Source organism: Streptomyces sp. 17_S59 (genome assembly GCF_056930295.1).
This window is the reverse complement of sequence record NZ_JBXOWD010000001.1, coordinates 1,149,552-1,604,404: the sequence shown is the minus strand read 5'-3', so window position 1 is coordinate 1,604,404 and position 454,853 is coordinate 1,149,552. Positions and strand designations below refer to the sequence as shown.

The following is a 454,853-nucleotide window of genomic DNA, read 5'->3' as shown; positions in this document are numbered from 1 at the left end:
GAGGACCCCACGGGGGACCCCGGCCGGTGACGTCGGCCGGTGACGCCGGGCGTGACACGCCAACCCCGGCGCACGGCGACCCGGCGCGTCGGGGACAATGACCCGGAGCGATCTCCGCGCCCGGAGGCGCGACACAGCAACTAGGAGTCAACTCATGTCGGGTACCGAGCACGGACACACCCCGGCCGCCTGGACCGGTGTCATCATCTCGTTCATCGGCTTCTGCGTGGCAGGCGCGTTCGTCGTGATGGCGAAGCCGGTGGGCTTCTGGGCGGGGATGGCCGTGGTCGCCCTCGGCGGCGTCGTCGGCCTGGTCATGCGCTCCATGGGCTACGGCCAGGGCCACAAGGTGCCCGTGAAGGTGCGGAGCGAGGCCTGACGCCGCTCCCGCCCCCGGCGCCCGAGGCGCGGCCGGGCCCCGTACCCCTCGTACGACGGCCCTGAGCTGCGCCTTCGTGCTATCCGGCGGAGACTCGGCGGTATGACGAGAACGGGAGCGCGAACGGGAACCGGAATCCTCCTGGCGCGCCGTCTCGCCCGCCCCCTCGGGGTGGCGGCCGGTCTCGGCGCCGCCGTGGCCTGGGTCGGCGCGGTCGACCCGAACGTACCGGGCCGCTACCCGGCCTGCCCGCTGCTGCACTGGACGGGCCTGTACTGCCCCGCCTGCGGAGGCCTGCGCGGCCTGCACGCCCTGGCCCACGGCGACCTCCCGGCGGCCCTGGGCGCAAACGCCCTGGCGGTCACCGCCTACGCGGCCTTCGCCGTCCTGTGGACCCGCTGGCTGACCGCGGCACTCCGAACGGGCGGCGGCATGCCGGTACACCTGCGACCGGCCCACTGCTGGACCCTGGGCGCCCTGGTCCTCGCGTTCACGATTGTCCGAAACCTGCCGTTCGGGGCGGCGCTGGTGCCGTAGGGGGCCGGGGCCCCCGGTTCAGCCGGTTGGGGTGCAGTACCGGCCTGGGGTACGGGACCGGTTTCAGCCGGCCGGGGCCGGAGCACCCAGGCCCCGGGCCCGGCCCGTACGGGGGCGTGCATCCGGCATGGGGCGAGACCCCGGGCCCGGCCCCCGGGTGCGCACATCCAGGCCTGGGGCCTGTGGCGCCGCACCCCGGAATCCGCCCCGCGCGCAGCGCAGGGGGCGGGGGCTGCGCCCCCGGATTCCCGTCCCCCGCGCGCAGCGCAGGGGACCAGGGCTGCGCCCCCGAATTCCTGCCCCCGCGCGCAGCGCAGGGGGCCAGGGGGCGAAGCCCCCATTACCCGCCCGTGCGGCAGCACCGACCCCGGGGTCCGGGGCGGAGCCCCGGTTTCGGGAAGGGGCGGGATCGGGGAAAGATCCACCCCCACATGTCCACGCTACGGACCGCCGTCAACCGGATGCGAAACCTTCGCCCTCCGCCAAGTACCATCGCAAGTGCCTGGTGAGTTCGCCACGAGCCCACCAGCCCAGACCATCCGAGTCCGGAAGGGGGCCGCTCGAGTGAGTGTGCTCGACGAGATCATCGACGGTGTCCGTGCCGACCTCGCGGAGCGTCAGGCGCGCGTCGGCCTCGATGAGCTCAAGGAGCGCGCGGCCAAGGCCCCGCAGGCCAAGGACGGCGCCGCCGCGCTGCGCGGCGAGAACGTCAGCGTGATCTGCGAGGTCAAGCGCTCCAGCCCGTCCAAGGGCGCCCTGGCCGCCATCGCCGACCCGGCGGGCCTCGCCGCGGACTACGAGGCGGGCGGCGCGGCCGTCATCAGCGTGCTCACCGAGCAGCGGCGCTTCGGCGGCTCGCTGGCCGACCTGGAGGCCGTCCGCGCCCGGGTCGACATCCCCGTCCTGCGCAAGGACTTCATCGTCACCGCCTACCAGCTGTGGGAGGCCCGCGCCTACGGCGCCGACCTGGCCCTGCTGATCGTCGCCGCGCTGGAGCAGGAGGCCCTCGTCTCCCTCATCGAGCGGGCCGAGTCCATCGGGCTCACCCCCCTCGTGGAGGTGCACGACGAGGAGGAGGTGCGTCGCGCGGTGGACGCCGGCGCCCGGATCATCGGCGTCAACGCCCGCAACCTCAAGACCCTCGAGGTGGACCGGGACAACTTCGCCCGGGTCGCCCCCGAGATCCCGGACGGCATCGTCAAGATCGCCGAGTCCGGGGTGCGCGGCCCGCACGACCTCATCGCCTACGCCAACGAGGGCGCCGACGCCGTCCTGGTCGGCGAGTCCCTCGTCACCGGCCGCGACCCGAAGGGCGCCGTCGCCGACCTGGTCGCGGCGGGTGCCCACCCGGCCCTGCGGCACGGACGGGGCTGACCTGCCATGACGGCGTACGCACGGCTCGCCCGCGGCTGCCGGCCGCGTGGCTGCCGTGCGCCCGCGCGGCGCGTCCTGGGCCGGCGCGTGCGCTACCACATCGGCTGTGAGCCGGGGCAGATCAACGGGCGCCGATGGCGTCGCTGAGCCGATTCGTCCGCTCAGCCACACCGTCAATCTCACTCATCTCCAGAGGAGATCAGGCATGCCCACAGAACCGACCGGTTCGACTGATCCGACTGCCCCGACCGGCTTTTTCATCCCGGACCCGGAGGGCCGGGTGCCCAGCGCCGAGGGCTATTTCGGCGCGTTCGGCGGGAAGTTCATCCCCGAGGCCCTCGTCGCCGCCGTCGACGAGGTCGCCGCGGAGTACGAGAAGGCCAAGGCAGACCCGGCCTTCGCCGCCGAGCTCAACGACCTGATGGTCAACTACACGGGCCGCCCCAGCGCCCTCACCGAGGTGCCGCGCTTCGCCGAACACGCGGGCGGCGCCCGGGTGTTCCTCAAGCGCGAGGACCTCAACCACACCGGCTCGCACAAGATCAACAACGTGCTGGGCCAGGCGCTGCTCACCAAGCGCATGGGCAAGACCCGCGTCATCGCCGAGACGGGCGCCGGTCAGCACGGCGTGGCCACCGCCACCGCCTGCGCGCTCTTCGGCCTCGAATGCACCATCTACATGGGCGAGGTCGACACCCAGCGGCAGGCGCTCAACGTCGCCCGCATGCGCATGCTCGGCGCCGAGGTCATCGCGGTGAAGTCCGGCAGCCGCACGCTCAAGGACGCCATCAACGAGGCGTTCCGCGACTGGGTCGCCAACGTCGACCGCACCCACTACCTCTTCGGCACGGTCGCGGGTCCGCACCCCTTCCCGGCACTCGTCCGCGACTTCCACCGCGTCATCGGCGTCGAGGCCCGCCGCCAGATCCTGGAGCGCACCGGCCGGCTGCCGGATGCCGCGATCGCCTGCGTGGGCGGCGGCTCCAACGCCATCGGCCTCTTCCACGCCTTCCTGCCCGACCAGGACGTACGCCTGATCGGCTGCGAGCCGGGCGGCCACGGCGTGGCCACGGGCGAGCACGCCGCGACCCTCACCGCGGGCACGCCGGGCATCCTGCACGGCTCGCGCAGCTACGTCCTCCAGGACGAGGACGGCCAGATCACCGAGCCGTACTCGATCTCGGCGGGCCTGGACTACCCCGGCATCGGCCCCGAGCACTCCTACCTCAAGGACACCGGCCGCGCCGAGTACCGCGCCGTCACCGACGACGCGGCCATGCAGGCCCTGCGCCTGCTCTCGCGCACCGAGGGCATCATCCCGGCCATCGAGAGCGCCCACGCGCTCGCGGGCGCCCTGGAGGTCGGCCGCGAACTGGGCAAGGACGGCCTGCTCCTGGTGAACCTCTCCGGGCGCGGCGACAAGGACATGGACACGGCGGCCCGCTACTTCGGGCTGTACGACTCCGCCGAGGGCGAGGGGGACCGATAACAATGGCGGGCAACATCGAACTCCTGAACTCGGTCCTGGCCCAGGCCAAGGCCGAGAACCGCGCCGCCCTGGTCGGCTACCTCCCCGCGGGCTTCCCGACCGTGGCCGACGGCGTGCGGGCCGTCACCACCATGCTCGACGGCGGCTGCGACATCGTCGAGGTCGGCCTGCCGCACAGCGACCCGGTGCTGGACGGCCCGGTCATCCAGACCGCGGACGACATCGCCCTGCGCGGCGGCATCAAGATCGCCGACGTCATCCGCACGGTGAAGGAGGCGCACGAGATCACCGGGGCGCCCGTGCTGTGCATGACGTACTGGAACCCCGTCGACCGCTACGGCGTCGAGCGGTTCGCGGCCGACCTGGCCGCGGCCGGGGGAGCGGGCTGCATCCTGCCGGACCTGCCGGTGGAGGAGTCCGAGGTCTGGCGGAAGGCCGCCGAGGAGCACGGCCTGGCCACGGTCTTCGTGGTCGCGCCGAGCAGCCGCGACGAGCGCCTGGCCAAGATCACGGCGGCGGGCAGCGGCTTCGTCTATGCCGCCTCCCTGATGGGCGTCACCGGCACGCGTGAATCGGTGGGCCGCGAGGCCGAGGACCTGGTGCACCGCACCCGCGCCGTCACGGACCTTCCGGTCTGCGTGGGCCTGGGCGTCTCCAACGCCGAACAGGCGGCGGAGGTGGCCGAGTTCGCGGACGGCGTCATCGTCGGCTCGGCGTTCGTCAAGCGCCTGCTGGACGCCCCCGATCTGGAGGCGGGCCTGGCGGCCGTCCGCACCCTGGCGGGCGAACTCGCGGAGGGTGTGCGCAAGCGCGCGTAACACTTTTGAAGGAACCGGGGACCGGGGGTGCGCATGGTCGCACCCCCGGTTCGTTGTATGGGGACGTGAGCCAGAAGAACAGCGACGGAAAGCGCAGCGCCCGCGAGCGGCTGCAGGAACAGCGCCGTAAGGACGAGGCCCGCGGGAAGCTCAAACGGCAGTTGCAGGTGGGCGGCGTGGTGGTGGCGGTGCTCGCCGTCGGCGCCGGGATCGCGATCTGGGCCACGACGGCCGGCAAGCAGAGCGGCAAGCAGCAGGCGACGGGCCCGGTAGCCGCCCCCCAGGGCGCCACCGGCCAGGACGACCTCGCCATCCCGGTGGGCAATTCCGCGGCCAAGGCCAACCTGGTCGTGTACGAGGACTTCCGCTGCCCCGGCTGCGGCCAGTTCGAGAACGGCTTCCGGGACACGATCCACGACCTGGAGGGCAAGAACCAGCTGAAGGCCGAGTACCACCTGGTCACCCTGATCGACAAGAACCTCGGCGGCACCGGCTCCCTCAACGCGGCCAACGCGGCGGCGTGCGCCCAGACCGAGGGCAAGTTCCTCGCGTACCACGACGAGCTGTACAAGAACCAGCCGCCGGAGACGAACGACGCGTACGGCAAGAAGGCCCGCCTGCTGGAACTGGCGGACAAGGTGCAGGGCCTGAACACCCCGGCCTTCAAGAAGTGCGTGGACGACGGCACGCACAACGGCTGGGTGAAGAAGTCGGCGGTGAACTTCAGCAAGGGCGGCTTCCGCGGCACGCCGACGATCCTGCTGAACGGCAAGAGCCTGTACGACGACCCGACGCATCCGCTGACGCCGCAGAAGCTGCGGGATTTGGTGGCGGAGGCGCAGAAGGGGACGTCGGGCAAGGGCGGCACGCCGGAGAGCAGCGCGCCGGTGAAGGGCGGCGGGAAGTCGTCTTCGTCGCCCTGACGCCGGGGGCGCAGCAGCTATTGAGCCTTAGCGGCTGGAACTGGCGTTTGTCGAGAACGATGACTATGTGAAGTCCGCCACTTGACGGTCACTTGTGTCCGATTTGGGTTGAGTAAGGATCATGTCAGGCAGTAAACATGATCCGTTTCTGTCCGCCTATTGAGGGCACTCGTGCGTTTCATACGGCAAATAGCATTTGCCATGGCGTTTGTCATGGCCCTGCTATGCGGAACCGAACAGGTTGCGCTGGCAGTCGATCAGTGGAATCGAAGATCCGCGGGAGGCGGCCCCGACGCCCCCGACCAGCGTTGGGGCTCTGCCGCAGGCCGTGGCCACCGCGCACCGGCAGGCGCTACGGAGGCGGCTGCCTCGGGCGGTCGCCGGGGCGCGCTGGAGGCGCCGGGGCAGCTGCCGGCGGAGCACAAGCTCACGGGCAAGGAGCTGGGAGGCCGGGCGCAGACGCCCAAGGCCGGCCCCGTCGAGCGGGTCGACGGACCTGACGTCCCGGCTCCGGCAGGCTTCTCGGAGCGGAAGAGCCAGGAGATCCCTTCGGAGCGGAAGGAGCGTCAGAACACCTTCCGCAACGAGGGCGGCACCTACACCACGCGCTTCTACAACGAGCCCGTCAACTTCCGAGGACGGGACGGCTCCTGGCAGAAGATCGATCCCACGCTGACCCGGCCCACGAGGGCCGCGCGAGCCGCCGGCCCGGCTGACGGTCCCCTCTGGGAGACCCGCTCGACCTCGGCCGGTATCCGCTTCTCTCCGTACGCGGACTCCGACCCGGTGATGCGCATGGACCTGAGCGACGGGCCTTCGCTCGGCTACGCGCTCGAGGGCGCAGCCCATGCGACCGGCAAGGCCGACGGCAGCGTCATCACCTATCCCGATGCCCGGCCTTCGGCGGACCTGCAGTACATCGCCGGCAGCGACTCGGTGAAGGAGATCCTCGTCCTCAAGAGCAAGGACGCTCCCACCGAGTGGCGCTTCCCGCTCCGGGCGGACGGGCTGACCGCCAGGCTCGACGACCAGGGCGGCGTGCTGTTCGTCGACAAGGACGGCAGGCAGCGTGCACGGATGCCGGCCGGGTGGATGGAGGACTCGCGCCGCGACGAGCACGGCAACCAAGGCGAGTTCTCCCCGGGCGTCCGCTACCGGCTGGTGGAGGAGCAGGGGCGCCAGATCCTGGCGGTCTCACTGGACAAAGACTGGCTGAGCGCGCCCGAGCGTGTCTTCCCGGTCAAGGTCGACCCCTCGGTCAAGGGCGTCGACGCACGTTCGACATCTACGGCCAGTTGGTCAAGGAGACGGGAACGGGCGCCGAAGCCGACACCGCGAACCGGACGCTTGAGCACGACCTGGCAGGCCGCCTGATCAAGGCCGGCTCGGGCGACCTCCTCAACCCGAACACCTACACCTACAACGACCGCGGCCAGCTGCTCGGCTCCGACGGTCCGGGAGGAAAGTCCACTTACTCCTACGACGTCGACGGCAACATGACGTCGCGGACGGACAAGTCCGGCGTCACGACGTACGCCTACGACACCCGCGGCCGCCTCAACCGGACCGAGGACGGTGTGACGGGCGCGCAGACGTGGACGGACTACGACGCGGCGGGCCGCCCGGTCCAGGAGCAGTACGCCGTCAAGTCCGGTGCCGATGCCGCCGGGACGTGGAGCGTCAGCGCGAAGCGCACGTACGCCTACGACCCGCTCGGCCGTCTGACGAACGACAGGGTCTCCGGCCCTGACGGCAAGACCGAGGTCATGGCCACGTCGTACGACTACGACGCGGATGACCGCCTGACGAAGAAGGCCACCAGCGGCACCGCGGGTGCCGGGGCCGACGAATACAGCTACGACAAGTCGGGCCGGATGATCGCGTGGAAGGGAGACGGCAAGACCACGTCCTACGAGTGGGACGATGCCGGAAACCGAGTGAAGGCGGGCGGCACGCAGTCGGTATTCGATGAGCGAAACCGCCTGTTGAGCGACGGCGGAGCACGCTACAGCTACACCCCCCCCGGGGCACTCTGGCTTCGGTCGACACGGGCAGCGGCTCACCGCGCAAGCTGCGGTCGGACGCCTTCGAGCGCCGGATCGCGGATGGCGATGCCACGTACAGCTACGACTCGCTGGACCGGGTGAAGCAGCGGGGCGATGTCTCGTTCACCTATGACGGCGGCTCGAACGCGTTGGTCTCCGACGAGGCGAGCACGTACAGCCGGACCCCTGGCGGTGGGCTGCTCGCGAGCACGGACGGAAAGACCGCTCAGCGAGCGGTGACCGACGGGCACACGGACGTGACGGCCGGCCTGTCGGCCGACGGCACGAAGGTGATGGGCTCCACCGCGTACGACCCGTTCGGCACGGTGACGGCGAAGGCCGGGGCTCGTTCGTCGCTCGGGTACCAGTCGGGTTGGACCGACCCGGCGAGCGGGGACGTCAACATGGCGTCGCGCTGGTACCAGCCGGGCGCGGGTCGATTCGCTTCGCGCGACACCTGGCAGTTGGGGGCGTCTCCGTCGGTTCAGGCGAACCGGTATGTGTACGGGAATGCTTCGCCGCTCAACGGGACGGATCCCGGCGGGCATTGCCTCGAAGACGCATGCATCGTGGAAGGAGCGATTGCTGGCGAGGCCGCCTGGGAACTCCTCGGCGCCATCGGGGTTCTGGGCAGCGGCGCTTCGGATACTTACGGCGAGCGCTTGCAAGTCTTTGGAGCCGATGCTGCGGAATGGGATAGTCCGCTCGCAGGGGTGAACGACAATGTGGCAGCCAGCTTGATGGCGCAGGCCGAGGCCATGGAAGCGCAGGCCGAGGTCGAAGCGCACAACCGCAGCCATGGCGACCCCGAACCGGACGGGGGCGACCCTGACGGCCCCGACCCGGATGGGCCTGACCCGGATGGGCCTGGCCCCGAGGGTCCGGATCCTGACGGCCCCGACGGCCCAGGTGACGAACCGGTCTACCGCTCGCCATACCGCAACACTGACCGCGGTTCCGCCGGGACGCGTACGCGTACCCGCCCGCCACGCCCACGCATCAAGCAGAACCCCAACAGGGGTCTGAACCCCAGGCTGGCGCCGACGCGACTGCCGCCGAAGGCGGACTGGACGCCGGAAGGCGGTTGGAACCCTGGCGATGCGATGCAATTGACTTTCACCGCGGCACACATCCTCGAGATGTTCAGCCAAGGCTCGAATCAGGTGAAGGGCTCCAGTGGTGGTCAGGCCCCGGTGGATACCACTGGCCTTGGCATACTGAAGTCGGTGTTCCCAAATGAGGACATTGATCCGGACATGGGGAAGGGCGGGTCAGGAGCCGACCCCACCAAGAAGGTGACCCGCAATTCCTGTGCGCGGGACTTCCCATCGAGGGACATCGGATACTATTACGCGCCGATGACGCGCTTTGGAACAGGAGATGAAGATTGCCGGGCTACCGGTGCCGTCGCGGAAATCACAAAATCCACCCTGCGGATCGGCATGAAGAGGCGCGACCCGAAGTGGGCGCCGGCTGGCAAAGAAAAACTCAAAGAAGAAACTGAAGGAAGTGTGCAGGGGCGCCTCCATAATGCAGCATCTCTGCACTCGATAGCAGATAACCTCGGTGGAGCTCCATACACGCTGCGGAACTTCGTGGCCGGATATCATGACCCGGCGAACTATCCGCATATGCGTGCTCTTGAAGCCGATGTGGAGTCGGCTGTGGATGGAGGTGAGACCGTCACCTATGGAGTGCTCCCGGTGTACGGTGATTCCAAGCGTCCGGCCATTCCGACCGAGATAAAGATCAAGGGTGTCGGGAACCATGGGTACCGACTGAATTGCTCCCTTTACAACCGTGCTTCCGGTGGATGCTCATGCTCAGAGAGGAGTTCTGGTGGGCCTCTATCAGTTCCGTAGCTTCTTGGGGGATCCGAAGGTGAACTCGGACATGTTGACTGATTGGATCCCTTTCGAGGATCGCATCGGTTTTCGGCTGCCCGAAGATTACAAAGAGTTCGTGTCGGCCTACGGGCCCTGTGAGATCTTCGGCGATCTGTGGATCTGGCACCCGAGGGCCAATGTGCTCAACCTTGAAGGTGCAATGCAGCGTGTCCTTTCTGGTGCTGAGTCCATACGCAGTCAGTTCCCAGATGCCTACCCGTATCCGCTGTTCCCTTCTCCGAACGGCATGATCCCGGTCGCTGAAAGCCAGGATGGTGCCAACATGTATCTGGCGCCGCCCGGGTGTTTGGGAGATGAGTGGGTGACTGTCGTTGGCTGGCGTTCTTCGTGGAGCCGCTACGACTATGGTTTCTGCGAGTTCCTACTGAAGGCGCTCAGGAACGAGTTGGATGAACCGTTCTTTGATGAGTCCGTTCTGGACGGGTCGACTATTCCTTACCGAGTGGTAGATCAACTCATCTAAGAATATAAGGTCAGTCAGGCGCCAGAATGGCTGATGCCTGAAGGTGATAGCGGCCCTGCCGCCGGTCCTTTACGTAGGGGTCGGCGGCGGCCGTTTATTTCCAGCAAGGGTGGCTTCCGCGATGTGTGCCAGTAGATGTGGGGAGCTGGCGACGGAGGCGTAGAAGGGGAAGGGCTGCCAAAGTGGCGATTTGAAGGGCTGTGTCAGACCCGATCCCTGGAGTCCTGACGTCCTGTATACACAACGTAAATGGACGCGCTGTGAGTCTGGGAACTAGCGTCCCGCAAGACTGGAAGTGAGTGTCGTCGAGAATGCGTAACTCGTACGTGGAGTCTTTGAGGCGCCTGGTTTCTCCGCCAATGGAAGGCGATCGAGTGGACTGGGGTCTCATTCGGCGGATTTCCGGGATTGAGTTTCCGGAGGACTATCGTCAATTTGTTGGCGTCTATGGGGCGGGGCTTCTTGGCTCGTATCTTGTCATTTCTGTCCCTGCCCCCGAAAATTCATTCATCGACTTGCTTGCGTCTCATGCGCGCTTCTCGGAAACGTTCGCAGATATGCGAGATGCATTCCCGGATAGGTATCCTTACGGCTTCCATCCCCGGCCTGGTGGACTGCTGAAGTGGGGGGCAACCGAGGACGGTGATACCTGTTTCTGGGACACATCCGATGAGTGTCCTAGTCGATGGACGGTCGTGACCTACAATGGAATCAGCGACGACTGGGAGGATCACGGTTGTGGATACGGTGAGTTTCTCATCGGGATCCTGAGCCGATCCTTGGAGAGTCCTTTCTCGCGAATCGACTTCCCAGCCAAAAGTCATTCCTACACGCATTGGTCTGACAGGTTGCGGGAATTTGACCTGTGACCCGGCGATTTGCTTCCGCGGTCTTTGACCTGTGACGACTGCCCGCCCCGGCTTGCCGGGGCGGGCAGTCGTGCGTAGGCGGGTGTCAGGGATGGGCCAAGCGCAGGTGCACGCCCATGGCTGCGGTCAGTTTCGTCGCCTCTTGGCGGTTGCCGGTCTCCAGGGCTTGGGTTCTCTTGCGCTTGATGTCCTGGCACTCCTTGCAGCGGGGGTGTTGGGGTGCAGGTGCCGAATCGGCGGCCGGGTGTGTCGTCACTGGTCCCACCGCCGTGTGCTGCGCTGGTTGACGTCGGCCACCTTTGCGCGCAGTTCGTCGCTTGTGGCTGCTGGGTGGATGTCGCAGGGGAGTGCTTCCCAGTCCTGTCCGGTGGCCGGGTCGTGGAGTGTGAGCCGTCCGTGGGCTGTTCCGGTGACTTGGCCGACGCGGTCCCGTCGGGCGTCGACCACCCAGGCGCCGGCCTCGGGGGCTTCTGTCATCGGGTGACCTCCGTCCTGTGGGGCTGCCGGGGGATGATGTCGATTCCGTGCGCGGTCATCCACACGATGACTTCGCTGTTCCGGTCCGGGGCCGCGTAGCAGGCGGGTGCTGCAGGGGTTCGTGGTGTGCCGGTGGTGTGGTTGCAGGGCTGGGCGGCAGGGGCGAACAGTGCCCTTACCCGGCCGAACCAGCGGGCGATATGGTCGGTCACGTCGACGCTCCTCAGTAGCGTTGGCCATGCCCCGGGGCCGGTCCTACGGCCGCCGGGGTCTTGAGCGTCCATGGTCTTGAGTCCCGGAGCTTCAGCGGGAGTTGACGGACGTTGACTACTCTGGCAGTCAACGGTCAACACCCCGGAGCCCGCCATGACCGACTTCGCCGCCCATGCTCGTGAAGCCCTCGCAGCCCAAGGTTTATCCATGCGCGCAGCCGCCCGCGTGCTGAACTACGACCCTGCCTACCTCTCACGTGTACTGAGTGGGAAACAGCGCCCCTCCCTGCAGTTGGCCGAGGCATTGGACAGGCTTGTTGATGCGGATGGGGACTTGGCTTCTCGCGCGGCGCCGAATCCTGTTTCACCTACGGCGGTTGTTGTCTCGGAAGGCGTGGATGCCGACATCGCGCATATGCGTGCCACCATCACCCACGTGCTCGATCACGACAACAGGTACGGCGCCGACGCGGTTGCGGCTGCCGCCGTGCAAGTCTGGCGAGCAGGGCAGCGCAAGCTGGACAACGGTTCCGTGCCTGAACGCTTCAGGCGCGAGTACTTGTCCGTTGTCGCCGAGCTGGCTCAGGTCGCAGGCTGGCTCCTGTTCGACGCGGACGACCGGAACGCTTCCCGTTCGGCCTTCTTGGAATCGCTCATGCTGGCTCGCCATGCCGGAGACCGCTCCCTTGAGTGGTTCGCGATGGACATGCTCGCCATGCAGGGCGTCCAGGACGGTCGCCCAGGCGAAGCCCTTCGCATCGCCGATGATCTCCTGTCCCGGCTCCGCATTCCGCCCCGTGTCCGGCTGCTGGCCCGAGTTCGCAAAGCGCGTGCGATGGCCGATATGGACTGCCGCTGGGATGCGCTATCCGAATTGGAGGCTGCGAGAGTCGGGCTGGACGACTCGATCAGTCCCCGCGACCCGTCCTGGACCTGGTGGGTCAACGAACTCGAGCTTGCGGGCCACGAAGGGGAGGCACTACTGACTCTCGGGGACGTGGGATCGGCTCTTCCTCGGCTGCGGCGCGCATTCGAGCTGTCCAAGGAATGCCATCCAGGCGGTCGAGGGTCGTTGTACTACAAGGTCTCGTTGCTGTCGGCGTACACCGCCGCTCAGGACTGGTCCGAGTGCGAATCCGTCATGAGTTCACTCCCGCCACTGCTGGAGGCCGTGAGTTCCGGACGCAATCGCCGCAGACTGCGGACTGCGCTGGGTGGAATCACCCGCTCGCCCCAGCCCCCTGCATGGCTCTCGGACCTGGCAAGGGACGTGGCGCGCCTTCCTCAACTTGCCACACGGTGAGATATGTTCCGTCGGTGGATCTCTCTCGCATAGCCGACCTCCTCGGCGAACCCCAGCTCAACGGCGACGTAACCCGCGACTGGGAAGCCTTTGAGCAGGCCCTGGGCATGGTGCTGCCCGAGGACTACAAGGCATTCGTCTCGGCATACGGCCCGTGCTGCCTCAACGACAACCTTCTGCTGTTCCACCCCAGAGGGGGCACTGGCGGCGACGGCCTGAACCTCGCCAAATTCGTCGAGGGCGTCACCGAAACCTACGACGATCTCATGTCGAGCGACCCGGAGCTGTACCCCTACCCCGTCCACCCCGCCCGAGGCGGCTGCCTGCCCGTCGGGCGGACCAGTGGCGGCAACCACCTCTTCCTCATGCCGCCCGGCCCTCTGCACCAGACGTGGACCGTCGTCGTCGACATGGGGGAGTGGGCGCTCCTGGAGATGAACTTCACGGAGTTCCTCTGGCTCGCGCTACGCGAGGAGCTGTTCATTCCGTTCCTGGAAGGGGAGCCCACGTACGAAGTTGTGGGCACCGTCTGCTGACCTTCCCAGCCTTCGTCGGCGTAGCCGCAGCCCTCATTGGCCACCGATGTCTCACCTATGTGACCAGGTGACCTCGGGGCGGACCGCCGGAAGTGTCCAGTGCTCTACCGAGCCGGTGGTCAAGTCCGCGAGGAACTGGGTCATTCCGCCGGTGTAGTGCCACCAAACACCGTTACGTGAGGCGACGGTGACTATCCATTCCTGTGTCCCGGCCGGACTGGTGCTCCAGAGGAAGAAATCGCCTTGGTTGGAGGTTCCCCAGGGAAGCAGGCCGCCTGGCTTCGGATACGGGTACAAAGGGACAGCCAGGTCGGCGTCCTCACACCATTCAGCAATGATCTCCAGGTCTTCGCGAACGCCTTCGACCCATGAGACCTCCCGACCTGGCATCGGAGCGACAACCCGGAGGAAGTCGCTCAGGTCGAACGTCGGATAGAGGTCGCACAGCAGCTTGAAGTCGGCTGGTAGGGCCGTCCCCAGCTCGGTCTCCAGCGCGTCCCAGTCCACGCCGGAGGGCACAGGCAGCCGGTGCGCTCCGAGACTGGGGACAGCCAGTTCCAGCTGGGCGAGTGAATGAGCGGCCTCGGCCAGACGGAGTCGAGGTGCCTGGGGCCCAATGAAGTCGTCCACGTGCACAGAATGCCAAACCGACAATGTGCGGCTCGGCTCAGTACGGAGACACCGTCCTGTCCCCGCCGGGCAGTGGCCGTCGTGCCATCGCAGCGGTCTCGACGAGCAATTCGGCGAAGAGGCGAGCCGTTTCCGCGTGCGGCGCGGCAGTTGGCAGCGGGCCCTCGGCCGGTGGCATCGGGGGAACGACGACCACCGCCGAGGACACGGTCGTGGGCGGTAGGGGACGCTTGCTGTCGACAGTCAGCATGTCGGCTATCAGACAGGTCACCTCGCCGTCGCGGTCGCGGCCGATCCAGACCGGGTACGAACCGTCGCCCGCGCCACTCGGGAAGGCGATCGCGTTGGCACCGGACACGGGATCGCGGAACTCCGGGCAGGTGCCCTCGCTGCCGATGGAGGCAGCGAGATCCATCCCGGCGGCGCCCCGGTCGGCGGCCAGGGCGTCGCGCGCGGCGACGTCCAGGAAGGCACCCGTGCCGGAGTCGATGCCGAAGCCGTAGTACTGACCCTCGCCGAGCAGCCGGATCTCCTGGCCGGGGAGGAGAGCCAGCTCCCAGGTCGCGGTGGGCCGCCGCTCCCCTATGCACAGCATCGCCGCCGTGATCTCCTTCCAGGTCAGCTCCTCACCGTCCCACTCGGACCGCCGCTCCACATTGCCCAGCACCAGGGGGTATGTCCCTGGAGGCACGGCCACTGTGAACGGTTCGTCGTCCGCCGAGAGCCAGGCCGGATCGGCCACGATCACCCGGCCCGTGGGCAGCCGCAGGCTCCCCGCCGCCTCGGGCTCGGCCACCGTCATCGGGCCGTCGTACGACTCGAAGCGGCTGCCGGGGATGAACAGCGCCTCCAAGTCCCCCGGAGCCAGCGGCGGGGGCGCGCTCCACAGCGGGGCGCCGCCGGGCGGGCCGGCCGCCTCCGGTTCGGGTGCGGGCACCAGCGTCACCGGGCCGGGCACGCCCAGCAGACCGGCGTCGGCGTAGCGGGTCCAATCGCCGAAGTCTGCGACGGGGAGCGTGCGGTGCTCCTCGGGTATGTGTGTGATGGTCTCGAACCCGCCGGCGTGCTCCAGGCTCCGCCGGGTACTCCCGTCCGGCCGGATGACGAGGGTGAAGTGCGAGGCTGACTCAGGTCGTTCGGCCTCATCGGGCGTGCGGTACAGCCACTGGCGGTGGCTCCGCAGGTGCAGCCGGCCGCGCCGCAGCTCTGCGTAGTCGTACTCCCGGTCGCGCCTGCCGTGCGCATCGAAGAGGAGCATGCCTACGTAACCGGCCCGGCCGGCGATCCGCAGCTCCGCCAGCGGTCGGCCGCCCGCGCGCAGCAGGACGGTGTACGGATCGCCTGCCGTGTGCCGCCGCCGGGCCTCCTCCTCGGACACCGGGCCGACGATCGCGCAGCTGCGGGCGCACCACCCCTCGCCGTACACGACCTCCACCGAGCCCCCGCTCATGTCACCACTGCCCTTCCCCGTTCACGTTCAGTGACGGAACTCTAAGGGCGACCACTGACAAGTCGGCCCCGCCCCCGTTTCCCGGGGGCGGGGCCTGCACGCGCGTCAAAGGCTCAGCGGCTGGTCACCACTGCGTGATGTCCATCACCTTCGCCGCGCTGTGAATGGCCTCGTAGTGCTTTATTGACATGCCGGACTTCTTCTCCTTCGCCGGGAGGTGGGCGTCGGCCTTCCGGAACTCGTCCCGGGAACCGGCCAGCAGGCTGGTTCCGTAGCCGACCGGCACGTCGTCCTTCCCGTGAATGGGGTGCGACTTGGCGGCCGTCTGGCTGCCGGCGTTTGCCAGGATGCTCCGCGCCTGGTTGTACGCGGCCGCCTTGATTGTCTTGGGGTTGGCCACCACCGAGTGCGCGCCGGCCACCGTGCTGGTGTGCTCGGTCCCGGTGGCGGCAGAGGCCGGGGCGACTGCCGCGGCGATGGCGCCCGCGGTCAGCAGTGCGGCGAGTCCGGTTCGGACGATGAGTTTCATGGGTACCTCGTTCGGTCGCTTGCTCGATGAGAGGGATTCCGGCCGGTGTCTCCACCCTGGAGGCGGCAAGTACCCCACGTCCAAGACCTGTTCCGGATCGCCCGATACGGCTTGAACATCGCCACAGCTCAGGCGCCGTGCGTCCGCGGCGCGGATTACAGTCGTTGGTATGCCTGAGACGTCCGAGTCCTCCGTGGATCTCGACTTACGCCTGGTGCGCTACTTCACCGTCGTTGCCGAGCAACTGCACTTCGGCCGAGCCGCCGCCGTCCTGCACCTCGCCCAGCCGTCCCTGAGCCGGCAGATCCGCCGCCTGGAAGCGCAGCTGGGAGCCCGCCTGTTGGACCGCACACCTCAGGGCACCCATCTCACCGAAGCCGGTGAGGTCTTCCTGCGGCAAGCCGGCACGCTCTTGCGGTCCGCCACTCAGGCCGTGGCCCGGACCCGGGCTGCTGCTGAGCCGTCCCGCATCAACATCGGCTACACCACCGGCCTCATCGTCACCCCCGCCGTACGCGACATGCGCCGGCGTCACCCGGAAGCCGAGGTGCGCACGCTGTACCTGGCGTGGAACGAGCCGCGCATGGCCCTGCTGAAGTACCGAGCGGATGCGGTGGTGGCCAGGATGCCGTTCGCGACCGACGGCCTCGACGTGACGGCCCTGTACGACGAGCCGCGGCTGCTCATGGTGCCCGTCGACCACCGCCTGGCCGGCAAGGAGTCCGTCACCCTCGACGACATCGCCGACGAACCCATGGCCTGCCTTCCCGACCCGATGTGGAACGCCTTCTGGCGCATCGACCCCCGTCCCGACGGGCGCCGCGCACCCGGCGGTCCCGTGGTGGCGACGGTCGAGGACAAGCACGAAATCATCGCCAGCGGCCAGGCCGTGGCCATCGTGCCCGAGGGGGCCAGAACCACCAACCGCCGTCCGGATCTCGTCACCGTCGCCCTGGAAGGCGTGGAGCCGGGGCACGTCGTGCTCGCCACCCGTGCCGACGATCGCAGGCGCTTGGTCGCCGCTTTCCGCGAAGCGGCCCTGACTCACCTCACCAGTCCGACCCAGCCCCGGGACACGCCCTAGTACGTACTCCAGTTGCAGTTCGCTATTGCTGCTGGTCAGGAGCACGTTTCCGAGCGTGATCGGTTCGCGCGAAAGCCGTTCGTCGGCCGGCTGCGGGCCCGGCCTGCAAGCGCGCGCATTATATCCACGCATGCAGCTGATGCTCTAAAATTGGCATATGCGCTATTTGCGAAAGAAGGAACGTATGGCGCATGGCCCTGAAGGCAAGCGAGAGGAGTGTGCCTCATGATCGCCAAGCTGCTCGCCAAGTTGTCCTTCACCCGCAACTACGGTGCGTACGGGGCCCACGACTGGGGCACGCACACGGGCGACGACAGGGTGTGACCACACGGTCGGCGGGCGTCCCCGGGCTCCCGTCGGCTCGTGGCCGCGCTGCCGGCGATATCGGCCTGGCTGGTGCGAGAAGCCAGGGGAGATCCCATGGGCCGAGTGAATGAGCCGCCGCGGTTGCCCGGAGGCAGCTTCGCGGCCTGGAGCCGCGACCGGCTGGCAATGGCCCGCCATGGCGCTGCCGAGTGCGGGGACGTCTGGCAGTTGGAGCCGGGTGTCTACGTAGCCGCTACGGCCGGGGTGTGTGAAGAGGTCCTGTGCCGCACCCAGGACTTCCCCAAGCCGTCCTCGCCCCTCTTCCCGCCGTTGAAACGGGCAGGCGGAGCGCCGATGCCCGAGGAGGGTGTGCACGCTCGCGCCGCCCGCATGCGCGGACTGCGCCCGCAGGCGGTTGCGGCCCGGATCGGTGAGATCGCGACCGGCACCGCTCGATTTGCCGACCAGTGGCCCACGGGCCGGGACGTCGAGATTCTGCCCCTGGTCCGGCCCGTCCTGGCAGAGGTCGGCGTGCGCTACCTCTTCTCCGAAGACGCTCCCGCCCTGCTGCCCTTCGCCTGGCAGCTCTTCGTGGCCCGGGAGATGCTCGTACGCCCCACGCGGTGGGTGTGGCCGCGCTGGGTCCCCACACCGGCACGGCGGTTCCGCACACGGCGGCAAGTCGCCTTCACCAACGCTTTGCGGCCCATCATCCGCCGACGCCGCTCATCGGGCCGGCTCGGTGACGACGTGCTGGGACAGATGCTCCGGCCCTCCTCCCGCTACGGCCTACTGCCGGAAGAGGCCATCCTCGACACCCTCCCCGGAATCACCGTCGCCACCTTCGAGGTACCCTCCCGCGCAGCCGGATGGATCCTGCTCCACCTGGCCCGGCACCCCCGGGCAGCGGACCGCGTCGCGGCCGAAGCCGCCCTGCTGCCCGCCGACCCGGCCACGACGACCAGCACCCACCTCGACAACCTGCAATACACCCAGGCACTGGTACGCGAAGTGCTCCGGCTGCACCCCCCGAGCTGGCTACTGACCCGGCGCGCCCCACGACAGACTCAGCTCGCCGACTACACCATCGACGCCGGGTCCACCGTTCTCGTCTGCCCCTACACCGCCCAGCGCGACGCACGGGAACACTCCGAGCCGGACCGGTTCCAGCCCGAGCGCTGGCTCGATGATTCGGGCTCGCCGGCGAATCCCGGGGTCTTCCTCGCCTTCGGTACCGGGCCGCACGGCTGCGAGGGAGCCGCTCTGGCCATGGCCGTCCTCACGCTCATCACCGCGCAGACCGCCCGCCGTTACGACTTGAGCGAGCCGCCCGGCGCGGAACCCGGCTACCGGGTCACCACCTTCGAAGGTCTCGCAACCGCCGGCCTGCACCTGCGTGCCACCTTGCGCGGCTGAGGGCAGTCCTACCGAGTGCCGTTCCCCACGCGCTCGGATCACCGGCTCATGGTTCGCTCATCGTGTGTCGCTGGTCGAACTCGTCGGCGAGCATGCCCATCATGACGAGGTCGTGGTGCCGGCCGCCGAAGAAAACGTGTTCCCGCAAGCGCCCCTCCTCGGTGAAGCCGAGCCCACGAAAAAGCGCCAGCGATGCCTCGTTGGGGGCCAAAACCGCCGCCAGGCATTTGTGATAGCGCCGCTCGGCGAACATGAAGCGCAGCAGCAGCACCACGGCTTCCGTCGCGTAGCCCATGCGCCGGTGGCCGGCGCCGATGGTGATATCGAACTCGAACCAGCCTGAGCGAGGGCCGGTGCGATGTGTGCCGACTGTACCGACCAGCTCTCCCGTGGCCGTCGCTTCGACCGCCAACCGGAAGCGGTCGTCATCGCACTCGGCAACGGCCTGCTCCTTCGCCCAGGCACGGTAGCTCTCGGCGGACCGCGGCAGATCCAGTCGGCCCCCTCGCGGCCCGTCGTCGTCGGCGAAATGCGCGAACGCCGTCCAGTCGTCGGGCTCGACAGCACGCAGGCGTACCCGATGACCAGTCCAGGACGATGCCATGCCCTATTTGATCACGCTGCTGTGCGCGCGAGGCCGACAGGCACGCCGAGGCAGGTGTTGCCCGCCGTGCCGCGTACGCCGGTTCTCCACCAAGGCATCGGGCTCGCCGGTATCGGTGCCCGTTGTTACGCTGATTCCGAGGAAGCGCTCATGTACGCCCCGAACCCCGACGACGCCCAGCGCGACCAGGTGCTACGCGCAGCGGCGGCCTGCCCGGACCAGGCGATCCTGGTCGACCGGTTGGAGGTGCGGCACGCACCGGCGGAGGCGTCGCCGTCATGACCAGTGCCGACAACCTGCGTGCGTTCAAGCGCGATGGCCGCATCGTGGTCGTCGGGGCTTCGCTGGCGGGGCTGCGGGCCGCGGAGGCTCTGCGAGACGAGGGTTTCACCGGATCGTTGACCATGATTGGTGACGAGTTGGGCGAGCCCTACGACCGGCCTCCCCTGTCCAAGCAGGTACTGACCGGGTGGGTGCCGGCCGGGGGCACTACTTTGCCCCGCCGTCGTGGCATCGATGCGGAGTGGCTGCTGGGCGTGCCCGCCAGCGGGCTGGACCTCGCGGCGAACCACGTGCGTCTCGCCGACGGACGCGAGGTTCCCTTCGACCGGGTGCTGATCTCTACCGGGGTACGGGCGCGGCCGTGGTTCGTCGAGTCCGAGGCGGCCCTGGACGGCGTGTTCGTCGTACGTACCCGCGAGCATGCCGAGAGCCTGCAGCGGGCCCTCGCCGCCCGGCCCTCCCGTGTGCTGGTCATCGGTGCGGGATTCACCGGCTCCGAGATCGCCTCCGTCTGCCGCGAGCGGGACATCCCGGTGACCGTCGCCGAACTCGCGCCGGCCCCGCTGGTCGGGGCGCTCGGCGCCATGATCGGCGAGGTTGCGGCCGACATGCAGCGCGCTCACGGTGTCGACCTGCGGTGCGGTGTCAAGGTCGCCCGGCTGGAGGGCGACGCGCAGGGACGGTTTCGCCGTGCCCACTTCGACGACGGCAGTACGGTCGACGCCGATGTGGCGGTGGTGGCACTCGGAAGCATCCGCAACACCGAGTGGCTGCGGGGGTCGGGACTGGCGGCGGGCGTATGGGGAATCACCTGTGACACGGAGTGCCGCGCCCTCGACATCAACGGCCGCGTCACCGACGACGTCTTCGCAGCGGGAGACGTGGCACGTTGCCCGAACCCCCTCTACGAATACCGGCTCATCTCACTGGAGCACTGGGCCAACGCCGTGGAGCAGGCAGAGGTCGCGGCACACAACATGGTCAGTGCCCAGGCGGACCGCCGGCCCTACCTGTCCATCCCGCTGTTCTGGTCGATCCAGTTCGGCGTCAACATCAAGTCCGTCGGCGTACCGGCCTTCGCCGACGAGGTGGTCGTCACCCAGGGATCGCCGGCCGACCACCGTTTCGTCACCGCCTATGGCTATCGGGGCCGCGTCACGGCTGCCGTGAGCTTCGACAACGGTAAGTGGCTGGACCACTACCGACGGCTGATCGAGGCGGCCGCACCTTTCCCGCCCCCCTGCCCCACGCCGGACCAGCCGGCCGACATGAAACCGGTGCCCGTCGACTTCCCCGGCCCCGCCCTGCTCGCGCAGGGTGCCACGGTGGTCGTCACAGGACGTGACCCGGGTGAGCGCCGCGTCACGGCCGTGCACCGGCATCGGCAGGAGGAAGGCCGGACGACCACGACCGGGACGCCCGGCACGTCCGGCACGCCCGGCACGCTGCAACGGATCTACGACTACTCCGCCCGGGCCGACCCCTACCCGCTGTATGCCGAGTTGCGCAGGACGCCGGTGGCTCGGCAGGAGGACGGCAGCTACGTCATCAGCACCTATCGCGAGATCACGGACATGCTCAGTGACCCGCATCTGAGTTCCGACCTGAGCAATCTGTCGTGTCCGGTGCCCCCGGCCGAGGAAGGGGCCACGTCGTCGTTCATCCACATGGACTCGCCCGAGCACGATCGCCTGCGGCGTATGGCGATGCGTCACTTCGGCCCCCCGCACACCCCTGGGCTGGTGACCGGACTTGACGGCTTCCTGACCGCCACCGTCGGCAGTCTGATCGACGACTTGGCGGGCAAGGAACGGATCGACGTCGTCGACGATTTCGCCCTCCCGTTCCCCGTAACCGTGACCTGTCGCTTGCTCGGCGTGCCACGCGGGGACGAGCCGACGTTCCACCTCTGGGTGAACGACATCATGAACTCGATCGACTACAACCCCGAGACCGACCCGAAGGAGAAACTGGACAAGGGTGTACAGGCCCGCAAGGACTTGCGTCAGTACCTCGGCGAGCTGGTGGAACAGCGCCACGGCCGGCCGGGAGACGGCCTGCTGTCACGGCTGGCCAACGACGACGGGCCCGACGGCCGGATGGCCGACGCCGAAATCGTCGCCACCGCCAGACTGCTCCTCATCGCCGGCCATGAGACCGTCGTCAACCTCATCGCCAACGGCATGCTGACGCTGCTGCGCCACCCGCAGGTGCTGCAGCGACTGCGCGACGAACCGGACCTCGTCGTGCCGCTGGTCGAGGAACTGCTGCGCTACGAGCCCCCCGTGCACATCCTTCCCTGGCGGGTGGCGTACAGCGACGTCACCGTCGCCGACACCGTCATCCCCCAGGGCTCGCGGATCATGCTCATGCTGGCCTCGGGCAGCCGCGATCCGAAGCGCTTCCACGATCCGGACCGCTTCGACCCGGATCGGCACGACAACCAGCACCTGGGGTTCGGCAGCGGCATCCACCTGTGTTTCGGCGGCCCGCTGGCCCGGCGGGAAACCCAGATTGCGCTGACCGAGTTGGTACGCCGGCTCGACCGCCCCAGGCTGGTCGCCGACCCGCCGCCGTACCGGCCCAGCCCCGTTCTTCGGGGTCCGATCCATCTGGACGTCGAGCAGGGTGGCGGTTGACGCGGCAGCCGAGGGGCGAATTCGAGGTGGGGGTCTCCGCTCAGCCTGCCGTGTCCTCCTCGCCCCGCAGGAGTTCGCCGATGATCTCGATGCCGAGCGCATAGGCCGGCGTGCCCGAGGTGATCAGCGCGGTTTCGGCCACTCCGGCGAGTTCGGCGAGCCCGGCCCCCGCGTGCAGGGCTCCACGGGCGTGGATCCGGGCGGGACCCGGGCGGCCGAGCGCCAGCAGCTGGCCGAAGTGGACGAGTTGCTGGACCCGCGCGCCGAGCGGGTTGTCGGTCAGCACGATGTGCCGCAGCGTCATGAACGCCTCCTCCGTGTGGAGTCGGCCGAGGGTCCGGGCCACGTGGAGCCGGTCCTCCGCCCCGTGCGGGACGGCGCCCAGCGTCGAGCGGTAGCGGTCCCGCAGGGCCTCGGCTCGCTGGGCGAGGTCGCCGTCCGTCGTGCAGTCACCGTCCGTCATACGCTCGCCGTCCCTCGTGCGGTCGTCGGCCCTCATGAGGCAACCCGGGCCATCGACGCGCGAACGGCCTCCAGGGCGCCGTCGGGGAAGTCCACGGCCCCGCCGAGCGCCCGCGCCGCGAGTTCCGCCTCGGCGCTCTCCTCGATCGCCATCACGAGGTGGGCGGCAGCCTGCGCGTCGGCGCCGAAGACCAGGAGGCCGTGGTTGGCCAGCAGGACCGCAGCCGTCGTCGGGCGACGTTCCAGGACCTCGGTGATGCCCCGGACCGAGACGTCCGAACCGCGCGGCCCCCAGGGCACCACCGGCACGTCCTCGGCCTGCCCGAAGCGGAGCATCGGCTCGGTCCGGCACGGCAGCGGCCGGTGGGCCACTGCGAAGGCCGTCGCGGCCGGCGAGTGGGTGTGGATCACCGCACCCACCTGCGGGCGGGCGCGGTAGACGACGCTGTGCATGGCGATGATCTCGGCGCCGGCGGCCTTCAGTTCGCCCTCCAGGACCTGTCCGTCGAGGTTGAGGGTCGCCAGCTGTTCGGACCGCAGGTCACGCACCCACCCCGGGGAGAGCAGGAAGCGCTCGCCGTCGAGCCGTACGCTCAGGTTGGCGTGACCGGAGTGCGACATCACTCCCGCGACGAAGAGCTGCCTGGCAGCCTCGACGAGCTGGTGAGCCGGGTCGTTCAGTTCAGGTGCGTCTGTCATCGCAGTCTCTCCAAGACTCTCCTGGCCGGCGGCCGCTGGTGCGCCGCCGGTCCGCGTAACAGCAGCCTCCGACTTGAACTAGGGTTTAAGTCAAGCGTCTGCATGAGAGCGGGGGAATGACATGCTGATGACGATCGGCCGACTCGCCGAACTCACCGGAGTGCCCGCCTCCGCCATCCGGTTCTGGGAACGCCACGGCCTGCTGCCGACACCCCAACGCCAGAGCGGGCAACGCCGCTATCCGCCGGAGGCCGCCGAGCGGATCGTGCTGCTGCGTAAGTGCCAGCAGGCCGGGCTGACCCTCGCCCAGATCAGGGAGTTCCAGCAGGAGCAGCCACGCAGAGCAGCAATGATCCGGTCCAAGCTCGTCGAGATCGAGCAGCTCATGGTCGACCTCGACCACGCTCAGCAGCTGCTGGCGCATGCCCTGCAGTGCAGCAAGCAGGACATTCTCACCTGTCCCAAGTTCCAGGAGCAGATGGCGACCTGGCGCCGACCGGCACACGAAGTCGCACCGGAGTACTAGCCCGGGCCCTCGCCCGGAAGGCCGGTGGAGAAGGTGGGGCGGCCCTGCACCGGGTCGGTCGGCCGGAGGTCGTGTGGTGTGACGGTCACGGCGCGCTCGACGATGGTGTACGTGAGGCCGACGTCCATGCCGTCGGCCCCCAGCCCGGCCAGGGGGACATGGACCTCCACCACGTCGCCGTGCGAGGTGCGCCCCACGGCGACATCCGTGGTCCGGCGGCCGTCGGTCTCCACCCGGAGCAGCTCGACCGGTTCGGCGAGATACGCGTACCAGGCGTCGCTTCGCCGCCCGAGTTCGTCGAGCAGCCAGCCGTGGCCGGCAAGCGGTGCGGACGCGGAGTCCGCCGGCTCGTCGTCGGCAAGCCGGGCGGGGCCGACCGCGGCGATCGCCTGCAGGAGCGCGTCGCGGCCGGCCTCGGGGTCGGGCAGGAGGGTGGTGGCGGGGGTGCCGGGCCATTGCACGGTCACCCGTGCATGTCCGGAGGTGAGGTCGATATTCCGGATACACAGGCCGAGTTCGGCACTCCCGCACTGAACGGCACCCAGATCGACGAGCAACGGCGCCCACCACTCGGCCGCAGGCAGTGTGCGGGACGGCCGGACCGGGTGTCGGCTCATCGGGAGGACCCTCCTGGCGCGGGATGGATCAGGGGCGGATCAGATGTTGATGGCGTTCTTGACCCAGTCGGGGCAACGCCCCTGCACGCCCTCGCAGTAGGCGGTGATGACGCCCTTGGGCAGCATCGGGATTTTGACGCTGAAGTCTACTCCCGCACGGACGGCCTGGACCTTGTCGACGCGGCAGGTCCTGAAGATCCACCAGCCGCTGCACTTCACGTGCAGTACGTCGGTGAAGTAGTTCCAGGTGTCCGGATACCCGGCGAACTTCTGCTTCCCCGCGGCTCCCGGGCGCGGGTACTTCGTGGTGGCCTCGACGGCCTTCATGGTGAGGTTGTGCTTCTGTTCTATCTTGGTGAGCCCGAAGCCCTTGTCCTTGACGGGGTCGTAGTATCCCCGCCGCATGTAGACGGTCCAGCCGTCACGGTCCTTCCACTGCCCCACCAGGTCGTCGGGGCCGCTGAGTGTTGCGCTCTCCGTCCCGGTGGTGCGGGGCGCCTTCCCGGCGCCGAGCTGCTTCACCGCGGACTCCGGAATCCCGTGCCGGCCGAGGTCGGCCAGCCGGAACGAGGAGTTCCTCGGAATTCCGGATCCGTTGTCGAAGACGGAGAACTCCACGTCTCCGGACGAGCCCCGAGCGGAGGGCGCTGCTGCCGTTGCGGATGCCGGCACCGCTGCGAACAGCCCGGCCGCGAGCCCGAGGCCCGCCGAGGCGACGGCGTACCGACGTGCATTCACCTTACGCATGGTCCCCCTTGAGGTGACTGCCGTGTACTTCCGTTGCCGAACCCTCACGATGCGATTCGGCCATCAGCAAGCTAGGGAGACCACGTGTGACGCGTCGACCCCTGTGGGGGCGAACCGGCCATCCTCAGTTGCTGTCGACAGCAATCACCATTTGCAACAAGGGGATTGTGCGCCGCACAGCTCACGCGCTTGCGGTCGTGTACCGGGGGTAGGTTCCGTTTTCAGCAGGCCGGGGCCCACAATGTGACCGAAAAGTTTCGGACACCCAGTCAGGCGCCTTCCTCTGGTCCGCCCGCTGATCCGAACGAATCTGCCCAGGCCCCACCCCCGCGCATCCGACGCCGATGGCCGGGGGCAGAATCGCGATCATGAAGGTTCGTCTTGAAGATGCGGTGAGCCGCCCTGGCGGATGGCCGGGCTACGCGGTTGCCGTGTGGGGGCTGGCCTTCGCCATCCCCAGTTTCTACTGGGCCATGGGCGGGCTGGCCGGGGCCGAGTCCACCATTGCGCCGTCACTCGTGAAGCTCGCGGAGGACCGGGACCCCGGATTCATCGCCGTGCTGTGGGTGACCGGTGTGCTCAAAGTCGTCGGTGCCGTGCTGGGGCTCGCTCTTGTCCGGCGGCGGGTCTGGGGGCGCGGGGCCAATCGGGCTCTGCAGCTCATGGCGTGGGGCGGCGCAGTGCTGCTCGTCTTCCACGGGGCGCTCTTCATCGTGCAGGGGCTGCTCGTCGAGACCCACCTCGTCGGCATCGATGCGGAGCTGCGGTCCGTGAGCCGTTGGTACACCTGTCTCTGGGGGCCTTGGTTCGTGGCCGGCGGGGTTGCCTTTGCGCTCGCTGCGCGGGTTCATCTCAGTGGGGTCGGCGACCGCCGGGACGCCGCGATGGCCGGGACGGTCGGCGGGCTCGGTGCGCTGGCGCTTTCCGTCGCCGCCCTCGTCGCCGGAATCGGGTGACCGCCGACGGCTCGCATTTAGCCCGCCTTTACAGTGCTGCTCTCATCTGAAACCCCGTAATACGAGAGAGCGTGCAGTGACCATCGAACCGTCCGAGTCGCCCGAGTCGTCCGCGTCCCGAAGACCTTCGGGAAGCCGACTCATAGGCCGGAATCGGAACCGGAAGCCTGAGAGCGACGCGCCCCGGTATCCCGAAGGCTGGCACACCGGGCCCGCGTGGCAGGCGATGAACGGGCGGGCCGCCCGTAAGCGGCGGATCCTCGGCGGCATCGGGGTGATCGTCGCCGGGGCGGCGGTCGTGCTCGTGCTCAACCCCGGCAACCATCTGCTCGACCGGTTCCGCCACGACCGCTCCGACAAGGCGTCGAGCAGCCACCCCGCCCCCCTCGCCCCCGAGACCGAGCGGCCCAGCGACGCCCCCGACTCGCCCGAGGGCATGGCAACCCTCGACCACCCCTTCGCCGGGTCGCCCGCCGAGCAGTACGCCGACGGCGCGGCCGGCATCGTCCTGCCCGAGGCCACGCCCGTGGGCGACATGTCGAAGGAGCAGGTCGCCGCCGGTCTGAAGCTGACCAAGGACTTCCTCGTCGCCGCCAACCTCGACCCCGCGACCATTCGCGGAGAGCGCCCCACCACCGCGCTGGACCTGCTCGATCCGGGGCAGGAAGCCGTGATCGCCAAGGTGAACGCGGGCCTGAGCGAGCCCAGCCGGGAGAACGATCCGCTCCGGTTTTTCAGCCGCTTCGACCCGAATGAGGTGCGCTTGGTCGGAGACACGGTCAAGACGCGAGGGCGCATGACCTTCGCGGAGGGCAAGAACGGCCGCGTCACCATCCACGCCGACTACACCTTCGTCTATCCGCTGGCGAAGACGGAGAAAGGGGCCCGGGAGGTCGCGCGCACCATCGTGCGCCGTGAAATGGACACAGAGGTGCTCGATCCCGACCGTTTCCGAGTGACGCCCGGCAAGCTCCGGCTCGGTCGTCTCATCAGGGATATCGGCAACACCACCTGCGGCGTTTACGACGGTTTCGTGCACCCCCAGTTCCGCACTGGTGGGCGGCGTCACAAGGAGGCCGAGGATACGAAGCCGTCCGGTCCCGCCGTCGACCCCTACGATCGCAGCCGCGAGCTGGGCCCCGGCGAGTGCGGCAAGGCCACCCGCACCTGACTCACGGTGACCGTGTGTACCCCCGTGCACCCCGTGCCGTTACGCACCCGTTGCGTCGGGTGGGGTGCCACCTGCGCGTTCCGGCAAGGTAGCGTCGGAGGTGTCATGGAACTCGCATACATTCCCAGCCCCTCCACCGGCGTGATCCATCTCGGACCGATCCCGCTGCGTGGCTATGCCTTCTGCATCATCATCGGCGTCTTCGTAGCCGTCTGGCTCAGCAACAAGCGCTGGATCGCACGCGGCGGCCGGGCCGGGACCGTGGCCGACATCGCCGTGTGGGCCGTGCCCTTCGGGCTGCTCGGCGGTCGGCTCTACCACGTGATCACTGATTACGAGCTGTACTTCGGCCCCGGCCGGAACTGGGTCAACGCCTTCAAGATCTGGGAAGGCGGACTCGGTATCTGGGGCGCGGTCGCGCTCGGTGCGGTCGGTGCGTGGATCGGCTGCCGCCGCCGCGGCATCCCGCTCCCGGCCTGGGCCGACGCCGTCGCGCCGGGGCTCGCCGTGGCCCAGGCCATCGGCCGCTGGGGCAACTGGTTCAACCAGGAGCTGTACGGCAGGGCCACCGATCTGCCGTGGGCCTTGAAGATCGACGACAACCCGGCGACCGGGCGCGTCGGCGGGCTGTACCACCCGACGTTCCTGTACGAGTCCCTGTGGTGCCTCGGCGTCGCGGCGCTCGTCATCTGGGCCGACCGCCGCTTCAAGCTCGGGCACGGGCGGGCCTTCGCCGTGTACGTCGCCGCCTACACCGTCGGGCGGTTCTGGACCGAGTACCTGCGCGTCGACGAGGCCCACCACGTCCTGGGGCTCCGTCTCAACGGGTGGACCTCGATCCTGCTCTTCCTCGCCGCGATCGCCTACATCGTGATCTCTTCGAAGAAGGTTCCCGGGCGGGAGCTGGTCGTCGAGCCCGCTGCCGCCGAGGAAGCGGCGGAGGGCGCGAAGGGCTCGGAGGGGTCCGCCGAGGCCGTCCAGGGTGCCCAGGACGTCACGCCCGGGTCCGGGAAGACCGTTCCCAAGAAGCTCTGACGCCTCCGTCGCCTCGTAAGAATCCGCTGCCGCGGCCCCTCGCCGCCGCGGCGGATTTTTTCGTCCCCTGGCCGGAAACCCGTCCCTTCCCCCGCCCCACCCCAACATCCCCAGCCGCATAACCGCAGGTCAGCGAGGTAAGTTCGGCCTTCCTTGCTAGCGGATCACCCCCGATCGTGCGTACCTTCGAGTCAGAGATCAGAGATCAGAAGAGGGGCGGGCTCATGGCGAGCCGTGCCCCTGGGGAAGGGAGCACCCGCACTCATGGCTGTCCTCGACACGGCCGCAGCGACGCACGTCGCCCACCGTGACAACCACACGCACCGCGATGTGAACGGCGGATGGCTCCGGCCCGCCGTGTTCGGGGCCATGGACGGGCTGGTCTCCAACATCGCCCTGATGACCGGCGTGGCCGGTGGCGCCGCCTCCTCCGAGACGATCGTCATCGCCGGGCTCGCGGGCCTCGCCGCCGGTGCGTTCTCCATGGCGGCCGGCGAGTACACCTCCGTCGCCTCCCAGCGCGAACTCGTCCTCGCCGAGCTGGACGTGGAGCGCCGCGAGCTGCGCAAGCACCCCGCGGACGAGCTGGAGGAGCTGGCCGCGCTGTACGAGTCGCGCGGCGTCGAGCCCAAGCTGGCGCGCGAGGTCGCCCGGCAGCTGTCCAAGGACCCGGAGCAGGCGCTGGAGATCCACGCCCGTGAGGAGCTGGGCATAGACCCGGCCGACCTGCCCTCGCCCACCGTGGCCGCCGCGTCCTCGTTCGGCTCGTTCGCGCTGGGCGCGCTGCTGCCCGTCCTGCCGTACCTGCTCGGCGCCACCGAGCTGTGGCCTGCCGTGCTGCTGGCGCTGGTCGGGCTGTTTGCCTGTGGTGCCGTCGTGGCGCGTGTGACGGCGCGGTCGTGGTGGTTCAGCGGGCTGCGACAGCTGCTGCTGGGCGGGGCGGCCGCGGGGGTTACTTACCTTCTCGGTATTGCCTTCGGCACCGCTGTCGGGTGATGCTTATGCGGAACCCCGCATAGGATGTCGCGCGCCAGTCATGCGCCGTGCGTATTTCGCCGCGGTTTCAGGTTCGTGGGTGCAGGGCACAATCCGGTAGCGCAGCGGGCAACGCCGCCCGCTTTGCGGCGTATGCCGGTGCGGTGCGGCCGGGCCGGGTGATCCCCGCAGTTCCGGAGCGTGCACCCGCACCCGCAATCCCACCTTGCGCTCACCAGCGCGTGCACGTGTCCACATGCTGGAATGTTTCATCCACTTTTCGAGAAGCGTTCCATCATGTAGCCTGCACCAAATTTCGCAGCACACGCGCAGCACATTCTTCGCGGAGGGCCAGCGTCGTCCCTCGGCACATGCATCACGACATGACTGCCAAACGACGACGGGAGCGCCGATGCGCCACGCATCCCACCCCGCCCAGCAGGGGATGTACGACCCTCGCAATGAGCACGACGCCTGTGGCGTGGGCTTTGTCGCGACTCTGACCGGCGAGGCGAGCCACGCGCTCGTGGAGCAGGCGCTCACCGTCCTCCGCAACATGGAGCACCGCGGCGCCACCGGCTCCGACCCCGACTCGGGCGACGGCGCCGGCATCCTGATGCAGGTCCCGGACGACTTCCTGCGCCACAGCGTCTCCTTCGAGCTGCCGGACGCCGGCTCGTACGCCGTCGGCATCGCCTTCCTCCCGGCCGACGAGGCCGACGCGGACGCCGCCGTCTCGCAGATCGAGACCATCGCCGCCGAGGAAGGGCTCGCCGTCCTCGGCTGGCGCACCGTCCCCGTCGCCCCCGAGCTGCTCGGCTCCGGCGCCCGCGCCACCATGCCCGCCTTCCGGCAGCTGTTCGTCGCGGACGCCCACGGCAAGGCCACCGGCCTCGCCCTCGACCGCGCGGCCTTCGTCCTGCGCAAGCGCGCCGAGCGCGAGGCGGGCGTCTACTTCCCCTCGCTCTCCGCCCGCACCATCGTCTACAAGGGCATGCTCACCACCGGGCAGCTCGAGCCGTTCTTCCCGGACCTCTCCGACCGGCGCTGCGCCACCGCCATCGCGCTCGTCCACTCGCGCTTCTCCACCAACACGTTCCCCAGCTGGCCGCTCGCCCACCCCTACCGCTTCGTCGCCCACAACGGCGAGATCAACACCGTCCGGGGCAACCGCAACTGGATGCGGGCGCGGGAATCCCAGCTGGCCTCCGAGCTGTTCGGTGAGGGGAAGAACCTCGAGCGCCTCTTTCCCGTCTGTACCCCCGACGCCTCCGACTCCGCCTCCTTCGACGAGGTCCTGGAGCTGCTCCACCTCGGCGGGCGTTCGCTGCCGCACAGCGTGCTGATGATGATCCCCGAGGCCTGGGAGAACCACGCCTCCATGGACCCGGCCCGGCGCGCCTTCTACCAGTACCACTCCACCCTGATGGAGCCCTGGGACGGTCCGGCCTGCGTCACCTTCACCGACGGCACCCTCGTCGGCGCCGTTCTCGACCGCAACGGCCTGCGCCCCGGCCGCTACTGGGTCACCGACGACGGTCTGGTCGTCCTCTCCTCCGAGGTCGGCGTCCTCGACATCGACCCCGCCAAGGTCGTCCGCAAGGGGCGCCTGCAGCCCGGCCGGATGTTCCTCGTGGACACCGAGGGCCACCGCATCATCGAGGACGACGAGATCAAGGCCGCCCTCGCCGCCGAACAGCCCTACCAGGAGTGGCTGGAGGCCGGCCTCATCGACCTGGCCGACCTGCCCGAGCGCGAGCACATCGTGCACACCCACGCCTCGGTCACCCGGCGCCAGCAGACCTTCGGCTACACCGAGGAGGAGCTGCGCGTCATCCTCGCGCCCATGGCCAAGACCGGCGCCGAGCCCATCGGTTCGATGGGCACGGACTCGCCCATCGCGGCCCTGTCCGAGCGGCCGCGGCTGCTCTTCGACTACTTCACCCAGCTGTTCGCGCAGGTCACCAACCCGCCGCTGGACGCCATCCGCGAGGAGCTGGTCACCTCGCTGATCTCCTCCCTCGGCCCCCAGCGCAACCTGCTGGAGCCGACGGCCGCGTCCTGCCGCAGCGTCACGCTGCCCTTCCCGGTCATCGACAACGACGAGCTGGCCAAGCTCATCCACATCAACGCCGACGGCAACCTGCCGGGCCTGAAGGCCGTGACCCTCTCCGGCCTCTACCGGGTCTCCGGCGGCGGCGAGGCCCTGGCCGCCCGCCTGGAGGCGATGTGCGCCGAGGCCGACGCGGCCATCGAGGGCGGCGCCCGGCTGATCGTGCTCTCCGACCGGCACTCCGACGCCGAGCACGCCCCGGTTCCCTCCCTCCTGCTGACCTCGGCCATCCACCACCACCTCATCCGCACCAAGCAGCGCACCAAGGTCGGCCTGCTGATCGAGGCCGGCGACGTCCGCGAGGTCCACCACGTCGCCCTGCTCATCGGCTACGGGGCCGCGGCCGTCAACCCGTACCTCGCCATGGAGTCCGTCGAGGACCTAGTCCGTGCAGGGACGTTCCTGCCGGACACCGCCCCCGAGGATGCCATCCGCAACCTCATCAAGGCGCTCGGCAAGGGCGTCCTGAAGGTCATGTCCAAGATGGGCATCTCGACCGTCGCCTCCTACCGCGGCGCCCAGGTCTTCGAGGCCATCGGCCTCGACGAGGCCTTCGTCGACACCTACTTCCACGGCACCGCCACCAAGATCGGCGGCGCCGGACTGGACGTCGTCGCCCGCGAGGTCGCCGCCCGGCACGCCAAGGCCTACCCCGCCACCGGCATCCCCACCAGCCACCGCAGGCTGGAGATCGGCGGCGAGTACCAGTGGCGGCGCGAGGGCGAGCCGCACCTGTTCGACCCGGACACCGTCTTCCGGCTCCAGCACTCCACGCGCGCCCGCCGCTACGACATCTTCAAGCAGTACACGCAGCGCGTGAACGAGCAGTCCGAGCGGCTGATGACGCTCCGCGGCCTGTTCTCCTTCGCCTCCGGCCGCACCCCCGTCCCCCTCGACGAGGTCGAGCCCGTCGGCGAGATCGTCAAGCGCTTCTCGACCGGCGCCATGTCGTACGGCTCGATCTCCCGGGAGGCCCACGAGACCCTCGCCATCGCCATGAACCGGCTGGGCGCCAAGTCCAACACCGGTGAGGGCGGCGAGGACCCCGACCGCCTCTACGACCCCGCGCGCCGCTCCAGCATCAAGCAGGTGGCCTCCGGGCGCTTCGGCGTGACCAGCGAATACCTGGTCAACTCCGACGACATCCAGATCAAGATGGCCCAGGGCGCCAAGCCCGGCGAGGGCGGCCAGCTGCCCGGCCACAAGGTCTACCCCTGGGTCGCCAGGACCCGGCACTCCACCCCGGGCGTCGGCCTGATCTCGCCGCCCCCGCACCACGACATCTACTCCATCGAGGACCTCGCCCAGCTCATCCACGACCTCAAGAACGCCAACCCGGCCGCCCGCATCCATGTGAAGCTGGTGTCCGAGGTCGGCGTCGGCACGGTCGCGGCGGGCGTCTCCAAGGCCCACGCCGACGTCGTGCTCATCTCCGGCCACGACGGCGGCACCGGCGCCTCCCCGCTCACCTCCCTCAAGCACGCGGGCGGCCCCTGGGAGCTGGGCCTCGCCGAGACCCAGCAGACGCTGCTGCTCAACGGCCTGCGCGACCGCATCGTCGTGCAGACCGACGGCCAGCTGAAGACCGGCCGCGACGTCGTCGTCGCCGCCCTCCTCGGCGCCGAGGAGTTCGGCTTCGCGACCGCGCCGCTGGTCGTCTCCGGCTGCGTCATGATGCGCGTCTGCCACCTCGACACCTGCCCCGTCGGCATCGCCACCCAGAACCCCGTGCTGCGCGAGCGGTTCAGCGGCAAGGCCGAATTCGTCGTCAGCTTCTTCGAGTTCATCGCCGAGGAGGTCCGCGAAATCCTCGCCGAGCTGGGCTTCCGCACCCTCGAGGAGGCCGTCGGCCACGCCGAATTCCTCGACGTCAGCCGGGCGGTCGGCCACTGGAAGGCCCAGGGCCTGGACCTGGAGCCGCTGCTGCACGTGCCGGACCTGCCCGTGGGCGCCGTCCGCCACTGCACCACCGAGCAGGACCACGGCCTGGCCAAGGCCCTCGACAACCAGCTGATCAAGCTCGCCGCCGACGCACTCAACACCGTCGGCGCCGAGGACGCCCGGCCCGTCCGGGCCCGGCTGCCGATCCGCAACATCAACCGGACCGTCGGCACCATGCTCGGCCACGAGGTGACCAAGAAGTACGGCGGCGCGGGCCTGCCCGACGACACCGTCGACATCACCTTCACCGGCTCCGCGGGCCAGTCCTTCGGCGCGTTCCTGCCGCGCGGCATCACCCTGCGGCTGGAGGGCGACGCCAACGACTACGTCGGCAAGGGCCTCTCCGGCGGCCGCATCGTCGTCCGCCCCGACCGGGGCGCCGACCACCTGGCCGAGTACTCCACCATCGCGGGCAACACCCTCGCCTACGGCGCGACCGGCGGCGAGATGTTCCTGCGCGGCAGCGTCGGCGAGCGCTTCTGCGTCCGCAACTCCGGCGCCACCGTCGTCTCCGAGGGCGTCGGCGACCACGGCTGCGAGTACATGACCGGCGGCCGGGCCGTCGTCCTCGGCCCCACCGGGCGCAACTTCGCGGCCGGCATGTCCGGCGGCGTCGCCTACGTCGTCGACCTCGACACCGACCACGTCAACAAGGAGCTGGCCGGCGCCGTCGAACCCCTCGACGACGCCGACCGCAGGTGGCTGCACGACGTGGTGCGCCGCCACCACGAGGAGACCGCCTCCACCGTCGCGGCCGGCCTCCTCGCCGACTGGGACACGGCCGTGACCCGCTTCCGCAAGGTCATGCCCACCACGTACAAGGCAGTGCTCGCCGCCAAGGACGCCGCCGAGCGCGCGGGTCTCTCCGAGACCGAGACCCACGAGAAGATGATGGAGGCGGCGATCCATGGCTGACCCCAAGGGCTTCCTGACCACCGACCGCGAGGTCGCCCGCACCCGCCCTGTCGAGGAGCGCGTCCGCGACTGGAACGAGGTCTATGTCCCCGGCTCCCTGCTGCCGATCGTCGGCAAGCAGGCCGGCCGCTGCATGGACTGCGGCATCCCCTTCTGCCACAACGGCTGCCCGCTCGGAAACCTCATCCCCGAGTGGAACGACTACGCCTACCGCGACGACTGGCGTGCCGCCAGCGAGCGGCTGCACGCGACCAACAACTTCCCCGAGTTCACCGGGCGGCTGTGCCCGGCGCCCTGCGAGGCCGCGTGCGTGCTGGGCATCAACCAGCCGCCCGTCACCATCAAGAACGTCGAGGTCACCATCATCGACAAGGCGTGGGAGACCGGGGACGTCACCCCCCAGCCGCCCGAGCGCCTCTCCGGCAAGACGGTCGCCGTCATCGGCTCCGGCCCGGCCGGCCTGGCCGCTGCCCAGCAGCTGACCCGGGCCGGCCACACGGTCGCGGTGTACGAGCGCGCCGACCGCATCGGCGGGCTGCTGCGCTACGGCATCCCCGAGTTCAAGATGGAGAAGCGGCACATCAACCGGCGCATCGAGCAGATGCGGGCGGAGGGCACGAAGTTCCGTACGGAGGTGGAGATCGGGCGGGACATCGACGCCGCGACGCTGCGCAAGCGGTACGACGCGGTCGTCGTCGCGGCCGGTGCCACCACCTCCCGCGACCTGCCCGTGCCCGGGCGCGAGCTGCGTGGCGTCCACTTCGCCATGGAGTACCTGCCCGTCGCCAACAAGGTGCAGGAGGGCGACCTCGTCGCCCCGTCGATTACTGCCGAGGGCAAGCACGTCGTCGTCATCGGCGGCGGCGACACCGGGGCGGACTGCGTCGGCACGGCGCACCGGCAGGGTGCGGCTTCCGTCACCCAGCTGGAGATCATGCCCCGGCCGGGCGAGGAGCGGAACGCCGGGCAGCCGTGGCCGACCTTCCCCATGCTCTACAAGGTCACTTCGGCGCACGAGGAGGGCGGGGAGCGGGTCTACTCCGTCTCCACGACGCACTTCGAGGGCGACGAGGACGGGAACGTGCAGTGGCTGCACCTGGTGGAGGTGTCGTTCGTCGACGGCAAGCTCGAGCAGAAGCCGGGTACGGAACGTCGCATTCCGGCGCAGCTCGTCACTCTGGCGATGGGTTTCACGGGGACCGACCGTGCGAACGGTCTGGTCGAGCAGTTCGGGCTGGAGCTGGATGCGCGGGGCAACGTCGCGCGGGATGCGGACTTCGCGACGAACGTGCCGGGTGTGTTCGTCGCAGGGGACGCGGGGCGGGGGCAGTCGCTGATCGTGTGGGCGATTGCGGAGGGGCGGTCGGCGGCGCGAGGCGTTGACCGCTACCTGACGGGCACCAGCACGCTCCCGGCTCCGATCCGCCCAACGGACCGCGCCCTGACGGTCTGACCTTTCCCCGGACCAAAGGCCTGAGGGCTTCGCCCCCACCCCCATCCCCGACCTCGGGGGTCTGGGGGCGGAGCCCCCAGTTTCGGGAAGGGGCGGGATCGGGGAAAGGAAACCCCCTACCCATCCCCCCGCGCCGAGATGTCCGTGAACACCACCCGCGCATCCTCCGTGTACACCCCCACATTCCCCCGTACATACGGCCGCTCCCGGTCCTCGTACCCCACCAACCCCCGCCCGTCCACGCTCACTTCCATCCGTGCCCCCCGCTGCCCCACCCGCACGTCCGACGTGCTCCCGATGGGGAAGTGCTCGGAGCCGGTTGCCAGGAAGCGTTGGCCGCCGGGGTAGGCGGGGTCGCGTTTGCCCAGCTCCCAGCCGTTCGGTTTGAGGGTCACGTAGTAGAAGTGCTCCGGGTCGCTGTACGCCCATACCAGCCACGGCACTTCCCAGGGGTTGGGCTTGGGTGTCCGCAGCTGCGCGATCGTGCGCATCTTGGCGCGGAAGTCCACGTCGCCGTACTGCTGCGTGGAGACGATCAGCCCGGCGTGGGTCTCCCCGGCCTCCCGGGACGGCTTGGGGGAGAGGGCCAGGCCGTCGTGGCGGCCGATGTTCTCGCCGTGGCCGTCGAAGACCGACCGCCAGGGGCCGTGGACCGAACCCTCGGCCCACGGCCTCTCCGGCTCCCCGCTGTCCTCCCACATCAGGCCCACGGCTATGGCGATACCCACCACGGAGGCCACGAGCAGGACCAGAGCGAGGAGCCGGCGATCTCTCGTCATGCCGTCGAGTATGACTCCGGGCCGTCGGGCTGGGGGACGATCAGCGCATCCGCGTCCGCATCGGCATTCGCATCCGGCGCGGGCACCGCGTCCGCTCCGGCATCGGCGCCGAAGTCCTCCGCGAGCTGCGCCACGATCCGGTCCGTGGCGTGCCCGTCCCCGAACGGGTTGCCGGCCGTCGCCATCCGCTCGTACACGGCGTCGTCGTCCAGCAGCCGGACCGCCGCGTCGAGCACGGCGTGCGGCTCGGTGCCCACCAGCAGGGCCGCGCCCGCCTCCACCGCCTCGGGCCGCTCCGTGGTCGTCCGCAGGACCAGGGCGGGCTTGCCCAGGCTGGGGGCCTCCTCCTGGATGCCGCCCGAGTCGGTCATCACGAGGTCGCAGCCCGCGAGCGTGGCGGAGAAGTCCAGGTAGCCAAGTGGCTCCACGACGCGGATGCGGTCGTGTCCGGACAGCTCCGGGAGCAGTGCGTCGCGGACGGCGGGGCTCTTGTGCAGCGGCAGCACGATCTCCACGTCGCCCCGGTCGGCGAGCTGCCGCAGCGCCTTGCCCATGGCCCGCATCCGGTCGCCCTGGTTCTCGCGGCGGTGCAGGGTGACCAGGACGCGCCGCAGGCCCTTGCTCTCGAAGAAGTCGCGGCCGGCGCCCTCCTCCAGCACCCACAGCAGGTTGTCGATGACGGTGTTGCCGGTGACGAACACCTCCGCGGCGGGCACGCCCTCGGTGGTGAGGTGCCCGGCCGCGCGCGGCGTGGGCGCGAAGTGCCAGCGCGCCATGCGTCCTATGAGGCGGCGGTTGAGTTCCTCGGGGAACGGGTTGTCGAGCACCCCGGTGCGCAGCCCGGCCTCCACGTGGGCGACGGGGATGTGCTCGTAGAACGCGGCGAGCGCGCCGGTGAGCGCGGACGTGGTGTCGCCCTGGACGACGACGAGGTCCGGGCGCTCCCCGTGGACGACCTCGCCCAGCCCGTCCATCAGCCGGGCGGTCAGCTTGGAGAGGTCCTGCCGGTCGCGCATGACGTCGAGCTGGACGCGGACGGGGACCTGGAGGAGGTCCAGCATCTGGTGGAGCATCTCGCGGTGCTGGCCGGTGGTGACGACGACGGGCTCGAAGAGCGGGGAGTCGGCCATGGCGCGGGCCACGGGGGCGAGCTTGATCGCTTCGGGTCGGGTGCCCAGCACCAGCATGGCGCGCACGGGCGTGGTGATGACGTTCGGGGACATGGTGGTCTCCCTCGAAGGTGCTTGCTCTGCTTGCGGGTGGAGGAGTGGACGGCCGCCGACGCGTCCGCTCAGGTGCGCGCGGTCTTGAGCCAGGTCTGTTTGCCCGTGAGCATCCGCCACAGCCCCCACCATCCGGCGGCGAACCAGATGTAGCCGTAGAAGACGAAGACGTGGGAGAGCAGTACCGCGCGGGCGAGGCCCAGGCCCCGCTCGCGCCGGGAGTAGACCCAGCCGTAGGCGTATGCCGCGGTGAACGACAGGACGTACGGGCCGATGACGAACATCGGCGAGACGAGCAGGCGTCCGGCCTCCACGGAGCCGATGAGCGTGCCGCCCATGGCGATGAGGAAGGACAGCGGCAGCAGTGAGGTGAGCAGGATCAGGACCGGGCTGGACAGGTGGTACATCAGGTCCACCGCGGCCCTGGTGGGCACCTCGCGGAGGATCAGCGGGAGCAGTCCGGCCGACTGGAGATGGCCCTGGAACCAGCGGGAGCGCTGGCGCACCAGGCGGCGCACGTCCAGGACGGCCTGCTGGGAGACCGCGGCGGTGGTGCAGTGCTGGTTGGTCCAGCCGCGGGCGATGAGGCGCACCCCGAGATCGAGGTCCTCGGTCAGCGAGTCGCTCCACGGTCCCTTGCCGTCCGGGCCGCACAGCGTGTCGAGCGCGGCCAGGCGCATGAACTGGCCGTTGCCGCCCATGCCGACGCTGCCGAAATAGCGCCGGGCGGACTGGAAGATGTCGCCGTAGATGACGAACTCCATGTCCTGGAGGCGGGCGAGGAGGCCCTTGTGGCGGTTGTACATCCGCACCCCGATCTGGGTGGCGCCGGTGCGCGGATCGTCGAAGTAGGGGTCGACCGCCTGGACCACGTGCGGGTCGAGCCGGCCGTCCGCGTCGACGACGCAGACGATGACGTCGTGCGGGTCGTGGCCGTCGAGCAGACCGGATTCGCGCAGGTGACGGATGCCGGCGTTGAGGGCGGCGCCCTTGCCCTTGCGGGCGTTCGGGAGGTGCCGCTGGAGGAGCTGGACCTTGTCGTCCGACGCGTGGCCGGCCTCCCGGGCTATGCGGGCGGTGTCGTCGTCGGAGGCGTCGTCGATGACGAGGGCCATGAAGTTCCCTGCGGGCAGGGAGGTGATGCGGGCAAGGCTCTCGGCGAGAACCTTTTCCTCGTTCAGACAGGCGAGGAGGAAGACGTACAGACGCTCGGCACGCGGTCCGCGACCGCGCTTGACGCGGCGCCTGGAGAGGATGAAGAGGGTGGAGTTGTAACAGCCGGCCATCACGATGATGGCGATGCTGGACCACAGCAAAACTTCGGTGATCATGAATGTCCACCGAAGTTTCGGAGTCGGAACCAAAGTTTTGCCGAAAGAAGAACTGCGGCTATCGCGCAGTAGAGCAGAAAGCCGGCTCCGGCAGCTTCCTGCAGGCCCCTGGCAAAGGGTATGCCCGGCAGAACTTCTGGGGCTGCCGTCAGTCCGGCCATGGGCAGGACTGACCCCAGTGCGGGTTTTCCGTACATGCGATCCCCCCGGATTTCGCCTCGTCTTGAGGCGTGCGGTGGGAAGGTACCAGACATCGTTGTGAGTTCTGGGTGTGATGGTGAGACTTGTTGGATCGGAATGATTAATTCTCTGGACCGACCGGTAGTTATGCCTGCTGGAGTAGGGTCTGTTGCTGGTGTGATGTTTGGTCTGTACTAATCCCGCTGTCACTCATTGCCCATTTCGGACCACAGTTGTCTATTGACACACTTCTCCCAGGGCACAAGAATCAGCCAACTGTCGGGACCTCCCACCACCATCGGCCCACCATCGGCATGGGCGGAGGAAGCGGAGGAAACGGCACTGGGTTCTTCGACCAGGGGGGAACAACAAATGAAAGAAATGCGGGGGAGACCAGGTATTTCCCGGGTCTCGACCGTCCTGCTCCTCGTCGCCGCCCTGCTGGGCGGCGTCTCGTTTTCCACCGGCGCCGAGGCCGCGATAGACAAGGGCGGGAAGCCTCGTCCGCCGCACGGCCTCAAGGGCGTCGCTGCGGCATCGCTCTCCGGCGCCAGCACCAATGACCTGAAGGCATGGGTCAGCGGCAGCCTCCAGCTCGACCGGCAGCGCGCAGCCCACAAGCTCACCGTCACCCCCGCGCCCGTCACCAAGGCCGCGGCCACGCCGAGCGTCAAGCCCGCGGTCGCGCCGCTCACCAAGGCCGCGGCCGCGCCGGCCACGGCACTGGCCGCCCCCGCCGGCGCCTCGGCGCTCGTCCTCTACGACACCACCGGCCCCTACGGCTACCTCGGCGAGCTGTACGCCATGGCGATCGCCAACCTCGCCGGCCACTTCGGGACCGTGACCTCCAAGCCCGTCTCCGCCTACACCGCGGGCATGGTGGAGCAGTACACCGCCACCGTCTACGTCGGCTCGACGTACTACGGCGGCACGATCCCCGACGCCATCCCGGCCGCCTTCTACCAGGACGCGCTGACGACCAGCAAGCCGATCGACTGGATCGGCGACAACATCTGGAACATGGCCAACACGGTCGGCATCGAGACCTTCAAGCAGAAGTACGGCTGGGACCCCACCAACTCGTACTTCGAGTCCGGCGGCACCGTCGGCAACATCACCCAAGTCTCGTACAAGAACCAGCAGCTGACCCGGAAGATCCCCACCGGCTACGACGGCGGCGTGCTGCACCCCGCGATCGTCACCGGCACCGGCTACCCCGCGGTCACCCAGCTCGCCCAGGCCACCGACGCCAACAGCGGGGCCACCAGCCCCTGGGCGATCCGCTCGGGCAACATCACCTACGTGGGCGAGATCCCCTTCACCTACGTCTCCGAGTCCGACCGCGTCATCGTCTTCGAGGACCTGCTCTTCGACGCGCTCGCCCCGGCGACCGCCGAACGCCACCGGGCGTTCGTACGGCTGGAGGACATCAGCCCCAGCTCGGACCCCACCGAGCTGCGGGCCATGGCCGACTACCTCGCCTCGCAGAACATCACCTACGGGATCAACGTCATTCCCGTCTACACCGACCCCAAGGGTGTCTACAACAACGGCAAGCCCCAGACCATCACCCTGGCCCAGGCGCCCCAGGTGGTCTCCGCGCTCAAGTACATGCTCCAGCACGGCGCCGTCCTGATGAACCACGGCTACACCCATCAGTACAGCAACGTGAACAACCCCTACACCGGCGTCACGGGTGACGACTTCGAGTTCTTCCGCGCCCACGTCGACGCCAACGACAACGTCGTCTACGACGGTCCGCCCACCGAGGACAACGCGGTCTGGGCCCAGTCGCGGGTCACCTCGGCCCTCGCCGGCTTCGCCGCAGCGGGCCTGCCCAAGCCGACCCTCTGGACGACCCCGCACTACGCCGCCTCGGCGACCGACTACAAGGTGCTCGGCGCGAACTACACGGCCCGGCTGGAGCGTTCGCTGTACTTCGCAGGAACGCTCAGCGGCCAGCCGGTGAACGCCTCGCGCTACATCGGCCAGTTCTTCCCGTACTCCGTGAAGGACGTCTACGGTACGACCGTGCTCCCCGAGAACATCGGCAACTACGAACCGTTGCCCTACAACAACCACCCGGCCCGGCTCCCGGCCGACCTGATCGCCTCGGCCAAGGCCAACCTGGCCGTGCGTGACGGAGTGGCGAGCTTCTTCTACCACCCGTACTACGCAGTGGACCCGCTGAAGCAGACGGTCGACGGCATCCGCGCCCTCGGCTACACCTTCGTCGGTCCCATGGACCTCGCGCAGTGATCGCGGTGAGGAGGGCGGCCGCCGCGCTCTCGGCGCTGGCCGTCCTCCTCGTCGCCGGATGCTCCTCCTCCGGCGACGAGGACAAGTCCGGCCCCTCGCCCTCGGGCAGCGGGCGGAGCAGCGGCAAGCCCGACGACAGGAAGGTGAGCGGGATGCGCGGCATGACGCTCCCGTCGTGGAACACCGACGACTACGCCGGCCCGCAGGCCGAAACGTATCTGCGGCAGATCGCCGACACCGGCGCCCGGTGGGTGACCTTCACCCCCACCTGGTACCAGGACCGCGTCACCGACTCGGACATCCGCACGACCGAGGAGACCGCGGGCGACGACAGCCTGCGCCACATCATCGGCCTCGCCCACCAGGCGGGCCTCAAGACCATGGTCAAGCCGCACGTCGACCTGAAGAAGGGCGGCGACCGCGCGGGCATCAAGCCCCGTGACCGGGACGCCTGGTTCGGCGCGTACAAGCGCTTCATCACCCACTACGCGCAGCTGGCGGCCGACAACGGCGTCGAGCAGTTCTCGGTGGGCACCGAGCTGGCGGGCACCTCCCGCGACGCCGGGCACTGGGGCGACGTCATCGCCGCGGTGCGCGAGCACTACAAGGGCCCGCTGACGTACGCCGCCAACTACGACGAGTACCGGGACATCCCGTTCTGGAAGGACCTCGACTTCATCGGCATCGACGCCTACTGGCCGCTGGCCGACAAGGCCACGACGGACCAGGGACGGCTGCGGGACGCCTGGCAGCCCATCGTGAAGCAGCTGGCCGCCTTCTCGGAGCGGGAGCACCGGAAGATCCTCTTCACCGAGGCGGGCTACGTCAGCCAGCGCGGCACCACCACGGCCCCCTACTCCTGGACGGTCAGCAAGCGCGGCGGCGACGAGGAACAGGCGGCGGCGTACGAGGCGCTGCTCGCCACGTTCGAGGACAAGCCGTGGTGGGCGGGCGTCTGCTGGTGGATGTGGGACGACTGGCCGGACAGCGGTGAGACGGCGAAGCGCCTGGCGTACACGCCGCACGGCAAGCCGGCCGAGGGAGTGCTGAAGAAGTGGTGGGGCAAGGGGTAGGCGGCACCTTCGGGCGGTCGCCCCGGCGGCCTCCCTTTCCCCTTGCCCCACCGCCTACGCCTCCAGCAGCCCGGCCGTGGCCCGCAGGGCTTCGCCCGCGTTCTCCAGGACGGGCTCGCCGTGGCCGAAGCAGGCGATCCGCGGGTTCAGATCGGCCTGCTTGCGGAACGAGGCGATCGCCTGCTGCCGGTCGATGTTGAAGGTGCCCAGCGACACCCCCTTCATGTTGGCGACGGTGTCACCGGTGAACAGGACGCCGGACTCCGTCATGTACAGGGCGATGCAGCCGTCGGTGTGACCCGGCACGTGGACGACGCGGACCTCCTGGCCCCAGTCCAGCGTGTCGCCGTCGACGAGTTCCCGGTCCACCCGGCAGGGCTGCGCCGGGGGCAGGTCCTTGATCTGCTCCAGTACGGACTCCCACAGCGGCAGCTCCCACTCCTCCAGCACCGGCGGCGGCTTGGGCGCCTCCTGGCGGATCACCGGGGCGTCGGCCGCGCCGGCCAGCACCTCGGCCCCCGTGACCGCCGCCAGCTCCGCCGCGGAACCGGCGTGGTCGACATGGGAGTGGGTGAGCACGATCTGCCGGATGTCCTCGGGACGGCCCCCCAGCTCCGCCACGAAGTCCAGGACCTGCTGCTCGGAGCCCGGCACCCCGGTGTCGACGAGCGCGAAGCCGCGGTCCTCCGGCAGCCGGACCAGGTACGCCTGGCCCGCCGAGAAGGCGAACATCCATACGTTGTCAGTGACTTGGGTGGTTTCCATACCGGCCAAGCTAAAGATCATCTCTGCCCGGGACCAGTTGATTCCGCTTTCGGCGGTACGCAGTTGAACGCCTGTGCAGCGCCTGTGCGGCGCCTGTGCCTGTGCAACGCCTGTATGCCGCATGGCTATGTGTCGCACTCCAGCTCCGTCCGGCATAGCGTGCACCGGGCCCGCAGCCGTCCCCGCACCGGCACCCGGATCCGCTGGTGGCACGTCGGGCACGGGAAGCTGACCCGCAGTGCCCCGTCGTCCTCGAAGGCGTATCCCGCGCCCGCCGACGCCGTCCGTGCCCGCCGGTCCCGTGCATAGCGGTGGCGTCCGAGGCGCCCGGCCCCGGCCAGCGGTGCCCGGCGGGCGTCCCGCAGCGCCAGGTCGCGGCCGCGTACGTACGCCTCGTACGCCTGCGGGCTGGTGAACCACGGCGAGGGGTCCTCCCCGAACGCGAAGGCCCGCTTGGCCAGGACGTACCCGAACTCCTCCGGCGTGAGGTAACCGAGTTTCTGCGTGGAGACCGAGGACTCGCGGTACGCGTCCAGCAGCAGCCAGCCCGCGCCGAGGTACGCAGCGGCCGTGTCCGTCAGGATCTCGTTGTCGCGGGTGCCGGGGTACTCGAGCCCCAGCCGGTGCAGGTAGACGTGCATGACCTCGTGCGAGAGTGCTGCCCCGATGTCGCGGCGGTGGGTCTTGAAGCGCGAGTTCAGCTCGATGAAGTACTCGGGTCCGGCGGCGAGTTCGACGCTCCCGGCGTGCCGCATGTCGCGGAAGCTGACGATCATCCGGGCGTCCGGCAGCCGCAGGTGCCGGACCATCACGCCCGCGATGCGCTGCACGCCCAGGTAGGGGTCCTCCGTGTCGGAGAAGGCCACGTCGACCGGCGGCACGCTCAGTTCGAAGGTGTGCACCGTGTCGTAGGACAGCCGCCGGTAGAGCGCGGTGACGGCGGAGCGGACGGCCTCCACGTGCGGGAAGCCGTGCTCGATCTCGGTGCCCGGGACGCCCACGCCTGACCACCCCCGTGCGGTTTGCGGCTGCTCTTCCACTGTACGGACACCCGCCAGACCGCCGCCGTTCCAGCCACTGTTCCCGCAGCTGCTCCGCCACCGCTCCCGACTGTCCGAAAAACGGGCTGTGTCCCACCCCTCACGCGCCCTGACAATCGCACCGGCGTGCATTGTCATGAGCCCTACAACCCACCCATCGGGGGCGACGGCGGTGCGCGCAACCCTCCACGAAAGGAAGACCGTTGCGCAAACACCTCAAGCACCTCAAGGTGCTCAAGAGAGGCTTGGCAGTCGGCGCGGTCGCCCTCGCGGCCTTCAGCCTCCAGCCCGGCAGCGTCCAGGCCAGTGACCCGAGCCCGGGCGTCGTGGGCGGCACCCCCGCGGCACAGGGCGAGTTCCCCTGGATGGTGCGGCTCTCCATGGGCTGCGGCGGCGCCCTCTACACCCAGCAGATTGTCCTCACCGCGGCCCACTGCGTGAACGGCAGCGGTGCCAACACCTCCATCACCGCCACCACCGGGGTCGTGGACCTCAACTCCTCCTCCGCCGTCAAGATCAAGTCCACCCAGGTCATCCAGGCCCCCGGCTACAACGGCAAGGGCAAGGACTGGGCGCTGATCAAGCTGGCCAAGCCCGTCAACCAGCCCACTCTCAAGATCGCCGACACCGACGCCTACAACAACGGCGACTTCACCGTCGCCGGCTGGGGCGCCGCCACCGAGGGCGGCGGGCAGCAGCGCTACCTGCTCAAGGCCACCGTCCCGTACGTCGACGACGCCACCTGCCAGGGCGCCTACGGCGACAGCCTCACCCCCGGTGAGGAGATATGCGCCGGCTACATGGACACCGGCGGCGTGGACACCTGCCAGGGCGACTCCGGCGGCCCCATGTTCCGCAAGGACGACTCCGGCGCCTGGATCCAGGTGGGCATCGTCAGCTGGGGCGAGGGCTGCGCCCGGCCCGGCTACCCCGGCGTCTACACCGAGGTGAGCACCTTCGCCTCCGACATCAGGTCCGCCGCCGCGAGCCTCGGCGGCTGAGCCGCGCACCCCGCCCGTACCGGGGCGGCCGGGGCCCCGCTGCCCCGGACGGACCAGCCCCGGTACGGGTCCCCGTGCCCCCGCCGACGGATGCCCGGACCCGCCCGCTGGTATGACCCGGGCGGTCCCCGTCATCCTTTCGGCCGAGGTGAGAATGGTCGGACAGTCGAGGTGTGGGCCGTATAAACGCCCGTAACGTGATTGCCGTGGCCCCGTGGGCCGCCGTCCCAGCCGTCCGTTACGGAAAGGCCCGCCCCCGTGTCCGTGAAGTCCCGCCTCGCCGCCGCCACCGTTCTCACCGCCGCCGTCGCGGCCGTGGCGTACCCGACGGCAAGCGCCTTCGCCGCGGACACGACGACCGGTGCCTTCGCCGCGGGCACCGCGCACCGCGACCACCGCCCCGGCAGCGCCGGCACCACCAGCCACCAGGTGCAGCTCCCGGACGGCAGCCGCGCCCGCCTCACCTCGGGCCACTCCGGCACCAGCGTCACCGTCACCCACGGACAGCAGCAGCGCACCCTGGACCCCGCCCGCCCCACGGCCGACCTCGACCGGCTCCACCTGAGGCTCCTCGGCGGCAACACCGCGCACCCCACCCTGCGCGCCCAGCTCGACGGCGCCGCGCAGACCAGCTACTACGACGTGACCTCCGGCTCCCTGCGGCACACCCTCGACGGCTCGGCCCGGGAGGCGCGGGCGAGCGCAGGCCGTGCTCAGCCGACCCGCGCCGACACGCCCGCCGACGGCACCCGGAAGCACTCCAAGCACGCCCACGCCAAGCGGCCGCCCCACGACTCCTCGGGCAACCCCGTCAAGCGCGTGATGGAAGCCGGTCAGGTGATCAAGGCCGCCCACGACGCCGACGATGTGCGCACCCCCGTCCTCGCGGGCGGTGCCGCCCTGCTCGCCGTCGGCGCGGGCGCGTACGGCGTACGGTTCGCGCTGCGGCGCAACGGGCGCGCGGACGACTGAGCCGCGTCCGGACCCCGGTCCGGCCCCGGTCCCGCCCCCGTCCGGTCCTCGTCCCGCCCCTCGACCGGACCCGTCCGCACGACACCCGACCGCGCGCAGCGGTTGCGGCCCCTGGGCACCCCCTGTGGCATGGAGAAACGACTTTCCGAAGGGCGAGGCACAGCATGGCGATCACCGTGGTCATCGCGGACGACCAGGAGATGGTCCGCACCGGCTTCCGGATGATCCTGGAGAGTCAGCCCGACATCGACGTCGTCGCCGACGTCGTCGACGGCGAGGCCGCCCTGGAGGCCGTCGAGCGTCACGACCCCGACGTGCTGCTGCTGGACATCCGCATGCCCAAGGTCGACGGCCTGGAGGTCACCCGGCGGCTCTCCGCCCTCTCCGCACAGCACCCCGAGCGCGCCCAGCGCCCCCGGATCGTCATCGTCACCACCTTCGACCTCGACGAGTACGTGCACGCCGCCCTCCGCAACGGCGCCTCCGGGTTCCTCCTCAAGGACGCCAGCCCCGCCATGCTCGTGGAGGCCGTCCACGCCGCCGCCGTCGGCGACTCGCTCATCTCGCCCGCGATCACCGTCCGGCTGCTGCGCGACATGGCCCCCTCGGCCGGCCCGGCCGCCACCGCCCGGCAGCCGTCCGAGCCGCTCACCGACCGCGAGGCCGACGTGGTGCGCTGCCTGGCGCGCGGCGCGACCAACGCCGAGATCGCCTCCGAACTGTTCGTCTCCCTGTCCACGGTCAAGACCCACCTGGCCAACGTGCAGCTCAAGCTCGACGCCCGGAACCGCGTCGAGATCGCCGCGTGGGCCTGGGAGAGCGGGCTGGCCACGGGCGGCACGTGAGCAGATGGGGCCGCTGGGCCGCCCGCCACCCCCGATGGGCGGCCGCCGCGAAGGCCGCCCTCGGGGCCGCCCTGCTCGCCTTCGTCCTCTTCGAGGGCCTCGCCCTCGCCCGCCAGCCCAGCCGGCCGCACGCCATCGTCCTCGCCTCCGGCGTGCTCGTCTGCCTGTGCGCCGTCCCCTACGGCTGGATCCCGCTCACCGTCCGGGCGGGCCTCGCCGTCGCCGTCTCCTGGACGGCCTCTGTCGTCCTGATGACCGGGCAGCACCCGCGCGTCGTCTGGGGCATGGGTGAGGACGTCGCCCTGCTCGTGCTGCTTACCCTCGTCGTGACCCGGTCCTCCGACCGCGTCGCCGCCGTCCTCGGCCCGATGCTCGCCGCGGCCGTCGTCGCCGCCCCCATGCGCGACCTCAGACCCGGGTGGTTCACCGCGCTCTTCTCCGTGCTGCTCGTCGTCGTCGGCACGTTCTCCCTGCTCCTGCGCGGCCACGCCGTACAGCGCGTCCGCGACATGGCCGCGGTGCGCACCGCCGAGCGGCTGGAACTCGCCCGGGAGCTGCACGACCTGGTCGCCCACCACGTCACCGGGATCGCCGTGCAGGCCCAGGCCGCGCGCTTCACCGCGCTCGACGGTCCGGCCGCCGCCGCGGCCTTCGAGCGCATCGAGGTCTCGGCGGGCGAGGCACTGGGCGCGATGCGCCGCCTGGTCGGCGTCCTGCGCGAGGGCGAGGCCGAGACCGAGCCCCTGGCGGGCCTCCCCGAGGTGCGCGCCCTCGCCGACGACTTCGCCCGCACGGGCCCGCCCGTCGCCCTTTACATCGAGCGGGGCATGGAAACCTGGATCCCGGGTGACGTCGCCGCGGGCGTCCACCGCGTGGTCCGCGAGTCGCTGACCAACATCCGCAAGCACGCGGCCGACGCCACGGCGGTGCGGATCGGGGTGCGGGGCGTTCCGGAAGGCGTCCAGCTGCGCATCGCCGACGACGGCAAGCAGGCGGCCGCGCTGGCGGAGAAGGCCCGGGGCGGGGGCTTCGGGCTCGTCGGGCTCGCGGAGCGGGCGAAGGCCATGGGCGGGCGGCTGACGGCGGGTCCGGCGCCGGAGGGCGGATGGCAGGTGACGGCACTGTTCCCGGTGGACCGGCGGCCCGGCGCGTAGGGCGGTTCCGGGCCGGCGTTCGCCGGAGGCTCAATCCGCCGAGGGCGCAAAGGCTGGGGAGGAGCCCGTGTCGATCATTAGTCTGACGGGCATGGAGATCACTCAAGTCAACAGCGCTATATGGATGTTGCGGACAACGGTCGGCCAGGCGTACGCCCTGCGTTTGCCCGACGGAGGCTGGACCCTGGTCGACACGGGGCTGCCGGGGGACGGGCAGGCAATCCTCGACGCGCTCGCCTCACTGGGCGCCGCTCCCGGCGATCTGCGTGAGATCTTCCTGACCCACTTCCACGTGGACCACGTCGGATCCGCGGCGGAACTGGCCGCGGCCACGGGCGCGAGGGTGCTCGCGGGGGCCGCGGACGCGCCGTTCATCCGGGGCGAGGTGCCCGGCCCGCCGCCGGTGTTCGAGGAGTGGGAGATACCGCTGTTCGAGTCCGTGCAGACGAAGCTGGCGGGCATCGGCCCTGCCGAGCCGTGCGCGGTGGACCGCGAGCTGGTGGACGGCGACGTCCTCGACTGGGGCGAGGAGGCGCACGTCGTCCATGTCCCCGGGCACACGCCGGGGAGCGTGGCGCTGCATCTCCCCGAGTCCGGAGTGCTGTTCACGGGCGACACGATTGCCAACGTCGAGCAGGTGATGCTCGGCGTCTTCAACGTCGACCGCGAGCAGGCCGTTGCTTCGTTCCACCGTCAGTCGATGCTGGACGTTCAAACGGCCTGTTTCGGACACGGGGATCCGATCGTCGGCGGGGCGGGCGATGCGCTGCGCGCGGCTGCCGTGGCACTGACGGCGTAGGGACGGTACGGGGACTGCCTACGGGCTCTCTCGCGGATCTTGTCGGATCAGCGCGCGTCGTCGGGCGGCGCCGGCAAGATCCGCACCAGAGGCCCCAGGCGGTTTCGGGATCACTGCTCTTTCTCGGATTCGAGGATCATCTCCACCGCCACCCAGCTGACGTCCGGGCCGCGGAACTCGATCAAACCCCCGTGCACGGGGCTCAGCTGTCTGACGAATATGTCCCGGTACTTCTGGATCACGGCCACCTTGACCGGCTGGTGCGCCTGGGGGTCCGACGTGTCCCGCATCGCCTCGCCCACCCAGACCGGGACGTCTCCGACGGACCGGACGATACATTCCCGACGGTGGCCCGGCAGTACTGGCCCGACTTTGATGATCTGCAGCTGACTTCGAGCCACGGCTTTCCTTTCGATCCGGGGGAGGAGGCGGTACCGGGGGGAGGCGGTACCGGTGAGGTAAGGCCCCAGGTCAGGCCGGAACCACGCCTGCCTGCCCGTAGCAGAGACAGAAGGGGTGCCCCGCCGGGTCGGCGAACACCCGGAAACCTCGCTTCTCGCCGCCGCTGTCGTGCAGAAACGTCGCCCCGAGCGCGATGACCTGCTGCTGCGCGCGCTCCACGTCCTCGCGGGTGTCGACGTCGAAGTCGAGGTGCATCTGCTGAGGGTGAGCCGGGTCAGGCCAGCGGGGCGGGCGGTACTCGCCCTCCACCCGCTGGAACGCGATCCGTTGGGGCGTGGCGGGATCGGTCAACCAGACCCAGTCCGGGTCGTTGTCGTCGGCGACGACCCGCCAGCCGAGGATCTCGGCGTAGAAACGCGCCAGGGCCAGCGGGTCGGGGCAGTCGACGACGGTGCACTGCAGTTTGGCGATCATGCATCGATGATGCCGCAGGCCGCCCCGACCCGGCCGGGGCGGCGGGTCGGACGTCGGTTCAGAGGAACCGCGATCCGGACACGGGCCCGCTGGAGGCCACCTCCATGCGATCGCCCTGCAGCCACTGTGCGGCCGCCGCGCGGACGAACGCGGAGTAGTCGTTGTCGTGGTCTGCGGGCGTCTCGCCGTCGCCCTCGTCCGGTTCGTCGTCCGCGGCCACGATCTCGGCGGCGATCTCCTCGGCCGGCCGGGAGTCCTCGGGCAGCGTCTCGACGTTGCCGTCGTCCGTCATCTGCATGGCGGAGTCCCAGGGCGCCACGATGCTCTGGACGAGCAGCGCCGCGCTGTCCGGGGTCACGGCCGGGGGCTCGGTCCAGCAGGACGCGTGCTCGTGCAGCACCTGCCCGGGAGCGCGCTCGTGCAGCGCGGCCAGCAGCTCCGGGTCGACCTCCGACAGGTCGTAGGCGATCACCACGGTGTCCGCGCGGCCCGGCTCGAACGGTACGGCAGGCAGCCCCAGCAACTCGGCCGCGGCCAGCCCGAGGATCCAGCTCGAACGGTCGGGCAGCAGCGAGACGGTCGCTGGGCGCAGACCGGCCGCCTCAAGGGTGGCGCGCAGGCGCACCAGTCCCGCCCGGCACGACTCGGCGGAGTCCTGGAACCAGGCCCAGCGCCCGTTCATCCCGTCGTCGAAGCCGAAGGGGGAGAGGGTGCCCAGCACGGTTCCGGCTATGACGAACTGCCAGCCGCGCAGGTCCTGCGGGCCGAGCGGTTCGCCCGTCGGCACGGGTGCGCCCGCGGCGCGCAGGGTGCGGGCGCGCTCCAGGGTGCGCAGGATGCGCTGGTGTGCGGGGAGCCACTGCGCGTCGGAGTCGGTCGGCTCGGGGAGGAGGGCGGCCTGACGCTCGGCCAGGTCGAGCTGCCCGGTCATGACGGCGTTCCACGCCAGCAAGTAGCGCTCCGGCCAGGGCGCGAGGGTGTGCTCGCGGGCTGTCAGCACAGCAACTGCCGTGCCGTGCCGGCCCTCGCGCTCGTAGGCGGAGATCAGCTCGTTGAGCACGGCGCGGGAGTCGGGTACGAGTTCCAGTGCGCGCTCGAGGGCGGGTACGGCAATGGCGGGGAGGCCGCGCTCGATGCAGGCGTAGCCGTACTCGTAGAGGGCCTCGGCCCGCTCGGGGTGAGCGGCGGCCTTGCGGGCCGCGCTCTTCAGGTCCCCGAACCCCGCGGCGTCCCCGGCCCGCGCCACGAAGGCGGCGAGCTGCTCGATGGGCAGCTCGCCTTCCTTGCCGCGCACGCTGCGGAGGGCGCCGGGTATGTCGCCGGTTGCCAGCAGCTCCAGGGCCTCGGCGATGGCAGGGTCCTGGGGGCGGTTCTTCTTCTTGCGTCCAAACACAGGCCCGATTTTCGGGGCCGGGGCGGTGCGGGTGCAAATGGATTTGGGGAGGGGTCAGATTTCGGAGTGCTTGAGGGAGGCGATGAAGGAGGCCCAGGCGGTGGGCTCGAATATGAGAGGGGGGTGGTGGGGGGTCTTGCTGTCCCGGACGGGGACGGGGACGGAGCCGGGTAGGTTGTCGGCTACCTCGACGCATTCGCCGCCGTTGGGTCCGCTGTAGCTGGACTTACGCCAATCGGTCATGAGTAGCTGTCCTTCAGGATCGAGTCAATCAAGAGGGCCGATTTCTTGGGAGGCTGAGCCAGAGCCCTGAGGAGATCGTAGGTGCGGCTCGCCGCATGGACGTCCTCCGGTCCGGCGAGCAAGTAGCCCTTGGGGAAGCCGTCTACATGGACGATGTCCGCACCTTCGTTGAAGGACAGCAGCCCGAACGGTGAGCCCCACCCGTGGAAGGGCGTTCCGTCGTCCGGAATGATCTGCACGACATGCGGTGGCGTGTCTGCCAGGTCCCGCAGCTTGGTCAGCTGCTCTCGCATCACGTGCACGCTGCCGACGGTCTTCCTCAGGACCGCTTCGTCCAGCACCACCCAGAGGGCAGGCGGTTCTTCGCGCTGGAGGATGCGTTGCCGCTCGATGCGAGCAGTGACCAGGTCGTCGAGATTGGTTGGACGTCCAGCGCTGAGGATGGCTCGCGCATATGCTTCTGTTTGCACGAGCCCCGGAACAATCACCGCGTGGAACATCCGAATTGCTGTAGCGGACCATTCCAGTTCCACGTACCTGCGGAACCAAGTGGGGAACGCGTGTCTCAGAGCCAATGGCCACAGCCGCGCGAAGCGCCCGTGTGCATCCGGGAACATCTGATCGCATGCTTCCGCGAAATCCAGCGTCGGGACTCGCTGCCCCGCCTCGATCTTGGCCACCAACGAGTAGCCGCAATGGGCTGCTTTGCCAAGCTCCTCCCGTGAGAGACCGAGCCGCTCACGCTCCAGGCGCACTTCCGAACCGAAGTGTGCCAACGGCGACACCGCGGGGTCGGCCGGATCGGCGTTCTCGCGTTCGACGGTCATGCAAACTCCCGACGCTGGCTGGACAGTTGGGTCTGTCCAACTGACCTGTCTGTTCAGCGTACGAGCGCAGGGCGACCCTTGAAGCACACACCGTGAACGCCGCTCGTGTGAGCGACAAGCTCGAAAAGGTTGCCCCCGTGCCCCATACCCCCGAACAAGCCAGCGAAGCGTCCCCCCGCGCACCGCGGTGCACCGAGTGCCGTCACATCAAGGACTCCTACTACGCCTCCTGCCGCGCAGGCGACCGGCAGGCAGCGGAGATGTGGACCAACGAGATGAGCCGCCACCATCGCGAGGCCCACTCATGAGACCCCTCTGCGCGCACCCCGAGCACAGTTGGAACGTCACACGCGGCATCGCGACCTGCGGCTCATGCGGCGTCCGCCGCTTCCGTGACTACGCAGCCCTGCAATGGCCCGGCATGCTCCCCACCGCGGAGGGCGCACCGCAACAGCTGTGGGGAGAGGCGGCGGTGGCCTACTCGTCCTCGTCGTCGTATTCGCGCATGTAGTGGTCCGGGGCGCACATGTCGCAGTCGTCCAGCGGATGGCACAGAGCCCACTCCTGCACCGTGTCGTAGTACTCGGAGTCGCGCAGCGCCTGGTCCGCGGCCTGTTGCCAGCCGCCGAGCCGGTGGACCGCAGAGTGGATGACGTCGGACAGCACCCGGGCCGGCTCGGTGAAGGTCTCCAGGTGCGTCGTCCACCGCGTCAGGTGATCGACGATCGTGTTCACCGCCGCACCGTCGGTGCGCTCCTCCGTGATGGCGAGGCTGTCCCAGATGTGCTGGTGCCGGACGTTGAAGGTCAGCTGCGAGCCCCACCACGAACCCGCGCCGATCACATCCCGCGCGGGGAAGGACCGCTTCTCCTCCGCCTCGGCCAGGAAGTGGTGGGCCGCAAAGGCCATGCTCGCGACGGCCTTGTCCCCGGCGGCCGTCACGGCTTCCGTGAGGGTTTTGAGATCGTTCTCGGGTGCGGGCGAGATCCTGCGCAGTGGCCCGCGTTCGGCGAGCAGGTGCTCATAGGAACGGAACGGGTCGGTCCCGAAATCGCGGCGGTGGCTGTCCGGGTGGTAGACCCAGGGGTGCCCCGTCAGCGCGTGACCTTCCGGCAGCGGCTTGGGCAGCACGATGAACTTGCCGTGCAGCTGCCGCCATCGGGTCCACGAAGCGTCGATCAGACGGTGCGGGGGATCGAATTGAGGTGATTCCATACCGAGCAGTATGGAATCAGTTCCGATCATGGCGAAAACGCTTTTTGTAGCGCCCTACACGCCGCGCGCCCGGAACCGCAAGGCCGCCGACGGCGTCATGGACGGCACCCGGTCGTTGAAGCCGCGAGCGGGAGAGCCCTCTGCCTCGCCCCTGCCAGCGGGGAGCCGACCGCGTACTCGTACGAGTTCAGCGCGCCGGATGCGGGTGAGGCGGGGGTGGGGATACGGAAGGTGGGGGAAATCGGGACCACTGAGTTTTGCCCGGACGGCTTCACCGTCGGCGTAGTCGGGCAATAGACATGCACGGGGTTCCGTCCCGTTGGTCACCGTCATCGGCCGGTGATCAGCGGGACGGAAATCCGGGGAGACGAGGGAGACACCCGAACCGGGCGGTCCGGTTCCCGCCCGCCCGGTCGAATTCCAGGACGAGCAGCCTGTTGTCCCCCTCGCGCAGCACCGGGCCGGGTACGAAAAGGGACTTCTGCGGGCCCCTGTCCCAGTAGCGGCCCAGGCAGAAGCCGTTCACCCAGACGAAGCCCCGCACCCAGTCAGGCATTTCCAGCACCGCGTCACCCGCCCCGGACACGCCGAACTCTGCCCGGTACAGCCCCGGCCCGCCCCCGGCCCTTTCCGCGGGCCGCCACGGCAGCCGTGCCACCGCCCCCGTGTCCTCCAGGGCCTCCAGCCGCAGCCCCCGTGCCCGTACTCCGTGCACGTACTGGCGCTCGTGCAGCAGGCCGCCCGTGATGCCCTTGGACTCGCCCAGCCGGGGCCCGTAGTTGACCCGTCCCAGGGACTCCACCCACAGCTCCACGGACGCGGGGCCGGGCACGTCGCCGATCAGCGCCGACTCCGTGTCGAGCACGCCGGCCCGCGCCCCGTCCACGTACGCGACCGCCAGATCCCGCAGGCCCGCCACGCGCAGGGGATACGCCCGGCGGGGACCCGGCACCTCGAAGCGGTAGCGGACCACGCCCCGCTCCACGCCCAGCTCCTCGAACGTCGGGGGCAGGGCCTCCTCCCGCTCCTCGCCGCCCAGGAGATCGAGGGTCTCGCCGAGCGGAACCCACTCGGCCGGTGTCGCCGCCACGGGGGCGCGCAGCGCGGGTGGTGCGGGTGGTGGCGGCCCGGGCGGGGGAGCGGCGCCGTACGCGGCCAGGACCTCCCGGAAGGCATGGAACTTCGCGGTCGGGCGGCCGTACTCGTCGACGGGCGCGTCGTAGTCGTACGACGTGATGGTCGGCCGGAGGGCGCCGAGGTGATCGTCACCGGAGCGGTTGGCGCCCGACCAGCCGCCGAAGTTCGTACCGCCGTGCGCCATGTAGATGTTGACCGAGGCCCCGTACTCCAGAATCTCGCGCAGCGCCTGCGCCGCCTCGGCTGGCTCGCGCGCGGCGGGCTCGCCGCCCCAGTGCGTGAACCAGCCGCACCAGAACTCCATGCACATCGGCGGCCCGCCGCCGTCCGGCCGGTGCCGCCGCAGCGTCTCGAACGCGGCCCGCGGCCCGGAGCCGAAGTTCACCGTCGCGGGCACACCCGGGACCGTACCCGCCGACAGCATGTGGTCCTCCGGACCGTCCGACGTGACGAGCGGGACCGTCACCCCGGACGCCTTGAGCCGTTCGACGAGATGCCGCAGATAAACCTGATCGCTCCCGTACGCCCCGTACTCGTTCTCGACCTGGACGAGCACCACCGGGCCGCCGCCGCGGTCGGCCTGGCGGCCGACGATCTCGCCCGCCACCAGCCCGAACCAGCCGTCCACCGCGCGCAGGAACTCCGCGTCGCGCGTGCGCACCCGGCTCCCGAGCCGCCCCGTCAGCCAGAACGGCAGCCCGCCGTTCTCCCACTCGGCGCAGATGTACGGGCCGGGGCGCACGATCGCGTACAGGCCCGCGCCGGCCGCCGCGTCCAGGAACCGCCCCAGGGCGTCCACGTCCCGGGGCCGCCCCGGGGACGGCTCGTGCAGGTTCCACGGCACGTACGTCTCGACGCAGTTGAGGCCCATCGCGCGCAGCATCCGCAGGCGGTGCGGCCAGTGGCCCTCGTGCACCCGGAAGTAGTGCAGAGCCCCCGACAGCAGCCGCACCGGCCACCCGCCGGGCCCGAAGTGTTCCGGCATGGTGACCAGCCTGGCCCTCTGGCGGAGGAACCGGCCATGGACAAAGATCGCCCGTGCTTGGACGAGTACGGGAGTGCGGAAGTGCGGGGGAGGGAGAAGGGGCGGCGCGTGTATCACACCTGGATGCGGTACTTCACCCCCGGACCGGTCCACCACCGGCTCGGGCTCGTGTGCCTCGGTGTCGGCCTCCAGCACGGCGCGCTCCCCGCGGTCGGGCCGCGCACGCTCGACCATCACGTGGCCGTCGTCATCAGCGCGGGAACGGGCTGGTACCGCACGCCCGACGGGGACACCCGCCCCGTTACGGCCCCCGCCCTCATATGGCTCACGCCGGGCACCCCACATCACTACGGGGCCGGGCGCGGCGGGGGCTGGGACGAGGGCTTCGTCGACTTCACGGGCTCCGCGGTGGCCGCGTACACCGAGCTGGGCTACATCGAGCCGGACCGCCCGCTCGTCCCGCTCACCGACACCGCCGGGCCGCGCGCGGCCGTGGCCCGCATCGCGCGGGCCGCGCGCCGGGGGAATCCGCTCCTGGAGGTCGAGACCTCGGCCGCCGTGCACGAGCTGCTGGTCGCCCTGCGGCAGGCCCGGGCCGACGACTCGGCGGCGGATGTCGATCCTCTGCTGCAGGCTCTCGCCCGGGACGCCTTCCTGCCGCTGTCCGTCGCGCAGCACGCCGCGCGGCTCGGCATGACCGCGGCCGAACTGCGCTCCGCCGTGCGCCGCGGCGCCGGGTGCAGCCCGAAGGAGTACCTCCTGGGCATCCGGCTGGGCCGCGCCAAGGAACTCCTCGCCGCCACGGAGCTGCCCGTCGCCGCCGTGGCCCGGCGCGTCGGCTACGACGACCCTGCTTATTTCAGCCGCCTCTTCACCCGCCGCGTGGGCACCGCCCCGGTCCGCTTCCGGGCCCGGAGCACCCGCCGGTCATAGGATCCCGTGCGTCCGCTTAGGCTCGGTGGCGTGGAGACGAACAACGTGGAGACGAACGACAGTGCAAACGACGAGTACGTGCGTGCCGAGCTGACGCGCCTGCGCGACAGCATCGACAACATCGACGCGGCGGTGGTGCACATGCTCGCCGAGCGCTTCAAGTGCACGCAGCAGGTCGGCCACCTCAAGGCGGCGCACAAGCTGCCGCCGGCGGACCCGGCTCGTGAGGCCCGCCAGATTGCGCGCCTGCGCGAACTCGCGGAGAACGCGAAGCTGGATCCCGCGTTTGCGGAGAAGTTCCTGAACTTCATCATCGCGGAAGTGATCCGCCACCACGAGACGATCGCGCGGGCGTAGGGGGTTCCTTTCCCCTATCCCGCCCCTTCCCAAAACCGGGGGCTCGGCCCCCGGACTCCCGGTTGGGGGAGCAAATCCAGCCCGTCCGGCGTTTGAGGACACCACGCGGAGCGCGGTCCGGGGTCTGGGCGCAGCCCCAGTTTCGGGAAGGGGCGGGGTGGGGGAAAAATCACCCGGCACCGCCACCGCCATGCGGCAGCATGACCCCATGCCCGTACTGACGCGCGACGAAGCGCAGACCCGAGCCCGCCTCCTCGACGTCCACCGCTACGAGGTCGACCTCGACCTCACCCGCGGTGAGGAACACTTCGGCTCCACCACCGTCATTCACTTCACCGCCCGCGAACCCGGCCACACCTTCGTCGAGCTGAAGCCCGTCACCCTGCACCGCGTCACCCTCGACGGCACCCCCCTCGACCCCGCCGCCCTCCAGGACAACCGGCTGCCCCTCGTCCTCACCGCCGGGCCCCACGAACTCCGTGTCGAAGCCGACATGCGGTACTCCCGCACCGGCGAGGGCATGCACCGCTTCACCGACCCCGTCGACGGCGAGACGTACCTCTACACCCAGACCTTCATCGACGACGTCCAGCGCGTCTTCGCCGCCTTCGACCAGCCCGACCTCAAGGCCGTCTACGACGCCACCGTCACCGCGCCGCCCGAGTGGACCGTCCTCGGCAACGCCATAGCCACGCGCGTCGGACCGCCCGCCGAGGGGCGCTGGCGGCTCGCCACCACCAAGCCGCTGAGCACCTACTTCGTCGCCTTCGCCGCCGGCCCCTGGCACACCGTCCGCACCGAGCACGCGGGCCTGCCCTTCGCGCTGCACTGCCGCCGCTCCCTCGCCCCGCACCTCGACGCCGACGCCGAGGAGATCGTCGAGATCACCCGGCGCTGCTACGACCGCTTCCACGAGATCTTCGACGAGCCCTACCCCTTCGACTCCTACGACCAGGCGTTCGTCCCCGAGTTCAACGCGGGCGCCATGGAGAACCCCGGCCTCGTCACCTTCCGCGACGAATTCGTCTTCCGCTCCGCAGTCACCGACACCGAGCGGCAGACCCGCGGTGTGGTCATCGCCCACGAGATGGCCCACATGTGGTTCGGCGACCTCGTCACCCTCCAGTGGTGGGACGACATCTGGCTCAACGAGTCCTTCGCCGAATACATGGGCTACCAGGTGCTGGCCGAGGCCACCCGCTTCTCCGGCCCCTGGGCCGAGTTCGCCGCCGACCGCAAGAGCTGGGGCTACGACGCCGACCAGCGCCCCTCCACCCACCCCGTCGCCCCCGCCCCCGAGGACGTCCGCGACACCGCCTCCGCGCTGCTCAACTTCGACGGCATCTCCTACGCCAAGGGCGCCTCCGCCCTGCGCCAACTCGTCGCCTGGCTCGGCGAGAAGGACTTCCTCGCAGGCATCAACGACCACTTCGCCCGCCACCGCTTCGGAAACGCCACCCTCGCCGACTTCATCGACTCCCTCGCCCGCCACACCGCCCGCGACGTCCACGCCTGGGCGGGGGAGTGGCTGCGCACCAGCGGCGTCGACACCATCACCCCGCACGTCACGACGGCGGCGGACACAGGCGAGGGCTGGCAGCTCGAACTCCACCACGAGGGCAGCCGGCCGCATCATCTCGCCATCGGTCTCTACGATCACGCCCCCGGCGACCCCCGCACCCTCGTCGCCCGCGACCGCCTCACCACCGACCTCCCGGCCGGCGGCGGCACCCACACCCTCCGCCTCACCGGCGACCGCCCCGCCCTCGTCCTGGTCAACGACGGCGACCTCACCTACACCAAGGTCCGGCTCGACCCCGGCTCCTGGCAGACCGCCCTGGCCTCGCTGTCCGGCCTGCCCGACCCGCTCGGCCGGGCCGTCCTCTGGAACGCCGCCCGCGACATGGTCCGCGACGGCGAGCTGGCCCCCGCCGCCTACCTCGACGCGGCCCGCACCCACCTCCCGTACGAGACCGACATCGCCCTCGTCCAGGGCGTCCTCTCCTTCGCCCGCACCGACATCGCCGACCACTACACGGCACCGGACGCCCGCCCCGCCGCCCTCGCCTGCCTCACCGGCCTCTGCCACGACATCCTCGCCCGCACCGAGGGAAAGGCCGAGGCGGAAGGGGTGCGCCTGACGGCCGTACGCACCCTCGTCGACAGCGCCACCGCCCCTGGCACCCTCCAGGAGTGGATGCGCGACGGGACCGTCTCCGGCGGCCCCGCCCTCGACCCGGAGCTGCGTTGGCGCGTCCTCGCCCGCCTCGCCGTCCTCGGCGCCGCGGGCCCGGACGCGATCGACGCCGAACTCGCCCGCGACCCCAGCGCCACCGGCCAGGAGGGCGCCGCCCGCTGCCGCGCGGCCCTGCCCGACCCGGCGGCCAAGGCGGCGGCCTGGGAGGCCATGTACGGCGGCGCCGACGAGCTGTCCAACTACCTCTTCGCCGCCACCGCGCAGGGCTTCTGGCAGCCCGAGCAGCACGACCTCGTACGCCCCTACCGCGACCGCTACCACCCGGACGCCGTCGCCCTCGCCGCCCGCCGCGGGCCCGCCCTGGCCCAGGCCGCCGCCCGCTACGGCTTCCCGCACACCCTGGTGGAGGAGGAGACCCTCCGGCAGGGCGAGGCGTGCCTGCGCGAGGCCGACCCCACCCCGGCGCTGCGCCGCTCCCTCGCCGACCGGCTCGACGACCTGCGCCGGGCGCTGGCCGTCCGGGCCGCCACTCGGGCATAGGGCCTCCGGAAACGAGATCCGGAAACGACAAGGCTCCCCGCACCCCTGGTGGGGTGCGGGGAGCCTGGGCCTATGGCTCTGCTGGTTGTCAGTCGCGCTTCTCGCCCGCCGTGGCGTCCGACGCCTTCGCGGTGCGCAGCTCCTCCAGGAAGCGGTCGACGACGCCGCTCTCCCGGGCGTAGTCCGTCATCTGCTCGCCGACGATCTTGCCCGCCAGCTCCGTCGCCAGCACGCCGACCTGCTCGCGCAGCTCGGCCTCGGCCACCGCGCGCTCGGCGTCGATCACCGCGTGACCGGCGGAGATGATCTCCTCGCGCTGGCGCTGGCCCTCGGCCCGCAGCTCCGCGATGATCGCCGTGCCCTGCTCGACCGCCTCCTGACGCAGCCGCGCCGCGTCGTGGCGCGCCTCCGCCAGCAGCTCCTGGTACTCGGAGTGGACCCGCGCGGCCTCCGCGCGCGTCTCCTCGGCCTCCTCGAAACGACCCTCGGTGGCGCTCTCGCGCTCGGCGAGGACCTTGTTGATCCGCGGGAGGACCACCTTCGCCAGCAGCGCGAAGGTGAGGAAGAAGAGCACCAGCCCCAGGACGAGCGGTGCGGGCTCGGGCTTCAGGGGCCCGATGTCGAGGGCAAAAGTCATGGCCATGGTGAGCACATTACCTTGAAGCACCACCCCGGCACCGACCCGCACCCCGCCGCGGGGCCCAACTCGCCCCCGCCGCAAGGCCGTGCCGCCTCCTGTCCCACCATCGGGCGAAACCTCTTCCTCTGCATGTCACCGACCGTACACAGCCGGTAACTTGAGCCGCTGGTGCCGGCCCGGGCCCGCCGCGGACCGGCGGCGGCACCCGGAAGGCCCGCCCCGGGCGCGCACCCCACGGAGCAGGAAAACCAACCCAAAAGGGGCACATGCCGATGTCCGCGCCGCCCTCGGCCCAGGCCACCCCCGCACCGGCACTCGCGGGCGGCGCCCAGGGGACCCGCGCCCTGCGCCCCCTCCTCGACACCGCCCTCCACGCCCTCGCCCGGGGCGCGACCGCCCGCCGCGGCCCCCTCCCCGCCGGCGGTCCCGAAGCCGTCGCCGCCCGCATCCGGGCCGCCGCCGACCCCGCTCTCCCCGAACACGGCACCGGCCCCCACGAATCCCTGCGCACCCTCGTCCAGGCCCTCGCCGAAGGCGCCGCCGACCCCGCCGACCCCCAGTGCGCCGCCCACCTCCACTGCCCCCCGCTCGCCCTCGCGGCCGCCGCCGACCTCGCCGCGGCCGCCCTCAACCCCTCCCTCGACTCCTGGGACCAGGCCCCCTCCGCCACCGCCCTGGAGACCATCACCACCCGCGCCCTCGCCGCCCTCGCCTACCCCGGCCGGCCCGCGCCCGACGCCCTCGTCACGACCGGCGGCACCGAGTCCAACCAGCTCGCGCTGCTGCTGGCCCGCGAACGGGCGGCGCGGGGCGGTGGCGCGCAGAGCAGAGGCACGCAGAGCAGAGGCACGCAGAGCGGTGGCACGCAGAGCAGAGGCACGCAGAGCGGTGGCACGCAGGGCAGTGGCGGCGGTACACCGGGCGGCGGCACTCACGGCGGTGGCACCGTCCCCCACCCCAGGGCCATCCCCGAGGCGCCCCACGACCCCGCCGCCGCCCTCCGCATCATCTGCGGGGCCAACGCCCACCACAGCATCCCCCGCTCCGCCTGGCTCCTCGGCCTCCCCGCCCCCCACACCCTCCCCACCCCCAGCGGCACCATCGACCCCGCCGGCCTCTCCACCGCCCTCGACCGCATGCGCACCCGGCACCCCGGCGCCCCCGTCCTCGTCGTCGCCACCGCCGGCACCACCGACACCGGCCGCATCGACCCCCTGCCCCGCATCGCCGACCTCTGCGACCACCACGGCGCCACCCTCCACATCGACGCCGCCTACGGCGGACCGCTCCTCTTCAGCGACACCCTCAAACCCGCCCTCACCGGCCTCGACCGCGCCCACACCGTCGCCCTCGACCTGCACAAGCTCGGCTGGCAGCCCGTCGCCGCAGGACTCCTCGCCGTCCCCGACACCACGGCGCTGCACGCCCTCGCCCACCATGCCGACTACCTCAACGCCCCCGACGACGCCGAAGCCGGTCTTCCCGACCTGCTCCACCGCTCCCTGCGCACCACCCGCCGCCCCGACATCCTCAAGATCGCAGTAACCCTCCGCGCCCTCGGCCGCCAAGGCATCGCCCGCCTCGTCGAGCGCGTCTGCACCACCGCACAGCAACTGGCCGACCTCGTCGAAGCACACCCCGCACTGGAGCTCTACGCCCGCCCCACCATCAGCACCGTGCTCTTCCGCCCCACCGGCACCGACGACCGCGCCACCGCGCACATCAGACGCCGCCTCCTCCACAACGGCCACGCCGTCCTCGGCCGCGCCACCACCCCCGAGGGCCTCTGGCTCAAAGCCACCCTCCTCAACCCCCACACCAGCTCCGACGACCTCCAGCAGCTGCTGAAACTCGTGGAAGGCCACACCACCCGATGACCATCCCCCAGCAACCCCCCGCCTCGGCCCCCGACCAACCCCTCGACCTCGTCGGCATCGGCATCGGGCCCTTCAACCTCTCCCTGGCCGCCCTCGCCCAGCCTCTCGACGACCTCAAGATCGCCTTCTACGACCAGAGCCCCACCTTCCAGTGGCACCCCGGCCTGCTCATCGACGGCACCACCCTCCAGGTCCCCTACCTCGCCGACCTCGTCACCCTCGCCGACCCCACCAGCCCCTGGAGCTTCCTCAACTACCTGAAATCCCGCGAACGCCTCTACCCCTTCTACTTCTCCGAGCGCCAGCACATCCACCGCGCCGAGTACGACGCCTACTGCCGCTGGGTCAGCCAGCTCCTCCCCGGGCTCCACTTCAACCACCACATCGACGCCGTCCGCTGGAACCCCGAACGCGTCCTCTTCGAAATCGACTACACCCAGCTCGACCCCGAAGGAGAGGCCGACGCCCTCGGCCGCGCCTACACCCGCAACCTCGTACTCGGCGTGGGCACCGCCCCCTACATCCCCGAACCCCTCCGCCCCCTCGTCGAGGCCCCCAACGTCCCCGTCGTCCACTCCGCCGACTACCTCGAACACCGCGACAAGCTCCTCGCCGCCGAACACATCACCGTCATCGGCAGCGGACAGTCGGGCGCCGAAGTCTTCCTCGACATCCTCCGCAGCCGCCCCCAGGGCCGCGAGAAGCTCCACTGGATCGCGCGCACCCCCGCCTTCGCGCCCATGGAATACAGCAAGCTCGGCCTCGAACACTTCACCCCCGACTACACCCAGTTCTTCCGCACCCTCCCCGAACCCGTACGCGACCAGGTCCTGCCCCGGCAGTGGCAGCTCCACCAGGGCATCGACAACAACACCATCACCGCCATCCACGACGAGCTGTACCGCCGCAGCCTGCACGGCGGCTGGCCCGACGCCGTCCTCACCCCGGGCGTCTTCGTACGCACCGCCGGACGCGTCGGCACCACCCGCGTCGAACTCCACCTCGAACACACCCAGCAGGGCAGCCGCTCCCGCCTCACCACCGACGCCGTCGTCCTCGCCACCGGCTACCGCGAGCGCCGCGTCGACACCCTGCTCGCCGCCCTCGACCCCTACATCCGGCGCGACTCCAGCGGCCGCCCCCGCATCGACGAGCACCACCGCCTCGTCCTCGACCCCTCCGTCAAGGGCGCCGTCCACGTCCAGAACGCCGAAACCCACACCCACGGCGTCGGCGCCCCCGACCTCGGCCTCGCCGCCTGGCGCAGCGCCGTCATCCTCAACACCCTCACCGGCAGGAACGCCTACCCCCTGCCCCACCGCACCGCCTTCACCACCTTCGGCCTGGAACCGCGGCCCCAGCCCCGGCCCCAGACCGCGACCGGGCCGGACAGCCGCCACACCATCCCGCGCCAGCTCCCCGTGCACTGACGCGCGCCTGCGGACGGGCACCCGCGGATGGGCAACCCGCGGACGGGCCACGGGATCGCAGCCGCACACGCTCCCATCGCTGCGATGCGATCCCGGCCCTGCCCGCAGGAACGGAACCTGCGACGCTGGTCCCATGGCCACCACCACCGGACCGGACCCCTCGCCCCTGCCCTACGGCACCCCCGGCGCCCCCCGCGTCGCCGTCCGCGGCGAGGCCCACCTCGAAGTCGACCCCGAAATCGCCCGCCTCGGCATCGGCATCGGCGCCCGCGGCACCGACCGCCGCTCCACCCTCGAAGACCTCACCCGCCGCAACAACCAGGTCCTCGACCTCCTCAAGTCCTACGGCGACGAGGTGGAGAAGCTCGAAACCGGAACCTTCACCCTCACCCCCCAGCTGAGCGACAAGGGCCGCAACGAGCGCATCCGCGCCTACCACGGCCACGTCCACCACACCGCCACCATCGCCGACTTCACCGCCCTCGGCGACCTCGCCACCCGCCTCGCCGAATTCGACCTCACCCGCGTCGACGGCCCGTGGTGGGGCCTCCGCCCCGACTCGCCCGCGCACCGCGAGGCCCGCCAGCAGGCCGTCCGGGAAGCCGTACAGCGGGCCCGCGAATACGCCGCAGCGCTCGGCGCCGAACTCGTCGCCCTCGTCGAACTCGCCGACACCGGAGCCGAGAACGGAGGCCCGCCCGGCCGCCCCGCGCCCCCCGGCATGATGCGCGCCGCGGGCTTCGGCGGAGCCGCCCCCGCCCCGGCCCCCGCGCTCGACCTCGAACCCCAGCGCCAGACGGTGTACGCGCACGTCAACGCCCGCTTTACCATGACGCCCCCGGTGCTCTGAGACGGCGCGCGGGGGTGCCCGGTGAGCGCTCATCGGAGCACCCCCGTGCACGTTTCACAAGATGTCAACAAGCTTTTACTCAAAGGACTTTGGGTAGTTGCGGCGGGCCAATTCTCTACTCATCGGTAGGTCATAGGCTCGTGCCATGCGCCGAGCAAAAATCGTCTGCACCCTGGGACCCGCCACCGACTCGTACGAGCAGATCAAGGCACTCGTCGAAGCCGGCATGGACGTCGCACGCTTCAACCTCAGCCATGGCACGTACGCCGAACACGAAGCGCGCTACGAACGGGTGCGGAAGGCCGCGGACGAGGTCGGCCGCAGCATCGGGGTCCTGGCCGACCTTCAAGGCCCGAAGATCCGCCTGGGCCGATTCCGCGAAGGCCCCGTACTCCTTGAACGCGGCGACGAGTTCACCATCACCGTCGAGGAGGTCGAGGGCGACCGCCACTGCTGCGGCACCACCTACGAGGGCCTGGCCGCCGACGTCTCCAGGGGCGAACGCATCCTCGTCGACGACGGCCGCGTCACCCTGGAGGTCGTCGAGGTCCGCGGCCCCAGGGTGAAGACCATCGTCCTCGAAGGCGGCATGGTCTCCGACCACAAGGGCCTCAACCTCCCCGGAGTCGCCGTCTCCGTCCCCGCCCTCTCGGAGAAGGACGTCGAGGACCTCCGCTGGGCCCTCACGACCGGCGCGGACGTCATCGCCCTCTCCTTCGTCCGCAGCGGCCGCGACATCGAGGACGTCCACCACATCATGGCGGAGGAGCGTCGCCGCCTCCCGGTCATCGCCAAGATCGAAAAGCCGCAGGCGGTGCAGAACCTCGAGGACATCGTGGCCGCATTCGACGGCATCATGGTCGCCCGCGGAGACCTCGGGGTCGAAATGCCCCTGGAAACGGTCCCGATCGTGCAGAAGCGGGCAATCAAGCTGGCGAAGCGCAACGCGAAGCCGGTCATCGTCGCCACGCAGATGCTCGACTCCATGATCGAGGCCTCCCGCCCCACCCGGGCCGAGGCGTCCGACGTCGCCAACGCGGTCATCGACGGCACGGACGCCGTCATGCTGAGCGGCGAGACGAGCGTGGGCAAGTACCCCGTCGAGACCGTCAAGACGATGGGCCGCATCGTCAGGGCGGCGGAGGAGGACGTGCTCGCCAAGGGCCTCCCCCCGCTGACCGAGCGCAGCAAGCCCCGCACCCAGGGCGGCGCGGTGGCCCGCGCGGCAGCCGAAATGGGCGACTTCCTCGGCGCCAAGTTCCTGGTGGCCTTCACTCAATCCGGTGATACGGTCCGCCGCCTGTCCCGCTACCGCTCACCGATCCCGCTCCTGGCCTTCACCCCGGAGCCGGCGACCCGCTCGCAGCTGAACCTGACGTGGGGGGTGGAGACGTTCCTGGGCCCCACGGTCCAGACGACGGACGAGATGGTCGAGCAGGTCGACGAGTACCTGCTGAGCATCGGCCGCTGCCGCAAGGGCGACATGGTGATCATCACGGCCGGCTCCCCGCCGGGGATGGCGGGGACGACGAACCTGGTGCGGGTCCATCACATCGGGGAGGATGACGCGCCGCGGGGGTAGGCGTCCTCAGTGCTTCGGGCCTATGTGGGCGTCCATGAGGGCTACGGAGGCTTTGCGAGCTACGGAGATGTTGTAGGGGTCGCTGCCGCGTCGTGTCATCGTCCATTCGACGCCGAGTTTGCCGAGGGTATCGGTGTAGAGCTGCCGGATGTCGTCGGACTTGTTGGTGAACAAGTAGCGCGTGTACTCGTAGCGTTTCGGTTCACCGCCGACGGAGCGGGTGGTCCAGTTGGTGATGCGGCAGCCATCGGAGTGGATCAGCCCGCGTACGAACTCCCAGGGGTGCGCGTCCACGATCTGCTGTTGCCAAGGCTCGAGAACGATGGGGCGCTCGTGCTTCTTCCCGGGGCCGTGTTGCGGGAACATGCACCAGAGGTGTTTGGAGTAGACCTTCACGTTGTGGCAGCCGGTCCGGCGAACCCGGCACACCGAGTTGTCGGGGAAGACGGCGCGCATTGCCTTCTCGCAGGCGTCCATCAGGCCGGGCCAGACGTCGCTGCACGTGATCATGAGGCTGGGGACGCGGTGCTGGGAGTACTGGATGATGTGTCCGTCGCCCAGGTAGAGGCCGAGGAGGTAGGCGTACGCCGCCGAGTCGAGTTCCCGGCCGTCGCATCGGGCGCACGGCGGTCTGTGTGCTCCCGGGCAGGCGTCGCGCTTCGAACGATCTACATGCAGCCAGTAGCCGACGGTGCCCTGCGGGACACCGAGTCGTCGGGCGACCTCTGCGTTCGAGGTTCCGGAGGCTATGAGGTCGAGAGCCTTCTGGCGCAGCTCGGGGCCATGCAATTCCATGGCACTACTGTGCGTGACTACGCCTTCACTGTGTGGCGTATGCGTGAAGATTCACGCGATGGAGAAAGTCCGCTTTGCGGAGGGTGCCCGGTGTGGGATTCGAACCCACAAGCCCAAAGGGCACAGTCTTTTGAGGACCGCGTGTATACCGTTCCACCAACCGGGCTGGTTGCTGAGAGACACCATACCGTGTACATGCCGCGGGCCGCTGCTAGGTAGTCTGCAAGGGCACCGCCTGCCCGAGCTGAGGAGAACCGTGAGCGCCGCCGAGCCCCAGCCGCCCGTCGACGACGAGCCGCAGCACACCCCTCCGCACGTCACCCGTGTCGTGATCGCCGAGGACGAGGCCCTCATCCGCCTCGATCTCAAAGAGATGCTCGAAGAAGAGGGCTACTCCGTCGTGGGCGAGGCGGGCGACGGGGAGACCGCTGTTGCGCTGGCGCGCGAGCACCGGCCCGACCTCGTCATCCTCGATGTGAAGATGCCCGTCCTCGACGGGATCTCCGCCGCCGAGCGGATCGCGGCCGAGTCGATCGCTCCGGTGCTGATGCTCACCGCGTTCTCGCAGCGCGACCTGGTGGAGCGGGCGCGGGACGCCGGGGCGATGGCCTACCTGGTGAAGCCGTTCAGCAAGAGCGACGTCGTGCCCGCCATCGAGATGGCCGTCTCCCGGTTCACCGAGCTGAAGGCGCTGGAGCAGGAGGTCGCCGACCTTTCCCAGCGGCTGGAGACGCGGAAGCTCGTCGACCGGGCGAAGAGCATTCTCCAGACGCAGTACGGGCTGACGGAGCCGGCTGCGTTCCGGTGGATCCAGAAGACGTCGATGGACCGCCGGATGTCGATGCAGCAGGTCGCCGAGGCGGTCATCGAGGACGCGGCGGAGAAGAAGGCCGCGAAGGAGAACAAGGAGAAGTAGTTTCGGCTGCTTCTGTCGGTGAGAAGGGCCCGCATCCGGTTGGATGCGGGCCCTTCTCAGTCCTCGCCCAGGTACGCCTTGCGTACGGATTCGTTGTCGAGAAGCTCTGTGCCCGTTCCGGACAGGGTGATCCGGCCCGTTTCCATGACGTGCGCGTGGTCGGCCAGGCGCAGTGCCGCCCGGGCGTTCTGTTCGACGAGCAGGATGGTCGTGCCGGATGCCTTGAGTTCGGCGACGGTCTGCATGATTTTCTGCATCATGATCGGCGAGAGGCCCATGGAGGGTTCGTCGAGCATGAGGAGTTTGGGGCGGGACATGAGGGCCCGGCCCATGGCGAGCATTTGCTGTTCGCCGCCGGAGAGGGTGCCGGCCCGTTGTCCGGCGCGTTCGCCGAGGACGGGGAAGAGTTCGTAGGCGTGCTGGATGTCCTGGGCGATTCCGGCGGTGTCCTTCCTGAGGAACGCCCCGAGTTGCAGGTTCTCGGCGATGGTGAGGCGCGGGAAGATGTGCCGGCCCTCGGGGGAGTGGGCGAGGCCGAGGGCGACGATCCGGTGAGCGGGGAGGCCGGTGAGGGCGTGGCCGTTGAAGCGGATAGTGCCGGTGTGCGGGGTGAGGAGTCCGGAGAGGGTGCGCAGGGTGGTGGTCTTGCCTGCGCCGTTGGTGCCGATGAGGGTGACGATCTGCCCGGCTTCCACGGTGAAGGAGATGCCCTTGACCGCTTCGATCTTTCCGTAGGCGACGCGGAGGTTCTCGACTTCGAGGAGGGCGGTCACTGTTCTGTTTCCTCCGCTCCGGCTGTCGTGCCGAGATAGGCGGCGACGACGCGTTCGTCGCTCTGGACGGTTTCCGGTGTGCCCTCCACCAGTTTTTCGCCCTGTACGAGTACGGCGACGTGGTCGCAGAGGTTGAAGATGAATCGCATGTCGTGCTCGATGACGAGGACGGCGGTGCCCCGGTCGCGGATGGCGTGGACGAGTTGTTCGGCGGTGCGGGTCTCCTGGGGGTTCATTCCGGCGGTGGGTTCGTCGAGGAGGAGCAGGCCGGGGTCGCTGGCGAGGGCGCGGGCGATTTCGAGCCTGCGTTGTCCGCCGTAGGGGAGGTTGCGGGCGAGGTGGTCGCGGTGGGCGGCGAGGCCGGTGAATTCCAGGAGTTCCATGGCGCGTGCCTCGGATTCGCGTTCGGCGCGGCGGAAGCCGGGGCCGCGGACGAGCGCGGAGAAGAGGCCCTCTTTGGTGCGGGTGTGGCGGCCGACGAGGACGTTCTCGAGGACGGTCATATTGGCGAAGAGCCTGATGTTCTGGAAGGTGCGGGCGATGCCGGTCCGGGTGACCAGGTGGGGTTTCGGGGGGAGGACGGTGCCGCGGTAGGTGATGGTGCCCTCGGTCGGTTCGTAGAGGCCGGTGAGGCAGTTGAAGAGGGTGGTCTTGCCTGCGCCGTTGGGGCCGATGAGTCCGACGATCTGGCCGGTGCGGACGGTGAGGTCGACGGCTCGTACGGCGGTGAGTCCGCCGAAGCGCATGGTGACGCCGGTTGCGCTGAGCAGGGGTGCGGGGGCCGGTGCGGCGGCGGTGGTGGTGGTCATGGTGTTCATGCCTCCGCTTCGGCGAGCGGGAGGGTGCCGCCCGGTCGGCTGCCGGTGGTGGCGTCGTGGAAATCGTGGAATTCGAGCTGTCGGCGGCGGTTGGGGATGATCCCTTCGGGGCGGAAGCGCATGAGCAGGATGAGTGCGATGCCGAAGGCCAGGAGCTGGTAGTCCTGGAGGAATTGCAGCTTGGCGGGGATGAGGTAGAGCAGGGCTGCGCCGAGCAGGGGGCCGGTGATGGTGCCCATGCCGCCGAGGATGACGGCGGCGAGCAGGAATGCGGAGTTGGGCGGCACGGGTCCGGCGAAGACGTACTGCTCGGGTACGACGGTGGTGGCGACGTGTGCCTGGACGGTGCCGGCGAGTCCGGCGAGGGTGGCGCCGAGGGCGAAGGCGAGGAGTTTGAGGCGGAAGCTGTTGATGCCCATGGCGGTGGCGGCGGTTTCGTCCTCGCGGATGGCGATCCAGGCGCGGCCTATGCGGGAGTTGCCGGCGCGGTTGAAGACGAGGACGACGATGACGGTGAAGAGGAGCATCAGGAGGTAGTAGTTGGCGAAGGGGGTGAGGGTGAGGCCGGCGAGGGAGTGGGTGTCGCCGAAGTTGTAGCCGCCGATGGCGAGGTGGGGGATGTTGGGGATGCCGTTGGGGCCGTTGGTGAGTGAGGGGCCGGACTGGCCGTTGAGGTTGCCGACGGTGATGCGGAAGATCTCGCCGAAGCCGAGGGTGACGATGGCGAGGTAGTCGCCGCGCAGGCGCAGGGTGGGTGCGCCGATGACGATGCCGAAGACGAGGGAGGCGGCGGCCCCGGTGAGGACCGCGGCCCAGAAGGGGAAGTGGACGTGGAGGGTGGAGGCGGTGGAGCCGGAGACGAGGGCGGCGGTGTAGGCGCCGACGCCGAGGAAGGCGACGTAGCCGAGGTCGAGGAGGCCGGCGAGGCCGACGACGACGTTGAGGCCGAGGGCCACGGTGGCGAAGATCAGGATGTTGACGATGATGAGGGTGTATTCGTCGGTGTCCTGGGTGAGGGGGAAGAGGGCGGCGGCGATGAGGGCCGCGCCGATGGTGGTGGTGCGGTGTTTGTGGGTGAGGTGGGTGAGCCGGGCGATGAGTCCGGCTTTGACGAGGGCGGCGGCGGTGAATCCGGTGAGGATCAGGAAGCCGGTGAAGAGTTCTCCGTAGGCGGTGCCGATGCCGTAGGTGAGGACGTAGAGGGCCAGGCCGAACGAGGCCGCGATGACGAGGATTTCGGCCCAGGCGGGGAGGGGCCGGGGCGGCGGTAGAGGGCGGCTCGCGGGGCGGGAGCGTGCGGCGTGCCGCAGGGCGTCGGCGGTGGTGTCGAGGGCGGCGCGGAGGCTGCCGGGGCGGGGCCGGGCGATGGTGGTTTCGCGGGCCGGTTCCGTGCCCGCGGTTGTACCCGTACTCGTACTCGTACGTGTGTTGGCGCGGTCGAGGGGCAGTCCGAGGACGCCGACGAGGGTGACGAGGGGCGCCACGGCGGCGACGGCGCCGCCCGGTTCGAGGTTGACGAGTCCGCCGAGTTGCACGGCGATGGCGATGAGGGTGTACCAGGTGGTGGCCAGGGTGCCGGTGGCCACGTAGAGGGTGGGGGTGTGGCTGCGGCTGGGATTGAGCCAGCGCAGGCCCGGGGTGTTGTGGGTGGCGATGAGGAGGAGGGCGGTGAGGGCGGCTCCGGCGAGGGTGAAGAGCTGGAGGCCGCCGGGGTAGCCGGTGATGGTGAGGTTGCCGGGAAAGGCGGTGGTCCAGGTCCAGGAGAGGTAGGTGGAGAAGAAGGTGAGGGCGGCCCCGGCAAGGGTGACGGCCGGGGCGAAGGGGATGGGGAGGACGGGCGTGGCGGCTGTGTCCTGTGCGGAGTGGTTGTTCTGTGTGTTGTGGTTGTTGGTCATGGTTCTCACGCCCGATCCGCGACGCGTTCGCCGAGCAGGCCCTGTGGCCTGATCAGGAGGACGGCGATGAGCATGGCGAAGGCCCATACGTCCTTCCAGCCTCCGCCGCCGAGTTGCTGCATTCCGGGGATGTGCTGGATGTAGGTGATGGAGGCGATTTCCCCGATGCCGAGGAGGACGCCGCCGAGCATGGCGCCGTAGATGTTGCCGATGCCGCCGAGGACGGCGGCGGTGAAGGCCTTGAGGCCGAGGACGAAGCCCATTTCGAAGTTGACCTGTCCGGCGCGCAGTCCCTGGGCGACGGCGGCGACGGCGGCGAATGCGCCGCCGATGGCGAAGGCCAGGACGATGATGCGGTCGGTGTCGATGCCCATGAGCCGGGCGGTGTCGGGGTCCTGGGCGGTGGCCTGCATGGCGCGGCCGGTGCGGCTCCTGGCGACGAAGAGGCCGAGGGCGAGCATGCAGAGGGGTGCGGCTATGAGGACGAAGAGGTCGTCGCGCTGGAGGCGGAGGTTGCCGGCGAGCTGGAAGGCGTCGCCGAATTGGGGGAAGCTGCGGGATTTCTTGGCATCGGGGTAGAAGGCCCAGACGATTTGCTGGAGGGCGATGGAGAGGCCGATGGCGGTGATGAGCGGGGCGAGGCGGGGTGCGTTGCGCAGGGGCCGGTAGGCGAAGCGCTCGGCGGCGCCCGCGACGGTGACGGATGCCATCGCCCCGCCGAGGAGCATGAGGGGGAGGGCGGCGGCGAGGGGAATTCCGGCGGGCAGCCAGAGGTGGATGGTGAGGGCTCCGAAGGCGCCGATCATCACGATCTCGCCGTGGGCGAAGTTGATGAGCTGGACGATGCCGTAGACCATGGTGTACCCGATGGCGATGAGGCCGTAGAGCGCACCGAGGGCGATTCCGCTGACCAGCACTTGGGGCAGTTCGTGCACCGCGGGCCTCCCCGTCGAGGGTGTGGTGGTGGCGAGCGAGGTACGGGTTCAGTCCTGAAATACGGCGTCAGTCCTGGAATGTGGCGCTCTTGATGGGCTTCCAGGCGTCGTGGACGACCTGGTAGACGGTCAGCTGCTTGTTCGTCGTGTCGCCGTACTCGTCGAAGGAGACCTTGCCGGTGACGCCGCTGAAGTAGACGTCGCTCATGGCCTGGACGACTTTTTCGCGGGCGTCGTCGGGGAGTTTTCCGTCGTTGTCCCGGATGACCTTCTTGACTGCCTGGATGATGGCCCAGGCTGCGTCGTAGGAGTAGCCGCCGTGGGAGGCGTACGGGTCTTTGTACCCGGCCTTCTTGTAGTCCTTGACGAAGGTCTTGGCGGAGGCGAGCTGTTCCACGGGGTAGCCGACGGAGGTGACGAGGTCGCCGTCGTTGCTCTCGCCGGAGGCGGTGATGAAGGCGGGGTCGTACATGCCGTCGCCGCCCATCAGGGGAATGTGTGCGCCGGCCTTCTTGACCTGGTCGGAGAGGAGGCCGCCCTCGGGGTACTGGCCGCCGAAGTAGACGGAGTCGGCGCCGGACGCCTTGACCTTGTTGGCGATTCCGGAGAAGTCGGTCTCCTTGACGGTGAGGTGGTCGGTGCCGGTGACCTCGCCGCCCAGGTGCTTGAATTCCTGGGCGAAGATGGCGGCTAGTCCCATGCCGTAGGTCTGTTTGTCGTCGACGACGAAGACGCGGCGTTTCCCTGCTTCTTTGAAGTAGTACTGGGCGGCGAATCGTCCCTGGATGATGTCGGTGGTGGCGGTGCGGAAGTAGGTTTTGAAGGGGCGTTTCTTCTCGCCCTTGGCCCATTTGTCGCCGAGGCTGAGGGCGGGGTTGGTGTTGGCGGGGGAGACCTGGGTGAGGTTCGCCTTGGCGAAGACGCCCTGCATGGATTGCGACACGCCGGAGTTGTAGGGGCCGACGACGCCGAGGACGCTCCTGTCGGCGACGAGCTTGGCGGCGTTCTGCTGGCCGGTGCCGGGCACGGCCTGGTCGTCGAGGGCCACGGTCCTGAAGGTGACGCCCTTGACCTCGGCGTACTTGTTGGCGGTGCGTACGGCGAGGTCGACGGAGTTCTTGATGCCCTGGCCGATGGCGGAGACGGAGCCGGTCAGGGGGGCGTCGACGCCGATGACGACGACGGTCTTGCCGGCGCCGCCGCCGTCGGGGCCGCTGTCGGCGAGGCCGGGGTCGCGTGAGCCGCAGGCGGAGAGGGCCAGGGCACAGGTGGTGAGGGTGGCGGCGAGGAGGAGAAAGGGGCGCTGTCGCACGGTGGATCCTTTCCCTGGCGCTGCGGCTGGTGAGGTGCCGTGTCGCTCGCCGGGCGACGGCGAGGGGTCAGGGTGAGGTGCTGTGCGGACCGCCCGGCGGGGTCGTGATGGGCCGTGACTTTAAGGGGTCGGCGGCCGGGTGGGGCAGAGGTGCCGACCACGATGTGACTGTCTTGTTATGCCGGGTTCCACTTGGGGTTTTCTCGGATGCCGGTGGGGTGTGCGGGCGGACGTTCCATGGCCGCCCGCACAGCCCTCACGGCCCGAACGGCCGCCTCAGACCGCGTCGTTGTCGCGGATGAGGCAGGTGAGGCGCGCGGTGCAGACGCGCTTGTCGTGCTCGTCGGTGATGACGATCTCGTAGGTGGCGGTGGTGCGTCCGCGGTGGACCGGGGTGGCGACGCCCGTGACGAGGCCGGAGCGCACTCCGCGGTGGTGGGTGCAGTTGAGGTCCACGCCGACCGCGATGCGGGCCGGGCCGCCGTGGAGCATGGCCCCGACGGAGCCGAGCGTCTCGGCGAGCACGGCGGAGGCGCCGCCGTGCAGCAGCCCGTAGGGCTGGGTGTTGCCCTCGACGGGCATGGTGCCGACGACGCGCTCCGGGGACGCCTCGACGACCTGCACGCTCATGCGCTCACCGAGGTGTCCGGCGGAGAACAGGGCGTTCAGGTCGAGACCGCTGTCGGCCCACTGGTCCAGGATCTCCTGCGGGAACGTGGTCCTGGTCTGCTCGCCCATGGGTGGTGGCTCCGATCGTCCTGGCCGGTTCCGGCGTAAACGGTTGGTTGTGATGTGAACGTCTTTTCAGGCCGGTGGCCCGGTCGTCAACCCCTTACCTGCTACTGCCCTGCGTCCGGCCGGCCCGGCTCGATCCTGATGACGACGGACTTGCTGGCCGGGGTGTTGCTGGTGTCGGCGGTGTGGTCCAGGGGGACGAGGACGTTGGTCTCGGGGTAGTAGGCGGCCGCGCAGCCCCGTGCGGTGGGGTAGTGGACGACGCGGAAGCCGGGCGCGCGGCGCTCGCTGCCGTCGGTCCACTCGCTGATCAGATCGGCGTGGGCGCCGTCGGTGAGGCCGAGCGCCCGGGCGTCCTCGGGGTGGACGAGGACGACGCGGCGGCCGTTCTTGATGCCCCGGTAGCGGTCGTCCAGGCCGTAGATGGTGGTGTTGTACTGGTCGTGCGAGCGCAGGGTCTGCAGCAGCAGCCGTCCCTCGGGCGCGTGCGGGTACTCGACGGCGGAGGCACTGAAGTTGGCCTTGCCGGTGGCGGTGGGGAAGCTGCGGCTGTCGCGCGGGGCGTGCGGGAGGGTGAAGCCGCCGGGCTCGGCGACGCGCGCGTTGAAGTCCTCGAAGCCGGGGACGACGCGGGCGATGCGGTCGCGGATGGCCGCGTAGTCCTGCTCGAACTCCTCCCACGGCGTGCTGCTGCCCGCCCCCAGCGCCCTGCGGGCGAGGCGGCAGACGATGGCGGTCTCGGACAGCAGGTGCGGGCTCGCCGGGGCCAGACGGCCCCGCGAGGCGTGGACCATGCCCATGGAGTCCTCGACGGTGACGAACTGGTCGCCGCTGCGCTGCCGGTCGCGCTCGGTGCGGCCGAGAGTGGGCAGGATCAGGGCCCGCGCGCCGGTGATCACGTGGGAGCGGTTGAGCTTCGTGGAGACGTGGACGGTCAGCCGGGCGCGGCGGACGGCGGCCTCGGTGACGTCGGTGTCGGGGGTGGCGGCGACGAAGTTGCCGCCCATGGCGAAGAAGACCTTGGCCTGCCCGTCGCGGAGCGCGCGGATGGAGCGCACGACGTCCAGGCCGTGCTCGCGGGGCGGGGCGAAGCCGAACTCCTTCTCCAGGGCGTCGAGGAAGGCGGGCGCGGGGCGCTCGAAGATGCCCATGGTGCGGTCGCCCTGGACGTTGCTGTGGCCGCGGACGGGGCAGACGCCGGCGCCCGGGCGGCCGATGTTGCCGCGCACCAGCAGGAAGTTGACGACTTCCTTGATGGTGGGGACGGCGTGCTTGTGCTGGGTGAGGCCCATGGCCCAGCAGACGACGGTGCGCTTGGAGTCGAGGACCATGCGCAGGGCCTGCTCGATCTCCTCGCGGCGCAGGCCGGTGGCGCGCAGCGTCTCGTCCCAGTCGGCGGTGCGGGCTGCGGCCGCGAACTCCTCGAAGCCGTGGGTGTACCCGGACACGAACTCGGTGTCGACGGCCCCCTCGGTCTCCAGGACGAGCTTGTTGAGGAGGCGGAAGAGGGCCTGGTCGCCGCCGAGGCGGATCTGGAGGAACAGGTCGGTGAGGGGGGTGCCGCCGCCGATGATCCCGCGGACGTTCTGCGGGTTCTTGAACCGCTCCAGGCCCGCCTCGGGCAGCGGGTTCACCGTGACGATCTTCGTGCCGCCGCGCTTGGCCTTCTCCAGGGCGCTGAGCATGCGGGGGTGGTTGGTGCCGGGGTTCTGTCCGGCGACGATGATCAGGTCGGCTTTGTAGAGGTCCTCGAGGAGGACGCTGCCCTTGCCGATGCCGATGGTCTCGGTGAGCGCGGAGCCCGAGGACTCGTGGCACATGTTGGAGCAGTCGGGCAGGTTGTTGGTGCCGAATTCGCGGGCGAAGAGCTGGTAGACGAAGGCGGCCTCGTTGCTGGTGCGCCCGGAGGTGTAGAAGACGGCCTCGTCGGGCCCGGCGAGGGCGTCCAGCTCCTCGGCGATGATGTCGAAGGCCCGCTCCCAGGAGACCGGCTCGTAGTGCTCGGCGCCCTCGGCGAGATACATGGGCTGGGTGAGGCGGCCCTGCTGGCCGAGCCAGTAGCCACTGCGCCCGGCGAGGTCGGCGACCGGGTGGGCGGCGAAGAAGGCGGGGGTGACGCGGCGCAGCGTGGCTTCCTCGGCGACGGCCTTGGCGCCGTTCTCGCAGAACTCGGCCGCGTGCCGCTTGTCCGGCTCGGGCCAGGCGCAGCCGGGGCAGTCGAAGCCGTTCTTCTGGTTGACCCTGAGCAGGGTGAGGGCGGTGCGGCGCACGCCCATCTGTGCCTGGCCGATGCGCAGCGAGTGGGCGACGGCGGGCAGCCCGGCGGCGGCGTGCTGCGGGGCGGTGACGTCGGGTGCGTCCTGTACGGGATCGCCGGTGGGCGGCTTGCCTGCCATGTCGCTCCCCCTTGAGCGTTCGGTGGTACGCGGATTCGTACGTACGGTGCCGATCCTGTCACGGGGCCGGGCGCCGGAGCGGGCGAGGGTTCCGTGGCCGGGTTTGTCAGTGGGCCGTGGCAGGATCGGGGGCGTGGCAGCAAAGGCAGGGAACACCTTGATGGAAGCGAACGAACCGACCGGCACCGAGGCAGCGGAGGGAGGCCGCCCCCGTCTGCTGTTGATGGACGGGCACTCCATGGCGTACCGGGCGTTCTTCGCGCTGCCCGTGGAGAACTTCACCACGTCGTCCGGCCAGACGACGAACGCGGTCTACGGCTTCGCGTCGATGCTGGCCAACACGCTGCGTGACGAGCAGCCCACGCACTTCGCGGTGGCGTTCGACGTGTCGCGCAAGACGTGGCGCTCGGAGGAGTTCCCGGAGTACAAGGCGACGCGCTCCAAGACCCCGGACGAGTTCAAGGGCCAGGTGGCGCTGATCGGCGAGATGCTCGACGCGATGAGCGTGCCGCGCTTCGCCGTGGACGGCTTCGAGGCCGACGACGTGATCGCCACGCTCGCCACGGAGGCCGCGGCAGAGGGCTTCGAGGTCTCGATCGTCACCGGCGACCGCGACTCCTTCCAGCTGGTCACCGATGCCGTCACGGTGCTCTACCCCACCAAGGGCGTCTCTGAGCTGACGCGCTTCACGCCGGAGAAGGTGCAGGAGAAGTACGGCCTGTCCCCGGCGCAGTACCCGGACTTCGCCGCGCTGCGCGGCGACCCGTCGGACAACCTGCCGGGCATCCCGGGCGTGGGGGAGAAGACCGCCGCGAAGTGGATCAACCAGTTCGGCTCGTTCGCCGAGCTGGTCGAGCGCGTCGAGGAGGTCAAGGGCAAGGCCGGGCAGAACCTGCGCGACCACCTGGAGGCCGTCAAGCTCAACCGCCGCCTCACCGAGATGGTGCGGGACGTGCAGCTGGCCACCCACCCGGACGACCTGGCCCGCGCGGCCTACGACCGGGCGGAGCTGGTGGCGTTCCTGGAGCGGCTGGAGATCCGCAACCAGGGCCTGCGCGACCGGCTGCTGGCGGCCGACCCGGGCGCGGACGCCGCGGAGGAGGTGGCCCCGGAGGCGGGTGCCGAGGTGGACGGCGCGGTGCTGGGCACGGGCGAGCTGGCGCCGTGGCTGGCCGAGCACGGCGCCGGGCCGCTGGGCGTGGCCGTGGTCGACAGCTGGTCGCTGGGCAGCGGCCGGGTGAGCGAGATCGCGCTGGCGACGGGCGAGGGCCCGGCCGCCTGGTTCGACCCCGCGGAGCTGGACGAGGCCGACGAGCGGGCGTTCGCCGAGTGGAGCGCCGACAAGGCGCGGCCGAAGGTGATGCACGACGCGAAGTCCGCGATGCGGGTCTTCGCCGAGCACGGCTGGTCGGTCGACGGCGTGACGATGGACACGGCGCTGGCCGCCTACCTGGTCAAGCCGGGCCGCCGCTCGTTCGCGCTCGACGCGCTGTCGGTGGAGTACCTGGGCCGCGAGCTGGCCACGGCCGCCGCGGGCGACGGCCAGCTGGCCTTCGGCGCCGACGAGCAGGCCGAGGCCGACGCGCTGATGGGCCGGGCCCGCACCGTCCTGGACCTCGGCGGCGCCTTCGCCGGGCGGCTGAAGGAGGTGGGCGCGGCCGAGTTGCTGACCAATGTGGAGCTGCCCACCAGCGCGATGCTGGCCGGCCTGGAGCGTGCGGGCATCGCCGCGGACCGGGGCTGGCTGGAGCGCATGGAGCAGCAGTTCGCGGCCGCCGTCCAGCAGGCGGTGCAGGAGGCCCACCTGGCTGCGGGCCGCGAGTTCAACCTGGGCTCGCCCAAGCAGCTCCAGGAGGTGCTCTTCGGGGAGCTGGGCCTGCCGAAGACCAAGAAGACCAAGACCGGTTACACCACGGACGCGGACGCCCTGGCCTGGCTCGCCACGCAGACGGCCAACGAACTCCCCGTGATCATGCTGCGGCACCGGGAGCAGTCCAAGCTGCGCTCCACGGTCGAGGGCCTGATCAAGGCCATCGCCCCCGACGGCCGGATCCACACCACCTTCAACCAGACGGTGGCGGCGACGGGCCGGCTGTCCTCCACCGACCCGAACCTGCAGAACATCCCGGTGCGCACGGACGAGGGCCGGGCCATCCGCCGCGGCTTCGTCGTCGGCGAGGGCTACGAGTCGCTGATGACGGCCGACTACAGCCAGATCGAGCTGCGCGTCATGGCCCACCTCTCCGAGGACGAGGGCCTGATCGAGGCGTTCGCCTCCGGCGAGGACCTGCACACCACGGTCGCCTCCCAGGTGTTCGGCGTCGCCAAGTCCGAGGTCGACCCGGAGATGCGCCGCAAGATCAAGGCGATGTCGTACGGCCTGGCCTACGGCCTGTCCGCGTTCGGCCTGTCCCAGCAGCTGAACATCTCGCCGGACGAGGCGCGCCGCCTGATGGACACGTTCTTCGAGCGGTTCGGCGGGGTGCGCGACTATCTCCAGCGCGTCGTCGAGGAGGCCCGTGCCACGGGCTACACCGAGACGATCCTGGGCCGCCGCCGCTACCTGCCGGACCTGAACAGCGACAACCGCCAGCGTCGCGAGATGGCCGAGCGCATGGCGCTCAACGCGCCGATCCAGGGCACGGCCGCCGACATCGTCAAGATCGCGATGCTGCGGGTGGGCGAGGCGCTGCGGGCCGAGCAGCTCACGTCCCGGATGCTCCTCCAGGTGCACGACGAAATCGTGCTGGAGATCGCCCCGGGCGAGCGCGAGAAGGTCGAGGACCTGGTCCGCCGCGAGATGGCCGGGGCCGCCGGGCTGCGGGCGCCGCTGGACGTGTCGGTGGGCGTCGGCCGGGACTGGGAGTCCGCCGCGCACTGACGGGGCAACGCCCCGGCGTCCTCGTACGGCCCTTCCCTCCGCCGTTCCCGCTGCTGCGGGCGGGAAGGGAAGGGCCGTACGCGTGGTTCTCATCTTCCGCGCGCATTGCTACCGTGCGCCTTTCCTGACGCATTCCTGACGCATCGTCAGTTGCTCTGGGGAACCCCGCCGGGAGGCTCCGCATGCGCGCACTGGCCGCCGCGGCCATCGGACTGGCCGCCGCCCTCGCTCTCGTCCTCGTCGTCACGGCCGTCGGCCCGCCCCGGGGCGAAACCTCGCCCGAGCCCCTGCTCTCCTCCGCCCCCGCCCACCCCTGAGCCCGGGCCCCGCCGTGCGCCGCCGAGCGAGCCTGGTGCTGCTGGCCCTGGCCGTCTTCCTCGCCGCCCTCGCACCGCTGCTGCGCTGGTACGCCTTCCCCCGGCTGGCCAAGGTCCCCGCGGGCCGCTACCAGGCCGTCGTCCTGGAGGCCAAGGACGCCACCCTCGTCGACTACAGCACCCTCCAGCCCCGGCAGGTCTCCCGCGTCACCATGATCCAGACCCTCAAGGGCAACGTGGAGGAGGCCCGCAAGGCCAAGGACGAGACGGGGCGCGACGTCGTCGTCTGGGACACCCTCACCTACGCCGCCGGGCCGGACGGCGCCATGGTCTCCCGCATCCCCGAGCGCTACGTCTTCGACGCCCACAGCCAGCAGCCCGTGCACGCGACCGGCGAGAACGTCGACGGCACGCCCGTACGGCGCGACGGCATCGAGTACAAGTGGCCGTTCCTCGTCGAGAAGCGCGACTACCGCTACTTCGACATGATGACCCGCACCTCCGCGCCCATCCACTACCAAGGGACCCGCAGCTTCCACGGGCTCTCGGTCTACTACTTCGAGCAGACGGTCCCCTGGACCGAGGTCCCCCTGCCCCGGCAGCTGCCCCTCGGCATCACCCCCGACACCGTCCGCGCCCTCGGCCTCGAGCGCTGGTACACCACCAAGCGCATGTTCTGGGTCGACCCCACCACGGGAGCGCCCGTCAACGGCGAGGAGATCCACCGCGAGGAGCTGCGCTGGACCGGCCACCCGGAGAAGCAGCCGATCACCGCCTTCGCCGGCCATGTGAAGATGCGCCCCGACTACGTCGACTCCACCGTCGCCCTCGTCAAGTCCCAGCGGCAGCTCGTGCTCCTGCTCACGGCCTATCTGCCGTGGGGCTTCGCGGCCCTCGGCACGGTCCTGCTCGCCCTCTCCCTGGCCCTGGAGGCGCGAGGTCGTCGTGCACGCGCCGGAAACGTGTCACACGATGGAGGGAAACTCGAACGGCCGACCCCGGGCGAGGGTCGCTGAGCAGAGGAGCCCTGCCGTGAAGGAGACGAACCCCGAGGAGAAGTCCGCCGCGTCCTCGTCGCAGCAGCTGTTCACCGGCGGTGAACGGCCCTTCGACCCCGAAGACCTGGTCATGGCCTCCGGCCACGACGTCACACCCGAGCGCGTCGAAGCCGCCAAGCGCCTGATCGAGGAGAAGGGGGCCGCGGCGATCGAGCGCTACCTCCCCTGACGCCTTTGACGCCTTTCCCGCTGCTGTGCGCGGCGCGCTAGCGCCTGGCGTTGGTGCGCCGCGTCGGCGTGGCCGTCATCGGATCCTCCGGCCACGGGTGCTTGGGGTAGCGGCCGCGCAGCTCGGCCCGTACGGAGCGGTAGCCCTCCTGCCAGAAGGACGCCAGGTCCGCCGTGACGGCCGCGGGGCGGCCCGCCGGTGACAGCAGATGGACGAGCACGGGAACGCGCCCGCCTGCGATGCGCGGCGTCTCCCGCAGGCCGAACAGCTCCTGGAGTTTGACGGCCAGCACCGGCTGGTCCCCGCCGTAGTCCACGCGGATCCGCGAGCCGCTGGGCACCTCGATCCGCTCCGGGGCCAGCTCGTCCAGGCGCGCGGCCTCGCCGCCCGCCCACGGCAGCAGCCGCTCCAGGGCCTTGCCCGCGTCCACCCGCTCCAGGTCCGCACGCCGCCGCGCCCGGTCCAGCTCCCAGCCGAGCCACTCGTCCGTGCGCGCCAGCAGCGCCTCGTCCGACACCTCCGGCCACGGCTCGCCCAGCTCGCGGTGCAGGAACGCCAGCCGCTGCCGCAGCACCGCCGCCTCCGGGCTCCACCGCAGCAGCCCGAGCCCCTCGCGGCGCAGCCCCTCGAGCAGCGCCGCGCGCACCAGGTCCGGATCCGGCGCGGCCAGGGCGCTCGCCGCCAGCTCCACGGCGCCCAGCCGGGCCACCCGGCGCGCCACGACGTCCCGGCGCTCCCCGTCCCAGCGCACCTCCTCGCCCTCGGCGAGCAGCGCCCCGGCGGCCGCCCGGGCCGCGTCCTCGTCGATCACCGCGCCCAGGCGCACCCGCGCCGAGGCGGCGGCGACGGGCCGGTCCGCGACGGCGACCGCGAGCCAGGGCGCTTGGCGCAGCTGCGACCCCTCGCCGAGTTCGGCCCGGGTGCCGGAAGCCATCAGGTACGACCCGCCCCCGCGCGCGTGCGCCACCCGTTCGGGGTACGCGAGTGCGGCGACGAGCCCGGCGACGACGTCGTCGGTGGGGGCGCCGGCGCCCCGGGGCTCGCTGCTCACCTGCGCGAGGGCCTTCTCCAGGCGCCTGGCCTCCGCGCGCCAGCGCGGGGCGTAGGCGTCCGTGGCGCGGCGCGCCGTGCGCCAGGCCGTGGCGAGGTCGTCGCCGTACTCGCGGGGCGGCTCCTCGCTCAGCAACGCCACCACCTCCGCCGCGCGGCGCGCGCCCACCTCCCGGGCGCCGTCCAGGAGGGCGCGCGCCAGCCGGGGGTGCACGCCCAGGCGCGCCATGCGCCGGCCGCGTTCGGTGGGGCGCCCCGCCTCCTCCACGGCGCCCGTGGCCCGCAGCACGGCGCGGGCGGCGGCCAGGGCGCCGGCCGGCGGCGCGTCGAGCAGGGCGAGCCCCGTCGCGTCCGGGTCGCCCCAGCACGCCGCCTGCAGCGCGAACGCCGTCAGGTCGGCCACCGTGATCTCCGCCGGCGGAAACGCCGGCAGCCGCGCCTCGTCGGCCTCCGCCCAGCAGCGGTACACCGTTCCCGGTGCCTCGCGCCCCGCCCGGCCCGCCCGCTGCCGGGCGGCCGCCCGCGACGCCCGTACGGTCGTCAGCGCGCTCAGCCCGCGGGCGTGGTCCGTGCGCGGCTCCCGCGCCAGGCCCGCGTCCACCACGACCCGCACGCCCGGCACGGTCAGGCTCGACTCCGCCACCGACGTCGCCAGCACCACCCGCCGGGTCCCCGACCCGCCGGCCAGCACTGCGTCCTGGACCGCGGCGGGCGCCCGCCCGTGCACCTGGAGCACCTCCGTGCCGACCGGCGCCTCCGGCCCGCCCAGCAGGCCCGCGACGCGCCCGATCTCGCCCACACCGGGCAGGAAGCACAGCACGTCCCCCTGCCGCTCGCGGAGCGCGCGGCGTACGACGGCCGCGACGTGCTCCAGCAGCGCGGGGTCCACGCGCATGCCGTGCGGCGGGCGCACCGCCCGCGCCGGAGGGGCCCACACCACGTCCACCGGGTGGGACACGCCCTCGGCCTCGACGACCGGGGCGCCGCCGAGCAGCCGCGCCCAGCCCTCGGCGTCGGTCGTGGCGGAGGCTGCGACCAGGCGCAGCCCGGGCCGCAGCGCGGCACGCACGTCCAGCAGGAACGCGGTGGCGGTGTCGGCGTCCAGGTGGCGCTCGTGGCACTCGTCGAGCACGACGGCGTCCACCCCGGCCAGCTCCGGGTCGCGCTGGAGGCGCTGCAGGAGGACACCGGTGGTGACCACCTCGACCACGGTCGAGGGCCCCGCCCGCCGCTCCCCGCGCACGGCGAAGCCCACTGTGCCGCCCACTTCCTCGCCGAGCAGCCACGCCATGCGGCGCGCTGCCGCGCGCGCGGCGATGCGGCGCGGCTCGGCGACGACGACACGGCGCACGGGCCCCGTCGCGCGCTGCCCGTCCGCGGGGACGAGCCCCGCGAGGACCAGCGGCACCAGCGTCGTCTTGCCCGTGCCGGGCGGGGCGCACAGGACCGCCGTGCCGTGCTCGTCCAGCGCGCGGGTGAGGGCGGGCAGGGCGGTGCGTACGGGCAGCCGGTGGAGGGCGTCGGTGTGGATCACGTGTCCGCGGGCCTCAGTCCCGCTCGCAGACGAAGATCGCCGTCCCCGGGATCAGATGGCCGCGCAGCGGCGACCAGCCGCCCCACTCCTGGTGGTTCCAGTCCGGCCACTCCGGCTCGACCAGGTCGACCAGCCGGAATCCCGCCGCCACCACGTCGCGCACCCGGTCGCCGATGGTGCGGTGGTGCTCCACGTAGACGGCCCGGCCCGTCTCGTCCTGCTCCACGTACGGCGTGCGGTCGAAGTACGAGGCGGCGACGGACAGCCCCTCGGGCCCCGGCTCGTCCGGGAAGGCCCAGCGGACGGGGTGGGTGACGGAGAAGACCCAGCGCCCGCCCGGCCGCAGTACCCGGTGCACCTCGCGCATCACCCGTACCGGGTCCGCCACGAACGGCACGGCCCCGTAGGCCGAGCACGCCAGGTCGAAGGAGCCGTCCGCGAAGGGCAGGGCCCCCGCGTCCGCCTCGACCAGCGGGAAGTCCGCGCCGATGCGCAGCGCGTGCTGGAGCTGCCGGTGGGAGAGGTCCAGGGCCACCGGGCGCGCCCCCTGCGCGGCCAGCCAGCGCGCGCACTGGGCCGCGCCCGCGCCGATCTCCAGGACGTCGCGGCCCGCGAGCCCGCTCGCGGGGCCCAGGAGAGCGGCGTCCGCCTCGTCGAGGCCCTCCGGGCCCCAGACGAAGCGGTCGTCGCCCAGGAAGCCGCCGTGCTCGTTCTGGTACTCGTCCGCGTTGCGGTCCCACCAGCCGCGGCTGGCGTGGCTGCTCTCGGTCTCGCCGGTGACGCGGCGGGTGGCTTCCGGTTCGTACTCTTCGGTCATCTCGGCGGTCGCGCCCTCGGCCTCGGCAGTAGTGGTGGACTGGTTGTACTCGGCGGTAATCTGCGGAGCGAGGGCCATGGCGTTCCCCCGTCCGTGCATACCGGCACGTTTCGTTCTTTATGATCTTCGCAGGCCGGGGCCCGAGCGTGACGCTACGGGGTGTTCCGGGGCCTTCGTGGCCTCGCACAACCTGAGTTGTGCCGGATTTCTGGGGTTTCGTCCCGGGTGTGCGCCTTCGCGCATTGACCGTGTCCGCCTGCCCCCGTATGCTACAAGTTGCGCTGCGGGCCTGCGCGCCTCAGACGGAGCAGGCCGCGCTCGCACTTGTTGTATGTCCCCTCGGTTGTCGAGGCGCTCCCGGATTTTCCGGGTCTTCCAGCTCTTCGTTGGAGAGCGCGCCTCCAAGGCTGTCCGGCTTCGGCGGTGCGATACGGGCTCTCGGCGTAGCAGTGCCTACGACTTCAATGTCCGTACCGGAGCCCTTTCCCACATGACGAGCAGCACCGAGACCACCGCCACCACCCCGCAGGTTGCGGTCAACGACATCGGTAACGAGGAAGCCTTCCTCGCCGCGATCGACGAGACGATCAAGTACTTCAACGACGGCGACATCGTCGACGGCGTCATCGTGAAGGTCGACCGGGACGAGGTCCTGCTCGACATCGGTTACAAGACCGAGGGTGTCATCCCCTCCCGCGAGCTCTCGATCAAGCACGACGTCGACCCGAACGAGGTCGTCAAGGTCGGCGACGAGATCGAGGCCCTCGTTCTTCAGAAGGAGGACAAGGAAGGCCGCCTGATCCTCTCGAAGAAGCGCGCCCAGTACGAGCGTGCCTGGGGCACCATCGAGAAGATCAAGGAAGAGGACGGCATCGTCACCGGTACCGTCATCGAGGTCGTCAAGGGTGGTCTCATCCTCGACATCGGCCTCCGTGGCTTCCTGCCGGCCTCCCTGGTCGAGATGCGTCGTGTCCGCGACCTCCAGCCCTACGTGGGCAAGGAGCTCGAGGCCAAGATCATCGAGCTGGACAAGAACCGCAACAACGTGGTCCTGTCCCGCCGCGCCTGGCTGGAGCAGACCCAGAGCGAGGTCCGCCAGACCTTCCTCACCACCCTCCAGAAGGGCCAGGTGCGCTCCGGCGTCGTCTCCTCCATCGTCAACTTCGGTGCCTTCGTGGACCTGGGCGGCGTCGACGGTCTCGTCCACGTCTCCGAGCTGTCCTGGAAGCACATCGACCACCCGTCCGAGGTCGTCGAGGTCGGCCAGGAGGTCACGGTCGAGGTCCTGGACGTCGACATGGACCGCGAGCGCGTCTCCCTGTCGCTCAAGGCCACCCAGGAAGACCCGTGGCAGCAGTTCGCCCGGACCCACCAGATCGGTCAGGTCGTCCCGGGTAAGGTCACCAAGCTCGTTCCGTTCGGTGCGTTCGTCCGCGTCGACGAGGGCATCGAGGGCCTGGTCCACATCTCCGAGCTGGCCGAGCGCCACGTGGAGATCCCGGAGCAGGTCGTCCAGGTCAACGACGAGATCTTCGTCAAGGTCATCGACATCGACCTCGAGCGCCGTCGCATCAGCCTCTCGCTGAAGCAGGCCAACGAGTCCTTCGGTGCCGACCCGTCCGTGGTCGAGTTCGACCCGACCCTGTACGGCATGGCCGCGTCCTACGACGACCAGGGCAACTACATCTACCCCGAGGGCTTCGACCCCGAGGCCAACGACTGGCTGCCGGGCTACGAGAAGCAGCGCGAGGAGTGGGAGCGCCAGTACGCCGAGGCGCAGCAGCGCTTCGAGCAGCACCAGGCGCAGGTCATCAAGTCCCGCGAGGCGGACGCCGAGGCTGCGGCCGAGGCCGGTCAGGCCGCCCCGCAGGCCGGTGGCCAGGTCTCCGGCGGCTCGTACTCCTCGGAGTCGGCCGACACCTCCGGCGCCCTGGCGTCGGACGAGGCGCTCGCCGCCCTCCGCGAGAAGCTCGCCGGCGGCCAGAGCTGAGGCTCTGCACCACGGCAGCTGACAGCTGACTGAAGCAAGGCCCGTTCCCCTCCGGGGGAGCGGGCCTTGCTCGCGTTCGCGCCTCTGTCATGCGCCGGATTCGCACCCGTTCCCGTGCCGGTTCCTGCGCCGGACGGGAATGACCGGGCTCTCCAAGAGCGTTCCCCCCGACGGAACATGAGGAGGAGCGGTCACTGTGTTGGATCCGCAGGGTTTGTACGAATGGGAGCCCAAGGGGCTCGCCGTGGCCGACCTGGCCCTGGCCCAGGACACGGCCGGTCTGGTCATGCTCTACCACTTCGACGGCTACATCGACGCAGGTGAGACGGGCGACCAGATCGTCGAGCGGCTGCTGGACGGCCTGCCGCACCAGGTCGTCGCCCGCTTCGACCACGACAGGCTCATCGACTACCGGGCGCGCCGCCCGCTGCTCACCTTCCAGCGCGACCGCTGGACCGCCTACGAGGTCCCCAAGATCGAGCTGTACCTGGTGCAGGACGCCACGGGCGCCCCGTTCTACCTGCTCACCGGCCCCGAGCCGGACGTGGAGTGGGAGCGCTTCGCAGTCGCCGTCCGGCAGCTGGTCGAGCGCCTGGGCGTGCGCCTGTCCGTCAACTTCCACGGCATCCCCATGGGCGTCCCCCACACCCGCCCCGTCGGCATCACCCCGCACGGGAACCGCACCGACCTGACGCCCGGGCACCGCAGCTACTTCGACGAGGCCCAGGTGCCCGGCAGCGCCGAGGCGCTCGTCGAGTACCGGCTGGCCGAGGCCGGGCACGACGTGCTGGGCGTCGCCGCGCACGTTCCGCACTACGTGGCCCGTTCCCCCTACCCCGACGCGGCGCTGACGGCCCTGGAGGCGATCACGGCCGCCACTGGCCTCGTCCTGCCGAACACCGCGCACGCCCTGCGCAGCGCCGCGCTGCGCACCCAGGAGGAGATCGAGCGCCAGCTCGCCGAGGGCGACGAGGAACTGGTCGCGCTCGTACGGGGCCTTGAGCACCAGTACGACGCGGTGGCCGGTGCCGAGACCCGCGGCAATCTCGTGGCCGAGCCCGTCGACCTGCCCTCCGCCGACGAACTGGGCGCGGAATTCGAGCGCTTCCTCGCCGACAGGGAGGGCGACGGCGGGCACTGACAGCCGGACCTATACCGTGGGGCCCATGCTGAAGGTGGGCCTCACGGGCGGAATCGGTGCGGGCAAGAGCGAGGTGTCGCGGCTCCTCGCCTCGTACGGGGCGGTGATCGTCGACTCCGACAGGATCGCGCGGGAAGTCGTCGAGCCGGGCACCCCCGGACTGGCGGCGGTCGTCGCCGAGTTCGGCCCCGGCGTCCTCGCCCCGGACGGCACGCTGGACCGTCCGAAGCTCGGCGCGATCGTCTTCGCCGACGAGGCCAGGCTCGCCGCGCTGAACGCCATCGTCCACCCCCTCGTCCGGGCCCGCTCCGCCGCACTGGAATCGGCGGCCCCGCGGGACGCCGTGGTGATCCACGATGTGCCGCTTCTCGTGGAGAACGGCCTCGGGTCCCTGTTCGACCTGGTCGTGGTGGTGGACGCCGCCGTCGAGACCCGCCTGGACCGGCTGGTGCGCCTCCGCGGCATGACTCCCGAGGAAGCCCGCGCCCGCATGACGGCCCAGGCCACGCGCGAGGCGCGGCTGGCTGCCGCGGACATCGTCATCGACAACGACGGACCGCTGGCGGAACTGGAGCCGCGGGTGCGTGCGGTGTGGGAGGAACTGCGGCGAAGGGCCGGACAGGTGGGGTGACGGGGGTTCCCCGGAGTGTGAGCGGAGCCGATCCGTCGGTTCGTCATATCGAGTTTCGTCATATCGAGTGAGGCTGTTCGGGCGGTGATCTCGCAGCCCTCCGCATGTGCGTAGCGTGGCGCCGTGGATCCGTTCCGTCATGCCGCTGGGGGCCCTGATGGCCATGCCCGAACTGCTCTCCGTAAGCCCTTTCGCGCCACCGGCCGAACCCCGTTACAAGACCCGCCTCATCGGAGCCGGCTTTGTGCTCGCCGGGCTGGCATGCATGGGCGGCGGCCTCCCGGAGGCGGGCAAGGCAGCGGGTTATGTGGCCGACAAGGGAACGTTGACGGTGGAGACGTGTTCGACGCGCCGGGCGCCCGGGAGCGGTGGCGACGAGCGGAGCGATTGCGTCGGGGTGTTCCGCTCGGAGAGCGGGCAGGTACTGCACGACGACGCCGAACTCGAGGGCTGGTACGTGCCGGGCGAACGCGTGCGCGTGTACCGGGAGTCGGCGGCCTATCACCTGATCAGCCCGCGGGCGTTCTGGGGCTGGCTGTCCCTGTTTCCGTTCGGAATCCTGCTGGCCTGCCGCGGGCTGACCGCCATCATGACAGGCATCCATGCGAAGACGGTCGGCGAGTTCACCGCCGTCAGAGCGCTGATGAAAAGGCTGCCCGCATCGGTCTATGTCTCGCAGCTGCGCTGGATCGGGGGAGCGGGGCTGGCCTTCTGCCTCCTGATGACCCTGGTCTCGTCCTGACGGACCGGGCCGGTCAGAGCTTCTCCGGGATTTTTCATTGCATTCGTCAGAGGGGTTCCGAGTGGATCTGCGAGTCGACTCAGGGGAATTGGAAGCGTTTTCCGGGAAGATTCGGAGGAGTGCCGAGGATGCGGAGGAAGTGCTGGGCTACGCACGGAAGTTCACCCACATTTCCAAGGGTGCGGGCGGACTTCTCGGGTCGGTGCTGCACCAGCACGAGGAGCTGCGCGGCGGAGTGCTGAAGACGCTGCACAGGCTTTCCGAGATCCTTGCGGGATCGGCGGGCGAGCTGCGGGCATCGGCCGTGTACTACCGGCGGACCGACCGTGCCGTGGCAGCTTCGATGGATGCCGTCTACCCCCGGGTGAGGCGCTGACCGTGACGCAGCTCGCCGACACCGTCGACCCGACGGCCTGCCTGAGCCCACCGGGGAAGCCCGCGGAATTCGTCGACCCGCTGGCCCCGGTCAATGCCGCCTGTGACCTTCTCAGCCCGGGTTCCTGGCTGCTGAAGCTCGCCGAACTGATGCTGCCCGAGGATCCCGTCAAGTGGGCCCAGGAAAAGCTGGCGGGGGACTGGGAGGCGTACGCCAGGTGCGCCGAGTCCTGGCGCCGGACGGGGCAGGCGTGCGAGGCCATTGCGCACAACATCGATGCCGGGAACAGGAAGGCCGACGAGACCTGGGACGGCAATGCGGCGGATGCCGCGTTCCTGTATTTCGAGACCCTGCACAAGGACCTGCTGGAAATCCGGGACTCACTGGACGCGATGGGCGACGAGTATCTCGCCGTCGCGCAGGCGGTCTCGGCCGCAGGACAGGCGGTCGGCGAATGCATCAGCGCGATCGCCGACGCACTGGTCACTGCTTCCCTCGCCGCTGCTGCCTCCTCCGTGCTCGGCTGGACCGGGTGCGCCGCCGCGATGGGCTATGCGCTCGGCGTGGAAGAGGCCCAGGTCATCCTCAAGGAATGGGAACGCATGACCAGGGTCGTCAACAAGGCCCAATTCGCCGTGAACGCCGGTTACGGGGCGATGGGCCGCCTGGGCGGTGGGATCGCGGCGAAGTTCAACTCCTTTCCCCTGCCGCGTGCGAGCTACGACCATCCGGCGGTCCGAGGGGAGCAGGCGTGAGACTCCGGAGGCGCTGTGCGTGAACAACAAGTCGGACACGAGGAGTTCCTGGCCCCGGGGCGGAACCGGGAACAGGCCCGCGTGGTGCACAAGGCTCTGCAACACCTGGCAGAGGGCAGCTCCGATCCTGTCCTCCGGGAAATGGCGCGCGAAATCCTCTCCGGCCGTGTGGCTCTCCGGCAGGCCATGCGGGTCGGCGCCTACGCCGAGGCCCTGGGCGAGCACGCCCGTACTGTCCGTACGGCGTGGGAGCGCATCCCGGAGGAGGAGCGCGAGCGGTATGCGGCGGAGGCCCGCCGCCTCGCGGACACCGTCGGCTAGGGGCTGTGCTTCTCGTCCTCGACGGGCTCGTAGGGCGGTATGTCGCGGCCGGGCTGATAGTGCGGGCCCTGCCGGATATGGCGGATGATCATGAAGAGATCCGTGACGGTCACGGCCGCCACCACGCCGAACGCGGCGGCCCAGCCCGGTCGGCCCGCCAGCGCGAACAGCACCGTTCCGGCCGTCGTCCACACCAGCCCGAAGGAGGCCAGCCCGAGCCTGAGCCGCAACGGGCTCCGTGCGGTTATCGGCTCATTACCGGTACGACGCATGGCACACCATCTCCCACCACCAGGATCCACCCATCCACCCGATCCGGTGAGTTTGGAAGCCAGGCGCCCGAGAACGGTGGCTAGAACAGCGGCTCCGGCAGCACTCCCTCAAGTGTGAGCAGGGCGCGCTTCGTCTCCAGGCCCGGGCCGAAGCCGCCCAGGCCGCCGTTGCTCTCGATGACGCGATGGCACGGAACCACTATCGGCAGCGGATTGCTGCCCATGGCCGTGCCCACCGCGCGGGCCGCACCGGGCTCGCCGGTGCGGTCGGCGAGGTCCTGATAGGCGACCACGGTGCCGTAGGGGACGTGGGCGAGGAGTTCGCGCAGGGCACGGCGGTTGAAACCGGAGGTCAGGGACCAGTCCAGCGGGACCGAGAACGTCCGCAGCCGGCCCGCGAAGTACGCCGCCAGCTGGGCGGTGGCCTCGGCGAGCAGGTCGTGGCAGGCCGAGGGAGCCTCGCAGGGGACCGAGCCCAGCTGCCGGGCCAGGCGGTCGACGGCGAGGCCGGCGGTGTGCCCGTCGGCCCGGAAGACGACGTTCAGCAGGCCGTCCGGGGTCGCGGCCAGGCCCAGCGGGCCGATGGGCGAGTCCACGGTGGCCCAGGCCCATGGCCTGGGACCGGGCGGCAAGGGGCGCTCGGAGTCCGTCACGGAGTCCAGGGTAGAGCGGCCCCTGCCGCCCCTTCGCGGCGGTTCAGCGTGCCGCCGGGGCCGACGCGCCGTCGCTCTCCGGGCCGTCGGGCCCGTCCGACAGGTCGGATGGGTCGGTCAGGAAGGCGCCGTCCTCGGCGTCCTCGGCCAGCGCGGCCCCCACGACGTGCGGGGCGTTGCTGATGATGCCGTCCACGCCCATGTGCGCCAGGGAGACCGCCTGGTCGCCGTCGTCGACGGTCCATGCGGAGACCTCCAGGTGCCGCCCGTGCGGGCCCTCGATCGCGTGCACAGAGCGCACCCAGGCGGCTGTCACGTGCTGGTGATCCGGGTTGATCTGGTCGGCGAAGGCGGCGTACGCGCGGAGTTCGGCGGGCTTCGGGGCGCCCAGGAAGCCCGTCTTCACGTCCGGACGGAGCCGGTGGAAGGTCTTCAGGGACGGTGCGCTGAAGCTCTGGACGACCAGCCCGTCACGGACGTGCCGCCGGTCGAGCCAGCCCGCGCCCCGCAGCTCGGCCACGATCTGCCGCTCGATGCCGGGATACAGCTCGGGCGCCTTGATCTCCAGGAGCAGCCTCTGGCGGTTGTGGTCCACCCTGCGCAGGTAGCGGCCCAGGGTCGGCACGCGCTCACCCGCGAAGCGCCGGTCGTACCAGCCGCCGGCGTCCAGCGTCTCGATCTCGGCGAGGGTGAAGTCCGCCACCCGCCAGGGGGCGCGGCCCGGATAGCGCCGCTTGGCGTCGGTGGTCCTGGCCAGGGTGGTGTCGTGCATGACGATCAGGGCGCCGTCCTTGGTGCGCTGGACGTCGTTCTCCACCCACCGGACGCCCAGCCGCGCCGCTCTGTCGATGGAGGCGAGGGTGTTCTCCGGGGCCTGCTCCGGCACCCCCCGGTGACCGATGACGACGGGCGCGGGCGGCGGCACCGCGGCGTACGTGGCGGGGGCGGTCAGGCCGAGCGAGCCGAGGGCGGCGAGCGCCGAGAGCGAGAGGCCGAGAAGGGCGCCGGTCGCGGTGGGGACGGGGCGGCGTCGCATGCGCATGGGGGCTCCTCGCGGCGTCCGGACCGGTGGGGTGCGGCGGCACCGCCCCGGCCCTCGAGTACGGAACGTCGTACCTGGTGTACGGAAAGTCGTACACGCAACAACTACGCGATCACGCGGGGCCGGGCACACCGGAGCCGGGACCCTTTGCCGACTCTTCGCTCTTCGTTCGCCTGGAAAACGGCCCCGGAACGGCCGGGGCGGGTGGTTGTCAGTGGTGGGCCGTACGGTGGTCTCATGCGGCCCGTATCGAAGATCGAACGCAAGGTGGCGCCTTTCGAGGTCGTCAGCCCCTTCCAGCCCAGCGGTGACCAGCCCACGGCCATCGCCGAGCTGGAGAAGCGCATCCGTGCAGGCGAGAAGGATGTCGTTCTGCTGGGGGCGACCGGCACGGGCAAGTCGGCGACCACGGCGTGGATGATCGAGAAGCTCCAGCGGCCGACGCTCGTCATGGCGCCGAACAAGACCCTCGCGGCCCAGCTCGCCAACGAGTTCCGCGAGCTGCTGCCCAACAACGCCGTCGAGTACTTCGTCTCGTACTACGACTACTACCAGCCCGAGGCGTACGTACCGCAGTCGGACACATACATCGAGAAGGACTCCTCGATCAACGAGGAGGTGGAGCGGCTGCGCCACTCCGCGACGAACTCGCTGCTCACCCGGCGCGACGTGGTGGTCGTGGCGTCGGTGTCCTGCATCTACGGCCTGGGCACGCCCCAGGAGTACGTGGACCGCATGGTGCCCCTGAAGGTCGGCCAGGAGACCGACCGGGACGAGCTGCTGCGCCGCTTCGTCGAGATCCAGTACACGCGCAACGACATGGCCTTCACCCGGGGCACCTTCCGGGTGCGCGGCGACACCATCGAGATCTTCCCGGTCTACGAGGAGCTGGCCGTCCGCATCGAGATGTTCGGCGATGAGATCGAGGCGCTGTCCACGCTCCACCCGCTGACCGGCGAGGTCATCTCCGACGACCAGGAGCTGTACGTCTTCCCCGCCAGCCACTACATCGCCGGTGCCGAGCGGATGGAGAAGGCCATCGTGGGCATCGAGGCGGAGCTGGAGCAGCGCCTGGCCCAGCTGGAGAAGCAGGGCAAGCTGCTCGAGGCGCAGCGGCTGCGCATGCGCACCACGTACGACATCGAGATGATGCGTCAGGTCGGCTCCTGCTCCGGCATCGAGAACTACTCCCTGCACATGGACGGCCGCGAGCCCGGCTCCCCGCCCAACACCCTGCTCGACTACTTCCCGGACGACTTCCTCCTCGTCATCGACGAGTCGCACGTCACGGTCCCCCAGATCGGCGCCATGTACGAGGGCGACGCCTCCCGCAAGCGCACCCTCGTCGAGCACGGCTTCCGGCTGCCCTCGGCCATGGACAACCGGCCGCTGAAGTGGGAGGAGTTCACCGAGCGCATCGGGCAGACCGTCTACCTCTCCGCGACGCCCGGCAAGTACGAGCTGTCGCGCGGCAAGGGCTTCGTGGAGCAGATCATCCGCCCCACCGGCCTGGTCGACCCGGAGGTCGTCGTCAAGCCGACGGAGGGCCAGATCGACGACCTGGTCCACGAGATCCGCACCCGCACCGAGCGGGACGAGCGCGTTCTGGTCACCACGCTGACCAAGAAGATGGCCGAGGACCTCACCGACTACTTCCTGGAGCTGGGCATCCAGGTCCGCTACCTGCACAGCGACGTCGATACACTGCGCCGGATCGAGCTGCTGCGCGAGCTGCGGTCGGGCGAGTTCGACGTCCTGGTGGGCATCAACCTACTGCGCGAGGGCCTCGACCTGCCCGAGGTGTCGCTGGTGGCCATCCTCGACGCCGACAAGGAGGGCTTCCTGCGGTCGGGCACGTCCCTGATCCAGACCATCGGCCGTGCGGCGCGCAACGTCTCCGGACAGGTGCACATGTACGCGGACAAGGTCACCCCGGCGATGGAGAAGGCCATCGAGGAGACCAACCGCCGCCGTGCGAAGCAGGTCGCCTACAACAAGGAGCGGGGCATCGACCCCCAGCCCCTGCGGAAGAAGATCGGCGACATCGTCGCCACGCTCGCCCGCGAGGAGATCGACACCCAGGAGCTGCTCGGCACGGGCTATCGCAAGGGCGACAAGGAGACCGCGAAGACCCCCGTGCCCGCTGCGGCGGGCGGCAAGGGCAAGGCCGCCAAGGGCAAGAAGGCTGCCGCAGCGGTGCCGACGGACCGTCCGGCCGCGGAACTGGCCCAGCTCATCGAGGAGATGACCGACCGCATGCGGGCCGCCGCCGCGGAGCTGCAGTTCGAGGTCGCGGCCCGGCTGCGCGACGAGGTGGGCGAGCTGAAGAAGGAGCTGCGGCAGATGCGGGAGGCCGGCCTCGCCTGACGGGCCGTCGTGGCCCCGTCCCGCCGGTGGGGCGGGGCGGCGGCCAGGCACGTTGCGGGGAATTGGTGCAGGGCATGTTGCAAGAACGCCACAAACCCCCCTCGGGTGCGTACTCCGTCCGTGGGTGTGCATAGGGTCGTTCAAACAGACTGCGCGGATGCGCGGTCACGGGGACGAACGAAGAACGAGAAGAGGGACTGGCGTGACGGTCAACTTGTCCAAGGGTCAGGGCATCAGCCTGCAGAAGGCCGACGGGGGCACCCTGACCGCGGTGCGGATGGGGCTGGGCTGGCAGGCGGCACCCCGCCGCGGGCTGTTCGGGTCGCGCACCAGGGAGATCGACCTCGATGCCTCGGCGGTGCTCTTCGCCGACAAGCAGCCGGTCGACGTTGCCTTCTTCCAGCAGCTGGTCAGCAAGGACGGCTCGGTCCGGCACACCGGCGACAACGTCGTGGGCGGCGCCGGTCAGGGCGGTGACGACGAGTCGATCCTGGTCGACCTGCAGCGGGTGCCCGTGCACGTCAACCAGATCGTCTTCACGGTGAACTCCTTCACCGGCCAGACCTTCGCCGAGGTGCAGAACGCCTTCTGCCGCCTGGTCGACGAGACCACGGGCCAGGAGCTGGCCCGCTACACCCTCGACGGCGGCGGCCCGTACACCGCCCAGATCATGGCGAAGGTCCACCGGGTGGGCGCGGGCTGGCAGATGACCGCGATCGGCACCCCGGCCAACGGCCGCACCTTCCAGGACCTCCTGGCGGAGATCCAGACGATCCTCTAGGCGTCGGGGCGCCCAGGCGCCCTGCAGCCAGCCCTTGCAGGGGCCTCTTCACGACACAGCGATACGCAACGGGCCCGGCGGAGTGCCTTCCGCCGGGCCCGCGGGCACATGAACACGAGACACGACGAGGGGGAGCCGCGATGACGGCCGAGCTGGTGCGGGGGCAGAACCACCCGCTGACCGAGGCCCGACTGGAGATCCGGGTCTCGGCGGGCCACCCGGTGGTGGCGGGGGCGACGCTCGGTGACGCGGACGGCAGGATCGCGGGTGCGGAGTGGGTCGCCCACCCCGCCGCGCCGCGGCTCCCCGGCCTGGAGGTGTCCCGGCAGGCCGCGGCCGAGCACCGGCTGGCGGTCGACCTGGATGCCCTTCCGGAGGCCGTGCACCGTGTCCATGTGGTGCTGGCCCTGCCCAACGGCACGGGCGGCCCGGCGCGCTTCGGCGCGCTGGCGGCACCGTTCGTCGCAGTCACCGGGCTCGACGGCGCGGAGGTCGTCAGCTACACCGTCACGGATCTGGACGCCGAGTCGGCGGTGGTCGCCGTCGAGCTGTACCGCAGGCAGGGCGCGTGGAAGGTGCGCGCGGTCGGCCAGGGGTACGCGGGCGGTCTGGCCGCCCTGCTGGCGGACCAGGGGCTGCCCGGGGCCGCCGAGCTGGCCGCCGGCATCGACGAGGCGGTGGCCCAGGGCATGGCCCGCGCCGTGGCACCGCCCCCGGCCCAGGTCGCCGCGGGGGAGGGCGCGCCGCGGCGGCCGCTCCCGGGCGGTCCGGCCGGGGCCCCCGCCGACCCCGGGGCCGGGGACCACGAACTCGCCTCGCCCGAGCCGGGCGGCCCCGGCACCGTGACGTCCGGCCCCGGTGCCGAGCCTGCCCCGGCACCGTCCGCGCCCGCCGCGGGCCCCGTCAGCTACCGCCATCCGGGCCGCCACACCACGGCGCCCCCGGAGCCGGCCCCGGTCGCCCCGCAGGCCGAGCCCGACCGGCCGGGCACGCCCGTGGCGGGCGACGCCACGGGCTGGAGCATGAACGAACGGCTCTACAACCAGGTCTGGGGCATGTTCGAGGACCTGGCCCGGTCGGCCGCCGCCTACCGCAGTGCGATCGACTTCGCGGAGTCGCGCCTGGAGCAGGAGCTGGACCGGGTGCTCTCCGATCCGCTGACCCGGGTCGGCCCCGCGGCCGACGCGGCACGCGAGGAGGCCCGGGCCAGGCACGCGCAGCTCGTGGACCAGGCCCGGGCGGTGCTCGACCGCGACCTCGCCCAGCTCGTCGCGGAGGCCGAGGTCGTCGAGCATGCGCTGCCGCCCGCGTACGCGCGCTGGGACAGCCCGGTGTGGCAGGGGTACCAGGTGCCGCTGGAGCGGCCGATGGCGCTGCGGCTGGGGGATCTGCACCTGCCGGAGCGCCCGCAGCTGCGCATTCCCATGCTGGTGCGGCTGCCGCTGGAGCGGGGGCTGTGGATCGACAGCGGCCGGTCCTCCGGCGGCCCGGAGGCGGGCCTGCCGGACTCGGCCGAGCTGCGCAGGCTCGCCGTGGACTGCGCGGTGGCGCACGCCGTGCGGTTGCTGGCCGTCCATCCCGTGGGCGACTACACGGTGCACGTCATCGACCCGGCGGGCGCGGCAGGGGCCGCGCTGGCGCCCCTGCTGGAGCACGGGGCGCTCCGCGAGGCGCCCGCGGCCGGGGCCGGCGGGGTGTCCGAGGTGCTGGCCCGGCTGACACGGCGGGTGGACCTGGTGCAGATGGCGGTCCGCAGCGGGGCCCTCGACTCCCTGCCGCCGGACGTCGACACCGCGGAGCAGCTGCTGATCGTCAACGACTTCCCGCACGGCTTCGACGACCGCGCGGTCACCCAGCTGCGCTACCTCGCGGACGAGGGCCCCTCCGTGGGCGTGCACCTGATGATGGTCGCCGACCGCGAGGACGCCCGGGCGTACGGGCCGGTGCTGGACCCGCTGTGGCGCTCCCTGCTCAGGATCACGCCGGTGCCCGACGATCACCTTGCCGACCCCTGGGTGGGCCATGCCTGGACGTACGAGCCGTCGCTGGTCCCCGCGGGCAGCGACGTGATGCGGCAGGTGCTGTGGCGGGTGGGGCAGGCGCGGCGCGCGAACGGCCTGTAACAAGGCCCTGATCAGGGGTTTTGGATTCTCCTTTACCTTTCCTTGGGTCTTCCTGTACTCTTCTGGAACTGCTGTACGCCGTACCCGACGTGCCGGAGGAACAGTGGACGTTTCCCTGACCCTGTGGGCGCTGACCATCCTCGGTCTGTGCGCCCTCGTGGCCGCCGACTTCTTCATCGGCGGCCGCAAACCGCATGAGGTCTCCCTCAAGGAGGCCGGCGTCTGGACGGCGGTCTGGGTCGCCCTGGCCGGGCTCTTCGGGCTGGGGCTCCTGGTCTTCGGGGGCGGGCAGGCGGCCGGCGAGTTCTTCGCCGGCTTCATCACCGAGAAGTCCCTGAGCGTCGACAACCTCTTCGTCTTCGTCCTGATCATGGCGAAGTTCGCGGTGCCGTCGGTGTACCAGCAGCGGGTGCTCATGGTCGGCGTGCTGATAGCCCTGGTGCTGCGGGCCGCCTTCATCGGCGCCGGCGCGGCGATCATCGCCAACTTCTCCTGGGTCTTCTACATCTTCGGTGCCTTCCTCGTCTGGACCGCATGGAAGCTGATCCAGGAGGCCCGGGCCGGGGAAGAGGAAGAGGAGTTCGAGGAGAACCGCTTTCTCAAGGCGGTCGAGCGGCGCTTCCCCTCGACCGACCGCTACCAGGGCACCAAGCTGTTCGTCGTCGAGAACGGCAGGCGGCTGATGACGCCCATGCTGATCGTCATGCTGGCGATCGGCACCACCGACGTGCTCTTCGCGCTCGACTCCATACCGGCGATCTTCGGCCTCACCCAGGACCCGTACATCGTCTTCACCGCCAACGCCTTCGCGCTCATGGGGCTGCGGCAGCTGTACTTCCTGATAGGCGGCCTGCTGAAGAAGCTGGTCCACCTCTCCTACGGACTGTCGGTCATCCTCGGCTTCATCGGCGCCAAGCTCGTGCTGCACGCGCTCCACGAGAGCGGTGTGGCGGTCCCCGAGATCAGTATCCCGGTCTCGCTGGGCGTCATCTGCGCGGTGCTGGCCGTCACGACCGTCACCAGCCTGCGGGCCTCGGCCGGGCAGGCCCGGGCCGAGGCGGCGACCGGAGCGGCGGCCGGGGCCGCGGGGGCTCCGGCCGCCGGGGAGAACCGCGAGAGCGTTCGCGCCTGACGATCGGCGGTGCGCCGGTCAGGCAGGGGCCGTGCCGGTCAGGCGGGGGCAGGGTCGGCGGCGGCGCGGGAGGCGGCCGCCGGGTGGGTCTCGGGCAGGGCGAGGAAGCAGGCCAGGCCGAGCAGGGCGATGCCGGTCAGATACACGGCGACGCCCCAGGGCGGGCCCTCGCCGTCGGCCAGCGCCGTTTCGGCCAGCGGGGTGACGGCACCGCCCAGCACCCCGGCCAGGTTGTAGCCGACGGCGGCGCCGGTGCAGCGCACCCTGGCCTCGTACAGCTCGGGGAGATAGGCGCCGACGACGCCGAAGGCGGTGGCGAAGGCCAGCAGGGCGACGACGAAGCCCAGCACCATGAGCGCTGGCCTGCCGCTGCGCAACAGGGCGATCAGCGGAAACGCCCACAGGGCGACGGCGATGCAGCCGGCCAGGCACAGGGGGCGGCGGCCCATCCGGTCGGCGAAGAGGGCCACCAGGGGAGTGGCGGCCCCCGAGGCGGCGACGGCCGCCATGACACAGCCGAGCATCACCGTGCGGTCGATGCCGAGCCGTTCGGTGCCATAGGACAGGGACCAGGTGGTGACGGTGTAGAAGAGCGCGTAGCCGATGGAGAGCCCGCCCGCGGTGAGCAGGAGGAGCCGCCAGTTGTCGCGGACGACCTCGGCGAGGGGGAGGGTGGCGCGGTTCTCGTTCTTGCTGAGTTCGCGGAAGTCCGGGGTCTCGGTCAGCTGGGTGCGCAGCAGCAGGCCGACCGCGGCCAGGGCGCCCGCCGCCCAGAAGGGCACCCGCCAGCCCCAGGACAGGAAGCTGCCGTCGCTGAGGGTTGCCGACAGCGTCAGCGTGATGCCGTTGGCGAGCAGGAACCCCAGGGACGGGCCGACTTGGGGGAAGCTCGACCACAGCACCCGGCGGTGGGCGGGCGCGTGCTCGGCGGTGAGCAGCACGGCGCCGCCCCATTCGCCGCCGAGTCCCAGGCCCTGGAGGAAGCGCAGGACGAGCAGCAGCAGCGGGGCCGCGACGCCGATGTGGGCATAGGTGGGCACGAAGCCGACCGCGACGGTGGCGGTGCCGGTCAGCAGGAGGGAGGAGATCAGCACGGGGCGGCGGCCCATGCGGTCGCCGATGTGACCGAAGAGGACCGAGCCCAGGGGGCGGGCGACGAATCCGACGCCGAAGGTGCCGAAGGCGGCGAGGGTGCCGGCGAGGGGGGAGACGGTGGGGAAGAAGAGCCGGCCGAGGACGAGTGCCGCGGCCGTGCCGTAGGTGAAGAAGTCGTAGAACTCGATGGCGGTCCCGGCCATGGAGGCAGCCGCGAGGCGGAGCATGGCCGGGGAGCGGTCACGATGCATGTACTGCCCAACTTCCGCGTCTGCCGCAGGAAACGGGGCGTGGGGGAGCGTTGCGAGGGGCGCATGGTAACGGCGCCGTCCGCTCGTCGTGCGGACGGCGCGCTACCCCGGCTGCTCCCGGTGCGTCACCAGCCGCGCTCGCGCCACTCCGCGAGGTGCGGGCGCTCCGCACCCAGCGTGGTGTCGTCGCCGTGGCCCGGGTAGACCCAGGTCTCGTCCGGCAGTTCGCCGAAGAGCTTGGTCTCCACGTCGTCGATCAGGCTGGCGAAGGCCTTGGGGTCGTTGTGGGTGTTGCCCACGCCGCCCGGGAAGAGACAGTCGCCGGTGAAGACGTGCGCGTGGCCGTGCGGGTCGTCGTACACCAGGGCGATGCTGCCCGGGGTGTGGCCGACGAGGTGACGGGCGGTCAGCTCCACCCGTCCGACCCGGATGGTGTCCCCGTCCTCGACGGGCACGTCCGTGGGCACGGGGATGCCCTCGGCGTCGTGGCGGCCCGCGTAGGTGCGGGCGCCGGTGGCGTCCACCACCTCACGCAGGGCGCCCCAGTGGTCTGCGTGCCGGTGGGTGGTGACGACGGACGCGATGCCGCTGTCGCCGATGAGGGAGAGCAGGGTGTGCGGCTCGGCGGCCGCATCGATGAGCAACTGCTCGTCCGTGGAACGGCAACGCAGCAGATAGGCGTTGTTGTTCATCGGGCCGACCGCGACCTTGGAGATCATCAGGTCGGTCAACTCGTGTACGTCCGCAGGTCCGCCGACCTTTACTGCTCCGCTGTAGGTCATGAGTTCAGCCTATAGCGGGGGCAGAACGGGCAGGCGGGCGCCACCGGTCCGGAGTGCCGAGCCGTCCTGTCGGCCGGCCAGCCAGCCGAGCAGTGCGGGGGCGCTGCCGGTGACCGTCAGCTGGTCGCCCTCCGTGCGGCCGCTGTGCCACTCGGTGCCGTCGTCCGCGGTGATCCGCAGCGGCGGGACGTCGGGGTGGCCGGAGAAGCGCTCCGCGAGGAAGCCGACCTCCCGACGGGTGAAGTCGGCCGGCAGGTCCTCCAGCTCGTAGCCGATGCCCAGGTCGACGTGGTGCAGCTCGACCTCGATCAGGCGGCGGAAGGGGACGTGGGCGGCGCTGTCGGTCACGCCGTTGCGCAGGGTGACCGTGCGGCTCCAGTCGGCGGAGGCGGCGGCCGCCTCCTGGAAGCGGGCGGCGCTGTCGCGCAGGTCGGCGAGCTGGACGTCGAGCGGCCGGGGCGCGTCGCGCTCGATGTCGGCGTCGCGGGCCTCGCCGCTGACGTACATCGGCCGGTGGTTGAGCACGTTCACGAGGGCGTCCGCGTTGCGGGCGAGATGGGCGAGCACATGGCCGCGGGACCAGCCGGGGAGCCGTGACGGCCCGGCGACGGCGGCGTTGTCCAGCTTGCCGGCCGTGGAGAGGAGCCGATCGGTTGCCTCACGTACAGAGTTCAGGTCGTGCACATGATCAATCATGGTGCCGACGATAACCCTCCCACTCCTTCGGGTGAAGAAGTCCCGCTCGCGCCCTAAATCGAATGTGCGTGCTATATGGTCGGTGAAGGCATCGCATACGACATCCGCACGGCCGCTGGTTGTCAGTGGCCCCCCGTACTCTGGATCGCGGGGCGCGGCCCACCCCGCAGCTCTCTTTCCGGAGCCGACTTCTCAAGAAAGGTGCCGACCGGCGTGGCAGACCGTCTCATCGTCCGTGGCGCTCGCGAGCACAACCTCAAGAACGTCTCGCTCGACCTCCCGCGTGACTCCCTCATCGTCTTCACCGGGCTCTCGGGGTCGGGCAAGTCGTCCCTCGCGTTCGACACGATCTTCGCCGAGGGGCAGCGTCGCTACGTGGAGTCGCTCTCCTCCTACGCACGGCAGTTCCTCGGGCAGATGGACAAGCCCGACGTGGACTTCATCGAGGGACTGTCCCCGGCCGTCTCCATCGACCAGAAGTCGACCTCGCGCAACCCGCGCTCGACGGTCGGCACGATCACGGAGGTCTACGACTACCTCCGCCTGCTCTTCGCCCGCATCGGCAAGCCGCACTGCCCCCAGTGCGCGCGCCCCATCTCCCGGCAGTCGCCCCAGGCGATCGTGGACCGGGTGCTGGAGCTGCCGGAGGGCAGCCGCTTCCAGGTGCTGTCCCCGCTGGTGCGCGAGCGCAAGGGCGAGTTCGTCGACCTCTTCTCCGACCTCCAGACCAAGGGCTACAGCAGGGCCCGGGTCGACGGCGAGACCGTCCACCTCACCGACCCGCCCAAGCTCAAGAAGCAGGAGAAGCACACCATCGAGGTGGTCGTCGACCGCCTCACCGTCAAGGACAGCGCCAAGCGCCGGCTGACCGACTCCGTCGAGACCGCGCTGGGCCTCTCCGGCGGCATGGTCGTCCTCGACTTCGTCGACCTCCCCGAGGACGACCCCGAGCGTGAGCGGATGTACTCCGAGCACCTCTACTGCCCGTACGACGACCTGTCCTTCGAGGAGCTGGAGCCGCGCTCCTTCTCCTTCAACTCGCCCTTCGGCGCCTGCCCGGACTGCACCGGCATCGGCTCCCGCATGGAGGTCGACCCCGAGCTGATCGTCCCGGACCCGGACAAGTCCCTGGACGAGGGCGCGATCAGCCCCTGGTCGCACGGCCACACCAAGGACTACTTCGGCCGGCTGGTCGGCGCCCTCGCCGACGCGCTGGGCTTCCGCACGGACATCCCCTGGGCCGGGCTGCCCCAGCGGGCCAAGAAGGCCCTCCTCCACGGCCACAAGACGCAGATCGAGGTGCGCTACCGCAACCGCTACGGGCGGGAGCGCGCGTACACCACGGCCTTCGAGGGCGCGGTGCCCTTCGTCAAGCGGCGCCACTCGGAGGCGGAGAGCGACTCCAGCCGCGAGCGCTTCGAGGGCTACATGCGCGAGGTCCCCTGCCCGACCTGCGAGGGCACCCGGCTCAAGCCGATAGTGCTCGCGGTCACCGTGCAGGACCGCTCCATCGCGGACGTCTCCGCGATGTCGATCAGCGAGTGCGCCGACTTCCTTCGCGACATGACGCTCACCGGCCGCGACAAGAAGATCGCCGAGCGCGTGCTCAAGGAGGTCAACGAGCGGCTGCGCTTCCTCGTCGACGTCGGCCTCGACTACCTCTCGCTCAACCGCGCCGCGGGCACGCTCTCCGGCGGCGAGGCTCAGCGCATCCGGCTGGCCACCCAGATCGGCTCCGGCCTGGTCGGCGTGCTCTACGTGCTGGACGAGCCCTCCATCGGCCTCCACCAGCGCGACAACCACCGCCTCATCGAGACGCTCGTCCGCCTGCGCGACATGGGCAACACCCTGATCGTCGTCGAGCACGACGAGGACACCATCAAGGTCGCCGACTGGGTCGTCGACATCGGCCCCGGTGCCGGCGAGCACGGCGGCAAGGTGGTGCACAGCGGCCCCCTGAAGGAGCTGCTGAGCACCGAGGCGTCCATGACCGGCCAGTACCTGTCCGGCAAGAAGTCCATCGCCACGCCCGAGGTCCGCCGGCCCGTCAACGGCTCGCGGCGGATCACCGTGCGCGGCGCCCGCGAGAACAACCTGCGCGACATCGACGTGTCCTTCCCGCTCGGGGTGCTCACGGCGGTCACCGGAGTCTCCGGCTCCGGCAAGTCGACGCTGGTCAACGACATCCTGTACACCCACCTGGCGCGCGAGCTGAACGGCGCCCGCGCCGTGCCCGGCCGCCACACGCGCGTCGACGGCGACGACCTGGTGGACAAGGTCGTCCACGTCGACCAGTCGCCCATCGGCCGCACACCGCGCTCCAACCCGGCCACGTACACCGGCGTCTTCGACCACGTCCGCAAGCTCTTCGCGGAGACGATGGAGGCCAAGGTCCGCGGCTACCTGCCCGGCCGCTTCTCCTTCAACGTCAAGGGCGGCCGCTGCGAGAACTGCTCCGGCGACGGCACCATCAAGATCGAGATGAACTTCCTGCCGGACGTGTACGTGCCGTGCGAGGTCTGCCACGGTGCGCGCTACAACCGGGAGACCCTTGAGGTCCACTACAAGGGCAAGTCCATCGCCGAGGTGCTGGACATGCCCATCGAGGAGGCGCTCGACTTCTTCGAGGCCGTGCCGACGATCGCCCGGCACCTGCGCACGCTCCACGAGGTCGGCCTCGGATACGTCCGGCTCGGCCAGCCCGCGCCGACGCTCTCCGGCGGCGAGGCCCAGCGGGTGAAGCTCGCCAGCGAGCTGCAGAAGCGGTCGACGGGGCGGACGGTGTACGTCCTCGACGAGCCGACGACGGGTCTGCACTTCGAGGACATCAGCAAGCTGATCTCGGTGCTGTCCGGGCTGGTCGACAAGGGCAACACGGTCATCGTCATCGAGCACAACCTCGATGTGATCAAGACCGCCGACTGGGTCGTCGACATGGGCCCCGAGGGCGGCGCGGGCGGCGGCCTCGTCGTGGCCGAGGGCACCCCGGAGGAGGTCGCCTCGGTCCCGGCCAGCCACACGGGCAAGTTCCTGCGGGAGATGCTCGGGGAGCGCGTGAGCGACGCGTCCGTGCCGGCGGCGCGGAAGGCGGCGAACGGGAAGAAGACGGTGGCGGCGAAGGCCGGCTCGGCGAGGAAGACGGTTTCGGCGAAGGCCGGGGCGGCTTCTGCGAAGACTGGGACGGCGAAGAAGGCCGTGGCGAAGAAGACGGCCGCGAAGAAGGCGACGGCGCGGCGGGCCTGACGGCCGGGTGCGGCGCGGTTCCGCACCGCCGGTCGGGCCGGTGGGGGTTGCGCGCCGCTGCGGCGGGTTTGGATTCCCCAATCCCGCCCCTTCCCGAAACCGGGGCTCCGCCCCGGACCCCACAGGGGTGGGGGGAAAGGAACCGGGGCTCCGCCCTGGGCCCTGGGGGGCGAAGCCCCCGGCGGGCCGGGTGGGCGGTAAGCGGAGCGGGGGGTGCCGGTAGTGTCGGCGTGTCTCTGCACGCGTTATCCGAAGTTTCCGCTGGAGCCCCGTATGTCCTCCCCCGCCCCCTCCCCTTCCCCGTCGGCCTCCCGCCGCACCGTCCTGCGCGGAGCCGCCCTCGCCGGGGCCGCCGGGCTCGGTGCGGCCGCCTGCTCCGGCGGTACGGGCTCCAAGGGGCCCGCCGTGCCCACGGCCCCGGTGGAGCTGGGGGCGGCCGGCGAGGTCCCGGTCGGCGGGGCCAAGCTCTACCGCGAGCAGCGGCTCGTCGTCTCGCAGCCCGCCCAGGGCCAGTACAAGGCGTTCAGCGCGGTGTGCACCCACGCGGGATGCGTCGTGGACAAGGTCAAGGACGGCAAGGTCACCTGCCCCTGCCACGGGAGCGCGTTCGACGCCGCCACCGGCAAGGTCCTCCAGGGCCCGGCGGGCGCCCCCCTGCCCTCCGTCCCCGTCAAGGCCGACGGCGGCAGGCTGGTGGCAGGCCCGGACGCCTGACCTGCAGCGACAGCGGCAGTGGCAGCGACAGCAACAGCGGCACCGGCCGGTCAGTGCCAGTCCCAGCCGATCCCCACGATCCCCGGCCGCAGCATCTGCTCCACCAGGTGCACCCCCCGGTGCCGCCCCGCCAGCGTCAGCTCCTGCTGCCCGCTGCGCGGAGCCCCCGCCGAGGGCCGGCTGAAGCGGCGGCAGCGCACGGGCAGGGCGGCGTCGTCGAAGCGGACCTGGAGCACGTACTGCCCGCCCGCGAAGCTGAACCCGCGCACGTACTCCCGGCTCGTACCACCCGTGCCGTCGTCGAAGCCGTAGCCGAAGACATGGGTCTCCCCGGCCCGCAGCCGGGTGTCGAAGAGCAGCTCGGCGACGAGCACGCCCGCCGCCGCGTGCCACCGGACGCGCCCCACCCGGCAGTTCTCGGTGGCCCGCACGGTCACCCGCGAGGGGTCGCAGCCCGGATCGCCGTGGTGGATGGCCACATAGCGGTCCACGCCGTCCCGGTGCGCCCGGACCACGTGATGCGACTCGCGGCCGCGTAACTCCCGCTCCGCGCCTATGCGGACCCGCTCCAGCTGGCAGACGGTGTGCAGCCCGCCGTCCACCGGCGACTCCAGCTCGGCCAGCAGCCGCTCCAGGGCCCGGGACTCCTCCACCAGCGTGCGGTACGAGCGCGCAGCGGGCCGTTCCGCTTCCCTGCGGGACGCGGGCTCCAGGAGCCGGGTCAGCGCCTGCGCGGGCAGCTCCAGCACGTCCTCCAGCATGCGCACCGCCCGCAGCGACTCGGGCCGCCGGGGCCGCCGCGCGCCCTGCTGCCAGTAACTGAGGCTCGTCACCCCCACCTTGACGCCGCGCTGCGCCAGGCGGTGCTGCACGCGGTGCAGGGCCAGTCCGCGCGCGGACAGCGCCATGCGCAGCGCCAGGTCGAACGGACCCGTCCGCAGGGCCTGTGCCAGTTCGGCCTCGGCGGCGGTGCCGCCTCTGCTGGTGCGTGCCATCCGCTCGCTCCTTTGTGAAGCTCTCCGGCGGATGTGAACATTCACGATCGGCGGCAGTGGTTCCGGTGGCCTGGAGCGCTGCATTCCTCCTTGCCCGGGCACCGGCCGTTCACATCTGCTTCGTTCCGTTCACACCACAATCCCTGGCCGTATTGAAGCCGGTTGACCAGCCTCCGACAACATCCGATGCTCCTCCCACGCGTCCGGACGCGCTCCTCCACCACAACCCCCCGCCACGGGAGGAACGCCCAATGGCCCGTGCATCCGCATCGGCAAAGACAGGAAAGTCCCGCCTCCGCGGCAGACGGCTGACCACCGCCGCTCTCGCCGCCGCCGCACTGCTCGCCGTCCCCACCACGGCGACCGCAGCGACCGGCGACCAGCCGTCCCTGCAGGCGGCGAAGAAGCTCGACATCACCATGCAGGCCCAGCAGAAGAACAACTGGTGCTGGGCCGCCTCCGGCAACACCATCGCCACCTGGTTCGGGCGCAACTACAGCCAGAACCAGTTCTGCAACGCCGCCTTCAACCGGCAGCAGGGCACCACCTGCCCCAACAACCAGGCCACGCTGGGCAATGTGCAGAACGCCCTCGACTGGGCGGGCATCAACTCCGGCTCGTACGTGAGCGGCTGGCTGCGCTATCCGACCGTGCAGAACGAGATCAACGCAGGCCGGCCCGTCGAGACCCGCATCCAGTGGGCCTCGGGCGGCGGTCACATGCACGTCCTCTACGGGTACGACGACTCGAACAGCTGGGTGTACTGGGGCGACCCGTGGCCCTCCAACGACCGCTACAACTGGGCCGCGCACAGCTGGTACGTCGACAACGACGAGTTCTCCTGGACCCACTCGCTCTACCGGATAGGGGCGTGAGGGCCATGACCGACCACTCCCGCACCCACGACCACTCCCGCAGGAACGTGCTGCGTGCCGCGGCCGCCGGCGCCCTCACCGCAGGGCTCCTCGGCCTGACCCCCCTCGCGCACGCCGCACAGCCGCCGGCGGTCCCCACGCCGCCGGCCGCCGGGGTCGCCGCCGCGCACGACGCGGCGGCGGCACCCGCGACCCTCGGCACCCTCTCCCGCTTCTTCGCCCGCGACGGCGCCGTCGCCCGCAGCCAGGCGCAGCCGCGGATCGAGGGGGAGACCGTGCCCGTCTACACGCTCGCCCCGGACTTCGTGGCGGGCAAGGACGGCGCCGCCGTCGCCAAGCTGGAGTTCCTCGCCAGCACCGCGGTCTCGGCCGACGGGCAGAAGGCATCGGTGTGGACCGCGCCCGTCAAGGGCTCCTGGCAGGTCGTCAACATCGCGACCGGCGACGACGAGACGCGCTACGCCGCCGAGGGCGCACGGAAGCTCAGCGGCGGCACGGTCTTCCGCGAGCCCCAGATCAACGCCTGGTACGTGCAGCGCGGCGACCGGGTGCTGCCGCTCGACGCGGACGCCGTCCGCGCGATCGGCGAGCAGGGCACCACCGTCGGCGCCTACCGCGACCGGGTCCACAAGGCCTACGGCGACAAGCTGCCCGGCTCCGCCTACGCGAGGAAGGGCATGGCGGGCGGATACGCAGAACAGGCTGAACAGAGCGACCGGACTTCCCGGGACGCCGCAGAGCCGGTGACCGGCGCGGACCGGACGGCGGCCGCGGCACCGCGAGGTGACGGCGGCACGCCGACCGCGGGCACCGTCGCGGCGGCCGGCGGAGCGGCCCTCGCCCTGGGGCTCGGCACGGTGCTGGCGCGCAGGCAGCTCCGGCGCCGCTGACACCGGACCGGCCCCGGCCGGCGAACCGCACCGCGCTCCGGCCCCGGCAGCCACCGCTGCCGGGGCCGGAGTCGCTCCCACCGGAGGCGGACACCGATTGTCACTGCCCGCAAGTAGGGTTGTGACATGGCCGACCCCAGCAGCTACCGACCCAAGCCGGGACAGATCCCCGACTCGCCCGGGGTCTACAAATTCCGTGACGAGCACGGCCGGGTGATCTACGTCGGGAAGGCGAAGAGCCTGCGCCAACGGCTCTCCTCGTACTTCCAGGACCTCGCCGGCCTGCACCCGCGCACGCGGACCATGGTCACCACGGCCGCGTCCGTGGAGTGGACCGTGGTCTCCACCGAGGTCGAGGCGCTCCAGCTCGAGTACTCCTGGATCAAGGAGTACGACCCGCGGTTCAACGTGAAGTACCGCGACGACAAGAGCTATCCCTCCCTCGCCGTCACGCTGAACGAGGAGTTCCCCCGGGTCCAGGTCATGCGCGGCCCCAAGAAGAAGGGCGTGCGCTACTTCGGCCCGTACGCGCACGCGTGGGCCATCCGCGAGACCGTCGACCTGATGCTGCGGGTCTTCCCCGTGCGCACCTGCTCGGCCGGGGTCTTCAAGCGCTCCCACCAGATCGGCCGCCCCTGCCTGCTCGGCTACATCGGCAAGTGCTCCGCCCCCTGCGTCGGCCGGGTCACCCCCGAGGAGCACCGCGAACTCGCCGAGGAATTCTGCGACTTCATGGCCGGGCGTACCGGTGCGTACATCCGCCGTTTGGAACGGCAGATGCACGATGCCGCCGAGGAGATGGAGTACGAGAGGGCCGCCCGGCTGCGGGACGACATAGAGGCGCTCAAGCGCGCCATGGAGAAGAACGCCGTCGTCCTGGCCGACGCCACCGACGCCGACCTGATCGCGGTCGCCGAGGACGAACTCGAAGCGGCCGTGCAGATCTTCCACGTCCGCGGCGGCCGGGTGCGCGGCCAGCGCGGCTGGGTGACGGACAAGGTCGAGGCCGTGGACACCGCCGGCCTGGTCGAGCACGCCCTCCAGCAGCTCTACGGCGAGGAGACCGGCGACGCCGTCCCCAAGGAGGTCCTGGTCCCCGCCCTGCCCGACCCGGTCGAGCCGGTCGCCCAGTGGCTGGCCGGGCGCCGCGGCGCCCGGGTGGACCTGCGCATCCCGCAGCGCGGCGACAAGAAGGACCTGATGGCCACGGTCCAGCGCAACGCCCAGCAGGCCCTCGCCCTGCACAAGACCAAGCGCGCCTCGGACCTGACCACCCGCTCCCGCGCCCTGGAGGAGATCGCCGAGGCGCTGGGGCTGGACTCGGCGCCGCTGCGCATCGAATGCTTCGACATCTCCCACCTCCAGGGCCAGGACGTGGTGGCGTCCATGGTCGTCTTCGAGGACGGCCTGGCCCGCAAGGGCGAGTACCGCCGCTTCCAGATCAAGAGCTTCGCCGGCCAGGACGACGTCCGCTCGATGCACGAGGTCGTGGGCCGGCGCTTCCGCCGCTACCTCCAGGAGAAGCAGAAGACGGGGGAGTGGGTGGAGGAGGCCGACGGCGGGGCGCCCGCCGGGGAGGTCCCCGAGGGCACGGCCGACGACCGGCCCAAGCGCTTCGCCTACCCCCCGCAGCTCGTCGTGGTCGACGGCGGCAAGCCGCAGGTCGCCGCCGCCCGGCGGGCCCTGGAGGAGCTGGGCGTCACCGACGTGGCCGTGTGCGGGCTCGCCAAGCGCCTGGAGGAGGTCTGGCTGCCCGACGAGGACGACCCGGTCGTCCTGCCGCGCACCAGCGAGGGGCTCTACCTGCTCCAGCGCGTGCGCGACGAGGCGCACCGCTTCGCGATCTCCTACCAGCGGGGCAAGCGGGCCAAGAGCATGAAGGCCGGGCCGCTCGACGCGGTCCCCGGCCTCGGCGAGACCCGCAAGCAGGCGCTGCTCAAGCACTTCGGCTCGGTCAAGCGGCTGCGGGCCGCCACGGTCGAGCAGATATGCGAGACGCCCGGCATCGGGCGCAAGACGGCCGAGACGATCGCCGCCGCGCTGGCCGCCGCGGCCCCGCCCGCCCCGGCCGTCAACACGGCGACGGGCGAGATCATGGACGACACGGGGGAATGATGGACGTGGCCGGCCGGGGAGGAGCCGGAAGCGGCCGGGTCGGCGACGGCCCCGGCGGGCGGCACGCGCGGCACCGCCGCCCGGGGTGCGGACCACGGGGCCGTGCAGGACGCAGTATGGAAGACAGCACGACGGCGCCCGGAGCGCCGCCGGCGGAACGGGGGAAGACGGCATGAACGCGACCGAGCGGGACGGAGCACAGGTGAGTACGGGCACGACGGCGGATGCGACCGGCGAGGCGGCGGGCATCCCCGAGCTGGTGATCATTTCCGGCATGTCGGGGGCGGGGCGCAGCACCGCCGCGAAGTGTCTGGAGGACCTCGGCTGGTTCGTGGTGGACAACCTGCCGCCCGCCCTGATCCCCACCATGGTGGACCTCGGTGCCCGCTCCCAGGGCAACGTGGCCCGGATCGCCGTGGTCGTGGACGTCCGCGGCCGCCGCTTCTTCGACAACCTCCGCGAGTCCCTCGCCGACCTGGAGGTCAAGAAGGTCAAGCGGCGCGTGATCTTCCTGGAGGCGTCCGACGAGGCGCTGGTGCGCCGTTTCGAGTCCGTGCGCCGCCCCCACCCCCTCCAGGGCTCCGGGCGGATCGTCGACGGCATCGCCGCCGAGCGCGACCTGCTGCGCGAGCTGCGCGGCGACGCCGACCTGGTCATCGACACCTCCAGCCTCAACGTCCACGAGCTGCGCGCCAAGCTGGACGCCCAGTTCGCGGGCGAGGAGGAGCCGGAGCTGCGGGCCACCGTGATGTCGTTCGGCTACAAGTACGGCCTGCCGGTCGACGCCGACCTCGTCGTGGACTGCCGCTTCCTGCCCAATCCGCACTGGGTGCCCGAGCTGCGGCCCTTCACCGGTCTCAACGAGGAGGTGTCCGGCTACGTCTTCAACCAGCCCGGCGCCAAGGAGTTCCTCGACCGCTACACCGAGCTGCTCCAGCTCATCGCCGCGGGCTACCGCCGCGAGGGCAAGCGCTACGTGACCATCGCGGTGGGCTGCACGGGCGGCAAGCACCGCTCCGTCGCGATGTCGGAGAAGCTCGCCCACCGGCTCGTCTCGGAGGGCGTCGAGACGGTCGTCGTCCACCGGGACATGGGGCGCGAGTGACCGCCCGGCCCTTCCGCATGCGCCGCGTCCGCCGTCTCGTCCCCGGCCGTCCCCGCGGCGCCGAGCGACGGCCGGGCCGCGGCGCGCAGCCCAAGGTCGTCGCCCTCGGCGGCGGCCACGGGCTGTCCGCCTCGCTGGCCGCGCTCCGCCGGATCACCGGGGACCTCACGGCCGTGGTGACCGTCGCCGACGACGGCGGCTCCAGCGGCCGGCTCCGCGACGAGCTGGGTGTGCTGCCCCCGGGCGACCTCCGCAAGGCCCTCGCGGCCCTGTGCGGCGACGACGACTGGGGGCAGACCTGGGCGCGCGTCATCAAGCACCGCTTCGAGAGCAAGGGCGAGCTGCACGGCCACGCCGTCGGCAATCTGCTGATCGTGGCCCTGTGGGAGCAGCTCGGCGACCATGTGCAGGCCCTGGACCTGGTCGGCAAGCTGCTGGGCGCGCACGGCCGGGTGCTGCCCATGTCGGCGGTCCCGCTGGAGCTCCAGGCCCTGGTGCGGGGCCACGACCCGGCCGCCCCCGACGCGATCACCACCGTGTGCGGGCAGGCCACCGTGGCGCTGACCCCGGGCGAGGTGCAGTCCGTGCACGTCGTCCCGGAGGAGCCGCCCGCGGTGCCCGAGGCCGTCGAGGCCGTGCTGGACGCGGACTGGGTGGTGCTCGGCCCCGGCTCCTGGTTCTCCTCGGTCATCCCGCACCTGCTGGTGCCCGAGCTGCTCCAGGCGCTTCAGGAGACCAAGGCGCGCCGGGTGCTCTCGCTGAACCTCGCCCCCCAGCCGGGCGAAACCGATGGCTTCTCCCCGCAGCGTCATTTGGAGGTTTTGGCCCGACACGCCCCTAAACTCGCCCTGGACGTGGTGCTGGCCGACGAGGCCGCAGTGCCCGACCGGGAGCGCCTGTGCGACGCCGCCAAGCGGCTGGGGGCCACGGTCGAGCTGGCGGCGGTCGCCGCGCCCGACAGCTCGGCCACTCACGACCCGGAGCTGTTGGCCGCCGCGTACGACCGTATTTTTCGGATGCATGGAAGGATCGGCCCATGGCGATGACGGCTGCGGTGAAGGACGAAATCTCCCGGCTCCCCGTCACCCGGACCTGCTGCCGGAAAGCGGAGGTCTCCGCCATCCTGCGGTTCGCGGGCGGGCTGCACCTGGTCAGCGGGCGCATTGTGATCGAGGCGGAGCTGGACACCGGGATCGCGGCCAGGCGGCTGCGCAAGGACATCCTGGAGATCTTCGGGCACACCTCCGACCTCGTGGTGATGGCCCCCGGCGGGCTCCGCAGAGGCAGCCGGTACGTGGTGCGGGTGGTGGCGGGCGGTGACCAGCTGGCGCGCCAGACCGGCCTGGTCGACGGCCGCGGCCGGCCGATCCGCGGGCTGCCCCCGCAGGTCGTCTCCGGTGCCACCTGCGACGCGGAGGCCGCCTGGCGGGGTGCCTTCCTGGCGCACGGCTCGCTCACCGAGCCGGGCCGCTCCTCCTCCCTCGAGGTGACCTGCCCGGGGCCCGAGGCCGCACTGGCGCTGGTCGGCGCGGCCCGCCGGCTGCAGATCGCGGCCAAGGCCCGGGAGGTGCGCGGAGTGGACCGCGTGGTCGTCCGGGACGGTGATGCGATCGGCGCGCTGTTGACGCGGCTCGGTGCGCACGAGTCGGTGCTCGCCTGGGAGGAGCGCCGGATGCGCCGCGAGGTGCGGGCGACCGCCAACCGCCTGGCCAATTTCGACGACGCCAATCTGCGCCGTTCGGCCCGGGCCGCGGTGGCCGCGGGCGCGCGCGTCCAGCGGGCGCTGGAGATCCTCGGCGAGGAGGTGCCCGAGCACCTCGCGGCCGCCGGCCGGCTGCGCATGGAGCACAAGCAGGCGTCCCTGGAGGAGCTGGGCGCCCTCGCCGACCCGCCGCTGACCAAGGACGCCGTGGCGGGCCGCATCCGCCGCCTGCTGGCCATGGCCGACAAGCGCGCCCAGGACCTGGGCATCCCGGGCACGGAGTCCACCCTGGCCGACCTCTCGGACCTCTCCGAGGAGATGGCCGAGGGCATGGTCGGCTGACGGCTCCGCGAGCCCTCTGAACGCCTTCGCCGCCCCCGTCGCCCGCAAAGGGTGCGGGGGCGGCGGCGTGCCGTCGTGCCCTGCCGTGCCGGCCCGCCCGGCGCAAACCGCGCTGTTGACATGATCATGAGGTGTTACGAGTCTTTCGTGCGGACACCGACGTGGCAGGCAACGGCAAGGGGGGCTCATGAGACGCAGGGCAAAAACGGTCCTCGCAGTGGCTTCGCTGTTACTCGGCGGACTCGCCGCGGCGCCCGTCGCACAGGCACGCCCCGGGACCACGGCCTCGCAGCACGCGGCGCAGGCGGCATCCGACACCCTCTCCGCCTGGACGGCCGACGTCACCGCCGCACAGCTGCCGCTCCTCGCCCGGGCGGGCGTCGACGTCCAGGAGCTGGCCGAACGCCCCGCCGACGACCGGCCCGCGCCCGTCGAGGCCGTCCTCACCGGCAAGCAGGCCGAGGAGCTGCGCCGCGAAGGCGTCCGCCTCACCGAGAAGCGGACCTCCCCGCACGTCCGCGAGCGCCTCAGGGCGGCCGGCGACGGCGTCTTCCGCCCGTACAGCGGCAGGAACGGCCTCCGGCAGGAGATGGCCGACACCGCCGCCGCCCACCCCCGGCTCGCCAAGGCCGTCAGCATCGGCAGGACCGTGCGCGGCCAGGACATCCTCGCCGTCAAGGTCTCCAAGGGCGCGCGGACGAGCCCCGACGGCGCCAAGCCCGCCGTGCTCTACATGTCCAACCAGCACGCCCGGGAGTGGATCACCCCGGAGATGACCAGGCGCCTGCTCCACCACTACCTCGACCGCTACGGCACGGACGAGCGCGTCACCAGGATCGTGGACCGGACCGAGCTGTGGTTCGTCCTCTCCGCCAACCCGGACGGCTACGACTACACCTTCCGGGGCCCGGACACCCGGCTCTGGCGCAAGAACCTCCGCGACAACGACGGCGACGGGAAGATCACCTCCGCCGACGGCGTCGACCTCAACCGCAACTTCCCCTACAAGTGGGGCTACGACAACGAGGGTTCGTCCCCGCGGCCCTCCTCCGGGACCTACCGCGGCCCGGGTCCCGCCTCCGAGCCCGAGACCCGCGCCCTCGACGACTTCGAGAAGCGCCACCGCTTCGCCTTCGCCGTCAACTACCACTCGGCCGCCGAGCTGCTGCTCTACGGAGTCGGCTGGCAGGTCGCCACTCCGACCCCCGACGACGTGCTCCTCAAGGCGCTCGCCGGCACCCCGGAGAAGTCCGCGATACCCGGCTACCGCCCCCAGCTCTCCTCCGAGCTGTACACGACCAACGGCGAGGCCGACGGCCACGCGGCGAACGTCAACGGCACGCTGATGTTCACCCCGGAGATGTCGACCTGTCAGACCGCCTCCCGGGTGGACCCCGGCGACCGCTGGGACCCGGCCGACTGCCCGTCCAGCTTCGAGTTCCCGGACGACGAGAAGCTGATCCGGCAGGAGTTCACGAAGAACCTCCCCTTCGCCCTCGCCGTGGCCGAGACCGCGGACCACCCCGACCGGCCCTCCTCCCCGGTGGGCATGGACGCCCCCGACTTCACCCCGCACGCCTTCGGCACCTCCTACGCGCGCGGCGGGGGCCAGACCGTCGCCGTCACCGCCCGCAGGAACCTCGCCGACGTCCGCCTCAACTACCGCGTGGACGGCGGCCGTACGCACACCGCGCCGGTATCGGCCTGGGACGGCGGCGACCGCTACGGCGGCGAGGACAACATCCGCTTCGACCAGTACCGCGGCACCGTCGAGGGCGCCCGCCCCGGCTCCACCGTGCAGGTCTGGTTCACCGGCCGCACCCGCGACGCCCACCGGACCGTCAGCGAGCCCTTCACCTTCACCGTGGCCGGGCGGCCCGCCGCCGACACCCTCGTCATCGCAGACGAGGGCGGCAGCGCCCCGGCCCGGCACACCGCCGCGTACACCGACGCCCTCGCCGCCGACGGCCGCGGGGCGGCCGTGTGGGACGTCGCCCGGCAGGGCGCCCCGCCCGCGCTCGGCGTGCTGAGCCACTTCGACACCGTCGTCTGGTACTCGGGCGGCGCCCGCCCCGACGGCGCCACCCTGCTGGCGGTGCGCGACTTCGTCAACGAGGGCGGCAAGCTGATCAGCGCCGGGGTGCGGGCGGGCGGCAGCAGCCGGGTCGGCGCGGCCGACACCGACGACTTCGCCCAGTACTACCTCGGCGCGTACGACCGGACCGACCGGCCCGCCCCGGCCCGCTTCACGGGGGCGGGCGAGCTGACGGGCACCACGGCCGCCCTCCGCGCGGCCGGCGGAGCGGGCCCGCTGCCCGCCGCGGGCGCCTACACGCCCACCTCCGAGGTGCTGCCGCCCGGCGCCTTCCCCCAGTTCCGCAGCGTCGCCGCCGGGGGGTATGCCGACGGGCCGGACACCCGGACGGCCGTCCCCAGAAATGTCACTCTCGGTGACGGAAAGGACGGGCGGAATCCCTCGGCAGCCGTCACCACACGGGACACCGCGCTGCTGGGCTTCGGCCTGGAGAACGTCCCCGATGCCCGGGAACGCAGGGTGCTCCTCGGAGCCGCCCTGCGCGCAATTGAGGGCTGAGTCCCGGTTCGGGGCCCTGCGCCGCCAATGTCACGCACAGCTGCTGTTAGAGGTAGGGTCAAGGGTGGTCGGGGACATCCCATACAGCCGCCGGCGGACAGCCCGGCACACCAACGAGGAGATCGGTTCGTGACGATCCGCGTAGGCATCAACGGCTTTGGCCGTATCGGTCGTAACTACTTCCGCGCGCTCCTGGAGCAGGGCGCGGACATCCAGATCGTCGGTGTCAACGACCTGACCGACAACGCCACTCTGGTGCACCTGCTGAAGTACGACTCCATCCTGGGTCGTCTGAAGCAGGAGGTCAGCCACACCGACGACACGATCACCGTCGGCAACATGACCTTCAAGACGATGGCCGAGCGCGACCCGGCGGCCCTGCCCTGGGGCGAGCTGGGTGCCGACATCGTCATCGAGTCCACCGGCATCTTCACCAAGCGCGAGGACGCTGCCAAGCACCTGGCCGCCGGCGCGAAGAAGGTCCTCATCTCGGCTCCGGCCAAGGACGAGGACATCACCATCGTGATGGGCGTCAACCAGGACAAGTACGACGCGGCCAACCACCACGTCATCTCCAACGCCTCCTGCACCACCAACTGCGTGGCGCCGATGGCCAAGGTCCTCGACGAGAGCTTCGGCATCGTCAAGGGCATGATGACGACGGTCCACGCGTACACCAACGACCAGCGCATCCTGGACTTCCCGCACTCCGACCTGCGCCGCGCCCGCGCCGCCGCGGAGAACATCATCCCGACCTCGACGGGTGCCGCCAAGGCCACCGCGCTGGTCCTCCCGCAGCTCAAGGGCAAGCTGGACGGCATCGCCATGCGCGTCCCGGTCCCGACCGGCTCGGTCACCGACCTGGTCCTGGAGCTGGACCGCGAGACGACCAAGGAAGAGATCAACGCCGCCTTCCAGAAGGCCGCCGAGGGCGAGCTGAAGGGCGTGCTCGAGTACACCGAGGACCCGATCGTCTCCTCGGACATCGTCAACTGGCCGGCCTCCTGCACCTTCGACTCGAAGCTGACGATGGTCCAGGGCAAGCAGGTCAAGGTCGTCGGCTGGTACGACAACGAGTGGGGCTACTCGAACCGCCTGGTGGACCTGACCGTCTTCGTCGGCGGCCAGCTCTGATCTCTGCCCCGGCCGGTACGGTCGCAGGCACCGAGATGTAGATGTAGGGGACGGGGCTCGTACGGCGCGACGTTGCGCCGCACGAGCCCCGTCCCATGGCTTGACCCCTACGGAAGTCACCGGAGTCACTGCATGAAGACGATCGACGAGCTCCTCCAGGCAGGCGTCGAGGGCAAGCGGGTCTTCGTCCGCGCCGACCTCAACGTGCCGCTGGACGGCACCACCATCACCGACGACGGCCGGATCCGCGCCGTCGCGCCGACGATCGCCAAGCTCGCCGCCGCGGGCGCCAAGGTGGTCGTCGCCTCCCACCTGGGCCGTCCCAAGGGCGCCCCGGACCCCCAGTTCTCCCTCGCCCCGGTCGCGGTGCGGCTCGGCGAGATCCTGGGCAAGAACGTCTCGTTCGCCGCCGACACGGTCGGCGACAGCGCGAAGGCCACCGTTGCCGCACTGGCCGACGGCGAGGTCACGCTGCTGGAGAACCTCCGTTTCAACGCGGGCGAGACCAGCAAGGACGATGCGGAGCGCGGCGAGTTCGCCGACGCGCTCGCGTCGCTGGCCGACCTCTACGTGGGTGACGGATTCGGGGCGGTGCACCGCAAGCACGCCTCCGTCTTCGACCTCCCGGCCCGGCTCCCGCACGCCGCGGGCGGCCTGATCGCCACCGAGGTCGGCGTCCTGAAGAAGCTCACCGAGGACGTCAAGCGCCCCTACGTGGTGGTCCTGGGCGGCGCCAAGGTCTCCGACAAGCTGGGTGTCATCGACAACCTGCTGAAGAAGGCCGACCGCATCCTCATCGGCGGCGGCATGTCGTACACCTTCCTGGCCGCCAAGGGCCACGAGGTCGGCATCTCGCTGCTCCAGGCGGACCAGAAGGACAAGTGCCTGGAGTACCTGGCGGAGGCCGAGAAGCGGGGCGTGGAGTTCGTCCTGCCGGTCGACGTCCTGGTCTCCGCCGACTTCCCGGACCTGAAGACGAAGGCCCCGGCCAACCCGGACACCGTCTCCTCGGACGCCATCCCGGCCGACAAGGAGGGCCTGGACATCGGCCCGAAGACGCGTGAGCTGTACGCCGCGAAGCTGGCCGACGCGGGCACCGTCTTCTGGAACGGCCCGATGGGCGTCTTCGAGCACCCCGACTACGCCAACGGCACCAAGGCCGTGGCCCAGGGCCTGCTGAACTCCTCGGGCTTCACCGTCGTGGGCGGCGGCGACTCGGCGGCGGCCGTGCGCCAGCTGGGCTTCGACGAGACCGCCTTCGGCCACATCTCGACCGGCGGCGGCGCCAGCCTCGAATACCTCGAGGGCAAGACTCTCCCCGGCCTCGCCGCACTGGAGGACTGAACCACTGTGACTGCACGTACCCCGCTGATGGCGGGCAACTGGAAGATGAACCTCAACCACCTCGAGGCCATCGCACACGTCCAGAAGCTCGCCTTCTCCCTTGCCGACAAGGACTACGAGGCCGTCGAGGTCGCGGTCCTGCCGCCCTTCACCGACCTGCGCTCGGTGCAGACGCTGGTCGACGGCGACAAGCTGAAGATCAAGTACGGCGCCCAGGACATCTCGGCGCACGAGTCCGGTGCCTACACCGGCGAGATCTCCGGCCCGATGCTCGCCAAGCTCAAGTGCTCCTACGTCGCCGTGGGCCACTCCGAGCGCCGCCAGTACCACGGCGAGACGGACGAGCTCTGCAACGCCAAGGTGAAGGCCGCCTTCGCCAACGGCATCACCCCGATCCTCTGCGTCGGCGAGGGCCTGGACGTCCGCAAGGCGGGCGAGCAGGTCGCGTACACCCTCGCGCAGGTCGACGGCGGCCTGAAGGACGTCCCGGCCGCGCTGGCCGAGACGATCGTCATCGCCTACGAGCCCGTGTGGGCCATCGGCACCGGCGAGGTCGCCACCCCCGACGACGCCCAGGAGGTCTGCGGGGCGATCCGCCGCCGCCTGGCGGAGCTGTACGGCCAGGAGGTGGCCGACAAGATCCGCATCCAGTACGGCGGCTCGGTGAAGTCCGGCAACATCGCGGCGATCATGGCGCAGCCCGACGTGGACGGCGCGCTGATCGGCGGGGCCGCGCTGGACGCGGACGACTTCGTCAAGATCGTGCGCTTCGGCGACCAGTAGCAAACCAGTAGCAAACTATGACGGCGGCCCGCCGCCGTCGTACCCTGTCGGGGCCGGGACCGGCGCGAATGCGTCCCCCGGCCCCGCAGCATTGTCCATCCGAGTCAGTCCGAGAGAGTTGGTCCAGCCGTGGTCATCGGGTTCTCGATCGCCCTCATCGTCTTCAGCCTGCTGATGATGATGCTGGTGCTCATGCACAAGGGGAAGGGCGGCGGCCTGTCCGACATGTTCGGCGGCGGTATGCAGTCCTCCGTCGGCGGTTCCTCGGTCGCCGAGCGCAACCTCGACCGCATCACCATCGTGATCGGTCTGCTGTGGTTCGCGTGCATTGTCGCCCTCGGCCTGCTGATGAAGCTCGACAGCTGACCTCCCACCGCTGACATACCGTCGTATCAGCAGCCTATGATGGAGAGTCGCGTCTTCGGGGCCGGGCTGTAACTCCTGCCACGGGACGCGCGTTGGGCCTTACGTAGACTGGGGCGCTCGCGGCGGAGCCGACTGCCACCCCGCGGCGCAGCCGCTGTTCGGCACAGTGCAGCACCATCACGCAGGGAGTTACGACCGTGGCAAGTGGCAACGCGATCCGAGGAAGCCGGGTCGGGGCGGGGCCGATGGGCGAGGCGGAGCGGGGCGAGTCCGCGCCGCGCCTCCGCATCTCCTTCTGGTGCTCCAACGGGCACGAAACCCAGCCCAGCTTCGCCAGCGACGCACAGGTGCCGGACACCTGGGACTGCCCGCGCTGCGGCTTCCCGGCCGGCCAGGACCGGGACAACCCGCCGGACCCGCCGCGCACCGAGCCGTACAAGACCCACCTCGCCTACGTCCGCGAGCGGCGCAGCGACGCCGACGGGGAGGCGATCCTCGCCGAGGCGCTCGCCAAGCTCCGCGGGGAGATCTGAGCGCAGCACACAGCTCGCAGCACATAGCTCGTAGCGCACAGCAGTACGACAAACGGCCCGGCCGTGCACCGCAACAGGTGCGCGGCCGGGCCGTTTCGGTTGACTCCCGGGAAACGCAGTAGGTTTGGGGGAGGCGATGCAGCTACGAGTTAGAAGTGGGCTGATGTCCGAAATGAACGCAGAAAGCCGCAGCAGGCTCGACCAGATGCCCGAGTGGCACGCGCTGGCCAAGCACCGGGACGAGCTGGGGGAGGTGCACCTGCGCGAGCTGTTCGCGAACGACCCGCAGCGGGCCGGGAAGTACTCGCTCACCGTCGGCGACCTGCACCTGGACTACTCCAAGCACCTCGTCACCGACGAGACCCTGCGGCTGCTCCGCGAGCTGGCGGCCTCGGCCGGGGTGGCCGGGCTGCGCGACGCGATGTTCCGCGGCGAGAAGATCAACACCACCGAGGACCGCGCCGTGCTCCACACGGCCCTGCGCGCGCCCGAGTCGGCCGTGATCGAGGTGGACGGGGAGAACGTCGTGCCCGCCGTGCACGCCGTTCTGACGAAGATGCAGGTCTTCTCCGACCGGGTGCGCTCGGGCGACTGGAAGGGCCACACCGGCAAGCGCATCAGGAACGTCGTCAACATCGGCATCGGCGGCTCCGACCTCGGCCCGTCCATGGCCTACGAGGCGCTGCGCGCCTTCACCGACCGCGACATGACGTTCCGTTTCGTCTCCAACGTGGACGGCGCGGACCTGCACGAGGCCGTGCGCGACCTGAACGCCGAGGAGACGCTGTTCATCGTCGCCTCGAAGACCTTCACCACGATCGAGACCATCACCAACGCCACCTCCGCCCGGAACTGGCTGCTCACCGAGCTGCGCGCCGGGGAGGAGGCGGTGGCCAAGCACTTCGTGGCGCTGTCGACGAACGAGGAGAAGGTCGCCGGGTTCGGCATCGACACGGCCAACATGTTCGAGTTCTGGGACTGGGTCGGCGGCCGCTACTCGTACGACTCGGCCATCGGGCTCTCCCTGATGATCGCCATCGGCCCGGACCGCTTCCGCGAGATGCTGGCCGGCTTCCACCTGGTCGACGAGCACTTCCGCACCGCGCCGCCGGAGGAGAACGTCCCGCTGCTGATGGGCCTGCTCGGCATCTGGTACGGCAACTTCCACGACGCGCAGTCGCACGCCGTGCTGCCGTACAGCCACTACCTGTCGAAGTTCGCGGCCTACCTCCAGCAGCTGGACATGGAGTCCAACGGCAAGTCCGTCGACCGCGACGGACGGCCCGTCGGCTGGCAGACCGGGCCGGTCGTGTGGGGCACGCCGGGGACGAACGGGCAGCACGCGTACTACCAGTTGATCCACCAGGGGACGAAGCTGATCCCGGCGGACCTGCTGGGCTTCGCGCGGCCCGTGGACGACCTGCAGCCCGGCCTGGTTGCCCAGCACGACCTGCTGATGGCGAACCTCTTCGCCCAGGGGCAGGCGCTGGCCTTCGGCAAGACGCCGGAGGAGGTCGCGGCGGAGGGCGTGCCGGCGGAGCTGGTGCCGCACAAGACGTTCCGGGGGAACCACCCGACGACGACGATCCTGGCGGGCGAGCTGAGCCCGTCGGTGCTCGGTCAGCTCATCGCGCTCTACGAGCACAAGGTCTTCGTGCAGGGCGCGATCTGGAACATCGACTCCTTCGACCAGTGGGGGGTCGAGCTGGGCAAGGTGCTGGCGAAGCGGGTGGAGCCGGCGCTGACGGAGGGGGCGGAGGTGCCGGGGCTGGATGCGTCCACGGCGGCGCTCGTTTCGCGGTACCGGGCCCTTCGGGGGCGCGCGTAGGGGGTTGCCCCGCCCGGGGTGGGTCCGGCACCGCCGGACTCCCCGGTGGGGGTTGCCCGCCGTCGCGGCGGGACTGGGGACCTCAAATCCGCCGCGACGGTGCTCGGCCACGACGGTGGAGTCCGGCGGTGCCGAAACGACCGTGGCCCGGCCCTCATACGAGAGCCGGGCCACGGGAACCGTCAGGGCGAAGCCGGCGGGTACAGGCCCCGCGGGAGGTGGGCCGCCGCGGCCTGGTCCAGCAGCCACAGCGTGCGGCGCGTCCCGTACGCCCCGGCCGCCGGGGCCTGGATCTCCCCGGCCCCGCTCAGCGCGACCGCCACCGCGTTCGCCTTGTCCTCGCCCGCGGCCAGCAGCCAGACCTCGCGCGCGGCCCGGATCGCCGGCAGAGTCAGCGAGACCCTGGTCGGCGGGGGCTTGGGCGCGCCGTGGACGCCCACGACCGTGCGCTCGGTCTCCCGGACGCCCGGCAGCTCCGGGAAGAGCGAGGCGACGTGGGTGTCCGGGCCGACGCCCAGCAGGAGGACGTCGAAGGCCGGTACGGGGCCGTGGTCCTCGGGGCGGGCCGCCGCGGCCAGCTCGGCCGCGTACGCCTCCGCCGCCGCGTCGGCGTCGTCGTACCTGCCGTCCGCCGAGGGCATGTAGTGGACGCGCGCCGGATCCAGGTCCACCGCGTCCAGGAGCGCCTCGCGCGCCTGCGTGGCGTTGCGCTCCGGGTCGCCCTCGGGCAGGAACCGCTCGTCGCCCCACCACAGGTCCAGCCTGGACCAGTCCACCGCGTCCCGGGCGGGCGCCGCGGCGAGGGCCGCGAGCAGCCCGTTGCCGTTGCGCCCGCCGGTGAGGACGACGGAGGCGAAGCCCCGCGCGGCCTGGGCGTCCACGATCTTCGTGATCAGCCTGGCCGCCGCGGCCTGTGCCATCAGCTCCTTGTCGCGGTGGACGACGACCTGAGGCGTGCTCACTTGCCCGCCGCCTTCTTGCCGCCGGCCCTCTTCGCGGGGGCGGCCTTGGCCTCCGCGGCTTGCGCAGCCTCCGCAGCCTCCGGGGCGGGCTCCACAGGAGCCTCCACAGGAGCAGCGGCTGCCGACCCGTTCCCGAGCCGCCCCACGCCGTACTTCAGCGAGGACTCGTAGATGAGGTCCGGGTCGAGCCGGCGCAGCTCCTCCGCGAGCAGCTCCGCCGTGTCGCGCCGCTTGAGTGCCACCGCGCGGTCCGGCTGGCCGCGCATGGCGAGCGTGGCCAGGGCGCCGTCCGGGCGGTCCAGGGTGATGACGCCCTCGCGGGTCTCCAGGCGGACGGCCGTGAGGCCGGGGCCGTCGGAGACGGTGCGGCGGGCGGTGACCCCGAGGCGGTCCGCGAGCCACATGGCCAGCAGCTCACCGCTGGGGTTGTACGCCTCGCCCTCGACCTCGGCCGAGACGATCTCGGCGTCCGGCTGCTGGTCCAGGGCGGCCGCGAGCATCGAGCGCCACGGCGTGATCCGGGTCCAGGCCAGGTCGGTGTCGCCGGGCGTGTAGTTGTCGGCGCGGGCCGACAGCTCGGCGATGGGGTCCTCGGCCGCGTAGGTGTCGGTCACCCGGCGCTGGCCGAGCGCGCCGAGCGGGTCCTTCTCCGGGTTGAGCGGAGCGGCCACCGGCCACCAGACCACCACGGGGGCGTCCGGCAGCAGCAGCGGCAGGACCACCGACTGGGCGTGGTCTATGACGTCGCCGTACAGGCGCAGCACGACCGTCTCGCCGGTGCCTGCCGTCGCGCCCACCCGCACCTCGGCGTCCAGACGGGCCTGGGCGCGGTCGCGCGGGGAGCGGCTGACGCGCTTGATGACGACGAGCTTGCGCGAGGGGTGCTCGCGCGATGCCTCGTTGGCCGCCTTGAGCGCGTCGTAGGCGTGCTCCTCGTCGGTGACGATGACCAGCGTGAGCACCATGCCGATGGCGGGGGTGCCGATGGCCCGGCGCCCCTCGACCAGGGCATTGTTGATCTTGCTGGCCGTGGTGTCCGTGAGATCGATCTTCATGGCCGACGCCAGCTCCGTCCGTCTCGTGCGAGCATCTCGTCCGCCTCGACCGGCCCCCAGGTGCCGGCCGCGTACTGTGCGGGCCTGCCGTGCTTGTCCCAGTACTCCTCGATCGGGTCGAGGATCTCCCAGGACAGCTCGACCTCCCGCAGCCGCGGGAAGAGGTTGGCGTCGCCCAGCAGCACATCGAGGATGAGCCGCTCGTACGCCTCCGGGCTGGACTCCGTGAAGGACTCGCCGTAGGCGAAGTCCATGGAGACGTCCCGGACCTCCATCGAGGTGCCCGGCACCTTCGAGCCGAACCGCATGGTCACGCCCTCGTCCGGCTGCACCCGGATGACCAGGGCGTTCTGCCCCAGCTCCTCGGTGGCGGTGTGGTCGAAGGGGGAGTGCGGGGCGCGCTGGAAGACGACCGCGATCTCGGTGACCCGGCGGCCCAGCCGCTTGCCGGTGCGCAGGTAGAAGGGGACGCCCGCCCAGCGGCGGTTGTCGATCTCCAGCTTGATCGCGGCGTAGGTGTCGGTCTTCGACTTGGGGTCGATGCCCTCTTCCTCGAGGTAGCCGACGACCTCCTCGCCGCCCTGCCAGCCGTGCGCGTACTGGCCGCGGACGGTCTCCTTGCCGAGGTCCTTGGGCAGCCGGACGGCGCCCAGCACCTTGGTCTTCTCGGCGACCAGCGCGTCCGCGTCGAAGGAGGCGGGCTCCTCCATGGCGGTCAGCGCGAGCAGCTGGAGGAGGTGGTTCTGGATGACGTCACGGGCGGCGCCGATGCCGTCGTAGTAGCCGGCGCGGCCGCCGATGCCGATGTCCTCGGCCATGGTGATCTGCACGTGGTCGACGAACGACCGGTTCCAGATCGGCTCGAAGAGGGTGTTGGCGAACCGCAGGGCCAGGATGTTCTGGACCGTTTCCTTGCCCAGGTAGTGGTCGATGCGGAAGACCGACTCGGCCGGGAAGACCTCGTGGACGATCCGGTTCAGCTCGCGGGCGCTCTTCAGATCGTGGCCGAAGGGCTTCTCGATGACGGCGCGCCGCCAGGAGCCCTCCTTCTGTTCGGCCAGGCCGTGCTTCTTCAACTGCTGGACGACCTTGGGGAAGAACTTGGGCGGCACGGACAGGTAGAAGGCGAAGTTGCCGCCCGTGCCCTGTGCCTGGTCCAGCTCCTCGATGGTCTTCTTGAGGGTGTCGAAGGCCTCGTCGTCGTCGAAGTCGCCCTCGACGAAGCGGCAGCCCTGCACCAGCTGCTGCCAGACCTCCTCGCGGAACGGGGTGCGCGCGTGCTGCTTGACGGCCGTGTACACCTCGTGCGCGAAGTCCTCGTCGACCCAGGTGCGCCGGGCGAAGCCGATCAGGGAGAAGCCCGGCGGCAGGAGACCCCGGTTGGCCAGGTCATAGACCGCTGGCATCAGCTTTTTCCTGGACAAATCGCCCGTGACGCCGAAGATCACCAGGCCCGACGGCCCCGCGATGCGCGGGAGCCGCCGGTCCAGAGCGTCACGCAGCGGATTGCTGCTGCTCAACTCATGCCTCCGGTGCGAGTCGCTTCAGCTCGGCCTCGGTGGACTTCAGGAGGTCGTTCCACGACTGCTCGAACTTGTCGACGCCCTCGTCCTCCAGCAGCTGGACGACCTCGTCGTACGAGATGCCCAGCTTCGCGATCGCGTCCAGCTCGGCCTTGGCCTGCTCGTACGTGCCGCGAACGGTGTCGCCCGTGATCACGCCGTGGTCGGCGGCGGCCTGGAGGGTGGCCTCCGGCATGGTGTTCACCGTGTTCGGCGCCACCAGGTCGTCCACGTACAGCGTGTCCTTGTAGGCCGGGTCCTTGACGCCGGTCGAGGCCCACAGCGCACGCTGCTTGTTGGCGCCGGCCTTCTCCAGGGCGGCCCAGCGGTCCGAGGAGAAGACCTCCTCGTACGCCTGGTAGGCGAGGCGGGCGTTGGCCAGGGCGGCCTTGCCGCGCAGCTCCTTGGCCTCGTCCGTGCCCAGCGCGTCCAGCCGCTTGTCGATCTCGGTGTCCACGCGGGACACGAAGAAGGACGCGACCGAGTGGATCAGGGACAGGTCCAGGCCCGCGGCCTTGGCCTGCTCCAGACCGGTCAGGTAGGCGTCCATGACCGCGCGGTAGCGCTCGAGGGAGAAGATCAGCGTGACATTGACGCTGATGCCCTTGCCGATCACCTGGGCGATGGCCGGCAGGCCCGCCTTGGTGGCCGGGATCTTGATCAGGGTGTTGGGGCGGTCCACCAGCCAGGCCAGCTGCTTGGCCTCGGCCACGGTGGCGACCGTCTCGTGCGCCAGGCGCGGGTCGACCTCGATGGAGACCCGGCCGTCCTGGCCGTTCGTCGCGTCGAAGACCGGGCGCAGGATGTCGGCGGCGTCGCGGACGTCCGCCGTGGTGATCATGCGGATGGCCTCGTCGACGGTCACCTTGCGGGCGGCCAGGTCGGCGAGCTGATCCTGGTAGCCCTCGCCGCCGGAGATCGCCTTCTGGAAGATCGACGGGTTGGTCGTGACGCCCACGACGTGGCTCTGGTCGATGAGTTCGGCCAGGTTGCCGGACGTGATGCGCTTGCGGGACAGGTCGTCCAGCCAGATCGCGACGCCTTCGTCGGAGAGGCGCTTGAGTGCGTCTGTCATGGGGTTTGCATCTCCTACTTGTTGTAAACGGGCGTCAGCGGCGGTTCGCGTCGGCGACCGACTCGCGGGCGGCCTCGACCACGGCCTCGGCGGTCAGGCCGAACTCGCGGTAGAGCACCTTGTAGTCGGCGGAGGCGCCGAAGTGCTCCAGCGAGACGACGCGGCCGGCGTCGCCGACGTAGCGGTGCCAGGTCAGGGCCACCCCGGCCTCGACGGCCACGCGGGCCTTGACGTCCGGCAGCAGCACGCCGTCGCGGTACGCCTGGTCCTGCTCCTCGAACCACTCGACGGACGGCATGGAGACCACGCGGGTCGGGATGCCCTCGGCCTGCAGCACCTCACGGGCCTCGACGGCCAGCTGGACCTCGGAGCCGGTGCCGATCAGGATCACCTGCGGGCGGCCGCCCTCGGCCTCGAACAGCACGTAGCCGCCCTTGGCCACGCCCTCGTTGGCCTCGTACGTCGGGACGTTCTGGCGGGTGAGGGCCAGACCGTGCGGCGCCGGGTTGGCGGTGTGGCGCTTGGTGATCTCGCGCCAGGCGATCGCCGTCTCGTTGGCGTCGGCCGGGCGGACCATGTTCAGGCCCGGGATGGCGCGCAGCGCGGCCATGTGCTCGACCGGCTGGTGGGTCGGGCCGTCCTCGCCGAGGCCGATGGAGTCGTGCGTCCACACGTAGGTGACCGGCAGCTTCATCAGCGCGGCCAGGCGCACGGCCGGGCGCATGTAGTCGGAGAACACCAGGAAGGTGCCGCCGTAGACACGGGTGTTGCCGTGCAGCGCGATGCCGTTCATGGTGGAGCCCATGGCGTGCTCGCGGATGCCGAAGTGGATCGTCCGGCCGTACGGGTTCGCCTCCGGGAGCGGGTTGCCCTCGGGGAGGAACGACGACGTCGGGTCGATCGTGGTGTTGTTCGAGCCGGCGAGGTCGGCGGAGCCGCCCCACAGCTCGGGGATCACGTCGCCCAGCGCCTTGAGGACCTCGCCGGACGCCTTGCGGGTCGCGACGTCCTTGCCGGCCGGGAAGACCGGGAGGGCCTTCTCCCAGCCGTCGGGCAGCTCGCCCGCGGTGATGCGGTCGAAGTCCGCGGCGCGCTCCGGGTTGGCCTCGCGCCAGACCCGGATCTGCTTCTCCCAGGTGGCGCGGGCCTCGCGGCCGCGGTCGACGACCTTGCGGGCGTGCGCGAGGACCTCGTCCTCGACCTGGAAGTGCTGCTCGGGGTCGAAGCCCATGACCTTCTTGGTCGCGGCGACCTCGGCGTCGCCGAGCGCCGAGCCGTGGGAGGCCTCGGTGTTCTGGGCGTTCGGGGCGGGCCAGGCGATGATCGTGCGGGCCGCGATGATCGAGGGACGCTCGGTCTCCTCCTGCGCCGCCTTCATCGCCGCGTACAGCGCCTGGACGTCGAAGTCGCCGTTCTCGGCCTGCTCGATGCGCTGGACGTGCCAGCCGTAGGCCTCGTAGCGCTTGAGGACGTCCTCGGAGAAGGCGGTCTCGGTGTCGCCCTCGATCGAGATGTGGTTGTCGTCGTACAGGGCGACGATGTTGCCCAGCTTCTGGTGGCCGGCCAGCGAGGAGGCCTCCGCGGAGATGCCCTCCTCCAGGTCGCCGTCGGAGACGATCGCCCAGACGGTGTGGTCGAAGGGGGACTCGCCCTTCGGGGCCTCCGGGTCGAACAGGCCGCGCTCGTAGCGGGCGGCCATGGCCATGCCCACGGCGTTGGCGATGCCCTGGCCCAGCGGGCCGGTGGTGGTCTCCACACCGCGGGTGTGGCCGTGCTCCGGGTGGCCCGGGGTCTTGCTGCCCCAGGTGCGGAAGGCCTTGAGGTCCGCCAGCTCCAGGCCGTAGCCGGACAGGAAGAGCTGGACGTACAGGGTCAGGCTGGTGTGGCCCGGCGAGAGGACGAACCGGTCGCGGCCGGTCCAGTCGGCGTCGCTCGGGTCGTGCCGCATCAGCTTCTGGAAGAGCAGGTACGCGGCGGGCGCGAGGCTCATGGCCGTGCCGGGATGGCCGTTGCCGACCTTCTGCACGGAGTCCATGGCCAGGACGCGGGCGGTATCGACGGCCCGCTGGTCCAGTTCGGTCCATTCGAGGTCTGTGGTGGTCGGCTTGTTGCTCACCCTCGGATCAGGGCTCCTCTCCACATGGTCAATCTGCCGGGGGCGGTATTGCCCGCCACGACGCGGCGACGACGAGCCTACCCCCGCTGGGACGCGCATCTTTTCGACGTACAGTCGGGCTCTACGGCACTCATTTGAGAGCCCGTGCCTGATCGTCGACCAGGGCAACCTCTTACGGATGTGCGGGATTCCCGCCACGGTGTGACGGCCTTGTTCCCAGCCTGCCGGTGACGGCGCCGGTCCGCCTCCCGAACGCGGCCGTTCCACCGCGTTCCGGGCGGCCCGATCGAGGGACGCGCAGGGCACGGACGGGTTACGGATTACCGCCGCCGGGCCCCCAACACGACCCCACCCCGGCGGAGGGCGTGCCATCCCCTGCGTCTAAAGTGGCGTGGTACGCGCAAGCCTTTGCCGGGCTTTCCCTTCCCCGCCCGGATGAGCTTGCTGGCCTTATCTCTGTCAGGGGTGTGCGTGACGGCCGTCGAATCCCGTCCTGCGGGGGTGCTTGCGGAGACCTCCGGTCACCGGCCGTTCGGGGCCCGTGCCAAGGCGTTCGTGGCACTGACCAAGCCGCGGATCATCGAACTGCTGCTGATGACGACCGTGCCGGTGATGTTCCTCGCCGCGCAGGGCGTGCCCGATCTGTTGCTGGTCCTGGCCACGTGCCTCGGCGGTTACCTGTCGGCGGGCGGCGCCAACGCGTACAACATGTACATCGACCGGGACATCGACGCGCTCATGGACCGCACGTCCCAGCGCCCCCTGGTCACCGGGATGGTCTCGCCCAAGGAGTGCCTGGCCTTCGCCACGGCCCTGACCGTGGGCTCCACCCTGTGGTTCTGGTATCTGGTCAACCCGCTGTCGGCGGTGCTGGCGCTCGGCGCCAACGCCTTCTACGTGCTCGTCTACACGATGCTGCTCAAGCGCCGTACCGCGCAGAACATCGTCTGGGGCGGCATCGCGGGCTGCCTGCCGGTTCTCATCGGCTGGTCCGCCGTCACCGACTCGCTCTCCTGGGCCGCGGTCATCCTCTTCCTCGTCATGTTCTTCTGGACGCCGCCGCACTACTGGCCGCTGTCGATGAAGGTCAAGGACGACTACGAGCGCGTCGGCGTGCCGATGCTGCCGGTCGTCGCGGGCAACAAGGCCGTGGCCAAGCAGATCGTCCTGTACAGCTGGGTGATGGTCGCGGTGTCGCTGCTGCTCACGCCGCTGGGCTACACCGGCTGGTTCTACACGGTCGTCGCCGTGCTGTGCGGCGCTCTCTGGCTGAAGGAGGCGCACGCCCTGCAGACCCGCGCCAAGGCCGGCATCACCGGGGCCAAGCTCAAGGAGATGCGCCTCTTCCACTGGTCGATCACCTATGTCTCGCTGCTGTTCACGGCGGTGGCGATCGACCCCTTCCTGCGCTAGGGCGCACCGGCTTCCGCCGACGGGCGGCCGCGTGGCACAGGCCACGCGGCCGCCCGTCGCCATATGTGCTACCCGTCGGTAGCATCCTGGCCATGGCAGACAACAAGCAGGCAGCGAAACTGGCGAAGCAGATCACCGCCTTCGCCCAGAGCCACGGCGGCAGCGCGGAGGGGCAGCTCGCGCACATCGGCCGCGGCACCACCCGCATCGCCCTGGTCGGCGCCAACGGCGAGTGGGGTACCCTCGTGGCCCGCTCCCACGAGACCGCGCAGAAGGCCGCCGAGATCGCCGGGATCACCCTCCACGAGACCTTCGACGGCGAGATGGCGGCGAAGGTCCGCACGGGCCCGTACGAGTGGACCCGCATGGCGGGCATGCAGATGGGCGGCCCCTCCAACGGCCCGGCGCCCCAGCCGAAGCAGTAGTACGCAGTAGTACCAGGCGATAACTGACGGGCCTCCTCGCCCGTTAACCCACCGGAAGCGGCGCCGGGGCGCGCCGCGCGGTGGGGGCGAGGAGAAGCGCATGGACGGCCGGATGGACGGCATACCGCCGCTCGTCGACCAGTACAGCCACGGTGCCGTGCACGGCGAGCTGGGGCTCGGCGAGTTCGAGACGCACCTCGCCGAGGCCGCCGGGGCCACCGGCCCCGCGCCGCCCGGCACCACCTTCTTCGACAGCCGCGCCGGACTGGCGATACGCCGCTGGTGCCCGCCGCTGCTGGGCCTGGAGCCGCACTGCGCGCCCGTGCACTACCTGGCCCGCCGCCGCGAGCTGGGCGCCTACCGCGCCGGGCACCTGCTGCTGCGCGGCGCCGGGATCGGGACGTTCCTGCTGGAGGCCGGGGCGCCCGGCGGCCTCACCTCGCCCGCCGAGCTGGCCGGCGCCGCCTCCGGCTGCGCCCACGAGGTCGTGCGCCTGGAGCCCCTGGCCGGGCAGATCGCCGACACCTCGGGCAGCCCGGATGCCTTCCTCGCCTACCTGGCCGAGGCGCTCTACGGCGCTTCCCGGAGCGCCACCGCCTTCGCCTCCGGAGCCGCCTGCTGCGAGGGCGACCCGCCCGGGCCCGGGGAAGTGCGCGAGGCCGCCGGGCGCTGGCTGCGCACCCGCCGCACGGGCGAGGAGCCGGCCGACCCGGTGCTCACCCGGCACCTGCTGTGGAGCGCGGTCGCCACCGGTCTGCCCGTACAGCTGCACTGCGCCGACCCCCGGCGGCTGACGGGCTTCCTGGCGGCCACCGCGGGCCGGGGCACCGATCTGGTCCTGCTGCCCGGCCCCTGGCACCGCAAGGAGGCGGCCCGGCTGGCCGCCGCCTTCCCGCACGTCTACGCGGACGTCGGCGCCCGGCCGGAGGAGACCCTCCGCGAGGCGCCGTTCGGCAAGCTGCTGTTCTCCACGGGCGCGCGGGCGCTGGCGGAGCTGTACGTGGTGGCCGCCCGGATGTTCGTCCGGGCCATGGAGCGGCTCATGCGCGACTGGGTCGCGGACGGCTGGTGCCGGGCGGCCGAGGCGGGGCGGATCGCCGCGCTGGTCGCGGCCGGCACCGCGCGCAGGGTCTACCGGCTGGACGCCGCCGCGGGCTGATCCGCCGCGAGGGCCTCGTGCCCGCCGGAGGGCGCGGGCAGCACGGCCGCCTCGCCGCGCTCGCGCAGCGACAGGAAGACCCGCAGCACCGCGATCCACACCAGGCACGAGCCGAACAGGTGCGTGCCGACGACGAACTCCGGCGAGTCGTTGAAGTACTGCACATAGCCGATGACGCCCTGGAGCATCAGCACGCCGAACAGCTCGACCACCCTGCGCTGCGGCCCGGCGGGCGCCTGCACGGCCCGCAGCACGAACCACAGGGCCACGGTGAGACCCGTGACGATGTAGACGAAGTCCACGTGCAGCTGCGTGATTTCGTGCCAGTCCAGCGGGATGCGGTGGACGTCCTTGGAGGCGTCCCCCGCGTGCTTGCCGGCGCCGGTGACCACGGTGCCGACGACGATCAGCAGGGCGGTCGCGAGGACCAGTACCCAGGTCAGCTGGCGGACCGGGCGGGCCACCAGGTCGCGGGGGGCCTCGTCGCCCTCGCCGGAGCGGTGCCACATCACCAGCGCGACCGTCAGGAGCGTGGTGGCCAGCAGGAAGTGCGAGCTGACGATGTACGGGTTGAGGCCCGTCAGCACGGTGATGCCGCCGACCACGGCGTTGACCATGACGATCCAGAACTGCGCCCAGCCGAGCCGGGTGAGGCTGCGGCGGCGCGGCGCCTGCGCCCGGGCCGCGACGATCCCGAGGCCGACCACGCCGCACAGCACGTACGTCAGCATGCGGTTGGTGAACTCGATGACGCCGTTGATGCCCATCGCGGGTGTGGGCGTGAGGCTGTCCTCGGTGCAGGTCGGCCACGTCGGGCAGCCGAGCCCGGACTGGGTGAGCCGGACCGCGCCGCCCGTCACCACGATGACCACGGCCATGGCGACGCAGGCGAGCGACGCCCGCCGGACGAAGCGGGCGGAGGGCTGCCAGCGGTCGGCGACGAGCTGGAGGGGGTTCAGCGTTCTGGGCACGGGAGCCATCGTAAGGGCCCGCTTGTGCATGGATTCACGAGGGGGGTCCGTGGCGGATTGTCCCTTGGTGATTCCTGCGGCGAACCGGTCCGTGACCTGCACGGTCGCGGCGGGGTCTACTCCCAGCGGAAGAAGCGGGCCGCCGCGCCCAGCCCCAGCACCGCCCACGCGGTGAGGATGCCGAGGTCGGCCCACGGCATGCCCGCGCCGTCCCGCAGGACGCCCCGCAGCCCGTCGGAGAGCGCCGAGACGGGCAGCAGGGAGAGCACCGACTGCGCCGCGTCCGGGAACTTCGACAGCGGCACGATCACGCCGCCGCCGACCAGCAGGAGCAGGAAGACCAGGTTGGCGGCGGCCAGCGTGGCCTCCGCCTTGAGCGTGCCCGCCATCAGCAGGCCGAGCCCGGAGAACGCCGCCGTGCCGAGGAGCAGCAGGAGGACGACGGCCGCCGGGTTGCCGTGCGGGGACCAGCCGAGCGCGAAGGCGATCGCGGTCAGCAGGGCGATCTGGAGCACCTCGGTGACCAGCACCGAGCACGTCTTCGCCGTCATCAGCCCCCAGCGCGGCAGCGGCGAGGCGCCGAGCCGCTTGAGCACCCCGTAGCGGCGCTCGAAGCCGGTTGCGATGGCCTGGCCGGTGAAGGCGGTGGACATCACGGCCAGCGCCAGCACGCCGGGCGTCAGGAAGTCGACGGCCTTGCCTTCATCACCGGTGTCGATGATGTCGACGGTGCTGAAGAGGACCAGGAGGAGGGTGGGGATGACGACGGTCAGCAGCAACTGCTCGCCGTTGCGCAGCAGCATCCGGGTCTCCAGCGCCGCCTGCGCCCGGATCATCCGGGGGAGCGGCGCGGCGCCGGGCCGCGGGGTGAACGTGCCGGTGCTCGCGGGGGTGGTCACGGACGCAGCTCCTTACCGGTCAGTTCCAAGAAGACGTCCTCCAGCGTGTGCCGCTCGACCGTTATGCGGTCCGGCATGACCCCGTGCTGCGCGCACCAGGCCGTGACCGTCGCGAGCAGCTGCGGGTCGATCCTGCCGTCGACCCGGTACGTGCCGGGGACGGGCTCCGCGGCCGCGGAGTCGGCGGGCAGCGCCTTGAGCAGCGAGAGCAGGTCCAGTCCGGGCCGGCCGGTGAAGCGCAGGGTGTTCTCGGCGCCGCCCCGGCACAGCTCCTCGGGGCTGCCGTGGGCGATCACCTTGCCGCCGTCGACGATGGCGACGGCGTCCGCCAGCTGCTCGGCCTCGTCCATGTAGTGCGTGGTCAGCACGACAGTGACGCCGTCCGCGCGCAGCTCTCGCACCAGGTCCCAGGTGGCGCGCCGCGCCTGCGGGTCCAGGCCCGCGGTCGGCTCGTCGAGGAAGACCAGCTCGGGGCGGCCGACGACGGCCATGGCCAGGGACAGCCGCTGCTGCTGGCCGCCGGACAGCCGGCGGTAGGTCGTGCGGCCGCAGTCGCCCAGGCCGAGGCGCTCGACCAGCGTCCCGACGTCCAGCGGGTGCGCGTGCAGTGACGCGGTGTGGCGGAGCATCTCCACGGCGCGGGCGCCGGCGTAGACGCCCCCGCTCTGCAGCATCACGCCGATGCGCGGGCGCAGCGCCGCCGAGTCGGCCACCGGGTCCAGGCCGAGGACCCGCACGGTGCCGGCGTCGGGGCGGCGGTAGCCCTCGCAGGTCTCCACGGTGGTGGTCTTTCCGGCCCCGTTGGGGCCGAGGACGGCGGTCACGCCGCCCCGGGCGACGGTCAGGTCGAGGCCGTTCACCGCGGTCTTCGTCCCGTACCGCTTGACCAGGCCGTGGACCTCGACCGCGGGCTCTTCATGCATGCGGGAAGTGTACGGAGCGCCCGGTCGCGCGCGGCCCGCCGGGGTCGCGGTTAGGTGACCCTAAGTGATCAAAGCCACCGTTCCGTGATCCCGTGACGCTTGTCGCCTCTCCGGTAATTACGCAACAATGGTGTTGTGAAATACGCGGGCGAGGCTCCACAGAGCCCCCCGGCCGAAGAGGCCGCCGGGGCGGGACGAGTCCTGCCCGGGCCCGCGCGCGAGGACCAGCAGCGCGTTCACGACGAGCACCGCGGCACCCGTAACCGCGTGGTCCGCTCGATCCTCGACCACGGTCCGTCCACCGCGGCCGAGCTGGCCGTGCGCCTGGAGCTGACCTCGGCGGCCGTCCGCCGCCACCTCGACACCCTGGTCGCCGAGGGCGTCGTCGAAGCCCGCGAGAAGCGGGTCTACGGCGCTCGCACCCGCGGCCGCCCCGCCAAGGTCTTCGCGCTCACCGACTGCGGCCGGGACGCCTTCGACCAGGCCTACGACAAGCTCGCCGCGGACGCCCTGCGCTGGATCGCCCGGTCCGCCGGCGGCGGCGAGACGGGAGAGGCCGCGGTCGCGGCCTTCGCCCGCGCCCGGATGGCCGCGCAGGCCGAGGCGTACCGCAAGGCCATGGCCGCCGCAGCGCCGCAGGACCGCACGGAGGCCCTCGCCCAGGCATTGACCGCGGACGGGTACGCTGCTACGGCGCGTAGCGCGCCGGTCGGCGAACAGCTTTGCCAGCACCACTGCCCGGTTGCCCATGTCGCCGAGCAGTTCCCGCAGCTGTGCGAGGCGGAGACCGAGGTCTTCTCCAGCCTGCTCGGGACTCATGTGCAGCGTCTTGCCACCATCGCCCACGGCGACGGTGTGTGCACGACGTTCATCCCCAAGAAGACCACCACCGCATCCACCAGCACGGCCGGGAGGAACCCCGCATGACTCTCCCCACGGAGACTGCCCACCCTGAGCTCGAGGGCCTGGGTACCTACGAATACGGCTGGGCCGACTCCGACGCGGCCGGTGCCGCGGCCAAGCGAGGCCTGTCCGAGGAGGTCGTCCGCGACATCTCGGCCAAGAAGTCCGAGCCCGAGTGGATGCTCAAGCTCCGCCTCAAGGGCCTGCGGCTCTTCGAGAAGAAGCCCATGCCGACCTGGGGCTCCGACCTGTCCGGCATCGACTTCGACAACATCAAGTACTTCGTCCGCTCCACCGAGAAGCAGGCGGCCACCTGGGACGACCTGCCTCAGGACATCAAGAACACCTACGACAAGCTGGGCATCCCCGAGGCCGAGAAGCAGCGCCTCGTCGCCGGTGTCGCCGCCCAGTACGAGTCCGAGGTCGTCTACCACCAGATCCGCGAGGACCTGGAGCAGCAGGGCGTCATCTTCCTCGACACCGACACCGCCCTGAAGGAGCACCCCGAGCTCTTCCAGGAGTACTTCGGCACGGTGATCCCCGTCGGCGACAACAAGTTCGCCTCGCTGAACTCCGCCGTGTGGTCCGGCGGCTCCTTCATCTACGTCCCGCCGGGCGTCCACGTCGACATCCCGCTCCAGGCCTACTTCCGTATCAACACGGAGAACATGGGCCAGTTCGAGCGGACCCTGATCATCGTCGACGAGAACGCCTACGTGCACTACGTCGAGGGCTGCACCGCCCCGATCTACTCCTCCGACTCGCTGCACAGCGCCGTCGTGGAGATCATCGTCAAGAAGGGCGGCCGCTGCCGCTACACGACCATCCAGAACTGGTCGAACAACGTCTACAACCTGGTCACCAAGCGCGCCGTGGCCTACGAGGGCGCGACCATGGAGTGGGTCGACGGCAACATCGGCTCCAAGGTGACGATGAAGTACCCCGCCGTCTACCTGATGGGCGAGCACGCCAAGGGCGAGACCCTGTCCATCGCCTTCTCCGGCGAGGGCCAGCACCAGGACGCCGGCGCCAAGATGGTCCACATGGCGCCCAACACCTCCTCCAACATCGTCTCCAAGTCGGTGGCGCGAGGCGGCGGCCGCACCTCCTACCGCGGCCTCATCGAGATCGCCGAGGGTGCGAAGGGCGCCAAGTCCAACGTGCTCTGCGACGCCCTGCTGGTCGACACCATCTCCCGGTCGGACACCTACCCCTACGTCGACGTCCGCGAGGACGACGTCTCGATGGGCCACGAGGCGACCGTCTCCAAGGTCAGTGAGGACCAGCTCTTCTACCTGATGAGCCGCGGCCTGTCCGAGGACGAGGCCATGGCGATGATCGTGCGCGGTTTCGTCGAGCCGATCGCCCGCGAGCTGCCCATGGAGTACGCACTGGAGCTCAACCGGCTGATCGAGCTGCAGATGGAAGGCGCGGTCGGCTGACCTCGCCCTCGGCCCCCGACCGCAGCGAACCTTTTGTGACAGGAAGAGAGCACGACGACAGCCATGGCTGACAACACTCCCGCCGGCAGCACGACCGACGGCGCCATCCAGGTGGGCGGCCCGAGGCAGCCCATCGACGCGCGGGTCAGCGCCCCCGCCTCGTACGACGTGGCGGACTTCCCCGTGCCGCACGGCCGTGAGGAGGAGTGGCGGTTCACCCCGCTGGAGCGCCTCCGCGGCCTGCACGACGGCACGGCGGTCGCCGACGGCGCCGGCGTCAAGGTCGAGGTGACCGCCCCCGAGGGCGTCACCGTGGAGACCGTCGGCCGGGACGACACCCGGCTCGGCCGGGCCGGCAAGCCCGTCGACCGGGTCGCCGCCCAGGCGTACAGCTCCTTCGAGAAGGCCTCGATCGTCTCGGTCCCCAAGGACACCGTGCTCTCCGAGCCCGTCCGGATCTCCGTGCACGGCGAGGGCGGTGTGGCCTTCGGCCATCAGGTCGTCGAGATCGGCGCCTTCGCCGAGGCCGTCGTGGTCCTCGACCACACCGGTGACGCCACGCTCGCCGCCAACGTCGAGTACGTCATCGGCGACGGCGCCAAGCTCACCGTCGTCTCCGTGCAGGACTGGGACCCCACCGCGGTGCACGCCGCTCAGCACACCGCGCTGGTCGGCCGCGACGCCTCCTTCAAGTCCGTGATCGTCACCTTCGGCGGCGACCTGGTCCGCCTCCACCCCCGGGTCGTCTACGGTGCCCCCGGCGGCGAGGCCGAGCTCTACGGCCTGTACTTCACCGACAAGGGCCAGCACCAGGAGCACCGCCTCTTCGTCGACCACGACACCCCGCACTGCCGCAGCAACGTCGCCTACAAGGGCGCGCTGCAGGGCAAGGACGCCCACGCCGTCTGGATCGGCGACGTCCTCATCCGCGCGGAGGCCGAGGGCACCGACACCTACGAGCTGAACCGCAACCTCGTCCTCACCGACGGCGCCCGCGTCGACTCGGTCCCCAACCTGGAGATCGAGACCGGTGAGATCGTCGGCGCCGGCCACGCCTCGGCCACCGGCCGCTTCGACGACGAGCAGCTCTTCTACCTGATGGCCCGCGGCATCCCCGCCGACGAGGCCCGCCGGCTGGTCGTCCGCGGCTTCTTCGCCGAACTCGTCCAGCAGATCGGCATCCCGGACCTGGAGGAGCGCCTCATCGCCAAGATCGAGGCCGAGCTGGAGGCGTCGGTGGCATGAGCGAGTTCGTCAAAGTAGCCGCCCTGAGCGAGCTGGAGGAGGACACCCCCAAGCGGGTGGAGCTCGACGGCACGCCCATCTCCCTCGTGCGCACCGAGGGCGAGGTGTTCGCGATCAATGACATCTGCTCGCACGCGAACGTCTCCCTCTCCGAGGGCGAGGTGGAGGACTGCCACATCGAGTGCTGGCTGCACGGCTCCAGCTTCGACCTCCGCACCGGCAAGCCCGACGGCCTCCCCGCCACGCGGCCCGTCCCCGTTTACCCCGTCAAGATCGAAGGGGACGACGTGCTCGTCTCCGTCACCCAGGAGTCCTGAGTTCCCCATGGCAACGCTTGAGATCCACGACCTGCACGTCTCCGTCGAGGCCGAGAACGGCCCCCGGGAGATCCTCAAGGGTGTCGACCTGACCGTGAAGCAGGGCGAGACCCACGCCATCATGGGCCCCAACGGCTCCGGCAAGTCGACCCTGGCGTACTCGCTCGCGGGTCACCCCAAGTACACGATCACCGGCGGCACCGTCACCCTCGACGGCGAGGACGTCCTGGAGATGTCCGTCGACGAGCGCGCCCGCGCCGGCGTCTTCCTCGCCATGCAGTACCCGGTCGAGGTCCCGGGCGTCTCGGTCTCCAACTTCCTGCGCACCTCCGCCACCGCCGTCCGCGGCGAGGCCCCCAAGCTGCGCACCTGGGTGAAGGAGGTCAAGGAGGCCATGGCGCGTCTCCAGATGGACCCGGCCTTCGCCGAGCGCAACGTCAACGAGGGCTTCTCCGGCGGTGAGAAGAAGCGCCACGAGATCCTCCAGCTCGAGCTGCTCAAGCCGAAGGTCGCCATCCTCGACGAGACCGACTCCGGCCTGGACGTCGACGCCCTGCGCATCGTCTCCGAGGGCGTCAACCGCGTGCGCGAGACCGGTGAGGTCGGCACCCTGCTGATCACCCACTACACGCGCATCCTGCGGTACATCAAGCCCGACTTCGTGCACGTCTTCGCCAACGGCCGCGTCGTCGAGTCCGGCGGCGCCGAGCTGGCCGACAAGCTGGAGAACGAGGGCTACGAGGCTTACGTGAAGGGTGGCGCAACCGCGTGACGATACTGCTGCCGGGCCTCCTCGACACCGAGGCGATCCGCAAGGACTTCCCCATCCTGGACCGCGTGGTCCACGGCGGGAAGAAGCTCGTCTACCTGGACAACGCGGCGACCTCCCAGAAGCCGCGCCAGGTGCTCGACGTGCTCAACGAGCACTACGAGCAGCACAACGCCAACGTCCACCGCGGCGTGCACGTGCTCGCCGAGGAGGCCACGGCGCTGTACGAAGGCGCTCGTGACAAGATCGCCGCTTTCATCAACGCCCCCAGCCGCGATGAGGTGATCTTCACCAAGAACGCCTCCGAGTCCCTCAACCTCGTGGCGAACATGCTCGGCTGGGCCGACGAGCCCTACCGGGTGGACCACGAGACCGAGATCGTCATCACGGAGATGGAGCACCACTCCAACATCGTGCCGTGGCAGCTGCTCTCGCAGCGCACGGGCGCGAAGCTGAAGTGGTTCGGCCTCACCGACGACGGCCGCCTCGACCTGTCGAACATCGACGAGATCATCACCGAGAAGACCAAGGTCGTCTCCTTCGTGCTGGTCTCCAACATCCTGGGCACGGTCAACCCCGTCGAGGCGATCGTCCGCCGCGCCCAGGAGGTCGGCGCCCTCGTGGTGATCGACGCCTCCCAGGCCGCCCCGCACATGCCGCTGGACGTCCAGGCCCTCCAGGCCGACTTCGTGGCCTTCACCGGCCACAAGATGTGCGGCCCCGACGGCATCGGCGTCCTCTGGGGCCGCCAGGAGCTGCTCGAGGACCTGCCGCCGTTCCTCGGCGGCGGCGAGATGATCGAGACCGTCTCGATGCACTCCTCGACGTACGCCCCGGCGCCGCACAAGTTCGAGGCGGGCACGCCCCCGATCGCCCAGGCCGTCGGCCTCGGCGCCGCGGTGGACTACCTCACCTCGATCGGCATGGAGAACATCGCCCGGCACGAGCACGCGATCACGGAGTACGCGATCGGCAGGCTCCAGGAGGTGCCCGGCCTGCGCATCATCGGCCCCACCACGGCCGAGGACCGCGGCGCCGCCGTCTCCTTCACGCTCGGCGACATCCACCCGCACGACGTGGGCCAGGTCCTCGACGAGCTGGGCATCGCGGTCCGTGTCGGCCATCACTGTGCCCGCCCCGTCTGCCTGCGGTACGGAATTCCGGCGACCACGCGAGCGTCGTTCTACCTGTACTCCACCCCCGGTGAGGTCGACGCGCTGATCGAGGGCCTGGAGCACGTCCGGAATTTCTTCGGCTGACGCGAGGGCTGGCTGACTGTGAAGCTTGATTCGATGTACCAGGACGTCATCCTGGACCACTACAAGAACCCGCACGGGCGGGGCTTGCGGGACGGCGACGCCGAGGTGCACCACGTCAACCCGACGTGCGGCGACGAGATCACCCTGCGCGTCCGCATGTCCGGCGAGACCGTCGAGGACGTCTCCTACGAGGGCCAGGGCTGCTCCATCAGCCAGGCCAGCGCCTCGGTGATGAACGAGCTGCTGGTGGGCAAGGACCTCGCCGAGGCCCGCCGGATCCAGGAGACGTTCCTGGAGCTGATGCAGTCCAAGGGCCGGATCGAGCCCGACGACGCGATGGAGGAGGTGCTGGAGGACGCCGTGGCGTTCGCCGGCGTCTCCAAGTACCCGGCGCGGGTGAAGTGTGCTCTGCTGAGCTGGATGGCGTGGAAGGACGCGACCGCCCAGGCCCTGGGCGAGGTCGCTGAAAGGAAGACCGCATGAGCGACGAGACGACCACCAAGCCGGCCACCGAGGAGGAGGTCCGCGAGGCCCTCTACGACGTGGTCGACCCCGAGCTGGGCATCGACGTCGTCAACCTCGGCCTCATCTACGGCATTCACATCGACGACGCCAACATCGCCACCCTCGACATGACGCTGACGTCCGCGGCCTGCCCGCTGACCGACGTCATCGAGGACCAGGCGAGGTCGGCGACCGACGGCATCGTCAACGAGCTGCGCATCAACTGGGTCTGGATGCCGCCGTGGGGCCCGGACAAGATCACGGACGAGGGCCGCGAACAGCTGCGGGCCCTGGGCTTCAACGTCTGAGTCCCGGCCTTCCGCACTTCCCCGGCAGCCCGCCCCCCGACGCGCCGAGCGTCAGGAGGCGGGCTGCTGCTGTGTTGCGCAGTGGATGCCGCCACCGCCCTCGGCCAGCATGGGGATCTCCACCGCCCTGACCGCGCGGCCGGGGTACAGGGCGCCGAGGACGGTCGCCGCCTCCTCGTCGGCCCGCGGGTCGCCGAAGCGCGGGACGAGCACGGCGCCCCCGGGCCCGCCCGTCACGTAGTAGTTGACGTAACTGCCGAGGAAGTCGGGACCCCGCTTGCCCAGCACGGCCTGGTCGGGCTCGGGCAGTTCGATGATCTCCAGGGTGCGGCCGTGGGCGTCGGTGGCGGCCTCCAGGGCCGCGCGGGCCTGCTCGTACACCCGCGTCCACACATCGGGCCGGGTGCTTGCGGGCGGGCGGCTGAGGACGACCACGGCGGGGGCGGCGAAGCGGGCGAGGGCGTCGACGTGGCAGTCGGTGACGTCCTCGCCGCGCACCCCCTCCAGCCAGATCACCTTGCGGACGCCGAGCAGGCCGGTGAGTGCCTGCTCGATGTCGTCGCGGGACCGGCCGGGGTTGCGGTTCTCGTCGACCACGGAGCTTTCCGTGACGAGGAGGGTGCCGTCGCCGTCGGTCTCCAGCGAGCCGCCCTCGGCGACGAGCGGGGCCTCGATGCGGGGGATGCCGAACGCCTCCAGGACGCGGCGGGCCACCAGGCCGTCGCGGGGGTGTGCCTGCTTGCCGCCCCAGCCGTTGAAGCCGAAGTCGATGCCGGAGACGGTCCCGTCGTCGCCGGTGACGAAGACGGGCCCGGAGTCGCGCAGCCAGAGGTCGTCCACCGGCACCGGGGCCACCTCGACCGCGCCGCCGCACGCCCTGCGGGCGTCCGCCGCGTCCCCGGGCGAGGCGAGCAGCACGACCGGCTCGTGGTCGGCGATCGTACGGGCGAGGGCGGCGACGTCCGCGCGCACGGCGGCGGTGTCCCGCCCCCAGACGGAGTCGGCGGGGGGCCAGCCCATGAAGGTCCTCGCGTGCGGCCGCGTCTCGGACGGCAGGTGATTCATCGTCGGGTCCCCTCGTGCCGGTCGGGCTCGCTCCGTGCCGAAGCTACCCGAAACGGGGGCAGGGACCGTCGTCGCGGCCGGGTCAGAGTCCGCCCACGTACAGCAGGCGGTTGGGGGTGCCCGGCTTGAGGTCCGTCACCACGTCCTTGGTCGCCTGGCCGATCAGCCAGTCGATCACGGCCGGTGAAGTCGCGCCGGGAGTGCGGGCCTTGTAGAGGACCGCGGCGCCCGTCACGAAGGGAGACGCCTGGGAGGTGCCGCTCTTGGTGGTGGTGCCGCCGCCGACCTTGTCCGAGACGATGTCCTCGCCCGGGGCGAGGATCCGGGCGCAGGCGCCGTAGCTCGAGAAGTCGGTCATCTGGTCCATGCGGTTGATCGCCCCGACGGCCAGCGCCGACAGCGCGCCGGAGGGGGAGTGGTTGCAGGCGCTGTCGTTGTTGTTGCCGGCCGCGACGACGGGCAGCACGCCCTTGGCGGCGACGTTGTTGACCGCGGTGTCGATCACGTGCGAAACGGGGCCGGTGAGCGAGGCGTTGACGACCGAGGCGGGCTCGGCGTGCGCGGCCACGTAGTCGAAGGCCGCGACCACCCGGGCGGCCGTGGTCCGCCCCGAGCAGTCGAGCACCCGGACGCTGACCAGCGCCGCCTTGCGGGCCACGCCGTAGGACTCGCCGCCCACGACGCCCGCGACGTGGGTGCCGTGACCGCTGCCCGTCGGGCAGTCCTTGCCGTCGCCGCCGGAGGTCACCAGGTCGGTGCCGTTCCGAGCCCGGCCGCCGAAGTCGGGGTGGGAGTAGTCGATTCCGGTGTCCACGATGTAGGCGGTGCCGCCCTCGCCGGTGGCGGTGACGTTGAACTGGTTGTCGAGCGGCAGCCGGTGCTGGTCGATGCGGTCCAGGCCCCAGGACTGGGTGGGCACCCAGGACTGCGTGGGGGCCCGGGACTGCGTGGGGGCCCGACTGCGGGCCGCGGTACTGTCGCCGTCCTCGCTGCCCTCGCCCTCGTCCGCCTGGGAGTAGATCGCGTCCTCCTCGACGGCCTCGACGTCGGGCGCGCTGCGCACGGCCTCCAGCTGCTCGGGCGTGAGCGTGGCGGCGAAGCCGGTGAAGGCATGGGTGTAGACGAAGTCCGGGACCACGCCGAGCCGGGTGGTCAGGGTGCGCGGGCTGGAGCCCTTCCGCAGGGTGACGATGTAGTGGTTGGGCACGGGCTGGCCCGGGGTCCGGTGCAGCGGGGCGAGACGGGCGGAGCGCTCCGGGCCGGGCTCGGGCCGGGCGGTCGCGGCGGAGGGCGCGGTGACCAGGGGGATCGCCAGGAGGAGGGCTGCTGCGGAGAGCCGGTGTTTCGGCAGTCTCATGCGGGGTCCGTTTCGGGGCGTCGACGGCGGAAGCGGGTCGGTTGCGGGGTCGGTTGCGGATCGGTTGCGGAGTGTCGGGGATTGCTCCCCGAGCGTTACCTCAAGGGATATGTCGACTTTGTTCCCGATGGCGATCCGGGCTGGGCCGAGTGGTGGGCGGCGCTGGGCCATTGGCGTTACGCGCGGCACCGGGCGGGGACGGGCACCGGTTCGCCTTGAGGGGCCCTGTCCGGTTAGGTTTTCGGACATGACCGATGCTGTTGACACCACCCGCACCACCGGCGCCGTCGCCGCCGGCCTCGCCACCGTCGCCGCGGACGGCACCGTCCTCGACACCTGGTTCCCCGCTCCCGAGCTGGTCGAGGCGCCCGGCCCGGCCGGCACCGAGATGCTGACCGCCGAGCGGACCGAGGAGCTGCTGGGCGAGGCCGCCCTCAAGGCCGTCGGGCCGGACTCGCGCCGCGGGGTCACCGTCGTCGCCGTCCGCACGGTCATCGCCTCGCTCGACGACAAGCCGGCCGACACGCACGACGTCTACCTGCGCCTGCACCTGCTCTCCCACCGCCTGGTCAAGCCGCACGGCCAGAACCTGGACGGGATCTTCGGGCTGCTCGCGAACGTCGCCTGGACCTCGCTCGGGCCCGTCGCCGTCGACCAGCTGGAGGCGGTGCGGCTGAACGCCCGGGCCGAGGGGCTGCACCTCCAGGTCACCAGCGTCGACAAGTTCCCGCGCATGACCGACTACGTCGCCCCGTCCGGCGTCCGCATCGCCGACGCCGACCGCGTCCGCCTCGGTGCGCACCTGGGCTCCGGCACCACCGTCATGCACGAGGGCTTCGTCAACTTCAACGCCGGCACGCTCGGCACGTCCATGGTCGAGGGCCGCATCAGCGCGGGCGTCGTGGTCGGCGACGGCACGGACATCGGCGGCGGCGCCTCCACGATGGGCACCCTCTCCGGCGGCGGCAAGCAGATCATCTCCGTCGGCGAGCGCTGCCTGCTCGGTGCGGAGTCGGGCATCGGCATTGCGCTGGGCGACGAGTGCGTGGTGGAGGCCGGGCTGTACGTCACGGCGGGGACGCGGGTGACGCTGCCGGACGGCGAGGTCGTCAAGGCGCTGACGCTGTCGGGGGCGGACAACATTCTGTTCCGCCGGAACTCTTCTACTGGTGCGGTGGAGGCTCGGCCGTACAAGAGTTCGTGGGGTGGGCTGAACGAGGTTCTGCACAGCCACAACTGAGGTGGGTGGGCGGGGTTTTTCTCCCCCACCCCGCCCCTTCCCGAAACTGAGGGCTTCGCCCCCAGACCCCCTGTGGGGGCGGTGCCGGGGCTGCGCCCCGGCCGCCGGGTCGGGGGCTCCGCCCCCCGGCCCCCGGTCCTCAAACGCCGGACGGGCTGAATTTCCGCCCTCCCGGGCTGGATTAGCGCCCGTCCGGGCTGGTTGCGTCCTCGTACGCCCTCAGCAGCGCCTCCGTGCGCTCCTTCGGCGCCCCCCGCAGTGGTGCCCTCACCGGGCCCGACGGCAGGCCCAGGGCTCCCAGCAGTGCCTTTGCCGTGACCGTGCCGGGGAGGCCCGCGCACATCATCTGTTCCGTCAGGGGCAGGAGGCGCTGGTGGAGGCGGGTCGCCTCCGCGTTCTCGCCTCGGTCGTACGCGTCCAGCATCGCCGCCAGCGCCGGGCCCGCGACGTTCGCCACCGTGCTGACGTAGCCCGCCCCTCCCACCGCCCGCAGCGGGAGGTTCAGTTCCTCGCAGCCGGAGTAGTACGCGAGGTCCGTCGCCGCGATCACCTTCGAGCTGCCGAGCAGGTCGTACGCGCAGTCCTTGACCCCGGCGATGCGCGGGTGCTCGGCCAGGCGCAGCATGGTGTCGGGCTCGATGCGGGTGCCCGTGCGGCCCGGGATGTCGTAGAGCATCACCGGGATGCCCACCGCGTCGGCCACCGTGCGGAAGTGCTCCGCGATGTCCTCCTGCGGCGGCTTGCTGTAGTACGGGGTGACCACCAGGACGCCGTGTGCGCCGGCCCGCTCGGCCGCCCGGGCCAGTTCGACGGTGTGGCGGGTGTCCGCCGAGCCCACCCCGGCCGTGATCCGGGCGCGGTCGCCCACGGCCTCGGCGACGGCCGTGATGAGGGCGCTCTTCTCCGCGTCGGTGGTGGTCGGTGACTCCCCGGTGGTGCCGCTGAGGGCGAGGCCGTCGCAGCCGCCCTCCGTGACGAGGCGGTCGGCGAGCCGCTGGGCGCCGTCGAGGTCGAGGGCGCCGTCGGGGGTGAACGGGGTCACCATCGCACAGACGGTACGGCCGAAGGGGCTGGTGGGTGGCATGGCGTCACGCTCCGGAATCGGGTCTCTCCCCCGGATTCTGGGCCCCTTCGACCGTACAGGTCTATTTAAATGTTCTGACCGACTTTCCTAAGGGATGCTACGGCTTCCAGCGCAGCACCTGGGGGTCGTGGTCGCTCGCCTGGTCGGCGAACTCCGCGTTGACGTGGACGATGTCGTAGTCGACCCGGCTCAGGTGACGACTCGTCAGGATATGGTCCAGGACCTGGGAGTTGCCCTGGTAGACATAGCCGTACCGCTCCTTCTTGGGGAGCCTGGCGACCTGGTCGGTCAGCACGCCGCCCGCGGTGAGGGTCTTGAGGGCGGGCGAGAACTGGTAGTCGTTGAGGTCGCCCGCGACGATCACGTTCGCCTTCTTGTCGGCCGCGAGGAGCTGCTTGACGAAGGCGTTGACGGCCTGGGCCTGCTCGGTGCGCTGCTTCTCCGAGCTGCGGGCCGGGGGCTGGAAGCGGCTGTCGAGGCCCTGGTCGCCGCCCTTGGAGTTGAAGTGGTTGGCGACGACGAAGACGTCCTTGCCCCGGAAGGAGAACTGCCCCACCAGCGGCTTGCGGCTGTTCGTCCAGGCCGGGTTCGCCGGGTCGATCCGGCCGGGGGAGGCGGACAGCGTCGCCTTGCCGCCCTGGCGGACGATCTTGACGGGCGTGGTGGAGTCGCCGCCCGGGATGTCCTTGAAGGAGACGCGGGCGGGGTTGTAGAGGAAGGCGATCCGGATGTTGCCGCCCGGCTGGCCGCCGTCCTTGTCGTTGACGGGGTCGATCTGCCGCCACTGGTACGCCGGGCCGCCCGCCGCGGCGATCGCGTCGGTGAGCTTCTTCAGCGTCGGCCCGGCGTCGACCGTGCCGTCGTCCGTGGTGCCGTTGGCGTCCTGGACCTCTTCGAGGGCGACGACGTCCGGCGAGGCGAGGTTGGTCACCAGCGCGGAGGCCAGCCGGTCGAACTTCGCCTGCGGGGCCTTGGGGGAGAGGTTCTCCACGTTGTACGTGGCGACGGCCAGCTCGTCGGCCTTCTGCTTGCGCGTGGTCTCGCGGGCGAGCTTGTTGTCCTTGAGCGTGCCCAGCTCGGTCGCCTGGACGGTGTAGCCGCCGTGGTTGTCGTAGTCCAGCGGGCCGGCCGTGGTGCCGGTCAGCGCGTCCCCGACGTTCGCGACCGGGAAGGGGTGCTGGGCGAAGGGGATCAGCGAGGAGACCTTCACCCGGGCCGGGTTGGGGTCCTGGTACGAGCCGTAGAGCGTGCCGCCGCGCGCGGTGCGGTTGTGGCGGGGGTCGGCGGTGACCCACAGCTCGTGGTACTCGTTGGTGGGGCCGGTGACGGCGGCGTCGCGGATCTCGACCCGCATGCCCTCCAGGGATTCGTAGCGGTCCAGGGCGTACCGGTCGGGGCGGAGCGGCAGCTTCTCGATGGAGCCGCCGTGGGCGTCGGGCGCGTAGCGGGCCGGGATGCCGGCGGCGCTCAGCAGGACGGCGGGGGGCAGGGCGTTGCCCGAGGACCGCACGGTCCAGGTGGCCTTGGTGAGCTGGGTGACCGACTGCAGGCCCGCGGCCTCGCCGCCCGGGTAGTACTCGGCGACCGTGCCGGAGACGAGCACGGAGTCGCCGACGGCGACCTTCGGCGTCGTCGAGCCGGTGAAGACGAAGATGCCCTCGCTCGTGGCGGCGTCGTCGTCGGGGTTCGGGTCCTGGAACCAGAAGCCGCGCGCCGAGCCGAACGCCCTGACGGCGGTGACCACGCCCGGCACGTCCGCCACCTGCTGCCCGGCGAGCGGGGAGACGCGCGTCCTGCCCTGGATGTCGTGGATCCGCACTCCGGATCCGTCTGCCGCGCTCGCGGACTGGGCGGGGGCGAGGAGCCCCGCCGCGAGCGCGCCGGCTATGAGGGTGCCGACGGTGGCGGTGCGTCTGCGCGGGGAGCGGCTGATGGGCAGCACAAAGTCCTCCGTGAGGAGCGGTGAGGGGTTGAGTGGTGCGGTGTGGAGCGGTGGTGCGGAGGCGATCACACACTGTTGCAGTGGCGACACGCAATCTACGCGCGTCAATCTCCGGTGGGGAGGGGGTAGTTGTCAAGGGTCGGCAAACAGTTCGTCAGATCCTCCGGAAGGTGATCGTCCGCTGTTCGCCCGCCGTTCGGTCGCGGTTCGGCGGCCGGATGACAGGTGGACGGGAGGCGAGGCATGCGTGAACCGGGCGGGACGGGATGAAACCCGTCTAGGCTGGTGCACCGCGCGCCTCATCCACCGACCCGATCCACCGACTCCGGTGCGGCCCGGCGCGGCCGTCGCCACGAGGAGATGACCCCCCTGATGTCCGCAGACCGCCCGACCATGCCGCCGGTGCGGCTCCCCTCCGACGCGGAGCTGGCGCGGGACGCGCTCTCCGCGCCGCTGTTCGCCCGCGCCGCGAAGCTGGCCCGCTGGGCCGGCGAGGGCACCCCGGTCGGGGCGGGCGGCGAGCTGCTCTCCGGGCAACTGGCCACCGCCACCGGGCTGCTCGGGCTGACGGAGGACGAGGACGGCCCGGCGTACGCCGCCGAGGCGTGGCAGCTGGCGCTCGACACGGGCCTGGTGGAGTTCACGGAGGACGCCGGGGAGGAGGCCGCCGACGCCGACCCCGACGAGCCCTCCGGCACGGCCGTGGCCGGCGAGGAGCTGGCCACGCTGACCTCGGGCAGCCCCCAGGACATCCTGGACCTGTGGCTCAGCGGCGTGGAGACCGTGCTGGCCGACGCGGCCACGCCCGACCTCGCCGACCTGGTCGACCAGCTCGCGGAGACCACGGACTCCGGGCAGATCGACCTCGACGCCATCGACTGGAACCCCGAGGAGGAGGCCGACTTCCTCGACGGCATCCTCGGCAATCTCTACCTGCTGACCGCCGTCGGCGAGGGCTCGGCCGAGCGGCCCGTGCCGCTGCCCGCCCTCGCCGCCTCCATGATCGTCCCGGATGACATGGACGAGCCGACGGACGACGTCCTCGAAGAGGTCTCCGACGCCATGATGCGGCTGGACGACCAGTTCCGGATGCTCGCGCCCACCGGGCTGGTGACCTACCGGCCCGTCGACGAGGCCCTCATCGAGATGGTCGACGGCGAGGCCCACGTGCGCGAGTCCGTCGACGGCGTGGCCTCCGAACTCCCCGAGGAGGAGGACGTCAGCCGCTACGGCCTGGTCGCCCTCACCCCGCTCGGCCTCTTCGCCGTACGGGCCCGGATGCTGGAGGCCGGCGTCGACGCCCCCGCCGTGGGCGACCTCGCCGAGGGCGGCGCGGACGCGCTCCTCGCGGCGCTGCCCGGCCACCCGCCGCAGGCCGTGCGGGCCGAGACGGAGCTGTGGCTGGCCCGGCGCACCCCGCTGGACGCGGCCCGCGAGCTGCTCGCCGCCGCGCGCGGGAACGACGCGGAGGCGCCGGGCCGCCGGCTGATCTGCCAGCAGACGCTGGCCCTGCTGGGCGCCCCGGCGGAGCCCGCCCTGCGCGAGGTCCTCGACGACCCCGAGCTGGGCGGCCTGGCCCGCGTCTGGCTCGCCGAGCACGGTGCGGCGGACATCCCCGAGCCCGGTGAGGCCATGGTCCTCTGGCTGACCGTGGACACCGTCGCCGCGCAGCTGTCCGTGGCGGGGGAGACGGAGGAGCTGCGCGAGCTGGTGGAGGCGCTGGCCGGGCAGCACAGCGGCTTCTTCGACGCCGCGTGGCGGGTGGACCACCCGGCCACGGCGGAGGTCCTGGAGGCGATGGGCCGCCTCCACCCGGACAAGCGGATCGCCAAGCAGGCCCGCAAGGCGGCCTTCAAGGCCCGCTCGCGCAGCTGATCAGCTGATCCCCGCCCGGCGCGGGCTCAGGGCGTGTCCGGTACCGGCGGTACCGCCGTACCCGCTACAGCGCCCGCGCCGCCGGCTCGATCAGGTCGCGGACCGTCTTCGCCTTCACGTAGTCGCCGATGGCCGTCATCTCCCACTCGCCCGAGTACTGGCGGACGAACTTGCACATCAGCACGCCCGTCTTCGGCTCGGAGCCGGTCAGGTCGAAGCGGACCAGCTCCTCGCCCGTGGCGGCGTCCAGCAGCCGGCAGTACGCCTTGGCGACCTCGGTGAACTTCTGGCCGTTGAAGGAGCTGACGGTGAAGACCAGGCCCGTCACCTCCTGCGGCAGGCCGCCCAGGTGGACGGTGATGGTCTCGTCGTCGCCCGAGCCCTCGCCGGTGAGGTTGTCGCCGGAGTGCTGGATGGTGCCGTTGAGGATCTGGAGCCTGCCGAAGTAGCAGGCGTCGACCATGTTGCGGTCGGGGCCGTAGGCGATGACCGAGGCGTCCAGGTCGATGGCCCGGCTGCTCCAGGCGGGCTCCCAGCCGAGGCCCATCTTCACCGAGCGGGTCAGCGGCCGGCCGCCCTTGACCAGGGACACGGTCTCGTTCTTCCGCAGGCTCACGCGGCCCTTGTCGAGGTTGACCTTCCCCGAGGCCGGGGCCGGAGCCGCAGGCGCGGTGGCGGGTACGGGCGGGGCCGCGGCCGGCATCGGGGGAGCGGCGGCCGGCACGGGCGGGGCCGCGGCGGGCTGCGCCGGCTCCTCCACGCTCACGCCGAAGTCCGTGGCGATCCCGGCCAGGCCGTCCGCGTAGCCCTGGCCGACCGCGCGGACCTTCCAGGCGCCGTTGCGCCGGTAGACCTCGACGACGACCAGGGCCGTCTCGGCGCCCAGCCGGGGCGGGGTGAACGTGGCGATCACGGAGCCGTCGTCCGCGCTGCGCACGGTGGCCGTGGGCTCGGTGCCCGCGAAGGTGGTGCCCGGGGCGTCCAGGCTGGCGGTGACCACGACCTTCTCGATGCCGGCGGGGACGGCCGCGGTGTCCACGGTGATCGCGTCGGGCACGCCCGCGGCGGCGGCGCGATGGGTCACGCCCGGCCCGGCGGGCTGGTTGTAGAAGACGAAGTCGTCGTCGGAGCGCACCTTGCCGTCGGCGGTGAGCAGCAGGCCCGAGACGTCGAGCCGCACCGGAGCGGTGACGTCCACCGTCACACGGGCGACGGAGAGCGGAAGGTTCGAGCCGGGTGTCATAGCGGTCATGCTCCCGATAACGAGCCGTCCGGCTTTACGGTTCCATGACCCGGAGAACGAATCGCCATCGGAATAATCGAACGTCAGTCGCTGCTCCATCCTCCGTCACAAGACATTGATCTTGATCAGGGGAGGGCAAGAGAATGCCGGACAAGAACATCGCACAGGGCACCGTCGCCGAGGGCTTCGAGCGGGTGCGCGAGGTGTTCGAGCAGACGCTGGCCGAGGAGCGGGCGGGCCACTCCGCCCAGCTGGCCGCGTACGTGGACGGCCGTCAGGTGGTGGACCTGTGGGGCGGGCCGGAGATCCGGGGGGACTCGCTCACCGGGGTCTACTCCTCCACCAAGGGCGCCGCCCACCTCGTCGTCGCCCTGCTGGTCCAGGACGGCGTCCTCGAACTGGACCGGGAAGTGCGCCACTACTGGCCGGAGTTCGGCACCGCGGGCAAGGAGCACATCACCCTGCGGGACCTGCTGGCCCACCGCGCCGGGCTGGTCGGCGCCGACGGCGGCCTGTCCCCCGAGGAGATCGCCGACGACCGGGCCATCGCCGAGCGGCTGGCCGGCCAGCGCCCCTACTGGCGCCCCGGCACCGCCTTCGGCTACCACGCCCTGGTGATCGGGGCCCTGACCGGCGAGGTCGTCCGCCGCGCCACCGGGCAGACCCTCCAGGAGGTCTACGAGCAGCGCATCCGCGCCCCCTACGGCCTCGACCTCTACCTGGGCCTGCCCGAGGAGCACGAGCACCGGGTGCTCGACATCCAGCCCATGGACCCGACGCCCGAGCAGAAGCGGATCCTGGCCGAGACGCCGCGGGGGGCGGAGAGCCTGGGCGGCATCGCCTTCAACCGCAACCACCCGCAGCCCACCGACATCGAGTCGCTCCCCAACTCCCGCGCCGTGCGGGCCGGAGGCAACGCCTCCGCGGGCGGCGTCGGCAACGCGCGCGGGCTCGCCCGCATGTACGCGGCCGCCATCGGCGGGGTCGACGGCAAGGGGCCGCTGCTGACGCCCGACACGATCGCCCGGTTCGCCCAGGTCCACTCCGTCGGCTACGACCTGTCGCTGCGCATGCACAACGCCTTCGGGCTCGGCTTCGCCGCCATGTCGGACCGGTACCCGTTCCTGAGCGCACGCTCCTTCGGCCACAGCGGTGCGGCCGGCTCGCAGGCCTTCGCCGACCCCGCGGCCGGCCTGGCCTTCGGGTACAACCGGCGCCGCTACGCCTTCCCGGGCGGCGCGGCACCGGAGGCCGAGCGGCTGGCCAAGGCCGTGCGCGACTGCGTCACGGGCGGCTAGGCCCTGTCGGCACGGGCGGGCCGCCTCCCGCGGCCCGCCCTTCCGTCCCCGCTCCCGGGTCAGCCCGGTGACACGAACCCGCACTCGTAGGCGGCGATGACCGCCTGGGTGCGGTCCCGGACGCCCAGCTTGGCCAGCACCCCCGCCACATGCGTCTTGACCGTCGCCGCGCCCACCACCATCCGCTCGGCGATCTCGGCGTTCGACAGGCCCTGCGTCATCAGCCGCAGCACCTCCGCCTCGCGCTCCGAGAGGCGCCCGCGCAGCCGCTCCGCCTCCTCCCGCGAGGACCGCCGGTCCGCGTGTGCGGAGGCCAGGGCCCGTACGGCTGCGGGGAACAGCAGGGAGTCGGTGCGGGCCACCAGGCGTACGGCCTGGACGAGTTCGTCGGCGTCCGCGCGCTTGAGCAGGAAGCCGGAGGCGCCCGCGCGCAGCGCGTCGTACACATAGCTGTCGTTCTCGAAGGTGGTGACGACGAGGACGCGCGGCGGGTCGTCCGTGCCCGCCAGGATCCGCTCGGTGGCGCGGATGCCGTCGACCTCCGGCATGCGGACGTCCATCAGCACGACGTCCGGGCGCAGTTCGCGGACGAGCGGCACCGCCTGCGCGCCGGTCGCGGCCTCGCCGACGACCTCGATGTCCGGCTCGGCGCCCAGGATGGCGCGCAGGGCGGTGCGCACCATCTGCTCGTCGTCCGCCAGGACGATCCGTATCGGCGGCGTGCCCGGCCGCACCGCGGCGGTCACCGGGCCCCACCGCCCAGGGGCAGGCGCACGGCCAGCCGCCACACGCCGTCGCTCTCGCCCGAGGTGGCCTCGCCGCGCAGCAGCCGGGCCCGCTCGGCGATGCCGGGCAGGCCCCGGCCGCCGCCGCGGCGGCGGAGCGCGGACCCGGAACCGGGCTTCACCGGATTCTCCATGTCGACCTCCAAGTCGTCGTCGTGCACTGCGATCCGCAGCTTCACGGGCACCTGGCCCGCGTGGCGCAGGGCGTTGCCCAGTCCCTCCTGGACGATCCGGTACGCCTCGCGGGAGACGACCGGCGGCAGCCGGTCCAGGGGACCGGGCGCGACGAGCGTGACCGTGCCGCCCGCCGCGCGGGTGCGCTCCAGCAGCCCGTCCAGGTCGGCGAGGGTCGGTGCCGGTGCGGTGGTGGCCGGGCCCTCCTCGCGCAGCAGCCCGAGCACGGCGTCGAGTTCGCCGACCGCCTCGCGCGTCGTCGCCTCGATCGCGGCCAGCGCCTGCCGTGCGAACTCCGGGTCGGCGTCGAGCACCCGGCGCGCCGCGACCGCCTGGAGCGTCACCGCGCTCAGCGCGTGCCCGACGGAGTCGTGCAGCTCCCTCGCCAGCCGGTTGCGCAGGGCCAGTTGCATCGCGTGCCGCTCGGCCGCCGCCAGCCGGTCGGCGGCCGTCGGCCCCAGCAGGACGGGCGCACAGCGCGCCAGCAGGGCCCCCGCCGCCCAGGACAGACCCACGACCAGGGCCAGCAGCGCGAGCCCGGCCAGCATCGCCAGCAGCGACCAGAGCAGCCCCGGGCGCCCCAGGCCCCACGGCGCGAGGGCCCCGCCCGGCACCCCGGCGACCGGAACGGCGATCAGCGTCAGGGCGAGGGGCGGCATGGCCAGCGACATCCCGCTGATGAGGCCGCCCGTCAGCAGGTGCAGCGTGTACCAGGCGGCCGTGCGCCCCCTGGCCGCCCAGGACCTGCTCGGCCCCGCGTCCGGCCCGTTTCCCGGCACCCCGCACAGCGCCCGCGCCGCCCCGCTCTCCAGGGGCCGCACCAGGGGATGGAGGGCGGTGACCGCGGCGGGCGCCAGGGAGAGCGCGAAGACGAGGAACTGCCAGCCCAGGGACGAGGAGAGGAAGCCGCCCGACTCCGGCCGGACCAGCGTCACCAGCATGTTCGTCAGCAGGTAGTACGGCATCAGCAGCGCCCCGCCGAGCAGCAGGTGCACCCAGCGCAGCCGCGCCCGGCGGCCCAGGAGGGCGGCCGCCAGGCGTCGCGTACGGGCCGTCACGGGGTGCGCGGCGCAGCGGCCCGCCCGCAGAGGTAGCGGGCACCGGCCGCGAGCACCAGCAGTCCGATGATCATCTGCACAGCGTAGGTGACGAACATCAGCGGCGTCGCTGCCCGGTCGCCGTGCTGGGGTGCGGTCACCGACGCGACCAGCAGCCAGCCGCCCCAGCAGCCGGTCGCCGCCGAGCCCACCCCCGCGAGCAGCAGCGGTACGCGCAGCGGCAGCGCCCGTCCCGTCCGCCCGGCGAGCAGCAGCGCGAGGCCCGCCACGGCGGCGCCCGTGTACAGCACGTAGGACGCGTCCAGCACCGCGGAATCGGCGTCGTACTCCGCAGCCAGGCGGCCCGACAGCCCCGTGTGCGAGCCGCACGCCCACAGCAGGTGCACCGCCATGGGCAGCACCGCGAGCCCGGCCGCCGCCAGCGCCGCCAGCCGCTGCCCCTGCCCGGCCGGCCGGGCACCCGGGTCGCCGAGCCGGCCCTGCCACGTGTGCCCCCAGCGCTCGCGGGCGTACAGCACGAACAGCGCGCCCAGGGCCAGCCCCTGGACGATGAACCCGCCGTACACGGTGTCGAAGACCCACCCGTCCAGCAGCGGCCGGGCGTCCTTCGAGGATCCGGAAACGGTGCCCCCGAGCGCCCGGAGCAGCAGCTGGGCCGGGAAGCCGACCATGATGGGCGTCAGCAGCCCCACCGCGCCCCACATCGGCAGGGCCAGCAGCCACGAGGGGACGCGCCTGCCCCAGGGCCTGGTGAGGAGCAGGGCGAGGACGACGACGCACACGTCCATCAGCACCGTGGCCGCGTTGATCACCTTGAGCCATGCGCCTTCGGTGAGCAGCTCGCTGCCCTCGGGGATGCCGACGGTGCTGCCCGCGATCCAGGCGACCTTGAGGCAGAGGTAGGGCACGCAGGCCACGATGGCCACCCAGCGCAGGGTCCGGCGGACGGCGGCGCGGTCGGTGCCGGGAAGGATCTGTGTCGTACGGCTCATGGGTCCCAGGCTTCCGCGCCGCCGCGCGGCCCGCCTCGGCCCACGGGACCGACCTGCTCCGCCGCAGGGCGGAACGGCCGCTCCTCCGCACGGTCCCGCGGCGCGGTGGCGACCGGTCGCGCGTGACCACGGACTCGTAGAGTGCCTGCATGGCCTCCAAGGACGACGGCGCCGCGGCGCCGGTGCTGCACATCAAGGGACGGATACTCGTCGGACCCGACCCGCTGGGCGGGGTGCGCGACGAGCTGTGGGTGGTCGGCGGGCGCATCACCTTCGCCCGGCCGACCGGGGCGCGCGACGTCATCACCGTCGAGGGCTGGGTCCTGCCCGGTCTGGTGGACGCGCACTGCCACGTCGGCCTCGACGCGCACGGCGCGGTCGACGAATCGACCACCGAGAAGCAGGCGTTGACCGATCGCGGTGCCGGGGCGCTGCTCCTGCGTGACGCGGGCACCCCCGCCGACACCCGGTGGATCGACGACCGGGAGGACCTGCCGCGCATCGTCCGCGCGGGCCGGCACATCGCCCGGACCCGCCGTTACATCCGCAACTACGCCCATGAGATCGAGCCGGAGGACCTGGTCGCGTACGTGGCCCGGGAGGCCCGGCGCGGGGACGGCTGGGTCAAGCTCGTCGGCGACTGGATCGACCGGGAGACCGGCGACCTGGGCGCCTGCTGGCCGCGCGGCGCGGTCGAGGCCGCCATCGCCGAGGCCCACCGGCTGGGCGCCCGGGTCACCGCGCACTGCTTCGCCGAGGAGACGCTCGCCCCGCTGGTGGAGGCGGGCATCGACTGCATCGAGCACGCGACGGGCCTGACCGAGGAGACGATCCCGCTCTTCGCCGAGCGCGGTGTGGCGATCGTGCCGACGCTGGTCAACATCGCCACCTTCCCGCGGCTCGCGGACGGCGGCGAGGGCAAGTTCCCCCGCTGGGCGGACCACATGCGCCGCCTGCACGCGCGCCGCTACGCCACGGTGGGCGCGGCCTACGACGCCGGGATCCCGGTCTACGTCGGCACGGACGCGGGCGGTTCGCTGCCGCACGGCCTGGTCGCGCAGGAGGTGGCGGAGCTGGTCAAGGCGGGCATCCCCGCGCCGGCCGCGCTGTCGGCGGCGGCGTGGGGCGCGCGCGAGTGGCTGGGCAGGCCGGGGCTGGAGGAGGGCGCCCCGGCCGATCTGGTGGTCTACGACGCCGATCCGCGGGCGGACGTACGGGTGCTCGGGGCGCCGCGCCGGGTCGTGCTCCGGGGGCGCGTGGTCGCCTGACGGGCCAGGGGGTGTGGCGGAAAGCCACTGGTGTGCCGCATGAATCGAAGAGGAATGCGAAACCCATCCTTTGGGGTGAACTGACGTCGGGAGACTGTCCGTTCACCCTCCGCGCATCGAACATTGCGGGGTCGATGCCGTCGGCGCGCGATGTCCCCCATTGGCGCGCCGACGGCTCCTTTCTCCCGTGGGGGTTCCACACACGTGTTCAGCACCACCAGCTCTGCCTTCGGCATGCCCGCACGCCGGTTCACGGCGGCCGCCGCGACGGCCGCGGCCACCGCGCTCGCCCTCGGCGCCGCACCCGCGCATGCCACCGGCACCGGCACCGGCACCGCCGGCGCGAGCGTCCTGCGCGCCGGGCTCGACGTCTCACTGCTCGGCGGGGCCGCCCGCGTCCCGGTCAACGCCACCCTCAACGACGTACGGGCGCCCGGGAACGCGGACGAGACCGCGCTCACCGTCAAGCTCGACGGCGCCGAGAGCGGAAAGCCCGTCAGCATCCTCCGCGCGGACACCGCCACCGCCCGCGCCACCGCCGACGGGCACACGGCCAAGGGCTACGCCAACCTCGTCCACGCCCGCGTCCATGTCCCCGGCCTGCCGCTGCTCTCCCTCGTCGAGGTGCAGCAGGTCACCTCGGAGGCGGTGTGCGAGGCGGGCCGGAAGCCGTCCGCCACGTCGAACCTGCTCGGCAGCGTCTCGGTCCTCGGCAAGAAGGTCACGCTCACCACCGCCGGCACGACCAGGATCGACGTGCCCGGGGTCGGCGAGGTCCGCCTGGACCTGTCGAAGACGTCGACCACCTCCCGCACCGCCGCCGCCACCGCCCTCGACCTCGACGTGGCCGTCGACCCCCTCGACCTGGGTGTCGCCAAGGTACGGGGCCGGGTGACGCTCGTCCGCGCCGAGTGCGAGGCACCCGCGGGCCCGGAGACGCCCGGCCCGGCCGGGGACGGCGGCGGAACGGGCCCGGCGGCCAAGGCCGTCGAGGCGAAGACGGCCGCCACCCCGGCGGCGGACGCGAAGGCGAAGGACACCAAGGCCAAGGACACCAAGGCGCAGACCGCGGGCGGCGACCTCGCCGAGACCGGGGGCGGCTCCACCACCCCGTATCTCGCGGCTGCGGCCGGGCTCCTCGTCGTCGGGGGCGGCGGCGCCCTCCTCGCCACCCGCCGCCGCAAGGCCGCCCGCGAGCGCGGCTGACGCCTAGGCCCTGTCGTCAAAATCCCGCCTGCCCCGCGGCGTCCGGGCGGACGGCGCTATTTTGCCGACAGGGCCTAGGGGGTGTCCGATGGGTCAGTGCGGGCCCCGCGGCGTCTGGTGCTGGGGGCACCTCCCAGCGGTAGCTGGGGGAGCATCGCAAGGCGGAGCATTACCCGCGTACTGGGCGTACTCGGGTGATGCGACAACGCGGCGAGGTGCCGTGCCAGGCGTCGTGGGGCCTGTGCTGACCCATCGGACACCCCCTAGCCCGCCACGGAGGTCTCCGCGGTCTCCGCCAGGGCCGTGGCCAGGGCGGAGACGAAGCGCTCCGTGGTCTCCCGGTCCCGGACCGCGAGCCGGAGGTAGTCCGGGCCCAGGCCCGGGAAGGTGTCGCCGCGGCGCACCGCGAAGCCCAGGCCGCGCAGGCGGGACCGGACCGCCGTGGCGCCCGGGAGCCGGACGAGCAGGAACGGGCCGGCCGCCGGGCCGCACACCGTCAGCTGCTTGAACTCGGCCAGCCGCCACTCCAGATGGGCCCGGTCGACGGCGATCCGGTGCGCGGCCTCCGCGGCCTCGGCGAGCGCCGGCGGAGCGCTGCACGCCTCCGCGGCCACCAGGGCCGGCGACGACACCGGCCACAGCGGCTGGGCCCGCTCCAGCCGGGCCACCGTGCCGGGGGAGGCCAGCACATAGCCGACGCGCAGCCCCGCCAGGCCCCAGGTCTTGGTGAGGCTGCGCAGCACCACCAGCCCCGGCAGGTCCGTGCGCGAGGCGAGCGACTCGTGCTCGCCGGGCACCGCGTCCATGAACGCCTCGTCCACCACCAGGATCCGCCCCGGGCGGGCGAGGCGGGCCAGCGTACGGGCGGGGTGCAGGACGGAGGTGGGGTTGGTGGGATTGCCGACGACCACCAGGTCCGCGTCCCCCGGCACGGCGCGCGGATCCAGCCGGAAGCCGTCCGCCGCGTCCAGCACGACGCGCTCCACCGTGTGCCCGGCGTCCCGCAGGGCCGCCTCCGGCTCCGTGAACTGGGGATGCACCACCACCGGCCGGCGCACCGGCAGGGCGCGTGCGAGCAGGACGAACGCCTCGGCGGCCCCCGCCGTCAGCAGCACCCGCTCCTCCGGCAGCCCGTGCCGGTCCGCCACCGCCCGCCGGGCGGCGCGCCCGTCCGGGTACGCGGCGAGCGTGCCGAGCGAGGCGGCGATGCGGTCCCGGAGCCACTGCGGGGGTGTGCCGGCCCGCACGTTCACCGCGAGGTCCGTCAACTGCGCGCCGATACCGCGTACTTCGGCGTCGCCGTGGTGCCGCAGATCGGGCTCGGGGGATATGTGGTGCACGTCCGGATACGTTACCGGCGGGCGCCCGTGCGGCGTCACCCGGGGCGCCGGGCGGCGACGGCGCAGGTGACCCGCTCCGACCTGCGCTTCCCCACGAGCAGCATGCCCCCGTCCCCGGCCGCGCACAGCGCCGCCGCCTCCGCCACCCCCGGCGCCCCGACGGCGGCGAGCGCCGCCGCGGACGGGCGGGCCGGGGGCCGCGCGGCCAGCTCGCCGGCCGGATACACCAGCAGCGGCACGCCGAGCCGCTCGGCGGCGCCGACGATCCCGGGCTCGGCGGCCTTGGCATCCACGGTCGCCAGCGCGACGGCGCTCGCGCCGCCGGCCTCCGCGAGGGTGCGCCCGACCAGCGCCAGGACCTCGGCGGCGGTCACGCCACGGCGGGCGCCGACGCCGACGTACACCTCAGCCACGGGCGGCGTGCGCAGCCGCGGCGGCGGCGAAGCGGGTGGCGGCGCCGGGGGCCCCGGCCCAGTGGGTGTGCAGGTAGGAGGCGTGCACACCGTCCTGTACGAAGCCCTCCACCTGGCGGCGGGGGTGGGTGAACCCCCACGCGGGGGTGGTGCCGGCCGCCGGCTCCAGCACCGTGCGGTGGAACTCGTGCCCCCGCACCCGCGCGCCCGCGGGGGCCAGGGCGTTGTCGGCGATCGCGACGGCCTCGCGGTAGCCGAGCGTCAGCCGCTCGGACATGCGGGCGTCCGCGGGAAGGACACCGCACATGGGCCTGTCGTCGAGCGAACGCGCCAGGTACAGCAGCCCCGCGCACTCCGCGGCGACCGGAGCACCGCTTGCGGCGAGCGCGGCGACGGCCTTGCGGAGGGGTTCGTTGGCGGACAGCTCGGGGGCGTACATCTCGGGGAAGCCGCCGCCGACGACGAGGGCGGCGGTGCCGGGCGGCAACTTCTCGTCCCGCAACGGGTCGAAGGTGACGACCTCCGCGCCGGCGGCGGTCAGCAGCTCGGCATGCTCGGCATACGAGAAGGTGAACGCGGCACCGCCGGCGACGGCGATCACGCTCCCCAGCCCCTCCGGCGTTTGAGGAGCGGGGGTCTGGGGGCGGAGCCCCCGGTTACGGGAAGGGGCGGGGTGGGGGAGAGGCCCGCCGCAGGCGCCCTCCGCGGCCGCCGGGTCCCACGCTTCCGCATCCAGCCGCGGCGCGCTGCGCGCCAGCGCCAGCAGGGCATCCAGGTCGCAGCCCCGCCGCACCTGCTCCGCCTGCGCCGCCACCGCGTCCACCGCCTCCGCCCGCCGCTCCGCCACCGGAATCAGACCGAGGTGACGGCTCGGCGTGTCGACCGCGCGCACCCGCCGCAGCGCACCGAGCACCGGCACCCCCGAGCCGCCCAGCGCCTCCCGCAGCAGCTCCTCGTGCCGGTCCGAGCCGACCTTGTTGAGGATGACGCCCGCGACCCGCACCTCCGGGTCCCAGGACGCGAAGCCGTGCACCAGCGCCGCCACCGACCGCGACTGCGACGACGCGTCGACGACCAGCACCACCGGCGCCCGCAGCAGCTTCGCCACGTGCGCCGTCGACGCCAGCTCGCCCTGCCCGCTCGCCCCGTCGTAGAGGCCCATCACACCTTCGACCACGGCGAGGTCGCAGCCGGCCGCCCCGTGCAGGAACAGCGGGGCGATCCGCTCCGGCCCGCACAGGTACGCGTCCAGGTTGCGCCCCGGACGCCCGGTCGCGAGTGCGTGGTAGCCCGGGTCGATGTAGTCCGGCCCCACCTTGTGAGGGGAGACGGCGAGCCCCGCGTCCGCGAAGGCCCGCATCAGCCCGGTGGCCACGGTCGTCTTGCCGCTGCCGGAGGACGGCGCCGCGATGACCAGCCGGGGGACGTGCGCACTCACCACTCGATGCCCCGCTGGCCCTTCTGACCCGTGTCCATCGGGTGCTTCACCTTCGACATGTCCGTCACCAGGTCCGCGAAGTCGACGAGCTTCTCCGGCGCGTTGCGGCCCGTGATCACCACGTGCTGGGTGCCCGGCCGGTCCCGCAGCACGGAGATCACCTCGTCCGTGTCGATCCACCCCCAGTGCAGCGGGTAGGCGAACTCGTCCAGCACGTACAGCCGGTACCGCTCGGCCGCCAGGTCGCGCTTGATCTGCTCCCAGCCCTCGCGCGCCTTCTCCTCGTTGCTCAGCTCGCTGTCGCGCTGGATCCACGACCAGCCCTCGCCCATCTTGTGCCAGTCGACCGGCCCGCCCTCGCCCGAGTCGCCGAGCACCCGCAGTGCCCGCTCCTCGCCGACCTTCCACTTGGCGGACTTGACGAACTGGAACACCCCGATCGGCCAGCCCTGGTTCCAGGCCCGCAGGGCCAGCCCGAAGGCGGCCGTCGACTTGCCCTTGCCGACGCCGGTGTGGACGAAGACCAGCGGCCGGTTGCGGCGCTGACGTGTGGTGAGTCCGTCGTCGGGAACGACGGAAGGCTGTCCCTTGGGCATTACGCGGCCCTCCTGTTGTTGGTGTTCCTCACGGTACGTACAAGCGCGAAGACGTTGTCTGCGCGCAATTCGTCGAGCGTCACGACCGGCCCGCCCAGGGCCCGGCCCAGCTCGCCCGCCAGTCCGAGCCGCACCGGGCCGGACTCGCAGTCCACGACCACCGACGCCGTGCCCTCGCCCGCCAGCAGCCGGGCCGCGCCCGCCGCCCGGGCCAGCGGCTCCGGGCCGCCCGTGGCCCGCCCGTCGGTCACCACGACCAGCAGCGGGCGGCGGGACGGATCGCGCAGCCGCTCCACCCGCAGCACCTCGTGCGCCCGCAACAGGCCCGCGGCCAGCGGCGTACGGCCGCCCGTGGGCAGCTTCTCCAGCCGCGCCGCGCCCGCCTCCACCGAGGACGTCGGCGGCAGCGCGACCGCCGCGTCCGCGCCCCGGAAGGTGATCATGCCGATCTTGTCGCGGCGCTGGTAGGCGTCCATCAGCAGCGAGAGCACCGCGCCCTTGACCGCGCTCATCCGCTTGCGGGCCGCCATCGAGCCGGAGGCGTCGACGACGAACAGCACGAGATTGCCCTCGCGGCCCTCGCGCACGGCCTCCCGCAGATCGTCCCGGCGGACCACCAGGCCCGGCCCCGAACGGCCCCGCGCCCGCTGGTGCGGGGCGGCCGCCTGCACCGTCGCGGCCAGGTGCAGCCTGGTCAGGGCACCGCCCCGGGGGCGGCGCGCCCCCGTCGTCCGCCCGTGCGCGGTACGGGCCCGCGAGCGGCGCCCGTCGGCGCCCTCGCCGAGACCGGGCACATCGAACCTGCGGGTCCGGAACGGCTCCGCGGCCGCGACGGCCGGAGCCTCGCCGCCCCCACCGCCCCCGGGCGCCGGTCCCTCCTGCGGGGCGGGGGCGTCCTGCCCGGCCGGAGCGGACTCCTCCCGGCGCTGGGACGGCACGTCGGGCGCGCAGTCCGCGCCCTGCGGCGGCTGCCCCCCGCCGTCCGGCCCACCGTCAGGTCCGTCGTCGGGACCGCCGTCCGGGCCGTCGCCGGGGCCCTCCGGGCCCGGATCGGGCTCGGGGTCCGGGTCCTCGTCCTCGAATCCGCTCAGGATCTCGTCGAGCTTGTCCTCGTCCAGACCGGGCGCGTCGAAGGGATTCCGCCGCCGCCGGTGCGGCAGCGACAGCAGTGCCGCCTGCCGCACGTCCGCGGTGGTGACGTCCGTACGCCCCGCCCACGCGGCCAGCGCCGCCGCCGTGCGCGCGGTGACGATGTCCGCGCGCATGCCGTCCACCTCGAACCCGGCGCACACCGCCGCGATCCGGCGCAGCGCGCCGTCCCCGAGCCGTACGCCCGGCAGCAGCGCCCGCGCGGCGGCGATGCGCTCGCGCAACGCCTCCTCCTCGGGGGCCCACTTGGCGGCGAAGGCGGCCGGGTCCTCGTCGAAGGCGAGACGGCGGCGCACGACCTCGACGCGCTCCTCGGTGTCGCGGGAGGCCGCGACCTCGACCGTCAGCCCGAACCGGTCGAGCAGCTGCGGCCGCAGCTCGCCCTCCTCGGGGTTCATGGTGCCGACGAGCAGGAAGCGGGCGGCGTGCCGGACGGAGACGCCTTCGCGCTCGACGTGCGAGGCGCCCATGGCGGCGGCGTCGAGCAGGCTGTCGATGAGGTGGTCGTGCAAGAGGTTGACCTCGTCGACGTAGAGCACTCCTCGGTGCGCTTCCGCAAGCAGACCGGGCTCGAAAGCCTTGACACCCTCGGCCAGGGCCCGTTCGATGTCGAGTGCGCCGACGAGACGATCCTCGGAGGCGCCGACGGGCAGTTCGACCATCCTGGCGGGACGGGTCTCACCCGCGCCGCTCGTGTGCGGTGCGTCCGGGCACGTCGGGTCGGGCGTCGCCGGATCGCAGGAGAAACGGCAGCCCGCGACGACGTCGATCTCGGGAAGCAGAGCCGAAAGCGCGCGCACCGCAGTGGATTTGGCGGTCCCTTTCTCACCCCGTACGAGAACTCCGCCTATCGATGGTGAGATCGCGTTGAGCAGGAGGCCCAGCCGCATGTCGTCCATCCCGACGATCGCGGTGAACGGGTAGGTGGCCGAGGACATCAGCTGGTACCCCTTTCGAGGTAATCGGTTCGGGCAGGCGCTTCAGCGGCCGGGCTATCTGTGACGGTGTGGCCGTCGGCCCCGCTTCCGCGGGGATGTTCCGCTGCTCGGCGACCACTTGGTCGAGTCCTTGCTGTCGTGCCCGCACACGCGGGGGTACTCATCCTCACGGCGCCCCCGGCGGAATGAACGGGACGCCCGTCGGCACCCCGTCCTCGATCAGCCGCAGCAGCGCGTCCGTATCGGCGTGCTCCTCGACGAGGTCCCCCAGCCGGTCCAGCTGCTCCTCCCGCAACGCCCCGAAGCTCGTGTCCGGTGCCGGGACGAATGCTCTTCCCGCCGCCTGCGCGACCCGCCGCAGGAACGCCCGCCGGAAGCCGTCGCTCTCCAGCGAGCCGTGCCAGTGCGTGCCCCACACCGAACCCACCCGGCAGCCGTCCAGGAAGGGCTCGCCGTCCAGGACTTCGGCGACGCCGTGGTGGATCTCGTACCCCTCCACCGGCTCACCCAGCGCCTCGCCGACCGGCCGGGCCAGGGTCTTCTCCACCGCGAACCGCACGCGCACCGGCAGCAGGCCCAGGCCCTCGACCGTGCCCGCCCTCGACTCGACCTCGTCGTCGATCCGTTCACCCAGCAGCTGGAAGCCGCCGCAGATGCCCAGCACCGGGCGACCCTCGGCCGCCCTGCGCCGCAGCGCCTCCGCCAGCCCGCGCTCCCGCAGCCACGCCAGCGCCCGCACCGTCCCGCGGGTGCCCGGCACCACGACCAGGTCCGCGTCGGCCAGCTCCTCCGGCCGGTCCACGAAGCGCACGACCACGCCCGGCTCGGCCGCCAGCGCGTCGACATCCGTGAAGTTGGACATCAGCGGCACCGCGCACACGGCCACCCGCAGGACGTCCGCGCCGTGCGGCGGGGCCACCACCGACTCGCGGACCGCGCCCCGCAGGGAGACGCACAGGCCGTCCTCCTCGTCGATGCCCAGGCCGTGGGCGAACGGCAGCACGCCGAAAGTCCGCCGGCCCGTCAGGCCGCGCAGCATCTCCAAGCCGGGCTCCAGCAGCGACACGTCGCCCCGGAACTTGTTGACCAGATAACCCGCTATCAGCTCCTGGTCCTCGCGCGAAAGCAGCGCCGTCGTGCCGAAGAAGGACGCGAAGACGCCGCCCCGGTCGATGTCGCCGACCACGACCACGGGCAGCCGCGCGGCCCGCGCTATGCCCATGTTGACGATGTCGGAGCGGCGCAGATTGATCTCGGCGGGGCTGCCCGCCCCCTCACAGATCACGGCGTCGTGCGTCCGCCGCAGCTCGGCCAGACAGTCCGTCACCGTGCCGAACAGCTGCTCCTGCCGCCCCGAGTGGTAGCCGCGGGCGCTCAGCTCGCCCACCGGCTTGCCCATGAGCACGACCTGGCTGCTGCGGTCGCTCCCGGGCTTGAGCAGCACCGGGTTCATGAGCGCGCTCGGCTCGACGCGGGCGGCGGCCGCCTGCATCGCCTGCGCGCGCCCTATCTCCGCGCCGTCGCGCGTCACATACGAGTTGAGCGACATGTTCTGCGCCTTGAACGGCGCGACCTTGACGCCCTTGCGGACCAGCCAGCGGCAGATCCCGGCGGTCACCACGCTCTTGCCCGCGTCCGAGGTGGTCCCGGCCACCAGCAGGCCCCCACCCGGTGAGCCCGTACGCCCGCTCCTGTCGGCTGTCACCGATTCCTCCCCGCCTTTCTGAACAGGCTGCCCACCGTGCGGGCCGCCACCGCCGTCCCCAGGGCCAGCAGCGACACCCGGCGCGAGAGCCGGACCGCGCGCTCGATGTCGGCCGTCCGCACGGGACGGTTCTCCCCGCCCAGGACGGGCCGGTGCTCGACGCGGCCGGCGTAGGCGAGGGTGCCGCCGAGACGTACGCCCAGGGCCCCGGCGAAGGCGGCCTCGACCGGACCGGCGTTGGGGCTGGGGTGGCGGGAGGCGTCGCGCCGGGCCACGCGCAGGGCGCCGCGCGGATCGGGGCCGGCGAGGATCGTGAGGGCGGCGGTCAGCCGGGCGCCGGGCCAGCCGACGACGTCGTCGAGGCGGGCGGAGGCCCAGCCGAACCGCCGGTGGCGGGGCGACTTGTGGCCGACCATGGCATCCAGGGTGTTGACCGCCCGGAAACCCACCAGACCGGGCAGGCCCGCCAGGGCGCCCCAGACCAGAGCGCCCACGACGGCGTCGGAGGTGTTCTCGGCCACGGACTCCACCACGGCCCGGGCGATCTGCTGCGCGTCCAGCGCCTGCGGATCGCGGCCGCACAGATGCGGCAGCCGCTCCCGGGCGACCTCCAGGTCCCCGGCGGCCAGCGCCCCGCCGATGGCCCGGGCCTCCCGGCCCAGGGACGTGCCGCCCAGGACGGCCCAGGTGGCGGCGGCGGTCAGCGCGATCTCGGCCGCGCGGTGGCGGCGCGCGGCACGGGCCAGCAGCCCGGCCCCCGCGACCGCGCCGCCCGCGCAGACCAGGGCGTGCAGGGAGCCGTAACCGCGGTGGTCGCGCCACAGCCGCCGCTCGACGGCCTGCGCGGCCCGCCCGAACGCGGCCACGGGGTGCCCACGACGGGGGTCGCCGAGGAGCAGGTCGCAGGCGAAGCCCAGGGCGGCGCCGTACGCGAAGGAGTAGCGATCGCGGCCGGGCATGGCGAAGCGGTGTCCTCACTCAGGGTCCGCGCCCTGGCTCGACGTGACCGGCGACCAGAGTCTCCTGGCTCCCGGATCCGCGCCGCCCCCGGCCTTCCGGCTCGCGCCGTGGCCATCGATTGGGGGGACACTCCCCGGTGACAGTGGCGGGACCGCGCCGGATTCGCACCGGCTTCCTCTGCTGTCGCCGTTTGGCTCGGGAAGTCCACCACGGGGCGGGAAGGGGCGTCAACTCGCCCTGACCCGGGCCCCGCCGCCGTGGTGACCGTATCGTCCGGCAGGTCTACCGGCGGCGTTGCGCCACCCACGACGACAGCAGGACCGCGGCCGCCGGCAGGACCGAGGCCCAGGCCACCAGGAGCAGGAGTTCGCCGGCCGGCGGGCGCGGCGGCGCCGAGCTCAACAGGCGGATCGTCTGGTTGGCGGGAGTGACCGGGCGGCCGACCAAGGCGATCAGGCTCAGCACGAGCGCTGTGGCGAAGGCGTAGCCCTGTCGTTCGATGACCGGGCGTGCGCAGCAGGTGCCCAGGGCGATGCCGGTGAGACCGCAAATCAGGTGGGCCGTAAAGCCGGTGGCCAGGTCGGCGGGCGTGTGCAGGCGGCCACTGGAGACCATCGGCCAGATCAGGGCGGCGCCGCTGAGAGCGAGCACACCGGCCAGGGCGGCGCAGGTCTTGCCGAGCAGGACTCGTCGGCGGCTGCCGGCGTTGACCAGGGTGACGGTGGCCTGGAGCGGGTCCTCGGTGTTGTGGAGGCTGAGGGTGAGCCACACACCGACCGGCAGCAGCGCGGCAGCGGAGGCCCCGTAACCCGGCAGGACCGAGCCCTGGACGGCGTAGAGGACCGCCAGAAACCCGAAGTAGGCCACCAGTTGGGGCAGGAACCGCTGGGACCGGAGGTAGTCCGCCAGGGCATAGCGGGCGATCGTCATCATCGGCGGCCTCCGGCAGGCTCGGCCGACGGATCCGTGAACGGACCCGTGAACGGCCCCGTCAACGGACCCGGGCGGACCTCGAAAACGGTGTACCCCTGTCTCAAGACCTCCGCGAGGACCGCGTCGGACCGGTCGGCGCCGACCTCAAGACATATGCGCCGCTCCTTCTCGCCCACGAACCGGACGCCCGGCAGCGCGCGCAGCGCCTCCGTCACGCGCGACCGGTCCACGCCCGCGCCGGGCATCATGCCCAGCGTGACCGCGAACCCTTCGGGTGCCGTCTCACCGATGGCTTGCCGGGTGAGGCGACCTCGGTGCAGCCCGTAGACCGCATCCGCGCTCGCGGCGACCGTGCCCGGCCGGTGCTCGGTGAGGAGAACGACCACTCCCGCGGCACGCCACTCCGCGAGGAAGTCCACGAGGACTCGATGGGTACGGGCATCGAGGCCGGACCACGGCTCGTCGAGTATCAGCAGCCGCGGGCCGCCGAGCACGGCCTGAGCGAGAGCGACTTTCTGGGCGTTCCCCTTGGACAGCGTGCTGATGGGCGCGTCGATGTCCCCTTCGATGGCCAGCCGGTCGAGCAGTTCACAGCCGCGACGAGCGGCATCCGCGGTCCGGAGTCCTTGAATCCGCCCCATGTGCAGGAGGTACGAGCGTGCGGTGAGCCGCATGTTCGCCGGAAGCCGCTCGGGCACATAGCCGATCCTGTCCGGGCGCCCGTGCACAGCGCCGGAACTGGGCCTCGTCAGGCCGGCGGCCACCTTGAGCAGAGTGGACTTTCCCGATCCGTTGCCACCGACCACCGCGGTGACCGTACCGGGAGCCAGATCGAGGGTGACGCCGTCCAGTACGCGCGGCCCTCGGCGTGTGTACCGGACGCCGACCGACTCCAATTGCACTCAAGGTTCCCATCTGTCCGTCAAACGCGATCACAACCCTGCCGGGCAAAGATAGTGAACGCGCGATCGGCGTAAACGGCGGAGGGGCGGGACCGGGGAAACCCCGGTCCCGCCCCTCCGTATGTGCGGATCGCGTCAGCCGACGATCAGATAGATCCCGTACCCCACCGCGGCCGCGCACAGCGCGAAGCACGCGTAGGCGCCGGTGCGTGCCAGGGCGGTCGTGCCGCCCGCGTCGGTCGCGGCATCGGCACCCGCCGCGGCCGCGGCTCCCGGCTTGCGGGACGTGCCGACGATGCCGAGCGTGAAGACGCCCACGAGGCCGACGGTGACCACGAGGCTCACGCCGAAGACCTGGCCGAGTGCTGCCCAGTCGATGTGCATGGTGGTTCTTCCTCCGTTGCCCGGCGTCAGCCGGTCGTCGCGGCGGCGGGGGCGGCCGGGGCGGCCGGTGCCGGGGTCAGGCCGCCGGCCGGCGGCGGGGCGACGGCCTGCAGAGCGGCCGTGACCACGCCGGCGGGCTCCTCGGGGAGGCCCTGCGGCGTGTTGAGGTCGTTGACGTTGTCCTGGGTGACCGGCTTGCGGCGGGAGGCCAGCCAGATGCCGCCGCTGACCGCCAGGCCGAGGACGGCGACCGCGGCGACGCCCCAGTCGCCCTGGTCGGCCAGGAGCGCGGCGCCGGCGGCGACGAGGCCCGCGGCCGGGAGGGTCAGGCCCCACGCGGCGACCATGCGGCCGGCGGTGGACCAGCGCACCACGCCGCCCTTGCGGCCCAGGCCGGCACCCATGATCGAGCCGGAGCAGACCTGGGTGGTGGAGAGCGCGAAGCCGATGTGCGAGGAGGCGAGGATCACCGTCGCGGCGCCGGTCTGGGCGGCGAAGCCCTGGGCCGGCTTGATGTCGGCGAGGCCCTTGCCGAGCGTCTGGATGATGCGCCAGCCGCCCAGGTACGTACCGAGCGCGATGGCCATGCCCGCGGAGACGACGACCCACAGCGGCGGGTCGGAGTGCGGGGCGACGACGCCGCCGGTGACCAGGGCGAGGGTGATCACGCCCATGGTCTTCTGGGCGTCGTTGGTGCCGTGGGCCAGGGAGACCAGGGCGGCCGAGGCGATCTGGCCGGCGCGGTAGCCCTTGGCGGTCTCCTGCTCGTCGCGGTTGCGGGAGAGCCGGAAGGTGATCCGGGTGGCGGCCCAGGCGGCGACGCCCGCCACGATCGGGGCGGCGACCGCGGGGATGAGGACCTTCATGACGACCTTGTCGGCATTGACCGCGTCGAAGCCGACGGACGCGACGGTGGCGCCGATCAGACCGCCGAAGAGGGCGTGCGAGGAGCTGGAGGGCAGGCCCGCCAGCCAGGTCAGCAGGTTCCAGACGATCGCGCCGACGAGCCCGGCGAAGATCACCTCTGGTCTGATGCCGGCACTTTCATCGATGATGCCACCGGAGATCGTCTTGGCGACCTCCACGGAGAGGAACGCGCCGACGAGGTTGAGAACCGCAGACATCGCCACCGCGGTCTTGGGCTTGAGTGCCCCGGTGGAGATGGTGGTGGCCATGGCGTTGGCCGTGTCGTGGAAGCCGTTCGTAAAGTCGAACACCAAGGCCGTGACGATCACGATCCCGATGAGAAGCGTGATGTTTTCCATTCACCCAGGCAATCAGTCCGATGGTCAGTACGCGGCGACCGTAGGGACTCAGGGTGAACGGAAGGTGAACTGGACCGAAGCCGGTCCATGACACGAACCGGAGGCAGCAACGATGAACGCTCCCGAGTACACCCCGGCGACCGGGTGGACGGGCCGCACGGGGGAGGGCGGGAACCGGGACGGAAGCCCCGGAGACCTGGGCCGGGCCTGGGCGGACGTGGTCGCCACGGCCCGCCGCACCACCGCCGACGGACTCGTCGTCGGAACCTCCGGGAACGTCTCCGCCAGGGTCGGCGACGTAATCCTTGTCACTCCCACCGGAGTCCCCTACGACCGGCTCGGACCCGAGGACGCGGTCGGCGTCGACCTGGAGGGCCGCCAGGTCCTCGGCGAGCTGGTCCCCACCAGCGAACTCCCCATGCACCTCGCCGTCTACCGGGCCACCGACGCCGCGGCGATCGTGCACACCCACGCCGTGCACGCCACCGCCGTGTCCACCTTGGTCACCGAGGTGCCGCTGATCCACTACATGGCCGCCGCCCTCGGCGGCCCGGTCCGGGTCGCCCCCTACGCCCTCTACGGCAGCGAGGAGCTGGCCGCCCACATGCTCCGCGCCCTCGACGGCCGCACCGGCTGCCTGCTGCGCAACCACGGCACCCTCACCTACGGCGCCACCCTCGACCAGGCCTACGACCGCACCGCCCAGCTGGAGTGGATGTGCCGGGTCTGGCTCACCGCCTCCGCCGTGCCCGGCCACACCCCCGCCCTGCTCACGCCCGGGCTGCTGGCCGAGGTCTCCGACAAGTACCGGGGCTACGGACAGCGCGGCTGACCGCCCCGCCGCGCTCCGCCCCGCGCCCGGTGGCCGCCCGCGCCGCCCGAGCCCAGACTGGAAGGGATGGGCCTGCGCGGAGCGGCGGCCACGGCCGCCGCCACTCTGATCGGTGCCGGGGCGGCCGCGGTGGCGGCCGGGCGGTACGCCGGGGACGCCGCGCTCAAGGCCGGGCCCGGCCGCCCGCCGCCCGGCGAGCCCAGGATGACGCTGCACGACGCCGGACCCGGCACGGTCACGCTCACCCGCACCCCCGCCGCGCTGCGGCCCGGCACCTACGGGCTCGCCGGCCGCGGCCTGCACGCCGTCGTGGGGCCGGTCGTGCCGGACGTCTCCCACCCGCACGCCTGCGTGGTCCGGCAGCTGGAGCGGGTCACCCACGGCAGCCTGATCCCCGGCGACCGGGTGTGGCTCAGCCCGCAGGTGCACGTCGGCAACCCGCACGACGCCCTCGGCCTCGACCACACCGACGTCGCCGTGCCCGGCGAGCTGGGCCCGCTGCCCGCCTGGCTGGTGCCCGGCGCCCGGGACACCTGGGTCGTCACCGTGCACGGCCTGGGCGGCACCCGCGAGCACTCCCTGGTCCTCATGCCGTTCCTCCACCGGATGCGGCTGCCGGTGCTCGCCCTCTCCTACCGGGGCGACCCCGGAGCACCCCGCACAGCGCACGGAATCAGCCACTTCGGCGCCCGGGAGTGGCGGGATCTGGATGCCGCCGTCCGCTACGCCGTGCGCTACGGCGCGCGCCGCGTCGTCCTCCTCGGCTGGTCCACGGGGGCCACGATGGCGATGCTGGCGGCTGTCGGGAGCACGACCGAGCCGGCGGCCGGGCGCGTCGTCGGGCTCGTCCTGGACTCGCCGGTCCTCGACTGGCCCGCCCTGCTGGCGGCCCTCGCCGCCCACCGCGTTCCGGAGCGACTCGTTCCGATGGCCGTGCGGGCGGCCGAGGGCAGGCTGGGCCTGGCCCCCGACGGCCTGCTGACCGCCGCCGACCCGGCCCTGCTGTCCGTGCCCGCCCTCGTGGTGCACGGCACCGACGACCTCCTCGCGCCCCCGGCGCACTCCCGCGAACTCGTCGCCCGGCGACCGGAACTGATGACCCTGCGCACCGTCCGCGGCGCGGGCCACGCGGCGTCCTGGAACGCCGACCCGCACGGCTACGAGGAAGCCCTGCGGCGGTTCCTGATCCCGCTCGTGTAAACCCTCGTGCACCTCGCGCGGAGCGCACGCGAGGGGGCGCACGGTTCCCTAGGGCCTGTCGTCACATTCCCGTCTGCCCCGCGACGCGAATGTGACGACAGGCCCTAGCGGCCTTCCGTCACAGGTCGTGGACGGCTGGATAGTTGATTCCGATTGGGTTTTCGGAGCGTGAACGGCAAGACTGCTCCTGTGACGTCCCGTACTCCGCGCGACTCCCGGCTCAGACTCGTCCCCCGACAGCCGATCGCCGCCGCCCGCCGGGCCGTGGCGAACCGAGGCACCCGCCCGGCCCCCCGCCCGCCCGCAGGCACCCCGGCCCGGCCGGAACTGGCCGGCCTGGCAAGAGCCGGGCTGGCGGGCGCGGTGCGGCTGGCCCGCTGGGCTGCCGAGGAGTGCCGCCGCGGCGCCATGCCCCGCCCCGGCGCGGCCGGCGGGCTCTGCGAGCAGACGGCCGAGCGCGCCGCCGCCGCCCTGGAACTGACGGCCGGCCAGGTGCGGTCCGACTGGGACCGCGCCCGCCTCGCCGGACTCCTCGAACTCCACGGCGGCACCGCCCGCCCCGGCTGGCGCCTCCAGGCCTGGGACCGCGACGACAGCGCCGTGCTGCGCGGCTGGGTCGCGCTCTTCGACGCCTGGTCCCTCGCCCACCCCGAGCCCGCGGGCACCGACGCGACCGTCGCCGCCGAGGTCGTCGAGGCCGCCCCCCAGCTGCTGTCCGTCATGCACCTGTCGGCCGGGCCCGTCTCCGTGGCGATGCTGCTCGACCTGCTCCAGCAGCGCGTCGCCGAGATCCGCGCCGAGCGCTGCGAGGTCCCCTACGGCAGCGCCCCCGCCGTGCCCGCGCCGCCTGCTCCCGTTGCGGGCGATCCCTTGCCCGAGCTGCTCGACTGGGCCCTGGAGGGCCTGGCCTCGGTCGGCGCGCTCGTCATGCGCGACGGCGCGGGCCCCCGGACCGAGGCCGTCCTGACCCCGCTCGGGAACTGGGCGGTGTGGGTCAAGCTCGAGCAGATCTGCGTCGCTGCGCAGAGCCCCGCCGGGCACATCGAGCTGTCCGCCGAGGCCATGCTGCGCGGCTGCGCCGACCTCACCCCCGGCCCCGCCCGCGCCGAGTACCGCGCGTGGCTCGCCGCGCGCCCCGTCCGCAGCGCGGTCGGTGAGCTGCTCGACGCGGCCCGCGGCGACGACGCGATGGTCCGCGGGCTGGCCTTCGAGGCGCTGCGCGCCGTCGGAGCGCCCGCCGAACCGGAGGTGCGCACCGTGGCCGAGGAGCCGGTACTGCGCCCGTACGCCCTGCTGTGGCTGGCCGAGCACGAGGGGTGCGACCCCGAGGATGCCGCGGAGGTGCTCACCCGGGAGGAGGCGACCTGGCTGTGGGTGGACACCGCGGCCGCCGTCGCGGACCACGGCGAGGGCCGGCTGCTGGTGCGGCACCTCGAATCGGCGGTGCAGGGGACGGTGCCGGGCCTGCTGGAGGAGGTACGGGCGGTGGGGCACCCCCGCACGGTCCAGGTCCTGGTGGCCCTGGCCGCCGCCCACCCGGACCCGGCCCTGGCCAAGGCGGTCCGTCGAGCGGCGTTCCAGGTGCACAGGGGTGGGGCGTAGGGGTCCTTTCCCCGATCCCGCCCCTTCCCGAAACCGGGGGCGGAGCCCCCGGACCCCCGGGGGTGGGGGAGCGGGGGCTGCGCCCCCCTGCCCCCGGGGCCCCTTGCGCTGCGCGCGGGGGCAAATTCAGCCCGTCCGGCGTTTGAGGACCGGGGGTCCGGGGGCAGAGCCCCCGAGCCTTGGCCCCCGCGCGCAGCGCGAGGGGCACGGGGAGGGGGGCAGGGGCGCAGCCCCCGCTCCCTCCTCCCCGGGGGGTCCGGGCGCTTGCCCCCCGCCCTGCGGCGGAGCCGCATATCGGATACAGCGGGAAGGGGCGGGATCGGGGAAAGAACCCCTACCGGAACGTGTCGCAGCGGCCCACGTCCCCCGTCTCGTACCCCGTCGTGAACCACTGCTGCCGCTGCGCCGCCGACCCGTGCGTCCAGCTCTCCGGCGTCACCCGCCCCTGGAACCGCTCCTGGATCCGGTCGTCCCCGACCGCCGCCGCCGCGGACAGGCCGTCGTCGATGTCCGCCTTGGTCAGCTGCTTGATCAGCGGCCGGCCCGTGGACTTCTCGGGCGTCGTCGTCGCGTGCCGGGCCCAGACCCCGGCATAGCAGTCGGCCTGCAGCTCCACCTTGACCGAGTTGCTTGCGGCCCCCGTCCGCTGGTCCTGCGCACGGCCGAGCGTGCCCATCAGGTTCTGGATGTGGTGCCCGTACTCGTGCGCCACCACATAGGCCTGGGCGAACGGCCCCCCGGTGGCCCCGAACTTCGTCTTCAGCTCGTCGAAGAACCCCAGGTCCAGATAGACCTTGCGGTCGCCCGGGCAGTAGAACGGGCCCACCGCCGAGGTCGCCGCCCCGCAGGCCGTGTTCACCCGGCCGGTGAAGAAGACCGTCGAGGCCGGGGTGTACGCGCGCCCGTGGTGCGGCAGCTCCTGGCCCCAGAAGGATTGGGCGCTGTTGACGACGGCGACGATCCGGCAGTCCTGCCGGGCGTTGGCGTCCTTCCCCGTACGGCAGGACTGCGAGACCTGGGCGTCCGTGCTGGACGACGGCCGGGGCCCCGGCTCGCTGGAGCTGAGCCCCAGCTCCTGCGGGCCGATGCCGAAGAACAGGCCCAGGACCAGGGCGAGCAGTCCGGCGATCCCGCCCCCGATGGTGAGCCCGCCGCCCGGGATGCGGCTGCCGCGCTCGTCCTGCACCTGGGAGGTGTCCAGGTCCGCGTCGTCGTCGAACTGCATGCCCAGTCGCCTCTCCGTCGCTCTCCGTCGAGCTGTCCGTCGCGCTGTCCGCCGGGGGACGTACACACCGAGGGCTGTCCACCCCGAGTATCCGCGAACCGCTTCCCCTGCGCCCTTCCGGCGTGCGAAGGCGCGTGCGCCCCGCGGGCGACCCCGGAAATCAGCTTGCGCGCCCCCGTTAGACTGGTCCGTATGGCATTCCTCCTCGTGCATTAGACGGCGTCGAAACGACCCAGTCCGTCATTCCGCTGTCCTTCCTGCCCTGGAGTAGAAAACCCGTGATCACCGCCTCTGGCATCGAGCTGCGCGCCGGCGCGCGCGTCCTCATCGAGTCGGCCAGCTTCCGCGTCGCCAAGGGCGACCGCATCGGCCTCGTGGGCCGCAACGGCGCCGGCAAGACCACCCTCACCAAGTGCCTCGCCGGCGACGGCCTCCCCGCCGGCGGCACCATCACCCGCTCGGGTGAGGTCGGCTACCTCCCGCAGGACCCCCGTACCGGCGACCTCGACGTGCTCGCCCGCGACCGCATCCTCTCCGCCCGCGGCCTCGACACCGTCCTGCGCAAGATGCGGGAGAACGAGGACCGCATGGCAAACGGCCAGGGGGCCACGCGCGAGAAGGCCATGAAGAGGTACGAGCGCCTGGAGACGGAGTTCCTGACCAAGGGCGGCTACGCCGCCGAGGCGGAGGCGGCGACCATCGCCGCCAGCCTCGGCCTGCCCGACCGCATCCTCGGCCAGCCGCTGCACACCCTCTCCGGCGGTCAGCGCCGCCGCGTCGAGCTGGCCCGGATCCTCTTCTCGGACGCCGACATCCTGCTCCTGGACGAGCCGACCAACCACCTCGACGCCGACTCCATCGCGTGGCTGCGCGACTACCTGAAGACCTACCGCGGCGGCTTCATCGTCATCTCCCACGACGTCGACCTCGTCGAGACCGTCGTCAACAAGGTCTTCTACCTCGACGCCAACCGCTCGGTGATCGACGTCTACAACATGGGCTGGAAGCTCTACCAGCAGCAGCGCGAGGCCGACGAGAAGCGCCGCAAGCGCGAGCGGCAGAACGCCGAGAAGAAGGCCGCCGCCCTCAACTCCCAGGCCGACAAGATGCGCGCCAAGGCGACCAAGACCGTCGCCGCGCAGAACATGGCCCGCCGGGCCGAGAAGCTGCTGGCCGGCCTGGAGGCGGAGCGCGTCTCCGACAAGGTCGCCAAGCTGCGCTTCCCCGACCCCGCGCCCTGCGGCAAGACCCCGCTCATGGCCGAGGGGCTCTCCAAGTCCTACGGCTCGCTGGAGATCTTCACCGACGTCGACCTGGCCATCGACCGGGGCTCCCGCGTCGTCATCCTGGGCCTCAACGGCGCCGGCAAGACCACCCTGCTGCGCCTGCTCGCAGGCACCGAGCGGCCCGACACGGGCCAGGTCACCCCGGGCCACGGGCTCAAGCTGGGCTACTACGCGCAGGAGCACGAGACGCTCGACCCCGAGCGCACGGTCCTGGAGAACATGCGCTCCGCCGCGCCCGACCTCGACCTCGTCGAGGTCCGCAAGGTGCTCGGCTCCTTCCTCTTCTCCGGCGACGACGTCGACAAGCCGGCCGGGGTGCTCTCCGGCGGCGAGAAGACCCGGCTGGCCCTGGCCACCCTGGTCGTCTCCTCCGCCAATGTGCTCCTCCTGGACGAGCCCACCAACAACCTCGACCCCGCCAGCCGCGAGGAGATCCTCGGTGCGCTGCGCACCTTCACGGGCGCGGTCGTGCTGGTCACCCACGACGAGGGCGCCGTCGAGGCGCTCGAGCCCGAGCGGATCATCCTGCTCCCCGACGGCGTCGAGGACCTGTGGGGACCGGACTACGCGGACCTGGTCGCCCTCGCCTGACCCCGCCCGCCACCGGCCCCACCGACGGCCGATGGCTTGATCAGTGCGGTCCCGATCATTCGGCCGACGTGTGATCCGTCATCTGAGTGAGTGCGGCTCGTACCGTGATGCCTCCGGGTGCTCCGGCGCACGCGCTGTGTGAGGTGCGGGGCGCCGTTCGCGCCGCGCGGCACGGAGCCCCGCCTGACCTGCCGCTTCGCCCGGCCACCCGTACGGCCGTACGAGCGAGATCATCCGGAATCGCCTGCTCCAGGGCCTGCCGGCGGCCGAAAACGCGGAAATCTCCTCGGATGGACCTTGCCGAATGGGTGGCCAGGAGGCGGCCAAGGGGTGATCATGAGAGTCAAGAGGCGCATCTCCCATGAGGAGGCACGGGTGGCCGAGACTCTGAAGAAGGGCAGCCGGGTGACCGGCGCCGCGCGCGAAAAGCTCGCGGCAGACCTGAAGAGGAAGTACGACTCCGGTGCGAGTATCAGGGCGCTGGCCGAAGAGACCGGCCGCTCCTATGGTTTCGTGCACCGGATGCTCAGTGAATCCGGCGTGATCCTGCGGGGTCGCGGCGGAGCGACGCGCGGCAAGAAGGCCGCCTCGGTCTGACGCCGCGCACCGGAGAGAGCACACGCACGCACACGGCAGTGTGGACAGTCCCACCCGGTCGGCCGACCGGCCGACCGGGTGGTTACTGTGCAGTCAACCAATTGCGACTGCGGCCATTCGGAGGGCCCCATGACTGCCCGCACTACCCTGCTCGACCAGGCCGGCGTACAGCTCGTCGTCGAAGACGCGGTGGCCACCGTCACGCTCGCCAACCCCGCGAAGCGCAACGCCCAGTCGCCCGCGCTCTGGCGGGCCCTGGCCGAGGCGGGGCGGCTGCTGCCGGGCTCGGTGCGCGTGGTGGTGCTCCGCGGCGAGGGCAAGTCCTTCTCCGCGGGCCTCGACCGCCAGGCGTTCACCCCCGAGGGCTTCGACGGCGAGCCGTCCTTCCTCGACCTGGCGCGCGGCTCGGACGAGGCGCTGGACGCGGAAATCGCCACGTACCAGCAGGCGTTCACCTGGTGGCGGCGCAATGACATCGTCTCGATAGCCGCCGTGCAGGGCCACGCCATCGGCGCCGGCTTCCAGCTCGCGCTCGCCTGCGACCTGCGGGTGTGCGCGGACGACGCGCAGTTCGCGATGCGCGAGACCAGCCTGGGCCTGGTGCCCGACCTGGGCGGCACACAGCCGCTGGTGTCGCTGGTCGGCTACGCCCGCGCCCTGGAGATCTGCGCGACGGGCCGCTTCGTGGGCGCGGCGGAGGCGGAGCGGATCGGCCTGGCCAATGTGGTCGTTCCGGGCGCGGAACTGTCCGCGGCGGCCGAGGACCTGACGGCGGCTCTGCTGGCGGCGCCGCGGGATGCGGTGGTGGAGACGAAGGCGCTGCTGCGGGGTGCGGCGGGCCGCACGTACGACGACCAGCGCACCGCCGAACGAGCGGCACAGGCGCGACGCCTGCGGGACCTGGCGGGGCTGGGGGAGTAAGGGGGAATCTCAGCCTCTCCGGCGTTTGAGGAGCGGGGGTCCGGGGGCGGAGCCCCCGGTTTCGGGAAGGGGCGGGATCGGGGAAAAATCCACCGCCGTCACCAGCACCACCACCCCCGGCGCAACCCCCCGCACGCCCCTCACCACATCCAGCGCCCGAACCCCCGCCACCACCGCAATCTGCACCCAGTCCTCATGACGAGGCCCACCCAGCACCGGCGCCAGCCGGCTCACACCGGGAACGGACAGCACATCGCGGCTTGCCGCAGGGTCGGACGAGGGAGCCGGGGGCTCCGGGGACTCCTGAGGCTCCGGGGGCTGCGGCTCCGGCAGGAGCCCCGTCACCCGCAGATCCACCCCCGCCAGCGCCAGCCCGAGCAGCTCGTCCGACCCCGCCCGCACAACCTCCCGCACCCGCTCCGCCGTCTCCGGAAACGGCCGGTCCCCGGGCGCCGCGAAGTCCACCGCCACGTGCAACGGGCCGTGCGGGCCGCCCTCCTGGCCGGCCAGGTCGATCCGCACCGACTCCAGGCGGACCCCCAGATCCGCCCGCGCCACCGCATGCCGCAGCGCGTCCGCCGCCGCGGCCTCCGTGATCCACGCCTCGTCGCGCGCGTCGCCCAGCGGCAGCATCCTGCCCAGCCGCAGCTGCTGCCGCACCGCCTCTGCCCAAGGGTCTGCGACCACGTTCCCAGCCTGCCGCACCCGAAGCCCAAGCGCAGCGCGGCAAGCCCGCTTATGGTGTCAAAAGGACTGGAGGAGAGGCGATCGAGGATGACCGACACCGCAAGCCGGACCGGCCAGACCAAAGAGGCCAGGGAGGCCAAGGAGGCCGCCACCCCCGTCGCAGCGGCCGACCGCGGCCGGACGACCATCTCCGACGGCGTCGTGGAGAAGATCGCCGGGCTCGCGGCCCGTGATGTGGTGGGGGTGCACGCGATGGGCAGCGGCCTGTCCCGCACCTTCGGCGCGGTGCGCGACCGGGTGCCCGGCGGCAGGTCCGTCGCCCGTGGGGTGAAGGCGGAGGTCGGTGAGGTCCAGACGGCGCTGGATCTGGAGATCGTCGTGGATTACGGCGTGGCGATCGCGGATGTGGCGCGCGCGGTGCGGGAAAACGTCATCACGGCGGTGGAGCGGATGACGGGCCTGGAGGTCGTCGAGGTCAACATCGCAGTGACGGACGTCAAGCTGCCGGACGAGGAAGAGGAAGAGCCGGAGCCCAGGCTCCAGTAGAGCCGGAGCCGGAGCCCAGGCTCCAGTTGGGAGCGCACCATGAGCATGGCCGTGGTCGGCCTGATCGCCGGCATGGCGCTCGGATTCGCCGGCTACTTCGGGGGGTTCGGGGCCTTTCTGCTGGTCGCGGCGCTGGGCACCATCGGGTTCGTGGCGGGCCGGTTCCTCGACGGCGACCTCGAGCCGGGCGAGTTCTCGCGGCTGCTCCGTCCGCGCGACCGCGACGAGCGCAGGAGGTAGGGCGTGCGGGGAGGCCGGGTGCGGGGAGGCCGGGGAGGACGCGCGGTGGAGCCCGCCGAGCGCGGAGCGACCCGCATCGCCGACCGCGTCGTCGCGAAGATCGCCTCGCAGGCGGCGCGCGAGGCGCTGAGCGGCACGGCGCGGGAGGGGTACGAGGCTCCGCACGCCTCCGTGGTGGTGCACGAGCAGTCGGCCAGGGTCAGGGTCGCGGTGGAGCTGGGCTACCCGGTGGACATCGCCGCCCGCTGCCGCGCCGTGCGCCGGCAGGTCGTCGAACGCCTGCGCGGGCTGGCCGGGATGGAGGTCCCGGAGGTCGTGATCACGGTGGAGCGGCTCCACTCGCCGCACCTGGACCGTGCGGCCGGGGAGCGGGTGCGATGAGCGGCGGCGCCGGACGGCACCGCGCCGCCGCGGAGGCCGAAGGCGCGTCCGCGTGCGGGCACCGCTTCTGGTCCGTGCGCCGTCTGCCCGCCGCCCTCGTCGCGGCCGTGGTGCTGGCGGGTGCCGCGGCCTTCCTCTACGACGTCGCCGCCGTCCGGGCGGGCCGCCGGGCCATGGGCTGGCGCCACCGCCTCGCGCACGAACTGGCCACCCGTCATCTCGACGACGGCTGGGTGATCGCGGGTGCCGCCGTGGCCGTGGTCCTCGGCCTCTGGCTCGTCGTGCTGGCGGTCACGCCGGGCCTGCGCGGTGTGCTGCCGATGCGGCACGACTCCCCGGACCTGCGGGCCGGCCTCGACCGGCGGGCCGCCGCGCTGGTGCTGCGGGACCGGGCGATGGAGGTGCCGGGCGTGCGGTCCGTGCGCGTCGACGTCGGGCGGCGCGTGGTGCGGGCGCGCGCCCAGTCCCACTTCCGCGACCTGGACGAGGTGCGCACGGACGTCAACTCCGCGCTGGCGGAGGGGGTCCGGGAGCTGGGCCTCACCCGGGAGCCCTCGCTGTCCGTGCACGTACACCGACCGGCGAAGGGGTGAGCGCACGGTGCTGAGGACGGTCAACCGGGTGCTGATCGGGCTGACCGGGGTGCTGCTGCTGGCGCTGGGCGCCGCCGTGCTGATCGCCTCGCTGGACCTCCAGCGGCGCTGGGGCCTCACCCTGCCGTCCGGCCGGCCCTTCGCCGGGCCGCACGACGTCCTGCTCACGGACGCCGGCCGGCGCAGGTGGCGCGGGCGCGGCTGGTGGTGGCCGACGGTCCTCGCCGCGCTGGCGGTCCTGGTGCTGCTGGCCCTGTGGTGGCTGCTCGCCCAGCTGCGGCGGCGCCGGCTGCGGGAGCTGCTGGTCGACAGCGGCGACGGTCAGGTGGTCGTGGTGCGCGGCCGGGCGCTGGAGGATGCGCTCGCCGCCGAGGCGTCGGCGCTGGACGGCGTCGACCACGCCCTGGTCGCCCTGCACGGGCGCCGCACGGCCCCCGAGGCCGGGATCGGCCTGACGCTCGCCCCGCACGCGGCCCCCGCCGAGGCCCTGGACCGGCTCCGCGCCGACGTCCTGCATCAGGCGAGAAGGTCGGCCGGGCTGGAGCGGCTCCCGGCGGAGGTCCGGCTCCGCGCGGTGCGCCACCGCGCCGAGCGCGTCGAGTGAGCCGTCGCGTTCACTCCGCCGCGCCGCGAGGGGTGTCCGAGAGCAGCAGCGCGGTGCCGATCAGGCCGAGGTGGCTGAACGCCTGGGGGTAGTTGCCCAGCTGACGGCCGGTGTCGGGGTCGTACTGCTCGGCCAGCAGCCCCACGTCGTTGCGCAGGCCCAGCAGCTGCTCGAAGAGCTCGCGGGCCTCCTTCGTCCGCCCCGTCAGATGCAGCGCGTCGGCGAGCCAGAACGAGCAGACCAGGAACGTCGCCTCGCCGCCGGGCAGCCCGTCGACCGGCTTGCCGTCCGTGCTGTAGCGGCGGACGAACCCGCCCTGCGTCAGCTCCCGGCGCACCGCGTCGACGGTGCCCACGACGCGCGGGTCGTCGGGCGGCAGGAAGCCGACGCGGGGGATGAGCAGGGTGGCCGCGTCGAGTTCGGGCGAGCCGTAGTGCTGGGTGAAGGCGCCGCGTTCGGCGTCGTAGCCCTCCTCGCACACCTCGCGGTGGACCTCGTCGCGCATGGCCCGCCAGCCGTCGAGGTCGCCGCGCAGGCTGCGGTCGGCCTCCAGGGCGCGGACCGCGCGGTCGGCGGCGACCCAGGACATCACCTTGGAGTGCACGAAGTGGCGGCGCGGCGCGCGCATCTCCCACAGGCCCTGGTCGGGCTCGCGCCAGTGCTGTTCCAGGAACTCCAGGAAGCAGCGCTGGATGTTCCACGCGTGCGGCTCCACGTGCAGGCCGCCCCGGCGGGCGATGTGCAGGGTGTCGATGACCTCGCCGTAGACGTCGAGCTGGAGCTGCTCGACGGCGCCGTTGCCGACGCGGACCGGGTACGACTGCTCGTAGCCCGGCAGCCAGGGCAGCTCCGCCTCGGGCAGCCGGCGCTCGCCCCCCAGCCCGTACATGATCTGGAGGTCGGCCGGGTCGCCGGCCACCGCGCGCAGCAGCCAGTCCCGCCAGGCGGTGGCTTCCTCCTCGTACCCGAGGGAGAGCAGGGCGTCCAGGGTGAGGGCCGAGTCGCGCAGCCAGCAGTAGCGGTAGTCCCAGTTGCGGACGCCGCCGATCTCCTCCGGCAGGGAGGTGGTGGGCGCGGCCACGATGCCGCCGGTGGGGGCGTAGGTGAGGGCCTTGAGGGTGATCAGGGAGCGGACGACCGCCTCCCGGTACGGGCCTCGGTAGCGGCAGCGGCCCGCCCAGGCGCGCCAGTCCGCCAGGCAGTGGCTCAGCGCCTCGTGCGGGTCGACCACCGGGGCCGGGGCTCGTGGGAGGGGTGCCAGGTGAGCACGAACGCCACCTTCTCCCCTGCCCCGACGGTGAACTCGGAGCGGGTGCTGAAGTCCTTCCCGTAGGTGTGCACGGCGGGCTCGCTGCGCAGCCAGACCGAGTCGGGACCGGCGACGGCGACGCGGTGGCCGTCGCTCCGTCTCATCCAGGGGACGATCTCGCCGTAGCCGAAGCGCAGCCGCAGCACGCCCAGCATCTCGACGCTGCCGCTGACGCCCTCGACGATGCGGACGAGGTCGGGGGCGCGGTCGCGCTGCGGCATGAAGTCGGTGACCTTGACGGTCCCGGCCGGGGTCTCCCAGACGGACTCCAGGGCGAGCGAGTCCTCGAGGTAGCCGCGCCGGGTGCAGGCGCCGCCGGTGGCGGGGGCGAGCCGCCAGTGGCCGTTGTCCTCGTCGCCGAGGAGGGCGGCGAAGCAGGCCGCCGAGTCGAAGCGGGGCAGGCAGAGCCAGTCGACCGAGCCGTCGCGGCCGACGAGGGCTGCCGTCTGGAGATCGCCGATGAGCGCGTAGTCCTCGATGAGAGCTGCCACGCGAAGCGACTTCCCAGCCGGTGCGGGGGTTACTCCGGGGGAGCGGCTGTCCGGGCGACGTCGCCGGCCTGCTCCGGGCCGGCCGCAGCGGCATCCTGTGCATCCGATGCCGCCTGTGCGGCGCGGTCGCGGCGCTCGCGGCGGACCAGGATGACCCAGCCGACGGGCACGAACGCGGAGAACAGCCACCACTGCACGGCGTACGCCATGTGGTTGCCGATGCTGCTGTGATCCGGGCCCGGGACGAGCTGGGGCTGGCCCTTCGCCGTGGGGGAGATCAGCTCGATGTAGCCGCCGAGCGCGGGCCGGTGCAGCTCCTTGGCCTGCCGCTCACTGTTGATGATCATGATCATGCGGGGCGGCAGGCCCTTGGTGTCCTTGATGCCGCTGCCCGCGGTCTCGTCGGCGCGCAGCCGCCCGGTGACCGCGATCCTTCCCTTGGGCGCGTCCGGGACCTTGGGGAACTCCAGCTGCCCGGCGTCGGCGGGGATCCAGCCGCGGTTGACGAGCAGCGCCGTGCCGTCGTCGAGGACGAGCGGAGTGATGACCATGAAGCCGGACTTGCCCGACTCGTCGGTCCGGTAGCGGGCGACGACCTCGCCCGCGGTGTCGTACGTACCGGTGGCCGTGACCCGGCGCCAGACGTTCTCCCCCGGGACGTCCCGGCCGGGCGCGGTCAGCTCGGTGACGGGTACGGGCGTGTACCCGAGGCTGTGCGCGATCCGGTCGTTGCGCGCAACCCGTTGCTCGTGGCGGTGGAGCTGCCAGAAGCCCAGTCTGATCATCACCGGGATCAGGACGAGCCCCACGAGCGTGAGGATCACCCACTGCCGGGTCAGCAGGAAGCGGTACACGCATTTGACGGTACCTGGTGGGGTTCGCCCCCCGGTCGGCGGGGCTCCGCCCGGCCGTCAGGCGCCGCCCGCCGCCGGGGTCACATGCGACAGGAGCTGCACGAACGCCGCCTCGTCCACCACGGGCGTGCCGAACGAACGGGCCTTGGCGGTCTTGGACGTGGGGGACTCGGGGTCGTTGGTGACCAGCAGACTGGTGAGCCGGGACACACTCGTCGCGACGTGCAGCCCGGCCTCGACGGCCCGGTCCTCCAGCAGCTCGCGGTCGATGGAGGTGTCCCCGGAGAACGCCACCCGCATGCCCTGCACGAGCTGCCCGCCCGGCCGGTACCGGCCGGGGTTGGGATACGGGCACGCGGGCCGCCTGCGGCTCTGCCGCCAGGTCTGCGGCCGGTAGGACGGCTGGTAGCCGATCCGCGCCGAGCGCACGGCCGCCGACGGCCCGTCGGACCACTCGGTCAGCGGCTGGCACGCCAGCAGCGGCAGCCGCAGCCCTGCCTCGGCTGCCATCCGCAGGCTCGGCCGGAACGCCTCCGCGAGCACCCGGGCGTCGTCCAGCGCGTGGTGGGCGCGCTGCTGCACGACGCCGTAGTGCGCGGCCAGCGACTCCAGCTTGTGGTTGGGCAGCGGCAGCCCCAGCTCCTTGGAGAGCGCGATGGTGCACAGCCGCTGCCGCACGGGGGCGGCGGACTCGGCCCGGGCGTACTCCCGCGCGATCATCGACCAGTCGAAGGCCGCGTTGTGCGCGACGAGCACCCGCCCCTCCAGCCGCTGCGCGAACTCCCCGGCGATCTCCCGGAACAGCGGCGCACCGGAGAGGACTTCGGAGGTGAGCCCGTGGATCCACACCGGACCGGGGTCCCGCTCGGGGTTGACCAGCGTGTACCACTGGTCCTCCACCCGGCCCCGGGCGTCCAGTTGGTAGACCGCGGCCGACACTATCCGGTCGTCCCGGGCGAGCCCGGTGGTCTCCACGTCGACGACCGCGTACCCCTCGGGATACGCGGCCGGCCACGGGCTGGGCGATGCAGCGTCGGTACGGTCTTCGAGCATGGTCCAAGAGCTTACGGGCCACCGCTGACAGTGACCGAAGCGGCCGGTCGGTCCCGGCCCGCACCGCACGGACCCCTGTCACCCGGAAGACGGACACCGCTCCCCGGCGCGGGCCCCGCCGACCGCAGAGGAAGTCAGGAGGAATGGCTGCTCTCCACCCATCGGGGGCATGGTTCACTGCGGACACACACCAGAAGGAGAGTGGACCGTGCCCCATGAGATCGATCCGTCATTCCTCGCGCTGCCCCTCCGCCCACTGGCCGACGCGGCGCTCGCGCGGGCCCGCGCGCTGGGGGCCGAGCACGCGGACTTCCGGTTCGAGCGGGTGCGCAGCGCGTCGTGGAGGCTGCGGGACGCCCGGCCGTCGGGCTCGTCGGACGCCACCGACCTGGGGTATGCGGTCCGGGTTGTGCACGGCGGCACCTGGGGATTCGCCTCCGGTGTGGACCTGACGATGGACGGCGCCGCACGGGTCGCCTCCCAGGCAGTGGCGATGGCCAAGCTGTCCGCCAAGGTGATCGCGGCGGCCGGCTCCGGGGAGCGGGTGGAGCTGGCGGACGAGCCGGTGCACGCGGAGCGGACCTGGGTGTCGTCGTACGGGATCGACCCCTTCGAGGTGCCGGACTCCGACAAGACCGGGCTCCTCGCCGAGTGGAGCGAGCGGCTGCTGGCCGCGGACGGCGTGGCCCACGTGGACGCCTCGCTCGTCACGGTGCACGAGAACAAGTTCTACGCGGACTCCGCGGGCACCACGACCACCCAGCAGCGCGTGCGGCTCCACCCGCAGCTGACGGCGGTGGCCGTGGACGAGAAGACCGGCGGCTTCGACTCCATGCGCACCCTCGCGCCCCCCGTCGGCCGCGGCTGGGAGTACCTGACGGGCGGGCCGGGCGCCTGGCACTGGGACGCCGAACTGGAGGAGATCCCCGCCCTCCTGGCCGAGAAGATGCGCGCCCCGAGCGTGCAGGCGGGCGCGTACGACCTGGTGATCGACCCGTCCAACCTGTGGCTGACGATCCACGAGTCGATCGGCCACGCCACCGAGCTGGACCGGGCGCTCGGCTACGAGGCCGCGTACGCGGGCACGTCCTTCGCGACGCCCGACCTGCTGGGCACGCTCCGCTACGGCGCGGAGATCATGAACGTCACCGGCGACCGGACCGCCGAGCACGGCCTGGCCACGATCGGCTACGACGACGAGGGCGTGGCGGCCCAGTCCTGGGACCTGGTCAAGGACGGCGTCCTGACCGGCTACCAGCTGGACCGGCGGATCGCCCGCCTCACCGGCCAGGACCGCTCCAACGGCTGCGCGTACGCCGACTCGCCCTCCCACGTGCCCGTGCAGCGGATGGCGAACGTCTCGCTGCAGCCCGCGCCGGACGGGCCCTCCACCGAGGAGCTGATCTCCGGGGTGGAGCACGGCATCTATGTGGTGGGGGACCGGTCGTGGTCCATCGATATGCAGCGCTACAACTTCCAGTTCACGGGTCAGAGGGCATACGCAATCCGGAATGGCCGCCTCAGCGGTCAGGTCCGGGACTTTGCGTACCAGGCGACCACGACCGACTTCTGGGGCTCCATGACGGCCCTCGGCGGCCCGCAGACGTACGTCCTGGGCGGCGCCTTCAACTGCGGCAAGGCCCAGCCGGCCCAGGTCGCCGCGGTCTCGCACGGCTGTCCTTCGGCGCTCTTCCAGCAGGTCAACATCCTTAACACCACGCAGGAGGCGGGTCGATGAGCCCCCGTAAGGACAACCGGCCGCACGAGATCGTCGAGCGCGCCCTCGCGCTGTCGCGTGCCGACGGCTGCATCGTGATCGCCTCCGAGGAGTCCACCGCCAACCTCCGCTGGGCCGGCAACGCGCTCACCACCAACGGCGTCACCCGCGGCCGCACCCTCACCGTCGTCGCGACCGTCGACGGCAAGGAGGGCACGGCCTCCGGCTCCGTGACCCGCTCCGCCGTCACCGCGGACGAGCTGGAGCCGCTGGTGCGGGCCGCGGAGGCCGCCGCCCGGGACGCCGGGCCCGCGGAGGACGCCCAGCCGCTGGTGACCGGCGTGCCGCAGTCGCCCGGCTTCACCGATGCGCCCGCCGAGACCTCCTCGGCCGTCTTCGACGGCTTCGCCCCCGCCCTGGGCGAGGCCTTCGCGCGGGCCCGCGCCGAGGGCCGGGAGCTGTACGGCTTCGCCCGCCACGAGACCGTCTCCTCCTACCTCGGCACCTCCACCGGCCTGCGGCTCCGCCACGACCAGCCCACCGGCAGCCTGGAGCTGAACGCCAAGACCCCGGACCGGGCGCGCTCCGCATGGGCGGGCCGGGCCACCCGGGACTTCGCGGACGTGGACCCCCGCGCGCTGGACGCCGAGCTGGCCGAGCGGCTGGCCTGGGCGGGCCGGAAGAAGGTGGAGCTGCCGGCCGGGCGGTACGAGACGCTGCTGCCGCCCACCGCCGTGGCCGACCTGCTCGTCTACCAGCAGTGGTCGGCCTCGGCGCGCGACGCGGCCGAGGGCCGCACGGTCTTCTCCAAGGCCGGCGGGGCCACCCGGGTGGGGGAGAAGCTCTCCCGGTTGCCGCTCACCCTGCGCAGCGACCCGCACGCGCCGGGCCTGGAGTGCGCGCCGTTCGTCCTGACCGGCACCTCGGGCGACGACGTGTCCGTCTTCGACAACGGACTGCCGGTCACCGCCACGGACTGGATCCGCGAGGGCACCCTGGAGAACCTGCTCACCACCCGGCACAGCGCCGGCCTGACGGGCTTCCCCGTCACCCCCTACACCGACAACCTCATCCTGGACGCGGGCGGCACCCGCTCCCTCGCCGAGATGGTCGCCGCCAGCGGCCACGACGGCCCCGCCCTGCTGCTCACCTGCCTCTGGTACATCCGCGAGGTGGACCCGGCGTCGCTGCTGCTCACCGGGCTGACCCGGGACGGCGTCTACCTGGTGGAGCAGGGGGAGGTCGTCGGCGAGGTCAACAACTTCCGCTTCAACGAATCGCCGGTGGACCTGCTGTCCCGGGCCACCGAGGCCGGCCGCACCGAGCCGACGCTGCCGCGCGAGTGGGGCGACTACTTCACCCGTGCGGCCATGCCCGCCCTGCGCATTCCGGACTTCAACATGAGTTCGGTCAGCAAGGGCGTCTGACCGCAGGCCGACCGCCCCCGGCGGAACGTACGCGGGAACGTACGCGGGAACGCACGAGCGGGGGGACTCCGCGAGCAAATAGACTCGGCCTCGTCCTTCATCCGAGAACCACGACCCACAGGAACGTCACGATGACACGCCTCGGCGACTCCGTCGCGCGCGCCAGCGCCTTGCTGGCGCAGGACCTCTCCGCAGAATCGACCGTGCAGCAGCTGCTCACGGAGACGAAGGCGAGGCGCTATCTGGACCTGACGGACCTGTCGGCGAAGGACCAGGCCGAGCTGATCGCCGCCCGCACGGTCGAGGTGCTGCCCGCGGTCAGCAAGCTCGCCGAGCGGATCGAGGCGCGCCGGGCCGAGGGCAAGGGCCTGAGCATCAAGCTGGGCATCGACCCGACGGCCGCCGACGTGCACCTCGGCCACGCCGTGCCGGTGATCATCCTCAGCCGCTTCCAGCGCATGGGCCACGACGTCACCCTGCTGATCGGCGACTTCACCGCCAAGATCGGCGACCCGACGGGCCGCACGGCGGAGCGCCCCCCGCTGACCGACGAGGACATCGCCGCCAACCTCGCGGGCTACCGCGACCAGGTGCGGCCGTTCTTCGACTTCGAGAAGGTCAGCTTCCGGCAGAACAGCGAGTGGCTGGCGCCGTACACCTTCCCGGAGCTGCTCGGCCTGCTCTCGCAGGTGCCGGTCTCCCAGCTGCTCCAGCGCGAGGACTTCCGCAACCGCCTCGCCACGGGCTCCGGCCTGACCATGTCGGAGCTGCTCTACCCGATCGCCCAGGGCCTGGACTCCGTGGCGCTCGACTGCGACGTGGAGCTGGGCGGCGCCGACCAGCTGCTCAACCTCCAGATGGGCCGCAAGCTCATGGAGGTGCACGGCCAGAAGCCGCAGCTGGTCGTCACGATGCCGCTCATCGAGGGCACGGACGGCACCGGCGCCAAGATGTCCAAGTCCAAGGGCAACTACGTCGGCCTCTCCGCTCCCGCCGACGACGTCTTCGGCAAGATCATGTCGGTCCCGGACCGGCTGATGGAGCCCTACCTCAAGGCGTGGACGGAGTGGACGGACCAGGAGATCGCCCAGGTCCTGGCCCGCATCGAGGACAAGTCCCTGCACCCGATGGACCTGAAGAAGGTCCTCGCGGGCGAGGTCGTGGCCGCGCTGTACGGCGTGGAGGCCGCGATGGCCGCCCGCGCGGGCTTCGTCGCGCAGTTCTCGAAGAAGAGCTTCACCGACGTCGAGACGCCGGTGGTGGAGCTGGCGGAGTACGGCGAGGAGCCGGCCACGGCCGTGCTCAGCAAGGTGCTCGGCTTCCAGCCCAGCGCCTCCGCCGCCCGCCGGGTCGCCAAGCAGAACGGCCTGCGGCTGGTCTTCCAGTCCGACGACGGCCAGGACGCCGTGGTGCTGGCCGAGGCCGACGCCATCCGCCCGCTGGGCGAGGTGGCCCGGGAGCTGCTGGCCGGACGCTCGGTGACCGGGGTCTACCTCAAGGCCGGACGCAAGATCGCCGAACTGCGCGGGCTGTAAGGCCGTAACGCTGTGAGGCTGTAAGGGCCCGGGCGGTTCCCCGAGGGGGCCGGTGCGCACGCCGCGCACCGGCCCCCTCTTCGTGTCTTCCCGACTCCTCCGCGACCGCCTCAGGTGGCCCTGCGCCCGCCGCCGCCCCGCACCGCGGGCCACAGCCGGTCCCCGATCGCGACCATGACGACCGCACCGGCCAGTTGCAGGAGGTGACGGATCCAGTCGATGCCCCTGGTGTGCTCCACGCCCAGCCCGCCGGCCGCCCAGTTGCCGAGCGCGGCGCCGATCATGCCCAGGATGATCGTGAGCCACAGCGGGATCTGCTGCTTGCCGGGGATGATCGCCTTGGCGATCAGTCCCAGGACCAGTCCGACGATGATTGCCCAGACCCAGGTCATGCCGCCTCCTCACACGGAGCGATATGGCGTGCCCAGCCATTCTGGGGCCGCGCCCCGTACGGCGCACGTCGGAGCCGTCCGTACGCCGTATGCGCACGTCGGCTGCCCTTTCGCGGAGCCAGGACCGGCCCGACCCGGTCTCGTCGGCGGCAGGGCCGCGGCGTAACGTTGAGTACGTACGAGCCCGAAGGGCGTCGGCATGGCAGTCGGGTGGTGGAACGTGATGCGGAAGCACGGCGACACCGAGGTCTTCCGGATCACCGGAGCACGTCGGGGCCTCGCGGAGGACGTGCGCGGGCGCCAGCGCCGGTACGTCATCTCGATGGGGATCCGCACCCTCTCCGTGGTGCTCACCGTGATTCTGTGGAACGTCGAGCGCTTCGTTGCCATCGGGACCCTCGTCCTGGGCGCACTCCTGCCGTACGTGGCCGTCGTGATCGCCAACGCGGGCCGGGAGAACGCCCCTTCACTGCCCGGTACGTTCGTCCCGGCGCCGACCCGGCCGATGCTGACGACCGGTCCCGCCGGGGGCGCGGCGGAACCCGTCCCGGAAGCCGATCACCCGGGCCGGCCCGATCAGGAGCATGACCACGGCTGATCCTCCGGTTCCGGGGGACCGCCCCGAGGACGGTGTGACAAGCTCAAGAAAACCTCAGATCAATCATGTGGATCGGTGCCCTGCGGCAGGCCCCCCGTGACATACTTCGTAGGCGCTCCGCATCCCCCGTCGGAGCGACAGACCGACGCCGGGCGGCTCCCCCCGTGGCTGCCCGGCGTCGCCGTGTCCGCGGACGGTTTCGTAGAGTCCAGGGCATGAACTCCCCCGAGAACGCCGTGATCTGCTCCGCCAAGGACTGCCGCGCCGCCGCGGTCTGGGTCCTGGCGTGGAACAACCCGAAGCTGCACACGCCTGAGCGCCGCAAGACGTGGCTCGCCTGCGACGAGCACCGCGAGCACCTGTCCAACTTCCTTTCGCTGCGCGGCTTTTTGAAGGACGTGGTGCGCTTGGAGGAGTGGGAGGCGGGGGAGCGCTGAGGGGGGTGTTCTTTCCCCGATCCCGCCCCTTCCCGGCTGTATCGATTTGCGGCTCCGCCGCGTGGGGGGCTCCGCCCCCGGACCCCCAGGGGGGAGGGAGGAGCGGGGGGCTGCGCCCCCGGCCCCCCGGTGGCCCCTCGCGCTACGCGCCGGGGCCGAAACCCGGGGGCCTCCGTCCCCCTGCCCCCTCGCGCTCCGCGCGGGGGCGAAACGCGGGGCTTCGCCTCCCCCGCCCCGTTCCCGGGGCAAATTCAGCCCCTCCGGCGTTTGAGGAGCGGGGGTCCGGGGGCGGAGCCCCCGAGCCTTGCCCCCGCGCGCAGCGCGAGGGGCCACGGGGCCCGGGGCCCGGGGGCTTGCCCCCGGTTTCGGGAAGGGGCGGGATCGGGGAAAGACCCCCCTACCCCCCGATCGCCGACATCGGGCGCCGCGGCTGCAGGAACGACGGGTCGTCCAGCCCCGAGCCCGCCTTCTTGCCCCACATCGCCGTCCGCCACAGCCCCGCGATCACCGCATCCGACGCACCCGCCCGCAGCGCCCCCCGCAGGTCCGACTCCTCCGTCGCGAACAGGCACGTGCGCACCTGCCCGTCCGCCGTCAGCCGCGTCCGGTCGCACGCGCCGCAGAACGGGCGGGTGACCGAGCCGATGACGCCCACGCGCGCGGGGCCGCCGTCGACGAGCCAGCGCTCGGCCGGCGCGGCGCCGCGCTCGTCGGCCCCCTCGGGGGTGAGGTCGAAGCGGGTGCGCAGGCTCGCCAGCACATCCGCCGCGGTGATCATGGATTCGCGCTGCCAGCCGTGCTGCGCATCGAGCGGCATCTGCTCGATGAAGCGCAGCTCATAGCCGTTGGCCACGGCCCAGGCCAGCAGCTCGGGCGCCTCGTCGTCGTTGAGGCCGGGCATCAGCACGGCGTTGACCTTGACCGGGACGAGCCCGGCGGCGCGGGCCGCGGCGAGGCCGTCCAGGACGTCCTGGTGGCGCTTGCGCCGGGTCAGGGCGGCGAAGACCTCGGGGCGCAGGGTGTCGAGGGAGACGTTCACCCGGTCCAGGCCGGCGTCCTTCAGGGCGCGGGCCGTGCGGGCCAGGCCGATGCCGTTGGTGGTCAGCGACAGCCGGGGCCGCGGCGAGAGCGCGGCGCAGCGCTCGACGACGGAGACGAGGCCGGGCCGCAGCAGGGGCTCGCCGCCGGTGAAGCGGACCTCGGTGACGCCGAGGTCGGTGACCGCGATCCGGACCAGGCGGACGATCTCGTCGTCGGTGAGGAGGTCCGGCTTGGCCAGCCACTGGAGGCCCTCTTCGGGCATGCAGTAGGTGCAGCGGAGGTTGCAGCGGTCGGTCAGGGAGACGCGGAGGTCCGTGGCGGTCCGCCCATAGGTGTCGATGAGCACGCTGCGGCCCCTCCCGCCGGACGATGGAACGCTCGTTCGTTCACTCGTCCGCAGCGTACGCGATCCGTGAATGAACGGCGTACGAGCATGCGCGGGAGGGGCCGCAGGGCACGGCGGCGTACGGGGGAGCGGGGCCTCAGTGCGCCCCGTACCCCGTCAGCGAGCGCACCTCCAGCTCCGCGTACTTGCGCTGCTGCTCCGGCGCCGGCCTGGAGAGCAGCGAGCCCGCCCAGCCGAGCACGAAGCCGAGCGGGATGGAGACCAGGCCCGGGTTGCCCAGCGGGAAGTAGTCGAAGCTCATGCCGGGGAAGAGCGCCTTCGGGTTGCCGGAGACGACTGGGGAGAGGATCACCAGCGTGACCGAGGAGACCAGCCCGCCGTAGATCGACCACAGGGCGCCCTGGGTGGTGAAGCGCTTCCAGAAGAGGCTGTAGAGGATCGTCGGGAGGTTGGCCGAGGCGGCCACGGCGAAGGCGAGCGCCACCAGCGCGGCCGCGTTGAGCCGGTGGGCGAAGATGCCCAGCACGATGGAGATCGCACCGATGGCGACGGCGGCGAACTTGGCGGTGAGGATCTCCTCCTTCTCGTCCGTCTTCCCCTTCCGGATGACGTTGGCCCACAGGTCGTGGGCGAAGGAGGCGGACGAGGCCAGGGTGAGGCCCGCGACCACGGCGAGGATGGTCGCGAAGGCGACCGCGGAGATGACGGCCAGCAGGATCGCGCCGCCCGTGGAGCCCGCGCCGCCGCCGACCTCCTCGGCGAGCAGCGGTGCCGCCGTGTTGCCGGACTCGTTGGAGGCGACGATCGCCTTGGGGCCGACCAGGGCCGCGGCCCCGAAGCCCAGCGCGATGGTCATGAGGTAGAAGGCGCCGATGATGCCGATCGCCCAGTTCACCGACTTGCGGGCGGCCTTGGCGGTCGGGACGGTGTAGAAGCGGATCAGGATGTGCGGCAGCCCGGCCGTGCCCAGCACGAGCGCCAGGCCCAGCGAGATGAAGTTGAGCTTGGAGGTGCCGTCCTTGCCGTACTGCAGACCGGGCTCCAGGAACGCCTTGCCCTTGCCGCTGGCCTCGGCGGCGTGGCCGAGGAGGGTGGAGAGGTTCCAGTTGAACTTGTTGAGCACCAGGACGGTGATCAGGAGCGTGCCCGCGATGAGCAGCACCGCCTTGACGATCTGCACCCAGGTGGTGCCCTTCATCCCGCCGATGGTCACGTACAGCACCATCACCAGGCCGACCAGGGCGATGATCCAGCGCCGCGACCCCTCGCCGGTGGCCCCGAGCAGCAGGGCCACGAGGGCGCCCGCGCCGACCATCTGGGCCAGCAGGTAGAAGATCGAGACGACGATGGTCGAGGTGCCCGCGGCGGTGCGGACCGGCCGCTGCTTCAGCCGGTGGGCCAGCACGTCCGCCATGGTGAAGCGGCCGGAGTTGCGCAGCGGCTCGGCCACCAGCAGCAGGGCGACCAGCCAGGCCACCAGGAAGCCGATGGAGTACAGGAAGCCGTCGTAGCCGAAGAGCGAGATGGCCCCGGCGATGCCCAGGAACGACGCGGCGGACATGTAGTCGCCGGAGATGGCCAGGCCGTTCTGGAAGCCGGTGAAGGAGCGCCCGCCTGCGTAGAAGTCGGTGGCGTCCTTGGTCTGCCGGCCCGCCCACACCGTGATGCCGAGGGTCACGGCGACGAAGACGGAGAACAGGGTGATGATCAGGGTGCGGTGCTCGCCCGCGCCCCCGGCGGCGGCCAGCGGCTGCCCGGCGGCGCCGAGGACGGCAGTGGTGGTTCCCGTGCTCATTCCGCCGCCTCCAGACGGGCCTTGAGGGCCTCGGCCTTGGGATCGATCTTCTCCGCGGCGTGCCGCGCGTACCACCAGGCGATCAGGAAGGTGGTGAGGAACTGGGCCAGCCCGAACACGAAGGCGACGTTGATGTTGCCCACCACCGTGGTGTCCATGAACCCGCCGGCGTAGTTGGAGAGCAGTACGTAGAGCAGGTACCAGGCGACGAAGGCGACGGTGAGCGGGAAGGCGAAGGAGCGGTGCGCCCGGCGCAGTTCGGCGAACTCGGGGCTCGCCTGGGTGTCGGTGAAACGTTCGGGCTGGGCGGGGACGGCGGGCCGAGCGGGCTCGCCCGGCTCCTCGACTGTGGTCGGTGGGGTACCCACGGCCTCTTCTGAGTCCACGGTCTCTCCTGACGAGTGAGACGAGTGAGAGGGGAGCGCGAGCCAAGCCCTGTGACTCGGATCACGCATCGTAGAGCGACACCGCAGTATGCGACAGGGGGCGGTTCGGCGTATGTCGCAGCGGTGGCCCGACGGGCCAAAACCGCCCGCGTCCGGCCTCGTTGACCCTGGTGTGAGCACTGTCCCGACGCCGTCACCGGCGTCCCCCGGTCGACGGCCTTTCGGAAGCGTCAGGTTGACGGCGCCCATACCGGCGGTGAGCACGGACCGCCCGCCGGCCGCCCTGCCGAGGGCGGGCCGCTGGTACGGGCCGAGGGTCCCGCTGCCGCCCCTGAGCATCGACACCCTGCGGGAGCCGGGCGTCCCGTCCTGACGCCCGTCGGATCGGCCGACGGACTCTGACGGAGCGTCATCAGGAGCCATCAGCACCGGAACTGCCCAGTCCATCACAGGTTTCTTGAGGAATTCATTGCCCGCGAGCCACTACCGGCGCTAGCTTCACTCGTCATGTACCCGCCCGCGCACATCCGTGCGACAGGGCGGCTTTCCGGATGATGTGGAGAACCCATGGCTCCTCTGCGTTCCAGACGGCGGCACGCCCTGCTGGCGGCCCCGGTCGGACTGGCTCTCACTGCCTCCCTCGGCTTCCTGCCCGGCACGGCCTCGGCCGCCCCGCAGGACGTTCCGGCCGCGAAGGCCGTCACGACGGACGGTCCGCTGCTCTCGTACGTGGTGAACACCGGCACCGACCGCGCCACCCTCGCCAAGGTGAAGAAGGCTGTCGCCCAGGCGGGCGGAACCGTGGTGGTCTCCTACGACCGGATCGGCGTCATCGTCGCCCACTCCAAGAACCCCGACTTCGGCACGACGCTGCGCGCGGTCCCCGGCGTGCAGTCGGCCGGCGCCACCCGCACCGCCCCCATCACCTCGGCCGCCACCACCGACTACGGCAAGCCGGAGAAGCTCAAGCTCACCAAGGACGGCGCCGCGTCCCTCGCCCGCTCGAGCGCCTCCGGCAAGGAGCCGCTGGAGGGCCTCCAGTGGGACATCGGCGCGATCGGCGCCGACAAGGCCGCGAAGGTCAACCCGGGCAGCCGGAAGGTCACCGTCGGCGTCATAGACACCGGCGTGGACGACACCCACCCCGACCTCGCCCCGAACTTCTCCGCGAGCCAGTCCGCGAGCTGCGTCTCCGGCAAGGCCGACACCAGCCCCGGCGCCTGGCGGCCGCACAACCCGGCCAAGGACTACCACGGCACCCACGTCGCGGGCACCATAGCCGCCGCCCGCAACGGCGTCGGCGTGACGGGCGTCGCCCCGGGCGTGAAGGTCTCCGCCATCAAGGTGAGCACCCCGGACGACAACTCGTTCTTCTACGCGGAGAGCGTGGTCTGCGCATTCGTCTTCGCCGCCGACCACGGCATATCGGTGACGAACAACAGCTACTACGTCGACCCGTGGATGTTCAACTGCCCCGACAACGCGGACCAGAAGGCGATAGCCGACGCGGTCGGCCGGGCCGCCAAGTACGCGCAGGACAAGGGCATCGTCAACGTCGCCTCGGCGGGCAACTCCAACTTCGACCTGGCGGCCAAGGAGATCACCGACACCGGCAGCCCGAACGACAGCAAGCCGCTGCCGCGCAAGATCGACCCCGCGAAGTGCCTCGACGTCCCGGCCCAGCTGCCCGGCGTCGTCACCGTCAGCGCCACCGGCCCCACGGGGCAGAAGTCGTTCTACTCCAACTACGGCGTGAACCAGATCGACGTCGCGGCCCCCGGCGGCGACAGCCTCGTCACCCCCGAGCTGCCCGCCAAGGACGGCCGCATCCTATCCACGCTGCCCGGCGGCGACTGGGGCTTCCTCCAGGGCACCTCGATGGCGGGCCCGCACGTGGCCGGCGTGGCGGCGCTGCTGAAGAGCGCGCACCCCAAGTCCAGCCCGCAGGAGATCCAGTGGCTCCTCAAGGCCCAGGCGAAGAACCCGGGCTGCCCGGCGGCCGGGTACGACCCGGACGGCACCGGTAAGTGGAAGGCCACCTGCACCGGCACCAAGCACGTCAACGGCTTCTACGGCTTCGGCATCGTCGACGCCCTGGCGGCGGTCCAGGACTGACCGCCGGGGGAGGGGCCGGGCCGCAGCGGTCCGGCCCCTCCCGCCGCGCGGTGGCACTCCAGCACCCCGTACGCCAGCAGGCACTGCGCCGCGATGTAGGTGAGCATCACCCAGAACTGCGGGGAGGGCGCCTGCGGCCACCGCGCGAGGCCGGTCGCGAGGAGCGTGTCCGACAGCATGAACAGCACCCCGCCCGCCGCCGTCCACGACCGGGCCCGGGTGGCGCCGAGCGCCATCGCCGTCAGCAGCAGGCTGTAGAGCGCGACCGGCAGCCGCAGCCCCGCCTCCAGGCCGGGCCACAGCAGCGCGACCGTGCCGAGCCAGGCGGCGGCGTAGGCCCCCGCGAGCCGGTACGTACGCGCCCCGCCCGAGGTGCCGTACCGGGCGAACAGCACCAGGTAGCACACGTGCCCGGCCGCGAACGACGCCATGCCGAGCCGGAAGGGCACGCCGCCGTCGAACTGCAGCAGCACATCGCCGCCGCACCCGAACAGCAGCGCCGCGGCGAGCAGCCGCGGCCCGCCGCACGCGAGCACGTACGCGGCCACGAGCGGCATCAGGGCCGGCTTGGTGGCGTGGGCGACGGCGGAGCCGCCCGCGGGGAGCGCAGCCAGGTGCACGGCCGCCACGGCGGCGAATACCGCCGCCGCGGCCCGGTCCGCGCGGACCCGCCTCACGCGACCCGCTCGGGCACCGCGGCGGCCCCGGGCGTGGGGGACGCCGGCGCCGGACCCGTGCCGGCCGGTTGCCAGCCCGGCCCCCGGAAGACCCGGCCGGCCCGCTCCCGCCAGCTGCTCGCCGCCTTGAGGTCACGGGCGATGGCCGCGTACTCGTGGGTGGCCACCCGCAGCGGGTTGTAGGTGCCGATGTTCTTGGTCAGCCCGTAGACGGGCCGCTCCCGCTCCGGCACGAACGAGCCGAACAGCCGGTCCCAGACGATCAGGATCCCGCCGAAGTTGCGGTCCAGGTAGCCGCCCTGGGAGGCGTGGTGGACGCGGTGGTGGGAGGGCGTGTTCAGCACGTACTCGAAGGGTCGGGGGAGCCGGCCGACCCGCTCGGTGTGCACCCAGAACTGGTAGACGAGGCTGACCGACGAGCAGAACGCCACGGCCGCCGGGTGCACCCCGAGCGCCACCATCGGCACATAGAACGGCCAGACCGTGAGCGTCGTCCACGGCTGCCGCAGCGCGGTGGTCAGGTTGAACTTCCGGCTGGAGTGGTGCACCACGTGGCAGGCCCACAGGATCCGCACCATGTGGTGGCTCCGGTGCGACCAGTAGTAGAAGAAGTCCTGCGCCAGGAGCATCAGCGGCAGCGTCCACCACACCACGGGCACGTGCAGCGGCGTCAGTTCGTAAATGGCCGTATAAATCGCGACGATCGGGACTTTCCACAGGGCGTCGAAGGCCAGACTGCCCAGCCCCATGGTGATGCTGGTCGCCGCGTCCTTGGTCTCGTAGCCCTCGGAGTGGTCGTCGGGATGCAGCCGGTAGCTCACCAACTCCAGCGCGGTGAGCAGGACGAAGGCGGGCACGGACCACAGCACGACATCGGGAAGGTGCGGCATGGCGGCACCATAAGCGCGCCGACTGGCCTGCGGCTAGGGGTTGTTACCGCCGGGTACCCGGAATCGGTTACCCGGGGTATCCGGGTCTCGGGGCCGCCTTGGCGTCCTCGCTGGTCAGACCGGCTGTCAGGTCGTGTAATATTCCTTTCGCGCCGCTAGCTCAGTTGGCTAGAGCGGCTGACTCTTAATCAGCAGGTCCGGGGTTCGAGTCCCTGGTGGCGCACAGAGGCACAGACCCCCATCGCTCATGCGGTGGGGGTCTTGTCGTTTTTCGCCCGCTATGCCCCCGCTATACCCCCTCTGTTCTCCCGCTGCACTCCTACCGCTCTCCCGCAGCCCGGTGGGCATCGTTCTGTAGACATCCCACAGCGACCGCTCGCCGCACCTGTCGCAGGTCGATTCCCTCTTTGGTGACCTCTACCGATACGTTCGGTGTAGTCCAGCACGATCTATGGATACGCAAACGGAAGGGTGATCCTTTGAGCCGCTCGGTTCTCGTCACCGGAGGAAACCGGGGCATCGGCCTCGCCATTGCGCGCGCCTTCGCCGAGGCGGGCGACAAGGTCGCCATCACCTACCGCTCGGGCGAGCCCCCGGCCGACCTCCTTGAGCTGGGGTGCCTGGCCGTGAGGTGCGACGTCACGGACCCCGAGCAGGTCGAGCAGGCGTACAAGGAGATCGAGGAGAAGCAGGGCGCGGTCGAGGTGCTGGTGGCCAACGCCGGCATCACCCGCGACCAGCTGCTGCTGCGCATGTCCGAGGACGACTTCGCCTCGGTGCTGGAGACCAACCTCACCGGCACGTTCCGGGTCGTCAAGCGCGCCTCCAAGGGCATGCTGCGGGCCCGCAAGGGCCGCGTCGTCATGATCTCTTCCGTCGTCGGCCTGATGGGCTCCGCGGGCCAGGCGAACTACGCCGCCTCCAAGGCCGGCCTCGTCGGCTTCGCCCGCTCGCTCGCCCGGGAGCTGGGCTCCCGCAACATCACCGTCAACGTCGTCGCGCCCGGCTTCGTGGACACCGACATGACCCGTGTGCTCACCGACGAGCAGCGCGCGGGCATCGTCGGCAACGTCCCGCTGGGCCGTTACGCACAGCCCGAGGAAATCGCCGCCTCGGTCCGCTTCCTCGCCTCCGAGGACGCCGCATACATCACCGGAGCCGTCATTCCCGTCGACGGCGGATTGGGCATGGGTCACTGATCACCATGAGTGGAATCCTCGCAGGCAAGCGCATCCTCGTCACCGGTGTCCTCACGGAGGCCTCGATCGCCTTCCAGGCCGCCAAGGTCGCCCAGAACGAGGGCGCCGAGGTCATCCTGACCGGCTTCGGCCGGCTCTCCCTCGTCGAGCGCATCGCCAAGCGGCTGCCCAAGCCGGCGCCGGTCATCGAGCTGGACGTCACCAACCAGGAGCACCTCGACGGCCTCGCCGACAAGGTGCGCGAGCACCTGGGCGAGGACGCCCGCCTCGACGGCATCGTGCACTCGATCGCCTTCGGCCCGCAGGGCGCCTTCAACTTCCTCGAGGGCACCTGGGAGGACGTCTCCACGGCCGTCCAGGTCTCGGCGTACTCCTACAAGTCGCTGGCCATGGCCCTCCTGCCGCTGATGGGCGAGGGCGCCTCGATCGTGGGCCTGACCTTCGACGCCCAGATCGCCTGGCCGAAGTACGACTGGATGGGCGTGGCCAAGGCCGCCCTGGAGTCGACCAACCGCTACCTGGCCCGCGACCTGGGCCCCAAGGGCATCCGCTGCAACCTGGTCTCGGCCGGCCCGATCAAGTCGATGGCCGCCAAGTCCATCCCGGGCTTCGAGGAGCTGGCGGACGTGTGGAACCACCGCGCCCCCATCGGCTGGGACCTGGCCGACCCGGAGCCGGCCGGCCGCGGCGTCGTCGGCATGCTGTCGGACTTCTTCCCGCGCACCACGGGCGAGATCGTCCACGTCGACGGCGGCGTGCACATGATGGGTGCCTGAGGCCCCACGCCGACGGCACCCGGCTGCCGTAACGTATCCGCGCCTGCCCGCCCCGGAGAGCCCTCCGGGGCGGGCAGCGTGCTTTCCCGGGTCGTGCGCCGGGCGCCCTGCCCGCACACTGGTGGACGGGGGACGGGCGAGGAGGGAGGTATGGGTGATGCACTCCCGAATACGCGGCCGGACACCCGGCCGGATGCGCCGCCGGACACCCGGCCGGACATGCCCCCGCACCCGCCCGCGGTCGCGTACCCGGGCCCGCCCGCGGATACGCCCGCAGGCCCGCCGCACGGCCACGCTCCTCCTGCTCACCGCGGCCGCCCTGGCCACCGCGACCTCCCCGGCCCCCGCCCCGGACCCGGCCCGCGAGGCAGAGTGCCACATCCGGATCCGCGGCTCCCACGCCACCGCCGAGTGCTTCAACGGCAACGCCACCACCGACCGCGTCCAGCTGCACGTCCGGTGCGCCCGCTGGTGGGACCCCGGCATGGACACCGCCACCGTCTCCGTAGGGCCCGCCCGGCACGTCTCGCTCGCCCAGCGCTGCTGGCTCGGCATCCGCGAGGCATGGGTGAGCCACGCGGCGGGCTGACGCCCGGGAGCCCGCGGGGGCTGGCTGCCCGGGTGCCGGTGGCGCGCCGCGGGGTGGGAGACTGTCCCGCATGGAGCCCGTACTCGACCCGAACCCCAAGAACGGCCAGAAGGCCCTGCTGACGATCCTCGGCGTGATGCTCGGCATCACCCTCGTGATCGCCGTCATCGCCACGATCGCCTCGCCCTGAGGCCCTGAACGCCCTGAACGCCCTGGCCCCCTAGGGGATGGTGGGGACAGCCCCACCATCCCCTAGGGGGCCAGGCTCAGGGGCAAGTGGGTGGGTTGCCGGATGGGGGCAGGACGCCGCATTCCATAGGTTCGCAGTACACCGCGACGACGCAGTGCACCGAACCACTCGGAGGCGATCGCCATGTCCGCCGGAAGGCAGGCCCTTACCCCCGTCGGCGCCCGGACCGCGCTGCGGGAGCTGCCGAGCACCCGGTCGCAGAACCGGCTGTCGTGGTGGGCCCTGATACTTCCGGCCGTCGCCTTCGCGACCCTCTTCTCCCTGCTCGCCTCGCCCGCGTCGGCGGACTCCGGCGGTGCCTCGCACGGCGGCTCGCTCGCGCGCGTGCTGGAGCTGGTGCACGCCTCCGCCCGGCACTGGGCGCCGTGAGTGCTCGTCCCCGCCGCCGTGCCACCCTGCGGGGGCAAGCCTGTCAACACCCCGCGCCTCGCCATGGGTTTCGTGCGAAGCTGGACGGCATGAGCTCCGAACCGACCCGCAGGCTTGTCATCCTCCGGCATGCCAAGGCCGAATGGTCCGACGAAGACGACCACGACCGCCCGCTCGCCGACCGCGGCCGCAAGGACGCCCCCGTCGCCGGCCGCTGGCTCGCCGGTTCCGGCGTCACCCCCGGCCTGGCCCTCTGCTCGACTGCGGCCCGCACCCGCGAGACCTGGAAGCTGGCCGTCTCCGAGCTGCCGGAGCGCCCGCGGACGGTCTACGAGGAGCGGCTGTACGAAGCCTCGCTCGGCGAGCTGATCGCGCTGCTCAACGAGGTCTCCGACGAGGTGGACGACCTGGTGGTCATCGGGCACAACCCCGGCATGCACGCCCTGGCGGACGCCCTCGCGGGAGAGGCCGAGGGCGATCTGCTGGCCCGGATGAACCGTTCCGGCTTCCCCACGTCGGCGATCGCGGTGCTCACCTTCACCGGCTCCTGGAAGGCCGTCGAGCACGGCGTGGGCAGGCTGGTGGCCTTCTGGACCCCGCACGCCTAGGGAGTGCCGGGCGGGCGGGGCGCGGGACGGCCTGCGCCCCCGGCTGTGGGGGAATCCCCCGTATCACTCGTGGGTGTTGGCCGCCTCGACCTCTTCGCGGGTCACGCCCAGCAGATACAGCACGGTGTCCAGGAACGGGACGTTCACCGCGGTGTGCGCCGCCTCCCGCACCACCGGCTTGGCGTTGAACGCCACGCCCAGACCGGCGGCGTTGAGCATGTCCAGGTCGTTGGCGCCGTCCCCGACCGCCACCGTCTGGGCCAGCGGCACCCCTGCCTCGGCCGCGAACCGGCGCAGCAGCCGGGCCTTGCCCGCCCGGTCCACGATCTCCCCGGTGACCCGGCCGGTCAGCTTGCCGTCCACGATCTCCAGGGTGTTGGCGGAGGCGAAGTCCAGCCCCAGCCGCTCCCGCAGATCGTCGGTGACCTGGGTGAAGCCGCCGGAGACCACGCCGACCTGGAAGCCCAGCTTCTTCAGGGTCTTGATCAGCGTGCGGGCGCCCGGCGTGAGCCGCACCTCCGCCCGCACCTTCTCCACGACCGACGCGTCGAGCCCCGCCAGCAGCGCCACCCGGGCGTGCAGCGACTGCTCGAAGTCCAGCTCGCCGCGCATCGCCTGCGCCGTCACCTCGGCCACTTCGGCCTCACAGCCCGCGTGCGCCGCGAACAGCTCGATGACCTCGTCCTGAATGAGCGTCGAGTCCACGTCCATCACGACCAGCCGCTGCGCCCGCCGCTGGAGACCGGCCGCCACGACCGCCACGTCCACGCCCAGCGCCGCCGACTCGGTGGCCAGCGCGGTGCGCAGCTTCTCCGTCTCCGCGCCGGAGACCGCGAACTCCACGGCGGTCACGGGGTACTTGGCGAGCCGGAAGATGCGGTCGATGTTGCCGCCGGTGTCGGTGATGCAGGCCGCGATGGCCGCCGTCGACTCCGCGGTCAGCGGGTGGCCGAGCACGGTGACGTGGGAACGGCCCGTACCGCGCGGCAGGTTGTCGCCCCGGCCCGAGATGATCTCGGTCTGGAGGTGCATCGAGTCGGCCCAGCTGTGCACGGTCGCCCGCAGCGAGCCCTCCGTCACGCCGGCGCCTACGGGGGCGGTGACCAGGGCGCACAGGGTGATCCGGCCCCGTGTGACGATCTGCTCGATGTCTATGACGTCGACGGCGTAGGCGGCGAGGGTGTCGAAGAGCCCGGCGGTGATGCCCGGCCGGTCCTTCCCGAAGATCTTCACGAGGAGGGTGGGGACGTCGTCGCCGACGGGGGCGGCGGTGGCAGGCGGGGTCTGCGATGCGCTCATGGTGCTTCTACGTTATCGGGCGCGCGACGGGGACCGCACATGTGTGCCGGTGGGGGGCGCCTGCGGCGGGCTCATTCCCCAATCCCGCCCCTTCCCGAAACTGGGGCTGCGCCCCAGACCCCGGGACCGCGCTGCGCGCGACCGCGCGGCGGAGCCGCAAATCGAGCACAGCCGGGAAGGGGCGGGATTGGGGAAAGAACACCCCCTACCCCCGCCCCCGCGGCGGAGGCGGCGGCCGGTCGTCCGGGGGCGGCACCGGCGTGGAGCCGTAGCGGTAGCCGGAGGAGCGGCGGGGGCGGTACGGCGGCGGAGCCGGATAGCCCGTCTGCGTGGGCGCCGTGAACGGGCTCTGCCCCGGCGGCCGCAGATACGGGTTCGTGTCGTCCCGCGAGGGACGGTAGCCCGCGGACGGGTTGTACGGCCCGGGCCCGTACGCCTGCTCCGGGTACGGCCGGGACGCCGCATGCGGCGCCGCCCGCCGCCCCGCCGCCCCCACCGCGTACGCCAGCAGCCCCCCGGCCGCCCCCGCGCCGAACCCCCACGCCGCCCCCAGCCCCGCCGCCAGCGGCACGCTGCCGCCCAGCTCCAGCCCGGCCCCCACCGCGTCGATGCCCAGCACCGAGAGGCTCGCATCGGCCTTGATGCGGGTGGCGAGCACCAGCAGCGGCAGGGCCACGGCCGTGGCCACGCCCAGTGACAGCCCGCACCGCCGGGCGAAGGCGAGGGCCCCCTCCTCGCCCCGGGGCGTGCGGGCCCCCGTCAGCACCCCGGCCGTCAGCATCAGCAGGGCGCAGCCCAGCGGCAGCAGCCACACCAGTGGCTCCAGCCCGGCCAGCCGGCCCACGGTGATCGCCTGGTCCGTCCCGCCGCGCAGCAGGTCCGGCAGCGGATCGGGCAGCACCTGGAGCAGCGAGCCGGTGGCCGTGCCCCGCAACGGCACGAACAACCCCAGCGGCACCCCCAGCCACACCCCGTTGGGCGCCCCGAGCAGCGCCCCGCCGAGCACCCGGCCGGGATGGCCGTCACCCGTGGCCGCACCGGCCGCCGTGGCCAGACCCGCCACGACCGCCAGCACCAGCACCGCGCACAGCGCCGAGGCCGCCGGGCGCACGCTCCGGTGCGCCGCCTCCCAGCCCCGCGGCACCGGGGCCCGGCGGGCGGCCAACAGTGTGATCAGCAGGACCGCGAGCACCCAGACCAGCCCGCCGAGCAGCGAGGGCCCGGTCCGCACCGAGAAGCCGACGGCGGCCTTGGCGTTCGCGAGGCCCGCCAGCCGGTCCGGCAGCCCGCCCCCGATGTCGCCGATGTCCCCGAGGCCCGGAATCTCCACTCCCGGCCCCTTGCTCCCGGAGGACGAGCCGGAGCCGAGCCCCAGCCCGCTCCCGTCCAGGGTGACCGAGGACGAGCCCGCCCAGGCCAGCCCGCCGAGGAGCAGCAGGAAGAGGAGGACGACCGCCCCCGCCCGGGCGGCCAGCTCCGCCCCGCCCACGACCGGCCCCGCCCGCCGCAGCGACCGGGCGAAGACCCAGCCCAGCAGCAGCGCGCCCAGCAAGCTCACGCCCAGTGGCGCGATGTCGACGGTGGTGTGCGCCCCCGCGCCCGTCAGCCCGAATGCTTCGACCGACCCCGAGGGGGTGATCGAGCCGCCGACGGCGAGCACGACCACCGCCGCGGTCATCGGCCCGAGCCGGCCGGCCGCATCCGCGCCCAGCAGGTGCAGCCCCGCCGCCGCGATCCCCGCCATGGCGAGGAAGGCCCAGCTCACCGCGGCTATCGCGGCGAGCAGCAGATCCGCGGCACGCCCCGCGCGCCGACCGCTGGTCAAGCTCATCACGGCCCCCCGGTCCCCACCAGTCGCCCGGATGCTGATGATCCGTGCGGTTCCGCCGCATCCATCGCATCCGTGGGCGGTTACTACTGTCGGGGCGTGTTTCGCATCGGTCAACGGCACCTGTTACCAGGCCGGTACACGGTGGGGGAGGTCCCGACTTCCGGTTGGGGGACTGTGCCTGAAATAGTTCCTCCCGATGTTCGCCATCCCTAGACTCCCCCGTGCAGGGGGCTCATCGGGGGACAAATAGTGGGGCATGGAGTGCCGGAAGTCGTACTGGAATTGAACGGACAGACCTGGACGCTGGATCCGTCCCGGTCGTACACCCTCGGCCGCGATCCGCAGGGTGACATGGTGCTGGAGGACGCCCGGGTCTCCTGGCGGCACGCCACCGTCCGCTGGGGCGGGCGCGCTTGGGTCATCGAGGACCACGGCAGCACCAACGGCACCTATGTGCAGGGTCAGCGCATCCATCAGATGGAGATCGGGCCCGGCTCGACGGTGCACCTCGGCAATGCGACGGACGGCCCGAGGCTGAATCTCGCCGCCGCCGCCGCCGCCGCGGCCCCGGCCGCGGATCTCTACAGCGCGCAGACCGCGATGGCCCCGGCGGTCCAGCCGGGCCAGCCGGCCCCGCAGCAGTACCAGCAGCCGGGCGCCCAGGGCTGGGGGCAGCAGCCGCCCCAGCAGTACCAGCAGCAGTACCAGCAGCAGGTCCCGCAGCAGGGCGGCTGGCAGCAGCAGCCCTATGCGCCGCCGCAGCAGCAGGCCGCCCCGCCGGTCCAGACGCCCGCCGGCGCCGGAGCCCCGCCTGCCTACGGCGACGGGAGCCCGACCCGCTTCCACCAGATGGCCGTCGGCCGGGTGATGCGCATCGGTCGTTCGCTGGACAACGAGCTGGTCGTCTCCGACCTCCAGGTCTCCCGGCACCACGCCGAGTTCCGGGCCACGAGCGACGGCCGCTTCGAGATCGTCGACCTCGGCAGCCACAACGGCACCTATGTCAACGGTCAGCCGGTCCGTCAGCAGATCATCGGCCCCAGCGACATCGTCGGTGTCGGTCACTCCACCTTCCGTCTGGTCGGCGACCGGCTCGAGGAGTTCGTCGACACCGGTGACGTCTCCTTCTCCGCCCGCCACCTCACGGTCACCGTCGACGGCGGCAAGCAGATCCTCAAGGACGTCTCCTTCGGCGTCCCGGAGAAGTCGCTGATCGCCGTCATCGGCCCCTCCGGCTCCGGAAAGTCCACCCTGCTCAAGGCCCTCACCGGCTACCGGCCGGCCAACCAGGGTGACGTCCTCTACGACAACCGGAACCTCTACAAGCAGTTCGCCGAGCTGCGCCAGCGCATCGGTCTGGTCCCGCAGGACGACATCCTGCACAAGGAGCTGACCGTCCGGAAGGCGCTGCGCTACGCGGCCAAGCTCCGGTTCCCCGGCGACACCGCGCCCGCCGAGCGCGAGGCCCGGATCGACGAGGTGCTGCGCGAGCTGAAGCTCGACATCCACAAGGACAAGAAGGTCACCGCCCTCTCCGGCGGTCAGCGCAAGCGCGTCTCGGTGGCCCTGGAGCTGCTCACCAAGCCGTCGCTGATCTTCCTCGACGAGCCCACGTCGGGCCTCGACCCGGGCATGGACCGCGACGTCATGCAGCTGCTGCGCGGCCTCGCCGACGACGGCCGCACGGTCCTGGTGGTCACCCACTCGGTGGCGGAGCTGGCGCTCTGCGACAAGCTGCTCGTCATGGCCCCCGGCGGCTCGGTGGCCTACTTCGGCCCGCCCGACGACGCGCTCAACTTCTTCGGCTACGAGACCTGGGCCGACGTCTTCTCGGCCTTCGAGAACTACCGCGACTACGACTGGTCGGGCCGCTGGCGCGGCTCGCAGCACTACCAGATGTACGCCGCGGACATCGACGCCGTCGCCCCGCAGTCGGTGCACGTTCAGCCGCAGATGGTGCGCCCGCCCAAGGCGCAGAGCTGGGGCTCGCAGCTGTGGACGCTGATGCGGCGCTATTCCTCGGTGATCGCCTCGGACCGCGGCTTCCTGGCCCTGATGCTGCTTCTGCCGGCCGTCCTCGGCGGTGTGAGCACGGTGATCCCCTCGGACTTCGGGCTCGCCGCGCCGCCCCCGAAGCGCTTCAACAGCGACGCGGGCACGATCATGCTGATCCTCGCGGTCGGCGCGTGCTTCGCCGGTGCGGCCAACTCCGTCCGTGAGCTGATCAAGGAACGGGTGATCTACGAACGGGAGCGGGCCGTCGGCCTGTCCCGCTCCGCCTACCTGATGTCCAAGGTGCTCGTCCTCGCCGTGATCACCGCGGTGCAGGGCGTGCTCATCTGCGCGATCGGCTTCTCGGTCCGCAAGCTGCCCGAGCACGGCGTGATCCTCAAGAACCTGCCGGCCGCCGAGCTGTGCATCGTGATCATCGCGCTGGGCTTCACCTCGATGACGATCGGCCTGGTCATCTCCTCTTTGGTGAAGACCGCCGAGAAGACCATGCCGCTGCTGGTGATGTTCGCGATCGTCCAGGTCGTCTTCACGGGCATCATGTTCAAGATCTACGACTCGCCGGGCATCGAGCAGGTCGCCTGGCTGATGCCCTCCCGCTGGGCCATCGGCGCCGCCGGCGCCACGCTGGACCTTTCGCACGTCATGGCCCCCATGGACAGGAGCAACCCCAAGAACCTCGACCCGCTCTGGGAGCACTCCGCCCTCCAGTGGGGGGTCGACATGGTCGTGCTCCTCGCCATCGGCGTGGTCTGCTGCGTCGTCGTCGCACGGCTGCTGCGCCGTCACGAGCCCGAGGTCATGCGCAAGTAAGCGCAGGCTCCGCGCGCACCCCGCGCGCCCGTACGCCGAAGGGCGGCACCCGCATGCGGGTGCCGCCCTTCGGCGTTGCCGTTCGTCGACTCTGCAGGTCGCCTCAGTAGGCGGAGTTGACGTTGTCGATGGAGCCGTACACCTTGGCCGCGTAGTTGCAGGCGGCGGTGATGTTGGCGACCGGGTCGTAGATGTTCCAGGACGTGCCCGCGACGTGGTACGCCTTGAAGGTCGGGTCGATCACCTGGAGCAGGCCCTTGGAGGGGATGCCGGCGGCGGCGTTGGAGTCCCAGTTGTTGATGGCGTTGGGGTTGCCGGTGGACTCCCGCATGACGTTGCGGTGGATGCCGTTGTAGGAGCCCGGGATGCCCTTGGACTGCATGATGTCCAGGGCCTGGCGGATCCAGCCGTCGAGGTTGTTGGCGTAGACCTTGGGGGCCGGGGCGGCGGGGGCGACGGTGGCGGCCTGGACCGGCTTGCGCTCCTCGGACCGGCTCGCGGCCTCCTTCTCGGCGCGCTCCTTGTCGGCCTTGGCCTTGGCGGCCGCCTCGGCCTCCGCCTTCTTCTTGGCCTCGGCGTCGGCCTTCGCCTGCTTGGCGGCGTTGTCCGCCTGCTTGTTCAGCTCAGCCTGCTGGGTCTCACCGAAGGACTCGGCGTTCCACGCGACGGGCTTCACGGCTGCGGAGTGCGTGTCGGTGCCGGCGGAGGCGTTGGGGATGACCGCGAACGCGAGGGCGGCGGCACCGGCCGCGGCGATGCCGGCGGCGGAGAACTTGTGGGCCTTGGTGAGACGGCTATAGCCGGAGATGGCGGAGCGGCGCATGACTGTGCTGAACCTCTATCCAGATCGCGTGAGTCGCAGTGGCCCGTGGCGGCGCAAAGAGAGCGCCGTTTCTCGGTCGACGGCGCCCTGCGACGTGGGGCAATTCTTAGCGGCAGCAAAATGTGCTGGCAAAGGTGTGACGTACTATCCCGCTTCGTTGTGACGACCTGAGCGGGAGACCGGCGGAGCGGCTTGGCTGCCTGCTGAGAGGCGTACTTATGGCGGATTTATCCGTCCACTAGGCAGCTTCGTAAGTGATCTGCGTCCCATGAGCGGGCTCACACCGGGGGCTGTCAACGCTCACCCGGTGTGGCCGCGCATATGCGCATTGTTTGCGATCAAAAACAATGGCGGGAGGGCCTGCGGCTGGTGTCGGCGGGCTCAGACCTCGACGACCACCTGGTCGAGGCTCTTCCGCACCAGGTCCGGCACCTCGCAGTCCGCCGCAGGGTAGCCCACCGGGATCACCGCAAAGGCCTTCTCGTTCACCGGCCGTCCCAGCACCTCGGAGAGGAACCGCATCGGACTGGGCGTGTGCACGAGCGCTGCCAGGCCCGACAGGTGCAGGGCGGTGAGCAGCATCCCCACCGCGATGCCGACCGACTCGTCCACGTAGTAGTGCTTGCGCCTGTCCCCGTCCGCGCCCAGCCAGTAGCGCTGCTGGAACACCACGATCAGCGCGGGCGCGTCCGTCAGGTGCGGCTTGACCTCGTCCGTGCCCAGCGGGCGCAGCGCCGCCAGCCACTCCTCGCCCAGCCGCCCGCCGTAGGAGACCCGCTCCTCCTCTTCCGCCGCCGCACGGATGCGCCGCCGCACCTCGGGGTCCTTGACCAGGACGAACGTCCACGGCTGCTGGTGCGCCCCGGAGGGCGCGGTCGCGGCGCAGGCGATGGCGTCCCGCACCACCTGCCCGGGCACCGGGTCGGAGGAGAACCGGCGCACCGTACGCCGCCGCGCCATGCGCTCCCGCAGCTCCGCGGCGCGGGCCAGGGACTCCTCGGCGGGCATGCGCTCGGGACGGTAGGGGACGGGCCGGTAGGGCTCCCCGTGGGTGGGGGTCCACTGCTCAGATAAGGACATGGTCCTGGGTTCCCCCGTCCGGCCCCTCGTCGAAACGGCCTAGGTCCTGCGACCCGGGTCACTGCCGCCACCGGCCCGATCCCCCGTGTCATGGCCCCCGATACCGTGAGGCCATGACCAAAGGCAACGGCCGGCGGGCCGGCCTCACCGCCGTGAGCACCGCACTCCTCGCCATGAGCCGGCACCTGGAAGTACGTGACGTCCTCAAGACGATCGTCGTCTCGGCGCGAGAGCTGATCGACGCCGAGTACGGCGCCCTCGGCGTACCGGACGACCACGGCGGCTTCGCCCAGTTCGTCGTCGACGGCATCAGCGACGAGGAGTGGAAGGCCATCGGCCCGCTGCCCCGCCAGCACGGCATCCTGGCCGCGATGCTGGAGGACGCCACGCCGCAGCGGCTCGGGGACGTCCGCAAGGACCCCCGCTTCGAGGGCTGGCCCGAGGCCCACCCCGAGATGAGCGACTTCATCGGCATGCCGGTGGCCGACGGGGACGAGATCCTCGGCGCGCTGTTCCTCGCCAACAAGCGGTGCCCCAAGCCGGAAGGCGGCTGCGCCTTCACCGCCGAGGACGAGGAGTTGCTCGGCGTCCTCGCCCAGCACGCCGCGATAGCCCTCACCAACGCCCGCCTCTACGAGCGCAGCCGCGAGCTGACCATCGCCGGGGAGCGCGCCCGCCTCGCGCACGAGCTGCACGACGCCGTCTCCCAGAAGCTCTTCTCGCTCCGCCTGACGGCCCAGGCCGCCACCGCCCTCGTCGACCGCGACCCCGCCCGGGCCAAGGGCGAGCTGCACCAGGTGGCCCGGCTCGCCGCCGAGGCGGCCGACGAGCTGCGCGCCGCCGTGGTGGAGCTGCGCCCCGCCGGGCTGGACGAGGACGGGCTCGCGGCCACCCTGGCCGGCCAGGTCAAGGTCCTCGACCGGGCCCACAGCGCCCGCGTCGCCTTCGCCGCCCACGGCATACGGGCCCTGCCGGCCGCCCAGGAGGAGGCGCTGCTGCGCGTGGCGCAGGAGGCCCTGCACAATGCCCTGCGGCATGCGGACGCCACGGCCGTCGAGGTCACCCTGACCCGGCTCGGCCACGGCGCGGCCCTGCGCGTGACCGACGACGGCTGCGGCTTCGACCCGTCCGCCGTCCGCCGGGCCGGCCGCCACCTGGGCCTGGTCTCCATGCGGGACCGGGCGAACGGCGTCGGCGGCAAGCTCACCGTTGTCTCGGAGCCCGGTGAGGGCACCACGATCGAAATGGAGGTGCCCGGTGGCTGACGAGTCCGGCCGGGGGTCCGGGGGCTGTCCCCCGGGAAAAAGCAGCATTCGAGTGCTGCTGGTCGATGATCACCAGGTGGTCCGCAGGGGGCTGCGCACCTTTCTGGAGGTGCAGGACGACATCGAGGTGGTGGGGGAGGCCGCCGACGGCGCCGAGGGCGTCGCCCGCGCCGAGGAGCTGCGGCCGGACGTCGTCCTGATGGACGTGAAGATGCCCGGCATGGACGGCATCGAGGCGCTGCGCAGGCTCCGCGAGCTGGACAGCCCCGCCCGCGTGCTGATCGTCACCAGCTTCACGGAGCAGCGCACCGTCGTCCCCGCCCTGCGCGCCGGTGCCGCGGGCTACGTCTACAAGGACGTGGACCCCGACGCCCTCGCGGGGGCCATCAGGTCCGTGCACGCCGGGCACGTCCTGCTCCAGCCCGAGGTCGCGGAGGCCCTGCTGTCCCAGGAGGGGTCGGGCGGCAACGGCCACGGGAGAGGCAATGCGCTCACCGAGCGGGAGCGCGAGGTGCTCGGCCTGATCGCGGACGGCCGCTCCAACCGGGAGATCGCCAGGGCGCTGGTCCTGTCGGAGAAGACCGTCAAGACCCACGTCTCGAACATCCTGATGAAGCTCGACCTTGCCGACCGGACGCAGGCGGCCCTGTGGGCCGTCCGCCAGGGCATCGGGGGCTGAGGGCGGGACTACCCGACGGTAGCGGAACGTCATGTTCTGATCAGCGATTCATGCGGTCGTGTGATAACCCGGCCGTCGGCATAACCCGAATGGCCCTGGTCCGTTTTCCATGACGTAACCGCGGCGGCTGGCCGTGGCGACGCTCTGGCAACATTCCAGGAAGGTCATAGGAAGAGTGAAGAACATCAAGAAGGCCGCTGCTGTCACGCTCGCCGTCGGCGGTCTCGCCCTCGCCGGTGCCGGTGCAGCCTCCGCGCACGGCTCGGACGGTGCCTCGGCCGAGTCCAAGGGCAACCCGGGTGTTGTCTCCGGCAACGTCGTCCAGGCGCCGATCGACGTGCCGGTGAACGTCTGCGGCAACACCATCAGCGTGGTCGGCCTCTTCAACACCTCCCACGGGAACCTCTGCGTCAACGACTGATCTGACGCGTCCCATCTCATCGGGCGGTCGGCTCCACTGCGGTGGAGCCGACATCCGAGTGGTGGTCAATCGTCCAAACGAGGGCAAATACCGTCGATGGCCGTGCCGTCGGCGGCTGATTGGCGTTCATCAGTGCAGGCCCCGTGGCCGGGGTCGTCAAGGTCAGTCTCAGAAGGAAGACCACTACATGAACACTGCCAAGAAGGCCGCCCTCGCTCTGGCCGTGGCGGCCGCCGCCGTCAGCGCCTCGGTCATTCCGGCCGCCGCCACCGACGACGACTTCGACGGAGCCCTGGCCTCCGGCGTCGCCCAGGGCTCGCCGGGTGTCGTATCGGGCAACGTCATCCAGGTGCCGATCCAGATTCCGATCAACCTCTGCGGCAACAGCATCGACATCATCGGCCTGCTCAACCCGACGTTCGGCAACACTTGCATCAACGGTGACATCGAGGGGCCCAGCAGGACCGAGCACCACGTGACCGAGCACACCCACCACCACGAGGGCCACCACGAGGGTCGTCACGACGACCACCACGACCGCGACTGATCTGTCACGGCAGTCGGCCGACGCACGGTGAGGCCCCGCGGACCGCTCGGTCCGCGGGGCCTCACCGCTGTCCGGGGCGCCTCAGTGCCGCCCGCGCTCCCGGTCCTCCACGATCGCGTTGTACGCCGCCACCTGGGCCCGCCGGGCCGTCCGCTCCACCGGCCGCAGCGCCGCGGCCCGGGCCGCGATCTCCGACGCGCTCACCGCGCCGCCGTGCTCGCGCCCCGCGGCGTCCCCCGGCTCGTACGCGATCGAGACCAGCTCGCCGACCCGCTGCGCCAGCTCCAGCACCCGCACCGCGCGCGGCGGATACCCCGGCGCCAGCACCTCCCGGCCGCGCTCGGCCCGCGCCCGGTAGGCCTCCAGCGCCGCCTGCGCCACCGGGCCCGAGCCCGCCACGTCCAGCCGGGTGAGCACCTCGGTCGCCTCGCGCAGCGCCTCTGCCAGCTCGCGCTCGGCCTCCGAGAGGGAGGGGACGTCGGCCGGCGGCGCCTCCCGCACCGGCAGGCAGTGCCAGAGGACCTCCACATGGACGTCGCCCTCGGGCCCCGCCTCGTACACCTCCGGCACGAGCCCCAGCCCCGCCCCCGAGGCGATCACCGCCTCCTCGGCCTCCATGGCGCGGGCGTTGAACTCCGGCGGCCCGCTCAGCCCCAGCGGATGGCCCGGCACGGGCAGCGCCAGCCGCAGTCCCGTGGCCCCGAGCGCACGCAGCCGACCCAGCGCCAGCGTGAGCCCGACCGGGCCGGATTCGCCCGGAAGGCCGACGACCCGGTGCGTCGCATCGGTTCCGGTGATGTGGTGCGCGGCATCATCGGGCGCGGCAAACCCGGCAATAAGTGCATTTCCCCACGCGGTGAGCCGTCCTGAGCGGTGTTCATCGAGCATGGGTCCCAGCCTAGGGACTGGCACCGACAACAGGTGGCGTAGGTTTTTCCCTGGGGCTGCGCCGACAGGCGCAAGCGACTACGCGACTGCAATGGACTACGCGACTGCAATGGGAGACAACGCGCTCATGAGCGATGTGCTGGAACTGGTGGACGTATCCGTGGTCCGCGAGGGCCGGGCTCTGGTGGACCAGGTCTCCTGGTCGGTCAAGGAAGGCGAGCGCTGGGTGATCCTCGGCCCCAACGGCGCCGGCAAGACCACCCTCCTGAATGTCGCCTCCAGCTACCTCTTCCCGACCAAGGGCACCGCCCGGATCCTCGGCGAGAAGCTCGGCGCCGTCGATGTCTTCGAGCTGCGCCCGCGCATCGGCATGGCCTCCATCGCCCTCGCCGACAAGCTGCCGCGCAGCCAGACCGTCCTCCAGACGGTGCTCACCGCCGCCTACGGCATGACGGCCGGCTGGCAGGAGAACTACGAGGAGGTCGACGAGCAGCGCGCCCGCGCCTTCCTCGACGTCCTCGGCATGACGGACTTCCTGGACCGCAAGTTCGGCACCCTCTCCGAGGGCGAGCGCAAGCGCACCCTCATCGCCCGCGCGATGATGACCGACCCCGAGCTGCTCATGCTCGACGAGCCCGCCGCCGGCCTCGACCTCGGCGGCCGCGAGGACCTCGTGCGCCGCCTCGGCCGGCTCGCCCGCGACCCGCTCGCCCCCTCGATGCTCATGGTCACCCACCACGTCGAGGAGATCGCCCCCGGCTTCACCCACGTCCTGATGATCCGCCAGGGCAAGGTGCTCGCCGCCGGTCCCATCGAACTCGAGCTGACCTCCCGCAACCTGTCGCACTGCTTCGGCCTGCCGCTCGTCGTCCAGCGCAACGGCGACCGCTGGTCCGCCCAGGGCCTGCCGATGTCCTGACGGAGCCCGGAGCCCCGTCGCACGCTCTGTCCGCCGGGCGGTTCACGCCCCTACCATGACCATGTGGACACATGGGTGTGGTGGCTCGTAGCCGCCGTCGGGCTGGGCATTCCCCTGGTCGTGACCGCCATGCCGGAGTTCGGCATGCTCGCGGTCGGGGCCGTCGCCGCGGCCGTCGCCGCAGTCATGGGCGGCGGCACCGTGACCCAGTTCGTCGTCTTCGCCGTCGTCTCCGTCGCCCTCATCGCCGTCGTGCGCCCGATCGCCAACCGGCAGCGCTCCCGCCGCCCCGAGCTCCAGTCGGGTATCGAGGCGCTCAAGGGCCGGCAGGCCGTCGTCCTCGAGCGGGTCGACGGCAACGGCGGCCGCATCAAGCTCGCCGGAGAGATCTGGTCCGCGCGCTCCCTCGACACCGAGCGGGCCTACGAAGTGGGCCAGCAGGTGGACGTCGTCGAGATCGACGGCGCCACGGCCGTGGTGATCTAGGGGGTGTCCTGGCGCCGTGCCGTCCCCCACGGCTGCCCGGGCCGGACCGGACGAGCTGGACCCAACACCTGCACGGCGGCACCTGGTTCTGAAAGACTGATCAAGACCCAATACACAGGCACGGGGAGCTGGAGCCACGATGGAACCGATCATCATCGTCCTGATCATCCTGGTGGTGCTCGTCTTCATCGCCCTCATGAAGACGGTTCAGGTCATTCCACAGGCCAGCGCCGCCATCGTCGAACGCTTCGGCCGCTACACCCGCACTCTCAACGCGGGCCTGAACATCGTCGTCCCCTTCATCGACTCCATCCGCAACCGCATCGACCTCCGTGAGCAGGTCGTGCCGTTCCCGCCGCAGCCGGTGATCACCCAGGACAACCTCGTCGTCAACATCGACACCGTCATCTACTACCAGGTGACGGACGCCCGGGCGGCCACGTACGAGGTCTCCAGCTTCATCCAGGCCATCGAGCAGCTCACCGTCACCACCCTGCGCAACATCATCGGCGGCATGGACCTCGAGCGCACCCTGACCTCCCGCGAGGAGATCAACGCCGCCCTGCGCGGCGTCCTCGACGAGGCGACGGGCAAGTGGGGCATCCGCGTCAACCGCGTCGAGCTGAAGGCGATCGAGCCCCCGACCTCCATCCAGGACTCGATGGAGAAGCAGATGCGCGCCGACCGGGACAAGCGCGCCGCGATCCTCACGGCCGAGGGCATCCGCCAGTCGCAGATCCTCACGGCCGAGGGCGAGAAGCAGTCCGCGATCCTGCGTGCCGAGGGCGAGGCCCGCGCCGCGGCCCTCCGGGCCGAGGGCGAGGCCCAGGCCATCCGCACGGTCTTCGAGTCCATCCACGCCGGCGACCCCGACGAGAAGCTGCTCTCCTACCAGTACCTCCAGATGCTCCCGAAGATCGCCGAAGGCGACGCCAACAAGCTCTGGATCGTCCCCAGCGAGATCGGCGACGCCCTCAAGGGCCTCAGCGGCGCCGTCGGCAACTTCACCCCCAAGGCCGGCGGAAGCGCGCCGAAGACCACCAAGGAGAACCCCCGCCGCGAGCAGCCCCCGATCGACTGAGCGCCGACCGCAGCCGGCACCCCTCCTCCCGCACGACCGCGTCGTGCATGATCAGTGCGGCCCCCCGACCTCTCATGGCGGGGAGGCGACACACTGATCCAAAGGAGATGGCCTTGTCCATCTGGGAAGCACTAGCGGTCCTCGCGGCCGGCATCGGCGCCGGCACCATCAACACCATCGTCGGCAGCGGCACCCTGATCACCTTTCCGGTGCTCCTTGCCACCGGCCTGCCGCCCGTCACCGCCAACGTCTCCAACACCATCGGCCTGGTCACCGGCAACATCAGCGGCGCCGTCGGCTACCGCCGCGAACTCCGTGGCCAGCGCGGCCGCGTCATCCGCTTCGGCATCACCGCACTGATCGGCGGCCTCACCGGAGCGATCCTGCTGCTCGCCCTGCCGTCCAGGGCCTTCAACGCAGTCGTCCCCGTGCTCATCGCCCTCGCCCTGGTGCTCGTCGTCCTCCAGCCCCGGCTCGCCCGGGCCCTCGCCCGCCGCCGGGAGCGCAACGGCACCCAGGCCCCCACCGACGGCGGCGCCGCCCTCCTCCTCGGGCTGCTCGTGGCCAGCACCTACGGCGGCTACTTCGGCGCGGCCCAGGGCGTCCTGTACCTCTCCCTCATGGGCCTGCTGCTCCACGACGACCTGCAGCGCGTCAACGGCCTCAAGAACGTCCTCGGCGTCGTCGTCAACGGCGTCGCCGCGCTCTTCTTCGTCTTCGTCGCCCACGTCGACTGGCCCGCCGTCCTGCTCATCGCCGCGGGCTCCACCCTCGGCGGCCAGATAGGCGCGAAGGTCGGCCGCCGCCTGCCGCCCACCGCACTGCGGGGCGTCATCGTCGCGGTCGGCATCGTGGCCATCGTCCAGATGCTGCTCAAGTAGCGAACGGGAGGGAAGGGCGGGCCCGGCACGAGGACCCCGGAAACGGGGAACGCTCCGGGCCCATTCCCCCGTATCGAACGCGGGCCCGGAGCGTACGGCAGCGGACGCGGTCACCCGGCACGAGACCGGACTCCGGCAGACACCGGACGCCTGAGCGCCCCGCCGCCCCCGCCACTGCGGTGCCCGCTGCCCGACGGCGATGTGCGAGCCGTCAGCCGACAACCACTGTGCGATCCGGAGGCACCGGGCCGCAACGGAATTTCCGGACGCCGCCCCGCGCCCGACGGCCGGCGGGACGGCGGTACGGGCCTCAGCCCGCGGCGGGCACCTCGTACTCGCCGATGAGCTGCGCCCGCGCGAGCGCGTGGAAGCGCAGGTGGAAGCCCACCACGGCCGGCGAGGCGGCCGCGTCCGGCCCCAGCTTCTCCTGGTCCACGGCGTACACCGTGAAGACATACCGGTGCGGACCGTCCCCGGCCGGCGGCGCGGCGCCGCCGAAGTCCTGCGTCCCGTAGTCGTTGCGCACATGCACGGCGCCCGCGGGGAGCCCCTTCATGGCACCGCTGCCGGCACCCGCGGGCAGCTCGGTGACATCGGCCGGAAGGTCGAACAGGACCCAGTGCCAGAAGCCGCTGCCGGTCGGCGCGTCCGGGTCGTAGCACGTCACGGCGAAGCTCTTCGTGTTCGCCGGAAAGCCCTCCCAGCGCAGGTGCGGCGACACATTGCCGCCCGCGAACACCTGACCGCCCTTCAGCCTCGCCCCGGGCGCCACATCGTCACTGACCACTGTGAACGAGGGCACCTGCGGATGAAAATCGTGGGGGAGCGGCCGTCGCTTCTGCTCGGACACCAAGACACCTCCAAAACGTGACGACAGGTCAAAACGCCAGCCTAACGAGGCCACGGCGGCACGCACTGCGACCATATGGAGTGTGCTCCATGTACTTCGACGAATCAGCCGAATCGGCCGACGACAGGCCGCCCGACGACGCCCGGCGAGCCGCGTCATGCGCGCCCTGACCGTCCTGCTGGCCGCCCTGCCCCTCCTGCTGCTCCCCGCCTGCTCGTCGGGCAGCAGCCACAAGGCCGAGAAGCCCCGGACCCCGGCCGCCGCCTCGAACCCCACCGGCACGACGCCCTCCTGGGCGAAGGGCATGAAGACCGTCCCCGAGGACAAGCTGCCGCCCGAGGCACGGCGTACCCTCGAACTCATCGCCAAGGGCGGCCCCTTCCCGTACGACAAGGACGGCACCGTCTTCGGCAACTACGAGAACCGGCTCCCCAAGCAGGCCCGCGGCTACTACCACGAGTACACGGTCCCGACACCCGGCTCCCGCGACCGCGGCGCCCGCCGCATCATCACCGGGGAACACTCCGAGCGCTACTACACCAGCGACCACTACCAGACCTTCGAAGCGGTGGTGCACCCATGACCGGCACACTGCCCGCCCCCGGCCTCCCGGGCATCCTCAACGGAACGACGCCCCCCGGCATCTACCGCCTGCCCCCCGCCGAAGCACCCGCGGACGTCCTGGCCCGCGCCGCCGAGGCCGACTGGCGGGGCGCGAGGCTCCAGCTCACGGGCGTCCACGACAAGGCCGCCTTCCTCGACCGCTGCGCCGCCGACCTGGAGTTCCCCGAGTGGTTCGGCCGCAACTGGGACGCCCTCGCCGACTGCCTCACGGACCTGTCGTGGTGGGGCTCGGGCAAGTTCCGCGGCTACCTGATGCTCGCCGAGGACTGGGACGCCTTCCGCAAGGCGGCCCCCGACGACGCCCGGACGGCGGAGGCCGTGCTCCACGACGCCGTCGCCTACTGGGCCGGCACCGAATCACCCCTGGTCGTCCTGCTGGGCTGACCGGCTGACGGCGGCCGGGGCACGCTCCGCGCCCCGGCCGGTCCGGCTCAGAGCCAGTTCCGCTTGCCGCCGACCTCCGCGAGCCACTGGTTGAGATAGGCCGCCCAGTCGGTCTGCGCGTACGCGTGCAGATCCACGGTGAAGGAGCGGTAGGTGTCGCTGCCCGAGCCGAACAGCCCCGGCTTCTTGTCCATCTCCAGCACGACGTCCATCGCACGGCCGTCCGCGACGAACGACAGCTCGACCTCGCTCAGCCCCCGGTACTGGTCCGGGACGCGGAACTCGATCTCCTGGTAGAAGGGCAGCTGCTGCCGCGTGCCCCGGATGGTGCCGCGCTCCAGATCGGCGGACTTGAAGCCGAAGCCGAGCCGCCCGAAGGCGTCGAGGATCGCCTGCTGGGCCGGGAGCGGGTGGACGTTCACCGGATCGAGGTCGCTCGAGTCCACGGCGCGGGCGATGGCGAGGTGCGTCGTCACGCCCACGCTCATCCCCGTGAGGTGCCGGCCCAGGAACATGGTGATCGGCGTCTCCCAGGGGACCTCCAGCCCGAACGGCACCACGTGCACCGCCTCCGGCTGCACCTCGAACGCCCCGCCCAGCCGCACGCGCGTGAACTCGACGTCCTGCTTGTACTCGCCGTCGTCCCCCTCGACCTCGACGCGAGCCTGAAGCCCCACCGACAGCCCCTCGATCTGCTGCGGGACCGAGCCCCCCTGAATGCGCACCTCGCCCTGCACCACTCCGCCGGGCACGACGTTCTGCTCGAACAGCACCGTCTCGACCGAAGCACCGCCCGCACCCAGGCTCGCCAGGAGCTTCTTGAAAACCATTGCGCTCTTCCTCCCACGACCCGCCGGGCGGGCCCTTCCAGTACGCTCGATCGGCATGATCGCCGCGCCTGACCGTATGCCACTCGCCCGCGAGTTCTTCGACCGTCCGGTCCTCGAGGTAGCCCCGGAACTGCTCGGCCGCACCCTCGTCCGGACGACCCCCGAGGGGCCGATCGAGGTCCGCATCACGGAGGTCGAGGCATACGCGGGCGAGAAGGACCCCGGCTCGCACGCCTACCGCGGCCGCACGGAGCGCAACGCGTCGATGTTCGGTCCGCCGGGCCACGCGTACGTCTACTTCATCTACGGAATGTGGTTCAGCCTGAACCTCGTCTGCGGACCCGAGGGCACGGCCAGCGGAGTCCTGCTGCGCGGCGGCGAAGTGATCAAGGGCGCCGACCTGGCCCGCGCCCGCCGCCCGAAGGCGCGCCGCGACACCGAACTCGCCCAGGGCCCGGCACGCCTCGCGACGGCCCTCGACATCGACCGGAGCCTCAACGGGACGGACGTCTGCACGGGCATCGGCGCACCGCTGGCCGTACTGGAGGGCAGCCCCGTCCCCGCGGACCGGGTACGGAGCGGGCCGCGCACGGGTGTGGGCGGTGCGGGGGCGAACCACCCCTGGCGCTTCTGGGCGGACGGCGACCCGACGGTCAGTGCCTACCGGGCACACGTGCCGCGCGACCGGAGCAAGCGCGGGCAGCAAGCCGGTGCTTGACTCCGGAGCGGGGAGGGCCTAACGTAGGCAAGCCGCTTGAGACGGGCAGCGCCGTGTGCGCGTCCGAGACTGGCGGTCACCACCACTACTGCGAGGACTTCCCGGATCGGGGTCTATTTCGGCGTGCCGAAATATGACTGCGATCGGCTCGATTAGGAGCCGCAAGGGAAATCCGCTAAAGTAGTGATCACGCCGGAAGGCGCGAAACAAACCCCGCTCCAACAGGGGGCCGGAAACGGAATTCGGACCGGAAACGGAACGGAAAACGGATCTGGTAAGGTTGGAAACAACGAAGGGAAGCGCCCGGAGGAAAGCCCGAGAGGGTGAGTACAAAGGAAGCGTCCGTTCCTTGAGAACTCAACAGCGTGCCAAAAGTCAACGCCAGATATGTTGACACCCCGTCCATCTCGATGGATGAGGTTCCTTTAAAAGTCCTGCCGGGTCCGTATCGGATCGGGTAGGCGATTTCACAGCGAGGACGCTGTGAACGGCCGGGCTTATTCCGCCTGGCTGTTCCGCTCAACGCGAGTGTGACCGGCAGTTTTTAATTAAACGCAGCCCGGTAAACATTCACGGAGAGTTTGATCCTGGCTCAGGACGAACGCTGGCGGCGTGCTTAACACATGCAAGTCGAACGATGAAGCCCTTCGGGGTGGATTAGTGGCGAACGGGTGAGTAACACGTGGGCAATCTGCCCTGCACTCTGGGACAAGCCCTGGAAACGGGGTCTAATACCGGATACGACCTGCCGAGGCATCTTGGCGGGTGGAAAGCTCCGGCGGTGCAGGATGAGCCCGCGGCCTATCAGCTTGTTGGTGGGGTGATGGCCTACCAAGGCGACGACGGGTAGCCGGCCTGAGAGGGCGACCGGCCACACTGGGACTGAGACACGGCCCAGACTCCTACGGGAGGCAGCAGTGGGGAATATTGCACAATGGGCGAAAGCCTGATGCAGCGACGCCGCGTGAGGGATGACGGCCTTCGGGTTGTAAACCTCTTTCAGCAGGGAAGAAGCGAAAGTGACGGTACCTGCAGAAGAAGCGCCGGCTAACTACGTGCCAGCAGCCGCGGTAATACGTAGGGCGCAAGCGTTGTCCGGAATTATTGGGCGTAAAGAGCTCGTAGGCGGCTTGTCGCGTCGGATGTGAAAGCCCGGGGCTTAACCCCGGGTCTGCATTCGATACGGGCAGGCTAGAGTTCGGTAGGGGAGATCGGAATTCCTGGTGTAGCGGTGAAATGCGCAGATATCAGGAGGAACACCGGTGGCGAAGGCGGATCTCTGGGCCGATACTGACGCTGAGGAGCGAAAGCGTGGGGAGCGAACAGGATTAGATACCCTGGTAGTCCACGCCGTAAACGTTGGGCACTAGGTGTGGGCGACATTCCACGTCGTCCGTGCCGCAGCTAACGCATTAAGTGCCCCGCCTGGGGAGTACGGCCGCAAGGCTAAAACTCAAAGGAATTGACGGGGGCCCGCACAAGCAGCGGAGCATGTGGCTTAATTCGACGCAACGCGAAGAACCTTACCAAGGCTTGACATACACCGGAAAGCGCTAGAGATAGTGCCCCCCTTGTGGTCGGTGTACAGGTGGTGCATGGCTGTCGTCAGCTCGTGTCGTGAGATGTTGGGTTAAGTCCCGCAACGAGCGCAACCCTTGTTCTGTGTTGCCAGCATGCCTTTCGGGGTGATGGGGACTCACAGGAGACTGCCGGGGTCAACTCGGAGGAAGGTGGGGACGACGTCAAGTCATCATGCCCCTTATGTCTTGGGCTGCACACGTGCTACAATGGCCGGTACAATGAGCTGCGATACCGCGAGGTGGAGCGAATCTCAAAAAGCCGGTCTCAGTTCGGATTGGGGTCTGCAACTCGACCCCATGAAGTTGGAGTTGCTAGTAATCGCAGATCAGCATTGCTGCGGTGAATACGTTCCCGGGCCTTGTACACACCGCCCGTCACGTCACGAAAGTCGGTAACACCCGAAGCCGGTGGCCCAACCCTTGTGGAGGGAGCCGTCGAAGGTGGGACTGGCGATTGGGACGAAGTCGTAACAAGGTAGCCGTACCGGAAGGTGCGGCTGGATCACCTCCTTTCTAAGGAGCACATAGCCGGCTGCAAGCGAATGTCTTGCACGGTTGCTCATGGGTGGAACGTTGACTATTCGGCACAGTTTCTTAAGGGTCATCAGTACTGCTTCGGCGTGGAACGTGACTTCTGAAGGGCTGGGCCGGGCACGCTGTTGGGTATCTGAGGGTGCGAGCGTTGCTCGAACCTTCGCGATGCCGGCCCCAGTGAACTCCGGTCTGCTGATCGGGGGTGATGGGTGGCTGGTCGTTGCTTGAGAACTGCACAGTGGACGCGAGCATCTGTGGCCAAGTTTTTAAGGGCGCACGGTGGATGCCTTGGCACCAGGAACCGATGAAGGACGTGGGAGGCCGCGATAGGCCCCGGGGAGCTGTCAACCGAGCTGTGATCCGGGGGTGTCCGAATGGGGAAACCCGGCAGTCGTCATGGGCTGTCACCCGCTGCTGAACACATAGGCAGTGTGGAGGGAACGCGGGGAAGTGAAACATCTCAGTACCCGCAGGAAGAGAAAACAACCGTGATTCCGGGAGTAGTGGCGAGCGAAACCGGATGAGGCCAAACCGTATGTGTGTGATACCCGGCAGGGGTTGCGCATGCGGGGTTGTGGGACCTCTCTTTCATGGTCTGCCGGCCATGAGACGAGTCAGAAACCGTTGATGTAGGCGAAGGACATGCGAAAGGTCCGGCGTAGAGGGTAAGACCCCCGTAGCTGAAACATTAGCGGCTCGTTTGAGAGACACCCAAGTAGCACGGGGCCCGAGAAATCCCGTGTGAATCTGGCGGGACCACCCGCTAAGCCTAAATATTCCCTGGTGACCGATAGCGGATAGTACCGTGAGGGAATGGTGAAAAGTACCGCGGGAGCGGAGTGAAATAGTACCTGAAACCGTGTGCCTACAAGCCGTGGGAGCGTCGCGTTGAGTGCTTGCACTCAACGTCGTGACTGCGTGCCTTTTGAAGAATGAGCCTGCGAGTTTGCGGTATGTTGCGAGGTTAACTCGTGTGGGGAAGCCGTAGCGAAAGCGAGTCCGAATAGGGCGTTTGAGTAGCGTGCCCAAGACCCGAAGCGGAGTGATCTAGCCATGGGCAGGTTGAAGCGGAGGTAAGACTTCGTGGAGGACCGAACCCACCAGGGTTGAAAACCTGGGGGATGACCTGTGGTTAGGGGTGAAAGGCCAATCAAACTCCGTGATAGCTGGTTCTCCCCGAAATGCATTTAGGTGCAGCGTCGTGTGTTTCTTGCCGGAGGTAGAGCACTGGATAGGCGATGGGCCCTACCGGGTTACTGACCTTAGCCAAACTCCGAATGCCGGTAAGTGAGAGCGCGGCAGTGAGACTGTGGGGGATAAGCTCCATGGTCGAGAGGGAAACAGCCCAGAGCATCGACTAAGGCCCCTAAGCGTACGCTAAGTGGGAAAGGATGTGGAGTCGCAGAGACAACCAGGAGGTTGGCTTAGAAGCAGCCACCCTTGAAAGAGTGCGTAATAGCTCACTGGTCAAGTGATTCCGCGCCGACAATGTAGCGGGGCTCAAGCGTACCGCCGAAGTCGTGTCATTCACACAACAGCCTCAACGGGTGTGTGGATGGGTAGGGGAGCGTCGTGTGCCGGGTGAAGCAGCCGTGGAAACGAGTTGTGGACGGTTCACGAGTGAGAATGCAGGCATGAGTAGCGATACACACGTGGGAAACGTGTGCGCCGATTGACTAAGGGTTCCTGGGTCAAGCTGATCTGCCCAGGGTAAGTCGGGACCTAAGGCGAGGCCGACAGGCGTAGTCGATGGACAACCGGTTGATATTCCGGTACCCGCTTTGAAACGCCCAATATCGAATCAGGCGATGCTAAGTCCGTGAAGCCGCCCTGGATCCTTCGGGTGAAGGGGAGTGGTGGAGCCGACGGACCAGACTTGTAGTAGGTAAGCGATGGGGTGACGCAGGAAGGTAGTCCAGCCCGGGCGGTGGTTGTCCCGGGGTAAGGGTGTAGGGCGTTGTGTAGGCAAATCCGCACAACATGCAGCCTGAGACCTGATGCCGAGCCGATTGTGGTGAAGTGGATGATCCTATGCTGTCGAGAAAAGCCTCTAGCGAGTTTCATGGCGGCCCGTACCCTAAACCGACTCAGGTGGTCAGGTAGAGAATACCGAGGCGTTCGGGTGAACTATGGTTAAGGAACTCGGCAAAATGCCCCCGTAACTTCGGGAGAAGGGGGGCCATTCCTGGTGATAGCACTTGCTGCTTGAGCTGGGGGTGGCCGCAGAGACCAGCGAGAAGCGACTGTTTACTAAAAACACAGGTCCGTGCGAAGCCGTAAGGCGATGTATACGGACTGACGCCTGCCCGGTGCTGGAACGTTAAGGGGACCGGTTAGCTCTGTTTCGACGGGGCGAAGCTGAGAACTTAAGCGCCAGTAAACGGCGGTGGTAACTATAACCATCCTAAGGTAGCGAAATTCCTTGTCGGGTAAGTTCCGACCTGCACGAATGGCGTAACGACTTCTCGACTGTCTCAACCATAGGCCCGGTGAAATTGCACTACGAGTAAAGATGCTCGTTTCGCGCAGCAGGACGGAAAGACCCCGGGACCTTTACTACAGCTTGATATTGGTGTTCGGTTCGGCTTGTGTAGGATAGGTGGGAGACTGTGAAGCATGCACGCCAGTGTGTGTGGAGTCGTCGTTGAAATACCACTCTGGTCGTGCTGGATGTCTAACCTGGGTCCGTGATCCGGATCAGGGACAGTGTCTGGTGGGTAGTTTAACTGGGGCGGTTGCCTCCTAAAGGGTAACGGAGGCGCCCAAAGGTTCCCTCAGCCTGGTTGGCAATCAGGTGTTGAGTGTAAGTGCACAAGGGAGCTTGACTGTGAGACCGACGGGTCGAGCAGGGACGAAAGTCGGGACTAGTGATCCGGCGGTGGCTTGTGGAAGCGCCGTCGCTCAACGGATAAAAGGTACCCCGGGGATAACAGGCTGATCTTCCCCAAGAGTCCATATCGACGGGATGGTTTGGCACCTCGATGTCGGCTCGTCGCATCCTGGGGCTGGAGTCGGTCCCAAGGGTTGGGCTGTTCGCCCATTAAAGCGGTACGCGAGCTGGGTTTAGAACGTCGTGAGACAGTTCGGTCCCTATCCGCTGTGCGCGTAGGAGTCTTGAGAAGGGCTGTCCCTAGTACGAGAGGACCGGGACGGACGAACCTCTGGTGTGCCAGTTGTCCTGCCAAGGGCATGGCTGGTTGGCTACGTTCGGGAGGGATAACCGCTGAAAGCATCTAAGCGGGAAGCCTGCTTCGAGATGAGGACTCCCACCCACTTGATGGGGTAAGGCTCCCAGTAGACGACTGGGTTGATAGGCCAGGTGTGGAAGACCGGTAACGGTTGGAGCTGACTGGTACTAATAGGCCGAGGGCTTGTCCTCAGTTGCTCGCGTCCACTGTGTGGTTCCCGGGTTGCGAACAGTCGCACCGGTTGAACCAGCTTCACTGTTAATTGAAGAGTGTGCTTGTTCGCTAAGCGCCGATATCCCGCTCCGCGGGGTGGCCCGATAGAGTTTCGGTGGTCATAGCGTTAGGGAAACGCCCGGTTACATTCCGAACCCGGAAGCTAAGCCTTTCAGCGCCGATGGTACTGCAGGGGGGACCCTGTGGGAGAGTAGGACGCCGCCGAACAATCTTTCAAGGACCCTTGGTCCCAGCGTTCAGCTGGGACCAAGGGTCCTTTTTTGTTTTTCTGTTTGTTTTTGCACGTAGCGCGCCTGTCTGCCGGGTGCGCGAGAATGACTGCGGTACCCGAAGACAGGAGTCACGTCGATGTCCACCAACTCACCCGACGATCGCTCGGGCGGCGACGCACGTCGCGGAGGCCCCCGCGGCCCGCGTGGTGGCGGCTTCGGCCGTCGCGACGACCGCGCCGGTGGCTTCCGTCGCGACGACCGCGGCCCGCGCCGCGACGACGACCGTGGTGGCTTCCGTCGCGACGACCGTCCCTCTTTCCGTCGTGACGACGAGCGTGGCGGTTTCCGTCGCGATGAGCGTCGTGACGACCGTGGTCCTCGTCGTGACGACGACCGTGGTGGCTTCCGTCGTGATGACCGTGGTGGTCGTCCCGGTGGTGGCGGCTTCGGTGGCCGTCGTGAGGACCGTCCGTCCTTCCGTCGTGACGACGACCGCGGTGGTTTCCGCCGTGACGAGCGCCGTGACGACCGCGGCCCGCGCCGCGACGACGACCGTGGTGGTTACGGCCGTCGTGAGGACCGTCCGTCCTTCCGTCGTGACGACGAGCGTGGCGGTTTCCGTCGCGATGAGCGCCGCGATGACCGTGGTCCTCGTCGTGACGACGACCGTGGTGGCTTCCGTCGTGATGACCGTGGTGGTCGTCCCGGTGGTGGCGGCTTCGGTGGCCGTCGTGAGGACCGTCCGTCCTTCCGTCGTGACGACGACCGCGGTGGTTTCCGCCGTGACGAGCGCCGTGACGACCGCGGCCCGCGCCGCGACGACGAGCGCGGTGGTTACGGCCGTCGTGAGGACCGTCCGTCCTTCCGTCGTGACGACGAGCGTGGCGGTTTCCGTCGCGATGAGCGCCGCGATGACCGTGGTCCTCGTCGTGACGACGACCGTGGTGGTTACGGCCGTCGCGACGAGCGCCGCGACGAGCGTCCCGGTGGCGGCTTCCGCCGTGACGAGCGCCGTGACGACCGTGGTCCCCGCCGTGACGACGAGCGTGGCGGCTTCCGTCGCGAGGAGCGCCGCGACGACCGCGGTGGTTTCCGCCGTGACGAGCGCCGTGACGACCGCGGCCCGCGCCGCGACGACGACCGCGGTGGCTACCGCGGCGGCCGCGACGACCGTGGCCCGCGCCGTCCGTTCCGTGACGACCGCCAGGGTGGCGCCCGCGGCGGCTACCGGGGCCGCGACGACCGCGCCGGTGGCTACGGCCGTCGCGAGGACCGTGACCGTGACCGCGACCGGGAGCCCGTGAAGCGGCTGCCGATCCCGGAAGAGGTCACCGGCGAAGAGATCGACAAGGACGTCCGGCAGGAGCTGATGAGCCTGCCGAAGACGCTCGCCGAGGACGTCGCACGCAACCTTGTCATGGTCGCCAAGCTCCTGGACGAGGAGCCCGAGCAGGCCTATGAGTACTCGCGGGTCGCGCTGCGGCTCGCCTCCCGCGTGGCCGCCGTGCGCGAGGCCGCCGGCTTCGCCGCGTACGCCACCGGCAAGTACTCCGAGGCGCTCGCCGAGTTCCGCGCCGCGCGCCGGATGACCGGCTCGGTCGAGCTGTGGCCCGTCATGGCCGACTGCGAGCGCGGCATGGGCCGCCCGGAGCGGGCCCTGGCCATGGCCGGTGAGCCCGAGGTCCAGAAGCTCGACAAGGCCGGCCAGGTCGAGATGCGTCTGGTCGCCGCCGGTGCCCGCAAGGACATGGGCCAGGCCGATGCGGCCGTCGTGACCCTGCAGAGCCCCGAGCTGGCGTCCAGCTCGGTCCAGCCGTGGACCGCGCGCCTGCGGTACGCCTACGCCGACGCGCTCCTCGAGGTCGGGCGCGAGACCGAGGCCCGCGAGTGGTTCGCCAAGGCGCTCGAGGCCGACCAGGGCGGCACGACCAACGCCTCCGACCGGCTCGCCGAGCTGGACGGCGTGGAGTTCACCGACGCCCTGGACGAGTCCGGGGCCGAGGAGGCCGACGAGGCCGGCAAGGACGCGGTCGCCGAGGAGAAGGCGGCCGAGGACACCGAGTCCGCTGAGCCCGCCGAGTCCGAGCCCGTCTCCGACGCCAAGGACGCCGCGGCCAAGGACACCGACGGCGAGAGCTGATCGCTGATCATGAATGAGGGCGGAACCCCCGGGGTTCCGCCCTCATTCGCGTTTGCGGCTCGGTTCGGCTCAGTTCAGCGCGAGGCTCCGCAGCACCAGGCCGGTCGCCGGCTTGGGCCCGAAGGACGTCGACTTGCGCGGCATCGTGACGCCCTGCTCGGCGAGTTCCCGCACCACGTCCTCGTGGACGGGGTGCATCAGCACCGCCGTGCCGCCGTGCCGCTCGGCCTGGGCGACGGCCGCCTCCGTCTCGTGGATGTAGCCGATGTGCTCGGGGTCGTCCGGCACCTGCCAGAGGTGCTCCAGCAGGACCGAGTGCAGAACCGTTGCGTCCAGCTCGCGCCAGGCCCTGGGGCGGTCTGCCGGAACCGTACGGTCCAGCAGGGCGGGGTCGGGGCGGTCCAGGAGATGGAAGCGGCCGTCGCCGGCGAGCACGAACGCGTTGCCCCCCTCGCGGACGGCGGCCTCCAGGGCTTCGAGGGCCTTGGACAGCGAGCCTTCGAGGGTGCGGACGCGGAAGGCGTCGCCCAGCGCGGCCAGGGCGTCGGCGACCGGCAGGCGGTGCAGCAGGCGGTGGATGGCCCGTACGCGCAGGGGGTAGCGGGCGGTGTCCACGAGGAGGACCAGGCCGAAGTCCCAGGGGCCGGGCTCCGGCTGCTCGTCGCGCAGGCGCAGGTAGGTGGCCCAGCGGTGGTGGCCGTCCGCGATGAGGGCGTGCCGGTGGGCGAGGTCCTTGTCGATGACGGCGAGGTCGTCCGGGTCGGTGACGGACCAGAGGCGGTGTGCGTAGCCGTCGTCGGTGGTGGTGGACAGCAGCGGCTCGGTGCCGATCACCCGCTCGATGACGCCGGCCGCGCCCTCGCAGCCGTTGCCGTTGCCCCGGTAGGAGAAGAGCAGGGGTTCGAGGTTGGCCGCGGTGTCGCGCATGAGGGCGGCGCGGTCCTCGATGATGTGCGGCATGACGTCCTCGTGGGGGAGGACGATGCCCTCGGCGGGCGGGGTGAGGCGCAGGGCGCCGATCAGGCCGCGCTGGAGGATGCCCTCGCCGCGCTGCTCGTAGACGTAGAGCGCGGGTTCCGGGTCGGGGGCGAGGACGTTCTCCTCCTGCCAGCGGCGCAGGGTGTCGGCGGCCTGGCGGTGCCGGTCGGCTGCGGTGGCGGCCTGGGGGAGGATGAGGCGGACGATGTTGTGCGGGTCGGCGGTCTCCAGGTGGCGCAGGCCGTCGGGCCGGACGACGACGTCGTACGGCGGCGACGTGACCGCCGCGAGGCTGCCCACCTGCTCGGGGACGTAGCGCAGCCCTCGGAAGGGGGCGAGCCGAAGCCCGTGCCCCGCCTGACCGTCCTTGCCGTGGCCTGGAGTGCTCATTGTGAAATGTTATGTCTCCCGGGCGGATGAGCAATGATCTGTTAAGAAACTTGAAATACAAGGAGTGCACCCAGCATGAACCAGACCGTCCGGACCCGGCCCGAGGGCAGCGAGCGGCCGCTGAGCGCCGCCTATGACACCGCGCTGCTGGACCTCGACGGTGTGGTGTACGCGGGGGGCGTGGCCATTGCGCACGCCGTGGAGTCGCTGGAGACGGCGCGGGCGGGCGGGATGCACCTCGCCTATGTGACGAACAACGCCGCCCGCACCCCCGAGACGGTCGCCGGGCACCTGACGGAGCTGGGCATACCGGCCGAGCCGGCGGACGTGATCACTTCGGCGCAGGCGGCGGCCCGGCTGATTGCCGATCAGTTCCCGGCCGGATCACGGGTGTTGGTGATCGGTGAGGAGGGGCTCCGGGTCGCGCTGCGGGAGCGCGGGCTGGTGCCGGTGGAGTCCGCGGACGACGATCCGGTGGCGGTCGTGCAGGGCTACGGCGGTCCGGACATGCCGTGGTCGCGGCTGATGGAGGCGTCGTATGCGGTGGCGCGCGGGGTGCCGTGGTTCGCCTCCAACACGGACCTGACGATTCCGAGCGAGCGCGGCATTGCGCCGGGCAACGGCTCGGCGGTGCAGGTCGTACGGCTGGCCACGGGGGCGGAGCCGCAGGTGGCGGGGAAGCCGCTGCCGCCGATGCACCGGGAGACGATCCTGCGGACCGGCGCGGAGCGGCCGCTCGTGGTCGGGGACCGGCTGGACACGGACATCGAGGGGGCGTACGTCGGCGGGGTGGACTCGCTGCTGGTGCTGACGGGGGTGACGACGGCTGCGGATGTGCTGGGGGCGGAGCCGAAGTACCGGCCGACGTATGTGGCGGAGGATTTGCGGGGCTTGCTTGCCCCGCAGCCCGAGGTCGTCGGCTTCGGTGTGGCCGAGGGGTTTCGGTGTGGGGGGTGGGTTGCGTCGGTGAGCGGTGGTGCGCTTGAGCTTGAGGGCGAGGGGGAGCGGATTGATGCGCTGAGGGCGCTGTGTGCGGTGGCGTGGACGGTGGCGGGGGATGGGGCGTGTGGGCTGGATGCGGGGAAGGTGCTCGCGCGGTTGGGGTGGTAGGGGGCGCCTGCGGCGGGCCTTTCCCCACCCCGCCCCTTCCCGAAACTGGGGCTGCGCCCCAGACCCCGGGACCGCGCTGCGCGCGACCGCGCGGCGGAGCCGCAAATCGAGCACAGCCTCAAACGCCGGACGGGCTGATTTTCAGCAAGTCTTCCTCCGTCGCGCCGCGGCGCCAGTAGCCGGTGAACGTTACTGCGCGGCGGTTCAGGCCGCGGTCGGTGACGAGGTGGCGGCGGAGGGCGCGGATGGTGTGGGATTCGCCCGCGATCCAGGCGTACGGCGTGCCCGAGGGCAGCTCGGCGGCGCGGACGGCGTCCAGTACGGATACTGCGGGCGCTGCGGGGTCCTCGCCGATCAGCCAGGTGACGTCGGCTTCCGCCGCCGTGGGGAGGTCCTGGACGTCGTCCGGGTGCGGGACCTCGATCCAGACCTTGGCGGGGGTGCCCGCCGGCAGCCAGGCCAGGATGCCCGCCGCCGCGGGCAGGGCGGAGGCGTCGGCGGTGATCAGCACCCAGTCCGTGCCGGCCGGCGGCTGGAAGTCGACGCCGCCGTTGTCCTCGGCCACCGGGCCGAGGACGGCGACGCGGTCGCCGGGGCGGGCGGTGCGGGACCAGAGCGAGGCCGGGCCGCCGTGCCCGGTTCCCTCGCCGTGCTGGACGAAGTCGACGTCCAGTTCGGCCGGTTCGCGGCGCAGCTCGCGGACGGTGTACGAGCGCATGACGGCCCGTACGTCCGGGTCCTGGGCGCGCCACTCCGCGTACCAGCCGGTGCCCAGGTCGTCCGGCAGCACGGGGGCGTCCTGGCCGGGCCGGGGCAGGAACAGCTTGAAGCGCTGGTCGCGGCCGCCGGTGATCATGTCGGCGAGGCGGTCGCCGCCGAAGGTGACGCGGACCAGGGCGGGGCTGACGCGTTCGGTGCGTATGACGTGGAGGTCGAACCAGCGGTAGGGCGGTGGCGGCGACGCTGGCGTGGTGGCGGTCATCGCGGGGTGGGGTCCCTTCCGGGGTCAGGAGGTCTTCTTGGCCTTCTCGATCGCCGCGGCGAGGCCCTCCAGGAGCGGGGCGCAGCCGGCGTAGGAGAAGCGGGGCTCGCTGAGCCAGGGGGCGACCTGTCCGGCCCGGACGGCGGGGAGCTTCTGCCAGGTCGGCCTGGCGGTGAGGTCCGTGGGCTGGAGGGCGGAGGTGCGGCTGTCCAGGATGATCAGGTCGGCCGGGTACTTGTCGATGTTCTCCCAGCTCAGGCTCTCGAAGTAGCCGCCCTTGTCGAGCTTTTGCGGGACGACGAGGTCGACGCCCAGCTCGCGGAAGTACATGAGGTCGGCGTTGACGGCCGGGTTGGAGACGTAGAACAGGTCGGCGCTCGCGGAGGCGGCCATGACCTTGACGGGGTTGGCCTTGGCGGCCCTGCGCAGCGTCTCGGCGGCCTGTTCGAAGCGGGCCTTGGCGTCGGTGACCTTCTTGGCGCCGAGGTCGGCGCCGAGGGACTCGGCCAGTGCGGCGTAGCGCTTGATGGGCTCCAACATGGAGACCCGGGCGGAGGTGAGGCCGACACCGGGGGCGAGGCCGAGGATCTTCTTCTTGCCGTCCTCGGGCACGTACCAGAGCGCGTCCGGCTCGAACATGTTGCTGACGAGCAGTTCGGGGTTGAGCGCCGCGTACTTCTCGATGTTGAACTCGCCCCAGGTGTTGCCGAGGACGGTCACCTTGTCGACGTCGAGGTCGCCGGCCTGGGGGTCGGGCTTGCCGTCCTTGAGCCTGGTGGGGCCGAAGACGCCGACGCATTCGATGCCGAAGTCGTGCAGGGCGGCCGCGGTGCCGGTGAACGCGACGATGCGCTGGGGGGTGCGGTCGGCCTTCGCCGTCTGCCCGCGGTCGTCCTTGAAGGCCCACGGGCCGCCCTTGCCGCCGGAGGACGGGCCCGAGGAGTCCGCCGAGCCGCCCCCGCAGGCGGTGAGGAGGGCGCCGAGCCCCAGGGCGCCGCCTGCGGCGAGAAGGCCGCGGCGGGAAATGGCTGTGGTGCGGGGGGTGCTCATGGGGGTGGTGCTCTCTCCGTGAGGAACGTGAAGGGTGTTTGTGAGGGTAGGCTAACCTAAGCTCGTGTTGGTCGACAGTCCCCCTCAACCGAGCGCAACCCCCAAGGCCGTTCCCCGCCGACGAGGCGTCACCCGTGCCGCGGGGCTGCCCGTCGCCCTGGGCGTGCTGCTGCTGGTCGTGCTCGCGTCCCTCGCCATCGGCGCCAAGCAGATGCCCCTCGGCCAGGTCTGGCACGGGCTGTTCCACTACGCAGGCAGCGACACCGACGTGGTCGTGCGGGACGTACGCGTCCCCCGCACCCTGCTCGGCCTGCTCGCCGGAACCGCCCTCGGGCTCGCGGGAGCCGTCATGCAGGCGCTCACCCGCAACCCGCTCGCCGACCCGGGGCTGTTCGGCATCAACGCCGGGGCCGCGGCCGCCGTCGTCTCCGGCATCGCCTTCCTCGGCGTCACCTCGCTGACCGGATACGTGTGGTTCGCCTTCCTGGGCGCCGCCGCCGTGTCCGTCGTGGTGTACGCGCTCGGCGGCAGCCGGGGCGCCACGCCCGTCCGCCTGGCCCTCGCGGGCACCGCCGTCACCGCCGCGCTCAACGGCTACATCTACTCCGTCGAACTGATGGACTCCGCCGCGCTGGACAGGATGCGCTTCTGGACCGTCGGTTCGCTGGCCTCCGCCAACGCGACCGTGGTCGCCCAGGTCGCGCCGTACCTGGCGGTCGGCGTCGTCCTCGCCCTCGCGCTGGCGAAGCCGCTCAACGCCATGGCCCTCGGCGACGACCAGGCCCGCGCGCTCGGCACCCGGCCGGCCGTCACCCGCGCCCTCGCCCTCGCCGCCGTCACCCTGCTGTGCGGCGCGGCGACCGCGGCCTGCGGGCCCGTCGTCTTCGTCGGGCTGATGGTCCCGCACGCCGTCCGCTCGTTCACCGGCCCCGACCTGCGGTGGATCCTGCCCTACGCGGCCCTGCTCTCGCCCGTGCTGCTGCTCGGCACGGACATCCTCGGCCGGGTCGTGGTCCGCCCCTCCGAACTCCAGGTCGGCATCGTCACCGCGCTCGTCGGCGGCCCCTTGTTCATCCATCTCGTACGCCGCCGGAGGATGGCCCAGCTATGACAGCCACACCAGCGACAGCCACACGAGGCGCACGTGCCCTGCGCACCCGCGGCGGGCTCTCCCTGCGCGTGCACCCCCGGGCGGCGGCCGCCGTCCTGCTGCTCCTCGCGGGCGCGCTCCTGGCCTCCGTCGCCCTCATCGGCACCGGCGACTACCCGATGTCGTCCGCCGACGTCGTACGGACCCTGACCGGCGGCGGCACCCCGGCGCAGGAGTTCATCGTGCAGGACCTGCGGCTGCCGCGCGTCCTGGTCGGGCTGCTCGCCGGAGCGGCGCTCGCCCTGGCGGGCGCCGTCTTCCAGACCGTCTCCCGCAACCCGCTGGGCAGCCCGGACGTCATCGGCCTCGCCCAGGGCTCGGCGGCCGGCGCGCTGACCGTCATCGTCCTCTTCCAGGGCGGCACCGCGGCCGTGGCCACCGGATCGGTCGTCGGCGGCCTGGCCTCCGGCATCGCCATCTACGCCCTCGCCTGGAAAAAGGGCGTCCACGGCTACCGCTTCGTGCTCGTCGGCATCGCCATGTCCGCCGTCCTCACCGCCGTCGTCGGCTATCTGCTCACCAAGGCCGACCTCGCCGACGCCACCCGCTCGACCGCCTGGATGGTCGGCTCCCTCAACGGCCGCGACTGGAACCAGGTGTGGCCGCTGCTGGGCACCTGCGCGGTGCTCGGGCCCGTCGTCCTCGGGCACGGCCGGGCCCTGCGGATGCTGGAGATGGGCGACGACACCGCGTACGCGCTCGGCGTGCGCGTCGAACGCACCCGTCTCGTCACCATGGCCGGCGCCGTGCTGCTGACCTCCGCCGCCACGGCCGCCGCCGGTCCCATCGCCTTTGTCTCCCTCGCCGCCCCCCAGCTCGCCCGGCGCCTGACGCGCTCGCCCGGGCCCAACCTCACCGCCGCCGCCGTCACCGGCGCGGCCCTGCTGGTCACCGCCGACTGGTCGGCGCAGCGCCTCTTCGGGGCGGACCAGCTGCCCGTCGGGGCGCTCACCGGCATGCTCGGCGGCTGCTATCTGCTGTGGCTGCTCTTCACCGAGCGCAGGGCGGGACGGGTATGAGCACGCACTCGGACAGGAGCACCACCATGAGCCGGCTGACCGCCGAATCCGTCACCCTCGCCTACGACGGGCGGGTCATCGCGGAGGACCTCTCGGTCGCGATCCCCGACCACTCCTTCACCGTCATCGTCGGCCCCAACGCCTGCGGCAAGTCCACCCTGCTGCGCGCCCTCTCCCGGATGCTCAGGCCGCGGGCGGGCTCGGTGCTCCTGGACGGCGCGGCCATCGGCTCGTACCCCGCCAGGGAAGTCGCCCGCACGCTCGGGCTGCTGCCGCAGTCCTCGGTGGCGCCGGACGGGATCACCGTCGCCGACCTCGTCGCCCGCGGCCGCTACCCGCACCAGGGCCTGCTGCGCCAGTGGTCGCCGCAGGACGAGCGGATCGTCGCGGAGTCCATGGCCGCGACCGGCGTGGCGGCCCTCGCCGACCGGTACGTCGACGAGCTGTCCGGCGGCCAGCGCCAGCGGGTGTGGATCGCCATGGCCCTCGCCCAGCGGACCCCGCTGCTGCTCCTCGACGAACCCACCACCTACCTCGACATCCAGCACCAGATCGAGGTCCTCGACCTCTGCGCCGATCTGCACGAGACCCAGGGCCGCACCCTCGTCGCAGTGCTGCACGACCTCAACCACGCCGCGCGCTACGCCACCCACCTGATCGCCATGCGCGACGGCCGGGTGGTCGCCGAGGGAGCGCCCGCCGACATCGTGACCGCCGAGCTGGTGGAGCGGGTCTTCGGGCTGCGCTGCCAGGTGATCGAGGACCCGCAGACCGGCACCCCGCTGGTCGTACCGGCGGCCCGCCGGGCCACGGGGGCTACAGGATCGAGCGCAGCCGCAGCACGTCCCGCAGCGACGCCTTCAGCCTGACCCGGCCGCTCGCCCAGGCCCGCGCGAAGTTCAACCGGCCCTCGACCAGGGCCACCAGGTCGTCCCCGGCCATCTCCAGCGCGATCTCCGCGCGCTGCTCGGGGGCGCCCTCCAGGGTCCGCACCTCCCTGAGGTGGCCGTCCCTGAGATGGCCCGTGAAGGTGACGTCGAGGTCCGTCACATGACAGCTGAGCGAGCGGTCGAGCGCGGCGGCGTCGCGCAGCTCCCCGCCCGCCCCCGCGAGGTTCTCCGCCAGCCTGTCGAGTGCACCCACGCACTCTTCGATGGTCGCCATCGCAATGGACGGTACACCGGAGCGGCCGGAACGCAGGAGAAACACCCGTTACGGGGTAGCGTCGGGGCCATGACCGATCCCTTGACCGATCCGGTGACCGAGCCGAGTGGTGGGACCTCCGGCGAGCCCCCCGCCCCCCGGCCGCTCGGCGTCGAGCGCACCCCCACCGGCCACCCCGCCGTGGACGCCGGGCTGGCCCGGCTGGCGGACACGGACCACCTCGCGGTCGGCGGCCACCTGGAGGTGTACGAGGATGTACACGAGGGCCTGCGCAGCGCGCTGGGCGCGCTCGACCAGCGCCCCGGGCCGCCGCCACCCGAGGCCCCCACGCGTCCGTACGACAACAGGAGCTGAACCGCACGTGGCAGTGACCCGCCGCCGACTCGACGCGGAGCTGGTGCGCCGCAAGCTGGCCCGTTCGCGCGAGCACGCGAGCCAGCTGATCGCCGCAGGCCGCGTGACCGTGGGCGGCACGGTGGCGACCAAGGCCGCCACCCAGGTGGAGACCAGCGCCGCCCTCGTCGTCACGCAGGACGACAGCGACCCCGACTACGTCTCGCGCGGCGGCCACAAGCTCGCCGGGGCCCTCGCCGCCTTCGTGCCGCGCGGCCTGCGGGTCGAGGGCCGGCGGGCGCTCGACGCGGGCGCCTCCACCGGCGGCTTCACGGACGTCCTGCTGCGCGCGGGCGCCGCGCACGTCGTCGCCGTCGACGTCGGGTACGGGCAGCTCGCCTGGTCGCTGCAGAGCGACGAGCGGGTCACCGTCAAGGACCGGACCAACGTGCGCGAGCTGACCCTCGAGCAGATCGACGGCGTGCCGGTCGACCTGATCGTCGGTGACCTCTCCTTCATCCCCCTCGGCCTGGTGCTGCCCGCCCTGGTGGGCTGCGCCGCCCCCGACGCGGACCTGGTGCTGATGGTCAAGCCGCAGTTCGAGGTGGGCAAGGAACGGCTCGGCAGCGGCGGCGTGGTGCGCAGCCCCGAGCTGCGCGCCGAGATGGTGCGGGCCGTCGCCGCCCGCGCGGCCGAGCTGGGACTGGGCGTACTCGGGGTCACCGCCAGCCCGCTGCCCGGGCCCTCCGGCAATGTCGAGTACTTTCTGTGGCTGCGTGCCGGTGCGCCTGAACTGGACCCGGCGGATGTTGACCGTGCAGTGGCGGAGGGGCCCCGTTGACCACTTCAGAAGCATCATCGGCAGTATCGGCAGTACCGGCTCGACGCACCGTTTTCCTGCTTGCCCACACCGGCCGTCCAGCGGCCATCCGCAGTGCCGAACTCGTCGTCGAAGGGCTGCTGCGCTGCGGCATCGGGGTGCGGGTGCTGGCCGAGGAGGCCGCGGACCTGCCGCTGCCGGCCTCGGCCGAGCGGGTCGAGGCGGGACCGGGCAAGCCGGACGCCCTCGACGGCTGTGAGCTGCTGGTGGTGCTCGGCGGCGACGGCACCCTGCTGCGCGGCGCGGAGTTCGCGCGGCGCTCCGGGGTGCCGATGCTGGGCGTCAACCTCGGGCGGGTCGGCTTCCTCGCGGAGGCCGAGCGGGACGACCTCGACAAGGTCGTCGACCGGGTGGTGACGCGCTCCTACGAGGTCGAGGAGCGGATGACCCTCGACGTGCTCGTCCTCACCGACGGGCATGTCGTGCACGCCGACTGGGCGCTGAACGAGGCCTCGGTCGAGAAGGCGGCGCGCGAGCGCCTGCTGGAGGTCGTCACGGAGGTGGACGGGCGTCCGGTGTCCCGCTTCGGCGGCGACGGCGTGGTGTGCGCGACGCCCACCGGGTCCACCGCCTATGCCTTCTCGGCCGGCGGGCCGGTGGTCTGGCCCGAGGTGGAGGCCCTGCTGATGGTCCCCATCAGTGCGCACGCGCTGTTCGCCAAGCCGCTGGTGACGGCGCCGAATTCGGTGCTGGCGGTGGAGGTGCAGCCGCAGACGCCGAACGGGGTGCTGTGGTGCGACGGGCGGCGCAGCGTGGACCTGCCGGCCGGGGCGCGGGTGGAGGTGCGGCGGGGGGCCGTGCCGGTGCGGCTGGCACGGCTGCACCACGCGTCGTTCACGGACCGGCTGGTGGCGAAGTTCGCGCTGCCGGTGGCCGGGTGGCGGGGGGCGCCGCACTAGGCGGGGGGCGCTGCACTAGGGGGTGTCCGGTGGGTCAGTGCGGGCCCCGCGGCGTCTGGTGCGGTGCATCGCAAGGCGGAGCATCACCCGCGTACCGGGCGTACTCGGGTGATGCGACAACGCGGCGAGGTGCCGTGCCAGGCGCCGTGGGGCCTGTGCTGACCCACCGGACACCCCCTAGCGCCGTCCGGTCGTGGGGAGGGGCGGGGTGGGGCGGACCCCGGTGGGGGCTGCGCTCTTCGCGGTGCCTGGTTGCGCGTTGTACGTGCCCCGTACTTGGCTCCAGCGGCGAAGAGCGCCTTACGCCCCCACCGGGGTCCGCCCCACCCCGCCCCTCCGGTCGGTGGGCCTCCTGCGGTCCGCCGCCGGTCACCTAGTTCCGGCTCGTCAGGCGCCGCCTGGCCTCCGCTAGTGCGGAGTCGCGTCCCGACGCCAGTTCGTCCTCCGTGAAGACCGGCGTACGGACGTCCGGCGCGATCCCCTCCCCGTCGTACGCCACTCCCGTGCCCGGCTCGCGGAACTCCTCGTTCGGCAGCCCGAACGTCCAGCCGTTGGGCAGCCGTCGTTCCAGGACGTCGGAGAACGAGCCGTTCGTGTTCGCGCCGATGCGCGTGGGGCGGGAGGGGCGGCCCATGAGGGCCTGGGTCGTGGTTTCCCCCGCGCTGATCGTCAGGCGGCCGGTGAGGACGGCCAGCGGGCCGGTGTAGACGGGGCCGTCCTGGTGCGGACGCACCGGGACCGGTTCGGCCGGGGTGAATTTGCGGGGGTTCTTCGCGTCGTCGCGTGCCCGCTTCAGATACGCCGTGTACGGCCGGTCCGTCAGCCGTTCGGCCACGTGGAGGCCGAGCCGGTCCGAGCCGCCGCCGTTGAAGCGGAGGTCGAGGACGAGGCCGCGCAGGGCCTTCGGGCCGGTGGTCCGCTCGCGGGTGAAGACGGCGTCGAGGGCGCGGTCGAGCTCGGCGCGGTCCGCCTCGTAGGTCTTGTCGTCGGTGTAGTTCACGAAGCCGGTCAGGCGGAGGTAGCCGATGCCGTCCGGGAGTTCGGCGAAGGAGATCTTGCCCTTGCCCCATCGCCGGAGGCGGTCCTCCCCGACGCTGTGGGCGATCGACGTGTCGATACGGCGGATCAGCTCGGCCGAGGGGAACGGGGTGTCCTCGCGGTGGCCCCCGAAACGGTCCTCCGGGCCCTCGCCCTTGACCAGGTACGTGTGGCCGTCGTGCAGCGGCTCGATCATCGCTTGCAGGATGCGGAACAGCTCCTGGTCGGTGGTCCGGTCGGTGACCATGGGCCGGTAGCGGTCGCGGACGGCTCGCCAGTCGATGTGCTTCATGGCGAAGAAGGGGTAGTTCTCCGCGTATGTCTGCCAGAAGACGTCGAAGACCGTTCGGGGGTCCTTTGTCGGGCGCGGGGTGCGGCACGCGTCCGGCAGCGCGGGGAGGCGTTGCAGGACGCGGTGGCCGACGCTGCTCGCGTAGTTCAGCCGGGCCCGGCCCGGGCCGTCGGGGGCGACCGTGGCGGTGGCTTCCCCGAGCGCGGTGACCTCGCCGGGCAGGCAGCTGACGGACGTCGTCTCGTACGCGCGCAGGAGCCGTCCCCCGTCCTCGACGGAGACGACCGTGCCGTAGCCGTCCGTCCGCCACACCCCGTCGAGGGAGGGGGCGGGACGGGCGGTCGCGGCCGGCGCGGCGGTGAGGACGACGGATGAGGCCAGGAGCGCGAGGGAAACGCTTTTGATCATGGTGCAAGCCTGGCGCCGCAAGGGTCTCCGTGCCCATGGAGCCGTCACCCGGAACGGTGGTGGGGTTCTCCCCCGGGCGATCGGTGGGGGAGGCCGTCGCGGGCGGCCCCCGGAACCTCGTATGGTCGTATCCGTGTTGGAGGAGATGCGGATCCGGTCCCTGGGTGTCATTGATGACGCCGTGGTCGAATTGTCGCCCGGTTTCACCGCGGTGACCGGCGAGACCGGCGCCGGCAAGACGATGGTCGTCACCAGCCTCGGGCTGCTGCTCGGCGGGCGTGCCGATCCGGCGTTGGTGCGGGTGGGGGCCAAGGCGGCCGTGGTCGAGGGGCGGCTCGCCGTCGACGGCCGCTCGGCCGTGGCCGTACGGGCCGAGGAGGCCGGCGCCGAGCTGGACGACGGCACGCTGCTCGTCAGCCGCACCCTCTCCGCCGAGGGGCGCTCGCGTGCCCACCTGGGCGGGCGGAGCGTGCCCGTGGGGCTGCTGGGCGAGCTGGCCGACGAGCTGGTGGCCGTGCACGGCCAGACCGACCAGCAGGGGCTGCTGCGCCCCGCCCGGCAGCGGCAGGCCCTGGACCGCTACGCGGGCAGCGCGGTCGCCAAGCCCCTCGCCGAGTACGCCGAGGCCTACCGCCGGCTGCGCGCGGTGACCGCCGAACTCGCCGAGCTGACCACGCGCGCCCGCGAGCGCGCCCAGGAAGCCGACCTGCTGCGCTTCGGCCTGGAGGAGGTCGCCGCCACCGAGCCGCTGCCCGGCGAGGACGCCGAGCTGGCCGCCGAGGCCGAGCGGCTCGGCCACGCGGAGTCTCTGGCCTCCGCCGCCACCGCGGCCCACGCCGCGCTCGCGGGCAACCCCGAGGACCCGGAGGGCATCGACGCCGCCACCCTGGTCGCGGGCGCCCACCGCGCCCTGGAGTCCGTACGCTCCCACGACCCGGCCCTTGCCGCCCTCTCCGACCGGATCGGCGAGATCGGCATCCTGCTCGCCGATGTGGCGGGCGACCTGGCCGGGTACGCCTCCGACCTGGACGCCGACCCGCGCCGGCTGGCCGCGGTCGAGGAGCGCCGCGCCGCGCTGGCCCAGCTCACCCGCAAGTACGGCGAGGACATCGCCCAGGTCCTGGCCTGGGCCGAGCAGGGCGCCGCCCGCCTCGCCGAGCTGGACGGCGACGACGGCCGCATCGGCGAACTGACCACCGAGCGCGACGCGCTGCGTGCCGGACTCGGCGAGCTGGCCCAGGCGCTGACCGACGCCCGCACCGAGGCGGCACAGCGCTTCGCCGACGCGGTCACCGCCGAACTCGCCGAACTCGCCATGCCGCACGCCAGGGTGAGCTTCGCCGTCCGCCAGAACGAGGTGGCCGACCCCGGGACCGGCATCGAGGTGTCGGGCCGGGCGGTCGCGTACGGCCCGCACGGCGCCGACGAGGTCGAACTCCTCCTCGCCCCGCACCCCGGCGCCCAGCCGCGTCCCATCGCCAAGGGCGCCTCGGGCGGTGAGCTGTCCCGGGTGATGCTCGCCGTCGAGGTGGTCTTCGCGGGCTCCGACCCCGTCCCGACGTACCTCTTCGACGAGGTCGACGCGGGCGTCGGCGGCAGGGCGGCGGTGGAGGTGGGCCGCCGCCTGGCCCGCCTCGCCAGGTCCGCGCAGGTCGTGGTCGTCACCCACCTTCCCCAGGTGGCCGCCTTCGCCGACCGGCACCTGGTCGTGGAGAAGACCCACGACGGCGCGGTCACCCGCAGCGGCGTCCGGGCGATGGAGGGCGAGGCCCGGGTCCGCGAGCTGTCGCGCATGCTGGCCGGCCAGGAGGACTCCGAACTGGCCCGCGCCCACGCCGAGGAGCTGCTGGAGGCCGCCCGCACGGGGCGGTGAGCCCCGTACGGAATCCCCAAAGCGGGTGAATCCGGGGATCTGCGGGCGAGGTGGGACGGGCCGCCCGCGGAACGGTGGTGCCGGGATGCCGGCGCAGGCTGGCATCCTGAACCCAGCACCTCGCCGCACGCCCCGCCCGACGTCGACCCAGGAGCTTCCCCCGCGTGAGCAGCACACCCGGCCCCGCGCACGGGCGGCCCTCCCTGCACGCCGTTCAGGTCCTGGGCAGCGGGAGCGGCGGAAGCGGTGCGCATGTGCGGTCGCTGGCGGGCGGGCTGGTCGCCCGGGGGCTGCGGGTCACGGTGTGCGGCCCGCGCGAGACCGCGGAGGCCTATGGATTCGCCGCCTCGGGCGCCGCGTTCGCCCCGCTCAGGGCCGGTGCGGGCGCGCTGGCCGTGGCCGGCATCCGCGCGGCCAGCCGGGGCGCCGACGTCGTCCATGCGCACGGCCTGCGCTCGGGGGCGCTGGCCGCCCTCGCGCTGCGCGGGCGGGCCACGCCCCTGGTGGTCACCTGGCACAGCAGGCCCCGGGCCGAAGGGGCCCGGGCCCGGGTCGTCCGGCTGCTGGAGCGGGAGGCCGTGCGCTCGGCCGCCGTACTGCTCGGCGCCTCGCCGGACCTGGTGGACCGGGCCCGGCTGCGCGGCGCACGGGACGCCCGGCTGGCCCCCCTGGCGCTGCCCGCGCCCCGCACCCGCCCCGACGAGGACGAATGGGTCCGGCTCAAGGCCCGCGCCGAACTGGGCGCGGTGGCCCGGCCGTTGCTCGTCACCGTCGGCCGGCTGGAGCCGGACCAGGGCCACGGCCCGCTGCTGGACGCGGCCCGCACCTGGCGGCAGCTGGACCCCGAGCCGCTGCTCGTGATGGCAGGGGAGGGGAGCGAGCGGGCGGCCCTCCAGCACCGCATCACGGAGGAGGAGCTGCCGGTGCTGCTCCTGGGGCGCCGCGACGACGTGCCGGAGCTGCTGGCCGCGGCGGACGTGGTGATCCTGCCCAGCCCCTGGGAGGCCCGGGCCCTGCTGGCCCAGGAGGCCCTGCACGCGGGGGTGCCGCTGGTCGCCACGGCGGTCGGGGGAGTGCCGGACCTCGTGGGCGACGCGGCCGAGCTGGTGCCCTACGGCGACGCGGACGCGCTCGCCACCACGGTGTCGCGGCTGCTGGACGACCCGCTGCGGTGCGCGGAACTGGTCTCGGCCGGGTTCGTACAGGCCGCGCAGTGGCCGTCGGAGGACGACACAGTGGCGCATGTGCTCAGCGTGTACGACGAGCTGGGGCAGCGGTAGGGCGCTGCGGGGTGGCCGCCCGCGGCCTGGCCGGTCGTGTTCAGCCCACGTGTCTGCGTGCCCGCAGGGCCAGGCTCAGGGACAGGACCGTCTGCGGGTCCTCCAGGTCCGCGGACAGCAGGCGGGCGATCCGGGCCAGCCGGTCGTACAGCGTCTGCCGGTTCAGGTGCAGTTCGCGCGCCGTCTCCGCCTTCCGCCCGGCATGCGCCAGATACGTCTCCAGCGTCGGCAGCAGCGGCGGCCGGGACGTCGCGTCGTGCGCCAGCAGCGGGCCGACGACCCGGTCCACGAACGCCGCCAGGTCGCCGTGCGACCTCAGCCGCCACAGCAGCACCTCCACGTCCAGGCGGCGGACGTCGTGCCAGGAGCGCTCCGGCAGCCCCTGGGCCGCCACCGCAGCCTCCGCCGCATGCCGCAGACCGGCCCCGGCCGTCTCCCATGTCGCCGGCGCCCCGACCACGATCACCGGCGGCCGTGCGGACGCCCGCGCCGCCCCGGCCCGCAGGGCCGCCGCCACCCGGTCCGCGACCGCCGTCCGCTCGCCCTCCTCGCGCAGCCCCACCAGCAGCGGCACCCGCCCCTCCGGCAGCCGCACACCCAGCAGCACGGGCACCCCCACCCCCGACAGCTCCTCCTGCACCGCTGCCGCGAGCGGGGCCCAGCCGTCCGCCGGCAGCAGGTCCGTGGCCAGCCGCATCACCACCGGCAGCAGCGGTCCCGGCCCCGGCCGGAAGCCCAGCACCCGCGCCTGGGCGGGGGCGTCCGCCGCGGCCAGCCGGTCCTCGGCGAGGTCGGTGAGGAAGTCTCCGCGGCCCCGCGCGGCCAGCTCCTCCTCCTGGCGCGCCCGCAGCAGGACGACCGCCAGCAGGTCCGCGGTCCGGTCCGCCGCGATCCGGTGGACGGGGGCGAGCGGCACGTTCACCGGCATGACCGTCAGCCGGGCCCGTACCGCGCCCGGTCCCGGCCCGTGGCCCGGAATGTCGGCGACCAGCGTGCCCGGGAGCCCCCCGTCGCGGTCCCCGGCCCGCAGTCCGTCCCACACCTGGAGGGGATCGGCGGCCCCCGGCGCCGGGGCGGGCGGCCCGGCCGCGTAGAGCAGCCGCCCGTCCGGGGTCTCCAGGAAGACCGGGTTGCCCGTGAACTCCGCGAACAGGCGCAGCACCTCGGGCACTCCGCCGCCGCCCAGCAGCACCTCCGTGCAGCGCCGCTGCACCTCCTCGGCGCGGCGCAGGAGGGCGTAGTGCTCGTTGACCAGCTCGGTGTGGATCTCCTCGGTCACGGCGACGAAGGGCACCTCGCGGTGCAGCTGGACCAAGGGGAGGCCGTGCGAGCGGGCCGTGTCCACCACGGCGGCCGGCAGGGTCGCGAAGCGCGAGCCCAGCTCGACGACCAGGGCGGCGATGCCGCGCTCGGCCAGGCCGCGGACGAATGCGCGCTGCTCGGCGGGGCGGGTGCCGAGGCCCAGGCCGGTGGTGAGCAGCAGCTCGCCGCCCTTGAGGAGGGCGGCGATGTTGGGTGCCTCGCCCGCGTGGACCCAGCGCACCGGGCGGTGCAGCCGGTCGGCTCCGGCCATGACCTCGGGCAGTCCGCGGCGCAGGGCGGGCAGTGCGAGGGCCCGGGCAACGGTGACGGCCCCCTGCGGGGGCGGAGCGGGCGGTTCCATGGCGGTGAACCTAGCCCACGGGTGGGGGTGGGGGGTTTCTTCCCCTACCCCGCCCCTTCCCGTAACTGGGGCTGCGCCCCAGACCCCGGGACCGCGCTGCGCGCGGAGCCCCCAGTTTCGGGAAGGGGCGGGATCGGGGAAAGACCCCCCTACCCCCCGAACGCGCTCGACGCCGTCAGTCTCAGTGCCGTGTCGATCAGCGGCACATGGCTGAACGCCTGCGGGAAGTTGCCCACCTGCCGTTTCAGCCGCGGGTCCCACTCCTCCGCCAGCAGCCCCAGATCGTTCCGCAGCGCCAGCAGCTTCTCGAAGAGCTGGCGGGCCTCGTCGACGCGGCCGATCATCGCCAGGTCGTCCGCGAGCCAGAACGAGCAGGCCAGGAAGGCTCCCTCGTCGCCCTCCAGGCCGTCCACGCCCGCCTCGTGGCCGGCGGTCGGGTAGCGCAGCACGAAGCCGTCGGGGGTGGACAGCTCGCGCTGGATCGCCTCGATGGTGCCGATGACGCGCTTGTCGTCGGGCGGCAGGAAGCCCATCTGCGGGATCAGCAGCAGGGAGGCGTCCAGCTCCTGGGAGCCGTACGACTGCGTGAAGGTGTTGCGCTCCTTGTCGTACCCCTTCTCGCACACGTCCCGGTGGATGTCCTCGCGCAGCTCGCGCCACCGCTCCAGCGGCCCGTCCACGTCGCCGGACTCGATGAGCTTGATGGTGCGGTCGACGGCCACCCAGGCCATGACCTTGGAGTGCACGAAGTGGCGGCGCGGGCCGCGCACCTCCCAGATGCCCTCGTCCGGCTCGTTCCAGTGGTCCTCGAGGTAGCCGATGAGCCGCAGCTGGAGCAGCGAGGCGTAGTCGTTGCGGGCGAGGCCGGTCATGTGCGCCAGGTGCAGGGCCTCGGTGACCTCGCCGTAGACGTCCAGCTGGAGCTGGCCCGCGGCGCCGTTGCCGACCCGCACCGGGGCGGAGTTCTCGTACCCCGGCAGCCAGGGCAGCTCGGCCTCGCCCAGCTCGCGCTCGCCCGCGATGCCGTACATGATCTGCAGGTTCTCGGGGTCGCCGGCGACCGCCCGCAGCAGCCACTCGCGCCAGGCGCGGGCCTCCTCGCGGTAGCCGGTGCGCAGCAGCGAGGAGAGGGTGATGGCGGCGTCGCGCAGCCAGGTGTAGCGGTAGTCCCAGTTCCGGACGCCGCCGATCTCCTCGGGGAGGGAGGTCGTCGGGGCGGCGACGATGCCGCCCGTGGGGGCGTACGTCAGGGCCTTGAGCGTGATCAGCGAGCGGATCACGGCGTCCCGGTAGGGCCCGTGGTACGTGCAGTGGCCCACCCACTCGCGCCAGAACTCCTCCGTGGCCGCCAGCGACCCCTCCGGGTCCGGCAGCGCGGGCGGCTCGCCGTGCGAGGGCTGCCAGCTGATGGTGAAGGAGATGCGCTCGCCCGCGGAGACGGTGAAGTCGGAGTAGGTGGTCAGGTCCTTGCCGAAGGTGTCGGCGGTGGTGTCCAGCCAGACGGAGTCGGGGCCCGCGACGGCCACTGTGCGGTCGCCCCGCTTGTGCACCCAGGGCACCACGCGCCCGTAGGAGAACCGCATCCGCAGCGCGGAGCGCATCGGCACCCGGCCGCTGACGCCCTCCACGATGCGGATCAGTTGGGGGGCGCCGTCGCGCGGCGGCATGAAGTCGATGATCCGGACGGTCCCGCGCGGGGTGTCCCACTCGGATTCGAGCACGAGGGAGTCCCCCCGGTACCGGCGCCGGTCCGCGGCCGGCGGTGCGGCCCCCGAGGGGTGGGCCGGGCCGACCCGCCAGAAGCCGTGTTCCTCCGTGCCGAGCAGTCCGGCGAACGCCGCGTGGGAATCGAAACGGGGCAGGCACAGCCAGTCGGCCGTACCGTCCCGGCAGACCAGGGCGGCGGTCTGCATATCGCCGATGAGTGCGTAATCCTCGATACGCCCGGCCACGTCATCTCCAGTCGAACGGCATCCAGGACCCCTGAGGGGTCGAACGGCATCCAGGACATCCAGGACCCGGCAGGGCCCTTTGGCGGTGCAAGCGATCTTTGACGAGCTCTTGTTCCGGGAAGGGGCGGGGATGGTGCCGTGCCGGCCGGCTCGCTGCGTGTGTCCGAGCAGGATACGACGCCGAGTTGGGACACGCGCGACGGTTGGCCGGGGAATCTGTGCCGAATGGGTGGCCTGATGCGGACCCGGCACGCGGTCGGTGACACGCCCGTGACGCACCGTCCGCACCCCCGTCGTGCCGCGTCACCGGACGCGCCCGCCCCCGGGCGCTGATACCCTGGTACCCCGTGGACCGGCGGGCGCAAGACCCCCCAACCGCAGCGACGGCACCCCCGAAAACAACCGGGTGATCGCCGGTACGCACCTTCACCTCGCGACCACGGGAGCCCCCCTTTGGCTATTGCCGCAAAGCCCACGACGACCAAGCACCTCTTCGTCACAGGGGGTGTCGCCTCCTCGCTCGGCAAGGGACTGACCGCCTCCAGCCTGGGCGCGCTGCTCAAGGCCCGGGGCCTGCGGGTGACGATGCAGAAGCTCGACCCGTACCTGAACGTCGACCCGGGCACGATGAACCCGTTCCAGCACGGTGAGGTGTTCGTCACCAACGACGGTGCCGAGACCGACCTGGACATCGGCCACTACGAGCGCTTCCTGGACGTCGACCTGGACGGGTCGGCGAACGTCACCACCGGCCAGGTGTACTCCTCGGTGATCGCCAAGGAGCGGCGCGGCGAGTACCTGGGCGACACCGTGCAGGTCATCCCGCACATCACCAACGAGATCAAGCACCGCATCCGCCGCATGGCCACCGAGGACGTCGACGTGGTCATCACGGAGGTCGGCGGCACGGTGGGCGACATCGAGTCGCTGCCGTTCCTGGAGACCGTGCGCCAGGTCCGCCACGAGGTGGGCCGCGACAACGTCTTCGTCGTGCACATCTCGCTGCTGCCCTACATCGGCCCCTCCGGCGAGCTGAAGACCAAGCCGACCCAGCACAGCGTCGCCGCCCTGCGCAACATCGGCATCCAGCCGGACGCGATCGTCCTGCGCGCCGACCGCGAGGTGCCCACCGCGATCAAGCGCAAGATCTCGCTGATGTGCGACGTGGACGAGGACGCGGTGGTCGCGGCGATCGACGCGAAGTCGATCTACGACATCCCCAAGGTCCTGCACAGCGAGGGCCTGGACGCCTACGTGGTGCGCAAGCTCGACCTGCCCTTCCGCGACGTGGACTGGTCGCAGTGGGACGACCTGCTGGAGCGCGTCCACCAGCCCGACCACGAGGTCACCGTCGCCCTGGTCGGCAAGTACATCGACCTGCCCGACGCCTACCTGTCGGTGACCGAGGCCATCCGAGCGGGCGGCTTCGCCAACCGGGCCCGCGTGAAGATCAAGTGGGTCACCTCCGACGACTGCAAGACCCCCGCCGGTGCCAAGAAGCACCTCTCCGACGTGGACGCCATCTGCGTCCCCGGCGGCTTCGGCGACCGCGGCGTGGACGGCAAGGTCGGCGCGATCACCTACGCCCGTGAGCACAAGGTGCCGCTGCTGGGCCTGTGCCTGGGCCTGCAGTGCGTGGTGATCGAGGCCGCCCGCAACCTCGCGGGCATCGAGGGTGCGAACTCCACCGAGTTCGACCCGGCCACCGCGCACCCGGTGATCTCCACCATGGCCGAGCAGATGGACATCGTCGCCGGCGAGGGCGACATGGGCGGCACCATGCGCCTGGGCATGTACCCGGCCAAGCTCGCCGAGGGCTCGATCGTGCGCGAGGTGTACGACGGCAAGGAGTACGTCGAGGAGCGCCACCGCCACCGCTACGAGGTGAACAACGCCTACCGCGCGGAGCTGGAGAAGAAGGCCGGCCTCCAGTTCTCCGGCACCTCCCCGGACAACAAGCTGGTGGAGTACGTGGAGTACCCGCGCGAGAGCCACCCCTACCTGGTGGCCACCCAGGCCCACCCGGAGCTGCGCTCGCGTCCCACCCGCCCGCACCCGCTGTTCGCCGGCCTGATCAAGGCGGCCGTGCAGCGCCAGCAGGGCTGACCTATACGGTGGACCGGGGTGGGCGCCTCCCTTTTCGGAGGCCCCGCCCCGGTTTCCGTGTTTTCTGGAGGACAGACATGGCGCACCACACGGCGCACAGGGCCATCATCGACACTGCCGAGCAGTGGCAGGTCAACGCGACCGCAACGCCGTTCGTCGGCAACAAGACGAGCGTGCGCACGGACGAGGTCGTCATGCCCGACGGCTCCGTGGTCAAGCGCGACTACCAGGTCCACCCCGGCTCCGTCGCCGTCGTCGCACTCGACGACGAGAACCGCGTCCTGGTCCTCAACCAGTACCGGCACCCCGTGCGGCAGCGGCTGTGGGAGATCCCGGCCGGCCTGCTGGACGTGCCCGGCGAGAATCCGCTGCACGCCGCCCAGCGCGAGCTGTACGAGGAGGCGCACGTCAAGGCCGAGGACTGGCGGGTGCTGACGGACGTCTACACCACGCCGGGCGGCTGCGACGAGGCCGTACGGATCTTCCTGGCGCGCGGCATCTCCGAGGTCGACGGGGAGCGCTTCGAGGTCGAGCACGAGGAACTCGACATGGAGCTGGCCCGCGTTCCGCTGGCGCTGCTGGTGCGCGGTGTCCTCAAGGGCGAGCTGCACAACAACTGCCTGGTCGTGGGCGTCCTTTCGCTCGCCGCCGCGCTGGCCGGCGACGGCCTGGAGGCGCTGCGCCCGGCGGACGCGCCCTGGCCCGCCCGGCCGTTCGAGGCCTGACGTACTGTCGGGAGGGGCCGAGCGGGCCCCCCGGTCCCACCGGTCCTATCGTCGGGCTACCCGAATAGGTGATCTTCGGTGTGGCCGGTGCGGGTTCCCGGAGTGCGCCGAACGGTGAACTAGGCTCGACGAACTAGGCTCGAAGCGTTCCCAGCCGCGGCCGCGGCGGGCTCGAGCGCATGCAGGTGGAACGGGAGTGGCCCCGTGGCGGAGCGGACGGTGGATACCGGCGGACCGGCGACGGCACCGCCCGAGCGACGGTTGCCCACCGCAGGCGCCCTGGTGAGTCCCCGTCAGGCGCCCGCTGTGCCGCCCGTGGTGGCGCCGGTCGTGCCGCCCGGCTTCGCCCTGGGCGACGGCAGGTTCGTCGGCCGCCAGCGCGAACTCAAGGAGCTGCGCGCCGACATCGTCCGCACCGGGCTCGACACCCTCTCCGGCCGCAAGAGACCGCGCGGCCGGGTGCTGCTCATCGCTGGACGCCCCGGCTCCGGCCGGACCGCCCTCGCCGAGGAGCTGGCCCGGCAGCTCGCCGCGGAGTACCCGGACGGGGTGCTCCGCACCCGCCTCACCGGTGCCGACGGGGAGCCCGTGCCCACCGAGCGCACCGCGCGCGCCCTGCTCGGCGCGCTGGGCGCCCCCGTGCCCGCCGGGGCCCGGGAGGACGAGCTGACCGAGGCGCTGCGGGCGGCGCTGAACGGCCGCCGGGTGCTGCTGGTCCTGGACGACGCGGCGGGCGCCGAGCAGGTGGACCCGCTGCTGCCGGACGAGCCGGACTGCCTGGTCGTCGCCGTCTCCCGGGGCCCGCTGACGGGCGTGCCCGACGTCCGGCCGTGCACGCTGGGCGGGCTGGACACGGTGGCCGCCGTGGAGCTGCTGGAGCGGTTCGCGGGCCCGACCCGGATCACCTGCGACCCGGTGGCGGCGAGCCGGGTCGTCGAGGAGTGCGGCGGCCAGCCCGCCGCGCTGGTGCTGGTCGGCGGCTGGCTGGCCGCCCGGCCCAAGATGTCGGTCGTCGACGTGGCCAAGCGGCTGCGGGAGCTGCCGGCCGGGGGCGCGGGGCAGGAGGGCGCCGCGCGGCCGCTGGCGCGGGCCTTCTGGCTCGCCTACGAGGCGCTGCCGCAGCCCGCGGCCCGCATCCTGCACCTGCTCGCCCTGGCCCCGGCCGGGCTCGCCGACGCGCACACCGCCTCGGCCCTGGCGGGCAGCGCGCTGACCACGGCCCAGGCCGCACTGGAGGACTTCACCGCCCGCGGCCTGCTGCGCGCGGAGGCGCCCGAGGGCGCCGAGGGGGCGCTGCCCCCGCAGTACCGGGTGCCCGGCTGCCTCGCGCCGCTGCTCGGTGCGCTGCTCCAGGCGCAGGAGCGGCCCGCGGAGATCGAGCTGGCCCGGGCCCGCATGCTGGAGCGCACCGTGCGGCAGCTGCACTCCTGCCGGGCGGCCACCGAGCGGCACGACCCGGCGGTCCGGCGGAGGGTGGAGCAGCTGCCCAGGCCGCTGCGGTTCCCCTCCGAGCGGGCCGCCCGGGAGTGGCTGCTGGCCCGGCTGCCCGCGCTGCTGGCGGCGGCCCGGCTGGCCGTGGAGGACGGCCGGCTGGACACCCTGGCCCGGCGGCTGGTGTCCGCGCTGACCCGCGCGCTCACCGCCCACCTGGGCCCGGAGGCGGCGGCGCCCGACCTGTACGGGCTGCACCAGCTCGTGCTCGACGTCGCCCGGCGCTGCGAGATGCCGCTGGAGAAGGCCGCCGCCCTGCTGAACCTCGGCGATCTGGACGCGCGGGCGGGGCGCACCCCGGAGGCGCTCGACCGCTATCGCCAGGCGCTCCAGTCGGCGCGGGAGGCGGGCGACCCGTACGCCACCAGCCGGGCGCTGGAGTCCGTCGGCGCGGCCCACCAGGAGCTGGGCGACTGGCAGCGGGCCGCCGACTGGTACCGGCGCGGCCTGGAGCTGCGGCTGACGCGGGGCGAGCTGGCCGACGAGGCGCGGCTGTACGGGCGGCTGGGCGCGGTGCACGGCTATGCCGGGCAGTGGGGCGAGGCGCTGCGCGACTGGCGGGCCGCGGCCGCCGCCTGCCGCCGGCTGCGGGACCGGGCCGGGCACGCGCGGGCGCTGGCCGAGGCCGCCCGGGTGCTGGAGCGCTCGGGCCGCTCGCGCGAGGCGGTGCGGGCGGGCCTGGAGGCGGCGGAGTGCGCACAGCAGGCCGGTGACGCCCGGCTGGAGGCGGCGGTGCGGCTGCGGCTGGCGGACGCCCTGGAGCGGCTGGGCGACCCGGCGGCCGCGGCGGCGCACCGGCAGTCGGCCGGGCAGCTGCTGGGGGCTGTCCCGGAGGAGCCGGGGACCGAAGGTGCCACCCCGGTGGAGTAGCGCAGGGAACTCGATCTTCGACCTACGAAATCAGTGGTGCATGGCGCAAAGATTGGTGCATTGCAAGGCTAGACAGCACGGGATCCTTCATTAGACTGGCTGAGCCGCGATCGACGCGGTCTGCTCTGGTATGCCCGCCATATCAGGGATTAGCCTGTCATTCTCTGATTCAAGGACCGTGATCGACGTGAAGGTCGGCATCCCCCGCGAGGTCAAGAACAACGAATTCCGCGTGGCCATCACCCCCGCGGGCGTGCTCGAACTGGTGCGCAACGGCCACCAGGTCTTCGTCGAGAAGGGGGCCGGTCTCGGCTCCTCCATCACCGACGCCGAGTACGTCGAGGCCGGTGCGGCCATCCTGGACACCGCCGACGAGGTCTGGGCCACCGCCGAGCTGCTGCTGAAGGTCAAGGAGCCCATCGCCGAGGAGTACCACCGCCTCCGCAAGGGCCAGACCCTCTTCACCTACCTGCACCTGGCCGCCTCCCGCGAGTGCACCGACGCCCTGCTGCAGTCCGGCACCACCGCCATCGCCTACGAGACGGTCGAGCTGGCCAACCGCGCGCTGCCGCTGCTCGCCCCGATGTCCGAGGTCGCGGGCCGCCTGGCCCCGCAGGTCGGCGCCTACCACCTGATGCGCTCGGCCGGCGGCCGCGGCGTGCTCCCGGGCGGCGTGCCCGGCACCCACGCGGGCAAGGCCGTCGTCATCGGCGCCGGCGTCTCCGGCTGGAACGCCGCCCAGATCGCCGTCGGCATGGGCTTCCACGTCACCCTGCTCGACAGGGACATCAACAAGCTGCGCGAGGCCGACAAGGTCTTCGGCACCCAGGTGCAGACGATCGTCTCCAACGCCTACGAGCTGGAGAAGGCCGTCGTCGAGGCCGACCTGGTCATCGGCGCCGTCCTCATCCCGGGCGCCAAGGCCCCGAAGCTGGTCACCAACGAGCTCGTCGCCAAGATGAAGCCCGGAAGTGTCCTTGTCGACATTGCGATCGACCAGGGCGGCTGCTTCGAGGACTCCCGTCCGACCACCCACGCGGAGCCGACCTTCCAGGTCCACGGCTCGGTCTTCTACTGCGTCGCCAACATGCCGGGCGCGGTGCCGAACACCTCCACCTACGCGCTGACCAACGCCACGCTGCCCTACATCGTGGAGCTGGCCAACCGCGGCTGGCAGGAGGCGCTGAGCCGCGACGCCGCGCTGGCCAAGGGTCTCAACGTCCATGAGGGCCAGGTCGTTTACGGCCCGGTCGCCGAGGCCCACGGCCTCTCGCACGTCGAGCTGAGCACCCTGCTCGGCTGAGCCGACGGCACATCACGCCGAAAGAGCACATACCCGGCCGGGCCTTGCCGAGCAAGGCCCGGCCGGGGTGTTTCGCCCCCCTTTTTCCCGGCCATGAATCTTCCGGGTTATCTCCCGTACACCCTTGACAGAAGGGTGTTCGATTGCCGACACATCGTGCCGTCTCCGGCGGATTGTGTTGCTGCGGACCGCCGACACGCCATAGAGTCGCCAACCGTCGGCATGGTGCCACGCTGACCTATCTAGATGTTTCCTGGTCACCAAGGAGGTAGGACGACTTGTGAATGAGTCGACATTTGCTCCCGGGGGTGGTCGCCCAGGAATGCCTGCGCAGGACCGGAGTCCCGTGGGACTCCACGCTGTCGGCTCCGTCGCCGTTCACACCTTCGCAGCACACCAGGACATCGAGAGCATGACGACAGCCCACCAGAGCATGGACGGTCAACACGTGAACGCCATGGCCGGCGGCCGGGGCGGGGCGGAGCCCCGTCTGGCCGACTTCGAGGAAGTGCCGGACGGTCACTTCTACGACCCCGACGCCGAGTACGAACCCGACCCCGAGTACGCGGCGACGCTCGCGCCCGACGCCGCCCGCCAGCGCCGCGAGCGCATCGGCCCCACCGGGCGCCCCCTGCCGTACTTCCCCATCCCCGGACCGCTGACCGACCACGGCCCGGCGAAGATCATCGCGATGTGCAACCAGAAGGGCGGGGTCGGCAAGACCACCTCGACCATCAACCTGGGCGCCGCGCTCGCGGAGTACGGGCGCCGGGTGCTCCTCGTCGACTTCGACCCGCAGGGCGCGCTCTCCGTCGGCCTCGGAGTCAACCCGATGGAGCTGGATCTGACGGTCTACAACCTGCTCATGGAGCGGGGCATGTCGGCCGACGAGGTCCTGCTGAAGACGGCCGTCCCCAACATGGACCTGCTGCCCAGCAACATCGACCTGTCGGCCGCCGAGGTCCAGCTGGTCAGCGAGGTGGCCCGGGAGTCCACGCTGCAGCGCGCCCTCAAGCCGCTGATGGCCGACTACGACTACATCGTGATCGACTGTCAGCCCTCGCTGGGCCTGCTCACCGTCAACGCCCTGACGGCGGCTCACAAGGTCATCGTGCCGCTGGAGTGCGAGTTCTTCGCGCTGCGCGGTGTGGCCCTGCTCACCGAGACGATCGAGAAGGTGCAGGAGCGGCTCAACCCGGAGCTGGAGCTGGACGGCATCCTCGCCACCATGTACGACTCCCGGACGGTGCACAGCCGCGAGGTCCTCGCGCGCGTGGTCGAGGCGTTCGACGACCACGTCTACCACACCGTCATCGGCCGTACGGTCCGCTTCCCCGAGACCACGGTCGCGGGCGAGCCCATCACCACGTACGCCTCCAACTCCGTGGGCGCCGCCGCATACCGTCAGCTGGCCAGGGAGGTGCTCGCCCGTTGTCACGCCGAGTGAGCCTGCCCGGCGCCGACGAGCTGTTCCGCACCACCGGAGGGATGGGGCTGCAGTCCTCCACGCCCCGCCGGAAGGCGAACGGCGAGACGCCGCCCAGGGTGCCCGGGCCGGGTGACGCCCCCGACGGCGAGCGGCCGGGCAAGGGAGCGGACCGCGAGGCGCGCCCCGCCGCCGTGCCCCCCGCGGCGGGCCAGGAGCAGGACGCCGAGCGGCGCTCCGCCGCCGACCGCGAGCGCACCGCGGCCGCCCGCACGGCGGCCGAGCCCGCCGCGGGCAAGCGCCGCGGCCGCAGCGCCAACCGCCGGCCCAGCGGCCGGGAGCGCCACGACGAGAAGATCACGGTCTATGTCTCCGCCGAGGAGCTGATGGACCTCGAGCACGCGCGGCTGGTGCTGCGCGGCGAGCACGGCCTGGCCGTCGACCGGGGCCGGATCGTCCGGGAGGCCGTCGCGGTCGTCCTCGCCGACCTGGAGCAGCGCGGCGACGCGAGCATCCTCGTACGGCGCCTGCGCGGCCGCTGAGCGGCCCTGTCGCGCTAGCCTCCTGCCGTACCGAGTCCGTTTCGGGGCCGTACGGCCCGCACCACCCCGCACCCTGGAATCCCGATGCCCGCAGCCGCCCGCACTCCGGTCCGCCGTCCCCTGGGCCGCGGCCCGGGAATCCGGCCGCCGATGCCGCCCGAGGGCGGCGGGGAGGCGGGTGGGGGTGCCGTGGTCCCCGAGGCGCCGCGGTCGGCACCGGAGCCCCCGGCTGCGGACGACGTGCGTGCGGACGACGGGCGGTTCACCGTCCGGCTGGACAACTTCGAGGGCCCCTTCGACCTGCTCCTCCAGCTGATCGCCAAGCACAAGCTGGACGTCACCGAGGTCGCCCTCTCCAAGGTCACCGACGAGTTCATGGCGCACATCCGTGCCATGGGCCCCGACTTCGACCTGGACCAGACCACCGAGTTCCTGGTCGTCGCGGCGACGCTCCTCGACCTCAAGGCGGCCCGGCTGCTGCCCGCCGCCGAGGTCGAGGACGAGGCCGACCTGGCCCTGCTGGAGGCCCGCGACCTGCTCTTCGCACGGCTGCTGCAGTACCGCGCGTACAAACGCATCGCGGAGGTCTTCAGCGGGCGGCTGGCCCACGAGGGCCGCCGCTACCCCCGCACCGTCGGCCTGGAGCCGCACCACGCGGAGCTGCTGCCCGAGGTCGTCCTCGGCATCGGGCCCCAGCGGCTCGCGGAGCTGGCCGTCAAGGCCATGCGGCCCAGGCCGGCGCCGCAGGTCTACGTCGACCACATCCACGCGCCGCTGGTCAGCGTCCGCGAGCAGGCCGAGGTCGTGGTGGCCCGGCTGCGCACGGCGGGCACGGCCACCTTCGGGCGGCTCACCGAGGACGCCCCCGACACCCTGACCGTCGTGGCGCGCTTCCTGGCCCTGCTGGAGCTGTACCGGGAGCGGGCGGTGGCCCTGGACCAGGACGAGGCGCTGGGGGCCCTGACGGTCCGCTGGACGGGCGTGGCGGACGCTCCCCTGGTGACGGACGAGTTCGACCGCGAGCCCGAAGCGGAGCCCGAGGAGGGGACGGCATGAGCGAGCAGACCCACGAGCGCACTCACGAGCGCACGCCCGAGCGCGAGGAGGCGCCGGCCGGTCCCCGGTCCGTGGCGGAACTCGACCTCCGGCCGGCCCTGGAGGCCGTCCTCATGGTGGTGGACGAGCCCGTCACCGAGGAGCACCTGGCCAAGGTCCTGGACCGGCCCCGCAGGGACATCGCCGACGCGCTGCGCGAGCTGTCCGACGAGTACGCCCGGCAGGGCCGCGGCTTCGACCTGCGGCCGGTGGCGGGCGGCTGGCGTTTCTTCACCCGGCCCGAGTACGCCGAGGCCGTCGAGGCCTTCGTGCTCGACGGCCAGCAGGCCCGGCTGACCCAGGCCGCGCTGGAGACCCTGGCCGTGGTCGCGTACCGCCAGCCGGTCAGCCGTTCGCGCGTCTCGGCCGTGCGCGGAGTGAACTGCGACGGGGTCATGCGCACCCTCCTCCAGCGCGGTCTGGTGGAGGAGGCGGGGACGGAACCCGAAACAGGTGCGATCCTGTACAGGACGACGAACTACTTTCTGGAGCGGATGGGCCTGCGGGGCCTGGACGAGCTTCCCGAGCTGGCACCGTTCCTCCCGGAGGCGGACGCGGTCGAGGGCGACTCCCAGGAAGGGGTGCCGTCGTTCGATCCGGACGCACCGGACACCGAAGCGGACGACAAGACGGAACTTTGATGCGAAGCAGCGGCAGGAACAGCGGAAGCGGCAACCGGGACTACCGGGGCGGCAGCGGCGCCGGTGGCGCGGGCCGGCGCTCGGGCGGTGGCGCGGGCGGGGGCCGGGGCGACGGGCAGCAGCAGCGCCCGCGCCGTCCGCGCCCCGAGGAGCGTCGCTACGACGTGGGCCCCGACGCGGAGCGCGGCCGCTCCGGCGGCGGCCGGGGCGCGGACGCCCGCGGCGGTGCCAAGGGCGGGCCCAAGCGGCCCACCACGGGCAAGGCGGCGGGGCGCGGCGCCGGCCGCACGGCCCCGGCCCGCCCGCGCGAGCTGGACGCGCGGATCGAGGAGCGCAACCGCGAGCGGCACAACAAGCCGCGCGTCGTGCTGCCCAAGACCTTCGGCGAGCCCGAGGGCGAGCGCCTGCAGAAGGTGCTGGCCCGGGCGGGCATGGGCTCGCGCCGCGCCTGCGAGGAGCTGATCGAGCAGGCCCGCGTCGAGGTCAACGGCCGGATCGTCACCGAGCAGGGCGTGCGCGTCGACCCCGAGAAGGACGAGATCAAGGTCGACGGCCTGACCGTCGCCACCCAGTCCTACCTCTTCTTCGCGCTGAACAAGCCCGCCGGCGTCGTCTCCACGATGGAGGACCCGGACGGCCGCCAGTGCCTCGGCGACTACGTCACCAACCGCGAGACCCGCCTCTTCCACGTCGGTCGGCTCGACACCGAGACCGAGGGCATCATCCTGCTCACCAACCACGGTGAGCTGGCCCACCGCCTGACGCACCCGCGCTACGGCGTCCAGAAGACCTACCTGGCCGCCATCACGGGCCCGCTGCCGCGCGACATCGGCAAGCGGCTCAAGAGCGGCATCGAGCTGGAGGACGGCTACGCCCGCGCCGACAACTTCCGGGTCGTCCAGCAGACCGGCAAGAACTACCTGGTCGAGGTCACGCTCCACGAGGGCCGCAAGCACATCGTGCGCCGCATGCTCGCCGAGGCGGGCTTCCCGGTGGAGAAGCTGGTGCGCACGGCCTTCGGCCCGATCGCCCTGGGCGACCAGAAGTCGGGCTGGCTGCGGCGGCTGACGAACACGGAGGTGGGCATGCTGATGCGCGAGGTGGAGCTGTAGGGGGTTTCGTTCCCCGATCCCGCCCCTTCCCGAAACTGGGGCTTCGCCCCAGACCCCGGGACCGCGCTCCGCGCGATCGTCCTCAAACTCCCCCAGCTACCGCTGGGAGGTTCCCCCGGACGGGCTGAAAATTCAGCCCGTCCGGCGTTTGAGGACTTTCGGGAAGGGGCGGGGTGGGGGAGAGAACCCCCGTCACGACCACACCGTCAGTCCCGTCGCCCGCCCCTCCTCGTCGCGCTGGATCTCCATCATCCCCTCCACCGCATCCCGCGTGATCCTCCCGAACACATGCGGAAAGAGCGTCTCGGGCGCCACCCCCGGCGGCGGCGCGGGGTCCGCCGCCTCCCAGCGGACCATCACATCGAGCTTGTGCTCGTCGATCAGCAGGGCCATCAGCGGTCCCGGCACCTCGCGGTAGAACGCCGTGGCCACGGCGAGCGTGGTCGCCTCGTCCGGGGAGCAGTGGACGAAGCCCTCCTCGGAGAGGGAGGCGGGGGAGTAGGGGCGGTCGGGCACGGCCAGCCAGTCGTCCAGGGGGACCACGTGATAGATCATGACCATGGTTCTACCCGACCTGACTAGGCTGGCAGCGTGAGAACCGCCCTTGTCATCGGAACCGGACTGATCGGCACGTCCGCCGCCCTCGCCCTCGCCGCCCGCGGCGTCCAGGTGCACCTCGCCGACCACGACCCCGCCCAGGCCCGTACGGCCGCCGCCCGCGGGGCCGGCACGGACCAGGCGCCCGAGGGGCCCGTGGACCTCGCCGTCGTCGCCGTGCCGCCCGCGCACGTCGCCGAGACCCTCGCCGAGGCCATCCGAGGCGGCCTCGCCCGGGCCTATCTCGACGTCGCCAGCGTCAAGGGCGGGCCGCGCCGCGACCTGGAGGCGCTCGGCTGCGACCTCAGCGGCTACCTGGGCACCCACCCCATGGCCGGCCGCGAGCGCTCCGGCCCGATGGCGGCCAGCGCCGACCTCTTCGAGGGCCGCCCCTGGGTGCTCACCCCCACCCACGAGACCGACACCGAGGTCCTCAACCTCGCCCTCGAACTGGTCGCCCTGTGCCGCGCGGTGCCCGTCGTCATGGACGCCGACGCCCACGACCGGGCCGTCGCCCTCGTCTCGCACACCCCCCAGCTGGTCTCCAGCATGGTCGCCGCCCGGCTCCAGGACGCCGACGAGACGGCCGTGCGGCTGTGCGGCCAGGGCATCCGCGACGTGACCCGCATCGCCGCCTCCGACCCCCGCATGTGGGTGGACATCCTCTCGGCCAACCCCGGGCCGGTGGCCGACGTGCTGGCCGGCGTGGCCGCCGACCTCGACGAGACGGTGCGTGCCCTGCGCGCCCTGGAGTCCGCCGACGAGGAGAAGCGCATCGACGGCGCGGCCGGCATCGAGGACGTGCTGCGCCGCGGCAACTCGGGCCGCTCCCGGGTGCCCGGCAAGCACGGCGCCGCCCCGGCGACGTACGAGACCGTGACCGTGCTCATCGGCGACCAGCCGGGCGAGCTGGCCCGGATCTTCGCCGATGCGGGCCGGGCGGGGGTCAACATCGAGGACGTGCGCATCGAGCACGCCACCGGTCAGCAGGCGGGCCTGATCCAGCTGATGGTCGAGCCCACCGCCGTGGCCGGGCTGACCGCGACGCTGCGGGACCGGGGCTGGGCGGTCCGCCAGTAGGGCCCGCGCCCGCCCGCGGGCGCCCGGCCACAGGCGCCCGCACGGGCCGGTCCGGGAAGCCAGTAACCTTGGGTGAGCCCGCCATGGGCTCCCCGGCTCCCCGCCCCGCGCACAAGGAAGGTGTCTGTCACCGTGGAAACCGCCGCCCGGACCGTTCCGGCAGCAGTCATCGTCGGCATCGACGGCCCCTCCGGCACGGGCAAGTCCAGCACCTCCAAGGCCGTGGCCGCCAAGCTGGGACTGCGCTACCTGGACACCGGCGCCCAGTACCGCGCCATCACCTGGTGGATGCTGAGCAACGGCATCGACGTGAACGACGCCGCCGCCGTGGCGGAGGCCGCCGGGAAGCCGGAGATCGTCTCCGGCACCGACCCGTCCGGCCCCACGATCACCGTCGACGGAGCGGACGCCTCCGGGCCCATCCGCACCCGGGAGGTCACCTCCGCCGTCAGCGCCGTCAGCGCCGTCCCGGAGATCCGCACCCGGCTGACCGAGCTGCAGCGGGCCATCGCCGCCGCGGCGCCGCAGGGCATCGTCGTCGAGGGCCGGGACATCGGCACCACCGTGCTCCCGGACGCCGACCTCAAGATCTTCCTCACCGCCTCGCCCGAGGCGCGTGCGGCCCGCCGCAGCGGCGAGCTGAAGGGCAAGGAGGCCGCCGACCTGGCCGCCACCCAGGCCGCCCTCGTCAAGCGGGACGCTGCCGACTCCGGCCGCAAGACGTCCCCGCTCGCCAAGGCGGCGGACGCGGTCGAGGTGGACACCACCGAATTGACGCTCGACCAGGTGATCGAGTGCGTCGTCACCCTTGTCGAGGAGCGACGCAGCCGAGATGCAGCGCAGGTTGAGGGTGCCGAGTGAGGAACGAGCGAGGCGCACTCGGCCGGAGCGGAATCGAGGCGGAGTGCGACCGACAGCGCGGGAAGCGGGCGGCGTGACGGCTTCTGCCTCCGCGCCGGGTGCCGCCGTCGGCCGGCGGATCGGCATCGGGCTGATGTACGGGCTGTGGCGGCCCCGTGTCCTGGGCGCCTGGCGGGTGCCAGCCGCGGGGCCGGTCATCCTGGCCGTCAACCACTCCCACAACCTCGACGGGCCCATGATCATGGGCACCGCGCCCCGGCCGGTGCACTTCCTGATCAAGAAGGAGGCGTTCGTCGGTCCGCTGGACCCGTTCCTGCGCGGGATCGGGCAGCTGAAGGTGGACCGCACGGGCACCGACCGCACCGCGATCACCGAGGCGCTCGGCATCCTGGAGCGGGGCGACGTCCTGGGGATCTTCCCCGAGGGCACCCGGGGCGAGGGCGACTTCGCCTCGCTGCGCGCGGGCCTGGCCTACTTCGCCGTGCGCTCGGGGGCGCCGATCGTGCCGGTGGCGGTGCTGGGCAGCGCCGAGCGCAGGAGCCGTGTCGTGCGGGGCCTGCCGCCGCTGCGCGGCCGGATCGACGTGGTCTTCGGCGACCCCTTCGAGGCCGGCGACGGCAGCGGCCGGCGCACCCGCAAGGCGCTGGACGAGGCGACCGCCCGCATCCAGCGGCGCCTCGGCGCCCACCTGGCGGACGCCAAGCGGCTCACCGGCCGCTGAACGAGACTTGAGTAGCGGGCCGTGAGGGTCCGCCGATGACACAGAACGAGGAACGGACTTCATGGACGACCAGATCCACGCCGGCGACGAGCACGGTGAGCTTGGCGACGCCGAGTACGCGGAGTTCATGGAGCTCGCGGCGCAGGAGGGCTTCGACGCCGAGGAGGTCGAGGGCGCGCTGGGCGAGGCCGGGCACGGCCCGCTGCCGGTGCTCGCCGTCGTCGGCCGCCCCAACGTCGGCAAGTCGACGCTGGTGAACCGCATCATCGGCCGCCGCGAGGCCGTCGTCGAGGACCGCCCGGGCGTCACCCGCGACCGCGTCACCTACGAGGCCGAGTGGGCCGGCCGCCGCTTCAAGGTCGTCGACACCGGCGGCTGGGAGCAGGACGTGCTCGGCATCGACGCGTCCGTGGCCGCGCAGGCCGAGTACGCCATCGAGGCCGCCGACGCCGTGGTCTTCGTCGTGGACGCCACCGTCGGCGCCACCGACACCGACGAGGCCGTCGTCAAGCTGCTGCGCCGGGCCGGCAAGCCGGTCGTGCTGTGCGCCAACAAGGTGGACGGCCCCTCCGCCGAGGCCGACGCCGCCATGCTGTGGTCCCTCGGCCTCGGCGAGCCGATGCCGGTCTCCGCGCTGCACGGCCGCGGCACCGGCGACATGCTCGACGAGGTGCTCAAGGCACTGCCCGAGGCGCCCGCGCAGACCTTCGGCGGGGTCCTCGGCGGTCCGCGCCGCGTCGCCCTGATCGGCCGCCCCAACGTGGGCAAGTCCTCCCTGCTCAACAAGGTGGCGGGGGAGGAGCGGGTCGTCGTCAACGAGCTGGCCGGCACCACCCGCGACCCGGTCGACGAGCTGATCGAGCTGGGCGGCAAGACCTGGAAGTTCGTGGACACCGCGGGCATCCGCAAGCGCGTCCACCTCCAGGAGGGCGCCGACTACTACGCCTCCCTGCGCACCGCCGCCGCGGTGGAGAAGGCCGAGGTCGCGGTCATCCTGATCGACGCGAGCGAGTCCATCTCCGTCCAGGACCAGCGCATCATCACCATGGCCGTCGAGGCCGGCCGCGCGATGGTGATCGCCTACAACAAGTGGGACACGCTCGACGAGGAGCGCCGCTACTACCTCGAGCGCGAGATCGAGACCGAGCTGCAGCAGATCGCCTGGGCGCCCCGGGTGAACGTCTCGGCGCAGACGGGCCGGCACATGGAGAAGCTGGTCCCGGCGATCGAGACGGCCCTGGCGGGCTGGGAGACGCGCGTGCCGACCGGTCGCCTGAACGCCTTCCTGGGCGAGCTGGTCGCGGCCCACCCGCACCCGATCCGGGGTGGCAAGCAGCCGCGCATCCTGTTCGGCACCCAGGCGGGCACCAAGCCGCCGCGCTTCGTGCTCTTCGCCTCCGGCTTCCTGGAGGCGGGCTACCGCCGCTTCGTCGAGCGCCGGCTGCGCGAGGAGTTCGGCTTCGAGGGCACCCCGATCCACATCTCGGTGCGGGTGCGCGAGAAGCGGGGCAAGAAGAAGTAGCGCGGTCACCCCGGAGCGGCTGGGGGTCCGGGGGTTATCCCCCGGGAGGTGCTGCCGGTGCGGGTGCGCGAGAAGCGCGGCAAGAAGAAGTAGAAGTAGCAGTGCTGACAGCCCCGGTCCCTCCGCCATCGCGTCGAGGGGGCCGGGGCTCCGTCGCAGGACGACGCCGGGGGACGGCGGCTAGAAGCCCCGCATCCGGCCGTCCCGCTGACCGGGCGGCAGGGCGGGCAGCTGGCTGCCGCGCTGCCGCCCGTAGTACGACTCCCAGACCGCGTTGTAGTGGCTCTGGTACGAGGACGAGCCCGGCAGCTGGTTGGCGTAGCCGTACCCGCTCGGCTGCGGGGCGAAGGACTTGAACTTCAGCTCCTCCTCGCCGGAGCGGTCCCCGGGGAGCGCCCGGAACGACCGGCGGTACTCGGCGCAGAGCGCGTCGAAGATCGGGGTCACCGAGACCGGATGCCCCTCCGCCGCGGCATCGCGGGGCGGTCGCATGCCGGGGATGTAGTTCTGGTACGAGGTCCGGGCAGCGGGTTCGTATGAGTACACATCCCTGCCAACGACCTGGAGGCCCGTCGGATGCGGTCTCACGGGCGAATGGCTTGCGGTGTCCCTGCGTACCGGGTACATACCGGGATGATTGCCCTGGCTCATGTCCCCGCCAGCGGCATCGAGGCCCCGACCAGCCGCCCGGCGGCCGCGGCCCGGTCCATGGCCTCGCGGAGCAGGTCCTCGCGCGGCTGGGCGCCGATCGTGCCGACCGGGACCGCGTACACCAGCACCCGCCGGGTCTTGTTGACGGCGGCCCGCCACTCGTCCGCGACCTGCATCGGCTGGTGGGCCTGCCACCAGGCCTGCGCCGCGGCGCCCGCCGACGGCTGGAGCACCGCGTGCAGCTTGCCCATGGCCAGCAGCACCGACCAGCCCGGCAGCGGCGCGGGGGCCTGCTCCATGTCGCCGACGTAGCCGAAGCCCTGCTCGGAGAGCAGCTCCAGGAACACGTCGACCGGGCCCGTGGTGCCCGGCCGGGCGATCGGCACGAGCGGCTCCACCACCAGCGCCGGGTGCACCTGCCCGGCCACCAGCACCAGCCCGCTCGTCACGCCCAGCTCCGCCTGGAGCGGCACCTCCTTGCGCACCCCGCCCGTGCCCGGCTGCGGGGCGCCCTCGCCGGTGATGGACCGCACGGCGCCCTGGAGCTGCTCCTCGGAGACCGGGACGACCTGCGAGGGGATGCAGCTGGCGTGCGCGAAGGCCAGGACCGCCGTCTCCTCGCCCACGAACAGCACGGTGCTGGTGGGCTGCTGCTCGGTGTGGCCTGGGGCGCGGCAGGAGGTGCAGTCGTAGACGCCCGGGGCGCTGTCGCCGCCGAGCAGTCGCTCCGCTTCTTCGTCGCCGATCTCGGCGCGTACCTCGTCGCTGACATCGAGCATGCGCGGCACGGGGGCTCCTAGGACTTGGTGCGTGGTGCGCCGGGCGGTTCCCGGCTCGTAAAGGGACAACGGATGATCCGTGGCCGGGGTCACGCCCCGGAAAAGTTCCCGGATCCGCTACCGATTCGCCATCGCTTGGGGAACGAGTTGGCGATCGGGGCCAACCCGGCGGCCCGGAGCACGGTCTAACCTCTCAGTAGGCGCGGGCCACCAGGACAGTCCGCGGTACACCGGTTGCATGGGGACGAATGCACATCTCATTCCTGATTCACAACGCGTACGGGATCGGCGGGACGATCCGCACCACGTACAACCTCGCGGGCACGCTCGCCGAGCACCACGACGTGGAGATCGTCTCCGTCTTCCGCCACCGTGACGAGCCCGTCTTCGCCCCGAGCGACAAGGTCCGGCTGCGGCACCTGGTGGATCTGCGCAAGGGCAGCCCCGACTACGACGGCGACGACCCGGACTACGAGCGCCCCGCCTCCGTCTTCCCCGCCACCGAGGGCCGCTACAAGCAGTACAGCGCCCTCACCGACCGGCGGATCGCGGAGCACCTGCGCACGCTGGACTGCGACGTGGTCGTCGGGACCCGGCCCGGGCTCAATGTGCACATCGCCCGGCAGGCGCGCCGCGGCCCGGCCCGCGTCGGGCAGGAGCACCTGACCCTGAGCACCCACTCCGCGCCGCTCAAGCTCACCCTGCGGACGCACTACCCGCGCCTGGACGCGGTCACCACCGTCACCGAGGCGGACGCGGAGACCTACCGGAAGCTGATGAAGCTGCCCGGCGTGCGCATCGAGGCCGTGCCCAACAGCGTCCCCGCCCCGGCGCTCGCCCCGGCCGACGGCAGCGGCAAGTGGGTGATCGCGGCCGGCCGGCTCGCCCCGGCCAAGCGGTACGACGTGCTGATCCGCGCCTTCGAGAAGGTCGTCGCCGAGCGCCCGGACTGGCGGCTGCGCATCTACGGCGCCGGCGCGGAGCGCGCCAAGCTGCGCGCCCTCATCGACAAGCGCGGCCTCTACAACCACATCTACCTCATGGGCCCCGCCACTCCGCTCGAGCCCGAGTGGGTCAAGGGCTCCATCGGTGCCGTCACCTCCAGCCTGGAGTCCTTCGGCATGACGATCGTCGAGGCCATGCGCTGCGGACTGCCGGTGGTCTCCACCGACTGCCCGCACGGCCCCGGCGAGATCATCGACAACGGCGTCGACGGCCTGCTCGTCCCGGTGGGCAAGGTCGACGCCATCGCCGCCGGGCTGCTGAAGCTGATCAACGACGACGAGCTGCGCAAGCGCATGGGCCGGGCGGCGCTGGAGAGTTCGGCCCGCTTCGACCCGGACCGGGTCGCCGGCCGCTACGAGGAGCTCTTCGCCGACCTGACCGGGCGCGGCGCGCTGCGCGGCTCGCTGCACCGTACCCGCGGAGCCCTGCTCAGCAGCGCCTTCCAGGCCAAGGACAGGAGCCACTCCCTGCGCAAGGGGCGTGCCGCATGACCCCGCCCACCGTGCCCGCGAACCCCGGTGACCGCCTGCCCGGCGCATCGCCCTCTCCGACCACCACCTCCGAGGAGTGCACCGACGTGTCTGCCCCTCCCCTGGCCTTCGGCGCGCAGAGCCCCAGCGCCGACTGCATCGCGGACTCCGCGGGCGGACTCACCTTCGACCTCGACGCCCCGGGCCGCACCGGTGCGGACGCCCACTGGTCCGCGGCGCTCGTCCTGCGCCGCCGCGGCGACGACGGCACCGACGAGGTGCGGCTGCCGCTCACGCCCAACGGCGACGGCCGGCTGCGGGCCGTCCTGCCCAGCACCGTCGCCCTCCCCGAGGGCCGCTGGGACGTGCACATGGCCTGTGGCGAAACGACTCCGCAGCGGCTGGTGCCCGGCCTCGCGGACCTGCGCTCCCTCGTCGACCGCAGACCCGGCCCCAGCACCTCGCCGCTCGCGGTGCGCATCCCGTACGCGACCAAGCACGGCAACCTCTCCCTGCGCAGCTGGCTGCGCGCCCCGCACGCCGAGGCCGGGGACGTCCTGGTGACGGACGAGGGGATAACGGCACACGGCACCCTGTACCGGGTGGAGGACCCCGCGGCGTGGCTGGCCGGGGCCGTCGTCGAGGCCCGCTGCCGCCGCGACCCGGAGCTGGTCCGCACGGCCGAGGTCACCGCCGAGGGGCAGCAGTTCACCTTCTCCCTGCCCTACGCCGGGCTGTGCGAGGAGTGGCGGGGCGGCCTGGACGTCTGGGACCTGTGGCTGCGCGGGCCGGAGGGCACGCAGCCGGTCCGCCTCGCGCGGATCCTGGACGACGTGGCCGACAAGAAGCAGATCTTCGCCTATCCCTCCCGGCAGGTGGCCGCCTCCTACGCCCCTGCCCAGGTGAGCCCGTACTACACCGTCGACAACGACCTCTCGGTGCGCGTCGACGAGCGGCCCCCGGTGGCCTGACCGGGCAGCCGCATCAGGCGGGCCCGGCCGTCGGCGACGGCTCGGCCCGCCCGGTCTGCCCGGCCTGTCCGGCCGCCTCCGGGTGGTGGAGGTCGAAGGCGGGGGACTCGGAGCGGATCCGCGGGATGGCGGTGAAGTTGTGCCGGGGCGGCGGGCAGCTCGTCGCCCACTCCAGCGAGCGGCCGAAGCCCCAGGGGTCGTCCACCCCGACCTTCCTGCCGTACTTGGCGGTCCTCCAGACGTTGTAGAAGAACGGCAGCGTGGACAGACCCAGCAGGAACGCGCCGATCGAGGACACCGTGTTGAGCGCGGTGAAGCCGTCCGCGGCCAGGTAGTCGGCGTACCGGCGGGGCATCCCCTCCGCGCCCAGCCAGTGCTGGACGAGGAACGTGGTGTGGAAGCCCGTGAACAGCGTCCAGAAGTGGAGCTTCCCCAGCCGCTCGTCCAGCATCTTGCCGGTGAGCTTGGGCCACCAGAAGTAGAAGCCGGCGAACATCGCGAACACCACCGTCCCGAACACCACGTAGTGGAAGTGCGCGACGACGAAGTACGTGTCCGTGACGTGGAAGTCCAGCGGGGGAGAGGCCAGGATCACCCCCGTGAGCCCGCCGAAGAGGAAGCTCACCAGGAAGCCGACCGCCCACAGCATGGGCGTCTCGAACGACAGCGAGCCCTGCCACATCGTGCCGATCCAGTTGAAGAACTTCACCCCGGTCGGCACGGCGATCAGGAACGACATGAACGAGAAGAACGGCAGCAGCACCGCGCCGGTCGCGAACATGTGGTGCGCCCAGACGACCACGGACAGGGCCGTGATGGACATGGTCGCGCCCACCAGCATCGCGTAGCCGAAGATCGGCTTCCGGGAGAACACCGGGATGATCTCGGTGATGATCCCGAAGAAGGGCAGCGCGATGATGTAGACCTCGGGGTGCCCGAAGAACCAGAACAGGTGCTGCCACAGCAGCGCGCCGCCGTACTGGGACTCGAAGACCACCGCCCCGAACCGCCGGTCCGCCTCCAGGCACAGCAGCGCCGCCGCCAGCACGGGGAAGGCCAGCAGGATCAGGATCGAGGTGAAGAGGACGTTCCAGGTGAAGACGGGCATCCGGAACATCGTCATCCCGGGGGCGCGCATGCCGATGATGGTGGTCAGGAAGTTCACCGCGCCGAGGATCGTGCCGAAGCCGGACAGCGCCAGCCCCATGATCCACATGTCGGCGCCCAGGCCGGGCGAGCGGACCGCGCTGCTGAGAGGCGCGTAGCCGGTCCAGCCGAAGGACGCGCCGCCCTCGGGCATGAGCAGGCTGGAGACCACGATCAGCCCGCCGAAGAGGTAGAGCCAGTAGGCGAACATGTTCAGCCGGGGGAAGGCCACGTCCGGCGAGCCGATCTGGAGCGGCATGATCGCGTTGGCGAAGCCGGCGAAGGCCGGGGTGGCGAACAGCAGCAGCATGATCGTGCCGTGGGCGGTGAACGCCTCGTTGAACTGCTCGTTGGTCATCAGCTGGAGGCCCGGGCGGGCCAGCTCGGCGCGCATCAGCATCGCCAGCAGTCCGGCGGTCACGAAGAAGGCGAACGAAGTGATCAGGTAGAGATTGCCGATCTTCTTGTGGTCGGTGGTCGTCAGCCAGTCCACCACCGCGCGGCCGGGGGTGCGCTCCCGGCCCGGCGCCCCGGGCGCGGCCTGCGTGGTCTCGGTCCCCATCCGTGCCCCCTCGCTGTCGGCTCACACGGGCAGTTGTGCACAACGGCTCCCACGGGCAACCGCCATCATGCTCCGCCCGGAGGCCGCCGCGCGAGAGTGCCTGCGGCCGTCCGGGGAACTCGCGGCTGTGCGGGCTCTCGCTCTCACCGAGATGTCGCCGATGCCGGAACTTTATATTCCGGCGGGTGCGGGGCGGGCTTCCCGTAACGTCCCGGGAATTCTGTGCGTTGGATATGCGGAACCTCCCGGAGCGGGAATGAAAAGCGCTTCGCCGGGAGCTGTCCAGACCCTCCGGAAAAGGTGTCGTGAATTCATCGTCCATGCTTCATGGAGGATTTGGGAGGGGAATGGGAAGGCTCGTACGGGTGATGCGGGCGACGTCAAACCCGTTCCGGTTGTCTGTGACAGAAGTGTGACGAGTGACGGACCGGGTCCGGACGGAGGTATGCGAAGCATGGCTTCCGCGGCCCGCCGAGGCGGCCTACGGTGGCTGCCATGGCACCTCTTCCCGACCTCCCCACCGACCCCGCGGACGACCCCGAGGGCTATGTCGGGCTCGCCGCCGGGCCCGCCGCCGACCGGGCGCGAGCCCGCGGCTGGACGGACGTACGGACGCTGCCGCCCGGCGCGATCGTGACCATGGAGTACCGGGCCGGGCGGCTGAACTTCGAGGTCGAGCACGGGGTGGTGCGCCGCTGCTGGAAGGGCTGAAAGCGGCCTGGGCGCAAACGGCGAGGGCGGCCCCGGAACGCTCCGGGACCGCCCTCGCCGTGCGGTGATCGTGGGTCAGGTCCCGGCGGTGCGGCCGCGGCCCGCGGCCGGGCCGAACGGCGCGGTGCGCGGCGCCGTGCGCGGCGGCCGGCGGCTGCCTGTGGGGCTGACCGGCGTGCGCTCGGAGCGGAGGGTGTGCGTCCGGGCCGACGGGTGCGGGCGCCCCTCGGCCCCCCGGCCCGCCCGGCTCCCGGCCCCCACCGGCTCGCGGACCGGCATCGCGTCGTCGGCCGCGGGGCGCGGGGCGCCCAGCGGGACCGTCGCGCCGACCGGCACCGGCACGCCCGCGCGGCGCTCGCGCAGCCGTGCCCAGAGGGCCAGCAGCCAGGTCTCGGCACGGGCCATGAGCGGCTCGAACCAGGGCAGGACGAGCAGCACCAGCAGGCCCGCCGTCCAGCCGAGGGTCACATCGCTCATCCAGTGCGTGCCCAGGTAGACGGTGGTCATCCCGACGCCCAGCGCCAGCAGCGCGGCGATCACCGAGGCGATCCGGCGGGTGCGCGGGGTGGTGGCCAGATAGGCGAGGACGCCCCAGGTCACCACCGCGTTCGCGGTGTGGCCCGAGGGGAATATGTCGCCGCCCGCGAACATCTCGTTCGAGCCGATGGCGGTGGCGTAGTGCGGGCCCAGCCGGCCCATGCCGATCTTCGCGGCCCCCACGGTCGCGTTGAGCAGCAGCAACGACGTGCCCAGCACCAGCAGCGGGCGCAGGGTCTTCTGCTTGTACGTGCGCCAGCCCAGCCAGGCGGCCACGGCCACGGCGGTCGGGCCGCGCTGCCCCAGCACCACGAAGTAGTCGAGGAAGGTGTGGATCTCCGGCCACTGCTTGTACGGGCGGAAGAGCATGACCTGCCAGTCGAACCGCACCGGCCAGGACGTGGTGAGCACCCCGATCACGATCGCCGCATAGACCACGGAGGTCGCCGCGAGGATCCCCAGGCGGGTCCGGGTCATCCTCGGTCGCACGGGATCGGTCGGGGGCTCCTCCGCTGGGACGAGCTCGTCGTTGGTACGCACTCAATCGACGTTACATTGCGTGACGGGAAGGTTCGGCCGATCGAGGCTCTTTGTGATGACGATGTGATGTGGAATGCGTCTCAACCGTGGCTCGCCGCAGGTTTGGGCGGGCGAAATAAGAATCAGCTAAAGAAGCGTCAGCCGGGGATCGGTGATGTTCCGGACGGCCTTAATTCTTTTTCGTGCGAAGGCGTTTATCCGGGATTGGCCGGGGAGTGCCGCCGCGTTTCCCGGCGGCCCGCCGGGCGCCCCCGGAATCCGATCATGGGGGCCCGGAGCCGTGCAGCCAGAACGCCCCGTATACGGCCGACGCAACCGCAACGGTGGTCAGCACGGGCACCATGCGTACCGTCCGTAGCCGGGCCAGGGCCACCGCGAGCGGCAGCAGCAGCGGGAAGGCGGGCATCATCAGGCGCGGCTTCGAGCCGAAGTACCCCTTGGCCGTCAGCGCCAGCAGCAGCACCGTGCCCGAGAAGGCCAGCAGCGGCAGCGGCTGCCCGCGCCGCGCCCCGGCCGCATACAACCAGATCACCAGCACCACCCCGGCCAGCAGCCCCAGCCCGGCGGGGAACGCCGGGCCCGCCAGCCGCTCCGCGACGAAGGAGCCGAAGGCCAGACCGCCGTCGAAGCCGTTGCCCCAGCCGCCCTGGACGTCCAGATAGCCGGTGACGCTCCCGGTCCGGACGCCCACCCAGGCGAAGTAGCCCAGCCAGCCCAGGGGCGCGAGCGCCGCCCCGAGCAGCGGACGCAGCCGGCCCCCGCCGTCCCCGCCGCGCTCCCGGCCGCGCCACAGCGCCACCGCCGCTCCGAGCCATACCGCCGCCACCACGGCCGCGCCCACCGGCCGGGTCAGCCCCGCCAGCGCGGCCAGCGCGCCCGCCCACACCCAGCGGCCGGACAGCACGCAGTACACGCTCCACGCGGCCAGCGCCGTGAAGAGCGCCTCGGAGTACGCCATCGACTGCACGACCCCGACCGGCAGCGCCGCCCACAGCCCCACCAGCGCCACACCCGCCCGGCGGCCGTGCAGCCGGTCGCCCACGGCGAAGATCCCCCCGGCCGCGCACAGCCCCGCCACGCCCGAGACCACCAGCCCCGCGTCCCCCGCCGAGAGCGGGAAGGCCGCCGACAGCAATCGCTCCAGCCACGGCAGCAGGGGAAAGAACGCCAGGTCGGAGTGGACCTTCCCGCCCCCCAGATGGAGCGTGTAGCCGTAGCCCTGCCCGGCGATGCGGGCGTACCAGATCGAGTCCCACCGCGCCGAGAGCAGCTGGTGCGGACCCTTCCCGTCCGCCTGCGCCCACAGCGCGAGCACCGCGACCCCCAGCGCCCGCACCGCCGCGTACAGCAGCAGGGCGGGCGCGGCCCGGCGCAGCGCGGAGGCGGGCGCGGTGCGGCCGCCGGGCGCCGTGGCCGGGCCGGAGGCTATGCCGGAGGGGGAGGCGAGATCGGTCACCGACCGATTGTCCCAGCCCCCGCGACGTGGGACGCCGTGACCGCTGCCACGTGTATCCGGCCGGGACTCGCGTACTCTGTCGACTCACTCGCCCCCTCGACTCCGCCGGGGCCGCAGTTTCCCCCGGCCGGTGGACGGCCGCGAGCGCACGACACGGAGGTATACGGATGTCCGGGACGACCACGGCAGGCCCCAGAAGGCCGGCCGGTGTTCCCCGGCAGCGGCCCCGGCCACGCCGCCCGGAGGGGCGCGCCGCCACCGGGACCAGCCGGTGGACCGTGCTCGTCGTCCTGTGCGTCAGCCTCCTCCTCGTCGCCGTCGACGCGACCGTGCTGCACGTCGCCGTGCCCGCCGTCAGCGAGGACCTGCGGCCCGGCGCCATGCAGCTGCTGTGGATCGTCGACGTCTACCCGCTCGTCTGCGCCTCGCTGCTCATCCTCTTCGGCACCCTCGGCGACCGGGTCGGCCGCCGCCGGGTGTTGCTCCTGGGCTACGGCCTCTTCGGCGTGGCCTCGGCGCTCGCCGCCCTCGCCACCGCGCCGGAGGTCCTCATCGCCGCCCGGGCGCTGCTCGGCGCCGGCGGCGCGATGATCATGCCCGCCACGCTGTCCATACTCCGGCAGGTCTTCCCCGACCGGCGGGAACGGGCGCTGGCCATCGGCGTCTGGAGCGCGGTGGCCGCCGTGGGCGCGGCGCTCGGCCCGCTGCTGGGCGGCCTGCTCCTGGAGCACTTCTGGTGGGGCTCGGTCTTCCTCATCAACATCCCGCTGATGGCGGTCAGCCTCCCCGTCGGGCGCTGGCTGCTGCCCGAGTCGACCGGCGACCGCAACGGCCCCTGGGACGTGCTGGGCGCGCTGATGGCCGCGTTCGGGCTGTTCGGCGTCGTCTACGGGGTGAAGAGTGTGGGCAGTGCCGAGCCGCTGTCGCTCTCCACGGTCGTCCCAGCGGCCGTCGGCGCCGCCCTCCTCGTCCTCTTCGTCCGCCGCCAGCGGCGCCGCCGCCACCCGCTCGTCGACCTGGCGCTGTTCGCGCGCCCTGCCTTCGGCGCCTCCGTGGGCTGCATCGTGCTGGCCCTGCTGGCCCTCGTCGGGCTCCAGCTCGCGGCCGCGCAGTACCTCCAGCTCGTCCTCGGCCTCACCCCGCTGGAGACGGGGCTGCGCCTGCTGCCGCTCACGCTCGCCGCGATGGCGGCCGGCCTCGCGGGGTCGAAGGTCCTGCACCGCTTCGGGCCGCGCGCGATGGTCTCCGCGGGCTTCGTGCTGACGGCCATGGCCGTCCTCTCCCTGACCGTGATGGGCCGTGACGACCGCCCCTATGCGCTCACCGTGGGCTTCGTCCTGCTCGGCTTCGGCCTGGAGACCACGCTGTTCGGGGCGTACGAGTCCATGCTGAGCGAGGCCCCCGCGGAGTCGGCCGGCGGCGCCGCCGCGATCGGCGAGACCTCCTACCAGCTGGGCGCGGGCATCGGCATCGCGCTGCTGGGCAGCGTGCTGAACGCCGCGTACGCGCCCGGGGTGGACGCGGTCCCGGGCGTGCCCAGCGAGGCGGGTCGCGCCGCGAGTCACTCGCTGGGCGAGGCGTACGAGGTCGCCGACCGGCTCGGCGGGTCCGCGGGGGCGGCGCTGCGCCGCGCTGCGCGGGACTCCTTCGTCCACGGACTGCACGTCACCCTGGCGGTGAGCGCCGGGTTGCTGTTGCTGGGCGCACTGGCGGCGCTGCGGCTGCCGCGGACGACGGAGTGCGGCGCGCAGGCCGCCCCCGCGGTCGCGGACGCCTCCTGAGAGCGGACGCCTCCTGAGCGAGGTCCGGCTCCGCCGGGGCTGGACGCCGGGGGTTACCCGGCCGTAGCGTCGAGGGCGACCGACGATCACCCCGCGCCCGCGCCGGAGGCCACCGTGTTCGACCCGCATGACCTGCTCGGCATCGACGACCTCCTCACCGACGAGGACCGGGCCGTCCGGGACACCGTCCGGCGATGGGCCGCGGACCGCGTGCTGCCGCACATCGCCGAGTGGTACGAGAGCGGCGAACTCCCCGTCATCCGTGAACTCGCCCGCGAGCTGGGCTCCATCGGGGCCCTCGGCATGCAGCTCACCGGCTACGGCTGTGCGGGCGCGAGCGCCGTCCAGTACGGGCTCGCCTGCCTGGAGGTGGAGGCCGCCGACTCCGGCATCCGCTCCCTCGTCTCCGTGCAGGGATCCCTCGCGATGTACGCGATCCACCGCTTCGGCTCCGAGGAGCAGAAACAGCGCTGGCTGCCCGGCATGGCGGCCGGCGAGACCATCGGCTGCTTCGGGCTGACCGAGCCCGACCACGGCTCGGACCCGGGCGGCATGCGCACCTACGCCAAGCGCGACGCGGGCGGCGACTGGGTCCTGACGGGCCGCAAGATGTGGATCACCAACGGCTCGGTGGCGGGGGTCGCCGTCGTCTGGGCGCAGACCGACGAGGGGATCCGCGGGTTCCTCGTCCCGGCGGGCAGCCCCGGCTTCTCCGCGCCGGAGATCAAGCACAAGTGGTCGCTGCGCGCCTCGGTCACCAGCGAGTTGGTCATGGACGAGGTGCGGCTGCCCGCGGACGCCGTCCTGCCGGAGGTCACCGGGCTGCGCGGGCCGCTGAGCTGTCTGAACCACGCCCGCTACGGGATTGTCTGGGGTGCCATGGGCGCCGCGCGCAGCTCCTTCGAGGCGGCCCTCGACTACGCCCGGACCCGCGAGCAGTTCGGCAGGCCGATCGGCGGCTTCCAGCTGACGCAGGCCAAGCTGGCGGACATGGCGGTGGAGCTGCACAAGGGCGTGCTGCTGGCCCACCACCTGGGGCGGCGGATGGACGCGGGGCGGCTGCGGCCGGAGCAGGTGAGCTTCGGGAAGCTGAACAACGTGCGGGAGGCGATCGAGATCTGCCGCACCGCCCGGACGATCCTGGGCGCCAACGGGATCTCGCTCGAGTACCCCGTGATGCGGCATGCGACGAACCTGGAGTCGGTGCTGACCTACGAGGGCACCGTGGAGATGCACCAACTGGTGCTGGGCAAGGCGCTCACCGGTATCGACGCGTTCCGGTGAGCACCCGCAGGACTCCGCGTCAGCTCTGGTTGCTGTGCTGTCCCGGGGGCGCTGCGGCCGATCGTGGCTGCGCCACGGGCCGGCCCCCCGGCCGACCCCCGTGCATCAGCTCTGGTTGAAGAAGCCGCCGTGCGCGCGGCCGCCCTCGCCGTTGACGACCTTGTAGTCGGCCGGTGTGAGCAGGAACACACGGTTGGCCACGCGCTCGATCGAGCCGCGCAGCCCGAAGGTCAACCCGGCGGCGAAGTCCACCACCCGCTTGGCGTCGCTGGGCTCCATGCCCGTGAGGTTGACGATGACCGGCACGCCCTCCCGGAACAGCTCGCCGATGCCACGGGCGTCCCGGAAGCCGTCCGGGGTGACCGTGGCGATGCGGGTGCCTTGTTCCTGCGCGACCTCGTCGGCCACGCGCACCTTGGGGTTGGTCACCCAGGAGTCACCGGGCTCGGGCCCCTCGGCGTACTCGTCGTCGTAGTAGCGCTCGTCATCGCTGTCGTCGACGAGGCCGAGCCAGGCACTCGCCTTGCGCACCGATCCCATGGACGCCTCCTCTCACACGCGGTGTGTTCCGCCCGCTCCCCTATGGTCGTCCATGATGCGGATGATGTGCCAAGTGGATGGCGGCCATGCGGGGATTTCGTGACGTATCTGGTGCAAAAGTGGTGGCGATGCGTCAGAAACCCCTGTTTGCTGGCCGCAGGCTCTGGACCTGGGCATATGCGGCATGGTTCGAAGAGAGCGGACTCCGGCCCAGCTCGATTGTCCCCGGTGATTAGGATGCCCGGGCACATCGACACCACACACGGGGGCACGTTTTGTTCGGGATCATCAGGCCATGCCGTCATCGGCTGTCCGAAGGCATGCAAACCGAGTGGATGGCCCACTTGTGCGGCCTCTGTCTCGCTCTGAGGGGCGATCACGGACAGTTCGCTCGAATAGCGACCAACTATGACGGGCTTGTCATATCCGTACTCGTGGAAGCACAGTCGGCGAGCACGGAGGACGCCGGCGCCTGGCGGCGTACGGCCGGTCCCTGCCCGCTGCGCGGGATGCGCAGCGCTCCCGTGGCGAAGGGCGAGGGGGCGCGGCTGGCCGCCTCGGTCTCGCTCGTGCTGGCGTCCGCGAAGATGCGCGACCATGTCGCCGACGGCGACGGGATGTTGGCGCGGCGTCCGGTCGCGGCGGCCGCCCGCCGGGTCGCCGCCAAGTGGGACCGGGCGGGCGCCCGTACCGGCGCGGAACTGGGTTTCGACACGGCGGTGCTGATCGAGGCCGTCGAACGGCAGACCGCGATCGAGGCGCTGGCCGGGGTCGGCACCCCGCTGCTGGAACTCACCGAGCCCACGGAGACGGCGACCGCGGCGGCCTTCGGCTACACGGCCGTGCTCGCCGGACGGCCGGGCAACCGGGCGCCGTTGGAGGAGGCGGGACGGCTCTTCGGGCGGCTCGCCCACCTGCTGGACGCGGTCGAGGACCTGACCGAGGACGCCCGGACCGGAGCGTGGAACCCCATCGCCGCCACCGGCACCGACCTCGCCGAGGTGCGGCGCCTGTGCGACGACGCGGTGCACGGGGTGCGGCTGGCGCTGCGGGAGGTCGAGTTCGGAAGCAAGGCGCAGGGCAGGCTGGCGCACCTGCTGCTGGCGCACGAGCTGGAGCGCTCGGTGGACCGGGCGTTCGTGACGGGCGGTTGCTCCACGCACGGGCACTCGGGGCACGGGCACTCGGGGCACGGGCAGGCCGGGCACCAGCAGTCCGGGCGTGAGCAGTCCTGGCACCAGCAGCCCGGCCCCAACGGTCCGTACGGCAATGGACCGTACGGTCAGCCCTCGGGTCCGTACGGTCAGCCTTCCGGCCCGTACGGGCCGCCTTCGGGTCCGTACGGTCCGCCCCCCGGTTACGGGGCGCCCGGGCCCTACGGGCCGCCGGGCATGACGCCGCCCGGGCCGCCGGAGCCGCCGAGGATCGGGCCGCCGCGCGGGCCGATCCTCGGCTGCGCGATGGCGGCCCTGATGTGCTGCACGTGCCAGGTCTGCTGCAAGGACCCCTATCCGGGCCCGTGGAGCGGGAAGCCGCGCGAGGGCTGGTGCGCCAAGTGCTGCGACTGCTGCGACTGTGAGTGCTGCGGCTGCTGCGATTGCTGTGGTGAGGGCGGGAGTTGCTGTGACGGCTGCGACGGCTGCAGTGGGTGTGACTGCGACTGCGGCTGCTGAGCGCGGCGCATTCCGTACGGAGTAGTCCGGCCCGACGCCGCGCCGGCATCCCGGACTGCCGCGTCCGGTGTGGCAGGGTGGGCCGGCATGAGCACCAATGATGTGCGGCAGCAGTGGAAGGTGTGGCGCGAGGAGCGTACCGAGGCGGTCTCGGCACCCTACGGTCCCCTCGCGCTCACCGGTACGCACTGGCTCGCCGACGCCCCGGAGGGAAGGATTCCGGCCATCCCGGGGCACTGGTCGGCGGACCCCGAGGGGGTGCTGCTCACCGCCGCGCCGGAGGACGGGCTGACCCTGGACGGCCGTCCGCTGGCGGGCACGGTCCGGCTCGCCCCGGACACCGCACCGGCGGCAGCCCGGGTCGCGCACGGCGAGCGGAAGCTTCCGGTACTGCGCCGCGAGGGGCTCTGGGCCGTCCGCGTCCTCGACCCGGCGTCCGCGCGGCGCCGGGCGTTCGCGGGCATCGACGCCTTCGACTACGACGAACGCTGGGTGCTGCCGGGGGTGTTCCGCCCGTACGAGCGCGAGCGCACGGTCCCGGTGGAGAACGCCGACGGGCGCGAGCGCGGCCTGAGCCTCGCGGGCGAACTGGCCTTCGGCATCGCCGGGGACGAGTGCGCGCTCCAGGTCTCCGCGGAGGCCGACGGCTCGCTGTGGGCGGTCTTCGCCGATGCCGGAAGCGGCACCTCCAGCTACCGCTTCCGCTTCCTCAAGCCTCCCGCACCCGCGGCCGACGGCACGGTGACCGTCGACTTCAACCGCGCCGTGCTGCCGCCTTGCGCCTTCTCCGACCACTTCATCTGTCCCTTCCCGCCGCCCGGGAACCGGCTGCCGCGGGACGTCACCGCCGGGGAGCGGAACCCGCTGACGCGCTGAGGCGTCGAAGCGGCGGCACGGATGTCGACGAGGACATGCCAGGTGTGTCGATCGGCCGCGGCGGCCCGGGGGCGGGGCGTCGGGGCTCATCGGTGTGCGCCGGGGGCGCGTCCGAAAGGCGCCCTTGCGCCGTCCGGTCCGCGGCCCGAATACTCCCCAGCAGCGCTTGTCAGGGGCACGGCGAAAGTGGAATCCTGCGTGCCCTTTTGGCTGCGCCTCACGGGCCCGTGCCCACCGCCGGGTCCCCGACCCCACTCGGGAGGAACAACGTGAGGATCAAGCGCACCACCCCCCATGGCGGCGGCGCCAGGCGAGTCGGCGTCCTCGCCGCGGCCGCCGGGCTCGTGGCCGCATCCGCCCTCACCGCAGGCAGCGCCCATGCCCAGCCCGCCGTGCACTCCGCCGCCCAGGCCGTCGCCGCGGGCGCGGCCGTCGAGTCGGCGGACGTTCCGGGCACGGCCTGGGTCGTCGACAAGAGCACCAACACCCTTGTGGTGACCGCCGACTCCACCGTTCCGGAGTCCGCCATCGCGAAGATCAGACAGCAGGCCGGGTCCAGCGCCGGTGCCCTGCGCATCGAGCGCACGCCCGGCGCCTTCAGAAAGCTCCTCGCCGGCGGCGACGCGATCTACGCGCCCAGCTGGCGCTGCTCGGTCGGCTTCAACGTCCGCAAGGGCAACACCTATTACTTCCTGACCGCAGGCCACTGCACTCAGGGCAAGCCGCCCTACTACACCAACTCCAGCCACACCACCAGCATCGGCCCCACCACCGGCACCAGCTTCCCGGGCAACGACTACGGGATCGTGCAGTACACCAACGGCTCGATCGCCCACCCCAGCGCCGTCGACCTCTACAACGGCAGCTCCCAGCGCATCACCGCGGCCGGCAGCGCGCGCGTCGGCCAGAGCGTCCAGCGCAGCGGCTCCACGACCGGGGTGCACGGCGGCAAGGTCACCGGCCTCAACGCCACCGTCAACTACGGCAACGGGCAGATCGTGCGCGGCCTCATCCAGACCAATGTCTGCGCCGAGCCCGGCGACAGCGGCGGGGCGCTCTTCTCCGGCTCCACTGCCCTCGGTCTCACCTCCGGCGGCAGCGGCGACTGCCGCTCCGGCGGCACGACCTTCTTCCAGCCGGTCACCGCGGCGCTCAGCGCCTACGGGGTGAGCGTCTTCTAGCCCCTCATACGTCTGACCGCGAGCGCGCTCCGCCCTTCCCCACTGCCTGCGGCCAGCAGCACAGGAGCCCCCGGCCCCCGTGGCCGGGGGCTCGACCACGCCCCGGCACGGGCATACCGTGGACATATCACCTGACGTGTAACGCAGGGGGCCGTAATGGTCGAAGACCTCGTGGTGGCAGCGGTGGCGGCCGGGTCGGCCGGCATCGTCTATGTGATGGCGGCGGCCAAGGTGGTCAAGCAGTACGAGCGCGGCGTGGTGCTGCGGCTGGGGCGGCTGCGGTCCCAGATCCGCTCGCCGGGGTTCACGCTGATCGTTCCGGGCGTCGACCGGCTGCGCAAGGTGAACATGCAGATCGTCACCATGCCCGTGCCCGCCCAGGAGGGCATCACCCGGGACAACGTGACCGTCCGGGTGGACGCGGTCGTCTATTTCAAGGTCGTCAACCCGGCCGAGGCCGTGATCGCGGTCGAGGACTACCGCTTCGCGGTCTCGCAGATGGCCCAGACCTCGCTGCGCTCGATCATCGGCAAGAGCGATCTGGACGACCTGCTCTCCAACCGGGAGAAGCTCAACCAGGGCCTGGAGCTGATGCTCGACAGCCCGGCCATCGGCTGGGGCGTGCAGATCGACCGGGTGGAGATCAAGGACGTCTCGCTGCCGGAGACCATGAAGCGGTCGATGTCGCGGCAGGCGGAGGCGGAGCGGGAGCGCCGGGCGCGGGTGATCAACGCGGATGCGGAGCTGCTGGCCTCGAAGAAGCTCGCCGAGGCGGCGCAGACGATGTCCCAGCAGCCGTCGGCGCTTCAGCTGCGGCTGCTGCAGACGATCGTGGCGGTGGCGGCGGAGAAGAACTCCACGCTGGTGCTGCCGTTCCCGGTGGAGCTGCTGCGGTTCCTGGAGCGGGCGGGGGAGCATGGCGGGGGGCCGCCGTTGGCCGAGGCCGCTGCGGCTACTGAGGCTCCTGCGGAGCCGGTGGCGATTGACGCGGAGGCGTCGGATTCCGGGGAGGGGGAGGCGAGTATCGGACACGCGTAGGTGGGTGCCGGGGTTTTCTCCCCTACCCCGCCCCTTCCCGGCTGTATCGATTTGCGGCTCCGCCGCGTGGCCTCAAACGCCGGACGGGCTGAAAAATTAGCCCGTCCGGCGTTTGAGGCTGCGCTCTATTTGCGGCTCCGCCGCGTGGCGCGCGAAGCGCGGTCCGGGGTCTGGGGCGAAGCCCCAGTTTCGGGAAGGGGCGGGTAGGGGAAAGCGCCGCAGGCCCCCCCGCAACGGCCCCGCAACGGCGTCCCCCACCGCGCCGTGCGCGCGGCAGGGGCGTGCGTATGAACATGCGCGCTGCTGGAATTCGCCCTTGTGCACTCCCTCACCCGATCGGGACACTCGACGGACCAACTTGGCATGGACGCGACCTCCTACCGGGGGTGCGGCTGTGTCGTACGTCCTCCGGGCCGGGCGGACTCCTGCCGGGCCTACCCCCCACTGGAGGTGCCGAGTTGAAGGTCTGTCGGATGCCTGTGCGCGCCGCCCTGGCCGGCGTGGCCGTTGCCGCTCTCACCGCCGTGACGCTCGCCCCGGGGGCGGCCCAGGCGTCGCCCGGCCCGGCGGCGGGGCCGGCCGGAGTGCTGTCCGGGAGTGCGGCCGGGCGGCTCGCCGAGGCGCTGCTCGCCCGGCTCCAGGGCGCGGCGGCGGGTTCGTACTACGACGCCGAGGCCCACCGGCTCGTCGTCAACGTCCTCGACCCCGGCGCCGAAGACCTCGTGCGCGCGGCGGGCGCACAGCCGAAGGCCGCGCGGTTCTCCCAGGTGCAGCTGGACTCGGCCCGGCAGAAGCTGGACGCCGCCGCCCCCGTCCCCGGCACCGCCTGGGTGACGGACCCCAGAGTCAACCGGGTCGTCGTGACCGCCGACCCCACCGTCACGGGCGACAGGCTGACGCGGCTGAACCGGGTCGCCGCCGGGCTCGGCGAGGCCGTCGTGGTGCGCAGAACCTCCACCAGGCTGACCCGGATGATCGCGGGCGGCGATCCCGTCTGGGGCGGGAACGCCCGCTGTTCGCTCGGGGTCAACGTGGTCAAGGACGGCCGGCCGTACTTCCTGACGGCCGGGCACTGCGGCAGCGCCGTGCCGCGCTGGTCCGACACCCGCGGCGGCCGTGAGATCGCGGAGACCGAGGCGTACACCTTCCCCGGCCACGACTACTCCCTCGTCAGGTACACCGCCGGCGACGTCGCCCACCCCGGCGAGATCGACCGCTACGGCCGCAGCCCGCAGCGCGTCGAGAAGGCCGGGGATGCGTACGTCGGCGAGGCCGTCGAGCGCAGCGGCTCCACCTCCGGGGTGCACGGCGGCCGGGTCACCGGGCTGAACGCCACGGTCAACTACCAGGAGGGCCGGGTCACCGGGCTGATCCGGACCGATGTCTGCGCCGAGCCGGGCGACAGCGGCGGCCCCCTCTACGACGGCGGCACCGCGCTGGGACTGACCTCCGGAGGAAGTGGAAACTGCCTTCTGGGTGGGGAGACTTACTACCAGCCGGTGCCGCAGGCGCTGGCGGCCTACGGGGCGCACCTCGACTGACGCCCCCCACGGACCGCGGCCCCCGGACACACCTCCACGGTGTCCGGGGGCCGCTGCAGGCACCGGCTGCGCCGGGCGTGTCGGAGGGGCCGGTCAGAACTCGAAGACCGTGCCCTTGCCCGCCTTCATCTCGCACGGGTTGGCGAATGTGTGCTCGTAGTTGACGTGCTTGCCGTCCCAGACGCCCTCCGCGGTCACGACGAACGGGTTCCACTCCCGGGTGCAGAAGGTGTCGGACTTGATCTTGGTGATCTCGTCGAAGTCGCCCCCGGCGATGCGCAGCTGGGTACAGGCACCCCGCGCGTCCGGGTGAGTACCGGTGGCCTTCGGGGTACAGGTGAGGGTGACGGCACGCTGGACGCCGGCGGTGGCGGCCGAGTCGCCCTGGCCGATGGTCAGGACGAGCGCCGAGGGCGCGTAGAGGCTCTGGGTCTGGCTCTGGGCCGCGGGTGCGGGTGTTGGCGCGGCGCCGGCCGGTGCCCCGGCTGCTACGAGGCCGCCCAGCGCCAGCGCGGCTCCCAGCGCGATCCCCCCAGTGAAGTACCGCATTCCGAACACTCCCTTGCTCGTGGCTGCAGATAACGGACGGCAGTCTGGCCCAACTCGGACCCGAATGCACTCCTGTCGAACACTTTCAGTCGCCGCACGAAAACCCTCGGTAGCGCCCGGAGGGGGGTTCGGAACTGGCCTGAAGTCGTGTGAGGCGGGTCTCTCGGGAGGGTTTCGCGGCGCGGCAGGCTCGCACTCGTGTCCGATTTGAGGGAGAAGGTGGTGAATTATTGTTTCGCCTGTGTTAACCAGCGAGGATCCCTTGTAATCGTCAAGCAGATATCAAAAGAGCCTTCGAAAACATGGTTTGCAGTCCCTGTGGATCATTGGATCTAATGATCCATATGTCGGGAGGGTGTGCTTCCGCGGCGCGGCCGAAAAAGGGCTCGCCTGGTGTTCGTGGGGCGGCCGGAGCGATTCCGGAATGCCGCAGCAATGGCCGAAGAGCACGCAGACCGACCATTCGGTCTGTTGTTGCAGGGCCCCTGAAGGGCTGACCCGAGTGACACCGGAGGCCCGTGTGCCGCCGCCCGTGGAGGGGGCGGGCGGCGGCACACGGGCCTCCGGCGTACCGGTCACCCTTCGGGGGCGGCGGTCCGCCCTCCCCGGAGCCGCGCGCTCACCAATGCGATCACCGTGCCGCCCACCGCCCAGGCGGACAGCACCAGCAGCGGGCCGGTCAGCGCATTGCCGCCGAAGTAGGCGATGGAGCGGGCCGACCAGGTGCCCGCGCCCGGCGGCAGGACCGGGCCGAGGGCACGCCAGAAGGGCGGCAGCAGGGGGTAGGGGTACGCGCCGCCCGCGCCGGGATTGCCCAGCACCACGATCAGCCCGATCGCCAGCCCGATGCCGACGACGCCCGCCAGCTCCTGGAGGGTCAGCGTCAGGGCGCCGACGGCGAAGACCACCAGGGCGCCCAGCCCCCACAGCCCCGGGATGCTGCCGGGCAGCGCACCGAGGAGCGGGCCCGCGATGACGGCTCCGAGCAGGCCCGCGCCGATCGCGTAGAGGGCGATCGCGCCGAGCCGGATGACGGCCCGGTGGAGGTTGGCGGGGCGGGCGCCCGCGCTGACGGCGAGGATCGCGGCACACAGATAGCCGCCCACGCACCAGCCCACGGCCAGGTAGAACGAGGTCAGGCCGCGGGCGTCGCCGACCGCGGCCGGGGCGACGTCGACGACCCGCACCGCGCGCTGCTGGGTCCGTTCGGCACGGACCACGACCGCCTCGGCGGCCTGGGCGAGCGAGGCCCCGGCGCCGCTCGCGGTGAGCAGGGTGTCGGTGGTGGTGCGCGGGTCGACCAGCAGTGCCGCGTCGAGGTCGCGCTCGCGGATCCCCCGGCGGGCCCCGGCCTCGTCGAGGGCCGGGCGCGGGTCCAGGGGGCTGCCGGGCAGCGCGCCGAGCTGCTGCACCAGCCGGTCGCGGAGCTGTCCGGGCGCGACCACGCCGATCGCGATGTCCTTGGGCTTCGGGCTGTGGAACGCGCCGATGTAGGAGGCGATGAAGCCGAGCTGGAGCACCAGCGCGCCGATCACCATCAGTGCTGCCCGGCCCGTCACCGCTTCCCGCACTTCCCGGCGGAAGCGGGCGGTGCCGCTGGAGGTGTGGGCCATCGTCGCTCCTCTGCCCGGGGTCCTGTCCCGAGCCTGCGGGGTGCGGTGGGCGGGCGCAGGCGGTGCGGGCCGTTCGGGCGACGTGGCCGGGTGGGCCCCCAGCCGACGCGGCCGGGTGGCTCCCCGGGGCTGCGTTCGTACGAATGTTCGAGAAGTGGTTTATGGTGGGTGAGGGAAGGGCGAAAAGTTTTGGCCAGGGGGTGTGCGAGCGGCAGGAGGTGTGATGGCGGGCTTCACGCACCTGCACACCGCATCGGGCTCCTCGATGCGGTACGGCGCCGCACACCCCGAACGCCTGGCCGAGCGGGCCGCCGAGCGCGGCATGGACGCCCTCGCCCTCACCGACCGCGACAGCCTCGCCGGGTCGGTCCGGTTCGCCAAGGCCGCCGCCCGGGCCGGGGTCCGGCCGCTGTTCGGCGTGGACCTGGCCGTGCCCGAGCCGTCCCCGCCGCCGGGAGTCCACCGGCGGGCACCCGTGCGGGGCGGGGCGTTCGTCGACGAGAGCGCACCCCGTGCGGTCTTCCTCGCCCGGGACGGCGCGGCCGGCTGGGCCGCGCTGTGCGGGCTGGTCTCCGCCGCCCACGCCGGAGGCACCGGGGCGGGCGGCGGGCGCCCCGGGCTGTCCCGGGCGGACCTGGCCGACGCCGCCGCCGGCCTCGGCAGCGCGCTGACCGCCCCGCTGACCGTCCTGCTCGGACCGGACTCCGAGGTCGGCCGCGCGCTCGCCGCCGGGCGCCCCGACCGCGCCGCACGACTGCTGCGGCCCTGGCGCGAAATGTTCGGTGACGGGCTGCGGCTGGAGGCCGTCTGGCACGGGCGCACCGGCACCGGCCCCGGCTCGCTGCGCCTCGCCGCCCGCACCGTCGGCCTCGCCGCCGAACAGGGCCTGCGGGCCGTGCTGAGCAACGCCGTCCGCTACGCCGACCCCGGGCAGGGGTCCGTTGCCGACGTCCTCGACGCCGCCCGCCGGCTGGTGCCCATCGACCCCCGCCGGCCCGAGGCCCTCGACGGCGGCGAGCGCTGGCTCAAGGACCCGGCCGCCATGGCCGCCGTCGCCGAACGGGTCGCGGAGGCCGCCGGGCTGCGCCGCTCCGCCGCGCACCGGCTGCTGGCCGTGACCGAGGAGACCGCCGCCGAGTGCCTGGTCGACCCCGAGGACCACCTGGGCCTGGGGTCCGTGCACTTCCCCGAGCCGCACCTGGTCGGCGCCGGGCACCGGACCGCCGCCCGGGTGCTGCGCTCCCGCTGCGCCGGGGCCATGGTGCTGCGCGGCTACGACCGCGACCGCCGCTACCGGGACCGGCTGGAGGAGGAGCTGTGCATCATCGAACGGCGCGGCTTCCCCTCGTACTTCCTCACCGTCGCCCGGGTCGTCGACGACGCCCGCGCCCTGGGCATCCGGGTCGCCGCCCGGGGTTCCGGCGCGGGCTCCCTGGTCAACCACCTGCTCGGCATCGCCCACGCCGACCCCGTCGAGCACGGCCTGCTGATGGAGCGCTTCCTGTCGGCGCAGCGGCAGGTGCTGCCCGACATCGACATCGACGTCGAGTCCGCGCGCCGGCTGGAGGTCTACCGCGCCGTCTTCGACCGCTTCGGCGAGGAGCGGGTCGCCACCGTCGCCATGCCCGAGACCTACCGGGTGCGGCACGCGGTGCGGGACGTGGGCGCGGCCCTCGGCATGGACCCGGCGGAGGTGGACCGGCTGGCCAAGGCGTTCCCGCACATCCGGGCCCGCGACGCCCGCGCCGCGCTCGCCGAGCTGCCCGAGCTGCGCGGCGTGGCGGCGGAGGAGCACGGCCGGCTGTGGGAGCTGGTCGAGGCGCTGGACGGGCTGCCGCGCGGGATCGCCATGCACCCGTGCGGGGTGCTGCTGTCCGACGCCTCCCTGCGGGCCCGCACCCCCGTCGTGCCGACCAGCGGCGAGGGCTTCGCCATGTCGCAGTTCGACAAGGACGACGTGGAGGAGCTGGGGCTGCTCAAGCTCGACGTGCTGGGCGTGCGGATGCAGTCCGCCATGGCGCACGCGGTGGGGGAGATCGAACGGGTCACCGGGCGCCGGATCGACCTGGACGACCCCGCGCAGGTGCCGCCGGGCGACCGGCGGACGTACGAGCTGATCCGGTCCACCGAGACGCTCGGCTGCTTCCAGATCGAGTCGCCGGGCCAGCGGGACCTGGTCGGCCGGTTGCAGCCGGACTGCTTCCACGACCTCGTGGTCGACATCTCGCTGTTCCGGCCGGGCCCGGTCGCGGCCGACATGGTCCGGCCCTTCGTCGCGGCCCAGCACGGCCGCGCCCCGGTCCGGTACCCGCACCCCGACTTGGCGGACGTGCTGCGCGAGACCTACGGCGTCGTGGTCTTCCACGAGCAGATCATCGAGATCCTGCGGATCATGACCGGCTGCGACCGGGGCTTCGCCGACGAGACGCGCCGGGCGCTGTCCGATCCGGAGCTGATCGGCCGGGTACGGGCCTGGTTCGCGGAGCGGACGCGGGAGCGCGGCTACCCGGTGGACGTCGTCCGCCGCACCTGGGAGATCGTCGAGGCGTTCGGCAGCTACGGCTTCTGCAAGGCGCACGCCGTGGCCTTCGCCGTGCCGACCTATCAGTCGGCGTGGCTGAAGGCCCATCACCCGGCGGCCTTCTACGCCGGGCTGCTCACCCACGACCCGGGGATGTACCCCAAGCGGCTGCTGCTCGCGGATGCGCGGCGGCGCGGGGTGCCGATCCTGCCGCTGGACGTGAACCGGTCGGGGACCACTTACGGGATCGAACTGGTGTCTGATGGTGGTTTCGGGGGCGAGACGGTCTACGGCATCCGTCTCGCGCTCTCCGAGGTGCAGGGCATCGGGGAGGCCGAGACGCGCCGGATCGTGGCCGGGCGCCCGTACACCTCGCTCCAGGACCTGTGGCGGCGCGGCCGGCCCGCCCGGCCGGTGGCCGAACGGCTGGCGCGGGTCGGGGCGCTGGACGCGTTCGGCGCCAACCGGCGGGACCTGCTGCTGCACATCGCGGAACTGCACGCGCACGGGCGGGGCCCCGTCGGCGCCGAGCAGCCGACCCTGATCGACAGCGCGCGGGCCGAGCCCCTCGGGCTGCCCGACCTCGACGCGGACGAACGGCTCGGCGCGGAGCTGAAGGTGCTCGGCATGGACGCGTCGCGGCACCTCATGTCCGACCACCAGGCCTTCCTGACGGAGCTGGGCGCCATGCCCGCGCGGCGGCTGCGCGACGCGCGGCACGGCGAGACCGTCCTGGTCGCGGGCGCCAAGGCCGCCACCCAGACGCCGCCGGTCCGCTCGGGCCGACGCGTGATCTTCACGACCCTCGACGACGGTACGGGCCTGGTCGACTGCGCCTTCTTCGACGACAGCCACGAGGCGTGTGCGCACACGGTCTTCCACTCCTGGCTGCTGCTGGTCCGCGGCGTGGTCCAGCGGCGGGGCCCGCGCAGCCTGAGCGTGGTGGGGGAGGCGGCGTGGGACCTGGCGCGGCTCGTGGCGCTCCGGGCGGAAGGGGGGCTGGAGGCGGTGGCGGAGGTGCTGGCGGCTGCGCCTGTGTCTGAGCCGGTGTCGGTGCCGGATCGCCGGATCCGGTTGTCCACCGGTTATGCGATGCATCCGTGGGCGGATCTGCAGCCTGCGGGGGAGGGGGCGGCTACGGGGCGGAAGCTGTGGCATGCGAGTCCGGGGAGTGCGGGATGAGTGCGCGCGGTTTTCTTTCCCCAGTCCCGCCCCTTCCCGAAACGGGGGCTCCGCCCCCGGCCCCCCGGGGCAGGGAACGGGGGCTCCGCCCCCTGCCCCCCGGACCCCTCGCGCTGCGCGCGGGGCGGGGGGCGGGGGGTTTGGCCTCCGGGCCTCTTGCGTTGCGTGCTGGGCGGGAGTCGGGAGTTTCGCCCTCCGGGCCCGTTGCGCTGCGTGCGGGGCGGGAACCGAGGGTTTTGGCTTCCGGGCCTCTTGCGTTGCGCGCCGGGCGGGAGCCGAGGGCTTTGGCCTCCGGTCCCCTCGCGCTGCGCGCCGGGCAGGAGTCGGGGGATCTGGCCTCGGGGTCCCCTTGCGCTGGTGCGCGGGAGGCGGGAGTTGGGGCTTCGCCCCGGGTTCCTGGGGTGGTTGCTGTCGGTGGGCCGGTTTGTGCCCACCCTTCCCCATTGCCTGAACGGCCTGCGGAACGCCTGCCCGCAAACCGGCGGCGGGAGCAAATTCAGCCCGTCCGGCGTTTGAGGACACCGCGCGTAGCGCGGTCCGGGGTCTGGGGCGTAGCCCCAGTTGCGGGAAGGGGCGGGACTGAGGAAAAGAACCCCCCGGCAACCACCCTCTACGTGCACTTCCACCCCCGCGACCGCCACCCCCTCGCCGAGGAAACGTACGACGGCCTCCTCGCGCTGCTCGCCGAAGTGACGCCCGTCGTCCAGGCGTTGCCCCCGGACGCCGCGCTCATGGACGTCCGCGGAGCCGTGCGGTACTTCGGGTACGAACCCGCCGAGCTGGCCGCCCTGCTGCGGGTCCGGACGCTCGCCCGGTACGGGGCCGACTGCACCGTCGGGATCGCGGGCAATCCGATGCTCGCGCGGATGGCCGCCCAGGACGGCGCGCCCGGAGCGGTCCGCACGCTCGCCGCCGAGCCGGATGCCGTGGCCGCCTTCCTGGCCCGCAAGCCGGCCGCCGCGCTGTACGGGGTGGGGCCCGCCACCGCCCGTACCCTCTGCTCGTACGGGCTCGACAGCATCGGCCGGATCGCCGCCGCACCGCTCCCCGTGCTGCAGCGCATCCTCGGCGCGGCCGCCGGGCGGCAGGTCCACGAGCGGGCCCGCGGCATCGACCCGACGCCCGTCAGCCCGGACGCGCGGGCCCGCTCGATGGGGGCGGAGCACCGCTTCGGCGGCGACGAGCTGGACGCCGCGCACCGCCGCCGCGCGCTGCTCGCGCTCACCGACGGGCTGGGGGCCAGGATGCGGGAGAGCGGCCAGGTCGCCGGCGGCCTGAAGCTCACCGTCCGTTACGCGGACGGCTCGTCGACCACCCGCACCAGGACCTTCCCCGAGCCGACCGCGCACACTCCCGAACTGACCGCCGCGGCCTATGCGTTGCATGCGGCACTCGGCCTCCAGCGGGCCCGGGTGCGAGCCGTGGCGCTACGGGCGGAGGGGCTCATTCCGGCCGAGCGGGCCGCGCACCAGCTGACGTTCGACCCGGCGGACGAGAAGGCGCGCCGCATCGAGGAGGTCGTCGACCGGGCACGGGCGCGCTTCGGGATGTCGGCGATCGGCCCCGCCTCGACCTTGAACGTGGCCTGAAACGTGGCCTGATCCTGCGCATCGATCTCTGTCGGTTTGCTTGACGAAAGCAAGAACCGTTGCGCACCCTACTCGGAAGTAAGTTAACGCCCCTTTAATGCACCGGTAACACGTTTGCCGGTGCTGTTCGGCGTACCGCCACACCCCCGCCACACCCCACCGCGAGGAGTCCCTGTGAAGCTGCGCCCGAAAACCCGCCGGAGATTCCGGAAATCCGCTGGTTTGCTCCGTTCTCTCCGTTCCCTCCTCCCCGTCCTGGCCCTGACCGCGGCCGCCGTCGCCCTGCCGGAGACCGCCGCCGTCGCCGACGGCCGGACCGCCTCCGTCACCAGTGGCTGGAACGATTTTTCCTGCAAGCCCTCGGCCGCCCACCCCCGCCCCGTCGTCCTCGTCCACGGCACCCTCGAGAACTCCGTCGACAACTGGTGGGCCTTCGCCCCCTACCTGGTGAACCGCGGCTACTGCGTCTTCTCCTTCGACTACGGCAAGCTCCCCGGCGTGCCCGTCTTCTACGGCCTGGGCCCGATCGAGAAGTCGGCCGGGGAACTGGCCGGCGACGTGGACAAGGTGCTGGGCGCCACCGGCGCCGACAAGGTCGACATCGTCGGCCACTCGCAGGGCGGCATGCTGCCCCGCTACTACATGAAGTTCCTCGGCGGCGCCCCCAAGGTGAACGCCCTCGTCGGCATTGCCCCCAACAACCACGGCACGACCTTCTCCGGGCTGGCCAAGCTGCTGGACATCGTCCCCGGAGCCCGCGGCGTGGTCACGGAGAGCGCACCCTCCCTGCCCCAGCAGATCGCCGGCTCGGACTTCATGCGGAAGCTCAACGAGGGCGGCGACACCGTCCCCGGCGTCCGCTACACGGTGATCGCAACCAGGTACGACGAGGTCGTCACGCCCTATCGGAGCCAGTTCCTCTCCGGCCCCGGCGTCCGCAACGTCCTGGTGCAGGACCTCTGCCCGGTCGACATCTCCATGCACCTCACCCTCGGCCAGATCGACCGCATCGCCTTCCACGAGGCCGCCAACGCCCTCGATCCCGCCCACGCCACCCCGGCCGACTGCGGCACGATGGTCCGCGGCTGACCGGCCGGGAAAACCTGTGGCTCCGTACCGCTTCATGGGAGAGGCTGCGGCCGTGATCAACGACGAGGTACGGAGCGAGGTTTCAGCATGAACACGGACATGAACGCGAAGACGGGTGCAGTGCTCGCCGCGGGCGGCGAGGTGACGGTCAGGCTTGTGAAGGCGGGGCGCACCAAGATCGGTTACCCCGCCGCCGTCCTGTACGACGACGGCACCCACGTCGCCGTGCGCGCCGCATGGGCGGGCGCGGAGGCGCGCGACTTCGGGTTCGTGCGCTTCGAGAGCGGTGACGTGTTCACCGAGCACTACTGGCGCGACCGCTGGTACGCGGTGAAGGAGGTGCGGAACGCGGCCGGTGCGCTCAAGGGCTGGTACTGCGACGTCACCCGTCCGGCCCAGGTCGGCAGGGACGCGCTGCTCGTCGAGGACCTCGACCTCGACCTGTGGGTCTCGGCCGACGGCACGGACGTACTCCGCCTGGACGAGGACGAGTTCGCCGCCAGCGGCCTGGACGACCGCGACCCCGCGGCCGCCGGGGCGGCCCGCCGGGCCCTGGACGAGCTGGAGGACCTGGCCCGCGGCGGCGGACTCGGGGACCTGCTCGGCCTGAAGTGACCGGGCCGGGAGCACGGCGCCGTGGCAGGGTGACGGCATGAGCGAGAGCAGCCCCCGCCCGTCCGCCCTCGATCTCGTCCTGGCCGTCGTGGACCCCGGCAGCTGGCGGTCCTGGGACGAGCCCGTGGCCCTGACCGAGGACGACCCCGGCTACCGCGCCGATCTGCTCGCCGCGCGCGAGCGGACGGGCCTCGACGAGTCCGTCGTCAGCGGCGAGGGGCGGCTGCGGGGGCGCCGGGTGGCCGTCGTGGCCTGCGAGTTCCGCTTCCTGGCCGGGTCGATCGGGGTGGCGGCGGGGGAGCGGCTGGTGCGGGCCGTGGAGCGGGCCACGGCCGAGCGGCTGCCGCTGCTGGCGGCGCCCGCCTCGGGCGGCACCCGGATGCAGGAGGGGACCATCGCCTTCCTCCAGATGGTGAAGGTCGCCGCGGCCGTCACCGACCACAAGGCCGCCGGGCTGCCCTACCTCGTGTATCTGCGGCACCCCACGACCGGTGGGGTGCTCGCCTCCTGGGGCTCCCTCGGCCATCTCACCGCCGCCGAGCCCGACGCCCTCATCGGCTTCCTCGGGCCCCGGGTGCACCGGGCCCTCTACGGCGAGGAGTTCCCGCCGGGCGTCCAGGTCGCCTCCAACCTGCTGGCGAACGGCCTGGTGGATGCGGTGCTGCCGGCGGACCGGCTGGCGGAGACCGCCGCCCGGGCGCTGTCCGTGCTGACCGCGGACGGCGCCGGGGCGGGGCCGCCGCCCGAGCCGGTCGCCGTCCATGCGCCCGACGTCTCGCTCGTGCCCTCCGCCGAGGAGTCCATCCGCCGCTCGCGCCGGCCCGACCGGCCCGGCACCCGGGAGTTCCTGCGGGCGGCCGCCACCGATGTCACGCCGCTGTCGGGCACGGGCGCGGGGGAGCGCGACCCGGGGCTGCTGCTCGCGCTCGCGCGGGTGGGCGGCACCCCGTGCGTCGTCCTCGGCCATGACCGGGGGAGCCGGGACGGGACGTCGGAGGACGGCCCTCCGGCGCACGGCCAGGCGCTCGGACCGGCCGGGCTGCGGGCGGCCCGGCGCGGCATGCGGATCGCCGCCGAGCTGCACCTCCCGCTGCTCACGGTGGTGGACACCGCCGGGGCGGCGCTGTCGCGGTCGGCCGAGGAGGGCGGTCTGGCCGGCGAGATCGCCCGCTGCCTGGCCGACCTGGTGAACCTGCCCGCGCCGACCCTGTGCCTGCTGCTCGGCCAGGGCGCGGGCGGCGCCGCCCTCGCGCTCCTCCCCGCGGACCGCGTGGTGGCCGCGCGGCACGCGTGGCTGTCGCCCCTGCCGCCCGAGGGCGCCTCGGCGATCCTGCACCGGACGACGGACCGGGCCTACGAGGTGGCGGCGCGTCAGGGCGTACGCTCCGCCGACCTCTTGGCGAACGGAATCGTGGACCGCATCGTAGAGGAAGAAGAGGACTTCCTTTCGACTCTCGGGCAGGTGATCGGAGCGGAGATGGCCGCTCTCAGGGCGTGCGACCAGCGCGAACGAAGCGTGGCACGCCGTGCGCGCTACCGGCGCCTCGGCGGCCCGGGTGACATTCACTCATAAGGCGATACGGGCATCACGGGCATTGCGGCTGCACTCCTGAGGGGAATTGACAGACTTAGGTTTGCCTAACCTAATCTCTTCCTCGTGAACGACAGGAACACCACCGTGACCCTGCTCCGACCGATCCTGTATCGGCTCCGCAGAGTGCTCGCCGCGGGCCTCGCCACGATCGCCGGCGTCACCGCGCTCGCCGCTTGCGGCAGCGAAGACCGCGCCGCCACGGCCGAGTAGCCGGCCACGCGGCCCCCTCCGCCCCGCCGCCGGGGCCGCACCCCGCGCCCGCGCCCGGCGGCAGCGCCACTCGCACACCCCTGCCCCCGAAAGGCACACCCGTGCGTCTGTATCTCCTCGCCCTCAACCCCACCGATTCCGTCACCGAGGGCTTCCTGCCCGCAGCCGCCCGCCTCGGGCTGACGGTCACCCTCCTCACCGACCAGCCCGCCGCCCACCGCCGCGCCTGCGAACGCCACGTCGCGGCCGGCGGCGAGCCGCTGCCCGAACTCGCCCTCGAGGAGTGCGACGTCCGCGACGTCCGCGAGGTCACGGGCCGCATCTCCGCCCTCGGCGGACCCGGCGCGGTGTTCACCAACAGCGACCACCTCCAGGTCCAGGCCGCCCTGGCCGCCGACTACTTCGGGCTGCCCGGCAAGGACTGGCGGGCGGCCCTCCGCACCAAGAACAAGGCCGAGATGCGCCGTGTCCTGGCCGCCTCCGGCCCGGACGCCGTGCGGTCGGCCGAACTCGGCCCCGCCGAGGACCCGGCCGCCCTCGCGGCCGCCGCCATCCCCTACCCCTGGGTGCTCAAGCCCCGCGAAGGCGTGGCCAGCGAGGACGTCTTCCTCGTGCACGACGCGGCCGAACTCGCCGACTGCTGCCGGGAGATCCGCGCCCGGCGGCCCGGCGCGGCCCTGGTCGCCGAGGAGTACCTGGCCGGCGAGCTGCACACCCTGGAGACCCTGGGCGACGGCACCGTCCTGCACGCCTTCGCCTCCTTCCGGACCGAGCTGTCCCCGCCGCCGCACTTCGTCGAGGAGCGCATGACGCTCCTGCCCGCCCCCCGGCAGCCGCACACCGGACAGGTCCTGGACCGGCTCCGCGCGCTCGGCGTCGGCTTCGGGGTGTGCCACACCGAATACGTCGCCCAGGGCGACCGCGCCCGCATCGTCGAGGTCAACTACCGCGCCATAGGCGACCAGTGCGACCTCGCCCTCGCCGGAGCCCTGGACATTCCGCTCTTCGAGCACGTCCTGCGCACCCACCTCGGCGAGCCGCTCCCGGCGGAACTCGGTGCGCGCAGCGACGGCCGGGTACGTATGGAGTACGTGTGCGCCGAGCGCGGCGGCACCCTCAAGGCCGCGCCCGGGGCGAGCGACACCGAGCAGGACGGCGTACGGCTGGTCTACCGGCCGCTGCGCGAGCTCGGCGAGGAACACCCGCGCTACCGCACCAACCGCGACTACCTGGGGGTGTTGCGGGCGACCGGTACCGACCAGGACCGGATCGACCGGGCCGTCGCGGAATTCCTGGCCCGCCGGCGATGGGAGATCGTCACATGAGCACGGCGACGCCGTCCCCGGCGTCCGCGGCGGCCGACCCCGCGGAGAACGCGCTCCTCGGCAGGGTGCTCAGCACCCTGCTGCGCGAGAACGCCTACGGGCTGCGCAGCGGGGCCGGCACCGAGCAGCGCCCCGACGGCACCTGGCTCCGGCTCCCCGTCACGGAGGAAACGCTGATGCTCCCGGTCGGCCCCGAGGGCTTCCAGTGCGAGGTGCAGGCCCGCGAGCCGGTGCTCGACACCCCGGACGGCCCGGTCCGGGGCCTGCGCCCGGTGCTCTCCCGGCTGCGCGCCGCCGCCCCGCCCGAGGACCGGGCCGGCTTCGACGCCTTCCTCACCGAGTGCGAGGAGGAGCTGGCCGCCGCCCGGCTGCACGGCCGGGTGCGCGAGGCCGTCCTGCGGCGGCTGGCCGGGAGATACGGGCACTCCACCGCCGAGTGGACCGGGCTGCGCGGCTGCCTCGCCCACGAGACCCTCGCCGCCTTCCGCGAGCACCCCGTCTACCCCACCGGCCGGGTGCGCTCCGGCCTCACCGAGACCGAACTGCGCTCCTACGCACCCGAGTTCCACCCCTCCTTCGGCCTCCGTTGGCTCGCCCTGCCGCACGGGGCCGTGCACGGCGAGCGCGCCGAGCTGCCGCACTGGTGGCCCACCCCGGCCGCCCTCGGCCTGCCCGCCCGGCTGGACGCCACCCACCTGGCACTGCCCGTCCACCCCCTGACCGCCGCCGGGCCGCTCGCCGGAGCCCTCGCCGCCACGGGCCTGGAGGGCGCCGCCCACCTCGCCGAAAGACCCTGGCTGGAGGTCGTGCCCACGCTGTCGACGCGCACCGTGGCCGTCGCCGACGACCCGGAGATCCACCTCAAACTCCCGCTCGCCACCGCCACCCTGGGCCTGCGCAACCGGCGCACCATCAAGCCCGGCAGCCTGGTCGACGGCGAGGTCGGGCAGCGGCTGCTCGAGCACGTCGTCGTCCGGGAGCCGCGCTTCGCCGGCACCGTGCTCCTTGCCGACGAGCGCACCCACCTGCACGCCGGTCACGAACTCCTCGCCGCCCTGGTGCGCCACTGCCCGTCCGGGCTCCAGGACGCCCATGTGGTGCCCGTCGCCGCGCTGCTCGCCCGCACCCCCGACGGGCGGCTCGTCGCCGACGCACTCGCCGAGCGCTACTACGGCGGCTCGCTCGTGGCCTTCGTCGACGCCTATCTGACCCTGCTGCTGGACTGGCACACCACCCTCTTCTCGTACGGCATAGCCCTCGAGTCCCACCAGCAGAACACCTCGGTGGTGCTCGACGAACGGGACGGCAGGCCCCGGATGCGGCTGCTGCTGAAGGACAACGACGGGCCCCGCGTGCACTCCGTCCGGCTCGCGGCCCGGCTCGGCGGGGCGGCGGCCGACCTGCTCGGCTTCGACGACCGGCGCATCCTCGTGGCCGGCGACGGGCCGGTCGCCGACGTCTTCGCCACCATCACCGTCCACCTGTGCGCGGGCGCCCTCGCCTTCGAGCTGGCCGGGCTCGGCAGGGGGACGCTGGAGGGCTGGCTGCTCCAGCTGCGCCGGCGGCTCGCCGAGGCCGTCGACCGGCTCGCCCCGGGCACGGCCGCGATCCTGCGCACCCGGGTCCTCGACGCCGACCGGCTGCCGGTCAAGGCCATGATCACCGCGGGCACGCTGCTCAGCAAGGAGCGCTCCGGGGCCGCCGACATCAACAAGTACTACGTGGAGGGCCCCAACTACCTTCGGAGGGCGGCCCGTTGACGGCCCTCCCGCACCCGCCCGCAGCGAACCCTTCAGCAGGACCCGCCGCCGCGGCCCCGACGGCGACCGTCAGCACGCCCCCTCTTCCCATGCCGGAGTCGCCGACATGTCCTCAGCCACCCCCGCCGCGTCCGTCACCCGCCCGACGACGCCGCCCGGCCTGCCCACCGCCGACCACGTGGTCGCCCACACCCTGCTGAACTGCCTCCTGCGCGAGGTCTCCGGCCCCGAGCACCAGACCGCCGTCTCCGACGGGCACCTGCTGCTGCGGCTGCCCCGCAGTGACGTCCTGCTCCGGGTCCGGCTGCGCCGCGCCTCCCTCATCGGCGCCCACCGCTTCACCGGGCCCGTCACCGAACAGCGCGCCGGGGGCTGGGCCGAGCTGTCCTGGCAGGCGCTCGCCGAGCACGTCCACCGCGAGCTGGAACTGCGCACTGGGGTGCGCAACGACGAGTTCCTCGGCCAGGTGGCCGTGGGCCACGCCGGCATCCGCGCGGCCCTCGGCGCCTGGCGCCCCGGCGGGGACGGCCTCGCACCCGCCGAGCGCTATCTGGACTCCGAGCAGTGCCTGCTCTTCGGCCACCGCTTCCACCCCACCCCCAAGGCCCGCTCCGGCGACCCCGGCGACTGGGGCCGCTATGCCCCCGAGGCCCGCGCCCGCTTCCCCCTGCGCCACCTCGCCGTGCGCCGGGAGCACGTGCGGCAGGACTGCGTCCGGGAGGGCACCGCCGGGGCGGCCGCGCTCGCCGCGCTCGACCGGCAGGGGAGCGTGCCGCCGGGCTACGTCCTGCTGCCCGCCCACCCCTGGCAGTTCGGCATGCTCAGGGACCACCCCGCCCTGCGGGCCGCGCTCGGCCGGGGCGACGTCCTCGACCTCGGGCCGCGCGGCGCCGCGTTCGCACCGACCGCCTCGGTGCGCACGCTCTACGACGGCCGCGACTTCCTGAAGTTCAGCCTGAACGTCCGGATCACCAACTGCCTGCGCAAGAACGCCGAGTACGAGCTGGCCGGCGCCGTCGCGCTCACCCGGATCCTGGAGCCGGTCGCCACCGCCCTGACCGCCCGCTTCCCCGGGGCCGGGCTGCTGCGCGAGCCCGGCTACCGCACCCTCGGCCTCGGCGGCCGGGAGCTGGCGGAGGGCTTCGGCGTCATCGTCCGCGAAGGTCTCGGCGCCCGGCTCGCGCCCGGCCTCACCGCCCTGCTGGCCGCCGCGGTCGCCGACGAGTACCCCACCGGCGGTGCCCAGCTGTCCCGGCTGCTCGCGGGCTCCGGCCCGGAACGGGCCCTGGCCTGGTGGGACGCCTATCTGCGGCTGCTCGTGCCGCCCGTGCTGGCCGCCTACTTCGACCACGGCGTGGTCCTGGAGCCGCACCTGCAGAACGTCGTGGTCGGCGTCGACGACGAGGGCATGCCCCGGCAGGTCCTCCTGCGCGACCTGGAGGGCACCAAGCTGCTCCCCGACCGTCACGCGGCCGCCCTCGCCGCGCTCGACGCGGAGGTGGCGCGGGCCATGACGTACGACCCCGAGCGCGGCTGGGACCGGGTCGTCTACTGCCTGCTCGTCAACCACCTCGCCGAGACGCTGGCCGCGCTCGCCGACCGCCACCCCGGCCTGGAGCCCGGACTCTGGTGCTCCGTGCGCCGGGTGCTGGCCGCCTGCGCCGCCGCCCACGGCGACCCGCCGCGGCTGCGCGCCCTGGTCGCCGGGGTGCCGCTGCCCGCCAAGGCCAATCTGCTCACCCGCTGGGAGCGCAAGGCCGACCGGCACGCCGGATATGTGCGCATCGGCTCGCCCCTGGCCTCGGACCTGCTCTGCGAAGCCGCCCGTACCGACCCCTGGAGCCGCACACCGTGATCACCCGACCGGTCGCGGCCCTCGCCGGGCGCCTGCCCGCCGACGGCCTGCCCGCCTACGTCTACGACCTCGCCGCCCTGGACGAGCACGTCCGTGCCGTACGGGCCGCCCTGCCCGGCGCCGTCGAGCTGTACTACGCGGCCAAGGCCAACCCCGCCCCCGAGATCCTGGCCGCCCTCGCGCCCCACGTCACCGGGTACGAGGTCTCCTCGGGCGGCGAACTGGCCCACGTCCGGCGGGCCGTGCCCGGCCTCCCGCTCGCCTTCGGCGGCCCCGGCAAGACCGAGGCGGAGCTGCGGCTGGCCCTGGAGCTGGGCGTCGAGCGCTTCCACGTGGAGAGCGAGCAGGAACTGCGGCTGCTCGCCCTGCTGGCCGGAGAGAGCCCCGGCCGCGAGCCGGTGGATGTCCTGCTGCGCGTCAACCTCCCCGCCGGCGGGGACGGCCCGGCCGGGGCGGCCCTCACCATGGGCGGCGGGCCGAGCCCCTTCGGCCTCGACCCGCGCCGTGCCGAGGCGTGCCTGCCGCTGCTGCGCGGCCCGGGCCTGCGGCTGCGCGGCATCCACGCCCATCTGGCCAGCGGCCTGGACGCCCCGGCCCAGCTGGCCGTCGCGGCCGGAATAGCGGGCTGGGCAGGGGAGTTCGGCGAGCGGCACGGTCTCGGGCCGATCGAGGTGAACGTCGGCGGCGGCATGGCCGTCGACTACGCCCGGCCGCGCGCCCGCTTCGACTGGACCGCCTACGGCAAGGGGCTGGCCGGGCTCGCGGCCGGGCATCCCGGCCTCACCCTGCGCATCGAGCCCGGCAGGTCGCTGACGGCCCACTGCGGCTGGTACGTGACCGAGGTGCTCGACCTCAAGCACAGCCATGGCGAGGCCTTCGCCGTGCTGCGCGGCGGCACCCACCACATGCGCACGCCCGCGGCCAAGGGCCACGACCACCCCTTCGCCGTGCTGCCAACCGACATCTGGGACCGGCCCTGGCCGCGGCCGGCCGCCCTGGACGAACCGGTGACCCTCGGCGGGCAGTTGTGCACGCCCAGGGACGTGCTGGCGAGGCGGGTGCCGGTGGCGGAGCTGAGGGTGGGGGACCGGGTGGCCTTCGCGATGGCGGGGGCGTACGCCTGGAACATCTCGCACCACGAGTTCCTGATGCACCCGAAGCCGGGCTTCCACTTCCTTCGGTGACGGAATCGGTGACGCAATGCATGTATCCGCCACTGTTTTGCCAATTATAGATGGTGGATGCATCTATATCGGCGTAGCGTCGGCGTCGCGGTCCCGGCGGTCCCGGCCACGGCCGGTGGCGGGGCCGCGGCCACGGGGGCTTCAGCCGCGCCCCGGAACCCCGGGGCGGCCTACCGAAAGGGGACACCGCGACCATGTGCGGGATCACCGGATGGATCGCCTACGACCAGGACCTCACCACCGCGCGCGGCACGCTCGACGCCATGACGGAGACCATGGCCTGCCGCGGGCCGGACGCGGGCGGCACATGGCTGGACACCCACGCCGCCCTGGGCCACCGCCGGCTGGCCGTCATCGACATCGAGGGCGGCAAGCAGCCGATGCTCGCCGAACACGACGGCCGCACCCTGCTCGCCACCACCTACAGCGGCGAGGTCTACAACTACCGTGAGCTGCGCGCCGAACTCGAGGCCCACGGGCACGCCTTCCGCACCGCCGGCGACACCGAGGTCGTCCTCCACGCCTACCTCGAATGGGGCGAGTCCTTCACCGAACGCCTCAACGGCATGTACGCCTTCGCCCTCTGGGACCCGCGCACCGAGGAACTCCTCCTGGTCCGCGACCGCATGGGCATCAAGCCCCTCTACTACCACCCCACCCCCGACGGGGTGATCTTCGGCTCCGAGCCCAAGGCGATCCTCGCCCACCCCGCCGTGCGCCCCGCCGTCGATGCCGAGGGCCTCGCCGAGATCCTGGCGTTCACCAAGACCCCCGGCCACGCCGTCTACAAGGGCATGTACGAGCTGCGCCCCGGCCACACCGCCCGGGTGCGCCGCAGCGGCCTGACCGTACGCCGCTACTGGGGGCTCGAGGCCCGCGAGCACACCGACGACGTACGCACCACCGTCCGGCACGTGCGCGAGCTGCTCGACGACATCGTCGCCCGCCAGCTCGTCGCCGACGTGCCGCTGTGCACCCTGCTCTCCGGCGGACTCGACTCCTCCACCGTCACCGCCCTCGCCGCCGGGGGGGGGGCTCGCCGGGGCCGGACGCGGCCCGGTGCGCTCCTTCTCGGTCGACTTCACCGGCTACACCGAGAACTTCCGCCCCGACGACGTGCGGCCCACGCCCGACGGCCCGTACGCCCACGCCCTCGCCGAGCACGTCCGCTCCGACCACACCGACATCGTGCTCGACACCGCGACCCTGATGGACCGGACCCACCGCGACGCGGTGCTGTCCGCCCGCGACCTGCCCGGCGGCTTCGGGGACGGCGACACCTCCCTCTACCTCCTCTTCAAGGCCATCCGCGAGCAGTCCACGGTCGCGCTGTCCGGGGAGTCCGCGGACGAGATCTTCGGCGGCTACCGCTGCTTCCACGACCCCGAGACGGTGCGGGCCGACACCTTCCCCTGGCTCGCGGCGGGCACCTTCGACAGCTTCTCCGGCCCGGCCGGCGGCACCCGCGTCGCCCTCCTCGACCAGGGCGTCCTGGGCAAGCTCGACCTGCCCGGCTACCAGCAGGCCCGCTACCGCGAGGCCCTCGCCGAGGTCCCCCGGCTGCCCGGCGAGACCGGCCTCGAACGGCGCATGCGCGAGATCTGCCACCTCCACCTCACGCGCTTCGTCCAGCTGCTCCTCGACCGCAAGGACCGCATGAGCATGGCCGTCGGCCTCGAAGTGCGCGTGCCGTTCTGCGACCACCGCCTCGTCGAATACGTCTTCAACACCCCCTGGGCGATGAAGACCTTCGACGGCCGCGAGAAGTCGCTGCTGCGCGCCGCCGCGCGCGATGTGCTCCCCGCGTCCGTCGCGGACCGCGTCAAGAGCCCCTACCCCAGCACCCAGGACCCGCGCTACGCCGCGGTGCTCCGCGCCGAGCTGCGCCGCACGCTGGCCGACCGGGACGCGCCCGTGCGGCCGCTGCTGGACGACCCGGCCGTGGCCGACGCGCTCGCGGAGGAGTCCGGCGAGTCCTTCCGGACCGCCACGGAGACCGTTCTCGGCCTCGACAACTGGCTGAGTGCTTACGGCACGGCGCTCGAGCTGTAGTGCCGGGCGGGCGCGGTGGGCTCCTCCTGGCGCACAATGGACGGCACAACACGGCACACACCAGGAGTCCCACCGTGGCCTTGCAGATGACCGTCGACCCGGACGCCGCCGAGCCTCCCTACGAGCAGATCCGCGCCCGCATCGCGGAACGGGCCCGCTCCGGGGACCTCCCCGTGGGCTACAAACTGCCGACGGTGCGCGGCTTCGCGGAGGAGCTGGGCCTGGCCGCGAACACGGTGGCCAAGGCGTACCGGGCGCTCGAGGCGGACGGCGTCATCGAGACGCGGGGGCGGAACGGGACGTTCGTGGCGGCGCAGGGGGATACGGCAGAGCGCGAGGCGGCGGCCGCGGCGCAGGCGTTTGCGCAGCGCGCCCACCGCCTCGGCCTCGACCACGAGGCCGCCCTGGCGGCGGCGCGGGATGCGTTGCGGGCGGTGTACGGGGGCTGAGGCCGGGGGTTTCTTTCCCCACCCCGCCCCTTCCCGTAACTGGGGCTACGCCCCAGACCCCGGGACCGCGCTGCGCGCGGTGTCCTCAAACGCCGGACGGGCTGGAAATCCAGCCCGTCCGGCGATTGAGGACCGGGGGTCCGGGGGCGGAGCCCCCGGTTACGGGAAGGGGCGGGGTGGGGAAAAGAAACCCCCCTACAAGTACAGCCCCGCATCCGCCGTCGGAGACGGCCCCGGCACCGATGCCGGCCCCGTGCCGCGCCGGAGCGCGAAGAGTTCCGCGAGCGTGGCACCGTGCCGGCCCACCCCCTCCTCCCGCCCCAGCCACCGCACCGCCTCCGCCCGCGTCAGCGGACCGACCTCGATCCGGGCCAGGCACCGCCCCGGCCGCACGACGGCCGGATGCAGCCGCTCCAGGTCCTCGTTCGTCGTCACGCCGACGAGCACGTTGCGGCCCTGCCCCAGCAGCCCGTCCGTCAGGTTCAGCAGCCGGGACAGCGCCTGGCCCGCCGCGTGCCGGGCCTCGCCGCGGATCAGCTCGTCGCAGTCCTCCAGGAGCAGCAGCCGCCAGCGGCCCTGCTCGGAGCCGTCGTCCTCGCCGATGGCGATGTCCATCAGATAGCCGACGTCGTTCAGCAGCCGCTCCGGGTCCAGGACGCAGTCGACCTGGCACCAGTCCCGCCACGCACGGGCCAGTGTGCGCAGCGCGGAGGTCTTGCCGGTGCCGGGCGGGCCGTGCAGCAGCAGGAGCCGGCCTGCGACGTCGTCCGGGGTGAGCTTCATCAGCCGGTCCATCGCATCGGCCACCGGGGCCGTGTAGTTGGCGCGGACCTCCTCCCAGGTGCCCGCGGAGATCTGCCGGGTGGTGCGGTGCGGACCGCGCCGCGGGGAGAGGTACCAGAAGCCCATGGCGACGTCCTCGGGCTGGGGCTCGGGCTCGTCCTCCGCGCCCTCCACGGCCTGCGCCAGCACCCGCACGGCCAGCTCTTCGCTGACGGCCGTCACCGTCACCTCCGCGCTGCCGCGGAGCCAGCGGTCGGCCAGCAGCCTCCAGCCCTCGCCCTCGGCGAGCGTCGCGCTGCGGTCGTCGTCGCGCGCGGAGCGCACCACCCGGGCCCCGGGCGGCAGCAGCGTCGCCCCGGAGCGGACGCGCTCCACGGAGTGGCCGCGCGCGTAGGGCTGTTCGCCCGCACTGAAGGGGGCGAGGAAGAGGGCCTCGACGACGTCGGCCGGGGAGTCGCCGTCCACGTTCAGCCGGATGGCCGGGGAGCCTGCGGAGCCCACGGAGCCCACGGAGCCCGCGGAGTCCGGTGCGGCGGGGGAGGAGGGGCGGTCGGCGGGCGCGTCGGCAGGCATGCCGCCCATGATCCGGCACGCCCCGCCCCGCCGCACCCGGGTTTTCCCCGGTTCCGGCCCCGTTGCGCCGGGAAGCCCCCGCACACCGTTTCCGCCGCCGTTACCCTTGCCGTGATGGGACGTCATGGTGGGGGGCGGGCGTTGCTGCGGTCGATCGGGGGGCGGGCAGGGACGCGGCGGTGGCGCCTCGCCGCGATGCTCGTGGCCACCGCCGCCGCGCTGGCCCTGCTGGCGGCCCTGGTCGTCGCGGCCTGGCAGTCGGGCGGCGGCGCCAAGGGCGGCCCCGGCCGCCTCGGCGGCACCGCGGCCGACGTGGGCTGGGGCTTCACCCACACCCAGTACAGCGCCGACCTCGGCCGGGACGCCGCCCGCAAGAAAGCGGCCGGAACGCTCTCCGCCGACCCGCTGCCGCAGAACCAGCACATCATGGGCTGGGGCGCCGACAACCCCGAGCCCCGGCCCGGGAAGTACAACTTCTCCGACCTCGACCGGCGCATCGCGCTGGTGCGCAGCACCGGCGGCACCCCGGTCCTCACCCTCTGCTGCGCCCCCGACTGGATGAAGGGCGGCGGCTCCGGCACCGACTGGTCCCAGAAGTCCCTGGAGAAGGCCCCCGACCGCGCCCACTACCGGGACTTCGCCGCCCTCGCCGGAAAGATCGCCCAACGCTATCCGGACGTACGTCACTTCATCGTCTGGAACGAGCTGAAGGGCTTCTACGACGAATCCAGGAACCGCTGGGACTACGAGGGCTATACCGAGCTGTACAACCTCGTCTACAAAGAGGTGAAGAAACGGAACCAGCGGGCCCTGGTCGGCGGTCCGTACGTGGTCATGGACAGCGAGGCCCCCGGCAGCACGTCCAACCCCTCCCGGCTGAGCGGTCCCTGGGGGGTGGTGGACCAGCGTGCCGTCGACGCGCTCGAATACTGGGACGAGCACAAGGAGGGAGCCGACTTCGTTGTCGTGGACGGCTCCAGCTACACCCGCACGGGCAGCAGGCTGGTGCCCGACGAGTTCGAGGCCACCCAGAAGTTCGCCGACGTCACCGCCTGGGTGAACCGGACCACGGGTCTCCCGGTGTGGTGGGCCGAGTGGTACGTGGAGCCCGCCGACGCCAGTGACAACCGCAATCTGTGGACCGAGCCGCACCGCGTCGCCGTCCAGGCCACCGCGATGATGCGGCTCGCCCGATCCGGAGCCGCGGCCGCCTTCTACTGGAACCCGGAGGAGCAGGTGGCCGAGTGCCCGGGCTGCCTGTGGCGCAGCACCGAACTCGACGACGGCGGAGGCGGGTTGCCGATGCTGGACCTGCTGTCCCGGTTCGCCAAGACGTTCCCCCCGGGAACGTCCTTCCGGTCGGTCGACGTGACCGAGGCGGACCGCGGCCGGATCCAGGCCCTGGCCGCGGGCGGCACGGTGCTCGTGGTCAATACGCGGGCCGAGGGGATCACGACGCAGGTCGACGGGCGCACGGTGGCGCTGGGGGCGTACGAAGTGCGCTGGCTCTGACGGCGCGGCCCCGTCCACCCGGCGGGCGCGTCCCGGGCGTTGCCTTTCCCCCGGGCCACCGGAACACTTCGAGCGGCGTCAACAGAGCGAAAGGAAGGCCCCGGTGCCCGAAAACGCGAGTCAGGCGTTGGTCATCGTCGATGCGGAGGACAACTACTACGTGCTGCCCAGGGAGGCCGTCGAGACGGCGAAGGCCGCCCCCGGGGCCAGAGCCGCCATCGAGCGGCACCTGACCAGGAGCGCGAAGGTGCCGCTGGCCGGCGGCTACGCCTTCGCGGGCGTCCTCACCCTCCCTGCCGAGAGCGAGCTGGCCTACTACACCCCCGAGCCCTCCTGGCCGGTGGCCACCACGTCCTGACGCGCCCCGCGACGGTGAAACGACGGTGAAGGAGAACCGATCGTGACGCACGCCGAAGCCCTCCCGCACCGGACCACCGTGACCCGCGCCCAGCAGCGGTCCTTCGCCGCCCACGGCTTCGTCCCCCTCCCCGGGCTGTGGGACCGCGCCCTGCCCGAGGGGCTCGCCGCGGAGGGGCGCGCCCGGCGCGCCTCCGCGGCGATACCCCGCGGCGGACCGCGCACCCCCGTCTCCGCGCTCCGCATGCCCCGCCGCGGCACCCCCGCCGCGAGCGGGCCGCTGCTGGCCCGCATACACCTGGCCCTGGTGGGCACCGCCCGGGCGCTGACCGGCCGGCTCCTCGTGCCCACCTTCGCCGCCTACGGCTACTACGAGGGCGACGACGAGGTCTTCCTGCACGTCGACACGGAACTGTGCCAGCTGACCCTGCTGACCACGGCCTTCGGCGAGGTCGGCCCGCTCCATGTGCACCCCGGACTCACCGGCAGCACCATGGAACGGCTCGGCGAACTGGAGAGCGACCCCGCATGGGACCGCGCCTCGGGCACGCTCCTCAGCTACCCGGTCACCGGTGTCACCGCCCTGAGCGGCCACGTTCTCCCGCACCACCGGCCCAGTCGCCCGCTCCCCGGGCCGAGCGCGGTGGCCGCCCTCTGCTACCGCTCCCTGTTCTGACGCCCCCTTACGGCCCTTACGAGATGGTCGCCATCCGCCACACCAGCGACCCCAGCACCACCACCAGGAAGGGCACCGCGAACCAGAAGGAGGCCTGCACCCGGCGCAGCTGCCGCACCCCCGGCCCCGCGCCCACCCGCACCAGCTCCCGCACGGTCAGCAGCACCAGCAGCGCCACCGCCGCCAGCCCGCCCACCACGGAGACGGGCGTCCAGGTGATCCTGGGCCCGGCCGGTCCGGGCCGGGGCTCCGGGGCCGTCCCGGGCGGCTGCTCCTTCAGCTCGTACAGCGCCGCGTCGTCGTTGGCGAGCACCCGGCGCAGCTCCGGCCGTCCGTCGAGGGCGTGCCGCAGCTGCCGGTCCCAGTCGGGGGCGTAGCCCGCGCTCATCTCCAGATAGCCGGACTGGCCCCGGGAGACGAACAGCAGGGAGCGGGGACCGGCCTTGCGCAGGGCGGTCAGCAGGCCGGGCACCTGCCCCGGGTCGCGCGGGGCGAGCGTCGGCTCGTACAGCACCCGCTCCATGTCGCGGGCGCCCCACGGCATGGCGGGGGTGACGTCGTTGAGCGGGTCCCTGCTCATCCACAGGACGCGCACGGTCGGTTCGTCGTGCCGGTAGACGTAGTCCATCGCCGTGACCTCGCCCGTGCGGACCCGTTCGAAGGACTCGTTGCCCCAGCGGGCCACCAGGAAGCCGAAGAAGAGCACCAGACCGGCCAGCAGCACGGCCACCGGCCCCCGGTACGCGTGCCCGCGCGCCTCCCGCAGGCGGGGGAAGAGCGCCAGTGCGGCCAGCGCACAGGCGCCCGGCAGCGCGAACAGGAAGACGCGCAAGGCGACTTCGCCGCCGTAGGACTGCATGCCGAAGGCGAGGAAGGGCACGGCGGTGAGCACGAGCAGCGCGCGGTCTCCGATCCCGGCGCGCCGCCGTCGCCACCAGCCGAGGGCGGCGAAGGCCAGCACCCCGGCCGCGAGCGCGACCCGGACGTAGAGCACGAGCTTGTGCGTCCGGCTGCCGCCCTCGATCCGGCCGGACACCGACGAGGAGACGTTGCCGCCCAGCGAGCCCAGCCCGCCGAACAGCTCGTGGAAGTGCCCCGACCAGTAGGGCTCCGCCAGGAACCCCACCCACACCGCCAGGATCACCCCGCACAGCAGCGGCAGCCCCGTCAGGGACGAGCGCTTGACCAGCACCAGGACGGTCAGGACGCCCAGCATGACGAAGGGCGTCAGCTGGTGGCTGGCCACCGAGGCGGTGAACAGCGCGAGCAGCAGCGCCAGCAGGGCGGTCAGCTCGCCGCGGCCGGCCGGGGCGACCTCGCGCTCGCCGGGCAGCAGCCGGCCGCGCAGCTGGCCCGGCCAGCGGAACCACACCAGGAGCACGGCCACGAAGAGCAGGTAGAAGAGATAGTTGAGCGACTGGGGGGAGAAGTAGTCCTGCCCCACCCAGCCGCACAGGGCGAACAGCCACAGCGCCGTCCACTTCGCCCGCCAGCCCGCCCGTACCGCTCGCAACAGCAGCAACAGGGGCGCCAGGCAGAGCAGCTGGACGACCAGCGGCCACCAGCGCAGCACCTCGGTGAGGTCGTCGACGCCGCAGGCGTGGGCGGCGAGCGCGGCGAGGGCGAAGAAACCGGGCCAGCTCCAGCGGGCGTCGAGGTCGGGCGCCGCGGTGCCGGTCCGGTCGATGTAGTCGAGGAACCCGACGTGCTGCCACGCGGTCGCGAAGCGCGGCTGGTCCTCCAGCAGCGCGGGCACCGCATGCAAGGACACCACGGTCGCCAGCAGCACCGTCAGCAACAGCCATCTGCGCGGCCGCTCCAGCCACAGCGCTCCCGCGAACGCCAGCACCAGCAGCGCCGCCCCGATCAGGCTCGCCACCGGCATGACGGAGACCAGCCCGAGCCCGCCCATGCCGTCCAGGTCCACCTCGCCGACGGCCTTCAGCGGCAGCCAGTACAGCGCGAGCGCCGCGGCGAGCAGCAGCCCGATCCCCGCCTCCGGCGTGCGCCACCGGGGGACGGGCCGGGGTGCCGAGGGCCCGGCGGCCGGCGACGGCGCCGCGGCGGGGGCCTGCTCCACGGACTTCTCCACCGGCTGCTGCGTCGACTTCTGTACTGGCTTCTGCATCGGCTGCTGCATCGGCCTCTGCACCGGCTCCGCCGCCAGCCGCACGTCCGGGCGCCGCTCCAGATGGTCTATGTCCAGCCGCACGCCCAGCGGGAGGGTGTCCGGGTCGAGCGCCGAGCGCAGCGGCGCCCAGCGCGCCCCGCGGCTCCCGGACTCCCGGCCGTCCGCCCCGGCGTCCCGCCGGTCGCCGTGCACCGCCAGGTCCGCGAGGTCGCCGTCGGGGGACGTCTCGGCGGCGTCTGGGGGCACCGGCGGCCGGTCCGCCTTGAGCACGCCCCACAGCTTCACCGCCGCGATCGACACGATCACCGTCAGGCTGCAGATCTCCGCCACGCCCGCGCCCGTGAGCCCCATCCGGGGGAGCAGCAGCAGCGTCAGCCCCAGCACGAGCACGCACAGCAGCCCCTGGAGGTAGGCCAGCCCGGCCGTGCGGCTCTGGGCGCGCAGCACCGCGAAGTAGACCTCCATGACCACCCGCAGCGCCGCGCCCACCGCGAACCAGCGCAGCAGCGGCGTCGCCGCCCGCTCGTACCCCGGCCCGAACACCCGCAGGACGTACGGCGCGAGGAGGAACAGCAGCACGCACACCGGCACCATGATCTTCGCCATCCGGCGCAATGCCGCCCGGCAGTTCTCCGCCAGCCGCCCCGGATCGTGCGAGCCCTCGACCGTCAGCGAGGCGCCCATGTTGATGGCCAGCAGGTTGATCGTGCCGCCGATGGTGGAGGTGATGTAGAAGTAGGCGTTGTCGGACGGGCTGACCTGCGCCGCCACGATCACCGGCACCAGATAGACCACGGCCAGCGAGAACAGCGACCCCGTGCAGTCGCCGGCCAGGAAGCGGCCGATCTCGCGGTACGGGGCCGGCCGGGCCGTCTCCTCGGTCGCCCGGACGTGCGCGGGCACCAGCCTCCGGAACACCAGCCACCCCAGCGGCAGCACCGAGACCGCGATGGAGACCACCCAGGAGACGAACACCCCGGACACCGGCAGCGCCGCCGCCAGCCCCACCAGCAGCGCCAGCTTCACCGCCGAGAAGACGGTGTTGCCCACCGGCACCCAGAAGGCGCTGCGCAGCCCCGTCAGCACCCCGTCCTGGAGCGTCAGCAGCGACCAGGCCACCACGGCCGCGACGAACCCCAGCCCCGGCAGCGCCCCGTGCAGGAAGCCGTAGGACGGCCCCCAGGAGTCCAGCGTCAGCAGGAAGACGCCCGCCGCCGTCGCGACGACCGCCGAACTGCCCGCGTACGTACGGAAGACCAGGCGGCCCGTGGTCCGCCCGGCGACCGGGATGAAGCGGGCCAGCGCCCCGGTGAGGGTGACCGCCGTCAGCCCCGCCAGCAGCTTCATCGCGGCGATCGCCGCCGAGCCCTGGCCGACCGAGTCCTCGCTGTAGTAGCGGGCGGCCACCAGCCAGAAGCCCACGCCGAGCACGGCGCTGATGCCCGTGTTGAGCATCAGCGCGAAGGCGTTGCGGAACAGCGGGCTGCCGCCCCCGCGCCCGGGCAGCCGCAGCCGCCGGGCGGCAGGCTCCACCGCTCTTTCCTCGGTCCGGGTGGAGGTGTCAGACACGGGCCTCGATCGCTTTCCTGACGGCGCGGCGGCTTCTGCGGACGATGGCGTACCCCTTGGTCAGGGCCCGGTCGGCGGCGAACAGCCGGCCGAGCCCCCGGCCCTCGACGAGCCGTTCGAACTCGGCCGTGCCCGTGGATCTGCGGACGGTCACCCGCTCCAGGGCGTACGGCCCCTGGCGGCGGGCGGCCAGTGCGTTGCCCACGGCGAGCGAGACGTCGAACCCGGCCGCGCGCACCGTACCGCGCACCCTGCGGCTGGAGTAGCCGTAGGGGTAGGCGAACGACACGGGCGGGTGACCCAGTTCGAGGGCGAGCAGATCGTGGCAGTGCCGCACCTCGAACCACAGCCGCTCGTCGGTCAGCTGGTCGAGCTGCGGGTGGGTGTGGCTGTGCCCGCCGATCTCCACGCCCGCCGCCGCCAGCTCGCGCACCTGGTCCCAGTCCAGCATCAGGTCGAGCGCGCCCCCGGTCTCGTGGGCGCCCCGCAGCCAGCCCGTGGAGACGAACAGCGTCGCAGGGAAGCCGTGCCGGGCCAGCACCGGGAGGGCGTAGCGGTGCACGCCCTCGTAGCCGTCGTCGAAGGTGATCAGCACCGGCTTCGGGGGCAGCCGCCCGCCGCGGCGCCAGGCCGCGGCCAGCTCGTGCGTCGTGACCGGGGTGAAGCCGGAGCCCGCCAGCAGCGCCATCTGCTCGGCGAACGCGCCGGGGGAGACCGACAGTCCGTACGCCGCACGGGCGGGCGAGTGGGCCACCGCGTGGTACATGAGGATCGGCACCGGCCGTGCGCTCATGCCGCCGCCCCCCTCTCCGGGGCCGCCCGGTCCGCAGGGGCCGCCGGGAGCGCGGCCACCGCGAACCGCTCCCCGCTGCGCCGCGCCCGCAGGGTGCCCACGGCGTAGCCGCCGACCGTCGCGGCCAGCCCGGCCACGATGGCCCCGGCCCGGCCCGCCCCGCCGGGCCTGCCCAGCAGGGCGTCCCGCAGCCCGCGCGCGACTCCGGCCGGCAGCACCCGCGTGGTGTACCGGCGCTCGCTGGCCAGCCCCTCCTGGGCCCCCACGCTGTGCGCCACCAGGGCCTTCGACAGGCCCTCGGCATAGGCCCGGGTGCGGAAGTAGCCGAACCGCTCACGGGCCTCGGGCACCCGGTGGTGGATCACCGAGCGGTCGTCGATCAGCAGCACGGCCTCCGGCAGGGCCCTGGTCAGCCGGATGCACAGCTCGGTCTCCTCGCAGCCCAGCGGCAGCCGGTGGCCGTCCCGCCCGATGCCGCTGGCGAAGCCGCCCGCGGCCACCAGCCCCGACCTGCGGAACGAGGCGTTGCCGCCGAGCACGTTGCGGACCGCCACCCGGCCCGGCGGCAGCCCGCGGTAGGTGCACCCCACGACCCAGTCGAACTCCTCCGGGAACCAGGCGGGCCTGCGCCGGGACGCCCACACCGGCTGGGTACGGCCGCCGACCGCCATCACCCGCGGGTCGGCGTAGCCCTCGGCGAAGTGCAGCAGCCAGTCCCGCTCGGCCACCGCGTCGTCGTCGAGGAAGGCGATCACCTCGCCGGAGGAGGCGGCGACGCCGGTGTTGCGGCCCGCGGACAGGCCCCGGGGGCCGGCGTTGGGCAGCACCCGCACGCGCTGCCCGCCGCCGTCCCCGTAGACCTCGGCCAGCCGGCGCAGCAGCGCGGGGTTGTGGTCGACCACGAGCAGCGTCTCCAGGGCCGGGTACGACTGGTCGCGCACCGAGGCCACCGCGGCGAGGATGTCGCCCCAGCGGTCCTCGGTGTAGACGCAGACGACCACCGAGATGCCCGGTGCGCACGTCCGTCCGGTCTGTGCAGCGCTCAAGACACTTCCCCGTGGTTCGCCGCGGGTGCGATGGCGAGGGGGCGCTTGCGGCGCCGGGTGGCACGGCGGCTGCCGCGCTCCCGGAGGATCACCTTCAGCACCCGGATGCCGTCGCGCACGGCGCGCAGGTTGCTCGTGCCGTGTATGCGGACGAACTCATGGCTGGGAATCTCCTGGACCCGCAGTCCCGCCTTGACCACTCTGATGTTCATCAGGGTCTCCACCTCGAAGCCGGCGCAGTCCAGGGCGATCGCGTCGAGGCAGTGCTTCCAGAACGCGTTGTACCCGTAGCAGAGGTCGGTGTAGCGGGCACCGAACTTGTGGTTGACCATGGAGGTCAGTACGCGGTTGCCGAGCTTGCGGATCAGTGTCATGTCGTCGGTGCCGCCGCCGTTGGCGAAGCGGGACCCCTTGGCGAAGTCGGCGCCGCCGACCAGCGCGGAGACATAGCTGACGATCTCCCCGCCGTCAGCGGAGCCGTCGGCGTCGACCATCACGATGATCTCGCCCGTGCAGGCGGCGAAGCCGGTGATCAGCGCATCGCCCTTGCCCTTGCCGAGCTGCTCGACGACCTTGACGTCCGGGCAGAGGTCCCGGGCGACCCGGACCGTGTCGTCGGTGGAGTTCCCGTCGACCAGGACCACTTCGTGGATCCAGGCGGGCAGCGTCTTGAAGACGTACGGGAGGTTCTCCGCCTCGTTCATGGCGGGAATGACGACGCTCACCGGTGGCGCTATCGCGAACTGCGAGGTCACCGGACGGTAGCGGCCGGAGGTCCCGGGTGTCTCCGGCGGTTCGGGATCCTCTTCACTGGCCGCTGGGCGCAGGAACGCACTCATGGATCTTTCCCTCTCGTCCGGCGGACCGCCCGCCCGGAGCGGTCCGATCGTCTGTCCGGTTCGAAAAGGGGGTACTCACCCGGTCCCGGGCGGCAGGGATCACCGCACGGGCAGGGTGAGTTGGCAAGTAACACCGGCCGCGCGGCACGCGACTCGGCACTGCGGACGGCCGAGCGCGGCACCCCCTGCCGCGCCCCGCTCCGGCACCACCGTTACGGCTTTCGAAGCCCTCCCCCGGAGCCGCTTGGACATGATGGGCCGATGCGGGTAGATGTACGACGGTATTGAAGCTTGAGACCGTATGGCAAGAGGTGGGGCGGAGACTCCTCCTTTGGTGTTTTTTGCGCCTATGCAACCATCCGCACCCGCTGGGCTATTGACGTGCCACCCACAAAGGGGCGGGTCAGCGGAGACCCTCGCGCAGGCCTCCCATCCGTTTGAGCAAACGGTCCGCCGGTTCGAACAGCTCCGGCCGCGACAGCACCGTGTTGCGCAGCGCCCGGACCGGGGCCCGCCGGGCCCGGTAGCCCATGGCCACGGGGTGACGCCTCGTCACCCAGCCTTCGGAGACGCTCAGTTCACGGGTCTTCAGGGAGTCCTTGTACGCCTTGCCGCCGCGCCCCAGGTCCAGATGGGCCACGCCCTCGGCGGCGGCCCCCTCGGCCATCCGCAGGTGCAGCACCAGGCCGGGGGAGTACCGCGCGAACTCCGGGTCGTACGCCGGGAACCAGCAGGCCAGTACCGACGGCGAGCGCAGCCCGAAGTGGGCCGCCACCGGCCGGCCGGCGGCGAAGAGCACGGACAGCAGCCCGGCGAAGGACTCGGTGCGGGTGTGGAACAGCTGCTCGACGAGATGGGCTATCCAGGGGCGCGCGAAGCGGTCGGCGCGCCCCGTTCTTCGGTACTGCGCCGACTTCCAGTCGATCAGCGTGCGCAGCAGCTCCGGGTCGCGCACGTCGTGGACGTACTGCACCTCGCCGGTGTCGCGCCCCAGCCTGCGCTCCTTGGCCAGCGTGGTGCGGGTGAACTTCGGCGACTGCTTGCGCAGCGCGGCCAGATAGCGCTCGTACCCCTGGTCGACGTCGATGACGGGCGAGGCGAACGACCCGGAGGCGGCCACCTCGAAGGGTTTCTGGCCCTCGATCAGGTGGTCGAACTCCCACAGCGACAGCCCGCACGCCTGGAGCAGCTCGCGGGTGTCCCACTGGAAGCCGGGGCGGTGCACCAGGCCCTGGGCGTCCGAGACCCCCAGCCCGATCGCCCGGCCTACGCCCAGCGGGCTGCGCTGGAACGGGAAGAAGGCCACCGGCTCGCCCTCCTCGCGGACGACCGCGATGCGCGTGCCGCGCCGGCAGCGCCCTACGGCGAGGGCGAACTCGGGAGCGAGGAAAGGATTCGCGAGCTGCGGCGAGCCGTCCGCCACCGCCCGCGCCTGCATGGCGGACCACGCCGCCCGGTCGGCCGCCGTGAGGTCACCGGGTCGGTACACGCTGATGTTCACGTCAGGAAGTCCGACTTCTCGCGGCGCGGCCCCGGTGGCGCCGCGCATGTGCCAGCAGGTACAGAAGAAGGCTGACGGCCGCCACCGCGGCGACACCGCCCCGCACCGTCCAGGCGTGCAGCGCGAGCATGGTCTGGGCGACCAGCAGGTCGACCGCGACGGCTCCGCCGACGGCCACCACGGACCGGCTGAGCGGGTCGAGGCCGTGCAGTGCGGCCGCCACGGCGCAGGCGGGCGCGACGATCAGGAAGAAGAGCGTGAACGGCGCGCGCAGGGGCGAGCCGATGTCGGCGAGCGCCAGCACCCCGCCCACTCCCACGATGGCCGCTGCGGCGCCCGCCACCACGGCGAGCGAGTCCCCTGCCGGTGACCTCTTCCCGATGCCGCCCTCCCTGCCGCCCCTGTCGTCTGGTTCCGTCGGATCGCCGAGACCGGTGAGATCAGTGAAGCTCTGCATTGGCGACTTTGCCCCCCGAAGCGCCGGATGCCGGGCTTCAATGTCGCGCAGCCGACGGAGGCCCGTCAAGGTGCGAGGGCCACGCAACCGGTCCGCGGGCGCCATGACCGCCACAACCGGAGCCTGACCGTCGGATGAACAGTCGGAAAACCTGATCCGATGGTCTGACAGTCCATCAATCAATGTCTCGCGGCAGCTTGTTGACACCTTTACCGCCGGTACTCCCGGACGCCCGATTTGGCATGGACACTTCCAGCGACTGCAGGGCGCTGCTACCACGGAGGTGGCAGAAACCCCTGCTAAAGGAGGTTCCATGAAACTGTCCCGGCTCGCGGGGTCCCTCTCCGCACTGGCCCTCTCCGCAGCCCTGGCCCTCGGCGGGTCCACCGCCGCGCACGCCGCCGACCAGACGTCAACTCCCGCCTATGTCGCCCTCGGTGACTCCTACTCGTCCGGCGTCGGCTCCGGCAGCTACGACCCGGACAGCGGCGACTGCAAGCGCAGCACCAAGGCGTACCCGGCCCTGTGGGCCGCCGCGCACACCCCTTCGAGCTTCGCCTTCACGGCATGTTCCGGCGCCCGAACGAGTGATGTTCTCGACAGCCAGCTCGATCCGCTCAACGAGTCGACCGGGCTCGTCAGCATCAGCATCGGCGGCAACGATGCGGGCTTCGCCAGCACCATGAGCACCTGCGTCCTCGGCTCCGACAGCTCCTGCCTGAACGCCGTCGCGCAGGCCCGCACGTTCGTCCAGAACGAGCTGCCGGCCAAGCTCGACGACGTCTACTCCGCCATCAGCTCCAGAGCCCCCTCGGCACACGTCGTCGTCCTCGGCTACCCCCGCTTCTACAGGACCGGCGTCGCCTGCGTGGGGCTGAGCGACACCAAGAGGAAGGCCATCAACGGCGCCGCCGATCTGATCGACTCCGTCATCGCCAAGCGCGCCGCGGACCACGGCTTCGCCTACGGGGACGTGGCCTCCGCCTTCACCGGGCACGAACTCTGCTCCGGCAGCCCGTGGCTGAACAGCGTGACCTTCCCGGTCGACGAGTCCTACCACCCCACGGCCTCCGGACAGCGCGGCGGCTACCTCCCGGCCTTCTCCTCCGTGGCCTGAGCCGGTGACGAACCGGCGCCTCAGTAGCCTCCGCCCGGAGTTGTCGGCGTCCTGGCGGGCGTGCCCGGGGTGCCGGGGTAACCACTCGACGAGCCGGAGGATCCCGACGGCGAACTCCCGCCGCCCGGGGTCTTCCGGCACGAGACCGTGAAGGACACGTGGGGGGACGTCTGCGCCTGCCGCGGGTCCTTGACCTGAAGGGCGATCCAGTCCTGGTCCGGCCCGCCGGACCGGTGGGCCGTCTCCACGTGCTCCAGTGTCCGGCTGCGCGCGTCGCCGCCGAGCCGGAGGCTCTGCCAGCCGCCGTCCGTGACGTCCCCGCTGCCCGTCACCCACCGGTAGGCGAGGCCCACCGGGCCGCCGTCCACGGTGATCGTCCCCCGGAAGGCCGGGGCGGCGTCCTGCGGCGGCGGGCACGGGCCGGAGTAGCGGTCGCGCAGGGCGGTGACCGTGACGTTCACCGTGTACGAGGCCGAGGCCCCGGAAGCGGCCGGCGAGCCGGACGGCCCGGCCGAGCCGGCGGTGCCGCCCTGCGGAAGGGCCGCCCCCGAGTCCTTGCCCGCGCTCCCGCCGGCCGTGCCCGACGACGAGCTGTTGTCGTCCGACCCGCTGCCGTGGTCGGTCAGCCCCCACACCAGACCACCCGCGGCGAGCGCCACGACCACGACCCCGGCCACGAGCGCGGCCCGGGACCGGCCCGGCCGCCGGCCGCCGGGCGGGGGAGCCTCGCCCCGGCCCGTCGGAGGCCCGCCCGGAGGGGGTCCGCCCGCCGGGGGCCCGCCCGGGCCGGCCCGCCCGGCGAGCGACGCGGTCGCGGCCTCCGGGACGGCGGCCGGAGCGGGGGCCGCGGCGACCGTCGGTGTGTACACGGGCGGTGCCGACGCGCGCGGCACGGCCCCCGCGGCGGCCGTCCGCAGCATCCGCTCGGCCTCCGCCGGGCCCAGCCGCTCGGCGGGGTCCTTGCGCAACAGCCCGTCCAGCACGGGCCCGAGCGCGCCCGCCCGGGTCGCCGGCGGGAGCTGCGAGTCCACCACCGCGCGCAGCGTGCTCAGCGGGGTGTCCTGACGGAACGGCGAATAGCCCTCGACCGCCGCGTAGAGCATCACCCCGAGCGACCACAGGTCCGACTCCGGCCCCGGCGGGCGGCCCAGCGCCCGCTCCGGGGCCAGGTACTCGGGCGAGCCGACCAGCTGCCCGGTGGCCGTGAGGGCCGAGCTGCCCTCGATCACGGCTATGCCGAAGTCGGAGAGGACCACCCGCCCGTCGTCGGCGAGGAGTACATTGCCCGGCTTGACGTCGCGGTGCAGCACTCCCACCGCGTGTGCGCCCCGGAGCGCGGCCAGCACCTCCGCACCGATGTGCGCGGCACGCGCGGGGGCCATGGGCCCGTCCGCCTGGAGTACATCCGCGAGTGACAGCCCGCGCACCAGTTCCATGACGATCCAGGGACGGCCGTCGTCCGTGACCACGTCGTACACCGTGACGACGTTGCGGTGCGAGATACGTGCGGCCGCGCGCCCCTCGCGCTCCAGCCTCGCGTACAGCTGACGCACGTCGGGATCGGGCAGCCCGGCCGGCGCCCGCACCTCCTTGACGGCCACCTCGCGGCCGAGCGCCTCGTCCTGCGCCCGCCATACCACGCCCATGCCGCCCTGACCCAGCTGGTCCAGCAGCCGGTAACGGCCCGCCAGCGCCCGTCCGGCACCGGAGCTTCCGTCCATGCCGTGTCCCTCCCCCGAGAGCAATTCGGGGTGAATGTACCGCAACACAGCGTGATTGCCCCCTGCTTCGCTCCGGAATGTCCCGGTCAACTCGCACACGGTGAGGGCGGGTTCAGGCCGGTCCCGTCAACCCCCTTGACGGGGTGGTGAATCCGGCACGCCGATGCGCGGGTGACGCGATGGGGCGATAGGGTTACCCTGCCTGGGCCGGGTGCGTGCCTCGTACGGGTGGGGAGTCTCAATGGATCAGATAGCTATGCGCAGCAGGCCTCGGGTGCCTGCCATCAGTTACGGAAGCGGTGCGTCGAGCGCGCGGCTCGACCGCCACCTCGCAGTGCTCGGCGGGCCCGCCCTGCCGCAGCCCGAGGTCGAGGGCGCTGCCGTGCTGATGCGTGAACTGACCGCGCGCGACCACGTCCGCGCCGGTCAGAGCCGGACGGCCCGGGTCTCCCTGTTCGCCCCGCTGCGGCGGCTCCGCCGCTCGCTCTTCGGCAGCCGCAGCCACGGCTCGGCCTGACCCGGCCTGTACAGTACGGTCGGCCCTTTCCCCGGGGCCGTCCGCATGGCACCACCGGCACCTCCGGCGTCCCCGCCGACGGCTCTCCCGGCAGCCGACCCGTACCGACGGACCGTACCGACGTTCCGTGCTGACGGACCGTGCGCTCAGTGCGCCTCGAGGGTCACGGTGAAGGAGAAGCGGTCGCCCCGGTAGCGGATGCGGGCGACGTCGGCGACATCGCCGGAGTCGTCGTAGGTGATGCCCGTGTAGTGCAGGATCGGGCTCAGCAGCGGCACCTGGAGCAGCCGGGCCGTCTCCGGGTCCGCCAGGCGCGCCTCGACCGTGTCCGTGATGCGGCTGATGCGCACGCCCACGGCGTCGCGCAGCACCTTGGTCATCGGCCAGCGGGCGAGGTCCGCGAGGTCGATGCGCGCGGCAAGCTCCGGACGGACGAGGTTCTCCGCCCAGTTCGTCGGCTCGCCCGACTCCTCGTCGCACCGCAGCCGGCGGAAGGCCGTCACCTCCGCGCAGTCCGGGAAGTGCTCGGCCAGCTCGGCCGGGACCGCCACCGGGCCGTGGCCCAGCACCGCCGTGCGCTCGCCCGACTGCTGGGCCACGATCGCGTCCACCGAGCCCAGCAGCCGCACGGGGGAGCCCCGCCGGGCGCTCGGCTCGATGAACGTGCCGCGCCTGCGGTGCCGGGTGATGAGCCCCTCCGCCTCCAGCTCCTTCAGCGCCTGGCGCATGGTCAGCACGCTGACGCCGTAGTGCGCGGCCAGCGCGTCCTCGGTGGGCAGGCGCAGCGGGTCCTCCGGGCGCCGCCCGAGTATCGAGGCGCGCAGCGACTGCGACACCTGGTACCAGAGCGGCAGCTTGCGGTTGAGGGCGAGGGAGTCGGGGGCGAAGGTGGTCACGGGGGCTCCCTCACGGCTGGAATTCACTGCTGGAAGTGGCGCTCCAGACCCTGCCACACGCCGTCGTAGCCCGTCTGGAGATGGTCGGCGCCCGCCGCCTGCCCGGTAAGGATCATGGGCCAGCGGGTCTCGAACATGAAGGCGAGCCCGTCGTCCACCTTCTGCGGCTTCAGCTCCGCGGCGCTCGCCCGGTCGAAGGTCTCCCGGTCCGGCCCGTGCGCCGACATCATGTTGTGCAGCGAACCGCCGCCGGGCACAAAGCCCCCTTGACCGGCGGCCTTGGCGTCGTACGCGCCCTCGATCAGGCCCATGTACTCGCTCATCACATTGCGGTGGAAGTACGGCGGCCGGAAGGTGTCCTCGCCCACCAGCCAGCGCGGCGCGAAGACCACGAAGTCGACGTTGGCCAGCCCCGGGGTGTCCGAGGGCGAGGTGAGCACCGTGAAGATGGACGGGTCGGGGTGGTCGTAGCTGATCGTCCCGATGACGTTGAAGCGGCGCAGGTCGTAGACGTACGGGACGTGGTTGCCGTGCCAGGCGACGACGTCCAGCGGCGAGTGGTCGTACGTCGCCGCCCAGAGGTTGCCGCAGAACTTGTTGATCACCTGCACCGGCCCCTCGACGTCCTCGTACGCGGCGACGGGCGCCAGGAAGTCGCGGGCGTTGGCCAGCCCGTTCGCACCGATCGGGCCGAGGTCGGGGAGGGTGAACGGCTGCCCGTAGTTCTCGCAGACGTACCCGCGCGCATCGCCGTCCAGCAGCTCCACCCGGAAGCGCACCCCGCGCGGGATCAGCGCCACGTGCCCCGGCTCGGCCCGCAGCAGCCCGAACTCGGTCCGCAGCAGCAGCCCGCCGCGCTCCGGGACGATCAGCAGCTCGCCGTCGGCGTCGCTGAACACCCGGTCCGTCATCGAGGCGTTGGCGGCGTAGAGGTGCACGGCCATGCCGCTGCGCTGCGCGGCGTCGCCGTTGCCGCCCAGGGTCCACAGCCCGGCCAGGAAGTCCGTGCCCGCGGGGGGCTCGGGCAGCGGGTTCCAGCGCAGCCGGTTGGGGTCGGGGACGGTCTCGGTGAAGGGCGCGCCGCGCAGGCCGCCGTTGCCGGTCCGGACGAAGGGCGGGTGCGCGGCCGAGGGCCGGATGCGGTACACCCACGACCTGCGGTTGTGCTGCCGGGGCTCGGTGAAGGCGGTGCCGCTCAGCTGCTCCGCGTAGAGCCCGAGGGGGGCCCGCTGCGGCGAGTTGCGGCCGACGGGAAGCGCGCCGGGGACGGCCTCGCTGCTGTGCTCGTTGCCGAAGCCGGACGAGTACACCAGTGCCTCGGCCGTCTTGCGCGCCTGCTCGTTGCTGCCCGTGCTGCCCGTGTCGCTCATCGTGTGCTCCCGCCGCCGACGGATTCCTATGGGAGACCGTAGGATTCCCGGGCGGGTCCGTCAATGGATCAGGGCGGGCGGATCCCGGCGGCCAAATCCGTCGGGGGGTCTGCCAGTTGTGCGTACCGGTGGGTAGGGTCGACGGGCGGCGCGGGGCGCGGCCCCGCGGCGCCCCTGACCGCACCGCCAAGGAGACGACCGGGCCGTGAGCACCCACGACGGGATCTACATCGACGGCGGCTGGCGGCAGCCCGCCGCCTCCCACGACACCATCGACGTCCGCAACCCGGCGGACGGGCAGCTCATCGCCACCGTCCCGGCCGGTACCGCCGAGGACGTCGACGCCGCCGTACGGGCCGCGCGGGCCGCCCTGCCCGGCTGGGCCGCCACCCCGCCCGCGCGGCGCGGCGAACTCCTGGCCGCCCTCCGGGAGGCGCTGGAGGCCCGCGCCGAGGAGCTGGCCCGGACGGTCACCGCCGAACTCGGCTCGCCCATCGGCTTCGCCCGGCGCGTGCACGTCGGCCTGCCGATCGCGGTCACCGGCTCGTACGCCGAGCTGGCCGCCGCGCACCCCTTCGAGGAGCGGATCGGCAACTCCACCGTCCTCCACGAGCCGGTCGGCGTGGTCGGCGCGATCACGCCCTGGAACTACCCGCTGCACCAGATCGTCGCCAAGGTCGCCCCCGCGCTCGCGGCCGGCTGCACGGTCGTCCTCAAGCCCGCCGAGAACACCCCGCTGACCGCGCTGCTCTTCGCCGGGTGCGTGGCCGCGGCGGGCTTTCCGGCCGGGGTCTTCAACCTCGTCAGCGGCCACGGCCCGGTCGCCGGGCAGGCGCTGGCCGAGCACGAGGGCGTCGACCTCGTCTCCTTCACCGGCTCGACCGCCGTGGGCCGCAGGATCGGCGCGATCGCGGGCGCGGCCGTCAAGCGCGTCGCCCTCGAACTCGGCGGCAAGTCCGCCGCCGTCCTCCTCCCGGGCGCCGACCTGCCCCGGGCGGTCGCCGCCGTCGTCGCCGACGTCTGCCGCAACGCCGGGCAGTCCTGCAACGCCCTCACCCGGATGCTGGTGCACACCGACCACTACGAGGAGGCCGTCGCCCTGGCCGCGGAGGCCGCGCGCGGCTACGTGCCCGGGGACCCGGCCGACCCGGAGACCCGGCTGGGCCCGGTGGTCAGCGCCGCCCAGCGCGAGCGCGTCACCGGATACGTCCGCAAGGGGATCGAGGAGGGCGCCCGCCTCGTCACGGGCGGGCCCGAGGCCCCCGAGGGCCGGGAGAAGGGCCACTTCGTGCGGCCCACGGTCTTCGCCGGCGTCACGCCCGGCATGACCATCGCCCAGGAGGAGATCTTCGGCCCGGTCCTCTCGGTCATCGAGTACCGCGACGAGGACGAGGCCCTGAGCATCGCCAACGGCACCGTCTACGGCCTAGCGGGCGCCGTCTGGGCCGCGGACGAGGCCCGGGCCGCGGCCTTCGCGCGGCGCATGGACGCCGGTCAGGTGGAGATCAACGGCGGCCGGTTCAACCTGCGCGCCCCCTTCGGCGGATACAAGCAGTCCGGCGTCGGGCGGGAACTGGGTGTCCACGGACTGACCGAGTACCTGCAGACCAAGTCGCTTCAGTTCTGATCCTTCCGATCCGGTCCTTCCGATCTGATCCGTTCCGATCCGATCCTTCCGATTCCGCTCCGAGAGGGTGTTCCGCCGTGGTCCGTGCCGCCGTTCTGCCCGCCGTGGGTGCTCCGCTGGAGATCGCCGAGATCGACCTGCCCGACCCCGGGCCCGGCCGGGTCCGCGTCCGGCTGGCCGCCGCCGGGGTGTGCCACTCCGATCTTTCCCTCTCCAACGGCACCCTGCGCCAGCCCGTCCCGGCCGTGCTCGGCCACGAGGGCTCCGGCACCGTCGCCGCCGTCGGCGAGGGCGTGCGGCACGTGGCGCCCGGCGACCGGGTGGTCCTCAACTGGGCGCCCTCCTGCGGCGCCTGCCACTACTGCGGCCTGGCCGAGCCCTGGCTGTGCGCCGACGCGGGCGCCGCGGCCGCGGTTCCGTACGCCACCCTGCGCACGGGCGGCGGCACGCTCCACGCGGCCCTGGGCACGGCCGCCTTCGCCGAGGAGACGGTGGTGGGAGCGGACGCGGTGCTGCCGCTGCCGGACGGCGTCCCGCTCGCCGAGGCCGCCCTGCTCGGCTGCGCGGTGCTCACCGGATACGGGGCCGTGCACCACAGCGCCCGCGTGCGGCCGGGCGAGTCGGTCGCCGTCTTCGGCGTCGGCGGGGTGGGGCTGGCCACGCTCCAGTCCGCGCGGATCGCCGGTGCGGGGACGATCGTCGCCGTGGACGTCTCGCCCGGGAAGGAGGAGCTGGCGCGGGCCGCCGGGGCCACCGAGTTCGTCGTCGCCGCCGAGGGCACCGCCAAGCGCATCCGCGAACTGACCGGCGGACACGGCGCCGACGTGGCCGTCGAGTGCGTCGGCCGCGCCGACACGATCCGCGCCGCCTGGTCGTCGACGCGCCGGGGCGGCCGGACGACCGTCGTCGGCATCGGCGGCAAGGACCAGCAGGTGGCCTTCTCCGCACTGGAGCTGTTCCACTTCGGCCGCACCCTGTCCGGCTGCGTCTACGGCAACGGCGACCCGGCGGAGGACCTCCCGGTCGTCGCCGGGCACGTGCGGGCGGGGCGCTTCGACCTGGCGGGCATGGTCACCGAGCGGATCGGACTGGAGGGGATTCCGGATGCGTTCGGGGCGATGCTGGCGGGTCGGGGAGGGCGCGCGCTGGTGGTCTTTCCCCAGAGCGTGTCTACCGTTCCGTCTGCCACTGCGCGGACGGCAGGTGGATGAGAATCAACACGAAGCCGGCCATGGTGAAGTCCCTGATCGCCGCCTGGAGGCCGTTCCACTTCGCCGACTGCCACATCGCGAACCACTCCCCGCCGATGGCGATGAAGCCCAGCCCGAACAGCAGCATGAGCATCACCAGCCCCACCGTCGTGGCCCGGCGCGCCCCCGCGTAGCCGTGCCCGGGCGCGGCGAACAGGCCGCGCAGCCACAGCACCGTGGCCCACAGCAGCACGAGCGCGGCCAGCGTCTCCCAGACGATGACGGCCACGTAGACGACGTCCTGGACCGTGTGGTCCGTCACCGCCCGCCACATCAGGTCGTGATCCAGGAAGGTGGTGTCCATCGCCATCACGTGCCGGACGAATTCCTGGTTGGTGCCGAAGTCCGTGATGTTGCCGAAGGCGACGAGCGCGATGTACACCGCCACCGTCGCGGTCAGCGCCGTCGCCGCCACCGGCAGGGTGCGCTCAGCGGTCATGCGGGAGGCATTCCCCGGCCGACCGCCCCGGACACCCCCTAAGCGCCCGCTCAGTGCGCGGGGTATCGTGTGCGTTTTCGTTCTTTCCGTCGGCGCGACGGGGCCCGGGACGGGCCCGGAGAGTGGGGAGCAGACATGGGCACCGAGGCGGAACGGCCCGGCGAGCAGTGGGCCGACGTCACGCCCGACGCCGCCCGGCGGCTGCTGACCGCCGCCGTCCAGGCCTTCGCCGAACGCGGCTACCACGCCACCACCACCCGCGACATCGCCGGCCGCGCCGGCATGAGCCCCGCCGCGCTCTACATCCACTACAAGACCAAGGAAGAGCTGCTCTACCGCATCAGCAGCGTCGGCCACCGGCTCGCCCTCGGCATCCTCCGGCAGGCCCGCGACGGCGCCGGCAGCCCGGCCGAGCGGCTCGCCGACGCGGTCCGCCGCTTCGTCCGCTGGCACGCCGAGCACCACACCACCGCCCGCGTCGTCCAGTACGAGCTGGGGGCGCTCGCCGAGGAGCACCACGCCGAGATCATCGCGCTGCGCCGGGAGACCGACGCTGCCGCCCGCGCGATCGTCGAGGACGGCGTCGCGGCGGGCGACTTCGACGTCCCCGACGTGCGCGGCACCACCCTCGCCGTGCTCTCCCTCTGCATCGACGTGGCCCGCTGGTTCTCGGCGGACGGCAAGCGCACCCCCGACGAGGTCGGCGACCTCTACGCGGGCCTGGTGCTGCGCATGGTGGGCTGGACCGGCCAACGGGCCTGACTCCCGGCCCACGTAGAGTCGAGGCCGTGCCGCAGATTTCGAACAAGGCCCAGGAACTCACGGTGGGCCAGCTCTCCGCGCGCAGTGGCGCGGCCGTCTCCGCCCTGCACTTCTACGAGTCCAAGGGCCTGATCAGCAGCCGCCGCACCACGGGCAACCAGCGCCGCTACACCCGTGACACGCTGCGCCGGGTCGCGTTCATCCGGGCCTCCCAGCGCGTCGGCATCCCGCTCGCCACGATCCGCGAGGCGCTTGCCACGCTGCCCGACGAGCGCACCCCCAACCGCGCCGACTGGGCCAGGCTGTCCGAGGTGTGGCGCGTGGAACTGGATGCGCGGATAGCCCAGCTGGGCAAGTTGCGCGACCACTTGGACGGCTGCATCGGCTGCGGCTGCCTGTCGCTCGACACCTGCGCGCTGTCCAACCCGGACGACCGCTTCGGCGGCTTCGGCAGCGGCTCGCTGCTCTACGGCCGCCGCAACGACGCCTGAACCGGCGGCGGCGTCTTCATGGGCCGACGCTCCCCGGGACGCCCGGGGAGCGCCCTCACACCACCGCGTACCGCTCCGCGAAGGCATGACGCCGCGCCGCCGACAGGGCGGCGGGGGTGAGCACGGACACCGGCACCACGATGCCGCAGTCCGTGCAGACGGGCCCCTCCAGCGGGTAGCGCTCGAGGTCGGTCCGCCACTCGATGCGCTCCTGTGCGCAGACGGGGCAGGCGTCACCGGGCGCGGACTCCATGGCCGCGATCACCCGGCGCAGCACGTCCGCGAGCCGGGCGTCGGGCTGCACGTCCGGGGACGCGCACGGCACGATGTCGCAGCCGCCCCAGGTGTTGCGGTGCCAGTCGTCGACGGCACTGGGCTGGCGGATGCCGTCGTGCTTCTCCCTGCGGCGCCGCCCGGCGAACTCGGCCTCGTACGACAGCCAGACCTCGCGCGCCTCCTCCAGCTCGGCCAGCGCCGAGATCAGCCGCGCGGGGTCGGGGGCGCGGTCGTCGGGGGCGAGGCCGGCGCGGGCGCACAAGTGGCGCCAGGTCGCCCGGTGTCCGTACGGGGCGAAGCGCTCCAGGCACTTGCGCAGGGAGGTCCGTCGCAGTGCGATGGTGTTCCGGGGATTGCGCACCTCTCGGGCCAGCGCTCTGAAACCTGCCACTTCTTCCCACCTCCGGCGGCGCGGAACTCGGATCGACATGGAAGGGACGTAATACGTCCCCGATCGGATCCATCGGATATTCGGACCCGCATCTCGGGCCCGCCGGGCGCGGTACCCGGCCGACTCCGCTCTGCTACCCGCAAAGTCCGCACAGATGTGGGTGTACGCGAACCTGGCGGATCCTCGTCCACGGAGCGACCGTCGGCAGCCGCGCCGGTCAGCCCGCGATCCGCGCGGCGCGCAGGACGAGACGGGCCAGCTCGGGGTGGCAGATGTCGCTGTGGGCGCCCGAGGGCGGGCCGCCGCGGCGCACCACCTGCGAGGCGTCGACGTTCACACAGCCCGCCGCCAGGGGGTCGGTGAGCGCCTGGGCCAGGCTGAGCCCGGCCGCGCCCGCCACGGCCTGGACGCCGTCGTGGCCCATCGCGCCCCACCGCCGGTCGTCCAGCAGACCGTCCCCCCACAGCGAGCGGCTGTCCCCCGACACCCGGGAGGCGAGCGGGTAGAGCAGGCCGAGTGCCTGGTCGTGGCGCGAGTAGCAGCACAGCACCGGGCCCTGCACCCGCTCGTACAGGCCGCCGAGCGCCCCGGACCCGCCGTCGTCGAAGGGCAGCCGGGTCGTGAACGCGTAGTGCGAGAAGGCGCCTTGGAGCAGGGTGAGCGAGTGCACGCACGCCGTGTCCTCGGGCAGGCCGCCCAGCGCGAACGCCACGAGCCGGCCGCCGAAGCTGTGCCCCACCAGATGGACCCGCAGGCCGGGCGCGGAGCGGGCGAGCAGCCCGAGGGCCGGGCCGAGCCCCGCCCGGCCGATCGCGCCGGCCCGCCGCTTCATCTCCCAGTACGAGCCCTGGCGCAGCAGCTCCAGGGCGCCGCCCCACAGGCGCTGCCAGGCGTCGCCGAGGCCGCCGAACAACTCGGCGGGCGCGGCCGCCGAGCGGGCCAGGGCGGTGGCGAAGGCCTCGCAGACGGCCCGGGGGTCGGCGGTGAGCATGTCCGGCTGCCCGGCGTCGTACGCCATGTCGTGGGCGGCCGGGTCGGGGGTACCGGTGGTGTCGCGGCGGCCCCCCGCGACGAGCCGGCGGACCAGCCCGGCGAACTCCGCCAGCCGCTCGGGATCGGCCGGCTTGCGCTCCAGCAGCTCGGCCAGCCGGTCGAGGAGGGCCTCGCTGCCGGGGAAGACGCACGCCAGCGCCCGCAGGGTGCCGGGCGGGAGGCCCGGGACGGCGTCCGCGGCCGCCGGCTGCGCGGGGGGAAAGTCCGGGATCGGCTCGTCCGTGAAGCGCATGGACGGCCAGATCACGCCGCCGTAGCCGAGGCGCACGGTGGCCGGGGCGTCCGCGAGGACGGCGGGGAAGGGGGCGAAGAAGCGGTCGTAGAGACGGGTGGCGGTGGAGCGGTCGTTGTTCCAGCCGTGGGCGAAGATCACCAGATCGGTGAGTCCCGCGTCCGTGACCTCCCTCACCAGGGTGTCGCGTTCGGCGGGATCGGGGTCCCCGTCGGCGTCGAACGTCAACTCCCAGTACGGCTCCACGGATATGCCGGTTATGCCCGTCATGGCGTCCCCCTGCCCGGTCCGGTTTCGCGCGCATTTTCCAGACGGCCAAGGGGGTATGTCCAGCCTTTCTCCGGCTGGTTCACTCGTTCGTGAGATAACTGCCGTGCCCCTGTGCTAAGGGCAGATGAGCGATGTGCCGCCCGGTTCTCCCGTCCCCGCTGCCGCGCCCCGGCGCCGCGAGTGGCAAGATCCTGCGAAGGGCCGCGCGGCCCCGGCGCGGCGACGGCACCGCACGACGGCGGAAGGCGGGTGGCGATGACTACCAGAACGGCGGCGGCCGGCACGACGGAGAACGGCGGGAGGCCCGTACCGCAGCGGCTGCTGGCCGCCGCCACCCGGCTCTTCGCCGACCAGGGCTACGACCGCACGTCCGTGCAGGAGATCGTCGAGGCGGCGGGCGTCACAAAGGGGGCGCTCTACCACTACTTCGGCTCGAAGGACGATCTGCTGCACGAGGTCTACGGGCGCGTCCTGCGCCTCCAGCAGGAGCGGCTGGACGTGCTCGCGGGCGCGGATGCGCCCGTCGAACAGCGGCTCCGGGACGCGGCCGCGGACGTCGTGGTGACCACGCTGGCGAACCTCGACGACACGAAGATCTTCTTCAGGTCCATGCACCACCTGGCGCCGGAGAAGCTCCGCCAGGTACGGGCCGAACGGCGGCGCTACCACGAGCGGTTCCGGGCGCTGGTGGAGGAGGGGCAGCGGACGGGGGTCTTCAGCCGGGAGACGCCGGCGGACCTGGTGGTGGACTACCACTTCGGCTCCGTCCACCACCTGGGCAGCTGGTACCGCCAGGATGGCGCGCTCAGCGCGCGGGAGGTGGCGGACCACCTTGCGGATCTGCTGCTGAGGGCGCTGCGGCCGTAGGGGGCCCTGCGGGCCCCAGACCCCGGACGGGCTGATTTTTCAGCCCGTCCGGCGTTTGAGGACCGGGGGTCCGGGGGCGGAGCCCCCGCCCTGCGGCGGAGCCGCATATCGGATACAGCGGGAAGGGGCGGGGTGGGGAAAACCGCCGGAGGCCCCCCTACGCGTACCGCCCCAACTCCCGCCGCGCCAGCGACCGCTGATGGACCTCGTCCGGCCCGTCCGCCAAGCGCAGCGTCCGCGCCGCCACCCACAGCTCCGCCAGCGGAAAGTCCTGCCCCACCCCACCCGCACCGTGCAGCTGCACCGCCTTGTCGACGATGTCCGCCACCGTCCGCGGCGTCGCGATCTTGATGGCCTGGATCTCGGTGTGGGCACCGCGGTTGCCGACCGTGTCCATCAGCCAGGCCGTCTTGAGCACCAGCAGCCGCAACTGCTCCACCGCGATCCGGGCGTCCGCGACCCACTCCTGCACCACGCCCTGCTGCGCCAGCGGCCTGCCGAAGGCCGTACGGGCCACCGCCCGCCGGCACATCAGCTCGATGGCCCGCTCGGCCATCCCGATCAGCCGCATGCAGTGGTGGATGCGCCCGGGCCCGAGCCGCGCCTGGGCGATGGCGAAGCCGCCGCCCTCCTCGCCGATCAGCTGGTCCGCGGGCACCCGGACGCGGTCGAGGACCACCTCGGCGTGGCCACCGTGGTAGTGGTCCTCGTAGCCGTAGACCCGCATCGCCCGGCGGATCTCCACACCGGGCGCATCGCGCGGGACCAGCACCATGGACTGCCGGCGGCGCACGTCCCGGCCGTCGGGATCGGTCTTGCCCATCACGATGAGGACCCGGCAGTCCGGGTGCAGCGCGCCGGAGATGTACCACTTCCGGCCGGTGATCACGTACTCGTCGCCGTCGCGCTCGATGAGGGTCTCGATGTTGGTCGCGTCCGACGAGGCCACCTCGGGCTCCGTCATCGCGAAGGCGGACCGCATCTCGCCCGCGAGCAGCGGCGCCAGCCAGCGCTTCTTCTGCTCCTCGGTCCCGAACTGCGCGAGCAGCTCCATGTTTCCCGTGTCGGGCGCCGCGCAGTTGAGGGCGGTGGGGGCGAGCTGGGGGCTGCGGCCGGTGATCTCGGCCAGCGGGGCGTACTGGAGGTTGGTGAGCCCGGCCCCGTGCTCCTCGTCCGGCAGGCTGTGCTGGTCATTGAAGAAAAGGTTCCACAGCCCCCGCCTGCGCGCCTCGGCCTTCAGCTCCTCGACGACCGGCGGCACCTCCCACGGCGAGGCGAGCCCCGCCCGCTGCTCGGCGGCCACGGCCTCCGCCGGGTAGACGTGCTCGTCCATGAAGTCCAGCAGCCTGCCGCGGAGTTCTTCCGTGCGGGCGTCGTATGCGAAGTCCATGCGCTCAGCCTTTCCGAAGGGTGTCGAGCCCGTTGCCGATGAACCGCGGCACGAGGGAGCCGATGCGGTCGAAGCCCGCGCCGACCGTCCGGCCCAGGGTGTAGCGGTAGTGGATGCCCTCCAGGATCACCGCGAGCTTGAAGCAGGCGAAGGCGGTGTACCAGGGCAGCGCCGACACGTCGCGGCCCGAGCCCGCCGCGTACCGCTCGGCGATCTCGTCCGGCGCCGGGTGCCCGGGGGCGCCGCCCGTGGTGGCGACGGGCGAGCCCGGCACGTCCCGCTGCTCGCTGTACATCACCAGCAGGCCCAGGTCGGTGAGCGGGTCGCCCAGCGTGGACATCTCCCAGTCCAGGACCGCCCGGACCGTGTCGTCCGCGCCGACGAGGACGTTGTCGAGCCGGTAGTCGCCGTGGACGACCGCGGGCGCGGGGGAGCGGGGCAGCGCCCCGGCGAGCGCCCGGTGCAGCTCGTCGATCCCGGGCAGCTCGCGGTTGCGGGAAGCTTCCAGCTGCTTGCCCCACCGCCCCAGCTGCCGCTCCAGGAACCCCTCCGGGCGCCCGAAGTCCCCCAGGCCCACCGCCTCCGGGTCCACGGCGTGCAGCCGTACGAGCGTGTCGGCGAGGCCCAGCACGACGGAACGGGTGCGCTCCGGGCCGAGCGCGGCGAGCTGCTCCGCCGTGCGGTACGGGGTGCCCTCGACGTGTTCCATCACGTAGAAGGGCGCCCCGATCACCTCCTCGTCCTCGCACAGCAGCACGGTCCCCGGCACCGGCACGGGCGTGTCCCGCAGCGCGCTGATCACCCGGTGCTCGCGGCGCATGTCGTGCGCCGTGGCCAGCACGTGCCCCAGCGGGGGGCGGCGCACCACCCAGCGCCGCCCGGTGCCGTCGCCCACCGCGTAGGTGAGGTTGGACCGGCCCCCTTCGATCAGCGCGGCCGTCAGCGGACCGCCCACCAGGCCCGGCCGTTCGCGGTCCAGACAGGTCCGCAGCCTCTCGAGGTCGAGGCCCGGGGGATTGGCCCGTGCTGTGGCTCTGCTCATGCGCTTGCTCCTCGGGGGAGTTGGCCGTGACATCCGTTCTGACATCCGTCCCGGATCATGATGCCGACCGGTCGGTATGCCGTCCAGAGCCGGCCGGCCCCGGCCCCGGCGCCGCGCGCTCCGCCGCCGGCTCCCGCCGGTACCGCGCTCACGCGTGGCAGGCCACCGGCCGCCCGCCGTTCATCACCGCCATGTCGCCGAGCACGGTCACCAGGTCCAGCGGGGAGCCCGGCGGCAGGCCGTCCAACTCGGCGTACGCCCGGTGCAGGTTGGCGACCAGCCGCTCGCTCTCGCGGAGCTGGGCAAACTCGCCCAGGTCGGCCTTGCGCGCGGCCTCCAGCGGGGTGAGCCCGGCGGCGTGCGAGGTGCGGGCCAGCTCCTCCACGTAGCGCAGGTACGCCTCGACGGTGTCGTAGACGCCCGGGTCGGTGACGCGGCCGTGGCCGGGCACGACCACCTGCGCGTCGAGTGCGCGCAGCTGCTCCAGGGCGCGCAGCGAGCCGCTGAGGGAGCCCATCATGACGAAGGGGGTGCCGCCGTGGAAGACGAGGTCGCCCGTGAAGACGACGCCCTGCTCCGGCAGCCAGGCGATCGCGTCGCCGACGGTGTGTGCGACGCCCGGGTGGAGGAGCCGCACCTCGATGTCGCCGACGTGGAGCGTGAGCGAGTCGGTGAACGTGAGGTCGGGCGGGGTGATTTCGACGTGGCCGTAGTCGACGTCGGGCCAGGCGAGGTGGAGCTGGAGACCCGCGGCGAGGGTCTCGCGCCGGCAGTCGGCGTGGCCGATGATCGTGGCCCCGGGGGCGAAGACGCAGTTGCCGTAGGTGTGGTCGCCGTGGTGGTGGGTGTTGACCACGGTGGAGGGCAGCGGGGCGCCGCTCGCGGTCACCGCGTCGCGCAGCAGCCGGGCGCGGCGCTCGGTGGCGGCCGTGTCGATCAGCAGGGTGCGGGTGCTGTCGGTGACGAAGCCCGCGTTGTTCAGGCACCAGCCGCCGTCGGGCTGGATGTAGGCGCTCACGCCGGGGGCGAGCGGCACGGTGTACGGCTCGCCCCCCGCCGCCCCGGTGTCCGTTGTGCCGCTGTGCGTCGTGCTCATCGATGACCTCCCTGCCGTCCGCCGCGCGGGTGGGCGGATCCGACCGCCCGTCAGAATACGGGCGGCGGGGGAGGGGTGCCGGGCCGGTGGCGCGCCGGTCGTGCCTTGATGGCGCCTTGGTGGCGCCCCGGTCGCGGGCCTGCGGGCCCGCAGGTCTCAGGCGCCGTGCTCCAGGCCGGGGCGGAGGCGCTCCAGGAGCCGGTAGAGCGTCGTGCGCTCCTCCTCGTCCAGCGCGTCGAGCGCGCTGTGCGTGGCCTGCATCTCGGCCCGCACGCGGTGGATGATCTCGCGGCCCTCGTCCGTGGCCACCACGTTCTTCACCCGGCGGTCGGAGGGGTCGGGCTCGCGGCGGACCAGGCCGCGGGCCTCCAGGCGGTCGACGATGCCGGTGACGTTGGAGGCGTCGCAGATCAGCAGGGTGGCCAGGCCGCGCATCGGGACCGGTCCCTTGAGCTGGGCGAGCAGCTTGGCCTGCACCGAGGTGAGGCCGTGGCGGCCGGCGGCGGCCGCGAAGTCCTGCCACTGGGCGGTGCCGAGCGCCGCGACCAGCTCCAGGAGCTGGGCCTTGGTCGGGGGAGCGGGGATCGAGGCGGTCATGGGCTCGAGTGTACTCAAGAGCTTGAGTACATCAAACATTAACTTGACTATCTGAAGTATCTGGGCCTAACGTGTTCCAAGTTGCTTGACGATCTCAAGCATCAATGTCGTGAAGTAACTGAGTGACCGATGCACGCGAAGGAAACCTGCCAGCCCATGACCTCCCCAGCGCCGACCGCAACCGGTGGCAAGCAGCGCAACGAGACGGTGATCGTCTTCGCGCTGAGCCTCGCCGCCATGGTCGTCTCGATGATGCAGACCCTGGTCGTGCCGATCCTCGGCCTCATCCAGAAGGACCTGGACACCACGTCCGCCAACGTCAGCTGGGTCACCACCGCGACCCTCCTCTCCGCCGCGGTCTTCACCCCGCTGCTCGGCCGCTTCGGCGACCAGCACGGCAAGAAGCAGACCCTGGTCGGCGTGCTGGTCGTCATGGTCGCGGGATCCGTCCTCGCCGCCGTGACCCACTCCCTGCTCTGGCTGATCGTCGGCCGGGTGCTCCAGGGCGCCGCCACCGCGATCTTCCCGCTGGCGCTCTCCGTGCTCCGCGAGGAGGTCCGCCCGGCGAAGCTGCCCGGTGCCATGGCCATGGTCAGCGGCACCCTCGCCTTCGGCAGCGGCCTCGCGCTCGTCGCCACCGGCCTGCTCACCTCCGGTGACAACCCCGACTACCGCAGCGCCTTCTGGCTGGCCACCGGCCTCGCCTCGCTCGCCCTCATAGCCGTCGTCGCCCTCGTCCCCGCCACCCGGGAGACCACCGGCGGCCGCACCGACGTCCTGGGCGCCCTCACCCTGGCCGCCACCCTGGTGCTGCTCCTGCTGCCCATCACCCAGGGCCACGAGTGGGGCTGGTCCTCCGGCCGCACGATCGGCTGCTTCGCCGGTGCCGCGGTGGCGGCCGCGCTGTGGACCCTGGTCGAGCGCAAGGTGCGCGAGCCGCTGGTCGACATGCGGATGTTCGTCCACCGCCCGGTGCTCTTCGCCAACGTGGCCGGCCTGCTCGTCGGCTTCGGCTCCTTCGCCCTCTTCATCGGCGTCTCGTACCTGGTCCAGATGCCCTCGAAGATCACCGGCTACGGCTTCGACGCGTCCGTCCTGCGCGCCTCCGTCGAGTACCTGCTGCCGAGCACGATCGTCTCCCTGCTCGCCGCCCCGGTCGGCGGTCAGCTGGTGCGCCACAAGGGCCCGCGCCTGGTGCTGCTGCTGGCCTCGCTCGTCGGCACCGCCGGCTTCGTCTGGATCGCGCTCGACCACGAGCACACCGCCTCGGTGATCGCCGCGGGCATGTTCGTCGGCGCGGCCATCAGCTTCGGCTACGCGGCCATGCCGGCCGTGATCGTCGCCAGCGTGCCGCACCACCAGACCGGCATCGCCAACGGCATCAACTCCATCTCCCGCTCGACCGGCAGCGCCATCGGCAGCGCGATGATCACCACGGTGCTGGCCTCCAAGAGCATCGAGCACCTGCCGCCGGGCGCGCCCAAGCTGCCCGCCGAGAGCCAGTTCACCCTGACGTTCGTCATCGCGGGCACGGCCTTCCTGCTGGTGTCCCTGGTGGCCTGGCTGGGCCTGCGCAAGGTCCACGCGCTGCAGCCGGCAGCGGTGGCGGCCCCGGCCCCGGCGGCCGAGGCTGAGAACGCAGCGGCCACGCACTGAACTGAAGGAGTCGGCACGATGAAGGCTGTCAGCTACCGCGCCTACGGTGGTCCCGAGGTCCTGGAGTGCGGGGAACTCCCCAAGCCCACGGTGGGCCCGGACGCCGTCCTGATCAAGGTCAGGGCCGCGGCCGTCAACCCGGTCGACTGGAAGGCCCAGGCGGGCTACCTGGACGGCATGCTCGACGCGGTCTTCCCGGTCGTCCCGGGCTGGGACGTCTCCGGCGTCGTCGTGGCGCGGGGGGCCGACACCCCGGAGTACGAGGAGGGCGACGAGGTCATCGGCTACGTCCGGGAGGACTTCCTCTCCCGGGGCACCTTCGCCGAGTACGTCGCCGCCCCCGTGCGCACGCTCGCGCCCAAGCCGGCCGGCCTCACCTTCGAGCAGGCCGCGGGCCTCCCGCTGGCGGGCCTGACCGCCTACCAGTCGCTCAAGGCGACCGGGACGGGGGAGGGCGACACGGTCCTGGTCCACGCCGCCGCGGGCGGCGTCGGCTCCATGGCCGTCCAGCTCGCGCGCCACATGGGCGCCCGCGTCATCGGCACGGCGAGCGAGCGCAACCACGACTACCTGCGCTCCCTGGGGGCCGAGCCCGTCACCTACGGCGAGGGCCTCGCCGGGCGGGTACGGGCCCTGGCGCCCGAGGGCGTGAACGTGGTCCTCGACCTGGTCGGCGGCGGAGCCGTGCAGACGTCGCCCGAACTGACGGCGGAAGGCGCCCGCCTGGTCTCCATCGCCGACCCGGCCGTAACGGCCCTGGGAGGCCGCCTCCTGTGGGTCCGCCCCGACGCGGCGGACCTGACGGCGCTGAGCCGCCTGGCGGAGCAGGGGGTGCTGTCGGTGGAGGTGGCGGAGGTCTTCCCGCTGGAGAAGACGGCAGAGGCGCAACGCCTGAGCGCGGCGGGCCACACGCGGGGGAAGATCGTGGTGACGGTGTAGGAGGGGGCCATTCCCCAATCCCGCCCTTCCCCGAAACCGGGGGCAAAGCCCCCGGACCCCCGGGTGGGGGAAGGCGGAACGGGGGGCTCTGCCCCCCAAGCCCCCTGCGCTGCGCGCGGGGCGATACTCGGGGGCTGCGCCTCCAGGCCCCCGCCTATGCGCGGCCCCCGGCGCCGGGTTGGCTGATCTCGCCTCCGGCACCCGGCCGCGCTGCACGCGCCGCGGGCAGAGCCGCACGCCGTGCGGGCTGATCTTGCCCCCGGCACGGGGGTCCGGGGGCAAAGCCCCAGTTTTCGCCCCTGCGCGCAGCGCGAGGGGCCGGGCCGGGGGTAGGGGGCGAAGCCCCCGTTGTCCACCCCCGGGGTCCGGGGCGGAGCCCCGGTTACGGGAAGGGGCGGGGTGGGGGAGAGAACCGCCCCCCACGCTCCCGCAGGCGCGCATACGCCGCCAACCCGTCCGGCACCCACTCCCACTCGCCCAGCCCCAGCCGCGCCTCCACCTCCTCCTCCGCGAGGAAGTCCCACCAGGCCACCTCCTCCACCTGTGGACTGACCGGGAGGTCGCAGCGGACCTCGTACACCGCCGACCACCACCCCTGGCCCCGGCCCCGGTCCTCGTAGAGGAAGCGGAACAGCGGCGTGGGCGCCGGCAGCCCCGTCACGCCCAGCTCCTCCTCGGCCTCCCGCAGCGCCGCCTCGTCGTACGACTCGCCCGCTCCGACCACCCCGCCCACGAACATGTCGTACTGCGAGGGGAAGACGAGCTTCCGCGCGGTCCGGCGGTGCACGAAGATCCGTCCCTGCGCATCGCGCGCCTGGATGAAGACGCAGCGGTGGCGCAGTCCGCGCGCATAGGCCTCGCCGCGCGGCGCCTGTCCGATCACCCGGTCGTGCTCGTCGACGATGTCCAGCACCTCGTCCGCCCCGAGCGGCTGCTGATCACTCATGGGTCCATCCAACCAGCGGATCGGCGTCAGTGCGGCTGGAGGTCGCGCACCCGGTCGCTCTCCGGCGTCCCCGACGGCATCGCCGGATGGCGGCCGATCAGGACGATCCCGACCACGATCGCCACCAGCCCGGCCGCCTCCCAGGCCAGCGCCGCGGGCGTGGTCCGCACCCGGTCGCCCATGAAGCCCACCCCGCAGGCGATCCCCGCCAGCGGCTGGGCCGCGGTCAGGGCGGGCAGCGACATCCGCAGCGGGGCCGTCTCGAAGGCGCTCTGCACCATCACCAGCGCCGTCACCCCGATGGCCAGCACCCCGTACGGCTGCCAGCTGGTGACGAGCGTCGTCCAGCCGCCGTGCGAGAAGCGCTCGCCGCTCACCCGGGTGAGGGCGTCCTGGACGCCGTAGAGCAGCCCGGCGGCCACGCCCAGCAGCGCCGCCTCCGTGCTCATCCGGACCCGCTTGGACGCGGCGGCCAGCAGCAGGGCGGTGCCCACCATCACCCCGACGATCAGCCAGTGCCGCAGCGGGTCGGTGACCGTGCCGCCGCCGTGCGGCCGGCCCGCGACGATGAAGGCGGTCACCCCGCCTGCCAGCAGCCACAGCCCCGTCCAGCCGCTGCGGCCCAGGGGCTGCTTGGTCTGCCAGCGGGAGAGCGCCATGGCGAACAGCAGGTTCGTCGCCGTGAGCGGCTCCACCAGCGAGACCTCGCCCCAGCTCAGCGCGATCGCGCTGAGCGCCATGCCGCAGACCATCAGGCCGATGCCGGCCAGCCAGCGGGGCATACGGGCGAGGTCGAGCAGCAGCCGCAGGGAGAGAAAGTCGCTCATGGGCGCCCGCTGTGCGGCGTTCTGCTGGAGAACGAAACCCACACCCAGGCAGCACGCCGCACTCAGGGCGAAAGCGAAGACCATCACGTCGCGCACCTCAAGACCGGCCGGTCGTAGGAGACTTGACAGAAAAACGATAGCCGCCTTGTGGGCGGTGTGACGGCCGAGTACCCCGCTTTCGGTAGTTCATCCCGCCGGGTTGACTTCCTCCCCGCGGGTCGAACTGGGGTGCGTCGTGCAAGTGTGCGAGATGAGGCGGGTGGGGTGTCCGCCCGGATCCGGTGGGCGGATCCGGACCGGGACGCCCTCGCCGCCTGCTCCCGCCCAGGTGGTTCCGGGGGTGCCCGGCAACTCCACCTGACGCTACGTCACTTGAGGTAATGCCGGCGTCAAGATCGGTCTTGACGCGGAGCCGTGACTACCGGTTTGCTGTGCGTGATCGAGACGCGCCGTGGAGGAAGCCCGCAGATGACGCCCCCACCCCCCTTGGGCCGCCCCCGGAACAAGGACGGGCCGTCCTTCGACCCCGCCCTCGACGACCCCGAACTCGCCACTGTCCGCGACGCCCTGGCCCGCGGTCGCTGGGCCGACACCCGCCAGTTGCTCGCCTGCACCGGCGACGACTGGGACCGCCGCGGCCACCGCCTCGTCGTCCTCGGCGAGGGCCCCGCCAGCGCCGCCTGGGCCCGGGAGTGGCAGCTCGCCGAGCCCGACAGCCCGGATGCCGCCGCCCTCCTCGCCTGCGCCACCGTCTCCCGCGCCGTCAACGGCAAGGACAGCCCCGACGCCGCCCGCGCCCTCTGCCTGGCCGCCGCCCGCATGGCGCCCCGCGACCCCACCCCCTGGCTCGGCGTGCTCATCCTCGCCCGCGGCACCGGCACCGACGACGAGCGCGTCCGCGCCTTCGACCAGGTGCGCACCCGGCACCGGGACCACCACCACGCCCACCACCTGATGGCCGCCTGCCTGGCCGAGCACCAGGACGGCGACCGCGACGACCCGCTGCACGAGGTCTACGACTTCGCCGCCTGGGCCGCCGAGCAGGCCCCCGCCGACTCCCCGCTGGCCGTGCTGCCCGTCGTCGCCCACGCCGAGCGCTACCGCGTCCTCGCCCGCGCCGGGCTCGAGCCCCCCGACCCCGCCCGGTCCGGGCACTGGACCACGCGCCGCGCCCGCCAGGTGATGAAGTCGGCCTTCGACTGGTGGCTCGAATGGGACGTCGACGAGAGCACCACGGGCGCCGCGGGCGGCCCGCACCCCCGGCACAAGGTCGACCTCAACTACCTCGCCCACGCCAAGCTCCACGAGGGACGGCTGGCCGAGACCGCCGCCCTGCTCACCCGCATCGGCCCGCACGCCACCCCCATGCCCTGGTCCTACCCCGGCCGGGAGCCCGGGAAGGCGTTCCGGGCCGCCCGCCGCGCCGCGCTCGGCGCCGCGTAATCCCCCCTCCGCGTTCCTCCACGGGAAGGACGACCCCGCCATGTCGACGGGCACCACGAGCGAGATCAGCACCTTCAAGGGCCAGGAGAGACGCCTGCGCGCCGGACGGATAGGAGTGGCGGGACTGCTGCTCTCGGTGGTCGCCGCCAGCGCCCCCCTGATGGTCACGGCCGGTGTCATGCCCACCACCTACGGAACCATGGGCATCGTCGGCCAGCCGCTGCTCTTCGTCATCCTCGGCGTCGTGCTGACCCTCTTCAGCTTCGGCTACGCCGAGATGAGCCGCCACGTCCACAACGCCGGCGCCTTCTACGCGTACATCGCCCGCGGCCTCGGCGGCACGGCCGGGGCCGCGGCCTCCGTGGTCGCCCTGGTCGCCTACAGCACCCTCCAGTTCGGCATCTACGGCATCTTCGGGTTCGAACTGGCCGGTCTGCTCGACGAACACCTCGGCATCACCGTCGCCTGGTGGGTCCCCGCCCTCGCCGCGGTGCTCGCCGTCGGCGTGCTCGGCTGGCTGAAGATAGACCTCAGCGCCAAGGTCCTCGGCGTCCTGCTGCTCGTCGAGTGCGCCGTGGTCGGCGTCTTCGTCGTGGCCGGGCTCGCCGACCCCGGCAACGAAGGGGTCTCGCTGCGCGCCTTCGACCCCGGCGCGCTCTCCGGCGGCGGACTCGGCACCGCGCTCTGCTTCACCATCGCCGCCTTCGTGGGCTTCGAACAGGCCGCCGTCTACGCGGAGGAGACCAGCCGGCCGCAGATCACCGTGGCCCGGGTGACCTTCCTCGCCGTCGGCTTCGTGGCGGTGTTCTTCGCGCTCTCGTCCTGGGCGCTCAGCGTCGCCGTCGGGCCCTCGTCGATCGTCGGCACCGCCCGGGAGCAGGGCCCCGACCTGCTCTTCGTCCTCATCGAGCAGCGGCTCGGCAATGGCTTCGCCGACCTGGCGCACGTCTTCTACGTCACCGGCATGTTCGCCGCCATGCTCAGCTTCCACAACGTCGTCGCCCGCTACGCCTTCGCCATGGGCCGCGAGGGCCTGCTGCCCGCCGCCGTCGGCCGCACCGCCCGGGCCAGCGGCGCCCCTGCCCACGGCTCCCTGCTGCAGAGCGCCGTCTCCCTCCTCGTCGTCGGCCTCTTCGCCGTCACCGACAACCGGCCGAAGGGCGATCCGACCGCGCCCGTACAGCGCCTGTTCACCTGGAGCGGCAACGTCGGCGCCCTCGGCATCATCGTGCTCATGGCCGCCACCTCGGCCGCCGTCGTCTCCTTCTTCGTCCGCCGCGGCGCAGCCCGGCCGCAGGGCCCGCGGCTCGTCGCCTCGGGGCTGGCGGGCCTGGCCCTGCTGGTCATCGGCGGTTACGCGGTCAGGGACTTCGACGTGCTCCTCGGCGCCGACCCCGGCTCGGCCCTGCGCTGGATCCTGCCGGGCAGCATCGGCGCGGCCGTGGTGCTGGGGCTGGTCTTCGGACTGGTGCTGAAGGCCGTACGGCCCGAGGTGCACAGCCGGATCGGGCTGGGGAACGAGGCGTTCCAGCTGGAGAAGGCCGCGAGCGCGGCGGCCGCCGCAGCACGATGAGCAACCGGTGAGCACCGACAAGCAAGGCCCCCACGAGAACACCGCCACGAACCAGCGAAAGGTTTCGTCATGACGTGCTGTCACTCCGAGCCCGCGGTGGCACCGCCCCACCCCCTCGACCCGCTGAGCCCCGACGAGATAGCGGCCGCCCGGCGCATCCTCGACGAGGCGGGCAAGGTGACCGAGAGCACCCGCTTCCCGCTGGTCCTGCTCGACGAGCCCGACCGGCACACGGCCGCCGCCCACCGCCCCGGCGCCCCCTTCGTGCGCCGGCTGAGGGTCACCCTCCTCGACCTGTCGACCGGAGCCTGCGCCGAGGCGCTCGTCGACGTCACCGCCGGCCTGCTGCTCTCCCACCGGGAGCTGGACACGGCGGTGGAGGGCCAGCCCGCGATCACCTTCGAGGAGTACGCGCTCGTCGAGGAGATCGTGAAGGCCGACCCCGGCTGGCGCAAGGCCATGGCCGAGCGCGGCATCGACGACACGGACCTCGCCGTCTGCGCCCCGCTCGGCGCGGGCAGCCTGGTGCTCGACCGGCCGGGCCGCAGGCTGATGCGCTCACTGACCTGGCTGCGCTGCGACGCGAGCGACAACCCCTTCGCACACCCCGTGGGCGGGCTCGTCGCCGACGTCGACGTCATCGAGCGCAAGGTCGTCCGGCTCGTCGACACGGGGCCCGTGCCCGTACCCGCCGAATGCGGGCGCTACACACCGGAGTTCACGGGACCGGTCCGCACCGACCTGCGCCCGCTGGAGATCAGCCAGCCCGAGGGGCCGTCCTTCCGGCTCGACGGCCCCCTGCTGACCTGGCAGAACTGGAGCTTCCGGGTCGACTTCAACGGCCGCGAGGGCCTGGTCCTGCACCGGATCACCCACCGCGACCCCGCCGACGGCAGGGAGCGGTCCGTCCTGCACCGCGCCTCCCTCGCCGAAATGGCCGTCGCCTACGGGGAGGCCGAGGAGACCCGCAACTGGGTGGGCTTCCTCGACGCGGGGGAGTACTCGCTGGGCCGCAGCGCCAACGCCCTCCGGCTCGGCTGCGACTGCCTCGGCGAGATCCGCTACCTCGACGCCGTCGTCGCCGACGACCACGGCAACCCGGAGACCCTGCCCAACGCGATCTGCATCCACGAAGAGGACTTCGGCCTCCTCTGGAAGCACACCGACATCTTCAACGGCAACGCCGCCGAGAGCCGCCGCTCCCGCCGCCTGGTCGTCTCCTACATCGCCACCGTGGGCAACTACGACTACGGCTTCTACTGGTACTTCCACCAGGACGGCAGCATCGCCTTCGAGGCCAAGGCCACCGGCATCGTCCAGACCTCGGCCGTGGCGCCGGGCACGGGCTCGCCGCACGGCACCGAGGTCGCCCCGGGCCTGCTCGCCCCCTACCACCAGCACCTCTTCTGCGTACGCCTCGACGCGGCCGTCGACGGGCTCGCCAACACGGTCGAGGAACTCGACGTCGTCCCGGTCCCGCCCGGCCCCGAGAACCCCAACGGCAACGCCTTCACCACCCGTACCACCGTGCTGGCCGACAGCGCGGACGGCGGGCGGCAGGCCGACCCGCTGGCCGGCCGGGTGTGGCGCATCACCAACCCCGGTGCCCGCAACCGCATGGGCCGCCCCGTCGCCTACGCCCTCGTCCCGCAGCCCGGCCCCACCGTCCTGGCCCAGCCGGGCTCGCCGGTCGCCCGCCGCATGGCCTACGGCACCAAGCACCTGTGGGTCACCCGGCACCGCCCCGACCGCCGCTTCCCGGCGGGCGAGCACCCCAACCAGCACCCGGGCGGCGCGGGCCTGCCGGAGTGGACGGCGGGCGGGGAGTCCCTGGAGGACACCGAGCTGACGGTCTGGCACACCTTCGGGCCGACGCACCTGCCGCGCCCGGAGGAGTGGCCGGTGATGCCGGTCGACGTCACGGGCTTCACGCTCAAGCCGAGCGGCTTCTTCGACCGCAACCCGGCGCTGGACCTGCCGAAGGAGAAGAGCCGCGGCAGCCACTAGGGGGTACCCGAGGGCCCGTCAGCTCTCCAGGGCCTTCCCCACCCGCCGGGAGACCGTGAACGCGTACAGGTCCAGCACACCGGGCGGCTCCGCCAGCCCCGGCCCGCCGGCCCGCACCCAGGCGGCGATGTCGGCCAGCGCCTCGTCGTCGTTGACCAGCCCCAGCCAGACGGGCCGGCCCCCGGCGGCGCGGCCCGCCGCCGACGGCTGCACCACCACGACGTTCGCCTGGTCGCACACGTCCAGGCACTCCGAGGCCCGCACCTGTGCGGCCCCCGCCACGGCCTCCCGCAGCCTGCCGATCTGCCCGGCGTGATCCACGCCGGGCACCTTGCGGGCGTCGCCGCAGCAGCAGCCACGGCACACCGTTATCCGGCAGGGGGCGGTGGGGGCTCGGTCGGAGTTCTTGATCACCGGCCGATGATACGCAGCGGAGGTGAAAAGGAGCCCGCGTCCACTCGTGCCTGCCACCGGCGCACCGCGGCCCGGTGAACAATCGCCACGGCCGGAACACGCGGACGTGCCCCGGCGGCACCGAAGGGAACGACCGATGGACAGTGCGAGACATCCGCACCGCAGGACTCTGCTCGCCGGCGGCCTGGCGGCGGCCGCGGCCGCGCTCTCGGCATGCACCTCGACGAGTGCCTCGACGGACAGGACGGCCTCCTCGCCCTCCCCGGGGGCCTCGCCGGCCACGCCCGACGCGGCGTTCGCACGGCTGATGGACGGCAACAAGCGCTGGGTGAGCGGGAATCTCCAGCACCCCGACCGGGATCCCAGCCGGCGCCAGCTCGTGGCCCAGAAGCAGAACCCGTTCGGGGTGATCGTCTCCTGCATCGACTCCCGGGTGCCGCCCGAGCTTCTCTTCGACACCGGGATCGGTGACCTCTACGTGATGCGCACGGGCGCCCAGGCGGTCGGCCCGGTGGTCACGGGATCCGCCGAGTACGGCCCCATGACGGGCGGCACCCCGCTGATCTTCGTACTCGGGCACCAGCGCTGCGGCGCCGTCGACGCGGCGTACAAGTCGCTGCGCGACGGCAAACCGCTGCCCGGAAACCTCCAGGCGATCGTCAAGGCCCTGCGGCCGGCGTACGACCGGGCGCTCAAGGAGGGCGGTTCCGACCCGGTCGACACCATGACCCGCGCACAGATCAAGCTGACGGCCGACGACCTGCGCGCCAACGCGGACCTCGGCCCGCTCGTGAAGAAAGGAGCCCTCGCCGTGGTCGGCGGCTACTACTCGCTCGACACCGGCGCGGTGGAGATCCTCACCGGAGCGCCCTCCCGGAGCGGCACGTCGTGATCACCTCCGGAAACAAGAAGAACCCCAGCGAAGCTGGGGTTCTTTCTCTGGTGTCCGAGGGGGGACTTGAACCCCCACGCCCGATAAAGGGCACTAGCACCTCAAGCTAGCGCGTCTGCCATTCCGCCACCCGGACCAGGTGTTTGTCTCTGCGGGGTGTTCCCCGCGGCGACATGGAAAACAATACCAAACATTCGACGGTGCTCGATCACGCCCCGGTCCCGGCCGCCCCCGGGCGGGGAAGATCGTTGCGGCCGTGTGTCGGCGGCATTGCGGCCTTGGGCCGGGCGCCCGGGCGGAGGCAGGATGGCGGGGGAACCGAGCCGGGCGCCCCGGTATGCGCGGGGCTCCGGCGGCCAACCACGAGGAGGCAGCGTGAGCGAGTCGAAGCCGGCCACCGCCGGCCCGGGCAGGGCGGAGCCCAGCGGCGAGGACGAGGTCGTCGGCCTGTGCCGCGACCTGATCCGGATCGACACCAGCAACTACGGCGACCACTCGGGGCCCGGCGAGCGCGCCGCCGCCGAGTACGTGGCGGAGAAGCTCGCCGAGGTGGGGCTCGAGCCGAAGATCATCGAGTCCCGGCAGGGGCGGGCCTCGACCGTGGCCCGGATCGAGGGCGCGGACCCGTCCCGGCCCGCGCTGCTGATCCACGGCCACACCGACGTCGTGCCGGCCAACGCTGCCGACTGGACCCACGACCCGTTCTCGGGGGAGATCGCGGACGGCTGCGTGTGGGGCCGCGGCGCCGTGGACATGAAGGACATGGACGCGATGACGCTGGCCGTCGTGCGCGACCGGCTGCGCTCGGGCCGCAAGCCGCCGCGCGACGTCGTGCTGGCCTTCCTCGCGGACGAGGAGGCGGGCGGCGTCTTCGGCGCCCGGCACCTGGTCGACCACCACCGGGGCCTCTTCGACGGGGTCACCGAGGCGATCGGCGAGGTCGGCGGCTTCTCCTTCACCGTGAACGAGAACCTCCGCCTCTATCTGATCGAGACCGCCCAGAAGGGCATGCACTGGATGCGGCTCACCGTGGAGGGCACGGCGGGCCACGGGTCGATGACCAACACCGACAACGCGATCACCGAGCTGTGCGAGGCGGTCGCCCGGCTGGGGCGGCACCGGTTCCCGGTGCGCGTCACCAAGACCGTGCGGGCCTTCCTGGACGAGCTGTCCGACGCGCTCGGCACCCCGCTCGACCCGGACGACATGGAGGCCACGCTCGCCAAGCTCGGCGGGATAGCGAAGATCATCGGGGCCACCCTGCGGAACACGGCGGCGCCCACCATGCTCGGCGCGGGCTACAAGGTCAACGTGATCCCGGGGCAGGCCACGGCGCACGTCGACGGCCGCTTCCTGCCGGGGTACGAGGAGGAGTTCCTGGCCGACCTCGACCGCGTCCTCGGCCCCCGGGTCAAGCGGGAGGACGTGCACGCGGACAAGGCGCTGGAGACCACCTTCGACGGCGACCTCGTCGGGGCGATGCAGTCGGCGCTCAAGGCCGAGGACCCCATTGCCCGGGCCGTGCCGTACATGCTCTCCGGCGGCACCGACGCCAAGCATTTCGACGACCTGGGCATCCGCTGCTTCGGCTTCGCGCCGCTGAAGCTTCCCCCGGAGCTGGACTTCGCCGGCATGTTCCACGGCGTGGACGAGCGGGTGCCTGTCGATGGTCTGAAATTCGGGGTGCGGGTGCTCGACCGCTTCCTGGATCAGTGCTGACAACCGTTCTGAACGGACGTACCTCTGTGCGTTATTGGCGCTTTCTTAGCCGGAAAGAGTGAACGCCTTCGGGGGTGCGTAGCCCAATTCCCGCCTTGTCGTTACAGGTGTGCGGTCCGCGGCTGGGACCGCATTGCCAACAAGGAGGAATCCATGCTCAAGAAGGTCGTCGCCGCTGCGGCAGCCACCGGTGGTCTCGTGCTTGCGGGGGCGGGTATCGCCGCCGCGAGCGACGGGGCCCAGGCGGCTTCCGTGAACAACCCCGGCGTCGTCTCGGGCAACGTCGTGCAGGTCCCGGTGGAGGTGCCGGTCAACGTGTGCGGCAACACGATCAACGTTGTCGGGCTGCTCAACCCCGCCGTTGGCAACACCTGCGTCAACAAGTGACGTTGTGTCTCGATCCGTGAGGGATTGAGGCAGGGCGGCTCCGGAGTGCACGCCATGCGCTCCGGGGCCGCTGGGCTTTGGCCCGCTTTCCGCGTACGGACGGCTTGCCGGCCGGTCCGGGCGCATTCCGCATGGCAAAAAGCAGGAGGGGCAAGACGAAATGCGACAGGTCACCAAGAAGGGCCTGATCACCGTAGCGGCGGCGAGCGGGGTACTCGCCGTGACCGGCGGCTACGCTCAGGCCGACTCGGGTGCCATGGGCGCCGCGGCGCACTCGCCGGGCGTCGGGTCCGGTAACACGGTCCAGGTTCCGGTGCACGTGCCGGTGAACGCCTGCGGCAACACCGTGAACGTGGTCGGGCTGCTCAACCCCGCGACGGGGAACCGGTGCTTCAACGGCGGTCACGCGCACGGTGGCCACGGCCACGGGGGCAACGGCCACGGGGGCGCGCTCGCGACCGCCGACAACTCCGGTTCGCCCGGTGTGGCCTCGGGCAACACCGTCCAGGCGCCGGTCAGCGTGCCGGTCAACGCCTGCGGCAACAGCGTCAACGTCGTCGGCATCGGCAACTCCGCCACCGGCAACGAGTGCGCCAACCCGGGCGGTGAGTGGCAGGGCCACCAGGGCGGTCACGAGCAGCAGCCGCCGCAGGAGCACAAGCCGGGCCACCCCGGCGGCCACGAGGGAGGCCATGAGGGTGGCCACCAGCCCGGCGGGCACCACAACCCGCCCGCCGAGCAGCCCGGCCACCAGCCGGCCCACCACGACGGCCCGCAGTCCCCGGCCGGTCACCACAGCCCCGCCGGTCACGAGGTCAAGCCCGCCGCCGAGGTGAAGGACGCGCACCGGGCCCCCGCCCAGGTGCTCGACGCGCACCGGCCGGCGACCAGCATGACCGAGAAGGCCGCGGAGCTGGCGCACACCGGTGCGGGGCAGCTCGGTGCGGCCGGTGCCGCCAGCGCCGGCCTGCTGCTCGGTGGCGCCATGCTCTACCGCCGTGCGCGGGGCGCCCAGGGCTGACCACGGTCGGCCCGCCCGGTCCTACGGGCCGGAACGGCAAAGGAGCGGGCCCCGCAGCCGCGGGGCCCGCTCCCTCGTGTGCACTCCGTGGGTGTTCGCTCCGTCACCAGGTGGCACGGATCTGGCGGATGATCCGGCGCCGCAGACGCACCCTGCGGCTGCCGTCGGGGTAGAGGCGTAGTCGGTCCAACTCCCAGTGTCCGTACTCGGCATGGTCGGTGAGCAGACGTGTGGCGGCCTTCCGGGAGACACCCCGGGGCACATACACATCACAGAATTCGTATTCCGGCATCGCATCTATTGTGCGGGAACGGGCCCGGTGCGGATAGCGTCTGCACTATGTCTGATGCTGCGCAGCCAACCGCTGCCGAGGTACGGGCCGCCGCCGAGGCGGTCAAAGCCGCTCTGGACCGCCACCTCGAGGCCGTCGAACGCCGTTCGGGGGAGGACGACCCGGCCGTCTACGCCGCGTTCAACGAGCTGGCCGCGACAGCCGAGGCGTACGACGAGCTGCTGTACGACGCCTATGACGAGGTCACCCCGTTCGAGATCCCCGGCGACGACCGCCTGCCCGCATACGCCGGGCCGGAGGAGCCCAGCGCGCTCAGCGTGCTGATCCGCAGGGACTACGCGGTGGCCGAGCCGCAGCGGCTGCTCTCCCAGGCCCGGCGCGTCGCCGACCTCGACCCCGATGTCGACCTGGACACCGGCGCGGGTGGCGGGGCGGGAACCTCCGGTGGCAGTGTGCACGCCGCCGTGGGAGTGCTCTTCGGGGAGTACGAACCGGATGAAATCGCCTCGCGGCACAAGGAGTTCGGGCTGGAGGAGGGCGACTCCACGCTCTGGGTGGCGGTGACCGACGAACTCGCGGAGCCGGGGGACTGGCTTCAGGCACCCTTCGACCAGCCCGATCCGCAGCGGGTGGTGTGCCGTTTCGACGTCAGTGCCGTCTTCGACGAGGAGGAGGACCTCGACGACGACGGCCTCGATGACGGCGACGGTCTCGACGACGACGGCCTCGACGATGGCGATGACGACGAGGTCGACGTCGACGTCAGCGAGGAGCAGGTCGGCCGGGGCCCCCGGGCCCGGCGCCGCTGACGCGCCGAGGGGCGCCCGGCGGCCTAGGGGGTGTCCGGTGCGGTTCGGTAGCGCCCCGAAGGGGCGCGGGGAACTGCGATCAGCCACGATGCACCCGCAGGTGACGCACCGGACTTCCAGCGGAGCGCTCAGGTGGTGCCGCCCTGCGGGCGCAGCAGCGCCTGCAACCGGGTGGTCCGCTCCTTCGCCGGCACCTCGGCCACCGCGCGGGCCAGCGCCTGGTCCACGCCGTGCACGACGGACAGATGGTGCTCGGCCCGGCCGAACGCGGTGTAGACCCACGCCCTCGTCAGCGACGGCGCCGCGTCGCCCGGCAGCACCACGACGGCGGCCGGCCAGCGCGTCCCGGCCGCCTGGTGCGCCGTCACGGCCCAGCCGTGGCGCACCTCCTCGCCCACGCGCTCCGGCGGCACGACCACGGGCGTGCCCGCGCAGTCCAGGTGCAGTCCCGCCGCGTCGGCGGAGACCACGGTGCCGGGGACCATCCGGCCGGGGGCCGGCACATACGCCACGCGGTCGCCCGGGTCGAAGCCGCCGAACCGGCCCGGGCCGGGGTTGAGCCGCTCCTTGAGCGCGGCGTTGAGCGCCCGGGTGCCGGCGGGGCCGCCGTGGCCGGGGACGATCACCTGGGTGCGGTCGGCGGGCACCCCGATGGCGCGCGGCACGGAGTCGGCGACCAGCTGCACGGTGCGGTGCACGGCCTCGCCCGGATCCCGCACCGGGACGATGACGACCTCCTTGCCCGGGGCGTCGACCGGGTTCAGCTCGCCGATACCGATGCCCGAGACCAGCTCGCCGAGCGGGCCGGGGTCGGGGGTGCGCGAGACGACCGCCGGGCAGGTGCGGGACGCCAGCACGTCCGCGAACACCCGGCCCGGGCCCGCCGACCACAGCACGCCGGGGTCGCCGCTCAGCACCAGCCGGGTGCCGTCGGCGAGCGACTCCACCAGCAGCGCGGCCGTCTCCACGTCCAGCTGGGGGGCGTCCAGGACGGCGAGCAGGTCGAGCGCGAGCGCACCGTCCTCGTCGCGCCCCGGGCCCTCCAGGCCGGACAGCAGGCCCGCCACCGTGACGGCCTCGGGCACGCCCAGCTCGGCGAGGCGGCGCCGGCCGTCCTCGGTGTGGGCGGCGGCGCAGGCCCGCAGGCCCAGCCCGGCGGCGGCCGTGACCAGGGCGGCGGGCTCCGCGCGGGCGGCCTCGCCGCCGCTGTGCGCGACCAGGCCGGAGGCCGCGGCGGCGCGGATCAGCCCGGCCGCGGAGGGGGAGGGGGCGGCGTCCGCCGCGGCCGCCCAGTCGGCCTCCGGCAGGGCGGCGTTGAGCAGCCGGCCCAGTCCGTCGGCGAGGCTCTCCTCGGCCATGGCGTAGCGGTCCAGCCCCAGGAGGAGGGAGACCGGAGCCTCCGCTTCCGAACCCTCGGGCTCCTCCTCGCCCTCCTGCCCCTCCTGGAACACCAGCACCGTGCCCTCGGCGATGGCGGCCTGCAGCGCCTCGTCCGGGTCGGGGACGGAGCGCTTGCCCAGCTCGGCGCGGAGGGCGGCGGCCTCCAGCACGGTGTGCCCGGCCAGCGCGGCGTGCTCCAGCAGCCAGACGGCCAGCGCCCGCGCCCGCCGCTCGTCCCCGGGGCCGCACTCCGGCCCGAGGAGGGTGCGCGCGAACCCGTCGGCCTGCTCGGGCCGGACACCGGGCACGCCCAGCAGCAGCCAGGGGTCCTCCCGCAGGGCCTCGGCGGCCCCCTCGCCGAGCGCCTGGGCAGCCGGGCCCGCAAGCTGCTCCGGCGCCCCGCCCGCGGCGAGCACCTCCAGGAGCCCGGCGCCCGGCACGACCACCGGCCGGGCGGCCGCGCGGGCGGGCGGTGCGTCGGAGCGCGGGGCGGGCCGCGCGGGACGGGCCGGGCGGGCGGCCGGTTTCGGCTGGGTGAAGAACGACGCCGCGGACCGCTCCCCGCTCTCCACGGCCCGCACGGCGGCGGCCAGCGCCTCGACGGCGGCGGACCGCGGCGCGGCCGCGGACGGCTCCGCGCCGGCGGGCGCGGGCCCGGCCCCTTCTCCGGAGGGGGCGGCCTTTCCGGAAGGAGGCGCCTCCTCCGCGGGCGCGGCGGTGCCCTCGTCGGCGGGGTGACGGTGACCGTCGTCGTTGGTCACAGCGTGCTCCAGTCCTGATCGGGATAGCGGTGCACGGGCGCCGACACGTCGTCGAGCGCCTGGCAGATCTCGTCCGGAAGCGTAAGGGCCTCCACTGACAATGCGGCCCTGAGCTGCTGCGCCGTGCGGGCGCCGACGATCGGCGCGGTCACCCCGGGCCGGTCGCGCACCCAGGCCAGGGCCACCTTCAGCGGGGTCGTGGCGAGCCCGTCGGCCGCCGTGGTGACCGCGTCGACGATGCGGTTCGCCGCGTCGTCCAGGTACGGGGCGACGAACGGCGCCAGGTGCTCGGAGGCGCCCCGCGAGCCGGCCGGGGTCGAGCGGCGGTACTTGCCGGTGAGCACGCCCCGGCCGAGCGGCGAGGCGGCCAGCACGCCGACGCCCAGGTCGAGCGCGGCAGGCAGCACCTCCCGCTCGATGCCGCGCTGGAGCAGCGAGTACTCCATCTGCGCACCGGCCAGCCGGGTCCGTACGCCCGGCGCCGCGAGCTGCCAGGTCGCCGCCTTGGCCAGCTGCCAGCCGCAGAAGCCCACCACCGCGGCGTAGCGGGCCCGGCCGCTGGCGACGGCCAGGTCGAGCGCCTGCAGGGTCTCCTCCAGCGGCGTCGCGGCGTCGAAGGCGTGCAGCTGCCACAGGTCCACGTGGTCCGTGCCCAGCCGCTCCAGGGAGGCGTCCAGGGCGGCCAGCAGGTGGCCGCGGGAGCAGTCGACGCGCCGTGCGGGGTCGAGGACGCTGCCGGCCTTGGTCGCGAGGACCACGTCCTGGCGCGGGACGAGATTCTGGAGGAGCCGCCCCAGGAGGTACTCCGCGCCCCCGTCCGCGTAGACGTCCGCGGTGTCGACGAGCGTGCCGCCCGCCTCCCAGAAGGTCCTGAGCTGCTCGGCCGCGTCGTGCTCCCCGGTGTCCCGGCCCCAGGTGAGGGTGCCGAGACCGAGCCGGGACACCCGCAGGCCCGTACGGCCGAGATGCCTTTGTTCCATGAGCGCTGAGGGTACTGGCCCCGCCCTGCCGCCAGGGTCCCCCGGGGCCGACCGGTGACGTACCCGGGGTGTGCGCGCTAGAGTCCCGGCAACAAAGACGTTACTGATCAGTAAGGGGTGCCGGATGGGCCGGATGAAGCTCGGAATCAACCTCGGCTACTGGGGTGCCGGGATGGACGCGGACAACCTCGCGGTCGCCCGCGAGGCCGACCGGCTCGGCTACGCGGTCTGCTGGGCCGCCGAGGCCTACGGCTCCGACGCCCCCACCGTGCTGTCCTGGGTCGCCGCGCAGACCGAGCGGATCGACGTGGGCTCGGCGATCTTCCAGATCCCGGCCCGTACGCCCACGATGACGGCGATGACCGCCGCCACCCTCGACACGCTCTCCGGCGGCCGCTTCCGCCTCGGCCTCGGCGTCTCCGGCCCGCAGGTCTCCGAGGGCTGGTACGGCGTGAAGTTCGACAAGCCGCTCGCCCGCACCCGCGAGTACGTCGACATCATCCGCAAGGCCATGTCCCGCGAGCGCGTGACCCACGAGGGCGAGCACTGGACGCTGCCGCTGCCCGGTGGTCCGGGCAAGCCCCTCAAGCTCACCGTGCACCCCGTGCGCGAGCACATCCCGCTGTACATCGCGGCGATCGGCCCGAAGAACCTGGAGCAGACCGGCGAGATCGCCGACGGTGCGCTCGTCGTCTTCTTCGCCCCCGAGCACGCCGAGGAGACCACCCTCGCCCACCTCCGAGCCGGCCGCGCCACGGCGGGCAAGGACCTGACGGGCTTCGACCTCGTGCCCACCGTTCCCATGGCCGTCGGCGACGACGTGGACGCCCTGGCCGACCTCTTCCGCCCGTACACCGCCCTGTACGTGGGCGGCATGGGCAGCGCCAAGCAGAACTTCTACAACAAGCTCGCCCGGCGCATGGGCTTCGAGAAGGCCGCCGCCGAGATCCAGGAGAAGTACCTCTCCGGCGACAAGGCGGGCGCCGCCGCGGCCATCCCCCGCGAGCTGATCGACTCCACCACCCTGCTCGGCCCCGTGGAGCGCATCGCCGACCGCATGCAGGCCTACGCGGACGCCGGGGTCACCACCCTGTCCCTGGCCCCCGCCGGGTTCACCCTGGACGAGCGGATCGCGGGCCTCCGGGCCGGCGTCGAGGCGCTGGAGCGTGCGGGCCTCGCCTGAGGGGAAACGGATTTCCGCGGCCGTGGTGGGGGCTCGGGGGTTGTCCTCCCCGCCACGGCCGACACCGAGCACAACGCCCGGGCGGGCCGCTGGTTACGCGCCGGAGCGGCCCGGAATTCCCCGGCGACGTCCGTCGTTCGGCCGAGCGCGCGCGGCCTCTGATTGCCGCCCCCTCCGCCTGGCACTTGACTTTGTGCCTACGGAGGTGGAAGCCATGCCCACGGCCAGAAGTCTGTTCCAGGAGGTCCTCGACGACGACGCGGCCTACCGGCTGTTCTGCTCCGTCGCCGCCAGCGGCGAGGCGCAGGGCGGCTGGGAGAACGGCCGCATCGCCGCCCTCGTGCCCGAACGCCACCGGGCCCTCGCCCCCAAGATCGCGCGGCATGGCGCGGACGAGGACAAGCACGGCCGGATCTTCACCGCGCTGCTGCGCAAGCGCGGTCTGGAGCCGGTCGCGGTGCCGCCGGAGACCGACTACACGATGCTCCTCGAACGCCGGGGCATCGGCCTCGCGCACGACAAGCTGCGCGCCGACGAGCCCCTGACCGAGCGGGACATCGTCGTCTACCTCGCCCACAGCCGGGTCACCGAGCAGCGCGCCGCCGAACAGATGGAGCTGCTCGCCAGGCACTTCGGCGGCCACCCCGAGATCGGCAGGGCGATCCGGATGATCTGCGAGGACGAGGCCGGCCACCTCGCGTACTGCCACGAGGAGCTGCTGGCCCTCGCCGCCGCCGGGCACGGCCGCATGATCCGGTCGGTGCTGCGCGAGAGCGCGCTGGCCGAGATCGCCGTCCACCGGGACGTCAGCCTCGCCGTCATGGCCCACATGGGCCGCATCCTGCGCTGGCCCCGGGCCAAGTCGGCGGTGCTCGCGGCCGGCATCCGCACCCTCTACGCGTACGAGCGTCTGGCCGGCTGGCGGCGGATGGTCAGCCTCCGGATGCCGGAGCGGCGGAACGCCCTGGGCGGCCCGGCCACCACGGCCCCCGAGTACACCTGACCGGCGGGCGCCCCGGCCGCGCCCTCACAGCCAGCCGCGCCGCTTGAACAGCCGGTACAGCCACAGCACCAACCCGGCCATCAGCGCCACCACCAGCGGATAGCCCCACGCCTGGCGCAGCTCCGGCATGTACCGGAAGTTCATCCCGTACACCCCGGCGATCATCGTCGGGACGGCGGCCATCGCCGCCCACGCCGAGATCTTGCGCATGTCGTCGTTCTGCTGGACCCCCATCTGGGCGAGATGGGCGGACAGGATGTCCGAGAGCAGCCGGTCCAGCCCCTCGACGGACTCGTTCGCCCGCGCCAGGTGGTCGCTGACGTCCCGGAAGAACGGCCGGGACTTCTCGTCGATGAACGGCAGGGCCGCCGTGCCGGACGCCCCGGACAGCCGCGCCAGGGGCTCGATCAGCGGGAGCGTCGCCCGCCGGAACTCCACGATCTGGCGCTTGAAGGAGTAGATCCGGGACGCCGTGTGCCGGACGTCCTCGCCCAGCGGGGCGAACACCTCGGCCTCCAGCTCGTCCAGATCCGCGTGCAGCAGGATCGCCACGTCGGTGTAGTGGTCCACGACCATGTCGCACACCACGTAGAGCACCGCCGTCGGCCCGTGCCGCAGTATGTCCGGATCCCGCTCCAGCCGATTGCGGACCTGCGCCAGCGGGGTGCCCTCGCCGTGCCGGACGCTCACCACGAAGCAGTTCCCGACGAACAGCATCAGCTCGTCGGTGGCGACGGTCTCCCTCGTGTCGTCGTAGACCACGGGCTTGAGCACCATGAACAGCGAGTCGTCGTACACCTCCAGCTTCGGCCGCTGATGGGCGTGGAGCGCGTCCTCCACCGCCAGCGGGTGCAGCTCGAACTCGCTCCTCACCAGGTCGAACTCCTCCTCCGTCGGCTCGTACAGCCCGATCCAGACGAAGGACTCCCCCTCGGCCCGCGCCACCTCCAGCGCATGCGACAGCTCGGCCGGGCCCTCGACCCGGCGGCCGTGCCGGTAAATGGCGCAGTCCACGATCACGCAAGGCATTCTTCCGCCCAACCGTCCGCCGTACACCCGCCGGACGCCGTACGGCGGTCGTAGGCTGGCGGACATGCCCACCCTGATCCTGGTCCGGCACGGCCGGTCCACCGCCAACACCCGGGGCGTGCTCGCCGGATGGACCCCCGGCGTGGCCCTGGACGAGCGCGGCGCCGCCCAGGCGGCCGCCCTCCCGGACCGGCTGGCCGGGATCCCCCTGGCCGTGGCCGTCACCAGCCCCCTCCAGCGCTGCCGGGAGACCCTCGCCCCGCTCCTCGCCGCCCGCCCCGGGCTGCCCCTGCACACCGAGGAGCGCATCGGCGAGTGCCACTACGGCGACTGGTCCGGGCGCAAGCTCGCCGAGCTGGCCGACGAGCCGCTGTGGCGGACCGTCCAGCGGCACCCGTCGGCCGCCGCCTTCCCCGGCGGCGAGTCCGTGCGCGCCATGCAGGCCCGCGCGGTGGACGCGGTACGGGACTGGAACGCCCGGGTCGAGGCGGAGCACGGGGAGGACGCGGTCTACCTGATGTGCTCGCACGGCGACATCGTCAAGGCGGTCGTCGCCGACGCACTCGGCCTCCACCTCGACCTCTTCCAGCGGATCACGGCCGACCCCTGCTCGGTCACCGCGATCCGCTACACCCCGCTGCGCCCGTACCTGCTGCGCCTGGGCGACACCGGCGAGCTGGCCGGCCTCGCCCCCCGCGAGGACCCCTCCGGCACCGGCGACGACGGGGACGCGGTCGTGGGGGGCGGCGCGGGAGCACCGTGATCGCCGTGCGCAGTAGGGTGGTGACGGACCCACTGACCACTGCAAGACCACCGAACCCAATGGAGCAGGACGTTGTCCCGTCAGGTGTTCCTCTATGACCCGCCGGACCGCTTCATCGCCGGTACGGTCGGGCTGCCGGGCCGCCGCACCTTCTTCCTCCAGGCCAGCGCAGGCGGCCGGACCACCAGCGTGGCGCTCGAGAAGGCCCAGGTGGAGGCGCTGGCCGAGCGCATCGACGAGCTGCTGGACGAGGTGGTCCGGCGGACCGGCGGCAACGCCCCGGTGCCCGCCGTGGCACCCCTCGAGTTCAGCGACACCGCCCCCCTGGACACCCCCGTCGAGGAGGAGTTCCGGGTCGGCACCATGGCCCTGGCCTGGGACGGCGAGAGCCAGCGGATGGTCGTGGAGGCCCAGGCCCTGGTGGAGCTGCAGGCGGACACCGACGAGGACCTCGCCGAGGCCGAGGAGCGGCTGCTCCAGGACGAGCTGAACGGCCCGCCGATGCTGCGCGTGCGGATCACCGGGACCATGGCCCGGGCCTTCGCCAAGCGCGCCCTGGAAGTCGTCAACGCCGGCCGGCCCCCGTGTCCGCTGTGCAGCCTGCCGCTCGACCCGGAGGGACACGTATGTCCGCGCCAGAACGGATACCGTCGCGGAGCGTGACCCCGCAGGAGCTGCTGACCCACGGCGAGCTGACGGTCCGTGGACGCGTGCGCGGGGCGTCCAACGCGGTGCTCTACTGCACGGTCGAGTACGAGGGCGTGAGCGCCGCCTGCGTCTACAAGCCGGTCGCGGGGGAGCGGCCCCTGTGGGACTTCCCCGACGGCACGCTGGCGCAGCGCGAGGTGGCCGCGTACGAGCTGTCCGAGGCCATGGGCTGGGGGCTGGTCCCGCCCACGGTGCTGCGCGACGGCCCGTACGGCGTGGGCATGTGCCAGCTGTGGATCGAGGCCTCGGCCGACGAGTCGGCGCTGCTGGCCCTCGTCGAGGGCGAGGAGCCGGAGCCCGGCCCCGGCTGGAAGGCGGTGGGCTACGCGGACGTGGGGGAGGAGCGGCCCGCGCTGCTCGTCCACGCCGACGACGAGCGGCTGCGGCGGCTTGCGGTGCTGGACGCGGTGATCAACAACGGTGACCGCAAGGGCGGGCACCTGCTGCCCGCGCCCGACGGGCGGCTCTACGCCATCGACCACGGTGTGACGTTCAACGCGGACGACAAGCTGCGGACGCTGCTGTGGGGGTGGGCGGGGGAGCCGCTGACGGAGGAGGCGCTGGGGGCGCTGCGGCGGCTTTCGGCCGAGCTGGGGGAGGGGCGGGCGCTGGCCGCGCGGCTCGCGGAGCTGATCACGGCGGCGGAGGTGGATGCGCTGCGGGCCCGGGTGGCCGACCTTTTGCGCACGGGGCGCCACCGAGAGCCGAGCGGCCAGTGGCCGGCCATACCGTGGCCGCCGGTGTAGGGGCGCCTGCGGCGGGTCTTTTCCCCACCCCGCCCCTTCCCGAAACCGGGGGCTCTGCCCCCGGACCCCCGGTCCTCAAACGCCGGACGGGCTGAATTTGCACCCACGCGCAAGTGGCCACATTCGGCCAACAACCCGCGCCCGGTTCGTATCCGGAACATGCATCCGGTTACGCTCGGGGCATGCATGCCTGGCCCGCTTCTGAGGTTCCCGCCCTGCCCGGCAGTGGCCGCGACCTCCGGATCCACGACACCGCGACCGGCGAGCGAGTGACCCTCGCACCCGGTCCCGTCGCCCGTATCTACGTGTGCGGCATCACGCCGTACGACGCCACCCACATGGGGCACGCGGCGACCTACAACGCGTTCGACCTCGTGCAGCGCGTGTGGCTCGACACCAAGCGGCAGGTCCACTACGTCCAGAACGTCACCGACGTGGACGACCCGCTGCTGGAGCGGGCCATCGCCAACGGCGACGACTGGACCGCCCTCGCCGAGCGCGAGACGGCCCTCTTCCGCGAGGACATGACCGCGCTGCGCCTGCTCCCGCCCCGCCACTACGTGGGCGCCGTGGAATCGATACCCAAGATCGTTCCGCTGGTCGAGCGGCTGCGCGACGCCGGTGCCGCCTACGAGCTGGATGGCGACATCTACTTCTCCGTGGCCTCCGACCCCCACTTCGGCGGCGTCTCCCACCTCGACGCCGAGGCGATGCGCCTGCTGTCCGCCGAGCGCGGCGGCGACCCGGAGCGCCCGGGCAAGAAGAACCCCGTCGACCCCATGCTGTGGATGGCCGCCCGTCCGGGCGAGCCCAGCTGGGACGGGGCCAGCCTGGGCCCCGGCCGCCCCGGCTGGCACATCGAGTGCGTCGCCATCGCCCTCGAGCACCTGGGCATGGGCTTCGACGTCCAGGGCGGCGGCTCCGACCTGATCTTCCCGCACCACGAGATGGGCGCCTCGCACGCCCAGGCGCTCACCGGCGAGCACCCCTTCGCCAAGGCGTACGTGCACGCGGGCATGGTCGCCCTGCACGGCGAGAAGATGTCCAAGTCCAAGGGCAACCTGGTCTTCGTCTCCAAGCTCCGCCGCGACGGCGTCGACCCGGCCGCCATCCGGCTGGCGCTCCTCGCCCACCACTACCGGGCCGACTGGGAGTGGACCGACGACGTGCTGACCGAGGCCGTGGCGCGCCTGGACCGCTGGCGCGCGGCCGTGTCCCGCCCGGACGGGCCGTCGGCCGACGCCCTGGTCGAGGAGATCCGCGAGGCCCTCGCCGACGATCTCGACGCCCCGGCCGCGCTCGCCGCGGTCGACCGCTGGGCGGCGGCCCAGGCCGCCGGTGGCGGCACGGACGAGGGGGCGCCGGGCCTGGTCTCCCGCGCCGTGGACGCGCTGCTGGGCGTGGCGCTGTAGCGCTGAGCCCGTTCCGTTCCGACGTTCCGGGGCGCTCCGCCGAGTGGCGGGGCGCCCCGGTGCGTTCTCCGGCAAAGTCCAAGAGGCCGGCGCGCGCGTCCATGGTCGTGTTCGCGTCAGCCGCGCTAAGCACGCGGGCATGACCACTCGAACACGATGCAGAACGGCGCTGACCGCCGCCCTCCTCGGGCTCGGCGCCGCCCTGGCCGGGCCGGTGGGCACCGTCCACGCCGGACCGGCCGCCGGGGAGGAACGGACCGTCGGGGACGTGACCGGCTTCTCGACGGCGGGACCCATGTTCCGCTTCAAGGCAAGCGACGCCGAGGCACGTGTCAGCTTCCTGTCAGCCGACACCTTCCGGCTGGAGCTGGCGCCGGACGGCGAGTTCACCGACCCGGTCGGCAAGGACGTCGTCCTGCGCCAGGGCCCGCCCCCGGCCACCCGCTGGCGCGAGCGGGCCGACCGCTACGAGCTGAGCACGTCCGCCGTCACCCTGCGCGCGTACAAGAAGCCGCTGCGCTTCGCGCTGTTCCGGGCGGACGGCTCCCGCCTGTGGTCCGAGACCAAGGGCCTGACCTGGAACGCGGAGAAGACCACCCAGACGCTGGCCCGGGGCGCCGACGAGCAGTTCTACGGCGCCGGAATGCAGAACGGCCGGGGCAACACCTCGCACCGGGGCAGGAAGACCGAGGTCGGCGTCGACTACAACTGGAACGACGGGGGCCACCCCAACTCCGTGCCGTTCTACCTCTCGTCGGCGGGCTACGGCGTCTACCGCAACACCTACGCGCCCGGTACGTACTCCTTCGACGACCCGGTGACGACCACCGAGCAGGAACGGCGGTTCGACGCCTACTACTTCGCGGGCCGCACGGCCAAGGACGTCATCGGGCAGTACACGAAGCTGACGGGCCGTCCCTTCCTGCCGCCGCTGTACGGCCTGGAGATCGGCGACTCGGACTGCTACCTCCACAACAGGAACCGCGGCGAACGGCACACCCTGGACGCCCTGAAGGTCGCCGACGGCTACGTGGAGCATGACCTTCCGCTCGGCTGGATGCTCGTCAACGACGGCTACGGCTGCGGCTACGAGAACCTGGGGGAGGCCGCCAAGGGCCTCGGCGAGCACAAGGCCCAGCTGGGGCTGTGGACCGAGGACGGCCTTGCCAAGCTCGGTGGGCAGGTGAAGGCCGGCCAGCGGGTGGCCAAGCTGGACGTCGCCTGGGTCGGCGACGGCTACAAGTTCGCGCTCGACGGCTGCAAGGACGCCTACAAGGGCATCGAGGACAACAGCGACGCCCGCGGCTTCACCTGGGCTCCCGAGAGCTGGTCCGGCGCCCAGCGCTGCGGAGTGCAGTGGTCGGGCGACCAGAAGGGCTCATGGGAGTACATCCGCTGGCAGATTCCCACCTACGCGGGCGCGACCATGTCGGGCCTGGCCTACACCACAGGTGACGTGGACGGGATCTTCGGCGGCAGCCCCAAGACGTACGTGCGCGACCTTCAGTGGAAGACGTTCCTGCCGGCCGTGATGACGATGGACGGCTGGGCGCCGAGCGACAAGCAGCCGTGGCGGTACGGCGATCCGTACACCTCCGTCAACCGCAAGTACCTGAAGCTCAAGGAAGCGCTGCTGCCGTACATGTACTCGTACGCGGCCGAGGCGGCACGGACCGGCGTCGGGCCGGTGCGCCCGCTGGCGCTGGAGTACCCGGACGACCCGAAGGCGTCGTCGGACGCGGCGAAGTACGAGTTCCTGTCGGGGGAGTACTTCCTGGTGGCCCCGGTGTACGAGGACAAGGAGGTCCGCGACGGGATCTACCTCCCGGAGGGGACCTGGACCGACTACTGGACCGGGCGCACCTACCACGGCCCGACCACAGTCGACGGCTACCGGGCCCCGCTGGACACGCTCCCGCTGTTCGTGAAGGCGGGCGCCAACATCCCGATGTGGCCCGGCGGCATCCGCTCGTACCGGGACCGCACCGCCGACTCGCCCCTGGCCTGGGACGTCTACCCGGCCGAACACTCCTCCTCCTTCACCCTCTACGAGGACGACGGCGTGACCCGTGAGCACCGGGTGGGCGCCTACGCGCAGCAGACGCTGGCGGTCGACGCACCCGGCGCGGGCCGGGGCGGCGCGACGCTGCGGCTGGGCGCCTCCGAGGGCGACTTCCGGGGCAAGCAGACGGCGCGTCCGTACCTCTTCACGGTCCACACGGGGACCGCGCCCGGGGCCGTGACGCTGGAGGGGAAGGCGCTGCCGCGGATGGAGTCGAAGGACGCCTACGAGCAGGCGGAGCAGGGCTGGTGGTTCGACGGATCCGACCGGGGCGGGGTCGTCCGGGTGAAGACGGGCACCCGGCCGACCGATCGCGCCTTCACCCTCGCCCTGTCGGCCCCGGACGCCTCCTGAGCGGGTTGGGCAGCGCCCCGAAGGGGCGCGGGGAACTGCGCGACCAGCCACGACGGCGCCGCGGTCGATCGACGACCCGGCACGGCACTTCCAGCGGAGCGCTCAGGCGGGGCCGCCCGCCATCGGGTACTCCGGCGTCCGCGCCCACCGGCCGCCCGGGCTGATGCCCACCTCGTAGGCCAGGGCACGGCCCTCGCCGTCGTACGCCACGTGGCGCGTCTCGGCCACGACGGCCGGGGCGTCGAGGCGCAGCAGCTCCAGCTCCTCCTCGGTCGCCGGGCGGGCCGTCCACCAGTCGCGGCCCGTGTGCGCATGCCGGCCCGTCGCGATCTCCACGTACCGGGTCGTGCCCTCGCGGATCCGCTCGTGCCGCAGCAGCCCCGGCGCGGCGGCCGCCACCTGGGAGGTGAACCAGGACCAGGAGGTGGCGATCGGCGCGTCCTGCTCGTACGTCACGCGGTGCCGCCGCACGACCGGGTCGCCTGCGGTGATCCCGAGCGCGGTGGCGACCTCCTCGGGCGCGGGCAGCATCTGGGCGCCCACGATCTCGGCGCACTGCCCGGCGGGGTAGACCAGCCCCGTCCGCACGGCCGTTCGGTACCGCTCCCCGGCCGTGCGGGCGAGGGGCGCCCGGGGGCGTACGGTCGCGGGGGCGCCCGCGCCCGCCGGGTCCGGGGGCGGTTCGACGAGACCCTCCTCCCAGAGCACGTCCAGGGCGCGGGAGACGGTGTTGCGGGACACGGACCACTGCGCCGTCAGTTCCGGCTCGGAGGGCAGGGGATCGCCGGGGCGCAGCTCGCCCCGGACGATGCGGTCCCTGAGGTCGCTCGCGATCTGGTCGTACTTCGGCAGGGGCATGGCTTCCCTCGGCTCGGGTCGTCGGCGGTTCCACCTCTACACCGCGCACGGTGGCAGGTGGCTGCATAAACACGGGGGGTGGTGAGTTCATGTCAGAGGTGCGTCGTATGGTGTGCCCCTGACATAGGAGCACCAGGCACCAGTAAGACAGGAAATCCCTTATATGGGCAGAAAGTACAGCGTCGTAGCAGCGGCCACTTGTGTGGCGGCACTCATGGTGGGTGTCTCGGGCTGCGGCGGTGACGGGGGAAAGAAGAAGGACGGCGGCGACAAGCCCGACAGCGCGAGCAGCAGCCCGGCTCCGCAGCAGTCGCCGCAGAAGCCGAAGAGCGAGCTGGACGGCCTCTCCGCCAAGGAGATATCGGACAAGGCCAAGAAGGAACTCCAGTCGACCTCGGCGGTCCGGATCAAGATCGACCAGCAGAAGTCCGCCGCGCACCCGGCCATGCACGTCGAGTTCGCCATGGACAAGCAGGGCAACTGCGTCGGCAACGTCTCGCAGGACGGCGCCGGGTTCGAGATGCTCAAGCGCGGCGACGAGTACTGGATCAAGCCGGACGAGAAGTTCTGGCAGAAGAACTCCGGCACCGCGGACCCCGAGACGGCGGGCAAGCTGCTGGCGGGCCACTGGTTCCACGGCAACAAGAACGAAGGCGACGGCGGCCCGTTCAAGGACTCGGGTCCGCTGTGCCAGCTCGACGCCATGCAGCAGAAGCTGGCCAAGGACGACGACACGGACGCCGGCAAGTACAGCAAGGGCGAGCCGACCGCGCTCGACGGTCAGCAGGTCGTACCGGTCACCATCAGCGGCAAGTCCGTCATCAACGTGGCCAACGAAGGCAAGCCGTACCCCGTCCGGATCGTGAGCCTCAAGGAGGGCGGCGGCACGACCGCCTTCTCCGACTGGGAGAAGCCGGTCACGGTGACTCCGCCGCCCGCGGACCAGATCCTCGACGTCGACAAGCTGAAGAAGCAGGGCCAGTAGTAACAGGGCCAGTGGCAACCGCGAACGGCCGGCCCTGCGCCGCGCAGGGCCGGCCCGGACGTGATGCGCCCGCTCAGGGGTGTCCTAGCGCGCGTTGAAGTACTTCGCCTCCGGGTGGTGGATCACGATCGCGTCCGTCGACTGCTCCGGGTGCAGCTGGAACTCCTCCGAGAGCTGCACCCCGATCCGCTCCGGCCGCAGCAGATCCGCGATCTTGGCGCGGTCCTCCAGGTTGGGGCACGCCCCGTAGCCCAGCGAGAAGCGGGCGCCGCGGTACTGCAGGGCGAACATGCCCTCGACGTCGTCGGGGTCCTCGCCCCCGAAGCCCAGCTCGGCCCGCACCCGCGCGTGCCAGTACTCGGCGAGGGCCTCCGCCAGCTGCACCGACAGGCCGTGCAGCTCCAGGTAGTCCCGGTAGGAGTCGGCCGCGAACAGCTCCGCCGTCGCCTCGCCGATCCGCGAGCCGACCGTGACGACCTGGAGGCCGACCACGTCCCGTTCCCCCGACTCCTCCGGGCGGAAGTAGTCCGCCAGGCACAGGCGGCGGCCCCGGCGCTGGCGCGGGAAGGTGAAGCGGGTGCGCTCGGTGCCGGCCCCGTCTTCCCCCGGGGGGGTCAGCAGGATGAGGTCGTCGCCCTTGCTCACGCACGGGAAGTAGCCGTAGACGACGGCCGCCTCCAGCAGGTTCTCCGTGTGCAGCTTGTCCAGCAGGCCGCGCAGCCGGGGCCGCCCCTCGGTCTCCGCCAGCTCCTCGTACGTCGGGCCGCCCGCGCGGGCCTGCTTCAGCCCCCACTGGCCCTTGAACAGCGCGCCCTCGTCGAGCCAGGAGGCGTAGTCCTTCAGCGGAATGCCCTTGATGACGCGCGTCCCCCAGAAGGGGGGCTCGGGGACCCGGTTGTCCACGGCGACGTCCGAGCGCACCGAGCCCTCGGGCTCCTCCTCCGCCTCGGGCACCGCCGCCGCGCGCCTGGACACGCGGCGCTGCTTCAGCTCCGGCAGGCTCGCCCCCGGCACCCCGCGCTTGACCGCGATCAGTGCGTCCATCAGCCGCAGGCCCTCGAAGGCGTCGCGGGCGTAGCGCACCTCGCCCTCGTAGATCTCGTGCAGGTCCTGCTCGACGTACGCGCGGGTCAGCGCGGCACCGCCGAGGATCACCGGGTACGTCGCGGCCAGCTTGCGCTGGTTCAGCTCCTCCAGGTTCTCCTTCATGATCACGGTGGACTTCACCAGCAGCCCGGACATCCCGATGACGTCCGCCTTGTGCTCCTCGGCGGCCTCCAGGATCGCCGAGACCGGCTGCTTGATACCGAGGTTGACGACGTTGTAGCCGTTGTTGGAGAGGATGATGTCGACGAGGTTCTTGCCGATGTCGTGGACGTCGCCCCGCACCGTGGCCAGCACGATCGTGCCCTTGCCCTCGGCATCGCTCTTCTCCATGTGCGGCTCCAGATAGGCGACCGCGGTCTTCATCACCTCCGCCGACTGGAGCACGAACGGCAGCTGCATCTGGCCGGAGCCGAAGAGCTCGCCGACGACCTTCATGCCCTCCAGCAGGGTGTCGTTGACGATCTCGAGGGCCGGCCGCCCGGCCAGCGCCTCGTCCAGGTCGGCCTCCAGGCCGTTGCGCTCGCCGTCGATGATGCGCCGCTGGAGCCGCTCCTCCAGCGGCAGGGCGGCCAGTTCCTCCGCCTTGCTCGCCTTCAGCGACTTGGCGGTGGCGCCCTCGAACAGCGCCATCAGCTTCTGGAGCGGGTCGTACCCCTCGGCGCGGCGGTCGTAGATGAGGTCGAGGGCGGTGGTGACCTGCTCCTCGTCGAAGCGCGCGATCGGAAGGATCTTGGAGGCGTGCACGATCGCCGAGTCGAGGCCGGCCTTCACGCATTCGTCCAGGAAGACGGAGTTGAGGAGGATGCGCGCGGCGGGGTTCAGGCCGAAGGAGATGTTGGACAGGCCCAGCGTGGTCTGCACGTCCGGGTGGCGCCGCTTGAGTTCGCGGATCGCCTCGATGGTGGCGATGCCGTCCTTGCGGGACTCCTCCTGACCCGTGCAGATGGTGAAGGTCAGGGTGTCGATGAGGATGTCCTCCTCACGGATGCCCCAGGCGCCGGTCAGGTCGGCGATCAGCCGCTCGGCGATCTCGACCTTCTTCCCGGGCGTACGGGCCTGGCCCTCCTCGTCGATGGTCAGCGCGATCAGCGCGGCGCCGTGCTCCTGCGCGAGCCGGGTGACCTTGGCGAAGCGCGACTCGGGCCCGTCGCCGTCCTCGTAGTTGACCGAGTTGATCACCGCGCGGCCGCCGAGCTTCTCCAGGCCCGCGCGGAGGACGTCCACCTCGGTGGAGTCCAGCACGACGGGCAGCGTGGAGGCGGTGGCGAAGCGGCCGGCCAGCTCCTCCATGTCGGCCACGCCGTCCCGGCCCACGTAGTCGACGCACAGGTCGAGCAGGTGCGCGCCCTCGCGGATCTGGTCGCGGGCCATCTCCACGCAGTCGTCCCAGCGGCCCTCGAGCATGGCCTCGCGGAACTTCTTCGACCCGTTGGCGTTGGTGCGCTCGCCGATGGCCAGGTACGAGGTGTCCTGGCGGAACGGCACGGTCTGGTAGAGCGAGGCGGCCCCCGGTTCCGGGCGCACGGCGCGCTCGCCCGGCGTCAGGCCGCGGACCCGCTCGACCACCTGGCGCAGGTGCTCGGGCGTGGTGCCGCAGCAGCCGCCGATGAGCGAGAGGCCGTACTCGCGGACGAACGTCTCGTGCGCGTCGGCCAGCTCGGCGGGGGACAGCGGGTAGTGGGCGCCGTCCTTGCCCAGCACGGGCAGGCCCGCGTTGGGCATCGCGGAGACGCGGGTGCGGGCGTGCCGGGAGAGGTAGCGGAGGTGCTCGCTCATCTCGGCGGGGCCGGTGGCGCAGTTCAGCCCGATCATGTCGATGCCCAGCGGCTCCAGGGCGGTCAGCGCCGCGCCGATCTCCGAGCCGAGCAGCATCGTGCCGGTGGTCTCCACGGTCACCTGCACCAGCAGCGGTACGTCCGCGCCGGCCGCCGCCATGGCGCGGCGGGCGCCGATGACCGATGCCTTGGTCTGCAGCAGGTCCTGGGTGGTCTCCACCAGGATCGCGTCGGCGCCGCCGGCCAGCAGGCCCTCGGCGTTGCGCTGGTAGGCATCGCGCAGCGTGGTGAAGTCGATGTGGCCGAGGGTCGGCAGCTTGGTGCCCGGTCCGACGGAGCCCAGCACCCAGCGGGTGCGGCCGTCGGCGGCGGTGAACTCGTCGGCGACCTCGCGGGCGACGCGGGCGCCGGACTCGGACAGCTCGAAGATGCGGTGGGAGATCTCGTACTCGCCCAGCGCGGCGAAGTTGGCGCCGAAGGTGTTGGTCTCGACGCAGTCCACGCCGACGGCGAAGTAGGCCTCGTGCACCGAGCGCACGATGTCGGGGCGGGTGACGTTCAGGATCTCGTTGCAGCCCTCGAGCTGCTGGAAGTCGTCGAGGGTGGGGTCCTGCGCCTGGAGCATCGTGCCCATCGCTCCGTCGGCGACCACCACTCGGGTGGCCAGGGCCTCGCGCAGGTGCGCGACTCGGGCGGTGCGGACGGTCGATGGCGTATGCGAGGCCATGGGTGTGCTCCCGGGTGTGCGACGGCTGTCGGCTTTGCGCCCCCGCTGAAGGGGGCGCACATCGTCAGCCTATCCGGCCCGAACCCAGGAGGCAGCGGGCGTTTCACCCTCCGGACGCTCCGGCCCGGGCGGGAGGGTCCGGGGGGTGTCCGGGGCCGAGGGGGAGCGGGTGGCGGAAGGGAGCGATCCGGATTCGGCCGCCGGGGCACTCTCGGTGATCATGGTGGTGGCTGTCGTCGGGTATCCCCTGGTCGGCATCGGCCGATAGTGTTCAGCATTGCCGAACGGATACAAACGGATACAGCCGGGCGGCATGTAAGGAGGTTGCTCGATGGCACGGACCATCCAGTCGCTCGAACGAGCCGCGGCCATGCTGCGGCTGCTCGCCGGCGGGGAGCGGCGGCTCGGGCTGTCCGACGTGGCCTCCGCGCTGGGGCTTGCGAAGGGTACCGCGCACGGCATCCTGCGGACCCTCCAGCAGGAGGGCTTCGTCGAGCAGGACCCGGCCTCGGGGCGCTACCAGCTGGGCGCCGAGCTGCTGCGGCTGGGGAACAGCTACCTGGACGTGCACGAGCTGCGGGCGCGCGCCCTCGTCTGGGCCGACGACCTGGCCCGTGCCAGCGGGGAGAGCGTCTATCTGGGCGTCCTCCACCAGCACGGCGTCCTCGTCGTCCACCACGTCTTCCGGCCCGACGACAGCCGCCAGGTGCTGGAGGTCGGCGCGATGCAGCCGCTGCACAGCACAGCCCTGGGCAAGGTGCTGTGCGCCTACGACCCGGTGGCCCACGCCGAGGTGGCCGAGGCCGACCGGGAGGCGTTCACGCCGCGGACCGTGACCGCGATGCCGGACCTCGAGGGCGTGCTGGACCTGACCCGCGCCCGCGGCTGGGCGGCGGACGTCGAGGAGACCTGGGACGGCGTGGCCTCCGTCGCGGCCCCCATCCACGACCGGCGCCGGATGCCGGTGGGCGCGGTGGGCATCACCGGCGCGGTGGAGCGGTTCTGCGAGGCGGGCGAGCTGCGCGCCACTCTGGTCGCGGCGGTGCGGGACTGCGCCCGCGCCGTCTCCCGCGACCTCGGGGCCGGGCGCTTCTGACCGCACCCCCGGCGGCCTCTCCGGAAGGGTCCGAGACCACCCCGTTACCGGCTGGTATCCAGACAGATATTTCCGGCCAGTTGGCCGAGAGTTTCCGGTCACACAGCCCTTGACGCGCCCTTAACCGTGCAGGAAGCTGCCGTGCATCGGTCGGCATTGTCGAACACCTGACGACAATATTCGCTATGGTGTGCAGTGCCACGGGACCGATCACCGCCCTCACGGAGGGCGCGGACCGCCGGAGACCCGCGGTTCGCCTTCCCCTGGACGAAGGACAAAGGAGTCGCGGGTGTCCAGCTCCGACATCTTCACCGGTGAGACCATCGGTACCGCAGTTTTGATCCTGCTCGGCGGCGGCGTGTGCGCCGCCGTCACGCTGAAGCGCTCCAAGGCGCAGAACGCGGGCTGGCTCGCCATCACATTCGGCTGGGGCTTCGCCGTACTGGCCGGCGCCTACATCGGTGCCAAGTCCGGTGCGCACCTCAATCCCGCCGTCACCCTCGGCCTCGCCATCGACGGCGCGGTGGAGTGGAGCGACGTACCGCTCTACATCGGCTCCCAGCTGCTCGGCGCGATGATCGGCGCGACGCTGGTCTGGCTCACCTACTACGGGCAGTTCCAGGCCCACCTGACCGACCCGGAGATCATCTCCACCCCCAACCCCCACGAGGGCATGGTCGACCAGACCGCCGAGCCGCAGGCCGGCCCGGTGCTGGGCGTCTTCTCCACCGGTCCCGAGATCCGCAACGTGGTGCAGAACCTCGTCACCGAGATCATCGCCACCGCCGCTCTGGTCCTGTTCATCCTCACCATGGGTCTGACCAAGGGCCTGGCCGTCAGCGGCACGGGCACCCTGATGGTCGCTCTCGTCGTCGTCGGCATCGGCCTCTCGCTCGGCGGCCCCACCGGCTACGCCATCAACCCGGCCCGCGACCTCGGCCCGCGCATCGTGCACGCGCTGCTGCCGCTCCCCAACAAGGGCGGCTCCGACTGGAGCTACGCCTGGGTGCCGGTCGTCGGCCCGCTCATCGGCGCCGCTCTGGCCGCAGGCATCCACAAGCTCGCATTCTGAGCAGCAACAGCCGAGACCGAGACCGAGACCTTCAGACCCCCAGGAGCACACACACCATGACCGAGACCACCGGCACCCACGCCCAGGGCACTTCCTCCCACGGCCATGGGCCGTTCATTGCGGCGATCGACCAGGGCACCACCTCCTCCCGCTGCATCGTCTTCGACCGCGACGGGCGCATCGTCTCCGTCGACCAGAAGGAGCACGAGCAGATCTTCCCCAAGCCGGGCTGGGTCGAGCACGACGCCAAGGAGATCTGGACCAACGTCCAGGAAGTCGTCGCGGGCGCCGTCGAGAAGGCGGGCATCACCGCCGCCGACGTGAAGGCGATCGGCATCACCAACCAGCGTGAGACCACGCTGCTGTGGGACAAGAACACCGGCGAGCCGGTCTACAACGCCATCGTCTGGCAGGACACCCGCACCGACGCCCTCTGCAAGGAGCTGGGCCGCAACGTCGGCCAGGACCGCTTCCGCCGCGAGACCGGCCTCCCGCTGGCCTCCTACTTCTCCGGCCCCAAGGTCCGCTGGCTGCTGGACAACGTCGAGGGCCTGCGTGAGCGCGCCGAGCGCGGCGAGATCCTCTTCGGCACCATGGACTCCTGGGTCATCTGGAACCTCACCGGTGGTGTTGACGGCGGTGTCCACGTCACGGACGTCACCAACGCCTCCCGCACCCTGCTGATGAACCTCCGCACCCTGGAGTGGGACGAGCGCATCCTCTCCTCCATGGAGATCCCGGCCGCCGTGCTGCCGGAGATCCGCTCCTCCGCCGAGGTCTACGGCACCGCCAAGGGCGGCGCCCTGGCCGGCGTCCCCGTCGCCTCCGCGCTCGGCGACCAGCAGGCCGCGCTCTTCGGCCAGACCTGCTACGACAAGGGCGAGGCCAAGTCCACCTACGGCACCGGCACCTTCATGCTGATGAACACCGGTGACGAGCCCGTCCAGTCCTACAACGGCCTGCTGACCACCGTCGGTTACCGCATCGGCGACCAGAAGCCGGTCTACGCCCTCGAGGGCTCCATCGCCGTCACCGGCTCCCTCGTGCAGTGGATGCGCGACCAGATGGGCCTCATCAAGAGCGCGGCCGAGATCGAGACGCTCGCCAGCTCCGTCGAGGACAACGGCGGCGCCTACTTCGTGCCGGCCTTCTCCGGCCTGTTCGCCCCCTACTGGCGCTCCGACGCGCGCGGTGTCATCGCGGGCCTGACCCGCTACGTCACCAAGGCGCACATCGCCCGCGCCGTGCTCGAGGCCACCGCCTGGCAGACCCGCGAGATCACCGACGCCATGACCAAGGACTCCGGCGTCGAGCTGACCGCGCTCAAGGTCGACGGCGGCATGACCTCCAACAACTTGCTGATGCAGACCCTCTCGGACTTCCTGGACGCCCCCGTGGTGCGCCCGATGGTCGCCGAGACCACCTGCCTCGGCGCCGCCTACGCCGCCGGCCTGGCCGTCGGCTTCTGGCCGGACACCGACGCGCTGCGCGCCAACTGGCGCCGCGCCGCCGAGTGGACGCCGCGCATGGACGCGGACACGCGTGACCGTGAGTACAAGAGCTGGCTCAAGGCCGTCGAGCGGACCATGGGCTGGATCGAGGACGAGGAGTAATCATGACAACCCCGCAGAGCGTTCCGACCCTGGGAACGCACCCGGCTGCCGGTGCCAACCCGGGCCGTGCCGAGGCCCGGGAGAGACTGTCCAACGCCACGTACGACCTTCTGGTCATCGGCGGCGGCATCCTGGGCACATCGGTCGCCTGGCACGCCGCGCAGGCCGGACTGCGGGTCGCCATGGTGGACGCCGGCGACTTCGCCGGCGCCACCTCCTCCGCCTCCTCCAAGCTCGTCCACGGCGGTCTGCGCTACCTGCAGACCGGCGCGGTCAAGCTGGTTGCGGAGAACCACTACGAGCGCCGGGTGCTGGCCAAGGACGTGGCCCCGCACCTGGTCAACCCCCTCACCTTCTACCTGCCCGTCTACAAGGGCGGGCCGGTGGGCGCGGCCAAGCTCGGCGCCGGTGTCTTCGCCTACTCCGCGCTGTCCGCCTTCGGCGACGGCGTGGGCAAGGTCATCACCCCGGCCCGCGCCCAGGCCGACAACCCCGGTCTGCGCACGGACAACCTCAAGGCCGTCGCGGTCTACTACGACCACCAGATGAACGACTCGCGGGTGGCCGTCATGACCGTCCGCGCGGCCGTCGAGTCCGGTGCCGTGGTCCTCAACCACGCCGAGGTGACCGGCCTGCGCTTCACGCACGGCAAGGTGACCGGTGCCGAGCTCAAGGACCGCATCGACGGCGCCGAGTTCGGCATCGACGCCCGCGTCGTGCTCAACGCCACCGGCCCCTGGGTCGACCACCTGCGCAGGATGGAGGACAAGGGCGCGGCCCCGTCCATCCGCCTCTCCAAGGGCGCGCACATCGTGATGAAGCGCAAGTCGCCCTGGAAGGCCGCCATGGCCACCCCGATCGACAAGTACCGCATCACCTTCGCCCTGCCCTGGGAGGACCAGCTCCTCCTCGGCACCACCGACACCCAGTACGAGGGCGACCCGGCGGACGTGCAGGCCACCGAGTCCGACATCCAGCAGATCCTGGACGAGGCCGCCTTCTCCATCCAGGACGCGGACCTCGACCGCTCCCTGATGACGTACGCCTTCGCCGGCCTGCGCGTGCTGCCCGGTGGCCCGGGCGACGTGGCCCAGGCCAAGCGCGAGACGGTCGTCTCCGAGGGCCGGGGCGGCATGCTGTCGGTCGCCGGCGGCAAGTGGACCACCTACCGCCACATCGGCCGCACGGTCATGAAGAAGCTCGCCAAGGTGCCGGGCAGCCCGCTGACCGAGGACATGGAGCCCGTCTCCAACCTGGTCCGCCGCACCCCGCTGCCGGGCGTCGCCAACCCCAACGCGGTCGCCCACCGCCTGCTCGTGGACCGCGAGCCGGGCAGCCGCATGGACCCGCTGACCGCCCGTCACCTCGCCACCCACTACGGCTCGCTGTCCTTCGACATCGCCCGCATGGTCAACGAGAACCCCGAGCTGGGCGAGCGGATCCACCCCGACGGCCCGGAGATCTGGGCCCAGGTCGCCTACGCCCGCGACCACGAGTGGGCCGAGACGGTCGACGACGTGCTGCGCCGCCGCACCACCCTGACGATCCGCGGCCTGGACGACGAGAACGTCCGGACCCGGGTCAAGGAGATGCTGAACGACAAGCACTGACCCGTCATGCGCTGACGCGTCACGCGGAGGGGAGGGACACCGCCCGGTGTCCCTCCCCTCCGCGTGACGTGCCCCGGGGCGTGGGCAGGGGGCAACCAAGCCGTGCTCGAACACGTCCCTCGAAAGAGAAAGAGGGGGACGACGACATGAACCGGCCAAAAATGCGCCTGCGGCCGCCCGGCAAACGCCTGCTGCTCCGCATCGCGCTCGGCCTGGCCCTGCTGGTCCTGGTCCCCGTGGTGACGGCGGGCAGCGCGCTGCGCGCCTCCTACGCGGGGGCGCCCGCACCCGACGCCGTGACTCGCGGCCGGGACGCGATCTGGCTGGGGCACGCCTGGGTGGACGGCCGGCACGGCCCGGCGGAGCTGGCCCGGCTCCGCAAGCACATCGAGGGCACCGGCATCCGCGACCTGTATGTGCACGCCGGGCCGCTGGAGCACGACGGCACCCTGCCCGCCTCGGCGTACCGGAACGCGAAGTGGCTGCTGGACTCCGTCCACCGGGAGCTGCCCGGGGTGCGGGTGCAGGCGTGGCTGGGCGACAAGCTGGTCCGCCGCGGCGAGCAGGGCGGGCTGTGGCTGGGCTCGCCCGCCGCCCGCGACGCCGTGGTGGCCAGTGCCCGCCAGGTGCTGCGGGCCGGCTTCGAGGGGGTGCACCTGGACGTCGAGCCGGTGCGCAGCGGCGACGAGGACTTCCTCGCGCTGCTGGACTCCCTGCATCCGGCGGTGCGTTCGGAGGGCGGGCTGCTGTCCGTCGCCGCGCAGCAGATCGACCCGCTGCCCTCGATGCACTCCGCCGCGGGCGCGCTGGGCAGCCCGAAGTGGTGGACGCAGAGCTACTTCGGCAAGGTCGCCCGCCGCACGGACCAGATCGCCGTCATGTCGTACGACACCGCGCTGCCGTGGGAGAACCTCTACGGCGGCTACGTGGCCCGGCAGACCGTGCTCGCCCTGCAGGTGACGCCCGAAAAAACGGATCTGCTGATGGGCGTGCCCTTCTACCACACGGACAATCTGGGCCACCAGAGCCGGGCCGAGACCGCCGCGGCCGCCGTGCGCGGCAGCCGGCTGGGCCTGACCCGCGAGGACCGGCACCGGCAGGGCTTCGGACTGGGGCTGTACGTGGACTTCGCCGCCACCGACGCCGACTGGCGTGCCTATCGCGCCGGATGGGGCATGCGTGGCTGAAAGTGCCTCCCCCTCAGGGGCTGCGAACGGGGGTCGTCGAAGTCGTAGGCTTGGGGCACACGAAGGACTACCGCAACTGCACGGAACGGCAGCCGGCGGACGCACGGGAGGAAACCGTGCGCCCCGGTCGGAAGGAGGCGCTGGGTGATCGAGCTTGAGGGGGTTCCCGAGCTGATCGACCCGGTCATGATCTGTGCCTTCGAGGGCTGGAACGACGCCGGTGACGCCGCCTCCAGCGCGGTCGCGCATCTGGACCGGGAGTGGAAGGGCGAGGTCTTCGCGGCGCTGGACGCCGAGGACTACTACGACTTCCAGGTCAACCGGCCCACGATCTGGCTGGACGGCGGCGTTCGCAAGATCACCTGGCCGACCACCCGGCTGTCCGTGGTGCGGACCGGCGCTTCCGGCGAGGGCGCGACGCGTGACCTCGTCCTGGTGCGGGGCATCGAGCCGAGCATGCGCTGGCGTTCGTTCTGCAACGAGATCCTGGGCTTCGCCCACGAGCTGGGCGTGGAGATGGTGGTGATCCTGGGCTCGCTGCTCGGCGACACCCCGCACACCCGGCCCGTCCCGGTCAGCGGCGTCACCTCCGACCCCGACCTGGCGCGCACCCTGGATCTGGAGGAGTCCCGCTACGAGGGCCCGACCGGCATCGTCGGCATCCTGCAGGAGGCGTGCACCCACGCGGGCGTCCCGGCGGTGAGCCTGTGGGCCGCCGTGCCGCACTACGTCTCCCAGCCGCCGAACCCGAAGGCCACGCTGGCGCTGCTCAACCGCCTGGAGGACCTGATCGACCTGCGTATCCCGCAGGGCGAGCTGCCGGAGGACGCCCGGGCCTGGCAGCTGGGCGTGGACCAGCTGGCGGCCGAGGACAGCGAGGTCGCGGAGTACGTCCAGTCGCTGGAGGAGGCGCGGGACACCGCGGATCTGCCGGAGGCCTCCGGTGAGGCCATCGCCCGGGAGTTCGAGCGCTATCTGCGCCGCCGCGACGGCCAGCCGGGCCAGCCGGGCGGCCTGGCGGCCGAGCCGGGCCTGGCCGAGGGCGGCCGGGACGCCTCGTACCTGCGGGACACCGCCAGCGGGCGCACGCGGCCGCCGCGGCCGCCGGCCAAGGACGAGGAGGCCGGGGACGCCCCGGGAGCGCCGGAGGACGGCCCGGACGGTCCGCAGAGCGGCGCCTAGCCGGGGTACTCCGGGGCCGGACGCTCCTGGCGAGGCGGGCCGGCAGCGGATTTTCGCGGGTTTATTGACGAGACACGCCGTAATGGCCGGTCGTACACTTGTCGGCCCGGTGAAGGCCGGTCCGCCACCGGGGGAAATGTGGCGGACCGGCCTTCTCGTCCCCCCAGGAGGTGCGCGGATGACCAGCAGTATCCCCGCTGTCGACACCCGTTCGGCGGCCCCGGCCCTGGAGGCCGTCCTGCTCGACATGGACGGCACTCTCGTCGACACCGAGGGCTTCTGGTGGGAGGTGGAGGTCGCCGTCTTCGCCGAGCTGGGACACCAGCTGCTGGAGGAGTGGCGCGAGGTCGTCGTCGGCGGGCCGATGACGCGCAGTGCCTCCTTCCTCATCAAGGCGACCGGGGCGAAGATCGCGGTGGCCGAGCTGAGCGCGCTCCTGAACGTCCGCTTCTCCGAGATGATCGGGCTGGGCGTCCCGCTGATGCCGGGCGCCCGGCGGCTGCTGGCCGAGCTGGCCGCCCACTCGGTGCCCACGGCCCTGGTCTCGGCCTCGCACCGGGAGATCATCGACCGGGTGCTGCACAGCCTGGGCCCCGAGCACTTCACGCTGACCGTCGCGGGCGACGAGCTGAGCCGCACGAAGCCGCACCCGGACCCCTATCTGCTGGCCGCGGCCCGGCTCGGGGCGGACCCGGCGCGGTGCGCGGTGGTGGAGGACACCCTGACCGGGGTGACGGCCGCGGAGGCGGCCGGCTGCCGGGTGGTGGCGGTGCCGTCGGTGGCTCCCATACCGCCCGCGGCGGGCCGTACGGTCGTCGGCTCGCTCGAGGAAGTCGATCTCTCTTTTCTCCGCGGTCTGATCTCCAACTGATCTTCAGCTGATCTCCAGCCGATCTTCGGACGGGCGCCTGTTGATCTCCGGCGCCCGATCACGGGAATGCACCGTGTGTGCACTGAGCGTGCCAGGCGGAATGAGCACGGAACTCTCGGCGTTTGGCCGGGCATTTTCCGTGACGAATGTTGTGGCTGAATTTCCATGCCCGGCGGCGCGATTCCATGAGTGACGTTCGTCACCGGCATCCCGGCCCGTACTCCGGCATGTATGCCCGTTGACGGGCGGTCATCGGGGTTGAAGCGCACCCTTGTGTCCCGTTTGATCATTCCGTGTCTGAATCGTTCCGGCGTCCGGATATCGAACATCTCCCGGCTGTTATCGCGGCGTGATATCGCATCAACTTCGCCGTGTTCCGGCGGCAGTGGCCACGCGCACTAATCTCTTCGCGAGAACTTCACGGCTGCCCGTATGACCCGCCCACCCGGTATCGGTAAGGTCCGGGCACCGAACGCACCACAGGGAGAACCCCAGACAATGAACCGCAAGACGTTGGTCCTGCCGATCGTGGCAGGCCTGCTGGCGCCCGTGCTCGTCGCCTGTGGCGGGAGCGTCGGCGGAGCGGGCAAGGACAAGGCCATCGTCATCGGAACCACCGACAGACTCGAGGAGACCACCGACGCGCCCGCGCCGCTCGACCCGGCGGCCGCGTACGACATCGGTGCCTGGAACGTGCTCCACAGCACCTTCCAGACGCTGCTGCGGCTGCCGCGCTCCGGCACCGAGCCCGTCGGCGACGCCGCGGAGAAGTGCTCCTGGGGGGACCGCAAGAACGAGCAGTTCCGCTGCACCCTGCGCAGCGGCCTGAAGTTCTCCAACGGCCACGCGCTGACCGCCGAGGACGTCAAGTTCTCCATCGAACGGTCCCGGGCCATCAACTTCGAGAACGGCCCCGTCTCGCTCCTCAGCAACATCGACCAGGTGGAGACGCCGGGCGAACTCGAGGTCGTCTTCCACCTCAAGTCGCCCGACGCGACCTTCCCGCAGAAGATCGCCACCCCGGCCGCCGCCATCGTCGACAGCGAGTCCTACGAGAAGGACAAGCTCGACAACGGCTTCAAGGTCGCCGGCTCCGGCCCGTACACCGTCAAGACCGAGGTGAAGGACGACCGGGTCGTCAAGGCCACGTTCACCAAGAACGCCAACTACAACGGCTCGGCGAAGCTGCAGAACGACAAGGTCGAGATGCGCTTCTACGACGACTCCAAGTCGATGGAGAAGGCGCTCAAGTCGGGCGACATCGACATCATGAACCGCGCGCTGCTGCCCGAGCAGATCGGCCGCCTGCGGGGCGCGTCCGACGGCATCCGCCTGCTGGAGTCGCCCGGGCAGGAGATCAGCTACCTCGCCTTCAACACCGAGGACTCGACGGTGAAGTCCAAGGCCGTGCGCCAGGCCATGGCCCAGGTCGTCGACCGCTCGGCGCTGGTGCGGGACGGCTACGAGCGCACGATCGACCCGCTGTACTCCCTGGTGCCCACCGGCATCACCGGCCACCAGAACTCGTTCTCCAACCGGTACGGCGAGCCCAGCGTCGACAAGGCCCGCTCCATCCTGAAGGCCGCCAACGTCACCGGGCCGGTGCCGGTCACCCTCACGTACACCTCGGACCACTACGGCGAGGGCACGGAGAAGGCGTTCAAGACCCTGCAGAAGCAGCTCACCGACAGCGGCCTCTTCGACGTCAAGATCCAGGGCGTGAAGTGGGCGGACTTCCGCCCCGAGGCGGCCAAGGGCAAGTACGCCGTCTACGGCATGGGCTGGTTCCCCGACTTCCCGGACCCCGACAACTTCGTCGCCCCGTTCATCGGCAAGGACAACTTCCTCCGCTCGCCCTACCGGAACCCGAAGATCAGCAACGAGCTGGTCCCGCAGTCCCGGGAAGTGAGCCAGCGCGACGCGGCCGGCAAGTTCTTCCAGCAGGCCGAGGAGATCATCGCGGACGAGGTGCCGGTGCTGCCGCTGTGGCAGGGCAAGCAGTACATCGCCGTGCGCGACAAGGTCACCGGTGCGGAGTGGGCCCTCAACTCCGCCTCCGAACTCCAGCCGTGGGAGCTCGGCCGGGGCGCGTGACCTCCGGCGGCACCCTGCCCGGCCGGAGGTGACCCTCCAGCTCCCTATCATCGGCTCCACCTGTTCCACCCTGCATGACCAGCTTCACCGGATTCACCAGCTCCACGGAACGCTTGTTCAAGGCGACAAGGTCTCTTCCGCGATCAAAGAACTGTGAGGAAAGTGCACGTGAGGAAACGTGACCAGTGGCTCGCCGCCCCGCTCGGCGCGGGGCTTGCCGCCGCCCTGCTCAGCGGGTGCGGATCGGACGAGAGCACGGCGGCCGGCACCGGGGAGTCGGTGGTCATGGGGATGTCGGACGAGGTGCGCTCCACCGATCCGGCCGCGGGTTACGACCCGGGCTCCTGGATACTCTTCAACAACGTCTTCCAGTCGCTGCTGAGCTTCCCCAAGGGGAGCACCACTCCCCAGCCGGAGGCCGCGAAGAGCTGCAAGTTCAAGGACGAGAACAGCACCGTCTTCGAGTGCACGCTGCAGGACGGGCTGAAGTTCAGCAACGGTCACGACCTCACCTCCGAGGACGTCGCGTTCTCCTTCCGCCGCACGCTGAAGATCAAGGACAAGGACGGTCCGGCGGCTGCCATGCTGTCCTCGATCCAGGACATCAAGACGCCGGACAAGTCCACCGTCGTCTTCCATCTCAACCGCCCCGACGCGACCTTCCCGCAGAAGATCGCGTCGGGTGCCGGCTCCATCGTGGACCACACGGAATACTCGATGGACAAGCTCCGCACCGACGGCAAGGCTGTCGGCTCGGGCGTCTACAAGCTGGACTCCTTCGACAAGTCGAAGGCCGTCTTCAAGGTCAACGGCTCCTACAAGGGCCCTGCCACCGTGCAGAACAAGGGCATGACCATGAAGTTCTTCCACGATGACCAGGCCGGTCTGAAGGACGCCGTGGTCAAGGGCGACGTCGACCTCGCCTACCGAGGCCTCGCCATCAAGGACCTCGCCGACCTGGAGGCCGGCGCCGGCGGCAAGAACGGCCTCAAGGTCGTCGAGGGCACCAGCGCCGAGGTCCAGCACCTGGTCTTCAACATGAAGGACCCGGTGGTCGGCAAGGCCGGCGTGCGCAAGGCCATCGCGTACCTCGTCGACCGCGGCGCCCTGGTCCGCGACGTCTACAAGCGCACCGCCGAGCCGCTCTACTCGGTCGTCCCCAGCGGCATCACCGCGCACCGGACGCCGTTCTTCGACACCTACGGCGACCGGCCGCAGCTCGACAAGGCCAAGGCGGCCCTGAGTTCCGCGGGCGTCAACGGCAAGGTCAAGCTCACTCTTTGGGCCACCCCGGTCCGTTACGGCCCGGGCACCGTGCCGGAGTTCAAGGAGATCGCCGACCAGCTCAACGCCAGCGGCCTTTTCGAGGCGGACGTGCAGAGCGCCCCGATCGAGGAGTACGAGAAGGGCGTGGAGGCCGGCAAGTACCAGGTCTACGTCAAGGGCTGGGTGCCCGACTACCCGGACCCCGACAACTTCACCGCGCCGTTCTTCGGTGAGGACAACGTCCTGGACAACAACTACCAGTCCAAGGAGATAGCGAGCATCCTGCCGGCCACCGCCGCGCAGGGCACCCGCACCGCCACCGTCGACGCCTTCGCCAAGCTGCAGAATGCCGTCGCCCAGGACGTGCCGGTGCTGCCGCTGTGGCAGGGCAAGCAGTACGCGGTGGCCAACGAGCGCGTCTCTGGCCTCCAGTGGACCCTCGACGCCTCGACCGTCTTCCGGTTCTGGGAGATCAGCAAGGCCGCAAAGGAATAGTCCGGAACGGTCCGGACAGTCCGCAACTGTCCGGAACAGACCGGAACAAGCAGGGAAACGATTCGGGCCCCCGTCGTCGACGGGGGCCCGAATCATTCGCCCGGGGACGCGCCCCGGTGCCGCTGCTACTGCGCGCCGGGGCGCACCAGTCCGCTCTCGTAGGCGTAGACGGCGGCCTGCACCCGGTCCCGCAGGCCCAGCTTCGTCAGCACATGCCCCACATGGGTCTTCACCGTGGTCTCGCTGACGAACAGATCCGCCGCGATCTCCGCGTTCGACAGGCCGCGGGCGACCAGCTTCAGCACCTCGACCTCGCGCTCCGTCAGCGTGTGGAGGGTGTCCGGCAGCGGCTCCTCGCCCGACGGCAGGTGCCCGGCGTACTTGTCCAGCAGCCGCCGGGTGATGCTCGGCGCCAGCATCGCCTCGCCGCCCGCCACCACCCGGATCGCCTGGACCAGCTCATTGGCGGGCGCGTCCTTCAGCAGGAAGCCGCTGGCCCCCGCGCGCAGCGCCTCCACCACGTACTCGTCGAGGTCGAAGGTGGTCAGCACCAGCACCTTCGCCGGGCCGTTCCGCTCCGGGCCGGTGATCTGGCGGGTCGCCTCCACACCGTCCATGCGGGGCATCCGGATGTCCATCAGCACCACATCGGGCTGGAGCGCCCGCACCTGGTCGAGCGCCTGGAGCCCGTCCCCGGCCTCTCCCACGACCGCCAGGTCCGGCTCGGCCTCCAGGATCATGCGGAAGCCGGTGCGCAGCAGCGGCTGGTCGTCGACCAGTAGGACGCGGATCGCCACAGGAACACTCCTTCGCTAGACCTGCTCCATTCTGCCCTGACCCTCCCCTGCCGGGGCAGCCGGACCGTCGGTCGCGCCCTGGGTGCGCAGCCCGGGCAGGGGCAGCGGATACGGCGGGGGAGTGCCGCCGAATTCCGGGCAGACGGCCTGGTGGTCGCACCAGCCGCAGAGCTTCGTCGGCCGCGGCCGCCAGTCGCCCGTCTCGGTGGCCAGCGAGATCGCGTCCCACAGGGCGCGCAGCTTGCGCTCCACCGCCAGCAGCTCCGCCTCGACCGGGTCGTACGTCAGCACGTCGCCGCTGCCCAGGTAGACCAGCTGCAGCCGGCGCGGGATCCGCCCGCGCAGCCGCCAGATCACCAGGGCGTAGAACATCATCTGGAACAGCGGGGTGTCCCGGTACTGCGGGGCGGGCGCCTTGCCGGTCTTGTAGTCGACGATGCGCACCTCGCCCGTGGGCGTCACGTCCACCCGGTCGACGATGCCCCGCAGCGTCAGCCCCGAGGGCCCCGCGTCCGGCAGCACCGTCTCCACGAACAGCTCCCGCTCGGTGGGCTCCAGGCGCGTCGGGTCCTCGAGCGTGAACCACCGCTCGACCAGCCGCTCCGCCTCGCCCAGCCACTTCGCCAGCTGCTCCGGCTCGTGCGCGCCGCCCTCCCCCAGGAACAGCTCCGCCAGCTCCGGCCGGGCCGCCAGCAGCTTCTCCCACTCGCCCGGCAGCAGCGCCCGGGCCCGCGCCGGGGTGCGCTCGGCCGCCGGGACGTCGAAGAGCCGCTCCAGCACCGAGTGCACCACCGTGCCCCGGGTGGCCGCCGCGCTCGGCTTCTCCGGCAGCCGGTCGATCACCCGGAAGCGGTAGAGCAGCGGGCACTGCATGAAATCGGCCGCGCGCGACGGCGACAGCGAGGCCGGCCGGGCGGCCCCGGCGGGGCCCCGGCCGCGGCCGGCGGCAGGCGCGGCGGCGTTCTCGGAAGCGGTCTCCATGACAGAGACCCTACGGCCCGTCACTGACAGTCGGACGCATACCATCGACGGTAGACCCCTTCGCACTGCATGATCGTGACATCGCACCATTCGGGTGCCGGGGCCGGAGGGACGAGGGGACACCGTGGACAACAGCGGGCAGGGCGATTCCGGCGCGGGGGGCGCCGGCCGACCGGCCGGGCCCGGGGACCGCAGGCCGCAGCGGCCGCAGGAGACCGGCGGCGGCATCCTCATGGGCAGGCCCTTCGGCGTGCCCGTCTACGTGGCCCCCAGCTGGTTCCTCGTCGCCGCCTTGATCACCTGGGTCTTCGGCGGCCAGCTCGACCGCGTGCTCCCCGAGCTGGGCCGCGTCCGCTACCTGGTCGCCCTCTTCTTCGCCGTGGCCTTCTACGCCTCCGTGCTGGTCCACGAGCTGGCCCACACGGTCGCCGCCCTGCGCTTCAAGCTGCCCGTGCGCCGCATCCAGCTCCAGTTCTTCGGCGGCGTCTCCGAGATCGAGAAGGAGAGCGAGACCCCGGGCCGGGAATTCGTCCTGGCCTTCGTGGGCCCCCTGCTCTCCCTGGTCCTCGCGGGCGTCTTCTACCTGGCGATGCTCGGCGTCGAGCCCGGCACCGTCCCCGGCGTCCTGCTCGCCGGGCTGATGATCTCCAACCTGCTCGTCGCCGCCTTCAACCTGCTGCCCGGCCTGCCCCTGGACGGCGGCCGGATGCTCCGCGCCGTCGTGTGGAAGATCAGCGGCAAGCCCATGACCGGCACCGTCGCGGCCGCCTGGGTCGGCCGCGCCCTCGCCGTCAGCGTGCTCATCGGGCTCCCGCTGCTCACCCACGGCGGCTTCGGCAACGACGGCCGCGACTTCGGCGGCCTCGACTCCGTCACCGACGCCCTGCTCGCCGCGATCCTCGCCGCGATCATCTGGACCGGCGCCGGCAACAGCCTGCGCATGGCCCGGCTCCGCGAGCACCTGCCCGGCCTGCGCGCCCGCAACCTCACCCGGCGCGCCGTGCCGGTCCAGGCCGCCACCCCCCTCTCCGAGGCCCTGCGCCGCGCCAACGAGGCGGGCGCCCGCGCCCTGGTCGTCGTCGACGGACAGGGCACCCCCACGGCCCTGGTCCGGGAGGCCGCCATCGTCGGCGTCCCCGAGCACCGCCGCCCCTGGGTCGAGGCCGGCACTCTCGCCCAGGAGATCACCGACGGCATGCGGGTCTCCGCCGAGCTGTCCGGCGAGGACCTCCTGGAGGTCCTGCGGGCCACCCCGGCCACCGAGTACCTGGTCGTCGAGGAGACCGGCGAGGTCTACGGCGTGCTGTCCACGGCCGACGTCGAGCGCGCCTTCGTGGCGGCCATGGCACGCCCCTCCTCCTAGGGCACCCTGGCGGGACCCGGCCGTGGTGCCGGGCCCTCTCCGGGCCCGGTAGGCTGGTCACATGTCCGAACCGACCGGTGCCGCCCGCCGTCGCGGGCCCTTCCAGGTCGGGGACCAGGTCCAGCTCACCGACCCCAAGGGACGCCACTACACCTTCACGCTCGAGGCCGGGAAGAACTTCCACACCCACAAGGGTTCTTTCCCGCACGACGAGCTGATCGGTGCTCCCGAGGGCAGTGTTGTCCGTACCACGGGAAACGTCGCCTACCTCGCGCTGCGCCCCCTGCTCCCCGACTACGTCCTGTCCATGCCCCGCGGTGCCGCCGTGGTCTACCCCAAGGACGCGGGGCAGATCCTGGCCTTCGCCGACATCTTCCCCGGCGCGCGCGTCGTCGAGGCGGGAGTGGGATCCGGCTCGCTCAGCAGCTTCCTGCTGCGCGCCATCGGCGACCAGGGCATGCTGCACTCCTACGAGCGCCGCGAGGACTTCGCCGAGATCGCCAAGGGCAACGTGGAGCGCTACTTCGGCGGCCCCCACCCCGCCTGGCAGCTCACCGTCGGCGACCTCCAGGACAACCTGTCCGACACGGACGTCGACCGCGTCATCCTCGACATGCTCGCCCCCTGGGAGTGCCTGGAGGCCGTCTCCAAGGCGCTCGTCCCCGGCGGCATCCTCTGCTGCTATGTGGCGACCACCACCCAGCTCGCGCGGACCGTGGAGTCCATCCGCGAGATCGGCTGCTTCGCCGAGCCGCAGCCCTGGGAGTCGATGATCCGCAACTGGCACGTGGAGGGCCTGGCGGTCCGCCCGGACCACCGCATGATCGGCCACACCGGCTTCCTCGTCACCGCCCGCCGCCTGGCGGACGGCGTCGAGCCCCCGATGCGCCGCCGCCGTCCGGCCAAGGGCGCCTACGGCGAGGACTACGAGGGCCCGAACAAGGGCTGACGCCCCCTGCACACGAAGGCGCCGCCGCCGAGCACCGCACCCGCGGAACTCGGCGGCGGCGCCCGCATGTTGGGGCTGCTCGCCGAACGTGATCCCCTGGGCCGGGGCCGCCGTTCCCCGCCGCAGGCCCGTGTGGCACGATGCGGAAGATCCCGTCCCGCAGCAGCCCCGGAGGAGTCAGCGCGCGTGCAGCCACCGGCCGGTACCCCCGCCCACCCGCACACCCGCCCCCGCCCGCTCCACTGGCTGGCCACCGCCGCCGCACTGGCCGCCGTGGTCACGGGCGCGGCCCTCGCCGGCCCCGGTGACGCGACCGCCGGCGCCACGGCACCCGCCGCCGCGCAGGCCCCCGATCCGCACGCCGCGCACTACCCGCTCGACTGCCGCGGCGCGGCCCCCGAGATCCTGCGGCAGGCCCCCGCCGACCTCGACGGCGACGGACGGCCCGAGACGGCCGTGGCGGTGCGCTGCGCCTCGGGCGGCGGCACCCCGCCCAGCGGCGTCTACGTCCTCGCGCCCCCGGCCTCCCCGGGCGGCGCGCCCCGGATCACGGCCACCCTGGTCGACCCCCGGGAGAGGATGAGCGTCACCGGCCTCACGGCCGCCGGAGGCACCGTTTCGGCCACACTCCTCGGCTACTCCGCCCCCGGTGTGCCGCGCTGCTGCCCGGACTTGCGGCGCGCGGTCAAGTGGCGCTGGAAGGACGGGAAGTTCGCGCTGACCGCGCTGCCGGTCGCGGGGAGTGTGTGAACGGACACCGGGGGTGCCGCCGCACGGCGGCACCCCCGGTGTCCGTTCGTTCCGTCCGCTCCGCGCCGGTCATTCCGCGTCGGGACCGAAGACCTCGACCTTGTCGGAGACCCGGCGGACGTGGATGCACTCGCCGGGGCACTCCTTGGCGGAGTCCCGGACGTCGTTGAGCATCGGCAGCGGCACGGGCGTGGTGGCACCCTTGTCCTGGAGCAGTTCGTCGTCGGCGCTCTTCACATAGGCGAGCCCGTCGACGTCCAGCTCGAAGACCTCGGGGGCGTACTGGGCACAGATGCCGTCGCCGGTGCACAGGTCCTGGTCGATCCAGACTTCCAGGTCGCCGAGTCCTTCATCGTGCACGGTCATCTCGCCTGCCGTTCCCTGCGTATGTGAATCAATTGGAGCCAGCCCTGACGGGTGTTGACCGAGTCGACGATACAACCGCCCGCTTTCCGATGTTGGTGGGTGGGTATCCCCCTCACGTGAGGACGTGCGCAAGGGTGAAGATCGGACACACTCCGACCGGGTTTGTGATCTAGGGGTTTCAACCTGCACCGGCCCAGGTAGGGTCAGGAAGCGTCCAGCTCCCCTTGGAGGAGGTGAGGACCGTGGCAGCCCACGACGACGACATGAACCGCGGCATCCGGCCGGGACGAGGGTCTGAAGACCCCGCGGGCCAGGTTGCCTATCTCGAGCAGGAGATCGCCGTCCTGCGACGCAAGCTCGCCGACTCTCCGCGTCACACGAGGATTCTCGAGGAGCGGATCGTCGAACTCCAGACGAACCTGGCCGGCGTCTCCGCGCAGAACGAACGGCTCGCGAACACCCTCCGTGAGGCACGCGACCAGATCGTGGCCCTCAAGGAGGAAGTCGACCGGCTCGCCCAGCCGCCGGCCGGCTTCGGGGTCTTCCTGCAGGCGAACGAGGACGGCACCGCCGACATCTTCACCGGCGGCCGCAAGCTCCGGGTGAACCTGAGCCCGAGCGTCGAGCTGGACGACCTCCGGCCCGGCCAGGAAGTCATGCTCAACGAGGCGCTCAACGTGGTCCAGGCCATGCACTACGAGCGGGCCGGCGAGATCGTCACCCTCAAGGAGATCCTCGAGGACGGCGAACGCGCCCTGGTCATCGGGCACACCGACGAGGAGCGGGTGGTGAGGCTCGCCGAGCCGCTGCTGGACACCACCATCCGTCCCGGCGACGCCCTCCTGCTCGAGGCCCGCTCCGGCTACGTCTACGAGGTCATCCCGAAGAGCGAGGTCGAGGAACTCGTCCTCGAAGAGGTCCCGGACATCGACTACTCGAAGATCGGCGGCCTGGGAAACCAGATCGAGCTGATCCGCGACGCGGTCGAGCTGCCCTACCTCTACCCCGACCTCTTCAAGGAGCACGAACTGCGGCCGCCCAAGGGCGTGCTGCTGTACGGCCCGCCCGGCTGCGGCAAGACGCTCATCGCCAAGGCCGTCGCCAACTCCCTTGCCAAGAAGGTCGCGGAGGTCACCGGCAAGCCCGCGGGGAAGAGCTTCTTCCTCAACATCAAGGGCCCCGAGCTGCTCAACAAGTACGTCGGCGAGACCGAGCGGCACATCCGGCTGATCTTCCAGCGCGCCCGGGAGAAGGCCAGCGAAGGCACGCCCGTGATCGTCTTCTTCGACGAGATGGACTCCCTCTTCCGCACCCGCGGCTCCGGGGTCAGCTCGGACGTGGAGAACACCATCGTCCCCCAGCTGCTCTCCGAGATCGACGGCGTGGAGGGCCTGGAGAACGTGATCGTCATCGGCGCCTCCAACCGCGAGGACATGATCGACCCCGCGATCCTGCGCCCCGGCCGGCTCGATGTGAAGATCAAGATCGAGCGTCCGGACGCAGAGGCCGCCAAGGACATCTTCTCGAAGTACCTGACCGAGACCCTGCCGCTGCACGCGGACGACCTCGCCGAGCACGGCGGATCGGCGCGGGCGGCCGTGGCGGCCATGATCCAGTCGGTCGTCGAGCAGATGTACGCGGAAACCGATGAGAACCGCTTCCTCGAGGTCACCTACGCCAACGGCGACAAGGAAGTCCTCTACTTCAAGGACTTCAATTCCGGCGCCATGATCCAGAACATTGTGGACCGGGCCAAGAAAATGGCGATCAAGGCATTCCTGGACCACAACCAGAAGGGCCTCCGGGTCTCCCACCTGCTCGCTGCCTGCGTGGACGAGTTCAAGGAGAACGAGGACCTGCCGAACACCACCAACCCGGACGACTGGGCCCGCATCTCCGGAAAGAAGGGCGAGCGGATCGTCTTCATCCGCACCCTCGTCACCGGAAAGCAGGGCGCGGACACCGGCCGCTCCATCGACACCGTGGCCAATACCGGCCAGTACCTGTAACACCGCCGTCCGGCTGCGGATGTCCTTGCCCCCGCCACTGACGGGGGCGTCCCAGGGCGTCCGCAGCCGGACGTGCTTTTGCTCCACTCGTACGACCGGCACGACGACGTATTCCGCCCACGGCACGAACCGGAGCAATGACTGTAATGATCTCCCCAGCACCGCAAAGCCGTTCTAGGCTCTGTACCGCCGCCAAGCGCAATGGGGGATCGGAGACCGTACACGGACCGGATGCGCAGCGGTACTTGAGTGGCGACCCCACCCGGGGGCGCCACCGGGCAAGGAGGGCCGCATGACCGTACGGCGAGTAATGGGCATCGAGACGGAGTACGGGATCTCCGTCCCCGGTCACCCGAACGCCAATGCCATGCTCACCTCGTCCCAGATCGTCAACGCCTACGCGGCCGCGATGCACCGGGCACGCCGTGCCCGCTGGGACTTCGAGGAGGAGAACCCGCTGCGGGACGCCCGCGGCTTCGACCTCGCCCGCGAGGCCGCAGACTCCAGCCAGCTCACGGACGAGGACATCGGCCTGGCCAATGTCATCCTCACCAATGGCGCCCGGCTGTACGTGGACCACGCCCACCCCGAGTACAGCTCACCGGAGATCACCAACCCCCGCGACGCCGTCCTGTGGGACAAGGCGGGGGAGCGCATCATGGCGGAGGCGGCCGAGCGGGCCGCCCAGCTGCCCGGTGCCCAGCCGATCCACCTCTACAAGAACAACACGGACAACAAGGGGGCCTCCTACGGCACCCACGAGAACTACCTGATGAAGCGGGAGACCCCGTTCTCGGACATCGTCCGCCACCTGACCCCGTTCTTCGTCTGCCGCCAGGTGGTCACCGGCGCGGGCCGCGTCGGCATCGGCCAGGACGGCCACGAGCACGGCTTCCAGATCAGCCAGCGCGCGGACTACTTCGAGGTCGAAGTCGGCCTGGAGACCACCCTGAAGCGGCCCATCATCAACACCCGGGACGAGCCGCACGCCGACGCCGAGAAGTACCGCCGGCTGCACGTGATCATCGGCGACGCCAACCTCTCGGAGATCTCCACCTACCTCAAGCTCGGCACCACCGCCCTCGTCCTCTCCATGATCGAGGACGGCTTCATCAACGTCGACCTGGCCGTGGAACAGCCCGTCCGCACCCTCCACCAGATCAGCCACGACCCCACGCTGCAACGGCTGGTCACCCTGCGCAGCGGCCGCACCCTCACCGCCGTGCAGCTCCAGATGGAGTACTGCGAGCTGGCCCGCAAGTACGTCGAGGACCGCTTCGGGGCCGACGCGGACGAGCAGACCAAGGACGTCCTCGGCCGCTGGGAGGACGTGCTGGGCCGGCTTGAGCGCGACCCCATGAGCCTCGCCGGAGAGCTGGACTGGGTGGCCAAGCGCGAGTTGCTGGAGGGCTACCGCCGCCGCGACGGCCTGGACTGGGACGCCGCCCGGCTGCACCTGGTGGACCTCCAGTACGCGGACGTACGCCCGGACAAGGGCCTCTACAACCGGCTCGTCGCCCGCGGCAGGATGCGGCGGCTGGTGGACGAGGCCGACGTGGCGCGCGCCCGCACGGCCCCCCCGGAGGACACCCGGGCCTACTTCCGCGGCCGCTGTCTGGAGCAGTACGCGGAGGACGTGGCCGCCGCCTCCTGGGACTCCGTGATCTTCGACCTGCCGGGCCGTGACTCCCTGCAACGAGTCCCCACCCTGGAGCCACTGCGCGGCACGCGCAACCACGTCAAGGAGCTGCTGGACCGCTGCCGCACGGCGGAGGACCTGGTCCGGGTGCTGTCGGGCGGCTGAGCGGGGTCTGAGGTCCCGGGGAAGCGGGAATCATCACGGTGGTTCCGGGACGTTGTAGCAAGTGCAGGAAGTACAGGGCCGACCCCGGAGCCTGCTTGTAGGGTCGGATCTTGTAGGTCTCGTGTACATGTACGTCGAAACCGAGCGGGGTGAGGGGTATGGCGACCAAGGACACCGGCGGCGGACAGCAGAAGGCCACGCGTTCGACGGAGGAGGTCGAGGAGCAGGCGCAGGACGCGCAGGCATCCGAGGACCTCAAGGAGCGCCACGAGAAGCTGTCGGACGACGTGGACTCCGTGCTGGACGAAATCGATGATGTGCTCGAGGAGAACGCCGAGGACTTCGTTCGGTCATTCGTTCAGAAGGGTGGAGAGTGATTTCTCCTTCGAATCGAAGGAGGAAGGCGGGGGTGGATGTCCGAATTGGAGGGTGTGAAGCGTTGCGCGCGGTGCCGGAAGGAGAAGCCGCGCGCGGCCTTCGCCAAGTGGGACCGCAACAAGACCGCTTCCGACGGTCTCTCGACGCGCTGTAAGGCGTGCCGCGTCATCGAGGGCCGTGCTGGCCACCTCAAGCGCCAGTACGGCATCACCGAGGCGGAGCGCGACGAGATGATCGCGTCGCAGATGGGCCTCTGCTGCATATGCCTAGCGGCACCGGCGGTGCAAGTGGATCATTGTCACGAGACAGATAGGGTCCGTGGCGTGCTGTGCTTCAACTGCAACTCGGCACTCGGAAAGTTGAGAGACGATGTCGGCGCCATGCGCCGGGCCATCGCCTACCTGGAAGGAAACTCGTGGAAGCCAACCCTCGTAGCATCGGGCGTCTACCAGCTGCCTTCCTGACGCCAGGCTCGTCGTCCTTCATGGACTTCCTTGCCCAGCACCAGCCGGACATGCTGCCGCGCAACCGGCAGCTGCCGCCGCAGGGCGTCATCGAGGCCCCGCACGGCACGACGATCGTCGCCGCGTCGTTCCCCGGCGGGGTGGTGCTCGCCGGTGACCGGCGGGCCACGATGGGCAACGTCATCGCGCAGCGCGACATCGAGAAGGTCTTCCCGGCCGACGAGTACTCGGCCGTCGGCATCGCGGGCACGGCCGGGCTGGCCGTGGAGATGGTCAAGCTCTTCCAGCTGGAGCTGGAGCACTTCGAGAAGGTCGAGGGGGTCTCGCTCTCCCTGGAGGGCAAGGCGAACCGGCTGTCGACGATGATCCGCAGCAACCTCGGCATGGCCATGCAGGGCCTGGCCGTGGTGCCGCTCTTCGCCGGCTGGGACGTCGACCGTCAGAAGGGCCGCATCTTCTCCTACGACGTCACCGGCGGGCGCTCCGAGGAGCACGGCTTCGCGGCCACGGGCTCCGGCTCGCTGTTCGCGCGCGGTGCGCTGAAGAAGCTCTTCCGGGAGGACCTCACCGAGGGGCAGGCCACCACGCTGGTCGTCCAGGCGCTGTACGACGCGGCCGACGACGACTCCGCGACCGGCGGTCCGGACCTGGCACGCCGCATCTACCCGATCGTCACCGTCATCACCGACGAGGGCTTCCGGAAGCTGACCGAGGCCCAGTGCTCCGAGATCGTCCGTGCCATTCACGAGCGTCGGCTGGAGGAGCCGGACGGTCCGCGGGCCGCGTTGCTCTGAGCCGGTCCGAAGTCCTCGTTCGTCTCCGACAGAACTGACAGAAAGGGACGGATAGCGGTGTCGACGCCGTTCTATGTCTCCCCCCAGCAGGCCATGGCCGACCGTGCCGAGTACGCCCGCAAGGGCATCGCGCGCGGCCGCAGCGTCGTGGTCCTCCAGTACAACGACGGCGTTGTCTTCGTCGCCGAGAACCCGTCCCGTGCGCTGCACAAGGTCAGCGAGATCTACGACCGCATCGCCTTCGCCGCGGTCGGCAAGTACAACGAGTTCGAGAATCTGCGCATCGGTGGTGTCCGCTATGCGGACCTGCGCGGTTACACCTACGACCGGGACGACGTCACGGCCCGGGGCCTGGCGAACGTCTATGCCCAGACGCTGGGCACGATCTTCTCCAGCGCGGGGGAGAAGCCGTACGAGGTCGAGCTGATCGTCGCCGAGGTCGGGGCGGGCCCCGAGGACGACCAGATCTACCGGCTGCCGCACGACGGCTCGATCGTCGACGAGCACGGCTCGGTCGCGGTGGGCGGCAATGCCGATCAGATCAGCAGCTATCTCGATCAGCGGCACCGTGACGGCATGACGCTCGCGGAGGCGCTGAAGCTGGCGGTGGAGTCGCTGGCGCGCGACACCAACGGCAGCGAGCGGACGCTCACGGCCGAGCAGCTGGAGGTCGCGGTCCTGGACCGGACGCGCCCGCAGACGCGGAAGTTCAAGCGGATCCTGGGGCGGCAGCTGGCGCGGCTGCTGGATGAGGGGACAGGTGGGTCCAGCAAGGACAAGGGGAGCGCGGAGGAGTAGGGGTTTTTCCCCTGTCCCACCCCTTCCCGAAACTGGGGGCTGCGCCCCCAGACCCCGTTCCGGGGGAATATTCAGCCCCTCCGGCGTTTGAGGAGCGGGGGTCCGGGGGTGGAGCCCCCGCTTCTCGCCCCGGGGGCCCGGGGGCTTGCCCCCGGTTACGGGAAGGGGCGGGGTGGGGGAGAAACCACCCCCGTCGAACCGCGTGGGACCAGTTCCACCGGCAGGGCCGCCCGTGCCGTCGGCCGTCCTTCCAGCGCGCCCACGAGCGCCCGCATCCCCGCTTCCCCCACCGCCTCCGCCGGCAGCCGCACCGTGGTCAGCTCCGGTTCGAGTGCCGTTGCCAGCGCCAGGTCGTCGAAGCCGGTCACCGAGACGTCGTCCGGTACGCGCAGCCCCAGCCGCCCGGCGGCCTTGCACGCGCCCGCGGCCAGTACGTCGCCGTCGCAGACGAGCGCCGTCGGCCGGGGGCCCGGGCCGGTCAGGGCCCGCTCGGCGGCCAGCCGCCCGGCGGTCACGTCCAGGGCCGCGGGCTCGGTCCGCACCACCGTGGCGGCGGTTCCGCGCAGGGTCTCGGCCAGGGCCCGGGCCCGCTCCCGGAAGGTCCAGGAGTCGACGTCGGCCGCTATGTGGGCGAACTCCCGGTGCCCCAGGGCGAGCAGATGTTCCGTCACCTGACGGATGCCGTCGGCGATGTCGAGGTTGACGGTGGCCGCGGCGTCCGTGCGTGAGGGGTCGCTGTCGAGCATGACGAGCGGGAGGCCGCCCTCGCGGATGTCGGCGAGGGCGTCGGCGGCCATGGACGAGGCGATGACGCCGTCCAGCGTCGCGCGGGCCGAGGCGAAGGGGTCGCGGGCGGGCCCGGTGCCCTCGGGGGAGGGGTAGAGGACCACGCCCACGCCGTGCTCGGCGGCCGCGCGGGCCGCGCCCGCGTACACCCGGGCGAAGAATTCGTTGGTGAGGACGGGCACCACCAGCAGGGCGGTCCGGGTCCGTCCCAGGCGCAGGTTCCGGGCGGCCAGATTGGGCCGGTAGCCCAGCTCGCGCGCGGCCGAGCGCACGGCCTCGGCGGTCCGCTCGGAGACGCGGCCGCGCCACTTCTGGCCCATGACGAGGGAGACGGTCGCCTGCGAGACCCCTGCCGCCCGCGCCACGTCCCGGCTGGTGGCCCGGGCCGCCGCCGCGTGCCGCCCCCGGACGGTCGGCCACCGGCCGCGGGTCCGTCCGTCGCGCCCGTCGCGGCTCCCGCCCCCGAGGCTCTCGCGCTCGACGTCCGTCACGGTGCTGCGCCCCTCTCCGCTGCTGCCGTACCGCGCGGTTGGACCCGCGGGCTCCGATCATGGTACGTATAACGTCAATAGTTATACGTAAAACCGGGATGGCTCGGTCAAACACGACCGGGCGGCTCGCCGGGTCGGGATGAGAGGCGGACGATGGCGGCGGCGGGCGGCGGTTACGTCGACATGCTCAGGACGCGGCACGCGGCGCGACTGCTCACCGGCACCCTCGTGGGCCGGCTGCCGAACGCCACCGCCGCGCTGGCGATCCTGCTCTTCGTCCGCGCCCAGGGCGGCAGCTTCACGCTGGCCAGCGCGCTCTCGGCCGTCTACGGCGTCGCCAACGCCTTCGGCCAGCCGCTGCTCGGCCGCGCCGTGGACCTGCACGGCCAGCCGCGCGTCCTGCTGCCCTCGGCCCTGCTCGCCGCGCTCGGCATGTCGGTCTTCGCGGCCGTCGGCCTCGAGCCGCTGCCCGTGGTCTACGCGGCCGTGATCGTCTCCGGCTTCTTCACGCCGCCGCTGGAGGGCGGGCTGCGGGCCCTGTGGCCGGCCGTCCTCAAGAACGAGGAGCGCATCCACGCCGCGTACTCCCTGGACGCCATCGCCCAGGAAGTGATGTACGTCGTCGGCCCCCTGATCATCACGGGCATGGTGGCCGCCTGGTCCGAGGCCGGCGCGCTGTTCGTGATCAACGGGCTCGGCGTCCTCGGTGCGCTCGCCGTCGTGACCTCGCCGCCCTCGCGGCAGTGGCGCAGCGAGCCCCGCGAGGCGCACTGGCTGGGCGCGCTGCGCTCGCGCGGGCTGCTGGTGCTGCTCGGGACGTTCTTCTTCATCGGCTCCGCGCTGGGCTCCATCGCCGCCGCGGCGGTGGCCTACGGCGACAGCCACCACAACGACAACGTCGCCGGGTACCTGTTGTCCGCGGTGGGCGTGGGTGCGCTCATCGGCGGCACTGTCTACGGCGCGCGGCAGTGGGCGGGCAGCCCGGAGCAGCGGCTGCGGGTGCTGGTCACCGGGCTTGCGCTGTGCTACCTGCCGCTGCTGCTGGTGCCGGGCGTCGTGGCGATGACCGTGCTCGCGGGCGTCGCGGGCGTCTTCCTGGCCCCCTGCCTGGCCTGCGCCTTCGTCGTCGTGGACCGGCACGCGCTGCGCGGCACCGTGACCGAGGCGTTCTCCTGGCTGGTGACCTCCTTCGGCGTGGGCGCGGCGATCGGCACCGCCGTGGCGGGTCCTGTGCTCCAGAACGTCGGGGTCCGCGAGGGCTTCCTGGTGGCCGTGGGCGGGGGAGCCGCCGCCCTGCTCGTCATGCTCGCCGCGCGGGGCGCCCTCCAGGCCCCGGAGTCCGCTTCGACGGTCGTGGCGCGGTCGGAAAATGATCGGAACGGTGCGGTCGAACCCGGTTTCAGCGCAGGGCATCAGGCGTAATGTTCAGGCATGGACCGCCGCATTTTCGGGCTGGAGAACGAGTACGGCGTCACGTGCACCTTCAGGGGACAGCGCCGGCTGTCGCCTGACGAAGTGGCGCGGTACCTCTTCCGCCGCGTTGTCTCCTGGGGCCGCAGCAGCAATGTCTTCCTGCGCAACGGCGCCCGCCTCTACCTCGATGTGGGCTCGCACCCGGAATACGCAACTCCCGAGTGCGACAGCGTGACCGAGCTGGTCACCCATGACAAGGCGGGCGAGCGCATTCTCGAGGGTCTCCTCGTCGATGCCGAACGCCGCCTGCACGAGGAGGGGATCGCGGGCGACGTCTACCTCTTCAAGAACAACACCGATTCGGCGGGGAACTCCTACGGCTGCCACGAGAACTACCTCGTGGCCAGGCACGGGGAGTTCTCGCGTCTGGCGGACATCCTCATCCCCTTCCTCGTCACCCGGCAGCTGCTCTGCGGGGCCGGCAAGGTCCTCCAGACCCCGCGCGGCGCGGTCTACTGCGTCAGCCAGCGTGCCGAGCACATCTGGGAGGGGGTCAGCTCCGCCACCACCCGCTCGCGCCCGATCATCAACACCAGGGACGAGCCGCACGCCGATGCCGAGCGCTACCGCCGACTGCACGTCATCGTCGGCGACTCCAACATGTCCGAGACGACCATGCTGCTCAAGGTCGGCGCCACCGACCTGGTCCTGCGCATGATCGAGGCGGGCACGGTGATGCGCGATCTCACGCTGGAGAACCCCATCCGGGCCATCCGCGAGGTCAGCCACGACATCACGGGCCGGCGCAAGGTGCGCCTCGCCAGCGGCCGGGAGGCGTCGGCGCTCGAGGTCCAGCAGGAGTACTACGAGAAGGCCGTGGACTTCTGCGAGCGCCGCGGCATCCGCACGGGCACGGTCGAGCGGGTGCTGGAGCTGTGGGGCCGTTCGCTGGAGGCCATCCGGGACGAGGAGCTGGACCGGATCGCCACCGAGATCGACTGGGTGATGAAGTACCAGCTCATCGAGCGGTACCGGGCGAAGAACAACATCACCATGTCGCATCCGAGGATTGCCCAGATAGACCTCGCCTACCACGACATCCACCGCCGCCGGGGCCTGTACTACCTGCTGGAAAAGCGCGGTCAGGCCGCCCGGGTGTGCAACGACCTCAAAATCTTCGAGGGAAAGTCGGTGCCCCCGCAGACGACCCGGGCCCGGCTGCGCGGCGATTTCATCCGCCGGGCCCAGGAACAGCGCCGGGACTTCACCGTGGACTGGGTGCATCTCAAGCTCAACGACCAGGCGCAGCGCACCGTGTTGTGCAAGGACCCGTTCCGTTCCGTCGACGACCGGGTGGAGAAGCTGATCGCCGGAATGTGAGCTGAATCCTGAGCCGTGAAGTGCACGGTTGTGCGCCGGGTCCGCCGGACCCGGCGCACAACCGTGTCGGCCGGGGTTGATCGGACGGATACAGGCCGTAGAGTGACGGACACTGCCCAGCGACCCCTACAGCCGAGTTGGACTTCATGAACCACACGAAGAACGCGCGTCGCCTCGCCGCGGCGTTGGCCGTGCCCGTCCTGCTGATCACCGCCGCGGCGTGCGGGTCTAAGGACAGCGGCGGATCCTCCGAGGCCAAGGTGACGGTGGAGGGCAAGTTCGGCGAGAAGCCCGAGATCTCCGTGCCCAAGGACGCCAAGCCGTCGGACAAGATGGTCGTCAAGACCCTGACGGAGGGCACCGGCGACAAGGCGGAGAAGGGCTCCTTCGTCCGGCTGGACTTCGCCGGGCAGACGATGAAGGACAACAAGACCCTCGGCGGGACCTGGGCGACCCAGGACAAGGCGAGCGGCGGCGGTCCGCGCCGCCAGCTGGTGCAGCAGCTCGGCCAGCCGAGCCAGGAGATGCCCGCCAAGGTGCTGGATGCCGTGGTCGGCCAGAAGGCCGGCAGCCGCGTGGAGATCGAGGGCACCGCGAAGGCCCTGATCGGCGATCAGCTCAACCCGCAGGCGGGCGTCAAGCCGGAGGACGGCCTGGTGTGGGTGATCGACGTGGTCGGTGCCCAGAAGGTCGATCCCAAGACCGAGGCCAAGGGCGACCAGGCCAAGCCGGAGGACGGCATGCCCGAGGTCAAGCCCAATGCGCAGAAGGCCGCGGACATCACCATCCCCAAGGACACCAAGCCGCCGACGGACCTCAAGGAGCAGCTGCTCATCAAGGGCAGCGGCCCGGAGATCAAGGCCGGTGACGGCCTGATCGCCCAGTACACCGGGGTGAAGTGGGAGGACGGCCAGAAGTTCGACTCCTCCTGGGACCACGCGGGCGCCACGGCCTTCCAGATCGGCACCGGCTCGGTCGTCCAGGGCTGGGACAAGGGCCTGGTCGGCAAGCACGTGGGCGACCGCGTGGAGCTGGTGATCCCGCCGAAGTTCGGCTACGAGGGCCAGGCGCAGAGCGGCTTGGACAAGAACACCCTGGTCTTTGTGGTGGACATCGTGGGCAAGGTCTGAGCCACGCCGAAGGGTTTCGGCCTTCCGATCGGCATCTGCCAGAATTGCGCGGTTGCCAGCAAGATTCCTTCGTAGGAGCACATTCGTGAACATCGACAAGCCCGAGATCGACTTCCCCGAGGGCCCGGTCCCGACCGACCTGGAGATCACCGAGATCTGGGAGGGCGACGGTGCCGAGGCCAAGGCCGGCGACTTCGTCAAGGTCCACTACGTGGGCGTGGCCTGGTCCACCGGCGAGGAGTTCGACGCCAGCTGGAACCGTGGCAGGCCGCTGGAGTTCAAGCTGGGTGCCGGCCAGGTCATCGAGGGCTGGGACAAGGGCATCCAGGGCATGAAGGTCGGCGGCCGCCGCAAGCTGGTCATCCCGGCCCACCTCGGCTACGGCGACCGTGGCGCCGGCAACGCCATCGCCCCGGGCGAGACCCTGATCTTCGTTTGCGACCTGATGGCGGTCTGAGCCCCCGCGATCGAAGGCCGAGGGCCCGTGCCTGCCTGGCACGGGCCCTCGGCTTTTGTCGTACGAGCGCTGAGCGGTACGGTCAACGGTTGAGAGCACAAGTAGAGAGGGCGTCGATGGCGATTGCCAAGGCCGAGCGGCTGATGAACCTGGCGCTGTGTCTGCTGAGCACGCGTCGTCCGCTCAGCAAGGGGGAGTTGCGCGCCTCGATCGAGGCCTACATCGAGACGGCCGCGCCGTCCCCCGACGGGGAGCCCGCCAAGGACGACGCCTTCAACCGGATGTTCGAGCGGGACAAGGAAGACCTGCGCGAGCTGGGCCTGATCATCGAGACCGTCGAGGGCCTGGACGGCGAGACCGGCTACCTCGCCCGCCGCGACAGCAACCGCCTCCCCCCGATCACCCTCGACGTCGAGGAGGCCGCCGCCCTCGGCCTCGCCGCCCGGGTCTGGCAGCAGGCCCGCCTCGCCGGCGCCGCCAGCGGCGCGCTCCAGAAGCTGCGCGCCGCCGGGATGCCGCTGGCCGAGGACCCGTACGGCAGCCACAGCGCGCTCGAGACACGGATCCCCGTGCACGAGGCGGCCTTCGAGCCGCTGATGCTCGCCGCCCGCGACCGGCGCCCCGTCGTCTTCGACTACCGCAAGGCCAACGCCGCCCGTCCCGAGCAGCGCAAGGTCGAGCCCTGGGCCCTGGAGTGCTGGCGCGGCCACTGGTACCTGGCGGGCTGGGACCGCGACCGGCAGGCCGAGCGGGTCTTCCGGATCTCCCGGATCACCGGCCGGGTGCGCTCCCGTGCGCTGCCGTTCACCGTGCCCGTGCCCGACCACGTCACCGTGCGCGAGACGGTCGAGAGCTGGGCGGGCGAGACCGCCACCGGCACGGCCCGGATCAAGGTCCGCTCCGGCCACGGCTATCCGCTGCGCGCCCGCGCCACCGCCACCCGCGACGCCGGCGGCGGCTGGGACGAGCTGGAGATCCCGTCCGGGCACGGGCTGGACGCCTGGCTCGTGGAGTTCGGCCCGGACGTGATCGTGCTGGAACCCGCCGAGCTGCGGGCCGAAGTGATCGACCGGCTGCGCGCCGTCGCCAAGGGCTGAGAGGAACGGGACCGACTCCACATGGCCACCAACGCCATCGACCAGACCCGGCGCATGCTGTCCCTGGTCACCTACCTGAGGGAACGACCCGGCGCCCGGGTCGCCGACGTGGCCCGCGCCTTCGGGATCACCGAGGACGAGCTGATCGGCGACCTCGACGTGCTGCCCATGTGCGGCACCAGCTTCCGGGGCGGCGACCTGCTCGACATCGACACCGACGGCGACCGCATCTGGTGGCACAACCCCGACGCCTCCGGCACCAGCACGGGCGAGCCGCTGCGGCTGGCCGCCGACGAGGCCACCGCGCTCCTGGTGGCCGCCCGCGCCGTCGCCACGCTGCCGGGGCTGCGGGAGAGCGACCGGCAGGCGCTGGTCCGCGCCACCGCCAAGATCGAGGCCGCGGCCGGCGAGGCGGCCGAGGCCAGCTCCCGGCTGTCGGTCACCTTCGAGTCCGAGGGCGGCGTCTTCGCCGACGTCGACCGGGCCATCGCCGAGCGCCGCCGGGTCTGGCTGCGCTACTACTCGCCCGCGCGCGACGAGCTGACCGAGCGCGAGGTGGAACCCATCCGGCTGTTCGCCGTGGGCCACACCTACATGGAGGCGTGGTGCCGGCTCTCCGAGGCCCGCCGCACCTTCCGCCTGGACCGGGTGGCCGAGATCCGGATCCTGGACGAGCCCTCCGACCCGCCGCCCGTCGAGCTGCGGGATCTGTCCGAGGGGCTGGTGCAGCCCTCCGTGGAGGACCCCGAGGTCGTCATCGAGGTGGGCCCCGGCGGCCGCTGGGTCGCCGAGTACTACCCCCACGACAGCGCCGAGGAGCTGCCGGAGGGCGGCCTGCGGATCACGCTGCGCACCCCCGACCCGGCCTCGCTGCGCCGGCTGGCGCTGCGGCTCGGCCGGGACGGCCGGATCGTCTCCCCGGCCGAGCTGGCGGACAGCGCGCGGGACGCCGCCCGCGAGGCGCTGGCGGCGTACGGAGAGTGAAGGGACAGCGGACGGTGAACGGCCTCGGAGCAGGAGCGGGTGTGAGGGACGTGACGGACGGGAGCAGGGTGGTCGACGGCGCGGTCTTCAAGGCCGCCTGCCCCGACTGCCGGGGCTGCTTCGAGCTGGCCGCGGGCGCGCTGCGGCTGGCCATCGGCGCCAGCGACCGCACCACCTTCTACTCCTTCACTTGCCCCGACTGCGGCTCGGCGGTGCGCAAGCCGGCCGGGGAGCGGATCGTGGAGCTGCTGACCGGCGGGGGAGTGCGCACCCTGCGGCTGCACATCACCGCCTGACCCGGTGCCCGCACCGGCGCCCGACCCCGGCATTCCCGGACGTTCCCCTGCATTTCGGTTTCCCTCGATAGGCTCGCCCCATGTTCTGGCCCATGCTCGCCATCGCCCTCGGCTTCTGCGGTCTCGCCGTGCTCGGCGTGCTCACCGCACGCGTCTTCGCCGAGGTGCGGCGGCTGTCCCGGCAGGTGTCGGAGGCCTCGCTGCGGATCGCCCGGGCCGCCGAGGACCTGGAGCGGGCCGCGACCCCGCTGGCCGCGCAGCTGCCGCACGAGCGCTGAGGGACGGTCCGCGCCCTCCTGTGCTCCGGGGGCGGACGGTACGCTGGTGCGGCGGCCCCGAGGACGAGGCGGGGGGCCGTCCCGGGAGTACGCACAGGGATTGCCCAGCGTTTACCCCTGCGCGTTACGATCGCTGCGGTACGGCCGATGGGCATATTTGTCCGGACAGCCACCCAGCAGCCCCACCCCCATCCCGCTTCGGTGAGAAGGTACACGCATATGTTCGGTCGGCTCGGCGCTCCCGAATTGATCCTGCTCCTCGTCGTCGTCGTTCTGCTGTTCGGCGCGAAGAAGCTTCCCGACATGGCGCGCTCCCTCGGCAAGTCCGCCCGCATCCTCAAGAGCGAGGCCAAGGCGATGAGGTCCGAGGGCCAGGACAACGCCTCGGCCCCCGCCGACCCGCCCGCCGAGCAGCCGGCCCCCCGCACGATCAAGGCCGCGCCCGGTGACGTCGCCTCCCGCCCGGTGGCCGAGCCCACCGACCGTACGACGCAGCGCTGACCCAGGACAGACCGAGACGGGCGCCGTCGGCGCCCGCCTGCCGCACGAGATAGGGACGTGGGTTGCCCAAGCCTGCCCGCAAGAAGGAGAAGGACCCCGAGGGGCGCATGCCCCTCGCGGAGCACCTGCGTGAACTGCGCAACCGCCTGGCGAAGGCAGTGCTGGCCATCGTCGTGGTCTCCATCGTCGCCGCGTTCTACAACAAGCAGATCATGGACTTCCTGTCCAGCCCCGTGCCCAAGTGCCCGGGACGCGATCTGGCCGAGAGCCACGGCGGCAACTGCGCGGTCCTGACGTTCAACACCCTGGCCTCGCCGTTCACCACCGTCGTGAAGGTGTGCCTCCTGGTGGGCGTCACCGTCTCCTCCCCGGTCTGGCTCTACCAGCTGTGGGCGTTCCTCGCACCCGGCCTGCACAGGAACGAGAAGAAGTACACGCTCGCCTTCGCGGCGACGGCCGCCCCGCTCTTCGTCGCGGGCGCCTACCTGGCGTACATGATCATGCCGACCAGCATGCGGGTGCTGCTGAGCGTCACCCCGGAGACCGCGGCCAACACCCTCGGCCTCAACGACATCCTCGACTTCACCGTCCGGATGATCCTGGTCTTCGGCCTCTCCTTCGAGCTGCCGCTGATCCTCGTGATGATGAACCTGGTCGGCCTGGTCACGGGCAAGACCATGGTCAAGTGGTGGCGCGGCGTCGTGATGGGCACCTTCGTCTTCGGCGCGGTGGCCACCCCCAGCACCGACCCGTTCGGCATGTGCGTCCTGGCCGTCCCGATCAGCCTCCTGTACTTCGCCGCCGTCGGCTTCGCGATGCTGAACGACAAGCGCCGTGAGCGCCGCAACCCCGACCGGCTCCTCGACGACGACGAGGCCGCGCCGCTCGACCTCACCCCGCAGTCCATCGGCGACTCCGAGCCCCGGCCCCGGCTGCCCGAGGAGCCCGCGGGCACGCACCGCGGCAGCGGATACGACGACGTGACCTGATCTGATGCCCTGGAGGGGCGGCCGCCCGCCCGGCGGCCGCCCCTTCGTCGTGCCCGGACCCGGCGACCCGATAGGGTCCCCCGGGTGACCAGCGACCTCACGTTATTCGTCAACCCCACGGCGGGCCGCGGCCGTGGCGCCCGCGCCGCGGCACCGGCGGCACGCGAGCTGCGGGTGGCCGGGTACTCCGTGCGCACGGTGCTGGGCGAGAACGCCCAGGACGCGCTGCGCCGGGCCCGTGAGGCGGTCGCCGGCGGGACGGGCGCCCTGATCGCGGTCGGCGGGGACGGCATGGTCTCGCTCGCGCTCCGCGCCGTCGCCGGGACCCTCACCCCGCTCGGCGTGGTGGCCGTCGGCACCGGCAACGACTTCGCCCGTGCCTGCGGGCTGCCCGTGGGCGACCCCGTGGCCGCGGCCCGGGTCGTCGCCCGCGCCCTCAAGGGCGACGGCGGCCGGCCGGTCGACCTCGGCAGGGTGGGGGAGACCTGGTTCGGTACCGTCCTCGCCTCCGGCTTCGACTCCCGCGTCAACGACCGGGGCAACCGGATGCGGTTCCCCACCGGACGGCTGCGCTACGACGTGGCGCTGCTCGCCGAGCTGGCCGCGCTGCGCCCGGTCCCGTACCGCATCCGGCTCGACGACGGGCCCGAGCAGCACATCGAGGCCACGCTGGTCGCGGTCGGCAACGGCGGCTCGTACGGCGGCGGCATGCGCATCTGCGCGGACGCCCGGCTGGACGACGGGCTCTTCGACGTCACCGTCGTGGGCCCCTGTCGCCGCAGCACCCTCCTCAGGGTCTTCCCGAGGGTCTACCGGGGCACCCACCTGTCCCACCCCGCGGTGACCACCCACCGTGCCGCGAAGGTCACGCTGCACGCCGAGGAGACCACCGGCTATGCGGACGGCGAGCCCCTGGGCCCGCTGCCGCTCACGGCCGAGACCGTGCCCGGGGCCGTGCGGCTCCTGGGAGCGCGATAAAGATCGGGTGTCTGTCAGGGGTCCCCGGTAGGCTCGTCATCAAGATGACCGAGGACATGTCCCCTGCTGAGCGCTATGCCGTGGCACGGCAGCGCGCCACGGAGCAGGCCACCGCGCTCGCCCCCTTCCGCGAGATGTACGACTTCGAGCTCGACCCCTTCCAGATAGAGGCCTGCAAGGCCCTGGAGGCGGGGAAGGGGGTGCTGGTCGCGGCGCCGACCGGCTCCGGCAAGACCATTGTGGGCGAGTTCGCCGTCCACCTGGCCCTCACCCAGGGCCGCAAGTGCTTCTACACCACGCCCATCAAGGCGCTTTCCAACCAGAAGTACAGCGATCTCGTCAGGCGCTACGGCGCCGCCAAGGTCGGCCTGCTGACCGGCGACAACAGCGTCAACGCCGACGCCCCGGTGGTCGTGATGACCACCGAGGTCCTGCGCAACATGCTCTACGCGGGCTCGCAGGAGCTGATCGGCCTCGGCTACGTGGTCATGGACGAGGTGCACTACCTCTCCGACCGCTTCCGCGGCGCCGTCTGGGAGGAGGTCATCATCCACCTCCCCGAGTCGGTCACCCTGGTCTCCCTCTCGGCCACCGTCTCCAACGCCGAGGAGTTCGGCGACTGGCTGGACACCGTGCGCGGCGACACCCAGGTGATCGTCTCCGAGGAGCGGCCCGTCCCGCTGTGGCAGCACGTGCTCGCCGGGCGGCGGATGTACGACCTGTTCGAGGAGCGCACGGACCACGGCGGCCGTGGCGCCGCCCGCCGCGAGGTCAACCCCGACCTGCTGCGCATGGCCCGCATGGAGAACAGCCGCACCTACAACCCGCGCGAGCGCCGCCGCGGCAAGATGGTGCGCGAGGCCGACCGCGAGCGCGAGCGCCGCCAGCGCAGCCGGATCTGGACGCCCAGCCGGGTCGAGGTCATCGAGCGGCTGGACGCCGAGGGCCTGCTGCCCGCCATCACCTTCATCTTCAGCCGGGCCGGCTGCGAGGCCGCCGTCGCGCAGTGCCTCTACTCCGGCCTGCGGCTGAACGACGACGAGGCACGGGCCAGGGTCCGGGCGATCGTCGAGGAGCGCACCGCCGCCATCCCCACCGAGGACCTGCACGTCCTCGGCTACTACGAGTGGCTGGAGGGCCTGGAGCGGGGCATCGCCGCGCACCACGCGGGCATGCTGCCGACCTTCAAGGAGGTCGTCGAGGAGCTGTTCGTCAAGGGCCTGGTCAAGGCCGTCTTCGCCACCGAGACGCTGGCGCTGGGCATCAACATGCCCGCGCGCACCGTCGTGCTGGAGAAGCTCGTGAAGTGGAACGGCGAGCAGCACGCGGACATCACCCCCGGCGAGTACACCCAGCTCACCGGCCGTGCCGGGCGGCGCGGCATCGACGTCGAGGGGCACGCGGTGGTGCTGTGGCAGCGCGCCATGGACCCGGGGGCGCTGGCCGGCCTGGCCGGTACGCGCACGTACCCGCTGCGCTCCAGCTTCAAGCCGTCCTACAACATGGCGGTCAACCTGGTCTCCCAGTTCGGCCGGCACCGCTCGCGGGAGCTGCTGGAGACCTCCTTCGCCCAGTTCCAGGCGGACAAGTCGGTCGTCGGCATCTCCCGGCAGGTGCAGAAGAACGAGGAGGGCCTGGCCGGCTACCGCGAGGCCATCCGGTGCCACCTGGGCGACTTCGAGGAGTACGCGCGGCTGCGCCGCGAGCTGAAGGACCGCGAGACCGAGCTGGCCAAGCAGGGCGCCGTGCAGCGCCGGGCCGCCGCCGCGGCCGCGCTGGAGCGGCTCAAGGCCGGGGACGTCATCCACGTGCCCACGGGCAAGTTCGCCGGCCTGGCGCTCGTCCTGGACCCGGGCGTGCCCGCCGGGCGCACCGACCGCCACCGGGGCTTCGACCCCCACGACGGGCCGCGCCCGCTGGTGCTCACCGCCGAGCGGCAGGTCAAGCGGCTCGCCGCGATCGACTTCCCGGTGCCGGTGGAGCCGCTGGAGCGGATGCGCATCCCCAAGTCCTTCAACCCGCGCAGCCCGCAGTCGCGCCGCGACCTCGCCTCCGCGCTGCGCACCAAGGCCGGGCACATAGTCCCCGGCCGGCACCGCAAGGACCGCTCCGCGGCCGCCGACGACACCGGGATCGCCCGCCTTCGCGCCGAGATCCGCAGCCACCCCTGCCATGGCTGCGACGAGCGCGAGGACCACGCCCGCTGGGCCGAGCGCTACCACCGCCTGCACCGCGACACCCGCCAGCTGGAGCGGCGCATCGAGGGCCGTACGAACACCATCGCGCGCACCTTCGACCGGATCTGCGCGCTCCTGACCGACCTCGACTACCTCCACGGCGACGAGGTCACCGAGGACGGCCGCCGCCTGGCCCGCCTCTACGGCGAGCTGGACCTGCTGGCCTCCGAGTGCCTGCGCGAGGGCGTCTGGGACGGCCTCAAGCCCGCCGAGCTGGCCGCCTGCGCCTCGGCGCTGGTGTACGAGGCCCGGGTCGCCGACGACGCGGTGCCGCCGAAGCTGCCCGCCGGGGCCGCGAAGGAGGCCCTCGCCGAGATGGTCCGCATCTGGGGCCGGCTGGACGCCCTGGAGGAGCAGCACAAGATCAACCAGGCCGAGGGCGTCGGCCAGCGCGAGCCCGACCTGGGCTTCGCGTGGCCCGCGTACCGCTGGGCGTCGGGGCACGGCCTCGACGAGGTGCTGCGGGAGATCGAGATGCCGGCGGGCGACTTCGTGCGCTGGTCGAAGCAACTGATCGACGTACTGGGCCAGATCGCGGCGGCGGCACCGGCGGGAAGCCCGGTCGCGCGGAATGCGCGCAAGGCGGTGGACGGTCTGCTGCGGGGCGTCGTGGCGTACTCGTCGGTGGGGTGAGGCTTCGCCTCGGCCGCCGGGGGCTGGGGTGGGTTCGGCACCGCCGGGTACGCAGCCGGTGGCTGATCGCCGTTGCGGCGGGTTGGGATTCCCCAGTCCCGCCCCTTCCCGAAACCGGGGCTCTGCCCCGGACCCCGGGGCGGAGCGGGTACGGGGAACAAACTCCCGCCGCAGCGGCGCGCAACCACAAGGGCGGCACCCGGCGGTGCCTAACCGGCCGTCAGCCCCAGCAGATCCCGCGCCGGCCCCACAGGCCGATGGCCCGTCGGCCAGACCGCACGCAGCGCACGCCGCAGCGCGAGCCCGGCCACCGGGATCTCCACCAGCCGCCGCGCCCCCAGCTCCTCCCCGATCGCCAGCTCGCTCAGCACCGACGGCCCCGCACCGCTGACCACCGCCGCCTTCGCGGCCGTCGTCGAGGCGAGTTCGAGCAGCGGCTCCGCGGCGCCGCCGTGGGCTGCCAGCGCCGCGTCCAGCACCTGGCGCGTACCCGACCCCCGCTCGCGCAGGACCAGCGGCGTGGCCGCCAGCTCCGCCGCGGACAGGGGGGAACGGCGGCGCGCCCACGGATGGCCCGGTGCCGTCACGACCACCAGCCGGTCATGGCCGACGACCGCCCCGTCCAGCCCCGGCGCCACGTCCAGCCCCTCGACGAAGCCCAGGTCAGCCTCCCCGGCGAGCAGCCGCTCCGCCACCGCCGCCGAGTTCCCGGCGAGCAGCGACACCGCCGTGCCCGGCCGCTCCGTGCGGAGCGCCATCAGCCACCGGGGCAGGAGGTACTCGGCGATGGTCATGCTGGCGGCCACCCGCAGCCGGGAGTCGCGCCGCCCGCGCAGCGCCTGGGCCCCGGCGTCGAAGGCCTCGGCGGCCTCCACGATCCGCCGGGCCCAGTCCGTGACCAGCACCCCCGCGTCCGTCAGCCGCGACCCGCGCGGCGAGCGCTCGACCAGGGCGACGCCCAGCATCCGTTCCATGGCGCGCACCCGCCCGCTCGCCGCGGGCTGGGTGATGCCCAGCTCCCGGGCCGCCCGCCCGAGGCTGCCCAGCCGGGCCACTGCAAGCAGCAGCTCCAGCGCCCCCAGGTCGGGCACCCGGTGCGCCAGCGGCACACGGTCGAACCTGTCGCTCATAACTCCAGCTTATGCCCTCATAGACACAAAGCCCCTGGTGAGCGTGGTGGGCGCGCGCGATCGTGGCCTCATGACCACGCCAGCGCGCACATCCCCCTTCCGCTACCTCGGCCCCAACTGGTACGCCACCGTCATGGGCACCGCGATCGTCGCCTCGGCCGGCGCGGCCCTGCCGGTGCGGACGGGGGCGCTGCGCGGGGCGTTCGAGGCCGTGTGGGGGCTGGCCGCGCTGATGCTGCTCGCGCTGCTGGCCGCGCGTGCCGCACACTGGGCACGCCACCGGGACCAGGCCGGGCGCCATCTCGACGATCCGGCCGTGGCCCCGTTCTACGGCTGTCTGGCCATGGCACTGCTCGCGGTCGGCGGGGCCACGCTCTCCGTCGGCGCCGGGGCGATCGGCGAGCGGGCCGCCGTGGCCGCGGACGCCGTGCTGTGGACGACCGGCACCGCCGTCGGCCTCGTCGCGGCGGCGGCCGTCCCCTGTCTGATGGTCACCCGGCACCGGATCGAGCCGGGCGACGCCTCCCCCGTGTGGCTGCTGCCCATCGTGGCGCCCATGGTCTCCGCCGCCCTCGGCCCCGCGCTCGTACCGCACCTGCCCGCCGGGCAGTGGCGGGAAGCGATGGTGCTGGGCTGCTACGCGATGTTCGGGGCGAGCCTGCTGGCCACGCTGCTGATCCTGCCGCTGCTCTTCGGCCGGCTGGTGCACCGCGGGCCGCTGCCGCTCGCGCTGACGCCGACGCTGTTCCTGGTACTCGGCCCGCTGGGCCAGTCCACGACGGCCGTGAACAACCTGGCCGATGCCGCGCGGGGCGCCCTCCCGGCCCCGTACGCCGGGGCGGCGGCGGGCTTCGCCGTCCTCTACGGCACGCCCGTGATCGGCTTCGCCCTGCTGTGGCTGGCGCTGGCCGCGGCGATGGTGGTCCGCGCCTTCCGGGACGGGATGGGCTTCGCGATGACCTGGTGGGCGTTCACCTTCCCGATCGGCACGTGCGTCACGGGCGCCGCCGGGCTGGCGCGCCACACCGGCCTGGACGCCTTCACCTGGCTGGCAGTGGGCCTGTACGCGCTGCTGGTGGCCGCCTGGGCCGTCGCCGCGGCCCGTACCGCGGCCGGTCTGGTCAGCGGAAGGCTGCTCGCAGCGCCTCGCCCAGCACCCGTGGCGCTTGTGCCAGCGACGGCCCGTACCACGTGAGGTGACGCCCGCTGAGCAGCGCGCACGGCAGGCCCGGGAAGGACTCCGGGCCGTCGTCGCGGGTGAAGCGGTAGGGCTCGTCGGGCAGGACGACCAGCTCCGCGCCGGATGCGTTCAGCCGGTCGAGCGGGATGCGGGGGTAGCGCTCGGCGTGCCCGGCGTGGACGTTGGCCACGCCGAGCCGGGCCAGGACGTCCCCGGCGAAGGTGTCCCGGCCGAGCACCATCCACGGCCTGCGCCACACGGGCACCACGGCGGGCCGCAGCGGCCCGGCGGCGGTCACGTCGCGCCAGGCGTCGCGCGCGTCGTCCAGCCAGCCGGGCCGGGCGAGCCCGCAGCCGCGCACCAGGACCCGCTCCAGCTCGGTGAACGCCTGCTCCAGCGTGCGGACTTCGGTGACGAGCACGTCCAGCCCGGCGGCCCGCAGCGCGGCCAGGTCGGGGGCGCGGTTCTCCTCCTCGTTGGCGAGGACGAGATCGGGCGCAAGGGCGGCGATCCGCGCCACGTCGGGGTTCTTGGTGCCGCCGATCCGGACGACGCCGAGCCCGGCCGGGTGGTCGCACCAGTCGGTGGCGCCCACCAGCAGGCCGGGCGCGGTCCCGGCCACGGCCTCGGTGAGCGAGGGGACCAGGGAGACGACACGGCGTACGGCGGGGCGGCCGCTCGGTGACCTCATCGCCCCACCGTACGCCGTGCGCACGGCTGTTCGTCAGGCCGTGACGGGCGCCAGCTTGTCGGCGAGGCCCGGGTGGGCGTCGAGCCAGCGGCGGGCGGACTCCTTCTCCTTGCCCTTGCCGCCGTTCTGGATCCCGGCTTCGAGCGAGGAGAGGTCCTTCTCCGACATCTTGAAGCTCTTCACCCAGTCCGCGACCTCAGGGAAGTCCTTGGCGAAGTCCTTCTTGCCGACGGCGTGGATCTGCTCGCCCTCGCCCCAGGCGCCCTTGGGGTCCTTGAGCTTCTTCAGCTCGTACTTGCCGTAGGCCCAGTGCGGCGACCAGAGGGTGGTGACGACGGGCTCCTTGCGGCTGATCGCCCGGTCCAGCTCGGCGAGCATCGTGGAGGTGGAGGACGAGACGACCTTGTACTCGCCGTCCAGGCCGTACTCCTTGAGGACCTTGTCGTTGAGCTTGGCCATCATGCCGGCACTGGACTCGATGCCGACGATCCTCCCGCCGAACATCGCGGACTTGCCCTTGAGGTCGGCCAGGGAGTCGATGCCCTTGACGTAGGCGGGCACGGTCAGCTCCAGGGAGGTGGGGCCGTACCAGGTGCCGAGGTCGGTGAGCTTGTCACCGTAGCGCTCCATGTACTGCTGGTGCGTCGTGGGCAGCCAGGAGTCGAACTGGACGTCCATCTGGCCCTGCGCCAGCGCGGTGTACAGGGGGCCGGGGTCGAGCTGCTTGACCTCCGGCTTGTAGCCGCGGTCCTCCAGGATGTTCTGCCACAGGTAGGTGGAGGCGACGGCCTCGTCCCAGGGGAAGTAGCCCAGCTGGATGCGCTTGCCGTGGCCGACGTTCTTGCCCGCGGCCACGCTCTGCCGGTCGCCGCCGCCCCCCGCGACGTTCATGCCGCCCGCGACGAGCGCGAGGACGACGACGCCCACGGTGGCGACGGCCGTGCCCGGCCGGTAGTTGAGGACCTTCGGCGCGACACCGCGCGCGGCGGCGGCCGACTTGGCGGCGGCGCGGCGGCCCAGCGGGGAGACCTGCTTGCCGAGCGCGCCGGTCATGCGGTCCAGGTACATGGCGAGGACGACGACGGCCAGGCCGCTCTCCACGCCGCCGCCGATGTTCACCTGGGTGACGGCCGCGTACACGGACTCGCCGAGGCCGCCGGCCCCGGCCATGCCGGCGATGACTACCATGGACAGCGCCAGCATGATGACCTGGTTGACGCCCGCCATGATGGTGGGCAGCGCCAGCGGCAGCTGGACCCGGGTGAGGATGTCGCGCGGCGCCGTGCCGAACGCCCGGGCCGCTTCGACCAGTTCGCCGTCGACCTGGCGGATGCCCAGCTCGGTCATCCGCACGCCGGGCGGCATCGAGAACACGATGGTGGCGATCAGGCCGGGGATGGGCCCGATGGAGAAGAACATCACGCCCGGGATGAGGTAGACGAAGGCGGGCATCGTCTGCATGACGTCCAGGACGGGCCGCAGCACCCGGCTCACCCGCCGGTCGCGGGCGGCCCAGATGCCCAGCGGCACCGCCATCAGCAGGGTGATGACACTGGCGACGAGCACCAGCGACAGGGTCTCCATGGCCTTGTCCCACAGGCCGAAGGAGTCGACGAGCGCGAGTCCCGCGAAGGCGAGGACGGCGGCGAGCAGGCCGCGCAGCCACCAGGCGACGACGGCGAGGATGCCCGCCATGAGCAGCGCGTCCGGCGCGCCGAGCACCGCGTTCACGCCGTCGTACATGCCGGTCAGGACGGTGTTGACGGCGTCGAAGAGCCAGGAGAGGTGGGACTGGAGCCAGTGCACCGCGCTCTCGGCCCAGCTGCCGAGCTTGATCCTAGGCACGGGCGGTCACCTCCTCCTCGGGGGCCGCGGCAAGCGGGGCGGGCACCTGCGGCTGCTCGCCCAGCGCGGCCAGCAGCCGGCCGGAGGTGACGACGCCGGCCGGCTCGCCGTGCTCGTCGGCGACGGTGACGGGCGCGCCGCCGCGGGACAGGGGGGCGAACAGCTCGGCGACGGGCGTGGCGGCGGCGACGGTCACGGCGCCGTCCGGGACGGCACCGGCCGACTTGTCCATGATCGAGCCGGCGGTGAGCACCCGGGAGCGGTCGACGTCCTGGATGAAGGAGGCGACGTAGTCGTTGGCGGGCCGCACCAGGATGTCCTCGGCGGTGCCGTTCTGGACGATCCGGCCGTCGCGCATGACGGCGATGCGGTCGCCGAGGCGCATGGCCTCGTTGAGGTCGTGGGTGATGAACACGATGGTCTTCTTCAGCCGCTTCTGCAGGTCCAGCAGCTGGTCCTGCATGTCGCGGCGGATCAGGGGGTCGAGTGCGCTGAAGGACTCGTCCATCAGCAGCAGGTCGGCGTCGGTGGCGAGCGCGCGGGCGAGGCCCACGCGCTGCTGCATGCCGCCGGACAGCTCGTCGGGCCAGGAGGACTCCCAGCCCTTGAGGCCCGCGAGTTCGAGGGCCTCTGCGGCCCGCTCCTCGCGCTCCTGCCGGGGGACGCCGCGCACCTCCAGTCCGTAGGCGGCGTTCTCGAGCACGCTGCGGTGCGGGAACAGGGCGAAGTGCTGGAAGACCATGCTGATGTTGCGCGAGCGCACGTCGCGGAGTTCGCGCGGGGACAGGGCGGTCAGGTCCCGCCCGTCGTAGAGCACGCGTCCGGAGGTGGGCTCCAGCAGGCCGTTGAGCATGCGCAGCAGCGTGGACTTGCCGGACCCGGAGAGGCCCATCACCACGAAGATCTGGCCGGCCTCGACCTCGAACGACGCGTCGATGACGGCTGCGGTGGTGCCTTCGGCGCGCAGCTCGTCGCGGCCGGCGCCGTCGGCGAGTCGCCGGACGGCGGCTTCGGGTCGTCTGCCGAACACCTTGTACAGGTGGTCGGCCTTGAGCCTGGACACATAAACCTCTCGGGTCGAACTCAGCACGGCTCCGCTCCCCCGCGGGCGGAGCCACTCCGGCACCGCGCCTGCCCCAGGTCATTCGGGGCAAACGGAACAGTGATCCAGTTCACATGTCGGCGGGGTGCGCTGTCAGTGGGGTGCGGCATGATCGAGCCGTGACCCGACGCCTGATGCTCCTCGACACAGCCTCGCTGTACTTCCGCGCCTACTTCGGGGTGCCGGAATCGGTGAAGGCCCCGGACGGCACGCCCGTGAACGCCGTGCGCGGCCTGCTGGACTTCATCGCCCGCCTGGTCCAGGACCACGAGCCCGACGACCTGGTCGCCTGCATGGACTTCGACTGGCGCCCGCAGTGGCGGGTGGAGCTGATCCCCTCGTACAAGGCGCACCGCGTGGCCGAGGAGATCGAGGGCGCACCCGATGAGGTAGGGGCCTCCCCGGCGAAGCCAGGGGAAGAGACCCCGGACACGCTCTCCCCCCAGGTCCCGGTGATCGAGTCGGTGCTGGACGCGATCGGCATCGCCCGGGTCGGCGCGGTCGGGTACGAGGCGGACGACGTGATCGGCACCCTGGCCGCACGGGCGGCCGGCCCGGTGGACATCGTCACGGGCGACCGCGACCTGTACCAGCTGGTCGACGACCGGCGCGGGGTGCGCGTGCTGTACCCGGTCAAGGGCGTGGGCACGCTCCAGGCGGTCGACGAGGCGGTGCTGCGGGAGAAGTACGGCGTGGACGGGCCCGGCTACGCGGATCTGGCCCTGCTGCGCGGCGACCCCAGCGACGGGCTGCCGGGCGTGCCCGGCATCGGCGAGAAGACGGCGGCCAAGCTGCTGGCCGCCTTCGGCGACCTGGCCGGGATCCTGGCCGCCGTCGACGACCCGGCGGCGAAGCTGAGCCCGGCGCAGCGCAAGCGGCTGGCCGAGGCCCGCCCGTATCTGGCGGTGGCGCCCAAGGTGGTGCGGGTCGCCTCGGACGTGCCCCTGGCGCCCTTCGACGCGGCCCTGCCGTCCGCGCCGCGCGACCCGGAGGCGCTGGACGCGCTGGCGGCGCGCTGGGGACTGGGCGGATCCCTTCAGCGATTGCTGTCCACTCTCGAACGGTGACCTGTTAGGTTAGGCAGACCTAACTTTTATCAGGGGATCAGGGGAGACAGTCATGGCAGAGCGCCCCGTACGGAAGAAGCGCCAGGTCAACCGGGCCCATGTGGTCCGCACCGAGCGGCTCTCGCCGCACATGGTGCGCGTCGTCCTCGGCGGCGAGGGCCTCGCGGACCTCGGCGCCGGCGAGTACACCGACCACTACGTCAAGCTGCTCTTCCCGGTGCCCGGCGTGGCCTACCCGGAGCCCTTCGACATGGAGGCCGTCCGCGAGAACCTGCCGCGCGACCAGTGGCCGCGTACGCGCACGTACACGGTGCGCTCCTTCGACCGCGCGGCGCGCGAGCTGGCCATTGACTTCGTCGTCCACGGCGACGAGGGCCTGGCCGGCCCCTGGGCGGCGCGGGTGCAGCCGGGCCAGGAGGTGCTCTTCCTGGGCCCCGGCGGCGCCTACGCCCCGGACCCGGCCGCCGGCTGGCACCTGCTGGCCGGTGACGAGAGCGCGCTGCCCGCGATCGCCGCCTCCCTCGAGCGGATCCCGGAGGGCTCGGTCGTGCGGGCCTTCGTCGAGGTGGCCGACGAGGGCGAGGAGCAGAAGCTGGAGCTGCCCGCCGGGGTCGAGGTGACCTGGCTGCACCGCGGCGGCCGGCCGGTCGGCGAGGCCCTGGTCGAGGCGGTCCGCTCGCTCGACTTCCCCGAGGGCGACGTGCACGCCTTCGTGCACGGCGAGGCCGGGTTCGTGAAGGAGCTGCGCCGCCATCTGCGCATGGAGCGCGAGGTGCCGCGCGAGCGCCTGTCGATCTCCGGCTACTGGCGCCGGGGCCACGACGAGGACGGCTGGCAGGCGTCCAAGCGCGAGTGGAACCAGCAGGTCGAGGTCGAGCAGGAGGGCGGCGCCGCGGCCTGACCGGCCCCCGACGGGCCGTCACGGCTAAGCTCACCTGCATGAATCGTGCCCGGACGGCCCTGGTGGCCCTCGCCTCGGCGGCCCTCGTCCTGTCCGCCACCGTCAATGCCTCGGCGGATTCCGACGACTCGGACTCCTCGAACTCCTCGGACTCCGAGTCGTCGATATCGAGCCTCGCGCCCACGCAGCGCGGCCGCGAGGCCGCCTTCACCGTGACGACCAGTCAGGAGGCACTCGACGAGCACGACGGCCTTCTCACCGTGGAGTCGCCTGCCTTCGCCAAGAAGCTGACGCTGAAGAAGAAACGGTTCCGGGAGGGCAAGGACGGCGTCCTCTACACCAAGGCCGCGGGCGTGGTCCTCTGCGACATCCAGCCCGGCACCTACGCCGTCCAGCTCAAGGAAGGCGGCATGAAGGACCCGGTGGACACCGCCGAGCTGACGGTCGTCGCCGAAATGGACCCCGGCAACCGCGACTTCTGCGACAGCCCGAGGAGCTACGACGACGCGATCGACCGGACGAGCGAGACGGCTCCGGACGAGGACGCGGACGACGACGACACGACCATCGGCCCCGGGGCGCTGGCGGCGGTCATCGCGGGGACGGCGGCGTTGACGGCGGTGCTGGCGTCGGTGGCGACGTACCTGCTGACGCGGCGGCGCCGGCGCCGCCGCGGCGACGGGGAGTCGGATACGTACGAGTGGTGACGGCGGTTCCGGCACCGCCGGTCGGATCGACGGTGCCGAACCTCCTCAGCCGCCCTGCGCAGCAGCCCGCACCAGCCCCTCCATCAGCCGCACATCCCCCCGCGCCTCCGGATGCCACTGCACCCCCAGTGCGAAGCGCCCGTCCCCGTACTCCAGGGCCTCGACGACGCCGTCCTCCGCAAAGGCCGAGGCGACCAGGCCCTCGCCCAGGCGGTCCACCGACTGGTGGTGGTGGGTGGCCACGTCCACCGGGCCCCCGGGCAGCAGCCCGGCCGTCAGCGTGTCCGGCACCGGCTTGACCACGTGGTCGGTGAACGCGCCCACCACCGGGTTGTGGCCCTCGTGGCCCACCTCGTCCGGGAGGTGCTGGCAGAGCGTGCCGCCCGCGTGGACGTTCATGAGCTGCATGCCCCGGCAGATGCCGAGCACCGGCACACCGCGGTCCAGTGCCGCGGCCAGCAGGGCCAGTTCCCAGCGGTCGCGTTCCGGCACGGGGGCGCCGCCGCGCGGATGGGGGCGGGCGCCGTAGAGGGACGGGTCCAGGTCCTCGCCGCCCGCGAGGACCAGGCCGTCCAGGCGGGAGAGCACGGCGGGGGCAGCCGAAGGGGCGTCCGGCGGCAGCATCACCGCCAGGCCGCCGGCCCGCTGGACCTGGGCCGGGTAGGCGGCCGGCAGCAGGGCCGCGGGGAGGTCCCACGCCACCCCCCAACGGGCCCGGCAGGCATAGGTGGTGACGCCGATGAGCGGTGATCGGTGCTGGTGCTGGTGCTGGTGCTGGTGCTGGTGCTCCAATGTCGTGTCCTTTCCCAGCGTCATTCTCGGGTCAGTTCCGCTTCCGCCGCCGCCAGCGCGGCGAACTCCTCCTCCGGCGCGCTCGCCACCAGCCGGTGCCTGCTGTAGAGGGCGAAGTAGGCCGCGGCGACGGCGTACACGCCCAGCGCGATGAAGGCGGCCGTCACGTCCACCAGGAACGTGGCCACCAGCGCGGAGCAGGCGAGCACGAAGGCCACCGCCGATGTCGCCGTGCCGCCCGGCGTGCGGTAGGGGCGGGCGAGGTCCGGCTCGCGGCGGCGCAGCACGATGTGGGAGAGGGACATCAGGGCGTACGAGATGGTGGCGCCGAAGACCGCGACGTTGAGCATCCGCGCGCCGTCCCCGCTCGCCGCGGCCAGTGTGAAGCCGAGCGCGCCGGGCACCACCAGCCCCAGCCAGGGGGCCTTGCGGCGGCTGGTGAGGGAGAGGAAGCGGGGGAGGTAGCCGGCCCGGGAGAGGGCGAAGAGCTGGCGCGAGCCGGCGTAGATCAGGGAGAAGAAGGAGGCCACCAGGCCTGCCAGCCCTGCGTAGTTGACGATCCGGGCGAGGGCGTGCTCGTGCCCGCCCGCCTCCAGGGCGGCGACCAGCGGATTGCCCGCGTCCTTCACGGCGTCGGCGCCGCCCGCGCCGGTCGCGGCGAGAAAGGTCAACAGGGCCAGGAGCAGCAGGATGCCCATGGAGGTGGCCATGGCCCTGGGCAGGGTGCGCGCCGGGTCCCTGGTCTCCTCGGCCGCGAGGGGCACGCCCTCGACCCCGAGGAAGAACCACATGCCGAAGGGGAAGGCCGCCCAGATGCCGAGCAGCCCGAACGGCAGCCAGGAGGAGGACCCGAAGGCGCCCGGGTCGGCGGGGATGTCGTCGAGCCGCGCGGTGTCGAAGTCCGTGAAGGCGCCCACCGCGAAGACGATCAGGGCCGCGACCGCGATCCCGGTCACCACGAAGCTGAAGCGCAGGGCCTCGCCGACGCCCCACAGGTGGATGCCGATGAAGACGGCGAAGCAGGCCAGGTACACGGGCCAGCCGGAGGTCAGCCCGAACAGGTGCAGCGATTCGACGTAGTCGCCGATGAAGAGGGAGATCGCGGCGGGCGCGAGGACGTACTCGATGAGGATCGCCGTGCCGGTGAGGAAGCCGCCCCAGGGGCCCAGCGCGCGCCGCGCGAAGCCGTAGCCGCCGCCCGCGGTGGGGAGGACGGCGGCGAGTTCGGCGAGGGCGAAGACCATGCACGTGTACATCAGCCCCATGAGCACGGCGGCGACGGCGAGGCCGCCGAAACCACCGTGCTGGAGGCCGAAGTTCCAGCCGGAGTAGTCGCCGGAGACGACATAGGCCACGCCCAGGCCGGTGAGCAGGAGGGGCCCCGCGCTGCCCCGGCGCAGGGTGCGCTTCTCCAGATATCCGGAGGCGGCGTCGGCGGGCGGTGCGCCGGGGACGTCCGTGCGTTCGGCCATGAGCGCTCCTGAAGGGGGATGCCAAGCAAAGGTTTTGCGCCATACCTTTGTGGTGCCGACGGCCGTAGCGCAACCCCCCTGCGTTAAACCGGGGTTACGGAGCCGGGCCCCGCCGCTTACGTCAGAAACCCCCGCAGCAGCGCCGCCGTGCCGCAGCAGTGCTCGCGCATCACCTCGCGGGCCGCTTCCGCGTTCCCGTCCAGGACCGCCTCCACCAGCGCGGTGTGCTGCCGCTGGGAGTGCTCCAGGTTGCGCACCAGCAGGGGGATGCAGTCCAGCAGTTCGTTGACGGTGGCGCGGACCGCAGCGTACTGCGCGGCAAGCGAGGGGGAGCCGGAGAGTTCGGCCAGTGTCAGGTGGAGCATGGTGTCCAGGCGCCGGTAGTCGGCCAGCGGGGCGTCGTGCGTCGCGGCCAGCGCGGCCCGCAGCCGTGCGGCCCGGTCGCCGGAGAGCCCATGCGCGGCGCACAGCCCGGCCGCGCCCACCTCCAGCACCTCGCGGAAGCGCAGCGCGTCCTCCACGTCGATCGCGGCCACCCGGCGGCGCAGCTCGTCCTCGCCCGCCCTCGCCGGGGCCAGCACGAACGTACCGCCGTAGCGCCCGCGGCGGCTCTCCACCAGCCCCTGGTCGTGCAGCACCTTCAGCACCTCGCGCAGTGTCACCCGGCTGATGTGCAGACGATCCGCCAACTCCCGTTCGGAAGGCAGCCGTTCGCCGTGCCCGACCAGGCCCAGCCGCACGACCCGGAGTATCTGCTCCAGGGCCTCCTCGAAGCCGTTGCCCGCGCGGACCGGCCGCAGCACGGTCGCCAGCCGGTCCTCCCCGCGCTCGTTCATCGGACCCCCTTCCCAATCAATGGTCTACGGGCCTACCTTATGACCTCCGGTCGCACCGACAGGAGGCCCACCGTGGCAGACCGCACGCCCCCGCTCACGGTCGACGAGCTGCGCAGGCTCGTGGACTCCGGGGAGATCGACACCGTCGTCCTCGCCTTCACGGACATGCAAGGGCGGCTCCAGGGAAAGCGGTTCGCCGCCCGGTTCTTCCTCGACGACGTCCTCGAGCACGGCACCGAGGGCTGCAACTACCTCCTCGCCGTGGACGCCGAGATGAACACCGTGGACGGCTACGCCATGTCGTCCTGGGAGCGCGGCTACGGCGACTTCGCCATGCGCGGCGACCTCACCACCCTGCGCCGCACCCCCTGGAACCCCGGCACCGCCCTGCTCACCGCCGACCTCGCCTGGCACGACGGCTCGCCTGTCCTCGCCTCCCCGCGCCAGATCCTGCGCCGCCAGCTGGACCGGCTGGCCGAGCGCGGCTGGAGTGCCTGCGTCGGCACCGAGCTGGAGTTCATGGTCTTCAAGGACACCTACGAGGAGGCCTGGAGCCGCGGCTACCGCGGCATGACCCCCGCCAACCAGTACAACTGCGACTACTCCGTCCTCGGCACCGGCCGTGTCGAGCCCCTGCTGCGCCGCATCCGCAACGAGATGGGCGCGGCCGGCATGACCGTCGAGTCCGCGAAGGGGGAGTGCAACCTCGGCCAGCACGAGATCGCCTTCCGCTACGACGAGGCGCTCGCCACCTGCGACCAGCACGCCGTCTACAAGACCGGCGCCAAGGAGATCGCCGCCCAGGAGGGCATGGCGCTCACCTTCATGGCCAAGTACGACGAGCGCGAGGGCAACTCCTGCCACATCCACCTCTCGTTGCGCGACGAGGCGGGCCGTCCCGTGCTCGCCGACGACAGCGGCCCGTACGGCATGTCGGCGACCATGCGGCACTTCCTGGCCGGACAGCTGGCCGCCCTGCGCGACTTCACCCTGCTGTACGCGCCGAACATCAACTCCTACAAGCGCTTCCGCCCCGGCTCCTTCGCCCCCACCGCCGTCGCCTGGGGCCCCGACAACCGCACCTGCGCCCTGCGCGTGGTCGGCCACGGCCACTCCCACCGCTTCGAGAACCGGCTGCCCGGCGGCGACGTCAACCCCTACCTGGCCGTCGCGGGCATGGTCGCCGCCGGGCTGTACGGCGTCGAGCACGAGCTGGAGCTGCCGGAGGTCTGCACCGGCAACGCCTACCGCGGCGACGCCGCGCACGTCCCGGCCACCCTGCGCGAGGCCGCCGCCCTGTGGGAGGCCAGCCCCATAGCCAGGGCCGCCTTCGGCGACGAGGTCGTCGAGCACTACCTGAACATGGCGCGTGTCGAGCAGGAGGCCTACGACACCGCCGTCACGGACTGGGAGCGCTTCCGCTCCTTCGAGCGCATGTGAGGACCCGTACGGTGCAGGACACGCAGGAGTCGCACGACATCGTCAATCCGGCGACCGAGGAGCTCGTCGCCACCGTCCCCGCCGCCACCGGGCAGGACGTCGCCGCCGCCGTCGCGCGCGCGGCGCGGGCCCAGCCCGCCTGGGCGGCCCTGGCCCCCGGCGACCGCGCCCGGCAGCTGCGGCGCTTCGCCGCCGCCGTCGACGAACACCTGGAGGAACTGGCCCTGCTGGAGGTCCGCGAGGCGGGCCACCCCGTCGCGAACGCCCGCTGGGAGGCGGGCAACGTCCGCGACCTGCTGGACTACGCGGCCGGGGGGACCGAGCGGCTGAGCGGCGCCCAGATCCCCGTCGCGGGCGGGCTGGACGTCACCTTCCACGAGCCGCTCGGCGTCGTCGCCGTCATCGCCCCGTGGAACTTCCCGATGCCCGTCGCCGCCTGGGGCTTCGCCCCGGCGCTCGCCGCGGGCAACGCCGTCCTCCTCAAGCCCGCCGAGACCACCCCGCTGACCGCCCTGCGGCTGGCCGAACTGGCCCTGGCGGCCGGGCTGCCCGAGGGGCTGTTCCAGGTCCTGCCCGGGGCCGGACCGGTGGCCGGGGCCGCCCTCGTCGAGCACCCCGGCGTCGCCAAGGTCGTCTTCACCGGCTCCACCGCGGTCGGCCGGCAGATCATGGCCACGTGCGCGGCGGGCGTGAAGCGGGTGACCCTCGAACTCGGCGGCAAGAGCCCCAACATCGTCTTCGCGGACGCCGACGTCGAGCGCGCCGCGGCCGCCGCGCCCGGCTCCTTCCTCGACAACACCGGCCAGGACTGCTGCGCCCGCAGCCGCATCCTCGTCCAGCGCAGCGTCTACGACCGCTTCATGGAGCTGCTGGAGCCCGCCGTGAAGTCCTTCGTCGTCGGCGACCCCACCGACCCCGCGACGCAGATGGGCCCGCTGATCTCCGCCGCGCACCGGGAGCGCGTACGGTCGTTCGTCCCCGAGTCCGCCCCGGCGGCCGTCCGCGGCGAGGTCCCGTCCGGCAAGGGCTTCTGGTACCCGGCCACCGTGCTCGAGGCCGCCCCGGACGACCGGGTCGCCACCGCGGAGGTCTTCGGCCCGGTCGCCGTCGTCCTCCCCTTCGAGGACGAGGCCGAGGCGGTCCGGCTCGCCAACGCCACCGACTACGGCCTGTCCGGCTCGGTCTGGACCCGGGACGTCTCCCGCGCGCTGCGCGTCTCCCGGGCCGTCGCGGCGGGCAACCTCTCCGTCAACTCCCACAGCAGCGTCCGCTACTGGACGCCCTTCGGCGGCTTCAAGCAGTCCGGCCTCGGCCGGGAGCTGGGCCCCGGCGCGCTCGCCGCCTTCACCGAGACCAAGAACGTCTTCATCGCCATCGACCCCCTCGAGGAGGGCAAGTGACCGACCAGACCCCCGTCTGCCGCCGCCTCACCGGCCGCACGGCCGTCGTCACCGGAGCCGGCAGCGGCATCGGCCTGGCCACCGCCCGGCGGCTCGCGTCCGAGGGCGCGCACGTCGTCTGCGCGGACATCGACGAGAAGGCGGGCAAGGCCGCCGCGGACGAGGTCGGCGGGCTGTTCGTCAAGGTCGACGTCACCAGCCCCGAGGAGGTCGAGGCGCTCTTCAGGACCGCGTACGACACCTACGGCTCCGTCGACGTCGCCTTCAACAACGCCGGCATCTCCCCGCCCGACGACGACTCCATCCTCACCACCGGGCTCGACGCCTGGAAGCGCGTCCAGGAGGTCAACCTCACTTCCGTCTACCTGTGCTGCAAGGCCGCGCTGCCGTACATGCAGCGCCAGGGCAGGGGCTCCATCATCAACACCGCCTCCTTCGTCGCGGTGATGGGCGCCGCCACCTCGCAGATCAGCTACACCGCCTCCAAGGGCGGCGTGCTGGCCATGTCCCGCGAGCTGGGCGTGCAGTTCGCCCGCGAGGGCATCCGCGTCAACGCCCTGTGCCCGGGGCCGGTGAACACCCCCCTGCTGAAGGAGCTGTTCGCCAAGGACCCGGAGCGGGCCGCGCGGCGGCTGGTGCACGTCCCCGTCGGCCGGTTCGCCGAGCCCGAGGAGATCGCGGCCGCCGTGGCCTTCCTCGCCAGCGACGACTCGTCCTTCGTGAACGCGGCCGAGTTCCTCGTGGACGGAGGCATCGCGGGCGCCTATGTGACGCCGCTGTAGGGTCCGCCCCGCTGTAGGGTCCATGATCAAGTACCGGGGCCGGGCCGGGACGGTACGAACCGGCCCGGCCCGGCCCCGGTGCGTGTCCAGCCGTTCCCCCACGCACCAAAGAGAGCTCATGCGCACCAAGTCCGCCATCGTCGTCGGCCTCGCTGCCGCCGCGGCCCTCGCCACGGCGATACCCGCCACGGCGGCCCCCGCCCGCTCCGCCGGGCCCCGGCCGAACTGCCCCCAGCTCGACAAGAACCTCACGTGGTCCGGCGACAACCGCGCCAGGCTGCAGAAGATGATCGACGAGCGCGGCACCTGCTCCGGCAAGGGCGGCCCGCGCCCGGTCGCCGCCTTCGACTGGGACAACACCGTCGTCAAGAACGACATCACCGACGCCACGCTCGCCTGGGCCCTCCAGCACGACAAGATCCTGCGGCCCGCGCACTGGAGCGACACCAGCGCCTGGCTGACCCCGGCCGCCGACAAGGCCCTCACCAAGGCCTGCGGCACCGCCGTGCCCGTCGGCCGCCCGCTGCCCACCTCGAAGAACACCGCCTGCGCCGACGAGATCTTCGAGATCCGGGAGAAGTCGCAGACCATGGCGGGCGAGGCGGCCTTCGCCGGGGACTGGGACCACCGGCGCACCGTGCCCGCGTACGGCTGGATACCGCAGCTGTTCGCCGGCCACACCCCCGCCGCGCTCACCTCCTTCGCCCGCAAGGCGCGCGCCGAGCAGCTCGCCGCGCCGGTCGGCGCGACGCAGAAGGCCGGCACCCACACCATCGCCGGCTACATCCGCTACTACGACCAGCAGAAGGACCTCATCCGCACGCTCAAGGCGGCCGGCTTCGACGTCTACATCGTCTCCGCCTCCTCCGAGCCGATCGCCGAGGCCTGGTCCAGCGGTGTCGGCCTCGACGCGAAGCACACCATCGGCATCCGCAACATCACCGAGCACGGCCGCCTCACCACGGCCCTCAAGGGCTGCGGCGGGGTCGAGACCGGCCGCGGCGACGCCCTGCCGTACATGGACGGCAAGCGCTGCATGATCAACCAGGAGATCTTCAAGATCAAGGGCGCCGCCGCCTGGAAGCAGCAGGACCCCGCCCACCGCATCGCGCTCGGCGCGGGCGACGCCGACACCGACGTGACGTTCGTGGGCGACGCGACCGGTGCGCACATCGCCGTCAACCGCAACAAGTCCGAGCTGATGTGCCGCGCCTACGACAACGCGGACGGCCGCTGGGTGGCCAACCCGATGTTCATCGACCCGATGCCGCGCAAGTCCGGCGCGTACCCGTGCTCGACGACGGGCGCCACCGCACCGGACGGCTCCCACGTGCCGGTGCGGCGCGCCGACGGGAGCGTGATCCCGGACCAGCTCGACACGGCGTTCTGACGAAAGCCGGCAGCAACCCGGCGGCCCGGGGCGGGGCTCACAGGAACGTGTGGCCCTCGCCCCGGTACGTGGGCACCGTCTCCACCACCCGGTCGCCGTCGACGAGGTGCAGGACCGCGAAGCGCTCGCACAGCTCCCCGGCCTTCGCGTGCCGGAACCACACCTTGTCCCCGATCAGCAGGTCGTCCGCGGCCGGGCCCAGCAGCGGCGTCTGCACCTCGCCCGCCCCCTCCTGCGGGGCGAACCGCAGCCCGGCCGGGAGGTACGGCACCGGCAGCCGGTCCGGGCCCGGCACGCCCGAGGCGGGATAGCCGCCGCCCAGGACCGTCACCACTCCCACGCCCGGGCGGCGCACCACCGGCAGTGCGAACAGGGCGGCGGGGCGGCCGTGGAACGAGCGGAAGCCGTCGAAGAGCCGCGGCACGTACAGCCCCGACCCGGCGGCCACCTCCGTCACCACCGGGTCGGCCGCGGTCCGCTCGACGCTGCCCGTGCCGCCGCCGTTGACGAACTCCAGCTCCGCCACCGCCCGTACCGCCCGCACGGCCTCGGCCCGCAGGGGCGCCAGCTGCCGCCGCGCGACGGCCTGCACGAACCGGACCGCCCCGGACCGCAGCGGACGGCCGGGCACCGCATCGCCCACGCCCGCCACGTGCGCCTCGTAGGCCATCAGCCCCACCAGCCGGAAGCCCGGGCGGCGGTCGATGGTCCTTGCCAGCTCGGCCAGTTGCTCCGGCTCGCTCAGGGGGGACCGCAGCGCCCCGATCCGCACCCGGCCGCCGAGCAGCCGCAGCGAGGTGTCCAACTCCAGGCAGACCCGCACCTCTTCGCGCCCGGCGCGCGCCGCGTCCACGGCCGCCAGCTGCGCGGGGTCGTCCACGGTCAGCGTGACCGCCCGGGCCAGCTTGGCGTCGGACGTCAGCTCCGCGAGGCCCGACCGGTCGGCCGAGGGATAGGCCAGCAGCACGTCCTCCACTCCGGAACGGGCCAGCCACAGCGACTCGGCCAGCGTGTGGCCCATCACCCCCGCAAACCCCTCCCGCGCCAGCACCCGCTCCAGCAGGGCCCGGCAGCGCACGGACTTGCTCGCCACCCGCACGGGCTTCCCCCGCGCCCGGCGCACCAGATCGGCGGCGTTGGCGTCGAAAGCCGCCAGGTCGACCACCGCCAGCGGAGCGTCGAGACGGTCGGTGGCCCGGTCGTAGCGCAGTCGGTCGGACGACATGGCGGGCAGCCTGCCAGAGCGGGATTCCCCTGGGTAGGGGTCGGGCACGGGCGAATGGCACCCGCCGCTCCGTGCCCCGTAGAGTGGCGCGCACGCTGCGCCCCCGAGGGCGTGACGGGATGTCCGAATACGGCAATCTGCGGCATTACAGAGCGATACGACGGCATCGCGGGCCGGCTCGCGAGGGGAGCGCAGGGTGAGCACCGAAACGGATGCCATGCCACCGCCCGTCGCCCGCTTCCGCGTTCCCCCGATGCCGCTGACGCCGCCCGCCGTCCCGGCCCCGCGGGTCCGCCCGCGCCGCGCCGCCGCCGCGGCCGCCGTCTGCCTCGTCCTCGGGCTGGGCCTCATAGCCGGGGCCGTCGCCGGGAGTTGGGCCGCCGACGGCCCGCGCGACCGGACGACGGCGGAGGCGGCCTACGAGCGCGGGGCCGGCCTCTGGCAGAACGTACCCGTCGACGAGCTGTTCCCGGTCGCCGTGCACGGCGACGCGGCCGGCCCCGGCGGCGCGGAGCGCGACTGGACCCGGATCGGCGTCGCCCCCGACGGCGGCTGCACCGACGCCTTCGACCCGCTGCTGGCCAAGGCCCTGGCCCCGGTCGGCTGCCGGCGCCTGCTGCGCGCCACCTACACGGACGCCACCTCGACCAGCGTCACCACCGTCGGCCTGGTCGTCACCGAAGCCGGCCCGGGCGGCATGCGCGCGCTGCGCAAGCGCTTCGCCGACGAACACCTCGACGAGCGCCCCGACCTGATGCCCCGCCCGTACGCCCCCCGGGGCACCGTCGCCGACCGCTTCGGCGACGCCCAGCGGGTGAGCTGGCACATCAGCGTCCCCACCGATGTCCCCGCGGTCGTCTACTCCGTCACCGGATTCGCGGACGCCCGCACCGGCACCCCGCCGCAGCCGGCCGGCCAGGCGGTCGCCCCGGGCGCGACGACGGCCCCGGCCCAGGCAGGCCTCGGCCACGACGCGACGGCGCTCGCCGACCGCGTGGAGCGCGGCTACCGGGAGGCCGCCCGCAGGACGGCGCCGGGAGCCGGCCGGTGACCGCGCGGGATGCCCGGGCGGTGCGCGGACGCGCCCTCGGCACCCTCTCCGCCACCGTCGCCCTCACCCTGCTCGCCACGGCGCCCGCCCGCGCCGACGCGATACGGGCGCAGGAGTGGGCGCTGGAGACCCTGCACGCCCAGGACGCCTGGCGGACGGCCAGAGGGGCCGGCGTCACCGTCGCCGTGCTGGACACCGGGGTCGACGAGGGCCACCCCGACCTGCGGGGGCGGGTGCTCCCCGGCAAGGACATGATCGGCTTCGGGGCCGGCCCGGGGGACCGCTCCTGGGCCCGGCACGGCACCGCCATGGCGGGCATCGTCGCCGGGCGGGGACACGGCCAGGACGACGCCGACGGGGTCGTGGGCATCGCGCCCGAGGCCAGGATCCTGCCGGTCCGGGTCATCCTCGAGGACAGCGACCCCGCCCGGCCCAAGGCCCGCGGAGCGCGCGGCGGCGCCCTCGCCGACGGCATCCGCTGGGCGGCCGACCACGGCGCCGACGTGATCAACCTGTCCCTCGGCGACGACAGCGACACCGCCCACCCGGAGCCGCGCGAGGACGCGGCCGTGCAGTACGCGCTGAGCAAGGGCGCCGTGGTCGTCGCCTCGGCCGGCAACGGCGGCGAGCACGGCGACCACGTCTCCTACCCCGCCGCCTACCCGGGCGTGATCGCGGTGACCGCGATCGACCGCTACGGCACCCGGGCCTCCTTCTCCACCCGCCGCTGGTACGCGGCCGTCAGCGCGCCCGGCGTCGACGTGGTGATCGCCGACCCCGACCGCCGCTACTACGAGGGCTGGGGCACGAGCGCGGCGTCCGCGTTCGTCTCCGGCGTCGTGGCGCTCATCCGGTCGGCGGCCCCGCGCATGAGCCCCGCGCAGGTCCGCGAGGTGCTGACCGGCACGGCGCAGGACGTGCCCGAGGGCGGGCGCAGCGACGAGCTGGGGGCGGGCACGGTGGACGCCGCGGCGGCGGTGGAGGCTGCGGCCCGCGGCGGCCTGCGCGCCCGCGGGACCGCGGACCGCCCGCCGCGCTACTTCGGCTCCGGGCCCCGCCCCGCCCCCACGGACGGCAGGGGCGGCGGCCCCGGGGCCCCGGCACTGGCCGCGGGCGGGGCGGGGGTGCTGCTGCTCGCGGTGGCGGCGGCGCTGTGGCGCGGCGGCACCCGGCGGCGCCGGACCGCGGCGGTGGGGGGCTTCCCCCCACCGGGGCCTTTCCCGCGCTGAGCGCTCCGCTGTAAGTGCCGTGCCGTGCCGTGCCGTGCCGGGTCGTCGGTCGACCGCGGCGCCGTCGTGGCCGGTCGCGCAGTTCCCCGCGCCCCTTCGGGACGCTGCCGAACCGCAGTGAACTTCGCCCGACCTGCCGGAGGCGCCGGTCCCGGGGCGAACCCCCTGGCCGGAGGGCCGTGGCCGCCCGATACGCTCGACCCGTGGCGCTCAAGAACATCCCAGACCCCGGCTTCGCTGACGACAACGGCTCCGCGGACCCCGCGCTCGCCGAGGCGCTCGCCGCCTGGGCCGCCGATCCGTCCGCCGAGGGGCGCGTGCTCGCCGCGCTGCCGGGCGCACGGCTGCTGGTACCCGTGGTGGCCGTGCTGGGCGAGGTGGAGACCGGGCCCGACGGGCTCAAGCGCGAGAAGACCAGCGACATGGCCGTGCCGACGCTCCAGGCGCCGGACGGGCGCCGGGCGCTGCCCGCCTTCACCTCGGTCGAGACGCTGGCCCGCTGGCGCGCGGACGCCCGGCCGGTGGCCGTGCCGCTGCACCAGGTGCTCCAGGCGGCCGCACACGAGAAGGCCGACACGATCGTCGTGGACCTGGCCGGCCCGGTGACCTACCCGCTGACCGGCCCGGCGCTGCTCGCCCTGGCCGAGGGGCGCGACAGCGCCGACCCGCTGGCCGACCCGGCCGTCGCCGAGGCCCTGCGCACGGTGCTGGCGGCGGAGCCCGGCGTGCTGCGGGCCCACCTCACCCCCTCCGCCGAGGCGGACGGCACCCTGGCCCTCGTCCTGGCCGCCGGCGCGCAGGCGCCCGAGGTGGTGCGCCGCGTCGCCGAGGGGCTGGCCGCCGACGAGGTGCTGCGGGCCCGGCTGGTGCGCGGCCTGGACCTCGCGCTGCTGCCCGCGGGGGCGAGCGTGCCGGGCGAGAGCCTCTTCAGCCGGTAGCCGCGCCGCCGGGCCTCGACAGGCGCCCCGGGGAAGGTCGTCCGACAATGCGATGAGGACGGTCCGCGAGATCCTCAGGAGGTCGCCATGGACGCCCTGAAGAACGTGAAGCTGGACCTGGGCCACCTGGACCCGGCGAAGACCAGGGCCATCGCGGCCGAATTCCTGGGCACCCTGCTGCTGGTGTTCTTCGCCGTGGGCTCCGTGGTCCTCGCCGCCGACTACATCGGCGTCCTCGGCATCGCGCTGGCCTTCGGCTTCACTCTTCTGGCCCTCGCGTACGGCCTGGGGCCCGTGTCGGGCTGCCACGTCAATCCGGCGGTGACGTTCGGCCTGCTGGTGGAGCGCCGCATCCCGCTGATCACGGCCATCGAGTACTGGATCGCGCAGCTGCTCGGCGCGATCGTCGGCGCCGCGATCCTCTTCCTGGTGGCCAAGCAGGTGCCGGGGATCAAGACCCACGGCGCCTTCGGCACCAACGGCTTCGCCGAGCGCTCGCCCGTGCACCTCAACACGGGCGGCGCGTTCCTCGCCGAGATCGTGCTGACGTTCCTGCTGGTCTTCGTGTACCTCGCGGTGACCCACCGGGTGGCCGTCGTCGGCTTCGACGGCCTGGCCGTCGGCCTGGCGCTCGCCGTGGTGCACATCGTGGGCGTCCCCCTGACCGGCACCTCGGTCAACCCGGCCCGGAGCATCGGCCCGGCCCTCTTCGCGGGCGGCGCGGCGATGTCCCAGCTGTGGCTGTTCATCATCGCCCCGCTGATCGGCGCCGCGCTGGCCGCCTTCGCGCACCGGGTGACCCACCCGCTGCACAGCGCCGCGGTGTCGGCGGACGAGCTGGCGTCGCCCGAGCCGCTGGCGGGCCCGGGGGTGCGCCGGGCGGAGCGCCCGCACTTCGGCGGCCGCGCCGACGACGACTGAGACGGCCCGGCGGGGAACACCCGCGCCCACCGGCCGTCGTGGCCGGTGGGCGCGGGCGTCCGTCTCGGCGTCTCAGCGGGGGACGGGGGCTCAGCCGAAGACGGGGCCGGTGAACTTCTCGCCCGGCCCCTGGCCCGGCTCGTCCGGCACCACGGACGCCTCGCGGAAGGCCAGCTGGAGCGACTTCAGACCGTCGCGCAGCGGCGCCGCGTGGAAGTTGCTGATCTCCGTGGCGCCCGCGGTGACCAGGCCCGCCAGGGCCGTGATCAGCTTCCGGGCCTCGTCCAGGTCCTTGTGCTGCTCGCCGTCCTCGGCCAGGCCGAGGTTGACCGCCGCCGCACTCATCAGGTGCACCGCGACCGTGGTGATCACCTCGACCGCCGGGACGTCCGCGATGTCGCGGGTCAGGGTGTCGAAGTCGGGGGTGTCGTTCCCGGCGCTGCCGGTGGTGTCGGCGTTGCCGTTGCTGCTGGGGGTCGCGTCGCTCATGGCGGACACGATACGACCCGCTGCAGGATCGGTTCGCCACCGGTTAGCACGCATGCTCCACAGCTGCTAGGGTTGTGGAACGACCGGCTGGGTGCTCTGTGCCCGGCCCACAAGTGGAGCTCCGCTCTCCCACCTCGCCGACCACGGGTCGGCAGGTCTCCGGTCAGGTGGTCGCCATCGTTCCGTACGGACGATGGAACCACCCGATGCGCCCCGCGGTTCGCCGTGGCGGTGTTCCGGTATCTGGAGCCCCGCCTGTGTCCCGTCGGGGCATTTTTCGTGCGTCGGCGCGGTTGGTCTTACGAAAAGACGTTACGTGGCCGCCCGCGAGGGTGCCGCGTGGTGCTACCGAGGAGGCCCCATCAGCGCCGAGCCCCGCATCAACGACCGGATCCGCGTCCCCGAGGTGCGACTTGTCGGTCCCAGTGGCGAGCAGGTCGGCATCGTGCCGCTTGCCAAGGCCCTGGAGCTTGCGCAGGAGTACGACCTCGACCTGGTCGAGGTGGCGGCGAACGCACGCCCGCCGGTCTGCAAGCTCATGGACTACGGGAAGTTCAAGTACGAGTCGGCCATGAAGGCCCGTGAGGCGCGCAAGAACCAGGCGCACACGGTCATCAAGGAGATGAAGCTCCGGCCGAAGATCGACCCGCACGACTACGACACCAAGAAGGGTCACGTCGTCCGGTTCCTCAAGCAGGGCGACAAGGTCAAGATCACGATCATGTTCCGTGGTCGCGAGCAGTCCCGGCCCGAGCTGGGCTACCGACTGCTGCAGCGGCTGGCGGAAGACGTCCAGGAGCTGGGTTTCGTCGAGTCGAACCCCAAGCAGGACGGCCGCAACATGATCATGGTCCTCGGTCCGCACAAGAAGAAGACCGAGGCGATGGCCGAAGCCCGCGAGGCGCAGGCCGCCCGCAAGGCCGAGCGCCAGGGCGGGTCCACCGCGGCCGCCGAGGAGCCCGCAGAGGCGTGATCCCGGGGCCCCGTGCCCCGCGCTCACTCCGGGGCAGCCGTCCCGGACAGCAATCGAACACAGCTGACGCTCCAGTGTGCCCGGAAACCGGGTGGGAGCGCCACCGACGAGGAGATACGGCGCGATGCCGAAGAACAAGACGCACAGCGGTGCCAGCAAGCGCTTCAAGATCACTGGCTCCGGCAAGGTCATGCGCGAGCGCGCCGGCAAGCGCCACCTGCTCGAGCACAAGTCGTCCAAGCTGACGCGTCGCCTCACCGGCAACGCCGAGATGGCCCCGGGCGACGCCGCGAAGATCAAGAAGCTTCTCGGCAAGTGACGCCAGGCACCCCGTCACCGCGGGGTGCGCGTCGGACACCGGGACCCAATCGTTTCCGGGTCGTGTGAGAACCCACCACGACCCCGCTACAAGGAGTTAACAAGTGGCACGCGTCAAGCGCGCAGTCAATGCGCACAAGAAGCGCCGGGCGATCCTCGAGCAGGCCAGCGGCTACCGCGGCCAGCGGTCGCGTCTGTACCGCAAGGCCAAGGAGCAGGTCACCCACTCCCTGGTCTACAACTACAACGACCGCAAGAAGCGCAAGGGCGACTTCCGTCAGCTGTGGATCCAGCGCATCAACGCCGCTGCCCGCCAGAACGGCATGACCTACAACCGCCTCATCCAGGGTCTGAAGGCCGCCAACATCGAGGTGGACCGCAAGATGCTGGCCGAGCTGGCGGTCAACGACATGAACGCGTTCGCCGCGCTCGTCGAGGCGGCCCAGAAGGCGCTGCCGGCCGACGTCAACGCCCCGAAGGCCGCCGCCTGATCCGGCGCCCTTGACGGCATGAGCGGACCCGCAGGCCCTCGCGGCCTGCGGGTCCGCTGCCGTTCGTCCCCCGTCGCACCCCGGCCGCGAGGCCGTGCCGCCCCTCCCAGTGAAGTGAGCCGCCGCCCATGGGCACCCCCGAGCTGATCTCCCCGCGCTCCCCCCGCGTCGTCGCCGCCCGGCGGCTGGCCAAGCGCAGTTTCCGGGTCAAGGAGCGCAGGTTCATCGCCGAGGGCCCGCAGGCCGTGCGGGAGGCCGTGGAGCACCGCAGCGGCGGCGAGCCGACCCTGGTCGAGCTGTTCGCGACCGTCGAGGCCGCCGAGCGGCACGCCGAGATCGTCGGGGCCGCCCGCGCCGCGGGAGTGCGCTTCCACCTGGCCGCCGACGACGTGATCGCCGATCTCTCGCAGACCGTGACCCCGCAGGGCCTGGTGGGCGTCTGCCGCTTCCTGGACTCGCCCTTCGAGGAGATCCTGGCCGCCCGCCCCAAGCTGGTCGCCGTCCTGGCGCACGTGCGCGACCCCGGCAACGCCGGCACGGTGCTGCGCTGCGCGGACGCTGCGGGCGCCGACGCCGTGCTGCTCACCGACGCCTCGGTGGACCTCTACAACCCCAAGTCGGTACGGGCCTCCGTGGGCTCCCTCTTCCACCTGCCGGTCGCCGTGGGCGTCCCCGTCGAGCAGGCGGTGAGCGGCCTGCGCGCCGCCGGGGTGCGCGTCCTGGCCGCCGACGGCGCGGGCGACCGGGACCTGGACGGAGAGCTGGACCACGGCACCATGGGCGGCCCCACCGCCTGGGTCTTCGGCAACGAGGCCTGGGGCCTGCCGGAGGAGACCCGGGCGCTCGCCGACGGCGTGGTGCGCGTCCCGATCCACGGCAAGGCCGAGAGCCTCAACCTCGCCACGGCCGCCGCGGTGTGCCTCTACGCCTCCGCCCGTGCGCAGCGCGCGTCCGGAGGGTGCCGCTCCGTGACCTCCAGCTAGTAGGGTGGCGCTCCGGGGGCTCGGGAGGGGGTGCGGGTGATGAAGGCCGGAACGGCCGGAAGCGTGCCCGGAATCTGTCCGTCCGCTTCCCTCGGGCCGGGGCTGCACCCCGACGACCTGCCGGACGGCCTGGTCGTCGCCGACGCCACGGGCCGCGTGACCTGCTTCAACGCCGCCGCCGCCCGGATCACCGGAGTGCGCCCCGGTGACGCCCTCGGCCGGCCCCTGGAGAGCGCCCTGCCGCTGGAGGACCTGGACGGCCGCCGCTGGTGGGCCCTCACGGACCCGTACGGCGGCCTCGCCACCCGCACCGGCCAGCCGGAGCGCAATCTGCTCCTGCCCGGCGGCCGCCAGGTGCTGGTCTCCGCCCGGTACGTCCGCGAGCGGCCCAACGGGCCCGTGGTGCGGCTCGTGGTCCAGCTGCGCGGCACCGAGGCGCGCCGCCGCACCGAGCGCAGCCACGCCGAGCTGATCGCCACCGTGGCCCACGAGCTGCGCTCGCCGCTGACCTCCGTCAAGGGCTTCACGGCCACGCTGCTGGCCAAGTGGGAGCGGTTCACCGACGACCAGAAGCGGCTGATGCTGGAGACCGTCGACGCCGACGCCGACCGGGTGACCCGGCTGATCGCCGAGCTGCTGGACATCTCCCGCATCGACTCCGGGCGGCTGGAGGTGCGCCGGCAGCCCGTCGACATGGTCGCCGCCGTCCGCCGCCACATCGAGACCTACACCCGGGCCGGGCTGCGGCCCGACCGGTTCGAGGTCAAGGTCACCGAGCCGCTGCCGCCGCTCTGGGCGGATCCGGACAAGATCGACCAGGTGCTGGGCAACCTGCTGGAAAACGCGGTGCGCCACGGCGAGGGACGGGTCACCATGGAGGTGACACCAGCACTGATGAAGGCCAGGACGGAGGGGACGGCGGTCACCGTGAGCGATGAGGGCCCCGGCATCCCCGAGGAGTCGATGGCGCGCGTCTTCACCCGCTTCTGGCGGGGCAGCAAGCGCGGCGGCACGGGCCTGGGCCTGTACATCGTCAAGGGCATCGTCGAGGCCCACGGCGGGACGATCACGGTGGGGCGGGCCGCCAGGGGCGGCGCCCAGTTCCGATTTACCCTGCCCGTGGGCGCCCCGGCCTTCCTCACGCAGGGCTGAAGCGCCGCCCACGGGCTCATCGGACCGCACGCGCCCCTTAGACTCGGCCTTTGGCACCTTTGGCACCACCTTTGGCCAATGTCGTCGGGCGAGCGCCGCGCAGCGAAGCGAAACCTGGTGGCACCTCCCAGCGGTAGCTGGGGACAATCGGAAGCACGGGAAGAGATGTCGGCACCCAATAAGTCGTACGACCCTGTCGAGGTCGAGGCACTGAAACCGGAAGAGATCGAGCGCATGCGGGACGAGGCGCTCGCCGCCTTCGCCGCGGCCGCCGACCTCGACGCCCTGCGCGAGGCCAAGGCCGCCCACATGGGCGACCGCTCCCCGCTCGCCCTGGCCAACCGCGAGATCGGCGCGCTGCCGCCGCAGGCCAAGGCCGAGGCCGGCAAGCGGGTCGGCATGGCCCGCGGCGCCGTGAACAAGGCCCTCGCCGCCCGCCAGGTCGAGCTGGAGGTTGAGCGCGACGCCCGGGTGCTGGTCGAGGAGGCGGTGGACGTCACCCTGCCGTACGACCGCGTGCCGGCCGGCGCCCGCCACCCGCTGACCACGCTCTGCGAGCGCATCGAGGACGTCTTCGTGGCCATGGGCTACGAGGTCGCCGAGGGCCCCGAGGTCGAGGCCGAGTGGTTCAACTTCGACGCCCTGAACTTCGAGCCGGACCACCCGGCCCGCGCCATGCAGGACACCTTCTTCGTCCGCGGCGACGGGAAGGGCGAGTCCGGCGTCGTCCTGCGCACCCACACCTCCCCGGTGCAGGTCCGCTCGATGCTCGACCGCGAGCCCCCCATCTACGTGGTGTGCCCCGGCCGCGTCTACCGCACCGACGAGCTGGACGCCACCCACACCCCGGTCTTCCACCAGGTCGAGCTGCTCGCCATCGACGAGGGCCTGACCATGGCCGACCTCAAGGGCACCATCGAGCACATGGTGCACGCCCTGTTCGGCGAGGGCCTCACCACCCGCCTGCGCCCGAACTACTTCCCGTTCACCGAGCCCTCCGCCGAGCTGGACATGGAGTGCTACGTCTGCCGCGGCCAGTCCGTCGGCAACCCGGAGCGCCCCTGCCGGACCTGCTCCAGCGAGGGCTGGATCGAGCTGGGCGGCTGCGGCATGGTCAACCCGCGGGTGCTGGTCGCCGCCGGCATCGACCCGGAGAAGTACAGCGGCTTCGCCTTCGGGTTCGGCATCGAGCGAATGCTGATGTTCCGCCACAACGTCGAGGACATGCGAGACATGGTCGAGGGTGACGTGCGCTTCACCCGGCCGTTCGGGATGGAGATCTGATGCGCGCCCCGCTTTCCTGGCTGCGGGAATACGTCGACCTGCCGGTCGGCGAGACCGGCCGTGACGTACAGGCCAAGCTCGTCGCCGCGGGTCTGGAGGTCGAGCGCGTCGAGCAGCTCGGCTCCGACCTCACCGGCCCGCTGGTCGTCGGCAAGGTCCTGACCATCGAGGAGCTGGAGGGCTTCCGCAAGCCGATCCGCTTCTGCACCGTCGACGTCGGGCAGGCCAACGGCACCGGCGAGCCGCAGGAGATCGTCTGCGGCGCCCGCAACTTCACCGTGGGCGACAAGGTCGTCGTGGCCCTGCCCGGCGCCGTGCTCCCCGGCGACTTCGCCATCGCCGAGCGCAAGACCTACGGCAAGGTCTCCCGCGGCATGATCTGCTCCGGCGACGAGCTGGGCATGGGCGACGACGGCTCGCACGGCATCATCGTGCTCTCCAACGAGCACGAGGTCGGCACCGACGCCATCGAGCTGCTCCAGCTTGTCGACGAGGTCCTCGACATCGCCGTCACCCCCGACCGCGGCTACTGCCTGTCGATGCGCGGCATCGCCCGCGAGGCCGCCACCGCCTACGGCCTGCCGCTGCGCGACCCCGCGCTGCTGGACGTGCCCGCGCCCAACGGCTACGGCTACCCGGTCGAGGTCGCCGACCCGGCCGGCTGCGACCGCTTCACGGCCCGCACCGTCACCGGCCTCGACGCCGAGGCCCGCTCCCCGATCTGGCTCCAGCGCCGCCTCCAGAAGGCCGGCATGCGCCCGGTCTCGCTGGTCGTCGACGTCACCAACTACGTGATGCTCGAGCTGGGCCAGCCGCTGCACGCCTACGACCGCGCCCGGCTCGACGGGCCGATCGGCGTCCGCCGTGCCCAGCCCGGCGAGAAGCTCACCACCCTCGACGGCACCAAGCGCGTCCTGGACGCCGAGGACCTGGTCATCACCGACAGCCGCGGCCCCATCGGGCTCGCCGGTGTGATGGGCGGCGCCGACACCGAGATCGCCGACCAGGCGGCCGGGCAGGGCTCGACCGAGGTCGTCGTCGAGGCGGCGCACTTCCACCCCGTCGCCATCGCCCGGGCGGCCCGCCGCCACAAGCTGTCCTCCGAGGCGTCCAAGCGCTTCGAGCGCGGCGTCGACCCGCAGGCCGCCTCCGCGGCCGCCCAGCGGACCGTCGACCTGCTGGTGCTGCTCGCGGGCGGCACCGCCGAGGCCGGCGTCACCGAGGTCGTCGCCCCCAGCGGGCCGCGCACCATCTCCGTCCGCGCGGACCACCCGGACCGCGTCGCGGGCGTCGAGTACGGCCGGGAGACCGTCGTGCGCCGCCTCCAGGAGGTCGGCTGCGACGTCTACGGGCAGGACGAGCTGATCGTCACCGTGCCCAGCTGGCGGCCCGACCTCACCGACCCCAACGACCTCGCCGAGGAGGTCATCCGGCTCGAGGGCTACGAGAACCTGCCCGCCACCCTGCCGCAGCCGCCCGCCGGGCGCGGCCTGACCCCGCGTCAGCGCCTGCACCGCCGGGTCGGCCGCGCGCTGGCCGGCGCCGGGTACGTCGAGGCCCCCAACTACCCCTTCATCGGGGACTGGGCCCTGGACCACCTGGGCCTGGAGGCCGACGACCCGCGCCGCACCACCGTGACGCTGGTCAACCCGCTCTCCGACGCCGAGCCCGCGCTGCGCACCACGCTGCTGCCGGGGCTGTTCGCCGCCCTGCGGCGCAACGACGGCCGGGGCGAGCACGACCTGGCGCTCTTCGAGACCGGCCTGGTCTTCCGGCCGACCGGCGACGAGACCGCCCCGGTCCGGCTGCCGGTCGACCGCCGCCCGACCGACGAGGAGATCGCCGCCCTCGACGCCGCGCTGCCGCGCCAGCCGCGCCACGCCGCCGTCGTGCTGGCCGGTGCCCGCGAGCGGGCCAGCTGGTGGGGCCAGGGCCGCGCGGCCGGCTGGGCGGACGCCGTCGAGGCGGGCCGGACCGTGGCCCGCGAGGCCGGCGTCGAGCTGATCGTCCGCCAGGACCAGCAGGCGCCCTTCCACCCGGGCCGCTGCGCCGCGCTGTACGTCCTCGTCGACGGCGCGGAGGTGCTCGTCGGCAGCGCCGGCGAGCTGCACCCGCGCGTCACCAAGGCGTTCGGCCTGCCGGAGCGCACCTGCGCGATGGAGATCGAGCTGGACCGCCTGGCGCAGGCCGGCACCGGTGCCGTCGTGGCCCCGCACGTGTCCGCCTTCCCGGTGGCCACCCAGGACGTCGCGCTCGTCGTGGACTCCTCGGTCCCCGCGGCCGACGTCGAGGCCGCCCTGGTGGCCGGTGCGGGCGAACTCCTCGAGTCGCTGCGCCTGTTCGACGTCTTCACCGGTGCCCAGCTCGGTGAGGGCAAGAAGTCGCTGGCCTACGCGCTGCGTTTCCGCGCGGACGACCGCACCCTGACCGCCGAGGAGGCCTCGGCCGCCCGGGACACGGCGGTGGCCTCGGCCGTCGAGCGCACGGGCGCGGTGCTGCGCGGGGCGTAAGCCCCGCTGGAAGCACGGTACGACGCGTGGCCGGACGGCTGCGGGTCGTACGTGGCTGGTCGCGCAGTTCCCCGCGCCCCTACGGGCGCGGGGGACTCCGCCCCGCAAGGGCCCCCTCGGTATCGCTCAATGGGGTGGAATCGGACGCCGTCCCCTTGCGCGGCCGTCCCCCCTGGCGAGAATCGTGCGCGTCATTGCACAGAGGGGGGCCGACGGAATGATCCGTACCGGGGCTCTGTGGTGCCGGCGGGCGTTTGTGTTCGTACTGCCCGGGCTCTGGGTCGCCGCCGTGGTGACCTGGGAGTTCCTGAGCCCCCTCGGCATCGGGTTCATCCAGCTGCTCGCCGCCGCGCCCGCCATCGCCTGCGCCGGAACCGGCCGCCGCCGGTGCGTCCTGCTCGGCGGCGCCTGCGCGCTGTTCGCGCTCCTGCCCCTGGGCCCCGTCGGCCGCGTACCGGCCGCCGCCCGGCTGGGCACCTGCTGTGCGATCCTCGCCGTCGTCGTCGCCAGCTACCTCACCAGCGGCCGCGGCCTGCGCCTGCTCGGCGAGCTGGAGCGGATCAGGGAGATCGCGGTCACCGCCCAGCTGGCGGTGCTCCGACCGCTGCCGCCCGGCCTCGGGAGCCTCACCCTCGCCGGCGTCCACCTGTCGGCCAGCGAAGGCGCCCTGGTCGGCGGGGACCTCTACGAGGCGCTCGCCACCCCGCACGGCGTGCGGCTGGTCATGGGCGACGTCCGCGGGCACGGCATCCCCGCCATCGCCACTGTCGCCGCCCTGCTCGGCACCTTCCGCGAGGCCGCGCACGACGAGGCCGAACTGCCCGGCGTGCTCCGCCGCCTGGAGCGCACCCTGCACCGCCACCTGCGCGAGCGGGCCCGTACCGACGGTCCGCCGCCCGGCGGCACCGGGGAGGCGGACGGCCCGGAGACCGAGGAGTTCGCGACCGTCCTGCTGCTCGAAGTGCGCGACGGCGGCCGGGTCACGGCCCTCAACTGCGGGCACCCCTGGCCGCACCGCCTCCGCCGGGCACCCGACGGCAGCGGATCCGTCGTCGCACTGACCCCGGGCGAACCGCTGCCGCCGCTGGGGGTGTTCCCGCTCCCCGCCGAGCCGCCCCTGGTGCACCTGCCCAGCCTCCGGCCCGGCGACGCCCTGGTGCTGCACACCGACGGCGCCGAGGAGGCGAGGAACGCGGCCGGTGAGCTGTTCCCGCTCGCGGGAGCCCTGGCGGAGGCCGCCCAGGGCGCCGCGATCGTGCCCGCCACGGTCGTCGAGCGCGTCAAGGCCGCCCTCCTGCGCCACACCCGCGGCCTGCTCGCCGACGACTTCGCGCTGCTCGCCCTCAGCGACGACCGCCGGCGCACCCCCGCCGCCCTGCCGCGCGCCTGTCACCAGCAATGACGGCCGCCCACCGGTGGCCCGTTCACACCCCGTGCGAAGGGATCTCCACTACGCTGATCTGACCGAGCGCACCGGAGGGCAGGCAGGATGGAGCCCAACACACTGCTCGACGCCATCCTCGACGAGGCGGGAATCTCCCACGCAGGCCTGGCCGCCCACATCAACGCGGCAGGCCGGGCACGGGGTTTGGCGTTGCGTTACGAACACACCGCCGTCGCCCGCTGGCTGAAGGGCCAGCGGCCGCGCGGGCAGGTCCCGGACCTGATCTGCGAGGTGCTCGGCGAGCGGTTGCGCCGCGCGCTGACCCTCGACGACATCGGCCTGGGCACCCCCGGCACACCGAGGGCCGCGGGCACCCCGCTGTCCGGCTTCGTCGAGCGCGCCACCGCCCTGTGGCGCTCCGACGAACAGCAGCGGGAACACGTCGTCCGGGCCCCCGCCGTCACGGGGACCCCGGCAGTCATCCCGGTCTGGGAGTGGGAGAACCCGCCCGAGGACGCCGATGTCTCCCGGCGCGGGCTGACCCGCGTCTCCATGGACGACATCGAGATGCTGCGGGCGGCCCGTACGCACTACGAGCAGATGTACCGCAAGGCCGGGGGCATCGCGACCCGCGCCCGGGTCGTCGGCTTCCTCAACGCCGAGGCCGCGCCCCTGCTGCGCGGCAGCTACTCCGACGCCATGGGCCGGCAGCTGCACCGCGCCACCGGCGGCCTGGTGGCCGTCGCCGGGATCTGCGCCTACGACTCGGACGCGCACGGACTCGCCCAGCGCTACTTCCACCAGGCGCTGCGGCTGGCCAAGGCCAGCGGGGACCGGGGCCTGGGCGCCTATGTGATAGCCCTGCTCGTCAACCAGTCGCTCTTCATAGGGGAGTACCGGCAGGCCGTCGCCTTCGCCGAGTCCGCGCTGCGGGCCGGCGGGACCAGCCTCACCCCGGCGCTCTCCGCCGACCTCTACGCCATGCAGGCCAAGGCCTACGCCCGGCTCGGGGACGGCGCCGGGGCCCTCGCCTGCATCCGCCGCGCCGAGGCGGCCGCCGAGCGCATCCACCGCGGCCAGGAGCCCGCCGAGACCGGCTACGTCCAGCCGGGCCTGGTGAACGTGCAGGTGGCGGAGGCCCTGCTGAGCCTCGGCGATCTCGGACCCGCCCGTGAGCACGCGGACCGGGCCGTCGACACCCCCGCCCACGACCGGGGCCGTGTCCACCGGCTCGCCATGCTCACGCACATCGAGCTGCGTCAGGGAGACGCGGACAAGGCGGTGGCCACCGCACGGGAGATGACCGAGCAGGCGAGAGGCATGGAATCGCAGCGTTTGAGGGACCGGCTCCGTGCGGTGCGCGAGCACCTGATCGAAAGTGGGTGCGCGGCCACCGCCGAGGCCGCCGAAATGATCGACGGGGCGCTGCGCGTGCCTTTTTGAGAGTAGTTGCCTGGGACGGCGCCCGTGAGGTGGCTACCTCGGCGGAAGGTGGCATCACGTTGCGTTGGAAGAATCTCAGGGAGCTGACCGTCTACGAGAACCGCTGGTTCCAGGTCAATCTCGCGGACGTCGAACTTCCGGACGGCCGTCACCTCGACCACTTCCTCATCAGGCTGCGGCCTGTCGCCGTGGCCACGGTGGTCAACGCGGCGAACGAGGTCCTGCTGCTGTGGCGGCACCGTTTCATCACCGACAACTGGGGCTGGGAGCTGGCGGCCGGCGTCGTCGAGGACGGCGAGGACATCGCCTTCGCGGCCGCCCGCGAGATGGAGGAGGAGACCGGCTGGCGTCCCGGCCCGCTGCGGCACCTGATGTCCGTCGAGCCGTCCAACGGACTCACCGACGCCCGGCACCACATCTACTGGTCGGACGAGGCCGAGTACATCGGCGACCCCGAGGACGGCTTCGAGTCGGACCGCCGCGAGTGGGTGCCGCTCAAGCTGGTGCCCGACCTGATCGCGCGCGGCGAGGTGCCGGCCGCCAACATGGCGGCCGCGCTCCTGCTCCTGCACCACATCCGGATCGGCTGACAGACCCTGCGACCGCCGGCCCCGGACGCCGCCGCGGTCCTGCGCTCACCGGCCGACCGCCTGCCAGACGGCGATCGCCAGGCCGGCGAGGCCGGTGAGTGCGGCGAGCGACGGCAGCGGCCACCTGCCCTGCTCCAGGGCCCGGACCCGCTCGGTCACCTCGGTGACGTCCCGCTCGGTCTGGTCGCTGCGCTGGGTGAGGAGGGCGAGGTGGCCGTCGATGCGGACGACGCCGACATCGAGGCTGCGCCGGATCTCCGCGAGCTCTGCCGCCTTGACGGCGCGCTCGGGCTGGTTGGTCACGGTCCGTACCCCTTCCGGAAGAGTCCATGCGTGTGCTGACGAGCCGAGTCAACCGCGCGGACGGGCGGGGCGGGAGCGTGTGCGGAGGGTATCTGCGGGTCACCGGCGTACACCCCGTGTGAACGCGGGGGGGACGCCGGTGACGGCCGGCCGGCGGACGGGGCCCGGCGGGCCGCCCGGACAGAGGGCGTCCTAGTAGGCGTAGAAGCCCGCGCCCGACTTCCGGCCGAGCCGGCCGGCCTCGACCATGCGCTGGAGCAGCGGGGGAGCGGCGTACAGCGGCTCCTTGTACTCGGCGTACATGCTGTCCGCCACCGAGACCACCGTGTCCAGGCCGATGAGGTCGGCGAGCTTGAGCGGGCCCATGGGGTGGGCGCAGCCCAGCTCCATGCCGTTGTCGATGTCCTCGCGGCTGGCCATGCCCGACTCGAACATCCGGACCGCGGAGAGCAGGTACGGGATGAGCAGGGCGTTGACCACGAAGCCGGAGCGGTCCTGGGCACGGATGGCGTGCTTGCCGAGGACCTTGCCGACCAGCGCCTCGGCGCGCTTGATCGTTTCTTCGCCGGTGGTCAGCGCCGGGATCAGCTCGACGAGCTTCTGCACCGGGGCCGGGTTGAAGAAGTGGATGCCGATGACGTGGTCGGGGCGGGAGGTCGCCACGGCCAGCTTCACCAGCGGGATGGAGGAGGTGTTGGAGGCCAGGATGGCGTCCGGGCGGGTGAGGACCTGGTCCAGGACCTGGAAGATCTCGGTCTTGACCTGCTCGTTCTCGACGACCGCCTCGATGACGAGATCCCGGTCGGCGAACTCGCCCAGGTCCGTGGTGAAGCTCAGCCGCGCCAGGGTCGCGTCCCGCTCCGCCTCGGTGATCTTGCCGCGCTCGGCGGCCTTGCCCAGGGAGTTGGTCAGCCGGGTGCGCCCCAGCTCCAGGGCCTCGCCGGTGGTCTCGGCGACCTTGACGTCCAGACCGGCCCTGGCGCACACCTCCGCGATGCCCGCCCCCATCTGACCGCAGCCCACCACACCGACGCGAGCCAGATCCACAGCAATGTCCGTCACATCGTGCCTTTCGCCGATCATTCTTCGTCGAATTGCGGGTGGTCGAAGGTCGTCCGGCTCCCGCCTCGGGGGGAGACGTTACTCCGCGCGGCGCGGTGCCGGGCGGTCCGGGGCGGGCATGCTCTGCGGGACGCGGTGTGACGGAGGTTACGCCGATGAACCCGGTTCCATGGAGGGCGACGGCATATGGGACGTTTGACCAGAAGAGGGTTCGGGGTGGCCGTGGCAGGGGCCATGACGGCGATGCTGGCGGCCGGGGAGGCCGGTGCGCTGGAGGCGGGGAGCAGTGGCGCCGCCAGCCGGAGGCGGGAGTTCCGGGGGATGTGGGCGGCCACCGTCGTCAACGTCGACTGGCCGTCCGCGCCGGGCCTCTCGACGGACCGGCAACGGTCCGAGCTGACCGGTCTGTTCGACTCGGCGGTGGCGCGGCGGCTCAACGCCGTCATCCTGCAGATCCGCCCCACGGCCGACGCGTTCTGGCCGTCCCGCTACGAGCCCTGGTCGGAGTACCTGACCGGCACCCAGGGCCGCTCGCCGGGCTGGGACCCGCTGGCCTTCGCGGTGCACGAGGCCCACAAGCGCCGTCTGGAGCTGCACGGCTGGTTCAATCCGTACCGCGTCGCCAACCACACCGACCCGGGCCGGCTGGTGCCCACCCACCCCGCCCGCGTGCACCCCGAGTGGGTGCTGCCCTACGGTGGCAAGCTCTACTACAACCCCGGCCTGCCCGAGGTCCGCCGCTTCGTCCAGGACGCCATGCTCGACGCGGTCTGGCGCTACGACCTCGACGGCGTCCACTTCGACGACTACTTCTACCCCTATCCCGTGGCCGGGCAGACCTTCGACGACACGGCCGCCTACGAGCGCTACGGCGCCGGATTCCCGGACCGGTCGGCCTGGCGGCGGGACAACATCGACCGCCTGGTGCGGGAGACGGCGGAGCGCATCAAGCGGCGCAAGCGTCATGTGCGGTTCGGCATCAGCCCGTTCGCCGTCTGGCGCAACCGGGCCACCGACCCGCGTGGCTCGGACACCCGGGCCGGGGTGCAGACCTACGACGACCTCGCCGCCGACACCCGCACGTGGGTCCGCGAGGGCTGGATCGACTACATCGTCCCGCAGTGCTACTGGCACATCGGCTTCGCGCCCGCGGACTACGCCAAGCTGGTGGCCTGGTGGGCGGAGACCGTGCGCGGCACGAAGGTGCACCTCTATATCGGCGAGGCCCTCTACCGGGCGGGCGATCCCGGTCAGCCCGCCCCCTGGCAGGATCCCGCCGAGCTCTCCCGCCATCTCACGCTCTGCCGCGAGCGGCCCGAGGTGCTGGGGAACGCCTACTTCTCCGCGAAGAACGTGCTCCACGACCCGGTGGGTGCGATGGCGCGCGTGGTGCGGGACCACTATCCCCACCGCGCGCGCCCACCGCGCTGAACACGGGTATGGGCCGGCCTACTGCTGCCCGGCGGCCTTCCGGTGGTCCACCACGGAGTCGGGACCCGGCGACATGATGCTCTCGTGGCCGTTCTCCGCCCGGACCCGGTAGGGCGGGTTGCCGTTGGGACCCAGGACCTCCACGATCTCCACCACGTGGTCGTGCTGCCCGACTGTCCGGCCGTGCACCACCAACCGGTCGCCCTTGCTCGCATGCATCGACGTGACCCCTTCGCTGTGAGATGGGACAGGTGCACTCGGATACTCCCAGCCTAGGGTGACCGGCGGTATAGGGCGCGCTCAGGAATCCGTGCGGGTCGGGGTGGCGGAGGCGGCCTCCGCCACGGCGTCCCGCAGCCACCGGTGGGCCGGGTCGGTGTCGACCCGCACGTGCCACGCCATCCCGATCGCGACCGCCGGCAGGGGCAGCGGGATCTCCCGGACGACGAGCGGCATCGCCTCCGCCGCCCGGGCCGCCACCGAGGCCCCCACCAGGGCCAGCACGTCCGACCGCAGGGCCAGGAAACACGCGGTGACCGGGCTCGGCACTGTCGCCAGCACCCGTCGGCTCAGCCCCGCGTCGGCCAGCCGCTCGTCGACGACGCTGTGGAACCGCCCCCTCCGGGAGACGGTGATGTGCGGGATCGCGGCGAAGCGCGCGACGGTCAGCGGCTCGTCCGCGCCCGGGGCGCCGGCCCGGGACACCGCGACGTGGTGGTGCCCGGCCAGCGGCCGGCTGCGCACGTCCTGGGGCAGCTCGGGTAGGTGGCCGATGTCCAGGTCGACGGAGTCGCGCAGGTCGGCGGGGTCCTCGTCGCCCTCGGCCAGCCAGCGCAGCTGGATGCCGGGGGCCTCGCGGCTCACCCGCTCGGTCAGCCCGGGCCCGAGGACGACGGTCAGCCCGTCGTTCGTCCGCAGCGTGAACCGCCGCTCCACGGCGGCGATGTCCACCGGCTGCACCGGCCGGAGCGCGGCGAGCGCGCCGACGAGGGCCGCCTCGGCCCGGGGGCGCAGCTCCCGTGCCCGCGGGGTGAGGGCGAGGCCGCGCCCCGCGGGCACGAGGAGCGGGTCGCCCAGCACCCGGCGGAGCCGGCCCAGGGTGCGGCTCATCGCGGAGGCCGAGACGTTCATCCTGGCCGCGGCGCCGGTGACGCTGCCCTCGCGGAGCAGGGCGTCGAGGGCCGGCAGCAGATTCATGTCGGGCAGTTGCATAGGAATCAATTCTCGATGAGTGATTCGGAACGTGCAGTCAATCATCCATCGAGCCCCGGCCCGCCGGGCGTCAGGCCCGGGTGAACACGAGCGAGGCGTTGTGGCCGCCGAACCCGAACGCGTTCGCCAGGGCCGCCGCCTGCGCGCCGTGCCGCGGCGCGCCGCCGACCACGTCGAGCTTCACCTCCGGGTCGAGGGTGTCGAGGTTCAGGGTCGCCGGGACGACGCCGTCGCGGACCGCGAGGATCGCGGCGAGCGCGCCCAGCGAACCCGCGGCCCCGAAGAGGTGCCCGGTCATCGACTTGGTCGCGGTGACGACCGGGTGGGTGCCGACCGCCTCGGTGATCGACCGGGCCTCGACGAGGTCGCCCTTGGGCGTGGACGTCGCGTGGGCGTGGATGTGCCCGATGTCGAGCGGCGACAGCCCCGCCGAGGCCAGGGCCGTGCGGATCGCCCGCACCTGGCCGTCGGGGTGCGCGGCGGTGATGTGGTGCGCGTCCGAGGTGACCCCGGCCCCGGCGAGCACGGCATGGGCCCGGGCGGCCCGGGCGGCGGCGAACTCCGCGCGCTCCAGGACGACCACGGCGGCCCCCTCGCCGACGACGAGTCCGTCGCGGTCGGCGTCGAAGGGACGGGAGGCCAGCTCCGGCTCGTCGTTGCGCGTCGAGAGGGTCTTCGCCTGGCAGAACCCGGCCAGCGGCAGCGGGTGCACACAGGCCTCGGCGCCGCCCGCCACCACCACGTCGGCCCGGCCGAGCCGGATCAGGTCCAGGCCCATGGCGATCGCCTCGGCCCCCGAGGCGCAGGCGCTGACCGGGGTGTGGGCGCCGCCCCGGGCCCCCAGCTCGATGCTGACCCAGGCCGCGGGCCCGTTCGCCATCAGCATGGGCACCGTGTGGGGCGACACGCGCCGCACCCCGGAGGACTCCAGGACGCCGTTCTGGCCCAGCAGCGTCAGCACGCCGCCGGTTCCGGTGCCGATCACCACGGCCAGGCGCTCCGGCTCGACCTCGGGGCGCCCGGCGTCGGCCCATGCCTCGCGGGCGGCCACCAGGGCGATCTGCTCGCACCGGTCCATGCGGCGGGCCTGCACCCGGTCCAGGACCTCGGCCGGCTCGACCGCGATCCGGCCCGCGATCCGCGCGGGCAGTCCGGCCGCCCACTCCTCCTCGATCGGACCGATCCCCGACCGTCCGGCCAGCATCGCGGACCAGGTGGCGGCGACGTCCCCGCCGAGCGGCGTCGTGGCGCCCAGACCCGTGACCACCGCGCCGTGGGTGTCAGTGTTCATGCGATGAACCCCCTTTGTAGTAAAGAGACAACGTCCCGCGCGGACGGCGACGGGAAGTGATCCACTTGTTGGCTACTCTGCCAGGGGATTGACGGCCGATCAGATGCTCGGAACCACGGAGTCCGGCGTCCGCGATTTATAGGGTTCGGCTATTCCCTCCTGCGCTTATGTCGCCCTCGAAAGCTTTGGGCATTGCATAAAACTGCTGCCATTCGTATAGTCATGCCATACCGAGGAGGAATCGATGACGGCGATACGAGCGGCAGTGGCCGGGGCGAGCGGATACGCGGGCGGCGAAGTGCTGCGCCTGCTGCTGGGGCACCCCGGGGTCCGCATCGGCGCCCTCACCGGCAACTCCAACGCCGGGCAGCGGCTCGGCGCGCTCCAGCCGCACCTGCCGGCCCTCGCCGACCGGGTGCTGGAGCCGACGGAGGCCGGCGTGCTCGCCGGGCACGACGTGGTCTTCCTCGCCCTGCCGCACGGGCAGTCCGCGGCCGTCGCCGCGGAACTCGGCGACGAGGTGCTGGTCGTCGACTGCGGCGCGGACTTCCGGCTGAAGGACGCCGGGCAGTGGGAGCGGTTCTACGGCTCGCCGCACGCCGGGACCTGGCCGTACGGACTCCCGGAGCTGCCCGGGGCACGGCAGGCCCTGCGCGGCACCAAGCGGATCGCGGTCCCCGGCTGCTATCCGACCGCCGTCTCGCTCGCCCTGTTCCCGGCGTACGCGGCCCGGCTCGCCGAGCCCGAGGCCGTGATCGTCGCCGCGTCCGGCACCTCCGGCGCAGGCAAGGCCGCCAAGCCGCACCTGCTCGCCAGCGAGGTCATGGGCTCCATGAGCCCGTACGGCGTCGGCGGCGGCCACCGGCACACGCCCGAGATGGCCCAGAACCTCTCGGCCGCCGCGGGGGAGCCCGTCACCGTCTCCTTCACCCCGACCCTGGCGCCCATGCCCCGCGGCATCCTCGCCACGTGCAGTGCCAAGGCCCGGCCCGGCGTCACGGCGCAGGCCGTGCGGGCCGCCTACGAGAAGGCGTTCCAGGACGAGCCGTTCGCCCGGCTCCTGCCCGAGGGGCAGTGGCCCGCCACCGCCTCCGTCCAGGGCTCCAACACCGCCCTGGTCCAGGTCGCCCTCGACGAGGCGGCCGGCCGGATCATCGCCATCAGCGCGATCGACAACCTCGCCAAGGGCACCGCCGGGGGTGCCGTGCAGAGCATGAACATCGCCCTCGGGCTCCCCGAGGAGCTGGGGCTGCCGGCCACGGGCGTGGCGCCATGAGCATCCGCCGCGCGTTCGCCACCGCACTGGCCCGCCTGGTGCCCTGCGAACAGCCCGCCGGCCACCGGGCCGGCCTGCAGCAGACGAAGACCGAGCCCGCGCTGTCGCCCCGCAGGGGCGGCGGCGACACCATCCGCCACCGCAGCGGAGCCGACAAGGAGATGCAGTGAGCGTCACCGCAGCAAAGGGATTCACGGCCGCCGGCATCGCCGCCGGAATCAAGGAGAGCGGCAGCCCCGACCTGGCCCTCGTGGTCAACCGCGGCCCCCGCCTGGCGGCCGCGGGCGTCTTCACCGCCAACCGCGTCAAGGCCGCGCCGGTGCTCTGGTCCCAGCAGGTCCTCAAGGGCGGCCGGGTCTCCGCGGTCGTCCTCAACTCCGGCGGCGCCAACGCCTGCACCGGCCCCGAGGGCTTCCAGGACACCCACGCCACCGCCGAGAAGGCCGCCGCGGCGCTGGGGCACAGCGCCGCCGAGATCGCCGTCGCCTCCACCGGCCTCATCGGCGTCCGGCTGCCCATGGACAAGCTGCTGCCCGGCATCGGCAAGGCCGCCGTCGAACTCTCCGCCCACGGCGGCGAGAAGGCCGCCATCGCCATCAAGACCACCGACACCGTGCACAAGACCGCCGTCGTCCAGGGCGACGGCTGGACCGTCGGCGGCATGGCCAAGGGCGCGGGCATGCTCGCCCCCGGCCTGGCCACCATGCTCGTCGTCCTCACCACCGACGCCGACGTCGACGCGGCGGGCCTCGATGCCGTCCTGCGCGCCGCCACCCGGCAGACCTTCGACCGGGTCGACTCCGACGGCTGCATGTCCACCAACGACACCGTGCTGCTCCTCGCCTCCGGCGCCTCCGGCACCACCCCGGACGAGGCCGCCTTCGCCGAGGCCGTCCGGGCCGTCTGCGACGACCTCGCCCGCCAGCTCATCGGCGACGCCGAGGGCGCCAGCAAGGACATCCGCATCGAGGTGACCGGCGCCGCCACCGAGGACGACGCCGTCGAGGTGGGCCGCTCCATCGCCCGCAACAACCTCCTCAAGTGCGCCATCCACGGCGAGGACCCCAACTGGGGCCGGGTGCTCTCCGCCATCGGCACCACCTCCGCCGCCTTCGACCCCGACAAGCTCAACGTGGCCATCAACGGCGTCTGGGTCTGCCGGAACGGCTCCGTCGGCGAGGACCGCGAACTCGTCGATATGCGCTACCGGGAGGTCCGCATCACCGCCGACCTGGCCGAGGGCACCGAGTCCGCCACCATCTGGGCCAACGACCTCACCGCCGACTACGTTCACGAGAACAGCGCGTACTCCTCATGACGACGACCGGAACCGCCGGCACCACCCGCAAGCACACCGCCCTGCCCAAGGCCCGCACCCTCGTCGAGGCACTGCCCTGGCTGACCCGCCATCACGGCCGCACCGTCGTCGTCAAGTTCGGCGGCAACGCCATGGTCGACGACGAGCTGAAGGCCGCCTTCGCCCAGGACGTCGTCTTCCTGCGGCACGCCGGCCTCAAGCCCGTCGTCGTGCACGGCGGCGGGCCGCAGATCAGCGCCCACCTGGACCGGCTCGGCCTGGCATCGGAGTTCAAGGCCGGGCTGCGGGTCACCACGCCCGAGGCCATGGACGTGGTGCGGATGGTCCTGGCCGGGCAGGTCCAGCGCGAACTGGTCGGGCTGCTCAACCAGCACGGCCCGCTCGCCGTCGGCCTCACCGGCGAGGACGCCCACCTGATGACCGCCACCAAGCACTACGCCGAGATCGACGGCGAGCGGGTCGACCTCGGCCGGGTCGGCGAGATCACCGAGATCGACCCCGGCGCCGTCCGGGCCCTGCTGGACGACGGCCGCATCCCCGTCATCTCCTCCATTGCCCGCAGCGCCGACGACGGTCACGTGTACAACGTCAACGCCGACACCGCCGCCGCCGCGCTCGCCGTCGCGCTCGGCGCCGAGACGCTGATGGTCCTCACCGACGTCGAGGGCCTGTACGAGGACTGGCCGCACAGCGACGAGGTCATCAGCCGGCTCACCGCGAGCGAGCTGGAGCGGCTGCTGCCCGAGCTGGCCAGCGGCATGGTCCCCAAGATGGAGGGCTGCCTGTACGCCGTGCGCAACGGCGTCACCACCGCCCGCGTGATCGACGGGCGGGTCCAGCACTCGATCCTGCTGGAGATCTTCACGGACGAAGGCATCGGCACGATGGTCGTGCCGGACGCGGAGCAGGGGGACGCATGACGAACGCAGACCTCACCCGGCGCTGGCAGGGCGCCCTGATGGACAACTACGGCACGCCCCGCATCCCCCTGGTGCGCGGCGAGGGCCCGTACGTCTGGGACGCCGACGGCAACCGCTACCTGGACTTCGTGGGCGGCATCGCCGTGAACGCCCTCGGCCACGCCCACCCCGCGGTCGTCCGGGCCGTCTCCGACCAGATCGCCACGCTGGGCCACGTCTCCAACCTCTTCACCGCCGAGCCGACCGTCCAGCTCGCGGAGCGGCTGCTGCGGCTGGCCGGCCGCCCCGGGCGCGTCTACTTCGCCAACTCCGGCGCGGAGGCCGTCGAGGCCGCCTTCAAGATCGGCCGGCGCACGGGCCGTACGCACATGGTCGCCGCGACCGGCGGCTTCCACGGCCGCACGATGGGCGCCCTCGCCCTCACCGGACAGCCCGCCAAGCAGGACCCGTTCCTTCCGCTGCCGGGCGACGTGACACATGTGCCGTACGGGGACGTGGCGGCGCTCCGCGCGGCGGTCACCACGGACACCGCGCTCGTCGTCCTGGAGCCGGTCCAGGGCGAGAACGGCGTGGTGGTCCCCCCGGCCGGCTATCTGGCCGCCGCCCGCGAGATCACCCGGGAGACCGGAACGCTGCTCGTCCTGGACGAGATCCAGACAGGTATCGGCCGCACCGGCCACTGGTTCGAGCACCTCGCCCAGGGCGTCGAGCCCGACGTCGTCACCCTCGCCAAGGGCCTGGGCGGCGGCCTGCCCATCGGCGCCACCCTGGCCTTCGGCCCCGCCGCCGAGCTGCTGACGCCTGGTCAGCACGGCTCCACCTTCGGCGGGAACCCCGTCGCCTGCGCGGCCGCGCTCGCCGTCCTGGACACCCTCGACGCCGACGGCGTCCTGGACCGCGTCAAGCGCACGGGCGAGCTGCTGCGTGACGGGATCGCGGCCCTCGGCCACCCCCTCGTCGACCACGTCCGTGGTGCGGGTCTGCTGCTGGGTATTGTCCTTGTCGAGCCCCTCGCACCAAAAGTGCAGCAGGCGGCTCAGGACGCCGGGGTCCTGGTGAACGCGGTCGCACCGCACGTGGTGCGGCTGGCTCCTCCGCTGATCATCACCGAAGATGAGACGGAGGCGTTCCTCGGGGCGCTGCCCGGCGTCCTGGACGCCGTCGCCGACGGGCCCCACGAGGAACGACGATCCGGAGACTGACGAACACGATGACCGAGGCGCAGGAGACCGAGCCGGCCCACGGCGGACAGGCCGTGCCGCAGACCCGCACCGCCCGCCACCGCCGGATCGTGGACATCCTCAGCAGGCAGGCGGTCCGGTCCCAGAGCCAGCTCGCCCGGCTGCTGGCGGACGACGGCCTCTCCGTCACCCAGGCCACGCTCTCCCGCGACCTCGACGAACTCGGCGCGGTCAAGATCCGCAACACGGGCGGCGAGCTGATCTACGCCGTCCCCGGCGAGGGCGGCGACCGCACCCCCCGCGCCCCCCTCGGCGAGTCGGCCACGGAGGCCCGCATGGGCCGCCTGGCCGCCGAGCTGCTGATCTCCGCGGAGGCCTCCGCCAACCTGGTGGTGCTCCGCACCCCGCCCGGCGCGGCCCAGTTCTTCGCCTCGGCCATCGACCAGGCCGGCGTCCACGAGATCATCGGCACGATCGCGGGCGACGACACGGTCCTCCTCATCAGCCGCGACCCGCACGGCGGCCAGGCCCTGGCGGACCACCTGCTGAGGCTGGCGCAGAAGGAGCGCTGAGGACGGCGCGGCATGGCACGGCAATGGCCCGGCCCCCGGAATCCCGGGGGCCGGGCCATTTGCTTGCCTTGCTTGCCGTCACGCGGTGTCACAGACTCCGGAAACGGCGAAAGGCCGCCTCCTCATACGAGGAAAACGGCCTCCGACCTGCGAAAACGCTGGTCGGGACGACAGGATTTGAACCTGCGACCCCTTGACCCCCAGTCAAGTGCGCTACCAAGCTGCGCCACGTCCCGGTGCGACGTTCCCTCCGGGTTTCTTCCCGGTGGGGCGTGCAGAAAGAAAATATCCTGTCCGGCGCCGCTGATCCAAATCGGGGGTCCGGTGAGCGGTCAGTTGCGGCGCTTGAAGGTGTGCGTGGGGATCTCGATGCTGCTGCCGTCCCGGAGTCGGAAGGTGATGGTGTCGCCGTACTTGTACTCCTCGCAGGAGATGTACCCGTCGTCCATCGGCTCGGTGAGAAGGCTGCACTGGCCGTGGAAAGGGTCAATGATCAAGTAGGCGGGCACACCGAAGCGGGCGTACTGCTGCACCTTGAGCGCGTAGTCGTTCCTGTCGTGCTTCGAGGAGACGATCTCGACGGCGGCCAGGAGATCGCCGTGGCTGTACGGTTCGCCGGCACCGTTTTCGACGATCGCCACGTCCGGGCATCGGCGGGGTTCTCCCGGGAACTCGATCTCCACATCGGACAGGATCCGTTCTTCGGGGATGCCGCAGGCCTCGGCAGCGTTCAGGATGCGGCGGATCGTCCAGCTCAGGACGCTGGCCTTCGGCGTGATGATGATCCGGTCCCCCACCACCTCGATCTTGCAGCCCTCGATCACCGACGCGGCAAGATCGACGGTCTCCTGCAAGAACTCCTGCAGGACATGGCCCCGCACTGTCATGGCGAAAACCTCCCTGGTTCGAGGTTCCGGACAGTCGCATCGTAGGCCGCCCCCTTGCCGCGCACTCGGGACCGATTCACTCTCACGAGCCATTGACGAAACATACGGAGTGCTGCATAGTTATGCCTACCAGCGCATGAGAGCGCAGCGCACTGCACCGTAAGGAGAACCCCGTGACCGAGCGCGTCGTACTCGCCTATTCCGGCGGCCTTGACACCTCCGTCGCCATCGGCTGGATCGCCGAGGAGACGGGCGCCGAGGTCATCGCCGTCGCCGTGGATGTCGGCCAGGGCGGCGAGGACCTGGACGTCATCCGCAAGCGCGCGCTCGCCTGCGGTGCCGTGGAGGCCGAGGTCGCGGACGCCAAGGACGAGTTCGCCGAGGAGTACTGCCTCCCGGCGATCAAGGCCAACGCCCTCTACATGGACCGGTACCCGCTGGTCTCCGCCCTCTCCCGGCCCACGATCGTCAAGCACCTCGTGGCCGCCGCCGAGAAGCACGGCGCGACCACCGTCGCCCACGGCTGCACCGGCAAGGGCAACGACCAGGTCCGGTTCGAGGCGGGCATCTCCTCCCTCGCCCCGCACCTGAAGTGCATCGCCCCCGTCCGGGACTACGCCATGACCCGGGACAAGGCCATCGCCTTCTGCGAGGCCAAGGGCCTGCCGATCGCGACCACCAAGAAGTCGCCCTACTCCATCGACCAGAACGTCTTCGGGCGGGCCGTCGAGACCGGCTTCCTGGAGGACATCTGGAACGCCCCGATCGAGGACGTCTACGACTACACCGCCAACCCGGCCACCCCCCGGGAGGCCGACGAGGTGGTCATCACCTTCGAGAAGGGCGTCCCCGTCGCCCTCGACGGCAAGCCCGTCAGCGTGCTCCAGGCCATCCAGCAGCTCAACGAGCGGGCCGGGGCCCAGGGCGTCGGCCGGATCGACATGGTCGAGGACCGGCTGGTCGGCATCAAGTCCCGGGAGATCTACGAGGCGCCCGGCGCTATCGCGCTGATCACCGCCCACCAGGAGCTGGAGAACGTCACCGTCGAGCGCGAGCTGGCCCGGTTCAAGCGGCAGGTCGAGCAGCGGTGGACCGAGCTGGTCTACGACGGCCTGTGGTTCTCGCCGCTCAAGCGGGCGCTGGACGGGTTCGTCGCCGAGGCCAACGAGCACGTCTCCGGCGACGTCCGGATGACGCTGCACGGCGGCCGGGCCGTGGTCACCGGCCGGAAGTCCGAGACCTCTCTGTACGACTTCAACCTCGCCACCTACGACACGGGCGACACCTTCGACCAGTCCATGTCGAAGGGCTTCATCGAGATCTTCGGCATGTCCAGCAAGATCGCCGCGAAGCGGGACCTGGCGCAGTGAGCGGCGATAACCAGGACGTACGGCTGTGGGGCGGCCGGTTCGCGGACGGACCGGCCGAGGCCCTCGCCAAGCTCTCCGCCTCCGTCCACTTCGACTGGCGGCTCGCCCCCTACGACATCGCCGGCTCCCGCGCCCATGCGCGCGTGCTCCACAAGGCCGGGCTGCTCACGGACGACGAGCTGGCGCGGATGACCGAGGGCCTGGGGCTGCTGGAGGCGGACGTCGCCGCCGGTACGTTCACGGGCACCATCGCCGACGAGGACGTGCACACCGCCCTGGAGCGCGGCCTGCTGGAGCGGCTCGGCCCCGAGCTGGGTGGCAAGCTGCGCGCCGGGCGGTCCCGCAACGACCAGGTGGCCACGCTCTTCCGGATGTACCTGCGCGACCACGCGCGGATCATCGGCGGGCTGATCGCCGACCTCCAGGAGGCCCTCGTCGGCCTCGCCGAGGCGCACCCGGACGTCGCGATGCCCGGGCGCACCCACCTCCAGCACGCCCAGCCCGTGCTCTTCGCCCACCATGTGCTCGCCCACGTCCAGGCGCTGTCCCGGGACGCGGAGCGGCTGCGCCAGTGGGACGAGCGCACGGCGGTCTCGCCCTACGGCTCGGGCGCCCTCGCCGGCTCCTCCCTCGGGCTGGACCCGGAGGCGGTCGCCGCCGACCTGGGCTTCGAGCGCGGCAGCGTGGGCAACTCCATCGACGGCACCGCCTCGCGCGACTTCGTCGCCGAGTTCGCCTTCATCACGGCGATGATCGGCATCGACCTGTCGAAGATCGCCGAGGAGGTCATCATCTGGAACACGAAGGAGTTCTCCTTCGTGACCCTGCACGACGCCTTCTCCACCGGTTCCTCGATCATGCCGCAGAAGAAGAACCCGGACATCGCCGAGCTGGCGCGCGGCAAGTCCGGGCGGCTGATCGGCAATCTCACCGGGCTGCTCGCCACGCTCAAGGCCCTGCCCCTCGCCTACAACCGCGACCTCCAGGAGGACAAGGAGCCGGTCTTCGACTCCTGCGACCAGCTGGAGGTGCTGCTCCCGGCCTTCACCGGGATGATGGCGACCCTCACGGTCAACCGCGCGCGGATGGAGGAGCTGGCCCCGGCCGGTTTCTCGCTGGCCACGGACATTGCCGAGTGGCTGGTCAAGCAGGGCGTGCCGTTCCGGGTGGCGCACGAGGTCGCGGGGGAGTGCGTCAAGGTCTGCGAGACCGAGGGCATCGAGCTGGACCGGCTCACGGACGAACAGTTCGCGAAGATCTCCCCCCACCTCACCCCCGAGGTCCGCACGGTCCTCGACGTGCCGGGCGCCCTGGCGTCCCGCAGCGGCCGGGGCGGCACGGCCCCCTCCGCGGTGGCGGTGCAGCTGGGGGAGGTCAAGGCGGATCTGGCGGTGCAGCGGCAGTGGGCGGACGCCAAGCGCGGCTGAAGCACCTGACTCCTGCACCAAAGTGAGACGATCAACACCCGAATGAGACATCAATGTCTCATTCGGGTTATCGTCGTCTTATGAGCCTCGACCGTGCACGTGTACTGACGGCAGCCGCAGCCCTGCTCACCCGCAGGGCGACGGCTTCCATGGACGAGATCGCCAAGGCCGCCGGCATCAGCCGCGCGACCCTGCACCGGCACTTCGCCGGGCGCGACGCGCTCGTCCGCGCCCTGGAGCAGCTCGGCATCGAGCAGTTCGAGCGGGCCCTGGACGAGGCCGTACTGGAGGAGGGCGACGCGGCCGAGGCGGTGCGCAGGCTGATCGCCCGCGCCGAGCCGGTCGCCGGACTCCTGTCCTTCCTCTACTCCGAGAACCAGCTCTTCGAGGACGAGATGAACGAGGGCTGGAACCGCCTCGACGCCCGCGTCCATGCGCTCTTCGTGCGCGGCCAGGAGGAGGGCACCTTCCGTATCGACCTCTCACCCGCCTGGCTCACCGACGCGCTGTACGGGCTGATCGCCTCCGGGGCGTGGGCCGTGCACGATGGGCGGGTGGCGCCCAAGGACCTCACCCGCATGGTCTCCGAGCTGTTGCTCGGCGGCGCGCAGCGGAGGGCGGAGCGGTGAGCGCCGGGAGCAGTACCGCGGCGCCCCGCGACCTGGAGCAGGAGGCTCCGCGCCCGGGGCGCTGGCTGGCGCTGGCCGTCCTCGTCCTGGCCGTCCTGCTCGTCGCCGTCGACGCGACCGTGCTGGGCCTGGCCACGCCCTTCCTCAGCGAGGACCTGCGCCCGTCGGGCACCCAGCTCCTCTGGATCGGCGACGTCTACTCCTTCGTCATCGCGGGTCTGCTGGTGTCCATGGGCAGCCTCGGTGACCGCGTCGGCCGCAAGAAGCTGCTGCTGAGCGGCGCGGTGGCGTTCGGCGCGGTGTCGGCCCTCAACGCCTACGCCTCCAGCCCGGAGATGATGATCGCCGCCCGGGCCCTGCTGGGTGTGGCGGGTGCGACGCTGATGCCGTCCACGCTCGCGCTCATCCGCAACCTCTTCCACGACCCCCGGGAGCGCAGCCTGGCCATCGGCATCTGGGGTGCGATGGCCTCCGCCGGTGCGGCCGTGGGCCCGGTGGTGGGCGGCTTCCTGCTGGAGAACTTCTGGTGGGGCTCGGTCTTCCTGATCAACCTGCCGGTCATGGCCGTGCTCGTGCTTGTCGGCATGCGGCTGCTGCCCGAGTCCCGCGACCCCGCGCCGGGGCCCTGGGACCTGCTCAGCGTGGTCCTGTCGATGGTCGGCATCGTGGGGATCGTCTATGCGATCAAGGAGGGCGCGACGCACGGCTTCACCGGGCAGATCGTCCTGGCGGCCGGGACCGGGCTGCTCGCGCTGCTGTGGTTCGTGCGCCGTCAGCTCAAGCTGCCCGCGCCCCTGCTGGACATGCGGCTCTTCCACCACCGGGGCTTCTCCGGCGCGGTGATGGCCGACCTGCTGACGGTCCTCGGGCTGTCCGGGATGGTCTTCTTCCTGTCGCAGTTCCTCCAGCTGGTGCAGGGCCGCGATCCGCTGGAGGCCGGGCTCGCGGAACTGCCCGCCGCCGTGGGCGCGGTGACGGCGGGTCTGCTCGCCGGGCAGGCCGCCCGCCGCTGGTCGGTGCGGTCGGTGGTGGCCGGCGGGCTCGCGGCGATCGGCCTCGCGCTCGCGGCGCTGGTCTGGCTGGGCGCGGACACGGTCTATCCGGTGCTGGGCGCGGTGCTGCTGGTCGTGGGCGTGGGTGCGGGCTTCTCCTTCACCGTCACCGCCGACGTGATCCTCTCCAGCGTGCCCAAGGAGCAGGCGGGCGCGGCCTCGGCGGTCTCGGAGACGGCGTACGAGCTGGGCGCGGCGCTGGGCATCGCGCTGCTCGGCACGATCGTCACCGGTGTCTACGGCGGCTTCACCGTCCCCGCGGGTGTGCCCGCGGAGGCGGCGGCGGACGCCCACGAGTCGCTCGGCGGGGCGGTCCAGTCGGCGGCGGACCTGCCGGCCGACACGGGGAGCGCGCTGCTGGCCTCGGCACAGGACGCCTTCGTCGAGGGGCTGCGGATTGCCTCCGGCGTCGGGGCCCTGGTGCTGCTGGGGACGGCGGTGACGGCCTGGTTCCTGCTGCGCGGCCAGCGGCTGGCGGAGGGCTACGGCGGCCTTCCGGGGGACGAGCCGAACCCCGGGACGAAGCGCTGAGCCGGAACGCCGGGCAGCACTGAGCGGAAAAATGCTCAGATGAGCCAAGCGCATCACGGGCCGGGGCGGCAAGCCCCGGCCCGTGTGATGTTTACCGGCCGGTAACTCTATTGACGCGCTCCATGCGCTCGGGGAAACATCTCGCCCACCGGTCGACATTGTCGAACGAGGTTCGGACGAGGGTGTTCCGCCTCCAGGGCGCCCGTGTTCAAAGGATTCCCCCACCATGCGTCACACGCGTCTGCGTACCGCCGCGCGGCTCCTGATCGCCGCCGTGGCTGCCGCCACGCTGAGCCTCACCGGGCTCGCCGCGTCCCCGGCCTCCGCCTCGGTCCTGGACATCCCGCCCAGGGGCGCCAACGACTGGTCCTGCAAGCCGGATTCGGCACACCCGCAGCCCGTCGTGCTGGTCAACGGCACGTTCAAGCTGATGGCGGAGAACTGGGCCGCGCTGTCGCCGAAGCTGAAGGAGGCGGGCTACTGCGTCTTCGCCTTCAACTACGGGCACATGGAGACCGACCCGATCCCCCAGGCCGCCGCCGAGCTGCGGGACTTCGTCGAGGCCGTGCGGGGCGCGACGGGCGCGGCGAAGGTGGACATCGTCGGTCACAGCCAGGGCGGCATGATGCCGCGCTACTACGTGAAGTTCCTCGGCGGCGCGGACAAGGTCGACGACCTCGTGGGCATCGTGCCCTCGAACCACGGCACCCTGAACCCGCTCGCCATACCCTTCGGCTACACCTTCTGCCCGTCCTGCCTGGACCAGCGCGTCGGGTCGGACCTGATGAAGAAGCTCAACGAGGGTGACGAGACCCCCGTGGGTCCGGACTACACCGTCGTCACCACCCGCCACGACGAGGTGGTCGTCCCCTACACCAGCGCCCTGCTGACCGGTCCCGCCGAGCACCTCACCAACGTCGTCCTCCAGGACAAGTGCCCGCTCGACCCCTTCATGCACGACCAGGCGACCAAGGACCCGGTCGTCGCCCAGTGGGTGCTCAACGCCCTGGGCCGCAAGGGCCCGGCCGACCCGGCGTTCCAGCCGCGCTGCCTGGGATAGGCACCGGCGCCGGAAACACCGGAGACGCAAAAGCGGAGCGCCGTCGCACGGGAGCGAACTCCCCTGCGACGGCGCTCCGCCGTGGATCCCGTGCCGGTCAGGCGGCCTTGGCCTTGGTGGCGTACATGTCCACGTACTCCTGGCCCGACAGGCGCATCACTTCGCTCATCACCTCGTCGGTGACGGCGCGCAGGACGTAGCGGTCGCGGTCCATGCCCTCGTAGCGGGAGAAGTCCAGCGGCTCGCCGAAGCGTGCGGTCACCGGGGCGATGCGGGGGACGCCCTTGCCCGAGGGCTGGACCTTGTCGGTGCCGATCATCGCGAAGGGCACCACCGGGGCGCCGGTCATCAGCGCGAGGCGCGCGATGCCCGTGCGGCCGCGGTAGAGGCGGCCGTCGGGGGAGCGGGTGCCCTCCGGGTAGATGCCGAAGACCTTGCCCTCCTCCAGCACCCGGCGGCCCGTCATCAGCGCGGCCACACCGCCGTTCCCGCCGTCCCGGTCCACCGGGATCATGCCGGAGGCGCTGAAGAACCAGGCCATCAGGCGGCCCTTGACGCCCTTGCCCGTGACGTACTCGTCCTTGCCGATGAAGAACACCTGGCGCTTGACGATGAGCGCGATGAACAGCGAGTCGATGAACGTGGTGTGGTTCCCGGCGAGGATGACCGGCCCGTTGCCCGGGATGTGCTCCGCCCCCTCCACCTTCGGGCGGTACAGGACGCGCATGAGCAATCCGAGAATCGCCTTGAGCATGATGCGGGACAACGGGCCCTCCGGTCGTGATGGTCGTTCTGGCGCGCGCCTGCGCGGTCGTTGACGATACTCGCGGGTATGCGCCTTGCGCACGCCCGGTTGACCGACTCGAAACAGACTGTTGACGTGACTTTCCACTCCGTTCCCCGGCCGTCCTTCTCAGGAAAGTCGCACGTGCATACGATCGGCGCCGTCGGGCATCCGGAAGAGGAACCCGGAAGAAGCGGAACGAGGAGCGTACATGCAGCAGGAGCAGCGGCCGGGCAGGCGCACGGTGCTGGGGGCCGCGGCGGCCCTCGGCGCGGGGGCGGTCGCCCTCGGCGGCGGGGTCTCCCCGGCGACGGCGGCGGAGCGGAGCACCGGCGGCCACGGGCACGGTGACAGCGGTTCGTTCAAGGACCTGCCGGTGCCGACCGTGATCGGCCACCGCGGCGCCTGCGGCTACCGTCCCGAACACACCTTCGGCTCCTACGAGTACGCCCTCGCCAACGGCGCGGACGTCATCGAGCAGGACCTCGTCCCCACCAAGGACGGCCACCTCGTCTGCCGGCACGAGAACGACATCACCGCCACCACCGACGTCGCCTCCCACCCGGAGTTCGCCTCCCGCAAGACCACCAAGACCGTCGACGGCGAGGCCCACACCGGCTGGTTCACCGAGGACTTCACGCTCGCCGAGCTGAAGACCCTCCGCGCCAAGGAGCGCATCCCCGGCAACCGCCAGCACAACACCCTCTACGACGGCCGCTGGCAGGTGCCCACCTTCGAAGAGGTCCTCAAGTGGGCCGACGAGCAGGGCCGCAAGCGCGGCCGCCGCATCTGGCTGCACGTCGAGACCAAGCACCCCACCTACTTCCGCAAGGCCGGGCTCGGCCTGGAGGAGCCCCTCGCCAAGCTGCTGCGCCGCTACGGGCGGGCGGGCCGCAACGGCCACACCTTCCTGCAGTCCTTCGAGCCCAGCAGCCTCCAGCGGCTCGGCAGGCTGGGCGTCGACGGCCCGAAGATCCTGCTGCTGGACGACCTGCCCACCCGCCCCTGGGACTTCACCGAGGCCAAGGACCCGCGCACGGTCGCCGACCTCATCACCCCCCAGGGCCTGA

The 454,853-nt window shown here is 72.0% G+C and carries 405 protein-coding genes, 4 tRNA genes, 3 rRNA genes, 5 pseudogenes and 1 riboswitch (2 of these 418 cut by a window edge); of the genes and pseudogenes, 267 read left to right on the top strand and 150 right to left on the bottom strand.

Annotated elements, in window-relative coordinates; genetic code table 11:
* The 13 genes from AC1Z4A_RS06935 to AC1Z4A_RS06875 form a co-directional block, all read left to right on the top strand.
* Nucleotides 1–30, top strand: the 3' portion of a protein-coding gene (locus tag AC1Z4A_RS06935) for a TIGR02234 family membrane protein (protein WP_483676959.1). It extends 621 nt beyond the left edge of the window; the window shows 30 of its 651 coding nt (coding positions 622–651); its start codon lies off the left edge, out of view; its stop codon occupies nt 28–30.
* A 124-nt stretch (nt 31–154) separates the two neighbouring features.
* Complete coding sequence (locus AC1Z4A_RS06930) at nt 155–379, top strand: HGxxPAAW family protein (protein ID WP_483676958.1); 225 nt, start codon at nt 155–157, stop codon at nt 377–379.
* A 102-nt stretch (nt 380–481) separates the two neighbouring features.
* Complete coding sequence (locus AC1Z4A_RS06925) at nt 482–916, top strand: DUF2752 domain-containing protein (protein ID WP_483676957.1); 435 nt, start codon at nt 482–484, stop codon at nt 914–916.
* A 564-nt stretch (nt 917–1,480) separates the two neighbouring features.
* The gene (trpC, locus tag AC1Z4A_RS06920) at nt 1,481–2,290 is read left to right on the top strand and encodes an indole-3-glycerol phosphate synthase TrpC (protein WP_483676956.1); all 810 of its coding nucleotides are present in this window, start codon (nt 1,481–1,483) and stop codon (nt 2,288–2,290) included.
* Nucleotides 2,291–2,296: 6 nt separating this feature from the next.
* The gene (gene trpM / locus AC1Z4A_RS06915; RefSeq protein WP_483676955.1) at nt 2,297–2,437 is read left to right on the top strand and encodes a tryptophan biosynthesis modulator TrpM; all 141 of its coding nucleotides are present in this window, start codon (nt 2,297–2,299) and stop codon (nt 2,435–2,437) included.
* Between the two features lie 58 nt (nt 2,438–2,495).
* Complete coding sequence (gene trpB / locus AC1Z4A_RS06910) at nt 2,496–3,779, top strand: tryptophan synthase subunit beta (protein WP_483676954.1); 1,284 nt, start codon at nt 2,496–2,498, stop codon at nt 3,777–3,779.
* A 2-nt stretch (nt 3,780–3,781) separates the two neighbouring features.
* On the top strand, nt 3,782–4,597 hold the full coding sequence (gene trpA, locus AC1Z4A_RS06905) for a tryptophan synthase subunit alpha (protein ID WP_483676953.1): 816 nt from the start codon (nt 3,782–3,784) through the stop codon (nt 4,595–4,597).
* A gap of 65 nt (nt 4,598–4,662) precedes the next feature.
* Nucleotides 4,663–5,520 carry a DsbA family protein gene (locus AC1Z4A_RS06900; protein ID WP_483676952.1) on the top strand — a complete coding sequence of 286 codons (858 nt, stop codon included), beginning with the start codon at nt 4,663–4,665 and terminating at the stop codon, nt 5,518–5,520.
* Nucleotides 5,521–5,721: 201 nt separating this feature from the next.
* Nucleotides 5,722–6,894 carry a hypothetical protein gene (locus AC1Z4A_RS06895; protein ID WP_483676951.1) on the top strand — a complete coding sequence of 391 codons (1,173 nt, stop codon included), beginning with the start codon at nt 5,722–5,724 and terminating at the stop codon, nt 6,892–6,894.
* Nucleotides 6,816–7,667, top strand: coding sequence for a hypothetical protein (locus AC1Z4A_RS06890; RefSeq protein WP_483676950.1), 852 nt, complete (start codon nt 6,816–6,818; stop codon nt 7,665–7,667). Before AC1Z4A_RS06895 ends, AC1Z4A_RS06890 begins: the two co-directional genes overlap by 79 nt.
* The gene (locus tag AC1Z4A_RS06885; protein ID WP_483676949.1) at nt 7,664–9,427 is read left to right on the top strand and encodes an RHS repeat-associated core domain-containing protein; all 1,764 of its coding nucleotides are present in this window, start codon (nt 7,664–7,666) and stop codon (nt 9,425–9,427) included. Before AC1Z4A_RS06890 ends, AC1Z4A_RS06885 begins: the two co-directional genes overlap by 4 nt.
* Nucleotides 9,405–9,935 carry an SMI1/KNR4 family protein gene (locus tag AC1Z4A_RS06880; protein WP_483676948.1) on the top strand — a complete coding sequence of 177 codons (531 nt, stop codon included), beginning with the start codon at nt 9,405–9,407 and terminating at the stop codon, nt 9,933–9,935. The genes AC1Z4A_RS06885 and AC1Z4A_RS06880 overlap by 23 nt, the downstream gene beginning before the upstream one ends.
* Before the next feature lie 374 nt (nt 9,936–10,309).
* On the top strand, nt 10,310–10,804 hold the full coding sequence (locus AC1Z4A_RS06875; RefSeq protein ID WP_483676947.1) for an SMI1/KNR4 family protein: 495 nt from the start codon (nt 10,310–10,312) through the stop codon (nt 10,802–10,804).
* Nucleotides 10,805–11,056: 252 nt separating this feature from the next.
* Here the strand turns inward: AC1Z4A_RS06875 and AC1Z4A_RS06870 are convergent, their stop codons facing one another.
* Nucleotides 11,057–11,281: a hypothetical protein gene (locus AC1Z4A_RS06870; protein WP_483676946.1), complete on the bottom strand. Its 225-nt coding sequence runs from the start codon at nt 11,279–11,281 to the stop codon at nt 11,057–11,059.
* Entirely contained in the window at nt 11,278–11,493 is a 216-nt protein-coding gene (locus AC1Z4A_RS06865) for a hypothetical protein (RefSeq protein WP_483676945.1), read from the bottom strand. Before AC1Z4A_RS06865 ends, AC1Z4A_RS06870 begins: the two co-directional genes overlap by 4 nt.
* A gap of 154 nt (nt 11,494–11,647) precedes the next feature.
* On the opposite strand from AC1Z4A_RS06865, the gene AC1Z4A_RS06860 reads away from it, so the two are divergent.
* Nucleotides 11,648–12,796 (top strand): helix-turn-helix domain-containing protein, encoded by a 1,149-nt coding sequence (locus AC1Z4A_RS06860; protein ID WP_483676944.1) that lies wholly within the window; start codon nt 11,648–11,650, stop codon nt 12,794–12,796.
* 14 nt (nt 12,797–12,810) lie between these two features.
* Nucleotides 12,811–13,332 (top strand): SMI1/KNR4 family protein, encoded by a 522-nt coding sequence (locus tag AC1Z4A_RS06855; RefSeq protein WP_483676943.1) that lies wholly within the window; start codon nt 12,811–12,813, stop codon nt 13,330–13,332.
* Nucleotides 13,333–13,383: 51 nt separating this feature from the next.
* On the opposite strand, the gene AC1Z4A_RS06850 is transcribed toward AC1Z4A_RS06855, so the two are convergent.
* The 3 genes from AC1Z4A_RS06850 to AC1Z4A_RS06840 form a co-directional block, all read right to left on the bottom strand.
* Nucleotides 13,384–13,962 carry an SMI1/KNR4 family protein gene (locus AC1Z4A_RS06850; RefSeq protein WP_483676942.1) on the bottom strand — a complete coding sequence of 193 codons (579 nt, stop codon included), beginning with the start codon at nt 13,960–13,962 and terminating at the stop codon, nt 13,384–13,386.
* 37 nt (nt 13,963–13,999) lie between these two features.
* Nucleotides 14,000–15,412 (bottom strand): DUF4241 domain-containing protein, encoded by a 1,413-nt coding sequence (locus tag AC1Z4A_RS06845; protein ID WP_483676941.1) that lies wholly within the window; start codon nt 15,410–15,412, stop codon nt 14,000–14,002.
* Nucleotides 15,413–15,536: 124 nt separating this feature from the next.
* Nucleotides 15,537–15,941: a hypothetical protein gene (locus AC1Z4A_RS06840; protein WP_483676940.1), complete on the bottom strand. Its 405-nt coding sequence runs from the start codon at nt 15,939–15,941 to the stop codon at nt 15,537–15,539.
* A 169-nt stretch (nt 15,942–16,110) separates the two neighbouring features.
* Between AC1Z4A_RS06840 and AC1Z4A_RS06835 the strand changes: the two genes are divergently transcribed.
* Both AC1Z4A_RS06835 and AC1Z4A_RS06830 read left to right on the top strand, forming a co-directional pair.
* Entirely contained in the window at nt 16,111–17,025 is a 915-nt protein-coding gene (locus AC1Z4A_RS06835; RefSeq protein ID WP_483676939.1) for a LysR family transcriptional regulator, read from the top strand.
* Between the two features lie 420 nt (nt 17,026–17,445).
* Nucleotides 17,446–18,747, top strand: coding sequence for a cytochrome P450 (locus AC1Z4A_RS06830; protein ID WP_483676938.1), 1,302 nt, complete (start codon nt 17,446–17,448; stop codon nt 18,745–18,747).
* A 46-nt stretch (nt 18,748–18,793) separates the two neighbouring features.
* Here the strand turns inward: AC1Z4A_RS06830 and AC1Z4A_RS06825 are convergent, their stop codons facing one another.
* Entirely contained in the window at nt 18,794–19,351 is a 558-nt protein-coding gene (locus AC1Z4A_RS06825; protein WP_483676937.1) for a GNAT family N-acetyltransferase, read from the bottom strand.
* Between the two features lie 150 nt (nt 19,352–19,501).
* Between AC1Z4A_RS06825 and AC1Z4A_RS06820 the strand changes: the two genes are divergently transcribed.
* The 3 genes and pseudogenes from AC1Z4A_RS06820 (at nt 19,502) to AC1Z4A_RS06810 (ending at nt 22,272) form a co-directional block, all read left to right on the top strand.
* On the top strand, nt 19,502–19,633 hold the full coding sequence (locus AC1Z4A_RS06820) for a ferredoxin reductase (RefSeq protein WP_483676936.1): 132 nt from the start codon (nt 19,502–19,504) through the stop codon (nt 19,631–19,633).
* Nucleotides 19,630–21,000, top strand: a pseudogene (locus AC1Z4A_RS06815) (NAD(P)/FAD-dependent oxidoreductase); the annotation flags it as partial. The gene AC1Z4A_RS06820 and the pseudogene AC1Z4A_RS06815, both read left to right, overlap by 4 nt.
* A gap of 207 nt (nt 21,001–21,207) precedes the next feature.
* Nucleotides 21,208–22,272, top strand: coding sequence for a cytochrome P450 (locus AC1Z4A_RS06810; RefSeq protein WP_483683524.1), 1,065 nt, complete (start codon nt 21,208–21,210; stop codon nt 22,270–22,272).
* A gap of 40 nt (nt 22,273–22,312) precedes the next feature.
* On the opposite strand, the gene AC1Z4A_RS06805 is transcribed toward AC1Z4A_RS06810, so the two are convergent.
* Together AC1Z4A_RS06805 and AC1Z4A_RS06800 are read right to left on the bottom strand one after the other, a co-directional pair.
* Nucleotides 22,313–22,771 (bottom strand): carboxymuconolactone decarboxylase family protein, encoded by a 459-nt coding sequence (locus AC1Z4A_RS06805; protein WP_483676935.1) that lies wholly within the window; start codon nt 22,769–22,771, stop codon nt 22,313–22,315.
* Nucleotides 22,768–23,433 (bottom strand): class II aldolase/adducin family protein, encoded by a 666-nt coding sequence (locus tag AC1Z4A_RS06800; protein WP_483676934.1) that lies wholly within the window; start codon nt 23,431–23,433, stop codon nt 22,768–22,770. Before AC1Z4A_RS06800 ends, AC1Z4A_RS06805 begins: the two co-directional genes overlap by 4 nt.
* A 127-nt stretch (nt 23,434–23,560) precedes the next feature.
* On the opposite strand from AC1Z4A_RS06800, the gene AC1Z4A_RS06795 reads away from it, so the two are divergent.
* Complete coding sequence (locus AC1Z4A_RS06795) at nt 23,561–23,959, top strand: MerR family transcriptional regulator (protein ID WP_483676933.1); 399 nt, start codon at nt 23,561–23,563, stop codon at nt 23,957–23,959.
* Here AC1Z4A_RS06795 and AC1Z4A_RS06790 read toward each other — a convergent pair.
* Nucleotides 23,956–24,426: a hypothetical protein gene (locus AC1Z4A_RS06790; protein WP_483676932.1), complete on the bottom strand. Its 471-nt coding sequence runs from the start codon at nt 24,424–24,426 to the stop codon at nt 23,956–23,958. The two genes, AC1Z4A_RS06795 and AC1Z4A_RS06790, sit on opposite strands and share 4 nt — an antisense overlap.
* Before the next feature lie 189 nt (nt 24,427–24,615).
* Nucleotides 24,616–25,314, bottom strand: coding sequence for a hypothetical protein (locus AC1Z4A_RS06785; protein ID WP_483676931.1), 699 nt, complete (start codon nt 25,312–25,314; stop codon nt 24,616–24,618).
* A 377-nt stretch (nt 25,315–25,691) separates the two neighbouring features.
* On the opposite strand from AC1Z4A_RS06785, the gene AC1Z4A_RS06780 reads away from it, so the two are divergent.
* The 6 genes from AC1Z4A_RS06780 (at nt 25,692) to AC1Z4A_RS06755 (ending at nt 35,882) form a co-directional block, all read left to right on the top strand.
* Nucleotides 25,692–26,279, top strand: coding sequence for a DUF3995 domain-containing protein (locus AC1Z4A_RS06780; protein ID WP_483676930.1), 588 nt, complete (start codon nt 25,692–25,694; stop codon nt 26,277–26,279).
* Between the two features lie 226 nt (nt 26,280–26,505).
* On the top strand, nt 26,506–27,450 hold the full coding sequence (locus tag AC1Z4A_RS06775) for a hypothetical protein (protein WP_483676929.1): 945 nt from the start codon (nt 26,506–26,508) through the stop codon (nt 27,448–27,450).
* Between the two features lie 105 nt (nt 27,451–27,555).
* Nucleotides 27,556–28,485 (top strand): prolipoprotein diacylglyceryl transferase, encoded by a 930-nt coding sequence (gene lgt / locus AC1Z4A_RS06770; RefSeq protein ID WP_483676928.1) that lies wholly within the window; start codon nt 27,556–27,558, stop codon nt 28,483–28,485.
* A 264-nt stretch (nt 28,486–28,749) separates the two neighbouring features.
* Nucleotides 28,750–29,481, top strand: coding sequence for a VIT1/CCC1 transporter family protein (locus tag AC1Z4A_RS06765; protein ID WP_483676927.1), 732 nt, complete (start codon nt 28,750–28,752; stop codon nt 29,479–29,481).
* A gap of 391 nt (nt 29,482–29,872) precedes the next feature.
* A complete protein-coding gene (gene gltB / locus AC1Z4A_RS06760) occupies nt 29,873–34,429 on the top strand; it encodes a glutamate synthase large subunit (protein ID WP_483676926.1) in 4,557 nt (1,518 codons plus the stop codon).
* Nucleotides 34,422–35,882 (top strand): glutamate synthase subunit beta, encoded by a 1,461-nt coding sequence (locus tag AC1Z4A_RS06755; RefSeq protein ID WP_483676925.1) that lies wholly within the window; start codon nt 34,422–34,424, stop codon nt 35,880–35,882. Before gltB ends, AC1Z4A_RS06755 begins: the two co-directional genes overlap by 8 nt.
* Before the next feature lie 116 nt (nt 35,883–35,998).
* Here AC1Z4A_RS06755 and AC1Z4A_RS06750 read toward each other — a convergent pair whose 3' ends face one another.
* The 3 genes from AC1Z4A_RS06750 to AC1Z4A_RS06740 form a co-directional block, all read right to left on the bottom strand.
* On the bottom strand, nt 35,999–36,661 hold the full coding sequence (locus AC1Z4A_RS06750) for a calcium-binding protein (RefSeq protein WP_483676924.1): 663 nt from the start codon (nt 36,659–36,661) through the stop codon (nt 35,999–36,001).
* The gene (gene wecB, locus AC1Z4A_RS06745) at nt 36,658–37,884 is read right to left on the bottom strand and encodes a non-hydrolyzing UDP-N-acetylglucosamine 2-epimerase (RefSeq protein WP_483676923.1); all 1,227 of its coding nucleotides are present in this window, start codon (nt 37,882–37,884) and stop codon (nt 36,658–36,660) included. Before wecB ends, AC1Z4A_RS06750 begins: the two co-directional genes overlap by 4 nt.
* A gap of 68 nt (nt 37,885–37,952) precedes the next feature.
* Nucleotides 37,953–39,215: a glycosyltransferase gene (locus tag AC1Z4A_RS06740; RefSeq protein ID WP_483676922.1), complete on the bottom strand. Its 1,263-nt coding sequence runs from the start codon at nt 39,213–39,215 to the stop codon at nt 37,953–37,955.
* 552 nt (nt 39,216–39,767) lie between these two features.
* On the opposite strand from AC1Z4A_RS06740, the gene AC1Z4A_RS06735 reads away from it, so the two are divergent.
* Both AC1Z4A_RS06735 and AC1Z4A_RS06730 read left to right on the top strand, forming a co-directional pair.
* A complete protein-coding gene (locus AC1Z4A_RS06735; RefSeq protein WP_483676921.1) occupies nt 39,768–41,654 on the top strand; it encodes a DUF2334 domain-containing protein in 1,887 nt (628 codons plus the stop codon).
* The gene (locus AC1Z4A_RS06730) at nt 41,651–42,727 is read left to right on the top strand and encodes a glycoside hydrolase family 113 (RefSeq protein WP_483676920.1); all 1,077 of its coding nucleotides are present in this window, start codon (nt 41,651–41,653) and stop codon (nt 42,725–42,727) included. The genes AC1Z4A_RS06735 and AC1Z4A_RS06730 overlap by 4 nt, the downstream gene beginning before the upstream one ends.
* Before the next feature lie 54 nt (nt 42,728–42,781).
* On the opposite strand, the gene AC1Z4A_RS06725 is transcribed toward AC1Z4A_RS06730, so the two are convergent.
* A complete protein-coding gene (locus AC1Z4A_RS06725; protein ID WP_483676919.1) occupies nt 42,782–43,492 on the bottom strand; it encodes an MBL fold metallo-hydrolase in 711 nt (236 codons plus the stop codon).
* 125 nt (nt 43,493–43,617) lie between these two features.
* Nucleotides 43,618–44,493: a hypothetical protein gene (locus tag AC1Z4A_RS06720; RefSeq protein ID WP_483676918.1), complete on the bottom strand. Its 876-nt coding sequence runs from the start codon at nt 44,491–44,493 to the stop codon at nt 43,618–43,620.
* A gap of 242 nt (nt 44,494–44,735) precedes the next feature.
* Here AC1Z4A_RS06720 and AC1Z4A_RS06715 point away from each other — a divergent pair, with 242 nt between their 5' ends.
* The 5 genes from AC1Z4A_RS06715 (at nt 44,736) to AC1Z4A_RS06695 (ending at nt 49,303) form a co-directional block, all read left to right on the top strand.
* Nucleotides 44,736–45,533 (top strand): S1 family peptidase, encoded by a 798-nt coding sequence (locus tag AC1Z4A_RS06715; protein ID WP_483676917.1) that lies wholly within the window; start codon nt 44,736–44,738, stop codon nt 45,531–45,533.
* Between the two features lie 258 nt (nt 45,534–45,791).
* On the top strand, nt 45,792–46,505 hold the full coding sequence (locus AC1Z4A_RS06710) for a hypothetical protein (RefSeq protein ID WP_483676916.1): 714 nt from the start codon (nt 45,792–45,794) through the stop codon (nt 46,503–46,505).
* A gap of 164 nt (nt 46,506–46,669) precedes the next feature.
* Nucleotides 46,670–47,350 carry a response regulator gene (locus AC1Z4A_RS06705; RefSeq protein WP_483676915.1) on the top strand — a complete coding sequence of 227 codons (681 nt, stop codon included), beginning with the start codon at nt 46,670–46,672 and terminating at the stop codon, nt 47,348–47,350.
* Nucleotides 47,347–48,504, top strand: coding sequence for a sensor histidine kinase (locus AC1Z4A_RS06700; RefSeq protein WP_483676914.1), 1,158 nt, complete (start codon nt 47,347–47,349; stop codon nt 48,502–48,504). Before AC1Z4A_RS06705 ends, AC1Z4A_RS06700 begins: the two co-directional genes overlap by 4 nt.
* 91 nt (nt 48,505–48,595) lie before the next feature.
* Entirely contained in the window at nt 48,596–49,303 is a 708-nt protein-coding gene (locus AC1Z4A_RS06695) for an MBL fold metallo-hydrolase (RefSeq protein ID WP_483676913.1), read from the top strand.
* Nucleotides 49,304–49,413: 110 nt separating this feature from the next.
* On the opposite strand, the gene AC1Z4A_RS06690 is transcribed toward AC1Z4A_RS06695, so the two are convergent.
* The 5 genes from AC1Z4A_RS06690 to AC1Z4A_RS06670 form a co-directional block, all read right to left on the bottom strand.
* On the bottom strand, nt 49,414–49,593 hold the full coding sequence (locus AC1Z4A_RS06690) for a hypothetical protein (protein WP_483676912.1): 180 nt from the start codon (nt 49,591–49,593) through the stop codon (nt 49,414–49,416).
* A gap of 181 nt (nt 49,594–49,774) precedes the next feature.
* Nucleotides 49,775–50,179, bottom strand: a complete 405-nt coding sequence (locus AC1Z4A_RS06685) for a VOC family protein (protein ID WP_483676911.1) — start codon at nt 50,177–50,179, stop codon at nt 49,775–49,777.
* Between the two features lie 58 nt (nt 50,180–50,237).
* A complete protein-coding gene (locus AC1Z4A_RS06680) occupies nt 50,238–51,572 on the bottom strand; it encodes a tetratricopeptide repeat protein (RefSeq protein ID WP_483676910.1) in 1,335 nt (444 codons plus the stop codon).
* A gap of 54 nt (nt 51,573–51,626) precedes the next feature.
* Nucleotides 51,627–51,815 (bottom strand): DUF397 domain-containing protein, encoded by a 189-nt coding sequence (locus tag AC1Z4A_RS06675; RefSeq protein ID WP_483676909.1) that lies wholly within the window; start codon nt 51,813–51,815, stop codon nt 51,627–51,629.
* A complete protein-coding gene (locus tag AC1Z4A_RS06670; protein WP_483676908.1) occupies nt 51,812–52,642 on the bottom strand; it encodes a helix-turn-helix domain-containing protein in 831 nt (276 codons plus the stop codon). Before AC1Z4A_RS06670 ends, AC1Z4A_RS06675 begins: the two co-directional genes overlap by 4 nt.
* A gap of 304 nt (nt 52,643–52,946) precedes the next feature.
* Here AC1Z4A_RS06670 and AC1Z4A_RS06665 point away from each other — a divergent pair, with 304 nt between their 5' ends.
* A complete protein-coding gene (locus tag AC1Z4A_RS06665; protein WP_483676907.1) occupies nt 52,947–53,153 on the top strand; it encodes a DUF6255 family natural product biosynthesis protein in 207 nt (68 codons plus the stop codon).
* Here AC1Z4A_RS06665 and AC1Z4A_RS06660 read toward each other — a convergent pair.
* Complete coding sequence (locus AC1Z4A_RS06660) at nt 53,120–53,857, bottom strand: hypothetical protein (RefSeq protein WP_483676906.1); 738 nt, start codon at nt 53,855–53,857, stop codon at nt 53,120–53,122. The genes AC1Z4A_RS06665 and AC1Z4A_RS06660 overlap by 34 nt on opposite strands.
* Nucleotides 53,858–54,200: 343 nt before the next feature.
* Nucleotides 54,201–55,979, bottom strand: a complete 1,779-nt coding sequence (locus AC1Z4A_RS06655) for a beta-galactosidase (protein ID WP_483676905.1) — start codon at nt 55,977–55,979, stop codon at nt 54,201–54,203.
* 108 nt (nt 55,980–56,087) lie between these two features.
* On the opposite strand from AC1Z4A_RS06655, the gene AC1Z4A_RS06650 reads away from it, so the two are divergent.
* The 3 genes from AC1Z4A_RS06650 (at nt 56,088) to pepN (ending at nt 60,006) form a co-directional block, all read left to right on the top strand.
* Nucleotides 56,088–56,912, top strand: coding sequence for a helix-turn-helix domain-containing protein (locus AC1Z4A_RS06650; protein WP_483676904.1), 825 nt, complete (start codon nt 56,088–56,090; stop codon nt 56,910–56,912).
* Nucleotides 56,913–56,942: 30 nt separating this feature from the next.
* Entirely contained in the window at nt 56,943–57,269 is a 327-nt protein-coding gene (locus AC1Z4A_RS06645; protein WP_483676903.1) for a chorismate mutase, read from the top strand.
* 208 nt (nt 57,270–57,477) lie between these two features.
* Entirely contained in the window at nt 57,478–60,006 is a 2,529-nt protein-coding gene (gene pepN, locus AC1Z4A_RS06640) for an aminopeptidase N (protein WP_483676902.1), read from the top strand.
* A gap of 88 nt (nt 60,007–60,094) precedes the next feature.
* On the opposite strand, the gene AC1Z4A_RS06635 is transcribed toward pepN, so the two are convergent.
* Nucleotides 60,095–60,649, bottom strand: coding sequence for a F0F1 ATP synthase subunit B (locus AC1Z4A_RS06635; RefSeq protein ID WP_483676901.1), 555 nt, complete (start codon nt 60,647–60,649; stop codon nt 60,095–60,097).
* Nucleotides 60,650–60,918: 269 nt separating this feature from the next.
* Here AC1Z4A_RS06635 and AC1Z4A_RS06630 point away from each other — a divergent pair, with 269 nt between their 5' ends.
* From AC1Z4A_RS06630 to pyk, 4 genes are all read left to right on the top strand, one after another.
* Nucleotides 60,919–62,523 carry a pyridoxal phosphate-dependent decarboxylase family protein gene (locus tag AC1Z4A_RS06630; protein ID WP_483676900.1) on the top strand — a complete coding sequence of 535 codons (1,605 nt, stop codon included), beginning with the start codon at nt 60,919–60,921 and terminating at the stop codon, nt 62,521–62,523.
* Nucleotides 62,520–63,953 carry a lysine N(6)-hydroxylase/L-ornithine N(5)-oxygenase family protein gene (locus tag AC1Z4A_RS06625; protein ID WP_483676899.1) on the top strand — a complete coding sequence of 478 codons (1,434 nt, stop codon included), beginning with the start codon at nt 62,520–62,522 and terminating at the stop codon, nt 63,951–63,953. Before AC1Z4A_RS06630 ends, AC1Z4A_RS06625 begins: the two co-directional genes overlap by 4 nt.
* A gap of 133 nt (nt 63,954–64,086) precedes the next feature.
* Complete coding sequence (locus AC1Z4A_RS06620; protein ID WP_483676898.1) at nt 64,087–64,803, top strand: SIMPL domain-containing protein; 717 nt, start codon at nt 64,087–64,089, stop codon at nt 64,801–64,803.
* Between the two features lie 145 nt (nt 64,804–64,948).
* Nucleotides 64,949–66,385 carry a pyruvate kinase gene (gene pyk, locus AC1Z4A_RS06615; protein ID WP_483676897.1) on the top strand — a complete coding sequence of 479 codons (1,437 nt, stop codon included), beginning with the start codon at nt 64,949–64,951 and terminating at the stop codon, nt 66,383–66,385.
* A 6-nt stretch (nt 66,386–66,391) separates the two neighbouring features.
* On the opposite strand, the gene AC1Z4A_RS06610 is transcribed toward pyk, so the two are convergent.
* Together AC1Z4A_RS06610 and AC1Z4A_RS06605 are read right to left on the bottom strand one after the other, a co-directional pair.
* Nucleotides 66,392–67,180: a helix-turn-helix domain-containing protein gene (locus AC1Z4A_RS06610; RefSeq protein WP_483676896.1), complete on the bottom strand. Its 789-nt coding sequence runs from the start codon at nt 67,178–67,180 to the stop codon at nt 66,392–66,394.
* Between the two features lie 84 nt (nt 67,181–67,264).
* Nucleotides 67,265–67,346 (bottom strand) — tRNA-Leu (locus AC1Z4A_RS06605).
* Nucleotides 67,347–67,436: 90 nt separating this feature from the next.
* Here AC1Z4A_RS06605 and AC1Z4A_RS06600 point away from each other — a divergent pair.
* A complete protein-coding gene (locus tag AC1Z4A_RS06600) occupies nt 67,437–68,096 on the top strand; it encodes an ANTAR domain-containing response regulator (protein WP_483676895.1) in 660 nt (219 codons plus the stop codon).
* A 56-nt stretch (nt 68,097–68,152) separates the two neighbouring features.
* Here the strand turns inward: AC1Z4A_RS06600 and AC1Z4A_RS06595 are convergent, their stop codons facing one another.
* From AC1Z4A_RS06595 to AC1Z4A_RS06565, 7 genes are all read right to left on the bottom strand, one after another.
* Nucleotides 68,153–68,869 carry an ABC transporter ATP-binding protein gene (locus tag AC1Z4A_RS06595; protein WP_483676894.1) on the bottom strand — a complete coding sequence of 239 codons (717 nt, stop codon included), beginning with the start codon at nt 68,867–68,869 and terminating at the stop codon, nt 68,153–68,155.
* The gene (locus AC1Z4A_RS06590) at nt 68,866–69,687 is read right to left on the bottom strand and encodes an ABC transporter ATP-binding protein (protein ID WP_483676893.1); all 822 of its coding nucleotides are present in this window, start codon (nt 69,685–69,687) and stop codon (nt 68,866–68,868) included. The genes AC1Z4A_RS06595 and AC1Z4A_RS06590 overlap by 4 nt, the downstream gene beginning before the upstream one ends.
* Entirely contained in the window at nt 69,684–71,582 is a 1,899-nt protein-coding gene (locus AC1Z4A_RS06585; protein WP_483683523.1) for a branched-chain amino acid ABC transporter permease, read from the bottom strand. The genes AC1Z4A_RS06590 and AC1Z4A_RS06585 overlap by 4 nt, the downstream gene beginning before the upstream one ends.
* Nucleotides 71,583–71,587: 5 nt before the next feature.
* Nucleotides 71,588–72,517 (bottom strand): branched-chain amino acid ABC transporter permease, encoded by a 930-nt coding sequence (locus AC1Z4A_RS06580; protein ID WP_483676892.1) that lies wholly within the window; start codon nt 72,515–72,517, stop codon nt 71,588–71,590.
* A 67-nt stretch (nt 72,518–72,584) separates the two neighbouring features.
* Nucleotides 72,585–73,829, bottom strand: coding sequence for a branched-chain amino acid ABC transporter substrate-binding protein (locus AC1Z4A_RS06575; RefSeq protein ID WP_483676891.1), 1,245 nt, complete (start codon nt 73,827–73,829; stop codon nt 72,585–72,587).
* A gap of 276 nt (nt 73,830–74,105) precedes the next feature.
* Nucleotides 74,106–74,567: a PaaI family thioesterase gene (locus AC1Z4A_RS06570; RefSeq protein WP_483676890.1), complete on the bottom strand. Its 462-nt coding sequence runs from the start codon at nt 74,565–74,567 to the stop codon at nt 74,106–74,108.
* Between the two features lie 101 nt (nt 74,568–74,668).
* Entirely contained in the window at nt 74,669–76,960 is a 2,292-nt protein-coding gene (locus AC1Z4A_RS06565; protein ID WP_483676889.1) for an FdhF/YdeP family oxidoreductase, read from the bottom strand.
* Nucleotides 76,961–77,120: 160 nt separating this feature from the next.
* On the opposite strand from AC1Z4A_RS06565, the gene polA reads away from it, so the two are divergent.
* The 4 genes from polA (at nt 77,121) to AC1Z4A_RS06545 (ending at nt 81,385) form a co-directional block, all read left to right on the top strand.
* On the top strand, nt 77,121–79,841 hold the full coding sequence (gene polA, locus AC1Z4A_RS06560) for a DNA polymerase I (RefSeq protein ID WP_483676888.1): 2,721 nt from the start codon (nt 77,121–77,123) through the stop codon (nt 79,839–79,841).
* Between the two features lie 182 nt (nt 79,842–80,023).
* Entirely contained in the window at nt 80,024–80,158 is a 135-nt protein-coding gene (locus AC1Z4A_RS06555) for an SPW_0924 family protein (RefSeq protein ID WP_483676887.1), read from the top strand.
* A 14-nt stretch (nt 80,159–80,172) separates the two neighbouring features.
* Nucleotides 80,173–81,174, top strand: a complete 1,002-nt coding sequence (gene pgfA / locus AC1Z4A_RS06550) for a cell envelope lipid trafficking protein PgfA (RefSeq protein ID WP_483676886.1) — start codon at nt 80,173–80,175, stop codon at nt 81,172–81,174.
* 16 nt (nt 81,175–81,190) lie between these two features.
* Nucleotides 81,191–81,385, top strand: coding sequence for a hypothetical protein (locus tag AC1Z4A_RS06545; protein ID WP_483676885.1), 195 nt, complete (start codon nt 81,191–81,193; stop codon nt 81,383–81,385).
* A gap of 37 nt (nt 81,386–81,422) precedes the next feature.
* On the opposite strand, the gene hrpB is transcribed toward AC1Z4A_RS06545, so the two are convergent.
* Together hrpB and AC1Z4A_RS06535 are read right to left on the bottom strand one after the other, a co-directional pair.
* The gene (gene hrpB / locus AC1Z4A_RS06540) at nt 81,423–83,969 is read right to left on the bottom strand and encodes an ATP-dependent helicase HrpB (RefSeq protein ID WP_483676884.1); all 2,547 of its coding nucleotides are present in this window, start codon (nt 83,967–83,969) and stop codon (nt 81,423–81,425) included.
* A gap of 13 nt (nt 83,970–83,982) precedes the next feature.
* On the bottom strand, nt 83,983–84,786 hold the full coding sequence (locus AC1Z4A_RS06535) for a class I SAM-dependent methyltransferase (protein ID WP_483683522.1): 804 nt from the start codon (nt 84,784–84,786) through the stop codon (nt 83,983–83,985).
* A 490-nt stretch (nt 84,787–85,276) separates the two neighbouring features.
* Here AC1Z4A_RS06535 and rpsA point away from each other — a divergent pair, with 490 nt between their 5' ends.
* From rpsA to AC1Z4A_RS06500, 7 genes are all read left to right on the top strand, one after another.
* Complete coding sequence (gene rpsA / locus AC1Z4A_RS06530; protein ID WP_483676883.1) at nt 85,277–86,776, top strand: 30S ribosomal protein S1; 1,500 nt, start codon at nt 85,277–85,279, stop codon at nt 86,774–86,776.
* A 196-nt stretch (nt 86,777–86,972) separates the two neighbouring features.
* Nucleotides 86,973–87,917 carry a PAC2 family protein gene (locus tag AC1Z4A_RS06525; protein ID WP_483676882.1) on the top strand — a complete coding sequence of 315 codons (945 nt, stop codon included), beginning with the start codon at nt 86,973–86,975 and terminating at the stop codon, nt 87,915–87,917.
* 25 nt (nt 87,918–87,942) lie between these two features.
* Entirely contained in the window at nt 87,943–88,548 is a 606-nt protein-coding gene (gene coaE, locus AC1Z4A_RS06520) for a dephospho-CoA kinase (protein ID WP_483676881.1), read from the top strand.
* Nucleotides 88,549–88,711: 163 nt separating this feature from the next.
* Nucleotides 88,712–89,290 (top strand): hypothetical protein, encoded by a 579-nt coding sequence (locus tag AC1Z4A_RS06515; RefSeq protein ID WP_483676880.1) that lies wholly within the window; start codon nt 88,712–88,714, stop codon nt 89,288–89,290.
* A 61-nt stretch (nt 89,291–89,351) separates the two neighbouring features.
* Nucleotides 89,352–89,666, top strand: coding sequence for a hypothetical protein (locus AC1Z4A_RS06510; protein ID WP_483676879.1), 315 nt, complete (start codon nt 89,352–89,354; stop codon nt 89,664–89,666).
* Nucleotides 89,667–89,668: 2 nt separating this feature from the next.
* Nucleotides 89,669–90,421, top strand: coding sequence for a WXG100 family type VII secretion target (locus AC1Z4A_RS06505; protein ID WP_483676878.1), 753 nt, complete (start codon nt 89,669–89,671; stop codon nt 90,419–90,421).
* Nucleotides 90,422–90,562: 141 nt separating this feature from the next.
* The gene (locus AC1Z4A_RS06500; protein WP_483676877.1) at nt 90,563–90,742 is read left to right on the top strand and encodes a hypothetical protein; all 180 of its coding nucleotides are present in this window, start codon (nt 90,563–90,565) and stop codon (nt 90,740–90,742) included.
* On the opposite strand, the gene AC1Z4A_RS06495 is transcribed toward AC1Z4A_RS06500, so the two are convergent.
* The 3 genes from AC1Z4A_RS06495 to AC1Z4A_RS06485 form a co-directional block, all read right to left on the bottom strand.
* The gene (locus tag AC1Z4A_RS06495) at nt 90,739–91,014 is read right to left on the bottom strand and encodes a DUF6343 family protein (RefSeq protein ID WP_483676876.1); all 276 of its coding nucleotides are present in this window, start codon (nt 91,012–91,014) and stop codon (nt 90,739–90,741) included. The genes AC1Z4A_RS06500 and AC1Z4A_RS06495 overlap by 4 nt on opposite strands.
* A gap of 80 nt (nt 91,015–91,094) precedes the next feature.
* Nucleotides 91,095–91,676, bottom strand: a complete 582-nt coding sequence (locus AC1Z4A_RS06490; RefSeq protein ID WP_483683521.1) for a methylated-DNA--[protein]-cysteine S-methyltransferase — start codon at nt 91,674–91,676, stop codon at nt 91,095–91,097.
* Nucleotides 91,677–91,710: 34 nt separating this feature from the next.
* On the bottom strand, nt 91,711–92,703 hold the full coding sequence (locus AC1Z4A_RS06485; protein WP_483683520.1) for a glycerophosphodiester phosphodiesterase: 993 nt from the start codon (nt 92,701–92,703) through the stop codon (nt 91,711–91,713).
* Nucleotides 92,704–92,946: 243 nt separating this feature from the next.
* On the opposite strand from AC1Z4A_RS06485, the gene uvrB reads away from it, so the two are divergent.
* The 4 genes from uvrB to AC1Z4A_RS06465 all read left to right on the top strand — a co-directional run bounded on the left by uvrB (nt 92,947) and on the right by AC1Z4A_RS06465 (nt 99,112).
* The gene (uvrB, locus tag AC1Z4A_RS06480; RefSeq protein ID WP_483676875.1) at nt 92,947–95,076 is read left to right on the top strand and encodes an excinuclease ABC subunit UvrB; all 2,130 of its coding nucleotides are present in this window, start codon (nt 92,947–92,949) and stop codon (nt 95,074–95,076) included.
* Nucleotides 95,077–95,278: 202 nt separating this feature from the next.
* The gene (locus AC1Z4A_RS06475; protein ID WP_483676874.1) at nt 95,279–95,857 is read left to right on the top strand and encodes a TerD family protein; all 579 of its coding nucleotides are present in this window, start codon (nt 95,279–95,281) and stop codon (nt 95,855–95,857) included.
* A gap of 140 nt (nt 95,858–95,997) precedes the next feature.
* The gene (locus AC1Z4A_RS06470; protein WP_483676873.1) at nt 95,998–97,980 is read left to right on the top strand and encodes a TerD family protein; all 1,983 of its coding nucleotides are present in this window, start codon (nt 95,998–96,000) and stop codon (nt 97,978–97,980) included.
* A 103-nt stretch (nt 97,981–98,083) separates the two neighbouring features.
* The gene (locus tag AC1Z4A_RS06465) at nt 98,084–99,112 is read left to right on the top strand and encodes a TerC family protein (RefSeq protein ID WP_483676872.1); all 1,029 of its coding nucleotides are present in this window, start codon (nt 98,084–98,086) and stop codon (nt 99,110–99,112) included.
* A gap of 38 nt (nt 99,113–99,150) precedes the next feature.
* Here the strand turns inward: AC1Z4A_RS06465 and AC1Z4A_RS06460 are convergent, their stop codons facing one another.
* The 3 genes from AC1Z4A_RS06460 to AC1Z4A_RS06450 all read right to left on the bottom strand — a co-directional run bounded on the left by AC1Z4A_RS06460 (nt 99,151) and on the right by AC1Z4A_RS06450 (nt 101,936).
* Nucleotides 99,151–100,434 (bottom strand): MFS transporter, encoded by a 1,284-nt coding sequence (locus tag AC1Z4A_RS06460; protein WP_483683519.1) that lies wholly within the window; start codon nt 100,432–100,434, stop codon nt 99,151–99,153.
* Between the two features lie 149 nt (nt 100,435–100,583).
* Complete coding sequence (locus AC1Z4A_RS06455) at nt 100,584–101,240, bottom strand: MBL fold metallo-hydrolase (protein ID WP_483676871.1); 657 nt, start codon at nt 101,238–101,240, stop codon at nt 100,584–100,586.
* 9 nt (nt 101,241–101,249) lie between these two features.
* Nucleotides 101,250–101,936 carry a maleylpyruvate isomerase family mycothiol-dependent enzyme gene (locus AC1Z4A_RS06450; protein WP_483676870.1) on the bottom strand — a complete coding sequence of 229 codons (687 nt, stop codon included), beginning with the start codon at nt 101,934–101,936 and terminating at the stop codon, nt 101,250–101,252.
* A 213-nt stretch (nt 101,937–102,149) separates the two neighbouring features.
* Between AC1Z4A_RS06450 and uvrA the strand changes: the two genes are divergently transcribed.
* Complete coding sequence (uvrA, locus tag AC1Z4A_RS06445; protein WP_483676869.1) at nt 102,150–105,179, top strand: excinuclease ABC subunit UvrA; 3,030 nt, start codon at nt 102,150–102,152, stop codon at nt 105,177–105,179.
* A gap of 273 nt (nt 105,180–105,452) precedes the next feature.
* On the top strand, nt 105,453–105,893 hold the full coding sequence (locus tag AC1Z4A_RS06440; RefSeq protein ID WP_483676868.1) for a Rieske (2Fe-2S) protein: 441 nt from the start codon (nt 105,453–105,455) through the stop codon (nt 105,891–105,893).
* Between the two features lie 50 nt (nt 105,894–105,943).
* Here AC1Z4A_RS06440 and AC1Z4A_RS06435 read toward each other — a convergent pair whose 3' ends face one another.
* A complete protein-coding gene (locus tag AC1Z4A_RS06435) occupies nt 105,944–106,888 on the bottom strand; it encodes a hypothetical protein (RefSeq protein WP_483676867.1) in 945 nt (314 codons plus the stop codon).
* Between the two features lie 251 nt (nt 106,889–107,139).
* On the opposite strand from AC1Z4A_RS06435, the gene AC1Z4A_RS06430 reads away from it, so the two are divergent.
* The 13 genes and pseudogenes from AC1Z4A_RS06430 to pgi all read left to right on the top strand — a co-directional run bounded on the left by AC1Z4A_RS06430 (nt 107,140) and on the right by pgi (nt 122,498).
* Nucleotides 107,140–107,763 carry a papain-like cysteine protease family protein gene (locus AC1Z4A_RS06430; RefSeq protein WP_483676866.1) on the top strand — a complete coding sequence of 208 codons (624 nt, stop codon included), beginning with the start codon at nt 107,140–107,142 and terminating at the stop codon, nt 107,761–107,763.
* Between the two features lie 5 nt (nt 107,764–107,768).
* A complete protein-coding gene (locus tag AC1Z4A_RS06425) occupies nt 107,769–108,653 on the top strand; it encodes a hypothetical protein (protein WP_483676865.1) in 885 nt (294 codons plus the stop codon).
* 126 nt (nt 108,654–108,779) lie between these two features.
* Entirely contained in the window at nt 108,780–110,768 is a 1,989-nt protein-coding gene (gene uvrC, locus AC1Z4A_RS06420) for an excinuclease ABC subunit UvrC (protein WP_483676864.1), read from the top strand.
* A 172-nt stretch (nt 110,769–110,940) separates the two neighbouring features.
* Entirely contained in the window at nt 110,941–111,873 is a 933-nt protein-coding gene (gene rapZ / locus AC1Z4A_RS06415; RefSeq protein WP_483676863.1) for an RNase adapter RapZ, read from the top strand.
* 17 nt (nt 111,874–111,890) lie between these two features.
* Nucleotides 111,891–112,919 (top strand): gluconeogenesis factor YvcK family protein, encoded by a 1,029-nt coding sequence (locus tag AC1Z4A_RS06410; protein WP_483683518.1) that lies wholly within the window; start codon nt 111,891–111,893, stop codon nt 112,917–112,919.
* The gene (gene whiA / locus AC1Z4A_RS06405) at nt 112,910–113,917 is read left to right on the top strand and encodes a DNA-binding protein WhiA (RefSeq protein WP_483676862.1); all 1,008 of its coding nucleotides are present in this window, start codon (nt 112,910–112,912) and stop codon (nt 113,915–113,917) included. Before AC1Z4A_RS06410 ends, whiA begins: the two co-directional genes overlap by 10 nt.
* A 187-nt stretch (nt 113,918–114,104) precedes the next feature.
* A pseudogene (locus tag AC1Z4A_RS06400) lies at nt 114,105–116,321 on the top strand (M14 family metallopeptidase); the annotation flags it as partial.
* A gap of 318 nt (nt 116,322–116,639) precedes the next feature.
* Complete coding sequence (gene gap, locus AC1Z4A_RS06395; RefSeq protein ID WP_483676861.1) at nt 116,640–117,644, top strand: type I glyceraldehyde-3-phosphate dehydrogenase; 1,005 nt, start codon at nt 116,640–116,642, stop codon at nt 117,642–117,644.
* A gap of 132 nt (nt 117,645–117,776) precedes the next feature.
* A complete protein-coding gene (locus AC1Z4A_RS06390) occupies nt 117,777–118,988 on the top strand; it encodes a phosphoglycerate kinase (RefSeq protein WP_483676860.1) in 1,212 nt (403 codons plus the stop codon).
* A 6-nt stretch (nt 118,989–118,994) separates the two neighbouring features.
* On the top strand, nt 118,995–119,771 hold the full coding sequence (gene tpiA, locus AC1Z4A_RS06385) for a triose-phosphate isomerase (RefSeq protein ID WP_483676859.1): 777 nt from the start codon (nt 118,995–118,997) through the stop codon (nt 119,769–119,771).
* A 129-nt stretch (nt 119,772–119,900) separates the two neighbouring features.
* Nucleotides 119,901–120,137 (top strand): preprotein translocase subunit SecG, encoded by a 237-nt coding sequence (gene secG, locus AC1Z4A_RS06380; RefSeq protein ID WP_483676858.1) that lies wholly within the window; start codon nt 119,901–119,903, stop codon nt 120,135–120,137.
* A gap of 197 nt (nt 120,138–120,334) precedes the next feature.
* A complete protein-coding gene (locus AC1Z4A_RS06375) occupies nt 120,335–120,670 on the top strand; it encodes an RNA polymerase-binding protein RbpA (protein WP_003957010.1) in 336 nt (111 codons plus the stop codon).
* A 172-nt stretch (nt 120,671–120,842) separates the two neighbouring features.
* Complete coding sequence (pgi, locus tag AC1Z4A_RS06370; protein WP_483676857.1) at nt 120,843–122,498, top strand: glucose-6-phosphate isomerase; 1,656 nt, start codon at nt 120,843–120,845, stop codon at nt 122,496–122,498.
* Nucleotides 122,499–122,680: 182 nt separating this feature from the next.
* Here pgi and pgl read toward each other — a convergent pair whose 3' ends face one another.
* Genes pgl through tkt form a run of 5 tightly spaced genes read right to left on the bottom strand, consistent with a single transcriptional unit; the run spans nt 122,681 to nt 129,268 of the window.
* On the bottom strand, nt 122,681–123,460 hold the full coding sequence (gene pgl, locus AC1Z4A_RS06365; protein WP_483676856.1) for a 6-phosphogluconolactonase: 780 nt from the start codon (nt 123,458–123,460) through the stop codon (nt 122,681–122,683).
* The gene (gene opcA, locus AC1Z4A_RS06360; protein ID WP_483676855.1) at nt 123,457–124,515 is read right to left on the bottom strand and encodes a glucose-6-phosphate dehydrogenase assembly protein OpcA; all 1,059 of its coding nucleotides are present in this window, start codon (nt 124,513–124,515) and stop codon (nt 123,457–123,459) included. Before opcA ends, pgl begins: the two co-directional genes overlap by 4 nt.
* Complete coding sequence (gene zwf / locus AC1Z4A_RS06355) at nt 124,512–126,035, bottom strand: glucose-6-phosphate dehydrogenase (protein WP_483676854.1); 1,524 nt, start codon at nt 126,033–126,035, stop codon at nt 124,512–124,514. Before zwf ends, opcA begins: the two co-directional genes overlap by 4 nt.
* A 1-nt stretch (nt 126,036) precedes the next feature.
* Nucleotides 126,037–127,152, bottom strand: coding sequence for a transaldolase (tal, locus tag AC1Z4A_RS06350; protein WP_483676853.1), 1,116 nt, complete (start codon nt 127,150–127,152; stop codon nt 126,037–126,039).
* 34 nt (nt 127,153–127,186) lie between these two features.
* A complete protein-coding gene (tkt, locus tag AC1Z4A_RS06345) occupies nt 127,187–129,268 on the bottom strand; it encodes a transketolase (RefSeq protein ID WP_483676852.1) in 2,082 nt (693 codons plus the stop codon).
* A 471-nt stretch (nt 129,269–129,739) separates the two neighbouring features.
* Here tkt and AC1Z4A_RS06340 point away from each other — a divergent pair, with 471 nt between their 5' ends.
* From AC1Z4A_RS06340 to AC1Z4A_RS06330, 3 genes are all read left to right on the top strand, one after another.
* Entirely contained in the window at nt 129,740–130,681 is a 942-nt protein-coding gene (locus AC1Z4A_RS06340; RefSeq protein WP_483676851.1) for a heme o synthase, read from the top strand.
* 92 nt (nt 130,682–130,773) lie between these two features.
* Nucleotides 130,774–131,106 carry a hypothetical protein gene (locus AC1Z4A_RS06335; protein WP_483676850.1) on the top strand — a complete coding sequence of 111 codons (333 nt, stop codon included), beginning with the start codon at nt 130,774–130,776 and terminating at the stop codon, nt 131,104–131,106.
* Between the two features lie 112 nt (nt 131,107–131,218).
* Nucleotides 131,219–132,265, top strand: a complete 1,047-nt coding sequence (locus tag AC1Z4A_RS06330; protein ID WP_483683517.1) for an amidohydrolase family protein — start codon at nt 131,219–131,221, stop codon at nt 132,263–132,265.
* Here AC1Z4A_RS06330 and AC1Z4A_RS06325 read toward each other — a convergent pair.
* The 3 genes from AC1Z4A_RS06325 to AC1Z4A_RS06315 form a co-directional block, all read right to left on the bottom strand.
* Nucleotides 132,238–133,236: a COX15/CtaA family protein gene (locus AC1Z4A_RS06325; protein ID WP_483676849.1), complete on the bottom strand. Its 999-nt coding sequence runs from the start codon at nt 133,234–133,236 to the stop codon at nt 132,238–132,240. The genes AC1Z4A_RS06330 and AC1Z4A_RS06325 overlap by 28 nt on opposite strands.
* Before the next feature lie 116 nt (nt 133,237–133,352).
* Nucleotides 133,353–134,135, bottom strand: a complete 783-nt coding sequence (locus tag AC1Z4A_RS06320) for an ABC transporter permease (RefSeq protein WP_483676848.1) — start codon at nt 134,133–134,135, stop codon at nt 133,353–133,355.
* Nucleotides 134,132–135,058, bottom strand: coding sequence for an ABC transporter ATP-binding protein (locus AC1Z4A_RS06315; protein ID WP_483676847.1), 927 nt, complete (start codon nt 135,056–135,058; stop codon nt 134,132–134,134). Before AC1Z4A_RS06315 ends, AC1Z4A_RS06320 begins: the two co-directional genes overlap by 4 nt.
* Before the next feature lie 135 nt (nt 135,059–135,193).
* Here AC1Z4A_RS06315 and AC1Z4A_RS06310 point away from each other — a divergent pair, with 135 nt between their 5' ends.
* From AC1Z4A_RS06310 to AC1Z4A_RS06275, 8 genes are all read left to right on the top strand, one after another.
* Nucleotides 135,194–135,985: a helix-turn-helix transcriptional regulator gene (locus AC1Z4A_RS06310; RefSeq protein ID WP_483676846.1), complete on the top strand. Its 792-nt coding sequence runs from the start codon at nt 135,194–135,196 to the stop codon at nt 135,983–135,985.
* The gene (gene sufB, locus AC1Z4A_RS06305) at nt 135,982–137,403 is read left to right on the top strand and encodes a Fe-S cluster assembly protein SufB (protein WP_483676845.1); all 1,422 of its coding nucleotides are present in this window, start codon (nt 135,982–135,984) and stop codon (nt 137,401–137,403) included. Before AC1Z4A_RS06310 ends, sufB begins: the two co-directional genes overlap by 4 nt.
* Nucleotides 137,404–137,466: 63 nt before the next feature.
* A complete protein-coding gene (sufD, locus tag AC1Z4A_RS06300; RefSeq protein WP_483676844.1) occupies nt 137,467–138,648 on the top strand; it encodes a Fe-S cluster assembly protein SufD in 1,182 nt (393 codons plus the stop codon).
* Entirely contained in the window at nt 138,645–138,965 is a 321-nt protein-coding gene (locus tag AC1Z4A_RS06295; protein ID WP_483676843.1) for a non-heme iron oxygenase ferredoxin subunit, read from the top strand. The genes sufD and AC1Z4A_RS06295 overlap by 4 nt, the downstream gene beginning before the upstream one ends.
* Before the next feature lie 7 nt (nt 138,966–138,972).
* Nucleotides 138,973–139,737, top strand: a complete 765-nt coding sequence (gene sufC / locus AC1Z4A_RS06290; protein WP_483676842.1) for a Fe-S cluster assembly ATPase SufC — start codon at nt 138,973–138,975, stop codon at nt 139,735–139,737.
* Between the two features lie 2 nt (nt 139,738–139,739).
* On the top strand, nt 139,740–140,993 hold the full coding sequence (locus AC1Z4A_RS06285) for a cysteine desulfurase (RefSeq protein ID WP_483683516.1): 1,254 nt from the start codon (nt 139,740–139,742) through the stop codon (nt 140,991–140,993).
* 18 nt (nt 140,994–141,011) lie between these two features.
* Complete coding sequence (sufU, locus tag AC1Z4A_RS06280) at nt 141,012–141,476, top strand: Fe-S cluster assembly sulfur transfer protein SufU (RefSeq protein WP_483676841.1); 465 nt, start codon at nt 141,012–141,014, stop codon at nt 141,474–141,476.
* Entirely contained in the window at nt 141,473–141,805 is a 333-nt protein-coding gene (locus AC1Z4A_RS06275; RefSeq protein WP_483676839.1) for a metal-sulfur cluster assembly factor, read from the top strand. The genes sufU and AC1Z4A_RS06275 overlap by 4 nt, the downstream gene beginning before the upstream one ends.
* 51 nt (nt 141,806–141,856) lie before the next feature.
* Here the strand turns inward: AC1Z4A_RS06275 and AC1Z4A_RS06270 are convergent, their stop codons facing one another.
* The gene (locus AC1Z4A_RS06270; RefSeq protein WP_483676838.1) at nt 141,857–142,870 is read right to left on the bottom strand and encodes an agmatine deiminase family protein; all 1,014 of its coding nucleotides are present in this window, start codon (nt 142,868–142,870) and stop codon (nt 141,857–141,859) included.
* An 82-nt stretch (nt 142,871–142,952) separates the two neighbouring features.
* On the bottom strand, nt 142,953–144,227 hold the full coding sequence (locus AC1Z4A_RS06265; RefSeq protein WP_483676837.1) for a S8 family peptidase: 1,275 nt from the start codon (nt 144,225–144,227) through the stop codon (nt 142,953–142,955).
* Nucleotides 144,228–144,474: 247 nt separating this feature from the next.
* Here AC1Z4A_RS06265 and dapD point away from each other — a divergent pair, with 247 nt between their 5' ends.
* The gene (gene dapD, locus AC1Z4A_RS06260; RefSeq protein ID WP_483676836.1) at nt 144,475–145,467 is read left to right on the top strand and encodes a 2,3,4,5-tetrahydropyridine-2,6-dicarboxylate N-succinyltransferase; all 993 of its coding nucleotides are present in this window, start codon (nt 144,475–144,477) and stop codon (nt 145,465–145,467) included.
* A gap of 181 nt (nt 145,468–145,648) precedes the next feature.
* On the opposite strand, the gene dapA is transcribed toward dapD, so the two are convergent.
* Nucleotides 145,649–146,551, bottom strand: a complete 903-nt coding sequence (gene dapA / locus AC1Z4A_RS06255; protein ID WP_483676835.1) for a 4-hydroxy-tetrahydrodipicolinate synthase — start codon at nt 146,549–146,551, stop codon at nt 145,649–145,651.
* Between the two features lie 97 nt (nt 146,552–146,648).
* Nucleotides 146,649–148,490, bottom strand: a complete 1,842-nt coding sequence (locus tag AC1Z4A_RS06250; RefSeq protein ID WP_483683515.1) for an endonuclease/exonuclease/phosphatase family protein — start codon at nt 148,488–148,490, stop codon at nt 146,649–146,651.
* 375 nt (nt 148,491–148,865) lie between these two features.
* Here AC1Z4A_RS06250 and AC1Z4A_RS06245 point away from each other — a divergent pair, with 375 nt between their 5' ends.
* A complete protein-coding gene (locus AC1Z4A_RS06245; RefSeq protein WP_483676834.1) occupies nt 148,866–150,368 on the top strand; it encodes a hypothetical protein in 1,503 nt (500 codons plus the stop codon).
* 64 nt (nt 150,369–150,432) lie between these two features.
* Here the strand turns inward: AC1Z4A_RS06245 and AC1Z4A_RS06240 are convergent, their stop codons facing one another.
* Nucleotides 150,433–151,611 (bottom strand): TerD family protein, encoded by a 1,179-nt coding sequence (locus tag AC1Z4A_RS06240; RefSeq protein WP_483676833.1) that lies wholly within the window; start codon nt 151,609–151,611, stop codon nt 150,433–150,435.
* Nucleotides 151,612–151,754: 143 nt separating this feature from the next.
* Here AC1Z4A_RS06240 and AC1Z4A_RS06235 point away from each other — a divergent pair, with 143 nt between their 5' ends.
* Complete coding sequence (locus tag AC1Z4A_RS06235; protein ID WP_483676832.1) at nt 151,755–152,909, top strand: serine hydrolase domain-containing protein; 1,155 nt, start codon at nt 151,755–151,757, stop codon at nt 152,907–152,909.
* A gap of 59 nt (nt 152,910–152,968) precedes the next feature.
* Here AC1Z4A_RS06235 and AC1Z4A_RS06230 read toward each other — a convergent pair whose 3' ends face one another.
* The 3 genes from AC1Z4A_RS06230 to AC1Z4A_RS06220 are packed head-to-tail and all read right to left on the bottom strand — an operon-like array spanning nt 152,969 to nt 155,918.
* Nucleotides 152,969–153,655: a response regulator transcription factor gene (locus AC1Z4A_RS06230; RefSeq protein WP_483676831.1), complete on the bottom strand. Its 687-nt coding sequence runs from the start codon at nt 153,653–153,655 to the stop codon at nt 152,969–152,971.
* Nucleotides 153,652–154,926 (bottom strand): sensor histidine kinase, encoded by a 1,275-nt coding sequence (locus tag AC1Z4A_RS06225; RefSeq protein ID WP_483676830.1) that lies wholly within the window; start codon nt 154,924–154,926, stop codon nt 153,652–153,654. The genes AC1Z4A_RS06230 and AC1Z4A_RS06225 overlap by 4 nt, the downstream gene beginning before the upstream one ends.
* Nucleotides 154,923–155,918 carry a hypothetical protein gene (locus AC1Z4A_RS06220; RefSeq protein WP_483676829.1) on the bottom strand — a complete coding sequence of 332 codons (996 nt, stop codon included), beginning with the start codon at nt 155,916–155,918 and terminating at the stop codon, nt 154,923–154,925. Before AC1Z4A_RS06220 ends, AC1Z4A_RS06225 begins: the two co-directional genes overlap by 4 nt.
* Nucleotides 155,919–156,067: 149 nt before the next feature.
* Here AC1Z4A_RS06220 and AC1Z4A_RS06215 point away from each other — a divergent pair, with 149 nt between their 5' ends.
* Nucleotides 156,068–157,186: an amidohydrolase family protein gene (locus AC1Z4A_RS06215; protein ID WP_483676828.1), complete on the top strand. Its 1,119-nt coding sequence runs from the start codon at nt 156,068–156,070 to the stop codon at nt 157,184–157,186.
* A 234-nt stretch (nt 157,187–157,420) separates the two neighbouring features.
* Nucleotides 157,421–158,392: an SCO1860 family LAETG-anchored protein gene (locus tag AC1Z4A_RS06210; RefSeq protein ID WP_483683514.1), complete on the top strand. Its 972-nt coding sequence runs from the start codon at nt 157,421–157,423 to the stop codon at nt 158,390–158,392.
* 263 nt (nt 158,393–158,655) lie between these two features.
* Here AC1Z4A_RS06210 and cobC read toward each other — a convergent pair whose 3' ends face one another.
* From cobC to AC1Z4A_RS06155, 11 genes are all read right to left on the bottom strand, one after another.
* Nucleotides 158,656–159,732 carry an Rv2231c family histidinol phosphate aminotransferase CobC gene (gene cobC / locus AC1Z4A_RS06205; RefSeq protein WP_483676827.1) on the bottom strand — a complete coding sequence of 359 codons (1,077 nt, stop codon included), beginning with the start codon at nt 159,730–159,732 and terminating at the stop codon, nt 158,656–158,658.
* A gap of 35 nt (nt 159,733–159,767) precedes the next feature.
* The gene (locus AC1Z4A_RS06200) at nt 159,768–160,145 is read right to left on the bottom strand and encodes a cobalamin biosynthesis protein (RefSeq protein WP_483676826.1); all 378 of its coding nucleotides are present in this window, start codon (nt 160,143–160,145) and stop codon (nt 159,768–159,770) included.
* Nucleotides 160,138–161,586, bottom strand: coding sequence for a cobyrinic acid a,c-diamide synthase CobB (locus AC1Z4A_RS06195; RefSeq protein ID WP_483676825.1), 1,449 nt, complete (start codon nt 161,584–161,586; stop codon nt 160,138–160,140). The genes AC1Z4A_RS06200 and AC1Z4A_RS06195 overlap by 8 nt, the downstream gene beginning before the upstream one ends.
* Nucleotides 161,580–162,179 (bottom strand): cob(I)yrinic acid a,c-diamide adenosyltransferase, encoded by a 600-nt coding sequence (cobO, locus tag AC1Z4A_RS06190; RefSeq protein WP_483676824.1) that lies wholly within the window; start codon nt 162,177–162,179, stop codon nt 161,580–161,582. Before cobO ends, AC1Z4A_RS06195 begins: the two co-directional genes overlap by 7 nt.
* Complete coding sequence (locus AC1Z4A_RS06185) at nt 162,179–164,266, bottom strand: putative cobaltochelatase (protein WP_483676823.1); 2,088 nt, start codon at nt 164,264–164,266, stop codon at nt 162,179–162,181. Before AC1Z4A_RS06185 ends, cobO begins: the two co-directional genes overlap by 1 nt.
* A 166-nt stretch (nt 164,267–164,432) precedes the next feature.
* A complete protein-coding gene (locus AC1Z4A_RS06180) occupies nt 164,433–165,971 on the bottom strand; it encodes a cobyric acid synthase (RefSeq protein WP_483676822.1) in 1,539 nt (512 codons plus the stop codon).
* Complete coding sequence (locus AC1Z4A_RS06175; RefSeq protein ID WP_483676821.1) at nt 165,968–166,930, bottom strand: cobalamin biosynthesis protein; 963 nt, start codon at nt 166,928–166,930, stop codon at nt 165,968–165,970. The genes AC1Z4A_RS06180 and AC1Z4A_RS06175 overlap by 4 nt, the downstream gene beginning before the upstream one ends.
* A 58-nt stretch (nt 166,931–166,988) precedes the next feature.
* Nucleotides 166,989–167,108: riboswitch (cobalamin riboswitch) on the bottom strand.
* 105 nt (nt 167,109–167,213) lie between these two features.
* Nucleotides 167,214–167,864: a hypothetical protein gene (locus AC1Z4A_RS06170; protein WP_483676820.1), complete on the bottom strand. Its 651-nt coding sequence runs from the start codon at nt 167,862–167,864 to the stop codon at nt 167,214–167,216.
* Nucleotides 167,861–168,766, bottom strand: coding sequence for an ATP-binding cassette domain-containing protein (locus tag AC1Z4A_RS06165; RefSeq protein ID WP_483676819.1), 906 nt, complete (start codon nt 168,764–168,766; stop codon nt 167,861–167,863). The genes AC1Z4A_RS06170 and AC1Z4A_RS06165 overlap by 4 nt, the downstream gene beginning before the upstream one ends.
* 135 nt (nt 168,767–168,901) lie before the next feature.
* Complete coding sequence (locus tag AC1Z4A_RS06160) at nt 168,902–169,150, bottom strand: hypothetical protein (protein WP_483676818.1); 249 nt, start codon at nt 169,148–169,150, stop codon at nt 168,902–168,904.
* A 26-nt stretch (nt 169,151–169,176) separates the two neighbouring features.
* Nucleotides 169,177–170,415, bottom strand: a complete 1,239-nt coding sequence (locus AC1Z4A_RS06155; protein WP_483676817.1) for an anion permease — start codon at nt 170,413–170,415, stop codon at nt 169,177–169,179.
* Nucleotides 170,416–170,527: 112 nt separating this feature from the next.
* On the opposite strand from AC1Z4A_RS06155, the gene AC1Z4A_RS06150 reads away from it, so the two are divergent.
* The 3 genes from AC1Z4A_RS06150 to AC1Z4A_RS06140 all read left to right on the top strand — a co-directional run bounded on the left by AC1Z4A_RS06150 (nt 170,528) and on the right by AC1Z4A_RS06140 (nt 174,049).
* The gene (locus AC1Z4A_RS06150) at nt 170,528–171,247 is read left to right on the top strand and encodes a class II aldolase/adducin family protein (protein ID WP_483676816.1); all 720 of its coding nucleotides are present in this window, start codon (nt 170,528–170,530) and stop codon (nt 171,245–171,247) included.
* 66 nt (nt 171,248–171,313) lie between these two features.
* Nucleotides 171,314–172,447 (top strand): alpha/beta hydrolase, encoded by a 1,134-nt coding sequence (locus AC1Z4A_RS06145; protein WP_483676815.1) that lies wholly within the window; start codon nt 171,314–171,316, stop codon nt 172,445–172,447.
* Nucleotides 172,448–172,636: 189 nt separating this feature from the next.
* Nucleotides 172,637–174,049, top strand: a complete 1,413-nt coding sequence (locus AC1Z4A_RS06140) for a hypothetical protein (protein ID WP_483676814.1) — start codon at nt 172,637–172,639, stop codon at nt 174,047–174,049.
* A 334-nt stretch (nt 174,050–174,383) separates the two neighbouring features.
* Here the strand turns inward: AC1Z4A_RS06140 and ypfJ are convergent, their stop codons facing one another.
* Nucleotides 174,384–175,274: a KPN_02809 family neutral zinc metallopeptidase gene (ypfJ, locus tag AC1Z4A_RS06135; RefSeq protein WP_483676813.1), complete on the bottom strand. Its 891-nt coding sequence runs from the start codon at nt 175,272–175,274 to the stop codon at nt 174,384–174,386.
* Nucleotides 175,275–175,552: 278 nt separating this feature from the next.
* On the opposite strand from ypfJ, the gene AC1Z4A_RS06130 reads away from it, so the two are divergent.
* From AC1Z4A_RS06130 to AC1Z4A_RS06120, 3 genes are all read left to right on the top strand, one after another.
* Nucleotides 175,553–177,151, top strand: a complete 1,599-nt coding sequence (locus tag AC1Z4A_RS06130) for an ABC-F family ATP-binding cassette domain-containing protein (protein WP_483676812.1) — start codon at nt 175,553–175,555, stop codon at nt 177,149–177,151.
* A gap of 375 nt (nt 177,152–177,526) precedes the next feature.
* Entirely contained in the window at nt 177,527–177,748 is a 222-nt protein-coding gene (locus tag AC1Z4A_RS06125; protein WP_483676811.1) for a helix-turn-helix domain-containing protein, read from the top strand.
* A gap of 129 nt (nt 177,749–177,877) precedes the next feature.
* The gene (locus AC1Z4A_RS06120) at nt 177,878–178,669 is read left to right on the top strand and encodes an enoyl-CoA hydratase/isomerase family protein (RefSeq protein ID WP_483676810.1); all 792 of its coding nucleotides are present in this window, start codon (nt 177,878–177,880) and stop codon (nt 178,667–178,669) included.
* Nucleotides 178,670–178,678: 9 nt separating this feature from the next.
* Here AC1Z4A_RS06120 and AC1Z4A_RS06115 read toward each other — a convergent pair whose 3' ends face one another.
* Nucleotides 178,679–179,356: a hypothetical protein gene (locus AC1Z4A_RS06115; RefSeq protein ID WP_483676809.1), complete on the bottom strand. Its 678-nt coding sequence runs from the start codon at nt 179,354–179,356 to the stop codon at nt 178,679–178,681.
* 87 nt (nt 179,357–179,443) lie between these two features.
* On the opposite strand from AC1Z4A_RS06115, the gene AC1Z4A_RS06110 reads away from it, so the two are divergent.
* The 5 genes from AC1Z4A_RS06110 to amaP are packed head-to-tail and all read left to right on the top strand — an operon-like array spanning nt 179,444 to nt 181,720.
* A complete protein-coding gene (locus tag AC1Z4A_RS06110) occupies nt 179,444–179,902 on the top strand; it encodes an Asp23/Gls24 family envelope stress response protein (protein ID WP_483676807.1) in 459 nt (152 codons plus the stop codon).
* 39 nt (nt 179,903–179,941) lie between these two features.
* Nucleotides 179,942–180,142: a hypothetical protein gene (locus AC1Z4A_RS06105; RefSeq protein WP_483676806.1), complete on the top strand. Its 201-nt coding sequence runs from the start codon at nt 179,942–179,944 to the stop codon at nt 180,140–180,142.
* A gap of 45 nt (nt 180,143–180,187) precedes the next feature.
* The gene (locus AC1Z4A_RS06100; RefSeq protein ID WP_483676805.1) at nt 180,188–180,523 is read left to right on the top strand and encodes an Asp23/Gls24 family envelope stress response protein; all 336 of its coding nucleotides are present in this window, start codon (nt 180,188–180,190) and stop codon (nt 180,521–180,523) included.
* Nucleotides 180,520–181,116, top strand: coding sequence for a DUF6286 domain-containing protein (locus tag AC1Z4A_RS06095; RefSeq protein ID WP_483676804.1), 597 nt, complete (start codon nt 180,520–180,522; stop codon nt 181,114–181,116). Before AC1Z4A_RS06100 ends, AC1Z4A_RS06095 begins: the two co-directional genes overlap by 4 nt.
* A 7-nt stretch (nt 181,117–181,123) precedes the next feature.
* Nucleotides 181,124–181,720, top strand: a complete 597-nt coding sequence (amaP, locus tag AC1Z4A_RS06090; RefSeq protein WP_483676803.1) for an alkaline shock response membrane anchor protein AmaP — start codon at nt 181,124–181,126, stop codon at nt 181,718–181,720.
* A gap of 10 nt (nt 181,721–181,730) precedes the next feature.
* Here the strand turns inward: amaP and AC1Z4A_RS06085 are convergent.
* The 3 genes and pseudogenes from AC1Z4A_RS06085 to AC1Z4A_RS06075 all read right to left on the bottom strand — a co-directional run bounded on the left by AC1Z4A_RS06085 (nt 181,731) and on the right by AC1Z4A_RS06075 (nt 185,427).
* A pseudogene (locus tag AC1Z4A_RS06085) lies at nt 181,731–183,520 on the bottom strand (glycoside hydrolase family 15 protein).
* A 29-nt stretch (nt 183,521–183,549) separates the two neighbouring features.
* On the bottom strand, nt 183,550–184,374 hold the full coding sequence (locus tag AC1Z4A_RS06080) for an SURF1 family cytochrome oxidase biogenesis protein (protein ID WP_483676802.1): 825 nt from the start codon (nt 184,372–184,374) through the stop codon (nt 183,550–183,552).
* Nucleotides 184,375–184,431: 57 nt separating this feature from the next.
* Nucleotides 184,432–185,427, bottom strand: a complete 996-nt coding sequence (locus AC1Z4A_RS06075) for a DEDDh family exonuclease (RefSeq protein ID WP_483676801.1) — start codon at nt 185,425–185,427, stop codon at nt 184,432–184,434.
* Nucleotides 185,428–185,635: 208 nt separating this feature from the next.
* Here AC1Z4A_RS06075 and AC1Z4A_RS06070 point away from each other — a divergent pair, with 208 nt between their 5' ends.
* The 3 genes from AC1Z4A_RS06070 (at nt 185,636) to tyrS (ending at nt 190,106) form a co-directional block, all read left to right on the top strand.
* Nucleotides 185,636–187,165 carry a TldD/PmbA family protein gene (locus AC1Z4A_RS06070; protein ID WP_483676800.1) on the top strand — a complete coding sequence of 510 codons (1,530 nt, stop codon included), beginning with the start codon at nt 185,636–185,638 and terminating at the stop codon, nt 187,163–187,165.
* Nucleotides 187,162–188,571 (top strand): metallopeptidase TldD-related protein, encoded by a 1,410-nt coding sequence (locus AC1Z4A_RS06065; protein WP_483676799.1) that lies wholly within the window; start codon nt 187,162–187,164, stop codon nt 188,569–188,571. Before AC1Z4A_RS06070 ends, AC1Z4A_RS06065 begins: the two co-directional genes overlap by 4 nt.
* A gap of 131 nt (nt 188,572–188,702) precedes the next feature.
* A complete protein-coding gene (tyrS, locus tag AC1Z4A_RS06060) occupies nt 188,703–190,106 on the top strand; it encodes a tyrosine--tRNA ligase (RefSeq protein WP_483676798.1) in 1,404 nt (467 codons plus the stop codon).
* Between the two features lie 110 nt (nt 190,107–190,216).
* On the opposite strand, the gene AC1Z4A_RS06055 is transcribed toward tyrS, so the two are convergent.
* Nucleotides 190,217–190,498, bottom strand: coding sequence for a GlsB/YeaQ/YmgE family stress response membrane protein (locus AC1Z4A_RS06055; protein WP_483676797.1), 282 nt, complete (start codon nt 190,496–190,498; stop codon nt 190,217–190,219).
* Between the two features lie 199 nt (nt 190,499–190,697).
* Here AC1Z4A_RS06055 and AC1Z4A_RS06050 point away from each other — a divergent pair, with 199 nt between their 5' ends.
* Together AC1Z4A_RS06050 and AC1Z4A_RS06045 are read left to right on the top strand one after the other, a co-directional pair.
* Nucleotides 190,698–191,096 (top strand): DUF3099 domain-containing protein, encoded by a 399-nt coding sequence (locus AC1Z4A_RS06050; protein WP_483676796.1) that lies wholly within the window; start codon nt 190,698–190,700, stop codon nt 191,094–191,096.
* 215 nt (nt 191,097–191,311) lie between these two features.
* Nucleotides 191,312–191,533 (top strand): hypothetical protein, encoded by a 222-nt coding sequence (locus AC1Z4A_RS06045; protein WP_483676795.1) that lies wholly within the window; start codon nt 191,312–191,314, stop codon nt 191,531–191,533.
* Nucleotides 191,534–191,930: 397 nt separating this feature from the next.
* Here the strand turns inward: AC1Z4A_RS06045 and moaA are convergent, their stop codons facing one another.
* The 3 genes from moaA to AC1Z4A_RS06030 form a co-directional block, all read right to left on the bottom strand.
* Nucleotides 191,931–192,920 (bottom strand): GTP 3',8-cyclase MoaA, encoded by a 990-nt coding sequence (moaA, locus tag AC1Z4A_RS06040; RefSeq protein WP_483676794.1) that lies wholly within the window; start codon nt 192,918–192,920, stop codon nt 191,931–191,933.
* 136 nt (nt 192,921–193,056) lie between these two features.
* Nucleotides 193,057–194,715 (bottom strand): solute symporter family protein, encoded by a 1,659-nt coding sequence (locus AC1Z4A_RS06035; RefSeq protein WP_483676793.1) that lies wholly within the window; start codon nt 194,713–194,715, stop codon nt 193,057–193,059.
* Nucleotides 194,712–195,101 (bottom strand): DUF485 domain-containing protein, encoded by a 390-nt coding sequence (locus AC1Z4A_RS06030; protein WP_483676792.1) that lies wholly within the window; start codon nt 195,099–195,101, stop codon nt 194,712–194,714. Before AC1Z4A_RS06030 ends, AC1Z4A_RS06035 begins: the two co-directional genes overlap by 4 nt.
* Nucleotides 195,102–195,668: 567 nt before the next feature.
* Here AC1Z4A_RS06030 and AC1Z4A_RS06025 point away from each other — a divergent pair.
* Nucleotides 195,669–197,216 (top strand): S8 family peptidase, encoded by a 1,548-nt coding sequence (locus tag AC1Z4A_RS06025; protein ID WP_483676791.1) that lies wholly within the window; start codon nt 195,669–195,671, stop codon nt 197,214–197,216.
* Here AC1Z4A_RS06025 and AC1Z4A_RS06020 read toward each other — a convergent pair.
* Nucleotides 197,171–197,893 (bottom strand): lysoplasmalogenase, encoded by a 723-nt coding sequence (locus AC1Z4A_RS06020; RefSeq protein ID WP_483676790.1) that lies wholly within the window; start codon nt 197,891–197,893, stop codon nt 197,171–197,173. The two genes, AC1Z4A_RS06025 and AC1Z4A_RS06020, sit on opposite strands and share 46 nt — an antisense overlap.
* Nucleotides 197,890–198,783 carry a sterol desaturase family protein gene (locus AC1Z4A_RS06015; RefSeq protein ID WP_483676789.1) on the bottom strand — a complete coding sequence of 298 codons (894 nt, stop codon included), beginning with the start codon at nt 198,781–198,783 and terminating at the stop codon, nt 197,890–197,892. The genes AC1Z4A_RS06020 and AC1Z4A_RS06015 overlap by 4 nt, the downstream gene beginning before the upstream one ends.
* Nucleotides 198,784–198,932: 149 nt before the next feature.
* Here AC1Z4A_RS06015 and AC1Z4A_RS06010 point away from each other — a divergent pair.
* From AC1Z4A_RS06010 to AC1Z4A_RS05980, 7 genes are all read left to right on the top strand, one after another.
* Nucleotides 198,933–199,006: transfer RNA gene (locus tag AC1Z4A_RS06010), tRNA-Lys, on the top strand.
* A 256-nt stretch (nt 199,007–199,262) separates the two neighbouring features.
* Nucleotides 199,263–199,982, top strand: a complete 720-nt coding sequence (gene fabG, locus AC1Z4A_RS06005) for a 3-oxoacyl-[acyl-carrier-protein] reductase (RefSeq protein WP_483676788.1) — start codon at nt 199,263–199,265, stop codon at nt 199,980–199,982.
* Nucleotides 199,983–199,987: 5 nt separating this feature from the next.
* A complete protein-coding gene (gene fabI / locus AC1Z4A_RS06000) occupies nt 199,988–200,758 on the top strand; it encodes an enoyl-ACP reductase FabI (RefSeq protein WP_483676787.1) in 771 nt (256 codons plus the stop codon).
* Nucleotides 200,759–200,915: 157 nt separating this feature from the next.
* Entirely contained in the window at nt 200,916–201,347 is a 432-nt protein-coding gene (locus AC1Z4A_RS05995) for a hypothetical protein (RefSeq protein WP_483676786.1), read from the top strand.
* A gap of 70 nt (nt 201,348–201,417) precedes the next feature.
* Complete coding sequence (locus AC1Z4A_RS05990; protein WP_483676785.1) at nt 201,418–201,537, top strand: SGM_5486 family transporter-associated protein; 120 nt, start codon at nt 201,418–201,420, stop codon at nt 201,535–201,537.
* A gap of 183 nt (nt 201,538–201,720) precedes the next feature.
* Nucleotides 201,721–201,966: a hypothetical protein gene (locus tag AC1Z4A_RS05985; RefSeq protein ID WP_483676784.1), complete on the top strand. Its 246-nt coding sequence runs from the start codon at nt 201,721–201,723 to the stop codon at nt 201,964–201,966.
* Between the two features lie 89 nt (nt 201,967–202,055).
* On the top strand, nt 202,056–202,574 hold the full coding sequence (locus AC1Z4A_RS05980; protein WP_483676783.1) for a SixA phosphatase family protein: 519 nt from the start codon (nt 202,056–202,058) through the stop codon (nt 202,572–202,574).
* A 63-nt stretch (nt 202,575–202,637) separates the two neighbouring features.
* Here AC1Z4A_RS05980 and serB read toward each other — a convergent pair whose 3' ends face one another.
* Both serB and AC1Z4A_RS05970 read right to left on the bottom strand, forming a co-directional pair.
* On the bottom strand, nt 202,638–203,873 hold the full coding sequence (serB, locus tag AC1Z4A_RS05975) for a phosphoserine phosphatase SerB (RefSeq protein WP_483676782.1): 1,236 nt from the start codon (nt 203,871–203,873) through the stop codon (nt 202,638–202,640).
* 205 nt (nt 203,874–204,078) lie between these two features.
* Entirely contained in the window at nt 204,079–205,704 is a 1,626-nt protein-coding gene (locus AC1Z4A_RS05970) for a streptophobe family protein (RefSeq protein WP_483676781.1), read from the bottom strand.
* Between the two features lie 249 nt (nt 205,705–205,953).
* On the opposite strand from AC1Z4A_RS05970, the gene AC1Z4A_RS05965 reads away from it, so the two are divergent.
* The gene (locus AC1Z4A_RS05965; RefSeq protein WP_483676780.1) at nt 205,954–208,527 is read left to right on the top strand and encodes an ABC transporter ATP-binding protein/permease; all 2,574 of its coding nucleotides are present in this window, start codon (nt 205,954–205,956) and stop codon (nt 208,525–208,527) included.
* Between the two features lie 103 nt (nt 208,528–208,630).
* Here the strand turns inward: AC1Z4A_RS05965 and AC1Z4A_RS05960 are convergent, their stop codons facing one another.
* The gene (locus AC1Z4A_RS05960; protein ID WP_483676779.1) at nt 208,631–209,350 is read right to left on the bottom strand and encodes a transglycosylase SLT domain-containing protein; all 720 of its coding nucleotides are present in this window, start codon (nt 209,348–209,350) and stop codon (nt 208,631–208,633) included.
* Between the two features lie 381 nt (nt 209,351–209,731).
* Nucleotides 209,732–210,430, bottom strand: a complete 699-nt coding sequence (locus AC1Z4A_RS05955; protein ID WP_483676778.1) for a nitroreductase family protein — start codon at nt 210,428–210,430, stop codon at nt 209,732–209,734.
* Between the two features lie 113 nt (nt 210,431–210,543).
* Between AC1Z4A_RS05955 and AC1Z4A_RS05950 the strand changes: the two genes are divergently transcribed.
* From AC1Z4A_RS05950 to AC1Z4A_RS05935, 4 genes are all read left to right on the top strand, one after another.
* Nucleotides 210,544–211,695 carry a GAF domain-containing sensor histidine kinase gene (locus tag AC1Z4A_RS05950; RefSeq protein WP_483676777.1) on the top strand — a complete coding sequence of 384 codons (1,152 nt, stop codon included), beginning with the start codon at nt 210,544–210,546 and terminating at the stop codon, nt 211,693–211,695.
* 46 nt (nt 211,696–211,741) lie between these two features.
* Nucleotides 211,742–212,374 carry a response regulator gene (locus tag AC1Z4A_RS05945; RefSeq protein ID WP_483683513.1) on the top strand — a complete coding sequence of 211 codons (633 nt, stop codon included), beginning with the start codon at nt 211,742–211,744 and terminating at the stop codon, nt 212,372–212,374.
* Between the two features lie 175 nt (nt 212,375–212,549).
* Nucleotides 212,550–212,795 (top strand): chaplin, encoded by a 246-nt coding sequence (locus AC1Z4A_RS05940; RefSeq protein WP_483676776.1) that lies wholly within the window; start codon nt 212,550–212,552, stop codon nt 212,793–212,795.
* A gap of 187 nt (nt 212,796–212,982) precedes the next feature.
* Complete coding sequence (locus AC1Z4A_RS05935) at nt 212,983–213,342, top strand: chaplin (RefSeq protein WP_483676775.1); 360 nt, start codon at nt 212,983–212,985, stop codon at nt 213,340–213,342.
* 81 nt (nt 213,343–213,423) lie between these two features.
* Here AC1Z4A_RS05935 and AC1Z4A_RS05930 read toward each other — a convergent pair whose 3' ends face one another.
* Entirely contained in the window at nt 213,424–214,230 is an 807-nt protein-coding gene (locus AC1Z4A_RS05930) for a hypothetical protein (RefSeq protein WP_483676774.1), read from the bottom strand.
* Between the two features lie 127 nt (nt 214,231–214,357).
* Between AC1Z4A_RS05930 and AC1Z4A_RS05925 the strand changes: the two genes are divergently transcribed.
* The 4 genes from AC1Z4A_RS05925 (at nt 214,358) to AC1Z4A_RS05910 (ending at nt 217,597) form a co-directional block, all read left to right on the top strand.
* Entirely contained in the window at nt 214,358–215,149 is a 792-nt protein-coding gene (locus tag AC1Z4A_RS05925; RefSeq protein WP_483676773.1) for an ABC transporter ATP-binding protein, read from the top strand.
* 63 nt (nt 215,150–215,212) lie between these two features.
* A complete protein-coding gene (locus tag AC1Z4A_RS05920) occupies nt 215,213–215,635 on the top strand; it encodes an NfeD family protein (protein ID WP_483676772.1) in 423 nt (140 codons plus the stop codon).
* Nucleotides 215,636–215,774: 139 nt separating this feature from the next.
* Nucleotides 215,775–216,716 (top strand): SPFH domain-containing protein, encoded by a 942-nt coding sequence (locus tag AC1Z4A_RS05915; RefSeq protein WP_483676771.1) that lies wholly within the window; start codon nt 215,775–215,777, stop codon nt 216,714–216,716.
* Between the two features lie 107 nt (nt 216,717–216,823).
* Nucleotides 216,824–217,597, top strand: coding sequence for a sulfite exporter TauE/SafE family protein (locus AC1Z4A_RS05910; RefSeq protein ID WP_483676770.1), 774 nt, complete (start codon nt 216,824–216,826; stop codon nt 217,595–217,597).
* A gap of 310 nt (nt 217,598–217,907) precedes the next feature.
* Here AC1Z4A_RS05910 and AC1Z4A_RS05905 read toward each other — a convergent pair whose 3' ends face one another.
* Complete coding sequence (locus AC1Z4A_RS05905) at nt 217,908–218,447, bottom strand: YbhB/YbcL family Raf kinase inhibitor-like protein (protein WP_483676769.1); 540 nt, start codon at nt 218,445–218,447, stop codon at nt 217,908–217,910.
* 157 nt (nt 218,448–218,604) lie between these two features.
* On the opposite strand from AC1Z4A_RS05905, the gene AC1Z4A_RS05900 reads away from it, so the two are divergent.
* Nucleotides 218,605–219,030, top strand: a complete 426-nt coding sequence (locus AC1Z4A_RS05900; RefSeq protein WP_483676768.1) for a guanyl-specific ribonuclease — start codon at nt 218,605–218,607, stop codon at nt 219,028–219,030.
* Complete coding sequence (locus tag AC1Z4A_RS05895; protein ID WP_483676767.1) at nt 219,027–219,455, top strand: barstar family protein; 429 nt, start codon at nt 219,027–219,029, stop codon at nt 219,453–219,455. The genes AC1Z4A_RS05900 and AC1Z4A_RS05895 overlap by 4 nt, the downstream gene beginning before the upstream one ends.
* Before the next feature lie 47 nt (nt 219,456–219,502).
* Here AC1Z4A_RS05895 and AC1Z4A_RS05890 read toward each other — a convergent pair whose 3' ends face one another.
* Nucleotides 219,503–220,285 carry a sporulation protein gene (locus AC1Z4A_RS05890; protein WP_483676766.1) on the bottom strand — a complete coding sequence of 261 codons (783 nt, stop codon included), beginning with the start codon at nt 220,283–220,285 and terminating at the stop codon, nt 219,503–219,505.
* 55 nt (nt 220,286–220,340) lie between these two features.
* Between AC1Z4A_RS05890 and AC1Z4A_RS05885 the strand changes: the two genes are divergently transcribed.
* From AC1Z4A_RS05885 to AC1Z4A_RS05860, 6 genes are all read left to right on the top strand, one after another.
* On the top strand, nt 220,341–221,003 hold the full coding sequence (locus AC1Z4A_RS05885) for a DNA-3-methyladenine glycosylase (RefSeq protein ID WP_483676765.1): 663 nt from the start codon (nt 220,341–220,343) through the stop codon (nt 221,001–221,003).
* A gap of 569 nt (nt 221,004–221,572) precedes the next feature.
* Nucleotides 221,573–223,096 (top strand): 16S ribosomal RNA (locus AC1Z4A_RS05880).
* A gap of 277 nt (nt 223,097–223,373) precedes the next feature.
* A 23S ribosomal RNA gene (locus AC1Z4A_RS05875) occupies nt 223,374–226,496 on the top strand.
* 133 nt (nt 226,497–226,629) lie between these two features.
* Nucleotides 226,630–226,746 (top strand): 5S ribosomal RNA (rrf, locus tag AC1Z4A_RS05870).
* The 16S, 23S and 5S rRNA genes sit together here, the layout of an rRNA operon.
* A gap of 244 nt (nt 226,747–226,990) precedes the next feature.
* Nucleotides 226,991–228,055, top strand: coding sequence for a hypothetical protein (locus AC1Z4A_RS05865; RefSeq protein ID WP_483676764.1), 1,065 nt, complete (start codon nt 226,991–226,993; stop codon nt 228,053–228,055).
* Nucleotides 228,056–228,120: 65 nt separating this feature from the next.
* Nucleotides 228,121–228,891, top strand: coding sequence for a tetratricopeptide repeat protein (locus AC1Z4A_RS05860; protein ID WP_483683512.1), 771 nt, complete (start codon nt 228,121–228,123; stop codon nt 228,889–228,891).
* A gap of 69 nt (nt 228,892–228,960) precedes the next feature.
* Here the strand turns inward: AC1Z4A_RS05860 and AC1Z4A_RS05855 are convergent, their stop codons facing one another.
* Nucleotides 228,961–230,259, bottom strand: a complete 1,299-nt coding sequence (locus tag AC1Z4A_RS05855; protein WP_483676763.1) for a DUF1015 family protein — start codon at nt 230,257–230,259, stop codon at nt 228,961–228,963.
* Nucleotides 230,260–230,334: 75 nt separating this feature from the next.
* Between AC1Z4A_RS05855 and AC1Z4A_RS05850 the strand changes: the two genes are divergently transcribed.
* Entirely contained in the window at nt 230,335–231,369 is a 1,035-nt protein-coding gene (locus AC1Z4A_RS05850) for an HAD-IIA family hydrolase (protein ID WP_483676762.1), read from the top strand.
* A gap of 118 nt (nt 231,370–231,487) precedes the next feature.
* On the opposite strand, the gene AC1Z4A_RS05845 is transcribed toward AC1Z4A_RS05850, so the two are convergent.
* The gene (locus AC1Z4A_RS05845) at nt 231,488–232,351 is read right to left on the bottom strand and encodes a siderophore-interacting protein (protein ID WP_483676761.1); all 864 of its coding nucleotides are present in this window, start codon (nt 232,349–232,351) and stop codon (nt 231,488–231,490) included.
* Between the two features lie 24 nt (nt 232,352–232,375).
* On the bottom strand, nt 232,376–233,401 hold the full coding sequence (locus tag AC1Z4A_RS05840; protein ID WP_483676760.1) for an ABC transporter substrate-binding protein: 1,026 nt from the start codon (nt 233,399–233,401) through the stop codon (nt 232,376–232,378).
* Nucleotides 233,402–233,465: 64 nt separating this feature from the next.
* Between AC1Z4A_RS05840 and AC1Z4A_RS05835 the strand changes: the two genes are divergently transcribed.
* From AC1Z4A_RS05835 to AC1Z4A_RS05825, 3 genes are read left to right on the top strand one after another with little or no spacing between them, the layout of a single operon-like run.
* Nucleotides 233,466–234,512, top strand: a complete 1,047-nt coding sequence (locus tag AC1Z4A_RS05835; protein ID WP_483676759.1) for a FecCD family ABC transporter permease — start codon at nt 233,466–233,468, stop codon at nt 234,510–234,512.
* The gene (locus AC1Z4A_RS05830) at nt 234,509–235,570 is read left to right on the top strand and encodes a FecCD family ABC transporter permease (RefSeq protein WP_483676758.1); all 1,062 of its coding nucleotides are present in this window, start codon (nt 234,509–234,511) and stop codon (nt 235,568–235,570) included. The genes AC1Z4A_RS05835 and AC1Z4A_RS05830 overlap by 4 nt, the downstream gene beginning before the upstream one ends.
* A gap of 26 nt (nt 235,571–235,596) precedes the next feature.
* Nucleotides 235,597–236,439, top strand: a complete 843-nt coding sequence (locus AC1Z4A_RS05825) for an ABC transporter ATP-binding protein (protein ID WP_483676757.1) — start codon at nt 235,597–235,599, stop codon at nt 236,437–236,439.
* Here the strand turns inward: AC1Z4A_RS05825 and AC1Z4A_RS05820 are convergent.
* Nucleotides 236,387–236,734, bottom strand: coding sequence for a sterol-binding protein (locus AC1Z4A_RS05820; RefSeq protein ID WP_483676756.1), 348 nt, complete (start codon nt 236,732–236,734; stop codon nt 236,387–236,389). The genes AC1Z4A_RS05825 and AC1Z4A_RS05820 overlap by 53 nt on opposite strands.
* A 69-nt stretch (nt 236,735–236,803) precedes the next feature.
* On the opposite strand from AC1Z4A_RS05820, the gene AC1Z4A_RS05815 reads away from it, so the two are divergent.
* From AC1Z4A_RS05815 to AC1Z4A_RS05805, 3 genes are read left to right on the top strand one after another with little or no spacing between them, the layout of a single operon-like run.
* Entirely contained in the window at nt 236,804–237,088 is a 285-nt protein-coding gene (locus AC1Z4A_RS05815) for a hypothetical protein (protein ID WP_483676755.1), read from the top strand.
* Between the two features lie 13 nt (nt 237,089–237,101).
* Nucleotides 237,102–237,908 (top strand): TlyA family RNA methyltransferase, encoded by an 807-nt coding sequence (locus AC1Z4A_RS05810; RefSeq protein ID WP_483683511.1) that lies wholly within the window; start codon nt 237,102–237,104, stop codon nt 237,906–237,908.
* Entirely contained in the window at nt 237,905–238,846 is a 942-nt protein-coding gene (locus AC1Z4A_RS05805; protein ID WP_483676754.1) for an NAD kinase, read from the top strand. The genes AC1Z4A_RS05810 and AC1Z4A_RS05805 overlap by 4 nt, the downstream gene beginning before the upstream one ends.
* A gap of 373 nt (nt 238,847–239,219) precedes the next feature.
* Here AC1Z4A_RS05805 and AC1Z4A_RS05800 read toward each other — a convergent pair whose 3' ends face one another.
* Entirely contained in the window at nt 239,220–240,584 is a 1,365-nt protein-coding gene (locus AC1Z4A_RS05800; RefSeq protein ID WP_483676753.1) for a S41 family peptidase, read from the bottom strand.
* A 121-nt stretch (nt 240,585–240,705) separates the two neighbouring features.
* Here AC1Z4A_RS05800 and recN point away from each other — a divergent pair, with 121 nt between their 5' ends.
* Both recN and AC1Z4A_RS05790 read left to right on the top strand, forming a co-directional pair.
* The gene (gene recN / locus AC1Z4A_RS05795) at nt 240,706–242,457 is read left to right on the top strand and encodes a DNA repair protein RecN (RefSeq protein ID WP_483676752.1); all 1,752 of its coding nucleotides are present in this window, start codon (nt 240,706–240,708) and stop codon (nt 242,455–242,457) included.
* Nucleotides 242,458–242,621: 164 nt separating this feature from the next.
* Nucleotides 242,622–243,737: a glycosyltransferase family 4 protein gene (locus tag AC1Z4A_RS05790; RefSeq protein WP_483676751.1), complete on the top strand. Its 1,116-nt coding sequence runs from the start codon at nt 242,622–242,624 to the stop codon at nt 243,735–243,737.
* Nucleotides 243,738–243,777: 40 nt separating this feature from the next.
* Here AC1Z4A_RS05790 and AC1Z4A_RS05785 read toward each other — a convergent pair whose 3' ends face one another.
* Together AC1Z4A_RS05785 and AC1Z4A_RS05780 are read right to left on the bottom strand one after the other, a co-directional pair.
* Nucleotides 243,778–245,400, bottom strand: coding sequence for a PucR family transcriptional regulator (locus AC1Z4A_RS05785; protein ID WP_483676750.1), 1,623 nt, complete (start codon nt 245,398–245,400; stop codon nt 243,778–243,780).
* Nucleotides 245,401–245,549: 149 nt separating this feature from the next.
* Nucleotides 245,550–247,352, bottom strand: coding sequence for a glycoside hydrolase family 15 protein (locus AC1Z4A_RS05780; RefSeq protein ID WP_483676749.1), 1,803 nt, complete (start codon nt 247,350–247,352; stop codon nt 245,550–245,552).
* Between the two features lie 453 nt (nt 247,353–247,805).
* Between AC1Z4A_RS05780 and AC1Z4A_RS05775 the strand changes: the two genes are divergently transcribed.
* From AC1Z4A_RS05775 to AC1Z4A_RS05735, 9 genes are all read left to right on the top strand, one after another.
* Nucleotides 247,806–249,458 (top strand): CTP synthase, encoded by a 1,653-nt coding sequence (locus AC1Z4A_RS05775; protein WP_483676748.1) that lies wholly within the window; start codon nt 247,806–247,808, stop codon nt 249,456–249,458.
* Nucleotides 249,459–249,535: 77 nt separating this feature from the next.
* Complete coding sequence (locus AC1Z4A_RS05770) at nt 249,536–250,183, top strand: NUDIX domain-containing protein (RefSeq protein ID WP_483676747.1); 648 nt, start codon at nt 249,536–249,538, stop codon at nt 250,181–250,183.
* A gap of 204 nt (nt 250,184–250,387) precedes the next feature.
* On the top strand, nt 250,388–252,544 hold the full coding sequence (locus AC1Z4A_RS05765; protein WP_483676746.1) for a tetratricopeptide repeat protein: 2,157 nt from the start codon (nt 250,388–250,390) through the stop codon (nt 252,542–252,544).
* Between the two features lie 187 nt (nt 252,545–252,731).
* A complete protein-coding gene (gene ald / locus AC1Z4A_RS05760) occupies nt 252,732–253,847 on the top strand; it encodes an alanine dehydrogenase (RefSeq protein WP_483683510.1) in 1,116 nt (371 codons plus the stop codon).
* Between the two features lie 322 nt (nt 253,848–254,169).
* Complete coding sequence (locus AC1Z4A_RS05755) at nt 254,170–255,294, top strand: ParA family protein (RefSeq protein ID WP_483676745.1); 1,125 nt, start codon at nt 254,170–254,172, stop codon at nt 255,292–255,294.
* Nucleotides 255,279–255,815 carry a hypothetical protein gene (locus tag AC1Z4A_RS05750; RefSeq protein WP_483676744.1) on the top strand — a complete coding sequence of 179 codons (537 nt, stop codon included), beginning with the start codon at nt 255,279–255,281 and terminating at the stop codon, nt 255,813–255,815. Before AC1Z4A_RS05755 ends, AC1Z4A_RS05750 begins: the two co-directional genes overlap by 16 nt.
* An 84-nt stretch (nt 255,816–255,899) precedes the next feature.
* Entirely contained in the window at nt 255,900–256,871 is a 972-nt protein-coding gene (locus AC1Z4A_RS05745; RefSeq protein ID WP_483676743.1) for a segregation and condensation protein A, read from the top strand.
* Nucleotides 256,868–257,551 carry an SMC-Scp complex subunit ScpB gene (gene scpB, locus AC1Z4A_RS05740; protein ID WP_483676742.1) on the top strand — a complete coding sequence of 228 codons (684 nt, stop codon included), beginning with the start codon at nt 256,868–256,870 and terminating at the stop codon, nt 257,549–257,551. Before AC1Z4A_RS05745 ends, scpB begins: the two co-directional genes overlap by 4 nt.
* Nucleotides 257,551–258,663, top strand: coding sequence for a pseudouridine synthase (locus tag AC1Z4A_RS05735; RefSeq protein ID WP_483676741.1), 1,113 nt, complete (start codon nt 257,551–257,553; stop codon nt 258,661–258,663). The genes scpB and AC1Z4A_RS05735 overlap by 1 nt, the downstream gene beginning before the upstream one ends.
* A gap of 192 nt (nt 258,664–258,855) precedes the next feature.
* Here the strand turns inward: AC1Z4A_RS05735 and AC1Z4A_RS05730 are convergent, their stop codons facing one another.
* Nucleotides 258,856–259,218, bottom strand: a complete 363-nt coding sequence (locus AC1Z4A_RS05730) for a DUF952 domain-containing protein (protein ID WP_483676740.1) — start codon at nt 259,216–259,218, stop codon at nt 258,856–258,858.
* A gap of 36 nt (nt 259,219–259,254) precedes the next feature.
* Between AC1Z4A_RS05730 and AC1Z4A_RS05725 the strand changes: the two genes are divergently transcribed.
* From AC1Z4A_RS05725 to der, 4 genes are all read left to right on the top strand, one after another.
* Nucleotides 259,255–260,340: a prephenate dehydrogenase gene (locus AC1Z4A_RS05725; RefSeq protein WP_483676739.1), complete on the top strand. Its 1,086-nt coding sequence runs from the start codon at nt 259,255–259,257 to the stop codon at nt 260,338–260,340.
* Nucleotides 260,341–260,460: 120 nt separating this feature from the next.
* The gene (cmk, locus tag AC1Z4A_RS05720; protein WP_483676738.1) at nt 260,461–261,201 is read left to right on the top strand and encodes a (d)CMP kinase; all 741 of its coding nucleotides are present in this window, start codon (nt 260,461–260,463) and stop codon (nt 261,199–261,201) included.
* Between the two features lie 73 nt (nt 261,202–261,274).
* Nucleotides 261,275–261,922, top strand: coding sequence for a lysophospholipid acyltransferase family protein (locus AC1Z4A_RS05715; RefSeq protein WP_483676737.1), 648 nt, complete (start codon nt 261,275–261,277; stop codon nt 261,920–261,922).
* 61 nt (nt 261,923–261,983) lie between these two features.
* The gene (gene der, locus AC1Z4A_RS05710; protein WP_483676736.1) at nt 261,984–263,444 is read left to right on the top strand and encodes a ribosome biogenesis GTPase Der; all 1,461 of its coding nucleotides are present in this window, start codon (nt 261,984–261,986) and stop codon (nt 263,442–263,444) included.
* A 180-nt stretch (nt 263,445–263,624) separates the two neighbouring features.
* On the opposite strand, the gene AC1Z4A_RS05705 is transcribed toward der, so the two are convergent.
* On the bottom strand, nt 263,625–263,936 hold the full coding sequence (locus AC1Z4A_RS05705) for a hypothetical protein (protein WP_483676735.1): 312 nt from the start codon (nt 263,934–263,936) through the stop codon (nt 263,625–263,627).
* Between the two features lie 155 nt (nt 263,937–264,091).
* Nucleotides 264,092–264,883 carry a hypothetical protein gene (locus tag AC1Z4A_RS05700; RefSeq protein WP_483676734.1) on the bottom strand — a complete coding sequence of 264 codons (792 nt, stop codon included), beginning with the start codon at nt 264,881–264,883 and terminating at the stop codon, nt 264,092–264,094.
* 239 nt (nt 264,884–265,122) lie between these two features.
* Here AC1Z4A_RS05700 and AC1Z4A_RS05695 point away from each other — a divergent pair, with 239 nt between their 5' ends.
* Together AC1Z4A_RS05695 and AC1Z4A_RS05690 are read left to right on the top strand one after the other, a co-directional pair.
* Nucleotides 265,123–266,370 carry a glycosyltransferase family 4 protein gene (locus tag AC1Z4A_RS05695; RefSeq protein ID WP_483676733.1) on the top strand — a complete coding sequence of 416 codons (1,248 nt, stop codon included), beginning with the start codon at nt 265,123–265,125 and terminating at the stop codon, nt 266,368–266,370.
* Complete coding sequence (locus tag AC1Z4A_RS05690) at nt 266,367–267,320, top strand: hypothetical protein (RefSeq protein ID WP_483676732.1); 954 nt, start codon at nt 266,367–266,369, stop codon at nt 267,318–267,320. Before AC1Z4A_RS05695 ends, AC1Z4A_RS05690 begins: the two co-directional genes overlap by 4 nt.
* A 13-nt stretch (nt 267,321–267,333) precedes the next feature.
* Here AC1Z4A_RS05690 and ctaD read toward each other — a convergent pair whose 3' ends face one another.
* A complete protein-coding gene (ctaD, locus tag AC1Z4A_RS05685) occupies nt 267,334–269,028 on the bottom strand; it encodes an aa3-type cytochrome oxidase subunit I (protein WP_483676731.1) in 1,695 nt (564 codons plus the stop codon).
* Nucleotides 269,029–269,523: 495 nt separating this feature from the next.
* On the opposite strand from ctaD, the gene AC1Z4A_RS05680 reads away from it, so the two are divergent.
* Nucleotides 269,524–269,739: an I78 family peptidase inhibitor gene (locus AC1Z4A_RS05680; RefSeq protein ID WP_483676730.1), complete on the top strand. Its 216-nt coding sequence runs from the start codon at nt 269,524–269,526 to the stop codon at nt 269,737–269,739.
* Between the two features lie 75 nt (nt 269,740–269,814).
* Here the strand turns inward: AC1Z4A_RS05680 and AC1Z4A_RS05675 are convergent, their stop codons facing one another.
* Entirely contained in the window at nt 269,815–270,816 is a 1,002-nt protein-coding gene (locus AC1Z4A_RS05675) for a phosphatase PAP2 family protein (protein ID WP_483676729.1), read from the bottom strand.
* A gap of 262 nt (nt 270,817–271,078) precedes the next feature.
* Nucleotides 271,079–272,272, bottom strand: coding sequence for a hypothetical protein (locus tag AC1Z4A_RS05670; RefSeq protein WP_483676728.1), 1,194 nt, complete (start codon nt 272,270–272,272; stop codon nt 271,079–271,081).
* A gap of 167 nt (nt 272,273–272,439) precedes the next feature.
* On the opposite strand from AC1Z4A_RS05670, the gene AC1Z4A_RS05665 reads away from it, so the two are divergent.
* Both AC1Z4A_RS05665 and AC1Z4A_RS05660 read left to right on the top strand, forming a co-directional pair.
* A complete protein-coding gene (locus AC1Z4A_RS05665; RefSeq protein ID WP_483676727.1) occupies nt 272,440–274,053 on the top strand; it encodes an MFS transporter in 1,614 nt (537 codons plus the stop codon).
* A 114-nt stretch (nt 274,054–274,167) separates the two neighbouring features.
* Complete coding sequence (locus AC1Z4A_RS05660; RefSeq protein WP_483676726.1) at nt 274,168–275,337, top strand: acyl-CoA dehydrogenase family protein; 1,170 nt, start codon at nt 274,168–274,170, stop codon at nt 275,335–275,337.
* A gap of 105 nt (nt 275,338–275,442) precedes the next feature.
* On the opposite strand, the gene AC1Z4A_RS05655 is transcribed toward AC1Z4A_RS05660, so the two are convergent.
* Entirely contained in the window at nt 275,443–275,877 is a 435-nt protein-coding gene (locus AC1Z4A_RS05655) for a cell division protein SepF (protein WP_483676725.1), read from the bottom strand.
* Nucleotides 275,878–276,152: 275 nt separating this feature from the next.
* Here AC1Z4A_RS05655 and AC1Z4A_RS05650 point away from each other — a divergent pair, with 275 nt between their 5' ends.
* The 5 genes from AC1Z4A_RS05650 (at nt 276,153) to AC1Z4A_RS05630 (ending at nt 282,186) form a co-directional block, all read left to right on the top strand.
* A complete protein-coding gene (locus AC1Z4A_RS05650) occupies nt 276,153–277,550 on the top strand; it encodes a DUF5685 family protein (RefSeq protein WP_483676724.1) in 1,398 nt (465 codons plus the stop codon).
* An 87-nt stretch (nt 277,551–277,637) separates the two neighbouring features.
* Nucleotides 277,638–278,426: a DUF1684 domain-containing protein gene (locus AC1Z4A_RS05645; protein WP_483676723.1), complete on the top strand. Its 789-nt coding sequence runs from the start codon at nt 277,638–277,640 to the stop codon at nt 278,424–278,426.
* A gap of 269 nt (nt 278,427–278,695) precedes the next feature.
* Nucleotides 278,696–279,607, top strand: a complete 912-nt coding sequence (locus AC1Z4A_RS05640; RefSeq protein ID WP_483676722.1) for a S1 family peptidase — start codon at nt 278,696–278,698, stop codon at nt 279,605–279,607.
* 156 nt (nt 279,608–279,763) lie between these two features.
* Nucleotides 279,764–280,645 (top strand): slipin family protein, encoded by an 882-nt coding sequence (locus tag AC1Z4A_RS05635; RefSeq protein ID WP_483676721.1) that lies wholly within the window; start codon nt 279,764–279,766, stop codon nt 280,643–280,645.
* A gap of 473 nt (nt 280,646–281,118) precedes the next feature.
* Nucleotides 281,119–282,186 (top strand): S1 family peptidase, encoded by a 1,068-nt coding sequence (locus tag AC1Z4A_RS05630; protein WP_483676720.1) that lies wholly within the window; start codon nt 281,119–281,121, stop codon nt 282,184–282,186.
* Between the two features lie 93 nt (nt 282,187–282,279).
* On the opposite strand, the gene AC1Z4A_RS05625 is transcribed toward AC1Z4A_RS05630, so the two are convergent.
* A complete protein-coding gene (locus tag AC1Z4A_RS05625) occupies nt 282,280–282,735 on the bottom strand; it encodes a subtilase-type protease inhibitor (RefSeq protein ID WP_483676719.1) in 456 nt (151 codons plus the stop codon).
* Nucleotides 282,736–283,310: 575 nt separating this feature from the next.
* Nucleotides 283,311–284,348 carry a YhgE/Pip domain-containing protein gene (locus AC1Z4A_RS05620; RefSeq protein WP_483676718.1) on the bottom strand — a complete coding sequence of 346 codons (1,038 nt, stop codon included), beginning with the start codon at nt 284,346–284,348 and terminating at the stop codon, nt 283,311–283,313.
* A 223-nt stretch (nt 284,349–284,571) separates the two neighbouring features.
* Between AC1Z4A_RS05620 and AC1Z4A_RS05615 the strand changes: the two genes are divergently transcribed.
* From AC1Z4A_RS05615 to AC1Z4A_RS05560, 12 genes and pseudogenes are all read left to right on the top strand, one after another.
* A complete protein-coding gene (locus tag AC1Z4A_RS05615) occupies nt 284,572–288,051 on the top strand; it encodes a DNA polymerase III subunit alpha (protein WP_483676717.1) in 3,480 nt (1,159 codons plus the stop codon).
* 614 nt (nt 288,052–288,665) lie between these two features.
* Nucleotides 288,666–289,640, top strand: a complete 975-nt coding sequence (locus tag AC1Z4A_RS05610) for a DNA polymerase Y family protein (RefSeq protein ID WP_483676716.1) — start codon at nt 288,666–288,668, stop codon at nt 289,638–289,640.
* Nucleotides 289,641–289,862: 222 nt separating this feature from the next.
* Complete coding sequence (locus AC1Z4A_RS05605; RefSeq protein ID WP_483676715.1) at nt 289,863–290,729, top strand: esterase/lipase family protein; 867 nt, start codon at nt 289,863–289,865, stop codon at nt 290,727–290,729.
* Nucleotides 290,730–290,816: 87 nt separating this feature from the next.
* On the top strand, nt 290,817–291,344 hold the full coding sequence (locus AC1Z4A_RS05600; RefSeq protein ID WP_483676714.1) for a ribonuclease FAU-1 family protein: 528 nt from the start codon (nt 290,817–290,819) through the stop codon (nt 291,342–291,344).
* Nucleotides 291,345–291,381: 37 nt separating this feature from the next.
* Nucleotides 291,382–292,917 carry a carboxyl transferase domain-containing protein gene (locus tag AC1Z4A_RS05595; protein WP_483676713.1) on the top strand — a complete coding sequence of 512 codons (1,536 nt, stop codon included), beginning with the start codon at nt 291,382–291,384 and terminating at the stop codon, nt 292,915–292,917.
* A gap of 84 nt (nt 292,918–293,001) precedes the next feature.
* Nucleotides 293,002–293,148 (top strand): hypothetical protein, encoded by a 147-nt coding sequence (locus AC1Z4A_RS05590; protein WP_483676712.1) that lies wholly within the window; start codon nt 293,002–293,004, stop codon nt 293,146–293,148.
* A gap of 101 nt (nt 293,149–293,249) precedes the next feature.
* Nucleotides 293,250–294,473 (top strand): ATP-grasp domain-containing protein, encoded by a 1,224-nt coding sequence (locus AC1Z4A_RS05585; protein WP_483676711.1) that lies wholly within the window; start codon nt 293,250–293,252, stop codon nt 294,471–294,473.
* Entirely contained in the window at nt 294,470–296,233 is a 1,764-nt protein-coding gene (locus AC1Z4A_RS05580) for an IucA/IucC family protein (protein ID WP_483676710.1), read from the top strand. The genes AC1Z4A_RS05585 and AC1Z4A_RS05580 overlap by 4 nt, the downstream gene beginning before the upstream one ends.
* 106 nt (nt 296,234–296,339) lie before the next feature.
* The gene (locus tag AC1Z4A_RS05575) at nt 296,340–298,088 is read left to right on the top strand and encodes an IucA/IucC family protein (protein WP_483676709.1); all 1,749 of its coding nucleotides are present in this window, start codon (nt 296,340–296,342) and stop codon (nt 298,086–298,088) included.
* On the top strand, nt 298,085–299,272 hold the full coding sequence (locus tag AC1Z4A_RS05570; protein ID WP_483676708.1) for a type III PLP-dependent enzyme: 1,188 nt from the start codon (nt 298,085–298,087) through the stop codon (nt 299,270–299,272). Before AC1Z4A_RS05575 ends, AC1Z4A_RS05570 begins: the two co-directional genes overlap by 4 nt.
* Before the next feature lie 194 nt (nt 299,273–299,466).
* Nucleotides 299,467–301,324 (top strand): annotated as a pseudogene (gene asnB, locus AC1Z4A_RS05565) (asparagine synthase (glutamine-hydrolyzing)).
* A gap of 74 nt (nt 301,325–301,398) precedes the next feature.
* Complete coding sequence (locus AC1Z4A_RS05560) at nt 301,399–301,773, top strand: GntR family transcriptional regulator (RefSeq protein ID WP_483676707.1); 375 nt, start codon at nt 301,399–301,401, stop codon at nt 301,771–301,773.
* Between the two features lie 195 nt (nt 301,774–301,968).
* On the opposite strand, the gene AC1Z4A_RS05555 is transcribed toward AC1Z4A_RS05560, so the two are convergent.
* The gene (locus tag AC1Z4A_RS05555) at nt 301,969–303,129 is read right to left on the bottom strand and encodes a DUF5925 domain-containing protein (protein WP_483676706.1); all 1,161 of its coding nucleotides are present in this window, start codon (nt 303,127–303,129) and stop codon (nt 301,969–301,971) included.
* A 114-nt stretch (nt 303,130–303,243) separates the two neighbouring features.
* Here AC1Z4A_RS05555 and AC1Z4A_RS05550 point away from each other — a divergent pair, with 114 nt between their 5' ends.
* The 3 genes from AC1Z4A_RS05550 (at nt 303,244) to AC1Z4A_RS05540 (ending at nt 305,674) form a co-directional block, all read left to right on the top strand.
* Complete coding sequence (locus tag AC1Z4A_RS05550; RefSeq protein WP_483676705.1) at nt 303,244–304,641, top strand: xylan 1,4-beta-xylosidase; 1,398 nt, start codon at nt 303,244–303,246, stop codon at nt 304,639–304,641.
* Nucleotides 304,642–304,744: 103 nt separating this feature from the next.
* Nucleotides 304,745–304,999 (top strand): hypothetical protein, encoded by a 255-nt coding sequence (locus AC1Z4A_RS05545; RefSeq protein WP_483676704.1) that lies wholly within the window; start codon nt 304,745–304,747, stop codon nt 304,997–304,999.
* Between the two features lie 42 nt (nt 305,000–305,041).
* On the top strand, nt 305,042–305,674 hold the full coding sequence (locus AC1Z4A_RS05540) for a hypothetical protein (RefSeq protein WP_483676703.1): 633 nt from the start codon (nt 305,042–305,044) through the stop codon (nt 305,672–305,674).
* A gap of 16 nt (nt 305,675–305,690) precedes the next feature.
* Here AC1Z4A_RS05540 and AC1Z4A_RS05535 read toward each other — a convergent pair whose 3' ends face one another.
* The 6 genes from AC1Z4A_RS05535 to AC1Z4A_RS05510 all read right to left on the bottom strand — a co-directional run bounded on the left by AC1Z4A_RS05535 (nt 305,691) and on the right by AC1Z4A_RS05510 (nt 314,010).
* Nucleotides 305,691–309,374 (bottom strand): lipopolysaccharide biosynthesis protein, encoded by a 3,684-nt coding sequence (locus AC1Z4A_RS05535; RefSeq protein WP_483676702.1) that lies wholly within the window; start codon nt 309,372–309,374, stop codon nt 305,691–305,693.
* Entirely contained in the window at nt 309,367–310,167 is an 801-nt protein-coding gene (locus AC1Z4A_RS05530; protein ID WP_483676701.1) for a polysaccharide deacetylase family protein, read from the bottom strand. The genes AC1Z4A_RS05535 and AC1Z4A_RS05530 overlap by 8 nt, the downstream gene beginning before the upstream one ends.
* A complete protein-coding gene (locus AC1Z4A_RS05525) occupies nt 310,164–311,213 on the bottom strand; it encodes a glycosyltransferase family 2 protein (protein WP_483676700.1) in 1,050 nt (349 codons plus the stop codon). The genes AC1Z4A_RS05530 and AC1Z4A_RS05525 overlap by 4 nt, the downstream gene beginning before the upstream one ends.
* Nucleotides 311,210–312,052, bottom strand: a complete 843-nt coding sequence (locus tag AC1Z4A_RS05520) for a glycosyltransferase family 2 protein (RefSeq protein WP_483676699.1) — start codon at nt 312,050–312,052, stop codon at nt 311,210–311,212. Before AC1Z4A_RS05520 ends, AC1Z4A_RS05525 begins: the two co-directional genes overlap by 4 nt.
* A gap of 403 nt (nt 312,053–312,455) precedes the next feature.
* Nucleotides 312,456–313,553 (bottom strand): GNAT family N-acetyltransferase, encoded by a 1,098-nt coding sequence (locus AC1Z4A_RS05515; protein WP_483676698.1) that lies wholly within the window; start codon nt 313,551–313,553, stop codon nt 312,456–312,458.
* 1 nt (nt 313,554) lies between these two features.
* The gene (locus AC1Z4A_RS05510; protein ID WP_483676697.1) at nt 313,555–314,010 is read right to left on the bottom strand and encodes a hypothetical protein; all 456 of its coding nucleotides are present in this window, start codon (nt 314,008–314,010) and stop codon (nt 313,555–313,557) included.
* 313 nt (nt 314,011–314,323) lie between these two features.
* Between AC1Z4A_RS05510 and AC1Z4A_RS05505 the strand changes: the two genes are divergently transcribed.
* A complete protein-coding gene (locus AC1Z4A_RS05505; protein WP_483676696.1) occupies nt 314,324–315,127 on the top strand; it encodes an SGNH/GDSL hydrolase family protein in 804 nt (267 codons plus the stop codon).
* Between the two features lie 20 nt (nt 315,128–315,147).
* Here the strand turns inward: AC1Z4A_RS05505 and AC1Z4A_RS05500 are convergent, their stop codons facing one another.
* Entirely contained in the window at nt 315,148–316,848 is a 1,701-nt protein-coding gene (locus tag AC1Z4A_RS05500) for a serine/threonine-protein kinase (RefSeq protein WP_483676695.1), read from the bottom strand.
* Nucleotides 316,849–317,089: 241 nt separating this feature from the next.
* Here AC1Z4A_RS05500 and AC1Z4A_RS05495 point away from each other — a divergent pair, with 241 nt between their 5' ends.
* Nucleotides 317,090–317,365 carry a hypothetical protein gene (locus AC1Z4A_RS05495; RefSeq protein WP_483676694.1) on the top strand — a complete coding sequence of 92 codons (276 nt, stop codon included), beginning with the start codon at nt 317,090–317,092 and terminating at the stop codon, nt 317,363–317,365.
* Nucleotides 317,366–317,511: 146 nt separating this feature from the next.
* Here AC1Z4A_RS05495 and AC1Z4A_RS05490 read toward each other — a convergent pair whose 3' ends face one another.
* Nucleotides 317,512–318,261: a GntR family transcriptional regulator gene (locus AC1Z4A_RS05490; RefSeq protein ID WP_483676693.1), complete on the bottom strand. Its 750-nt coding sequence runs from the start codon at nt 318,259–318,261 to the stop codon at nt 317,512–317,514.
* A gap of 23 nt (nt 318,262–318,284) precedes the next feature.
* Nucleotides 318,285–319,631, bottom strand: coding sequence for a homogentisate 1,2-dioxygenase (gene hmgA / locus AC1Z4A_RS05485; RefSeq protein WP_483676692.1), 1,347 nt, complete (start codon nt 319,629–319,631; stop codon nt 318,285–318,287).
* A 205-nt stretch (nt 319,632–319,836) separates the two neighbouring features.
* Between hmgA and AC1Z4A_RS05480 the strand changes: the two genes are divergently transcribed.
* On the top strand, nt 319,837–321,258 hold the full coding sequence (locus tag AC1Z4A_RS05480) for an aldehyde dehydrogenase family protein (protein WP_483676691.1): 1,422 nt from the start codon (nt 319,837–319,839) through the stop codon (nt 321,256–321,258).
* Nucleotides 321,259–321,335: 77 nt separating this feature from the next.
* On the top strand, nt 321,336–322,469 hold the full coding sequence (locus tag AC1Z4A_RS05475; RefSeq protein ID WP_483676690.1) for a zinc-binding dehydrogenase: 1,134 nt from the start codon (nt 321,336–321,338) through the stop codon (nt 322,467–322,469).
* Here AC1Z4A_RS05475 and AC1Z4A_RS05470 read toward each other — a convergent pair.
* Entirely contained in the window at nt 322,429–322,947 is a 519-nt protein-coding gene (locus AC1Z4A_RS05470) for a DUF2165 domain-containing protein (protein WP_483676689.1), read from the bottom strand. The genes AC1Z4A_RS05475 and AC1Z4A_RS05470 overlap by 41 nt on opposite strands.
* 135 nt (nt 322,948–323,082) lie before the next feature.
* Between AC1Z4A_RS05470 and AC1Z4A_RS05465 the strand changes: the two genes are divergently transcribed.
* Nucleotides 323,083–323,709, top strand: coding sequence for a TetR/AcrR family transcriptional regulator (locus AC1Z4A_RS05465; RefSeq protein ID WP_483676688.1), 627 nt, complete (start codon nt 323,083–323,085; stop codon nt 323,707–323,709).
* 26 nt (nt 323,710–323,735) lie between these two features.
* On the top strand, nt 323,736–324,200 hold the full coding sequence (gene soxR, locus AC1Z4A_RS05460) for a redox-sensitive transcriptional activator SoxR (protein WP_483676687.1): 465 nt from the start codon (nt 323,736–323,738) through the stop codon (nt 324,198–324,200).
* Between the two features lie 55 nt (nt 324,201–324,255).
* On the opposite strand, the gene AC1Z4A_RS05455 is transcribed toward soxR, so the two are convergent.
* Both AC1Z4A_RS05455 and AC1Z4A_RS05450 read right to left on the bottom strand, forming a co-directional pair.
* Nucleotides 324,256–324,867, bottom strand: coding sequence for a hypothetical protein (locus AC1Z4A_RS05455; protein WP_483676686.1), 612 nt, complete (start codon nt 324,865–324,867; stop codon nt 324,256–324,258).
* A 217-nt stretch (nt 324,868–325,084) separates the two neighbouring features.
* Nucleotides 325,085–326,422 (bottom strand): serine-threonine protein kinase, encoded by a 1,338-nt coding sequence (locus tag AC1Z4A_RS05450; RefSeq protein WP_483676685.1) that lies wholly within the window; start codon nt 326,420–326,422, stop codon nt 325,085–325,087.
* 255 nt (nt 326,423–326,677) lie between these two features.
* Between AC1Z4A_RS05450 and AC1Z4A_RS05445 the strand changes: the two genes are divergently transcribed.
* Entirely contained in the window at nt 326,678–327,289 is a 612-nt protein-coding gene (locus AC1Z4A_RS05445; RefSeq protein ID WP_483676684.1) for a TetR/AcrR family transcriptional regulator, read from the top strand.
* 157 nt (nt 327,290–327,446) lie between these two features.
* Here the strand turns inward: AC1Z4A_RS05445 and AC1Z4A_RS05440 are convergent, their stop codons facing one another.
* From AC1Z4A_RS05440 to AC1Z4A_RS05425, 4 genes are all read right to left on the bottom strand, one after another.
* Nucleotides 327,447–328,679 (bottom strand): acyl-CoA dehydrogenase family protein, encoded by a 1,233-nt coding sequence (locus AC1Z4A_RS05440; protein WP_483676683.1) that lies wholly within the window; start codon nt 328,677–328,679, stop codon nt 327,447–327,449.
* A gap of 4 nt (nt 328,680–328,683) precedes the next feature.
* Nucleotides 328,684–329,721, bottom strand: a complete 1,038-nt coding sequence (locus tag AC1Z4A_RS05435; RefSeq protein WP_483676682.1) for a phosphotransferase family protein — start codon at nt 329,719–329,721, stop codon at nt 328,684–328,686.
* 148 nt (nt 329,722–329,869) lie between these two features.
* Entirely contained in the window at nt 329,870–330,817 is a 948-nt protein-coding gene (locus tag AC1Z4A_RS05430) for an MBL fold metallo-hydrolase (RefSeq protein ID WP_483676681.1), read from the bottom strand.
* A 156-nt stretch (nt 330,818–330,973) separates the two neighbouring features.
* Nucleotides 330,974–331,414, bottom strand: a complete 441-nt coding sequence (locus AC1Z4A_RS05425; RefSeq protein WP_483676680.1) for a MarR family winged helix-turn-helix transcriptional regulator — start codon at nt 331,412–331,414, stop codon at nt 330,974–330,976.
* Nucleotides 331,415–331,570: 156 nt separating this feature from the next.
* Here AC1Z4A_RS05425 and AC1Z4A_RS05420 point away from each other — a divergent pair, with 156 nt between their 5' ends.
* Both AC1Z4A_RS05420 and AC1Z4A_RS05415 read left to right on the top strand, forming a co-directional pair.
* Nucleotides 331,571–333,070, top strand: a complete 1,500-nt coding sequence (locus tag AC1Z4A_RS05420; protein WP_483676679.1) for an MFS transporter — start codon at nt 331,571–331,573, stop codon at nt 333,068–333,070.
* 18 nt (nt 333,071–333,088) lie between these two features.
* Nucleotides 333,089–334,009, top strand: a complete 921-nt coding sequence (locus AC1Z4A_RS05415; protein WP_483676678.1) for an NADP-dependent oxidoreductase — start codon at nt 333,089–333,091, stop codon at nt 334,007–334,009.
* 382 nt (nt 334,010–334,391) lie between these two features.
* On the opposite strand, the gene AC1Z4A_RS05410 is transcribed toward AC1Z4A_RS05415, so the two are convergent.
* Together AC1Z4A_RS05410 and AC1Z4A_RS05405 are read right to left on the bottom strand one after the other, a co-directional pair.
* Complete coding sequence (locus AC1Z4A_RS05410) at nt 334,392–334,955, bottom strand: NUDIX domain-containing protein (protein ID WP_483676677.1); 564 nt, start codon at nt 334,953–334,955, stop codon at nt 334,392–334,394.
* A gap of 26 nt (nt 334,956–334,981) precedes the next feature.
* A complete protein-coding gene (locus AC1Z4A_RS05405) occupies nt 334,982–335,866 on the bottom strand; it encodes a DMT family transporter (RefSeq protein WP_483683509.1) in 885 nt (294 codons plus the stop codon).
* Between the two features lie 384 nt (nt 335,867–336,250).
* On the opposite strand from AC1Z4A_RS05405, the gene AC1Z4A_RS05400 reads away from it, so the two are divergent.
* The 3 genes from AC1Z4A_RS05400 to AC1Z4A_RS05390 all read left to right on the top strand — a co-directional run bounded on the left by AC1Z4A_RS05400 (nt 336,251) and on the right by AC1Z4A_RS05390 (nt 340,805).
* The gene (locus tag AC1Z4A_RS05400) at nt 336,251–337,225 is read left to right on the top strand and encodes a hypothetical protein (protein WP_483676676.1); all 975 of its coding nucleotides are present in this window, start codon (nt 336,251–336,253) and stop codon (nt 337,223–337,225) included.
* Nucleotides 337,226–337,265: 40 nt separating this feature from the next.
* Nucleotides 337,266–338,798 carry an APC family permease gene (locus tag AC1Z4A_RS05395; protein WP_483676675.1) on the top strand — a complete coding sequence of 511 codons (1,533 nt, stop codon included), beginning with the start codon at nt 337,266–337,268 and terminating at the stop codon, nt 338,796–338,798.
* 69 nt (nt 338,799–338,867) lie between these two features.
* Complete coding sequence (locus AC1Z4A_RS05390) at nt 338,868–340,805, top strand: primary-amine oxidase (protein WP_483676674.1); 1,938 nt, start codon at nt 338,868–338,870, stop codon at nt 340,803–340,805.
* Between the two features lie 18 nt (nt 340,806–340,823).
* Here AC1Z4A_RS05390 and AC1Z4A_RS05385 read toward each other — a convergent pair whose 3' ends face one another.
* A complete protein-coding gene (locus AC1Z4A_RS05385; protein ID WP_483676673.1) occupies nt 340,824–341,219 on the bottom strand; it encodes a (2Fe-2S) ferredoxin domain-containing protein in 396 nt (131 codons plus the stop codon).
* Between the two features lie 136 nt (nt 341,220–341,355).
* On the opposite strand from AC1Z4A_RS05385, the gene AC1Z4A_RS05380 reads away from it, so the two are divergent.
* The gene (locus AC1Z4A_RS05380) at nt 341,356–342,111 is read left to right on the top strand and encodes a carbonic anhydrase (protein ID WP_483676672.1); all 756 of its coding nucleotides are present in this window, start codon (nt 341,356–341,358) and stop codon (nt 342,109–342,111) included.
* Nucleotides 342,112–342,159: 48 nt separating this feature from the next.
* Here the strand turns inward: AC1Z4A_RS05380 and AC1Z4A_RS05375 are convergent.
* Nucleotides 342,160–342,247 (bottom strand) — tRNA-Leu (locus tag AC1Z4A_RS05375).
* Nucleotides 342,248–342,486: 239 nt separating this feature from the next.
* On the opposite strand from AC1Z4A_RS05375, the gene AC1Z4A_RS05370 reads away from it, so the two are divergent.
* From AC1Z4A_RS05370 to AC1Z4A_RS05360, 3 genes are all read left to right on the top strand, one after another.
* Nucleotides 342,487–343,830 (top strand): M20/M25/M40 family metallo-hydrolase, encoded by a 1,344-nt coding sequence (locus AC1Z4A_RS05370; RefSeq protein WP_483676671.1) that lies wholly within the window; start codon nt 342,487–342,489, stop codon nt 343,828–343,830.
* Between the two features lie 153 nt (nt 343,831–343,983).
* On the top strand, nt 343,984–344,217 hold the full coding sequence (locus tag AC1Z4A_RS05365; RefSeq protein ID WP_483676670.1) for a chaplin family protein: 234 nt from the start codon (nt 343,984–343,986) through the stop codon (nt 344,215–344,217).
* A gap of 160 nt (nt 344,218–344,377) precedes the next feature.
* Nucleotides 344,378–345,238 (top strand): chaplin, encoded by an 861-nt coding sequence (locus AC1Z4A_RS05360; RefSeq protein ID WP_483676669.1) that lies wholly within the window; start codon nt 344,378–344,380, stop codon nt 345,236–345,238.
* A 103-nt stretch (nt 345,239–345,341) separates the two neighbouring features.
* Here AC1Z4A_RS05360 and AC1Z4A_RS05355 read toward each other — a convergent pair whose 3' ends face one another.
* Complete coding sequence (locus tag AC1Z4A_RS05355; protein WP_483676668.1) at nt 345,342–345,530, bottom strand: DUF5703 family protein; 189 nt, start codon at nt 345,528–345,530, stop codon at nt 345,342–345,344.
* Between the two features lie 47 nt (nt 345,531–345,577).
* Between AC1Z4A_RS05355 and AC1Z4A_RS05350 the strand changes: the two genes are divergently transcribed.
* A complete protein-coding gene (locus tag AC1Z4A_RS05350; RefSeq protein WP_483676667.1) occupies nt 345,578–346,339 on the top strand; it encodes a hypothetical protein in 762 nt (253 codons plus the stop codon).
* 128 nt (nt 346,340–346,467) lie between these two features.
* On the opposite strand, the gene AC1Z4A_RS05345 is transcribed toward AC1Z4A_RS05350, so the two are convergent.
* Together AC1Z4A_RS05345 and AC1Z4A_RS05340 are read right to left on the bottom strand one after the other, a co-directional pair.
* On the bottom strand, nt 346,468–348,582 hold the full coding sequence (locus tag AC1Z4A_RS05345) for a helix-hairpin-helix domain-containing protein (protein ID WP_483683508.1): 2,115 nt from the start codon (nt 348,580–348,582) through the stop codon (nt 346,468–346,470).
* Nucleotides 348,477–349,460, bottom strand: coding sequence for an aldo/keto reductase (locus tag AC1Z4A_RS05340; protein WP_483676666.1), 984 nt, complete (start codon nt 349,458–349,460; stop codon nt 348,477–348,479). The genes AC1Z4A_RS05345 and AC1Z4A_RS05340 overlap by 106 nt, the downstream gene beginning before the upstream one ends.
* Nucleotides 349,461–349,593: 133 nt before the next feature.
* Here AC1Z4A_RS05340 and AC1Z4A_RS05335 point away from each other — a divergent pair, with 133 nt between their 5' ends.
* Nucleotides 349,594–350,643: an LLM class F420-dependent oxidoreductase gene (locus AC1Z4A_RS05335; RefSeq protein ID WP_483676665.1), complete on the top strand. Its 1,050-nt coding sequence runs from the start codon at nt 349,594–349,596 to the stop codon at nt 350,641–350,643.
* 214 nt (nt 350,644–350,857) lie between these two features.
* Complete coding sequence (locus AC1Z4A_RS05330; protein WP_483676664.1) at nt 350,858–351,646, top strand: ferritin-like domain-containing protein; 789 nt, start codon at nt 350,858–350,860, stop codon at nt 351,644–351,646.
* Nucleotides 351,647–351,670: 24 nt separating this feature from the next.
* Here the strand turns inward: AC1Z4A_RS05330 and corA are convergent, their stop codons facing one another.
* Nucleotides 351,671–352,675, bottom strand: a complete 1,005-nt coding sequence (corA, locus tag AC1Z4A_RS05325) for a magnesium/cobalt transporter CorA (protein WP_483676663.1) — start codon at nt 352,673–352,675, stop codon at nt 351,671–351,673.
* 64 nt (nt 352,676–352,739) lie between these two features.
* Here corA and AC1Z4A_RS05320 point away from each other — a divergent pair, with 64 nt between their 5' ends.
* The 5 genes and pseudogenes from AC1Z4A_RS05320 to AC1Z4A_RS05300 form a co-directional block, all read left to right on the top strand.
* Nucleotides 352,740–353,438, top strand: coding sequence for a histidine phosphatase family protein (locus AC1Z4A_RS05320; RefSeq protein WP_483676662.1), 699 nt, complete (start codon nt 352,740–352,742; stop codon nt 353,436–353,438).
* Between the two features lie 72 nt (nt 353,439–353,510).
* Entirely contained in the window at nt 353,511–354,101 is a 591-nt protein-coding gene (locus AC1Z4A_RS05315) for a DUF3090 domain-containing protein (RefSeq protein ID WP_483676661.1), read from the top strand.
* Nucleotides 354,065–354,892 (top strand): SCO1664 family protein, encoded by an 828-nt coding sequence (locus AC1Z4A_RS05310; protein ID WP_483676660.1) that lies wholly within the window; start codon nt 354,065–354,067, stop codon nt 354,890–354,892. Before AC1Z4A_RS05315 ends, AC1Z4A_RS05310 begins: the two co-directional genes overlap by 37 nt.
* Nucleotides 354,893–355,074: 182 nt before the next feature.
* Nucleotides 355,075–356,304 carry a cysteine--1-D-myo-inosityl 2-amino-2-deoxy-alpha-D-glucopyranoside ligase gene (mshC, locus tag AC1Z4A_RS05305; protein WP_483676659.1) on the top strand — a complete coding sequence of 410 codons (1,230 nt, stop codon included), beginning with the start codon at nt 355,075–355,077 and terminating at the stop codon, nt 356,302–356,304.
* 139 nt (nt 356,305–356,443) lie between these two features.
* Nucleotides 356,444–358,714: pseudogene (locus AC1Z4A_RS05300) on the top strand (glycoside hydrolase family 31 protein); the annotation flags it as partial.
* Between the two features lie 108 nt (nt 358,715–358,822).
* Here the strand turns inward: AC1Z4A_RS05300 and AC1Z4A_RS05295 are convergent.
* Nucleotides 358,823–359,578: a GntR family transcriptional regulator gene (locus AC1Z4A_RS05295; RefSeq protein ID WP_483676658.1), complete on the bottom strand. Its 756-nt coding sequence runs from the start codon at nt 359,576–359,578 to the stop codon at nt 358,823–358,825.
* Nucleotides 359,579–359,741: 163 nt separating this feature from the next.
* Here AC1Z4A_RS05295 and AC1Z4A_RS05290 point away from each other — a divergent pair, with 163 nt between their 5' ends.
* Nucleotides 359,742–360,563, top strand: coding sequence for a hypothetical protein (locus AC1Z4A_RS05290; RefSeq protein ID WP_483676657.1), 822 nt, complete (start codon nt 359,742–359,744; stop codon nt 360,561–360,563).
* An 84-nt stretch (nt 360,564–360,647) separates the two neighbouring features.
* On the opposite strand, the gene metH is transcribed toward AC1Z4A_RS05290, so the two are convergent.
* Nucleotides 360,648–364,172: a methionine synthase gene (metH, locus tag AC1Z4A_RS05285; RefSeq protein ID WP_483676656.1), complete on the bottom strand. Its 3,525-nt coding sequence runs from the start codon at nt 364,170–364,172 to the stop codon at nt 360,648–360,650.
* Between the two features lie 331 nt (nt 364,173–364,503).
* Here metH and AC1Z4A_RS05280 point away from each other — a divergent pair, with 331 nt between their 5' ends.
* From AC1Z4A_RS05280 to AC1Z4A_RS05240, 9 genes are all read left to right on the top strand, one after another.
* A complete protein-coding gene (locus AC1Z4A_RS05280) occupies nt 364,504–365,268 on the top strand; it encodes an IclR family transcriptional regulator (protein WP_483676655.1) in 765 nt (254 codons plus the stop codon).
* Between the two features lie 289 nt (nt 365,269–365,557).
* Nucleotides 365,558–366,340 (top strand): MIP/aquaporin family protein, encoded by a 783-nt coding sequence (locus AC1Z4A_RS05275; RefSeq protein WP_483676654.1) that lies wholly within the window; start codon nt 365,558–365,560, stop codon nt 366,338–366,340.
* Nucleotides 366,341–366,396: 56 nt separating this feature from the next.
* On the top strand, nt 366,397–367,953 hold the full coding sequence (gene glpK / locus AC1Z4A_RS05270) for a glycerol kinase GlpK (RefSeq protein ID WP_483676653.1): 1,557 nt from the start codon (nt 366,397–366,399) through the stop codon (nt 367,951–367,953).
* 2 nt (nt 367,954–367,955) lie between these two features.
* Nucleotides 367,956–369,563 (top strand): glycerol-3-phosphate dehydrogenase/oxidase, encoded by a 1,608-nt coding sequence (locus AC1Z4A_RS05265; RefSeq protein ID WP_483676652.1) that lies wholly within the window; start codon nt 367,956–367,958, stop codon nt 369,561–369,563.
* Nucleotides 369,564–369,709: 146 nt separating this feature from the next.
* Nucleotides 369,710–370,750 carry a glycoside hydrolase family 18 protein gene (locus tag AC1Z4A_RS05260; RefSeq protein ID WP_483676651.1) on the top strand — a complete coding sequence of 347 codons (1,041 nt, stop codon included), beginning with the start codon at nt 369,710–369,712 and terminating at the stop codon, nt 370,748–370,750.
* A gap of 144 nt (nt 370,751–370,894) precedes the next feature.
* Nucleotides 370,895–371,932, top strand: a complete 1,038-nt coding sequence (locus AC1Z4A_RS05255; protein ID WP_483676650.1) for a PAC2 family protein — start codon at nt 370,895–370,897, stop codon at nt 371,930–371,932.
* A 178-nt stretch (nt 371,933–372,110) separates the two neighbouring features.
* Nucleotides 372,111–372,803, top strand: coding sequence for an HAD family hydrolase (locus AC1Z4A_RS05250; protein ID WP_483676649.1), 693 nt, complete (start codon nt 372,111–372,113; stop codon nt 372,801–372,803).
* A 498-nt stretch (nt 372,804–373,301) separates the two neighbouring features.
* Nucleotides 373,302–374,897, top strand: a complete 1,596-nt coding sequence (locus AC1Z4A_RS05245; protein ID WP_483676648.1) for an ABC transporter substrate-binding protein — start codon at nt 373,302–373,304, stop codon at nt 374,895–374,897.
* Between the two features lie 168 nt (nt 374,898–375,065).
* The gene (locus tag AC1Z4A_RS05240) at nt 375,066–376,658 is read left to right on the top strand and encodes an ABC transporter substrate-binding protein (RefSeq protein WP_483676647.1); all 1,593 of its coding nucleotides are present in this window, start codon (nt 375,066–375,068) and stop codon (nt 376,656–376,658) included.
* 125 nt (nt 376,659–376,783) lie between these two features.
* On the opposite strand, the gene AC1Z4A_RS05235 is transcribed toward AC1Z4A_RS05240, so the two are convergent.
* Both AC1Z4A_RS05235 and AC1Z4A_RS05230 read right to left on the bottom strand, forming a co-directional pair.
* Complete coding sequence (locus tag AC1Z4A_RS05235) at nt 376,784–377,455, bottom strand: response regulator (RefSeq protein ID WP_483676646.1); 672 nt, start codon at nt 377,453–377,455, stop codon at nt 376,784–376,786.
* 15 nt (nt 377,456–377,470) lie between these two features.
* Nucleotides 377,471–378,436, bottom strand: coding sequence for a RecB family exonuclease (locus tag AC1Z4A_RS05230; protein ID WP_483676645.1), 966 nt, complete (start codon nt 378,434–378,436; stop codon nt 377,471–377,473).
* 124 nt (nt 378,437–378,560) lie between these two features.
* Here AC1Z4A_RS05230 and AC1Z4A_RS05225 point away from each other — a divergent pair, with 124 nt between their 5' ends.
* The 3 genes from AC1Z4A_RS05225 to AC1Z4A_RS05215 all read left to right on the top strand — a co-directional run bounded on the left by AC1Z4A_RS05225 (nt 378,561) and on the right by AC1Z4A_RS05215 (nt 381,498).
* Entirely contained in the window at nt 378,561–379,799 is a 1,239-nt protein-coding gene (locus AC1Z4A_RS05225) for a site-2 protease family protein (protein ID WP_483676644.1), read from the top strand.
* Nucleotides 379,800–379,860: 61 nt separating this feature from the next.
* Nucleotides 379,861–380,748: a tRNA (adenine-N1)-methyltransferase gene (locus tag AC1Z4A_RS05220; protein ID WP_483676643.1), complete on the top strand. Its 888-nt coding sequence runs from the start codon at nt 379,861–379,863 to the stop codon at nt 380,746–380,748.
* 186 nt (nt 380,749–380,934) lie between these two features.
* On the top strand, nt 380,935–381,498 hold the full coding sequence (locus AC1Z4A_RS05215; RefSeq protein ID WP_483676642.1) for a hypothetical protein: 564 nt from the start codon (nt 380,935–380,937) through the stop codon (nt 381,496–381,498).
* A 69-nt stretch (nt 381,499–381,567) separates the two neighbouring features.
* Here AC1Z4A_RS05215 and AC1Z4A_RS05210 read toward each other — a convergent pair whose 3' ends face one another.
* Nucleotides 381,568–381,864, bottom strand: a complete 297-nt coding sequence (locus AC1Z4A_RS05210) for a ferredoxin (RefSeq protein ID WP_483676641.1) — start codon at nt 381,862–381,864, stop codon at nt 381,568–381,570.
* Nucleotides 381,865–382,106: 242 nt separating this feature from the next.
* On the opposite strand from AC1Z4A_RS05210, the gene arc reads away from it, so the two are divergent.
* The 6 genes from arc (at nt 382,107) to prcA (ending at nt 388,111) form a co-directional block, all read left to right on the top strand.
* Nucleotides 382,107–383,873: a proteasome ATPase gene (arc, locus tag AC1Z4A_RS05205; RefSeq protein WP_483676640.1), complete on the top strand. Its 1,767-nt coding sequence runs from the start codon at nt 382,107–382,109 to the stop codon at nt 383,871–383,873.
* 292 nt (nt 383,874–384,165) lie between these two features.
* Nucleotides 384,166–385,677, top strand: a complete 1,512-nt coding sequence (dop, locus tag AC1Z4A_RS05200; protein WP_483676639.1) for a depupylase/deamidase Dop — start codon at nt 384,166–384,168, stop codon at nt 385,675–385,677.
* A gap of 158 nt (nt 385,678–385,835) precedes the next feature.
* Nucleotides 385,836–386,054, top strand: a complete 219-nt coding sequence (locus AC1Z4A_RS05195) for a ubiquitin-like protein Pup (protein ID WP_020939002.1) — start codon at nt 385,836–385,838, stop codon at nt 386,052–386,054.
* A 36-nt stretch (nt 386,055–386,090) separates the two neighbouring features.
* Nucleotides 386,091–386,519, top strand: coding sequence for an endonuclease VII domain-containing protein (locus tag AC1Z4A_RS05190; protein WP_483676638.1), 429 nt, complete (start codon nt 386,091–386,093; stop codon nt 386,517–386,519).
* Entirely contained in the window at nt 386,471–387,313 is an 843-nt protein-coding gene (prcB, locus tag AC1Z4A_RS05185) for a proteasome subunit beta (RefSeq protein WP_483676637.1), read from the top strand. The genes AC1Z4A_RS05190 and prcB overlap by 49 nt, the downstream gene beginning before the upstream one ends.
* 57 nt (nt 387,314–387,370) lie before the next feature.
* Complete coding sequence (gene prcA, locus AC1Z4A_RS05180) at nt 387,371–388,111, top strand: proteasome subunit alpha (protein WP_483676636.1); 741 nt, start codon at nt 387,371–387,373, stop codon at nt 388,109–388,111.
* Between the two features lie 155 nt (nt 388,112–388,266).
* On the opposite strand, the gene AC1Z4A_RS05175 is transcribed toward prcA, so the two are convergent.
* Nucleotides 388,267–389,262, bottom strand: coding sequence for a LacI family DNA-binding transcriptional regulator (locus tag AC1Z4A_RS05175; RefSeq protein WP_483683507.1), 996 nt, complete (start codon nt 389,260–389,262; stop codon nt 388,267–388,269).
* A 279-nt stretch (nt 389,263–389,541) separates the two neighbouring features.
* Between AC1Z4A_RS05175 and AC1Z4A_RS05170 the strand changes: the two genes are divergently transcribed.
* From AC1Z4A_RS05170 to AC1Z4A_RS05115, 12 genes are all read left to right on the top strand, one after another.
* Nucleotides 389,542–390,810 carry an MFS transporter gene (locus AC1Z4A_RS05170; RefSeq protein WP_483676635.1) on the top strand — a complete coding sequence of 423 codons (1,269 nt, stop codon included), beginning with the start codon at nt 389,542–389,544 and terminating at the stop codon, nt 390,808–390,810.
* 9 nt (nt 390,811–390,819) lie between these two features.
* Nucleotides 390,820–392,181 (top strand): Pup--protein ligase, encoded by a 1,362-nt coding sequence (gene pafA, locus AC1Z4A_RS05165; RefSeq protein WP_483676634.1) that lies wholly within the window; start codon nt 390,820–390,822, stop codon nt 392,179–392,181.
* 146 nt (nt 392,182–392,327) lie between these two features.
* Nucleotides 392,328–393,311, top strand: a complete 984-nt coding sequence (locus tag AC1Z4A_RS05160; RefSeq protein WP_483676633.1) for an FKBP-type peptidyl-prolyl cis-trans isomerase — start codon at nt 392,328–392,330, stop codon at nt 393,309–393,311.
* Nucleotides 393,312–393,396: 85 nt separating this feature from the next.
* Nucleotides 393,397–393,768: an FKBP-type peptidyl-prolyl cis-trans isomerase gene (locus AC1Z4A_RS05155; RefSeq protein WP_483676632.1), complete on the top strand. Its 372-nt coding sequence runs from the start codon at nt 393,397–393,399 to the stop codon at nt 393,766–393,768.
* Nucleotides 393,769–393,884: 116 nt separating this feature from the next.
* On the top strand, nt 393,885–394,865 hold the full coding sequence (locus tag AC1Z4A_RS05150; protein ID WP_483676631.1) for a helix-turn-helix transcriptional regulator: 981 nt from the start codon (nt 393,885–393,887) through the stop codon (nt 394,863–394,865).
* A gap of 21 nt (nt 394,866–394,886) precedes the next feature.
* Nucleotides 394,887–395,849 (top strand): helix-turn-helix transcriptional regulator, encoded by a 963-nt coding sequence (locus AC1Z4A_RS05145; protein ID WP_483676630.1) that lies wholly within the window; start codon nt 394,887–394,889, stop codon nt 395,847–395,849.
* A gap of 41 nt (nt 395,850–395,890) precedes the next feature.
* A complete protein-coding gene (locus AC1Z4A_RS05140) occupies nt 395,891–396,145 on the top strand; it encodes a hypothetical protein (RefSeq protein ID WP_483676629.1) in 255 nt (84 codons plus the stop codon).
* An 80-nt stretch (nt 396,146–396,225) separates the two neighbouring features.
* A complete protein-coding gene (locus AC1Z4A_RS05135; RefSeq protein ID WP_483676628.1) occupies nt 396,226–396,423 on the top strand; it encodes a hypothetical protein in 198 nt (65 codons plus the stop codon).
* A gap of 219 nt (nt 396,424–396,642) precedes the next feature.
* Nucleotides 396,643–396,924, top strand: coding sequence for a Sec-independent protein translocase subunit TatA (tatA, locus tag AC1Z4A_RS05130; protein ID WP_483676626.1), 282 nt, complete (start codon nt 396,643–396,645; stop codon nt 396,922–396,924).
* 62 nt (nt 396,925–396,986) lie between these two features.
* Entirely contained in the window at nt 396,987–397,913 is a 927-nt protein-coding gene (gene tatC / locus AC1Z4A_RS05125; RefSeq protein ID WP_483676625.1) for a twin-arginine translocase subunit TatC, read from the top strand.
* Nucleotides 397,914–397,997: 84 nt separating this feature from the next.
* On the top strand, nt 397,998–398,891 hold the full coding sequence (locus AC1Z4A_RS05120; RefSeq protein WP_483676624.1) for a diacylglycerol kinase: 894 nt from the start codon (nt 397,998–398,000) through the stop codon (nt 398,889–398,891).
* A 44-nt stretch (nt 398,892–398,935) separates the two neighbouring features.
* Nucleotides 398,936–401,761 carry a DEAD/DEAH box helicase gene (locus AC1Z4A_RS05115; RefSeq protein WP_483676623.1) on the top strand — a complete coding sequence of 942 codons (2,826 nt, stop codon included), beginning with the start codon at nt 398,936–398,938 and terminating at the stop codon, nt 401,759–401,761.
* 209 nt (nt 401,762–401,970) lie between these two features.
* On the opposite strand, the gene AC1Z4A_RS05110 is transcribed toward AC1Z4A_RS05115, so the two are convergent.
* Nucleotides 401,971–402,891, bottom strand: coding sequence for a LysR family transcriptional regulator (locus AC1Z4A_RS05110; RefSeq protein WP_483676622.1), 921 nt, complete (start codon nt 402,889–402,891; stop codon nt 401,971–401,973).
* 70 nt (nt 402,892–402,961) lie between these two features.
* Here AC1Z4A_RS05110 and AC1Z4A_RS05105 point away from each other — a divergent pair, with 70 nt between their 5' ends.
* Nucleotides 402,962–404,086 (top strand): TDT family transporter, encoded by a 1,125-nt coding sequence (locus AC1Z4A_RS05105; RefSeq protein ID WP_483676621.1) that lies wholly within the window; start codon nt 402,962–402,964, stop codon nt 404,084–404,086.
* Here the strand turns inward: AC1Z4A_RS05105 and AC1Z4A_RS05100 are convergent.
* From AC1Z4A_RS05100 to AC1Z4A_RS05090, 3 genes are read right to left on the bottom strand one after another with little or no spacing between them, the layout of a single operon-like run.
* Nucleotides 404,013–404,762, bottom strand: a complete 750-nt coding sequence (locus AC1Z4A_RS05100) for a helical backbone metal receptor (RefSeq protein ID WP_483676620.1) — start codon at nt 404,760–404,762, stop codon at nt 404,013–404,015. The two genes, AC1Z4A_RS05105 and AC1Z4A_RS05100, sit on opposite strands and share 74 nt — an antisense overlap.
* A gap of 33 nt (nt 404,763–404,795) precedes the next feature.
* The gene (locus tag AC1Z4A_RS05095) at nt 404,796–406,607 is read right to left on the bottom strand and encodes an ABC transporter permease/substrate binding protein (protein WP_483676619.1); all 1,812 of its coding nucleotides are present in this window, start codon (nt 406,605–406,607) and stop codon (nt 404,796–404,798) included.
* Nucleotides 406,600–407,670, bottom strand: coding sequence for a quaternary amine ABC transporter ATP-binding protein (locus AC1Z4A_RS05090; RefSeq protein WP_483676618.1), 1,071 nt, complete (start codon nt 407,668–407,670; stop codon nt 406,600–406,602). Before AC1Z4A_RS05090 ends, AC1Z4A_RS05095 begins: the two co-directional genes overlap by 8 nt.
* Nucleotides 407,671–407,843: 173 nt before the next feature.
* On the opposite strand from AC1Z4A_RS05090, the gene AC1Z4A_RS05085 reads away from it, so the two are divergent.
* Genes AC1Z4A_RS05085 through AC1Z4A_RS05075 form a run of 3 tightly spaced genes read left to right on the top strand, consistent with a single transcriptional unit; the run spans nt 407,844 to nt 410,384 of the window.
* Nucleotides 407,844–408,776: a 5'-3' exonuclease gene (locus AC1Z4A_RS05085; protein WP_483683506.1), complete on the top strand. Its 933-nt coding sequence runs from the start codon at nt 407,844–407,846 to the stop codon at nt 408,774–408,776.
* Between the two features lie 52 nt (nt 408,777–408,828).
* On the top strand, nt 408,829–409,677 hold the full coding sequence (locus AC1Z4A_RS05080; RefSeq protein WP_483676617.1) for a siderophore-interacting protein: 849 nt from the start codon (nt 408,829–408,831) through the stop codon (nt 409,675–409,677).
* A 38-nt stretch (nt 409,678–409,715) separates the two neighbouring features.
* Nucleotides 409,716–410,384, top strand: a complete 669-nt coding sequence (locus AC1Z4A_RS05075; protein ID WP_483676616.1) for a hypothetical protein — start codon at nt 409,716–409,718, stop codon at nt 410,382–410,384.
* Nucleotides 410,385–410,429: 45 nt separating this feature from the next.
* Here the strand turns inward: AC1Z4A_RS05075 and AC1Z4A_RS05070 are convergent, their stop codons facing one another.
* The 3 genes from AC1Z4A_RS05070 to AC1Z4A_RS05060 form a co-directional block, all read right to left on the bottom strand.
* Entirely contained in the window at nt 410,430–411,200 is a 771-nt protein-coding gene (locus AC1Z4A_RS05070; RefSeq protein ID WP_483676615.1) for a gamma-glutamyl-gamma-aminobutyrate hydrolase family protein, read from the bottom strand.
* The gene (gene eat, locus AC1Z4A_RS05065) at nt 411,197–412,648 is read right to left on the bottom strand and encodes an ethanolamine permease (RefSeq protein ID WP_483676614.1); all 1,452 of its coding nucleotides are present in this window, start codon (nt 412,646–412,648) and stop codon (nt 411,197–411,199) included. The genes AC1Z4A_RS05070 and eat overlap by 4 nt, the downstream gene beginning before the upstream one ends.
* A gap of 116 nt (nt 412,649–412,764) precedes the next feature.
* A complete protein-coding gene (locus tag AC1Z4A_RS05060) occupies nt 412,765–413,484 on the bottom strand; it encodes a FadR/GntR family transcriptional regulator (protein ID WP_483676613.1) in 720 nt (239 codons plus the stop codon).
* Between the two features lie 72 nt (nt 413,485–413,556).
* Between AC1Z4A_RS05060 and AC1Z4A_RS05055 the strand changes: the two genes are divergently transcribed.
* From AC1Z4A_RS05055 to AC1Z4A_RS05040, 4 genes are all read left to right on the top strand, one after another.
* Nucleotides 413,557–414,924, top strand: coding sequence for a glutamine synthetase family protein (locus tag AC1Z4A_RS05055; RefSeq protein WP_483676612.1), 1,368 nt, complete (start codon nt 413,557–413,559; stop codon nt 414,922–414,924).
* Nucleotides 414,925–414,935: 11 nt separating this feature from the next.
* Nucleotides 414,936–416,324 (top strand): aldehyde dehydrogenase family protein, encoded by a 1,389-nt coding sequence (locus tag AC1Z4A_RS05050; RefSeq protein ID WP_483676611.1) that lies wholly within the window; start codon nt 414,936–414,938, stop codon nt 416,322–416,324.
* Nucleotides 416,321–417,106, top strand: coding sequence for a 3-oxoacyl-ACP reductase (locus AC1Z4A_RS05045; RefSeq protein ID WP_483676610.1), 786 nt, complete (start codon nt 416,321–416,323; stop codon nt 417,104–417,106). The genes AC1Z4A_RS05050 and AC1Z4A_RS05045 overlap by 4 nt, the downstream gene beginning before the upstream one ends.
* A 118-nt stretch (nt 417,107–417,224) precedes the next feature.
* Entirely contained in the window at nt 417,225–418,496 is a 1,272-nt protein-coding gene (locus tag AC1Z4A_RS05040; protein WP_483676609.1) for an HAD family hydrolase, read from the top strand.
* Between the two features lie 37 nt (nt 418,497–418,533).
* Here the strand turns inward: AC1Z4A_RS05040 and AC1Z4A_RS05035 are convergent, their stop codons facing one another.
* A complete protein-coding gene (locus AC1Z4A_RS05035) occupies nt 418,534–419,721 on the bottom strand; it encodes an amino acid deaminase/aldolase (protein ID WP_483676608.1) in 1,188 nt (395 codons plus the stop codon).
* Between the two features lie 253 nt (nt 419,722–419,974).
* Here AC1Z4A_RS05035 and AC1Z4A_RS05030 point away from each other — a divergent pair, with 253 nt between their 5' ends.
* From AC1Z4A_RS05030 to AC1Z4A_RS05015, 4 genes are all read left to right on the top strand, one after another.
* A complete protein-coding gene (locus tag AC1Z4A_RS05030) occupies nt 419,975–420,772 on the top strand; it encodes a hypothetical protein (RefSeq protein ID WP_483683505.1) in 798 nt (265 codons plus the stop codon).
* Nucleotides 420,769–422,001 carry a type VII secretion-associated serine protease mycosin gene (mycP, locus tag AC1Z4A_RS05025; protein ID WP_483676607.1) on the top strand — a complete coding sequence of 411 codons (1,233 nt, stop codon included), beginning with the start codon at nt 420,769–420,771 and terminating at the stop codon, nt 421,999–422,001. Before AC1Z4A_RS05030 ends, mycP begins: the two co-directional genes overlap by 4 nt.
* A gap of 203 nt (nt 422,002–422,204) precedes the next feature.
* Complete coding sequence (locus tag AC1Z4A_RS05020; RefSeq protein ID WP_483676606.1) at nt 422,205–422,939, top strand: SseB family protein; 735 nt, start codon at nt 422,205–422,207, stop codon at nt 422,937–422,939.
* Nucleotides 422,940–423,026: 87 nt separating this feature from the next.
* Nucleotides 423,027–423,860 carry an MIP family channel protein gene (locus AC1Z4A_RS05015; RefSeq protein WP_483676605.1) on the top strand — a complete coding sequence of 278 codons (834 nt, stop codon included), beginning with the start codon at nt 423,027–423,029 and terminating at the stop codon, nt 423,858–423,860.
* A 90-nt stretch (nt 423,861–423,950) separates the two neighbouring features.
* On the opposite strand, the gene AC1Z4A_RS05010 is transcribed toward AC1Z4A_RS05015, so the two are convergent.
* Nucleotides 423,951–424,349 (bottom strand): DUF1844 domain-containing protein, encoded by a 399-nt coding sequence (locus AC1Z4A_RS05010; protein WP_483676604.1) that lies wholly within the window; start codon nt 424,347–424,349, stop codon nt 423,951–423,953.
* A gap of 316 nt (nt 424,350–424,665) precedes the next feature.
* Between AC1Z4A_RS05010 and infC the strand changes: the two genes are divergently transcribed.
* From infC to AC1Z4A_RS04960, 10 genes are all read left to right on the top strand, one after another.
* The gene (gene infC, locus AC1Z4A_RS05005; RefSeq protein ID WP_483676603.1) at nt 424,666–425,322 is read left to right on the top strand and encodes a translation initiation factor IF-3; all 657 of its coding nucleotides are present in this window, start codon (nt 424,666–424,668) and stop codon (nt 425,320–425,322) included.
* Nucleotides 425,323–425,446: 124 nt separating this feature from the next.
* Nucleotides 425,447–425,641, top strand: coding sequence for a 50S ribosomal protein L35 (gene rpmI, locus AC1Z4A_RS05000; protein ID WP_399930694.1), 195 nt, complete (start codon nt 425,447–425,449; stop codon nt 425,639–425,641).
* A gap of 103 nt (nt 425,642–425,744) precedes the next feature.
* Nucleotides 425,745–426,131, top strand: a complete 387-nt coding sequence (gene rplT / locus AC1Z4A_RS04995) for a 50S ribosomal protein L20 (protein ID WP_126913400.1) — start codon at nt 425,745–425,747, stop codon at nt 426,129–426,131.
* A gap of 128 nt (nt 426,132–426,259) precedes the next feature.
* Entirely contained in the window at nt 426,260–427,114 is an 855-nt protein-coding gene (locus AC1Z4A_RS04990; protein ID WP_483676602.1) for a TrmH family RNA methyltransferase, read from the top strand.
* 39 nt (nt 427,115–427,153) lie between these two features.
* Nucleotides 427,154–428,266, top strand: coding sequence for a sensor histidine kinase (locus AC1Z4A_RS04985; RefSeq protein WP_483676601.1), 1,113 nt, complete (start codon nt 427,154–427,156; stop codon nt 428,264–428,266).
* A gap of 165 nt (nt 428,267–428,431) precedes the next feature.
* Complete coding sequence (gene pheS / locus AC1Z4A_RS04980) at nt 428,432–429,550, top strand: phenylalanine--tRNA ligase subunit alpha (protein ID WP_483676600.1); 1,119 nt, start codon at nt 428,432–428,434, stop codon at nt 429,548–429,550.
* Nucleotides 429,550–432,060, top strand: coding sequence for a phenylalanine--tRNA ligase subunit beta (gene pheT / locus AC1Z4A_RS04975; RefSeq protein WP_483676599.1), 2,511 nt, complete (start codon nt 429,550–429,552; stop codon nt 432,058–432,060). Before pheS ends, pheT begins: the two co-directional genes overlap by 1 nt.
* A gap of 217 nt (nt 432,061–432,277) precedes the next feature.
* Nucleotides 432,278–433,462, top strand: coding sequence for a PP2C family protein-serine/threonine phosphatase (locus tag AC1Z4A_RS04970; RefSeq protein ID WP_483676598.1), 1,185 nt, complete (start codon nt 432,278–432,280; stop codon nt 433,460–433,462).
* An 87-nt stretch (nt 433,463–433,549) separates the two neighbouring features.
* The gene (locus tag AC1Z4A_RS04965; RefSeq protein ID WP_483676597.1) at nt 433,550–434,887 is read left to right on the top strand and encodes a tetratricopeptide repeat protein; all 1,338 of its coding nucleotides are present in this window, start codon (nt 433,550–433,552) and stop codon (nt 434,885–434,887) included.
* Nucleotides 434,888–434,946: 59 nt separating this feature from the next.
* A complete protein-coding gene (locus AC1Z4A_RS04960) occupies nt 434,947–435,477 on the top strand; it encodes an NUDIX hydrolase (protein ID WP_483676596.1) in 531 nt (176 codons plus the stop codon).
* Between the two features lie 45 nt (nt 435,478–435,522).
* Here AC1Z4A_RS04960 and AC1Z4A_RS04955 read toward each other — a convergent pair whose 3' ends face one another.
* Together AC1Z4A_RS04955 and AC1Z4A_RS04950 are read right to left on the bottom strand one after the other, a co-directional pair.
* Nucleotides 435,523–435,780, bottom strand: coding sequence for a hypothetical protein (locus AC1Z4A_RS04955; RefSeq protein WP_483676595.1), 258 nt, complete (start codon nt 435,778–435,780; stop codon nt 435,523–435,525).
* 192 nt (nt 435,781–435,972) lie between these two features.
* Nucleotides 435,973–436,863 (bottom strand): 3-hydroxybutyryl-CoA dehydrogenase, encoded by an 891-nt coding sequence (locus AC1Z4A_RS04950; protein WP_483676594.1) that lies wholly within the window; start codon nt 436,861–436,863, stop codon nt 435,973–435,975.
* A 165-nt stretch (nt 436,864–437,028) separates the two neighbouring features.
* On the opposite strand from AC1Z4A_RS04950, the gene AC1Z4A_RS04945 reads away from it, so the two are divergent.
* The gene (locus AC1Z4A_RS04945; RefSeq protein ID WP_483676593.1) at nt 437,029–438,273 is read left to right on the top strand and encodes a glycoside hydrolase family 10-like protein; all 1,245 of its coding nucleotides are present in this window, start codon (nt 437,029–437,031) and stop codon (nt 438,271–438,273) included.
* An 18-nt stretch (nt 438,274–438,291) separates the two neighbouring features.
* On the opposite strand, the gene AC1Z4A_RS04940 is transcribed toward AC1Z4A_RS04945, so the two are convergent.
* The 3 genes from AC1Z4A_RS04940 to AC1Z4A_RS04930 all read right to left on the bottom strand — a co-directional run bounded on the left by AC1Z4A_RS04940 (nt 438,292) and on the right by AC1Z4A_RS04930 (nt 440,776).
* Entirely contained in the window at nt 438,292–438,492 is a 201-nt protein-coding gene (locus AC1Z4A_RS04940) for a DUF1918 domain-containing protein (RefSeq protein WP_483676592.1), read from the bottom strand.
* Nucleotides 438,493–438,573: 81 nt separating this feature from the next.
* Nucleotides 438,574–439,485 (bottom strand): LysR family transcriptional regulator, encoded by a 912-nt coding sequence (locus AC1Z4A_RS04935; protein WP_483676591.1) that lies wholly within the window; start codon nt 439,483–439,485, stop codon nt 438,574–438,576.
* A 70-nt stretch (nt 439,486–439,555) separates the two neighbouring features.
* A complete protein-coding gene (locus AC1Z4A_RS04930; protein ID WP_483676590.1) occupies nt 439,556–440,776 on the bottom strand; it encodes a beta-ketoacyl-[acyl-carrier-protein] synthase family protein in 1,221 nt (406 codons plus the stop codon).
* A 244-nt stretch (nt 440,777–441,020) separates the two neighbouring features.
* On the opposite strand from AC1Z4A_RS04930, the gene argC reads away from it, so the two are divergent.
* The 6 genes from argC to AC1Z4A_RS04900 are packed head-to-tail and all read left to right on the top strand — an operon-like array spanning nt 441,021 to nt 446,043.
* A complete protein-coding gene (gene argC, locus AC1Z4A_RS04925) occupies nt 441,021–442,052 on the top strand; it encodes an N-acetyl-gamma-glutamyl-phosphate reductase (RefSeq protein WP_483676589.1) in 1,032 nt (343 codons plus the stop codon).
* Nucleotides 442,049–442,222 (top strand): hypothetical protein, encoded by a 174-nt coding sequence (locus AC1Z4A_RS04920; RefSeq protein WP_483676588.1) that lies wholly within the window; start codon nt 442,049–442,051, stop codon nt 442,220–442,222. The genes argC and AC1Z4A_RS04920 overlap by 4 nt, the downstream gene beginning before the upstream one ends.
* On the top strand, nt 442,219–443,370 hold the full coding sequence (gene argJ / locus AC1Z4A_RS04915; RefSeq protein ID WP_483676587.1) for a bifunctional glutamate N-acetyltransferase/amino-acid acetyltransferase ArgJ: 1,152 nt from the start codon (nt 442,219–442,221) through the stop codon (nt 443,368–443,370). Before AC1Z4A_RS04920 ends, argJ begins: the two co-directional genes overlap by 4 nt.
* Entirely contained in the window at nt 443,367–444,290 is a 924-nt protein-coding gene (argB, locus tag AC1Z4A_RS04910; RefSeq protein ID WP_483676586.1) for an acetylglutamate kinase, read from the top strand. Before argJ ends, argB begins: the two co-directional genes overlap by 4 nt.
* Nucleotides 444,287–445,492, top strand: a complete 1,206-nt coding sequence (locus AC1Z4A_RS04905; protein WP_483676585.1) for an acetylornithine transaminase — start codon at nt 444,287–444,289, stop codon at nt 445,490–445,492. The genes argB and AC1Z4A_RS04905 overlap by 4 nt, the downstream gene beginning before the upstream one ends.
* Nucleotides 445,493–445,500: 8 nt before the next feature.
* Nucleotides 445,501–446,043, top strand: coding sequence for an arginine repressor (locus AC1Z4A_RS04900; protein WP_483676584.1), 543 nt, complete (start codon nt 445,501–445,503; stop codon nt 446,041–446,043).
* Between the two features lie 159 nt (nt 446,044–446,202).
* Here the strand turns inward: AC1Z4A_RS04900 and AC1Z4A_RS04895 are convergent.
* Together AC1Z4A_RS04895 and AC1Z4A_RS04890 are read right to left on the bottom strand one after the other, a co-directional pair.
* Nucleotides 446,203–446,279 (bottom strand) — tRNA-Pro (locus tag AC1Z4A_RS04895).
* A gap of 96 nt (nt 446,280–446,375) precedes the next feature.
* On the bottom strand, nt 446,376–446,930 hold the full coding sequence (locus AC1Z4A_RS04890; protein WP_483676583.1) for a Uma2 family endonuclease: 555 nt from the start codon (nt 446,928–446,930) through the stop codon (nt 446,376–446,378).
* Nucleotides 446,931–447,103: 173 nt separating this feature from the next.
* Between AC1Z4A_RS04890 and AC1Z4A_RS04885 the strand changes: the two genes are divergently transcribed.
* From AC1Z4A_RS04885 to AC1Z4A_RS04865, 5 genes are all read left to right on the top strand, one after another.
* Complete coding sequence (locus AC1Z4A_RS04885) at nt 447,104–448,300, top strand: argininosuccinate synthase (protein WP_483676582.1); 1,197 nt, start codon at nt 447,104–447,106, stop codon at nt 448,298–448,300.
* Nucleotides 448,297–449,727: an argininosuccinate lyase gene (gene argH, locus AC1Z4A_RS04880; RefSeq protein ID WP_483676581.1), complete on the top strand. Its 1,431-nt coding sequence runs from the start codon at nt 448,297–448,299 to the stop codon at nt 449,725–449,727. The genes AC1Z4A_RS04885 and argH overlap by 4 nt, the downstream gene beginning before the upstream one ends.
* Before the next feature lie 80 nt (nt 449,728–449,807).
* Complete coding sequence (locus AC1Z4A_RS04875; RefSeq protein ID WP_483676580.1) at nt 449,808–450,356, top strand: TetR/AcrR family transcriptional regulator; 549 nt, start codon at nt 449,808–449,810, stop codon at nt 450,354–450,356.
* Complete coding sequence (locus tag AC1Z4A_RS04870; RefSeq protein ID WP_483676579.1) at nt 450,353–451,939, top strand: MFS transporter; 1,587 nt, start codon at nt 450,353–450,355, stop codon at nt 451,937–451,939. The genes AC1Z4A_RS04875 and AC1Z4A_RS04870 overlap by 4 nt, the downstream gene beginning before the upstream one ends.
* Before the next feature lie 226 nt (nt 451,940–452,165).
* Nucleotides 452,166–452,999, top strand: a complete 834-nt coding sequence (locus AC1Z4A_RS04865; RefSeq protein ID WP_483676578.1) for an alpha/beta fold hydrolase — start codon at nt 452,166–452,168, stop codon at nt 452,997–452,999.
* 97 nt (nt 453,000–453,096) lie between these two features.
* Here the strand turns inward: AC1Z4A_RS04865 and AC1Z4A_RS04860 are convergent, their stop codons facing one another.
* A complete protein-coding gene (locus tag AC1Z4A_RS04860) occupies nt 453,097–453,765 on the bottom strand; it encodes a lysophospholipid acyltransferase family protein (protein ID WP_483676577.1) in 669 nt (222 codons plus the stop codon).
* A 229-nt stretch (nt 453,766–453,994) separates the two neighbouring features.
* On the opposite strand from AC1Z4A_RS04860, the gene AC1Z4A_RS04855 reads away from it, so the two are divergent.
* A protein-coding gene (locus AC1Z4A_RS04855; RefSeq protein ID WP_483676576.1) for a glycerophosphodiester phosphodiesterase crosses the window boundary here: on the top strand, nt 453,995–454,853 show its 5' portion. The gene runs 314 nt beyond the window's last position; only the first 859 of its 1,173 coding nucleotides appear in the window; the start codon lies at nt 453,995–453,997; its stop codon lies off the right edge, out of view.

Excerpts from the sequence above, each read along its gene's own strand:
- AC1Z4A_RS06930 (WP_483676958.1), top strand. The coding sequence starts at position 155 with ATGTCGGGTACCGAGCACGGACACACCCCGGCCGCCTGGACCGGTGTC.
- AC1Z4A_RS06925 (WP_483676957.1), top strand. The coding sequence starts at position 482 with ATGACGAGAACGGGAGCGCGAACGGGAACCGGAATCCTCCTGGCGCGC.
- trpM (WP_483676955.1), top strand. The coding sequence starts at position 2,297 with ATGACGGCGTACGCACGGCTCGCCCGCGGCTGCCGGCCGCGTGGCTGC.
- trpB (WP_483676954.1), top strand. The coding sequence starts at position 2,496 with ATGCCCACAGAACCGACCGGTTCGACTGATCCGACTGCCCCGACCGGC.
- trpA (WP_483676953.1), top strand. The coding sequence starts at position 3,782 with ATGGCGGGCAACATCGAACTCCTGAACTCGGTCCTGGCCCAGGCCAAG.
- AC1Z4A_RS06895 (WP_483676951.1), top strand. The coding sequence starts at position 5,722 with ATGGCGTTTGTCATGGCCCTGCTATGCGGAACCGAACAGGTTGCGCTG.
- AC1Z4A_RS06870 (WP_483676946.1), bottom strand. The coding sequence starts at position 11,281 with ATGACAGAAGCCCCCGAGGCCGGCGCCTGGGTGGTCGACGCCCGACGG.
- AC1Z4A_RS06860 (WP_483676944.1), top strand. The coding sequence starts at position 11,648 with ATGACCGACTTCGCCGCCCATGCTCGTGAAGCCCTCGCAGCCCAAGGT.
- AC1Z4A_RS06845 (WP_483676941.1), bottom strand. The coding sequence starts at position 15,412 with ATGAGCGGGGGCTCGGTGGAGGTCGTGTACGGCGAGGGGTGGTGCGCC.
- AC1Z4A_RS06840 (WP_483676940.1), bottom strand. The coding sequence starts at position 15,941 with ATGAAACTCATCGTCCGAACCGGACTCGCCGCACTGCTGACCGCGGGC.
- AC1Z4A_RS06835 (WP_483676939.1), top strand. The coding sequence starts at position 16,111 with ATGCCTGAGACGTCCGAGTCCTCCGTGGATCTCGACTTACGCCTGGTG.
- AC1Z4A_RS06830 (WP_483676938.1), top strand. The coding sequence starts at position 17,446 with ATGGGCCGAGTGAATGAGCCGCCGCGGTTGCCCGGAGGCAGCTTCGCG.
- AC1Z4A_RS06825 (WP_483676937.1), bottom strand. The coding sequence starts at position 19,351 with ATGGCATCGTCCTGGACTGGTCATCGGGTACGCCTGCGTGCTGTCGAG.
- AC1Z4A_RS06820 (WP_483676936.1), top strand. The coding sequence starts at position 19,502 with ATGTACGCCCCGAACCCCGACGACGCCCAGCGCGACCAGGTGCTACGC.
- AC1Z4A_RS06810 (WP_483683524.1), top strand. The coding sequence starts at position 21,208 with ATGCTCAGTGACCCGCATCTGAGTTCCGACCTGAGCAATCTGTCGTGT.
- AC1Z4A_RS06805 (WP_483676935.1), bottom strand. The coding sequence starts at position 22,771 with ATGAGGGCCGACGACCGCACGAGGGACGGCGAGCGTATGACGGACGGT.
- AC1Z4A_RS06800 (WP_483676934.1), bottom strand. The coding sequence starts at position 23,433 with ATGACAGACGCACCTGAACTGAACGACCCGGCTCACCAGCTCGTCGAG.
- AC1Z4A_RS06795 (WP_483676933.1), top strand. The coding sequence starts at position 23,561 with ATGACGATCGGCCGACTCGCCGAACTCACCGGAGTGCCCGCCTCCGCC.
- AC1Z4A_RS06780 (WP_483676930.1), top strand. The coding sequence starts at position 25,692 with ATGAAGGTTCGTCTTGAAGATGCGGTGAGCCGCCCTGGCGGATGGCCG.
- AC1Z4A_RS06775 (WP_483676929.1), top strand. The coding sequence starts at position 26,506 with ATGAACGGGCGGGCCGCCCGTAAGCGGCGGATCCTCGGCGGCATCGGG.
- lgt (WP_483676928.1), top strand. The coding sequence starts at position 27,556 with ATGGAACTCGCATACATTCCCAGCCCCTCCACCGGCGTGATCCATCTC.
- AC1Z4A_RS06765 (WP_483676927.1), top strand. The coding sequence starts at position 28,750 with ATGGCTGTCCTCGACACGGCCGCAGCGACGCACGTCGCCCACCGTGAC.
- gltB (WP_483676926.1), top strand. The coding sequence starts at position 29,873 with ATGCGCCACGCATCCCACCCCGCCCAGCAGGGGATGTACGACCCTCGC.
- AC1Z4A_RS06755 (WP_483676925.1), top strand. The coding sequence starts at position 34,422 with ATGGCTGACCCCAAGGGCTTCCTGACCACCGACCGCGAGGTCGCCCGC.
- AC1Z4A_RS06750 (WP_483676924.1), bottom strand. The coding sequence starts at position 36,661 with ATGACGAGAGATCGCCGGCTCCTCGCTCTGGTCCTGCTCGTGGCCTCC.
- wecB (WP_483676923.1), bottom strand. The coding sequence starts at position 37,884 with ATGTCCCCGAACGTCATCACCACGCCCGTGCGCGCCATGCTGGTGCTG.
- AC1Z4A_RS06740 (WP_483676922.1), bottom strand. The coding sequence starts at position 39,215 with ATGATCACCGAAGTTTTGCTGTGGTCCAGCATCGCCATCATCGTGATG.
- AC1Z4A_RS06735 (WP_483676921.1), top strand. The coding sequence starts at position 39,768 with ATGAAAGAAATGCGGGGGAGACCAGGTATTTCCCGGGTCTCGACCGTC.
- AC1Z4A_RS06725 (WP_483676919.1), bottom strand. The coding sequence starts at position 43,492 with ATGGAAACCACCCAAGTCACTGACAACGTATGGATGTTCGCCTTCTCG.
- AC1Z4A_RS06705 (WP_483676915.1), top strand. The coding sequence starts at position 46,670 with ATGGCGATCACCGTGGTCATCGCGGACGACCAGGAGATGGTCCGCACC.
- AC1Z4A_RS06695 (WP_483676913.1), top strand. The coding sequence starts at position 48,596 with ATGGAGATCACTCAAGTCAACAGCGCTATATGGATGTTGCGGACAACG.
- AC1Z4A_RS06690 (WP_483676912.1), bottom strand. The coding sequence starts at position 49,593 with ATGCGGGACACGTCGGACCCCCAGGCGCACCAGCCGGTCAAGGTGGCC.
- AC1Z4A_RS06685 (WP_483676911.1), bottom strand. The coding sequence starts at position 50,179 with ATGATCGCCAAACTGCAGTGCACCGTCGTCGACTGCCCCGACCCGCTG.
- AC1Z4A_RS06675 (WP_483676909.1), bottom strand. The coding sequence starts at position 51,815 with ATGACCGATTGGCGTAAGTCCAGCTACAGCGGACCCAACGGCGGCGAA.
- AC1Z4A_RS06670 (WP_483676908.1), bottom strand. The coding sequence starts at position 52,642 with ATGACCGTCGAACGCGAGAACGCCGATCCGGCCGACCCCGCGGTGTCG.
- AC1Z4A_RS06665 (WP_483676907.1), top strand. The coding sequence starts at position 52,947 with ATGAGACCCCTCTGCGCGCACCCCGAGCACAGTTGGAACGTCACACGC.
- AC1Z4A_RS06660 (WP_483676906.1), bottom strand. The coding sequence starts at position 53,857 with ATGGAATCACCTCAATTCGATCCCCCGCACCGTCTGATCGACGCTTCG.
- AC1Z4A_RS06655 (WP_483676905.1), bottom strand. The coding sequence starts at position 55,979 with ATGCCGGAACACTTCGGGCCCGGCGGGTGGCCGGTGCGGCTGCTGTCG.
- pepN (WP_483676902.1), top strand. The coding sequence starts at position 57,478 with ATGCCCGTACTGACGCGCGACGAAGCGCAGACCCGAGCCCGCCTCCTC.
- AC1Z4A_RS06635 (WP_483676901.1), bottom strand. The coding sequence starts at position 60,649 with ATGGCCATGACTTTTGCCCTCGACATCGGGCCCCTGAAGCCCGAGCCC.
- AC1Z4A_RS06630 (WP_483676900.1), top strand. The coding sequence starts at position 60,919 with ATGTCCGCGCCGCCCTCGGCCCAGGCCACCCCCGCACCGGCACTCGCG.
- AC1Z4A_RS06625 (WP_483676899.1), top strand. The coding sequence starts at position 62,520 with ATGACCATCCCCCAGCAACCCCCCGCCTCGGCCCCCGACCAACCCCTC.
- AC1Z4A_RS06620 (WP_483676898.1), top strand. The coding sequence starts at position 64,087 with ATGGCCACCACCACCGGACCGGACCCCTCGCCCCTGCCCTACGGCACC.
- pyk (WP_483676897.1), top strand. The coding sequence starts at position 64,949 with ATGCGCCGAGCAAAAATCGTCTGCACCCTGGGACCCGCCACCGACTCG.
- AC1Z4A_RS06610 (WP_483676896.1), bottom strand. The coding sequence starts at position 67,180 with ATGGAATTGCATGGCCCCGAGCTGCGCCAGAAGGCTCTCGACCTCATA.
- AC1Z4A_RS06590 (WP_483676893.1), bottom strand. The coding sequence starts at position 69,687 with ATGAACACCATGACCACCACCACCGCCGCCGCACCGGCCCCCGCACCC.
- AC1Z4A_RS06585 (WP_483683523.1), bottom strand. The coding sequence starts at position 71,582 with ATGACCAACAACCACAACACACAGAACAACCACTCCGCACAGGACACA.
- AC1Z4A_RS06570 (WP_483676890.1), bottom strand. The coding sequence starts at position 74,567 with ATGGGCGAGCAGACCAGGACCACGTTCCCGCAGGAGATCCTGGACCAG.
- AC1Z4A_RS06565 (WP_483676889.1), bottom strand. The coding sequence starts at position 76,960 with ATGGCAGGCAAGCCGCCCACCGGCGATCCCGTACAGGACGCACCCGAC.
- polA (WP_483676888.1), top strand. The coding sequence starts at position 77,121 with ATGGAAGCGAACGAACCGACCGGCACCGAGGCAGCGGAGGGAGGCCGC.
- AC1Z4A_RS06555 (WP_483676887.1), top strand. The coding sequence starts at position 80,024 with ATGCGCGCACTGGCCGCCGCGGCCATCGGACTGGCCGCCGCCCTCGCT.
- AC1Z4A_RS06535 (WP_483683522.1), bottom strand. The coding sequence starts at position 84,786 with ATGACCGAAGAGTACGAACCGGAAGCCACCCGCCGCGTCACCGGCGAG.
- rpsA (WP_483676883.1), top strand. The coding sequence starts at position 85,277 with ATGACGAGCAGCACCGAGACCACCGCCACCACCCCGCAGGTTGCGGTC.
- coaE (WP_483676881.1), top strand. The coding sequence starts at position 87,943 with ATGCTGAAGGTGGGCCTCACGGGCGGAATCGGTGCGGGCAAGAGCGAG.
- AC1Z4A_RS06515 (WP_483676880.1), top strand. The coding sequence starts at position 88,712 with ATGCCCGAACTGCTCTCCGTAAGCCCTTTCGCGCCACCGGCCGAACCC.
- AC1Z4A_RS06500 (WP_483676877.1), top strand. The coding sequence starts at position 90,563 with ATGGCGCGCGAAATCCTCTCCGGCCGTGTGGCTCTCCGGCAGGCCATG.
- AC1Z4A_RS06495 (WP_483676876.1), bottom strand. The coding sequence starts at position 91,014 with ATGCGTCGTACCGGTAATGAGCCGATAACCGCACGGAGCCCGTTGCGG.
- AC1Z4A_RS06485 (WP_483683520.1), bottom strand. The coding sequence starts at position 92,703 with ATGCGACGCCGCCCCGTCCCCACCGCGACCGGCGCCCTTCTCGGCCTC.
- uvrB (WP_483676875.1), top strand. The coding sequence starts at position 92,947 with ATGCGGCCCGTATCGAAGATCGAACGCAAGGTGGCGCCTTTCGAGGTC.
- AC1Z4A_RS06470 (WP_483676873.1), top strand. The coding sequence starts at position 95,998 with ATGACGGCCGAGCTGGTGCGGGGGCAGAACCACCCGCTGACCGAGGCC.
- AC1Z4A_RS06460 (WP_483683519.1), bottom strand. The coding sequence starts at position 100,434 with ATGCTCCGCCTCGCGGCTGCCTCCATGGCCGGGACCGCCATCGAGTTC.
- AC1Z4A_RS06455 (WP_483676871.1), bottom strand. The coding sequence starts at position 101,240 with ATGACCTACAGCGGAGCAGTAAAGGTCGGCGGACCTGCGGACGTACAC.
- AC1Z4A_RS06450 (WP_483676870.1), bottom strand. The coding sequence starts at position 101,936 with ATGATTGATCATGTGCACGACCTGAACTCTGTACGTGAGGCAACCGAT.
- AC1Z4A_RS06440 (WP_483676868.1), top strand. The coding sequence starts at position 105,453 with ATGTCCTCCCCCGCCCCCTCCCCTTCCCCGTCGGCCTCCCGCCGCACC.
- AC1Z4A_RS06435 (WP_483676867.1), bottom strand. The coding sequence starts at position 106,888 with ATGGCACGCACCAGCAGAGGCGGCACCGCCGCCGAGGCCGAACTGGCA.
- AC1Z4A_RS06430 (WP_483676866.1), top strand. The coding sequence starts at position 107,140 with ATGGCCCGTGCATCCGCATCGGCAAAGACAGGAAAGTCCCGCCTCCGC.
- AC1Z4A_RS06425 (WP_483676865.1), top strand. The coding sequence starts at position 107,769 with ATGACCGACCACTCCCGCACCCACGACCACTCCCGCAGGAACGTGCTG.
- uvrC (WP_483676864.1), top strand. The coding sequence starts at position 108,780 with ATGGCCGACCCCAGCAGCTACCGACCCAAGCCGGGACAGATCCCCGAC.
- rapZ (WP_483676863.1), top strand. The coding sequence starts at position 110,941 with ATGAACGCGACCGAGCGGGACGGAGCACAGGTGAGTACGGGCACGACG.
- AC1Z4A_RS06410 (WP_483683518.1), top strand. The coding sequence starts at position 111,891 with ATGCGCCGCGTCCGCCGTCTCGTCCCCGGCCGTCCCCGCGGCGCCGAG.
- whiA (WP_483676862.1), top strand. The coding sequence starts at position 112,910 with ATGGCGATGACGGCTGCGGTGAAGGACGAAATCTCCCGGCTCCCCGTC.
- AC1Z4A_RS06390 (WP_483676860.1), top strand. The coding sequence starts at position 117,777 with ATGAAGACGATCGACGAGCTCCTCCAGGCAGGCGTCGAGGGCAAGCGG.
- pgi (WP_483676857.1), top strand. The coding sequence starts at position 120,843 with ATGAACGCAGAAAGCCGCAGCAGGCTCGACCAGATGCCCGAGTGGCAC.
- opcA (WP_483676855.1), bottom strand. The coding sequence starts at position 124,515 with ATGAAGATCGATCTCACGGACACCACGGCCAGCAAGATCAACAATGCC.
- tal (WP_483676853.1), bottom strand. The coding sequence starts at position 127,152 with ATGACAGACGCACTCAAGCGCCTCTCCGACGAAGGCGTCGCGATCTGG.
- AC1Z4A_RS06335 (WP_483676850.1), top strand. The coding sequence starts at position 130,774 with ATGGCAGACAACAAGCAGGCAGCGAAACTGGCGAAGCAGATCACCGCC.
- AC1Z4A_RS06330 (WP_483683517.1), top strand. The coding sequence starts at position 131,219 with ATGGACGGCATACCGCCGCTCGTCGACCAGTACAGCCACGGTGCCGTG.
- AC1Z4A_RS06315 (WP_483676847.1), bottom strand. The coding sequence starts at position 135,058 with ATGCATGAAGAGCCCGCGGTCGAGGTCCACGGCCTGGTCAAGCGGTAC.
- sufB (WP_483676845.1), top strand. The coding sequence starts at position 135,982 with ATGACTCTCCCCACGGAGACTGCCCACCCTGAGCTCGAGGGCCTGGGT.
- sufD (WP_483676844.1), top strand. The coding sequence starts at position 137,467 with ATGGCTGACAACACTCCCGCCGGCAGCACGACCGACGGCGCCATCCAG.
- AC1Z4A_RS06295 (WP_483676843.1), top strand. The coding sequence starts at position 138,645 with ATGAGCGAGTTCGTCAAAGTAGCCGCCCTGAGCGAGCTGGAGGAGGAC.
- sufC (WP_483676842.1), top strand. The coding sequence starts at position 138,973 with ATGGCAACGCTTGAGATCCACGACCTGCACGTCTCCGTCGAGGCCGAG.
- AC1Z4A_RS06275 (WP_483676839.1), top strand. The coding sequence starts at position 141,473 with ATGAGCGACGAGACGACCACCAAGCCGGCCACCGAGGAGGAGGTCCGC.
- AC1Z4A_RS06270 (WP_483676838.1), bottom strand. The coding sequence starts at position 142,870 with ATGAATCACCTGCCGTCCGAGACGCGGCCGCACGCGAGGACCTTCATG.
- AC1Z4A_RS06265 (WP_483676837.1), bottom strand. The coding sequence starts at position 144,227 with ATGAGACTGCCGAAACACCGGCTCTCCGCAGCAGCCCTCCTCCTGGCG.
- dapD (WP_483676836.1), top strand. The coding sequence starts at position 144,475 with ATGACCGATGCTGTTGACACCACCCGCACCACCGGCGCCGTCGCCGCC.
- dapA (WP_483676835.1), bottom strand. The coding sequence starts at position 146,551 with ATGCCACCCACCAGCCCCTTCGGCCGTACCGTCTGTGCGATGGTGACC.
- AC1Z4A_RS06245 (WP_483676834.1), top strand. The coding sequence starts at position 148,866 with ATGTCCGCAGACCGCCCGACCATGCCGCCGGTGCGGCTCCCCTCCGAC.
- AC1Z4A_RS06240 (WP_483676833.1), bottom strand. The coding sequence starts at position 151,611 with ATGACACCCGGCTCGAACCTTCCGCTCTCCGTCGCCCGTGTGACGGTG.
- AC1Z4A_RS06235 (WP_483676832.1), top strand. The coding sequence starts at position 151,755 with ATGCCGGACAAGAACATCGCACAGGGCACCGTCGCCGAGGGCTTCGAG.
- AC1Z4A_RS06220 (WP_483676829.1), bottom strand. The coding sequence starts at position 155,918 with ATGAGCCGTACGACACAGATCCTTCCCGGCACCGACCGCGCCGCCGTC.
- AC1Z4A_RS06215 (WP_483676828.1), top strand. The coding sequence starts at position 156,068 with ATGGCCTCCAAGGACGACGGCGCCGCGGCGCCGGTGCTGCACATCAAG.
- AC1Z4A_RS06210 (WP_483683514.1), top strand. The coding sequence starts at position 157,421 with ATGCCCGCACGCCGGTTCACGGCGGCCGCCGCGACGGCCGCGGCCACC.
- cobO (WP_483676824.1), bottom strand. The coding sequence starts at position 162,179 with ATGCCCAAGGGACAGCCTTCCGTCGTTCCCGACGACGGACTCACCACA.
- AC1Z4A_RS06185 (WP_483676823.1), bottom strand. The coding sequence starts at position 164,266 with ATGTCCTCGGCCACCTACCCGTTCACCGCGATCGTCGGGATGGACGAC.
- AC1Z4A_RS06175 (WP_483676821.1), bottom strand. The coding sequence starts at position 166,930 with ATGCCCGGCCGCGATCGCTACTCCTTCGCGTACGGCGCCGCCCTGGGC.
- AC1Z4A_RS06170 (WP_483676820.1), bottom strand. The coding sequence starts at position 167,864 with ATGATGACGATCGCCCGCTATGCCCTGGCGGACTACCTCCGGTCCCAG.
- AC1Z4A_RS06160 (WP_483676818.1), bottom strand. The coding sequence starts at position 169,150 with ATGCACATCGACTGGGCAGCACTCGGCCAGGTCTTCGGCGTGAGCCTC.
- AC1Z4A_RS06155 (WP_483676817.1), bottom strand. The coding sequence starts at position 170,415 with ATGGAAAACATCACGCTTCTCATCGGGATCGTGATCGTCACGGCCTTG.
- AC1Z4A_RS06150 (WP_483676816.1), top strand. The coding sequence starts at position 170,528 with ATGAACGCTCCCGAGTACACCCCGGCGACCGGGTGGACGGGCCGCACG.
- AC1Z4A_RS06145 (WP_483676815.1), top strand. The coding sequence starts at position 171,314 with ATGGGCCTGCGCGGAGCGGCGGCCACGGCCGCCGCCACTCTGATCGGT.
- ypfJ (WP_483676813.1), bottom strand. The coding sequence starts at position 175,274 with ATGCAGTTCGACGACGACGCGGACCTGGACACCTCCCAGGTGCAGGAC.
- AC1Z4A_RS06120 (WP_483676810.1), top strand. The coding sequence starts at position 177,878 with ATGACTGCCCGCACTACCCTGCTCGACCAGGCCGGCGTACAGCTCGTC.
- AC1Z4A_RS06110 (WP_483676807.1), top strand. The coding sequence starts at position 179,444 with ATGACCGACACCGCAAGCCGGACCGGCCAGACCAAAGAGGCCAGGGAG.
- AC1Z4A_RS06105 (WP_483676806.1), top strand. The coding sequence starts at position 179,942 with ATGAGCATGGCCGTGGTCGGCCTGATCGCCGGCATGGCGCTCGGATTC.
- AC1Z4A_RS06095 (WP_483676804.1), top strand. The coding sequence starts at position 180,520 with ATGAGCGGCGGCGCCGGACGGCACCGCGCCGCCGCGGAGGCCGAAGGC.
- AC1Z4A_RS06075 (WP_483676801.1), bottom strand. The coding sequence starts at position 185,427 with ATGCTCGAAGACCGTACCGACGCTGCATCGCCCAGCCCGTGGCCGGCC.
- AC1Z4A_RS06065 (WP_483676799.1), top strand. The coding sequence starts at position 187,162 with ATGAGCCCCCGTAAGGACAACCGGCCGCACGAGATCGTCGAGCGCGCC.
- tyrS (WP_483676798.1), top strand. The coding sequence starts at position 188,703 with ATGACACGCCTCGGCGACTCCGTCGCGCGCGCCAGCGCCTTGCTGGCG.
- AC1Z4A_RS06055 (WP_483676797.1), bottom strand. The coding sequence starts at position 190,498 with ATGACCTGGGTCTGGGCAATCATCGTCGGACTGGTCCTGGGACTGATC.
- AC1Z4A_RS06050 (WP_483676796.1), top strand. The coding sequence starts at position 190,698 with ATGGCAGTCGGGTGGTGGAACGTGATGCGGAAGCACGGCGACACCGAG.
- AC1Z4A_RS06045 (WP_483676795.1), top strand. The coding sequence starts at position 191,312 with ATGAACTCCCCCGAGAACGCCGTGATCTGCTCCGCCAAGGACTGCCGC.
- AC1Z4A_RS06035 (WP_483676793.1), bottom strand. The coding sequence starts at position 194,715 with ATGAGCACGGGAACCACCACTGCCGTCCTCGGCGCCGCCGGGCAGCCG.
- AC1Z4A_RS06025 (WP_483676791.1), top strand. The coding sequence starts at position 195,669 with ATGGCTCCTCTGCGTTCCAGACGGCGGCACGCCCTGCTGGCGGCCCCG.
- AC1Z4A_RS06015 (WP_483676789.1), bottom strand. The coding sequence starts at position 198,783 with ATGCCGCACCTTCCCGATGTCGTGCTGTGGTCCGTGCCCGCCTTCGTC.
- fabI (WP_483676787.1), top strand. The coding sequence starts at position 199,988 with ATGAGTGGAATCCTCGCAGGCAAGCGCATCCTCGTCACCGGTGTCCTC.
- AC1Z4A_RS05995 (WP_483676786.1), top strand. The coding sequence starts at position 200,916 with ATGCACTCCCGAATACGCGGCCGGACACCCGGCCGGATGCGCCGCCGG.
- AC1Z4A_RS05990 (WP_483676785.1), top strand. The coding sequence starts at position 201,418 with ATGGAGCCCGTACTCGACCCGAACCCCAAGAACGGCCAGAAGGCCCTG.
- AC1Z4A_RS05985 (WP_483676784.1), top strand. The coding sequence starts at position 201,721 with ATGTCCGCCGGAAGGCAGGCCCTTACCCCCGTCGGCGCCCGGACCGCG.
- AC1Z4A_RS05980 (WP_483676783.1), top strand. The coding sequence starts at position 202,056 with ATGAGCTCCGAACCGACCCGCAGGCTTGTCATCCTCCGGCATGCCAAG.
- serB (WP_483676782.1), bottom strand. The coding sequence starts at position 203,873 with ATGAGCGCATCGCAGACCCCGCCTGCCACCGCCGCCCCCGTCGGCGAC.
- AC1Z4A_RS05970 (WP_483676781.1), bottom strand. The coding sequence starts at position 205,704 with ATGAGCTTGACCAGCGGTCGGCGCGCGGGGCGTGCCGCGGATCTGCTG.
- AC1Z4A_RS05960 (WP_483676779.1), bottom strand. The coding sequence starts at position 209,350 with ATGCGCCGCTCCGCCATCTCCGGCTATAGCCGTCTCACCAAGGCCCAC.
- AC1Z4A_RS05955 (WP_483676778.1), bottom strand. The coding sequence starts at position 210,430 with ATGTCCTTATCTGAGCAGTGGACCCCCACCCACGGGGAGCCCTACCGG.
- AC1Z4A_RS05950 (WP_483676777.1), top strand. The coding sequence starts at position 210,544 with ATGACCAAAGGCAACGGCCGGCGGGCCGGCCTCACCGCCGTGAGCACC.
- AC1Z4A_RS05935 (WP_483676775.1), top strand. The coding sequence starts at position 212,983 with ATGAACACTGCCAAGAAGGCCGCCCTCGCTCTGGCCGTGGCGGCCGCC.
- AC1Z4A_RS05930 (WP_483676774.1), bottom strand. The coding sequence starts at position 214,230 with ATGCTCGATGAACACCGCTCAGGACGGCTCACCGCGTGGGGAAATGCA.
- AC1Z4A_RS05925 (WP_483676773.1), top strand. The coding sequence starts at position 214,358 with ATGAGCGATGTGCTGGAACTGGTGGACGTATCCGTGGTCCGCGAGGGC.
- AC1Z4A_RS05915 (WP_483676771.1), top strand. The coding sequence starts at position 215,775 with ATGGAACCGATCATCATCGTCCTGATCATCCTGGTGGTGCTCGTCTTC.
- AC1Z4A_RS05910 (WP_483676770.1), top strand. The coding sequence starts at position 216,824 with ATGGCCTTGTCCATCTGGGAAGCACTAGCGGTCCTCGCGGCCGGCATC.
- AC1Z4A_RS05900 (WP_483676768.1), top strand. The coding sequence starts at position 218,605 with ATGCGCGCCCTGACCGTCCTGCTGGCCGCCCTGCCCCTCCTGCTGCTC.
- AC1Z4A_RS05895 (WP_483676767.1), top strand. The coding sequence starts at position 219,027 with ATGACCGGCACACTGCCCGCCCCCGGCCTCCCGGGCATCCTCAACGGA.
- AC1Z4A_RS05890 (WP_483676766.1), bottom strand. The coding sequence starts at position 220,285 with ATGGTTTTCAAGAAGCTCCTGGCGAGCCTGGGTGCGGGCGGTGCTTCG.
- AC1Z4A_RS05885 (WP_483676765.1), top strand. The coding sequence starts at position 220,341 with ATGATCGCCGCGCCTGACCGTATGCCACTCGCCCGCGAGTTCTTCGAC.
- AC1Z4A_RS05860 (WP_483683512.1), top strand. The coding sequence starts at position 228,121 with ATGAGCCTGCCGAAGACGCTCGCCGAGGACGTCGCACGCAACCTTGTC.
- AC1Z4A_RS05855 (WP_483676763.1), bottom strand. The coding sequence starts at position 230,259 with ATGAGCACTCCAGGCCACGGCAAGGACGGTCAGGCGGGGCACGGGCTT.
- AC1Z4A_RS05850 (WP_483676762.1), top strand. The coding sequence starts at position 230,335 with ATGAACCAGACCGTCCGGACCCGGCCCGAGGGCAGCGAGCGGCCGCTG.
- AC1Z4A_RS05845 (WP_483676761.1), bottom strand. The coding sequence starts at position 232,351 with ATGACCGCCACCACGCCAGCGTCGCCGCCACCGCCCTACCGCTGGTTC.
- AC1Z4A_RS05840 (WP_483676760.1), bottom strand. The coding sequence starts at position 233,401 with ATGAGCACCCCCCGCACCACAGCCATTTCCCGCCGCGGCCTTCTCGCC.
- AC1Z4A_RS05830 (WP_483676758.1), top strand. The coding sequence starts at position 234,509 with ATGACAGCCACACCAGCGACAGCCACACGAGGCGCACGTGCCCTGCGC.
- AC1Z4A_RS05825 (WP_483676757.1), top strand. The coding sequence starts at position 235,597 with ATGAGCCGGCTGACCGCCGAATCCGTCACCCTCGCCTACGACGGGCGG.
- AC1Z4A_RS05820 (WP_483676756.1), bottom strand. The coding sequence starts at position 236,734 with ATGGCGACCATCGAAGAGTGCGTGGGTGCACTCGACAGGCTGGCGGAG.
- AC1Z4A_RS05815 (WP_483676755.1), top strand. The coding sequence starts at position 236,804 with ATGACCGATCCCTTGACCGATCCGGTGACCGAGCCGAGTGGTGGGACC.
- AC1Z4A_RS05800 (WP_483676753.1), bottom strand. The coding sequence starts at position 240,584 with ATGATCAAAAGCGTTTCCCTCGCGCTCCTGGCCTCATCCGTCGTCCTC.
- recN (WP_483676752.1), top strand. The coding sequence starts at position 240,706 with ATGGTCGTATCCGTGTTGGAGGAGATGCGGATCCGGTCCCTGGGTGTC.
- AC1Z4A_RS05785 (WP_483676750.1), bottom strand. The coding sequence starts at position 245,400 with ATGGAACCGCCCGCTCCGCCCCCGCAGGGGGCCGTCACCGTTGCCCGG.
- AC1Z4A_RS05770 (WP_483676747.1), top strand. The coding sequence starts at position 249,536 with ATGGCGCACCACACGGCGCACAGGGCCATCATCGACACTGCCGAGCAG.
- AC1Z4A_RS05755 (WP_483676745.1), top strand. The coding sequence starts at position 254,170 with ATGCCTGCGCAGGACCGGAGTCCCGTGGGACTCCACGCTGTCGGCTCC.
- AC1Z4A_RS05745 (WP_483676743.1), top strand. The coding sequence starts at position 255,900 with ATGCCCGCAGCCGCCCGCACTCCGGTCCGCCGTCCCCTGGGCCGCGGC.
- scpB (WP_483676742.1), top strand. The coding sequence starts at position 256,868 with ATGAGCGAGCAGACCCACGAGCGCACTCACGAGCGCACGCCCGAGCGC.
- AC1Z4A_RS05735 (WP_483676741.1), top strand. The coding sequence starts at position 257,551 with ATGCGAAGCAGCGGCAGGAACAGCGGAAGCGGCAACCGGGACTACCGG.
- AC1Z4A_RS05730 (WP_483676740.1), bottom strand. The coding sequence starts at position 259,218 with ATGATCTATCACGTGGTCCCCCTGGACGACTGGCTGGCCGTGCCCGAC.
- der (WP_483676736.1), top strand. The coding sequence starts at position 261,984 with ATGGACGACCAGATCCACGCCGGCGACGAGCACGGTGAGCTTGGCGAC.
- AC1Z4A_RS05705 (WP_483676735.1), bottom strand. The coding sequence starts at position 263,936 with ATGCGACCGCCCCGCGATGCCGCGGCGGAGGGGCATCCGGTCTCGGTG.
- AC1Z4A_RS05695 (WP_483676733.1), top strand. The coding sequence starts at position 265,123 with ATGCACATCTCATTCCTGATTCACAACGCGTACGGGATCGGCGGGACG.
- AC1Z4A_RS05690 (WP_483676732.1), top strand. The coding sequence starts at position 266,367 with ATGACCCCGCCCACCGTGCCCGCGAACCCCGGTGACCGCCTGCCCGGC.
- ctaD (WP_483676731.1), bottom strand. The coding sequence starts at position 269,028 with ATGGGGACCGAGACCACGCAGGCCGCGCCCGGGGCGCCGGGCCGGGAG.
- AC1Z4A_RS05680 (WP_483676730.1), top strand. The coding sequence starts at position 269,524 with ATGGCACCTCTTCCCGACCTCCCCACCGACCCCGCGGACGACCCCGAG.
- AC1Z4A_RS05665 (WP_483676727.1), top strand. The coding sequence starts at position 272,440 with ATGTCCGGGACGACCACGGCAGGCCCCAGAAGGCCGGCCGGTGTTCCC.
- AC1Z4A_RS05655 (WP_483676725.1), bottom strand. The coding sequence starts at position 275,877 with ATGGGATCGGTGCGCAAGGCGAGTGCCTGGCTCGGCCTCGTCGACGAC.
- AC1Z4A_RS05645 (WP_483676723.1), top strand. The coding sequence starts at position 277,638 with ATGAGCACCAATGATGTGCGGCAGCAGTGGAAGGTGTGGCGCGAGGAG.
- AC1Z4A_RS05635 (WP_483676721.1), top strand. The coding sequence starts at position 279,764 with ATGGTCGAAGACCTCGTGGTGGCAGCGGTGGCGGCCGGGTCGGCCGGC.
- AC1Z4A_RS05630 (WP_483676720.1), top strand. The coding sequence starts at position 281,119 with ATGCCTGTGCGCGCCGCCCTGGCCGGCGTGGCCGTTGCCGCTCTCACC.
- AC1Z4A_RS05625 (WP_483676719.1), bottom strand. The coding sequence starts at position 282,735 with ATGCGGTACTTCACTGGGGGGATCGCGCTGGGAGCCGCGCTGGCGCTG.
- AC1Z4A_RS05620 (WP_483676718.1), bottom strand. The coding sequence starts at position 284,348 with ATGGCCCACACCTCCAGCGGCACCGCCCGCTTCCGCCGGGAAGTGCGG.
- AC1Z4A_RS05615 (WP_483676717.1), top strand. The coding sequence starts at position 284,572 with ATGGCGGGCTTCACGCACCTGCACACCGCATCGGGCTCCTCGATGCGG.
- AC1Z4A_RS05600 (WP_483676714.1), top strand. The coding sequence starts at position 290,817 with ATGAACACGGACATGAACGCGAAGACGGGTGCAGTGCTCGCCGCGGGC.
- AC1Z4A_RS05595 (WP_483676713.1), top strand. The coding sequence starts at position 291,382 with ATGAGCGAGAGCAGCCCCCGCCCGTCCGCCCTCGATCTCGTCCTGGCC.
- AC1Z4A_RS05580 (WP_483676710.1), top strand. The coding sequence starts at position 294,470 with ATGAGCACGGCGACGCCGTCCCCGGCGTCCGCGGCGGCCGACCCCGCG.
- AC1Z4A_RS05575 (WP_483676709.1), top strand. The coding sequence starts at position 296,340 with ATGTCCTCAGCCACCCCCGCCGCGTCCGTCACCCGCCCGACGACGCCG.
- AC1Z4A_RS05555 (WP_483676706.1), bottom strand. The coding sequence starts at position 303,129 with ATGCCTGCCGACGCGCCCGCCGACCGCCCCTCCTCCCCCGCCGCACCG.
- AC1Z4A_RS05550 (WP_483676705.1), top strand. The coding sequence starts at position 303,244 with ATGGGACGTCATGGTGGGGGGCGGGCGTTGCTGCGGTCGATCGGGGGG.
- AC1Z4A_RS05530 (WP_483676701.1), bottom strand. The coding sequence starts at position 310,167 with ATGAGCGCACGGCCGGTGCCGATCCTCATGTACCACGCGGTGGCCCAC.
- AC1Z4A_RS05520 (WP_483676699.1), bottom strand. The coding sequence starts at position 312,052 with ATGAGTGCGTTCCTGCGCCCAGCGGCCAGTGAAGAGGATCCCGAACCG.
- AC1Z4A_RS05510 (WP_483676697.1), bottom strand. The coding sequence starts at position 314,010 with ATGCAGAGCTTCACTGATCTCACCGGTCTCGGCGATCCGACGGAACCA.
- AC1Z4A_RS05505 (WP_483676696.1), top strand. The coding sequence starts at position 314,324 with ATGAAACTGTCCCGGCTCGCGGGGTCCCTCTCCGCACTGGCCCTCTCC.
- AC1Z4A_RS05500 (WP_483676695.1), bottom strand. The coding sequence starts at position 316,848 with ATGGACGGAAGCTCCGGTGCCGGACGGGCGCTGGCGGGCCGTTACCGG.
- AC1Z4A_RS05495 (WP_483676694.1), top strand. The coding sequence starts at position 317,090 with ATGGATCAGATAGCTATGCGCAGCAGGCCTCGGGTGCCTGCCATCAGT.
- hmgA (WP_483676692.1), bottom strand. The coding sequence starts at position 319,631 with ATGAGCGACACGGGCAGCACGGGCAGCAACGAGCAGGCGCGCAAGACG.
- AC1Z4A_RS05470 (WP_483676689.1), bottom strand. The coding sequence starts at position 322,947 with ATGACCGCTGAGCGCACCCTGCCGGTGGCGGCGACGGCGCTGACCGCG.
- AC1Z4A_RS05465 (WP_483676688.1), top strand. The coding sequence starts at position 323,083 with ATGGGCACCGAGGCGGAACGGCCCGGCGAGCAGTGGGCCGACGTCACG.
- AC1Z4A_RS05450 (WP_483676685.1), bottom strand. The coding sequence starts at position 326,422 with ATGACGGGCATAACCGGCATATCCGTGGAGCCGTACTGGGAGTTGACG.
- AC1Z4A_RS05445 (WP_483676684.1), top strand. The coding sequence starts at position 326,678 with ATGACTACCAGAACGGCGGCGGCCGGCACGACGGAGAACGGCGGGAGG.
- AC1Z4A_RS05440 (WP_483676683.1), bottom strand. The coding sequence starts at position 328,679 with ATGGACTTCGCATACGACGCCCGCACGGAAGAACTCCGCGGCAGGCTG.
- AC1Z4A_RS05435 (WP_483676682.1), bottom strand. The coding sequence starts at position 329,721 with ATGAGCAGAGCCACAGCACGGGCCAATCCCCCGGGCCTCGACCTCGAG.
- AC1Z4A_RS05430 (WP_483676681.1), bottom strand. The coding sequence starts at position 330,817 with ATGAGCACGACGCACAGCGGCACAACGGACACCGGGGCGGCGGGGGGC.
- AC1Z4A_RS05425 (WP_483676680.1), bottom strand. The coding sequence starts at position 331,414 with ATGACCGCCTCGATCCCCGCTCCCCCGACCAAGGCCCAGCTCCTGGAG.
- AC1Z4A_RS05420 (WP_483676679.1), top strand. The coding sequence starts at position 331,571 with ATGACCTCCCCAGCGCCGACCGCAACCGGTGGCAAGCAGCGCAACGAG.
- AC1Z4A_RS05415 (WP_483676678.1), top strand. The coding sequence starts at position 333,089 with ATGAAGGCTGTCAGCTACCGCGCCTACGGTGGTCCCGAGGTCCTGGAG.
- AC1Z4A_RS05410 (WP_483676677.1), bottom strand. The coding sequence starts at position 334,955 with ATGAGTGATCAGCAGCCGCTCGGGGCGGACGAGGTGCTGGACATCGTC.
- AC1Z4A_RS05405 (WP_483683509.1), bottom strand. The coding sequence starts at position 335,866 with ATGGTCTTCGCTTTCGCCCTGAGTGCGGCGTGCTGCCTGGGTGTGGGT.
- AC1Z4A_RS05400 (WP_483676676.1), top strand. The coding sequence starts at position 336,251 with ATGACGCCCCCACCCCCCTTGGGCCGCCCCCGGAACAAGGACGGGCCG.
- AC1Z4A_RS05395 (WP_483676675.1), top strand. The coding sequence starts at position 337,266 with ATGTCGACGGGCACCACGAGCGAGATCAGCACCTTCAAGGGCCAGGAG.
- AC1Z4A_RS05390 (WP_483676674.1), top strand. The coding sequence starts at position 338,868 with ATGACGTGCTGTCACTCCGAGCCCGCGGTGGCACCGCCCCACCCCCTC.
- AC1Z4A_RS05380 (WP_483676672.1), top strand. The coding sequence starts at position 341,356 with ATGGACAGTGCGAGACATCCGCACCGCAGGACTCTGCTCGCCGGCGGC.
- AC1Z4A_RS05365 (WP_483676670.1), top strand. The coding sequence starts at position 343,984 with ATGCTCAAGAAGGTCGTCGCCGCTGCGGCAGCCACCGGTGGTCTCGTG.
- AC1Z4A_RS05360 (WP_483676669.1), top strand. The coding sequence starts at position 344,378 with ATGCGACAGGTCACCAAGAAGGGCCTGATCACCGTAGCGGCGGCGAGC.
- AC1Z4A_RS05355 (WP_483676668.1), bottom strand. The coding sequence starts at position 345,530 with ATGCCGGAATACGAATTCTGTGATGTGTATGTGCCCCGGGGTGTCTCC.
- AC1Z4A_RS05350 (WP_483676667.1), top strand. The coding sequence starts at position 345,578 with ATGTCTGATGCTGCGCAGCCAACCGCTGCCGAGGTACGGGCCGCCGCC.
- AC1Z4A_RS05340 (WP_483676666.1), bottom strand. The coding sequence starts at position 349,460 with ATGGAACAAAGGCATCTCGGCCGTACGGGCCTGCGGGTGTCCCGGCTC.
- AC1Z4A_RS05335 (WP_483676665.1), top strand. The coding sequence starts at position 349,594 with ATGAAGCTCGGAATCAACCTCGGCTACTGGGGTGCCGGGATGGACGCG.
- AC1Z4A_RS05330 (WP_483676664.1), top strand. The coding sequence starts at position 350,858 with ATGCCCACGGCCAGAAGTCTGTTCCAGGAGGTCCTCGACGACGACGCG.
- corA (WP_483676663.1), bottom strand. The coding sequence starts at position 352,675 with ATGCCTTGCGTGATCGTGGACTGCGCCATTTACCGGCACGGCCGCCGG.
- AC1Z4A_RS05320 (WP_483676662.1), top strand. The coding sequence starts at position 352,740 with ATGCCCACCCTGATCCTGGTCCGGCACGGCCGGTCCACCGCCAACACC.
- AC1Z4A_RS05310 (WP_483676660.1), top strand. The coding sequence starts at position 354,065 with ATGTCCGCGCCAGAACGGATACCGTCGCGGAGCGTGACCCCGCAGGAG.
- mshC (WP_483676659.1), top strand. The coding sequence starts at position 355,075 with ATGCATGCCTGGCCCGCTTCTGAGGTTCCCGCCCTGCCCGGCAGTGGC.
- AC1Z4A_RS05295 (WP_483676658.1), bottom strand. The coding sequence starts at position 359,578 with ATGCCCCTGCCGAAGTACGACCAGATCGCGAGCGACCTCAGGGACCGC.
- AC1Z4A_RS05290 (WP_483676657.1), top strand. The coding sequence starts at position 359,742 with ATGGGCAGAAAGTACAGCGTCGTAGCAGCGGCCACTTGTGTGGCGGCA.
- metH (WP_483676656.1), bottom strand. The coding sequence starts at position 364,172 with ATGGCCTCGCATACGCCATCGACCGTCCGCACCGCCCGAGTCGCGCAC.
- AC1Z4A_RS05280 (WP_483676655.1), top strand. The coding sequence starts at position 364,504 with ATGGCACGGACCATCCAGTCGCTCGAACGAGCCGCGGCCATGCTGCGG.
- glpK (WP_483676653.1), top strand. The coding sequence starts at position 366,397 with ATGACCGAGACCACCGGCACCCACGCCCAGGGCACTTCCTCCCACGGC.
- AC1Z4A_RS05265 (WP_483676652.1), top strand. The coding sequence starts at position 367,956 with ATGACAACCCCGCAGAGCGTTCCGACCCTGGGAACGCACCCGGCTGCC.
- AC1Z4A_RS05260 (WP_483676651.1), top strand. The coding sequence starts at position 369,710 with ATGAACCGGCCAAAAATGCGCCTGCGGCCGCCCGGCAAACGCCTGCTG.
- AC1Z4A_RS05250 (WP_483676649.1), top strand. The coding sequence starts at position 372,111 with ATGACCAGCAGTATCCCCGCTGTCGACACCCGTTCGGCGGCCCCGGCC.
- AC1Z4A_RS05245 (WP_483676648.1), top strand. The coding sequence starts at position 373,302 with ATGAACCGCAAGACGTTGGTCCTGCCGATCGTGGCAGGCCTGCTGGCG.
- AC1Z4A_RS05230 (WP_483676645.1), bottom strand. The coding sequence starts at position 378,436 with ATGGAGACCGCTTCCGAGAACGCCGCCGCGCCTGCCGCCGGCCGCGGC.
- AC1Z4A_RS05220 (WP_483676643.1), top strand. The coding sequence starts at position 379,861 with ATGTCCGAACCGACCGGTGCCGCCCGCCGTCGCGGGCCCTTCCAGGTC.
- AC1Z4A_RS05210 (WP_483676641.1), bottom strand. The coding sequence starts at position 381,864 with ATGACCGTGCACGATGAAGGACTCGGCGACCTGGAAGTCTGGATCGAC.
- dop (WP_483676639.1), top strand. The coding sequence starts at position 384,166 with ATGACCGTACGGCGAGTAATGGGCATCGAGACGGAGTACGGGATCTCC.
- AC1Z4A_RS05195 (WP_020939002.1), top strand. The coding sequence starts at position 385,836 with ATGGCGACCAAGGACACCGGCGGCGGACAGCAGAAGGCCACGCGTTCG.
- AC1Z4A_RS05190 (WP_483676638.1), top strand. The coding sequence starts at position 386,091 with ATGTCCGAATTGGAGGGTGTGAAGCGTTGCGCGCGGTGCCGGAAGGAG.
- AC1Z4A_RS05170 (WP_483676635.1), top strand. The coding sequence starts at position 389,542 with ATGGCGGCGGCGGGCGGCGGTTACGTCGACATGCTCAGGACGCGGCAC.
- pafA (WP_483676634.1), top strand. The coding sequence starts at position 390,820 with ATGGACCGCCGCATTTTCGGGCTGGAGAACGAGTACGGCGTCACGTGC.
- AC1Z4A_RS05160 (WP_483676633.1), top strand. The coding sequence starts at position 392,328 with ATGAACCACACGAAGAACGCGCGTCGCCTCGCCGCGGCGTTGGCCGTG.
- AC1Z4A_RS05150 (WP_483676631.1), top strand. The coding sequence starts at position 393,885 with ATGGCGATTGCCAAGGCCGAGCGGCTGATGAACCTGGCGCTGTGTCTG.
- AC1Z4A_RS05145 (WP_483676630.1), top strand. The coding sequence starts at position 394,887 with ATGGCCACCAACGCCATCGACCAGACCCGGCGCATGCTGTCCCTGGTC.
- AC1Z4A_RS05135 (WP_483676628.1), top strand. The coding sequence starts at position 396,226 with ATGTTCTGGCCCATGCTCGCCATCGCCCTCGGCTTCTGCGGTCTCGCC.
- tatA (WP_483676626.1), top strand. The coding sequence starts at position 396,643 with ATGTTCGGTCGGCTCGGCGCTCCCGAATTGATCCTGCTCCTCGTCGTC.
- AC1Z4A_RS05115 (WP_483676623.1), top strand. The coding sequence starts at position 398,936 with ATGACCGAGGACATGTCCCCTGCTGAGCGCTATGCCGTGGCACGGCAG.
- AC1Z4A_RS05110 (WP_483676622.1), bottom strand. The coding sequence starts at position 402,891 with ATGAGCGACAGGTTCGACCGTGTGCCGCTGGCGCACCGGGTGCCCGAC.
- AC1Z4A_RS05105 (WP_483676621.1), top strand. The coding sequence starts at position 402,962 with ATGACCACGCCAGCGCGCACATCCCCCTTCCGCTACCTCGGCCCCAAC.
- AC1Z4A_RS05100 (WP_483676620.1), bottom strand. The coding sequence starts at position 404,762 with ATGAGGTCACCGAGCGGCCGCCCCGCCGTACGCCGTGTCGTCTCCCTG.
- AC1Z4A_RS05085 (WP_483683506.1), top strand. The coding sequence starts at position 407,844 with ATGCTCCTCGACACAGCCTCGCTGTACTTCCGCGCCTACTTCGGGGTG.
- AC1Z4A_RS05080 (WP_483676617.1), top strand. The coding sequence starts at position 408,829 with ATGGCAGAGCGCCCCGTACGGAAGAAGCGCCAGGTCAACCGGGCCCAT.
- AC1Z4A_RS05075 (WP_483676616.1), top strand. The coding sequence starts at position 409,716 with ATGAATCGTGCCCGGACGGCCCTGGTGGCCCTCGCCTCGGCGGCCCTC.
- AC1Z4A_RS05070 (WP_483676615.1), bottom strand. The coding sequence starts at position 411,200 with ATGACGCTGGGAAAGGACACGACATTGGAGCACCAGCACCAGCACCAG.
- eat (WP_483676614.1), bottom strand. The coding sequence starts at position 412,648 with ATGGCCGAACGCACGGACGTCCCCGGCGCACCGCCCGCCGACGCCGCC.
- AC1Z4A_RS05060 (WP_483676613.1), bottom strand. The coding sequence starts at position 413,484 with ATGAACGAGCGCGGGGAGGACCGGCTGGCGACCGTGCTGCGGCCGGTC.
- AC1Z4A_RS05040 (WP_483676609.1), top strand. The coding sequence starts at position 417,225 with ATGCGCACCAAGTCCGCCATCGTCGTCGGCCTCGCTGCCGCCGCGGCC.
- AC1Z4A_RS05035 (WP_483676608.1), bottom strand. The coding sequence starts at position 419,721 with ATGTCGTCCGACCGACTGCGCTACGACCGGGCCACCGACCGTCTCGAC.
- AC1Z4A_RS05030 (WP_483683505.1), top strand. The coding sequence starts at position 419,975 with ATGCCGCTGACGCCGCCCGCCGTCCCGGCCCCGCGGGTCCGCCCGCGC.
- AC1Z4A_RS05015 (WP_483676605.1), top strand. The coding sequence starts at position 423,027 with ATGGACGCCCTGAAGAACGTGAAGCTGGACCTGGGCCACCTGGACCCG.
- AC1Z4A_RS05010 (WP_483676604.1), bottom strand. The coding sequence starts at position 424,349 with ATGAGCGACGCGACCCCCAGCAGCAACGGCAACGCCGACACCACCGGC.
- rpmI (WP_399930694.1), top strand. The coding sequence starts at position 425,447 with ATGCCGAAGAACAAGACGCACAGCGGTGCCAGCAAGCGCTTCAAGATC.
- AC1Z4A_RS04990 (WP_483676602.1), top strand. The coding sequence starts at position 426,260 with ATGGGCACCCCCGAGCTGATCTCCCCGCGCTCCCCCCGCGTCGTCGCC.
- AC1Z4A_RS04985 (WP_483676601.1), top strand. The coding sequence starts at position 427,154 with ATGAAGGCCGGAACGGCCGGAAGCGTGCCCGGAATCTGTCCGTCCGCT.
- pheS (WP_483676600.1), top strand. The coding sequence starts at position 428,432 with ATGTCGGCACCCAATAAGTCGTACGACCCTGTCGAGGTCGAGGCACTG.
- pheT (WP_483676599.1), top strand. The coding sequence starts at position 429,550 with ATGCGCGCCCCGCTTTCCTGGCTGCGGGAATACGTCGACCTGCCGGTC.
- AC1Z4A_RS04970 (WP_483676598.1), top strand. The coding sequence starts at position 432,278 with ATGATCCGTACCGGGGCTCTGTGGTGCCGGCGGGCGTTTGTGTTCGTA.
- AC1Z4A_RS04965 (WP_483676597.1), top strand. The coding sequence starts at position 433,550 with ATGGAGCCCAACACACTGCTCGACGCCATCCTCGACGAGGCGGGAATC.
- AC1Z4A_RS04950 (WP_483676594.1), bottom strand. The coding sequence starts at position 436,863 with ATGATCGGCGAAAGGCACGATGTGACGGACATTGCTGTGGATCTGGCT.
- AC1Z4A_RS04945 (WP_483676593.1), top strand. The coding sequence starts at position 437,029 with ATGGGACGTTTGACCAGAAGAGGGTTCGGGGTGGCCGTGGCAGGGGCC.
- AC1Z4A_RS04940 (WP_483676592.1), bottom strand. The coding sequence starts at position 438,492 with ATGCATGCGAGCAAGGGCGACCGGTTGGTGGTGCACGGCCGGACAGTC.
- AC1Z4A_RS04935 (WP_483676591.1), bottom strand. The coding sequence starts at position 439,485 with ATGCAACTGCCCGACATGAATCTGCTGCCGGCCCTCGACGCCCTGCTC.
- AC1Z4A_RS04930 (WP_483676590.1), bottom strand. The coding sequence starts at position 440,776 with ATGAACACTGACACCCACGGCGCGGTGGTCACGGGTCTGGGCGCCACG.
- argC (WP_483676589.1), top strand. The coding sequence starts at position 441,021 with ATGACGGCGATACGAGCGGCAGTGGCCGGGGCGAGCGGATACGCGGGC.
- AC1Z4A_RS04920 (WP_483676588.1), top strand. The coding sequence starts at position 442,049 with ATGAGCATCCGCCGCGCGTTCGCCACCGCACTGGCCCGCCTGGTGCCC.
- argB (WP_483676586.1), top strand. The coding sequence starts at position 443,367 with ATGACGACGACCGGAACCGCCGGCACCACCCGCAAGCACACCGCCCTG.
- AC1Z4A_RS04905 (WP_483676585.1), top strand. The coding sequence starts at position 444,287 with ATGACGAACGCAGACCTCACCCGGCGCTGGCAGGGCGCCCTGATGGAC.
- AC1Z4A_RS04900 (WP_483676584.1), top strand. The coding sequence starts at position 445,501 with ATGACCGAGGCGCAGGAGACCGAGCCGGCCCACGGCGGACAGGCCGTG.
- AC1Z4A_RS04890 (WP_483676583.1), bottom strand. The coding sequence starts at position 446,930 with ATGACAGTGCGGGGCCATGTCCTGCAGGAGTTCTTGCAGGAGACCGTC.
- AC1Z4A_RS04875 (WP_483676580.1), top strand. The coding sequence starts at position 449,808 with ATGAGCCTCGACCGTGCACGTGTACTGACGGCAGCCGCAGCCCTGCTC.
- AC1Z4A_RS04865 (WP_483676578.1), top strand. The coding sequence starts at position 452,166 with ATGCGTCACACGCGTCTGCGTACCGCCGCGCGGCTCCTGATCGCCGCC.